Source organism: Vibrio sp. B172a (assembly GCF_030248355.1).
Lineage (GTDB): Bacteria > Pseudomonadota > Gammaproteobacteria > Enterobacterales > Vibrionaceae > Vibrio > Vibrio owensii.
In genome coordinates this window covers 56,437-517,809 of the sequence record NZ_JAHGAC010000008.1, presented here as the reverse complement: position 1 = coordinate 517,809, position 461,373 = coordinate 56,437, and the positions used below count along the sequence as shown (strand labels likewise).

Annotated in this window: 400 protein-coding genes, 1 pseudogene and 1 riboswitch (1 of these 402 only partly in view); of the genes and pseudogenes, 214 read left to right on the top strand and 187 right to left on the bottom strand. The window is 46.3% G+C overall.

Annotated elements, in window-relative coordinates; all coding sequences use genetic code 11:
* Nucleotides 1–72 precede the first annotated feature (72 nt).
* Nucleotides 73–837, bottom strand: coding sequence for a ferredoxin--NADP reductase (locus tag KIT90_RS12140; protein WP_285376846.1), 765 nt, complete (start codon nucleotides 835–837; stop codon nucleotides 73–75).
* Nucleotides 838–1,046: 209 nt separating this feature from the next.
* Between KIT90_RS12140 and KIT90_RS12135 the strand changes: the two genes are divergently transcribed.
* Nucleotides 1,047–1,499 (top strand): thioesterase family protein, encoded by a 453-nt coding sequence (locus KIT90_RS12135; RefSeq protein ID WP_005453229.1) that lies wholly within the window; start codon nucleotides 1,047–1,049, stop codon nucleotides 1,497–1,499.
* Between the two features lie 175 nt (nucleotides 1,500–1,674).
* Here the strand turns inward: KIT90_RS12135 and KIT90_RS12130 are convergent, their stop codons facing one another.
* Nucleotides 1,675–1,893, bottom strand: a complete 219-nt coding sequence (locus tag KIT90_RS12130) for a VF530 family DNA-binding protein (protein WP_005436214.1) — start codon at nucleotides 1,891–1,893, stop codon at nucleotides 1,675–1,677.
* Between the two features lie 132 nt (nucleotides 1,894–2,025).
* On the opposite strand from KIT90_RS12130, the gene KIT90_RS12125 reads away from it, so the two are divergent.
* Nucleotides 2,026–2,955, top strand: coding sequence for a LysR family transcriptional regulator (locus tag KIT90_RS12125; protein WP_029788322.1), 930 nt, complete (start codon nucleotides 2,026–2,028; stop codon nucleotides 2,953–2,955).
* Here KIT90_RS12125 and KIT90_RS12120 read toward each other — a convergent pair.
* Nucleotides 2,952–3,242 (bottom strand): putative quinol monooxygenase, encoded by a 291-nt coding sequence (locus KIT90_RS12120; protein ID WP_005436210.1) that lies wholly within the window; start codon nucleotides 3,240–3,242, stop codon nucleotides 2,952–2,954. The genes KIT90_RS12125 and KIT90_RS12120 overlap by 4 nt on opposite strands.
* Nucleotides 3,243–3,247: 5 nt before the next feature.
* Entirely contained in the window at nucleotides 3,248–3,901 is a 654-nt protein-coding gene (nfsB, locus tag KIT90_RS12115) for an oxygen-insensitive NAD(P)H nitroreductase (protein WP_285376843.1), read from the bottom strand.
* Nucleotides 3,902–4,096: 195 nt separating this feature from the next.
* On the opposite strand from nfsB, the gene KIT90_RS12110 reads away from it, so the two are divergent.
* Together KIT90_RS12110 and KIT90_RS12105 are read left to right on the top strand one after the other, a co-directional pair.
* Nucleotides 4,097–5,533: a helix-turn-helix transcriptional regulator gene (locus KIT90_RS12110; protein WP_285376945.1), complete on the top strand. Its 1,437-nt coding sequence runs from the start codon at nucleotides 4,097–4,099 to the stop codon at nucleotides 5,531–5,533.
* A 129-nt stretch (nucleotides 5,534–5,662) separates the two neighbouring features.
* Nucleotides 5,663–8,320, top strand: coding sequence for an alpha-amylase family glycosyl hydrolase (locus tag KIT90_RS12105; protein WP_285376842.1), 2,658 nt, complete (start codon nucleotides 5,663–5,665; stop codon nucleotides 8,318–8,320).
* A 103-nt stretch (nucleotides 8,321–8,423) separates the two neighbouring features.
* Here KIT90_RS12105 and KIT90_RS12100 read toward each other — a convergent pair whose 3' ends face one another.
* Nucleotides 8,424–9,590: a D-alanyl-D-alanine carboxypeptidase family protein gene (locus tag KIT90_RS12100; protein WP_285376841.1), complete on the bottom strand. Its 1,167-nt coding sequence runs from the start codon at nucleotides 9,588–9,590 to the stop codon at nucleotides 8,424–8,426.
* A 253-nt stretch (nucleotides 9,591–9,843) separates the two neighbouring features.
* On the opposite strand from KIT90_RS12100, the gene KIT90_RS12095 reads away from it, so the two are divergent.
* Nucleotides 9,844–11,139 (top strand): alpha/beta fold hydrolase, encoded by a 1,296-nt coding sequence (locus KIT90_RS12095; protein WP_285376840.1) that lies wholly within the window; start codon nucleotides 9,844–9,846, stop codon nucleotides 11,137–11,139.
* 100 nt (nucleotides 11,140–11,239) lie between these two features.
* On the opposite strand, the gene KIT90_RS12090 is transcribed toward KIT90_RS12095, so the two are convergent.
* The 4 genes from KIT90_RS12090 to KIT90_RS12075 form a co-directional block, all read right to left on the bottom strand.
* Nucleotides 11,240–11,728 (bottom strand): GNAT family N-acetyltransferase, encoded by a 489-nt coding sequence (locus KIT90_RS12090; protein ID WP_005441955.1) that lies wholly within the window; start codon nucleotides 11,726–11,728, stop codon nucleotides 11,240–11,242.
* A gap of 231 nt (nucleotides 11,729–11,959) precedes the next feature.
* Nucleotides 11,960–12,202, bottom strand: a complete 243-nt coding sequence (locus KIT90_RS12085; RefSeq protein ID WP_029788328.1) for a glutaredoxin domain-containing protein — start codon at nucleotides 12,200–12,202, stop codon at nucleotides 11,960–11,962.
* Between the two features lie 25 nt (nucleotides 12,203–12,227).
* Nucleotides 12,228–13,160 carry a ribonucleotide-diphosphate reductase subunit beta gene (locus tag KIT90_RS12080; protein WP_285376837.1) on the bottom strand — a complete coding sequence of 311 codons (933 nt, stop codon included), beginning with the start codon at nucleotides 13,158–13,160 and terminating at the stop codon, nucleotides 12,228–12,230.
* A gap of 52 nt (nucleotides 13,161–13,212) precedes the next feature.
* Nucleotides 13,213–15,471 (bottom strand): ribonucleoside-diphosphate reductase subunit alpha, encoded by a 2,259-nt coding sequence (locus KIT90_RS12075; RefSeq protein ID WP_285376836.1) that lies wholly within the window; start codon nucleotides 15,469–15,471, stop codon nucleotides 13,213–13,215.
* Between the two features lie 465 nt (nucleotides 15,472–15,936).
* On the opposite strand from KIT90_RS12075, the gene KIT90_RS12070 reads away from it, so the two are divergent.
* The gene (locus KIT90_RS12070; protein WP_285376834.1) at nucleotides 15,937–16,917 is read left to right on the top strand and encodes a rhodanese-related sulfurtransferase; all 981 of its coding nucleotides are present in this window, start codon (nucleotides 15,937–15,939) and stop codon (nucleotides 16,915–16,917) included.
* Nucleotides 16,918–16,995: 78 nt separating this feature from the next.
* On the opposite strand, the gene KIT90_RS12065 is transcribed toward KIT90_RS12070, so the two are convergent.
* The 3 genes from KIT90_RS12065 to KIT90_RS12055 form a co-directional block, all read right to left on the bottom strand.
* Nucleotides 16,996–18,165 carry a DUF1501 domain-containing protein gene (locus tag KIT90_RS12065; protein ID WP_285376833.1) on the bottom strand — a complete coding sequence of 390 codons (1,170 nt, stop codon included), beginning with the start codon at nucleotides 18,163–18,165 and terminating at the stop codon, nucleotides 16,996–16,998.
* An 8-nt stretch (nucleotides 18,166–18,173) separates the two neighbouring features.
* Entirely contained in the window at nucleotides 18,174–19,562 is a 1,389-nt protein-coding gene (locus KIT90_RS12060) for a DUF1800 family protein (protein WP_285376831.1), read from the bottom strand.
* Between the two features lie 78 nt (nucleotides 19,563–19,640).
* Nucleotides 19,641–19,946 (bottom strand): DUF6482 family protein, encoded by a 306-nt coding sequence (locus tag KIT90_RS12055; RefSeq protein WP_285376830.1) that lies wholly within the window; start codon nucleotides 19,944–19,946, stop codon nucleotides 19,641–19,643.
* Nucleotides 19,947–20,056: 110 nt separating this feature from the next.
* Here KIT90_RS12055 and KIT90_RS12050 point away from each other — a divergent pair, with 110 nt between their 5' ends.
* The 3 genes from KIT90_RS12050 (at nucleotide 20,057) to KIT90_RS12040 (ending at nucleotide 22,850) form a co-directional block, all read left to right on the top strand.
* A complete protein-coding gene (locus KIT90_RS12050; RefSeq protein ID WP_285376828.1) occupies nucleotides 20,057–21,538 on the top strand; it encodes a cryptochrome/deoxyribodipyrimidine photo-lyase family protein in 1,482 nt (493 codons plus the stop codon).
* A gap of 80 nt (nucleotides 21,539–21,618) precedes the next feature.
* Entirely contained in the window at nucleotides 21,619–22,119 is a 501-nt protein-coding gene (locus KIT90_RS12045) for a fasciclin domain-containing protein (protein ID WP_285376827.1), read from the top strand.
* A 41-nt stretch (nucleotides 22,120–22,160) separates the two neighbouring features.
* Complete coding sequence (locus KIT90_RS12040) at nucleotides 22,161–22,850, top strand: flavin reductase family protein (protein WP_285376825.1); 690 nt, start codon at nucleotides 22,161–22,163, stop codon at nucleotides 22,848–22,850.
* Nucleotides 22,851–22,867: 17 nt separating this feature from the next.
* On the opposite strand, the gene KIT90_RS12035 is transcribed toward KIT90_RS12040, so the two are convergent.
* Both KIT90_RS12035 and KIT90_RS12030 read right to left on the bottom strand, forming a co-directional pair.
* Nucleotides 22,868–23,740 carry a patatin family protein gene (locus tag KIT90_RS12035; protein WP_005437919.1) on the bottom strand — a complete coding sequence of 291 codons (873 nt, stop codon included), beginning with the start codon at nucleotides 23,738–23,740 and terminating at the stop codon, nucleotides 22,868–22,870.
* A gap of 182 nt (nucleotides 23,741–23,922) precedes the next feature.
* On the bottom strand, nucleotides 23,923–24,564 hold the full coding sequence (locus tag KIT90_RS12030) for a MarC family protein (RefSeq protein ID WP_005437917.1): 642 nt from the start codon (nucleotides 24,562–24,564) through the stop codon (nucleotides 23,923–23,925).
* 212 nt (nucleotides 24,565–24,776) lie between these two features.
* Here KIT90_RS12030 and nfsA point away from each other — a divergent pair, with 212 nt between their 5' ends.
* Nucleotides 24,777–25,499, top strand: a complete 723-nt coding sequence (gene nfsA / locus KIT90_RS12025; RefSeq protein ID WP_285376822.1) for an oxygen-insensitive NADPH nitroreductase — start codon at nucleotides 24,777–24,779, stop codon at nucleotides 25,497–25,499.
* Nucleotides 25,500–25,576: 77 nt separating this feature from the next.
* Here the strand turns inward: nfsA and KIT90_RS12020 are convergent, their stop codons facing one another.
* Nucleotides 25,577–26,476, bottom strand: coding sequence for a hypothetical protein (locus KIT90_RS12020; RefSeq protein WP_285376820.1), 900 nt, complete (start codon nucleotides 26,474–26,476; stop codon nucleotides 25,577–25,579).
* A 460-nt stretch (nucleotides 26,477–26,936) separates the two neighbouring features.
* On the opposite strand from KIT90_RS12020, the gene KIT90_RS12015 reads away from it, so the two are divergent.
* From KIT90_RS12015 to KIT90_RS12005, 3 genes are all read left to right on the top strand, one after another.
* Complete coding sequence (locus tag KIT90_RS12015; protein WP_038894537.1) at nucleotides 26,937–28,055, top strand: polysaccharide export protein; 1,119 nt, start codon at nucleotides 26,937–26,939, stop codon at nucleotides 28,053–28,055.
* A gap of 102 nt (nucleotides 28,056–28,157) precedes the next feature.
* Entirely contained in the window at nucleotides 28,158–28,595 is a 438-nt protein-coding gene (locus KIT90_RS12010) for a low molecular weight protein-tyrosine-phosphatase (protein WP_171369875.1), read from the top strand.
* Between the two features lie 54 nt (nucleotides 28,596–28,649).
* Nucleotides 28,650–30,818 (top strand): polysaccharide biosynthesis tyrosine autokinase, encoded by a 2,169-nt coding sequence (locus KIT90_RS12005; protein WP_171369874.1) that lies wholly within the window; start codon nucleotides 28,650–28,652, stop codon nucleotides 30,816–30,818.
* A 75-nt stretch (nucleotides 30,819–30,893) separates the two neighbouring features.
* Here the strand turns inward: KIT90_RS12005 and KIT90_RS12000 are convergent, their stop codons facing one another.
* Both KIT90_RS12000 and KIT90_RS11995 read right to left on the bottom strand, forming a co-directional pair.
* Nucleotides 30,894–31,265, bottom strand: coding sequence for a hypothetical protein (locus KIT90_RS12000; RefSeq protein WP_039988050.1), 372 nt, complete (start codon nucleotides 31,263–31,265; stop codon nucleotides 30,894–30,896).
* 4 nt (nucleotides 31,266–31,269) lie between these two features.
* Nucleotides 31,270–31,578 carry a monooxygenase gene (locus tag KIT90_RS11995; protein ID WP_285376819.1) on the bottom strand — a complete coding sequence of 103 codons (309 nt, stop codon included), beginning with the start codon at nucleotides 31,576–31,578 and terminating at the stop codon, nucleotides 31,270–31,272.
* A 110-nt stretch (nucleotides 31,579–31,688) separates the two neighbouring features.
* On the opposite strand from KIT90_RS11995, the gene KIT90_RS11990 reads away from it, so the two are divergent.
* From KIT90_RS11990 to KIT90_RS11980, 3 genes are all read left to right on the top strand, one after another.
* Nucleotides 31,689–32,579, top strand: coding sequence for a LysR family transcriptional regulator (locus tag KIT90_RS11990; RefSeq protein ID WP_285376818.1), 891 nt, complete (start codon nucleotides 31,689–31,691; stop codon nucleotides 32,577–32,579).
* Nucleotides 32,580–32,717: 138 nt separating this feature from the next.
* Nucleotides 32,718–33,917, top strand: a complete 1,200-nt coding sequence (locus tag KIT90_RS11985) for an MFS transporter (RefSeq protein ID WP_285376816.1) — start codon at nucleotides 32,718–32,720, stop codon at nucleotides 33,915–33,917.
* A 266-nt stretch (nucleotides 33,918–34,183) separates the two neighbouring features.
* Nucleotides 34,184–35,455 carry a DUF1835 domain-containing protein gene (locus KIT90_RS11980; RefSeq protein ID WP_285376814.1) on the top strand — a complete coding sequence of 424 codons (1,272 nt, stop codon included), beginning with the start codon at nucleotides 34,184–34,186 and terminating at the stop codon, nucleotides 35,453–35,455.
* Between the two features lie 36 nt (nucleotides 35,456–35,491).
* Here the strand turns inward: KIT90_RS11980 and KIT90_RS11975 are convergent, their stop codons facing one another.
* Nucleotides 35,492–36,088 carry a TetR/AcrR family transcriptional regulator gene (locus KIT90_RS11975; RefSeq protein ID WP_009706494.1) on the bottom strand — a complete coding sequence of 199 codons (597 nt, stop codon included), beginning with the start codon at nucleotides 36,086–36,088 and terminating at the stop codon, nucleotides 35,492–35,494.
* Nucleotides 36,089–36,369: 281 nt separating this feature from the next.
* On the opposite strand from KIT90_RS11975, the gene KIT90_RS11970 reads away from it, so the two are divergent.
* The 4 genes from KIT90_RS11970 to KIT90_RS11955 all read left to right on the top strand — a co-directional run bounded on the left by KIT90_RS11970 (nucleotide 36,370) and on the right by KIT90_RS11955 (nucleotide 41,012).
* Nucleotides 36,370–37,176 carry a hypothetical protein gene (locus tag KIT90_RS11970; protein ID WP_005437892.1) on the top strand — a complete coding sequence of 269 codons (807 nt, stop codon included), beginning with the start codon at nucleotides 36,370–36,372 and terminating at the stop codon, nucleotides 37,174–37,176.
* 12 nt (nucleotides 37,177–37,188) lie between these two features.
* Nucleotides 37,189–38,313, top strand: coding sequence for a BamA/TamA family outer membrane protein (locus KIT90_RS11965; protein ID WP_285376812.1), 1,125 nt, complete (start codon nucleotides 37,189–37,191; stop codon nucleotides 38,311–38,313).
* 9 nt (nucleotides 38,314–38,322) lie between these two features.
* Nucleotides 38,323–39,387, top strand: a complete 1,065-nt coding sequence (locus KIT90_RS11960) for a DUF4056 domain-containing protein (protein ID WP_285376811.1) — start codon at nucleotides 38,323–38,325, stop codon at nucleotides 39,385–39,387.
* A 320-nt stretch (nucleotides 39,388–39,707) separates the two neighbouring features.
* Nucleotides 39,708–41,012: a dicarboxylate/amino acid:cation symporter gene (locus KIT90_RS11955; protein WP_005437888.1), complete on the top strand. Its 1,305-nt coding sequence runs from the start codon at nucleotides 39,708–39,710 to the stop codon at nucleotides 41,010–41,012.
* Nucleotides 41,013–41,107: 95 nt separating this feature from the next.
* On the opposite strand, the gene KIT90_RS11950 is transcribed toward KIT90_RS11955, so the two are convergent.
* The 4 genes from KIT90_RS11950 to KIT90_RS11935 all read right to left on the bottom strand — a co-directional run bounded on the left by KIT90_RS11950 (nucleotide 41,108) and on the right by KIT90_RS11935 (nucleotide 44,046).
* The gene (locus KIT90_RS11950; RefSeq protein WP_009698021.1) at nucleotides 41,108–41,482 is read right to left on the bottom strand and encodes a YkvA family protein; all 375 of its coding nucleotides are present in this window, start codon (nucleotides 41,480–41,482) and stop codon (nucleotides 41,108–41,110) included.
* 222 nt (nucleotides 41,483–41,704) lie between these two features.
* Entirely contained in the window at nucleotides 41,705–42,829 is a 1,125-nt protein-coding gene (locus KIT90_RS11945) for a M20 family metallopeptidase (protein WP_285376808.1), read from the bottom strand.
* A gap of 9 nt (nucleotides 42,830–42,838) precedes the next feature.
* On the bottom strand, nucleotides 42,839–43,306 hold the full coding sequence (locus tag KIT90_RS11940; RefSeq protein WP_005374849.1) for a YjiG family protein: 468 nt from the start codon (nucleotides 43,304–43,306) through the stop codon (nucleotides 42,839–42,841).
* Nucleotides 43,306–44,046, bottom strand: coding sequence for a nucleoside recognition domain-containing protein (locus tag KIT90_RS11935; protein ID WP_285376806.1), 741 nt, complete (start codon nucleotides 44,044–44,046; stop codon nucleotides 43,306–43,308). The genes KIT90_RS11940 and KIT90_RS11935 overlap by 1 nt, the downstream gene beginning before the upstream one ends.
* Nucleotides 44,047–44,468: 422 nt before the next feature.
* Here KIT90_RS11935 and KIT90_RS11930 point away from each other — a divergent pair, with 422 nt between their 5' ends.
* A complete protein-coding gene (locus KIT90_RS11930; RefSeq protein ID WP_045414386.1) occupies nucleotides 44,469–44,792 on the top strand; it encodes a hypothetical protein in 324 nt (107 codons plus the stop codon).
* A 91-nt stretch (nucleotides 44,793–44,883) separates the two neighbouring features.
* Nucleotides 44,884–45,600, top strand: a complete 717-nt coding sequence (locus KIT90_RS11925) for a DsbA family protein (protein WP_020195400.1) — start codon at nucleotides 44,884–44,886, stop codon at nucleotides 45,598–45,600.
* Nucleotides 45,601–45,712: 112 nt separating this feature from the next.
* Here KIT90_RS11925 and KIT90_RS11920 read toward each other — a convergent pair whose 3' ends face one another.
* The 5 genes from KIT90_RS11920 to KIT90_RS11900 form a co-directional block, all read right to left on the bottom strand.
* Nucleotides 45,713–47,773 (bottom strand): alpha-amylase, encoded by a 2,061-nt coding sequence (locus tag KIT90_RS11920; protein WP_285376805.1) that lies wholly within the window; start codon nucleotides 47,771–47,773, stop codon nucleotides 45,713–45,715.
* A 191-nt stretch (nucleotides 47,774–47,964) separates the two neighbouring features.
* Nucleotides 47,965–48,639 carry a monofunctional biosynthetic peptidoglycan transglycosylase gene (mtgA, locus tag KIT90_RS11915; protein WP_285376804.1) on the bottom strand — a complete coding sequence of 225 codons (675 nt, stop codon included), beginning with the start codon at nucleotides 48,637–48,639 and terminating at the stop codon, nucleotides 47,965–47,967.
* A 166-nt stretch (nucleotides 48,640–48,805) separates the two neighbouring features.
* On the bottom strand, nucleotides 48,806–51,034 hold the full coding sequence (gene glgB, locus KIT90_RS11910) for a 1,4-alpha-glucan branching protein GlgB (protein ID WP_285376803.1): 2,229 nt from the start codon (nucleotides 51,032–51,034) through the stop codon (nucleotides 48,806–48,808).
* A gap of 226 nt (nucleotides 51,035–51,260) precedes the next feature.
* Nucleotides 51,261–53,441, bottom strand: a complete 2,181-nt coding sequence (gene malQ / locus KIT90_RS11905) for a 4-alpha-glucanotransferase (RefSeq protein WP_009706504.1) — start codon at nucleotides 53,439–53,441, stop codon at nucleotides 51,261–51,263.
* A gap of 117 nt (nucleotides 53,442–53,558) precedes the next feature.
* A complete protein-coding gene (locus KIT90_RS11900; protein ID WP_009706505.1) occupies nucleotides 53,559–56,012 on the bottom strand; it encodes a glycogen/starch/alpha-glucan phosphorylase in 2,454 nt (817 codons plus the stop codon).
* A gap of 568 nt (nucleotides 56,013–56,580) precedes the next feature.
* Between KIT90_RS11900 and malT the strand changes: the two genes are divergently transcribed.
* From malT to sstT, 8 genes are all read left to right on the top strand, one after another.
* Nucleotides 56,581–59,289 (top strand): HTH-type transcriptional regulator MalT, encoded by a 2,709-nt coding sequence (gene malT, locus KIT90_RS11895; protein WP_009706506.1) that lies wholly within the window; start codon nucleotides 56,581–56,583, stop codon nucleotides 59,287–59,289.
* A 915-nt stretch (nucleotides 59,290–60,204) separates the two neighbouring features.
* Nucleotides 60,205–61,122: a DUF368 domain-containing protein gene (locus tag KIT90_RS11890; RefSeq protein ID WP_005437870.1), complete on the top strand. Its 918-nt coding sequence runs from the start codon at nucleotides 60,205–60,207 to the stop codon at nucleotides 61,120–61,122.
* Between the two features lie 174 nt (nucleotides 61,123–61,296).
* Nucleotides 61,297–61,722 carry a hypothetical protein gene (locus KIT90_RS11885; RefSeq protein ID WP_005437869.1) on the top strand — a complete coding sequence of 142 codons (426 nt, stop codon included), beginning with the start codon at nucleotides 61,297–61,299 and terminating at the stop codon, nucleotides 61,720–61,722.
* Between the two features lie 9 nt (nucleotides 61,723–61,731).
* Entirely contained in the window at nucleotides 61,732–62,343 is a 612-nt protein-coding gene (locus tag KIT90_RS11880) for an SCO family protein (protein ID WP_009706507.1), read from the top strand.
* Nucleotides 62,333–62,800 (top strand): copper chaperone PCu(A)C, encoded by a 468-nt coding sequence (locus KIT90_RS11875; RefSeq protein WP_285376802.1) that lies wholly within the window; start codon nucleotides 62,333–62,335, stop codon nucleotides 62,798–62,800. Before KIT90_RS11880 ends, KIT90_RS11875 begins: the two co-directional genes overlap by 11 nt.
* A 178-nt stretch (nucleotides 62,801–62,978) precedes the next feature.
* Nucleotides 62,979–63,281, top strand: a complete 303-nt coding sequence (locus tag KIT90_RS11870) for a PTS glucose/sucrose transporter subunit IIB (protein WP_285376801.1) — start codon at nucleotides 62,979–62,981, stop codon at nucleotides 63,279–63,281.
* Nucleotides 63,282–63,536: 255 nt separating this feature from the next.
* Nucleotides 63,537–64,613: a ribosome small subunit-dependent GTPase A gene (gene rsgA / locus KIT90_RS11865; protein ID WP_285376799.1), complete on the top strand. Its 1,077-nt coding sequence runs from the start codon at nucleotides 63,537–63,539 to the stop codon at nucleotides 64,611–64,613.
* Nucleotides 64,614–64,976: 363 nt separating this feature from the next.
* Nucleotides 64,977–66,194 (top strand): serine/threonine transporter SstT, encoded by a 1,218-nt coding sequence (gene sstT, locus KIT90_RS11860; protein ID WP_285376944.1) that lies wholly within the window; start codon nucleotides 64,977–64,979, stop codon nucleotides 66,192–66,194.
* 78 nt (nucleotides 66,195–66,272) lie between these two features.
* Here sstT and iolG read toward each other — a convergent pair whose 3' ends face one another.
* From iolG to iolE, 9 genes are all read right to left on the bottom strand, one after another.
* Complete coding sequence (gene iolG, locus KIT90_RS11855; RefSeq protein WP_285376798.1) at nucleotides 66,273–67,259, bottom strand: inositol 2-dehydrogenase; 987 nt, start codon at nucleotides 67,257–67,259, stop codon at nucleotides 66,273–66,275.
* Nucleotides 67,260–67,280: 21 nt separating this feature from the next.
* Nucleotides 67,281–68,108, bottom strand: coding sequence for a sugar phosphate isomerase/epimerase (locus KIT90_RS11850; RefSeq protein WP_285376796.1), 828 nt, complete (start codon nucleotides 68,106–68,108; stop codon nucleotides 67,281–67,283).
* Nucleotides 68,109–68,293: 185 nt separating this feature from the next.
* A complete protein-coding gene (locus tag KIT90_RS11845) occupies nucleotides 68,294–69,127 on the bottom strand; it encodes a MurR/RpiR family transcriptional regulator (protein ID WP_005447408.1) in 834 nt (277 codons plus the stop codon).
* Between the two features lie 72 nt (nucleotides 69,128–69,199).
* Nucleotides 69,200–70,027, bottom strand: a complete 828-nt coding sequence (locus tag KIT90_RS11840) for a class II fructose-bisphosphate aldolase (RefSeq protein ID WP_285376794.1) — start codon at nucleotides 70,025–70,027, stop codon at nucleotides 69,200–69,202.
* Between the two features lie 10 nt (nucleotides 70,028–70,037).
* A complete protein-coding gene (locus KIT90_RS11835; RefSeq protein WP_285376793.1) occupies nucleotides 70,038–70,907 on the bottom strand; it encodes a 5-deoxy-glucuronate isomerase in 870 nt (289 codons plus the stop codon).
* A gap of 180 nt (nucleotides 70,908–71,087) precedes the next feature.
* Nucleotides 71,088–72,074 carry a 5-dehydro-2-deoxygluconokinase gene (gene iolC / locus KIT90_RS11830; protein WP_005437838.1) on the bottom strand — a complete coding sequence of 329 codons (987 nt, stop codon included), beginning with the start codon at nucleotides 72,072–72,074 and terminating at the stop codon, nucleotides 71,088–71,090.
* A 12-nt stretch (nucleotides 72,075–72,086) separates the two neighbouring features.
* Nucleotides 72,087–73,262: a Gfo/Idh/MocA family protein gene (locus tag KIT90_RS11825; RefSeq protein ID WP_045486136.1), complete on the bottom strand. Its 1,176-nt coding sequence runs from the start codon at nucleotides 73,260–73,262 to the stop codon at nucleotides 72,087–72,089.
* A gap of 98 nt (nucleotides 73,263–73,360) precedes the next feature.
* Entirely contained in the window at nucleotides 73,361–75,232 is a 1,872-nt protein-coding gene (iolD, locus tag KIT90_RS11820) for a 3D-(3,5/4)-trihydroxycyclohexane-1,2-dione acylhydrolase (decyclizing) (RefSeq protein ID WP_005437835.1), read from the bottom strand.
* A gap of 93 nt (nucleotides 75,233–75,325) precedes the next feature.
* Nucleotides 75,326–76,219: a myo-inosose-2 dehydratase gene (gene iolE / locus KIT90_RS11815; RefSeq protein WP_005437833.1), complete on the bottom strand. Its 894-nt coding sequence runs from the start codon at nucleotides 76,217–76,219 to the stop codon at nucleotides 75,326–75,328.
* A 538-nt stretch (nucleotides 76,220–76,757) separates the two neighbouring features.
* Between iolE and KIT90_RS11810 the strand changes: the two genes are divergently transcribed.
* Together KIT90_RS11810 and KIT90_RS11805 are read left to right on the top strand one after the other, a co-directional pair.
* Nucleotides 76,758–78,200, top strand: coding sequence for a sugar porter family MFS transporter (locus KIT90_RS11810; RefSeq protein WP_005437831.1), 1,443 nt, complete (start codon nucleotides 76,758–76,760; stop codon nucleotides 78,198–78,200).
* Nucleotides 78,201–78,270: 70 nt separating this feature from the next.
* Nucleotides 78,271–79,161, top strand: coding sequence for a LysR family transcriptional regulator (locus KIT90_RS11805; RefSeq protein ID WP_285376791.1), 891 nt, complete (start codon nucleotides 78,271–78,273; stop codon nucleotides 79,159–79,161).
* Between the two features lie 12 nt (nucleotides 79,162–79,173).
* On the opposite strand, the gene KIT90_RS11800 is transcribed toward KIT90_RS11805, so the two are convergent.
* Entirely contained in the window at nucleotides 79,174–79,923 is a 750-nt protein-coding gene (locus KIT90_RS11800) for a sulfite exporter TauE/SafE family protein (protein ID WP_285376942.1), read from the bottom strand.
* Nucleotides 79,924–79,954: 31 nt separating this feature from the next.
* Entirely contained in the window at nucleotides 79,955–80,842 is an 888-nt protein-coding gene (locus KIT90_RS11795) for a TIM barrel protein (protein ID WP_285376789.1), read from the bottom strand.
* 180 nt (nucleotides 80,843–81,022) lie between these two features.
* Here KIT90_RS11795 and KIT90_RS11790 point away from each other — a divergent pair, with 180 nt between their 5' ends.
* The 4 genes from KIT90_RS11790 to KIT90_RS11775 all read left to right on the top strand — a co-directional run bounded on the left by KIT90_RS11790 (nucleotide 81,023) and on the right by KIT90_RS11775 (nucleotide 84,250).
* Nucleotides 81,023–82,228: an acetyl-CoA C-acetyltransferase gene (locus KIT90_RS11790; protein ID WP_285376788.1), complete on the top strand. Its 1,206-nt coding sequence runs from the start codon at nucleotides 81,023–81,025 to the stop codon at nucleotides 82,226–82,228.
* A gap of 27 nt (nucleotides 82,229–82,255) precedes the next feature.
* Entirely contained in the window at nucleotides 82,256–82,909 is a 654-nt protein-coding gene (locus tag KIT90_RS11785) for a CoA transferase subunit A (protein WP_285376941.1), read from the top strand.
* A complete protein-coding gene (locus tag KIT90_RS11780) occupies nucleotides 82,909–83,586 on the top strand; it encodes a 3-oxoacid CoA-transferase subunit B (protein ID WP_258489940.1) in 678 nt (225 codons plus the stop codon). The genes KIT90_RS11785 and KIT90_RS11780 overlap by 1 nt, the downstream gene beginning before the upstream one ends.
* A gap of 169 nt (nucleotides 83,587–83,755) precedes the next feature.
* The gene (locus tag KIT90_RS11775) at nucleotides 83,756–84,250 is read left to right on the top strand and encodes a hypothetical protein (protein ID WP_033005659.1); all 495 of its coding nucleotides are present in this window, start codon (nucleotides 83,756–83,758) and stop codon (nucleotides 84,248–84,250) included.
* Nucleotides 84,251–84,333: 83 nt separating this feature from the next.
* On the opposite strand, the gene pdxY is transcribed toward KIT90_RS11775, so the two are convergent.
* From pdxY to KIT90_RS11745, 6 genes are all read right to left on the bottom strand, one after another.
* Nucleotides 84,334–85,203: a pyridoxal kinase PdxY gene (pdxY, locus tag KIT90_RS11770; protein ID WP_045374119.1), complete on the bottom strand. Its 870-nt coding sequence runs from the start codon at nucleotides 85,201–85,203 to the stop codon at nucleotides 84,334–84,336.
* Nucleotides 85,204–85,310: 107 nt separating this feature from the next.
* Nucleotides 85,311–85,493, bottom strand: a complete 183-nt coding sequence (locus tag KIT90_RS11765) for an AbrB/MazE/SpoVT family DNA-binding domain-containing protein (protein ID WP_009706526.1) — start codon at nucleotides 85,491–85,493, stop codon at nucleotides 85,311–85,313.
* Nucleotides 85,494–85,619: 126 nt separating this feature from the next.
* A complete protein-coding gene (potE, locus tag KIT90_RS11760; protein ID WP_005437812.1) occupies nucleotides 85,620–86,930 on the bottom strand; it encodes a putrescine-ornithine antiporter in 1,311 nt (436 codons plus the stop codon).
* A 65-nt stretch (nucleotides 86,931–86,995) separates the two neighbouring features.
* Nucleotides 86,996–89,176: an ornithine decarboxylase SpeF gene (gene speF, locus KIT90_RS11755; protein ID WP_005429232.1), complete on the bottom strand. Its 2,181-nt coding sequence runs from the start codon at nucleotides 89,174–89,176 to the stop codon at nucleotides 86,996–86,998.
* A gap of 445 nt (nucleotides 89,177–89,621) precedes the next feature.
* Complete coding sequence (locus tag KIT90_RS11750) at nucleotides 89,622–90,068, bottom strand: helix-turn-helix transcriptional regulator (protein WP_009706527.1); 447 nt, start codon at nucleotides 90,066–90,068, stop codon at nucleotides 89,622–89,624.
* 473 nt (nucleotides 90,069–90,541) lie between these two features.
* Nucleotides 90,542–91,747, bottom strand: a complete 1,206-nt coding sequence (locus KIT90_RS11745; RefSeq protein ID WP_050910095.1) for a tetratricopeptide repeat protein — start codon at nucleotides 91,745–91,747, stop codon at nucleotides 90,542–90,544.
* Nucleotides 91,748–92,263: 516 nt separating this feature from the next.
* Between KIT90_RS11745 and pulA the strand changes: the two genes are divergently transcribed.
* Entirely contained in the window at nucleotides 92,264–96,253 is a 3,990-nt protein-coding gene (gene pulA / locus KIT90_RS11740; RefSeq protein WP_285376783.1) for a pullulanase-type alpha-1,6-glucosidase, read from the top strand.
* 141 nt (nucleotides 96,254–96,394) lie between these two features.
* Here pulA and KIT90_RS11735 read toward each other — a convergent pair whose 3' ends face one another.
* From KIT90_RS11735 to lamB, 5 genes are all read right to left on the bottom strand, one after another.
* Nucleotides 96,395–98,014, bottom strand: coding sequence for an endonuclease (locus tag KIT90_RS11735; protein ID WP_285376781.1), 1,620 nt, complete (start codon nucleotides 98,012–98,014; stop codon nucleotides 96,395–96,397).
* Nucleotides 98,015–98,358: 344 nt separating this feature from the next.
* Nucleotides 98,359–99,981 carry an alpha-amylase family glycosyl hydrolase gene (locus tag KIT90_RS11730; protein WP_285376779.1) on the bottom strand — a complete coding sequence of 541 codons (1,623 nt, stop codon included), beginning with the start codon at nucleotides 99,979–99,981 and terminating at the stop codon, nucleotides 98,359–98,361.
* A gap of 89 nt (nucleotides 99,982–100,070) precedes the next feature.
* Complete coding sequence (locus tag KIT90_RS11725) at nucleotides 100,071–100,589, bottom strand: glycosidase (RefSeq protein WP_258491162.1); 519 nt, start codon at nucleotides 100,587–100,589, stop codon at nucleotides 100,071–100,073.
* Between the two features lie 164 nt (nucleotides 100,590–100,753).
* Nucleotides 100,754–101,584 carry a MalM family protein gene (locus KIT90_RS11720; RefSeq protein ID WP_258491163.1) on the bottom strand — a complete coding sequence of 277 codons (831 nt, stop codon included), beginning with the start codon at nucleotides 101,582–101,584 and terminating at the stop codon, nucleotides 100,754–100,756.
* Between the two features lie 156 nt (nucleotides 101,585–101,740).
* On the bottom strand, nucleotides 101,741–102,925 hold the full coding sequence (lamB, locus tag KIT90_RS11715; RefSeq protein WP_038894585.1) for a maltoporin LamB: 1,185 nt from the start codon (nucleotides 102,923–102,925) through the stop codon (nucleotides 101,741–101,743).
* A gap of 445 nt (nucleotides 102,926–103,370) precedes the next feature.
* On the opposite strand from lamB, the gene glgX reads away from it, so the two are divergent.
* The 8 genes from glgX to cfa all read left to right on the top strand — a co-directional run bounded on the left by glgX (nucleotide 103,371) and on the right by cfa (nucleotide 112,537).
* Nucleotides 103,371–105,329 (top strand): glycogen debranching protein GlgX, encoded by a 1,959-nt coding sequence (gene glgX / locus KIT90_RS11710; RefSeq protein WP_009706536.1) that lies wholly within the window; start codon nucleotides 103,371–103,373, stop codon nucleotides 105,327–105,329.
* A gap of 264 nt (nucleotides 105,330–105,593) precedes the next feature.
* The gene (locus KIT90_RS11705) at nucleotides 105,594–107,315 is read left to right on the top strand and encodes a diguanylate cyclase domain-containing protein (RefSeq protein WP_285376939.1); all 1,722 of its coding nucleotides are present in this window, start codon (nucleotides 105,594–105,596) and stop codon (nucleotides 107,313–107,315) included.
* Between the two features lie 254 nt (nucleotides 107,316–107,569).
* The gene (locus KIT90_RS11700; RefSeq protein WP_167391664.1) at nucleotides 107,570–107,728 is read left to right on the top strand and encodes a hypothetical protein; all 159 of its coding nucleotides are present in this window, start codon (nucleotides 107,570–107,572) and stop codon (nucleotides 107,726–107,728) included.
* Nucleotides 107,725–108,516 carry a uroporphyrinogen-III C-methyltransferase gene (gene cobA / locus KIT90_RS11695; RefSeq protein WP_285376775.1) on the top strand — a complete coding sequence of 264 codons (792 nt, stop codon included), beginning with the start codon at nucleotides 107,725–107,727 and terminating at the stop codon, nucleotides 108,514–108,516. Before KIT90_RS11700 ends, cobA begins: the two co-directional genes overlap by 4 nt.
* Nucleotides 108,517–108,541: 25 nt before the next feature.
* The gene (gene asrA, locus KIT90_RS11690) at nucleotides 108,542–109,570 is read left to right on the top strand and encodes an anaerobic sulfite reductase subunit AsrA (protein WP_285376774.1); all 1,029 of its coding nucleotides are present in this window, start codon (nucleotides 108,542–108,544) and stop codon (nucleotides 109,568–109,570) included.
* Nucleotides 109,570–110,370, top strand: coding sequence for an anaerobic sulfite reductase subunit AsrB (gene asrB / locus KIT90_RS11685; RefSeq protein WP_285376772.1), 801 nt, complete (start codon nucleotides 109,570–109,572; stop codon nucleotides 110,368–110,370). The genes asrA and asrB overlap by 1 nt, the downstream gene beginning before the upstream one ends.
* A gap of 12 nt (nucleotides 110,371–110,382) precedes the next feature.
* Entirely contained in the window at nucleotides 110,383–111,384 is a 1,002-nt protein-coding gene (gene asrC, locus KIT90_RS11680) for a sulfite reductase subunit C (protein ID WP_005429205.1), read from the top strand.
* Between the two features lie 7 nt (nucleotides 111,385–111,391).
* Entirely contained in the window at nucleotides 111,392–112,537 is a 1,146-nt protein-coding gene (gene cfa, locus KIT90_RS11675; protein ID WP_005429204.1) for a cyclopropane fatty acyl phospholipid synthase, read from the top strand.
* Nucleotides 112,538–112,882: 345 nt separating this feature from the next.
* On the opposite strand, the gene KIT90_RS11670 is transcribed toward cfa, so the two are convergent.
* Complete coding sequence (locus KIT90_RS11670; protein WP_009706544.1) at nucleotides 112,883–113,056, bottom strand: hypothetical protein; 174 nt, start codon at nucleotides 113,054–113,056, stop codon at nucleotides 112,883–112,885.
* A 538-nt stretch (nucleotides 113,057–113,594) separates the two neighbouring features.
* On the opposite strand from KIT90_RS11670, the gene KIT90_RS11665 reads away from it, so the two are divergent.
* Nucleotides 113,595–113,831 carry a hypothetical protein gene (locus tag KIT90_RS11665; protein ID WP_005449600.1) on the top strand — a complete coding sequence of 79 codons (237 nt, stop codon included), beginning with the start codon at nucleotides 113,595–113,597 and terminating at the stop codon, nucleotides 113,829–113,831.
* A gap of 124 nt (nucleotides 113,832–113,955) precedes the next feature.
* Here the strand turns inward: KIT90_RS11665 and KIT90_RS11660 are convergent, their stop codons facing one another.
* A complete protein-coding gene (locus tag KIT90_RS11660; RefSeq protein WP_285376771.1) occupies nucleotides 113,956–114,942 on the bottom strand; it encodes a LacI family DNA-binding transcriptional regulator in 987 nt (328 codons plus the stop codon).
* Between the two features lie 262 nt (nucleotides 114,943–115,204).
* Here KIT90_RS11660 and KIT90_RS11655 point away from each other — a divergent pair, with 262 nt between their 5' ends.
* Nucleotides 115,205–116,644, top strand: a complete 1,440-nt coding sequence (locus KIT90_RS11655; RefSeq protein ID WP_285376769.1) for a sucrose-specific PTS transporter subunit IIBC — start codon at nucleotides 115,205–115,207, stop codon at nucleotides 116,642–116,644.
* Nucleotides 116,645–116,808: 164 nt separating this feature from the next.
* Here the strand turns inward: KIT90_RS11655 and KIT90_RS11650 are convergent, their stop codons facing one another.
* Complete coding sequence (locus KIT90_RS11650) at nucleotides 116,809–118,179, bottom strand: L-serine ammonia-lyase (RefSeq protein WP_285376768.1); 1,371 nt, start codon at nucleotides 118,177–118,179, stop codon at nucleotides 116,809–116,811.
* Nucleotides 118,180–118,190: 11 nt separating this feature from the next.
* Nucleotides 118,191–119,732 carry a sodium:solute symporter gene (locus KIT90_RS11645; RefSeq protein ID WP_039840591.1) on the bottom strand — a complete coding sequence of 514 codons (1,542 nt, stop codon included), beginning with the start codon at nucleotides 119,730–119,732 and terminating at the stop codon, nucleotides 118,191–118,193.
* 338 nt (nucleotides 119,733–120,070) lie between these two features.
* Between KIT90_RS11645 and KIT90_RS11640 the strand changes: the two genes are divergently transcribed.
* From KIT90_RS11640 to KIT90_RS11610, 7 genes and pseudogenes are all read left to right on the top strand, one after another.
* The gene (locus KIT90_RS11640; protein WP_020195592.1) at nucleotides 120,071–121,366 is read left to right on the top strand and encodes an MFS transporter; all 1,296 of its coding nucleotides are present in this window, start codon (nucleotides 120,071–120,073) and stop codon (nucleotides 121,364–121,366) included.
* Nucleotides 121,367–121,467: 101 nt separating this feature from the next.
* Nucleotides 121,468–122,484, top strand: a complete 1,017-nt coding sequence (locus KIT90_RS11635; protein ID WP_005374772.1) for a nuclear transport factor 2 family protein — start codon at nucleotides 121,468–121,470, stop codon at nucleotides 122,482–122,484.
* A gap of 177 nt (nucleotides 122,485–122,661) precedes the next feature.
* Nucleotides 122,662–123,747 carry a porin gene (locus tag KIT90_RS11630; protein WP_017634480.1) on the top strand — a complete coding sequence of 362 codons (1,086 nt, stop codon included), beginning with the start codon at nucleotides 122,662–122,664 and terminating at the stop codon, nucleotides 123,745–123,747.
* A 257-nt stretch (nucleotides 123,748–124,004) separates the two neighbouring features.
* Nucleotides 124,005–125,012, top strand: coding sequence for a LacI family DNA-binding transcriptional regulator (locus KIT90_RS11625; RefSeq protein ID WP_285376766.1), 1,008 nt, complete (start codon nucleotides 124,005–124,007; stop codon nucleotides 125,010–125,012).
* A 192-nt stretch (nucleotides 125,013–125,204) separates the two neighbouring features.
* Nucleotides 125,205–125,834 carry a recombinase family protein gene (locus KIT90_RS11620; RefSeq protein ID WP_054822377.1) on the top strand — a complete coding sequence of 210 codons (630 nt, stop codon included), beginning with the start codon at nucleotides 125,205–125,207 and terminating at the stop codon, nucleotides 125,832–125,834.
* Nucleotides 125,831–127,015, top strand: coding sequence for a multidrug effflux MFS transporter (locus KIT90_RS11615; protein WP_285376764.1), 1,185 nt, complete (start codon nucleotides 125,831–125,833; stop codon nucleotides 127,013–127,015). Before KIT90_RS11620 ends, KIT90_RS11615 begins: the two co-directional genes overlap by 4 nt.
* 43 nt (nucleotides 127,016–127,058) lie before the next feature.
* Nucleotides 127,059–128,213, top strand: a pseudogene (locus KIT90_RS11610) (winged helix-turn-helix domain-containing protein).
* Between the two features lie 147 nt (nucleotides 128,214–128,360).
* On the opposite strand, the gene KIT90_RS11605 reads toward KIT90_RS11610, so the two are convergent.
* The 3 genes from KIT90_RS11605 to KIT90_RS11595 form a co-directional block, all read right to left on the bottom strand.
* Entirely contained in the window at nucleotides 128,361–128,795 is a 435-nt protein-coding gene (locus tag KIT90_RS11605; RefSeq protein WP_033004842.1) for an EamA family transporter, read from the bottom strand.
* A 117-nt stretch (nucleotides 128,796–128,912) separates the two neighbouring features.
* Entirely contained in the window at nucleotides 128,913–130,931 is a 2,019-nt protein-coding gene (locus tag KIT90_RS11600) for a TonB-dependent receptor domain-containing protein (RefSeq protein ID WP_020195587.1), read from the bottom strand.
* 135 nt (nucleotides 130,932–131,066) lie between these two features.
* A complete protein-coding gene (locus KIT90_RS11595) occupies nucleotides 131,067–132,008 on the bottom strand; it encodes a LysR family transcriptional regulator (protein WP_005434330.1) in 942 nt (313 codons plus the stop codon).
* Nucleotides 132,009–132,210: 202 nt separating this feature from the next.
* Between KIT90_RS11595 and KIT90_RS11590 the strand changes: the two genes are divergently transcribed.
* The 5 genes from KIT90_RS11590 (at nucleotide 132,211) to KIT90_RS11570 (ending at nucleotide 136,642) form a co-directional block, all read left to right on the top strand.
* On the top strand, nucleotides 132,211–133,131 hold the full coding sequence (locus tag KIT90_RS11590) for a siderophore ABC transporter substrate-binding protein (RefSeq protein WP_285376762.1): 921 nt from the start codon (nucleotides 132,211–132,213) through the stop codon (nucleotides 133,129–133,131).
* 91 nt (nucleotides 133,132–133,222) lie between these two features.
* Entirely contained in the window at nucleotides 133,223–134,179 is a 957-nt protein-coding gene (locus tag KIT90_RS11585; protein ID WP_032802805.1) for an ABC transporter permease, read from the top strand.
* Nucleotides 134,172–135,122 (top strand): iron chelate uptake ABC transporter family permease subunit, encoded by a 951-nt coding sequence (locus KIT90_RS11580; RefSeq protein ID WP_009695905.1) that lies wholly within the window; start codon nucleotides 134,172–134,174, stop codon nucleotides 135,120–135,122. The genes KIT90_RS11585 and KIT90_RS11580 overlap by 8 nt, the downstream gene beginning before the upstream one ends.
* An 11-nt stretch (nucleotides 135,123–135,133) precedes the next feature.
* Nucleotides 135,134–135,895 carry an ABC transporter ATP-binding protein gene (locus tag KIT90_RS11575; RefSeq protein WP_005434322.1) on the top strand — a complete coding sequence of 254 codons (762 nt, stop codon included), beginning with the start codon at nucleotides 135,134–135,136 and terminating at the stop codon, nucleotides 135,893–135,895.
* 144 nt (nucleotides 135,896–136,039) lie between these two features.
* Nucleotides 136,040–136,642 carry a TetR/AcrR family transcriptional regulator gene (locus KIT90_RS11570; RefSeq protein ID WP_285376761.1) on the top strand — a complete coding sequence of 201 codons (603 nt, stop codon included), beginning with the start codon at nucleotides 136,040–136,042 and terminating at the stop codon, nucleotides 136,640–136,642.
* Nucleotides 136,643–136,745: 103 nt separating this feature from the next.
* Here the strand turns inward: KIT90_RS11570 and KIT90_RS11565 are convergent, their stop codons facing one another.
* The 3 genes from KIT90_RS11565 to KIT90_RS11555 form a co-directional block, all read right to left on the bottom strand.
* Entirely contained in the window at nucleotides 136,746–138,278 is a 1,533-nt protein-coding gene (locus KIT90_RS11565; protein WP_285376759.1) for an MFS transporter, read from the bottom strand.
* Between the two features lie 5 nt (nucleotides 138,279–138,283).
* Nucleotides 138,284–139,297 (bottom strand): HlyD family secretion protein, encoded by a 1,014-nt coding sequence (locus KIT90_RS11560; RefSeq protein WP_038894615.1) that lies wholly within the window; start codon nucleotides 139,295–139,297, stop codon nucleotides 138,284–138,286.
* 247 nt (nucleotides 139,298–139,544) lie between these two features.
* Nucleotides 139,545–141,278, bottom strand: coding sequence for a hypothetical protein (locus KIT90_RS11555; protein ID WP_285376758.1), 1,734 nt, complete (start codon nucleotides 141,276–141,278; stop codon nucleotides 139,545–139,547).
* Between the two features lie 445 nt (nucleotides 141,279–141,723).
* On the opposite strand from KIT90_RS11555, the gene KIT90_RS11550 reads away from it, so the two are divergent.
* Together KIT90_RS11550 and KIT90_RS11545 are read left to right on the top strand one after the other, a co-directional pair.
* Nucleotides 141,724–142,677 (top strand): M23 family metallopeptidase, encoded by a 954-nt coding sequence (locus tag KIT90_RS11550; RefSeq protein ID WP_039840605.1) that lies wholly within the window; start codon nucleotides 141,724–141,726, stop codon nucleotides 142,675–142,677.
* Nucleotides 142,581–143,012, top strand: a complete 432-nt coding sequence (locus KIT90_RS11545; protein ID WP_285376757.1) for a polymer-forming cytoskeletal protein — start codon at nucleotides 142,581–142,583, stop codon at nucleotides 143,010–143,012. Before KIT90_RS11550 ends, KIT90_RS11545 begins: the two co-directional genes overlap by 97 nt.
* Nucleotides 143,013–143,079: 67 nt before the next feature.
* Here the strand turns inward: KIT90_RS11545 and KIT90_RS11540 are convergent, their stop codons facing one another.
* The 4 genes from KIT90_RS11540 to KIT90_RS11525 form a co-directional block, all read right to left on the bottom strand.
* On the bottom strand, nucleotides 143,080–144,204 hold the full coding sequence (locus KIT90_RS11540; protein ID WP_285376756.1) for a carbohydrate porin: 1,125 nt from the start codon (nucleotides 144,202–144,204) through the stop codon (nucleotides 143,080–143,082).
* A 171-nt stretch (nucleotides 144,205–144,375) separates the two neighbouring features.
* Nucleotides 144,376–145,014: a bifunctional 4-hydroxy-2-oxoglutarate aldolase/2-dehydro-3-deoxy-phosphogluconate aldolase gene (locus tag KIT90_RS11535; RefSeq protein WP_039840606.1), complete on the bottom strand. Its 639-nt coding sequence runs from the start codon at nucleotides 145,012–145,014 to the stop codon at nucleotides 144,376–144,378.
* Between the two features lie 16 nt (nucleotides 145,015–145,030).
* Nucleotides 145,031–145,996: a sugar kinase gene (locus KIT90_RS11530; protein WP_285376755.1), complete on the bottom strand. Its 966-nt coding sequence runs from the start codon at nucleotides 145,994–145,996 to the stop codon at nucleotides 145,031–145,033.
* Nucleotides 145,997–146,070: 74 nt separating this feature from the next.
* Entirely contained in the window at nucleotides 146,071–147,477 is a 1,407-nt protein-coding gene (locus KIT90_RS11525; protein ID WP_227742621.1) for a PTS transporter subunit EIIC, read from the bottom strand.
* Nucleotides 147,478–147,763: 286 nt separating this feature from the next.
* Between KIT90_RS11525 and KIT90_RS11520 the strand changes: the two genes are divergently transcribed.
* Complete coding sequence (locus tag KIT90_RS11520) at nucleotides 147,764–148,963, top strand: enolase C-terminal domain-like protein (RefSeq protein WP_285376754.1); 1,200 nt, start codon at nucleotides 147,764–147,766, stop codon at nucleotides 148,961–148,963.
* 52 nt (nucleotides 148,964–149,015) lie between these two features.
* On the opposite strand, the gene KIT90_RS11515 is transcribed toward KIT90_RS11520, so the two are convergent.
* From KIT90_RS11515 to KIT90_RS11465, 11 genes are all read right to left on the bottom strand, one after another.
* A complete protein-coding gene (locus KIT90_RS11515; protein ID WP_009706571.1) occupies nucleotides 149,016–149,732 on the bottom strand; it encodes a GntR family transcriptional regulator in 717 nt (238 codons plus the stop codon).
* 225 nt (nucleotides 149,733–149,957) lie between these two features.
* On the bottom strand, nucleotides 149,958–151,880 hold the full coding sequence (locus KIT90_RS11510; protein ID WP_285376753.1) for an alpha-amylase family protein: 1,923 nt from the start codon (nucleotides 151,878–151,880) through the stop codon (nucleotides 149,958–149,960).
* The gene (locus tag KIT90_RS11505) at nucleotides 151,874–153,355 is read right to left on the bottom strand and encodes a glycoside hydrolase family 32 protein (RefSeq protein ID WP_285376752.1); all 1,482 of its coding nucleotides are present in this window, start codon (nucleotides 153,353–153,355) and stop codon (nucleotides 151,874–151,876) included. Before KIT90_RS11505 ends, KIT90_RS11510 begins: the two co-directional genes overlap by 7 nt.
* 261 nt (nucleotides 153,356–153,616) lie before the next feature.
* The gene (locus KIT90_RS11500; RefSeq protein WP_285376751.1) at nucleotides 153,617–154,621 is read right to left on the bottom strand and encodes an OmpG porin family protein; all 1,005 of its coding nucleotides are present in this window, start codon (nucleotides 154,619–154,621) and stop codon (nucleotides 153,617–153,619) included.
* A 194-nt stretch (nucleotides 154,622–154,815) separates the two neighbouring features.
* Complete coding sequence (locus KIT90_RS11495; RefSeq protein ID WP_039987398.1) at nucleotides 154,816–155,949, bottom strand: ABC transporter ATP-binding protein; 1,134 nt, start codon at nucleotides 155,947–155,949, stop codon at nucleotides 154,816–154,818.
* Between the two features lie 96 nt (nucleotides 155,950–156,045).
* Nucleotides 156,046–156,681 carry a beta-phosphoglucomutase gene (gene pgmB, locus KIT90_RS11490; protein ID WP_005434287.1) on the bottom strand — a complete coding sequence of 212 codons (636 nt, stop codon included), beginning with the start codon at nucleotides 156,679–156,681 and terminating at the stop codon, nucleotides 156,046–156,048.
* A complete protein-coding gene (locus KIT90_RS11485; protein WP_009706575.1) occupies nucleotides 156,674–159,016 on the bottom strand; it encodes a glycoside hydrolase family 65 protein in 2,343 nt (780 codons plus the stop codon). The genes pgmB and KIT90_RS11485 overlap by 8 nt, the downstream gene beginning before the upstream one ends.
* Before the next feature lie 18 nt (nucleotides 159,017–159,034).
* Nucleotides 159,035–160,453 (bottom strand): carbohydrate ABC transporter permease, encoded by a 1,419-nt coding sequence (locus tag KIT90_RS11480; RefSeq protein ID WP_005434284.1) that lies wholly within the window; start codon nucleotides 160,451–160,453, stop codon nucleotides 159,035–159,037.
* Nucleotides 160,446–161,540, bottom strand: coding sequence for a carbohydrate ABC transporter permease (locus KIT90_RS11475; RefSeq protein ID WP_285376750.1), 1,095 nt, complete (start codon nucleotides 161,538–161,540; stop codon nucleotides 160,446–160,448). The genes KIT90_RS11480 and KIT90_RS11475 overlap by 8 nt, the downstream gene beginning before the upstream one ends.
* Before the next feature lie 11 nt (nucleotides 161,541–161,551).
* A complete protein-coding gene (locus KIT90_RS11470; protein WP_045410777.1) occupies nucleotides 161,552–162,790 on the bottom strand; it encodes an extracellular solute-binding protein in 1,239 nt (412 codons plus the stop codon).
* Between the two features lie 392 nt (nucleotides 162,791–163,182).
* Nucleotides 163,183–164,160: a LacI family DNA-binding transcriptional regulator gene (locus tag KIT90_RS11465; RefSeq protein ID WP_005434280.1), complete on the bottom strand. Its 978-nt coding sequence runs from the start codon at nucleotides 164,158–164,160 to the stop codon at nucleotides 163,183–163,185.
* Between the two features lie 505 nt (nucleotides 164,161–164,665).
* On the opposite strand from KIT90_RS11465, the gene KIT90_RS11460 reads away from it, so the two are divergent.
* A complete protein-coding gene (locus KIT90_RS11460; RefSeq protein WP_005434277.1) occupies nucleotides 164,666–165,052 on the top strand; it encodes a DUF2541 family protein in 387 nt (128 codons plus the stop codon).
* Nucleotides 165,053–165,168: 116 nt separating this feature from the next.
* Here KIT90_RS11460 and KIT90_RS11455 read toward each other — a convergent pair whose 3' ends face one another.
* The 12 genes from KIT90_RS11455 to KIT90_RS11400 all read right to left on the bottom strand — a co-directional run bounded on the left by KIT90_RS11455 (nucleotide 165,169) and on the right by KIT90_RS11400 (nucleotide 181,624).
* The gene (locus KIT90_RS11455; RefSeq protein WP_285376749.1) at nucleotides 165,169–166,164 is read right to left on the bottom strand and encodes an OmpA family protein; all 996 of its coding nucleotides are present in this window, start codon (nucleotides 166,162–166,164) and stop codon (nucleotides 165,169–165,171) included.
* Nucleotides 166,165–166,174: 10 nt separating this feature from the next.
* The gene (locus tag KIT90_RS11450) at nucleotides 166,175–167,215 is read right to left on the bottom strand and encodes an adhesin (protein ID WP_285376748.1); all 1,041 of its coding nucleotides are present in this window, start codon (nucleotides 167,213–167,215) and stop codon (nucleotides 166,175–166,177) included.
* Entirely contained in the window at nucleotides 167,215–167,973 is a 759-nt protein-coding gene (locus KIT90_RS11445; RefSeq protein ID WP_285376747.1) for a molecular chaperone, read from the bottom strand. The genes KIT90_RS11450 and KIT90_RS11445 overlap by 1 nt, the downstream gene beginning before the upstream one ends.
* 17 nt (nucleotides 167,974–167,990) lie before the next feature.
* Nucleotides 167,991–170,456 carry a fimbria/pilus outer membrane usher protein gene (locus KIT90_RS11440; protein ID WP_285376746.1) on the bottom strand — a complete coding sequence of 822 codons (2,466 nt, stop codon included), beginning with the start codon at nucleotides 170,454–170,456 and terminating at the stop codon, nucleotides 167,991–167,993.
* Nucleotides 170,457–170,525: 69 nt separating this feature from the next.
* A complete protein-coding gene (locus KIT90_RS11435; RefSeq protein ID WP_009706582.1) occupies nucleotides 170,526–171,059 on the bottom strand; it encodes a fimbrial protein in 534 nt (177 codons plus the stop codon).
* A 336-nt stretch (nucleotides 171,060–171,395) separates the two neighbouring features.
* Nucleotides 171,396–172,130, bottom strand: coding sequence for a helix-turn-helix domain-containing protein (locus KIT90_RS11430; RefSeq protein ID WP_009706583.1), 735 nt, complete (start codon nucleotides 172,128–172,130; stop codon nucleotides 171,396–171,398).
* 391 nt (nucleotides 172,131–172,521) lie between these two features.
* On the bottom strand, nucleotides 172,522–173,322 hold the full coding sequence (locus KIT90_RS11425; RefSeq protein WP_009706584.1) for a tyrosine-type recombinase/integrase: 801 nt from the start codon (nucleotides 173,320–173,322) through the stop codon (nucleotides 172,522–172,524).
* Nucleotides 173,323–173,857: 535 nt separating this feature from the next.
* Nucleotides 173,858–175,051, bottom strand: a complete 1,194-nt coding sequence (gene manA, locus KIT90_RS11420) for a mannose-6-phosphate isomerase, class I (protein WP_285376745.1) — start codon at nucleotides 175,049–175,051, stop codon at nucleotides 173,858–173,860.
* 153 nt (nucleotides 175,052–175,204) lie between these two features.
* Nucleotides 175,205–175,804, bottom strand: coding sequence for a fructose PTS transporter subunit IIA (locus tag KIT90_RS11415; RefSeq protein WP_285376744.1), 600 nt, complete (start codon nucleotides 175,802–175,804; stop codon nucleotides 175,205–175,207).
* Between the two features lie 10 nt (nucleotides 175,805–175,814).
* Complete coding sequence (locus KIT90_RS11410) at nucleotides 175,815–177,512, bottom strand: sugar phosphorylase (protein WP_285376743.1); 1,698 nt, start codon at nucleotides 177,510–177,512, stop codon at nucleotides 175,815–175,817.
* Between the two features lie 9 nt (nucleotides 177,513–177,521).
* On the bottom strand, nucleotides 177,522–180,149 hold the full coding sequence (locus KIT90_RS11405) for a glycoside hydrolase family 38 C-terminal domain-containing protein (RefSeq protein WP_285376742.1): 2,628 nt from the start codon (nucleotides 180,147–180,149) through the stop codon (nucleotides 177,522–177,524).
* A 68-nt stretch (nucleotides 180,150–180,217) separates the two neighbouring features.
* Complete coding sequence (locus tag KIT90_RS11400) at nucleotides 180,218–181,624, bottom strand: PTS fructose transporter subunit IIC (protein WP_285376741.1); 1,407 nt, start codon at nucleotides 181,622–181,624, stop codon at nucleotides 180,218–180,220.
* Nucleotides 181,625–181,796: 172 nt separating this feature from the next.
* Between KIT90_RS11400 and KIT90_RS11395 the strand changes: the two genes are divergently transcribed.
* Nucleotides 181,797–182,444: a MurR/RpiR family transcriptional regulator gene (locus tag KIT90_RS11395; RefSeq protein WP_285376740.1), complete on the top strand. Its 648-nt coding sequence runs from the start codon at nucleotides 181,797–181,799 to the stop codon at nucleotides 182,442–182,444.
* Between the two features lie 68 nt (nucleotides 182,445–182,512).
* On the opposite strand, the gene KIT90_RS11390 is transcribed toward KIT90_RS11395, so the two are convergent.
* The gene (locus KIT90_RS11390; protein ID WP_258492396.1) at nucleotides 182,513–183,256 is read right to left on the bottom strand and encodes an oligogalacturonate-specific porin KdgM family protein; all 744 of its coding nucleotides are present in this window, start codon (nucleotides 183,254–183,256) and stop codon (nucleotides 182,513–182,515) included.
* Nucleotides 183,257–183,480: 224 nt separating this feature from the next.
* Nucleotides 183,481–183,912, bottom strand: coding sequence for a Spy/CpxP family protein refolding chaperone (locus KIT90_RS11385; protein WP_009706585.1), 432 nt, complete (start codon nucleotides 183,910–183,912; stop codon nucleotides 183,481–183,483).
* Nucleotides 183,913–184,118: 206 nt separating this feature from the next.
* Here KIT90_RS11385 and KIT90_RS11380 point away from each other — a divergent pair, with 206 nt between their 5' ends.
* Entirely contained in the window at nucleotides 184,119–184,445 is a 327-nt protein-coding gene (locus tag KIT90_RS11380; RefSeq protein WP_005434274.1) for a 2Fe-2S iron-sulfur cluster-binding protein, read from the top strand.
* Between the two features lie 68 nt (nucleotides 184,446–184,513).
* On the opposite strand, the gene KIT90_RS11375 is transcribed toward KIT90_RS11380, so the two are convergent.
* Entirely contained in the window at nucleotides 184,514–187,264 is a 2,751-nt protein-coding gene (locus KIT90_RS11375; protein WP_285376739.1) for a pitrilysin family protein, read from the bottom strand.
* A gap of 317 nt (nucleotides 187,265–187,581) precedes the next feature.
* On the opposite strand from KIT90_RS11375, the gene KIT90_RS11370 reads away from it, so the two are divergent.
* Together KIT90_RS11370 and KIT90_RS11365 are read left to right on the top strand one after the other, a co-directional pair.
* Nucleotides 187,582–189,468, top strand: coding sequence for a methyl-accepting chemotaxis protein (locus tag KIT90_RS11370; RefSeq protein ID WP_285376738.1), 1,887 nt, complete (start codon nucleotides 187,582–187,584; stop codon nucleotides 189,466–189,468).
* Between the two features lie 233 nt (nucleotides 189,469–189,701).
* Nucleotides 189,702–190,634: a hypothetical protein gene (locus KIT90_RS11365; RefSeq protein ID WP_285376737.1), complete on the top strand. Its 933-nt coding sequence runs from the start codon at nucleotides 189,702–189,704 to the stop codon at nucleotides 190,632–190,634.
* 5 nt (nucleotides 190,635–190,639) lie between these two features.
* Here the strand turns inward: KIT90_RS11365 and KIT90_RS11360 are convergent, their stop codons facing one another.
* Nucleotides 190,640–191,089, bottom strand: coding sequence for a DUF302 domain-containing protein (locus KIT90_RS11360; protein ID WP_285376736.1), 450 nt, complete (start codon nucleotides 191,087–191,089; stop codon nucleotides 190,640–190,642).
* A 218-nt stretch (nucleotides 191,090–191,307) separates the two neighbouring features.
* Between KIT90_RS11360 and KIT90_RS11355 the strand changes: the two genes are divergently transcribed.
* The 3 genes from KIT90_RS11355 to KIT90_RS11345 all read left to right on the top strand — a co-directional run bounded on the left by KIT90_RS11355 (nucleotide 191,308) and on the right by KIT90_RS11345 (nucleotide 197,367).
* Nucleotides 191,308–193,299: a peptidase U32 family protein gene (locus KIT90_RS11355; protein ID WP_285376735.1), complete on the top strand. Its 1,992-nt coding sequence runs from the start codon at nucleotides 191,308–191,310 to the stop codon at nucleotides 193,297–193,299.
* Nucleotides 193,300–193,341: 42 nt separating this feature from the next.
* A complete protein-coding gene (locus KIT90_RS11350) occupies nucleotides 193,342–193,728 on the top strand; it encodes a hypothetical protein (protein ID WP_285376734.1) in 387 nt (128 codons plus the stop codon).
* Between the two features lie 519 nt (nucleotides 193,729–194,247).
* Complete coding sequence (locus KIT90_RS11345) at nucleotides 194,248–197,367, top strand: hydrogenase expression protein (RefSeq protein WP_285376733.1); 3,120 nt, start codon at nucleotides 194,248–194,250, stop codon at nucleotides 197,365–197,367.
* A gap of 159 nt (nucleotides 197,368–197,526) precedes the next feature.
* Here the strand turns inward: KIT90_RS11345 and KIT90_RS11340 are convergent, their stop codons facing one another.
* The 4 genes from KIT90_RS11340 to KIT90_RS11325 all read right to left on the bottom strand — a co-directional run bounded on the left by KIT90_RS11340 (nucleotide 197,527) and on the right by KIT90_RS11325 (nucleotide 200,637).
* Nucleotides 197,527–198,492, bottom strand: coding sequence for an aldo/keto reductase (locus KIT90_RS11340; protein ID WP_285376732.1), 966 nt, complete (start codon nucleotides 198,490–198,492; stop codon nucleotides 197,527–197,529).
* Nucleotides 198,493–198,668: 176 nt separating this feature from the next.
* Nucleotides 198,669–198,971 (bottom strand): hypothetical protein, encoded by a 303-nt coding sequence (locus KIT90_RS11335; protein WP_285376731.1) that lies wholly within the window; start codon nucleotides 198,969–198,971, stop codon nucleotides 198,669–198,671.
* Between the two features lie 50 nt (nucleotides 198,972–199,021).
* Nucleotides 199,022–199,690: an NAD(P)H-dependent oxidoreductase gene (locus KIT90_RS11330; RefSeq protein WP_285376730.1), complete on the bottom strand. Its 669-nt coding sequence runs from the start codon at nucleotides 199,688–199,690 to the stop codon at nucleotides 199,022–199,024.
* Complete coding sequence (locus tag KIT90_RS11325; RefSeq protein WP_285376729.1) at nucleotides 199,690–200,637, bottom strand: ankyrin repeat domain-containing protein; 948 nt, start codon at nucleotides 200,635–200,637, stop codon at nucleotides 199,690–199,692. The genes KIT90_RS11330 and KIT90_RS11325 overlap by 1 nt, the downstream gene beginning before the upstream one ends.
* A gap of 105 nt (nucleotides 200,638–200,742) precedes the next feature.
* Here KIT90_RS11325 and KIT90_RS11320 point away from each other — a divergent pair, with 105 nt between their 5' ends.
* The 8 genes from KIT90_RS11320 to KIT90_RS11285 all read left to right on the top strand — a co-directional run bounded on the left by KIT90_RS11320 (nucleotide 200,743) and on the right by KIT90_RS11285 (nucleotide 209,244).
* Nucleotides 200,743–201,645 carry a LysR family transcriptional regulator gene (locus tag KIT90_RS11320; protein WP_285376728.1) on the top strand — a complete coding sequence of 301 codons (903 nt, stop codon included), beginning with the start codon at nucleotides 200,743–200,745 and terminating at the stop codon, nucleotides 201,643–201,645.
* A 95-nt stretch (nucleotides 201,646–201,740) separates the two neighbouring features.
* Nucleotides 201,741–201,986, top strand: coding sequence for a DUF3297 family protein (locus KIT90_RS11315; RefSeq protein ID WP_005374689.1), 246 nt, complete (start codon nucleotides 201,741–201,743; stop codon nucleotides 201,984–201,986).
* Between the two features lie 226 nt (nucleotides 201,987–202,212).
* Nucleotides 202,213–202,923 carry an ABC transporter ATP-binding protein gene (locus KIT90_RS11310; protein ID WP_285376727.1) on the top strand — a complete coding sequence of 237 codons (711 nt, stop codon included), beginning with the start codon at nucleotides 202,213–202,215 and terminating at the stop codon, nucleotides 202,921–202,923.
* Nucleotides 202,910–205,420, top strand: a complete 2,511-nt coding sequence (locus tag KIT90_RS11305; RefSeq protein ID WP_285376937.1) for an ABC transporter permease — start codon at nucleotides 202,910–202,912, stop codon at nucleotides 205,418–205,420. The genes KIT90_RS11310 and KIT90_RS11305 overlap by 14 nt, the downstream gene beginning before the upstream one ends.
* Complete coding sequence (locus KIT90_RS11300) at nucleotides 205,420–206,538, top strand: lipocalin-like domain-containing protein (protein ID WP_285376726.1); 1,119 nt, start codon at nucleotides 205,420–205,422, stop codon at nucleotides 206,536–206,538. The genes KIT90_RS11305 and KIT90_RS11300 overlap by 1 nt, the downstream gene beginning before the upstream one ends.
* A gap of 82 nt (nucleotides 206,539–206,620) precedes the next feature.
* Nucleotides 206,621–207,472, top strand: a complete 852-nt coding sequence (locus KIT90_RS11295) for a helix-turn-helix domain-containing protein (RefSeq protein ID WP_010453807.1) — start codon at nucleotides 206,621–206,623, stop codon at nucleotides 207,470–207,472.
* Nucleotides 207,473–207,558: 86 nt separating this feature from the next.
* The gene (locus KIT90_RS11290) at nucleotides 207,559–208,911 is read left to right on the top strand and encodes an MATE family efflux transporter (protein WP_285376725.1); all 1,353 of its coding nucleotides are present in this window, start codon (nucleotides 207,559–207,561) and stop codon (nucleotides 208,909–208,911) included.
* A 66-nt stretch (nucleotides 208,912–208,977) separates the two neighbouring features.
* A complete protein-coding gene (locus tag KIT90_RS11285) occupies nucleotides 208,978–209,244 on the top strand; it encodes a DUF2999 family protein (RefSeq protein WP_285376724.1) in 267 nt (88 codons plus the stop codon).
* A 111-nt stretch (nucleotides 209,245–209,355) separates the two neighbouring features.
* On the opposite strand, the gene KIT90_RS11280 is transcribed toward KIT90_RS11285, so the two are convergent.
* Nucleotides 209,356–209,943: a GNAT family N-acetyltransferase gene (locus tag KIT90_RS11280; protein WP_285376723.1), complete on the bottom strand. Its 588-nt coding sequence runs from the start codon at nucleotides 209,941–209,943 to the stop codon at nucleotides 209,356–209,358.
* Between the two features lie 91 nt (nucleotides 209,944–210,034).
* The gene (locus tag KIT90_RS11275) at nucleotides 210,035–210,898 is read right to left on the bottom strand and encodes an AraC family transcriptional regulator (RefSeq protein WP_285376721.1); all 864 of its coding nucleotides are present in this window, start codon (nucleotides 210,896–210,898) and stop codon (nucleotides 210,035–210,037) included.
* Between the two features lie 184 nt (nucleotides 210,899–211,082).
* Between KIT90_RS11275 and KIT90_RS11270 the strand changes: the two genes are divergently transcribed.
* Together KIT90_RS11270 and KIT90_RS11265 are read left to right on the top strand one after the other, a co-directional pair.
* Nucleotides 211,083–211,982 (top strand): GyrI-like domain-containing protein, encoded by a 900-nt coding sequence (locus KIT90_RS11270; protein ID WP_285376719.1) that lies wholly within the window; start codon nucleotides 211,083–211,085, stop codon nucleotides 211,980–211,982.
* Between the two features lie 291 nt (nucleotides 211,983–212,273).
* Nucleotides 212,274–213,371, top strand: coding sequence for a YdcF family protein (locus KIT90_RS11265; protein WP_285376718.1), 1,098 nt, complete (start codon nucleotides 212,274–212,276; stop codon nucleotides 213,369–213,371).
* A 77-nt stretch (nucleotides 213,372–213,448) separates the two neighbouring features.
* Here KIT90_RS11265 and KIT90_RS11260 read toward each other — a convergent pair whose 3' ends face one another.
* Entirely contained in the window at nucleotides 213,449–213,871 is a 423-nt protein-coding gene (locus KIT90_RS11260; RefSeq protein ID WP_042600226.1) for an organic hydroperoxide resistance protein, read from the bottom strand.
* A 137-nt stretch (nucleotides 213,872–214,008) separates the two neighbouring features.
* Between KIT90_RS11260 and KIT90_RS11255 the strand changes: the two genes are divergently transcribed.
* The 3 genes from KIT90_RS11255 to ahpF all read left to right on the top strand — a co-directional run bounded on the left by KIT90_RS11255 (nucleotide 214,009) and on the right by ahpF (nucleotide 217,070).
* A complete protein-coding gene (locus KIT90_RS11255; RefSeq protein WP_285376715.1) occupies nucleotides 214,009–214,467 on the top strand; it encodes a MarR family winged helix-turn-helix transcriptional regulator in 459 nt (152 codons plus the stop codon).
* A gap of 305 nt (nucleotides 214,468–214,772) precedes the next feature.
* Nucleotides 214,773–215,330: an alkyl hydroperoxide reductase subunit C gene (gene ahpC / locus KIT90_RS11250; protein ID WP_005374632.1), complete on the top strand. Its 558-nt coding sequence runs from the start codon at nucleotides 214,773–214,775 to the stop codon at nucleotides 215,328–215,330.
* 171 nt (nucleotides 215,331–215,501) lie between these two features.
* Entirely contained in the window at nucleotides 215,502–217,070 is a 1,569-nt protein-coding gene (ahpF, locus tag KIT90_RS11245) for an alkyl hydroperoxide reductase subunit F (protein ID WP_005374617.1), read from the top strand.
* Nucleotides 217,071–217,537: 467 nt separating this feature from the next.
* On the opposite strand, the gene KIT90_RS11240 is transcribed toward ahpF, so the two are convergent.
* From KIT90_RS11240 to KIT90_RS11230, 3 genes are all read right to left on the bottom strand, one after another.
* Nucleotides 217,538–218,221, bottom strand: coding sequence for a hypothetical protein (locus tag KIT90_RS11240; protein WP_285376713.1), 684 nt, complete (start codon nucleotides 218,219–218,221; stop codon nucleotides 217,538–217,540).
* A 2,453-nt stretch (nucleotides 218,222–220,674) separates the two neighbouring features.
* The gene (locus KIT90_RS11235; protein ID WP_285376711.1) at nucleotides 220,675–221,214 is read right to left on the bottom strand and encodes a CAP domain-containing protein; all 540 of its coding nucleotides are present in this window, start codon (nucleotides 221,212–221,214) and stop codon (nucleotides 220,675–220,677) included.
* Nucleotides 221,215–221,358: 144 nt separating this feature from the next.
* Nucleotides 221,359–221,811, bottom strand: coding sequence for a GNAT family N-acetyltransferase (locus KIT90_RS11230; protein ID WP_285376709.1), 453 nt, complete (start codon nucleotides 221,809–221,811; stop codon nucleotides 221,359–221,361).
* Between the two features lie 225 nt (nucleotides 221,812–222,036).
* Between KIT90_RS11230 and KIT90_RS11225 the strand changes: the two genes are divergently transcribed.
* A complete protein-coding gene (locus KIT90_RS11225; protein WP_285376708.1) occupies nucleotides 222,037–222,798 on the top strand; it encodes a hypothetical protein in 762 nt (253 codons plus the stop codon).
* A 372-nt stretch (nucleotides 222,799–223,170) separates the two neighbouring features.
* On the top strand, nucleotides 223,171–223,866 hold the full coding sequence (locus KIT90_RS11220) for a VC0807 family protein (RefSeq protein ID WP_005434212.1): 696 nt from the start codon (nucleotides 223,171–223,173) through the stop codon (nucleotides 223,864–223,866).
* Between the two features lie 102 nt (nucleotides 223,867–223,968).
* Here KIT90_RS11220 and KIT90_RS11215 read toward each other — a convergent pair whose 3' ends face one another.
* Complete coding sequence (locus KIT90_RS11215; RefSeq protein ID WP_285376707.1) at nucleotides 223,969–226,002, bottom strand: TonB-dependent siderophore receptor; 2,034 nt, start codon at nucleotides 226,000–226,002, stop codon at nucleotides 223,969–223,971.
* Between the two features lie 275 nt (nucleotides 226,003–226,277).
* Here KIT90_RS11215 and KIT90_RS11210 point away from each other — a divergent pair, with 275 nt between their 5' ends.
* From KIT90_RS11210 to KIT90_RS11200, 3 genes are all read left to right on the top strand, one after another.
* Complete coding sequence (locus tag KIT90_RS11210) at nucleotides 226,278–226,682, top strand: AraC family transcriptional regulator (RefSeq protein WP_045484323.1); 405 nt, start codon at nucleotides 226,278–226,280, stop codon at nucleotides 226,680–226,682.
* 60 nt (nucleotides 226,683–226,742) lie between these two features.
* Nucleotides 226,743–227,132: a VOC family protein gene (locus KIT90_RS11205; RefSeq protein ID WP_038895121.1), complete on the top strand. Its 390-nt coding sequence runs from the start codon at nucleotides 226,743–226,745 to the stop codon at nucleotides 227,130–227,132.
* A gap of 188 nt (nucleotides 227,133–227,320) precedes the next feature.
* On the top strand, nucleotides 227,321–228,406 hold the full coding sequence (locus KIT90_RS11200) for a methyl-accepting chemotaxis protein (RefSeq protein WP_208444793.1): 1,086 nt from the start codon (nucleotides 227,321–227,323) through the stop codon (nucleotides 228,404–228,406).
* A 75-nt stretch (nucleotides 228,407–228,481) separates the two neighbouring features.
* Here KIT90_RS11200 and KIT90_RS11195 read toward each other — a convergent pair whose 3' ends face one another.
* Nucleotides 228,482–229,408 (bottom strand): LysR substrate-binding domain-containing protein, encoded by a 927-nt coding sequence (locus tag KIT90_RS11195; RefSeq protein ID WP_285376706.1) that lies wholly within the window; start codon nucleotides 229,406–229,408, stop codon nucleotides 228,482–228,484.
* A gap of 114 nt (nucleotides 229,409–229,522) precedes the next feature.
* Here KIT90_RS11195 and KIT90_RS11190 point away from each other — a divergent pair, with 114 nt between their 5' ends.
* Nucleotides 229,523–230,836, top strand: a complete 1,314-nt coding sequence (locus KIT90_RS11190) for a 6-phospho-beta-glucosidase (RefSeq protein ID WP_045415224.1) — start codon at nucleotides 229,523–229,525, stop codon at nucleotides 230,834–230,836.
* A gap of 90 nt (nucleotides 230,837–230,926) precedes the next feature.
* Here the strand turns inward: KIT90_RS11190 and KIT90_RS11185 are convergent, their stop codons facing one another.
* Nucleotides 230,927–231,937, bottom strand: coding sequence for a zinc-dependent alcohol dehydrogenase family protein (locus KIT90_RS11185; RefSeq protein ID WP_285376705.1), 1,011 nt, complete (start codon nucleotides 231,935–231,937; stop codon nucleotides 230,927–230,929).
* Nucleotides 231,938–232,032: 95 nt separating this feature from the next.
* Nucleotides 232,033–232,632: a LysE family translocator gene (locus KIT90_RS11180; RefSeq protein ID WP_285376704.1), complete on the bottom strand. Its 600-nt coding sequence runs from the start codon at nucleotides 232,630–232,632 to the stop codon at nucleotides 232,033–232,035.
* A 121-nt stretch (nucleotides 232,633–232,753) separates the two neighbouring features.
* Here KIT90_RS11180 and KIT90_RS11175 point away from each other — a divergent pair, with 121 nt between their 5' ends.
* On the top strand, nucleotides 232,754–233,236 hold the full coding sequence (locus KIT90_RS11175) for an Lrp/AsnC family transcriptional regulator (RefSeq protein WP_061009015.1): 483 nt from the start codon (nucleotides 232,754–232,756) through the stop codon (nucleotides 233,234–233,236).
* Nucleotides 233,237–233,300: 64 nt separating this feature from the next.
* Here KIT90_RS11175 and KIT90_RS11170 read toward each other — a convergent pair whose 3' ends face one another.
* Together KIT90_RS11170 and KIT90_RS11165 are read right to left on the bottom strand one after the other, a co-directional pair.
* A complete protein-coding gene (locus tag KIT90_RS11170; protein WP_285376703.1) occupies nucleotides 233,301–235,460 on the bottom strand; it encodes an immunoglobulin-like domain-containing protein in 2,160 nt (719 codons plus the stop codon).
* Between the two features lie 57 nt (nucleotides 235,461–235,517).
* A riboswitch (cyclic di-GMP riboswitch) is annotated at nucleotides 235,518–235,597 on the bottom strand.
* A gap of 123 nt (nucleotides 235,598–235,720) precedes the next feature.
* Nucleotides 235,721–236,566: a helix-turn-helix transcriptional regulator gene (locus tag KIT90_RS11165; protein WP_285376702.1), complete on the bottom strand. Its 846-nt coding sequence runs from the start codon at nucleotides 236,564–236,566 to the stop codon at nucleotides 235,721–235,723.
* 84 nt (nucleotides 236,567–236,650) lie between these two features.
* Between KIT90_RS11165 and KIT90_RS11160 the strand changes: the two genes are divergently transcribed.
* From KIT90_RS11160 to KIT90_RS11140, 5 genes are all read left to right on the top strand, one after another.
* Complete coding sequence (locus tag KIT90_RS11160; protein ID WP_005429049.1) at nucleotides 236,651–236,893, top strand: hypothetical protein; 243 nt, start codon at nucleotides 236,651–236,653, stop codon at nucleotides 236,891–236,893.
* 55 nt (nucleotides 236,894–236,948) lie between these two features.
* Nucleotides 236,949–237,641 carry an MOSC domain-containing protein gene (locus KIT90_RS11155; protein WP_285376700.1) on the top strand — a complete coding sequence of 231 codons (693 nt, stop codon included), beginning with the start codon at nucleotides 236,949–236,951 and terminating at the stop codon, nucleotides 237,639–237,641.
* A gap of 233 nt (nucleotides 237,642–237,874) precedes the next feature.
* Nucleotides 237,875–238,885, top strand: a complete 1,011-nt coding sequence (locus KIT90_RS11150) for a LacI family DNA-binding transcriptional regulator (protein WP_285376699.1) — start codon at nucleotides 237,875–237,877, stop codon at nucleotides 238,883–238,885.
* 137 nt (nucleotides 238,886–239,022) lie between these two features.
* Entirely contained in the window at nucleotides 239,023–240,498 is a 1,476-nt protein-coding gene (gene nhaC, locus KIT90_RS11145) for a Na+/H+ antiporter NhaC (protein WP_020195535.1), read from the top strand.
* A gap of 12 nt (nucleotides 240,499–240,510) precedes the next feature.
* Complete coding sequence (locus tag KIT90_RS11140) at nucleotides 240,511–241,677, top strand: MalY/PatB family protein (protein ID WP_285376698.1); 1,167 nt, start codon at nucleotides 240,511–240,513, stop codon at nucleotides 241,675–241,677.
* Between the two features lie 59 nt (nucleotides 241,678–241,736).
* Here the strand turns inward: KIT90_RS11140 and KIT90_RS11135 are convergent, their stop codons facing one another.
* The 7 genes from KIT90_RS11135 to KIT90_RS11105 form a co-directional block, all read right to left on the bottom strand.
* Nucleotides 241,737–242,975, bottom strand: a complete 1,239-nt coding sequence (locus KIT90_RS11135) for a DEAD/DEAH box helicase (protein WP_285376697.1) — start codon at nucleotides 242,973–242,975, stop codon at nucleotides 241,737–241,739.
* Nucleotides 242,976–243,463: 488 nt separating this feature from the next.
* A complete protein-coding gene (gene sigZ, locus KIT90_RS11130) occupies nucleotides 243,464–244,024 on the bottom strand; it encodes an RNA polymerase sigma factor SigZ (protein ID WP_122069030.1) in 561 nt (186 codons plus the stop codon).
* 75 nt (nucleotides 244,025–244,099) lie between these two features.
* Complete coding sequence (locus KIT90_RS11125) at nucleotides 244,100–244,498, bottom strand: rhodanese-like domain-containing protein (protein ID WP_285376695.1); 399 nt, start codon at nucleotides 244,496–244,498, stop codon at nucleotides 244,100–244,102.
* A gap of 24 nt (nucleotides 244,499–244,522) precedes the next feature.
* On the bottom strand, nucleotides 244,523–245,698 hold the full coding sequence (locus KIT90_RS11120) for a MalY/PatB family protein (protein ID WP_285376694.1): 1,176 nt from the start codon (nucleotides 245,696–245,698) through the stop codon (nucleotides 244,523–244,525).
* A gap of 190 nt (nucleotides 245,699–245,888) precedes the next feature.
* Nucleotides 245,889–247,076 carry a mannonate dehydratase gene (gene uxuA, locus KIT90_RS11115; protein WP_285376693.1) on the bottom strand — a complete coding sequence of 396 codons (1,188 nt, stop codon included), beginning with the start codon at nucleotides 247,074–247,076 and terminating at the stop codon, nucleotides 245,889–245,891.
* A 129-nt stretch (nucleotides 247,077–247,205) separates the two neighbouring features.
* Complete coding sequence (locus KIT90_RS11110; protein WP_009706637.1) at nucleotides 247,206–247,997, bottom strand: FCD domain-containing protein; 792 nt, start codon at nucleotides 247,995–247,997, stop codon at nucleotides 247,206–247,208.
* A 107-nt stretch (nucleotides 247,998–248,104) separates the two neighbouring features.
* Nucleotides 248,105–249,088: a TRAP transporter substrate-binding protein gene (locus tag KIT90_RS11105; protein ID WP_285376692.1), complete on the bottom strand. Its 984-nt coding sequence runs from the start codon at nucleotides 249,086–249,088 to the stop codon at nucleotides 248,105–248,107.
* A 322-nt stretch (nucleotides 249,089–249,410) separates the two neighbouring features.
* Between KIT90_RS11105 and KIT90_RS11100 the strand changes: the two genes are divergently transcribed.
* The 7 genes from KIT90_RS11100 (at nucleotide 249,411) to KIT90_RS11070 (ending at nucleotide 256,667) form a co-directional block, all read left to right on the top strand.
* Nucleotides 249,411–249,923, top strand: coding sequence for a TRAP transporter small permease (locus tag KIT90_RS11100; protein ID WP_009706639.1), 513 nt, complete (start codon nucleotides 249,411–249,413; stop codon nucleotides 249,921–249,923).
* A 14-nt stretch (nucleotides 249,924–249,937) separates the two neighbouring features.
* Nucleotides 249,938–251,239 (top strand): TRAP transporter large permease, encoded by a 1,302-nt coding sequence (locus KIT90_RS11095; protein WP_009706640.1) that lies wholly within the window; start codon nucleotides 249,938–249,940, stop codon nucleotides 251,237–251,239.
* An 81-nt stretch (nucleotides 251,240–251,320) separates the two neighbouring features.
* Complete coding sequence (locus KIT90_RS11090; protein WP_285376691.1) at nucleotides 251,321–252,784, top strand: fructuronate reductase; 1,464 nt, start codon at nucleotides 251,321–251,323, stop codon at nucleotides 252,782–252,784.
* 12 nt (nucleotides 252,785–252,796) lie between these two features.
* Nucleotides 252,797–254,209, top strand: coding sequence for a glucuronate isomerase (gene uxaC / locus KIT90_RS11085; RefSeq protein WP_285376690.1), 1,413 nt, complete (start codon nucleotides 252,797–252,799; stop codon nucleotides 254,207–254,209).
* Nucleotides 254,210–254,212: 3 nt separating this feature from the next.
* Nucleotides 254,213–255,190 (top strand): sugar kinase, encoded by a 978-nt coding sequence (locus KIT90_RS11080; RefSeq protein WP_285376689.1) that lies wholly within the window; start codon nucleotides 254,213–254,215, stop codon nucleotides 255,188–255,190.
* 9 nt (nucleotides 255,191–255,199) lie between these two features.
* Nucleotides 255,200–255,829: a bifunctional 4-hydroxy-2-oxoglutarate aldolase/2-dehydro-3-deoxy-phosphogluconate aldolase gene (locus KIT90_RS11075; protein ID WP_005429019.1), complete on the top strand. Its 630-nt coding sequence runs from the start codon at nucleotides 255,200–255,202 to the stop codon at nucleotides 255,827–255,829.
* A 328-nt stretch (nucleotides 255,830–256,157) separates the two neighbouring features.
* Nucleotides 256,158–256,667 carry a YgjV family protein gene (locus tag KIT90_RS11070; RefSeq protein WP_054822444.1) on the top strand — a complete coding sequence of 170 codons (510 nt, stop codon included), beginning with the start codon at nucleotides 256,158–256,160 and terminating at the stop codon, nucleotides 256,665–256,667.
* Nucleotides 256,668–256,695: 28 nt separating this feature from the next.
* Here KIT90_RS11070 and KIT90_RS11065 read toward each other — a convergent pair whose 3' ends face one another.
* Both KIT90_RS11065 and arcC read right to left on the bottom strand, forming a co-directional pair.
* Nucleotides 256,696–257,313, bottom strand: coding sequence for a TetR/AcrR family transcriptional regulator (locus KIT90_RS11065; protein WP_020194162.1), 618 nt, complete (start codon nucleotides 257,311–257,313; stop codon nucleotides 256,696–256,698).
* A gap of 126 nt (nucleotides 257,314–257,439) precedes the next feature.
* The gene (gene arcC, locus KIT90_RS11060; protein WP_039987680.1) at nucleotides 257,440–258,348 is read right to left on the bottom strand and encodes a carbamate kinase; all 909 of its coding nucleotides are present in this window, start codon (nucleotides 258,346–258,348) and stop codon (nucleotides 257,440–257,442) included.
* A gap of 399 nt (nucleotides 258,349–258,747) precedes the next feature.
* Here arcC and KIT90_RS11055 point away from each other — a divergent pair, with 399 nt between their 5' ends.
* The 4 genes from KIT90_RS11055 (at nucleotide 258,748) to KIT90_RS11040 (ending at nucleotide 263,801) form a co-directional block, all read left to right on the top strand.
* Nucleotides 258,748–260,151, top strand: coding sequence for an APC family permease (locus KIT90_RS11055; RefSeq protein WP_009706648.1), 1,404 nt, complete (start codon nucleotides 258,748–258,750; stop codon nucleotides 260,149–260,151).
* Between the two features lie 15 nt (nucleotides 260,152–260,166).
* A complete protein-coding gene (gene aguA / locus KIT90_RS11050) occupies nucleotides 260,167–261,258 on the top strand; it encodes an agmatine deiminase (protein ID WP_039987677.1) in 1,092 nt (363 codons plus the stop codon).
* Nucleotides 261,259–261,333: 75 nt separating this feature from the next.
* Nucleotides 261,334–262,380 (top strand): ornithine carbamoyltransferase, encoded by a 1,047-nt coding sequence (gene argF, locus KIT90_RS11045; RefSeq protein WP_009706650.1) that lies wholly within the window; start codon nucleotides 261,334–261,336, stop codon nucleotides 262,378–262,380.
* Nucleotides 262,381–262,523: 143 nt separating this feature from the next.
* Nucleotides 262,524–263,801 (top strand): RidA family protein, encoded by a 1,278-nt coding sequence (locus tag KIT90_RS11040; protein WP_285376687.1) that lies wholly within the window; start codon nucleotides 262,524–262,526, stop codon nucleotides 263,799–263,801.
* Between the two features lie 697 nt (nucleotides 263,802–264,498).
* Here KIT90_RS11040 and KIT90_RS11035 read toward each other — a convergent pair.
* Nucleotides 264,499–268,941 carry an Ig-like domain-containing protein gene (locus KIT90_RS11035; RefSeq protein ID WP_285376685.1) on the bottom strand — a complete coding sequence of 1,481 codons (4,443 nt, stop codon included), beginning with the start codon at nucleotides 268,939–268,941 and terminating at the stop codon, nucleotides 264,499–264,501.
* A gap of 260 nt (nucleotides 268,942–269,201) precedes the next feature.
* Complete coding sequence (locus KIT90_RS11030; RefSeq protein ID WP_285376684.1) at nucleotides 269,202–270,203, bottom strand: arginine deiminase-related protein; 1,002 nt, start codon at nucleotides 270,201–270,203, stop codon at nucleotides 269,202–269,204.
* Between the two features lie 405 nt (nucleotides 270,204–270,608).
* Between KIT90_RS11030 and KIT90_RS11025 the strand changes: the two genes are divergently transcribed.
* Together KIT90_RS11025 and KIT90_RS11020 are read left to right on the top strand one after the other, a co-directional pair.
* A complete protein-coding gene (locus KIT90_RS11025) occupies nucleotides 270,609–272,447 on the top strand; it encodes an ABC transporter ATP-binding protein (protein ID WP_285376682.1) in 1,839 nt (612 codons plus the stop codon).
* Between the two features lie 638 nt (nucleotides 272,448–273,085).
* On the top strand, nucleotides 273,086–273,793 hold the full coding sequence (locus KIT90_RS11020) for a DUF445 domain-containing protein (protein ID WP_005435770.1): 708 nt from the start codon (nucleotides 273,086–273,088) through the stop codon (nucleotides 273,791–273,793).
* A gap of 83 nt (nucleotides 273,794–273,876) precedes the next feature.
* Here the strand turns inward: KIT90_RS11020 and KIT90_RS11015 are convergent, their stop codons facing one another.
* Complete coding sequence (locus KIT90_RS11015) at nucleotides 273,877–274,353, bottom strand: Lrp/AsnC family transcriptional regulator (protein ID WP_033005158.1); 477 nt, start codon at nucleotides 274,351–274,353, stop codon at nucleotides 273,877–273,879.
* A 322-nt stretch (nucleotides 274,354–274,675) separates the two neighbouring features.
* On the opposite strand from KIT90_RS11015, the gene KIT90_RS11010 reads away from it, so the two are divergent.
* On the top strand, nucleotides 274,676–274,843 hold the full coding sequence (locus KIT90_RS11010) for a hypothetical protein (RefSeq protein WP_009706656.1): 168 nt from the start codon (nucleotides 274,676–274,678) through the stop codon (nucleotides 274,841–274,843).
* 7 nt (nucleotides 274,844–274,850) lie between these two features.
* Here KIT90_RS11010 and KIT90_RS11005 read toward each other — a convergent pair whose 3' ends face one another.
* Nucleotides 274,851–275,099 carry a hypothetical protein gene (locus KIT90_RS11005; protein ID WP_020194154.1) on the bottom strand — a complete coding sequence of 83 codons (249 nt, stop codon included), beginning with the start codon at nucleotides 275,097–275,099 and terminating at the stop codon, nucleotides 274,851–274,853.
* A gap of 402 nt (nucleotides 275,100–275,501) precedes the next feature.
* Here KIT90_RS11005 and KIT90_RS11000 point away from each other — a divergent pair, with 402 nt between their 5' ends.
* The 5 genes from KIT90_RS11000 to KIT90_RS10980 all read left to right on the top strand — a co-directional run bounded on the left by KIT90_RS11000 (nucleotide 275,502) and on the right by KIT90_RS10980 (nucleotide 278,071).
* Nucleotides 275,502–276,107, top strand: coding sequence for a histidine phosphatase family protein (locus KIT90_RS11000; protein ID WP_199436382.1), 606 nt, complete (start codon nucleotides 275,502–275,504; stop codon nucleotides 276,105–276,107).
* Between the two features lie 7 nt (nucleotides 276,108–276,114).
* A complete protein-coding gene (locus tag KIT90_RS10995) occupies nucleotides 276,115–276,648 on the top strand; it encodes a GNAT family N-acetyltransferase (RefSeq protein ID WP_285376678.1) in 534 nt (177 codons plus the stop codon).
* A 167-nt stretch (nucleotides 276,649–276,815) separates the two neighbouring features.
* Nucleotides 276,816–277,178, top strand: coding sequence for a hypothetical protein (locus tag KIT90_RS10990; RefSeq protein ID WP_041059265.1), 363 nt, complete (start codon nucleotides 276,816–276,818; stop codon nucleotides 277,176–277,178).
* The gene (locus KIT90_RS10985) at nucleotides 277,165–277,590 is read left to right on the top strand and encodes a hypothetical protein (protein WP_285376676.1); all 426 of its coding nucleotides are present in this window, start codon (nucleotides 277,165–277,167) and stop codon (nucleotides 277,588–277,590) included. Before KIT90_RS10990 ends, KIT90_RS10985 begins: the two co-directional genes overlap by 14 nt.
* Complete coding sequence (locus tag KIT90_RS10980) at nucleotides 277,583–278,071, top strand: GNAT family N-acetyltransferase (RefSeq protein WP_285376675.1); 489 nt, start codon at nucleotides 277,583–277,585, stop codon at nucleotides 278,069–278,071. The genes KIT90_RS10985 and KIT90_RS10980 overlap by 8 nt, the downstream gene beginning before the upstream one ends.
* 18 nt (nucleotides 278,072–278,089) lie before the next feature.
* Here KIT90_RS10980 and KIT90_RS10975 read toward each other — a convergent pair whose 3' ends face one another.
* Nucleotides 278,090–278,329 (bottom strand): RNA recognition motif family protein, encoded by a 240-nt coding sequence (locus KIT90_RS10975; protein ID WP_009706659.1) that lies wholly within the window; start codon nucleotides 278,327–278,329, stop codon nucleotides 278,090–278,092.
* 148 nt (nucleotides 278,330–278,477) lie between these two features.
* Here KIT90_RS10975 and KIT90_RS10970 point away from each other — a divergent pair, with 148 nt between their 5' ends.
* On the top strand, nucleotides 278,478–279,008 hold the full coding sequence (locus tag KIT90_RS10970) for a GNAT family N-acetyltransferase (RefSeq protein WP_285376674.1): 531 nt from the start codon (nucleotides 278,478–278,480) through the stop codon (nucleotides 279,006–279,008).
* Between the two features lie 108 nt (nucleotides 279,009–279,116).
* Here the strand turns inward: KIT90_RS10970 and KIT90_RS10965 are convergent, their stop codons facing one another.
* The 5 genes from KIT90_RS10965 to KIT90_RS10945 all read right to left on the bottom strand — a co-directional run bounded on the left by KIT90_RS10965 (nucleotide 279,117) and on the right by KIT90_RS10945 (nucleotide 286,514).
* The gene (locus KIT90_RS10965; protein WP_285376672.1) at nucleotides 279,117–279,626 is read right to left on the bottom strand and encodes a MerR family transcriptional regulator; all 510 of its coding nucleotides are present in this window, start codon (nucleotides 279,624–279,626) and stop codon (nucleotides 279,117–279,119) included.
* 193 nt (nucleotides 279,627–279,819) lie between these two features.
* Entirely contained in the window at nucleotides 279,820–281,313 is a 1,494-nt protein-coding gene (putP, locus tag KIT90_RS10960) for a sodium/proline symporter PutP (protein WP_208444769.1), read from the bottom strand.
* Nucleotides 281,314–281,450: 137 nt separating this feature from the next.
* On the bottom strand, nucleotides 281,451–282,158 hold the full coding sequence (locus tag KIT90_RS10955) for a 1-pyrroline-5-carboxylate dehydrogenase (RefSeq protein ID WP_285376670.1): 708 nt from the start codon (nucleotides 282,156–282,158) through the stop codon (nucleotides 281,451–281,453).
* Between the two features lie 11 nt (nucleotides 282,159–282,169).
* Complete coding sequence (gene putA, locus KIT90_RS10950) at nucleotides 282,170–285,301, bottom strand: bifunctional proline dehydrogenase/L-glutamate gamma-semialdehyde dehydrogenase PutA (RefSeq protein WP_285376669.1); 3,132 nt, start codon at nucleotides 285,299–285,301, stop codon at nucleotides 282,170–282,172.
* A gap of 400 nt (nucleotides 285,302–285,701) precedes the next feature.
* Nucleotides 285,702–286,514: an AraC family transcriptional regulator gene (locus tag KIT90_RS10945; RefSeq protein ID WP_005435788.1), complete on the bottom strand. Its 813-nt coding sequence runs from the start codon at nucleotides 286,512–286,514 to the stop codon at nucleotides 285,702–285,704.
* A 777-nt stretch (nucleotides 286,515–287,291) separates the two neighbouring features.
* Between KIT90_RS10945 and KIT90_RS10940 the strand changes: the two genes are divergently transcribed.
* Entirely contained in the window at nucleotides 287,292–288,011 is a 720-nt protein-coding gene (locus KIT90_RS10940) for a PAS domain-containing protein (protein WP_373417676.1), read from the top strand.
* 69 nt (nucleotides 288,012–288,080) lie between these two features.
* On the opposite strand, the gene pdxH is transcribed toward KIT90_RS10940, so the two are convergent.
* Entirely contained in the window at nucleotides 288,081–288,716 is a 636-nt protein-coding gene (pdxH, locus tag KIT90_RS10935; protein ID WP_009706666.1) for a pyridoxamine 5'-phosphate oxidase, read from the bottom strand.
* 476 nt (nucleotides 288,717–289,192) lie between these two features.
* Here pdxH and KIT90_RS10930 point away from each other — a divergent pair, with 476 nt between their 5' ends.
* A complete protein-coding gene (locus KIT90_RS10930; RefSeq protein WP_005435794.1) occupies nucleotides 289,193–289,870 on the top strand; it encodes a response regulator transcription factor in 678 nt (225 codons plus the stop codon).
* A 57-nt stretch (nucleotides 289,871–289,927) separates the two neighbouring features.
* Here the strand turns inward: KIT90_RS10930 and KIT90_RS10925 are convergent, their stop codons facing one another.
* From KIT90_RS10925 to KIT90_RS10915, 3 genes are read right to left on the bottom strand one after another with little or no spacing between them, the layout of a single operon-like run.
* Nucleotides 289,928–292,234: an RND family transporter gene (locus KIT90_RS10925; RefSeq protein WP_285376664.1), complete on the bottom strand. Its 2,307-nt coding sequence runs from the start codon at nucleotides 292,232–292,234 to the stop codon at nucleotides 289,928–289,930.
* A 20-nt stretch (nucleotides 292,235–292,254) separates the two neighbouring features.
* Nucleotides 292,255–292,977 (bottom strand): ATP-binding protein, encoded by a 723-nt coding sequence (locus KIT90_RS10920; protein WP_078610127.1) that lies wholly within the window; start codon nucleotides 292,975–292,977, stop codon nucleotides 292,255–292,257.
* Nucleotides 292,974–293,963: an AvrD family protein gene (locus KIT90_RS10915; RefSeq protein WP_285376662.1), complete on the bottom strand. Its 990-nt coding sequence runs from the start codon at nucleotides 293,961–293,963 to the stop codon at nucleotides 292,974–292,976. Before KIT90_RS10915 ends, KIT90_RS10920 begins: the two co-directional genes overlap by 4 nt.
* A gap of 184 nt (nucleotides 293,964–294,147) precedes the next feature.
* On the opposite strand from KIT90_RS10915, the gene KIT90_RS10910 reads away from it, so the two are divergent.
* The 8 genes from KIT90_RS10910 (at nucleotide 294,148) to KIT90_RS10875 (ending at nucleotide 305,608) form a co-directional block, all read left to right on the top strand.
* Nucleotides 294,148–294,918: an outer membrane lipoprotein-sorting protein gene (locus KIT90_RS10910; protein WP_041059296.1), complete on the top strand. Its 771-nt coding sequence runs from the start codon at nucleotides 294,148–294,150 to the stop codon at nucleotides 294,916–294,918.
* Nucleotides 294,918–296,090 carry a malate transporter gene (locus KIT90_RS10905; RefSeq protein ID WP_285376660.1) on the top strand — a complete coding sequence of 391 codons (1,173 nt, stop codon included), beginning with the start codon at nucleotides 294,918–294,920 and terminating at the stop codon, nucleotides 296,088–296,090. Before KIT90_RS10910 ends, KIT90_RS10905 begins: the two co-directional genes overlap by 1 nt.
* Nucleotides 296,091–296,137: 47 nt before the next feature.
* Entirely contained in the window at nucleotides 296,138–298,036 is a 1,899-nt protein-coding gene (locus tag KIT90_RS10900) for an ATP-binding protein (protein ID WP_285376658.1), read from the top strand.
* Nucleotides 298,029–299,255: a sigma-54 dependent transcriptional regulator gene (locus KIT90_RS10895; protein ID WP_285376656.1), complete on the top strand. Its 1,227-nt coding sequence runs from the start codon at nucleotides 298,029–298,031 to the stop codon at nucleotides 299,253–299,255. Before KIT90_RS10900 ends, KIT90_RS10895 begins: the two co-directional genes overlap by 8 nt.
* A 111-nt stretch (nucleotides 299,256–299,366) precedes the next feature.
* Nucleotides 299,367–300,758 (top strand): HlyD family type I secretion periplasmic adaptor subunit, encoded by a 1,392-nt coding sequence (locus tag KIT90_RS10890; protein ID WP_009706675.1) that lies wholly within the window; start codon nucleotides 299,367–299,369, stop codon nucleotides 300,756–300,758.
* 115 nt (nucleotides 300,759–300,873) lie between these two features.
* Complete coding sequence (locus KIT90_RS10885; RefSeq protein WP_020197833.1) at nucleotides 300,874–301,557, top strand: transglutaminase-like cysteine peptidase; 684 nt, start codon at nucleotides 300,874–300,876, stop codon at nucleotides 301,555–301,557.
* A gap of 5 nt (nucleotides 301,558–301,562) precedes the next feature.
* Nucleotides 301,563–303,476, top strand: a complete 1,914-nt coding sequence (locus KIT90_RS10880) for a LapD/MoxY N-terminal periplasmic domain-containing protein (protein ID WP_032802817.1) — start codon at nucleotides 301,563–301,565, stop codon at nucleotides 303,474–303,476.
* Nucleotides 303,477–303,493: 17 nt separating this feature from the next.
* Nucleotides 303,494–305,608 (top strand): type I secretion system permease/ATPase, encoded by a 2,115-nt coding sequence (locus tag KIT90_RS10875; protein WP_005435817.1) that lies wholly within the window; start codon nucleotides 303,494–303,496, stop codon nucleotides 305,606–305,608.
* Between the two features lie 52 nt (nucleotides 305,609–305,660).
* On the opposite strand, the gene KIT90_RS10870 is transcribed toward KIT90_RS10875, so the two are convergent.
* On the bottom strand, nucleotides 305,661–305,795 hold the full coding sequence (locus tag KIT90_RS10870) for a hypothetical protein (protein WP_009706678.1): 135 nt from the start codon (nucleotides 305,793–305,795) through the stop codon (nucleotides 305,661–305,663).
* A 209-nt stretch (nucleotides 305,796–306,004) separates the two neighbouring features.
* Between KIT90_RS10870 and KIT90_RS10865 the strand changes: the two genes are divergently transcribed.
* Both KIT90_RS10865 and KIT90_RS10860 read left to right on the top strand, forming a co-directional pair.
* Complete coding sequence (locus KIT90_RS10865) at nucleotides 306,005–306,592, top strand: mechanosensitive ion channel family protein (RefSeq protein WP_285376936.1); 588 nt, start codon at nucleotides 306,005–306,007, stop codon at nucleotides 306,590–306,592.
* A gap of 658 nt (nucleotides 306,593–307,250) precedes the next feature.
* A complete protein-coding gene (locus KIT90_RS10860; RefSeq protein ID WP_285376653.1) occupies nucleotides 307,251–307,835 on the top strand; it encodes a flavodoxin family protein in 585 nt (194 codons plus the stop codon).
* A 62-nt stretch (nucleotides 307,836–307,897) separates the two neighbouring features.
* Here KIT90_RS10860 and KIT90_RS10855 read toward each other — a convergent pair whose 3' ends face one another.
* Nucleotides 307,898–309,523, bottom strand: a complete 1,626-nt coding sequence (locus tag KIT90_RS10855) for an ABC transporter substrate-binding protein (protein WP_285376652.1) — start codon at nucleotides 309,521–309,523, stop codon at nucleotides 307,898–307,900.
* A 187-nt stretch (nucleotides 309,524–309,710) separates the two neighbouring features.
* On the opposite strand from KIT90_RS10855, the gene mpaA reads away from it, so the two are divergent.
* Nucleotides 309,711–310,421, top strand: a complete 711-nt coding sequence (gene mpaA, locus KIT90_RS10850) for a murein tripeptide amidase MpaA (RefSeq protein WP_285376651.1) — start codon at nucleotides 309,711–309,713, stop codon at nucleotides 310,419–310,421.
* A gap of 20 nt (nucleotides 310,422–310,441) precedes the next feature.
* Here mpaA and KIT90_RS10845 read toward each other — a convergent pair whose 3' ends face one another.
* Nucleotides 310,442–311,293: an SIS domain-containing protein gene (locus tag KIT90_RS10845; protein WP_005428937.1), complete on the bottom strand. Its 852-nt coding sequence runs from the start codon at nucleotides 311,291–311,293 to the stop codon at nucleotides 310,442–310,444.
* Between the two features lie 242 nt (nucleotides 311,294–311,535).
* Here KIT90_RS10845 and murQ point away from each other — a divergent pair, with 242 nt between their 5' ends.
* The 4 genes from murQ (at nucleotide 311,536) to KIT90_RS10825 (ending at nucleotide 315,605) form a co-directional block, all read left to right on the top strand.
* Nucleotides 311,536–312,438 (top strand): N-acetylmuramic acid 6-phosphate etherase, encoded by a 903-nt coding sequence (gene murQ / locus KIT90_RS10840; RefSeq protein WP_285376650.1) that lies wholly within the window; start codon nucleotides 311,536–311,538, stop codon nucleotides 312,436–312,438.
* Nucleotides 312,439–312,466: 28 nt separating this feature from the next.
* A complete protein-coding gene (gene murP, locus KIT90_RS10835; protein ID WP_020197824.1) occupies nucleotides 312,467–313,921 on the top strand; it encodes a PTS N-acetylmuramic acid transporter subunit IIBC in 1,455 nt (484 codons plus the stop codon).
* A 152-nt stretch (nucleotides 313,922–314,073) separates the two neighbouring features.
* Nucleotides 314,074–315,132, top strand: coding sequence for a porin (locus KIT90_RS10830; protein WP_285376648.1), 1,059 nt, complete (start codon nucleotides 314,074–314,076; stop codon nucleotides 315,130–315,132).
* Nucleotides 315,133–315,356: 224 nt separating this feature from the next.
* Nucleotides 315,357–315,605 (top strand): hypothetical protein, encoded by a 249-nt coding sequence (locus KIT90_RS10825; RefSeq protein ID WP_132698235.1) that lies wholly within the window; start codon nucleotides 315,357–315,359, stop codon nucleotides 315,603–315,605.
* Here KIT90_RS10825 and KIT90_RS10820 read toward each other — a convergent pair.
* Nucleotides 315,602–316,504 (bottom strand): LysR family transcriptional regulator, encoded by a 903-nt coding sequence (locus tag KIT90_RS10820; protein ID WP_285376645.1) that lies wholly within the window; start codon nucleotides 316,502–316,504, stop codon nucleotides 315,602–315,604. The two genes, KIT90_RS10825 and KIT90_RS10820, sit on opposite strands and share 4 nt — an antisense overlap.
* Nucleotides 316,505–316,596: 92 nt before the next feature.
* On the opposite strand from KIT90_RS10820, the gene KIT90_RS10815 reads away from it, so the two are divergent.
* Complete coding sequence (locus tag KIT90_RS10815; protein WP_285376644.1) at nucleotides 316,597–317,250, top strand: CatB-related O-acetyltransferase; 654 nt, start codon at nucleotides 316,597–316,599, stop codon at nucleotides 317,248–317,250.
* A 65-nt stretch (nucleotides 317,251–317,315) separates the two neighbouring features.
* Here KIT90_RS10815 and KIT90_RS10810 read toward each other — a convergent pair whose 3' ends face one another.
* From KIT90_RS10810 to KIT90_RS10795, 4 genes are all read right to left on the bottom strand, one after another.
* Nucleotides 317,316–318,995, bottom strand: coding sequence for a DUF342 domain-containing protein (locus KIT90_RS10810; RefSeq protein WP_285376642.1), 1,680 nt, complete (start codon nucleotides 318,993–318,995; stop codon nucleotides 317,316–317,318).
* Between the two features lie 446 nt (nucleotides 318,996–319,441).
* Nucleotides 319,442–321,460 carry a tRNA(Met) cytidine acetyltransferase TmcA gene (locus tag KIT90_RS10805; RefSeq protein WP_285376934.1) on the bottom strand — a complete coding sequence of 673 codons (2,019 nt, stop codon included), beginning with the start codon at nucleotides 321,458–321,460 and terminating at the stop codon, nucleotides 319,442–319,444.
* A gap of 115 nt (nucleotides 321,461–321,575) precedes the next feature.
* Nucleotides 321,576–322,550, bottom strand: a complete 975-nt coding sequence (locus tag KIT90_RS10800; protein ID WP_012130357.1) for a ParB/RepB/Spo0J family partition protein — start codon at nucleotides 322,548–322,550, stop codon at nucleotides 321,576–321,578.
* A gap of 7 nt (nucleotides 322,551–322,557) precedes the next feature.
* Nucleotides 322,558–323,775 (bottom strand): AAA family ATPase, encoded by a 1,218-nt coding sequence (locus KIT90_RS10795; protein WP_005428912.1) that lies wholly within the window; start codon nucleotides 323,773–323,775, stop codon nucleotides 322,558–322,560.
* Between the two features lie 1,242 nt (nucleotides 323,776–325,017).
* Between KIT90_RS10795 and KIT90_RS10790 the strand changes: the two genes are divergently transcribed.
* Entirely contained in the window at nucleotides 325,018–326,988 is a 1,971-nt protein-coding gene (locus tag KIT90_RS10790; protein ID WP_005435856.1) for a replication initiator protein RctB domain-containing protein, read from the top strand.
* Nucleotides 326,989–327,311: 323 nt separating this feature from the next.
* Here KIT90_RS10790 and KIT90_RS10785 read toward each other — a convergent pair whose 3' ends face one another.
* From KIT90_RS10785 to KIT90_RS10775, 3 genes are read right to left on the bottom strand one after another with little or no spacing between them, the layout of a single operon-like run.
* Entirely contained in the window at nucleotides 327,312–327,779 is a 468-nt protein-coding gene (locus tag KIT90_RS10785) for a transcriptional regulator (protein ID WP_285376640.1), read from the bottom strand.
* Nucleotides 327,779–328,711, bottom strand: a complete 933-nt coding sequence (locus KIT90_RS10780) for an ATP-binding cassette domain-containing protein (RefSeq protein ID WP_045484484.1) — start codon at nucleotides 328,709–328,711, stop codon at nucleotides 327,779–327,781. Before KIT90_RS10780 ends, KIT90_RS10785 begins: the two co-directional genes overlap by 1 nt.
* Complete coding sequence (locus KIT90_RS10775; protein ID WP_009706696.1) at nucleotides 328,708–329,562, bottom strand: ABC transporter ATP-binding protein; 855 nt, start codon at nucleotides 329,560–329,562, stop codon at nucleotides 328,708–328,710. Before KIT90_RS10775 ends, KIT90_RS10780 begins: the two co-directional genes overlap by 4 nt.
* A 361-nt stretch (nucleotides 329,563–329,923) precedes the next feature.
* Here KIT90_RS10775 and KIT90_RS10770 point away from each other — a divergent pair, with 361 nt between their 5' ends.
* Nucleotides 329,924–330,121 carry a PA3496 family putative envelope integrity protein gene (locus KIT90_RS10770; protein ID WP_009706697.1) on the top strand — a complete coding sequence of 66 codons (198 nt, stop codon included), beginning with the start codon at nucleotides 329,924–329,926 and terminating at the stop codon, nucleotides 330,119–330,121.
* A 165-nt stretch (nucleotides 330,122–330,286) separates the two neighbouring features.
* Nucleotides 330,287–331,345, top strand: coding sequence for a GTP cyclohydrolase II (gene ribA / locus KIT90_RS10765; RefSeq protein ID WP_285376637.1), 1,059 nt, complete (start codon nucleotides 330,287–330,289; stop codon nucleotides 331,343–331,345).
* Between the two features lie 95 nt (nucleotides 331,346–331,440).
* On the opposite strand, the gene KIT90_RS10760 is transcribed toward ribA, so the two are convergent.
* Nucleotides 331,441–332,196, bottom strand: a complete 756-nt coding sequence (locus KIT90_RS10760; RefSeq protein ID WP_032802822.1) for an ABC transporter substrate-binding protein — start codon at nucleotides 332,194–332,196, stop codon at nucleotides 331,441–331,443.
* A 68-nt stretch (nucleotides 332,197–332,264) separates the two neighbouring features.
* On the opposite strand from KIT90_RS10760, the gene KIT90_RS10755 reads away from it, so the two are divergent.
* The 3 genes from KIT90_RS10755 to KIT90_RS10745 all read left to right on the top strand — a co-directional run bounded on the left by KIT90_RS10755 (nucleotide 332,265) and on the right by KIT90_RS10745 (nucleotide 335,338).
* Nucleotides 332,265–334,184: an ATP-binding protein gene (locus KIT90_RS10755; protein ID WP_285376635.1), complete on the top strand. Its 1,920-nt coding sequence runs from the start codon at nucleotides 332,265–332,267 to the stop codon at nucleotides 334,182–334,184.
* A 94-nt stretch (nucleotides 334,185–334,278) separates the two neighbouring features.
* Nucleotides 334,279–334,488: a DUF3283 family protein gene (locus KIT90_RS10750; protein WP_005435877.1), complete on the top strand. Its 210-nt coding sequence runs from the start codon at nucleotides 334,279–334,281 to the stop codon at nucleotides 334,486–334,488.
* Nucleotides 334,489–334,621: 133 nt separating this feature from the next.
* Nucleotides 334,622–335,338 (top strand): YebC/PmpR family DNA-binding transcriptional regulator, encoded by a 717-nt coding sequence (locus tag KIT90_RS10745; protein ID WP_005435878.1) that lies wholly within the window; start codon nucleotides 334,622–334,624, stop codon nucleotides 335,336–335,338.
* A gap of 83 nt (nucleotides 335,339–335,421) precedes the next feature.
* Here the strand turns inward: KIT90_RS10745 and rodA are convergent, their stop codons facing one another.
* The 3 genes from rodA to KIT90_RS10730 form a co-directional block, all read right to left on the bottom strand.
* Nucleotides 335,422–336,504 (bottom strand): rod shape-determining protein RodA, encoded by a 1,083-nt coding sequence (rodA, locus tag KIT90_RS10740; RefSeq protein ID WP_005428884.1) that lies wholly within the window; start codon nucleotides 336,502–336,504, stop codon nucleotides 335,422–335,424.
* Nucleotides 336,505–336,808: 304 nt separating this feature from the next.
* Nucleotides 336,809–337,819: a DUF2955 domain-containing protein gene (locus tag KIT90_RS10735; protein WP_285376632.1), complete on the bottom strand. Its 1,011-nt coding sequence runs from the start codon at nucleotides 337,817–337,819 to the stop codon at nucleotides 336,809–336,811.
* A gap of 10 nt (nucleotides 337,820–337,829) precedes the next feature.
* Entirely contained in the window at nucleotides 337,830–338,879 is a 1,050-nt protein-coding gene (locus KIT90_RS10730; RefSeq protein WP_047514603.1) for an HlyD family secretion protein, read from the bottom strand.
* 119 nt (nucleotides 338,880–338,998) lie between these two features.
* On the opposite strand from KIT90_RS10730, the gene KIT90_RS10725 reads away from it, so the two are divergent.
* The 8 genes from KIT90_RS10725 to KIT90_RS10690 all read left to right on the top strand — a co-directional run bounded on the left by KIT90_RS10725 (nucleotide 338,999) and on the right by KIT90_RS10690 (nucleotide 346,636).
* Complete coding sequence (locus tag KIT90_RS10725) at nucleotides 338,999–339,919, top strand: LysR family transcriptional regulator (RefSeq protein ID WP_017818314.1); 921 nt, start codon at nucleotides 338,999–339,001, stop codon at nucleotides 339,917–339,919.
* An 84-nt stretch (nucleotides 339,920–340,003) separates the two neighbouring features.
* Entirely contained in the window at nucleotides 340,004–340,672 is a 669-nt protein-coding gene (locus tag KIT90_RS10720) for a hypothetical protein (protein WP_285376629.1), read from the top strand.
* Between the two features lie 9 nt (nucleotides 340,673–340,681).
* Nucleotides 340,682–341,380, top strand: a complete 699-nt coding sequence (locus tag KIT90_RS10715; RefSeq protein WP_285376628.1) for an ABC transporter ATP-binding protein — start codon at nucleotides 340,682–340,684, stop codon at nucleotides 341,378–341,380.
* The gene (locus KIT90_RS10710) at nucleotides 341,368–342,636 is read left to right on the top strand and encodes an ABC transporter permease (protein WP_029790514.1); all 1,269 of its coding nucleotides are present in this window, start codon (nucleotides 341,368–341,370) and stop codon (nucleotides 342,634–342,636) included. Before KIT90_RS10715 ends, KIT90_RS10710 begins: the two co-directional genes overlap by 13 nt.
* Nucleotides 342,629–343,414 (top strand): outer membrane lipoprotein-sorting protein, encoded by a 786-nt coding sequence (locus KIT90_RS10705; RefSeq protein ID WP_025768721.1) that lies wholly within the window; start codon nucleotides 342,629–342,631, stop codon nucleotides 343,412–343,414. The genes KIT90_RS10710 and KIT90_RS10705 overlap by 8 nt, the downstream gene beginning before the upstream one ends.
* 45 nt (nucleotides 343,415–343,459) lie before the next feature.
* Nucleotides 343,460–344,806: a hypothetical protein gene (locus tag KIT90_RS10700; RefSeq protein WP_285376626.1), complete on the top strand. Its 1,347-nt coding sequence runs from the start codon at nucleotides 343,460–343,462 to the stop codon at nucleotides 344,804–344,806.
* The gene (locus KIT90_RS10695) at nucleotides 344,807–345,829 is read left to right on the top strand and encodes a sensor histidine kinase (RefSeq protein ID WP_285376624.1); all 1,023 of its coding nucleotides are present in this window, start codon (nucleotides 344,807–344,809) and stop codon (nucleotides 345,827–345,829) included.
* Nucleotides 345,830–345,844: 15 nt separating this feature from the next.
* Nucleotides 345,845–346,636: a LytTR family DNA-binding domain-containing protein gene (locus tag KIT90_RS10690; RefSeq protein ID WP_285376622.1), complete on the top strand. Its 792-nt coding sequence runs from the start codon at nucleotides 345,845–345,847 to the stop codon at nucleotides 346,634–346,636.
* A gap of 139 nt (nucleotides 346,637–346,775) precedes the next feature.
* On the opposite strand, the gene KIT90_RS10685 is transcribed toward KIT90_RS10690, so the two are convergent.
* Nucleotides 346,776–347,270, bottom strand: a complete 495-nt coding sequence (locus KIT90_RS10685) for a peptidylprolyl isomerase (protein ID WP_285376620.1) — start codon at nucleotides 347,268–347,270, stop codon at nucleotides 346,776–346,778.
* 354 nt (nucleotides 347,271–347,624) lie between these two features.
* On the opposite strand from KIT90_RS10685, the gene KIT90_RS10680 reads away from it, so the two are divergent.
* A complete protein-coding gene (locus KIT90_RS10680) occupies nucleotides 347,625–348,071 on the top strand; it encodes an ImmA/IrrE family metallo-endopeptidase (RefSeq protein ID WP_049535133.1) in 447 nt (148 codons plus the stop codon).
* Nucleotides 348,072–348,118: 47 nt separating this feature from the next.
* Nucleotides 348,119–348,841 (top strand): hypothetical protein, encoded by a 723-nt coding sequence (locus KIT90_RS10675; RefSeq protein ID WP_162092119.1) that lies wholly within the window; start codon nucleotides 348,119–348,121, stop codon nucleotides 348,839–348,841.
* A gap of 65 nt (nucleotides 348,842–348,906) precedes the next feature.
* On the opposite strand, the gene KIT90_RS10670 is transcribed toward KIT90_RS10675, so the two are convergent.
* The 3 genes from KIT90_RS10670 to KIT90_RS10660 all read right to left on the bottom strand — a co-directional run bounded on the left by KIT90_RS10670 (nucleotide 348,907) and on the right by KIT90_RS10660 (nucleotide 351,945).
* Nucleotides 348,907–350,568 (bottom strand): methyl-accepting chemotaxis protein, encoded by a 1,662-nt coding sequence (locus tag KIT90_RS10670; protein WP_045485989.1) that lies wholly within the window; start codon nucleotides 350,566–350,568, stop codon nucleotides 348,907–348,909.
* A 175-nt stretch (nucleotides 350,569–350,743) separates the two neighbouring features.
* A complete protein-coding gene (locus KIT90_RS10665) occupies nucleotides 350,744–351,130 on the bottom strand; it encodes a thiol-disulfide oxidoreductase DCC family protein (protein WP_285376616.1) in 387 nt (128 codons plus the stop codon).
* Between the two features lie 41 nt (nucleotides 351,131–351,171).
* Nucleotides 351,172–351,945, bottom strand: a complete 774-nt coding sequence (locus tag KIT90_RS10660; protein ID WP_026000288.1) for a DUF4344 domain-containing metallopeptidase — start codon at nucleotides 351,943–351,945, stop codon at nucleotides 351,172–351,174.
* Between the two features lie 198 nt (nucleotides 351,946–352,143).
* Between KIT90_RS10660 and KIT90_RS10655 the strand changes: the two genes are divergently transcribed.
* Together KIT90_RS10655 and gltS (KIT90_RS10650) are read left to right on the top strand one after the other, a co-directional pair.
* The gene (locus KIT90_RS10655; RefSeq protein WP_047514589.1) at nucleotides 352,144–352,776 is read left to right on the top strand and encodes a CatB-related O-acetyltransferase; all 633 of its coding nucleotides are present in this window, start codon (nucleotides 352,144–352,146) and stop codon (nucleotides 352,774–352,776) included.
* 560 nt (nucleotides 352,777–353,336) lie between these two features.
* A complete protein-coding gene (gene gltS / locus KIT90_RS10650) occupies nucleotides 353,337–354,572 on the top strand; it encodes a sodium/glutamate symporter (protein ID WP_005428854.1) in 1,236 nt (411 codons plus the stop codon).
* A 90-nt stretch (nucleotides 354,573–354,662) separates the two neighbouring features.
* On the opposite strand, the gene KIT90_RS10645 is transcribed toward gltS (KIT90_RS10650), so the two are convergent.
* From KIT90_RS10645 to KIT90_RS10630, 4 genes are all read right to left on the bottom strand, one after another.
* Nucleotides 354,663–355,181: an RNA methyltransferase gene (locus tag KIT90_RS10645; protein WP_285376613.1), complete on the bottom strand. Its 519-nt coding sequence runs from the start codon at nucleotides 355,179–355,181 to the stop codon at nucleotides 354,663–354,665.
* 202 nt (nucleotides 355,182–355,383) lie between these two features.
* On the bottom strand, nucleotides 355,384–356,214 hold the full coding sequence (locus tag KIT90_RS10640) for a hypothetical protein (RefSeq protein ID WP_285376612.1): 831 nt from the start codon (nucleotides 356,212–356,214) through the stop codon (nucleotides 355,384–355,386).
* Nucleotides 356,214–357,071 (bottom strand): ABC transporter ATP-binding protein, encoded by an 858-nt coding sequence (locus KIT90_RS10635; RefSeq protein WP_285376610.1) that lies wholly within the window; start codon nucleotides 357,069–357,071, stop codon nucleotides 356,214–356,216. The genes KIT90_RS10640 and KIT90_RS10635 overlap by 1 nt, the downstream gene beginning before the upstream one ends.
* Nucleotides 357,068–357,439, bottom strand: coding sequence for a GntR family transcriptional regulator (locus KIT90_RS10630; RefSeq protein ID WP_050902345.1), 372 nt, complete (start codon nucleotides 357,437–357,439; stop codon nucleotides 357,068–357,070). The genes KIT90_RS10635 and KIT90_RS10630 overlap by 4 nt, the downstream gene beginning before the upstream one ends.
* A 447-nt stretch (nucleotides 357,440–357,886) precedes the next feature.
* On the opposite strand from KIT90_RS10630, the gene gltS (KIT90_RS10625) reads away from it, so the two are divergent.
* Both gltS (KIT90_RS10625) and KIT90_RS10620 read left to right on the top strand, forming a co-directional pair.
* Nucleotides 357,887–359,113: a sodium/glutamate symporter gene (gltS, locus tag KIT90_RS10625; protein ID WP_005428834.1), complete on the top strand. Its 1,227-nt coding sequence runs from the start codon at nucleotides 357,887–357,889 to the stop codon at nucleotides 359,111–359,113.
* A 244-nt stretch (nucleotides 359,114–359,357) separates the two neighbouring features.
* Nucleotides 359,358–360,113, top strand: a complete 756-nt coding sequence (locus KIT90_RS10620) for a hypothetical protein (protein ID WP_285376608.1) — start codon at nucleotides 359,358–359,360, stop codon at nucleotides 360,111–360,113.
* A gap of 51 nt (nucleotides 360,114–360,164) precedes the next feature.
* On the opposite strand, the gene KIT90_RS10615 is transcribed toward KIT90_RS10620, so the two are convergent.
* Nucleotides 360,165–360,941: a hypothetical protein gene (locus tag KIT90_RS10615; protein ID WP_285376598.1), complete on the bottom strand. Its 777-nt coding sequence runs from the start codon at nucleotides 360,939–360,941 to the stop codon at nucleotides 360,165–360,167.
* Between the two features lie 659 nt (nucleotides 360,942–361,600).
* On the opposite strand from KIT90_RS10615, the gene KIT90_RS10610 reads away from it, so the two are divergent.
* The 12 genes from KIT90_RS10610 (at nucleotide 361,601) to KIT90_RS10555 (ending at nucleotide 373,428) form a co-directional block, all read left to right on the top strand.
* Complete coding sequence (locus KIT90_RS10610) at nucleotides 361,601–362,293, top strand: AraC family transcriptional regulator (protein WP_226982138.1); 693 nt, start codon at nucleotides 361,601–361,603, stop codon at nucleotides 362,291–362,293.
* Between the two features lie 604 nt (nucleotides 362,294–362,897).
* Nucleotides 362,898–364,343: a TrkH family potassium uptake protein gene (locus KIT90_RS10605; RefSeq protein WP_285376597.1), complete on the top strand. Its 1,446-nt coding sequence runs from the start codon at nucleotides 362,898–362,900 to the stop codon at nucleotides 364,341–364,343.
* 63 nt (nucleotides 364,344–364,406) lie between these two features.
* A complete protein-coding gene (locus KIT90_RS10600) occupies nucleotides 364,407–365,507 on the top strand; it encodes a hypothetical protein (RefSeq protein WP_285376595.1) in 1,101 nt (366 codons plus the stop codon).
* Nucleotides 365,508–365,677: 170 nt separating this feature from the next.
* On the top strand, nucleotides 365,678–366,511 hold the full coding sequence (locus KIT90_RS10595) for a helix-turn-helix transcriptional regulator (RefSeq protein ID WP_053052529.1): 834 nt from the start codon (nucleotides 365,678–365,680) through the stop codon (nucleotides 366,509–366,511).
* 460 nt (nucleotides 366,512–366,971) lie between these two features.
* The gene (locus tag KIT90_RS10590; RefSeq protein WP_285376594.1) at nucleotides 366,972–367,880 is read left to right on the top strand and encodes an urease accessory protein UreD; all 909 of its coding nucleotides are present in this window, start codon (nucleotides 366,972–366,974) and stop codon (nucleotides 367,878–367,880) included.
* Nucleotides 367,881–367,957: 77 nt separating this feature from the next.
* Complete coding sequence (ureA, locus tag KIT90_RS10585) at nucleotides 367,958–368,260, top strand: urease subunit gamma (protein WP_009696559.1); 303 nt, start codon at nucleotides 367,958–367,960, stop codon at nucleotides 368,258–368,260.
* Nucleotides 368,261–368,270: 10 nt separating this feature from the next.
* On the top strand, nucleotides 368,271–368,591 hold the full coding sequence (locus KIT90_RS10580) for an urease subunit beta (RefSeq protein WP_009696560.1): 321 nt from the start codon (nucleotides 368,271–368,273) through the stop codon (nucleotides 368,589–368,591).
* A gap of 11 nt (nucleotides 368,592–368,602) precedes the next feature.
* Nucleotides 368,603–370,306 carry an urease subunit alpha gene (ureC, locus tag KIT90_RS10575; RefSeq protein WP_285376591.1) on the top strand — a complete coding sequence of 568 codons (1,704 nt, stop codon included), beginning with the start codon at nucleotides 368,603–368,605 and terminating at the stop codon, nucleotides 370,304–370,306.
* Between the two features lie 19 nt (nucleotides 370,307–370,325).
* Nucleotides 370,326–370,835: an urease accessory protein UreE gene (ureE, locus tag KIT90_RS10570; protein WP_009696562.1), complete on the top strand. Its 510-nt coding sequence runs from the start codon at nucleotides 370,326–370,328 to the stop codon at nucleotides 370,833–370,835.
* Nucleotides 370,786–371,532 (top strand): urease accessory protein UreF, encoded by a 747-nt coding sequence (locus KIT90_RS10565; protein ID WP_226982136.1) that lies wholly within the window; start codon nucleotides 370,786–370,788, stop codon nucleotides 371,530–371,532. The genes ureE and KIT90_RS10565 overlap by 50 nt, the downstream gene beginning before the upstream one ends.
* Nucleotides 371,533–371,562: 30 nt before the next feature.
* Nucleotides 371,563–372,177 (top strand): urease accessory protein UreG, encoded by a 615-nt coding sequence (gene ureG / locus KIT90_RS10560; RefSeq protein WP_009696564.1) that lies wholly within the window; start codon nucleotides 371,563–371,565, stop codon nucleotides 372,175–372,177.
* Between the two features lie 198 nt (nucleotides 372,178–372,375).
* Nucleotides 372,376–373,428 carry a DMT family transporter gene (locus KIT90_RS10555; protein WP_010453618.1) on the top strand — a complete coding sequence of 351 codons (1,053 nt, stop codon included), beginning with the start codon at nucleotides 372,376–372,378 and terminating at the stop codon, nucleotides 373,426–373,428.
* 114 nt (nucleotides 373,429–373,542) lie between these two features.
* Here the strand turns inward: KIT90_RS10555 and KIT90_RS10550 are convergent, their stop codons facing one another.
* Nucleotides 373,543–374,319 (bottom strand): helix-turn-helix transcriptional regulator, encoded by a 777-nt coding sequence (locus KIT90_RS10550; protein ID WP_228286518.1) that lies wholly within the window; start codon nucleotides 374,317–374,319, stop codon nucleotides 373,543–373,545.
* A gap of 273 nt (nucleotides 374,320–374,592) precedes the next feature.
* On the opposite strand from KIT90_RS10550, the gene KIT90_RS10545 reads away from it, so the two are divergent.
* The 3 genes from KIT90_RS10545 to KIT90_RS10535 are packed head-to-tail and all read left to right on the top strand — an operon-like array spanning nucleotide 374,593 to nucleotide 377,350.
* Nucleotides 374,593–375,354 carry an ABC transporter ATP-binding protein gene (locus KIT90_RS10545; protein ID WP_017189773.1) on the top strand — a complete coding sequence of 254 codons (762 nt, stop codon included), beginning with the start codon at nucleotides 374,593–374,595 and terminating at the stop codon, nucleotides 375,352–375,354.
* A 9-nt stretch (nucleotides 375,355–375,363) separates the two neighbouring features.
* Nucleotides 375,364–376,353 carry an ABC transporter substrate-binding protein gene (locus KIT90_RS10540; protein WP_285376586.1) on the top strand — a complete coding sequence of 330 codons (990 nt, stop codon included), beginning with the start codon at nucleotides 375,364–375,366 and terminating at the stop codon, nucleotides 376,351–376,353.
* Nucleotides 376,346–377,350 carry an iron ABC transporter permease gene (locus KIT90_RS10535; RefSeq protein ID WP_026000287.1) on the top strand — a complete coding sequence of 335 codons (1,005 nt, stop codon included), beginning with the start codon at nucleotides 376,346–376,348 and terminating at the stop codon, nucleotides 377,348–377,350. Before KIT90_RS10540 ends, KIT90_RS10535 begins: the two co-directional genes overlap by 8 nt.
* 127 nt (nucleotides 377,351–377,477) lie before the next feature.
* Here KIT90_RS10535 and KIT90_RS10530 read toward each other — a convergent pair whose 3' ends face one another.
* The gene (locus KIT90_RS10530; protein ID WP_054822593.1) at nucleotides 377,478–377,705 is read right to left on the bottom strand and encodes a PAS factor family protein; all 228 of its coding nucleotides are present in this window, start codon (nucleotides 377,703–377,705) and stop codon (nucleotides 377,478–377,480) included.
* Between the two features lie 1,462 nt (nucleotides 377,706–379,167).
* On the opposite strand from KIT90_RS10530, the gene KIT90_RS10525 reads away from it, so the two are divergent.
* Nucleotides 379,168–380,433 carry a RidA family protein gene (locus KIT90_RS10525; RefSeq protein ID WP_285376582.1) on the top strand — a complete coding sequence of 422 codons (1,266 nt, stop codon included), beginning with the start codon at nucleotides 379,168–379,170 and terminating at the stop codon, nucleotides 380,431–380,433.
* Nucleotides 380,434–380,501: 68 nt separating this feature from the next.
* Here KIT90_RS10525 and rnk read toward each other — a convergent pair whose 3' ends face one another.
* Both rnk and KIT90_RS10515 read right to left on the bottom strand, forming a co-directional pair.
* Complete coding sequence (gene rnk / locus KIT90_RS10520; protein WP_009696573.1) at nucleotides 380,502–380,894, bottom strand: nucleoside diphosphate kinase regulator; 393 nt, start codon at nucleotides 380,892–380,894, stop codon at nucleotides 380,502–380,504.
* Nucleotides 380,895–381,118: 224 nt separating this feature from the next.
* On the bottom strand, nucleotides 381,119–381,943 hold the full coding sequence (locus KIT90_RS10515) for an AraC family transcriptional regulator (protein WP_009696575.1): 825 nt from the start codon (nucleotides 381,941–381,943) through the stop codon (nucleotides 381,119–381,121).
* 799 nt (nucleotides 381,944–382,742) lie between these two features.
* Here KIT90_RS10515 and ureG (KIT90_RS10510) point away from each other — a divergent pair.
* Entirely contained in the window at nucleotides 382,743–383,366 is a 624-nt protein-coding gene (gene ureG / locus KIT90_RS10510) for an urease accessory protein UreG (RefSeq protein WP_033008130.1), read from the top strand.
* Between the two features lie 302 nt (nucleotides 383,367–383,668).
* Here the strand turns inward: ureG (KIT90_RS10510) and KIT90_RS10505 are convergent, their stop codons facing one another.
* A complete protein-coding gene (locus KIT90_RS10505; protein WP_009696577.1) occupies nucleotides 383,669–383,875 on the bottom strand; it encodes a hypothetical protein in 207 nt (68 codons plus the stop codon).
* 357 nt (nucleotides 383,876–384,232) lie between these two features.
* On the opposite strand from KIT90_RS10505, the gene KIT90_RS10500 reads away from it, so the two are divergent.
* A complete protein-coding gene (locus KIT90_RS10500; RefSeq protein ID WP_285376580.1) occupies nucleotides 384,233–384,937 on the top strand; it encodes a carbonic anhydrase in 705 nt (234 codons plus the stop codon).
* Between the two features lie 566 nt (nucleotides 384,938–385,503).
* On the opposite strand, the gene ulaG is transcribed toward KIT90_RS10500, so the two are convergent.
* The gene (gene ulaG / locus KIT90_RS10495) at nucleotides 385,504–386,571 is read right to left on the bottom strand and encodes an L-ascorbate 6-phosphate lactonase (protein ID WP_005448892.1); all 1,068 of its coding nucleotides are present in this window, start codon (nucleotides 386,569–386,571) and stop codon (nucleotides 385,504–385,506) included.
* 124 nt (nucleotides 386,572–386,695) lie between these two features.
* Nucleotides 386,696–387,451, bottom strand: a complete 756-nt coding sequence (gene ulaR, locus KIT90_RS10490; RefSeq protein WP_005531235.1) for an HTH-type transcriptional regulator UlaR — start codon at nucleotides 387,449–387,451, stop codon at nucleotides 386,696–386,698.
* Nucleotides 387,452–387,837: 386 nt separating this feature from the next.
* Here ulaR and KIT90_RS10485 point away from each other — a divergent pair, with 386 nt between their 5' ends.
* From KIT90_RS10485 to KIT90_RS10450, 8 genes are all read left to right on the top strand, one after another.
* Nucleotides 387,838–389,598, top strand: coding sequence for a PTS ascorbate-specific subunit IIBC (locus KIT90_RS10485; RefSeq protein ID WP_053050131.1), 1,761 nt, complete (start codon nucleotides 387,838–387,840; stop codon nucleotides 389,596–389,598).
* A 121-nt stretch (nucleotides 389,599–389,719) separates the two neighbouring features.
* The gene (locus tag KIT90_RS10480) at nucleotides 389,720–390,196 is read left to right on the top strand and encodes a PTS sugar transporter subunit IIA (RefSeq protein ID WP_009702554.1); all 477 of its coding nucleotides are present in this window, start codon (nucleotides 389,720–389,722) and stop codon (nucleotides 390,194–390,196) included.
* Between the two features lie 9 nt (nucleotides 390,197–390,205).
* Nucleotides 390,206–390,898, top strand: coding sequence for an L-ribulose-5-phosphate 4-epimerase (locus KIT90_RS10475; protein WP_009696581.1), 693 nt, complete (start codon nucleotides 390,206–390,208; stop codon nucleotides 390,896–390,898).
* Nucleotides 390,899–390,902: 4 nt separating this feature from the next.
* Nucleotides 390,903–391,724: a Cof-type HAD-IIB family hydrolase gene (locus KIT90_RS10470; protein ID WP_005434688.1), complete on the top strand. Its 822-nt coding sequence runs from the start codon at nucleotides 390,903–390,905 to the stop codon at nucleotides 391,722–391,724.
* A gap of 5 nt (nucleotides 391,725–391,729) precedes the next feature.
* Nucleotides 391,730–392,377: a 3-keto-L-gulonate-6-phosphate decarboxylase UlaD gene (locus KIT90_RS10465; RefSeq protein ID WP_005434690.1), complete on the top strand. Its 648-nt coding sequence runs from the start codon at nucleotides 391,730–391,732 to the stop codon at nucleotides 392,375–392,377.
* Nucleotides 392,378–392,385: 8 nt separating this feature from the next.
* On the top strand, nucleotides 392,386–393,267 hold the full coding sequence (locus KIT90_RS10460) for an L-ribulose-5-phosphate 3-epimerase (protein WP_285376576.1): 882 nt from the start codon (nucleotides 392,386–392,388) through the stop codon (nucleotides 393,265–393,267).
* A gap of 183 nt (nucleotides 393,268–393,450) precedes the next feature.
* Entirely contained in the window at nucleotides 393,451–393,879 is a 429-nt protein-coding gene (locus KIT90_RS10455) for a hypothetical protein (RefSeq protein WP_005434695.1), read from the top strand.
* A gap of 151 nt (nucleotides 393,880–394,030) precedes the next feature.
* Nucleotides 394,031–394,897 (top strand): glycerol kinase, encoded by an 867-nt coding sequence (locus KIT90_RS10450; protein WP_285376574.1) that lies wholly within the window; start codon nucleotides 394,031–394,033, stop codon nucleotides 394,895–394,897.
* Nucleotides 394,898–395,023: 126 nt separating this feature from the next.
* Here the strand turns inward: KIT90_RS10450 and nagB are convergent, their stop codons facing one another.
* A complete protein-coding gene (gene nagB / locus KIT90_RS10445; RefSeq protein ID WP_005448902.1) occupies nucleotides 395,024–395,824 on the bottom strand; it encodes a glucosamine-6-phosphate deaminase in 801 nt (266 codons plus the stop codon).
* A gap of 375 nt (nucleotides 395,825–396,199) precedes the next feature.
* On the opposite strand from nagB, the gene KIT90_RS10440 reads away from it, so the two are divergent.
* Nucleotides 396,200–396,451 carry a DUF3081 domain-containing protein gene (locus KIT90_RS10440; protein WP_009706732.1) on the top strand — a complete coding sequence of 84 codons (252 nt, stop codon included), beginning with the start codon at nucleotides 396,200–396,202 and terminating at the stop codon, nucleotides 396,449–396,451.
* A 146-nt stretch (nucleotides 396,452–396,597) separates the two neighbouring features.
* On the opposite strand, the gene KIT90_RS10435 is transcribed toward KIT90_RS10440, so the two are convergent.
* Nucleotides 396,598–396,951: a DUF413 domain-containing protein gene (locus KIT90_RS10435; RefSeq protein WP_009696586.1), complete on the bottom strand. Its 354-nt coding sequence runs from the start codon at nucleotides 396,949–396,951 to the stop codon at nucleotides 396,598–396,600.
* Between the two features lie 148 nt (nucleotides 396,952–397,099).
* Here KIT90_RS10435 and KIT90_RS10430 point away from each other — a divergent pair, with 148 nt between their 5' ends.
* Nucleotides 397,100–397,993, top strand: coding sequence for a LysR family transcriptional regulator (locus KIT90_RS10430; RefSeq protein ID WP_285376572.1), 894 nt, complete (start codon nucleotides 397,100–397,102; stop codon nucleotides 397,991–397,993).
* Between the two features lie 126 nt (nucleotides 397,994–398,119).
* On the opposite strand, the gene KIT90_RS10425 is transcribed toward KIT90_RS10430, so the two are convergent.
* The 3 genes from KIT90_RS10425 to KIT90_RS10415 form a co-directional block, all read right to left on the bottom strand.
* Nucleotides 398,120–398,815 (bottom strand): pirin family protein, encoded by a 696-nt coding sequence (locus KIT90_RS10425; RefSeq protein WP_285376570.1) that lies wholly within the window; start codon nucleotides 398,813–398,815, stop codon nucleotides 398,120–398,122.
* A gap of 24 nt (nucleotides 398,816–398,839) precedes the next feature.
* A complete protein-coding gene (locus tag KIT90_RS10420; protein ID WP_038895002.1) occupies nucleotides 398,840–399,283 on the bottom strand; it encodes a DoxX family protein in 444 nt (147 codons plus the stop codon).
* 350 nt (nucleotides 399,284–399,633) lie between these two features.
* The gene (locus KIT90_RS10415; RefSeq protein ID WP_020195070.1) at nucleotides 399,634–399,837 is read right to left on the bottom strand and encodes a hypothetical protein; all 204 of its coding nucleotides are present in this window, start codon (nucleotides 399,835–399,837) and stop codon (nucleotides 399,634–399,636) included.
* Nucleotides 399,838–400,040: 203 nt separating this feature from the next.
* On the opposite strand from KIT90_RS10415, the gene KIT90_RS10410 reads away from it, so the two are divergent.
* The 3 genes from KIT90_RS10410 (at nucleotide 400,041) to KIT90_RS10400 (ending at nucleotide 402,817) form a co-directional block, all read left to right on the top strand.
* Nucleotides 400,041–401,408: a DNA-3-methyladenine glycosylase 2 family protein gene (locus KIT90_RS10410; RefSeq protein WP_285376568.1), complete on the top strand. Its 1,368-nt coding sequence runs from the start codon at nucleotides 400,041–400,043 to the stop codon at nucleotides 401,406–401,408.
* Entirely contained in the window at nucleotides 401,405–401,887 is a 483-nt protein-coding gene (locus KIT90_RS10405; protein WP_078610179.1) for a methylated-DNA--[protein]-cysteine S-methyltransferase, read from the top strand. Before KIT90_RS10410 ends, KIT90_RS10405 begins: the two co-directional genes overlap by 4 nt.
* Nucleotides 401,888–401,995: 108 nt before the next feature.
* Nucleotides 401,996–402,817 carry a hypothetical protein gene (locus KIT90_RS10400; RefSeq protein ID WP_285376567.1) on the top strand — a complete coding sequence of 274 codons (822 nt, stop codon included), beginning with the start codon at nucleotides 401,996–401,998 and terminating at the stop codon, nucleotides 402,815–402,817.
* A gap of 82 nt (nucleotides 402,818–402,899) precedes the next feature.
* On the opposite strand, the gene KIT90_RS10395 is transcribed toward KIT90_RS10400, so the two are convergent.
* On the bottom strand, nucleotides 402,900–403,508 hold the full coding sequence (locus KIT90_RS10395) for a YitT family protein (protein ID WP_005434710.1): 609 nt from the start codon (nucleotides 403,506–403,508) through the stop codon (nucleotides 402,900–402,902).
* Nucleotides 403,509–403,726: 218 nt separating this feature from the next.
* Between KIT90_RS10395 and KIT90_RS10390 the strand changes: the two genes are divergently transcribed.
* Complete coding sequence (locus KIT90_RS10390; RefSeq protein WP_020195074.1) at nucleotides 403,727–404,122, top strand: GFA family protein; 396 nt, start codon at nucleotides 403,727–403,729, stop codon at nucleotides 404,120–404,122.
* A gap of 26 nt (nucleotides 404,123–404,148) precedes the next feature.
* On the opposite strand, the gene nhaD is transcribed toward KIT90_RS10390, so the two are convergent.
* Nucleotides 404,149–405,579 (bottom strand): sodium:proton antiporter NhaD, encoded by a 1,431-nt coding sequence (gene nhaD, locus KIT90_RS10385; protein WP_005434712.1) that lies wholly within the window; start codon nucleotides 405,577–405,579, stop codon nucleotides 404,149–404,151.
* Between the two features lie 420 nt (nucleotides 405,580–405,999).
* Nucleotides 406,000–407,025 (bottom strand): acyltransferase, encoded by a 1,026-nt coding sequence (locus tag KIT90_RS10380; protein ID WP_041059426.1) that lies wholly within the window; start codon nucleotides 407,023–407,025, stop codon nucleotides 406,000–406,002.
* A 254-nt stretch (nucleotides 407,026–407,279) separates the two neighbouring features.
* Between KIT90_RS10380 and KIT90_RS10375 the strand changes: the two genes are divergently transcribed.
* Both KIT90_RS10375 and KIT90_RS10370 read left to right on the top strand, forming a co-directional pair.
* Entirely contained in the window at nucleotides 407,280–407,870 is a 591-nt protein-coding gene (locus tag KIT90_RS10375) for a TetR/AcrR family transcriptional regulator (protein ID WP_041059429.1), read from the top strand.
* 122 nt (nucleotides 407,871–407,992) lie between these two features.
* Entirely contained in the window at nucleotides 407,993–408,847 is an 855-nt protein-coding gene (locus tag KIT90_RS10370; RefSeq protein ID WP_041059431.1) for an alpha/beta fold hydrolase, read from the top strand.
* A 117-nt stretch (nucleotides 408,848–408,964) separates the two neighbouring features.
* Here KIT90_RS10370 and KIT90_RS10365 read toward each other — a convergent pair whose 3' ends face one another.
* Together KIT90_RS10365 and KIT90_RS10360 are read right to left on the bottom strand one after the other, a co-directional pair.
* Entirely contained in the window at nucleotides 408,965–411,505 is a 2,541-nt protein-coding gene (locus KIT90_RS10365) for a glycosyl hydrolase family 18 protein (RefSeq protein ID WP_285376562.1), read from the bottom strand.
* Nucleotides 411,506–411,910: 405 nt separating this feature from the next.
* Entirely contained in the window at nucleotides 411,911–412,414 is a 504-nt protein-coding gene (locus KIT90_RS10360; RefSeq protein WP_285376561.1) for a DUF2850 domain-containing protein, read from the bottom strand.
* Nucleotides 412,415–412,634: 220 nt separating this feature from the next.
* Here KIT90_RS10360 and KIT90_RS10355 point away from each other — a divergent pair, with 220 nt between their 5' ends.
* Both KIT90_RS10355 and KIT90_RS10350 read left to right on the top strand, forming a co-directional pair.
* Complete coding sequence (locus KIT90_RS10355) at nucleotides 412,635–412,919, top strand: pyrimidine/purine nucleoside phosphorylase (protein ID WP_005434752.1); 285 nt, start codon at nucleotides 412,635–412,637, stop codon at nucleotides 412,917–412,919.
* Between the two features lie 139 nt (nucleotides 412,920–413,058).
* A complete protein-coding gene (locus KIT90_RS10350) occupies nucleotides 413,059–413,340 on the top strand; it encodes a hypothetical protein (RefSeq protein WP_038894988.1) in 282 nt (93 codons plus the stop codon).
* Nucleotides 413,341–413,412: 72 nt separating this feature from the next.
* Here KIT90_RS10350 and KIT90_RS10345 read toward each other — a convergent pair whose 3' ends face one another.
* Nucleotides 413,413–414,603: a GGDEF domain-containing protein gene (locus KIT90_RS10345; protein ID WP_054822519.1), complete on the bottom strand. Its 1,191-nt coding sequence runs from the start codon at nucleotides 414,601–414,603 to the stop codon at nucleotides 413,413–413,415.
* A 447-nt stretch (nucleotides 414,604–415,050) separates the two neighbouring features.
* On the opposite strand from KIT90_RS10345, the gene KIT90_RS10340 reads away from it, so the two are divergent.
* The 9 genes from KIT90_RS10340 to KIT90_RS10300 all read left to right on the top strand — a co-directional run bounded on the left by KIT90_RS10340 (nucleotide 415,051) and on the right by KIT90_RS10300 (nucleotide 426,180).
* Nucleotides 415,051–416,376, top strand: a complete 1,326-nt coding sequence (locus KIT90_RS10340) for a carbohydrate porin (protein WP_038894986.1) — start codon at nucleotides 415,051–415,053, stop codon at nucleotides 416,374–416,376.
* A gap of 418 nt (nucleotides 416,377–416,794) precedes the next feature.
* Nucleotides 416,795–417,799: a LacI family DNA-binding transcriptional regulator gene (locus KIT90_RS10335; protein ID WP_020195082.1), complete on the top strand. Its 1,005-nt coding sequence runs from the start codon at nucleotides 416,795–416,797 to the stop codon at nucleotides 417,797–417,799.
* A 22-nt stretch (nucleotides 417,800–417,821) separates the two neighbouring features.
* Nucleotides 417,822–419,069, top strand: a complete 1,248-nt coding sequence (locus tag KIT90_RS10330) for an ABC transporter substrate-binding protein (protein WP_005434765.1) — start codon at nucleotides 417,822–417,824, stop codon at nucleotides 419,067–419,069.
* Nucleotides 419,070–419,129: 60 nt separating this feature from the next.
* Entirely contained in the window at nucleotides 419,130–420,119 is a 990-nt protein-coding gene (locus tag KIT90_RS10325) for a carbohydrate ABC transporter permease (RefSeq protein ID WP_020195084.1), read from the top strand.
* 1 nt (nucleotide 420,120) lies between these two features.
* Nucleotides 420,121–421,005, top strand: a complete 885-nt coding sequence (locus KIT90_RS10320) for a carbohydrate ABC transporter permease (RefSeq protein ID WP_005434781.1) — start codon at nucleotides 420,121–420,123, stop codon at nucleotides 421,003–421,005.
* A gap of 23 nt (nucleotides 421,006–421,028) precedes the next feature.
* Nucleotides 421,029–422,378: a GH1 family beta-glucosidase gene (locus tag KIT90_RS10315; RefSeq protein WP_041059448.1), complete on the top strand. Its 1,350-nt coding sequence runs from the start codon at nucleotides 421,029–421,031 to the stop codon at nucleotides 422,376–422,378.
* Nucleotides 422,378–423,472 (top strand): ABC transporter ATP-binding protein, encoded by a 1,095-nt coding sequence (locus tag KIT90_RS10310; RefSeq protein ID WP_005434785.1) that lies wholly within the window; start codon nucleotides 422,378–422,380, stop codon nucleotides 423,470–423,472. Before KIT90_RS10315 ends, KIT90_RS10310 begins: the two co-directional genes overlap by 1 nt.
* 134 nt (nucleotides 423,473–423,606) lie before the next feature.
* On the top strand, nucleotides 423,607–424,629 hold the full coding sequence (locus KIT90_RS10305; protein ID WP_285376560.1) for a LacI family DNA-binding transcriptional regulator: 1,023 nt from the start codon (nucleotides 423,607–423,609) through the stop codon (nucleotides 424,627–424,629).
* Between the two features lie 210 nt (nucleotides 424,630–424,839).
* Nucleotides 424,840–426,180 (top strand): MATE family efflux transporter, encoded by a 1,341-nt coding sequence (locus KIT90_RS10300; protein WP_005434790.1) that lies wholly within the window; start codon nucleotides 424,840–424,842, stop codon nucleotides 426,178–426,180.
* A 213-nt stretch (nucleotides 426,181–426,393) separates the two neighbouring features.
* Here KIT90_RS10300 and KIT90_RS10295 read toward each other — a convergent pair whose 3' ends face one another.
* A complete protein-coding gene (locus tag KIT90_RS10295; RefSeq protein WP_285376559.1) occupies nucleotides 426,394–428,073 on the bottom strand; it encodes an RluA family pseudouridine synthase in 1,680 nt (559 codons plus the stop codon).
* Between the two features lie 246 nt (nucleotides 428,074–428,319).
* On the opposite strand from KIT90_RS10295, the gene yidD reads away from it, so the two are divergent.
* The 3 genes from yidD to KIT90_RS10280 all read left to right on the top strand — a co-directional run bounded on the left by yidD (nucleotide 428,320) and on the right by KIT90_RS10280 (nucleotide 430,624).
* On the top strand, nucleotides 428,320–428,670 hold the full coding sequence (gene yidD / locus KIT90_RS10290) for a membrane protein insertion efficiency factor YidD (protein WP_080637381.1): 351 nt from the start codon (nucleotides 428,320–428,322) through the stop codon (nucleotides 428,668–428,670).
* A 31-nt stretch (nucleotides 428,671–428,701) separates the two neighbouring features.
* The gene (locus KIT90_RS10285; protein ID WP_306310035.1) at nucleotides 428,702–429,676 is read left to right on the top strand and encodes a DUF3137 domain-containing protein; all 975 of its coding nucleotides are present in this window, start codon (nucleotides 428,702–428,704) and stop codon (nucleotides 429,674–429,676) included.
* 150 nt (nucleotides 429,677–429,826) lie between these two features.
* Nucleotides 429,827–430,624 carry a Cof-type HAD-IIB family hydrolase gene (locus KIT90_RS10280; protein ID WP_005434797.1) on the top strand — a complete coding sequence of 266 codons (798 nt, stop codon included), beginning with the start codon at nucleotides 429,827–429,829 and terminating at the stop codon, nucleotides 430,622–430,624.
* A 119-nt stretch (nucleotides 430,625–430,743) separates the two neighbouring features.
* On the opposite strand, the gene KIT90_RS10275 is transcribed toward KIT90_RS10280, so the two are convergent.
* The 3 genes from KIT90_RS10275 to KIT90_RS10265 are packed head-to-tail and all read right to left on the bottom strand — an operon-like array spanning nucleotide 430,744 to nucleotide 432,714.
* Nucleotides 430,744–431,148, bottom strand: coding sequence for a hypothetical protein (locus KIT90_RS10275; RefSeq protein WP_009706775.1), 405 nt, complete (start codon nucleotides 431,146–431,148; stop codon nucleotides 430,744–430,746).
* Nucleotides 431,149–431,158: 10 nt separating this feature from the next.
* Nucleotides 431,159–432,250 carry a GGDEF domain-containing protein gene (locus KIT90_RS10270; protein WP_285376557.1) on the bottom strand — a complete coding sequence of 364 codons (1,092 nt, stop codon included), beginning with the start codon at nucleotides 432,248–432,250 and terminating at the stop codon, nucleotides 431,159–431,161.
* Nucleotides 432,250–432,714 carry an oxidoreductase gene (locus KIT90_RS10265; RefSeq protein WP_285376556.1) on the bottom strand — a complete coding sequence of 155 codons (465 nt, stop codon included), beginning with the start codon at nucleotides 432,712–432,714 and terminating at the stop codon, nucleotides 432,250–432,252. The genes KIT90_RS10270 and KIT90_RS10265 overlap by 1 nt, the downstream gene beginning before the upstream one ends.
* Before the next feature lie 281 nt (nucleotides 432,715–432,995).
* Here KIT90_RS10265 and KIT90_RS10260 point away from each other — a divergent pair, with 281 nt between their 5' ends.
* Nucleotides 432,996–433,367, top strand: a complete 372-nt coding sequence (locus KIT90_RS10260; RefSeq protein WP_005434803.1) for a DUF805 domain-containing protein — start codon at nucleotides 432,996–432,998, stop codon at nucleotides 433,365–433,367.
* A gap of 49 nt (nucleotides 433,368–433,416) precedes the next feature.
* Here the strand turns inward: KIT90_RS10260 and KIT90_RS10255 are convergent, their stop codons facing one another.
* From KIT90_RS10255 to KIT90_RS10245, 3 genes are all read right to left on the bottom strand, one after another.
* Nucleotides 433,417–434,607: a BamA/TamA family outer membrane protein gene (locus tag KIT90_RS10255; protein WP_005434805.1), complete on the bottom strand. Its 1,191-nt coding sequence runs from the start codon at nucleotides 434,605–434,607 to the stop codon at nucleotides 433,417–433,419.
* 204 nt (nucleotides 434,608–434,811) lie between these two features.
* The gene (gene fghA, locus KIT90_RS10250; protein ID WP_009706779.1) at nucleotides 434,812–435,651 is read right to left on the bottom strand and encodes an S-formylglutathione hydrolase; all 840 of its coding nucleotides are present in this window, start codon (nucleotides 435,649–435,651) and stop codon (nucleotides 434,812–434,814) included.
* Between the two features lie 155 nt (nucleotides 435,652–435,806).
* Nucleotides 435,807–436,955, bottom strand: a complete 1,149-nt coding sequence (locus KIT90_RS10245) for an S-(hydroxymethyl)glutathione dehydrogenase/class III alcohol dehydrogenase (protein WP_061009114.1) — start codon at nucleotides 436,953–436,955, stop codon at nucleotides 435,807–435,809.
* Nucleotides 436,956–437,269: 314 nt separating this feature from the next.
* Here KIT90_RS10245 and KIT90_RS10240 point away from each other — a divergent pair, with 314 nt between their 5' ends.
* The 4 genes from KIT90_RS10240 (at nucleotide 437,270) to KIT90_RS10225 (ending at nucleotide 442,050) form a co-directional block, all read left to right on the top strand.
* Nucleotides 437,270–438,076, top strand: coding sequence for an arylamine N-acetyltransferase (locus KIT90_RS10240; protein WP_285376554.1), 807 nt, complete (start codon nucleotides 437,270–437,272; stop codon nucleotides 438,074–438,076).
* 243 nt (nucleotides 438,077–438,319) lie between these two features.
* Entirely contained in the window at nucleotides 438,320–440,479 is a 2,160-nt protein-coding gene (locus tag KIT90_RS10235) for a metallophosphoesterase (RefSeq protein WP_285376552.1), read from the top strand.
* Nucleotides 440,480–440,598: 119 nt separating this feature from the next.
* Nucleotides 440,599–441,111, top strand: a complete 513-nt coding sequence (locus KIT90_RS10230) for a GNAT family N-acetyltransferase (protein WP_041059488.1) — start codon at nucleotides 440,599–440,601, stop codon at nucleotides 441,109–441,111.
* Between the two features lie 69 nt (nucleotides 441,112–441,180).
* Nucleotides 441,181–442,050, top strand: a complete 870-nt coding sequence (locus tag KIT90_RS10225) for a LysR family transcriptional regulator (RefSeq protein ID WP_005434817.1) — start codon at nucleotides 441,181–441,183, stop codon at nucleotides 442,048–442,050.
* 73 nt (nucleotides 442,051–442,123) lie between these two features.
* Here KIT90_RS10225 and KIT90_RS10220 read toward each other — a convergent pair whose 3' ends face one another.
* The 5 genes from KIT90_RS10220 to KIT90_RS10200 form a co-directional block, all read right to left on the bottom strand.
* Complete coding sequence (locus KIT90_RS10220; RefSeq protein ID WP_285376551.1) at nucleotides 442,124–442,924, bottom strand: hypothetical protein; 801 nt, start codon at nucleotides 442,922–442,924, stop codon at nucleotides 442,124–442,126.
* Nucleotides 442,925–443,163: 239 nt separating this feature from the next.
* Nucleotides 443,164–444,030 (bottom strand): LysR family transcriptional regulator, encoded by an 867-nt coding sequence (locus tag KIT90_RS10215; protein ID WP_285376550.1) that lies wholly within the window; start codon nucleotides 444,028–444,030, stop codon nucleotides 443,164–443,166.
* Nucleotides 444,031–444,250: 220 nt separating this feature from the next.
* A complete protein-coding gene (locus KIT90_RS10210; RefSeq protein ID WP_285376548.1) occupies nucleotides 444,251–445,024 on the bottom strand; it encodes a siderophore-interacting protein in 774 nt (257 codons plus the stop codon).
* 233 nt (nucleotides 445,025–445,257) lie between these two features.
* Nucleotides 445,258–447,180 carry a S9 family peptidase gene (locus tag KIT90_RS10205; protein WP_285376547.1) on the bottom strand — a complete coding sequence of 641 codons (1,923 nt, stop codon included), beginning with the start codon at nucleotides 447,178–447,180 and terminating at the stop codon, nucleotides 445,258–445,260.
* Nucleotides 447,181–447,461: 281 nt separating this feature from the next.
* Nucleotides 447,462–448,046 (bottom strand): LysE family translocator, encoded by a 585-nt coding sequence (locus KIT90_RS10200; protein WP_020195105.1) that lies wholly within the window; start codon nucleotides 448,044–448,046, stop codon nucleotides 447,462–447,464.
* Between the two features lie 149 nt (nucleotides 448,047–448,195).
* Between KIT90_RS10200 and KIT90_RS10195 the strand changes: the two genes are divergently transcribed.
* Both KIT90_RS10195 and KIT90_RS10190 read left to right on the top strand, forming a co-directional pair.
* A complete protein-coding gene (locus KIT90_RS10195; protein WP_027726611.1) occupies nucleotides 448,196–448,636 on the top strand; it encodes an Lrp/AsnC family transcriptional regulator in 441 nt (146 codons plus the stop codon).
* Nucleotides 448,637–448,847: 211 nt separating this feature from the next.
* Nucleotides 448,848–450,026 (top strand): lytic polysaccharide monooxygenase, encoded by a 1,179-nt coding sequence (locus KIT90_RS10190; protein ID WP_285376932.1) that lies wholly within the window; start codon nucleotides 448,848–448,850, stop codon nucleotides 450,024–450,026.
* 55 nt (nucleotides 450,027–450,081) lie between these two features.
* Here the strand turns inward: KIT90_RS10190 and KIT90_RS10185 are convergent, their stop codons facing one another.
* Both KIT90_RS10185 and KIT90_RS10180 read right to left on the bottom strand, forming a co-directional pair.
* Nucleotides 450,082–450,711 carry an HAD family hydrolase gene (locus KIT90_RS10185; RefSeq protein ID WP_285376546.1) on the bottom strand — a complete coding sequence of 210 codons (630 nt, stop codon included), beginning with the start codon at nucleotides 450,709–450,711 and terminating at the stop codon, nucleotides 450,082–450,084.
* Nucleotides 450,712–450,727: 16 nt separating this feature from the next.
* Nucleotides 450,728–451,057, bottom strand: a complete 330-nt coding sequence (locus KIT90_RS10180; protein WP_005434828.1) for a multidrug efflux SMR transporter — start codon at nucleotides 451,055–451,057, stop codon at nucleotides 450,728–450,730.
* Between the two features lie 187 nt (nucleotides 451,058–451,244).
* On the opposite strand from KIT90_RS10180, the gene KIT90_RS10175 reads away from it, so the two are divergent.
* Nucleotides 451,245–451,991, top strand: a complete 747-nt coding sequence (locus KIT90_RS10175; protein ID WP_078610196.1) for a hypothetical protein — start codon at nucleotides 451,245–451,247, stop codon at nucleotides 451,989–451,991.
* Nucleotides 451,992–452,187: 196 nt separating this feature from the next.
* Here KIT90_RS10175 and KIT90_RS10170 read toward each other — a convergent pair whose 3' ends face one another.
* Complete coding sequence (locus KIT90_RS10170; protein WP_285376545.1) at nucleotides 452,188–452,499, bottom strand: cupin domain-containing protein; 312 nt, start codon at nucleotides 452,497–452,499, stop codon at nucleotides 452,188–452,190.
* Nucleotides 452,500–452,507: 8 nt separating this feature from the next.
* Nucleotides 452,508–453,158 (bottom strand): Qnr family pentapeptide repeat protein, encoded by a 651-nt coding sequence (locus KIT90_RS10165; RefSeq protein ID WP_009706791.1) that lies wholly within the window; start codon nucleotides 453,156–453,158, stop codon nucleotides 452,508–452,510.
* A 507-nt stretch (nucleotides 453,159–453,665) separates the two neighbouring features.
* Here KIT90_RS10165 and ompW point away from each other — a divergent pair.
* The 5 genes from ompW to KIT90_RS10140 form a co-directional block, all read left to right on the top strand.
* Entirely contained in the window at nucleotides 453,666–454,307 is a 642-nt protein-coding gene (gene ompW, locus KIT90_RS10160) for an outer membrane protein OmpW (protein ID WP_285376542.1), read from the top strand.
* A 430-nt stretch (nucleotides 454,308–454,737) separates the two neighbouring features.
* Nucleotides 454,738–455,709, top strand: coding sequence for a TAXI family TRAP transporter solute-binding subunit (locus KIT90_RS10155; RefSeq protein ID WP_285376541.1), 972 nt, complete (start codon nucleotides 454,738–454,740; stop codon nucleotides 455,707–455,709).
* 81 nt (nucleotides 455,710–455,790) lie between these two features.
* Complete coding sequence (locus KIT90_RS10150; RefSeq protein ID WP_132698183.1) at nucleotides 455,791–458,391, top strand: TRAP transporter permease; 2,601 nt, start codon at nucleotides 455,791–455,793, stop codon at nucleotides 458,389–458,391.
* 550 nt (nucleotides 458,392–458,941) lie between these two features.
* Nucleotides 458,942–459,967, top strand: coding sequence for an HlyD family secretion protein (locus tag KIT90_RS10145; RefSeq protein WP_009706795.1), 1,026 nt, complete (start codon nucleotides 458,942–458,944; stop codon nucleotides 459,965–459,967).
* Nucleotides 459,964–461,373: the 5' portion of an MDR family MFS transporter gene (locus KIT90_RS10140; protein WP_005434843.1), read on the top strand. 78 nt of this gene lie beyond the right edge of the window; the window shows 1,410 of its 1,488 coding nt (coding positions 1–1,410); the start codon lies at nucleotides 459,964–459,966; its stop codon lies off the right edge, out of view. Before KIT90_RS10145 ends, KIT90_RS10140 begins: the two co-directional genes overlap by 4 nt.

The following is a 461,373-nucleotide window of genomic DNA, read 5'->3' as shown; positions in this document are numbered from 1 at the left end:
TGTGCTCAATTAAGAGAAGTCATATTTGTGACTCTCTCTCAGAAGTGAGATGGTCTAAAAATTGATCAGCGCTTACCAATATCTCTCGTAAATGATATTGCCACCCGTTCGGGCACGATACTTTTCCAAGCCTACCTCTTGCAGTACTGGAGAGGTGTCTTTGATCATCTCAGGATTGCCACACATCATCACAAAGCTGCTTTCTTTAGAAAACGGTAAGTCCGCACGATTAACGAGCTCTCCCGACGCAATCAGATCTGGAATGCGGCCTTGAAGCTTACCCGGAATACTCTCACGGCTGACAATCGGCACATAACGAAGACGACCTTCATATCGCTGTTGGAGCTGCTCAATCAGGTATTTGTAAACTAAATCTCTTTCGTAACGCACACCATGCACCAGCACAATATGATCGCTGTGTGGCAGTAGATTAATGTCGTCTAACAAGGAGAGAAATGGACCAATGCCTGTGCCGGTGGAAAGCAGCCATAGATCGTTTGCGTGTTTGGGAATGGTATCGTGGATCAGGTCGCCATGGGCCGTTTCACCAACATAAATGCTATCGCCGGTTTGAAGCTGCTGCAGCCTTGGTGTCAGTTGCCCTTCTGGGTTCGCGACGACTAAGAATTCGAGCCACTCGAACTGCTCACTGGGCGCATTCACCACCGAGTATGCACGGCTAATGGGATTACCCTGTTCGTCGAGCAAGGCGAGTTTGGTAAATTGTCCGGCTTTGAAGGAGAGAGGCGCACCGGAAACTCGTAAACTGAACAGCTCACCTGTCCAGTCGATTCGTTTTTCTACTTTGGCAAGATTGAAACCTTTCAGTTCTGTCATTGGACATCTCCTTTTGGTTACGCTTACTTAAACCTACGCCTCACAACTGACTATGTAAAGTTTTTAGTTTACAAAAATAAGCATCTAATTCATTTCACATTTTACATACAATTTTATTACATTTTAATCAGTTCCATCTAGAATAAATACTCAAAGTGATAAGTCGCTTGGCAAATTGCGGCAACGTCGATGAAAAAGGAACATGAGTAATGGATACGTTATTAAAAGAATTCCCAGTGATTACGGAAATCAAAGTCGCTTGGGGAGAGATGGATGCCCTACAACACGTCAATAATGCGGTGTATTTTCGTTACTTCGAAACTGCGCGTTTGGACTACTTCAACAAGATTAATCTGTTGGTAGATTTGCAGACGTCTCACATCGGTCCGGTTTTAAGCGAAACCCAATGCCGCTATAAGCTACCCGTTACTTTTCCAGATACGCTTTTGATTGGCTCACGCGTAATCGACATGCAAGAAGATCGCATCACGATGGAATACCAAGTGCTGAGTAAGAAGTGGGGCAAGATTGCGACCATCGCAACCGCCACTGGTGTGATGTTTGATTTTAAGAACAATGTGAAAGCCGCAATTCCAGATCACGTTCGCCAGTCGATTTTAGACTTGGAAGGCACCGTGGGCAGTACGCATCATTTGGAGTAAGGAAAGAGGCGAGAAGCGAGATGCGAGATGCGAGATGCGAGATGCGAGATGCGAGATGCGAGATGCGAGAGATTAAGGTCTAAATAACCGACAACGCAACAAGAAATCAGCGTCATTCCGGACGAGCCTAAGCGAGCCATCCGGAATCTCTCTTTTAGACCTGCACCAAATCCGATTAGCAGAACGTTTCGATGTACAGCGCTTCTACTTTATCTCTTGCCCACTGCGTTTTGCGTAGGAACTTCAGCGACGATTTGATTGAAGGATCTTTCTTAAAGCAGTTCACACGAACGCGTTCATGCATTCCGTTCCACCCAAAGTGCTCAACTAAACGGGTAAGGATTTTCTCTAAACTCAACCCGTGAAGTGGGTTATTCGGCTGCTGTTGGCTCATGCTATTGATCCGGTAAAGTGAAGTTGCGCGCTAATCTAACTCAAACTCGCCGTGCAACCTAATGTTTTAACCTTGAATTGCCCTGCGACTCTCCCCTATAGTAGCCCAAACTTCTTAAAAGCCCTTTTCATTATGAAAGCCCTCAACGATCTGAATATCTTTGTCGAAACCGCACGCCAAGGCAGTTTTTCGAAAGCCGCCAATAGCATGGACATGACACCAGCAGCCATCAGTGCATCGATCAAACGTCTTGAGGGACAAATAGGCTTTCCGCTGTTTGTACGCTCCACTCGCAGCCTTCGCCTAACCTCGGAAGGTGAGTTGTTCTTAGACAAAACCACCCAAGCGCTCGCAACACTGCAAGAGGGGTTAGATCAGATATCAAGCGCGCGCGGCGAGTTATCCGGTCAGCTGCATATCACTGCGCCATCTGATTTTGGTCGCAACATGCTGCTTGATTGGGTTGATGAGTTTATTGATGTTTACCCAAACGTCTCTATCAAGTTAGAGCTGTCTGATAGCTTAACCGATATGTACACCAAGCCCGTCGATATCGCGATTCGTTACGGCGAACCTGCTGACTCTAATCTCGTCGTATTGGCGTTATGTGGTGCGAATGAGCGAATCCTGTGTGCCTCTCCAGAATACGTCGCAAACAATCCTGTGCTGACCAAACCGGAAGACCTAAACCAACACAACTGTTTGTGTTATATGGTGGCGGATTCGGTTTACAACAAATGGACGCTGACTCGCGGAGACGAAACAGAACAGGTTGTCGTGAGTGGCAAGCTACTTAGCAACGACAGTGACTTATCCCATCGCTTAGCGATCAAAGGCAAAGGCATCGCCAACAAATCATTGATGGACATCAGCCAAGATTTGATTGAAGGAAGATTAGTGAGAGTATTACCTGAGTGGGATTGTGGTCCGGTACCGCTATACATGGTGTGCGCCGATCGTCGTTTGCTGACGCCAACCATTCGTACTTTCCGTGAATTCATTCATGAAAAATGCTGCCAGCAACGTAAGAAAGTGCTGGCAACATTCTGCTCAGAAGCTTAACCGACAAACGTCATTGGGCGAATCTGAGAATATTCAACCCAGTCGTTATCTTCTAGCGTCGAGATAAACTGTGCGATATGTGGGCTTTGTAAGTGCTTATCTAACGCTTCTTGCGATGCCCAAATTTCTTGGAACATAAACAAACCTTCGATCTTTTGATCCAAATACAGTTCATATTGGCAACAACCCTCTTCTTCACGAGAAGGTTCTAGTAGACCAGAAAGTAAGTTGGTTACGTTGTCGATACTGTCTGGGTAGGCTTTAATTTCTGCAACTAAATGAATCATCTTTATCAAATCTCAGTAAACACAGAGCTTTCTTCCCAACGCGACTTTGGCGTCTTGGCATTGAAGTCATCTTCCGCATGGTAGCCAAGCGGCACAATCACAACGCCAGTGTAGCCTTTTTCGCGAAGACCAAATTCTTCATCCAGCACTTTCGGATCAAAACCTTCGATTGGCACCGCATCAATTTCTAGCGTCGAAGCACCCAGCAACAATGTACCGACGTTGAGGTAAACCTGCTTCTCCATCCGATGGTTAGCGTCTTTCAGGTCAAAACGGTGCATGTTCACAAAGTAACTACGACCGCCACGTACCGCTGCTTTTGCCTCTTCGGTTGGGAATCGACCGTCTTTTTCTTCCTGCGCCAATAGCGCTTCAATGTAGTCGTTATCGATGCCCGTTTTGGCACAGAACACCAACACGTGTGACGCATTCAAGATCTTCGCAGCATTGAACGCGTAGTTCTCTTGCGCTGCTTTTGCGATACGTTGCTTGCCCTCTTCTGTACTCGCCAGAATGAAGTGCCACGGCTGAGAGTTCACACTCGATGGACTAAAACGGATCAGCTCTTTGACTGCGTCGATCTTTTCTTGAGGCAGCTTACGAGTTGGGTCAAAGACTTTGGTTGAGTAGCGAGATTTAGCAGCTTGAACGATGTCCATCGGGTTCTCCAGTCGAGTAGTTTATGCTGGTTATCACTTTAACCTTATGAATTACAGGGAAAAACCGATTTCAGTTAAAAACATCTTCAAAATAAATTTGAAAATCACCGATGTAACAAGCTTTGAGCACTCTCACTGAAGCAACACTTGGTTTAAGCAATAATGTCGCCTTTGCTCTGTTACCGAACCACTTTCATGCTGCCTCAAGACAACATCATCACGCCCTTTCTCTGCAAAAAACTTGGACACAATCACCTAAGAATTGCTGGCGAATATTGGCATATTGAAAAGCTGGTTGCCTTGCAATCTATGATGTTGCAAGAAGCACCGACTCTGCGTGAAGGTCTGTTGTGGTGGAGCAAAAGCGTTTCGCTGTTCGACCGTCGCTTGTACATTGTTTTCGAACACAGTGATAACCAGGTTCAGATGCGGCTAGAGTGCCGAGCTACCGAGATGCCAAGCTGGGCAGAATCGGTTTATGACTTGCTGCTGATGCAATTGGAACAGCTGGGTTTGAGTGAATCTGTGCGCATTCAGCTTCACAACCATGACCTTTATTCTGCTCATTTCGAACTAGAAGAAGACAGCAGCGCGAAGCAGAACTCGGTTGTGTTCGACTTGGTGAAACATGTTTATTTGCTGCTGTCTCACCAACCAATTGAACAGCCAGAATTGCTAAGCGTGCTGAATGCTCTGTTCGTCAAAAACAGCAATTACGCACTGAAACTAGAACAAGCCGCACTGCAACTGGGCGTATCCAAGCGCACCTTGCAACGTCGCCTACAAGAAAAACAAATGAGCTATTCGCAATGCGTCGACTTCGCCAAGAAAAAGCACGCGCTTGCCCTACTTGCAGACACTCAACTCACAACGCAGCAAATCGCCTATCAGTTGGGTTATGAAGAACCTTCCAACTTCCACCGAACTTTTCGCCGTTGGTATCCGTTTTCGCCAATGCAATATCGCCAGCAGTGCTTGGATAACCGCACTCATCTCAACAACCAACCCATCCGCTTGTACTACGCCAAAGCGAACACTCTAGCCGATAACGACATTGACCAACCCGTCGGTAAAATCTGGATGGAAGTGGATAACATTGCGTTTGAAAAAGTGGTCTCCGTTGAGTGTCGAGACCGTGATGGCACGTGGCGTCGCTACCCAGCCTTCTTCGAGCGTTTTTTGAACAATGGCACCGAACTATGGGCGACAACAGAGCTTCCTGTCGCTCATCCACTGACGTTTAGACTGTGTTATGAAGTCGATGGTGAACGCTACATTGATAACAACCACCAGCGCGATTACGTGGTTTCTAAAGGGCTTTTAATTGGCGCAACGGAATACATTGTCCCGACAAGGCAACTTATCCAACTCGGCACTCAGTACACCTTGTTTGTGGAACTCGCGTGTAGATTAAAAGACGTGGCGAAGATCGATTGCTACGTGGGTGACGCGCCAGCTCTGCACGTAATGAGCCAAACTCAGAATGCAGGAGATTACACATGCTGGGCGCTACAACTTCCCCTCACCCAAACGGCTAAACAGTGTCGATTCCGACTCTATGATCATTCTGGTAATGAGTTAGCCAAAGACCATTACCCGATTCAATACCCAATTGTGCAACCACTCAGTTAAATATGTAGCACAGTTCAAATTCAGCACTTCGTGACATCATTTCACGTCTCTTTTGGCGCGAAATGACACTCTCAATTTCAAACCTTTGATTTATCGTTTCCGCATTGCTGCATAACGGAGACAAAAACCGTGTTTGAAACCTTACCTAACCCTATGAATAAAATAAAAATACTCCCTCTAGCGATCGCCCTAGCTCTTTCTGGCTGTGGTAGCGATGAAACTACGCCAACCGATACAGGAAGCCACGTGGCATCTCCTGATTGGCAAGACCAGATCATTTACTTCTTGATGATCGACCGTTTTAACGACGGCGACAACACGCTTAACGATCAAGGTCAGAATGAGTACGATCCTACCTCAGACAAGAAATTCAGTGGTGGTGACCTTGTTGGTGTCAGTGACAAGCTAGGCTACATCGAAGACCTAGGCGCAACCTCTATCTGGATTACGCCGCCAGTGGCAAACCAGTGGTGGGACGCAGAACAAAACTACGGCGGCTACCATGGCTACTGGGCGCGTGACTTCCAAAAAGTGGATGAGCACTTTGGTGACATGGAAAGCTACCAAGCGTTAGCGCGAGAAGTGCACGCTCGTAATATGTTCTTGATTCAAGACATCGTGACCAACCACGTTGGTAACTTCTTCACTTACGATGACCCATACAATTACGACCCTAGCCTACCTTGCCAAGGTTTCCGTTTGATTGAAAATGCGCTGCCAGCAGGGCAAGAACTGCCTTACCCACTCAACATGAATGAGTGTAAAGAAGATGGCACAGGCATTTACCACTGGACGCCAAGCATCACCGACCACAACGATCCCGTCCAAGAAAAAACCTGGCAACTGTCGGACCTGGATGACCTGAATACATCCGATCCTGAAGTACGCGCTTATCTAAAAGAGAGCTACCGTAAATGGATCCGTGAAGTGGGCGTTGACGGTTTCCGTATCGATACCGTGAAGTTTGTTGAGCACGATTTCTGGAACGACTTCCTGCACGCCGATGATGGTGTGATGACTCAAGCCGTTGATACTGGTCGCGATAACTTCCTAACCTTTGGTGAAGTCTTCGAAACATCTACGCCTTACAACACAGAAGGCGAAGAGAAGATGCTGACTTACATCGGCGAAAGCGGCTCACCGGAGCAGTTAACCTCGGTGTTGAACTTCCCATTACAAGCAACTATGACGCGCGTGTTTGCAGCAGGACAACCGACCGATTACTTACGTTTCCGTCTTGAGAAAATGATGGAGATGTTCCCGAATCCATACATCATGCCGAACTTCATTGATAACCACGATATGCCGCGTTTTCTATCACAAGGCAGTGTCAACGATATGAAGCAAGCGCTGATTACCATGATGGCGGTACCGGGCATCCCTGTGATTTACCAAGGTACAGAACAGGCGATGTCAGCGGCGCGCGATGCGATGTTTGCTGGCGGCTACCGTGAAGACGGCGACTACGTAGACTCATTCGACCAAAACAGCGAGATGTACTTGTTCATCCAAGAGCTTGCTAAGTTGCGTACCGAGAACAAAGTCATGACACGCGGCGAAATGAAAGTGATTGGTAGCGATAAAGCCGGCGCCGGTGTGTTCGCCTTTACCCGCACTTTGGATAGCGACGAAGTCTTGGTGGTAATGAACACATCGAATTCCCCAATGTTGATGAACCAACTCGATGTAGAGCAAGCGGGCGGCACCGTCTTCCAACAACAAATCATGTCGAATTGGGCGGACGCTCCAGAGCAGTTAATCGCCGATGAAAACGGTCACGTAACCCTTGAGCTACCAGCCAAGTCTGCCGTGATTTACTCAAAAACTGACGACACCCAATCGGTAGATACCCCAGACCTCAACATCCAACTGGTACAGGATTGGGAAGGACAAACCATTACTGATGACATCATGATTGCTGGTACTGCTAACGCAAACGAGAAATTGAACCTTGTCGTCGACGGTAATCTGGAAACAGCACAAGCCATTACCGTGGGTGCTGACGGTCAATTTAGCGTGACTTTATCTACCCGTCACTTTGCGATTGGCGAACAGCAACACCGCTTCGCGATTTACTCCACTGAGAAAAAAGCAGGCATTGAAGATGTGAACTTTGTGTCGGACTTAAGCTGGTCGAACACGCCAGACGACACGATTGATGACGCTGGTGATGCGCAAGATGGTATGGGCGGTCCTAACGGTAACTACTCGCTACCAACGGATCCAACGTTCGACAAAGACAATAGCCAACTCGCAATCAACAAAGCCGAGGTATTTACCGTCGGCAGTAACGTGCGCTTGACCTTCACCATGGACAAGATCACCGATACTTGGTTACCGCCAAACGGCTTTGATCACGTTGGTTTCACCATCTTCATTGATTTACCGGAAGAAGCAGCAAGCAACCTAACGGAACTGCCAAAGATCAACGCTTCTATGCCAAGTGGAACATGGAGTCGCAATGCTGTGGTCTTCGGCTGGCAAAGCTCGATTTACAACACTCAAGGCGCAAACGCGACAACATGGGGCGAAGCCGTAACACCAGCACCAATGGTCACGGTAGACAAAGCCAACAACACCATTTCGATGGACTTCGCGAGTGACGCACTAGGTCGACCGGATTCACTAGATGGTATTCGATTCTATGTGACAACTTGGGACTTGGATGGATTGTCTGCCACTTACCGTCCACTGGAACAAGACAAAGGTCCTTGGAACTTCTCTGGCGGTGCATCGGATGAGAGTAAGATTTGGGATGACTTACCGATAATCACCTTGTCTGAATAATCACTGAACCCGCAATAAACGCGAAAACAAAAAGCAGCTCACATTAGAGCTGCTTTTCTTTGTTTGAAATTCTGAAATCACTATTGCGAAACTCGCCCTTGCGCTAGTTAAACAGCGACTTAACCCACAGCACTAAACTGTCCCATAACTTCCCAATCCACGAGCCCTCTTCCACTGCTTGGTTACTCACCAACGGATAGCTCGCCACGGTTTTATCGTCACTCTTCCACACGACTTTGCCAACCACATCCCCTTTTGCAATGGGTGCAATCAGCGGCTCATTCACGACCACGCTCTTGTCTAAACCAGCGGTTAAAGAGCGAGGCAGCGTCAGGTACGCATCTTGAGCAAAGCCCAAATCAATCTCACTAACATCGCCTTTCCACACTTTTGCACTCGCCTGCACTTCTCCCTGTTTTGCCACTTGTTTGGTGTCATAAAAACGGAAGCCGTAGCTGAGTAAGTTCTTAGACTGGGTGATTCGCGATTGTTTACTTGGCGTCCCCATGACGACAGAGATCAATCGCATCTTTCCTTGTTTAGCAGAGCTCACCAAACTGTACCCCGCATTGCTGGTGTAGCCCGTTTTACCTCCATCGACACCCATCGATTTATCCCATAGCAACTTATTGCGGTTGTATTGGGTGATCTTGTTCCACTTGAACACCTTCTCACTATAGAGGGCGTAGACATCAGGCACGTCATTGATAATGGCTTGCATTAGTGTTGCCATATCATTGGGGGAAGTCTGAATGCCCTCACTGTCCAGTCCATGTGAGTTAACAAAGTAGGTATCATTCAAACTGAGCTTGTCCGCCCAACCGTTCATGAGCGCGACAAACGCCCCTTCACTACCTGCAACATGTTCGGCGAGCGCCACACAAGCATCATTACCAGATTGAACGATCACACCACGCATTAGGTTGGCAACGGTGATTTCATCTTTGGGTTGGATAAACATTTTTGAGGAGTCTGGGAATTTGGCTGACCACGCGTTCTCACTCACCGTCACTTTATCATCCCATTGGAGCCGCCCGGATTTGATTTCTTGCCCTACGACGTAAGCAGTCATCAGCTTAGTTAAACTGGCAGGGGCTAATCCGGCACGTGCGTTTTGCTCCGCAATAATGGCACCGGACTGAAAGTCCATTAACACATAGCCTTTTGCCTGCAACTGAGGCGGATTCGGCGTTACGACTGCCAATGCAGGGGCACTGATGGTCTGTAGTAATAAACAAGCGAGCGTGATTCGGGTTAGTGACGTGTTCATCAAGCATCCTCCATGGTCAATGACCGCCAAATGTCTCGTTTCATAAAAACGGTAAGACAGTGATGTCTAAACTGCACCTATCAGATCATAGTTCACTCAGTGCATACCAACACGGAAAGATCGAAGAGTTTCTGTTTTGAGTGCCATTCCATGCCTTTCAGGCTTCAAAAATCGAGTTCTTACAACAAATCTATTGTTTCTAATAAGGAATTCGATATCGTAAAGCGACTATAAACAAGGACAGACCATAACAATGAACGCTCAATCATTTATCGACGCAGGACTGCATTACACGCCCCACTCGTTCACCGTGCCACTGGATTACCAAGATCTAAGCAAAGGCACGATCAACGTCTTCGCTCGCTCCGTTTGTTTAGTCGGCGATGAAGACTCCAACAAACCGTGGCTCGTGTATTTTCAAGGCGGTCCGGGCTTCCCTTCTCCTCGTCCAAACGGAAACAACGGTTGGATCAAACGCGCACTGAGTGAGTACCGTGTACTGCTGCTCGACCAACGCGGCACTGGCAACAGCAGCATGATTAATCACCAGACGCTTGCGCACCTCACGCCGAAGCAACAGGCAGACTACTTAAGCCACTTCCGCGCAGACAACATTGTTCGCGATGCGGAATTTATCCGTGAACAATTTGGTGTTGAGAAGTGGGCGATTTTGGGTCAGAGCTTCGGTGGTTTCTGCTCACTAACTTACCTATCGCTGTTCCCGAACAGCCTGCTGCAAAGCTACATTACGGGTGGTGTGCCTTCGGTTTATCGCCATGCGGATGATGTGTATCACGCAACCTTTAAGCGCACCATGGAGAAGAACCAAGCCTTCTTCCAGCAATTCCCGCAAGCGCAGCAGCTATGCCAGAACATTGCTGATCACTTATTGGAGCACGAAGAGTTTCTGCCAAATGGTCAGCGTTTTACTGTCGAACAGTTCCAACAAATTGGGATTAACTTTGGTGTCAGTGATACCTTCTTGCCAACTTATTACTGGCTAGAAAGTGCCTTGATTGAAGTGAACGGTAAACCTCAGCTTCGTTATGAATTCCTTAACGACATGCTGTCGCAACAAAACTTCCAGACCAATCCGATTTACGCGATTCTGCACGAGTCGATTTACTGCCAAGGATTTGCTTCTCGCTGGAGCGCGCACCGAGTGCGCCAAGAGCATGATGCGTTCAATTACGAACAAGGTAAGCCGTTTTACTTCACTGGCGAAATGGTCTTCCCTTGGATGTTCGATCAATACGTAAACTTAAAGCCACTGAAAGAAGCGGCGGAATTACTGGCAGAGAAAGCCGATTGGACGCTACTATACGATGCGCAGCAACTGGCAAACAATAAGGTGCCGGTAAGCTGCGCCGTCTATGCTGACGATATGTTTGTGGAAATGGACATCAGCCGTGAAACGCTCGATGCAATGCCAAACTCAAAAGCGTGGATCACCAACGAATACGAACACAACGGTCTCCGCGCAGATGGTGAGCGTATTCTCGACAAGTTAATTGCGATGGGTAAACAAACCGCAGCAACGTTGAAATGAGCAGCTAACGCTTAGGGTTCGCTAAAAACCTAGATAGAAAAACGCCTCTTTATCACAAGATAGAGAGGCGTTTTTGATTCGATTCACGTTTAAATTAGCGCTAGTCTTTGACTCGTTTAGTCATCATTTTGGTGATCACGCGGTAACCCATCTTATGGTAGAAATCTTCGCCTTCGTGATTAAATGACGCCACGGTTAAACCGAGCTCTTCAATGTCTTGGCTGCATAAATCGCTCTCGATTTTATCCATCAAAGACAAACCAATACCTAAGTTTCGATGGCTTTCTGACACCACCAATTCATTGATATAACCGACGCGTCTTTCTGGAGAGAGAATCGAGTTGACCTCTCGCACAGTGCCAGAGATAAAACCAACCACCTGTCGGTTAGAACAAGCAATAAAAGCCGTGATGCTGCCATCAAAATATTTATCGAAGATGTTGCGATCTTCCCTTAACTGCGCCATTTCTTCCGGAGAACGGTAGAAATCTGGTTCAGCATTATAATGAGAAGTGTCGAGTTCGACCAAGAGCGTTTTCAACAGTGGGACGTCTTCTTCTCTTAGTCTTCTGATATGAAACTGTTGCATGTTGAATTCCTTTGCCAACCGACCTGTATCAAACACAGATCTTTGCTTCAACTGATTATCGGATAAGAAGTTTTAGGAATGTGAAGCGAATCAACAGTACAAATTTCGACCATTTATGTCGAGTACGTTTTCAACAGTTTTACGAGTTTTTACTGATAATTTGAACATCCACAAAATTTAAGTGGAAATAAAAATCCCCTTTTCTCAATAAAAGGGGATTAGAGACCTAATTTAGAAAGTAGCGCTTTGCTCAAAAGCGAGTGCGGATTTTAAGCGACTAAAATCACCAATCGGTTCGCCATCGAGCATAAACTGCGGATAGCTTCTTGCGGTTGGGAATAACTCGAACAAGGTTTCTCGGTCAAACTCCACATCCAACTTGAGCGTTGCCACGTTAAAGCCCTGATTTTGCAACCACATCGCAGCGGTTTCACATTGGGAGCACTGCTCCTTGCTGTACATTTCTATTTTCATCACTCTTCTCTGCTATTCCTTGCCGTTAGAAATCCGCATCAAAACTCAATTGGCGATCTTGAGGTCGTTTGTACTCAGTAACGCGTTTTTCGAAGAAATTGGTCTTTCCTTCCATGTCTAATAAGCGCATGTAATCAAATGGGTTTTCCGTCCCAAAGATCGGGTTGAAACCAAACAAACCAGCGATAACATCGGCAGTGTGCTCAATGTATTGGCACATCAGCTCAGCATTCATACCAATCAAGTCCACTGGTAGGGCTTCCGTTACAAACTCTTTCTCAATTGAAACGGCTTCTCGGCAAATCTCTTCAAACTCTTGTTGTGTTACCTTGCCCTGCCCCAAGGTTTTGAATAGCAGCGCAGAGAAACTAAAGTGCAGCCCTTCGTCACGAGCAATCAAGTCATTGCTTGCTGCCAAACCAGCCAGCAAACCACGTTTACGGAAGTAGTAAATGGCACAGAAGCTGCCAGCGAAGAACAAGCCTTCCACCAAACCAAAAGCGATCAAACGCATTGCCAATGGTTTATCGGAAGAGATCCACTTCATTACCCACTCTGCCTTACGCTTCACGGTCGGGACGTTTTCAATCGCATTGAACAAGCGCTCACGCTCTTCAACATCGGGGATGTAGGTTTCGAGTTGCAGCGCGTAAGTCTCTGCGTGAATGACTTCATTAAATGCCTGCAAAGCAAGGAAGCAGCGCGCTTCTGCGATTTCAATTTCACCATAAAATCGAGTCAATAAGTTCTCGTTGATCATCCCTTCGCTCTGAGCAAAGAACGCCAACACATGTCGAATGAAGTGCTTTTCGCCTTCGGTCAGCTTGGCAAGATCAGCAAGATCTTGAGCGAAATCGAGTTCTTCTGTCGTCCAGAAAGCCGCTTCGTGCGTTTTGTACGCTTGCCAAATCTCTTCGTATTGAATGGGGAACAAGCTAAATTTGTTTTTAACAATCATACCGTTTCCTTACTTTCGGTTGATGTGAATCTTTTTAATTGGCGAGATAGGTTTATGCGCCGCAGTTTAGGCAATCTTCATCTTCGCTTTGCTGACCAACGGTGACTTTCACCGCATTCGTCGATGGCTTGGAGCGCAAGTAGTACATGCCGGTTTTCAAACCACGTTTCCACGCGTAGAAGTGCATCGCATTGATTTGGGCGAACGTTGGTGATGCGAGCCATAAGTTGAGGCTCTGCGATTGGCAAACAAACGGGGCACGAGCTGCCGACATATCAATGATCACTCTCTGAGAGATTTCCCACACGGTGCGATACACGGATTGAAGATCGTCTGGAATGGCATCAATGCCTTGTACTGAACCGTTATTAAGAATAATGGCGTCACGGATTTTGCTCGTCCAAAGACCACGTTGTTCCAGATCGCTCACCAGATGTTTGTTAATGATGATGAACTCACCCGACAATGTTTGGCGTTTATAGATATTGCTGGTTTGCGCTTCAAACGCTTCGTTGTTACCTAAAATTTGCGCTGTCGACGCCGTTGGCATTTGAGCAATCAGTAGCGAGTTGCGCACACCATGCTCTGCGATTTGGCGCTTGAGCTGTGACCAATCCCATCGGCTGCTTGGTTGTTCACCCCACAGATCAAATTGGAACTGACCATGACTGATTGGTGAGCCGTCATAACTGGAGTACGCGCCTTTTTGCGCCGCGATTTCACAAGACGCTTCAAGGGAGGCGTGATACATGGTTTCCGCGATGTCACGGTTAAGCTGCAATGCTTCTTCGCTATCGAATGGAAGGTGCATTTTGAAGAACACATCCGCCAACCCTTGGATACCCAAACCAACAGGACGATGCGCGTGGTTCGATTTTTCAATCTTATCGGTTGGGTGATAGTTCACATCGATAACGCGGTCGAGGTTCTTAATCGCGACTTTGGTAACTTGGTGAAGTTTGTCGAAATCAAACTCCGTGTCTGTAACGAACTTAGGCAGTGCCATGGACGCCAAATTACAAGCCGCCGTTTCATCTGGCGTTGAGACTTCCATGATCTCTGCGCACAAGTTACTCGATTTGATGGTGCCGAGGTTTTTCTGATTCGACTTTTCATTACACGCATCTTTGTAGAGCATGTACGGTGTACCCGTCTCGGCTTGCGACTCAATGATTTGTGTCATCAATTGGCGGGCTTTGATGGTCTTCACGCCCAAGCCCATACGCTCGTATTCTTGGTACTTCTGAGTAAATTCAGCGCCGTATAAATCAGACAAACCTTTGGTATTGTGTGGGCTAAACAGAGTCCATTCCGCGTCGTTTTCGACACGTTCCATGAACAAGTCTGGCACCCATAGAGCGAGGAACAAATCACGAGCGCGGAACTCTTCTTTACCGTGGTTCTTACGTAAATCGAGGAAGGATTCGATATCCGCATGCCAAGGTTCCAGATAAACCGCAAACGAGCCCTTGCGTTTACCGCCACCTTGGTCGACATAGCGAGCCGTTTCATTGAAGACTTTCAGCATTGGCACGATGCCATTCGACACACCATTAGTGCCAATAATTGGCGCACCCGTCGCTCGAATATTGTGGATGTGTAGCCCAATGCCACCCGCCGATTTAGAAATCAGCGCACAATCTTTGAGGGTGTCGTAAATGCCGTTGATGGAGTCTTCTTGCATCGCTAATAGGAAACACGAAGACAGTTGCTGCATCTTACAGCCAGCATTAAACAACGTTGGCGTGGCGTGGGTGTAGTAACCAAGGCTGAGCAAATCGTATAGCTCTCTAATTTCTTCAAGATCGTCACCTGCGACAGCGACCGCTACACGCATGAACATATCTTGTGGTCGTTCAACCACCACACCTTTTACTTTCAATAGGTAGGAACGTTCGAGAGTTTTGTAGCCGAAGTAATCAAACTGATAGTCACGTTTGTAGTCAATCATCTCTTCGAGCGCAAACTGATTCTTGGCAACAAAATCGACGTAAGCATCGGAAAGAATACCGATTTCAGAGAGCTCACGTGTAGCAGTTGCGTATCCGCTGGTTTCTTTTTGCAGAGAACTCACCATCACGCGAGCCGCAAGCTTGGCATAATCAGGGTGTTCCGTCGCGAGGCTTGCTGCCGTTTCAGCGAGGAACACATCGATTTCAGTCACCTTAATGCCGTCGTACAAACCGCTTACCACGCGTTGTGCAATCGCAATAGGTTCGACTTTTAGTCCATCAGCCAGCGCTTCGGCTCTTCGAGTCACCTTATCTAGACTGGCTTTTTCTTTCCGTCCATCTCGTTTTATAACGTCCATAATCTATATCTTGTGTGTAGTTTAAATATTGAGCACCATATGTACGCAATAGATCTAAATGATAATAGTTATCATTACAAGAAAGTTTTTTAAAAGTTGGAACTGACCATGAAGAGGGTAAGGAAACATATTGACACTGACACCAAGCTCGATAGGAACAGCAATCAGAGGCAAGCACCACAAACGTGATAAAGTGATGAAGTTTTCCACAAAGCTTTAATTTTCATTAACTTAGTTCATTTCTAGAAAAGAATAACAAATGTGATCTGGTTCAAATTTTCATACCCTTTAACTTCCAATGCTACGCGCTGAAATTTGTTGAAAAAAACGCCGGGGAAACATGACTAAAAATATCCGCATAGTTTGTCCGTATTTCCGACTAAATTACTCAGGTATACTCCGAGCCGCTAAAATTGTTAGGTATCGAGCCGTCGAACCATCGACCCTTTAAAGTAAGGAATAATCATGAGTCAGTATGTTGTCTGCGCCCTGTATAAATTTGTGGAACTGGAAAACTACCAAGAGTTACGCGAGCCACTGCTTGCCCTAATGGAAGCCCACGGTGTACATGGAACGTTGCTACTGGCAAGTGAAGGTATTAACGGTACGGTTGCAGCGAAACGCGAAGGTATTGATACTTTGCTTGCATGGCTAAATGCCGAGCCTCGCCTTACTGGTATTGTTTACAAAGAGTCGTACTCAGATAATCAGCCGTTTAACCGCACCAAAGTAAAGCTAAAGAAAGAGATCGTGACACTGGGCGTTGAAGGTATCGATCCTCGTCATGTGGTTGGCACTTACGTGAAGCCGCAAGATTGGAACGATCTGATTGCTGATCCAGAAGTATTTGTGGTTGATACTCGTAATGACTATGAAATCGAGATCGGAACATTTAAAGGTGCAGTCAACCCAAATACGGACACGTTCCGCGAATTTCCTGACTATGTAAAACAAAACATGGATCCAGAGAAACACAAAAAAGTCGCAATGTTCTGTACTGGTGGTATTCGCTGTGAAAAGTCGACTGCTTACATGAAAGAGCAGGGTTTTGATGAGGTGTACCACCTAGAAGGCGGTATTCTGAAATACCTTGAAGAAGTACCAGAAGAAGAAAGCTTGTGGGAAGGCGACTGCTACGTATTCGACGGTCGCGTTGCGGTGAACCACCAGCTAGAAAAAGCGGACTACGACTTGTGTAACGCTTGCCGACTGCCAATCACAGAAGAAGACAAACAATCAGAGCAGTTTGAGCAAGGCGTAAGCTGCCCGAAATGTTTTGGTAAGCACAGTGAAGAACAGGTAGCGCGCTTCCGCGAACGTGAAAAGCAAGTGTCGTTAGCAGCGGTTCGTGGCGAACAACACGTCGGTGGTGAAAGTGCCAAACAACGCCAGCAACGACGCGCAGAAAAACTGGCAAAGAAAGAAGCTCAGCGTAAACAAGCGTAAGATTCAAACACATTAAATATAAACGCCCCGCTTCTGGCTTGGAGACGGGGCGTTTTTGTTATCGTTGGAAGGTAAAAACTAAGATGTTCTGATAAAGCCTGCGTAAGCTTTATCTGAGCCGCTGTCAGGAAATACGCTTTCTAGCGCACTCGATTCTATGCTCATGTGTTGCTGTAGAACGGCTTTGATCACCGCCCTCATATCATTCGCAGGGGCTAAGTCTCGCCCTTCATAGAGTTCAGCTTGGGCAAGCCCCGGAAATTCTCCCAACACTTTGCCTCCTTCGATGGCTCCACCAGCAATAAACATGGCGTTTGCTGTTCCATGATCGGTGCCTTTGGTTCCGTTTTCCGCTGCGGTGCGTCCAAATTCACTTGCCGCCATCACGACGGTTTTCGACCAGTTATCTCCTAACGCTTTCTTTAGGTTGGCAAGACCGTTATCCAGTTTACGTAATTGATTGGCAAGCCTTCCTGTTTCTGCGCCTTGGCCTGCATGAGTATCCCATCCACCCAGTTCCAATACCAAGATGTTAGGACCGCCTTCTGCAGAGAGAAAAGTTCCCGCTTGATACGCCAACACAGGAAACTGCTTACCGGGACGATTTCGATTCGACATCATTTCAATCTTCAGCGCTTCTTCAAAATTACTCGCAAGCTTCTCATCACTTTGAAACAACGCCTCTAGCAGCTCCACTTGGCTGTCTCTCGCTTGCAAATTATTTGGATACCAACTGCTGACCGCCTTCTCTCCTTGAACAATCAAAGGTAGCCCTGAATCGATCGCCAAACCTTTCGACTTCGCATCCACTTGTAGCAATCGGTTTAACCACCCATCACGATGTAACGGATTGTCTGTACCGTTTTCTAACACCTTTTGCCCATCAAAATGAGAACGCTCACGATACGCGGTGGCACAAGCGTGAACCATTGCCATCTGCTTATTTTGATACCACTCGAAGCTGGTTTTCATCGCCGGATGCAAACCATAAAAATCGTCGAGTTTATTCAGTTTTTCTGTTGCTAAACCAATCGTCGGACGGAGAGCTAAATACTGCTTATCAGCATAAGGAACCACAACGTTTAATCCATCCATCGCACCACGCAGCGTAATCCAAACAAAGATATTTGGAGAGCTAGATTGAGCAAAGACTGCATTAGGCAACAAGCTTGTTGCGCCCACGGCTAAAGCGGATTTCAAGAATTGTCGACGAGTCGATGTTAAGTTCGTATGTTTATCTATTGTCATCACTCACCTCATCGATACTGAAATTGCGGGCTAAGCCAAAGTAGAGAAAGCTTCATCTCTGCAGATGGGGCTTTGTTCATCACCAACCTTGTGTGTTCGTCCAACGCGTCGCCGTAGAGCTGTTGGCTAATTTGCTCAACAAAAGCTTGTGGTTTCACACCTTGGGACTTGGCACTTTTCACCGCCAGCCGAGCGATTCGATTCGCCAACTGCCACCGCTGAGTTAATGCCGAAGGGCTGTTGTAATCCGCGTCTTTGTCTGGCCAACCAGCAGGAGAACCCGCCATAAAAGGAGGCTGACCTAAGCTTCTTTGCGCACCGAGTAATTTATTCCCCGACTTGCTCATTTGCATGTCATTCGATTCAGGAAAACGGACATCAGCACTGCGCAAAACCGCGAATAACCACTCTTGAGAAGTGCGAAAACGCACCGCCTCTGCCGATTGGCTCAAAGCGCTTTGAATCAACACTCGATAAACCGGAAGCAAATCCCCTTTACCTTTTAGATAAGCTTGGCTGAGCGGTTCAACCAGGGCTTCACCGGAAGGGCCTAAGAAATGCTGCACTAACTTACGTGCAATATGTTTTGCGGTATCAGGATGAAGCGCAAGATCTCTCAAACACGCTCGGCCTTGTTCAATACCTTGTTGAGAATAGCGCTTGCCAAGCAAAGTCATCGAGCCTGGTTCATGGGTTCTTGAATTAAATTGGAAACCAACTTTTGGAGCTTTGAATCCAACGCTCCAGCCAGTAATGGCTTTTGCCAGCTCAATTACGTCTTGTTGCGTATATTGGCTATCAACACCAAGCGTGTGCAGCTCCATGATTTCTCGCGCGAGATTTTCATTGAGCCCTTTACCCTGTTTCAGCCCTTGTTTGGAGTTCGGTCCTACCGACAAGTTGTTATCCAGAAACATCAGCATGGTTGGGTGCTGACTCACCGCTAAGAGCATCTCAACAAAGTTGCCATTCCAGTGTGCTCGAATCACTTCATTTTCGACGCTTGCCACAATCGGACGTACCTTTCGGGTGTCTGCCGATATAGCAAAATGGTTGCTCCAAAATTGAATTAAGCGTTCCTGAAATCCATATGGAGTGTGCAACGTCTGTTGGTTGCGAGCCTCGACTTGTCGCAAATATTGCTCACGAAAGAACGCACCGATTTGCTTTTGCACTTCACGTTTTTTGGTAGGGGATTGTTTGAGCTCTCGTTTGGTGTCATTGAGCTTTCTCAGTTCCAACAACACTTCGTTTGTACTCGGCAACTTGGTTATTGCCTCGTGCCAATAGGTCTTACTGCTTAGTTGCTTTTCTAAACTTGGCGAACTGTGTTGATAAAGGGGCCCAAAGCCGAACCGCTGCTCAGAGATAATGTCTTGAGTTGGGTAATACTGCATAGCCGTTTCCGTGTGATGCTTTATGTCAGTCTAGCAAGCATCACATGGCGTCGAGTTCAATTTTTGGTTATTTCTCAGTCAGTAAAGCTGGTTATCACGCAGAGGAACCTCTAATTCATTAGTACTATCTTTGGATGACTGCCCAACCATTTCGTCATAGGCACTTTGTTGGCGAAGCACCTGCTGTTTCGCTTTCAAGTGACGACATTGCTTTTGCAACTCCAGTATCGAATGCGCTCTTAAAAACTTGCCTTTATCGTCGGTAACAAAGTGTTCCTCTCCATCGACTAAGACGGATACTTGATACAAAGCGAGATCGAGAGAGTGGATAACGAGCTTGTCGATATAGAAGAATTTTTCCAATTTACTGAGTGGCATAGACATAAAGCACCTCCTTGCTCCGTGCCTCTACGTCAACATCAATAAAATCGATCACTGAGTGAGAAATACGCCCCGCAAATACGTAGAAATCGAAAAAACAAGCGAGGGGCACAATGCAAACAATCAATTTAGTGTGGCTAAAACGCGATTTACGCCTGACCGACCATACGCCTTTACAACACGCTTTATCTTCAGAACATCCAACTGTGCTGCTTTATATTGTCGAACCCATGTTACTGGATGACCCGCATTACTCTGCTCGTCACTGGCGTTTTATTTGGCAATCACTCCAAGATATGAACGAAACACTCTCGGCTCGTGGCCATCAAGTGTCCGTAATGTCGGGTAGCGCAATAGATTGCCTCAGCGCGATTCAAAACCAGCTCAACATCAATGCTATTTTCTCCCATCAAGAAATCGGACTGGGTTGTACGTTTGAACGAGATAAACAAGTATCAGAATGGCTTCAATCACAAAGGATTCCGTGGCGCGAATTTGAACATGGCGCAGTCATTCGAGGAGCAAAAAACCGACTCGGTTGGGATAAGCATTGGGATACGGTTATGCGAGCCGAAATTGAAGCTATCGACCTTGAAAGTGCTTCTCTTATTACCCTTGATGTTGAAGCACTTGGTTGTTCGTTTACTCCACCACCTTCTTGGTTGAAAAAAATAAAAGGGATGCAAACAGGCGGAAGTTCGCTCGCTTGGCAAACCATGGAAGACTTTTTTCAACGCCGAGGGCGCGATTATTACCGAAGTATTTCTAGCCCGACAGCATCTCGAACTGCATGCACTCGCCTCTCTCCCTATCTCGCATGGGGCAATATATCGCTTCGAGAAGTGTACCAATGCCTGCTGCAACATTGGCAAGTGGCAGGGTTTCGTCGCAGCTTAATTGCAATGTCTTCGAGACTGCATTGGCATTGTCACTTTATGCAGAAGTTTGAATCCGAATGCGAAATGGAGTTTCGTTGTGTCAATAGGGCTTATGAACCTTTATTACAGCAAGCAAGCGTCAGAGATGAGACACTCTTGGACGCTTGGAAGTCAGGCACAACCGGGATACCGCTCATCGATGCGTGTATGCGTTGTCTTCATCACACCGGATACATCAACTTTCGCATGCGTGCGATGTTAGTGAGCTTTTTAACGCATCATATGAACATGGATTGGCGCGATGGCGTGACCCACTTAGCTCAGTTGTTCCTCGACTTTGAACCGGGAATCCATTACCCACAATTTCAGATGCAAGCAGGTGTGACTGGCACCAACACGATTCGCATCTACAATCCGACGAAACAAGCACAAGAGCACGATGCTGACGGTGAGTTCATTCATAAATGGATCCCAGAACTTGCAATGGTTCCTACTCCCTTGTTGTTTGAGCCATGGAAAATGACCGCAATGGAAACCGTCATGTACCAACTGGATCCCGATTCCCGATATCTCGCGCCCGTCGTAAACGTAGAGGCAAGCGCAAAAGCAGCAAGAGAGCGATTGTGGGCATGGCGCAAACGCACAGAAGTGAAAGTGGAAGGAGCGAGAATTTTGGCACAACAAGTTCGGCCTTCGATCAAAAAGAAAGCCAGTTGATCGCCTAGAGAGAAGCGTGCGTACAAACAGGGACTTTTATCAGGGAGAGAGCGGTCCCCAAACAACTAAAGGAATGCACTATGTTGAAACGTATTTTGGTTACGACCACGGTTTTGTTTGCCACCTTTTCATTTTTACTGCCAGCAAAAGCCCACGAACACGGAATGATGAAAGAAGATATTGTTGATGTCGCCGTTGCAAATGGCTCCTTCAACACCTTGGTGGCAGCAGTCAAAGCCGCAGGCTTAGTAGACACGCTTAAAGGAGAAGGCCCATTTACGGTGTTTGCACCGACTGACGAAGCATTTGCTAAGCTTCCAGATGGCACGGTTGATATGTTGCTGATGCCAGATAACAAAGACAAGTTGGTCGCGATTCTTACTTACCATGTGGTTCCGGGCAAAGTAATGGCCGCAGACGTAGTGAAAATGGATAAAGCGGCGACAGTCCAAGGGCAAGACGTGATGATCAAAACCATGGGCGATAAAGTGATGATCAATAACGCTACCGTAATCGCCACCGACGTCAAAGCAAAGAATGGCGTGATTCATGTCATTGATGAAGTCATCATGCCGAAATAAAACTAACAAGGAGGGTGGGCTCACCCGCCCCTTTCAAGGATATGGAAAACATCAAACTTTCGAAGCACGACATTCAAGCGATGGAGCAACGCCAACGCACCCGATTGATAAACTCTCTAGCGGGATACAAAAGCGCTAACCTCATCGGCACAAGGGACAGGCAGGGACAAGAGAACCTAGCGGTGGTGAGCTCGGTGGTTCATTTGGGTTCGCATCCACCTCTATTCGGCTTTATCGTTCGTCCACGCAAAAGCCGACGTCACACGCTAGAAAACATCCTCGATACCAAGCATTTCACCATCAACGCTATCGGCGTCGACTTTGTGCAAAAGGCCCATCAAACCTCCGCGCGCTACCCAAAGCATATCTCAGAGTTTCAAGCCGTAGGCCTCACACCTTATTACGATGATGCGTTTCCTGCGCCTTTTGTCCTTGAAAGTAACCTCAAAATGGGCCTAGCTTTGAGAGAGCACATCAAGATTGAGAGCAACCAAACAGAGATGCTGATTGGTGAAGTGTTAATGGTGCACGCACCGGAAAGAGCGATCATGCCAGATGGTTATCTTGATTTGGAACTACTCGACTTGGTGACCATTTCGGGGCTTGATAGCTACCACGTGACTCAGCGACTGCATCGGTTAAGTTATGCCAAACCTGACTCTCGTCTGTTCCCCTTGACAAGAGAAGGAGAACCTTCATCTTGGGGAGCGCTTGAAGTCGATTTGGACTAACTCCTCATACTCAAGAATTAAATACAAAAATGGCAGTTTTCTCTGTCCAAGCCGTGTTCACCAGCCCGATTGGTAAGGTGAGCGCGCCCAGCTTCCAACCCCATTTCATAGCCTTCGAGCAAGACAGATTGACGCATAGACAATCGCTGAACGTTGAATTCATCTGGCGGAGCAACCACGCGAACACGCGTTCCTTTGGGAGGGTTGCGAATAAACTCAAGCGACTCATTATAGTTCTCTGAGCGATGAAGCATTGCCTCTGCCATTTGTGGATGTTCAGCGAACAACTTCTTCATTAACCAAGGCGTCTTCACTGGCTTTTTCTCATAAGCCAAAGGATGTGAAAGAACAACCGTGATATCACGGGCACCACGACGGTAAGCTTCTCGTACAGGAATGGAATCCGCCACACCACCATCGGTATAGCAACCACCGGAGAAACACGGAGTATGTTTGTAAGCGATAGGCAGAGCGGTTGTTGCTTCCATCGCATTGTGGAAGTTATGACGATTCACTCGGTAGTAATCCGCTTTACCTGTATTGATGTTCGTCGTTGCCGCTAAGAAAGGAATGCCTTCAAACAGTTTCGCTTCATCGACTGGGTACAAACGATTTGACTCTTCAAATAACCATTTCACGTCGATCAAATCTCCACCTTTCAAAAAGCGGGTAGGATCGAAAAAGCGTTTGCTGGTTGCTAATTTAGTGATGACGTTGATGCTACGGTGCGGGTAATCAGTTAGATAACCGATCAAGTTTGAAGCCCCGGCTGAAACGCCAATCGCAAAATCAAATGGTTTGTAGTCTTGCTCTAAGAATGCATCTAATACGCCGCTAGCAAAGACGCCACGCATTGCGCCACCTTCGACTACGATTGCTTTTGTTGCCATGTTTCCCCCCAATAAAGACGTTAAAAAGATTACTGAAATTCGTGCTACAGCAACAATCGGTTATTCTTATTATTGAGATAGGCGAAGTCTATGTGTTTCTTGCACTTTAAGTGGAAACTTAGGATCAAAAAATCCACATCAACCAAAACGTTGATGTGGATTTTTAGTCGTTCAATCAGAGATTACGCAAAGACGGTTTTATACGCCTCGGCAGCACCTTCAATAAACATCTGTGTGCCAATCACCGCAAGGATCAATCCCATCATTTTAGTGATCACATTCAGTGCGCTTGGACCAACCGCTTTAACTAACTTGTCACCAAACAAAAACAGGACATAAGTCATCACGCAAAGGACTGCGAATGAAGCAATGGTAATGATGGTTTCGGTGATTCCACCCGTTGTTGCAAAGTTCATCGCCGTCGCAAGTGTTCCTGGCCCCGCCAATATCGGCATGGCTAATGGTGAAACGGCAATGCTCAACGCGGCTTGTTCTTGCTCCGGTGAATAAGCCTTTTCCTTGGTCTTCTTGTGTGTCGATTCCCCTTGCAACATGTGGAAGCCAATGAGGAATACTAAGATACCGCCAGTAATGCGCAGTGCGTAAAGGGTAATACCAAATAGGTCGAAGATGACTTTGCCAGCAATAGCGAACACTGCAACGATAACAAAGGCGATAAATACAGAACGAAACGCAATTGAACGCACGGTTTGCTTGTCTTCATCCGCTGTCAAGCTTAAGAAGATAGGTATATTGGCGATTGGGTTCATGATGGCAAAAAAGCCCATGAATACAGTGACGGTATGAAGTATCAGTTCTTTCATGTTTTCTACATTTGGTAAGTTATTGATTATTAAAAATCATTATATACCCAACTTTATAAATAACGTCACTTTATGTTCACTGTACTTTCCAAGCACCTCACCTTTTGCGCATCGCCACAGTTTGAAGCGCATGCTGGTTTACGCTCAATATAAATAGCGTTATGGTGAAGATTCAGCCAATACTAAGAACAAACTAAGGAAGTTGATTGATCATGAACAGTACGATTGAAACCATTCTCGGTCATCGCTCTATTCGTAAGTTCACCTCTGAGCCTATTGCAAGTGAACAACTACAAACTATTCTCCAATCTGGATTAGCCGCCTCTTCTTCTAGCATGCTGCAAGTGGTCTCTATCATTCTTGTGACAGACGCAGAAAAGCGCAAACTGCTAGCACAATACGCTGGCAATCAGGCTTACGTTGAAAGTGCCGCAGAATTTTTGGTGTTTTGCATTGATTACCAGCGTCACACAACCATCAACCCAGACGTTCAAGCCGACTTTACTGAGCTGACTCTGATTGGCGCTGTGGATTCCGGCATAATGGCGCAAAACTGTTTGTTAGCTGCAGAGTCTATGGGGTTAGGTGGCGTATACATTGGTGGCTTAAGAAACAATGCTGCGCAAGTCGATGAGCTACTCGGTTTGCCTAAAAACGCCGCTATCCTGTTTGGTATGTGTTTGGGCCACCCTGATCAAGATCCAGAAGTAAAACCACGCTTACCCGTTAACGTTATTGTCCACGAAAACCAATACCAAGCGCTGAATGTAGACGATATACAAACTTACGATCAAACCATGCAAGAGTACTACGCGAGCCGCACAAGCAATCAAAAACAGAGCGCATGGTCACAAGAAACCGCCGGAAAGCTATCAGGAGAGTCTCGCCCTCATATCCTGCCTTATCTAAATAGTAAGGGATTGGCTAAGCGATAATGAGAAAGATCGTTTAATCAACCAAAGATCAAAAAAGGCCTCGAATGAGGCCTTTAGTATCAATTTGTTCCTAACGATTAGTTACCGCCAGTACCGCCTGTGCCACCACCCGGTGGATCTTCAGGTTCGATAGGTTCACCTACTTCAGGATCAGGGATAGTTGGTACGTCAGGTTTGATATCTTCGACAGGAGTACCTGCTTCAATCGCATCTTTAACTTCTTCAACAACCTTTTGTGTATCTTCAGCTGGAATAGTTACGAAAATAACCTCTCCAGTTTCGCTTTGTGGGTAATCAGGGTTAGCTGTAATTACTTCTTCTGTAATAGCTTTCGCAGCTACAGAAATTGCCTCAGGTGAAGTTTCTGGGTTAGCCTTAATAACATCTGAAACAACGTTTGCTGTTGCGATTAACTGCGTAGCGATGGCCGACGCATCGTCATCGCCCTGCTCTTGTAGATCTTGAACCACTTGCTCAGTGTTCAGTAGAAGCTCATCCACAGAAACACCGATTGCGTTGATATCAATACCTAGATCAGAAAAAACCTTCTCAGCTACGTCAGCTGAGTAAATTTCACCTTCACCTAGAGAACCTGCAATAAGTGTTGTAAACGGAGAGCCCGTAACTAAACCATCAGCCTGCGCAAGACCTTGTGGAATCGCATAGTCAGTGGTGATTGGCTTACCGTTTGATGCGTCACGACTTGAATCCGTATGAGTCAATACAAACTCACATTGATCTGGTGAGTCTACAACAGCTAGGTTTTCAAAGCGCGCTTGACCAACCATGTCTTTGTAGTTCGTAGTAAGCTCAATCGCTTCATAAGTCTCACCACCACATACTGCTTCAACCTTCATACCAATTACTGCTGGATCGTAAGCCTGAACTGCATAGGTTTTCACTACAGGGTCGCTGTCACTACCACAGCCAGCCAGTAGCACCGCCGCCACACTTGCCGTTAAAAGTTTGATTTTCAAAATTAGCTCCAATATTTTTTGTTATATCCGACCGCATCGGAAAGCATAACGGCAGTTGCATATAGTGTAAATAGGATGCATAAAACTTTGGTATGAGTTTTTTCACATTAATAGCTGTTTTCATGTGCAAAACGGCGCATTTTCACCATTAACTTGAGATAGCCCCATTTTTGTCAGGTATTTGTCAGTATTTTTTAAGGTTCTGGTTGCCTTCATTGCAACAAGATGGATAATAGTTGTCTATTTTTTGATGGTCAGATTTTCAACCTTCATAAATAAAAATGAGAACTCTGAATCGTCAAGTGCGTTTTTGGAGCATTTATTACATAAATAATACTGAATGGAATCGTTTTATAAAGGCTAAAGACGATGAGAGAAACGCTATTTATAGGCGTACTCACGTCATACAAAAAGTGAACCAATTTCAGTCGGCAAATTTTCTTTCGGTAGCTAGAAACCAATGAATACATTTAACAAAGTTTTGGGGATTACGTTTCTTCCAATCGTTCTAGCTGGGTGTACCGTACCTGGCAGCCACCTTTCCACCAGTGACAAAACGGTAATGACTACCGAAGCAACAGACATTGAGTCTCAAGTCACGGTTTATCCCCTAACTTTAGATCGCGTCAGTTCTTTAAATGCAGCAGAACCATTTTCTAAACCTAACCCAGAACTCGACATCGAGATCGCTAAGTACGAGTACGTCGTTGGTCCTGGTGACATTCTGAACATTACTATTTGGGATCATCCAGAGCTTACTATCCCAGCTGGTTCTTACCGTAGCTCTGCCGAAGCTGGTAACTGGGTTCATGCAGATGGCACCATCTTTTATCCGTACATCGGTATTGTAGAAGTTGAAGGTAAAAACGTTCGTCAAATTCGAACGGACATTGCAAAACGCCTAGCTAAGTATATTGAAAGCCCACAAGTTGATGTGAGCGTCGCGGCTTTTCGTTCAAAGAAAACCTATGTAACTGGTGAAGTGAACAAACCAGGACAACAAGCCATCACAAACATTCCACTGACCCTTCTTGATGCGGTTAACCGTGCAGGCGGTCTAGCGCAAGATGCAGATTGGCGCAACGCAACATTAACGCGTGGCGGTGAAGTTCAGGACGTTTCTCTTTATGCATTAATGCAACAAGGCGATCTCACTCAAAACCGCCTACTTCAATCGGGTGATATTGTTCACGTACCGCGCAATGACGCACAAAAAGTATTTGTGATGGGTGAAGTTAACGATCCAAAGCTACTCAAGATCGACCGTGCGGGTATGAGCCTAACAGAAGCGTTAAGTAACGTCGGAGGCATTAGCCAAATCTCAGCTGACGCAACGGGCGTTTTTGTCATCCGTCGTTCAAAAGAAGAATCTAAGATGGCTGATATCTACCAGCTCGATGTGTCAGATGCCTCTGCACTTGTGATTGGTACCGAGTTTGACTTAAACCCTTACGATATCGTTTATGTCACGGCAGCACCAATTAGCCGTTGGAACCGTGTTATCGCACAGTTAGTACCAACAATTTCTGGCTTCAACGAATTGACGGAAGGCGCACTGCGTATCCGCAACTGGCCTTAAACCGAATATGTCTAGAGGGAGTAACTTAACTCCCTCTAAAACATCAATTTTTAAGCAGCAAACGTTATTCGTAACATTTGTTCACTTAGAAAGGAAAAGAATTTGTTTTCTAACATTTTAGTGGTTTGCGTAGGTAATATCTGTCGTTCACCAACAGGAGAGCGACTTTTACAGTCTCTTTTGCCAAATAAAAAGGTGGCATCTGCTGGTATTGCCGTAGAAAAAAGCCACTTAACGGGCAAATCTGCTGATGAAATGGCAACTAAAGTTGCACTTGAACACGGAATAAGTTTAGAAGGGCACTGCGCTCAGCAATTAACACCTGAGTTATGTGCACAATATGATCTGATTTTAGTCATGGAGAAAGGCCACCAAGAAGCCTTAACCAAGATTGCTCCAGAAGCTCGCGGCAAAACAATGTTGTTTGGCCAGTGGATTGGAAAGAACATACCCGATCCATATCGCCAGAGCAAAGAAGCATTCGACCACGCTTATGCTCTCATAAATGAAGCGGCACAAGCTTGGACTAAAAAACTATAAGCCGAAAGGCTCATTTTCAAACGCCTATGGCAAGGTATTTAAGAAGTTAATGTAATGACAACACAAACTATTAAACAATCACGTCAAGTCGACGATGAAATCGATTTGGGGAAGCTATTTGGGATCATCCTTGATGCCAAGTGGTTTATATTATGTACCGTCTTCCTATTTTCTGTTGTAGGTGTCGGTGTTGCCATTCTATCGACACCCATATACAAAGCTGACGCACTTATTCAAATTGAGAAGAAGAGCTCAGGTGGCATTTCAGCAATGGTTGGTGATATGGGCGAATTGTTTTCTGCCGAATCATCTGCAACGACCGAAATTGAGATCATCAAGTCACGTATGATCCTTGGGGATACCGTTGATAAATTCAACTTAACCACCGTGGTAACCCCAAACTACCTACCTTTCATTGGTAAAGGACTTGCTCGCCTTCAAGGTGAACAAAACCGCCTTTCTGTTTCGCGCTTTAACATCCCATCATATGCGGTCGGCATCCCACACACGCTAGAAGTGCTCGATGCAGAACAAAAAACGTTCAAACTGCTTCAAGATGATGGCCGCGTGGTTCTGGAAGGTACAGTTGGTGAATTGATCGACAAAGACGGTTACCAATTTATGGCAAATGAGATGTTTGCCCAAGATGGCGCTACCTTCACCGTTAGCAAAATCAGTAAGCTTGATGCAATCAACCAGCTTCAACAAAACTTGTCTATCAGTGAACGAGGCAAGCAAACTGGAATTATATCTTTAAGCTTCTCCGGCGAAGATCGTGCTCGTATCCAAGCTATTTTGAATGATGTTAGTCAAAATTACTTCTTACAAAACGTTCAGCGTAACTCTGCAGAAGCAGAACAAAGCCTTGAGTTTTTAAAGGGCCACCTACCAGACATCAAAGTCAAGCTGACTGCTTCGGAAGATATCTTGAACCGATTCCGTCAAGAGAACGAATCTATTGACCTTGGCCTTGAAGCGCAATCAACACTGAAAGTAATGGTTGAGTTAGAAGCACAATTGAATGAGCTTACTTTTAAAGAAAGTGAAATCAGCCAACGCTTTACTCAAGACCACCCTGCGTATAAGTCGCTTCTCGATAAACGCCAAACACTTCTAAAAGAGAAAGAACGCTTAAACAAACAAGTACAAAAACTGCCTAAAACACAACGTGAAGTACTTCGTATGACACGTGACGTTGAAGTAAACCAACAAATTTACATCCAGCTTCTAAACAAGGTTCAAGAACTGAACATTATTAAAGCAGGCACCGTTGGTAACGTACGTATTCTAGACAGTGCGCAGTCATTCTCTAAACCAATTAAACCGAAGAAGGCCCTGATTGTTGTATTAGCCACACTGCTTGGTGGTATGGTAGGTGTAGCGTTCGTTCTTATTCGCGCGGCTTTCCATCGCGGCGTAGAAACACCTGACCAAATCGAACAAATGGGTATGCCTGTATACGCGAGTGTACCGAAGTCTATTCAACAACTTGAATTCGCAAGTAAACTGAAACGCAATAAAGGTAAAGCAAATAAAGAACTTGTTCTGCTGGCTGAAGCAAACCCTGCAGACCTTTCTATTGAAGCACTTCGTAGCCTTCGCACAAGTTTACACTTCGCTATGATGGAAGCGAAAAATAACATCTTGATGATTTCAGGTCCTGCTCCGTCTATCGGTAAAACATTTGTTTCTACCAACTTTGCGGCTGTTGCTGCGAAAACAGGTCAAAAAGTGCTACTTATCGATGCGGATATGCGTAAAGGCTACTTACAGCAATGTTTTGGTCTGCGTTGGGACAACGGTCTATCAGATCACCTTAGTGGTAAAGTAACCGCCGATGACATCATCAAAGAAACATCAATTGAAAACCTTGATGTTGTCACTCGCGGCCAAGTACCACCAAACCCGTCAGAACTACTAATGCACCCACGCTTCAAAGACTTCATCGAAGCGATGTCAGAAAAATATGACTTGGTTATTATCGATACACCACCAGTGCTTGCTGTAACGGATCCGAGTATTGTTGGTGCGCTAGCAGGTACAACCTTGATGGTTGCTCGATTTGACCAGACGACATTGAAAGAGATTGAAGTTGCCCAAGGCCGATTTGAACAATCAGGCGTAGAGGTAAAAGGCGTGATTCTGAACGCAGTTGAGAAGAAGGCATCAAACTCTTATGGATATGGCTACGGTTACTACAACTACAGTTATAAAAGTGAGTAACATCTAGCTAGAAACACAAAGCCCCGCCATTATCGCGGGGCTTTTTTATTTGTGCAGCAGTAACCGTTTATATTCTTATTGCTTCTTCCATTGAAGAAAAGTGAGCACACTCAATAGCAAGAAGAAAGCAGGGTCACTCCACCCAAAGCCAACAAACACACCTGTAATGCCAGCGTAAGTGGTGATCACCACGCCTAAGAGATTCGTGACCAACAACGCTTTGAACAGTTGTTTCGCCGTGTTGCCAGATTCAACATCACGTAGCATCAAACTGACCGCAGCAATCCCTCCTAAAAAGATCGACGTATGCTGCGACAAAAACAGCGCATATTGGTCGTTAATTTGTACACCATACATCGGCCACATCATGGTCGGGACAAAAAACAGTGCAAAAGCAAATAACGTGTAAATGACGCCATGAACGGTTAGAAAAGTGCGGTTAGTCATAATGTTACTCTCCGATTGGACCTTGGTTGATAGTGCTCAGTGGTGCGTTGATATCAAATATCTGTCCTCTTACTTCTTCTACACCCATCTGTTTCAAACGAGCAGTGTGCATTTCGAGATAAGCTTGCGCCGTTGCTTCATCTTCAAAAAGATAGATGCCGCCACCAAGTTTGTCTTTCTCGCTTTCCGTCCAGATTTTCCAAATCATGCCTGGCTCTTGGTTAATTGACTGAGCTAGCTCTACCAGTGCGTTCGACATCTCTTCACCAAATGGGCCATGAAATTCAAAATCAACTTGCAGTAATTTCGCCATCTTGAGTCTCCTCTTCTTTTTTGACTCGCTTTCGATGAGAGGATTATTACCTTTATAAAACTGACAAAAAAGTTCATAATTCTGCCATTACCTGTCGAAAAAACTGACCAATGAGACTCAAAACAACCCTAGAGCAGTGGCAAACATTACAAGCGATTGAACAAGCTGGAAGTATTCAGTCAGCCGCAGTGACGCTCAATAAAAGCCATACAACACTTATCTATTCAGTGAAAAAGCTCGAGGACCAACTGGGCATCAAACTGATAGAAGTGAAAGGTCGAAAGGCTGGGTTAACCGAGCACGGTAAGACCATGTTGCGCCGAGCACAGTCTATGCTCGAACAAGCCCATGAACTGGAAATGATCAGTGAACAGCTAAGTAATGGTGTGGAATCGCAAATTACCGTAGCGATAGATCATCTGTGCGATCCAAGCTGGCTCTATGCACCACTTAGTGAATTTTTTGCACAAAACAGCACTACCTCCGTTCAGGTCGTGGAAACTTCGCTAAGTAAAACCACTGACATGGTGGTCAATGAGTTAGCAGATATCGCCATTATCAATCTTCCGATCACCAACTATCCAGCAGAAGCCTTTGGCACAACAACCATGGTGCCCGTTATTGCAGTTGAGCACCCATTGGCAAAGAAAGAACACGTTTCATTAGCGGACTTTGCGACCACCAGCCAAATTGTGGTTCGAGATCTCGGTGAGTCAGACAAGGCAAAACGAGACGTGGGCTGGTTGCGCGCGCGTCAAAGAATCACGGTGGATAATTTCGACCACGCTTTTAGAGCGGTAGAGCAAGGCGTTGGCTTCTGCCGACTCCCTAAACATCTCGTAGAGTACCGCCACAGTGCAGGCATTAAGGTATTAGACCTTGAACATTCAAACCAATATCAAGTCGCACTACACCTCACGCTACCAAAAGGCGCGAAGAGCGGACCAGCCACACTCGCTCTTTATCAAGCACTGCTTGATAGTGCAAAAGACCGCATTTAACTGGCCATACAACTGTTGTTAAAACCACAAAAGTCATTTGTGTTAAGTGCTATTTTTTGCAAAGGCCAATTTCCTCATACTCTCCCTCACTGATAGCGCATCTGAGACGTGCGCTTGAACAAAATGAGAGAGTAAATTATGCCAATCGCATTATTAGCATTAACCCTAAGCGCCTTTGCGATAGGGACAACTGAGTTTGTTATCGTTGGATTAATTCCAACCATGGCAGCAGACCTTAACGTTTCTTTACCTTCTGCAGGTTTGCTGGTGAGTTTGTACGCATTAGGCGTGGCTATTGGCGCACCAGTTTTAACTGCACTTACAAGCAAGATGAATCGCAAGCACGTGCTTCTCGCTGTGATGGGCTTGTTCGTTGTCGGTAACCTGTTAGCTTGGCAAGCTCCGGGGTACAACACTCTGATCGCCGCACGTATTTTAACGGGCTTGGCTCACGGCGTGTTCTTCTCTATCGGTTCGACGATCGCCACTGGCTTGGTCTCCAAAGAAAAAGCCGCAAGTGCCATTGCAATTATGTTCACTGGTCTAACGGTTGCGCTAGTAACTGGCGTGCCTCTAGGCACTTACATCGGACAACATTTTGGTTGGGAAACCACATTCTTAATTGTGGCCATTCTTGGTTTGATTGCCTTAGTCGGTAGCGCTTTACTCGTTCCGAACAACTTAAAGCAAGACGCGACGGCTTCTTTAAAAGATCAGCTAAAAGTACTCACCCAACCTCGCTTGCTATTAGTTTATGCCATTACTGCGCTAGGTTACGGCGGCACCTTTACCGCGTTCACGTATCTTGCGCCAATTTTGGAGCAGGTATCGGGCTTTGATGCGAGTGCGGTTGGTTTGATCATGCTGGTGTATGGTGTCTCTGTCGCGGTGGGTAACATCCAAGGCGGCAAAATGGCAGACAAATTTGGCCCCGTAAAAGCACTGACGATCATCTTTGCTGGCTTAGCCGCAATCTTGTTTGTGCTCAACTTTACCGCATACAACCCAATTGCTGCTGTGATTACTATTTTGGTTTGGGGTGCTTTTGCTTTCGGTAATGTACCTGGGCTGCAAGTTTACGTAGTAAAACTGGCAGAAAAATACGCACCTAATGCCGTTGATGTTGCTTCTGGTTTGAACATCGCTGCCTTTAACGTAGGTATTGCACTCGGTTCATGGAGTGGAGGTTTGATCGTAGAAAGAGCAGGCTTAATGAATACGCCATGGGTCGGTGGTGTGGTCGTCATCTCTGCACTTCTATTGACTCGCTTAAGCGGCGCGTTAGATAAGCGCGAAAACAAGCAAATTCAACAAACAGCCTGCGCTGAGCTTTCATAAACAGTCTTTAAAGCCCTAACAAAAACGTTGGGGCTTTTTTATGTGAGATCAAAAGCAGTTTTGCTTGTTTATATGATTCTAAGTTGCGAACCCCATTTCGATTACATACCATTAAAGCAGCTCAAGCCTAAAGCACCCAACACTCGCGGAAAGAACTCGGTTCATGGCAACTCAACTTCCCTGCTTTTGTTAGCAGAAACAATCTGTTTTTACCTTCTTTTTAACTTCTAATAAGGCGAGTGTGGAAGAGATAAGAAAGGTGAAAAATGCAATCCCACAATAGCTTCTCTATTAACCTTAACCAACAAAAGTCTGTTGCGAAAAAGCGCTTAAAAGCAATTCGCCACAATGACACCAACGCACTTGAACAGGTTAAGCAGTTTCATTCCCAACCAGAGGGCCTCACGCCAGAGTCTATCCAGCTTGCAGATGTTCAACACGCTCTAGCTAGAGAATTTGGCTTACCCAGTTGGAGCAAGTTAAAAGCTCATGTGGAAGAACTAGAGAGCCACAAGCTCGCCATCAATAACCAAGCAAATCCACTTGATGCCGAACTAAAAACACTCCATGTCCGTTGTGGGCACGACATTCAGCAGCAACTGAAGACATGCGGGTTCGAAGGGGACTTCTTACCCATGATTGACCCATTGTGCATCGGTCCCATTCCCAATGATGAAAAAGGATTTGTCGCGATTCGAGCACAATACGTTGTAGACACATTACTGCCTGTTATGGGAAGAAAAGACTCGGTACAAGAAGTAGCGCAGCTTGAGCAAAGCAATATCCATACCCTGCTCGACCAGCAATACGAACGCATCGTTTTTTGGGTCGAACATGATGCCTACGATCAATTCATGCTACTTCGAGGGCTCTCTCTGCTAGAGGAAACCGAAGGCAAGATCATTGAGATCATCGAATTCAATCAGTTTCCGGGAACTGAGCGGTTTATTGGCTTTGGGCAACTCCCTGCTGAAGCGATTCGCTCATGCTGGCAACATAGAAAGCCAGTGACAGCGAAGCTTTTTAGCCAAGCCAAACGCTGCTGGCAAGCCTTGCAAGCTCCAACACCACAGCCAATCGTTAATCTGTTAGAACAACATGAGTTAGATTGCTTGCCGAACATCAAAGCAGTGATGAAACGACATCTTCAAGAACTGCCACAGTCAGAATCAGGATTGAGCTTCACACAACATTTGGCTTTGCAGATATTGAACGAGCAAAATGAACCAATCAAAGTGAAAGATTGGTTTCATAAGTACCAACAACAAGAACCAATCCCCACTCTTGGTGATGTCATGTTCTATGCATTACTGCTACCACTCGCGCAACCAGAAAACCCACTGTTTACTGTTGATTCATTGGATAAGAATTGGTGGGAACAACAAGTGAATATCAGCGAGAACGGCCGTGAATGCCTTAATGGACACTCAATTTTCTTACAAGATTACTGGGTAGGCGGAATCCATAATCAAGTGAATAACGGCTGGACATGGAACCACACCCAGCTCTCATCTTTACATCACTTAATCACGGCTTAGGTGCTTCATCACTAGTTCGGTAATAAAGCGGAGAAGCTAGCAACGGTAGCCATCGAAAAACAGCGTGAGAATATCTTCGACGATTTTCTTGCGCTGCTCGGCACTTGGTACTGCTTGATTGGCAACCAGTTGCGGCCATAAGCAGTTCCCCTTTAATAAACACATCAACATACAGCTCATCATCGCAGGGTCGAGCGCTTTGACCTTGTTATCCGCAATAGCCTCTGTAAACCAGTTCTCCAACAACTCGTCTTGACGTTGAAGTTGATGCAAGTAGTTCTCTGCCAGCTCTGGTGTGCGCATAAATTCACTGATCACCATTTTGGCCAATGGCAAGCCGAAGTCCTCATACATGGAATCCAATTTTGCATGCAAATAAGTTCTAAGCTGGGTTTCGACATCAATGTCTGATGTGTATTTAAGCTGCAAACGCGCACGCTGAGTTTCGAGCACAGTTTGAATAGACTCGATAAACAGCACATCCTTGCTTTCAAAATGGCGATACAAGGTGCGCTTTGACGTCCCTGCTCGCTCACATACTCTATCCATATTGGCACAACTGAAACCGTGCTCAATAAACTCCTGTTGAGCCGCTTCAATCAACGCTAAGCGTTTTTTTTCTGACAGTTTCATCGCTCTAGATTCACCAACCTCATGTAAGTGGACGCAGAGTATAGCGCACAATAATCAAAAGTATACTTTGAAGTTTACTTTTTTAATTTTAGGAGTAAGATGCGCTCGCCGAAGTTAAGATCCTAAGAAAAATATCAAAATAGAATCACTCTTAACTCACGCTGTGGCGCTTTGTCTGTCAGATAAAGCTGTGATTTTTCCGTGACACAAACTCCAGAGTCGATGTCCTTCTTTCAAGGCCCCTGGTGTTGTTGTGATCGTCACGTTTAATGAAGTAACTTATGAAATTACGCTCCTTGCTCGTTGCCGTTTCCTGCCTACTCACTGGTGCAGCAAACGCTGATTCGATTTCTCTGCCAATCTGGAAAGATAAAGCAGAAGCACTCGGTTATGACTTACCAAAACCCTTTGGCGTCAACCTGAGCTATATGAGTATGGAACAAGGCATTAACGTCGACTCCATTTCTCTGAGTGGACTACATGGCTTAGAAAAACTATTAAAGATGGAAGCCAGCGGGGGTAAACAAGCCAGCGATGTCATGACACTTCGTGGTGACGTTTGGTTGTTCCCATTCTTAAATGTTTATGGCTTGGTGGGTACGCTAGATGGCTATTCAGAAACCAATGTCAAAGTCAGCCTGCTTGGCAAGCAGTTGGGCGAATTCCCTTTCCGTCTCGATCTCGATGGTTACACCTATGGTGGTGGCTTCGTATTAGCAGGAGGCTACGACCAACTATTTGCTCTTGTCGATGCCAGCTACACCCAAACGAATTTGAACGTGATCGATGGTGCCATTGATGCCATCGTGGTCTCTCCACGAGTCGGTTACGACTTCCATAAAAATGGCGTCCCTTTGCGTTTCTGGGTCGGTGCCATGTACCAAAACGTTGAGCAAGAATTGTCCGGAACATTAAAACAAGCGGGTATCAATCTCTCTGGCCGCTTTGACGTTAAGCAGCGCTTGGAATCTGAGTGGAACACCCTTGCCGGCATGCAATACCAGATTAATGATGACTGGTATTTGTTGGGCGAAGCTGGCTTTGGCGATCGTCAAAGTATCTTCTTCTCTCTCGATCGCCGCTTCTAAGGTAAAGAGAAGATGAAAGCTTCTTATTCCCTAGTAATTGCAGCACTGTTTTGCTCACCACACGTTTTTGCTATGCAGCAAGACGAAAGCAGTTTGGTGGATAACATCCTAACCAAACTAGGCTCTAGCGAAACCGTGGATGAATCGAAGTTGATCGACTGGGGCATCTTACCGGGACCATTCGTCAATCCAGAGCAAGGATTTGGCATCGGCGTTGCCGCGGTGGGCTTGTATACTCCTTATGACTGGCAGAAAGGCGATCCGTACTCAACCGTCACCGTCACATCTTACGGTTCAACTTCTGGCTCTTACGGCTTGGGGTTAAACAACCGCACCTATTTGAAGGGTGACAAAGTACGTCTACTTGGTGAAGCGTGGATCAGCCATACTCCCGGATATTATTGGGGTATCGGCAGTCAAGCAGCCGAGAACGATAGTAATAAAGTGCAATACGAAGGCCAACGATTACAGCTGAGCCCCAAAATCGCCGTAGAGATTGCGCCAAATACTTACGCTAAGCTCGGCTGGCAGTGGCAATCATTCAACAAAGTAGACGGTGTAGATGGCGATATTCTTCCTTCAGAAGTCACCAATGCCACCAGCAGCGGCGTGTTACTTGGGATGGAATACGATACGCGCGATTTCGAGCCAAACCCAATGCGAGGACAGTTTCTCGATATTGAATGGATTGCCAACCGCGATTCACTCGGCAGCGATGAAGACTACGACAACCTCGTGGCCAACTATCGTCTCTATCAACAATGGTCAAACAGTACCATCATCGCGATGGAAGTTTACTCGCAATCGATTTTTGGTGATGCCCCTTGGTTTGATTACGCCCAGTTAGGTGACGATCAACGCATGCGTGGCTACTACCAAGGACAATATCGCGACAAACATCAACTCTCCACACAAATAGAAATCCGCCACACCATTGCTGGTCGTCATGGCGTTGTGGGTTGGTTGGGTGCAGGCAATATCGCACCTACTTATCACGACTTATTCGCAAGCAGTTGGCTACCAACTGTCGGGGTTGGTTATCGATTTGCCTTTAAGGCACGTATTAACGTGCGCGTCGATTTAGGGGTAGGTAAAGACAGCACCGGTTTTTATTTCCAAATTAATGAAGCATTCTAGGAGTAGGGTTTGAAGAAAGCAGCACTATTACTACTAAGCCTTTGTAGTGGGTTTATCCAAGCACAAGAATTGAAAGCACCGGTTGGCGTCAGGCCATGCTGTGCTTTCGGTGTAGACCTCAAAGCGCAACTAGGAAGCGTACCTGTTCCTTTCTTCTCCCTCGAGAATGTCTTATCCAGCAACGAAGTGGGTACTCACCACTATAACGATGGCAGTGAATCGGTGCCAGGCAGCCTACTTGGATTAAATGAAGAAGCGAATGGAATAATCTTTACCGAGCTTGGTGGGTTTATTGATACGGCACACGTTCGCGACACGGCCGATTACACCTACTATTTGTTTACTCTCAACCAACATTATCTCGGCCGTGCGGCACATCTGGATTTACCAGAAGAACTTCGTGTTCGCCGCATTCGTTGGTATGAACAAAAAGAAAAGCTTAGTGAAGAAGAGAAGCTCGACCGCAGTGCTCAAGCAGCAGCGCTAACGGCATTTCGTCTTGCTCAATGGCACGAGATTGCGCAGTGGTTTGGTATGGTGTCAGTGAGTGGCTTTAAAGAACTGGCGTCCGCCTTTTCATCCGAAGACCTCTACTCCAACATGCTTGGTGCCAACTTAGCCAAACAAGTCCTGTTGGATAATCCCGAACTCGATCAAAAAGGCTTTTCTCAAGCCATGGACACCGCTTTTAAACAAGCCTTAAAAGAACTAAAAGCGCAACCGAAAGCCGTCGCTAAACAGAAAATTCAGCAGCTTGATGGAGATTGGTGGGACAGTTCAAGACGCCTACCGGATAAGTGGGTAGTGCGATTCCGCGATTATCATATGGCATTGAGTTTGACGCCAAACTACCCAGGCGCAAATCACGAACTTTCATTGTCTAACACCTTTGATGATCAACAAGCAATCGACCAATGGATGAGTGTAGAGTTTAGAGCAAGCGACAATGAAAAAGCTTTTTCTGCGCTACCTAAGTCATTGACCTCAAAATCAATTTGGACACCCGCAGATTATCAGCAGATTTCAGATTTTGCTCGTGCCATCGACGAACAGACTCGCCCACCGCTGAAGTAACTTCGCAATCAGCAAGTGAATAAAAGATGCCTAGTTATGCACTTGGCGTCTTTTATCTCATCGTTATGCATCCAGTTTTCTACCATTTGAGAATGTAACAAATCATTTCTATCGGTTGTAAATTCGATAAATTTGTTAATCAGCAAACTTTTCAACCAGTCAAATCATTACAATTTGGTTAATATTCTATTTTTTAAAGTGACTAGCTTCACATCTATCGACCATTCAGAGGATTATTCTTTCGTATTTTCGCACTCCGCTGCTAATCTGCACGCCGCCTTGAAGTGAACTCAAGGTGCATAACTATAAGGAGTGTTCTCATGAATACCAAGAAACCGATGTCGCTCACCAGCCGCGTAATTTTGGGTATGGTAGCGGGTATCTTGACAGGATTTGCAATTCGCACACTTTTTGCCGACAACGGATTTGTCGACGCATACATTGTTAATGGATTATTCGAAGTTGGTGGACAGATCTTCGTTGCCAGCTTAAAAATGCTTGTTGTACCGCTAGTATTTGTTTCGCTAGTTTGTGGTACCAGCTCTCTAAAAGACCTATCTACATTGGGTCGCATGGGTGGTAAAACCCTTGCTTTCTACGTAGCAACAACCGCTATCGCAATCACACTTGCTCTAACCATGGGTACGCTATTCCAGCCGGGTGCTGGTGCAGACCTAACCGCAGCAAGTTCATTCAAATCAGCAGAAGCGCCATCTTTGGGTCAGGTGATCATTGATATGTTCCCGACTAACCCAATCAGCGCAATGGCAGAAGGTAAAACCCTGCAAGTTATCGTGTTCGCCGTCCTATTCGGTATCGCGATCAGTGCAGCAGGTAAGCCAGGCGAGCGTATCGCAGCATTCTTCTCTGATCTGAATGAAGTAATCATGAAATTGGTTGCGATTCTGATGAACCTTGCGCCTTACGGTGTGTTCTTCCTAATGGCGAAGCTGTTTACAGGCCTTGGTCTAAGCGCAATCTTCAACCTTGCTGAATACTTCGTTGTACTAGCAGGTACGCTATTGCTGCACGGCCTTGTGACTTACAGCCTGATGCTAAAAGGCTTCACTGGTCTAAACCCAATTACGTTCCTACGTAAGATGGAAGACGCAATCATGTTTGCTTTCTCTACAGCATCATCGAACGCGACCATTCCAGTGACAATGGAAACAGCTAAGCACCGCATGGGTGTTGAGAACCGCGTATCATCGTTCACAGTACCGCTAGGTGCAACCGTGAACATGGACGGCACGGCGATCATGCAAGGTGTGGCGACAGCGTTCATCGCACAAGCATTCAACATCGACCTAACTATGGGTGACTACCTAATGGTTATCATGACGGCAACATTGGCGTCTATCGGTACCGCAGGTGTTCCTGGTGTAGGTCTAGTAATGCTAGCAATGGTACTGAACCAAGTAGGTCTGCCGCTAGAAGGCATTGCACTTATCATGGGTGTTGACCGTCTACTTGATATGATTCGTACCGCAGTTAACATCACCGGTGACAGCGCAGTGACTATCATTGTTGCGAAATCGGAAGGCGCACTGGATGAAACTCGCTTCAACGATCCAAAAGCTGGGGTCGCAGAAGAAGAGGTGCATCTGAAACGCGCGGAAGCTTAAACCCTTCCAAACTCAATTATCCTGTCTAAATGAAAGCCCCGATGGAAACATCGGGGCTTTTGTTTTATTTGAAATCTGAAGAATAGGTAATAACCCTATTCCGTCATCGAACTCAGCTTTTCTCTCGCTTGCTCTTCATGCTCGTCAGTGATGGCATTGCCGACCGAGTTCGCCGCTAGCGTCAGTGCTGCCATATCATCAGTAAAGCCGACGCCAGCTAATACGTCTGGCACCATATCTGTCGGTAGGACGAAGTAAGCCAACGCGCCACCTAAGATAGCCTTGTGGCGAACAGAGGTGTTGGAATCTGCCATCGCGAGCCATGATTTAATGCCCATAACCGCAATCTCTTCACCTGCTTTCTTGACGGAGTTTTTCATTTTACGCCAAAAGGTTTTCTCATCTGGCGCTTGCATCGTTTGGTCTAAGACGTCATCGGACGCCGAATTTACAGACATGCTTGTGGTCATCGTGCCTCCTAAATTTATGACTGTGGCAAAGATATTAAGACGATAAACCTGAACGTAGGATTAATAGCGAGTAATGATAATGAAGAAAGGAAACAAAATGGCTAGATAAAAAAATCCCCAAACCGAAGTCCGGGGATTATTGCTTTGGATACCAAAAGGTTTTGAAACCAGAAGTCTTGGAAACCAACAGCTTTGGGAACCAAGCTTTAGAAGCAGAATGCCTTATTGAGCAATCTTCTCCAATACACGCATCAGCATTTTGATACGTGGTTCAATAGACTCAAGCAACAAGTACTCTTGATCGCTGTGGAAGCCCGCACCGATAGGTCCTAGACCATCCAAAGTTGGAACGCCAAGAATCGCCGTGTTGTTTGCATCAGAGCCGCCACCCACTTCCTTCCAATTGATGTCGATCGCCAGTTCACTTGCCGCTTCTTCAACTAGCATCATCAGGCTTTCTGTTTGTGGGCTTGGCACCATAGAAGGCTTATACGCTTCACGAACCAACTCGATGCTCACGCCATCAACGAATGGTGTTTCCAGCATGCCATTTAGCTTGCTATCGACATCATCGTACTCTTCGTTGCTCCAGAAACGCACATCCACGATCGCTTCAGCGTGCTCAGGGACGATGTTCGCTCCGTTGCCACCAGAAACAATACCGACATTCAGCGTGGTACCAGATTCAAAGTTGGTCATTGCATTGACTGCTAGAATCCAATTCGCCATCTCAGTGATTGCGCTGCGGCCATTTTCTGGCTCGTTACCAGCGTGAGCAGCAACGCCATTAAAGGTCATTTTGTAGCGAGCCATGCCTTTGCGCGCTTTCACTAAACCACCGTCTGCACGTGCTGCTTCTGCAACCAGTACATTCTTAGCATTTTTCGCTATTGATTGAATCCAATCCACAGAGTCCAGAGAACCCGTTTCTTCATCTGGGTTCATGCAGATAGCGATAGACAGCTTATCCAACACCGCTTGGTCTAGATAGCGCATCGCGTATACGATGTTCAGCAAGCCAGATTTCATGTCCGAGACGCCCGGACCGTAGGCTTTCTCTGCATCTTGAGACATCGGACGAAGCTCAGCAGTACCCACAGGGAACACCGTATCCATGTGACCAATTAGCATCACGTCGATTTGCTCAGCTTCCGGCTTATTTCGAACTTCAAGACCGATGCCCGCTCTGCCACAGTCGATGCGTTTTACGTTCCAACCTGACATCGCTTGGTACTTCTCTTCAAATTGAGAAGCGATGAACTCGATACCATCAGTGGTGTAAGTGCCACAATCCACATTGATTAACGGACGTAGCTCTTCTAGATATTCATTTAGAGAGAATTGCATGACTCACTCCTAGACAAACAGATTCATCACCAGCATTGCGCCAAACGCGTTCAATACTGAGATTGCAATCATAACTGGGATGTAACGACCTTCAGTACCAATTGGACCCATGATACGACCCATGTACTGAACTTGAGAGCCCATTAGGTAGATAGCCGGCGCTAGAATCGCAATGTGCGTACCGTTCAGGATACCTTGGTCAAACAGCGTAATCACTACGCCCACCGCGCCGCCCATCGACATCCAAGCGCCGATAAGAACAGCAGCCGCTTCACCAGGAAGGCCAAAAACCGCCATGATTGGAGAAAACACAGTGCCCATCAGATCCAGCGCGCCAGTGATTTGTAGCGCTTTGATGATAACGAACGCCATCAATACGTTAGGAACCGTAGAGGTAGTCGCAATTACCCAACCTTTCTTAGCACCTTCGACGAAGATATCCGTCACCATTGGCTTTTTCGCTTTAACGTCACCCATTATGCCGTCTCCTCTTTTAGGTTCTCTGTTTTGTTTTGGTCTTGTTTGTCTTCTTTACCTTCCGTCATGTTTAGGTAGATACGGAACAGGTTCGCGCCGATGATCTTAAATGCGAACATCACCACAACCGCTAAACCAATAGAAGACGTTACCGCTAGAGAGCCGTCAGCCATTGTCAGCGTGAACAGCACAGCACCTGATGAGAAGAAGTTCACGATGGTTGCACCTGCAGTGAACTGGAACATGGTAAATACGTCCGTTTCACGCTTAGTTAGGTGACCTTCATCTTTTAGCTGACGCGTCATTGCCGCACCAGCATCGGTACTTTGTAGAGAAGCAATCAAAGCCAGACCAGAGTTACCAGGGATGCCCATTAGAGGACGTAGAAGAGGAGTAAGAAGCTTACGAGCAGCTTCAAGTGCACCGTAGTGCTCAAGTACGTTGATCATACCTAATGCGAACATAACGGTTGGAATCAAAGTAAGTGCGAAAATGAAACCGTCACGAGCACCGCTACCGCCAGTACCGCGAAAAGATGTGGTCGCAGCTTGTACCGCGCCATCCGCACCTTCCGTTACGCCGTAAGCCACTTTACCGAAAGAGCCATTAAGCGTTGTAAAGTCGAATACACCGTACCATTCGTTGGATTGCATCAGACCAGAAAAGAACACAACCGCAAACGCGAGTGCAATGTAACACCCGATCGTCACCTTGCGTTCAGTATGAACAGGGCTTGTCATAAATTCACCTATGTATGTGGAACAGAACGCATAGATGATCCCTTGAACGACGTGCTAGAGAGATGATCAAAATCAATCCATTTACCGAACAATCATGTCACTCATTTATGAAGTTTTATTTTATGATTTGAATCACATTTAAAAGATAATAAATATTTATGACCAAGATAAGGTAGATTTATCTAACTATCCACAAATTCCATCCATTAACAAAACAAACCAAAATTATGAACAAGTTTGTTATTAGCCACATCTTCGACGTGCTTCATGATTTGTTGCTTATTTGAGATTTCTTGACCAAAAATTAACAAAAGTTCCGTGTAATTTATTTTAGGGTGGTTCGGTCATTACTTAGAGACTTATTCAGGGTTTGCCTTTTGCTTCGATCACAATCCAACATCGCTCGATGGACACTCGCCCTTGTGGCTTGGGTTATCGTGATCTGTTTAAGTAAAAATGCAGGCTTCTACCAATCTTGCCCTCTGATTGGCGTGCAAGTGACAGCTGAACACGCTGCTGCGCAGCAACAAAAGAGCGAGAAAGGGCTGACTAAGCAGTGTGAACTGTCTGAAAAGCTGATTCAGGTTTCACAAAACCATCTCGACAGCTTCATTGTTCCCTTATTCCTATTTGCGTTTGTCTTGCTGTCTATCACCAGCACCGAGCGTAATGCTTTCCGCCATCATACCGAGCCGATACCCGACAAATATCGGGTGCACCTCAAGCTATGTGTGTTTAGAGAATAAAACCCGATTGCTATTCATCCCCACATCAATTGTTTTATTTTTAATCACTTCGCGACAAAAACCGCGAAGAAAGAGAGTTTTAGGAAATATCATGAAATTCACACGCACACTATTAACTGTGGCTATCGCGCTGGTACCTCTATTTTCACACGCAGCAGAAAAAACATCAGAAGAGAAGCTGCAAGAAATTACTCAACTGCTGAAAGAAAACCCGCAGATCCTCGATTCACTGCATCAAAACCTGCAAGACTACGTCGCTTACCAAAAGACGTTTAACGCGACTTTGGATGAAGCGCGCGCCTATCTTAATGACGGTAAGCACTCTTACTTCGGTGCAGAGAACCCAGAGCTGACGATCATCAACGTGACCGATTACAGCTGCCCTTTCTGTAAGCGTCTTGAAGGTGAATTAGTGAAGGTAGAGAAAGAATACCCGCAGGTAAAAGTGCTGAACATGACGGTATCGTTCAAAGAACAGTACGAGAAGAACGGTTACAACTCGGCAAGTTACGCATTGAACGTATGGCAGAACCAACATGACAAGTACAAAGAAGTGCACGACTTGTTGGTGAAGAAGCCGGGTCCACATGATGCAAGTTCACTACAAAAAATCGCTAAGAAGACTGGCACAGAAGCACAGCTTGTCGACGACAAAGAAACCAAAGCGTTGTTGGATAAAAACTACGAGTACTTCACTCGCTTAGGTCTACGAGGCACACCAGCGATCATCATTAATGACCAAGTCATTCCGGGTTATGTACCTTTCGAGGAGCTTGAGAAAGTCATCGACCAAGAGCTAAAGAAATAACTATTGGAATAGATAGTTATTGAAATAGTAAGTAAACATCAAAAACAACAAAGCCCTTCCCTAAGAACTCAAGGAAGGGCTTTTTCTATCTAGGCTTAAAACGAAGTTCTAATTAATTGTCGCGCCCCACAAACGCCACAACGACTTTGTCATTGCCAAGCGAACGAGAGAACACATACGCACCTTCTTGTTCAATCACGTGATGCTGACCTGCACCAATCGCTGGATGCGCTTTACGGAACTGACCAAGGGTTTGCCAGTGTTTGAGTAGCGCTTGCTTCTCATCCGATAGCTTCCATACCATGTCAGAGCGTGTGCCTTGGTGGAAATCGTCCGCGTAAGGGCCAATGTTACGACCAACTTCATCACCATAGTAAACTTGAACAGCACCAGGGCTTAGAAGCAGTGCATTCGCGGCGTTACGCTGCATGCCGTAATCTTTGAAGCGAGAGAAGAATAACTCCGTATCGTGAGAAGACATGTAACTCACAGGGTTAAAGTCTTTCTCATTGGCGATAGTATCTGCATAGCTTTGGTAGGTGTCTGCCATTTGGCTGAAACACGCCGCGCCTTTGTCTAACTTCTTCTGCATGTCGAAGTTAATCAACGCATCAAAGCCGTCGTCGAAGTAAGGACTGCGATAAGCGGTATGTCCCCATACTTCACCCATCATCCAGAATGGCTGACCTGACTTACCATTCTCTTTGCGCCACTGCTCTAGACTGCTTGATGCTTCTTCTTTCAAGCGCTTCCACACATCACCTTCAACGTGCTTCACCGTATCAACACGGTAACCATCAATACCAAAGCGTTTCACCCAATCAGTTTGCCACTCAATCAAGTAATCGGAAACGGTGTAATTGTCACGCGCTTCTACACGTGTGCCGGGGTTATCCAATAGCCATTGCGCTGGCTTCACGGCTTTGTCTGATTCAGTGATAAAGTCAGGTAAACCCGCCAATGACATAGTGATATCGCTGCTGCCCGGAGCAGGGTAGCCCGGCAAACCGGTTCTTACCCAATCACCGCCCCACCATTTCGCCCAGTTTGGACTCTGGTAATCAATATTCTGGTGGTAGCTATGCCAATTTTCGCCCGCTTTTGGTTGCCAATCCCCCCACTTCTTCGGTAGGTCAGCGTTTGGCTTTAACACCTCAATACCGTCAAATTGCAAATCGGCTAACGTTGAGTAGCCAGTGTGGTTGATTACCGCGTCCATCAAGACTTTGAGACCACGCTTATGCGCCTCTTCCACCAGCACTTTAAGGTCATCTTCGTTACCAAAGTTCTCATCAATCTTGGTGAAATCACGCGTCCAGTAACCGTGGTAAGCATAGAACGGGAATGAGCCGCTATCGCCGCCGCCCACAAAGCCGTGTACTTGCTCAACGATTGGCGATAACCAAATAGCATCTGTACCTAGGCTCTTGATGTAATCCAGTTTCTCGATCACGCCTTTTAGATCACCGCCGTGGAAGGTACCGATCTCTTCTTTACCGTCTTTCTTGCGCCCATAGCTATTGTCATTGCTCGTATCGGCGTTGTTGAAACGGTCGACCATCACGAAGTAAATATTGGCATTACGATAATCAAACGGCACTGCTTCTTTGGTTTTCTTCGCTGGCTCTAGTAGCACCAAACCACCGGAGTCTTTGCTTGGCGTCAGCGATACTTGCTGATCTTTTACTTCAACCATTTGCCCAGTGTAAGCATCACGCAACTTGGTGCCATCTGGGAAACTGTCACCTAACGCGATGGTGACTTCGCCGCCTTGGTAAACCTCACATTGCACTTGTGGGATTGGGCGTTTGAATTCTGTCTTGGCAGCTTTCTTAGGTTCACGCTTGAAGCGCAGTGTTTTCGCTTCCGCATCAAAAGCGAAAGAGTAATCGCCAGTAAAACGGATTTTTAACGGCAATTCCGTTGGCTTTCCACAATTCAGCGCGATCGGTTTGTTGAATTTAACTTTCTGACCATCGGGCGCAACGCAATCGCCTTCAACACCAGTGATTTTAAGCGTATAGCCGTCTTTGGTTAATGGCACAACCAAAGGCTGCTCTGCACTTAAAGGAAAGTCACGGCTGTTGGTCGTGGTAGATATGGTGATGTTTGGCTCGGCGATGGCACTTGCCGATGCAAGCAATAAGGTAGTCGTAATCAGATTCAGTTTCATCGTTCAGTCCATTGGTTGCGCATAGACGCAGTATTCGTGTTGTAGTTTTATTCACACTAATAGTAAATGGATGAAAAACTGAGCACATCATTCTAAAAGGCTACGCCCTAAAGCTTGTGACGCTTCACATTTTGCCTTTATCGGGGCGTAGTTCTATTTACGGACACAAGATAGTTAAGGAAAAGAGAAACTTATAACTCGACGTTGCCAAGATTGCGCATTTGTCTCATCGCCCAATTGACGCGGCTGGTGGTGTAAGAAGTCTGAGGGTAGACTTTGATGCGATATGGATTTGGCAACACCACCGCAAGCCTTGCTGCTTGGCGTGTTGAAAGTTGTTTAGCTGGAATACCAAAGTAGTTTTGCGCAGCGGCTTCCGCGCCATAAATACCTGGGCCAAACTCCACCACATTCAAATACACTTCGAGAATGCGTTCTTTACTCCACATCGCTTCCATCAGCAGAGCAAAATAAAGTTCATACGCTTTGCGCACATAAGAGTGTGAAGGAAACAGAAACACGTTCTTTGCAGTTTGCTGAGTAATCGTGCTCGCACCGCGAGGAGGGCCGTTCTCGCCAGACTCTGAGATCACTTTAAATAATGAATCAAAATCCACTCCGTAATGAGTCGGGAACTTTTGATCTTCTGTCGCAATCACGGCCAATTGAATGTGCTTAGAAATATCACTCAAAGGCACCCATTCATTTTGACTCTCTTCAGGGAATCCCTCTGGAGGAGAAATCATGCGGCTGATCTTCCATCCCCAAATTGGTGGATCGACGTATTTCACTATGCCAACGAGCATCACTGGTAAAAGCAAAAGCACCAATAAGATATTGAACAGAAGGGATTTAATCTTTCTCAAAGTCCGACCTAGCTTGATTTCATAAAACAATATGATGCAAGTATAGAGTATGCAGTCTGTTTATCGTTAGTGAAAACTTGGTCAAAAAAAGCCCGATTTACATTGTAAAGCGGGCTTTGTATTGATTGTGTGTTTTGGCTAGTTAAGTTTGTTTTACGAACTCAACTTACTTTGCCAGTTTGTAGAATACGGTTGATAGTGGCGGTAGACGCAGCTCAAGAGACTGAGGCAGCGATTCGCTCTCTACTTCTTCTGTTTCTACGCTGGTTAGCACTTCAAAATCGCTGCCATCGTATTTCACATCATCAGTATTCAACAGAAGCTCGTATTTACCTTCCATCGGAACACCCAAACGGAAACGCTCATGCGGCACTGGTGTGAAGTTGCTGATCACCAATACACGCTCGCCGTTTTGGCTAATACGTTCATGTGCAAGAATGCTCGAATCGGCTTCATCTTGCAGACGCCATTCAAAGCCAGCAGGCACACAATCTTGGTCGTGCATCGCCGCTTCATTACGGTACAAGTGGTTTAAGTCACGAATCAGCGCTTGTACGCCTTGGTGGCGTCCAAACTCTAGTAAGAACCATTGCAACTGGTCATCGTGGTTCCACTCTGCTGTCTGACCAAGCTCTGCACCCATGAAGTTTAGCTTCTTACCCGGTTGACCGTACATGTAACCGAAGTAAGCACGTAAGTTCGCCGTTTGTTGCCATTCATCACCCGGCATCTTGTTGTGGATAGAGCCTTTGCCGTAGACCACTTCATCATGAGAAAGCGACAATACATAGTTTTCGCTGTGTGCGTAAACAAGCGGGAACGTGATGGTATTGTGGTGGTATTTGCGGTGAATAGGATCTTCTTGGATGTAAGAAAGACTGTCGTGCATCCAACCCATGTTCCACTTAAAGCCGAAGCCTAAACCGCCCATAAAGGTCGGTGCAGATACACCTGGGAATGCGGTTGATTCTTCTGCAATGGTCATTGCGTTCGGGAAGTGTTTGTACACTTCTTCGTTCATCCACTTCAGTGTTGCGATCGCATCGTAGTTCTCGTTGCCACCATCAGCGTTCGGGATCCACTGATCGTGGCTACGTGAGTAATCTAGGTAAAGCATCGACGCAACAGCATCAACGCGGATACCGTCAATATGGAATTGCTCGAACCAGTACAGTGCGTTAGACACTAGGAAACGGCGCACATGCTCACGACCTAGATCGTAGATGTAAGAGTTCCAATCTTGGTGCCAACCACGGCGAGGATCTGGATCGTGGAACAGTGGCGTACCATCAAAATTCGCTAAGCCATGATCATCCGATGGGAAATGTGCAGGTACCCAATCCAGTACCACACCCAAGCCAGCTTGGTGACATGCATCAACGAAGAACTTGAAATCATCCGGAGAGCCGTAACGACTGGTAGGCGCAAACAAGCCAACAGGTTGGTAACCCCAAGAGCCAAAGAACGGATGTTCAGAAACAGGCATAAGCTCAACGTGGGTGTAGCCCATATCCACAAGATAAGGTACTAACTCAGCGGCCAATTCACGGTAGTTAAGGAAGTCGCCCTCTTCGTTGCGTTTCCAAGAACCCGCGTGCAGTTCGTAGAAAGACAACGCTTCATCACGTTTCTGCGTCACTGGACGGTTTTGCCATTTCGCATCTTGCCATTGGTAACGGTTGTGATCGTAAGTGATCGATGCGAAAGATGGGTATTGTTCAGAGTAGAAGCCCCAAGGGTCTTGTTTATGAGGAAGCCCTTCCCCATTCGGACCTTTGAGTTCAAATTTGTATTGTACGCCCTCTTCCAAACCAGGAATAAACAAGCCCCAGATACCATAGTCTAGGCGTTGCATTGGATGACGACGGCCATCCCACAGGTTAAAGCTACCCACTAGGCTGATAGCAGATGCATGAGGTGCGTAAACAAGGAAGCGCACACCAGAGATATTTTCGCCACCGCGCTCGATGGTCACAAATTGTGAACCCATGTAGCGGTACATGTCTTTTGGTGTGTGTAGGTGTTCGTATTCTTGGTAGATGTTGTGGTATTGGTAAGGGTCGTCAATAAGCTGTTCTACACCATTCCAGTCTATTGCAAGTTGGTAATGCGTTAGATGCAAGTCGCGCTTGTCTTTTAAGATGAAGCCGCTTTCATCTTCACGCTCTAGCTCAATTCGAGGTTCGCCGCTGATAACCAATTCAACTTTGTCTGCACCCGGCATCCAAACACGTAACGATCCTTCGCCGTCAGCAATGAATGGACCAAGTGACGCAAACGGGTCTGAGTAAGCCGCCTCAGCTAGTAATTCGTAGGCGCGTTCGTATTTTTTCTTTACCTTGGTTTTCAAATCTTTCTCCCTAGCACCGATATTCTCCTTATGGTTTTTGAACATCGGATTTCCTCAGCCAAACGTTGTGAATTCACACAATTATAAAAGACCCAATCCTATTCAAACATTGAATAAAACGGCGTCAAAAAACAAAAATGCCCGCTATTGTTGCGGGCATAATAACGGTACTTCATCCTAACGGATTGTGCCGATTTAATGAGTGACCTAGGCTGTACTTTCGTACCTTGGCGCAATTAAATTCGCGAATTCCTACATCACTCATTCCACCTTATTTGCTCGCTTTCGCGCGCACTTCAGTGAGGCGCTTAGAAATACGGTTTACGTCTTCGCGGCTGAAGATTTCATCTAGGTTCATCGACAGTTTACGACGCCAGTTTGGATACTCATCTACCGTGCCAGGAATGTTGACCGGTTGGTCCATTTCTAGCCAGTCTTCAAGCTGAACACTCAGTAGTGCAGAGTCACCCGCAGCAACGTGCAATTGAAGCGCTTCGCTTAGGTGGCAATCCATTGGAACGTACTGTGCGTCATGGCCGATGCCTTCTGGCAGGTAACCGTGCCAACGAACGCTGTCTAGGATACCTTGCTTACACTTCAGACGGTCATCAAACAGACCTTCTAATTGTTGCTCGTCTGGGTATAGACCGATCTCACGACCCATCTTCAAGTCATCACAGTGCCAGAAGCCACGTAGTGTTGGCATATCGTGCGTACACAGTGCCGCCATAGACTGCTCAGCGTAGTGCTTCGGAGAAATAAAGCCGCCGTCGTCTTTTGATGTTTCGAAGAAGAACACTTTGTATGAGTGAACACCTGCGTCACGTAGGATATCCACGATTTCATCAGGCACAGTACCCAAGTCTTCACCGATTACAGAACACTGATGACGATGAGATTCTAGCGCTAGGATTGCTAGCATGTCTTCAACTGGGTAGTACAGGTAAGCACCTTCTGTCGCTTTCTCGCCTTTTGGAATCCACCACAGACGAAGTAGACCAAGAACGTGGTCAATACGCAGCGCACCACAGTGTTTCATGTTTGCACGCAGTAGCTTGATGTATGCATCGTAGCCAGTTGCTTCCAACACTTGTGGGTTTAGCGGTGGTAGACCCCAGTTTTGACCTAGTGGACCAAGTACATCTGGTGGCGCACCGATGCTTGCATCCAATACTAGCGCGCCGTCATCAGCCCAAGTCTCGCTGCCTGAATCTGCAACACCTACAGCAAGGTCGCGATACAGACCAACTGTCATGCCTTTTTCTTCAGCTAGTGCTTGCGCTTCTTTGATTTGATCGTCTGCGATCCACTGTAGGTACATGTACAGGTGAACACGGTCTGCGTTGTCTTTGATGTACTTCTGAGTTGCTGCTGCATCGAACGTGCGGAACTTCTCAGGGAATACCGGCCAGCCCCAAACACTTGAATCTTCAGCGTGTAGCTCACCGTGCAGCGCATCAAATGCCGCTTGATGAAGTAGGCTTTCGCCGCCAATTTCTACGAACTCTAGGAACGCACGAGCACGGTCTGTGTTCTTGTCTAGATGACGCGCTTTAAACTCGCTAAATAGCAGTGGAAGAATGCTCATCTTAAGCTCAGACACTTCGGTGTAGTTCACCCAGTGTGATTCACGTGCTTTTTGTAGACGTTGCTGGAATTCAGCGCTGCCAACACGTTGCTGTGCTTCTGCACTTAGTGCGAACTCAGGCACAGAGCTTACGTCGATGTACATGATGTTCAACCAACGACGAGAAGACGGGCTGTATGGGCTCGCACCTTCTGGGTTCGCTGGGAACAATGAGTGAATCGGGTTCAAACCAATGAAGTCACCGCCACGAGATGCGATGTCACTCACCAACTGCTTCAGGTCACCGAAGTCACCGATACCCCAGTTGTGCTGAGTACGCAGTGTGTAAAGCTGGATGCTTGGGCCCCATAGCTTTTTGTGTTGGTTTAGGTCTTCTTGTTTGAAACACGCTTTAGGTGTGATGATCAGCGACATTTCGTAAGGAGTCTTGCGACGCTTACGGCTGATGATCAGTTTGTGGTAACCCCATGCCAAGTTCTTTGGCAATGCAAACACTAGAGGGCCACCCTCAGCTCGTTCATCACGAACAATTTGCGACTGAAGATAGCCTTCAAGTACCTCTCCTTGTTCTGTTTCTAAACGCCAGCTAAATTCGCTCTCGCGAGCACTCGTACCTAGGTTTAGTTCCACTTCGACTGGTTCGCCGTCGCGTAAAACAAGAACAGGGGCTAGTACGTCTTTCTTATGTTTTTTCTCAGCAGAAGCCAATAGCTTCTCATCGCTGCTAGTATCGTAGCCAAGTGAAGTGAGCAAGCGGCGCAGTGTTTCTTCAGAAACTTTTGCCTCGTCTCCCCACGCGCTGACGTAGCTATCAGCTAATCGCGCCATGTCTGCGACTTTCTTTAGTGCTGTTTGTTCTTTCATCGCTTTCTCCGAAGGTAATACCAACACCTTCCATGTAGGGTTTTATTGTTATCAATAACTAATCTTTGAAAATGACCAAAGGTAGCGCTCGGCTACCTTGGTCTTAACTGGGTTCTATTAGCGTTTCACCGCTTCAAGTTTCCAGATGTTGTTCACGTAGTCGCGGATAGAGCGGTCTGATGTGAACTTACCAACTAGGGCAGTGTTAAGAATCGCTTTCTTAGCCCAACCTGCTTGGTCTTTGTATTGTTTGCCCATTTCTTCATGCGCTTTCACATAAGATGCGAAGTCAGCAAGACATAGGTATGGGTCACCGCCATCTAGTAGGCTATCGAATGTAGCGCGGAGTAGGCCTGGTTGACCTGGCGTAAACTCTTCGCCTGTTAGTAGGTCTAAAGACGCTTTTAGTAGGTGATCTGCGTTGTAGTAGTCGTAAGGGTTGTAGCCAGCTGCTTTAACCGCTTTCACGCCTTCAACATCAAGACCGAAGATGTAGATGTTCTCGTCGCCCACTTCTTCACGGATCTCAACGTTAGCACCATCCATCGTACCGATAGTTAGGGCACCGTTAAGAGCCATCTTCATGTTACCTGTACCAGATGCTTCTTTACCCGCTAGCGAGATTTGTTGTGAAACGTCTGCCGCAGGGATGATGATCTCAGCCATGCTCACGCGGTAGTCAGGGATGAATACCACTTTCAGTTTGTTACCGATGCGAGGATCGTTGTTGATCTTCTCTGCAACCTTGTTCACTGCGAACATAATTTCTTTCGCTAGGTGGTAGCCCGGTGCTGCTTTCGCTGCGAAGAAACATACGCGTGGCTCACACTCGAAACCAGGTTCGTTCAGGATGCGGTGGTATAGAGATAGAATGTGTAGCAGATCTAGGTGCTGACGCTTGTACTCGTGTAGACGCTTGATTTGAACGTCGAAGATAGCGTTAGTATCTAGCTCAATACCCATGTTATCTAGAACCCAATCAGCAAGACGCTGTTTGTTTTCTTTCTTAACAGCCATGAATTCTTTTTGGAATTTCGCGTCTGTTGCGTATTTAGCGATGCCTTCTAGCTGCTCTAGTTTCGCAGGCCATTCTGGACCCACTTTCTCAGTGATTAGCTTAGATAGACCTGGGTTACAGAACTTCAGCCAACGACGAGGAGTGATACCGTTCGTTACGTTATGTAGACGAGTTGGGTACATCTCGTGGAACTCTGGGAATAGGTCTTTCTTAACCAATTCAGAGTGAAGTGCTGCTACGCCGTTCACTGCGTAAGAACCGATTACACATAGGTTAGCCATGCGAACCATGCGGTTGAAACCTTCTTGGATGATAGAAAGCTTCGCTTGCTTCTCACCGTCACCAGGCCACATCTTACGAACTTCTTGTAGGAAGCGGTGGTTGATTTCAAAAATGATTTCCATGTGACGTGGAAGTAGACGCTGGATTAGCGACTCTGGCCATGTCTCTAGTGCTTCTGGAAGTAGCGTGTGGTTAGTGTACGCGAATGTCTGAGAACTGATTTCCCATGCTGCTTCCCAAGTAAGACCTTTTTCGTCCACTAGGATGCGCATTAGCTCAGGGATAGCAATTGTTGGGTGCGTATCGTTAAGCTGAATAGTCTCTTGCTTCGGTAGATCCGCTAGCGAGTAACCTGCTGCTTCGTGGCGACGTAGGATGTCGCGTACAGATGCTGCTGAGTGGAAGTACTGTTGCATTAGACGCAGTGTTTTACCTTTCTCGTGGTTATCGTTCGGGTAAAGCACTTTAGTGATGTTGCCTGCGTCGATCAGCGCGTGCTGAGCTTCGAAGTAATCACCGTTGTTAAAGCTTTCTAGTGAGAATGGTGCGATTGCCTGACATTCCCAAAGACGTAGAGGGTAAACCGTGTCTGATTCGTAACCTACGATAGGTAGATCCCAAGGCATTGCTTTTACAGACATGCCAGGAACCCATTTACGAACTTCTTTACCGTTTTCGTTTACCACTTCAACGTGACCGTAGAAGCCGATTTCTTGCGCTAGCTCAGGGCGAGCCACTTCCCAAGGGTAACCTTCTACACCACGCCATGCGTCTGGTGCTTCTTGTTGACGGCCGTCTTTGAACGACTGCTTAAATAGACCGTATTCGTAATGCAGGCCGTAACCTACAGTTGGGAATTCTTGAGCCGCACATGAATCCATGAAACATGCTGCTAGACGACCTAGACCACCGTTACCCAGTGATGGGTCGCGCTCTTCTTCTAGAAGGTCTGTTAGGTTGTGACCTAGCTCAGCCATAGCTTCAGTGATCTCTTCGTAAAGACCCATGCTGATTAGGTTGTTACCAGTCAAACGACCGATAAGGAATTCTAGTGAAAGGTAGTTAACGCTTTTCGCTTCTTGGATGCGAGCGTCTGCTTCAGTAGCAAGCAAATCACAAGTCGTAAACTCAGCCAATGCACGACCCATTGCTAGGTACCATGCGCGGCTATCTGCATTTTCAACCGTGTGAGCGTAAGTCACAGATAGATGTTTCTTTACGCTTTCTTGGAACGACTTCTTGTCAAATTGTTTCTGTTGAGTAGGTTTCATTAAGAAATTCTCACGTCTTTTAGTAATTCATCTGCCATACATCGTGCATTTCCCTCTGTGAATAAACATCCTCCCATTTGTCCTCCCTACAAGGAGGAGGGGGTAGGGCGTAGAGGGCGTAAGCTTGCAAACTTAGTGATCCAAATCGCAACACGGCAGCCTATAACCCTATTCTTAGTGATTCGGATCACAGCCATCTGTGAGAAAGATTAAAATTTGTTCATGACGTTTTTTATTCGACAACTCTCATCTGATGTAAAAACTGTCTTAGTGATCACATTAAGCCTTTTAACATCGATAAATTTTCCGTAATAGATGTGCAACTCTTTCTACATGGGTTCAATACCACCGGCTTTTAAGTGACCATAATCACAAATACAGGGCGTAGTTGGTGGCATTTACAGCAACCCTTGAGAATTAGGAAGTGGATCAAAGTAACAACCGATTCTGTTGTCGTAACATCGCAAACGACTCACCAGCCTGTACACTTTTTACACAAACTAGAATTTAGTGGTGTGAGTCAGTTTCTAGTTTCGCTAGCTCAAAAAATTTAAGGACAGAATTAATAATGTGGATTCCATCTAAACTTACTCGCCCTGGCCGCTTGCATAATGCGATCGTCCGACCGCGAGTGTTGGACTTACTACAACAAGCGCCTTACTACAAATTGGTATTGTTCCGCTCGCCTGCTGGTTACGGAAAAACCACCATGGCAGCACAATGGTTGTCAGATAAACCCAACGTAGGTTGGTACAGCATTGATGACAGTGATAACGACGGTTTTCGCTTCGTTAACTATTTGCTGCAAGCTTTAAACAAAGCCACCAACTACAACTGCTCTAACGCTCAGAAATTGGCTGAGAAACGTCAGTTCTCTTCTTTACGCTCTTTATTCAGCGAAGTTTTCGCTGAGATGGCGGATTTTCAGCACGAGTGTTACGTCGTATTAGATGATTATCACCTGATCACCAACGACGAAATCCATGAATCGATGCGCTTCTTCTTAAAGCACATGCCAGACAACCTAACCGTTGTTGTCACAAGCCGTGCAGCTCCGCCGCTGGGGACGGCGAACCTGCGTGTGCGTGATTTGATGATCGAAATTGGCAATGAAATGTTGGCATTCGATACTGAAGAAACCACGCGCTTCTTCAATCAACGCATTGCCGACGGCATCGATGAAGACATGGCAAACAACCTACGCACCTATGTGGAAGGTTGGCCATCAGCGCTGCAGCTTATTGCGCTGCAAGCTCAGCATCAAAACCGCACATTGGCGCAAACCGTAGAATCTGTTTCTCAATTCAATCACGCTCACCTTTGGGATTACTTGGTCGAAGAAGTCTTTGATCTCTTAGATAAAGAGACACGTCACTTCTTGATGCAAGTGTCGGTACTGGACCATTTCAACGATGAGTTAGTGTTTGCACTGACTCAGCGTGAAGACGCACTGGGCATGATTGAATCACTCAACCGCTACGGCTTATTCATCTACCCACTGGAAGGTGAGCAAAACTGGTTCCGTTTCCACAACTTGTTTGGCGAGTTCTTGTCGCATGAGCGTCAGGCGCGTATTCCTCAACAAGAAAAAGACCTTCACCGCAATGCTGCGGTTGCTTGGTTAAAGCAGAAAGCCCCACATCAGGCGATTCACCACGCTCAAAAATCTAACGACACCGATTTGATCGTTGAGATTTTGAATGAATTCGGTTGGAAGATGTTCAACCAAGGCGAGTTGACGACACTAGAGTCTGCCATCAACCAACTTGATAAAGATCTGCTGTTCAGCCATCCGAAATTGTCGATGCTAAGAGCTTGGCTGGCACAGAGCCAACACCGCTACAACCAAGTTGGTAAGCTATTAGCAGAAGCTGAAGAAGAGCACAAAAAGCGTAATATCGAACTCGACACTGGCTACCAAGGCCAAGCTAACGCCCTACTCGCTCAGGTCGCGATCAACAGCAACCAACCAGAGCATGCATTGGAACTTGCCGAGCTCGCGCTTAGCCAACTTGACCCAACCGTATACCGCAGCCGCATAGTGGCGACATCGGTCGTTGGTGAAGTCAACCACGTATTAGGTAAGCTCGACCGTGCGTTGCCAATGATGCAACAAACTGAAAAGCTGGCTCGCCAGTATCAGGTTTACCACCAAGCGTTGTGGGCAATCTTGCAGCAAAGCGAAATCATGATTGCGCAAGGTTACGTTCAAGCAGCATTTGAACTGCAAGATTCAGGCTTTCGTCTGATCGAAGACCAGCAGCTTCAGCATGTACCTCTTCATGAATTCTTGCTACGTATTCGCGCTCAAGTATTGTGGTGCTGGAACCGTTTGGATGAAGCAGAAGAGTGTGCGTACAAAGGTTTGCAGATTCTGGAAAACCACTCGCCAAGTAAGCACTTACATAGCTACTCAATGTTGGCTCGTATTGCGATTGGTCGTGGTGAACTGGATAAAGCTGGCAAATTCATCGAGCACATCCAGCATTTGATGAAGCAATCGACTTACCACGTTGATTGGACAGCCAATGCCTCACTTTCTCTGATCTTGTTCTGGCAAGCACGTGGGAACACAGAAGCGATTCAAGAATGGTTGAATACCGCCGTTCGTCCTGAATCAGCATGTAACCACTTCCAGCAACTGCAGTGGCGTAACATTGCTCGTGCTCATATCAACCTTGGTCAGTACGACGAAGCACGCCAAGCTTTGGACTTCCTACAAAGCGAAGCGCGACGTACGAACCTAGTGACAGACACAAACCGCAACTTAGTCGTAGAAGCAGTATTTGCTGCGCGTCAGAAAGACGAAGAGCAAGCCAAAGCATTGCTAAAAGAAGCACTAGTGATGACTAACCAAACCGGTATGGTTGGCAACTTCTTAATCGACGGTGCAACCATTGGCGGATTGTTAGAGAAGCTAAGCCTTCGTCATGAGTTAGGCGATTTAGAACGTCACCGTGCTCAGCAGTTAATGAAAGACATTTCATCTAACCAGCGTAGCCGTTCTATTCACTTCGATGAGGACTTTATCGAGAAGCTAGTCAATCACCCGAATGTTCCTGAGTTAGTTCGTACTAGCCCACTGACTCAGCGTGAATGGCAAGTACTTGGTCTTATCTACTCTGGCTTTAGTAACGAGCAAATCGCACAAGAGCTGGATGTGGCAGGCACAACGATTAAGACTCACATTCGTAACTTGTACCAAAAGCTCAACATTGCCAACCGTAAGGAAGCAATCGTGACAGCAGAGAACTTGTTGCAGCTGATGGGTTACTGATCAGGCTAAATAAATTAGTGCTAAATACCAGGGTTGACGTTATGCGTCAGCCCTTTTTTATGACTAATTCATCGTTGAAAAGTGCAAATTGCAAAGCACGTAGGAAACGTTGTACATATATACCCAAGTAACCTCGAGATGCTAGGTTCAGCGAGAATGACTTGGTTTGTAGACGCGGCGGCGATTTAAAGGTCTAGTGGGTCTAAATCAAGAATCGACAACAAAGTATACGAGCCAAGGCAACTCGCCCTTCGGGAGCGTGTCATTGACTCGATCTCTGCTTCAAACAACTTGGAAAGAGCTCGCTATTCCACTGCGTTGTTTTCCTTGACCTCGAATCAATGACAACGCTCTGAATCCTGCATCTTGAAGTCACTTGGGTATATTACAGACAAAAAAATAGCCAACCGCAATTAAGGCGATTGGCTTATGTATGATGTGAACAATGTGTATTCACTAACAACGTCAGTTGGCTAGGTGACCCTCGGCTTAAGAAGGGTCGAAAAGAATTATGCATTAATCATGCCAATTTGAAAAGCATTATTTTTGGGCACAAGATCTCATATCAAATCTTGTTACAGCCATAATTTTTGCATTATGCAAAGCCAGAATGCAAAACGCAGTTGCAAGACGCAATCTAGTCACATAAGTGATAAATAAATCATCAATTAGCCAGATTCACGAGATTTATTGTTTAATTAGGTTAATTTAGACAGTGTTGAGCGATTTATATTTCCCCATATTCACCCTGCCAAATCTCGTTTATCGCCCTGTTTTTATTTGTAGGAAATCACTAAAGCTCTTCTGTTTCTCTGATAAGCAATCATTTCGATATCTTCCGAAACACTATTTCATACTTTTTTGACATCAATGTTTGTATACTCACTGCCATCAACATGACTTAGTACTTGAGAAATGAACTATCTAATCACCTACTTTAAAGGAATGGCCATGGGTGCAGCCGATGTTGTCCCTGGCGTATCGGGCGGCACCATTGCATTCATTACCGGCATTTACGACACGCTGCTAGAAAGCATTCGACGTATTAACCCATCACTTTTCTCGATTTGGAAAAAAGATGGCTTCAAAGCCGCATTTAACCATATTAACGGCTTCTTCCTGATTTCACTGTTTGCGGGCATTTTCACTAGTATCGCAACATTAGCAAAACTGATCAGTTGGCTATTAGAAACCCACCCAATTCCAATCTGGTCTTTCTTCTTCGGTCTGATTTTGGTGTCGGTCTACCACATCATTCGCCAAGTAGAGAAACGCGATGCGATTCGCTTTGTTGCTCTCTTGATTGGTATTGGCTTTGCCTACAGCATCACGGTACTCAAACCACTTCACATGGAGCCAACTGCAATCAACACCATTCTTGCAGGTGCGATTGCGATTTGTGCAATGATTCTACCGGGCATCTCAGGCAGCTTTATTTTGCTGTTGATCGGTATGTACGCTCCAGTGCTAGGCGCAGTGAAAGGGTTCCAAATTGATATCCTTGCCTTGTTCCTTGTTGGCTGTGTGGCTGGTCTATTGTCTTTCTCTCACCTGTTATCTTGGTTACTGCGCAAATTCCGCGATTTAACGTTGATGTTCCTAACAGGCTTGATGATCGGCACGCTACCAAAGATCTGGCCTTGGAAAGAGACGCTAACATGGCGTACGAACTCGAAAGGCGAGCAAGTGCCATTGCTAGAGCAAAACCTGTCACCGTTTGAGTTTGAGCACATCACGTCTCAACCATCGCAACTGGTGTTAGCTGTGATCATGATGCTAGCAGCTATTGCTCTGGTACTTGGTTTAGAAAAGTTTGCGGATTCAAACAAGTAAATCAAAACCACAATTCCATCATTTAAGAAGCGGAGCCATTGGCTCCGCTTTTTTATTTACGCTCTACAAACGATAAGTTTCAAGATAGTGCACAATTTGTTGAAATTGCGAGTTTTCGTACATTCCATCTGTGCTAGGATGCAGACAATGTTAAGTGATAAATACTGAATCTTAATGAAAGTGTTACAAATCGCAGGGATAGCCGTTGCACTGGTTGCTGGCTTTTACGCGCCTACCCTGATCAAAAACTTCTCTTCAGCGCCCGAGCCTAAGTCGCTCGATGAATACTGTTTCCTCTCTACTGAACCTTGCATCCAACATGATGTTGCGATGACGCTTAGCGTCGATACTGCTCAACCTCTGATCCCAGCTCAGCTCGAAGTCGAATGGCAAGACAGCGAAGCGGATCAACTTGTATTAAGTTTGGTTGGTCGAGAAATGGAAATGGGCGAGCCAAAATTCATGCTGAAGAAAGTGGCGCCGGGTAAATTCGTGGGCGATGTGACATTGCCCGTTTGTACACAAGATTCGATGACGTGGGTTGGTGAGCTTTCCGACGGTAAAGACACCATCTACCCAGCCCTCAAAATGCAAAGATAAGGAATTGATATGAGCCGTAATTGGTCTCTCTTTCTCGTGGTTGCTTTCGTTCTCGGCTTTGGTACTAAAACGTATCTAGATGGACAAAAAGACGTAGAGAAAAAACAGCAAGTCGCGACCGAACAAAGCGTGTTGTTCGGCGAAGGCGACAAACCTGTCGATATCTTCGATACCAGCGATGATCGCATTCGCATTGTTTACTTTGGCTTTACGCGTTGCCCAGACGTGTGCCCGACCTCATTAGCCATGCTAGCAGGCGCACTCAATCAAATCGACGATGCGCAAAAAGCACAGTTGCGCCCGATGTTCATCTCGCTTGATCCAGAACGCGACGAAGCAGATGCATCCGCCAAGTACGCTCACTACTTCCATCCGATGATTGAAGGTCTATCTGCACCACTTGATGTGACCACCCCACTTGCTCACAAGTACGGTGTCATTTTCCGTAAAACAGAGCTAGAAGGCTCAGAGCTGAAATACACACTCGACCACAGCTCTTACTTTTACTTCTTGAAGCCTGACGGCACACTCATCACTAAAGTGCCACATACCTTAACGCCTGCGCCAATTGTCGAGGCGATAACCAAACTGACTGCAGAAGGAAAAACCAATGAAAGCTAAGCAGGCAATCAAAACGTTAGCCCTCTCCGCCCTACTTCTAAGCCCTTTGGCACAAGCAAACCTCAATGTCATGCCACATGAGCCATATGCACGAGCCATGGCGCCAGGTGCTGTAACAAGCGCTGTGTTTGTGACGTTTGCTAACCGAAGCCAAGAAGACATCAATATCGTTGCAGCAGAAACCCCTGCTGCAGGTAAAGTCGAGTTGCACGATGTGATTAAAGAAGGCGATGTGATGAAGATGCGTCAAGTAGACCACATCACGCTCGCTGCAAAAGAGACTACCGAGCTAAAACCGGGTAGCCTACATATCATGCTATTCGACCTTAAAAAGCCGCTTAATGAAGGCGACGAAATCGAGGTGACAGTGACTTACGACAACGGCCAAAAGCAAAGCTTTACCGCACCAGTCAAAAAAGTCATGGCAGGAATGAAAAAGCACGAACATCATCATTAGTGCTTCTTTACTTCATCGATTCAAAGCTCCTCCAACGTGAGGAGCTTTTTTATTCCTCTCTCTTTTCTCTAAGCAGTATTCGCCAAACTATCAATGCATGATTTTGTGTCCTAAATCAGAGCGAAGCAGCCGCCGCTGAGATATAAACAAGGCTTTGCTGCCAAACGAGTTTCTCGCGATGTTAAAAGCCCTTTCTCGCGTCTTCAAAATGCTGACGCACGTGAATCCAAATCTGGAACAAGATGTCGACACCATCGTTGACGCTATCGGTGGCATGGATAATTTGGTGGAAACCGGAGCTTGTGCGACAAGGCTACGACTCACACTAAAAGACACTGCAATCGTGAATCAAAAAGCATTGAAAGCACACGGAGCACATGGCGTGGTGATCATCGATGAGCGACATATCCAAATCATCTACGGCGTAAAAGCCAATACCTATTCACAAGAGATGGAAGAACGTCGAATAAAACACATATAAAACGCAAAGGAGTTGTAAGAATCGAATCACAGCCGCTATACTCCGGCCGTTAACTCACCAACTAAGAGGAAATATGATGATTGTAATGAATAACACTAACTGGGCAGTGAAAGGGTAAACGTCCAACTTTTTTCTCGTGGCTAAGCCACAACTCCTCCCTTCCTTGCCCGGTTTTCACCGGGGTCAGCTCTATGCGAATTAGACCCTAATGCGATTTGTATTAAGGCGCTTTGTTGCGTCTGGGATAATTCAACAATGAATAAAGCACATTCTTTTTGTGAAACACTACTAACTCAACCTAACCCATTAAAGCTATTAGGTTGGAAACCGTTTTTTCAACAACAACTGACGTTAGACGATTACGAGAACACGCTTTTCGCGCGAGTGATTGCTCACCATCGTAGTGGTTACGTTGTGGTTAGCGAACAAGGTGAAACTCACTTACCTATCCATACCTCGTTACCCTGCATGACCGTTGGTGACTGGGTGATACTCAACCACCAGCAGCAGTTTTCTCGTTTACTTGAGCGCCGCAGCTTATTCAGCCGTAAAGCCGCTGGCAGCAAGGTCGCTGAGCAACTTATTGCCGCCAACGTGGATACGGTCTTTATCGTTTGTTCACTCAATCACGACTTTAATCTCAGCCGCATTGAGCGCTACTTGGCACTCATCAATGAAGCCGATGTAGAACCTGTGATTGTGCTGACAAAAGCCGACTTATGTGACGACGCTGACGAGCTCAAAGCTCAGGTACAAAAGCTCGATCCACTGCTTATGGTAGAGAGCGTTAACGGCTTGGACGAGTCAGACGTTGCCAAGTTGATGGGTTGGTGTGGTGAAGGTCAAACCGTCGCCTTTATCGGTTCTTCTGGGGTAGGAAAATCGACCTTAGTCAATACCCTACTTGGCGAGCAAGAACAAGCGACTGGCGGAATTCGTGAAGATGACAGTAAGGGTCGACATACGACGACCTCGCGCTCAATCCATCTATTGCCTTCCGGTGGGATCTTAATGGACACGCCGGGAATGCGAGAGATCCAATTGGCACATTGCGAAGCAGGTGTGAGTGAAACGTTCGCAGATGTTGAAGCGTTAGCAGAAAACTGTCGATTCAGCGATTGCCAGCATCAAACGGAGCCGGGTTGCGCGGTTCAAGCCGCAATTGAAGATGGTACATTGGAGATGCGCCGCTTTACTAACTACCAAAAGTTACTGCGAGAACAAGCCCACAACGGCGCGACTCTCGCAGAGCAACGAGCTCAGAGTAAACAGTTCGGAAAAATGGTACGCAGTATCGTTGGCGAAAAGCGCAAACACCAACGAGGTTATTAACTTGTTGCATTTGCGTAATCAATAGAACAAAGGAGGCTAACGCCTCCTTTTTTAATAACTTAGTGAAAAACCATCATTCATACTTGGCGACACAAATCAACATAAAAGACCAATAACAGCAACATTGTGCAAACATTTAAACTAAGAACAAACTAAAACTAGACACAAAATATTACCAAGCTAAGATATGTGATATTCAGCAAGAAAATAGCTGGATTTATAAAAACAGGATAATTGATAATCAGGACGTCTTAGCAACACAACAACAAGGTTCAGCCCCTTCATTCGAAGGAACATTACGCCGTGTAATGACTGAAGTTTGAGCTGCTGCTGAGGCAAAAATTGCAGGAATGATGTATGCAAATGCAACACAACAGTCTCGTTGCCCGATACGCTCGCGGTAACCTCGTTCTCCAGATCCTCGTCGGTATTGTTTTGGGTATTCTGCTTGCGACTATCTCACCAAGCCACGCTGAAAGCGTTGGTATGCTGGGTAGTCTGTTTGTCGGTGCTCTTAAAGCGATTGCTCCTATCTTGGTATTCATTTTGGTTGCGGCTTCTATCGCCAACCAAAAGAAAAACCAACACACTTACATGCGTCCAATCGTCATTCTTTACCTAGCGGGTACCTTCTTTGCGGCGCTAACCGCAGTAGTACTAAGTTTCCTTTTCCCGACCAATTTAACGCTAGTAACGGGCGCTGAAGGTGCAACGCCACCACAAGGCATTGCAGAAGTTATCCAAACCTTGCTGTTCAAGCTGGTTGATAACCCAGTAAACGCACTAGTAGAAGCAAACTACATCGGTATTCTTGCTTGGGGTGTCGGTCTTGGTTTCGCACTACACCACGCATCAGCAACGACGAAAGCGGTATTCGAAGATCTAAGCCACAGTGTTTCTCACATTGTTCGCTTTATCATTCGTCTTGCTCCTTTCGGTATCTTCGGTTTGGTTGCATCTACATTTGCAACAACTGGTTTTGGCGCACTAGCGAGCTACGCTCACCTTCTAGCGGTACTATTGGGTTCAATGTTTATCATTGCGCTAGTGGTTAACCCAGCGATCGTATACTTCAAAACGAAAGAAAACCCATACCCATTGGTGTTCCAATGTCTACGTGAAAGTGGCGTAACGGCCTTCTTTACGCGTTCAAGTGCTGCGAACATTCCAGTGAACATGAACCTATGTAAGAAGCTAGACCTAGACGAAGATACGTACTCAGTATCTATCCCACTAGGTGCGACCATTAACATGGCGGGTGCAGCAATCACTATCACAACCCTAACGCTAGCAGCGGTACACACTATGGGTATCGACGTTGACCTAATGACAGCGGTACTACTAAGTATTGTTGCTGCAGTATCAGCGTGTGGCGCATCAGGTGTTGCAGGTGGTTCTCTACTACTAATCCCACTAGCGTGTGGGCTGTTTGGTATCTCAAACGACGTAGCAATGCAGGTTGTAGCGGTTGGCTTCATCATTGGTGTGATTCAAGACTCGGCTGAAACAGCGCTAAACAGCTCAACAGACGTTATCTTCACTGCGGCTGTTTGCAAATCAGAACAGAAGAAAGCTCAGTAAGACTTAAGCATCTGTAAGATATAAAAATAGAAAGGGGAGCCAACGAGGCTCCCCTTTTTGTTTCCATTGCAGGATGGCTTACAAACGAACCGTCTTCCCAGTTCGCATGGATTCTAACGCGGCATCCGCTAACGTCAGAGCAATCTCTCCATCTATACCCGAGCAGCATGGCGCTTCGCCTTTCAGCACTTCAACAAAGTGTTGCCACTCTGCCACGTAAGCACGCTCATAACGCTCTAAGAAGAAATACTTCGGTGTTGCGCCTGTTTGTCCTGTATCTGTACTGCGGCTGACTAGATTTTCGGTCAGATTCGCCACTTGCAGCATACCTTTCTCGCCATGCACTTCGAGACGCTGATCGTATCCGTAGCCAGAGCGACGACTGTTATGAATCGTCGCCATCGCACCAGAAGGGAATGTAAGCGTCACCACACTGGTATCGATATCTCCCGCTTCACCGATGGCCGGATCTACCTTGCAGCTGCCATGTGCCGTAACCGCAATAGGATCTTCCCCTAAGATAAACCGCGCCATATCGAGGTCGTGAATCGTCATATCACGGAACATGCCACCCGAGGATTTGCTGTATTGCGCTGGCGGTGGCGCAGGATCGCGAGAGGTGATAATTACGCTTGCTGGTTCGCCAATTTGGCCGTCATCCAACGCTTTCTTAAGACTTAGGAAATGCGGGTCAAAGCGGCGATTGAAGCCTAATAAGAAAGGCACTTGATGCTGATTTACTACGCCCAAGCAATCACGTACTCGCCCCAAATCAAGGTCGATTGGCTTCTCACAAAAGATAGCTTTACCTGCTTTTGCTGCTCGCTCAATCAAATCCGCATGAGTATCGGTTGAAGAGCAAATGCACACCGCATGAACGTTGTCATCCGCCATCGCCTCTTCTACAGTTTGGCGTTTTGTCTGCGGATACTGCGCACAAAACTGATCCGCATAGACCTCATAAGGTTCGATTAGCGAATAAATCGTAGTTTCTGGTGAACGTTCGATATTAACCGCATGCACTTGACCAATTCGACCCGCTCCAAATAAAGCAATATTAAACATAGGAAATCCCTTCTGTGTCGATTAGTCGAATTGACGCTTCATGCCCGCCAACATATCTTCGGCGATGTCGTAGTAATCCCCTTCCCACAGTTGGTCATTGAGGAACTCACCAGAATAGAAGCCGTCGTAACCTGTTTGGCGAATCGCATCGACCCATTCTTTTAATGGCACTTCACCTTGGCCTATCAAATATCCACGTAGAGCGCGCTCATCTGGCCAAGCCTCGCCCGGAGCAGGACGCTTGCCGTCAGACAAGTGCACGTTGTAAATCAGCTCAGCATCGATATTTGCCACTTGCTCCAGCGTTGCCCCGCGACATGCCCATAAGTGCCATGTATCCAGAACAAAACCAAAGTTGTCGCGACCGACGGCGTCGTACAGGCGGAAGTAATCTTCCAGTTTGGCGATTGGAGTCCAAGCCGCGCCTTCATATTGGAAACGGATGCCATAGCTCTTACCAATGTCGGCAATCTGGCGAATGTTCTGTGCCGTGAGTTCGATGTTTTGCTCTTTGGTTAAGCCATTTAATGCCTCAAAAGCATTGAGCTGGATGGTAGGTGCACCCACGGCCTGCGCAAAACGGCACAGCGTTTCTGAATCTTGGAACAGTTGACGTTGGCTGGCTTTATCTGTCACTTCAACCGCGCCAATGATGTCGATCGCCGTTGGAACAATGCCAAACTCATCCATGCGCTGTTTAAGCTGCTCAGCCGTGAAGCCAGCCTGAATATAACGCCAGAGTTTTTCGGTGTGGATTTCGAGCCCTTGATAGCCAGTTTCTTTGGCGAGTCGGACATCAGATAGGATATTGCTGTGCAGGGAGCACATGCCATGTAGAGCAAAACGCATCAGATTTACCTCTTCTCACTGCCCTGTACATTGCAGGACATAAGCCGAATTCAGCTCGAGCAAACCCGCAGCACAACCGCTAAGTTGCACCTAATCAGTGGACAAAGGTATGGAAAAATCTGCGCGCTATACTGCTTATTCGCTCGCAGGATCGCGTCCCTATTCGAGATTACTGAGCGATGAAATTACTTAACTTCTCGACAAATCAGACTCACCGCAATCGCCTGCGCCAAATACATGGAGCTGCTGAGCGAACGGAAGCCCATCAATTCGCCTTCTTGCACTTCAAAACAAACATCCATTTTGCTGCCATGAGGCGTCATTTGGTTGTCAGTAATGCAGACAATCGGCACGTTCTTTTTGCAAGCATCATCGATCAGTTGGCTGGTTTCTTCCGCGTATGGATTGAAGGTGATAGCAAACAGAACGTCTTTTTCGTTCATTCGTCGAGTTAACGGAGACAACATGCCACCGTGATCATCCAAGAGCACGACACTCTTGTCAGATTTCATGAGGGCGTACCAAAGATAGAAAGCCACTGGGTAAGCACGGCGAGTACCTTGAATGTAGATGGTTTCAGCACCATCCATCAGAGCCACTGCACGTTCCAGTTTTTGAGGAGAGACCGACATTTGAAGCTGTTCTAACGCCTCAATGTTTGCGTGTCCGAAATCTTGGAAGATGGCTTGAGGCGAGTCATGCGGGACGTCCTCCATCTCACGAGCTTTACGAACGCGCTCTTTGTAATCTCTCGGGCGATTCAAATATTGATCGCGAAACAGTACTTGCATAGAAGTGAAGCCATCAAAGCCCATCGCATTAGAGAATCGGCTCAAGGTCGACAGGGGTACGTTGGCTTGCTTAGCAATGGTCGCCATGGTTTCTACCGCCACCAGCATCGGCTGGTCGGTTACGAAATCCGCGACTTGCTGCAAACGCCCGCTCAAACTGTCGTAACGCTTTGCGATTAACTCTTTTAGTGTGTCTAAATCTGCAGGTGCTTTCACTTCAACATCCATAGTTATACTGCTCTCCTATCAATGAACGCTTGGAGATAGAGGCCCCTTATAGTAACAAAAGGGGCCGCTATTTTAAGATAATAATTCAAAGTTTCGTACCGCTTCTTCTTTCACATAAGGCATCGCCTTTTGCATGAAGTAAATACGGTCAAACTTTTTCGGTTCCTGATTCATGTAATCGCGAAGATTATGACCCAGAGCCTGACGCAAACAGGTGCCAATATTGAACTTGGACACGCGGCTTTGCTTGAGCTTGAGCATGTCTTCATCGCGGATACCACTCGAACCATGAATCACCAACGGCACAGCCACAGCATTTGCGATACGGTCTAAACGACCAAAATCGATAGTACAAGTTGGCTCGGTTAAGCGGTGAACGTTGCCGACAGAAATTGCGACACAATCAACACCACTTTCTTCTGCAAAGCGCGCCGCGTCTTCCGGTTCTGTGTAGATAGATTTTATGTGGTCGCGACCTTCTTCGTAAGGCACCGAACCAATTTCACCCTCTACCGATGCTCCTAATGCATGCGCCACTTCCACGACTTTCTTGGTGCGAGCAATGTTCTCGTCCAACGTCAGTTGCGAGCCATCAAACATCACGGAACTAAACCCAGCTTTAAGCGCGCGAAAGACGATGTCTTCTTCGTAAGTGTGGTCAAGGTGAAGCACGACAGGCACCGTGCTCTTGTGCGCCAGATTTAGGAACATCGCCGCAGCGGTTTCGACGCCATAAAAATCCACTACATCTTTGTTACAAGCCAGAATTACAGGTTTGTTCACTTGCTCTGCCGCTTCAACAACAGCACGTGCATCTTCAAAGCCGAACACATTAAAGCAAGGGACAGCGTAGTTAGATGCCGCAGCCTCCGGCAATAGGTCATTCAAATTTACCAACATGATGATTCCCCTACTTAAATTTCGCGATCATGTCTTTGATGCCAGGGATCGTTTCCACTTGATATTCGTGGTGCGGATCGAAGTGCTGAATCAAAGATTTCTCTGTTTTGCCAACGATGATGGTGAAGTAATACATTTCGTAGCCCGGCGCCGCCACACTTGGGTGATAGCCTTTGTCGATGGCAATCACTGAGCCCGTGCGCACGTGGTAAACCGGACCAAAGTCGTCTTCGTGCTCGTATAGGAACTGCGCACCAAAGCCGAAATCTGGGTTGAAGCGGAATTGGTACACTTCTTCGTAAAGGGTTTCTTTGCTGCCGTCAGGCTTAACACGATCTTCATCGTGCTTGTGTGGAGGGAAGCCAGACCAACCGCCTGCGCCGACAGTGAATAACTCGCTCACTAATAAACGACCACGTTTGTCTGCGTTGGATTGACCCAGTACGTGTTTGATCTTACGGTGAGTTTTGGTGTCATCTGAACCGTACTGAACCATATCCACGTTCTCTTCGCGGACGCAGAAAGGCTCTAGTGACACTTCAAACTTACCACCCGCAATCATGACGTCAGCCTTATCGCTCACACATTGGATGGTCGCGCGGTAGCCAAGTGGTACGTAAACCGCTTCTGGGTTGCCGTCCCAAACTGATTTACGCTTACCAATGTTGTCGAACGTTTCGCTCTCACCGTCTTTCGTCACAGTGATGCTGCAAGTACCGCCAGCCAATACGATGACAGACTCATACCCTTCGATAACATGGTCAAAAGTTTCGTTCTGATTCAAGAACACTTGGTTGAAGTAACATAGCGGTGTTACTTCGTCGTTCGCACCAATAATTGGTTCATTCTTGTTATCAAATGGTGGAATGTGTTTTCCCATTTTTCTTTTCTCCTCACAGTTCGTTTGATAACGAGACTGTCCTATCCTTCTGAAAGTGGCTTAACAAAAAAGCCGGGCCACGATGGTGTGTACGCGCACTGTTTGGTTACCCTCAAGTGACATACCGGCCCGGGAGACCAAACGCGCAGCAATGTGGTGCCCGAAAGCACCAAACCGTGCTTAACTTCGCGTCTCAATAAAATCGAATAGTTGTTCCTTGGTTGGCATGGCTTCTGTGCAGCTGTGACCGCTGACATTAATCGCCGCTGCAGCCGTGCCGTTGCGTACACCCTCTTCTAACGACCCGCCAGTAACTAGCGTCCAAATCAGACCTCCGGCGAATGAGTCACCAGAGCCAAATGGTTTATTGGCTTCTACTCGGAAAATGCCTTGCTCGAATTTGTGACCGTTACGGTCGTACACTTTCGAGCCATGCTCACCGGCTTTCACCACCACCACTTGAGTGTTCTCCGTTAGGAATCGAGCCGCCGTTTGATCATCATCGGTGTTACCCGGAGCAATGACGGTTTCCATCATGTCGAACTCTTCACGGTTACCGATCACGATGTCTGAAAGACCCGCGGCAATGCCGTAGTAAATCGAAGCATCGGTATCCGTGCGCCAAGAGTAAGGGCGGTAATCAACATCCAGCACCACTAAGGTATTGCTGCGGCGCGCGTGCTGCATCGCAATCAAAGTGGCTTCACGGCTTGGGCTTTCCGACAATGCCGTTCCCGTGACAACCAAGACTTTTGAACTAGCGATGTAAGCGGGATCAATCTCTTCTGGCTTGATGGTCAAATCCGATGCGTTGTTACGATAGATAAGCACGGTGCAATCTTTTGGCTTCATCTCTGTGAATGCCACCGAGGTGCGCGAACCAGAGTCATCGGTTCTCATACCATCAAGGTTGATACCTTGCTCCGTCATGTAACCTTTGACGTAACCACCGAATGCATCGTCAGCCACGCAGCCAATAAAGCCGACCTTACCGCCTAACTTGGCAATGCCCACCGCAATGTTCGCGGCTGAGCCACCAACGAATTTGTTGAAGCCAGAGATATCCGCCATGTCGGTTTTAGCTTCGCGAGCGTAGAGATCTACGCCCGCACGTCCTAAAACGATGGCATCCAATGGTCGATTTGTTTCAAGTGCAATGTTTGTCATCGTCTGTTCCTATTATTTGTAATCAACCCAAGCGGCGTTTTGGTTTGCAGATTCCACACACTTCTCGCATAGGCGCACGCCTTCGATACCTGCGTCGATACCTGGGAACCAAATTTCAGACAGCGCTTGCTGGTCATCACGGTCAGCCGCATCGAATGCCAACGCGAAACGGTGGTACAAGTTCGCCCATGACTCGAAGTAACCTTCTGCATGACCACCACCAACACGGTTAGAAGCCACACCCGGTGCATCTTGGTATAGGTAGCCCATGCCACGCTCTAGAATGCGTGGTGCTTCACCCTGCACTTCAAAACGAAGTTGGTTTGGTTGCTCATCCCACCATTCGATGGACGCTTTCGAACCGACGATGCGGATTTTTTGTTGGTGCATCGAACCTGCATTCACTGCCGATGCCCAAAGCGTACCGACCGCACCATCTTTGAATTGCATCATGATGTGAGCGTTGTCTTCGAGCGGAGCACGTGACTTGATGAAGCTTTGACGCATGCAAGACAGGCGGTCGATTTCAAGACCTGTCATCACTTCACATAGGTAGAAAGCGTGCGTACCCACATCGCCTAGAACATAAGTTGGGCCTGAGACTTCTGGGCTGACGCGCCATTTCAAACCTGGATCGTTTTTCTCGTATTCTTCGTTGTGGAAGCCGTGAGCAAACTGCATGTTCACAACACGAATCTCACCCAGATCACCACGCTTCACCATTTCACGCGCTTGCTGAACCATTGGGAAACCGCTGTAACCGTACATCACGCCAATCACGCGATTGCGCTCTGCTGCGATCTGTTTGAGCTCTTCTGCTTCCTCCGTCGTGAAGGTGATTGGTTTTTCACACACCACGTGTAAGTTAGCTTCTAGTGCTGCTTTACAAATTTCGTAGTGCGTTGAGTTTGGCGTTGCGACCGATACAGCTTGAATGCCATCTTCGCGTTGCGCTTCCTTCTCAAACATCTCTTTGTAATTTGCGTAGCAACGGTCGCCATCTAGACCTAAGTTCTCACCGAAATCACGACAACGATCTGCATCCAAATCGAATGCACCAGCGACCAATTTGAACAAACCATCGCGCTGCGCTGCATTACGGTGCGAGTAACCGATCTGACTGCCACGACCACCGCCGACCATTGCCCAACGGATTGGTTGCTCAAAATGACGTTCTTCATTAAACATGTTTGACTCCTTGATAGGCTCTTGTTTAAGAGCCTATAAATCGAATTGTTGAAATCTGTTTTAAAGCTGGATGTTTTGATACATAAATCGGTTTGGGCTTAAACGCCGGCACGTTGTGCTGCTCTGCCTTCTTCCCATGCCGCCACTTTCTCTGCGGTGTCGTCATTGCGTGTCACTTGAGGAAGTCCCACTTCCCACCAGCAATCACACTTAGACCAAGCCATTGGCGATACTGGGTCGATGTCGACCACAATCACGTAAGTACGGTCGGCTTCTTTTGCGCGTTGGAATGCGTCATCAAACTGGTCGATTGAGGTCAACTTCTCGCTGATTGCGCCTTGCGCTTCGGCATGCTTAGCAAAGTCCACGCGAGCGACCTCGCCATCAGGACGGCGACAGTCTTCCAATAGGTTATTGAACGACTCGTTACCCGTATTGTTTTGCAGCTTGTTGATCACCGCGAAACCACCGTTATCGCATACCACGACTATCATCTTGTGACCCGTCAGAACTGACGAGTAGATGTCAGAGTTTTGAATCAGGTAAGAGCCATCGCCGACGAGCACAACCACATCGTTATCTGGGTTCGCGACTTTAGCGCCCCAGCCACCTGCGATTTCATAACCCATGCAAGAGAAGCCGAATTCAATGTCGAACTTACCAATTTGGTAGTTCTGCCAGTTCATCGCGAGCTCTGCTGGTAAGCCACCCGCTGCCGTAAGTACGGTGTCGCCCGGCTGCATAGATTTGTTGAGCTTACCAATCACTTCTGCATAAGAAGACGTACCGTCGAGTAGATCGCCTGGTTGAGGATGAGTACGACGATGCACCACGGCTTTCCATTCATCCGCTTGCGCTTTCGCCGTTGCCGCCCATTCGTCACTGCTACGGAAGTCGCCCAGTAAGTTGGACAGCTCAACTAAGCCACGTTTTGCGTCTGCTTTAACTGGAATAGCGCGATGTTTAATGGCATCAAAACGTGCGGTATTGATGGTAACCAGCTTCATATCTGGGTTCTTGAACACCGACCAAGAGCCTGTCGTGAAATCTTGTAAGCGAGTACCCACAGCCAACACCACATCCGCATGCGCTGCCATGTAGTTTGCAGAGTCTGAACCCGTCACGCCGATTGGGCCTGCGTTCAGAGGATTGTCTTGCAGCATCGTGGCGCGACCAGCAATGGTCTCAACCACAGGGATGTTGTGTTTTTTCGCAAAGGCAGCCAACTCGTCCGTTGCTAGTGAGTAATGCACGCCACCGCCAGAGATAACCAAAGGTTGTTTCGCGCTAAGCAGCGCCGCTTTTGCATCTTCTAGATCTGCCACTTCTGGCTCTGGACGACGAATGCGGTGTACTTTTTCTTGGAAGAAGACTTCAGGGAAATCATAGGCCACGCCCTGAATATCTTGTGGTAAGCCGATAAATGCTGGACCACAGGTTTCTGGGTCAAGCATGGTGTCAATTGCCTGAGGCAATGAGTGCATCAATTGCGTTGGCGAGATAATGCGATCCCAGTAACGTGTTAGCGGTTTGAACGCATCGTTACAAGTGATCGAAGGATCGTAGAAATTCTCTGGCTGTTGAAGCACAGGATCTGGCAGACGACTGACGTAAGCATCACCAGAAATCAAAAGCACTGGTAAACGGTTTGTGTGCGCGATACCTGCTGCGGTAACCATATTGGTTGCACCCGGACCAATTGAACTGGTCGCGATGCCGATGCGACGACGTAAGTTCGCTTTGGCATACGCGATTGCCGCTGTCGCCATCGACTGCTCATTTTGACCACGCCAAGTCGGAATTTTGTCTTCGATATTTTTTAGCTGTTGGCCAAAACACGTCACGTTACCGTGACCAAAGATGGCAAACGCCGCACCAAACAGCTGTTCTTTTTTACCATCAATTTCAATCATTTGTGCGGCTAGGTACTGAGCTAGCGCTTCTGCAACAGTTAGGCGTACAGTTTTCATTGTCTTCCCCGGTAGTATCAATCATTTTTGTAGCCACGTTGTCTCCGCGGCTTGATACAGGGGAGACGAATCTCCCCTTCCTTGCTTGTGCTCTTATAGGCCGTATTTCTTCGCGTAGCCTGTTATGTTCTCGTAAGCGGTTTTCGCGTACGTCAATGGGTGTGCTTTCGCTGGGTCTTGCTCTGCTTCAACCAGCAACCAGCCTTGGTAGTTGCGCTCTTTCAGTGCTGCGAATACGTCGTCGTAATCCACGTCACCTGTACCAGGAACAGTGAATACGCCATCAAGCACTGCGTTTAGGAATGATTTGTCTGCATCACGCGCAGCTTTCATTACTTCTAGGCGAAGGTCTTTAAAGTGCATGTGACCAATACGGTGACCCCAACGTTTGATCATGGTCACTGGGTTACCACCACCGTAAGTGATGTGACCCGTATCTAGGGTTAGGTAAACCGCTTCGCCAGTGAATTCCATCATGATGTTGATGTCATCTTCGGTTTCACAGATGGTGCCGACGTGATGGTGGAAAGACAGTTTGATGTCGTGCTCGTTTAGAAGGTATTCCGCAACTTGAGTTAACTTCGCGCAGTAGGTTTTCCACTCGTCCATCGTGAGGATCACGCGTTGAGAAAGTGGCGTGTTGATGTCGCCGTGAACCGTGTTGCTCACTTCACCGAACACCATTGCTTTACAGCCAGCAGCCTTAAGCAATTTGATGTGCTCTTGCATCGCTGCGATTTCTTCTTCCGCAGTCAGCTTCATTAGATTGCCGCTGTACCAGCCAGAAGCGAGCACTAGGCCATGTTTTTCTAGTAGAGGGATTAGAACTTCTGGCTCACGTGGGTACTTAGTACCTAGCTCTGTACCAGTGAAACCAGCTTCTGCCATTTCACTTAGACACGTTTCCAATGGGATATCGCCGCCTAATTCAGGCATGTCATCGTTGGTCCAAGTCAGTGGGCTAATTCCATATTGCACGTTGCTCATTTTTATTCTCCGACAATGTTTGCGTTATTTAATAAATGTCGTGAAGTAAAAGCGTGGTTTTTATAGATGCTTTTCTTTCACCGATTTCGTTTCACTGGAAATTACATTAGCGAAAAAAATTTTAAATGAAAAATATTTTTCACCAGATGAAATCGATGTCATCAAATTGTTAAATCATGAAAAATCTCAGCAACCACGTGCCTTACAAGCAAGTTTGAGCTAGATCTCATTTTATTTTTATCTTTATATTTCAACAATTTAAACGCAAAAACTAAAATGAAAAATGTTTTTCATTTTTTGATTTGGGTAACACTTTAGGATAAAAAACGAACAGACAGCTAGTCGAATGACAAAAGACTAAATATGATAAATGCAACCGACAAATGAAAAATAATTTTCATACATCTAATAAACATTAAAAGTCGGCAATATAGATACCCAATACTCGTACCCTACAAAACAGAGTATTGGCCGCTACCCAACTTGATCTTATTCGATGGTTAAAGGAAAGCTTGGGGATCTAATAAAGGAAAAAACAATGGAAGCTACATCCAAGGCCGAAGCTCGAAAGCACAATCTTGCCTACATCGTTAGGATTTGTTGTATCGCTGCGCTCGGAGGCATCTTATTAGGTTACGACACTGCTGTTATCTCTGGCGCAATTGGTCCAATCCGCGAATACTTTGGATTGTCACCAGCTCAAACTGGCTGGGCTGTATCCAGCGTAGTATTAGGCAGTATCATCGGTGCGGTCAGCGCAGGCTGGGCAGCCCTTAAATACGGCCGACGCAACACCCTCTTTATCGCCGCCATCCTCTTCATTATTTCCGCTATAGGCTCCGCCCTCGCAACCGACTTCACCTTCTACACTGTTCTACGCATCGTCGGCGGGGTCGCTGTTGGCCTTGCTTGTGTGGTATCACCAATGTACATGTCAGAAGTAGCGCCAAAAGATTATCGAGGTCGCGCGGTGAGCATGTTCCAGCAATCGGCAGTTATTGGCCAGACTGGTGTGTTCTACGTTAACTACCTCATCGCAAAAGGCATGTCAGAAGCTTGGCTAGTAGACATGGGCTGGCGTTGGATGCTCGGCTCAGAAGTGATTCCTGCCGCGCTTTTCGCAATGTTGTTGTTCCTCATCCCAGAATCCCCACGTTGGCTGGTATTAAAAGGCAAAGTCGCCGAAGCAAAAGCGACGCTCTCTCGAATTTCTAACCCGAAACACGCGGATCGTTTGATCAAAGAGATCCAGGAGTCGTTAGTGGAAAGCCATGGTGCGAAGAAGAACAAGGTCAGCCTGCGTTCGCCATTACTGTTCGCAATCTTGGTTATCGGTACGTTTGTCGCGGCAGCTCAGCAGCTAACCGGTATCAACGTGATCATGTACTACACTCCGGAGATCTTAAAACCAATCACAGGCTCTACTGAAAACGCGCTATTCCAAACGACGTTCGTAGGTATCGTATTTATCGGTGGTAACGCCTTGGGTATGTACCTGATCGATAAAGTCGGCCGCTTGCCACTGATGAAATACGGCACCATTGGCTGTGCATTCGGTATGTTCATCGTTGGTTACGTGCTTTACCAGCAAACAGAAGGTTACGCGGCGCTATTCGCACTGTGTCTGTACGTGGTGTCTTACGCGACCTCTTGGGGCTGTGCATGTTGGACGATGATTTCAGAAATCTTCCCGAATAGTATTCGCTCTCGTGCCATGGCCATCGCGGTCGGTGCACAATGGTTTACTGGCTTTATCGTGACGCAGTCTTTCCCAATGCTCAATGAAAACGCCTACCTACAAGAGAACTTCAACGGTGCCTTTGCCTTCTGGTTATTCGGTGTGTTGTCGCTCATTTGTATGTTCGTGGTCGTCAAGTATGTGCCTGAAACCAAAGGCGTCAGCTTGGAGAAAATGGAAGAAGCAATGGCGAAAAAACTGGGTAAAAAAGTATCTGGAACTGCGACTGAAGCACGTGCATAAGATAACTTAATGTTTTACAAAGGGAACAGGTGTTAGCACTTGTTCCCTTTTGCTTTTGGAGGCAAACCTCATGCTCGATAAAATGGCGTTCTTTGTCTACGTGATCCGTTCTGGGTCTATCTCCTCCGCTGCGCGAAAATTCAATATTTCGGTCTCTGCCGGAAGCCGCTGGCTGCAAGAACTGGAACAACATTTCGGTACTACCCTATGCCGCCGCTCGAACCGATTATTGGAGGCCACTCAAGCAGGACAAACCTTATATGAAGAGTTCTCTCCTTTAGTCGACAGTGCCGAGCGTATCAGCCGCAAATTAGAAGACTTCCAAGACAGCGAAAAAGGTCATATCAATATTGCGTGCACGCCCGTGTATGCCAATCACTACCTGATGGACAAAATCGCCGAGTATTCCAAGCTCAACCCAAAGGTGACCTTCAACATCAACGTCACTCCTTGGGCATTGGATCATGCCAGTACTTGTGACCTGATGATCAGCGCTAACGCTAGCTTCCAAGGCTACCGTGAAAAAGATTTATTACTGGTGAAACGCGAGTTGATGCAATGCCCGTTTATCGTCGTGGCTTCCCCGCAATACTTAGAAAAGCATGGCTTGCCTACACATCCAGAAGCACTACGAGACCACGCTTGCTTGATTGCAACCACACTAACGGGCAGCAATGATTGGATCTTCCGCCAAGGAATGGAAAACATGGTGCTGAAAGTGCCAAAAACTATTGAAGTGAATGACAGTGACCTGTTGCTCAGTGGCACTTTAAAGGGGGCAGGTGTCGCGTACTTACCGCAATTTGTCACCACAGAAGCGGTAGAAAGAGGCGAGTTAGTACCGCTATTGGAAGAGTATGAGACCAGTATTTGGAGTTTGAATCTGTACTATCATTCCCCAAAAACCGCCTCTCCAGTGGCGATAAAATTCAAAGAGTTCTTATTAGAAAAGCCTCGTTAGGACGGATTGGAGTTAAAACAATAAAGTGCTGACGCCATCGAAAGTCAGCTTGGCGCCTGAAAGAAACAAGAACAAGTAACAGAGCTGATAGATTCTTTCCTGACTGACGCGATGCAAAAGATACACCCCCATCTTAACGCCAACAGGCGCGAGTGGAATCAGCACCAACGCAGTCATTAAGTTAGTCGAATCAAATTCACCAAGCCAAATGTAAGGCACGAGTTTCGCTACATTCACTATGCCGAATAATACCGCCATAGTCGCTATCAGGGTGATTTTAGGCAGCTTCAACGGCAGTAAATAAATACTCGCGGGACCGCCACCAGCATGAATTGCAGTACTGGAAAAGCCGCTCAGAGTGCTCCAAATCCAAGCACCTAACTTCCCTGATTGAGAAGGCGTGTCACCACTTAGCCAATACTGAAAACAGAACAGTAAAGACAACACGCCAACGGTGATCTTTAACCCCGATTCTGGGGTGATACTCAGAAATAAGCCCGCTAATACCACCCCAAGCAAAGCCCCAGGCAGCATGGTTTTAAGCACTCGAATATCGGCATTTCGGTAATGATGACGCACCGCAAAGGCATCCATCACCAACAGAATGGGCAATAAAATCGCGGCGGCTTGTGTTGGCGACACCACCAGCGCCATCATAGGAACGGCCAAAATGCCCAGCGCCCCACCGAGCCCACCTTTACCAATGCCATAGATTAACACCGCAGGAATCGCCAAAAGATAGAACCAAGGATCGCTGAGCATCATCGTCACCTTTTTAGAATCGAATATCGAACTACGCCACAATCTGAGCGAGATAATCGCGACTGCGTTTTAAATCACGCGAAACCTGACTCACGTCTGCCGTACCGTGTTCATGCTCGACTACGATCCAACCTTGATAGTCGGCCGCTTTAAGTGCACTCATCACTTGTTGTAGCTTGATATCGCCATCCCCTAGTGGCGTAATCAGCCCTTTGCTGTAAGCATCAACCCACTCCAACTTATCGCGAATAGCTAACCTCAATTTATCCGTCGAGACATCTTTGACATGAATATGCTCGATGCGCGTTCCGTACTGACGGACAAGCGCCAGCGGATCCATCCCGTCTAAAAACGCATGACCGATATCGATGCAAAGTCCAAGCTTGTTCGCTGGAATCTGGCTCATGACAAAATCGATCTCGTCTTTATAACTGATGTAACCGCCGATGCCCGGATGAAGCAAACAGCGCAAACCATATTGGTTAGCCACGCTAATGATACGTTCAAGGTTGGCAATCATGGTTCGTTTACTTTCCATTTTCAAACGCGGCGCAGTGACGCTTTGTCCGATATAGCCATAGCGCTCTGCATGAATGCCTTCCATCACCAGCAAGTTCTTTACACTCAATGCATCCAAACGCTGACAAACGGTGTCGACTTCTTCCAAAATGGCAGGCATGTTTGCAGAATCGCAAAATGGCACTTGTACCTTGCCTGCGCACACCTGCAATCCACGTACGCGAAACGCACTTTTCAGCAGTTCAGGATCTTCAGGGAAGAAGCCATCCGGCCCCAATTCGATACCACGAAAGCCACTGTCACTCGCATCCATTAACACCTTTCCCCAGCTTGGGTTGGTCGCATGAGATGCCTCTTCCACTCCCCAGCAGCATGGGGCGCAAGCAATACGATCAAGCATGTGTTTTTCTCCTAAGTTGATTTCCTTTCACCTTAAGATTGGTAGGGGTAAAAGTTCGTGATTTGCGCCTCGTTTGTACTTTGCATTTTCGCAAAGCGGCTTTGAATTCCTGGCTATATCGCGACTACATCGCACTCCCTACACTGGTTGTGACAGAACGATTACGGAGTAAACAGCGGTATGGAACGAATCTTTATTGTGGCGGCAAAGCGCACCCCAATTGGCAGCTTTAATGGCTCGTTAGCGTCATTGTCCGGTGTGGAATTAGGCGCTCATGCCATCAAGGCAGCCTTGGAGCAAGTGGACATCGCCCCAGAACAGATCGACGAGGTGATTGTGGGCAACGTACTGACTGGAGGCGCAGGCATGGGACCGGGTCGCCAAGCCGCAATGAAGGCAGGCATTCCAGAATCCGTTCCGGCTTACACCCTCAATATGATTTGTGGCAGTGGCATGAAAGTCATCATGGACGGTGCAAGCCATATCAGAGCGGGCGATGCTGAGTTAGTGCTTACTTGCGGCATGGAGAGTATGTCTAACGCACCTTATGTCTCTTCTGGCCAGATTCGTCGCGGCTACCGCATGGGTCATCAACTCCAAGAAGACAGCATAATCAAAGATGGTCTGACGGATGCCTTCCACAACTACCACATGGGTGTTACGGCAGAAAACATCGCCAAGCAATTCCAAATCAGCCGAGAAGATCAGGATGCCTTTGCCTTACAAAGCCAACGTAAAGCAGTCAGCGCGATAGAAAATGGTCATTTTGAAGCGGAAATTGCGCCAATTACGATAGTGGATCGCAAACGCCAATTCGAAGTGAAAAACGACGAATATCCGAAAGCCGACAGCACCTTTGAAGGTCTACAAGGGCTGCGCCCTGCATTCGATAAAGAAGGCAGCGTTACCGCAGGCAATGCATCCGGTATTAATGATGGTGCATCCGCAATTTTGCTCGCTTCAGAAAGTGCAGTGAAACGCCACAACCTCAAGCCAATAGCTGAACTCATCGAATACGGACAAGGTGCTATCGCCCCAGAGGTGATGGGCTTAGGTCCGGTGTCTGCGATTGCCAATACCTTAGCCAAAGCCGAAATGGCGATTGAAGATATCGACGTTTTTGAGCTTAACGAAGCCTTTGCTGCACAAGCACTTGGCGTGATTCGCTCCCTTACCGAGCAACACAATATCGATGAAGCGTGGCTGCTAGAACGCAGTAACTTAAGTGGCGGTGCCATTGCACTGGGTCACCCAATCGGCGCATCCGGTAACCGCATTGTGACCACCTTGGTTTACCAACTGCAACGCACTCGCCGCGATTACGGTTTGGCATCACTTTGCATCGGCGGCGGCATGGGCACGGCGTTGATTTTAAAACGTTGCTAGAAGGAATCTCTCATGAACACGAAAAACATGAAAAAAGCAGCCACTACAGAGCAAATTGAAGACCTACTACACGATGGCATGACCATCATGATTGGTGGCTTTATGGCGACGGGAGCCCCAGAGCGTTTGATTGACTTGCTGATCAAAAAAGACATCAAAGACATTACCTTAATCAGTACCGACACAGGTTCACCCGGTCGTGGTTCTAGCCGACTTATCGCGGAAAAACGGGTGAAGAAACTTTATGCCTCGCACATCGGCACCAACCCCGAAACGGGTAAACAAATGAACGAAGGCACACTTGAAGTGGAGCTGGTTCCTCAAGGTACATTGGCAGAGCGCATTCGCAGTGCGGGCGCGGGTTTGGGTGGCGTACTAACACCAACCGGGCTTGGCACCATAGTCGCAGAGAACAAACGCGTGATTGAAGTCGATGGCAAACAATATCTCTTGGAAATGCCACTGAAAGCCGACTTAGCGCTGATTCGTGGATCTAAAGTTGACCGTCGTGGCAACGTTTTCTACAGCAAAACCACCCAAAACTTTAACCCTTTAATGGCAACTGCGGCAGAAACCGTAGTGGTGGAGCCAGAGCAGATTGTGGAATTGGGCGACATTGAACCCGAAGCCGTGCATACCCCAAGTTTGTACGTCGATTACATCTTAGTGGAGGACTACTAATGACTGCACAATTAGATAAAGAAGTCGTTCGCCGCCGCATTGCATGGCGCGTTGCTCAAGAGATGCAAGATGGCGACATCGTTAACCTAGGGATCGGTCTACCAACGCTAGTTGCCAATGAAGTAGACAAAGACGTCGAGCTATTACTGCAAGCGGAAAATGGCTTAATTGGCATTGATAAACTCGCATCTGAGGCAGAAATCGACCCTGATCTGGTCAATGCAGGCGGACAGAGCATCACAGCAATCGCGGGGGCATGTTATTTCAACAGCGCCGACTCTTTTGCCATCATTCGTGGTGGTCACGTGGATTCAACCGTACTTGGTGCGCTGCAAGTCGATGAACGTGGCAATCTTGCCAACTGGATCATTCCGGGGAAAATGGTTCCAGGAATGGGTGGTGCGATGGATCTTGTGGTCGGCGCAAAAAAAGTGATTGTCGCCATGGAACACACAGTGAAAGGCAATCCAAAACTGCTTAAGCATTGCACTTTACCGCTGACCGCTGTGGGCCAGGTGGATTTGATTGTTACCGAGATGGGCGTGTTCGAAATCACCGATAAAGGCATGATGTTAACCGAGCTCGCACCGGAGTTTTCCGTTGAAGAGGTACAAGCGGCGACGGAAGCTCAACTGATTGTATCGCCTAACCTTATTCCAATGCCGACACCAAATTAACTCTAAATGCAAGAGGAGCAATATGCTCCTCTCTTCATAATTTGATCGTTCTTCAAGTTTGTGTCAGGTTTTTCTGAAACACGCAGTTTGCCCTTAAAATTCCCTCAAACCATGCGTAGAATCCCGCCCTGTTATGCGCATGGTTGAGTTGTATTTAGGGTAAAAACCAATGAGATTGTTGTCTGGATTCTCGTCGAAAGAGTGGCTGCTAACGGCTGTCGTGCTCGGAGGCTTAACCGCGTATGCCGTTTATCACTCCAACCAACGAACTTCTGATGCCCGCACAGCCGCCATTCAAGTGATCTTCGCCGACATGCAGTATCACGTTTCCATTCTCAATCAGAATGCGAAAGCCTTTAAGCAAGACCAAGGGGCCGACCAGTGCGTCTTAACCGCCGCTGGGTATCAAGAGTTTTACAATGGCTACCCAGAAACCCAAAGTGAGTGCGGTGAGCAGGTCAGCTTCTTCGATAACCTAACCATCACCGACGAGATGAAACAGACAGATTTAGTCTTCATCGAGAACAACCAATACTCCATGGTTGGGTATGGAAATGACGAATCACCAGAAGCCCTCATGGCAGGCAAATGCTACGCCTACTACCGAATGGATGGCAAAGGCGCGGATGGACACAGCTTTAAGGTTGATACCTCTCGCTGTTAGGGCAAACTTAACGCTGTATAGAACAGGGTATAGAAATCAAAAAGGGAGCTAAGTGCTCCCTTTTTACTGCTTACAGACTGAATTTACGCTTGGCTGAGTGTCACTTCTTCTAATGGGAAGTGCGCGCTAGGCTCAACGAACTCTTGCTGTGCTGCGATGGTTTGCAGTTCCCATTCGCCCGCTTGGTAAGTCGCGTTAAGTACACCGTAGCAAGCATCGTGGCAGTGTTGGAACGCTTGTTTTGGCGTCCAACCTTTCAATAGACCAGCGGTGAAAATTGCCGAAATCAAATCGCCAGCGCCTACGGGTGCTTTAGCAAATTCAAAATGAGGACGCTTCGCTAGGTAAGTGCCTTCTGACGTCGCAAGTAGCATATTAAAGCTGTTATCTGACAAGCAGTAAAGGTGCTTCACCAACACCACTTTAGGGCCTTTTGCTAGCGCACGCTGACAAGCGTTGATTGCGTCATCCAACGTGTGAATTTCCATCTCTGCAAATTGGCTTAGCTCGAACTGGTTAGGCACGATCACATCCGCCATTGGCATTAGACGATTCAACAAGTTTTCTGCGATACCCGGTGCAACAATACAGCCTTTGTCTGGCGCGCCCATCACTGGGTCGCACACGTAAAGCGCTTCTGGATTCGCTTGTTTAACTTTAGTGACGGTATCTTCTACTGCAAGACATTGCTCAGCACTGCCTTGGTAACCAGTCAGAACCGCTTGGCACTTCTCTAGCGCGCCAATGTTACCAAGACCACGAACTAATTCGCTGATGTCATCAGCCGAAAACGCACGACCCGTCCAGCCTTCTTGATACTGGGTGTGGTTAGAAAATTGAACCGTGTGAATAGGCCACACTTCGAAACCCATGCGTTGCATTGGGAAAACGGCACTGCTGTTACCAGCGTGACCAAAAGAAACATGAGATTGTATAGAGAGGATACCTTGCATAGTACCAGACCTCTTCTTGTTGTTATCAATAGTTCAAAGACAGCGGCGAGCGCCAGATTTGCGAAACCAGTAGTGTATCCGACAAACCAAAATTCTCTAACTCAATTCTAGCCTTCTTCGCTGGAATCGCTTGGAGAGCTGGTTTTCAGAACCATTTTCTTAATTTCCATTTTGTCTTTATTGAGCGCAATTTCGAGGGTGTCCCCTTCCCTTATCCCGAGCTCGCTCAGGATCACGCTTGGAATGACTACGACGGTATCGTCACCGATCTTAACAGGTTGGCTAATCATCTTTCGTCCCCCAATTGTCGAAAATGAGTTTTCACGTTGTGAGTGGTGCTGTTTCCTTAACTTACTGAATGGATAAAAAGCAAAAGAGCCTTCCACACCGCGTATGGGAAGGCTCGATTGAAAAAACTAGTTCACGAGAGGTTCATGCTTAGAAGCAATCAGACCGTATGCACTCCAGCCTAGGAAGGTAACGATTGAACCCCACATCATGGCTTCGTAGCCAGAGCCGTACAACGCATAGAAGCTGTATAGAGAACCGACTAGCGCAATGATATTCGTGGTCTTCATTTCGCGCTCAGGCACGTGCGCCACTTGCTGCATGATGAAGATTGCGCCCATACATAGGATGTAAGGAATAACGTTCGTCACTACCGCTAGATTAACCAGCGCTTCAAATTGCTCGTTCAATGTTGGTGATATAGTCATCAAAGAAAGCACCGACTGGATAACCGTAATTGCCACCATACCTTTGATTGGTGTGCCGCGTTTATCAACTTGTGAGAACAGTTTCGGGAAGAAGCCTGCATCTGAAGATGATTTGAATACGGACGCGATAGTGAACTGCCAACCCAGTAGTGAACCTGCACAAGCGAGAACGGCCATGCCCGCAACCACTTTACCCGCCGTAGAACCTAGCATCACTGTCCATACTGTCGAGAATGGCGCGGTAGAGGCAGCAAGCTCAGAGTTCGCCACGATACCAGAACAGATGTTGGTTGAAACAATGTAAACCACAGCCGCAATCAGCGTACCGCCCAATACTGCGATTGGTACGTTCTTCTCTGGGTTTTCTACCGCTTCTGAGTTCGCACAAGCCGATTCAAGACCTAGGAATGCCCAAAGTGTCATTGCGATTGACGCGCTTACTGCTTCACCAAATGGTAAGTGGTGTGGGTTCCACGCTTCTACGTACATGGTTGGGCTGAAGTAGAACCAACCAACAATACCCAAAGAACACACTGGCAGGATAACGCCCCAAACCGTAAACGAGCCGATTTGACCGGTGATCTTCGCACCACCAAAGTTAGCGAAGGTACAAATCCAAAGGATAGCGATGGTGTACAGACAGGTTTCGACTGGCGACAAAGTCACTTCGAAGAAAGCCGAGCCATAGCCTACACAGGTAATCGCAATTGCGATGTTGGCAATCAACAATGACAAGCCGTAGGTCCAACCCGCCATAAACGCCCCCGATTTACCAAACGCGTACGACGCATAACCGTTCATACCACCGTCACGTTTGCTAAAGCGACCACATTTTGCGAACACATAAGCCAATGCCAATGAACCCGCCGCAGTAATCAGCCAAGATAGAATCGAAATCGTGCCCACTTGCGCCAACTTACTTGGCAGCATAATGATGCCCGAGCCAGCCATGTTAATGAATGTCAGAATGGTTAGCTGCACCACCGACATTTTTTTGGTTTCAGTACTCATAAATTATTCTCCACGAATAAACGGTTCGCACCGCGACAACCAAGTCACGATGCGAACGGGGTAGATTAATCTTTAAGGGCGTAGCAATGGGCGGTGGTGCGGCCATTGACGTCTTCTAGGTACACACCTTGAATCTCTGGTGCGAAGCCTGGGAATCGGTTGATGCCTTCTTCTAGAGATAAGAAGTAATCGACCACTTGTTGAGTCCAGATTTCGCCCGTGATCACACAGATAATGCCTGGAGGATAAGGAAGTGCACCTTCTGCAGCGACACGACCTACCGCTTCTTTCAGAGGCAAGTAATCACACTCGCCGCGGAAGTATTTGCGTGTTGCCACATCTGGTTTGTGCACCATGGTTGGGAAGTATTCGCTACGGAACATCGCTTTTTGTAGCTGTTTCACGTTCAGCTCTTTATACATGTCATGCATTTCCTGACATAGCTGACGGATGGTGTAGCCGCGGTAACGCTCTTTGTTCGCTTCATAGACGCGAGGAAGCACGATGTTTAGCGGCGCGTCATCACGAATGAATTTTTCGAAGCGGTTAATTTGCGCCACAAGATGACGGATCTTACCCATGTCCTCTGCTGGAGTGAGAAGGAACAAGATAGAGTTCAAGTCACACTTCTCAGGGATGATGCCGTTTTCACGTAGGAAGTTCGCCAATAACGTTGCAGGAATACCAAAGTCTGCGTAGCTACCATCTTCAGCAATACCTGCTGTAGTGAGTAGCAATTTACATGGGTCAACGAAGTACTGACCTTCGCCGTAGCCTTCAAATTTGTGCCAGCTTGCGTCTGGCTCGAACATGAAGAACTTCTTATTGGTTGCGATAAGATCGGTGTCATAACTGCCCCATGGTTGACCATCAACTTGGTCAGGAATGAACGGACGAATCAGCTCACAACTTTTCAGGATTTCTTTACGTGCTTCGATACCTGTCTTAACCGCATCACGCCATAGGCGCAGACCCGCTTCACCATCGTGGATCTTCGCGTTCACATCCAATGCCGAGAACAGCGCGTAGAATGGTGAAGTTGACGCGTGCATCATAAACGCGTTGTTGAAGCGTTTGTGGTTACAGTAGCGAGCCTGACCTTTGATGTGGTGGTCTTTTTTATGGATCTGCGAGGTTTGAGAGAAGCCAGCTTGTTGCTTGTGAACAGACTGAGTCACAATCACACCCGCATCTTCTGGTTTCAGATCCAGTAGCAGTGGAGAACAGTCTTTCATCATAGGAATGAACTGCTCGTAGCCCACCCATGCCGAGTCAAATAGGATGTAGTCACAGAGATGACCAATCTTATCCATCACGTAACGTGCGTTGTAGATGGTACCGTCGTAAGTACCTAATTGGATGATCGCAAGACGGAAAGGACGTTCATCACGAGCACGCTCTGGTGACACTTTCGCGATTTGAGCACGGATGTATTCTTCATCAAAACAGTGCTCATCCATACCACCAATAAAGCCCCAAGGGTTACGTGCCGTTTCTAGGTAAACTGGCATACCGCCCGCTTGGATCAATGCGCCGTGGTGGTTTGATTTGTGGTTGTTACGGTCAAACATCACCAAGTCACCCTCGGTCACTAACGCGTTACAAACCACTTTGTTTGATGCTGAAGTGCCGTTGAGTACGAAGTAAGTTTTGTCTGAGTTGAACACTTTTGCTGCGTGCGCTTGAGCTTGGTGAGCAGAACCTTCGTGGATCAGCAAGTCACCTAAATCAACGTCCGCGTTACACAAGTCACTACGGAATAGGTTTTCACCGAAGAAATCGTAGAACTGTTTACCTGCTGGGTGTTTTTTGAAGAACTGACCGCCTTGGTGTCCTGGACAGTCGAATGCAGAGTTGCCCATTTCCACGTAGTGAGTCAATTGTTTGAAGAAAGGTGGAAGTAGGCGACATTCGTATTTGGTGACAGCCTCATTGATTTGGCGACCGTAGTATTCAATTGACTGTCTTTCCAAATCGATAACGCCGGTTAACCATACGTAATCTTCTGCTGAAACTGGGTTTTCATCTGTAACTAAGAAAACCGGAATGCCATAACCCGTTTCAGAAATAATTTTGTGTAGACCAGCCTTAATATCTGCAGAAGTAATAATTGCAGCGCCAACGTCGGTTAATTCGACGTGCTCAAGTGGTTTTAAAGTTCGGTTAAATTGCTCATCCAAAGATTCAGATAATAAACTGAAGTCTTCTGGCATGTAATTACTAACACCGATAATTAAACGTTTCATTTGAAATATCTCTTATTTGTTCTGTAAAGACGACAAGCACAGATATTACAAGTGAAATTAATATTTAAAATTCAAAAAACAAATTTCGTGATTATTCGTTCATAATTAAAACTCTTATTTTCTCGAAATAAAATTTCGCGATCTTTATCACTTTCCTTTCGATAAGCCAATGATATTGAATTTTGGTTTAAATTGAATTCAGGTGAAGAATTATGTGACCTCACCAGTTATTATTAAAAAAGGAATCAAAAGAAAATAAAATTTTGCGATTTTCATCACTCTATATTTGACAGGATTGATTTATTAGCAATAACAAACACAATAAATACGCTTATATTTAACAATTTATAAACCATAAACAAAAAGCCATCAACATTTCTGCTGATGGCTTTTCACGTTATTGTTTTTTCTTTGGTGCTTTCTTCGACAAACGTAGAGATCAAGTCTAATCAAACAAATGGCTATCGAGTTTAACGCCGTTATTTGACCACAATTGATACCGTTTCACCGCGTTACCTGACGAATACATGGTGTGTTTGCAGTCCATACATTCGACAAAGTACAGGCCACTCATGCCAGCCATCACATGTAGCCTTCGGCTGTCACAGCGCTTACACGACAAGCGTTGCACCTTACTGTTTACATCGACACGGCGAGCAAAGTTAAGCGTTTCATGGGAGCACAAGGCATCCATCGCACTGTCTTTAAACGGGTGCTCACTAAGCAAGTGATTGATGGCGTAATCGTACACCGGGGGAATCGATGTTTTGCCGTTCTCTATATTGGTTATCTTAGCAACGGAAACACCCAACAAAGATGCAAATTCCACTTTGCTGTATTCCAAGATAAACCTTGAAGAGATGAACTTATCTGCACTAATGATTCTCAACATACACAAATCTCTAATGGACATAAAAAGAGCATGACGTTGCCCCTTTATGTTGAAAAGGATAATAACAGGTTGCTTCTTACTGTATTTATACGCAGAGTGTGCGCTATTTTTATTTTTGGGTATATTGCGCTTAATTTAGTTAAAGATCAACAGACACTAATTGAAACCAAAAATAGAAATTAAGATTTAGTAATATAAAACTTAATACCAAATATTAGTTAAAGTAATGAGTGTCATTAGAAAAACAAAATTTAAGCTAACAAATTATTTTCATAGCTATAGTACGAGCTAATCAATAATAACGGATTGGAGCTTAATTCATGTATTTGCAGCAAGGGGGGATTTCCCTCTATTTATCGATTTATATAGGAATAGATTGGTGGCAAGTAAAATTCTGTTGAAGCTTTGCATAAAGATCACTCAACAACTATGCAAGCGATAGAATAAAGAAGGATTTGAGTGATAAAAAAGCCTCACGAATGAGGCTTGTTGAGATTCTGTGGCTGTAAAAAGTTTTGCGTAAAATCGAGCACTTCTTTGGAAGGTTGCTTTGGTGGAGGAGCAAACTCTTGTTGAACAGGCATCTCCGTTTCAAAGTTCAACTCTGGTGTGTCACCGAGGAGGCTTGCTTCATCATGATGTTCCTCACTGAGCAGCTCGTTTAGCTCCTCTTCACCAGGGAAGTAAACTTCACGTTTGTAGACCTTGTTCAATGCACGAATGATGGAATGCTTCTTCACAACACCAGACGCTAACTTTCTTTGTAGCGGCTTAGCAATTGATTGTAAGCCAACCACCACATCTACACCGATGTTGCTGGCGACCTCATCACGTACAACTCGCGCAGGCTCATAACCCATGTTCGCAGACAAGAACAACCAAACGTAAGCAATCGCGTTACCTGTTTTGCCTGTGTCTTTCCAAGCTTCACCGGCATGATACATGGCCTCTGCACTGCCACATTCTGCTGCTCGTTCTAACCAGTAGCAGCCTTTTACCATGCTCTTTTCAGTACCAATGCCATTGAGGTAACAAAGGCCAACTTGGATTTTGCCATCCGCACTGTCTTGTTCTGCGGCTTTCATAAACCAAAATAAGGCGTCAGCTCGCTGACCTGATGGATTTTCTGGTGACAGTTGCCACTCACCCATATAGAGCATGGCTGGAATGCAGCCTTCATCAGCAGCTTCTTCGATTAATTGGTGACCTTTAGGAATGTTTTTCTCTGTGCCACGCCCAAATACGAGCGCTTTACCAGTGGCAAACTTCGCCTCAACATCTCCTTCTAAGCCCGCAATCGCCGTGCGCCAAAAGTTGGCTTGCTCTCTTAAGATCACGTCTTCACGCATGCGCTCTGCCAAACGAACGACACCGTACATGCCGGTAACGTTATCCAGTTTGGCGGCTTTGTCGTACCAATACAGAGCTTGCTTGATGTTTTCTCGTTCCGCTTCTTTTGCTAAATAAAGAATGGTCGGCACATGACCCGTTTCCGCCTTAAACGCACGTTCTTTACGTTCTTGCTCTCGCGCTTTTTGCATCGCCTTGCGATACGCCGCCTCGCGCGCTTTCCTCTCTGCCTCGAGACGTTGCTTTCGCATCGACAACGAGATCATCCAAACAAATATCAGGATGAGTGAAAGGCCAGTTGCTGCAATAGCAATGCCCATACTACTCATAAACCGCCTCTTTTAAATCGGGCCCATAAGGATTTCCCCTTCGATAGGAAAATCTTGTAAATTCGAATTTGGGTGTCAATACGCTCACGCAATGAAGCGCACACCGTCTCCATTATATAACGACCGTGTAAGTAAAATCTGAAGTTTACATGTCATGAATGACGTCTTTTTATTCAATATCAACCAAACTTATTTTTAGTCGATAAATATCCCCCTTATTTTTATAGAAATAAGTCACAGTTTTGGGGCTTAGACATTCTCATCCCCTATCATCCCCCCTTTCTCCTCCTATAAAAATTTACATCATTAGGCTGTGCTCGACATCTCACTATGCGACCGATTTATTATTTAATTTGTGAACAAAATCTACTGTGATAGAAAATTTTCACTTGTAAAAAACTTAACGGCCTGCTCTCACATTTTGCTGATAGTTCAGTGTATTAGCATCTAGTTGAACATTTCCTTTTCGGCATTTTGCCAATCTATTATCAATTCAATAACAATGGATTTGTAAACGTGGACAATAAAACATTTAAATTATCAGCGATCGCCAAAACCGTTCTGCCTTTGATTTCCGTAGCGGTTATCAGCGGTTGTGGCAGTGATAGCTCTAGCGATGACACAACGAACCCGGGCTCTGGCCTACACCCTGCGGGAGAGAACGAAGTTGTCATCTATTACAAACGTGACGTAGCATCAGCTTCAACAGCAAGCGACTACGAAGGTTGGGGTCTGCACCTTTGGAATGGTGAAGGCTGTACCAGTACTGACCTAGAAGCAATGGGTATTGCTGACGGTGGTACAGACTGGGCATCACCACTCCCATTCGATGGCATCAGCGACACTTACGGTGCGTACTACGTGCTTAAAGTCGATCCAGATGCGTCTGACCCACACAACTGTATGAACTTCATCCTGCACAAAGGCGACGAAAAAGCCTTCGGCAGCGCAAACTCTAAAGTGGAACTGACCAAGCTAGGTGAATCACAAGGTCTATTCGGCTTCCACGGCAGCAGCGAGCTTTACTACGAGCCAATCGAAGAACGCCCTGTAGACATCGATGGCCAAAAAGCCCATTGGTTAGACGCTGAAACCATAGCTTGGGAAGCGGCAGGTAGCGCTGACTCAATGAAGCTTTACTACAGCTTGACCAATGACATCAAGATGGATGAAGACAAGCAAATCACTGGCGGTACAGCGGTTGAGCTGACAAAAGCTGGCGACTTGTCTGATGAACTAAAAGAGCGTTTCCGTCACCTTGCTAGCCTGCAAGCGGCGGGCATCGACGTGAATGCCGAGACACTACGTACGATTTTGAAATCACAAATCGTAATGGTCGCTTACAATGCCGATGGCGATGTGACTTCAGCTACTGAAGTACAAAAACCAGGCGTGCTTGATGCCGTATTTGCAGATGAAGATGCAGGTAATGCAATCAGTGAAGAGTTGGGCGCAATTGTTGAAGGTAGCGCGGCAACATTCAAACTTTGGGCACCAACAGCGCAAGACGTTGACCTAATCATCTACGATGCGAACTTTGCGGAAGAAGCGACAGTTGCAATGACTGAGAACCCAGAAACAGGTATCTGGGAATCAGAAGCGCAAGGCAACGTACTGAACAAGTTCTACCGTTACCAAGTGAAGGTTTACCACCCAACCACTGGTGTTGTTGAAACTCGTCTAGTGACTGACCCTTACTCGCTAAGCTTGTCGCAAAATTCAATGTACTCACAAGTTGTCGATCTAGACAGCGCTGCGTTGAAACCAGCAGAGTGGGATAACTACGACCGCCCAACGGTTGCAAAAGATGAAGACCACGTTCTTTACGAATCACACCTTCGTGACTTCAGCTTTAGCGATACGAAAGGTACGCAATCTCTAAACGGTAAGTACCTAGCACTAACAGAAGCAGAGCGTGAGTCGGTTACTCACCTGCAAGCACTGAAAGACGCAGGTCTAACCACGCTTCACATTCTTCCAGCGTTCGATATTGCAACGGTTGACGAAAACGCAGAAAACCGCGTTGATATCACCGATACCGTAGGCAAGCTATGTGGCATCAAACCAGCGGCTTCAATCTGTGAAACAGAAGACGACGCTAAAATCATTGAAGACGTGCTAAACAGCTACGATCCAGCAACGGGTGCTGCACAAGCACTGATGAACGATCTACGCATGCTAGACAGCTTCAACTGGGGTTACGACCCATTCCACTACACTGTGCCAGAAGGCAGCTACGCGACCGATCCAAACGGTTCTAAACGTATCCTTGAATTCCGTGAAATGGTTCAAGCGACACACAAAATGGATCTGAAGCTGGTGATGGACGTGGTGTACAACCACACTAATGCATCGGGCGTAAACGAAAAATCTGTCCTAGATAAGATCGTCCCAGGATACTACCACCGTCTGAATGTGAACACGGGTGGCGTTGAGAACTCAACTTGTTGTGACAACACAGCAACTGAGAACTTGATGATGGGTAAACTGATGGTTGACTCATTGCTTGTGTGGGCGGACGACTACAAAGTTGACGGCTTCCGTTTTGACTTGATGGCACACCAACCAAAAGACTTGATGGAATACGCTCTGAAGCGCGTTAAAGAAGTCGATGAAAATACGCTATTCTACGGTGAAGGTTGGGACTTCGGTGAAGTAGCAAACAACGCTCGCTTCGACCAAGCTACACAAATCAACATGGCTGGCACTGGCATCGGTACCTTCTCTGACCGTCTACGTGACGCGGTTCGTGGTGGTAGCCCATTCGATGGCGGTGTGGACTCTGAAGGTAAGCACCCACTTCGCTTTAACCAAGGTTTTGGTAACGCAGGTTACCCGAACGAAGAAACGAAGACAGATGCAGAAGCGGTAAACGGTCGTCTACACAACCAAGACTTAGTACGTCTGGGTATGGCAGGTAACCTAGCAGAATTCGTTCTTCTAGACTTCGAAGGTGAAACTAAACTTGGTAAGAACGTAGACTACAACGGTGCACCAGCGGGTTACACTAAGATCCCTTCTGAGAACATCTCTTACGTATCTAAGCACGATAACCAAACGCTATGGGACAACAACGCGTACAAGATCGCGACTGGCACTTCATCTGCTGACCGCGCACGTATGCAAACTGTATCTCTATCTACGGTAATGCTTGGTCAAGGTATCCCGTTCATCCACATGGGTTCTGAGCTACTGCGTTCGAAATCAATGCAGCGTGACTCTTACGACTCAGGTGACTGGTTCAACCGCGTTTACTTCGACGGTAGCGACAACAACTGGAACGTCGGTCTACCTCGTGAAGACAAAGACGGCGCAAACTGGGAGTTGATCAAAACTATCGTTGCTGACAGCACTGCGATGCCAAACACTGACGATATCGAGCTAACTAAGCAACAATTCCTAGAACTACTGACTATCCGTAGCTCAAGCGAACTGTTCCGTTTAGATACCGCTCAAGAAGTCATGAACCGCGTTGACTTCCGCAACGTAGGCAAAGACCAAGTGGAAGGCTTGATCGTCATGTCTATTGATGACGGTGTATCAGCAGGTAAAGATCTCGACGCGAACTACGATGCAATCGTGGCTGTAGTGAACTCAACATCAGAAACGAAATCGTTCAAAGTTGAAGGTGCAACTGGCTTCGAACTGCATGAAGTTCAAAAAGACTCTGCAGATAGCCGTGTGAAAGGCGCAAGCTTCTCTGGCGAAACCTTTACGGTTCCAGCACTAACAACAGCTGTATTTGTTCAACCACAAAACGGCGCTCAAGGTGCAGGTCTACCTGTAAATACTGACAATAAAGACGTATCGAGCATTCCTCCTTACGGTGAAACCAAAGTTTATGTTCGTGGTGACATGAACGGTTGGAATCCATCAGAAGAATGGGAAATGTCATTCCTTGGCAACGGTATGTACTCGGTAACTGGTGTACTTGAAGCTGGTGATTACGGCTTTAAGTTTGCTGATAATAGCTGGGGTACACCAAACTTTGGCTGTGATTACGCAGAACAAGCTTCTGGATCTCTAGACTTGGGTACTGAGGGTAACTGTGCATTGTCCGTTACTGAAACAGGCAAATACACTTTCGTTCTAAATGCAATTCATGAGCAAAGCGATTCAGCTGACAAACCAGTTGTTTCTGTAACGAAAGCAGCAGACGCGCCAACGTTCGGTGAAACTTCACTGTTCCTACGCGGCACAATCACGACTTGGGATACTCCAGCTGAGACCTCAAGTGCGAAATTCACTTACGTTGCAGCAGATGTTTACTCGCTAGATATCGACCTAGCAGCAGGCAGCTACGAAATGAAGATCGCTAGTGCAGATTGGGCTGATGCAACCAACTTTGGTGGCGAAGGAAGTGTTGAGCTAGACACAGCCGTTACTATGGATGCAGGCGGTTCAAGTGCGAACCTTAAAATCACGATTGCAGAAGCAGGAAACTACAACTTCCACTTCAACGCAGCAGATAAAGCAGCGCCAATCGTGACAGTGACTAAGAACTAAAAACAGTAGGCGCAATCATGTGCTAGCTTGGGGAGGGTAAAACCTCCCCTTTTTTGTGCCTGTAAAACGCTATTAAAAAAGCCGCCCGAGCAGTGACGATGGCGGCTTTGTTGTTTCTAACGATTTGCTTTAGCTATGGGGTTAGTTTCCCCAAATGATCTCTACAAACTCAGGGTGATCCACAAACGGGTTGCGGTTACCTTGGAATTCAAACACCGCTTGGTTACGGCTGATCTCTTTCGCGCTGACAGGATCGTTTTTGTGCCAACGTTTCAACATGTTCAGCATCCATGGTTCAAAGACGGTCGTTTTCGTGCCGTTCAATACCGCGTCAGAGTTACTAGAGTTGCTTTCCCAGTTGCCAATGATGTTTTCATAGCGCGTCGCCATGTAGAAATACGCACGAGCAAAATCACCTTTGAACTCATCAATAGGCTCAAATACCGTTCCTGAATAGCCCAAAGTAGAGCTTGCTGACCCGACTTTTGAGCCATTGCTAGATACGTAAGTGCTGTTACCCACTTCACCAAATGGCCAGTTGCTGCGCTTCGCATTCACATAACCATCGGTTGCAAACAAGTGGTGACCATCCGAGTTCATCGGTTCAACCTTGCCACCAAACCAGCTCTTAGGGAATGAATGTTCACGGTTGTAGCAATCGCCTTCCGTTTTGTATTGGCCACATTGGTCAGTGACCTTGGTAAAGCTCACCGCATCGCTGCCAGATGGTTTTTCAGAATACATATCGAGAATGGAGCCATCTTTCTCGTAGTAGGTGTCTATGTCCGCGTCTTTCACTAAGGTCCAAATCGCTGAGTAGCCGCGTCCTGTGTGATCCTTGATGATGTTAAACAGCGCTGTTTTCAACTCAAAACCTGTTTTGCCTTCTGCGGCTTTATAGTACTCACCCACAACAGGCGGAGGCGTCGTTGAACCGCCAAGAGTAAAGCTTGTGGTTTGAGATTTCGTGAATTCACCACCAGACGCTAATGTGGTTTGGCCAAACATTAAGGCGTATGAGCCACTGCCGTTACCGCAACAAATCCCATCCCCGTAGCTATCACTGATCGTAAACTGGTAATCACCGTTCACTAGGCACATGGTTTTTTCGTAGGTTTTCGAAGAGTCAAAACCTTGGCCAGAAAACAACACTTTTGAATGGCTATCCTTCAGTTCCCAGCTGGTTTCTGAGCCATAGCTATCGGTGTTCAATGTCAGTAACACTTCGTTGTCATTACAGCTTTCTACCGGTGGCTGAGTGCCACCATTTTGGTTTGGCTGAAAGTTATCGACATAAACGACTTCAGAACCGTCAAAACCCGACTCATCATAAAAGCGTAACCCGACATTGATCGTTTTGTTTGATGATGCAGTGTAACTGTGCGTGAGTTGTTGCCACTGATTGGTTTGCTGAGGATTAGAGTAGCTGTGGTATCCATCAACCACCAAACGCGCTTTAACATTACCTTCTGTATGATAAACCGCGACAGAAAATGGGTAGGTTTTCCCTTGCTCCACATTAATGGTTTGCAAAAAGTCGGTGTTGCTTTGGGTGCCTGTATTTACGATAACTTGAGCCGCTAGACCACCAGATTGGTGCGGGTCACTGGTCGGTGAAACAGCAATGCCGGAATCAATCACAGACCACTGCGTTGGTGCATTACCATTCCACTGTTCAAAGTCTCCATTCAAGACCTCAGCATAGGCGATCGGAGAGCAAATGAGAGGCAAGAGACAGAGGGGGTTCGTTATGGATTTCATTATAATTTTCCATTAGTTATATAAATCCCCAAAAAGATAAACATAACAATTACACATGAGTAAGTCATAAATCACAGTTTGACGTTGCATGAATGTGAATATTTTCATTATCGTGCAGCACATCTCACAAACTGCGTACTGTTTCTTTCACCTGTTCAACGTCGGTTGTGCGATAAAAAACAAAGAGATGTATAGAAAGAACGCGGGAGCTCAAAGTGGAATATCGCTACCTATGACTAAAAAGAGCGGCATCTTAGACAAAGCGATAAAAAAAGCCAAGTGCGTTTCTATTGGGGTAGAAAACAACACTTGGCTTGGTCTGGGTTATCTTGATTGAGAATGACTTATTGAGTGTTTGCCGTCACTTTGAAGAAGCGCCCTTGTAATGATGACATCGGGATCTGGTATTGCCCGTTACTTGGTGTGATTTGTTGGTTAGTGATTAAATCCACCAGCGCTTGATTGCTGCCGACTTGCGCTTCTGTCAGCACAATATTGCGGGCACTCTCAAGGGTATTCAAAGCAAATAAGACTTGGTCATCGCCAGATACTTTCAAGTCCACATAACTGCCATTGCTTGCTACCAAGTTAGTGCGACTGCCTTGATACAAAGCAGGATGAGCAGCACGCATCGTCATCAATGACTTAACATAGTTTTTCAGATCAACTTGGTTGGCATCTAGGGTTGCCGTTACGCCTTCGATCTTGGCGCTGCTGCGAGCGACATGGTCATCACACACGCCACGAACCGCACACGTATTGTTGTCTTCTTTTGCGTCAAAACCATCAACTTGGTCACCGATTTCATCCCCATAATAGAGTGTGATTGGTCCGGTGTAAGCCGCTTGGAATGCAAACGCGGCTTTGTGGCGTTGCCAGTATTCAGCATCGTTCACATCCGCTAATCCGCCTCGTTGCAACAAGTCACCAAAGCGAACTAAATCGTGATTGCCAATCATCAAGTTTGGTTGAGCATGAGACGGATATTGATTGTGTGTTTGGTAGCCATTGTCTAACCAATCCACACCACGACCGCCGACACCGCTCTCATTGACAGCCAGTGTTTCCACCACGCGATAGCGCATTGGGAAATCGAATGCCGAGCACAACGCAGGATCGTCAGCCGCGCCGTATGCGTCACTCGCGATTTCTGATTCGCCTTTCCAAATCTCAGCCACCATGTAACCCAGAGGATTCACTTGATCACCTTCCGCGTTGGTGTAAGTCACACTCTGTGAGGCTTCATCCACCGCTTTGCGGATTTGTGTCCATGCGTCGGTAGGAACTTGGTACGCTTGGTCTAAACGCCAACCATCAATTTTTAGCTCTTTGACCCAGTAAGTCGCGACTTCTTTATAGAAATCCAAGCTTGCTGGGTAGTCCACCGGATTGCTCGAACCAGAAGGTAATAAACCCGATGGAGACGGCTTAATCAACCCTTCTTTGTGATGACCAAACACGCCATCAAAGAAAACATACAAGCCGCGTTTGTGTGCTTCATCAACCAAGGTTCTCGCCGTTTCTAAATCGCCAAAGCGAGGATCAATCTTAAAATAGTCCGTAGCAAAGTAGCCCGTTGCATCCAAACGGTCGGCCCAATGATCTTGTCCATCAATGGCTTCCGATTCAAAAACTGGCGTCAACCAAATCGCATTCATGCCCAAGTCTTGGATGTAATCGAGCGAATCGATAATCCCTTGAAGATCACCGTTATGATGACTAGTGCCGTAACCTGTGCCATGGCCGATACTCGAATCACCATCAACAAAGCTCTCAACCATGATTTGATAGGTGCGAAGTTGGTTGCTTTGCGCCATTACATTCGCTTGGCAAGCATAACTTGCATCAGGAAGTGGCGTGCTGCCATTATCGCTTCCTCCAGAGGAATTACACGCGGATAAAACACCAACCACACTCAAGGCTAAAAGCGATTGGCCAAATAGTTTTTTATATCGTACGTTGCGCATTAAACTCTCCCAAATAAAATTAACCCCAACATGTTTCCCATGCAGGGGTTAATAAATAAAAAATAAATTTTAAATAACTGAATGGAATATTATTGGCACTTATTTACCATAATTGAATAAGGTGAGCCATCATCTTTAAATTCTAAACTCCAAAGATATTTACCAGGCTCTTTAATTTCTAGTTTTGTATCTGTACCGTAACCACCGTAAGTCAGTTCATTTAATTGTCCGACCGATAGTTTTTTACCTTTGGCAGTAAACTGGGGTTTCCATTGTTCAGCGGCATACTGCATTTTGTAATTACCTGAAACCTCATCGGTAATCACTTGATAGACATTATTCCCCTTATAGGTCAGCTTGCGCTCGGTAGTGTGCTTCCAATCTGCATTTGGGAAACTACCTACAACAAAAATGTCTTTAGACAATGGGCCTGATTCTGCTGAATCCGGCAAACTACAATTTGTCATCATATCAATCTGAGTGCTCGTAAATGCAACCGCATTATTTACTTCATCTTGGGTTGTATTTTCTGATGATGTGGACGAGCAAGCAGACAAGATAGACACAGCAGCTAAAGTACATGCTGTATTTATAATTAATTTTTTCACGTTATATCCTTATTTTTATTAGACCAAGTACTAATTAAATTAGAACATATATATTATGACTCTAAATAAAATAAACTTTAAATAGAAATAATATAATATGTGAAAAAGATAACTAAATGCGCAATAAAAAAAGCCGACTATCTTAGCCGGCTTTTTGAAATTACCTATTTGCTATTCACTGCTTTTACAAATACTTCTTGCGCACCTTCAATTCCTAACGCTTTTGCTTCATCAAGTAAGCTCAGAGCTTTAGGGATATCATCTGCTTTTACCGCCGCTTTAATTGCGTTGTGGTAGTAAGTTTGTGTTTCAGGCTGTACTGATTCAACCGCTTTAACCGCAACTGGAGCCGCTGTTGGTTCACTACTTGATGTTCCGATTGAGAAGAAACTCACACGGTCAATCGAGACTTCAACCTTACCCGTATCACCATTTGGTACTGGAATATCTTTCACTTCCGGTAAGTAGTTACCTCGAGCTTCAGCATCCAATCGCGCAGGGTGAATCACATCCGTAAATCCACCCAGATCCGATTGATCAGTGTAAACAATTAGGTAAACAGAATCTAAACCCACTGGTGGGAAGAAGTCTTTTTCAGCGACTAGACGGTTTCCAAGATGAAGACGAGGTTTTGTGTACTCAAACTCCGCTTTGCCGTAGTTTTCAATTTCTTTACCGTTTTTATCTACGATAATCGCTCTTGGTACGAAAGCAGTGTCTTCGATCAAACTAGTGATTTTAATGGCGAACTCGCCACGGTCAGCAGGCAACTCAAACACCGCAACACGGCTGTCGATATCTTTGTATTTCAGCACTTGGCTCTGAGTAGTGATATCTACAATTGCAGAACTAGGAAGCTTCATTTTTACAGCTTGAAGCTCAGAGATAACATCAACTTGCTGTGCTTGAGCAACTTGAACTTGTTCGATTACTTCAGTGGATTGACAGCCAGCAAGCGCGACACATCCACTTAACATGAGGGCACGGAAGTACATACTTTTTCCTTCTAGTTATTTTTCTAAAGGTTTTTGCACTAAAGCATCTTAGAGTGACTTTGGTGAAACGTCTAACTTTTCGAAAACCCTTAGAAAAATAGCCGACAGATGTCGGCTATTTGACTAGGACAGCTAGATAACTAAGAGACTACTCGATTACCACCAAGCTTCTGCTTGGATACCGAATACGAAGTCTGAGTCACCTTTATCACCGAAAGTAGTACCTTCTTCATCAGTGATGTATGAACCGTATACACGTAGCTCTGGACGTGCCCAGAAGCTGTCACCCATTGCCCAAGCTTGAGCAACTGTAAATTTGTGACCGCCAAAGTCTTCGCCTTTCTCGTTTTCACCAGCATTGTAACCCGCCTCGAAAACAGTACGCATTGTGTCGTTCCACTTGTACATTGGACGAACTACAACAGAGAACTGATCTGAATCACCTTGACCACCAGCGTAACCGATGTCAGAACCTGCTAGGTAAGCTAGTTGGTGACCCATTTCCCAGCTTTCGCCCAGGTTCATTACACCCCAGTTGATCAAGCGGTAACCTGTTGCGTCGTTTTGAAGGCCAGAACGGTCGTAGTATGCACCAGCACCCCAGAAGTTAGCAGCTTGAACACCGTAACCTGCTGTACCGTATTGAAGAACAGTTTGGTTGAAACCGTTGCTTAGACCTTGGTGAACGATTGCTGTAGCAAGAATACCGTCATCACCATCAATTGTTTTGTCATCTTTCTCAGTAGAGAAGTTGTACGCAGCTGCTAGTTCAAGTGTTGCGTTTTCCCATAGACCGATGTTTGCTAGACGAGCATCAAAGATGTAGCCGCTACCGTTGTCATCTTCACCATCTTGGATAAGAGCAAGAGATAGCTTTTGGTTACCTACTGAAAGGTTTTCGATACCACCACCAGTACCAGAAGTGTTTAGGAAGTAGAAGTCAGTGATGTGGATATCTTTACGTTGGTAGTAAGTTTTACCAGCCCACATGGTTGCGTCTTTATCAGAAGCAATCAGACCTTTCGCTTTAACTGCGAATTGTGCAACGTTGAAGTCGCCATCTTCCCAGCCAGCTGCGCCGTCGTTACCTTGAGCAATCATAGACTCGATACGCCAAGTTTGGTCGCCAGTTTTAAGGTCTTCAGCAAGGCCGATCTCGTAGTAGTTGTCGTTTTCGTTACCTAGACGACCAATACCATTCTTCATGAAAGACACATCAGCTTCACCGTTGCCACTAATACCAGTACCAGCACGGAAGTAACCGTTAAAGTCCACTGCGAAAGCAGAACCAGCAGCTAAAGTTGCAGCAACAGCAGCAGCAATTACACTTACTTTTTTCATTCTTAACTCCATTAAGGGTATTTATAATTCTGTCTTCCCTGCTCACTCTTTTAGATACATATAGGCAGTAAAAATGCACCTAAAGAAAGAGAGGTAAGATGGGAACAAGTCCCCGTTTGTTTCAACAGTCTGCAGATTACCCAAGGAGTACAAGGATGACTTCCTCCGCCCCAAACTAATTTAGGGGGGATGAGAAGGGATGAGAAAATATACCGAATGGTGTTTTTTCGAGTTAGATCACCAATCTAGGGAGGAATTAGTAAGTTTCTTCAGTTTATGGCCGCTACAAAGTGATAGCCATTTCATATTTTTGTCAAAAATAGGTCGTAGAAAGTAATTTAATTACAGTGATAATTTTCGATATAAGGTGGTTGACCTTAGTAAGACAAAGTTTTTTACTTATAGTTTCTTAAAGGTAGCAATAAAATTAAAAAAAGATTCGCTGATGACACAACTTCACTCTCGCCCATACCCACTCGGCGCAACCGTAAATAAAGAAGGTTGTAACTTCTCTATTCATGCTCCGAGTAGTAAAGACATTCAACTTGCGCTATTTGCGGAAGACGGTAGCTACAAGCTGCACGACTTACCAGGCGAATATGCAGGCATTCGCCATACTTTTATCCCTGACATAAAACCGGGGCAAAAGTATGGCTATGTAGTGACGCATAAAGACGAACCTTTGCTGATCTCCGATCCCTATGCAAAGTCGATTGATAAAGCCCTTCACTACCAGCCTCCATTTTCTCCTGCAAAAAGCTTCGATATGCCAAAGTGTGTCGTCATAGAAGACAACTTTGATTGGCAAGACACCGATCATCCTCGCATACCACGGGAAGAGATGGTGTTGTTTGAAACTCATGTTAAAGGGCTCACTCAGCAGAACCCTGAAGTTCCAAGCGATACAAAAGGCCGTTATTTAGGTTTGTCTTCACCTGAAATGTTGGCGTTCTACAAACAGCAAAACATCAACACGTTGCAATTGCTACCTGTCGCAGCGTGTATGCATGAACCGCATTTGCTTAAGATGGATAAAGTGAACTACTGGGGTTACAACCCATACTTGTTCATGGTGCCGGACCCTCGCTATGCGGAAAAAGACGCGGTAACCGAGCTCAAAACCACCATCCGCGAGCTGCATAAACACGGCATCGAAGTGATCCTCGATGTGGTGTATAACCACACGGCAGAAGGTGGTGAAGGCTCAACGATCTTCAACCTAAAAGCACTCGATTCACGTTTCTACATCAAACATGGTCAGAACTTCGCGAACTTTACTGGTTGTGGCAACACAGTCGACTTAACTTACCAGCCAGCCCTGAATCTCGTTATGGATACGCTGCGATACTGGGTGAGCGAATTTAAAGTCGATGGCTTCCGTTTTGACTTGGCAGCAACACTCGGTCGTCAAGGCGACGATTACAATCCAGAAGCAGCGTTCTTTAAAGCCGTCGCGCAAGACCCTATTCTTCGCGAAACCAAATTGATCGCCGAACCTTGGGATATCGGTCCTAACGGTTACCAAGTGGGCAACTTCCCATTTGGTTGGAACGAATGTAACGATAAACTGCGCGATATCTCCCGCAGCTTCTGGCGTGGTGACCAAGGCTATCTAAAAGAATTTGCGACTCGTTTGATGGGCTCTCGTGATATCTACAGCGCAGCAAACTGGCCTTACAAACTCACGGTTAACTACATCACGTATCACGATGGTTTCACCCTGCAAGATTTGGTGTCTTACAAGCAGAAGCACAACGAGGCAAACGGTGAAGAAAACCGCGACGGCCATGGCGATAACCGCTCTGAAAACTATGGCGTGGAAGGTGAAACCGAAAACTTGATGATCATCGCCACGCGTGAAAAACAAAAGCGCAACTTAATGGCGAGCTTGCTGTTTGCCTTTGGTATTCCTCATATCCTAACTGCGGATGTGTTGTCGCACACGCAAGGCGGTAACAACAATGCTTACTGTCAGGATAATGAAACCAGCTGGCTAGATTGGTCGAGCACAGAACGCAAACAGCACTTCAAAGTGTGGATGTCACAAATGGTCGCCAATCGCAATCAGTATATGGTGCCATTCATTCGAGCGTTCAGTGGTGAGAATCGCAATAACAACCGTATCTTCTGGCGTCGTATTGATGGCAGCTTGATGGAGCACGACGATTGGAACCGTTTAAGCTCTGTAGCACTGCATTTAGGCATCGGCAAGGAAGGACAAGAGTTGGTTTACCTGATCAACCAAACCAACGCACCTGCGCGATTTAAGCTACCAAATGAGCGTGGTCAAGAGTGGGTGACAGTGTGTGATACCAATGTGCGTAATCTAAATCCTGGTCATGCGGAAGGCGAAGTGTTGCTGTCTCCTACGTCGATGGCGATTCTGCATTATCAACCAGAGTAAGAACCTTACCTGACACAAGCGAAGCTTATTCCTACAAGAACTGACAAGCCCAGCCATGCGCTGGGTTTGTTTTATCAACGTTTCGGATACATAAACAGCAATCAGCTCAAATAGCACACCATACGCATTGATGCACAAGTGAAACTAATCTAATATTGCTAGCCAAATCACATTTATAATATATACAACGTTATTTGGCATATGGCTTTACCTAAATTCTTAATCCGCATTCTGCGGCCTTACCTGCTATTACTCGCAGGTTTCATGGTCTATCTGGCTTATGCTCAGTTAGTCGATTCCGAGTCGATGGTCTATCGGCAATCACAGACCAATATCATCACCGCCGAGCGGTTGATCCACTCCCAAATCGAAGCGGCTTTCAGCAAATTCTATCTTCTAGAGACCGCATTAAAAGCAAGCAAACAAGACCTCAATGATCCTGACTTCCGTGAACTAAGCCAAGGCATCATCGACTATTCCCCGCAATACTCCAATATCCTCTATACCACATCCAACAACAGCGTCGCTTATGGCCTATCTGGTCAAATTAAACAAGCAGACACCAGCGCGATTCAATGGCATAAGCTCGATACTGTGAGCGATAAATTCTCTATCTCTTCGCTGTACCAAAACCCTCAGCAACGCTGGGTATTCGCCATCAAACACGTCAATCCAAACCTAAAATACCAACTTTGGCTTGAGTTCGATCTTCTTCATACCACTCAGCAATTGCGTGGTCTGAAAACATTGAATAAAGGTTATGTGTTTGTCGTAGACAGAGATACAGAACGCTTGGTATTCCATCCAGATCCAAGCCGCATCGGTGACTATTCAGTGAGTTATCATGGCGGTATCAGCGATAAAGTTGCATCGGGCTTACTGTTCGGTAAACACGAATACTATTACCAAGATAACTTTAAGATTTCAGTCTTCGATGCAGACAACGGCTTAAACTGGGTGTTTGTCGCAGGTACAGACCGTGCCGATATCCTTAACAGCAGTTATCCGTTCACGCTAACGGCCGGTGTCATAGCCTCTCTATTAGCGCTGGCCATCGGAATCAACTACCTCACTTACCAACTGCATTTGTCTTTAGCCCGCCTAAATGGCACGGAGAGCGTTGGTGAGTTCAAAACCCAACTCAAGCATGTCTTGGATCGTTTTTGCTACCACAGAGGCATACAGTTCTGTTTATATGACAGCTTGAATTACAGCTTTTACACCCTCGATTATCACGGCAATAAAAAGCTGGTGTTAACTGACGCGGAACTCGCGGCGCGTTTTTCTCATAGCGCTTTAACGTACAGAACGAAGAAGTACGGCGACGAGCTGACGAAAAAGCTCAAGATCAACAGTAACCACTACTGCATTCCATTGTTTGATGGACGAGAGCTACTTGGCGTGACTTACGTCAGTTGCCGATTCCCAACCTACAAATGCGTGCTGAGCTTGATTCAGAACTACGCCCAAGTGGCGTTGGCAAACCTCAAATTGCATGACCGCTTGCGCCATCAAGATCCAATGACGCAACTCGAAAACAAAGCGTGCTTAGCAGCAAAAGTGTCGAGAGAGCTTCATTCAGAGAACCGTTTTATTGCGATGGTCGATATTGATAACTTCAAATACATCAACGATAAATTCGGCCACCCAGTCGGTGATTTAGTCATCCAAAAAACAGCTGAAGTGATGCGCGATTGCTTCCCTAAACCAAAAGGGATTTGTTTAGCGCGTTATGGTGGTGAAGAGTTTGCCATCGTGTTCCAAGCCAATGACGAGTTTGATGCCAAACATCAGCTTGATAACTTCCTAACCGCGCTGCAAAGAAGCCATCTCACATTGGGTTGTGGCGATGTGCGATTTACGGCAAGTGTTGGGTTTACGCCATTAGAAACCAGCTATCACCATGTAGTGGAGCAAGCTGACAAAGCACTTTATCAAGCAAAAAGATTGGGCAAGAATCGCGTCTGCCATCTCAAAGCAGCATAGCGCAATTCTTACGAAAAACGACAAAGCCAGAGCAGATATCGCTCTGGCTTTTTTTATATTTATTACAGTCAGTTAAATCAAAAAAGCTGACACTCCCCTTCCCTCTTTCCCGTCTTTTAACCGACTCAAGTTCTTCCCCCAAAGACCCTCTCGTTAATCAGTTCTGAACAGGTGTTTATTTTTCTTTGATTTAACTTAACGGCTCTCATCAATAACCTTAAATGCATCAGGGGATTGCACGAAGCCAATTGAAAATGAAAGAGCTGGACGATTACGTAGAGCAGATAAATTTAGACCTGACTAGCGAGATGTTAGAAGAGCTAGGTTGGGTCAGCGATAACGTCCATCAAGTTCTTTATTGGGTTATTGCCGCCATCCTATTCGTTGTAATGATTTGGGGTATTTTCTCATGAAGGCATCCAATCCATCTTATGGTCAGGTTTATTTGGTTGGAGCAGGCACAGGCGATGCGTCGCTGCTTACCATTAAAGCATTTCGTCTGCTTAATCGCGTTGATGTCGTGCTTTATGACCATCTGGTTTCGGAAGAAGTCTTGGACGTCATCCCACGAAAAACCCTAAAGATCTGCGTGGGTAAACACTACGGTAAGTGTTCGCAAACTCAGGCAGAAATCAACGAAATGATGAAGGGCTACGCAATCACAGGTCTTACGGTATGTCGCTTAAAAGCGGGCGACCCGTTTGTATTTGGTCGAGGCGGTGAGGAAGCGACCTATTTAACACAGCAAGGTATCAACTATGAGGTTGTACCGGGTGTAACTGCGGCTCTAGGATGCTGCGCTTACGCGGGGATACCGGTCACTCATAGACAAGTTTCGAGGGGTGTAACCTTGGTAACGGGACGAAACTGTAATGATGCTAGCGAACCGAATTGGAGCGCACTTGCCGCCATCGACCACACCCTAATTTTCTACATGGGGCTACACAAAGCAGAAGCGATCGCAGACAACCTCATTGCTCACGGTCTCGCGCCAGATACACCTTGCGCCATCGTCAGCAATGGGACACGAGAAAATCAAAACAAGATCGTCACTACCTTAGCCGGACTGTATGAAACCTGCAAAACACAAAAACCACCACTGCCAGCAATCATAGTGGTCGGAGACGTGATTTCCCTTTCGCAGTCACTGGAATGGTTTGAGTCCACCGCCGAGCCCTGTTTAGAACGCACGATTCATTAGTTTTTGAAAATAACGAGATAGAACAATGCCTAAGTTTTTAACTACTCAGCAAATGGGTTCGACGATCGAGGCGTTACGTCAGAGCTATAAGGTGATGGCGCCCGTCTATGAAGAATACGCAGGTCGTTTTGCCCATACCCCAAATTTGGATTACCAAGAAATCGAACGTTACGACCAACTGGAGTGGAAAGAGAAAAGTCATTTCTCACCCAAAGAGATCGTCTTCCCAATTACCGAAACCCTATTTTGGTTTAACGCCGACGAGTTACGAGAATCCAGTGTCGATGCGCGCCCCGTGTTTCTGTTTCTCAGAGCTTGTGACATCAATGCGCTCAAAAGCCTTGATTACATGTTTTTAGAAAACGGCGGCCACAAAGACTTCTACTACAAACGTCTGCGCCAGAAACTCAAACTCGTACTGATTGAGTGCAGCGAAAGTTTCGAAAACTGCTTTTGTGTTTCTATGGGCACCAACAAAACCGACAACTTCGCCGCTTCAGTGCAATTTAGTGACCACGGCGCAATTGTCACTATTAAAGATCCAGAGCTAACGCCCTACTTTTCACAAGGCAAAGACGTTGAGCACAGTGTCAGCTTCGTCAAGTCCAATCCGGTCAAAGTCCGCACGCCAGATTCGGTTTGCGATGACCCAACGAAAGTACGTGAAGTGTTACTCAGCCACCCGGTGTGGTCAGAATACGATTCACGCTGCATTGGCTGCGGTCGCTGCACTTCTTCATGCCCGACTTGTGCCTGCTTCAACGTGTTTGATGTGGTTTACAACCAAGAAGCCAAAGTGGGTGAGCGTCACCGCCAACACGCCAGTTGCATGATTGATGACTTCTCGGATATGGCAGGCGGTCACAGCTTCCGCCATAAAACCGGAGAGCGCTTACGTTATCGCGCCTTGCATAAGGTCAACGACTTTAAGTCTCGCCAAGGTGAACACCATATGTGTGTTGGATGCGGACGCTGCGACGACCGATGCCCTCACTACATCTCATTTAGCAACATCATCAACAAGATGACATCGATTGTAGAGGAGGCGCTCTAATGTGCGATTGTGAAAACAAAATGCTGCCGCAAAGCTACCCGATTATTCATATCGAAAAGCACACCGAACTGGAATGGAACTTTCGCGTTGCATGCGACTTTCCGGTGCACTACGGACAATTTGTCGAAGTAGGTTTATCCCTTGTGGGTGAAGCACCTATTTCTGTCTCTGATTACGGCTTAGGTTACGTCGACTTGCTGATACGTAATGTCGGCAAGGTAACTAGCGAGCTGTTCCAATTAAACGCCAGTGATCGCGTGATGATGCGCGGCGCAATGGGCAACGGCTACCCGATGGAAGCATACCAAGATAAACACCTCATTGTGGTCGCGGGCGGCACTGGCGTTGCTCCGGTTAAAGGGCTGATTAACTACTTTCACAACAACCCAAGTGATGTGAAGAAGATGTCTTTGATCCTCGGATTCAAAAACCAGGATGCCGTGTTGTACAAAAACGACTTGCAGAATTGGTCTTACTCCAATCACGTCATCACCACCTTGGATGACGGTGGCGACGAACACTTCTATGAGAGCGGCCTGGTCACCGAGCACATCAGCAAGCTTGACCTCTCAGACAAGGAAAACATCCGCGTCATCGTAGTGGGTCCACCGATCATGATTAAGTTCGTCGTGCAGGATTTCTTATCCAGAGGCATTCAAGAAGATCAGATTTGGGTCGACTACGAACGCAGAATGGCTTGCTCAGTTGGTAAATGCGGTCACTGCCGAATTGGTGACAAATACGTGTGCTTGGATGGTCCGGTTTTCCGTTATGACCACGCCAGAACCATGATCGATTAGGAGGGAATCACTATGACGATGGACGTAGATATCATCAAAATGCGCGCCAATGGCGATTACCGCCTATCGAAAGTTCGCGGCGAGTGCATGATCAGCGTGCGCATTCCGGGTGGCATTATGCCTGCTTACCTGCTTGGCGCTGCACAAGAGATCGCCGAGAAATGGGGCAATGGTGTCATTCACCTCACCACGCGGCAAAAACTGGCGATGCCCGGCATTCGCTATGAAGATATTCCAGAGGTCAACAAAGCGCTGGAGCCTTTCATCAAAGACATCACCGTCGATACGTGCGGCATTGATGTCGAAGACACTCAAGCAGGTTATCAGTCGATTGGTGGGCGTAATATCGTCGCGTGTCAGGGCAGTCGAATCTGCCAGAAGGCTAATACCGATACCACTGGCTTGGCACAGCGAATGGAGCGTCACGTTTACCCAAGTAAATACCATTTAAAAATGGTCATGGCAGGCTGTCCGAACGATTGTGCCAAAGCCAATATGGCAGATTTCGGCATCTTAGGTATCGCCAAGATTAATTTCGAAAGTCATCGCTGTATTGGTTGTGGTGCTTGCGTCAAAGCTTGTGCGCACCACGCAGTAGATTGCTTGTCACTCAAAGACGGTAAAGCGGTGAAGGAAGAAAGCAAATGCATTGGCTGCGGCGAATGTGTGCTTGCTTGTCCGACACTGGCTTGGCGTCGAGATCCAAAACAATTCTATATGGTCAAACTGGGCGGTCGAACTTCGAAGAAGACCCCTCGCGTTGGCAAGATGTTCCTCAATTGGGTAACGGAAGACGTCCTACACCCTGTCATCGACAATCTGTTCGAATTTGAAAAAGAGATGTTGGGCGGTAAGCCGATTTACCTTCACATGGGACATCTGATCGATAAAGGCGGCTACTTGCGTTTTAGAGAGCGCGTCTTAGATGGCGTTAGCCTAAATCCGGAAGCCAAAGTCGCCGAACGTATGTATTGGGCAGAAGATGAATACGTAGCGAACATGCACGTGAAATAGGCATAGTATGAACAAACTAGAAGAGATGTTTAAAGAGGCGTTAGCCCCAGCAGGTATCACCATCAATGGTTCTAAACCGTGGGATATCCAAGTGTTTAACCCAAAAGTGTATGAGCTTGTGATGCAGTCAGGCTCCTTGGGTTTAGGGGAAGCGTACATGTCCAAGATGTGGGATTGCAGCCGCTTGGATCAGTTCTTTGAGCGCGTACTTTTAAACGATATTGAAGGCAAACTAGGACTGGCTGAAAAGCTCAAGTTCGCCTCTTCCGCTGCGAAGTTAAAATTGAAAAGCTGGGTTAACCCACAAAGCATTGAGCGTTGTAAATTCGATGTACCGCACCATTACGACATCGGCAATAAGCTTTACCAAAAGATGCTCGATTCACGCATGACTTACACCTGCGGATACTGGAATCGAGCTTCGACACTGGATGAGGCGCAAGAGCACAAGATGGATTTGATTTGTCGCAAGCTCGATCTACAACCGGGGATGCGTATCCTCGATATTGGCTGTGGTTGGGGCAGCTTTATGATTTACGCAGCGAAGAAGTATGGCGTAATTTGTGATGGTCTGACTCTATCCAAAGAGCAGAAGAAGCTCGGCAGCAAACTGGCAATAGAAAACGGCGTAGTCGCGAACTTCATTTTGAAGGACTACCGCGAGTTCAAGCCCACCGTGCAATACGATCGCCTAGTGTCGATTGGTATGATCGAACACGTGGGACCGAAGAACTACGCAGAATACTTCGAGTGCGCAGAGCGCTTCATGAAAGACGATGGCGTGTTCTTGCTACACACCATTGGTTCACACCACAGCACTACCGCATCGGACCCGTGGATCTCGAAATACATCTTCCCAAATGGCGTTATTCCATCGATGAAGAACCTCGCAGAGGCGATGGAAGACCGATTCAACATCGAAGATGTGCACAACTTCGGTGAAGACTACGACAAAACCTTGATGTGCTGGTTCTCTAACTTCCAACACTCTTGGAATCAGATCAAAGGCGATTACAGTGAAGATTTCTACCGTATGTGGAAATACTACTTACTCAGCTGTGCTGGCGCCTTTCGCTCACGAGATTTGAGTTTATGGCAGCTCGCCCTAACTAAGATTGGTCGCCGCCGACCACTAACCGTACGTTCCATGTAAGCAATCTGCCTCCAGATTGTGTTTTGAGCACCTTCGTTTGGCTCCAAGCCAGAATGGGCGGTTTCATTCTGGCTTTTTTTATACCCAAGTGACTTCAATGTGAAAGATTCAAAACCTTGTCATTAGCGAGAGGTTACTTGGGTATATATTACAAGAATTTACGTTTTCATTCGTAAATACAATTCAATATTTACTTAATTACACTTAATTGAACGAAAATATATTTTCTAGAAAGAAGCAAAGAAAATATTTTTAGTTAACTTTTCATTTCTATTTTATTTCGGTTATTCCATAGATAATAAAAAAGCCGCTTACGCGACTTTTCGTAAAACAGAGTTTTGCTGATTAACCGCCTCGGCGACCACCCATGGCATAACACATATTGGGTTGCATCATGACAACCTTGCCATCAATCAGGCACGCCTCATACCTTGAAGAATCAGGCATATTGCGTTCACTACTCGCAATAGACAAAGGCGCGATGAGCATAATCAGTACAGCCAATACAAACTTCTTCATATTACTCTCCTTCTATAATTACTCTAAAACGTACTACTTGATATGTAAAATTCGCACGCAGTTATGATTTATTAGATATTGAATCTGAGACTATTAAAAAGTAATTTAATCCAACTCTCAATAGTTATTTTTATTTTAGATGCAATAAATCAAACTTGGTAATTTATTTTTCCTTTATAATAAACCTCAATAATATGAGTATCTAAGCTAACTCGATTTATTTGTATAACATTCGATTTCTGATAACAATTCAGAGCGGCTCTGAATCACCACTTCGCTCTCCTACCCCATCGAGAGCTTCTAACTTATCGTTTTACTTGTTTAAGTCTCAAAAGGAATGACTAAAGCATCAGGTTTAATGACTTTTATCGCAATTACTCATACTTAGTAACGCCTATCGTTACTTTTAGTCTTCTTAACTGTGACTTGTTCAGCATTGATGGCCGTACTGTGCACGCTCAGGCAATCTTCGTCTCAAGCAAGGCTCATACAGAAAACCAAAACCAGAGCCAAAATAAAAATATTGAGAGTAACCATTATGAAAGCCATCAAATCAATCATCATCGCACTGCTATTCACGTCAACACTTTCTGGTTGCGTGTCTACACCAGGTCATTATCGCCTCGCCCCCAATGTTCGCCCAACGCTGATGAACGCGAACATCAACGTTCAACCACTCGTCAACACGGCGGTTTCTGTTGGCAAGGTGGTATTGCCTTACGCGATTTCCGCAGGGCATGCTTACGTAAATACGCCTTATTTCTTGCTGCGATAAGCCTAAACGCTCGCCTGTCGCGCTTCGAAAGAAACCCAAAAATAAAGCCGATGCGTCTTCTCCACATCGGCTTTACGTTCAATTTCAGCAGCTTTTCGGGAACGTTCTCTAAAGTATCCTCAACTTAGCAACTTTCACGCTCAATGTTTTGGAAAGTAAGCACAACTTTACTCATCTCTTTTCCTCGACCTTCGATTCGTTCAATCAACATTTTGGCTGCGTTTTCGCCTGCTTTATCAAACGCATAGTTAAAGGTAGATAAGCTTGGAATGCTAATGCTTGCCAGTTCATCGTTACCCACACCGAGTACGCGAACTTGCTCTCCCACTTTTACATCCATTTCACGAAGTGCTTTAACCGCGCCTACGGCAATACGGTCGGTGGCACAGAAAAGTCCGTCCAAATGAGGATACGCTTCCATCTGTTCTTTCGCTTGCTGATAGCCAGATTCAATCGAGAAATCACCGCGCGCATGGAACAACAAATCTTGCTGATGAAAGTCCAAAGATTGCTTTAACCCTTGCGAGCGCTGCACATCAACAGCGATGTCTTCACCTTGCACACCAATAAAACCAATCTGCTTGCAACCCGCGGCGACTAAGCGATTACCAGCTTCAAAGCCAACTCGAACATCATCGTGCACTACGCTTGGTACGTTATGCAGTGAACCATCTTGCCCTACCAATACGACAGGAACATTGGACTGTTGAATGGCCTTGTTCAGCGCGGCATCAAAGTGCGTAGCATAAAGGATAATGCCCTCTACACGCTTCTGGTTGAAGATCTGAATGTACTCGATTTCTTTTTCGTACACTTGGTGAGTATTCGCTAACAGGACGTGTTTGCCTGCTTGCTCAATGATCGCGGTTAAACCGTCCACACCCTGAGAAATCGCATGGGATGAAACACGAGGCACAATCACACCAATCAAATTGGTCTTTTGCGATTTTAGGTCTTTGGCGACTTGGTTGACGACATAGCCACACTCTTCCACCGCTTTGCGCACCTTGATTTTCGTCGCTTCTTTTACCCCGTATTCATTATTGATCACTCGGGATACTGTAGATTTGGATACGCCAGCCAAACGCGCCACATCGTGCAAACTCGCCATATTGTCCCTATTCCATCTTTGTCATTGTTGATTATTGGGATTGTTTGCAGAAATCTGCCACTTCCCATGAAGGATTAACGTGATTTTACCCTCGTTAAGCGGATCATTGTCACCCAATATAACGATCATTCTCACATAATTTGGCCTTATCTTTTGACCCATTGCCATTAATCATCAAAAATCCGCTTTGCAAACGTTCCCAAAAATAACCAAAACAATATTTATTTCAATTAAAGACAAGTAATACCAATCGGGGTGTGCAATGAACTATCCAGTCATAGCAAAACAACTACTTGAGCATTTAGGCGGTAAAGAAAACATTCAAGCCCTTGCTCACTGCGCAACACGTTTACGTTTAGCGCTAAAAGACGAAGAAAAGGTCAACGAAGAAGCGATCGGCAACCTTGATGGCGTAAAAGGCCAATTCAAAGTTGCGGGTCAATACCAAATCATTTTCGGCTCTGGCATCGTAAACCAAGTTTACGCAGAGATGGCGAAACAAACTGGCTTGGCTGAGATGTCGACCAACGATGTTGCTTCTGCCGGAGCGGATAAACAAAACCTAATTCAACGCGCAGTTAAAGGACTGTCGGATATTTTCGTCCCGATCATTCCAGCGATCGTTGCAGGTGGTTTGTTGATGGGTCTGTTCAATGTCTTAACGGCGCAGGGCCTATTCATTGAGGGGAAATCGATCATTGATGCCTACCCAGGGCTGACCGATTTAGCCAACATGATCAACACCTTCGCGAACGCACCATTTGTCTACCTTCCTGTTTTATTGGCGTTCTCAGCTTCGAAGAAGTTTGGCGGTAACCCATTTTTGGGCGCAGCACTGGGTATGTTAATGGTTCACCCCGATCTGCTTAACGGCTGGGGTTTTGGTAGCGCCTCGGTATCCGGCACGGTACCGACTTGGAACATCATGGGTTTGGAAATCCAAAAGGTTGGCTACCAAGGCTCGGTGCTGCCAGTTCTGGTTTCTGCATTCATTTTGGCTAAGGTTGAACTTGGTTTACGTAAAGTCATTCCATCTGTATTGGATAACTTGCTCACACCAATGCTGGCGATCTTCATTACGGGTTTCGTAACGTTTACTTTGGTTGGCCCGTTTACGCGTGACCTTGGCTTTATGCTGGGTGATGGCCTGAACTGGCTTTACGATTCAGCCGGTTTTGTGGGTGGTGCGCTGTTTGGCTTCATCTACGCACCGTTCGTTATCACTGGCATGCATCACAGCTTTATCGCAATTGAAACCCAACTATTGGCTGATATCGCAACCACTGGCGGTACATTCATTTTCCCTATCGCAGCAATGTCGAACGTTGCACAAGGTGCCGCAGCACTGGCGGTTGGTTTTACAACGAAAGATACCAAGATGAAAGGCATCGCGGTGCCATCGGGCGTGACTGGTCTACTAGGGATCACTGAACCAGCAATGTTTGGTGTGAACTTGAAGCTACGCTACCCATTTATCGCTGCGATCATCGGTTCAGCGGTCGCGAGTGCATTCATCACGCTATTTAACGTTAAAGCGCAAGCACTAGGAGCTGCAGGTCTGCCCGGCATTATTTCTATTGCACCAGATAAGATTGGTTACTACATTGTCGGCATGGTTATCGCGTTCGCAACCGCGTTTGTTCTGACCGTCATATTGGGGATGCGCGACAAAGCAAAACAAGCAAAGGCCGCGACAGCATAAGAAGTTTTAACTCCTTGCCCATTCAACACAGTCTCATCTTGCTTGTTCGATATCGGGGGCTCAGTAGTATCGAGCAGTAAGGTGGGGTTGTGGGGCATAATCCCCCTGCCACTCGCTTTGAGTAGCAAGCCAGCCAGAAGGTTTCTGACTGGCTTTTTTTGTGCTTATTCGCAAGGCGGTGCTAGGTGGATCAAAGCCAATCCACCCAGTGACGTCTCGCGGTATTTCTTGTTCATGTCTTTGCCCGTTTGATACATGGTTTCAATCACCTTATCCAACGAGATCAAACATTTACTGTTACGCTTTAATGCCATGCGAGAAGCATTGATCGCTTTCATTGCACCCATCGCATTACGCTCAATACACGGTACTTGCACTAAGCCACCGATTGGGTCACAAGTCATGCCTAGTGAGTGCTCCATGGCGATCTCGGCCGCAATACAAATTTGCTCATTGCTACCGCCACGCAGCGCGGTCAAGCCAGCTGCCGCCATGGAAGAAGACACGCCAACTTCGCCCTGACAACCCACTTCGGCACCCGAGATAGACGCATTGGTTTTGTACAAGATGCCAATCGCACCGGATACAGCAAGGAAGTCTTTAAGCTGTTTAGTATCAAGCTCTTTGATGAAGCGATGGTAGTACATCAATACCGCCGGAATCACACCCGCCGCACCATTAGTTGGCGACGTTACGACTTGTCCACCAGCCGCGTTTTCTTCACTCACCGCAAAAGCAAACAGGTTAATCCAATCCATGATTTCCATTGGATCGTTTTCGATTGCTGCATTTGCTTCAAGCTTCTTCAGCAAGTTTGGCGCACGGCGGGTCACGTTCAAGCCGCCATCCAAGATACCTTCTGTCTCGAAACCGCGTTCCATGCAACGCGTCATCACACGCCAGATCTGTTCTGCACGTTGATTAATGGCTTCCATATCCTGAAACGCTTGTTCGTTTTTCAGAATCATGCCGCCAAGGCTCATGCCGTTCTTCTCAGCCTGTGCCAACATTTCGTCCGCGCTGGAGAATGGGAACTCAACTTCTAAGGGTGCAGTCGCACTGCCATTTTGCAATTCATCCGCCGTTGCGATGAAACCACCACCGATAGAGTAGTAAGTTTCAAACCCAACCTGATTGCCGTGCGCATCTAACGCAGTAATCGTCATGCCATTTTCATGCAGAGGAAGGTTCTCTTCATGGAACAACATGTCCGTTTTGTAGTTGAATTCGATTTCATGACGGCCATCGACAGACATCATGCCCTCTTCAATCGCCTTGCGCATCGCTTTATTCGCAGAAGCGATTTTGATGGTATCTGGTTTGTTACCCAACAGACCCAAAATCGTTGCACGGTCTGTATGGTGACCAATCCCCGTTAACGAGAGTGAGCCGTATAAATCGACTTGAATACGAACCACTTTAGCCAAGTTCGATTCAATCAAACGAGTGAAATGGTAACCCGCGATCATTGGACCGTTGGTGTGAGAGCTAGAAGGGCCAACACCAATCTTGTAAATATCAAAGATGGACAGCATAAACTTACCTATTACGACAATGCAGCATAAAGCCAATCAGGGAGAACCATACAAGCGGCGATGGTCGCCACAGCGAACACCAATAGCCCGTAATGGCTTGCGGTTGGCTTTGCAAAAAGATGTTTTTGATTATTGATAAAGATTTGTTGCTCGGCAGTCACAGCGCCCCAACGACGACTCACTAACACACCAAACAAAAGGAAGACAAACGTACCAATTGGCGCGAACCACGGCCAAGCCACGTCGAGATACATGGCAGTAAACACCGCAATCACACTCATGATACTGCCAACGATCACGCCTTTCTCATTGGCTTTCGCCCAGAATAAACCAAGCACGAATGAACCCAAACGGATACCAACGAAGATAGAAGTCAGACTGGCGATGGTTTTGAGTACCGATTCATTCGATACCGCCAGAAGAGCTGGCACTACCACCATGGCCGCCGCAAGCAAACTCATCTTTCTTGCGACTTTTTCGTAGTGCTCATCATCAGCACTCTTGCGAACGAAACGCTTGTAGATATCAAACGTCGCGACGGTCGCCATCGAGTTGTAGGTCGAGTCCAGCGTCGACATTGCGGCCGCCGCCAATGCGGAAATGATCAAACCAACCACAATTGGGTTAGTGTGGTTGAAGACGAAATCCAAAATCACTTCATTACTGTTTTCAAATGATTGATCTTGATAGAAAACACTCAAAAGAACACCGAGTACTGCGAAGAACAAATAGACGAAAAACGCACCGTAACCACACAACAACATCGACTTCTGCGCCGTCTTTTCACATCTCGTCGCTAACGTGCGTTGGATGATCAATTGGTTGGTGCCGTACACACTCAAATGCAAAAAGCTCACGGCAACCACGCCAGCCCAAAGTGTGGTATCCACGCCCAAATCAAAGTCTAAATTGATGATATTCAGGTGATCACGAGAAAGGTAATCTGCCGCATTAATCTCTGTCATTAGAATGGCAAAGATAGCGATGCTGCCCGCAACCAATACTGCAGATTGCAACATATCGGTCCAGATAACCGTGGAAATCCCACCCGCATAGGTATAGCAAGCAGTGAAAATACTGATGTAGATAATGGCTTCAGAAATACTGATAGGCAGAACTTGCACTAAGATCAGCGCCACGGCATACAAAATCACACCCGCAGAGATACATTGAACCACAATGAACACAATCGAGTTGATGGTTCTTGCATACACCCCAAAGCGGTGCTCAAGGTATTCATAAATCGAAGTCAGACCCAGCTTATAGAAGACAGGTACAAAGAAAATGACAGTGAAAAAGATAACGATGGGATAGTTAAGGTGAATACTCATCGCTTCCATGCCAGAGCTATAAACCCAACCAGGCATCCCTACAAACGTCATCGCACTAATGTAAGTCGCAAGTATCGAAACACCTGCCGTAAACCAGCCAAATTGCTTTCCACCCGTGGAAAAGTCGCCACCATTGCTGTAGCGCTTATTCACTAAATAGCTGATTAGTATGGTAATTGCTACATATAACGCAATCACCACAAAACTTGAGTACGTAACCATTTTAAGGTTTTCCTAATTCTGGGTAGCTAATTATTATGCCCAGATATTACTGTAAAAAGGCATTTTTAAACGACAATCCCACTGTAAGTGTGATTATTATCACCAATATAGGCGAAAATGTATTCAAAATCGCCAAAAACGCCGATTAGTGAGATCCTTGTCACTAAAATCCACAAAATGGGTACGCATTCATTTTAAAATTGATTTTGATCACGGATCTAATAACCTTAAAAAAACTATGATTCACCCCGACACGAAATCGAAGATGATCCAAATAAGATCGTGTTCATTAAGTTTGAATAGCAACAAATCCTAAGTGAAATAGAGGTTTATCGGTCATGAATGCCAAAAGACACATGAGCGAAGTTCCTATGATTCAAAGGGTAGCTGCCTATCTAGCGATACTGGTTGGTTACTTTTTCTATTGTTATAACTTTGTAATTATTGACTACGTACGCCCATACATCGTTGAAGCGTATGATGGTATTAGCCTGTCAGACACTGCCCAGTTCTATACATGGCAGTCGGTTGGTGCACTTATCGGTGCATTGAGCTGTGCTTGGTTCGCAACAAAATTTGGTAAGAAATCCACTCTTATTACCATCACAGCCCTAAACGGTGGCGCAACGATCATCAATATGATGTTCACCGACTACACAACATGGGCAGCAATGCGTTTCATCATTGGTTTGTCACTGGGTGGTTACTTCACCGTGGCAGTAAGCCTAATGATCGGCCTATTTACGCCAACGGTACGTGGTAAGTTGACGGCATTCGCGTCTTCTATGTTCTCTGTAGCACTGATGGTAATGGGTGCGTATGCAGCATTTATTGCAAGCATTGATGCACCATGGGAAAGCCTAATGCTTGTAGGTGGTATCCCACCATTGGCAGCAGCTGTTGTCATGATCTTTGTACTACCTAGCGACAGCAAAGTGATCGCTTACGGTGAAGAAGAGCAAGCAAAAGCAGAAGAATCAAATGCACCAGAGAAAAAAGGCTCTTGGGGCGAAATGCTAAGCAAGCCTTACCGTAAGATCACACTAACGTGTCTATTACTGGCTGGCCTTAACTTCTACGGTTTCCAATTCTTTGGTGGCTTCGTAACCACTTACCTACGTGATGTACGTATGTTCGACGGTGCAACCATCGGTCTCATCTTCTCTATCTCAGCATTTGGTTCACTGTTTGGTGCGTGGTTCTGGGGTTGGGTAGCTGACAAATTCGGTCGTAAGGTGAACGCGTTTGGCTTCATCCTTGCAGGCATCATGGTTTCAATCTTCTTTGTTGCACCTGGCGACATGGTGATTGGCGGCCTAAACATGCTGGCTCTACTTGGTCTGATTTACAACTTCGGTCTGTCTTCTTCAGCGGTATGGGGTGGTTACTTCTCAGAACTGTTCCCAGCACACTTACGTAGCTACGGCGCGGCGCTATTCCACGGCGGTCGTATCCTGGGTATGTGGGCACCAATGGTACTTATCTTCATCCAAGAACGTACCGACCTACAAACCGCAATGTGGGGTTCACCAATCGTATGGATCCTTGCTGGTCTTCTATGGCTATCACTGCCAGAGACACTAAAAGGCGGCGTGTTCGATAAGAGCAAAAAAGCCGAAGCAGCAAAAGCGTAACTGAATTTCAAAAACTCCGGCTGGCTCCCCGGCCGGATGAAAAAACTTAATTTCGAGTCCTGTTCCCAAAGCCGACTCGACAGCAAATAAGAGAGTTTATTATGTCTAAATATCAAGAAGCGAAACGCGTTGTACGTGAATACTTCAGCGCAATGGAAAACGCAACTCACGAGAACGTGGCAGAAGTACTAAAAGCACACACTTCAGAAGATTACCTATGGCGTGGTGTTTACCCATTCCGTGAGCAACAAGGTGCTCAAGCAGCGGCTGACGTTTTCTGGGCTCCTTTGATGAAATCAATGACTCGCATGCAGCGTCGTCAAGACATCTTCATCGGTGGTGAGAACGAAGTAACATCCGGTGAAATCTGGGTAATGAGCATGGGTCACTTCATGGGTCTATTCGACGCTGAATACCTAGGCATGCGCCCAACTGGCAAAATCATGAACATCCGTTACGCAGAATTTAACTGTGTTGAAAACGGCAAGATCACTAAGACTGGCCTATTCCTAGACCTTCTAGGCGCGATGGACCAAGCGGGTTGTTACCCACTACCACCATCAACAGGTAAGCACTTCGTATACCCTGGTCCTCGTAACCACGACGGTCTACTGTTCGAAGACGCAGCACCAGAAGAAGGCGTAGCAACACTAGCACTAGTGAACAAGATGGTTGATGACCTATCTGCACTAAACGACAGTGGCGCTATGGGTTGCCCACCAGAAGTTCTTGAGAAGAGCTGGTCTAAAGACATGATCTGGTACGGTCCATGTGGTATCGGTGCGTCTTACACAATTCCTCGTTACCAACAGCAGCACCAATTGCCGTTCCGTAACAACCTAAAAGACAAGAAGTTTAACGGCCACGTATGTCGTTTCGCAGAAGGTAACTTCTCTTGTTTCTTCGGCTGGCCAAACCTATCTAACACGCCAATCGGTGGTTTCCTAGGTATGACAGGTGGTGAAGTACGTGCAGACATGCAAGTGGTTGACGTTTACTACCGTGACGGCGACAAGCTATCTGAGAACTGGGTACTGATCGACCTTCCTTACTGGCTAAAACAGCAAGGTCTAGACGTGTTCGAGCGTACTCAACAGATCCTAAACCCTTCTCTATAAGAAGTCCTAGGGGCGGATTGTCAACCCGCCTTTATGTTGCCTGAATCCCCTCTCGGTTCAGGCGACATGCTCCCAACTCGTGCCTCAAGGATGGGGCACAACCTCAAGATAGAACCCTTATTCAAAACGGGCATGAACGCACGGTGGCTTTCTGCGCCCTGAATAATGAGATTGATGATGAAAAAGTCGACCCTTTCTGCAGTGATTTTAGCAGCGCTTACTTCTAGCTCAGCCTTTGCTGCACACACTTTTGTTAATGACGCTGGCGACAGCCTAACCATCGATGGCCGTTTCGATCTTCGCTACCAAGACCGTGGCGGTGATGACAACGGCGAATGGAACAGCGGCAGCTCACGTTTCGGTTTGAAAGGCCAAATGGGTCTGGATAACGGCTGGACTGGTTTCGGTCACGCGGAATGGGGCTACAACTCTGGCGCGAACGGCGACAACATTTACGACCGCTTGCTATACGCAGGTGTTGATCACGAAAAATACGGCAAGATTGCTGCGGGTACTAAGCAGTGGTCTACCTTCTACGACGTAGCATGGTACACCGATTTAGGTCGTGTATTCGGTACTCGTGGCTCAGGTGTTTACAACCTAGCTGACTGGGGTATCGCATCCGGTGCAGGTCGTGCAGAAAACTCAATTACGTACCGTAATTCAATTAATGAAAAAGTGAGCTACGGCTTTACTTACCAAACCACGCGTGAAGATGTTGCTCTAGCAAGCAATGCGACAGCCTCACTGAAAAACGGCATGGGTGCGTCTATCACTTACAAACCCGTTGATGGCGTAACACTGGGTGCGGCTTACCATCAAAATGAAGTTGCGGATCTAGACGCAAGCGTGGTTGGCGTAGAAAACGGCGACAACATGCGCATCATGCTATTGGGCGCGAACTACAGCAACGGTGGCTTCTACGCGGGTGCGACTTTCCACGTTGGCGAAAACTGGGAAGCAGTGAGCCAAGGCGGTACGGACGTAATGTTCGATACCCTAGGTGGCGAAATCTACACTTACTACCACTTCGACAACGGCCTACGCCCAACGTTGAACTACAACTACATGGAAGATCGTGGTGACGAGACACAAGGTTACGAGCGTAACTTGCTGATTCCAGGTCTTGAATACCACTTCCAGAAGAACAAATTCCTAGTTTGGACTGAATACCAGTTCGACCTAGGTAAAGATCAGTACGATGGCAGCAAATTCGAAAACCGTGATGATCAATTCGCGGCAGGTATTCGCTACTACTTCTGATAACCACGAGATAAGTTATTCCGGTTACGTAACTTATTCGATTTAGTGGAAATGGGAAATAAGAGCAAGCCTTACCTTTTTTGGGTAAGGCTTTTTTCGTATGCAAAACATGAAATGTGACTTGGGTACTACCCAAATTGCGCCACCAAAGACAATCTAACCCTTTATTTACTTAAATCTTGCTTATTTCTCTTTATGACTACGTACCTATTTGTGTTAACCTAGTCACAGTTAAACTGACTTATGAATCAACTCACATGAATCCTGCAAAACAAACCGTAACATCGAAGGACGTTGCCAAACTGGCTGGCGTTTCTCAATCTACTGTATCGCGTGTGTTTGTTCCGGGCAGCTCAGTATCTGAAAAGACCAAGCAAAAGGTCTTCGAAGCCGCGAAAGCCCTAAACTACCGTCCAAATGCTTTTGCACGTAGCTTGACCACCAACGAATCTAAGTTGATCGGTTTGGTATTCCCAGATGCGGACTACCCTATCCACATGAAAACACTTCAATTGATTTCAAGTGAATTGCAGAAGCAAGGCTACTCAGCGGTGTTGATTCCATGGCAAGTGGATGATGAAGACAACCACTCGATCCCGAACATCTTCCAATACCGTGTAGATGGTGTCATTGCCGCTTCCGCTACCTTCAACAAATCACTGTATGAAGAGTGTGAAGAGTTCAATATCCCTATCGTTCAGTACGCACGCGTCGTAGAAGGCACTAAGAGCAGTTACGTTATCAGTGACAACTACGAAGCTGGTCAACAAGCGGCACAATTGCTGCACGAAAGTGGGGTGAAAAACGCGGTTTACCTGACGGGTGAAGTGCCAACCTTTACTAACGACGAGCGTCAAAGTGGCTTCAGCTCTGAGTTTGAAGACTTAACGGGCAAGGCGCCGCGCATCATTGAAGCGAGCTACGACTACGCAAGTTCGCTGGATAAAGTACGTGCTATGCTGGCCGATAAGAATCGTCCAGAAGCCGTGTTCTGTGCAACCGACAACCTTGCAATGGCGGTAATGGATATTGCGCGTATTGAGTGTGGTATTCGTATCCCGCAAGATCTGAAAGTCATCGGCTTCGACAACATTCCACAAACGGAATGGTTGAGCTACCAACTGACCACTTTCCGCCAAGACTTCCGTCGCCTGGCGCGTGAGTGTGTGAAAATTATCGTTGATCAAATCAACAATAAAAACAGCAGCTTGGTGAAGATGATGGTGCCAGTCAAATTGATAGAGCGCAGCACAACCAAAACCTAATCCCAGAGAAGCCAACCCAAGCGGTTGGCTTTTTTATTTCCTCATTTCTTCTTTCTCTTGCCTCTCACCTTTTACTTCTACTTCTAAGATTTCGAGCCAATGGTTCATTTGGTGTTGTGGTTACTAATGAACCTCTGTATATTTATGGACCATTACAGTATATGAACCAACCTCAAGAGACGCATTGCACCCATGGCTACCTTTCTCTATACGCGGCACTCGCCAAAAAACCGAGCTTACCCTGAGCAGCTCAACGCTTTGAAAGCCTTTGCTCCTGAAGCAATTCACCTTGAAGACAAGGTACGCGGCTGCACACCACCTGCCGAGCGACAAGCCTTTCAACAACTCTTAACTACCGTGCAAACCGGTGACACCGTTGTACTTTGGTGGCTAACCGCCTTTGGCCGAGACTTCAGCCAAGCCCTAACCACGATTCAAACTCTGCTTAACAAAGGCGTCACCCTAAAAACCGTTTGTGAACCACTGACCTTTGAACCCGGTTCCGTACAAACGCAAACCCTGCTTTCGCTGCTTTCTGGCTACGGGCAAGTGCAAACTCAACATCGCTTGTTCGCCGCAGAACAAGGCCGAAAAGCGCTAAAAGACGACCCACAGATGTGGAAGCAGAAATTCCGAGGTCGCCCAGCAGACAAAGCGAAACATCAACACATTGCAACTTTGCTTCTGGAAGGCAATACGCTACAAAGCGTCGCAGAACAATGCGAAGTCAGCCTCTCGACGGTCAAACGTGTGAAAGCCAAATTGAATGAGTTTGATGAGGAAGGAAGCCTGCGCCGCCGTGGCGATGGTGAAAAATCATGAGTCGACCGATTGAATTTAAAACCATCTTGCTGGCGTGTCTCATCATCAGTGTTGGTCAGCTCAGTATGGGCTTGGTGTTCCCATCCTTGCCTTGGATCGCCAAAGATTTCGATATTTCCCTCGACCAAGCTCAGCTGTTGGTCAGTGTTTACTTACTTGGTTTTGGCCCGTCTCAGTTTATCTATGGCCCGGTATCCGATGCGTTAGGCCGTAAGAAGGTGCTGTTAGCTGGCTTATTGATTGCCATGCTCGGTCTATTGATGATCATCTTCCTAAGCCACACTTTCACTGGCATGGTAGCAGGTCGTTTTCTGCAAGGTTTAGGTACTGGCTGTTGCGCGGTGTTAGCCCGAGCATCTACTCGTGATCGTTTCAATGGTCCTGAGCTGCCTGTCGCTTTGTCCTACATTGCGATGGCTGCTTCTATCACACCGTTAGTTGCTCCGGTTATTGGTGGTTTCATTAACGCCCACTTCGGCTGGACTATGGTGTTTATCTCGCTGTTGGGTTACGTATTGTTGGCTTGGACTGTGATCGTATTTCGCTTCCAAGAAACCATCACACAAACCTCTGCGTTGCCATCACCGACAAAGATGCTGCTGCAATATCGTGACCTACTGACTTCTCGTTACTTTATGAGCTTTGCCAGTATTGGTTGGCTTAACTTCAGCTTGATGATCACAACCGTTTCGGTAATGCCTTTTATCATGCAAAACCAAATTGGCATGACATCCGATCAATACGCAATGTGGGCACTGATTCCGGCGTTCGGCATGATTTGCGGCACCAGTATCTGTAACCGTGTGCGCCCAATCATCGGCACGAAGAAGATGCTATTGGTCACGCCAATTCTGCATGTAAGTTCCGCAGTGTGGCTGTTCTTCTGTCCTGTTGAGCCGCTGTATTTGATGCTTGGCCAACTGCTGATGATTTTGGGCAATGCTATCGCTCTACCTTGTGCTCAAGCCATGGTAATGCAACCCTACAAGAAACAAGCAGGGGCAGCTGCGGCGATGTCGGGCGGTGGCCAAATGGTGGTGTCATCGATTGTGAGTATGGCATTGGTGCAGCTCGGATTAAGCCAAGCGTGGCACCTGTCATTGGTGATTGTGGTCTTTGCAACCATTACACTGACCAACGTTCTGCGAGGCTTTGCCACTGAGCAACCTTCCGAGCAATAGAGCCCGGGCGATAGAGAAAGTAACAAGGAAGACAAATAACAACATGAAATCACTCAATCTTGCACAAGCACAGAAATTGGCTCTGCTCTCTCAAGGGTTGCCGTTAACAAGCAACAAAGGCAGCGCCAAAGCGAAGACCTTAGCCGTCTTTGAACAACTGGGCTATGTGCAGATTGATACGATTTCTGTCGTTCAGCGCGCCCACCATCATACTTTGTGGAGCCGAAACCCAAGCTACCAACTTGAGCACCTAGACCAACTGGTAGCAGAAAAGAAAGTCTTCGAATATTGGTCTCATGCAGCGGCGTATTTACCTATGTCGCAATACCGTCATAGCTTGCCTCGCAAAGCGGCGATCAAATCCGATCAGCAAAAGCATTGGTACAAAAAAGACCACAACTTGATGGCGTCTATCTTGAAGAGAATTGAGCAAGAAGGCCCGTTGATGGCAAAGGATTTCGAATCTGCCAACCATAAGACCGATGGTTGGAACACCAAGCCAACCAAACGCGCCCTAGAGAACTTATACATGCAGGGCGATCTGATGATAAGCGAACGTCGCGGCTTCCAGAAAGTGTACGACCTAACCTCACATGTTCTGCCTCAAAACATTGATACATCGATGCCAACCGAGTAAGAACACGCGCGATTCTTAGTCCTCAATTATCTGAAATCTCATGGGTTCGGTACTTTGCCTGAAATGGTTTACCTACTGAAAGGAGTTAAGAAGCAGGTACAACAAGCTCTGTCCGAATTGGTCGATTTGGGTGAGATAGAAGCCATTAGCATCAACAATTCGGCTTACTATGCCTGTAGCGATGCGCTGAACTTGCTCGACAAACGGCTCAACCGCAAACGGGCTAAAATCCTTTCCCCATTTGATAACCTGCTTATCCAACGAAAACGCACCAACGCAATTTTCAACTTTGATTACTTGTTAGAGTGTTATGTTCCAGAGCCAAAACGCCAGTTCGGTTACTTTTGTCTGCCAATATTGTGGGATGGGAAACTGGTCGCTCGCGCCGACTGCAAAGTGGATAAAACCAGTTCAACGCTGAACGTTCTTAACCTAGTCACCGAGCCTTCGCTCAAAGACAGAGAAGCGTTTTTCGTCGCCTTAGAAGAGGAGTTACACGCTTTCGCGCAGTTTAATCAGTGCCAAGCGTTTGTGATTCAGAAAGTCTCGCAAAGGGCGTAATGAAAAGAACAGTGCTCGAAGAATCAAAGAGCAAAGTGCTGAGAAACCAAACTGTTCTCATGAAGCCCATGCTCTCTGCATATCGATTCTGAATGACATCCGTCTCTCGATATTCAGAGAGACGAGATACTTAGGTGATAGTGACCTTTAAGAACTTTGTAGGCTCACCAAAATCACGCCAACGGTGATCAAGCCAATCCCCATCCAGTTGACCATGCTGAGCTTTTCTCCCAGTAAAACCACACTGAATATTGCCACCAGCACCACGCTTAGTTTGTCGATCGGCGCAACTTGAGAGGCTTGCCCCAATGACATCGCGCGGAAGTAACACAACCACGATGCACCTGTCGCCAAACCCGATAGCACCAAGAACACCATGCCTTTGGTCGAGATCTCTCCAATAGCACTGAACTGCTTGGTCGCATAAGCAATCAAACCAACCAAAACAAGAATCACGCAAGTACGAATAAAGGTTGCCAAATCAGAGTTGATGTTCGCCACACCAAGTTTGGTCAACACTGCGGTCATCGCCGCAAATACCGCCGACATGAGCGCCCAAAATAACCAAGAAGTTTGAAGCATTGTCTTTTCCTATTTATCCCTAAAAGCAAAAAAGGCGTTACAGAGTGTACTGCAACGCCATATCTTGCTTCGATTAAATTCGACTTAAATCCAATCGAATCAGTCTGTAATTAGAGCTTAAAAGTCTGCTGTCATACCAACGTAGTAAGTACGCGGTGCTTCAACATAACCGATGTTTTCTAGCTCTCTTGATACGCTTTCATCGGTTAGGTTGGTGATACCCGCACGAATACGTAGTGCGTCATTCACATGGTAAACCGTACCTAAATCCATCGTGGTGTAAGCGTCTTGCGTTAGCTGAGAGTCAATCTTACGGTCACCACGGTAGCGTGCGCTCGCAAACAGGTTCAAATCTTGAGTTGGGTACCAGTTTAGGCGAGCAAATGCAGAGTGCTTGTAACGCTCGTTCAGCTCTTCACCTGTCGACTTATCTTCTGTGTCTAAGTAAGTGTAGTTACCAGACATCGCCCATTGCTCATTGAACTGAATGCTACCGGTTAGCTCCACACCTTGAATAACTGCTTTCGATACGTTTTGGTAAGACTTGTACGGGTTAGACAGTTCACGATCGATTGGGTCGCCATTGTCATCAATACAGCTCATCACTGCACTGGACCAAGTACCGACTTCACAGAAGATGTCTGTCTGTTCGATTAGGTTTTCGATTTCGTTACGGAATACCGCGCCTTCTAAGTTCCAGTTACGACCGCTGTATAGCGCCGAGAACTCGTAGTTCACGCTGGTTTCTGCTTCCAGATCTTCGTTACCTACGATGTTACAGTTACCTTTACAGCTGCTCATCGAGAAGTCTGGGTGGTTTTGCGTCATGGTTGGTGCCTTAAACGCTTTACCCACACCACCTTTCAGTACCAAGTCGTCCGTTGTTTGGTGTACTAGGTACACACGCGGGCTGAACTCCTCACCGTAGTGTTCGTGCTTATCTAAACGACCACCAATGGTTGCCATCAGCGTATCGGTCATTTCCCATTGGTCTTGGATAAATACCGCACCTTGGTAAGCTTCTGCTTTGTTACCTACGATGTGCTCTGGGTTGGTTAGCTCGCTAGTTTGGTAGTCCACACCAAACGTCACAGTGTGGCTTTCACCTAGGTAAGTCGTAGCTGATGCTTCAAAAATTTGTGTCAGTTCTTCAATTGAATCAGCACCATCGTTTGCCGCTTCAATGTTCTCTACGTTTTCACGTGAGTAACGAACTTGCGTATCACCCCAAGACCAAAAACCGGTGTGCGATAGCGCTTGGCTGTTACGTTTAACACGAGACTCAGAGAACAGAACCGTTGTGCCACTTTCTGCTGCGGTATCACGCTCGTCGTCGCTGTAACCAAGGTCAAGATCGATAAATTGATTGTCCGCTAAATGCCATGAAAGCGTACCGAACATCGCTAAACTATCGCGATCTTCAAGTGCAGTAACTTCTTCACGATCGATGCCGCCTTTCTCGCCAGAGTATGGCTGCCATGCGTTGCGGCTCGTTTGAGAAACAGAGAAGCGAGCAAATAGCGTGTCTTCAATCAGAGCGCCAGACGTGGTTAGACCCACTGTGTACTCTTGACCACCATTGCCATCGTTTGGCGTAGTGTTGTCTAAGCTAAGTTGGGAGCTCCAATCGTTACTTGGTGACTTAGTGATGATGTTGATCGTACCGCCCATACCGTCAGAGCCGTAAAGCGCCGACATAGGACCGCGGATGATCTCTACTCGCTCAATTGAGTCCATTGGGATCGCAGAAAGATCGAAGTCGTTACCACGTACGATCGCGCTTGCCGAACTCATGCGACGGCCATTTACCATGATCAGTGTGTATTTCGAATCCATGCCACGAATCGAAATTTGCTGACGGCCTGCACGTGTGCTGTCGAAGTCTGACTCCACGCTGGTTGCGTTAGACACGATGTCCGCCAACGTGATGCCTGGATCGTTTTCGATGTCTTCAGCGGTGATCACCGACATAGAAGCTGGAGCGTCTTTCAGCTCCATCTGGGTACGAGTTGCTGTTACAACAAGCTGCTCATCGGTTTCGATTGGCGTTGTATCAGCAAAGACGGAAAAAGAGGTACATAGCGCACCGATCACCACTGCTAATGGTTTTGGCGCAAACGGAGTCGTCTTCGACATGGTAAAAACCTATAAATTTTAATGGAACTTATAATGATAATGGTTCGCATTAAATAGCCTTTATTTGACGAAGACAAGCAACCGAGCATTTGTAGGATTAATTACCACTATGTCAAAAATGAATAATAATATTCTTTACCATTCAGCCTCGGTTGAGCCATATATTTCCTTGAACAATGACTTAACCCAATTACACATCGGGTCGTTATGATAGCGCTTATGCCAGTACAAATAGACCGATTCACTGTCCATTCGAATCGCTTTTGGTACGGTTTTAGTGATCAATTTTCTGCCCTGACAAGCGTCTTGTGCAAACGGCGTTGGCAAGTGGAAAATCACGTCCGTTTGCTCGGCAATCGCTGGCGCAGCGTTGAAGTTTGAAAGCTGAACAGGAATCGATAATTGGCGCTTTTTATCCACCACACCAAGCTCAACAAAACGGTGATAAATCGACAGGGTTTTGCCACCTTGAAGTGAGATCTGACCGAAGTTGCAATCGAGCAGCATCTCCACCGTCAGCTCCTCAACATGGGCAAGTGGATGGGTTTCGCTCATCAGGAATCGGTAGTCGCGATTGGCAATTTTCATGCGGTACAAATTCTGCTCAGAGCTAGGCGGCTCGGCGGTTGAGAGCACAAAATGTACATCCCCTGCGATCAGCGCATCGAAATGGCGTTTCGGGATGGAATCAATATCGACAATCATGTTCGGCGCTTCTTCACGGATGCGCGAAACAATCGGTGGCAGTAAGAAAATAACCTGCGGAACCAAGCCGTAAAAACGGATCGTACCGTTGCTCTTTTCTGGCACAAATGACTGGCCGTACATCAGCTTTTCTAGCCCGGTTAGAACGGTGTTCAAATCTTGCTTGATCACTTCCGCTTTTGGGGTCAGTTCATAGCCGTGTGCAGTACGTACTAACAGCTCATCGTTGAACAAGTTTCTGAGTTTCTGTAAAGAGCGGCTCACCGATGGTTGGCTCATATTGAGCGATACCGCGGTGTTGGAAACATGCTTCTCTTCAAGTAGGTGTTTGAGAATAAACAATAAGTTCAAGTCGACTTGAGCTAAATTCATTTTTTGAATACTCACTATTCCGCTAATTCTGTTGCTGCATATAGACTATCTGCTAATGTGTCTGCAATCAATAATCATTCTTATTTGATTTTAATCAAATAAGTTATACCGCTTTACGACTAATCTCGCGCTCTATTTTTTAAAGCATTATTTGTTTTTAAGGCACTCTTGCGAGATTGCATCGCACCTTTTGGAAATCATTATGTTTGGTAAAACTTCTCTTCGCGTAGCAACGGGAGCTTTGCTGCTTGCATTGGCTCCTATGGGGGCAATGGCTAAAACCTACCAACACAGCTTGGGCACTCTAGACATTGATGGCGTACCACAACGCGTCGTTGTATTGGGCTACGGCAGTTTAGACTACATTGATGCTTTGGGCGTAACACCAGTCGGCATGCCAAAGACGCTGCTGCCAAAGTCTCTAGAAAAATTCCAAATCGACTCGTTCGCAAATACGGGCAGTGTGAAAGAAGTGAACTTCGAGACGCTGTTCATGCTTAAGCCAGACTTAATCATCGCAGAAGGTCGCATGGCGGATATTTACAAAGATCTGAGCGACATCGCGCCAACTTACATGTTCCGTATCGACACCACCGACTACTGGAAAACAACCCAAGAACACTGGCGCACGCTGGGTGACATCTTCGACAAAGAAGAGCAAGCAGAGCAGTTGATTGAAGGCGTTCAAGAACAAATTAATCACCTTCATGCAAAAGTAGAGGCTAAGCCACCACGCACACTGACCGTCTCAAACAGCGGTAACAGCTTGGCGATGTTTGGCACCAACAGCCGCTTCTCATTTGTGTATGAAGAAGCAGGTTTTGCAACGTCGACTTCTGAGAACGTGAAATCTGTACCACGTACCCACGGTAACCTGATTTCATTCGAATACATTGCTGATGCGCAACCTGAGGTACTGCTTATCCTTGACCGCGAGCAAGCAATTGGTCAGAGCAGCGGTAAAGCAAAACAGCTATTCGACAACGATCTTGTCAAGTCCACGCCAGCGGCGAAAAACAACCGCGTGCTGTTTATGGACCCAGCAGCTTGGTACTTAACCGCAGGTGGCTACCAATCGACGCAAACCATGATTAAAGAGCTGAACCAAGTCATTGCAAACTAACAGATTCGGTTCAATCTCACTCTAAAAGATGACCTTTCCCGCTTCACGGTGCGAAAGGTCATTGTTGTTTTTATCACCCTATAAATACACCATGAAATTACATCATATCTTGGCTTTTTTATTGCTCGTCGTACTCGCCTGCGCCTCTTTGCTGGTTGGGGTGGCGAACGTTTCTCTCTCGCAGATTTTGGCCGGTGACAGCCACAGTTTGAACATCTTGTTGGTTAGTCGATTACCCCGCTTATTGGCCATCGTCTTAGCTGGCGCAGGCTTAAGTATTGCTGGTTTGATCATGCAGCAGATCGTGCAAAACCGCTTTGCTGCCCCATCCACTACGGGTACCGTTGATTGGGCAATGTTCGGCTACATCGTCGCGCTGATTCTGTTTGCAGACATGAGCAGTTGGGTGCACCTGATCACCATCTTCGCGTTCTCTGTGATTGGTACGGTGATCTTCGTACGCTTCTTACAACGTTTGAAGTTTAAGAACACCGTACTCGTCCCGCTGATTGGCATCATGTACGGCAACGTGGTTTCGTCCATGACCACTTTTATTGCCTACAAATACGATCTAGTACAGACCCTTGGTTCTTGGACGGTGGCTAACTTCGCCTCGGTATTGCGCGGTAACTACGAGTTCTTGTATCTCGCTCTGCCAGTCTCGATTCTGGCTTACGCTTACGCCAACCGCTTTAGCGCGGCAAGCGTAGGTGAGAGCTTCGCGAAAAACATTGGTTTGAACTACCAACGCATTGTTTTGGTCGGTGTTATTCTTGTGGCTGTACTGTCGTCATCGGTGGTGATGATCGTTGGTATGATTCCGTTTCTTGGGCTTATAGTGCCAAACCTCGTGTCGCTGTTCATTGGTGACAACATGCGTCGCAACTTACCTTGGACCGCATACGCAGGCGTGATTTTGGTGCTTACTTGCGACATCCTCGGTCGTCTCATCATCTTCCCTTACGAGATTCCAATTTCGATGATCATCAGCATCTTGGGTGGCTCAATCTTCATTTACCTAGTTCTGAGAGACAAATCGAATGCGTGATTCTATGAAAGTAACGCTGCTGGCAATCGCGGCGGTTTTGATTTGTGCGGTGTTCATCGGCAAGGGCTTAACGCCAGATAACTACCAGTTCTTCTTGTCACGTCGCATCCCGAAAGTACTGGCGATTGTCTTGGCAGCAATGGCGATTGCGTCATCATCACTGATTTTCCAGACCATCACCAACAACCGAATCCTCACCCCTTCGATTCTGGGTTTTGATTCCATGTACGTGATGATTCAAGTGCTGCTCGTAGTAATGTTTGGTGGCTTGAGTGCTTTGGTTATCAACAGCAAGCTCAACTTCGTGTTGTCGACTGGCATCATGATTGTTTGTGCAATGACCTTGTTCAGCTTCTACTTCCGTGGTCGTCAGCGCAATATCTTCACCTTGTTGTTGATTGGTATCGTACTGAGCAGCTTGTTCAATAGCGTCACCGGCTTCTTCACCATGATCACCGACCCAGATGAGTTCACCTTCATCCAAAGTTCTATGTTCGCGAGCTTTAACAACATCAACAGTGAGTTAGTGTACTGGTGTGTGGTTCCGATGCTGCTGTGTGGCGCGTACCTAATGCGTATTGCCCACAAATTAGACGTAATGTGGCTTGGCGTCGACAACGCGAAAAGCCTTGGTGTGGATACCCACAAACTGACCATGCAAGTCATGTTCATCATCACTTTGATGGTGTCTATCTCGACCGCTTTGATTGGTCCAATTCTGTTCTTTGGTTTGATTGTTGTGGCTCTGACTCGCCAAATCTTCACTGGCTACCAGCATCGCTTATTGATTGTGGCGAGCTCAGTACTGTCGGTTGTGCTGCTGTCAGGCGGTCAATGGGTGGTTGAAAACCTGTTCGATTTTGACACCACCATCAGCGTTATCATCAACTTTATCGGCGGCGGCTACTTCTTGCTTCTGCTTATGAAAAACAAATTCGATTAAGGGTTTATCACATGATCCGTATTCAAGGTCTTAGCAAAAAATACAACGAAAAATACGTGGTAAAAAACGCCGATGCCCTTTTTCCACTTGGCAAAGTAACCAGCATTATTGGTCCGAACGGCGCGGGTAAAAGCACCTTGCTATCTATGGCGAGCCGACTAACAGAAAGCGATGCTGGTAGCGTCGTGATTGGTGATAAGCCGCTTGACCAATGGAATACCGAAGACTTGGCAAAGCGCCTATCAGTACTGCGCCAATCAAACAACATCAACATGCGCTTTACGGTGCGTGATTTGGTGGCGTTTGGTCGCTTCCCCTACTCGCAAGGTCGTCTGACAGAAGAAGATCACCGCATCATTGATGAATCGATGCAGCACCTGGAAATCGACCATTTGAAAGATCGCTTTATCGACCAATTGTCGGGCGGTCAGCGTCAAATGGCGTTTATTGCTATGGTGGTAGCGCAAGATACCGATTACATCTTCTTGGATGAGCCGCTGAATAACCTCGACATCAAACACTCCGTCGACATCATGAGTACGCTACGTAAGCTTGCGGAAATGAAGAACAAAGCTGTAGTAATCGTAATTCACGACATCAACTTTGCGTCTTGCTACTCTGACCACATCGTGGCGATGAAACTTGGTGAAGTCATCAAAGCGGGCTTGGTTGAAGAAGTGATTGATGCCGACGTGCTGAGCGATATTTACGAGATTCCATTTATCGTGCAAGAGATCAACGGCAACCGTATTTCGTTGTACTACCGACGTTAACGTAACCCAATCTGATTCCAAAGGCGGCCTCGTGCCGCCTTTTTTAATTTTGGTCAATGAAGAAGTGTAAAACACGGAAAAGCGGTGTGTCTCGGCGGCAATAATGATACTGTACTGAACAGTTTTATTTAAGTTGATTTAGTTATGCGCGCATCTACTGAAAAGAAAAGAACTCGAATCATCGAAGTGGCAACCGAGCTGTTTATTGAACAGGGTTACAAGGACACGTCACTCGATCAAATCGTTGCAGTTTGTGGTGGTTCAAAACAGACCCTTTATCGTTACTTTTCCAACAAAGAAGGGTTGTTTGTTGAAGTGCTCGCGCACAACACCAAAGTCAGCCTAGAGTCCGTTTTCCAACTTGCCGATAAACAGAACGAACCTCTAAGAGAAACCTTAGAAGACTTCGCGAAGAAGTATCTACGAGGCATTTGCTCTAACCCAATCCTATCGCTTTATCGCATCATCTCTGCCGATTTTAATAAACATGACTCGGTTCCAAATCAGTTTTGGCAAACCGGGCCGCAGCGTATTCACCAATACTTAATTGAGTTTCTAAAAACCGACACCATCAGCCAGCAACTTAACATCGATGATGCCGATTTAGCCTGTGGTCAACTACTCGCGCTGATCAAAATGGATTACCAGAATATGGCACTGATGGGCTTTGATTTCTTAAGCGATGAAGAATTGGATTCGCATACACAAAAAGCGGTGACGGCGTTCCTTAAACTTTATCAGCGCTAAGAACCTCAAAACTAAAAAACAAAGGGAGCACATTGGCTCCGTTTGTTCTTTACGGCTTAGTTGCCGAGTTGCTTGGCTGGCTATTTGTTCTGTTTACATAACCTCAGTGCGCTTCTTGTTTTGCGGCTAGCTTCTTACCAATCAACAAGATTGGCGCAAGAGCAAAAATAGAGACAATAAACATCACCAACGAATTACTCAGTGCTAATGTCGTAGCTTGCTCTTTCACAACCGCACTAATTTGGCTCATCCCAAGTGCCGGATTAGGTAAGCGACCATGAGTCAGAATCGCACTGCTCAATGCCTGTTCATACGCCGCAAACACATGGTTTGAACCGTCCAGAGTACGACCGATTTCGCCCGAGGCTTGCGCACTGTGGCTTTGAATCACACGAGAGAAAAACGCCCCGCCAATCACTCCGCCCATGGTTCGGAACAGATAGAAGTTAGCAATGCCTTCTAAGCGCTGCCCAACTTGGAAGTACATCAACACCGCAATCGTCACCGACACATTCAACAAGCCAACACCAAAACCGCGCAGCAACATTGGGATGGGTAGTGACTCTGTACCAACAAAGCTTGGCAGTTGGCTGAACTCATGCACCGACAGCAGAATCATCAGCACACCAAAAGGCACCACTGCATCCGCTAAAGGGCGGCGGAAGTAATACACCAATACACTTACCAGCATGCCGACCAACATGGCGTAAAACGACGGTAATTGTGCATAACCCGCATTGAGGCTGTTGTAGTGCATCGCCATTTTTAGGAAGTTGGCAAACAGCACTGTACTTGCCATCACGGCAAAGCCCGCAAGAAAGGCGTTATACATAAACACGTTAGTCTTTAACTTGCCGTGCAATTGCATCGACGCAGTATCCAATTGGCGCGTTTTCACCAACTGATATACCGCCAACAAAACCAGTGCTGCAGCCACAGAAGAAGCCTGCACAAACCAGTCTGAATCCAACCAGTTGTAGTAGCTGCCACGCATTAGTAGGAACACCACCAAACTCATCGTTAACGCGAGTACGAGGTACACCGAACCTGAAGATTTTGGCTTGGTTTCAATCTCAATCGCCTGAGGTTTGTATACGCCGATCATCACTAGAGCAGAAAAGTACAACCAAGCCGAGACAACGTTCAAAAACGACCAATCAAACACTTCGACAATCTCAGCCACCAACCACGGATAAGCGCCCATTGGTAGTAGTGTTGAGAAGATCAGTGTCAGCGCAATAATCGCAGGCAACCAACGCTGCTCAAAGGTATTGAGTAGATAAAGGTTCACCACCACCAATAACATGCTCATGAAAAAGCCGCTTACTAGCCAAGTTAGCGTAAACAGCAAAGCATGCTGACCAGTCCAATAGAGCGCAAGGTTTGTTCCCAAGCCCACCAGCAATGCATAGTGTAATGGCAGTGACGTTCCAAGCTTACGCACCAAGATAGGGGTGAACATAAACCCCAACACTTGAGTGATCATAAAGCCGATTTTCACTAGCTCGACTTCATCTGCGGATAAACCGGATGTTGCGGCCATCTCGTGGGACAACTCAGTAAACATCACCGAATTGATCCCAAAAGCCGCAATAGCGAACAGCGCAAAAATCAGCAATGGTGAACGTGTTTTCATGACTATTAACCTTGCGTTGCGGTCTCAATCGACACTTCAGCCGACAAGCCAGGGTAGATGCGCTGTTTAAGCTCTTGTGGGATATCCAACTCAATACGCACTGGCACACGCTGTACTACTTTCACAAAATTACCGGTCGCATTTTGCGGTGGCAACAAACTAAACTGCGCACCTGTTGCAGGCGTAATAGAAGATACACGACCATGCAACGGATGATCAGGGAACATGTCTAACACCACTTCTACGTCTTGGCCTTGTGCGACATTCTCTAGTTGAGTCTCTTTGAAGTTTGCCTCAATCCAAACGTAATCCGGCACCATCACAATCAAACCCATGCCCGGTTGAACAAACTTACCTACTTGCACTTGTCTGTCTGCCACATAACCATCAAATGGCGCTCGAACGATGGTTCGCTCAAGGGCGATATTCACCAATCTCAGGTTTGCTTCTGCTTGCTTGCGTTGCGCGGTTAGCTGCATTTTTTCTGTTACTAGCGCATCAAGCTGCTTCTGTTCAGCGGCTAGTGCTAGCTTGGCAGTTTCAAGATTGCTGCTCGCTTCAATAGAACGTGTTCTTTGCGCTTCAAATTGGTTCTTACTCACCGACTGCTTTTGTACCAAGCGTGAAAGACGTTTGAACTCCGCCGCTTGATGTTCCGCGTTGGCACTTGCACTGTGAATGCCCTGCTTCGCCTGCTCAATCTTTACCAGCTGCATTTCGGTTTTGGTTTGGTTTGCGGTCAACGCAGCCTTTGCGACATCTAACGCTGACTTCGCGATTTCTTGATTGGCAATGAAATCTTCATCATCAATCGAAAACAGTGGCGCACCTTTGCTGACCCACTGGTTATCTTCGACAAAAAGTTGGCTTACCTGCCCACCGACTTCCGGAGAAATCGCCGTCACATCCGAGTGAACATAAGCGTTATCAGTGGTCACTGTATTTGGTTGGTATAACGCACAACCTGCAGCGACTAACGAACCAATAACAAGCGACAACGCAATGACTTTCTTCTTCATTTTTGAAACCCAACTTAATGATTTTTACAAACTGTACTGTACCGTACAGTTTTAGTAAAGATACATTTGATCATTGATGAGAAGAAAAGATCCATCCCACTGATTTTTAATGATCTTATTTGGTGGCCACTTTTGATTGAAAGAGAAGGAATTGAAGGGCTGCCGCGAGAAAAACAAAAAAAGGCGACACCGAGGTCGCCTTTTGATTATGAAAAAATGCTTCGAGATTGAAGCAAATGAATCACGCTTATTGCTGCGCTACCTTCACTTGTGGTTTGGTTGAGCTTGTGTAATCGAAGTCAAACACAATGCCATCTTTGGTTACGTCCAAAGCCATACCACCGATAAGCTCACCTTGTAGGCTCATCTTCACGTCTTCCGGCACTGGCTCGCCAGACACTTCCGATGCTGTTTCAATCACTTCTAATACGCGGTCTGAGTCCATAGTGAAGCTCAATAGACCATTGGCCGTTAGCGGCTGAGCCATGACTTTCTCACTTGCTGCCGCTGCTGCCTCACCACTGTAAAGTGTTAGGTGGCTGCCGTTTAGACGAGCAAATACATCCATTGGTTTACCTGCGTATGGTTCAAGCAGACCACCTATGTTCACTGGTTGGTTATCAGGTTGGATTTGAATCTGTGCCAACTCTGGCATGAACATTTGTGCCGTTTGCAGCAGCATGTTTGGATCGTCCGCTGAGATAGAGAAGATCGCATCCAGCTGACCTAGCTCAGGGCCGTATTGGCCATTCATGTTCACATCAAGACCGAACATTTCCATGCTCAAACCTTTCAGGCCATTTGCCATACCCGCGCCCATACTGATCGCCGGAGCTGGGTTTTGGCCACGCATGTCATTTTGCGCTTGCGCTAGGATTGAACACTGGTACTCAGGGGTCGTTAAATCTGTCCAGATCTTACCAATTGCCGGAGCCAACGTTGCAACGTCTAGGCCTAATGCCACGCTAAACATGCTCTGCTCACCATTTGATTCCGCCAAGACACCGCGAACTGATTGCAATGCTTCAAGAATCACTTGGTTTTTCGATTCAACAACAAAGCCACCGTTGATGCGAGCTTTATCGTCACCCGCGCTGTACTCTGCAAACGCGACCATTTGCGGCCAGTTTTCAGCGATTTGAGTGAACTCAGTGTGACACGCAGGAGAACGCAGTTGCTCTAGCGTTGGGTCAGAGTCGGCCATCTTCAGTTGGCGCGCCATTCTGTTGCCATCAAGTGTCGTTAGACCTTTAATGATTTCGCGGATGTCGAAAATACCGAATGAGTTGTTGCTCGCACCGTATTTAGTTTGCACCGCTTCAAGACGGCCAGAATCGACAATGCTGTTCTTCGGAGATTCAAGACCAAAAGCCAGTTTAAGTGGATTCTCAACACCAAGTTCAGGAATGTCGAAAGTTACGGTCAGCACGTTGTTAACCACTGCCACTGCCAGACCAATACCCAATTGTGGGTCTTGCGAATCTGTTAGCTCGTAGCGGCGGAACTCCACCGTATCTAGCTTAACAAGTTCGTGTTGAATGCCAGCAAGTTGCTCTTGCTCATCCAAGGTTTTCCATAGTGCCGCAGGGTTCTCTAGCTGTACCTTGTAAACAGGAACAAGGCCTAGGGTGTACATAATTGGGCTCACCATATCGCCCGTACCTAAGAAGGCTTTCAAGCTCTCAGGAGAAGACGCCGCTGCCATGTACGCATCCAAGAAGTTAACCGCAAACTCCAAACCAGGAGTCAGATCTTCTTCTGCGAACAGTTCTCCCATTGGTGGCTGCTGCGACGTGCCGAATGCATTCATGTATTCGTAGTGATTAAAAGGTTCCGTTTGGTAGGTAATCAACAAGGTATCCGCTGGAACTTGGGAAAGTAGCGAGGTTGAAGATTCACCTTGGGCAAGGTTATTTTGGTACACATACGCGGCACCGCCTGCTGCTGCGACCACTGCAGTAGCTAATAATAGTTTTTTCACGACCAACTCCGTTGTCTTAGTTTTATTTCCTCAAACCAACAGATTGGTTTGAGTGAGCATTAAGCCCCGAATAAATGCTTGGGAAGGATGACAATTTTCGGCATTTATTCATCTGCAATGCCATGATAAACGGCCTAACAGAGTTATCAATTTGCTGAATGCCAATTTCTTAAGATATCCAACATTTATAAGATGAACCGTGAAGTGGGTTAAATTGCGCGACCGCACTATTAGCAAGTCACTCAATAAAATTTCATAAATGCTATACCCTATCGGCCAAAATCCACGCAATATTAAATCCAATTACCGATTTTTCTCTATTGTCTGAAAACAGCTCACGACCTGACATTTTCGTCGATTCCTCCTCTAGAAGACGGTCGTACTTTTACTTAAAGTCAGAGCTATCAATAACGAATGTTGAACGTCTATCGCGCCATTAATCACCATGAAAGATCAGCTGACTATCTCTATTTCCAACATCAATGGCTCTAAGCATTGGTACTTCAGCAAAGCCATGCAGCGCAACTTTAAAACGGGCTTGGTGGCATTTATTTTGGGATTAACCGCAACCGCTATCTTGATCAATCATCTTTATTCTCAGGTCGATGACGCCGTACTTGAGCAAGCAAAGTTAACCGAGCAATCGCGCAGTATGGGTCAGGAGTTAAGTGAGCTAAAGGCTCTGAAATCAGAGCTTGAGAATGACCTCTCGGAGCGAGAAGAACGCGTTCAATTGGTCTCGGAGCGTTTGGGGGAATTGGAGAAAGTGCTTGGTGTCGCCAACGAATCCAACACTGAGAGTTTGGATGCGCGCTTTGATACTGCCGCTATCACGTCTAATGTTCGAATGGTGATGCTCAACCAGATCCCTAACGGCTCTCCAGTCGGTAAAGCACGTCTTTCATCAGGGTTTGGCAAGCGCGTTCATCCGGTTACCAAAAAAACAAAAATGCACCGAGGATTGGATTTTGCGGTAAACACTGGCACCAAAGTTTATGCCTCAGCTGATGGCGTAATAGAAACCACACGCCGAAGTAGCAAAGGGTATGGAAACTTACTGCGTATACAGCATTCCTTTGGCTTTTCGAGCGCTTATGCCCACTTGAAAGAGTTCAAAGTCAAAACCGGTGAGTTCGTCAAAAAAGGCCAGCTCATCGCTATTTCTGGTAACACCGGGCTCTCTTCTGGTCCTCACCTTCATTATGAAGTGAGATTTATTGGAAGAGCCGTAAACCCAAGGCCATTCGTGGATTGGAACCTCAATAATTTTGAAGACATCTTTACCAAGGAGCGAAGAATACGATGGGAATCTTTAATCAAAACCGTGGAACAGCGAGTGGCTCATCAGCTTCAACTCTCATCGCCAAAGGCTGTTCTGTTAGCGGAGAACTCAAAGTAGAAAGTGATATTCAGGTTGATGGCATTATCGAAGGCCAATTGCACGTCGAAGGCACATTGGTCGTCGCAGAGAGTGGCCGTGTTAAAGGCGATATCTACGCAAAACAACTTATCATCAATGGCCTGCTTGATGGTAACTGTCATGCAGAGCACATCCAAGTGCTAGCAAAAGGCCGTGTCAGTGGCAAAATCTGGAGTAACAACCTGAGTATCGAAGCGGGTGGTAAGTTCTTCGGAGAGGCCGCGGAACTGCCAGAAAAAGAAGTGGTGACGCTAAAAGATAAGTCCACTGAAACCAATAAAACGGATAAGTCACAAGCTCGCAAAAGCGCGTAATTAAGAATATCAAAAAGGGCACTGACTGTGCCCTTTTGAGTTGTTGCGATTCGTACGTTAAACCAAATTAGAATTCGTAGAATAAGCGAACACGTGCGCCGAAATCGTCTTCCTCTTTAAACGCTTCGCTTGATGAGTTTGCGCTAAGATCGTTGGTCACAGTTGTGAAGTAAGAACCCAACAGCACTGAGAAGTTCTCTACCTCTAGTACGTCCGTGAACTCGTAAGAAGCATAAAGCGTCGATACCTTCACATCGCCTTCTGCCCAGTCCTTGATCTCTTTGTTTTCGTATTCGTTCAACGCGTAAACGTAACCAATACCTAGCCCTTTCCACAGTGCGTTAACCCCTGTCGAGAAGTTGTTTTCGTCAACCGCATCTAGGTAAGCCACGTTTGCATTCACCGACCAATCACCGCTGGTCCAGTTACCTGTTAAGCCGTAACCAGTACGGTCGGAAATATCAACACCTTGGTCGGTCACCACCGCATCAGAAACGAGGTTGGTTTCCATCGAGGCTGCTAGGCTGAAATCACCCATTTGGTAAGCAACAACAGGGCGTACTAAGAAGGAGTCTTTGCTGCTTGTAATGGCTTGACCGTGGTATTTGCCGCCATCGGTACCTTCATGGAAAAGATCCGAACGGTCACCAATCATAGTGCTCAGTTCCAGATAAAGATTGCCGAAGCTTTGGCTGTACATCAGTTGACCATCAGATCCACGGCCGCGCGCTTCTTTCATTTGATAGGTGTAAGCCGAGCCATCAGTGTAAAGCTCGTTAGAGGTATCACCTGAGTACTCTAGGAACACATCCAAACCAACGGGGAACATATCATAAGCTTCAAAACGACCCGCTTTGATTGCCCAACTGTCTTTCTTACCGAACTCGAAGTATGCGTCATCAAGATTTACGTCGCCCGTGCTTTCAAACAAAGGCTGCGCTTTCACGCCAACGTAGTGACCGTTGCTTGTGAATTTCTCACCGGCAAACTCGATCAGTACACGGCCATCTTGGTTGAATTCTTGATCGCCAGAATCATTCGACTCGCGATCTTGATAGTTGAAGTTCAATTCAACGTCGCCGCCAATAGAAAAGTTACCTTCTTCGTTGTCGATAATGCTGATGCCCGCATTTGCAGATAGTGCCGTGCATACGCCGATAGCGCTCAGAGATAATTTCAGTGCTTTGTTCATGTTAAACCCTATATGTATTAGATTTTATTGTGTAAAAGTGCTGATTTCAGAGACAGTAAGTCCCGCCCCTTCTTTTGAAAAAAGAAAGGCTTACTAAGATTTATTGTTGTTATTTGAGTATCCCCTAACCGCCGTAAATCTCGCGGTTAGGGAAATTTGGAATATCGAGAATTAAGCAGATTGCTTCGCGACTAGCTCCACCGCTTCACGCGTTAGCTGAGCCAATTCTTCCCACTTGCCCGCTTCGATAAGTGTTTTGTCGACCATCCAAGTACCACCACATGCCAGCACTCGCGGTACGGCTAGGTAGTCTTTAATGTTCGAAGGATTGATACCGCCAGTTGGCATGATTTCCACATCACCATAAGGAGCCAACAGTGCTTTCACCATGTTGACGCCACCAGATGCTTCTGCCGGGAAGAACTTCAATGTGGTCAGTCCCATTTCTAACGCCGCTTCAACTGCACTTGGGTTGTTCACACCAGGTACGATATCAATACCAATCTCTTGGCAGGCTTTAACGGTGTTAGGATTAAATCCCGGAGAAACCACAAAGGTTGCCCCAGCTTCTTTGGCTGCAATAGCTTGTTCACGATTGAGCACTGTGCCTGCACCAATCAGCATGTCTGGCTGCGCTTCACGCAGTAGACGAATGGCCTCGACAGCGGCATCGGAGCGAAACGTGATTTCTGCTGCTGGCAGACCGTTTTCTGCCAACACTTTGCCCAGTGGGATGATGTCTTCTGCGCGATCAATGGCGATCACTGGGATCACTTTTAACGCTTTCAATTGAGCTTTTAAATTCGACATGTTGTTTCCTGTAAATCTATTTCTTGAACTGGGCAATAGCCGCATCGGTTGCCGCTTGTGGGATGATGGCGCCTTTGTGTTGAATAACGGTACCGGCGAGTGTATTACCATTCATACACGCTTGTTTGATGTTGCCGCCCGATAAGTAAGTCGCGAGGAAGCCACCGTTAAATGAATCGCCTGCTGAAGTGGTATCAATGACATTGTCTATGGGCGTTGTTGCCACCGAGTAAGGCTCAAATGTATTCGAATCCGCGACTAAACAGCCTTCTGCACCGAGCTTGACCACCACATTTTTCACTCCTTGCTTCTGCAAGCGCGTGATTGTGTCGTGCGCCGTTGCATCGCCCCAAATAAGCTGCTCATCATCGAAAGTGACCAACGCCAAATCTGTGGTTTGGTAAACCGCTTGATAGCATGTTTGAACCGTCTGCAATTTATCTTGCGGCCAAAGTGCTGGGCGGAAGTTACTATCAAAAGCAATCTCAACACCCTTAGCTCGCAAGCGACTCAAAAGCTCAAGCAGTTGGATACGATCTTGCTCAGGCAAAATCGCCAAGCTAATACCACTGACAAACACCATATCAACTTGCTTGAGCGATTCCGCCACACGTTCGAACTCAGCGTGTTGGATCAAGTAGCGCGCTGCCGATTGATTGCGCCAGTAAAGGAAAGTGCGCTCGCCTTGGTCATCTAACTGAATAAGGTATAGGCCCGGCGTGCGAGCTTCGTCTCTCAAAACCAACTCCGTAACCACACCTTCTTGTTGCCAACGCACCACCATGCCGTCACTCAGTGGGTCGGTCCCCATGGCAGTGACGTATTGCACCTGCACTTGCGTTGATGCGGCTAAGGCTTGGCTGCAACGACTGAGATAAACCGCCGCGTTAAGGGTGTCGCCACCAAACGTCTGCTGCATGTCGCCAAACGGCTTGCCGTTCAACTCGATCATGCATTCGCCAAGTATTGCGATTGTCTTCATAACAGTTCTTTTAAGCATGCTGAAGAGACCTGTCGCAGATGGACACGACAGGTCTACATAGAGAGAAGAGAGGATTATTTATTATCGATGCGTACAAACATCATGGTCATTGCGAATGACAGCGTAAACACGCCAATCACACCCAATACCGCTTGAACAAAGTTCTGAGTACCACTTGCCAAGTAAGCTGGCAGGCTGAATACCGAAGATAGGATGTAACTTGTTAGATGTGTATCGATAGTCACTGAAATCGCGCCTACGATGCCCGTCGCCAAGCTCGCCATGAATAGTGCTTTGGTGTACTTAGTCAGTACGCCGAACAGCGCTGGCTCTGTGATGCCAAGGATTGCGGTCACACCCGAGCTTACGGTTACCGAAGATTGCTCTTTGCTTGCGTATTTACGTTGCTTGTACCAAATCGCCATCGTCGCGCCTGCAATACCTAGGTTACCCAGACACATAATTGGCATCAGCAAATCTTTTCCGTACAGCGCGAAGTTGTTCAAGCTGATTGGCGTCATGCTGTGGTGAATACCGAACACAATGGTAATTGGACGAGTTAGACCAAACACAAAGCCCGTCAGCGTTGGTGAGATCTCTAAAAGTGAGCTCACTACCCAACCTGCGCCGTTACTTAGCCACATCCCCGCAGGGGCAACAACAGAAAGCACAAGAGTCGACGTCACAGTGAAAGCAAGTAGCGGCGTGAATACTGGTTTGGCAGAAGCAGGAACTAACTTATCTACCATAGGGGTGATTTTAGACAGTACCCAAACCGCTAGAATCGCAGGTACGATCGCGCCGCCGTAGTTAAGCAGCTCAATTGGAATCACACCAAATACGTTCAATTCTGGAGCATTGCCAGCTTCAGAAAGAATGGTCGCTTTTTCCAGTAGTTTTGGCGACATCATCGCTGCAGCCACCGCTAACGCAATGTATTCGTTAACTTTAAACACTTTCGCCGCAGAGAAAGAAACCAGCATAGGTAAGAAGAAGAACACCGCGAGAGAAATCGAACGGAAGAAGAAAACGGTATCTGAGCTTTCTGAAATTACGTTGGTCGCAATTAAGCCCGATAGCAGCCCCATCAACATACCCGAACCAGCAATCGCAGGCACGACAGGGCCAAAAATGCCCGCTACCACGCGCATTGCGTTTTGGAATAGCTTGCCTTTCTCTTGCTCGATTTCTGCATCTTCTGGTGCAGCACTTGCCCCAGACAAGGCTAAGTACCATTTTTCAACGTCAACACCGATGATCACCTGCGTCTGACCTTGTCCAAGCACCACGCCTTTTACGCCTTGAATTGCTTCAAGTTTTGCTTTGTCGGCTTTCGATTCGTCTACCAGTTTGAAGCGCAAGCGGGTCATGCAGTGGGTAATGTTAGCAATGTTCTCGTTGCCGCCAAGTGCCGCGACCAATTCTTGTAGTTTCATGCTAAAGCTGTCTGCCTTACCTGACGACGCATCGCCAGTTGCCATGTTTGTTTGTGTCAATTGCATCATACTTTCCTATGTGCTTTGTCTGCTCATTCACTGCGCTCATCATAGCTACTGGAGGTATTTATCCAATCGACAAATTAGTGATTAAACTCACATTAAAACGGCTAAAAATTAAATTTTCGGCTTTTTTCGCCAATTGGTTCGTTTTTCTTGCCGAATTCAAAACAGGAACGAACCAGTTAAATTTAAGCATAATTTACCGCTTGTAATTTGTATTTTTTCACGCTTATATAAAATAAATCCTGTTAACTAGAGATAGTTTGAAGTGAAAAAAAATACCATATCAAATATTGAGTGCGTGATTACCAAGCCAGACAGACATAACCTGATTACTGTTATTGTAGAAACAGAATCTGGTGTAACAGGCTACGGTTGTGCGACATTCCAACAACGACCATTGGCAGTAAAAACCATGGTTGATGAATATCTTAAGCCATTATTAATTGGTAAAGATGCAAATAATATTGAAGATCTGTGGCAAATGATGATGGTCAATGCATATTGGCGCAATGGCCCTGTGATCAACAATGCTATTTCTGGTGTTGATATGGCACTTTGGGATATTAAGGCAAAAATAGCCGACATGCCGCTTCATCAATTATTTGGTGGTAAGTCTCGTGACGCTATTCAAGTATATACGCATGCCACCAGCGATACGATGGAAGGCTTGTATGAGCAAGTAGATAAATACTTAGAACAGGGTTATCAACATATTCGTTGTCAGTTAGGCTTTTATGGTGGTGTGCCAGAAAATATTCAAACGGCGCAAAACCCAACCCAAGGCTCTTACTACGACCAAGACCAATATATTGAAAACACGGTAGAAATGTTCAAAAACCTACGTGAGAAATATGGCAAACAATTCCATATTCTTCATGATGTACACGAGCGTTTGTTCCCGAACCAAGCGATTCAATTCGCGAAGCAAGTCGAGCAGTATAACCCGTTCTTTATTGAAGATATTTTGCCGCCAAGTCAGACAGAATGGTTGGATAATATTCGCAACCAATCGAGCGTATCTCTGGCTTTGGGTGAGCTGTTTAACAACCCTGAAGAGTGGAAAGCGTTGATCATCAATCGCCGTGTCGACTTCATCCGTTGCCACGTGTCACAAATCGGTGGTATCACACCAGCACTGAAACTCGGTCACTTCTGTGAGAGCTTTGGCGTTCGTATTGCTTGGCACTGCCCACCTGATATGACGCCAATTGGCGCCGCAGTGAATACTCACTTAAATGTGCATCTACATAACGCTGCGATTCAAGAGCATGTTGAATACAAAGCCAATACACAGCGCGTCTTCCCGAACGCAGCAGAGCCAATCAACGGTTACCTATACGCATCTGAAATTGCAGGTATCGGTGTGGAGATGGATCGCGAAGCGGCACAAGACTTCCCTGTTGAATACCGCCCACACGAATGGACGCAAAGCCGTTTACCAGACGGCAGTATTCACACACCTTAATGCCTCGTTTGTCCTAGCGACGGCGTTAAATGCAGACCTAAAAAAACGACCGCTACTCGCGGTCGTTTTGATCTCGGTAATTAAGGCTCTCGGGATTAAACTTAGTGTGATAAGTACACTGGTAATTAATATCAATAATATCGCTCACCACAAAGACTTCACCTGTTTTTAAGAACCCTCGATTAGTAATATTCATCGCGGAACTATTACGTTTACAACCCAATAAATCCGCATCTTCTTTAGAAACATTAATTGCTTGATAAGTGGTTAAATAACTGTCGATTTCTAAACCTAAAGACAACACGTGTTTCTGTAATGAACTCTCAATAATCTCTTCGGTAATTTTAGGAAACATACTTACGGGTAATTTTGTTTCCTCAATCTGTGTCACTTTACCCTGAATTAATCGCAGACGTTTAATATTCCACAGATATTCATCTTCCTCGATAGAAAACATCTGCATTTCATGCGTAGTCGGTAGACGTTTATTCAGTTTTATTTTCTTGTATGAAATCTCACCAAATTTATTTTCAGTGACCGAATTATAGATGAGTGGCGAACCAATAATTGAGGTATTTACGAAATAACCTGAACCTACTTTGGATTTCACAATACCAATCGCTTCAAGTTTGGACAGCGCCTTTCGTACCGAAAAACGAGAAATATCATACTTTTCCGCCAATTCACGCTCAGACGGCAACTTCACATCGATGACGTTTTGGCAAATTTTACTGATGATATCTTGAACTAATTCTTCGTATTTCTTCATAAGCATTCAATTATTATCGACAATGGGTGATTTATACCATCTTTTACTTATCAATATAATCTAAATACCGAAACTTAGAAGCAAAATAGAGAATGCGCGCACCTTATTTTATTTCCGAGTGATTATTTACTTAGCATTCACTATAAGAGTGAAGATTACTTTGGCTCAAAAAGTAAAAAGGGCACATTCCGTGCCCTTGCTTTTTGGTGTGATGAACCGTAGAAGTTACTTGGCTTTCAGCCAGACGACGTCGTATGCGCCCATGACCAGTTCGTCGCCCGTTTTCTCGTCTCCCGTCAGGATGTCAGCGACTTGGCGTGAGCCTAGAACGCCACAAATCGACATTGGGATACGTTGTTCATGCTCGCTGAAGTTGCACACTGCCAGCAGCTTATCGCCATTGTCATGCTGTCGGCAGTAGGCAAACAGATGTGGACGATAAGTTTCTAAGATCTCGGTTTTCGCCGCGCCAAATACTGGGCTTTGACGGCGCAAACTGACCATTTGCAGCAAGTCACTGTGAATACGATGCTGATAACTGCCTTTGGTTTCTGCCAATGCGACCGCTTCTGCGCTAATTTGAGGACGGTTCACCCAGCGCGCATCTTCGCGTTTAAACTCATCATTCAAGTAGCTGTGATCGTTCAAGATACCTAGCTCATCGCCCTGATAAATCAGCGGAATACCACCGATGCTCAAGTTGATGCTATTAAGCAGACGAATACGCTTCAATGCGTGCTCAATCGCTTGTGAATCATCCGCTTCTATCGCTTTTTCTAGCCCAGCAAGAGAGGCCAATGAACCACACACGCGGCAATCGCCCGTGGTTGGGTTTTCTTGGAATGGCACACCCTGAGAGAATGAACCGTTGAATTTGCCAGTGTAGAACTGGTTTAGGAAGCGGCGATGCTCATAGCCATTAATGCCAAGCTGCCCAGCGACTGCATCATCAAACGTCCAGCCAATATCGTCGTGACAACGAATGTAGTTCACCCATGAACACTGGTCTGAAATCTCAAAGCTTTTCTTTAATGATGCTGTCAGTAGCTTGGTTTCACGTGTTGCCAAACTTTCCCACATCAGCGCCATCATCAGTGGGTTGTAGGACAACTGACACTCATCTTTGTCGATGTACTGTGCCACCTCATCTGGGTGCACAATCGCTTCAGATTTAAATAACACAGCAGGCGCTGCAATCTGCAAACAGGTGTTGAAACACTGAATCAGAGTATGCGCCTTCGGCAAGCTTTCACATTGGGTCCATTTCTCTTTCCAAATAAACGCCAAGGCGTCCAAACGCAGACCTTCACAACCGATGTTAGCTAGAAACAGCATCTCATCAGTAATCGCGTTAAATACTGCAGGATTTGAGTAATTGAGATCCCATTGGAAGCTGTTGAATGTCGTCCAAACGTACTTCTCTACATCTTCTAAGAAAGTGAAGCTGCCACGACGGACGGTTGGGAAGATCTCGCGGCAAGTTTGATTGTACTCATCCACTTCTTGCTTATCCGTGAAGAAGTAATAAAAGTCTTCAAACTCAGGGTTGCCTTTACGCGCTTGCTCCGCCCAGTGGTGTTCATCTGAGGTGTGGTTGAACACGAAATCCAGCACTAGGCTGATGCCTTCATCACTCAATGCCTCTGCTAACTGCGCTAGATCTTTCTCTGTGCCTAGCTTTGGATCGACCTTGCGGTAATCCGATACCGCATAACCGCCATCGCTGTCCCCTTCTGGTGCTTTGTAAAGCGGCATCAGGTGAAGATAGTTAATCCCCAGAGACTTGAGGTACGGGATCTTCATTTGTAGCTTTTTCAAATCACCCGCAAACAAGTCGACATACACCGCCATGCCGAGCATTTTTTCGCTGCGGTACCAACTTGGATTACCGAGGCGCTTCTCATCCAAGTTCTTCCATTTGCGTTTGCGACCTGCAAAGGCTTTGGCAAGCACAACCACCAGCTTTTGTAGGTGCAAGAAGAAGTCATAGCGTTCACCATAAAGCGAGTGCAGTTGCCCAACTAAAGATGGAAAATGCTGCGCCAGACGTTCAAGAAACACCTTCTCGTCTTTCTTGGTTAGCTTTGGCAATTCAACCGAATCAAGAACTTGCTGCAGTGCTTGGTGGGTTTGTCGTTCGTTTAACATGTTTTCTCTCCTGCCAAACTAGATACTTGAACGTTGCGCAGTGCCAGCGAGCCGCTATCCACATTCAAGGCGACACTTGCTTGCGTTTCTTTGGCGTAAACAAGGTTGGTAAAGCTGAATTGACCAGCATTGATCAACAACTCGACTGAGCCTTTGTCGATCAACACTTCGACTTGGAATTCATTCTCAATCGGTAAGGTCACGCGATAGTCGTGTGGAAAGTGTTCATCAATGCGTTCCGAGCCAAACTGACCACGACGTACAGAGCGCACTTCTATGCCTTGCTCGACACCAACAAACTCAAAGTAAGCTGGATTATCTTGGTACACATTTAGGTGCAACGTTTGGCTATCTTGCAGCGTCACATCAGCGCTGAACTTCATGACTTCTTGTAGGCTGTAAAGACTAATCGCTTGTTCGTCACTTGGCTCTGGCGTTTGCACATCAAGACTCAACGCCTGATTAAGCTCTCTTACAAAGCGTTGTCCAACACGTAACCCTGCTTTCCCTTCAAACAGGAACAGCTCACGAGGCATGGCCATCGAACTGCGAAACTCTTGGGTAGGTAATTCAAGCGAGTACTGATGATTACTCATCCATGTACTGACGATACGGCGACCGTCTTCAACTGGGATGTCAGAAAATGACTGAGTCGCGTAGTAATCACGACCGAAATCGAGCCACAATACGGTCTCTGGATGATTGTGATTGATGAAGGTTTCGCCATCAAAGTCGCCAATGAAATACTGCGTACCAGCACCGCCACAGTGCGCCCCCTCACCAATGCCAACCACCAAGACCCAACGTGTTTCTTGCGAGCCTTCGATAGGCAGTTCAAACAAGTCTGGGCATTCCCACGGGCCTTTGCTGTGCGCACCATGACGGTAGCCAAACTCGCTCACTAAACGCCAGTCCAATAGGTTGGTCGAACGGTAGAACTCGATATGTTGACCACAAGACACCACCATCACCCACGCTTGGCTTTGCTCATGCCAAATCACCTTGGGATCACGGAAATCCGGATTACCCCGTGAAGTAATGATCGGTGCACCGTTGGCGAACTTCTTCCACGTCATGCCATCTTGGCTATAAGCGAGAGACTGCTGTTGGATTGGATCTTCAACTTCAGTGCCATCAGCTAATGTCACTTTAGGTTGAATGAAAGACGTGTAGAACGCCAATAAGCCCGGTTTGCCAGCCTCAAATAAACCTGAGGTGTTATGCCAATCGACAATCGCACTGCCCGAGAAGCACATGCCAGATTCATCTGGATACAATGCAGGCTCAAGCTCTTGCCAATCTATCAAGTTGGTACTGATTTTGTGTCCCCAGTGCATTGGTCCCCAAACCGTATCGCTTGGGTAATACTGGTAGAACTGGTGATAATGACCATTGAAGAACACCAATCCGTTTGGATCGTTCATCCAACCCGAATCTGGCGTCATGTGAAGGTATGGGCGGTATTTTTCTGTCATAGCAAATCTGATCGTTGTAAGTAAAACTTGGTTTGAGCGAACCAGCAGGAAGAAAAAAGGAGTCCCATAGAACTCCCGGACAAAGTCGTTGCTGCCAAAGCGCGTCCAAAACAAGGCTTACTCTAAGTACCCTTCAAATAACTTAGCCTCGCGGAACAAATTAGCCCCAAAGGAAAAGTTAACGTCCAAAAGACAATCTGAATGGGCACTTCATAAGCAAATAGCTTTCTCCTCTCCCCCAGAGGAGAAAGCTATTGGGGTTTAGAAGCTGTAGTTCACACCTAGGATGAACAGTGGGATGTAGCCATCGAACGCATCACGCTCTGGGCCGCTTTCTAGGTCAAGTTTCTTGTAGCTTGCCTCACCGAACATGCGCCAGCTCTTAGACAGTGGGTAGTTCGCTGAGATACCGATTTTTGAGTAATCTTCAGTCCATAGGTGTGCGCTGTCTGAGTTGCGCTCTTTCTCGAATGAACCAAATTCACCCCATAGAGACGCCGACAGTTTGCCCCAGCTGTACCAGATACCCGGTTTGATGATCCACTCGGTTTCCGTTTCTGCGTAACCGTCTTTTGCGTTCCACTCACCGACTTGGTAACGGAAGTTTAGCCATGCGCCAGAGTTGTCAGAGATTTTGTAGCCAAAGCCCGGCTCCACTTCCCAGTACGGGAACTCACCTGTACCGCGTTTGTATTCCACGTGGTAAAGCGCGTAGCCGTGCATTTCTAAATTGTTGGTCAGTTGGTAAGAGCCGAATACTTTCGCTTCTGGCGTGGTACGTTTATCAATACTTTCACCCGCCAGTTTTACACCCCAACCGATGTGACCTTTGTCGTGACCGTAGCTGCGGTTCACAAAGATCTCTTGAATTGCGTTCACGCCTTTGTCGTATTTCGCGTGTTTTAGGTTGCCGTTGAACAGTTCTTCACGGCCAGAGTAGAAACCGAAGTCCCAACCCGGTAAATCATCATGGCGGAAGTTACCTTGCAGCAAAGTGTATTTCACTTTACCTTCGTTCACGCCGTCATCGCGGATCACGCGTTCCACTTCCACGTTGGTACCCAGTGTGCCGTGGAACTTCGCTTCTTCATGCTTTGGCACGTCCAATGCAGTGAGCAGTTCTGCGGTTGAGTAATCCGCTTTCAGTTGTTCCACTTTTACAGCAAGCTCAGCGTCCTGCGTTTCTTTCTTCTCTTCTTCGGCAAAAGCGTATCCTGAAAGGGTCAAGCTAAAGAGGATGGAAGAAGCCACTACTGTTTTTTTCATGATGTTTACCTTATTATTTCGTCGTTACTGTCTGTCCCGCGCCAACGGGATAGTTTTTTTGATGCCTGCGCCAACAGGCATTAAGGTCACATTCAAAATTCATCCAGAACCCGAATTTTGAATGCAGTAATCCTAAGCCCGCCGCTGTAGCGGGCTTTTTTATTATTTTTAGAATGGTGTCGGCGTACGCCGAATTAGATAGCTTGTTTGACTTGCGGCGGAGGCGTAATCAAATCGTCCAACGTCATGCCACGTTGGAACGCATGCCCCTTGCTATCGAATAAGTGACATTTCTCAGCCGGAATGCGGATGTTCAAACGCTGGCCGATTTCGACATGCACAGTACCTGGCACACGAACCAATACTTCCTGACCACCGCGCACTAGAGTGGTGTAAAGCAGCGATTCTGTCCCTAGGCGTTCGAAGCCCTCAACAATCACACCCACACCTTCTTCATCAAGGTGGATGTCTTCAGGGCGGATACCAAGCGTCATCAATGCGCCTTGTGTTGCGCCTTTTGCGTTTACGTCCGCTTGGAAGGTGTAGTCACCCACTTCTACCGTTGCTTTTTCATCGCAAGCAGAAACCAGAGTCGCTGGCAGCAGGTTCATTTTTGGAGAGCCGATAAAGCCTGCTACGAACAGTGTTTGAGGGAAGTAGTAAAGCTCCAGAGGCGAGCCAACTTGCTCTACAACGCCTGCGCGAAGTACCACGATTTTGTCGGCTAGCGTCATGGCTTCAACCTGATCGTGGGTTACGTAAATCACGGTAGATTTGAGTTTTTTGTGGTATTCCGCTAGCTGCAAACGCATACGAACACGTAGGGATGCGTCTAGGTTAGATAGCGGCTCATCAAGTAGGAACAACTTCGGATTGCGAACAATCGCACGACCAATCGCCACGCGCTGACGCTGACCACCCGATAGTTGACTGGGTTTTTGTTTCAGAAGGTTTGTCAGCTCTAGCATTTCCGCTACCTGACGTACTGCTGAATCAATATCGTCTTTGCTTTTCTTCGCCAGTTTTAGGCCAAAAGCGATGTTTTCGTAGACCGTCATGTGCGGGTAAAGCGCATAAGATTGGAACACCATGCCAATCCCACGATCGGTTGGTGAAAGGTTATTAACCACCTCACCGTCTAAGCACATGTCCCCTGATGAAATCTCTTCCAAACCTGCGACCATACGCAGCATGGTTGACTTACCACAGCCTGATGGCCCAACGAATACCGTGAATTCACCGTCTTCAATGGTCAGGTTGGCATCCTTGATGATGTGTGCACCATCAGGATAAATTTTGTTGATGTTCTTCAGTTCTAAACGTGCCATTGTTCTACCTATATTTCTTTAAGAGTCTGGGCTTTAGGTGATTCGGGGACAGCACGCCGATATCAACGACTGCCCCACCACACTTCTTATTTTGGATTAACCTAGGATCTCGCCCAAGTTGATGCCTTTGGTGTCATCGAAGCGCCATGTCGCGTGACCAACACGGTCGTTAGGACCAATGCCTACTACGCGCATGCCTGCTTCTTTTGCTGCGTCTACCCCCGCTTCTGCATCTTCAACTACGATGCACTCGTCAGCGTTTACGCCCACTTGGCCTGCTGCGTGGATGAACACGTCTGGCGCTGGCTTAGAGCGGTTAACTGACCAACCATCACCGATAGCATCAAACAGTGGTGTTAAGCCAAGACGGTGCAGGATAGGACGAGCATTCTTACTTGCTGACGCCAGTGCCACTTTGATGCCACGTGCGTTTAGCTCAAGTAGGAATTGCTCAATACCCGGTAGAACGTCTTTCGCAGAAATCGTGTTTAGTAGATCCACGTAGTAATCGTTCTTACGCTTCATTAGTTCAGCAAACTTCTCTTCGCTGATCTCTTTGCCGTTCAAGATGATGTTCAGCGACGCTTGTCGAGACACGCCACGAAGCTGCTCATTGATTTCACGGTCGAAGTAGTAACCTTCTTCGTTCGCCATACGTTGCCACGCTTGGTAGTGCAGCTCAGCCGTATCCGTGATTACGCCATCTAGGTCGAAAATGAATGCCTTACACATTGAACGTCACCTCTGTTGAATCGATAACACGTGGCTCACCTGCAACTTCGATGTTTAGCACTTGGCCGTTGAACTCAGGGCGCTCGATACGAACTTGCTCTTGGTCAACGGTCACTTCTAGACGCTCACCTTTCCAGTAGATTGGGAAGTTCAGGCTTTCCCATTGCTTAGGAAGGTTAGGGTTGATACGCAGGTTGCCACCTAGCATACGAACACCGCCGAAGCCGTAAACCACACACTGCCACATGCCGCCGATAGACGCCGCGTGAATGCCGTGATCCGAGCTCTTCATGTTCTGACCGATATCGATAGACGCGGCTTGTTGGAACAGGTCGTAAGACAGCTCTGGGTTGCCAACATCTGACGCCAATACCGAGTGCGTAGACAGACTTAGCGACGAATCGTGCAGTGTCTTCGGCTCGTAGTAGTTCCAGTTTGCCAGCTTGGTTTCTAAGTCGAACTTATCTTCTTGCTGTAGGAACAGCACCATGATGTCCGCCTGCTTAGAAACCTGCATGTCATTAACCTGTTCTAGGTTGTAGTCTTGGAACAGACCACCAACGAATGGCTGCTCTTTATACTTAGTCAGGTCGATGATTTCTTTCTGTAGGTAAGTGTCATCCTGTGGGATTACCTTATCTTCAGCACGTGGCTTCGGTAGATAGATGTTGTCTACGCGGTCTAGCCACATTTGACGAGCTTCCACTAGGTTTAGCTTGTCAGACAGCTTAGCCAGTAGCTCTGGGTTAGACGCTTCTAGATCCTCGTAGTAACGAATCGCTAGTTTGATGTTCTCTACTGCCATGTAGTTAGTGAACGCGTTGTTGTCGATGTGCTCTTTGTACTCATCAGGACCGATTACGTCACAGATACCCCACATGTTGCGGTCTTCTAGCCAATCTAGGCGGCTTGTCCAGAACGTTGCTGTGTCGAACATGATCTCGTAGCCCATGTCGTCCATGAACTTCTGGTCGCCAGTGATTTGGTAGTACTGCCACAATGCGTAAGTGATGTCACACGTGATGTGCTGCTCGATAAAGCCAGACCAAATCTTCGTCGACTTACCCGTGATGATGTCTACTGCGCCCCATACTGGCGTTACTTCTTCACCCGTTAGTGCCGATTCCCATGGGAACTGTGCACCAATGTAGCCGTTGTCTTTCGCTTTCTTACGAGCGCCATCTAGCGTCTTAAAGCGGTACTCAAGTAGGCTGCGCGCTACTTCTGGCATGGTGTAGATGAAGAACGGAAGCATGAATACTTCTGTATCCCAGAACGAGTGACCTTTGTAGCCTTCGCCAGATAGACCTTTCGCACCGATACCGAAGCGAGAGTCGTGCATTGGCGTAAAGATGTTCAACTGGTATTGAGCAAAACGGATCGCAAGTTGGTCGAAATCGCTACCACCGATAGTGATGTTCATGCCTGCCCAACGCTTATCCCACTCTGCTGCGCTCTCTTCTAGAAGTTCATCAAAGCTGCGGTCAGCGTTGTTTTTTAGGTTCGTCAGAGCGTGGTCACGAAGTGCTTGAAGCTTGTAACCTTCCACATCGAACTGCTTGTCGCGAGACGTATGAACCACACCGACTTTTTCTGTGCCGAACGTTTCGCCCGCTTTCAGATCGTAGTTGATGTTTACCCATACTTTACGACGGTCCATCGCAAGTGATGGGTCGATTTCTGTCTCTTGGCCGTCAACTAGGTAGCGGTGAGACGTTAGGAAAACAAAGTCTACTTTGCTCTCTGTTGTGTGTTGTAGAAGCTCGATAAAACGCTTGTCGTAGATACGCTTTTCGCCTTCGTGGAAGTGCTGAGCACCTGAGTTAGAAAGCTGCGCATCCACACCAGAGCGGATTTCGATTTTCGCATCGCTGTTCAGTGCTTTTACTTGAACATCGAATGCCATTAGGTGAAGGTTTGCTTGCGAGAAGAAGCGACGGAAACGCATCTCAAAACTCTTACCTTCGTTGTTTGTCCATGTGAATTCACGGATTAGCTCACCGTTTTTCACGTTTAGGCGACGAGAGTAGTTGCTCACTTCACCTGTTTCTAGGTGGAAACGGCGACCATCAATGAAGATTTCAATCGAGCTCATGTCTGCAGAGTTTGGCAGCTCGGTTACTTCGTCTGCATCAAACTTGTTGTAAGTACCAGCAACGAAAAGGTTGCGAACTTGGCCCACGTATTTTTCTTCCGTTGCACTACGCGCACCCATGTAGCCATTACCTTGGCTCATTACCACTTCACATTTGCCTTGGAAAGCTGAGTCAAACGCCGTCTCTTCAACGATCCAGTTTTTTAGTTCGCCTTGACCAGCGTTGTAGTTCATAAACATCTTAAATATCCCCGAAATTTAACCTTTAACAGCGGAAGAAATGTCGTTACCCACGAAGTAACGTTGGAAAACCATAAATACAATCAGTACTGGGATTGTTGACAGGAAAGCCCCCGCCAAGATCAGGTTCCAGTCACCTGCTACGCCATAGGCGTTACGTAAACTCAATAGACCAACAGGAAGCGTGAACGCGTCAGCTGGGCTGTTAATCACCACAAGCGGCCAGAAGAAGTCGTTCCAAGCACCTTGGAAACCAAGGATGGTGACTGACAAGATGGCTGGCTTCGCCAGTGGCATGAATACCTTCCAAAGAATCACAGCAGGGCTTGCGCCATCTACGATTGCGGCTTCCTCCAGTTCTTTCGGAATGTTCTCGAAGAACTGTTTCATGATCAGAACCTGACCCGAAGCAACGACCGCGGTGATGACCGCCCATGGTGTATTCAATAAGCCGATATCCTTATAAATCAAGTAGTTAGAGATGAACGTTACTTGGCCCGGAATCATCATGCTGAACAACATGAAAGCGAACACAGCACGCGCACCAGTGAACTTCAATCGAGCTAAGGCATAACCCGCAGTACATGCAAAGAACAGGGTCAGAATCACCTTACCAATCGCAATGAAGAACGAGTTGATGGTCCAGCTCATAAATAAGCTCTTACCTGTATCTAGGCTCACCGACTCGGTGTAAACGCGGACGTAAGACTTAAATACATAACCAATCAAACCCGGTGCTGCGTTATCCCATGCCGCAACACGGCCACGACGTTCCATCTTGCTTGGCGCTAGCGTGCTATCAATCAGCACTTGGCCGCGCGGCGCTTCTACCGTTAGGGGTAGCGTTGCGATCTCAGGACCTTGCCCTTGATACTTGATGGAAAATGCCCACGTTTGGCTATGACCTTGCTTAGTAAGTTCACGACGACCACGCTTCTCTACAAACGTCACGTTATCGTTAGTGTCTACCAGCACTGGCTCGCTGACTTGCGCGTAATCGGCAGCAAAGTCGGTCACGATAGCCGCAGCCATACCTGTACCTGGACGACGGCGTGGCACTTCAATCTCTGGAGTTGCCAGCTCTTTGCCGTCTTCCACCGCGTAAGTCACGGTGAAGTTCACTTCTGCGCCCGGAGCAAAACCACCGAACATTGGCGCATCGTTACCTTCTTTACCGAGTTGGTAAGCAGCACCCCAGTTGCTTGGTTGAACCTGTGCAAAGTTGAACTTAAATGGCTGCTCTAGTGGGTCGTCTTTCAAACTCGCTAAGAACGCCACCACGAACGTACCTAGCATGACAGTCGCAACCAGTAGCAAAGCACTGTAAACCCACGCTACCTTTGCCCAGCGACGACGCGCTTGGAACTTGGAAATCTCTTCCATTGATGCCATAGGTTTCGCATCATCGTGATTCATGGTTGAAACGGGATTAGTCATCTGCTTTCTCCTTCACACCAAAGATTTTCTGCAGATAAACCACTGCCAACGTGATGAATGCCAATACCAATGCTGCTGCGCTTGCCATGCCGATTTGCGGCGTGCCACCCGGTGGGAAGGCGTTGTGGTAAACGTAGTAAGCCAGCGTAATACGTGATTCCAACGGTGCTGCCGCGCCAAGTAGTGCTACTTGGTCAAACATTTGTAGCGTACCGATAATCGAGAAAGTCACGACCACGAACGTCACCGGTGCCAACTGAGGAATCGTAATGTTCCAGTGTTGTTGCCACTTGTTCGCACCATCAATGTGCGCCGCTTCGTAAAGCTCACCCGGAATGCCTTGCAAGCCTGCTAGGAACAACAACATGAAGGTCGGGATAGTGGTGTAAATGTTCTGAATCACGATTGCCCAAAGTGTTAAAGGCATCGGCCCCACATTGTCACGCGTGTTCAACCAGTTCACTTCCACGATTTGGTCTGTCACTTCTACCCAGCCCATTGCGCTGGCTACGAAAGTCGCCACACCCGCAACGATGAAAGAGAGAATGCCCCATGCTGGATCCAACCAACCTACTGGTAAGCCTTTCAAACGGTCTTTGGTTACCAACACAAACTGAGTAGCGATAGCGACAAGCAAAAAGCAACTTAAGTGCGGGTAATGGTTCACGACATCGGTGACAAAGCCGTTGAGATAGCCGTTCTTTTGGTAGAACCAAATGAAGATCAATGTCACCGCTGCACTCGACAAAATACTTGGTAAGTAAAATGCGGTTCTAAAGAAGCTTTTGGCGCGAATTTTAGAGTTCACTAAAATCGCTAAGCCAAGTGCTAACACGGTTTGTACACAGGTCACGATTAGTGAGAACCAAATGGTGTTTGCCAGTGAAAGCAGGAATAAATCGTCAGTAAGCAGAGCTTTAAAGTTCGCTAAACCAACCCAGATTGCATCGCTGAACAAGTCGTACTCGGTAAAGCTGAAGTAAACCGTTCTGATCAATGCGTATAGAAAAAACACCACCAAAGTCAGTACAAATGGCCCAGCTAGGAGCCATCCGTAAACTTGTTGGCGTAAACGTAAAGAGTTCATCCCTCGCCCCGTTATTTCGCCATCAGTGCATCGTATTTAGCTTGCGCCATCTTGATCGCTTCTTTCTGCGTCATCTGACCAAGCAACACTGAATTCAATGCTTCATTAATCGGAGTCATCCATGCTGTGCCGTAGTTACCAAATGCGAATGGCTCTACATTTCCTTCAAGAGCACCTTCAAACACTTGTTTTGCCAATTCGTTTTCTGCTTTTTGCTGTGCAAAGAACTCTGACTTACCAAGCGCTTCACGGCTTGGCAGAGCAAGACCTGAATCCAACACCCATTCTTGTGCTTTTTGGCTAGTTAAGATCTCTACCGCTTTTTGCGTCGCTTCGATGTTCTTACCATCTGCATTTACGCCCCAAGCAACAGTAAACAGTAGGTTGCCACGTTCACCGCTTACTGGATCTTTTGGCATCAACGTTGTGCCATAAGGCAGGTTTGGCGCTTTATCGCGTAAGTAACCACTGATCCAGTTACCTTCTAAAGCGATTGCCGTTTCTTCCGTACCGAAACAGCCGCCGCCCCAGCCTTGACCAAGGTCAGTCGCCAAGATGCCCACTTTGTCTTCGGTAACTAAGCCAGTGTAGAAGTTAAATGCACGCTCGAAGTTCTCATCCAGAACGGTTTTGCCTTCAGCGTTGAATGGCGTCCAACCTGTTGCGAGTGCAAAGGGTGCAAAACGCGCGTAATCAGGCATAACGCAGATACCAGACACTTCATCTGCTAGCGCATCTTTCACATCCAGTAGTTTTTTACGTAAATCTTCCCAAGAGTCTTGATTCGTTGGGTAAGCGACTTCAGCATCATCAAAAATGTCTTTGTTGTACTGCAGTGCAATTGTGTTGAAATCCTTAGCCACGCCGTACTGTTTACCTTCTAACGTAAACGCCGAATTCAAGCTTGGGATCATGTTGGTCGCGACTTTTTCTAAGCTGCTGTTATTTGGAGAAACTTTGCCAGAGTTAACTAACGTGTTAGCGAATACAACGTCGATGTAGAAGGCGTCTGGTGCAGTGCCAGCTGAAAGAGAGTTAGTAATAAACTGAGAAAAATCGCCTTCAACTGCTTGATATTTAACAGTAAGACCTGCTTTATCAAAATCGTCAGCAAGTACCTCGTTCACCAATTTGTTCAGAACCACAACATCATTGCCGCCCCAGCCGGCAATCGTGACTTCTGTATTTGCAACTGCGTTTGCAGATAGGCCAGCAGCTAGTAGGGATACTGCCAATATTGTTTTTTTCATCTCGCCCTCAAATCCCATTTCTTTCAAAATCTGAGGGTATTATGCGAAATTAACGTAAGCGCTTACGTTAAGATGATCACAAAAAACTCAGTTACGTATCAGAACGCACAAGAATGGTGATCTCGCTTACAAAAATGGTGCATTTTTCGCTCGTAAATTCAGAAAAACGCCATAAAAGGCCGTTATGTAACGAAATGTGATTCGTAAGACCATCTCATTCTTACGAAAAATTTACGTAAAGCAGATACAGAGATAATGATTAATAAAACTCGATTGGAGATACGAAACGGAGAAACAAAGAAATGGGTAAGAAGAGGATGAAAGCCGTAAACAAAAAGAGCATGGACTCAGCCATGCTCTTTGCTTTTGATTACCAATATGAGGAATGAGAGTTAACTGGTTTTACCTAGCTTCAGAGACACAGGTACAACGGAGCCAACAGGCTGTTCACGCAGCATGGCTTGCTCTAGCATACTCGCAACACGCGCCGCGATCTTGTCCGTGTCTTGCTCAATAGTCGTGAGTTCACGTGAAATACCAGGTAAACCATCGTAACCCACTACAGAGAAGTCATCAGGCAGCGTGTAACCTCGATCTTTTAGTGCCGCGATAACACCAAGTGCCGTTTCGTCACACTCACAAACAAAGCCTTGATAGCCCTCAAGCTGCTTTTTATCAATGTTCATGAAGTAACGATAAGCCGCGATTTCACCCAGTGGATCAGCGCCTGTTCTGAGCTCTCGAACAGGAAGTGCGTTGCTTGCCATCACCGACATGTAACCTTGATGACGGAACTGATAACCGTCGCCATAAGTCGTTGGCGTCACAAAGCAAATGTCTGTTAGCCCTTTATCTACAAGGTGTTGCGTAGCTTCACGGCCGCCATTGAAATCATCTGGAGCTACCCAAAAAGAGCCTTCACTCATGCCGATACAAACGTAAGGCAAGTCCATCTCTTTACAGGTTTCAATGCGTGGGTCGTTGTGGGTAATACCAAGTAAAATAGCGCCGCCAACCTGCTCTAAATCCACTTCTCCAAAGCTTACTGGCAACAAGTTGCGTCCAGAGTTACGGATGGAAGCAGACAAAGAAGGCCATAGCATACCGAGGTAACGAGAAGCGTAAAAATCGTGCGGACCAAGCGAAATTGCGATGGTATTTTTGTGACTACCAGTCAATTCACGTGCAGACGTGCTTGGTACATAACCCAACTCTTTGCATATATCGAGAATCTTTTTACGCGTTTTTTCGCTGATCCCCGGTTTATTATTTAGAGCTCGACTAACAGAAGCGATTGATACACCTGCAATTTTTGCAGCTTCATGTATGGTCGCTTTCTTCAGTTCCGCATCAGTTTTTGGTGCACTCACGGCGCTCTCCTACGGCAAAACGTAAAATTTACGTTCATTATGTGAGTAAACAGAGAAAAAGCAAGCGAGAAATACGTAAAACGATAGCAAAGCGTAAACTTATGACTCATATGTCACATTTTGTATAAAACCAATAAGCACAAGCACAGACAAGGCCCATTCTTTTATAAAAACATCGAATAATCTGACGGTTAGAATAGAAACAAGATGAATATCAGCACAACAGACTGATAACGAACGTCGACAAAGCACTCAGAAACTGGATGTTTTTCTCGCACTGTCAGCTCAGAAATTACGTAAATCGATTTACGTAAACCTTCTTGGACTATCTGCGAGCGATGAAAACCGCCAGATACCAGTATCAACCCCTTCCCTAATACAACTGATGCTTTCTTCGCCTAAAGTCAGCGAATTGTGAAACTTCATCCACATCAGAAAATATTGCTAGCTGTTTTTCATTCCTCTCGACTATGATTCGCGCTCCTGTGTTTTGGTGATTTTTTAAATGAGAATTTATACCGCTATTATCACGGCAGCATTGGCTGCAACAACACTTATCGCTCCTGCACACGCAGACGATAAATTCACTTTAGGTCGTACTATCTTGCTTGAGCACGGTAACCTAGCTGCAAAAATCCCAATGGTGATTTGCCGCAACACCAACGCGATCAAAGTGAAAGCAGAGAAAGACCTAGAACTAAGAAAGGTCGTTGTGCGATTCCAAAACGGTGACGAGAAAACCATTCGCTTCCACCGTGATCTAAAGAAAGACAAGATGACCGATTGGCGTTACTTCGGTTACCGTCGCTGTGTGAAAAACATCGAGGTGTACGGTAACTCTGAAGGCTCTAAAGCGGGCGTACGCGTTTACGGTAAAGAGAAGAACGATTAATCGTTACTGATCTCGACATTCAAAAGGGATGAGAATTAACCTCTTCTCTACGAATACAAAAATCCCTCGTCGATTGGCGAGGGATTTTTATTTTAATTCAGAAACAAAGAAGGCTCTTATTCTGGCGCAACCAGTTCGGTTCCGTTGACCGTAATTTCGACTTTACGCGCGGCTTGCTCGCGATGCTCTTGTTCAATGACTGACGTTTCAAGACGAATGTTGTCCGCTTTCACGCCATGCAAAATCAAGAAATCCGCAACAACTTTTGCTCGCTCTCTCGCTAAGTGAGTATTGTACTCCAGATAAGCAGGCTTACTATCTGCCCCTCCTGTCACCACCACTTCATAGCTTTCCAACTCAGTTATTCGACTGGCCAACTGCATCAATTGAGCTTCCATCTGTGGGTTGAGCGCTGCATCGTCGTAGCTATAAACCGGACTGCTCTCCGCTAGAATCACGGTTTGCTCTTCTGGCGCATCCTCTATGTGCTCAATAGGTTGCGGCTCGTAACTGCTGCTCGACCACGGATGAAGCACCAGAGACAAGTTCACCTGACGCAGCTGTTTGGTGTCTTTTTTGTCGTAGTACTGATCGAGCACACTGACGTTAAACAGATTGTCGAATTGCAACGAGACGTCGATGTACTCACTCAAGGCATAGTAGCCGCCCAACGACAGGTAAGGTGCCACGCCGCTGGTTTCCGTCGGCGAATCCAACTGCGGCTTGTCCATGTCGGCGTTGTAGATGTAGCCACCCACACCAGCGAACAAACCACCATCGCGCCACAGTGACCATTTGTGTTTGGCGAGAATGTCCAAACCTTTCATGTCAAAACCATTGCCGTCCGATAAGCTGCGATAGCCTAACTCATAATCAAAAGGCTGTGTCAAGATACCTAGGCTGTACTTCAAACTGGTGATGTCGTTGTCGTGCTTGTAAGGATCGTCTTTAAACTGAGCGAGTCCCCCTCCCACTTGAAAATACAACCCATTGGATACCAAAGTATCGATAACGCCTTTCTCGGGTTCGTCGACTTGCTGGGCCTCTTGTGCCAAAACTGGGGAGAGTGCAAAAACAGAAATCGCGAACAAAATCATTTGTTTGTAATTCACAAGCCTTCCCCTATAAGTAAGAAACGGTGTACACCACCATTCCTTCAAATTTCCCTTTCTTAATGTTGGCAGGGTCGAAAGGCACCAGTTTGGCGAAGTAACGGTCATAGCCGACTTGCTCTACTTCGTAGCCATCACCGACAGGCTCGTTAAGTTGCACTTCTTCACCACTCGGAGTGTAAAGCTTGATGCCATAGGATTTGATTTCCGTGCCACTGTCGTCAAAAACAGGGACGTAAGATCGGTTGTTCAGGTCTCGAACATTATCAAAATAACCACGCAGCTTAACGGATGGACAATCGGCTCCGTACTTTAAGTTGCGAACGATAATAGTGAGAGGTCGAGGCTCGGTTTGCACAATATCGTCTACACCAATGCGCCCGTAGTCGATGTTGTTGTTCTTGATCTCCAGCTCAACCAAACATTTAGAAGGCTTAAGAATGTCCATGTTCTGAATTACGCTGCGGTAGTTCGCATACGCCCCGTTGTAACCTAACTCCCCATCTAACTGGAAAATGTTGACCGGCGCGCTATATCCAGAGAAGTCCCCTGGCCCCGTAACAATGATGGGCTGGTATGTAATGGTTTTGGATGTTTTAGTGCGTGACTCACAAGCGTTGTTATCTTCACTAGCACTACATTGAGGGACCCTGAAGCCATCAACTGCGGTTTTTATGCCATAAATATCTCGGCCTTCATATCGAAACCCCACCTTAATACCGGGAATATTCGGGACGACGGTATCACCCGTTTTACCGGGCCAAAAGAACACTTGTTCGGGGAAATCCTTCAGGTGAGGGAAATTCGTCGCATCTTTATAGCAAGTAACATTCACCGTTTGAGACGGGCCACGCCATACCACTTGCCCATCAGGCGCATCAATGGGTACCGATGCTGAAGGATCAATGTAGAAACTGCTTACACCGCCAGGACCACTGCCACCAAAACTACCACCGGCCTCTGTGCTGTAGCAAGCTAATGCCCACGCATTGGGAGCAATTGAAAGCCCCGTAACGAGCAAACAAAGAGTTAGAAATAACGCTCTCATCATTACCCCTCACTTTCGTCTTTGGCAGTGCAAATGTTTTTTGAATTGCAGAAATAGGTGTTGCTCACCGTGGCACCATAATCATTGATGTGGCTTAACGTGTATCGGTCGCTTTTTCCAACTTTCAAGGTTCTGCTGGTAAACGGCGCAAGCATCACAGGGGTGAAACCCGTCGCGTCTTTCTTCGCTTTCCCCACCATCAACTCAGAGTAAGTCACGTAAAATGGCGAACCGTTTTCTACCAAGATCTTATTGCTGCCTGTGCGCTTAATTTTGGTCGCGCTCGCCACTGCTTTATCGACGCGCTTAATCTTGTCTAGACTGGAAGGTCGATAGAAAAATTTGATCACCGATTCAATTGCGATTTGGATAGAACCACTGGCGGTTTCTGCGACAGCATCATCGTGCTTGTCATGCTCCGAAGGCGGGACTTCGCGAACATGTAAGAAGTAAGCCGTTTCCCTGTCTTGCGGCAGTTGGGAAGCCGTTGGCAAAGATTTGATGCGCAGCATAGCGTAATCTTTACTCTCGATTCTCAACACGGGTGGAACAACGATGAATTTGTCTTCTACATCCTTTCCGTCCATGTCCGTCAACCAAGATTGCGCCAAGAATGGAATGTCAGCGGGGTTCTTTATTTTGACGGTCTCTACCTTCGAGTTACCTTCATAAACCACACGAGTTCGGTCTAAAGCCAATGCCGCATTCGCCGATGCCGAGACCATCAAACAACACATGACGGCTAGAATTGATTTTTTCATAACTTCTCAACTACTGATTAATTATCACAATGAACGGAACGGATGACTTCTTTACTATTTAGAATTGAGTCATCAATGATTAAGTGGCAGCTTTGGTTATCCCCCCAGCTCACACTGATTTTTGAATCGAGATTGACGCCGACCAGATAAGCCGTTGAGTCTTGCCCAACAATGCCAATCTCTTGATTGAGTTCGTCGTCAAACACCAATGCGCCAAACGGAATGTCTTGTTCGCCTTGCAAGCGCGCCATAAAGTTGCTGCCTTGGCGGGCCTTGATTTTTTGATAGCCGATCGCACCTTCAGTCAGCACCATGCTCTTAACGCTGCCGAGCACCTCAACATCATCAGGTAGTGATTTGTAATCGATGGTGTTGTAGCTCTTTTGATAAGGCGTCACGCCATTGATCAGCGCCAAGCCAAATGCGTTGGTCTCTTCGTTGTTGCTGCCGTTAATGGTGACGTCTGGTACATTCGAGTCGATAAGAATGCGCGACGTACCCGAGTTAAGTGCGCTGTAAGCTAAGCCATGTTTTGACAGCAGTACCGTGCCCATCGCATTGGCGTTTACTTGGCTGTACGAGTTGGTTTTATAGCTGCCACCCACAGACGTCGACATGAATGAGAAATCGCGATTGTAGTTGCCACTTACGCCGTTGGATTCACCCTCGTAAACATCGTAAGCAACGCGATAGTTAGAACCGTCATCATTGTTGTATCCCGAGTAGGCGAGGTTTTGAGAGTAGTCGCCACTGCGTGAATTGGTTTGAACTGAGACAGTGTTGCTGCCACCGATAGGAATAGAGATCCCCAATGACCAGCCTTTTTCGTCAATGCTTGGCGAGTATTCATTAATGCCCGACTCGTAGTCGTAACTGATGTATGAATCATTCGATTTGTACAGGTTCATCGTTAAGTAGAGATCGATCCCGTTGATCTTCAATGGATGCGAAATATTGACGTCGTAACGAGAACTGTCGCGGCGATTGTCCCAATAGTTGTTTGAGGTGTAAGACAAATACGCACTGGTCGAGCCAAAGCTCTGGGTTAGTGCAATGTACTTTTCATCTTTACGGTTGTTGTTCGCGGCATAGACGATGGAAGAAGTACGGTCATCATAAGACTTCAAATACTCATCAAATTCGTAGTATTGCTCTTCCGAAAAACGGTAGCCTGCCACACGTAAACCCAAGCCAAAGTCGGTCAGCGTGTTGTTGTAAGTAAAGCCATAAGACAAACCAGAGGCATCCGTGTCGTCGCCTAATTTCGCCTGCGCTGAAGAAATATCGAATGAAGCCGCCCCGAAGTAATTCAGGTTGATACCACTACCGAAAGTGTAAGATTGGTAATCTTCAGAGAGCAGCGTTGCAGAGAACAACGACAGGTAGTTGTTGACACCATAGGACGCTTCGGCGGAGAAAAACTCAGGCGTGTGCTCATAAGCATCACTGTCCGGCACACCCGCAGAAACGCTATAACGCACGTGATTAGGTCGCGTTAGGTACAGCACATCTGCACCGTTCACTTGGTAACGTTGAATCGTCCCGTCGGCTTGTTTGACCTCAACATCCAACGTACCTTGAGACGCTTGTGATAGGTCATCAATCAGATACGGCCCCGCATTCACATTCACTACTTTAAGTACGTTGCCTTGCTGGCGAATGGTGATCACCGCATTGGTATTGACCGTGCCAGAGACCACTGGCGAGTAACCACGCAAGTTAGATGGCAGCATTTGGTCATCGCTTTGCAGGCGAACACCCGTCATTTGGAACGAGTCGTACACGTCCGAGCCAAACTGGGTATTACCGAACGTCAATTTCGATTTAATGCTGCGGATCGGCGCGTAGCCATACAATGACGTAAAGTCACCGGAATAGTTGTTGGATGCTTGGTAATTTGCTCGAAAGCGAAACGCTCCGGCATTTAGCCCAACAATGCCATAGGTGGATAGATCGTCATTCCAACCATTTTCATCGTCTTGTTGGCTAGAAAAGTAGTTAACGTTGTAATCCAGATAGAGCGCGGCGATGCCATCGTCCCATAAACGATCAGGTACAAAACCATATTTGTACTCATTGGCGATGTATTCTTGAGGCGTCGTGATGTCTAAACGTGCTTTACCGAGATCGGACGTGACTTTGGTGTAGCCGACATCTTCAAACTGATAACACACACTACCATCAACTGAGATCGCGTTTTCTTTGTAGACTTTATAACCACGCTCGCTAAGAGGAAGGCTGTCCATTAATGCATCAGAAATGCAGGGTTTATTGTTATTAAATACAATATTTTCTTTGGTTAAGAACTCCCCATTAATATAAACCTCTAGCTCATATTTACCGTCTTCCACAAAGTTCGCATTCGAGAATTTGCTTAAATCGACACTATTTTTACTTCTTATAAAATAATCATTGAAGCTGGTCGCGTAAGAAAAAGAAGGAAAGGAAAGTACAATTATTAAACCGAGTAAATGACGACGCATTTTATCAACCAGTGTTTTTTATTAGAACGAGAGCTTTGGCTAACCAGCCAAAGCTCTCTCGGCAACTGCTTATGGGTACGTTACGCGTAGTAGCGCCCAAGATTCTGCAACACCCGCTGTAACAGGCGTTGCTGTTACGTCTACGTTTGCTTCATACGCTGCAGAGAAAGACGCGATGTTTGTGCCGTCTACGATTACGTTGCTCGCTGCTACGTCACCGTTGTCGATTGGGTTACCATCGTGAAGGATACGTACACCAACGCCCGTTGCACCGCCTTCAACGCTGAATAGGTCGCCAGTGGTATCTGGGTTAGAATCGAATGTGAATTCCGCTTTTGTTGCTACAGTCGTATCACAATCCGTCAGCTTCACTTGGAAAGGCACTGGTGTAGAGCGGTCACCTTTTGCTTTAAAGATGTGCGTTGGCTGTTGACCAAGTTGGATTGTCTGATCGATGCTGTCTGGTGATAGACCACATGCTGATTCTACGATTTCACCTTTGAAGTAAACGTTGGTCGTGTTTTCTGCCAAAGCAGGGGTTGCAGACATCAGTCCAAAAAGAAAAGTAGCTGCGATTGATGAGCGAATGAATTTAGCTTTCATTTTTAAATCCCGTGTATTTTTAGCGAATAAATGCAGACAAAAAGTGATGACTTCTTATCGTTGCTATTTAGTTTTTAATAAATGTGTGGATGGAATAGTTTTATTTCCAACTCGATGTGTTTGTATCGTTTAACAAACGTTATGATTTTTGGTTAGCGTGAATGTTATTAAGTTCTAAACCATTAATTCTCCCTAAATTATTCGCTCCTTTTCATCAAGAAATAATGCATTCTTGTTATGAGCCTATATATTTAATTACCTGTTCCTAATGAGATTTATCCAATTAAACGTTGACCCGGACTGTAAAGTTATTATTGGGTGTACGATCCGTGAACATTACGCGCGATTTGAGTGGCTCCACGAACGAATCGTAAGTAGCTCACCCAATACATAATCGGCCCCCGCGGAATAAACACCGGTACTCGCTCCGACTTCTTCAAGTTGGAACACACGTACTTGCTTAACGGTTTTCTTTTCTGGCGCAACCATTAAGAAAAGCCTTGCCCGACTGGCGTACAACAACTCAATCAATCGCTCAATGCTAGACAGCAAAGCCGAATAACTGAGACTCTCGGTATGCATGAGAATGAACGCATCACCTTCGACTCGGTAAGTCAAAGAAGCCAAGGCACTCCCACCAACGGACCATTGCTCCGTCGACTCTTTGCCATTGAGAAAACGTTCATACTCTGTCAGTGAACAAAGCTGTCTTAAAAACTGACGACCACTGCCTTTTTCGTTCAAGCGTCGCCACTTCCCCTTCCCTTCAGGAAGCGGGACAAGACCAAAGTTGCCATGACGATAACGCTCGAACCTTTTGATCAATTGAGGCTTGGTCGGAAAGCAGCATGTCTTGAGTTCATCTACACTGTTTTCAAGCACTCTGAGAATCTGAACCATCCGCTCTGCTGTGGGTTGGACTTTCTCACTTTCCCACCGAGAGAGCGCATTAACATCGAGCCCAACAAACAAAGAGAAAGGGAAATGGCGTAAGCGATCCACCAGCTCTCTTTGCGACCAACCTCTTCTCTTTCGTGCCTTTCGAAGGTGTTGAGAAAAGTTCGACTCCACCTTTACCTCCACATGCCTTAATTGACTTATGAATCAAACAGTTAAATAGGCATAACAAAGTTAAGCAATATGGGCATGCTCTGTCGGTTTGAATTTGAACAAGGGTAGAATATGCCCCGAATTGAGCGAGGTTATATTCCTGAAAAATAAAGGGAAACGCTTAAAATCGGCATTTTGATTCAATGGTAAAGAACAATTGCCCAATTTCAGAAAAAGGTGTGTAGCACGTAGTACCATTCCTACAGAAGTGAGGGCAAAAGCGTGCAATCGACCTACTAACAGACGTCAAAAGTTGCCTCTCATTGCGAGAGTTTGGGGCTTGAGATACTGGGATGCCTGAGGTCGCGCTGGCTTCCTCAACCTATAAACGAAAAGGTCGTTGTGTTATTCGCTACGCGAAGAAATAGTCAAACAGCCGCAATTGCGCCCGCTTAGTATCTTCATCTGAAATACCGATATACCTTAGCGTTGTCGAAACAGACTGATGGCCGATAATCGTCGCTACTAGGCCAATGTCCATATCGCTTGAGTGATAAAGGTGACGTGCAAATATTTTCCTCAGGCTGTGACAGCCGATTTTGTACTGACGCAACTCATCAATACATCGAGATAAGCACGAGAAGACACTCCAGCAAGCCTGACGCGAGATAACGCCTCGCTGTCTTTTAGCTCGATTACTGGCTAGGGTAGAGCGCGAAAAAATCAGACCGTTATCTTTGTCTTGCCACATTCTTCGGCGCTTCTTCAATGCAGTTAAAGTTCGCGGACTAAGATAAGCGATACGCTTTTTCACCGGAGCGTTTTTCGTTGCTTCTTCCAAGCGTGCTTGGACGCTTTTCTTCCAACTACGAGGCACTAACCCCGCTACGTTTCGGTAATCACACACGTACACTGAGAGCAACTTGGTATGATCTCGTTTGTAGTAGTTGAGCAGTTCATTTTTGATGCTTTTTAATACTTTATGTCGCGCTCTTGCTTGTCGAGCCAGTGTTCCTTTACTCTCAATCACCACCACTTCACCCGATTCAAAATTAATGTTGTCGTAGCCCAGTTTGGTGATGTCGGTAATTCGTAATCCCGTTTCAATGCCTATTCGCCAAATTAACCAATAGACTTCATCGTGGTGTCGCTTCAGGTATTTTTCTGCTTTCTTTAAAATACGCTTGTCGCTAATTGCCTGCACGGTACTCATGAACATACCTTCCATTACGTTATAATTATTAATATTAAATATAGCTCAAGCGGTAATAAGCATTTGAGCTAATATTACTTACTGTTATTAAGCTCAATTGCCACGGTTATATTTGTTTCTATACCATTAATTTAATTGATGTATTAATTGAATAACTCCAATCAAGTGATTTATCAGTCGCTTTCACTATATCAATTTGATTCAAGCCCCTCACAGTGATGATTTGATAAGTAAATTCATGTATTGATTCGATAATTTATCTAGATTCATAACTATATTGATTTTTTACTCAGAAAGATGGCGGTTTATTTGGTGATATGAACGGTGTGAAATTGTTTTGTAGCGTATTTTTTGTGATCTACTTCTCATGACAGTTTTATTGAATCGACATCACACACGCTCTCGAAGTGTCTCTGAGTAAGTAATCACCAGCGGAAAGCCAAACCTTTACACGCAAACCAATGCAAACCAAACAAAAAAGGCTCCCGATTGGGAGCCTTGAACATTCTACAGGGAGTAAAAAGTGGTTTCGATTCTAGTTAAAAGCCTTTGCAATCCGGCCATTTCCTGAAATTTGATATTGCTTGGCTCCGGAACAAACAAACACTGACTCGCCTTTTTGTAAAGTAACCATTTCATAAGGACAACTGATTTGTAACGTTCCTTCTAAGCAGAATAGAATCTCCGGCCCACGGACAAACTCCGCCAAAGTTTCTCCATTAATAGTTATCAGTTCAAAGTTGAAGTCTTCAACGGGAATTGGAAACCCTACCTTATGCTCTTTCACGATAGGAGAAAGACGAATCTGTTCTAAATCGGTGGCTTCAAAACGAGTATTGTCCATCAACTCAGGTAAATCCATGTGCTTTGGTGTGAGGCCCGCGCGAAGCACATTATCCGAGTTAGCCATCAGCTCTAAACCAACACCTTGAACGTAAGCATGCGGCGTTTCGGCTTGAAGAAACATCGCTTCCCCTGGCTCTAACTCAACAATATTCAACATGAGAGGGGAGAACAGACCAACATCATCACTAAACTCTGTAGCAAACTCGCGAATTAGCTCAAACGCTTCACGTGCTTTCAGTGTTCGGCAAGGTTCGCTTAAGGCTTGGTTTAATTGCTTTAACGCTAATGATTTATCCTCCCCCTCTAAACTCATAACCCGGGCAAAGAAGCACTTTAATCCCTGTTCATTTGCAGATGCTTTAAGCTGCTCCAACGCTTGCTTAAGAACCGTAATTCTCGCCTGCTCAAACAAAGAGATGATGTCTTCAACCGAACGAAATCCGTTCATCGCCTTGTAGAAGGTAAGTGCGTAAACCAACTCTGGTTTGTGGTTGCCATCTTTGTAGTTGCGAGCCGAGTCATTAAGTGCCAAGCCAGCGCGATTTTCTTTCTCAAAGCCCATTTTTGCTTTGGACAACTTTGGATGTACTTGGACCGAGAGCGGCTTAGCGGCAGCCAATACTTTAAATAAGAATGGCAACTGACCGAAGCGCAGGTCCGTGTAGTTCCCAAGCGCATGAGTCGGAGATTGTTCAATAAGTTGTGCCAACGTTAATTCAGAGCCGACCAATCGCGAGCAGCCATTGGGATGAGCCCCCATCCAAAGCTCAGCTTGCGGTTGAGATGTTGGATTCTCAATACCGAATAGCTCAGTGAGCGCGGATTGGCTTCCCCAAGCGTAATTTTGGATAACATTCTCTAGTTTAAATAGATTTTTCTTCATATCAGCGAAATTTGGGATGTACGAAACCCCACTCGAAATGAGCGTGATTTAAAAAACGAGGAGTACATGACGAGGAAAAGGTGCAAATCTACATTGCGACTTTTCCCTCTATGATTTGGCTGGCTTCATAAGCTCCACCAGCCAACGATTCGATTAGAGCAGTAAGAACAAAAAGGCCGAGATGATCACACCAATACCTAGCACTACTGGGTAAGCAATACTGCTGATGTCTTTTGCGACATTATCTTGTTGCGCCGATTCAACTTCTGATTGTTCAACTTGAGGCTCGCTATCAGCATCATCTTCTCCAAATAGCGCCATGATCTCTTGAGTAGTGCGCGCAGCGAGTAACTGGTCACGGAAATCATCATCAACCAGCGATGAAGTCAACGTAGTGAGCACCTCCATGTGTGTCGAACCCGCCTCTGCTGGCGGAATCGCTAACAAGAAAATCATGTTGACTGGTTCATCGCCATCTAGGCCTTTCCACATCAGCTCATCTTTGACAAATGCACATGCGAAGACAGGCTCTTTCACTGCCTCTGACTTGCCATGAGGCACGGCTAAGTATTCACCGAGGGCCGTCGGTCCCTCCTCTTCGCGCTTTAATACCGCTTCAAGAAATTGTGCTTTATTAGTAAGTTTGCCGGTTTGTTCAAGCTTGTCCGTCAGTGCATTGATGGCGCTGAAGCGATCTTCAAACACAGCATCAAGCATGATCAGCTCAGGAGTTGTAAGTTGGGCAAGTTTCATGATGTGTTCCTTATTTTTGCTGTGTCAGCCAAACAAACTGGTACGGCGCCAACTCAAATTCTGTTGACATCAACTGTTCACTAATCAGGTCAAAGCCAGAATCCGCTAACACAACAGCTTGAGCTTGTGATGTCAGATTAACCGCAAAACGGATGGCTTCTTCACCATCGCCACGTTGCAATGCAAAGATACCATCACCCAAATTCAAGACTTGTTGAGAAGCCTGTGGTGAGAATGCGGCGTATTGCTGACGAAGGTTCAATAAGTGCGTCATTGATTTGAATACTTTTGAGCGCAGTGAGTCTTCATCTGCCAACTCACTTTCTAGCTCAGATAAATCCAATTTTTCACGGTTGATGCGTCGGTTAATCCCTGAATCGAGCATACCTTGCACATCATTTTCGCTACCCAACAAGCTGTGGTAATAAATCGCGGGTACACCGATGAATGAGAGCAAGATAGATTGAGCTGCGATGAATTTCTTCGCTTTGTCGTCAATGCTGTCAGTCGGCTCGGTAATTGCACTGAGGTAGTTAATATTCAGCTCATAAGGTGATTGAGTTCCATCACCGTTATTTTTGTAGTTCACTCGACCGCCTTTGCGCTCGACTTGCGCGCACATCATTTGGCGGTCTTCATCGGTCAGTATGCCTTCCGTTGGACGAACCCCAATCCCATCATGGCTAGCAAGGAAGTTAAAGTACGTAGTTTTATCACCTTGAGCGAGTCGCGCCATCGCTTCATTTGTCAGCGAAGTCGCCCATTGCGTCAATGTCTCGCTATTTTCACTCATCAAAGCGTGCAGCGTTAATGGCGGCAGTGGGAATTGATAAACCATGTGCGCTTCATCGCCGCCCCCAAAGTAGGATACATTCTCTTTGTGCGGCACATTGGTCTCAGTGATCAACAATGTTCCTGGCATCACTTCATCCAAAATGATTCGCCATAGCTTGATGATTTCATGCGCTTCTTCTAGGTGAATACATGTGGTTCCGAGCTTTTTCCAGATAAAACCAATCGCATCAAGACGAATCGAGCGTCCACCGTTCGCCGCATACATCAACAAGATATCGATGCTTTCTAAAAGCACTTTCGGGCTGTGGAAGTTAATGTCGATTTGATCATCCGAGAAAGTCGTCCATACATGTACAGTCTTACCCGATGCCTTGCTAAACGGAGTGTGGAGCGGTAACGCACGGGGGCGCGTTACACTTGAATAATCAAGGCTCGGATCAGACTCTACAAAGTAGTCTTGGTATTTCGCATCACCCGCTAGGTAACCTTGGAACCAGTCACTACTCTTAGAGATATGGTTGATGACACAGTCGTACATCAGGTCAAAGTTCTCAGATAGTGCATTCAATTGATCCCAATCACCGAGATTAGGATCCACCTGACGGTAGTCAACCACACTAAAACCATCATCCGAGGTGTAAGGGAACATTGGCAAAATATGAATGTTGCTCAATGCCCCTTTCAAGTGGCGATCAGCGAATGTCTTCATCGTCGCCAGCGTGGGTTCTGCTTGAGTAGAAAAACTGTCGCCGTAGGTGATCAAGTAAGAGGTACGTTGATCCACCCAATTTTGATATTGCGGTGCTTTGTCTTGCCACTTTTTCATTAAAGCAAGAATATCATCGGTAATTTTTGTCGCGCTGGCCTCGCCATACAGCTTGGCAACTTTGTTGTAAATCGAATTAGCAATCATGATTCTCTCCTACTTCTCTTTGCTACCAAGCGTTAAACGCACATCTAAGCTATTATTCGGGCGCACAATGTAAGCGCCATCGAGTGGCTGCTCGCGATAGTTCACCAATTCAACATCTGCAAAATGTTTCAGCGAATCAAGGTCAAGCTCGATTGGGCTCTCAGTTGGGTTGAACACGCGCAGAATGATCGCATTATCACGGTAGAAGGCGTGTCCTAAACTGGACAGTTCCAGCGCTTGCGGCAATGAGAACAGACTGAATGAAGGTGAATGCTGTCTCGGTTCAAAGCGAACTTGGAAGCGTTCGAGACGATTTTCAAAACTGTTCAGCGATTGTTTTTGGTACCCAAAAGGTTGGTCCAAATAACGGCGTTCTAACTGACGAATGGTCTTGTGCTGGGCGTTATCACACAGAGCCAGAGCAAAGCTAAAGCTCATCGCTTTTTGCAGTTGAGCATCAGGCGTATATACCACTGTGTTGTTGATGCCAGATGCACGCCCCGGACGCCATAACAAGTCATCCTTACCAAGTCGTCCGGTCGACTTAAACAAAGTCAGAGCGATCTTATCGCTTTCTGAGCCTTTCAATACCTGAAACTCTTTAAGGCCACGTCCCGTTATAATCAAAGCTCGCTCCGACTCAGCAATCGCGACAGAACCATCTGTGGTTTCAATATCGATAGGACACTCGCGGTACTTTTCACGCCATTGCGCTAGGTCGGGAGCAACAGGACGCTCCATCAGTGCGAAAGGTTGAGTGCTAATCGAAGTATCAGTCTGAAGATCTGAGTTAATCAGAACGCGTACACGGTGATCGCAAGTGTTGTTCAATGTGTTGATATCACACAGAAGCTGGGACTCACCATTAACCAGACTCATCGTTATGTCGAATACCGCTTGTCTATTCTGCTCACCACTTTGTCGTGCCGTCAGATCGTGCGGCACTACTAACGTTGCTCGAACAGATAAGCTTTGTTGCGTTTCACCAACCGTACATGACAACCACTCAAGCGAAGTGCTGTAGTTTGGTGTATCACCTTCCAGTGGTGAGAAATCGTAGGAGTCGCCATCGTCGGCTTGCTCTTCAAACGTCAATAATTGCTCGATAACGCGGCCATTAATTTTGTCTTCTAAGCGCAATTGGCCTTGCTCTAAAGAAACTCGCAATGCTTGGTTTTCGATCACCGTTTGCTCGCTGTTCACTTGCTCTGCATTGGCTTGCTCACAAGCTTGAACTTCAAAAACGCGATACCCCATTGCAGGTAATTCAGAAACAAACACATTCAGCTCGAATCGGTAGTATGGTGGTACGTCGACTTCCTTCTCGCCGTCTTTCGTTACCTCAATGATCTTACCGCCACTCAATGTTTCTTTCTTGAGCACTTCAATCGGTAGAGGCTGACCAGAATCCAGAACCGAAATGTTCTCGCTCGCACTAAATACAACCGCTTTGACCATCCCGTTGTAAGGTGTCATTTTACCGTTGAATAACATCAACTCATCATCATGACATGCACTGGCAATCTCTTTGATAACGAGGTTGTAAAGGCCGTGACAAATCTCTTCCGCTTGCTTGAGACGATGCATGATATCGGCGTTGGTGGCATCGCTATTACATCCACCCATGCTGTCATGGGCATGGCACTCAAGGATTTTTTTCCAAGCGATATCGACTAACTCAGTGTGTACGGTAATACCTTGAGCCTTCGCGATGGCAATCACCACCTCAAGTTTCTTCAACAAGAACTGTTCAATTTCAAAGTTGAGTTTCTTGATGTCATAACGGACTGAACCAATGGTTTTATGGATGCGCGTGTAGCGTGGCAACTTGAACTCACCTTGGTACGTTTCAAACGCTTGGTCATTATCACGTAGCACATCAACAAACGCTTCCATCGATGAAATCACGTAAACATCTTTACCCGAGCGCTCAGTCGCGGCTTGTAAGGTTTTTGGTAACTCAGGGTCGATATTCACTTGGTCACCACCCGATGGAATCAACACTTCATCCAAACCTGAAAGTGATTTGATCTTTTCTACCATCGGGAAGATTTTCTTATCCAGATGATCAGGCGTCGCATTGATGTTCTTCGCTGCGCCATAACCATGAACTAGGTTGTAAGCATAGATCTCGTCGCCCCCAGTCGAACGCCAGAAGAAGTGCGATTTTTCGACCTGCTGGTCATAGTCAATACCGCGCCAGAAGATAATGTTATCGATACCCATGCCTTTAAAAATGGTAGGCATTTGCGCGTTATGACCGAAGGTATCTGGTAAGTAACCCACCTTCATACTGTGGCCGAGTTCCTCAGCGATATGCATACCGTATTTCAAGTTACGGATGATCGATTCTGCGGCGACGTTGTAGGTATCGGTTTGTGTGTACCATGGTCCAATAAACAGTTTCTTCCCTGAAACCAATTTAGCCATGCGTTCCTGCATGTAAGGTAGGACTTTAAGATAATCTTCCACAATAGAGGACTGGCCGTCTAAGTGGTAACAGGTATAAGCCTCGGTGTTTTCAAGCGTTTCAATTACTTTGGTAAAATTGTAAGTCGCGAGTACATCACTATCCTGTTGGGTGAAATACCACTCACGATCCCAGTGAGTGTGAGGAATTACGTGTACTTTAGCCATTGGCGTTGTCTCTAAATCTTGGTCTGAATTTTATTGGAGGAAGATGCGTCTTCCTCCGTTGAAAATGGTTAAGCTTGAGTAGGCTGAGGTTTAGTGCAAAGCAGCAGAGCCACAGCAATAAACAGAGAGCCAGCAATAACAGAAATGGTGTAGCTCACAGGGTCAGACGATAGGAACCATCCCCATACTGCCGGTAATGGCAAGCTTTGGAATACGTTCAGCACTACGGCTAACTGCGTACCGATGATGGAACCTAAGATCATGATTGGAATCATCTTCGGGTTCTTTAGGATGAATGGAATCGCTCCTTCTGAAATACCAATTAAGCCCAGCATCAAAGACGTTTTACCGACGGTTTGCTCTTCTGGAGAGAACACTCGCGGACGGAATTTGCCATCAAGTAAGGCTGCAAGGCCAACACCGATAGGCGGGATAACGATGCCCAATTCACGGGCAATCAAATCAAAGCCTTCGCCCATGCCATTAAGACCTAACGCAACGGAGCCTGCGGCTTTGTTGATTGGTCCACCCAAGTCAAATGCCGTACCTGCCGCAATGACCATTGAGTAAATACCACGGCCAGCATCACCTGCTTCAGTAAACAGGTTGATCATGGCGATGTTCAAAGCCCCAAAGAGTGGATTGATGATGTATTCCATCGTCAACACCATTACCACCCCCGTAATCGCCGGCACCACAAGCATGGTTTTCAACGTGGTAAGCTCTGATTTCACTTTGATCGTGTCGTTCAAGAAACGTACGAGATAACCAACTAGGAAACCAATCGCGATGGCGCCAAAGAAACCAGAAGGCGCCCACCCCTCTAGGTCGAAAAAGCGTTTGTACACTTCGTCACTCATCACGCCGCCAATAAAGGCAGGAATCAGAGCGGGTTTACCAGCGATAGAATAGGCAAGGTATGCAGCAAAGATTGGGTACATGAACTTAATGGTCATGAAGCCCAATTTATCCAAGGTTTGAATCGGAGTGCCGGAGATATCTATGAACTCACCGGTGATCTTGGCAACCGCCATGAGAAGGCCGCCTAAAACCACGACAGGTAGCATGTAGCTGATACCGGTCATGATGTGGCCGATCGCGACTTGATACGCCGAGCGCTTTTCTTCAATTGGAAGCTCACTCAATGCCGCCGACTTTTCTTTGCCACGTTGGAAAACCGTTGGCAACAAAGCATCCACATGTTTGATCAACTCTTGAGTTCGCACTTTTAATGGGTTGGCATTATCAAAGCGCTCCATGTCCATGATGGGTACATCAACGGCTAGCACGACACCATCAGCGGTTGCGATATCGTGAGCAGTCAATCGGTTTTTCACACCATCGCTGCCTTGGGTTTCCACTTTGACTTCATAGCCATGCTTGTCAGCCCAGCTTTTGATTTTTTTAGCTGCCATAAAGGTATGTGCAATGCCTGTAGGGCAGGCGGTGACTGCAACCAGCTTCTTTTTACTCATGGGTCTATACCTTGTTATTTTTTACTGCGGACAGTATATGAACCCCAACTCGGCTCAGATATTGTTTCCTCATACAACTCACGTATCACGATACATCTGTGATCCGACGCAAAGACAACGCGGCCATTTTCAAGCGTAATACCGACAGTTTTCTCAATGATAGTCAAAAGCGATGAACACTTTTCGAGGCATAGAGCGCGTTATCTACGAGTATCTGATTGGGCACGCCAGTCAGCTGCATGAGATCTCGGCAAAGACCATAGCCAACAAGGCACTTACCACTACAACTTCGGTCAATCGGGTTTGTAAAAAAATGGGGTATGCCAGCTACACAGAGTTGCGCTATAAATTGGCAAATGAGTTGAAAGAACAGGCACAAAACCTACAGGGTGAAGAGTGCGAGCAAAGTGTCATTTCACAAGTGGCAAAGACACTGAGCGGCTCCCCTGTTGTGTATCTGTACTCTCGCGGCGCATCGATTGTGAGTGTGAACTATTTGTCGCGCTTTCTTTCTCTGGCGAATATTCCTCACTTGGTGATCACAGATATCCACCAGCTAACGCGGGCTGAGCTCGGAACGCTCTTGTTAATCAGTAAATCTGGGGAGACACAAGCCGTTGTTGAGATGGCGCACAACGCCAAAAGAAAAGGTCTTAAGGTGATGGGAATCAGTCGAAAAGGCTCTACATTGGCGCAATCGAGCCACCTGAATATTCCTTTGGAGGAGCAAGTGGATGGCATCTCTCTCTATAGTCGAGAGTCGCAAATCCATATCCTTAATATCGTTGATAAAATCGGCAAAGAGCTGCTCACTTTTTAATTCGCCTCTGCTCTTATTTCCGATCAAAAAAAGCGGTCAATGACCGCTTTTTTTGATTTCTTTCGTTACTACAGGTTCATCACAAAACCTAAGCGCACTGCGTAATCGTTCTCACGGTTACCTTGTTCATCCACATAGGTTTCATCGACAGAAACCAGCTCCATGTATGGCGTCCAAGTTTCATTCAACTTGTAGTTAACCATGATCGTGTGCTCCCAGTAGTCATCTCGACCCGTACCTTGATCTACGCCATCTTGGTAACGGTATCGAGGGTTGTACATCAGGCCCACATCGCCGAAGTTTTTCGAGATCCAAAGGTCAAACTGGTTAGAAGCACCACGAGTGGTACCAGAACCATCAAGGTAGTTTTTACCATTCGCATCGTTTGACCAGTTGTAGCGGTAACGACCCGTTAGAGACACGCCATTGTCAAATGTCGTACCAAGTTTTAAGTAAGGTCGGTATTCCGTCCAGTTCGGAGCTGTTACCATCACCAAACCCGGCGCCCAATACCAATCTTCACCAAGATCAAACTTGTAAGTTGCTTCAAACTCCTGTGCCGCTGCCTTCAAGCCATTCTTATCTGGGTCATTAGAGTCATTGCCAGCAAAGTAACCATCATTGTGGATTTGCGCGGCTTCGGCACTAAAGTAAAAACCCGTGTCGAAAGTATGCATAAATTTCACGCGGCTATCGCGAATATCAGACGCGGTGTTGTGACCAAAACGTACATCCAGCTTGGTCTCACCGGCAAAAGTAGGTAGGGCTGTCACTGCAACAAGAGTAGAACACAGTAGGGCTTTTATTTTCATTTTAGACCTTTATATTGTCGTTAATAACTGATTCGCCGCCACTATATGCCTGTGAGTTTTACACTGTAAAAAGTATCATCGTACAATCGATGTATGCCGATTCGACTTGAACTTGAATCACACTAAAATTCTACTTTTTCCTTCTATTTCGCCGTAACTTTGCACAAAAAAGGCTCCCAATTGGGAGCCTTGAACATTCTATAGGGAGTAAAAAGTGGTTTCGATTACTGCGCTTGTTGCTGCTTCATCGCTTCTAACTTTTTAAGCTGCTCTTGTTGACGCTTCTCTAGCGTCGACTTTTGCTCTGCGGTTAGAACATTGTAGATATCGTGCTGCGCTTTAAGTTGAGCCAGCTGCGTGTCTAGCTGTTTTGCATGCGCTTGTTGGATAAGTTGCTTGGCTTTTGCTTCATCAAAAGAAGACGCTTTCACTAGCTTCTCGAACTGCTTCGCGCTTTCTTGTACTGCTTTAGGATCCTGCTGACCCGCTAGTTTGCTGCTTAAATTGATTTGAATCTCTTCAATCTTCGCTTGTTGATCAGCCGTAATGCTCTCTAAACCAAATGGTTTTGGCGCTGCAGGTTGAGTTGGTGCTGCTTCTGCAAATACATTTGCGCTGCTTAGTAGTAGAATCGTCGACAATAGGTAGCGTTTCATTGGGGGAACCTTCATTAACTTCAGTTTGGAGTTAGGTGAGACTCAATCGATACCACATGGTTTCCTGTACCTGACAAATATGAGACTTTCCGTCACAAAAATAAGCAAAGACTGATATGACAAAAACGACAAATAATTTCCAATTTCCTTCGTCTTTTTCTTTTGTCCGTCGTCTTAGTCATTGTTTAACCCAAATTTAAGAGCCTATGTTTACCTTTAAACCTGCAATCATCGAGATTGATCACCACCAAATCACCCTTTCACCTGACGACCAAAATCTGGTTGAGGTAGCACGCAAGGTCAAAGTGAATATCGCCGCACCTTGTTTGAAGAACAAACGTAAACACGGTTGCTGTCATGTATGCAAAGTGGAAGTGGACGGTGAGCCTCGTTACGCTTGCAAGGTAAAACCTAAATCGGGGATGAAAGTCGTGGTGCGTCGCCCTGATCTTGATGCGGCAAGAAAAGAAGCCGTTAAAGCGTATAAGCAACAAATAAAGACAGGCGAAACCACACCTTGCCAGTGCGGTTAAAACAGATAACCGAGTTTACCTAACCGCGCAAAAACAAAAGGGCGACACGAATGTCGCCCTTTTGATGATTATTGTTGCGGATTTAAAATGATGGTGGTGCGTTTGGCTTTGCTACCAAAGGCCTGTTTCGCTTTCGCCCTCACCTCTTCTAACGTGACGCTTTGCGCTGCTTTATCAACGTCCAGCAAGACATCAAGCCCGTAATCATGCACTAAGTAGCGAGTGTATGACCAACTGCGTTGTCCCGGATTGTCATCCACATCTTTCATAGAAACAGCAAGTTGTTTAGCGGCAGTATCGACTTCTTTTTGCGTGATGTTTTTCGCTAGACCATCAAAGATTTTATCCAGCTGAGCGTCCATCTTGTCGACGTCTTTTGGATCGATTTGTGATTCAAAGAACCAATCCGAAACTTGCTCCCTATCCTGTGTAATTGGGTAGATACCAGGGCTGTAATCCAAGCTTGCTTCTTCACGTAATTGTGCGGTGACACGTGCAGCAGCGATACGTTGCAGCATGTCTTCAACCACCGTATCACGTGCCATTCTCGGAGACTCTCGTTCATTGGTTAAACGCAGCAAATACAGCGAAGATGGCTCGTTACCTGCGGCCATGACCAAACGACTTTTCGCATTGGGATCAAACTCAATATGGTAATCGACAGGCGCGGCCGGTTTTAGATCAATCGATGCAACATACTTACGCAGCAATGGTGTGATCTGCTCAGGTTCGACATCGGCTACGATGATCATTTTGTAACCGTAGTTATGCTTGAACAAGGCTTCGTGCATCGCAAACACTTGCTCCGGTGTGACGTTCTCTGCGCCATTGATGGACAAAAGGCGATGGCGACTGTTCGGCAAGTATGCGTTCTCATTTGCGGCCTTAATCCACTGGCCCATTGGTGATTCAAAGAAAGCGCGTCGCTGTTGGACGTATTCACGTTTTACCGCTTCGAGTTGACGCTCATCGACTTTGATTTCCGTCGCCACGTTATACAGACCATTCATGGCACTGGCTAAATGTGCTTTGGGTGTGATGACCTCAATACCGTGATTCGTTGGTCCAAGGATCGGGAAGAGGGAAATGTCGTTTTTGCGCAAGTAGCTGTCGAGTTCAGAACCTGAGAAATCCCCCAGCCCACTGCGTGCCGCCGCCATGGTCGCCACTTCAAACGCAGGATAGAGTGATTTATCAAGTGCAGCCTTACCACCTTGGCTGGCTAAGTAAATGTAGGCTCGGTTCGCCGCTTTCTCATCTTTCTGGAACCAAACTTCGATGCCATTTGAGAGTGAGTAAACTTGGAAACCGCCTTTCTCTTCTCGAACGGCGGTGATGTCACCTTCTTTAGTTGGCTGAATAAAACCATCGGTTTTCGCGTACATCTCAAGCGGCTTTTCACCGGCTTGTGCGTAAGCTGCGCTTAACAACGCAAACTCACCTGCAAACTGTTCTTTGCTTTCTGTTCTACCTAATCCCACCACAAAATTCGCCGGTTCCGATAACAGGGCTTCCAGCTCATCGTTCGCGTGGTTAAGGTCATTAGCAGCGACAAAGGTGGCTAAGCTTTGCTCATACCCTTGTTTGGATTGCGATACTGAATCTCGCTCCAATTGATACACTCGCGCTTCTGCATAACCAGCAGGCTTTCGCTTCGCCCAATCAGCATCTAGGTTAGACAGTTCGCCATACCAACCCGACATCACACCATCCAGTTCCTCTTGAGTCACACCATAATCACGCAGCGAGGTCAGAGTATTCAAGAAGATTTGTTGGATGTTGTCACGGCGCTCAGGAGCAAAAGAAACCCCAGCAGACATCATGCGATGATAGTTGGAAGAATAAGGTTGCGCATAAGCGTATTGGAACGATTCCGCCGCATCATTCAACACCGTCAGTAAGCGTTGTTGGATCAACTGGGCGCTCAACTCATCTTGCCAAGCTTTGTGTTGTTGCTGCATGGTTTGTCGAGTAACAGAATCCCGATCGATGACCAAATGCAGGCTCGGTGATTCCATCTTACTGCTTGGTAGAATGCGATTAGCGTTATTCACTCGAATATCACGACGCTTCTCTACTGCCGCATTCGAAACGCTTTCCCAGTTAGAGAATTTGTTCTCAATGATCTTTGAGATAGATTCGACATCAACATTACCTGTGACAATTAGCTCAGCGTACTGCGGCTGATACCACTTGTCATAGAATGCTTTTAGCGCTGGCGATGTCGTGTTTTCTATTGAGCTGCGCGTGCCAATCGGATCGTGCTCCGCATAAGGCGTGCCTTCAATAGAAGCTTGGTACGCGTTAAAAGATAGCGATTTATCATCAGGTCGCGCACGGCGCCACTCCCCTAATATCACCCCTTTCTCTTTTTCTACCTGCGTTGGGTCGAACTCGATGCCATCACTGATATCACGCATCCACGTTAACGCGTCATCCAGTTTACTCGGATTAGCAAGATCAAGCTTGTAGGTCGTCTGTTGATAAGTCGTCGTGGCATTAATATCTGCACCAAAGCTGCCGCCTGATGCTTCAAACAGCTTTACAACGTCATTGCCAGAAAAGTGAGTGCTGCCGTTGAACGCCATGTGCTCAATAAAGTGCGCGTAGCCTTTTTGAGTCGCGTCTTCTTGGAAGGAGCCAACGTTCATCATCAAACGTACCGAGACTTCTTCATCTTGGGTTGGATAAATGTGGTATTTCATCCCATTAGGCAGTTGATCAACGTACCAATTCGGATCGGTTTGAAGCGGTGTCGACAGGGGAATCAGAGCACACCCTGACAGCAACAATGCGGTGAGTAACAACGTGCTACGCATAACTATCGTCCCTAATAATAATCAATTGAGGCAATATATCGAGCACGCCATATGCTTGATATTTAATATGAAAACTACGCCTGAATAGTAAGATCTAGCTCACATTTTATAAAATGAGAAGGTTTTACAACGTCTTAGATAACACTTCGCTATTAATCAAGTTAGCGCAAAAAGGCAATACGCATTGTTTAATATTTGCTCATTGAGGTTGATACGACTCAAATACGCGACATAGATCGGAATTTATTTTGACCACTAAAATATAATGTTCGCGCGAAATACCCATTTTTATAAATATAAGAGCCAACGATACCTTTATGCTTAAGAATTTATCTTTGAAGAACAAGCTGGCGATTTCTGCCAGTGCTGCCATCATCCTCGGGGGAGTGTTGGTGGAGGGGCTGTCTTTCCGTGATGCTTTGGAGCGACTTGATGTTGAAGTCGCACAACGCCTAGAAAGTACCAGCGCATCTTACAACCAATATGTGAGCGATTGGCTGCTGTCGAAAGAGCGCGCACTCACATCACTGTCACAAAATGCCGAGAAATCCGCCATTGTGACCCACCTAAAACAAGTTCGTGATTCTGCTGCGTTTGATAACGTCTTCCTTGCGTATTCAGACGGTTCTCAAGACAACGCGAACGGTGTTGTCCTTCCACCGGGTAACGACGACCCTCGTCAATGGGGTTGGTACACCAACGCAATCGCAAACCCTTCGAAAGTCTTTATGGACAACCCTACAGTCGCTGCAGCAACTGGCGCGAACGTGGTGTCTTTGGGCAAGGCGTTGCAGCTTCACGGTCAAACTAGCGTGCTAGGTGCAGACGTGGAAATTGGTGACATCCTAAATAGCCTGAACCAAGTGATTCTGCCTGGTGAAGGTTACATGTTTATCGCCAACGACCAAGGCAATATCTTCACCCACAATGACAGCAAACTGCTTAACCAGCCTGTCAGCAAATTGGGGCTGAACAACAGCGATATCACAGCGGCAGCAAGTTCTGGTCAAGATCGTACCGTGTCCATCAACGGCAAAGACTTCGTGGTTTACGCGAAAGCCATCGACGGCACTAAACTAACAACGGTCACGGTTCTGGATAATGACTCTTTGGTTGCCCCACTTTACGACGCAGTTTGGGGCCAAATCATCGCGACGACTATCGTGGTGATCATCTGTGTGGCTTTGTTTAACCTGCTGTGTAACATCCTATTCCGTCCGCTTTACAACGTTTCAAATGCTCTATCGCAAATCGCCAATGGTAGCGGTGATTTAACTCAGCGCATCAAAGTCGAGAACCGCGATGAAGTGGGTGAATTGGCAGAGAACTTCAACCAGTTCGTTGCCAGCCTTCAGCAGCTTATCGGCCACATTCGTCACCAAGCGGAAGACTTGAATCATCAGTCAGAGCTGAGCACCAAACGTGCAAACCAATCTGTTGACGAGCTCAACCACCAGCAACAAGAAATCACACTTGTGGCAACGGCAGTAACGGAAATGGCTTCTGCGACGCAAGAGATCGCTTCTCACGCTGAGCAAACGGCTAAAGTAGCACAAGACTCTTCCGTGAGCACACAAAATGGTCATGCGTTGGTAGTGAACACCAAAGACTCGATCAACAACCTGTCTTCGGAAGTGAACCAAGCCAGCGGCGTGATCAGTGAACTAAACCAACATGCTCAAGACATCAATACCGTGCTGTCGACCATTCGTGACATTGCAGAGCAGACTAACCTACTTGCATTGAACGCCGCGATTGAAGCCGCGCGTGCAGGCGAACAAGGCCGTGGTTTTGCTGTGGTTGCAGATGAAGTACGTGTTCTATCTCAACGTACTCATACATCGACAGAAGAGATCAAATCCACCATCGAAACGCTACAACGCACGACTCAGCGTGCTGTTACTTTGATGGAACGCAGCTCTGAACTGGCAGTAGGCTCGGTAGAAGATGCTGACCGTGCTTCTCAAGCGCTGGATGAAATCAACTCGGCAGTGGCGATGATCAGCGATATGGCGACCCAAATCGCCACCGCCGCGGAAGAGCAAACCCACGTGACCAATGAAATCACCCAAAACGTTACTTCAATCAAAGACGTGACGGACCACTTGGTTATCGGTGCAGAAGAGTCGATGAATCAGTCATCTGAGTTGAAGTCTCAAGCAGAAGATCTCAACTCGAAAGTGGCAACCTTCAAACTGGCGTAATACCCACTTCAACCATTTAGTTTCAAACCCCGTCATGTTGCGGGGTTTGTTGTTTTTCCCGCCTGTAAATTCTGCTTAATTTGACCCGAAAGCCCCGAATAACCGTACATAAAAGCAACACAATCAACATTATCGCCTATCAACATCAGTAAGTTCCTCAGAGAACAAGATAGGCAAAACTTTTAGGGAAACGGCTTTTCAACCTTATTCAGAAACTTTGAAGGGGTGCGCTTATGAATCTTATGGACCTACCCAAAAAACGGGGCAAATGGAACCTAGAGCTGTGCAAACAGAGTGCAGCAAAATTCAAGACTCGCACGGAGTGGTGTGAAGGATGCAAAGCGGCTTATAGCGCGGCGTATCGCAACGGCTGGCTCGACCAATGTTGCGCTCATATGCAGCGCGTCGGCTTGAAATGGACGTACGAAAAATGCAAACAAAGCGCCTCTGAATACAAGACTCGTTCTGCATGGAATCATGGTTGTAAGAGCGCTTACCATGCCGCCAGAAAAAACGGATGGGTTGAAGATTGCTGCGCCCACATGCTCCCTTCTCGGACAGGGAAAAAGTGGACATTTGAAACCTGTGCAGAAAACGCCAAACGGTACAAAACTCGTTCCGACTGGCAGCGCGGATGCAGCGGCGCTTACAACGCAGCTAACCGTAACGGTTGGCTAGAAGACTGCTGCACCCACATGAAACCAATCGAACTTAAGTGGAACTTATCAGCCTGTATCCAAAGTGCCCGACCATTCAAAACTCGTACGGAATGGATTAGCCATTGTAAAAGCGCCTATCAAGCGGCAAGAAATCGAGGGTGGCTAGAGCAATGCTGCGCTCATATGGGCGAACCAAGAACACAAAAGAAATGGACGCTCGATGCGTGTATGAGAAGCGCTGCAGATTACAAAACACGAACAGCGTGGCAAGAAGGATGCAGCGGAGCCTACTTCGCCGCCCACCGAAATAATTGGATGAAAAGGTGCTGCGCCCACATGCGTTCTGCACGTTCAAAATGGACGCTTAAGATCTGTAAAGGCAGCGCGTCCTATTTCTCAAGTAAACGAGATTGGCTGCGCTGTTGTCGAGGTGCTTACAATGCCGCTCACCGTAACGGTTGGCTTGCAGAATGCTGCTCACACATGGAAAGACCGCGAGCAGCATGACGAAACTACTTCGCAACCGCGCCTGTGAGCTTACTCAGCACACCACTGACTTTGGTCAACACCTCGTCACACCCTTCAATCTTGTGGCGCTCTTTTAGATACATAGGGTTGTTGTAAGCGAGCCAAGTTTTGCCTTCTGCATCTTCATAAACCAACACTTTTTGCGGCAAATCGATCGCTACCTCTTGGGCACATTGCATCAATGGCGTGCCCACTTTGGGATTACCAAACACAATCACTTCGGTTGGTCTTAGATCCATATCGACCTTAGCCGCATTCTCTTGGTGATTCACACGCGCAAACACGTTTAAGCCCTTACTTTGCGCGATTTCGACAAACTTATTCGCCGTATCTTGCACCGAATGTTGACTCGCAACTCGTACCACACTTTCTTCTGCCAAAGAGGAAAACGACGCCAACACTGCGACCAATCCTACCGTCATTGCTTTTACCATCTGCTTATTCCTTATGCTTCGATTTCACTACCCAAAAACTATAGAAGCCAAGACCCATACTCGCGACTTGTACGTGTTTGATTTTCGGCTTTCCTTATCAACAATAGACCGACTCAGAGTGAAAATTGATTCAGATTAATAAAGCGTTAATCAGTCCAACATTAAAACCGTGAAGCACATAAAATACGTGACCTATTTTACTGAGTAAGAGATAACTAGTGACACGCGATCAATTTGAGTTATTAGCCCCGGGCGGCGATCTGGATTCCATCAAAGCTGCCATTGCTGCGGGTGCCGATGCTATCTACTGCGGACTAGACCGTTTTAATGCCCGCAACCGAGCGACCAACCTCACTTTAGATAACTTGAATGGCGTGCTGACGCTAGCTCATCAGCACAACTGTAAGATCTTCCTGACTCTGAACGTATTGATACTGGAAAGCGAAATCCCAGCCATCGTGCGTTTGCTCAGCCAGTTAAACACCACCGCAATTGATGGCGTGATCGTGCAAGATCTTGGTTTGGCTTACATTCTCAAGAATCATTTCCCAGATCTAGACGTACACGCTTCAACTCAGCTCAACACGCACAACGAAGGACAGATCTTGTTCCTGAATCAGTTGACGGCGAGCCGCGTGAACCTCTCTCGTGAACTGAACATCAATGAGATCAAGCATCTGGCTCAGTTTGGTCGTGAGCATGACGTGATGATGGAAGTGTTTGTGCACGGCTCTTACTGCATTGGTTTCTCTGGCATCTGTTACATCAGCTCTGCACGTAACGGCGCTTCGGGCAACCGTGGTCGTTGCAGCCAGCCTTGTCGTGAGCAATACGAAACTACCAAAACTGGTAACAGTTACCCACTCAACATGAAGGACAACTCGGCATTTGGCGATTTAGAAGCGCTTGCCGATGCGGGCGTGTATTCGTTGAAAGTGGAAGGCCGCATTAAGAAATCCCACTACGTTTACACCGTAGTCGATAACTGGCGTAAACAGATTGATCGCTTGTGCGAAGGCGTAGAATTGTCAAACGACACCACAGAGTTGTACACCGTATTTAACCGCGATTTCTCTAACGCGTTTTTGCAAGGTGATTTCGGTAAAGCGATGTACATCGATAACCCTCGCGATCACTCAGTGAAACACTTCTCAAAGATCTACAAATGTGAATCCACCGATGATGTGCAAGGCGTGAAGAAGAAGCTCTACGACGACAAAACCGCTATCATTGAGAAGGTTGCAGAGAAGACTCAAGATTTTGATGTGACTTCAACGCAAGCCTCTGGCAGCAGCCTAAAAGGCGCGATTGATGTACCGACTTTGCCGACGCTGCCTCAACCAGATATGCGCGAAGGCGCTCCGAAGCTATCTGTCTTGATTTCATCAGTAGAAGATACCGCACTATGCGAAGACAGCAATGTCGATGTGTACTTCCAGCTACCCATGGGGTTAGCGGGTGAACTGAATGCGATGATTGAGCTGTTCCAAGCAAACCCAAGATTGAAACCTTGGTTCCCTGCGATTTTGATTGGTGACGATTACCAAGCCGCACGAGCATTCTTAGAAGCAGTGAAGCCAGAATTGTCGATCACCAACAACTCTGGCGTGGGCATTTTGGCTCAAGAGCTGGGATTAGGTTGGGTTGCAGGCCCGCAAATGAACACAGTGAACTCCTACTCGTTCAAATGTTTGCAAGAAGAGTTCGCCGCAAGCGGTGCGTTTATCTCTAACGAGCTGAACATGAAGCAGATGCGCCACATTAAGCGCCCGCACAACATGCGCAGCTACTACAGTATTTACCACCCGAACACTCTGCTCACCAGTCGCCAATGTTTGTTCCAACAAACCGAGGGCTGCCGCAAGATTAAGGTCAACAAAGGCTGCTTGAAGCGTTGTGACAAGCGCACATCGATCATCAACCTAAAAGACAACCCGTATGTGGTGCAAAAACAAAAAGGCAGTCACAACTCGATCTACAGCGAGCACAACGTGCTGAACCTACAAGTGCTGCAAGATTTGCCGCAGCTGTTAACTGACGTGTTGATCGATCTGCGCGAGATCCAGACAGAAACCAAAGTCACGATGACCAAACCTGAATTGATCGATGCCTTTACCGCTCTGCTGAATGAATACAATGAGCAGCATGTTGAAGCACTTAATACCGCGATTCACCCAACGGCAAACGCTCAATACTTGAAAGGCTTGTAACGGAATCTCATCAGATTCAACTGCACAATTTATGGAAGACTTATGCACCCAATGAAGCAAGAAACACTGAGCTACTTTGATGATTTGAACTACAGCGTGATGGCGCAAACCGAAGCGGTTTATGAGCTCAAACAAAACCGTACGGGTTTAACCGTTGAGCTTAACTTCTCTGTACTTGGTAAAGGCAAATTACCCACAGAAAGCGAACAAAGAACCGATAAAAAGCTGTATTTCATTGATATTGAAGACATCGAACGCATTGGGTTTGAAGCGCTCGAACCGTTCGTGACTGGGCTTGGTGAACATTGCTCTATGGTGGTGTTTGAAGAAGAGTTCTTTGAACAAAGCATGAAAGAGATGTGGATGTTCCTATCGAACGATCCGCGTGATCGTGACGTTTTCAACGACAGTAAGTTTTATCGCGCTTAACCCTTTCAACGCGATTTTGCTCTTGATTTTTACCTCTTGGATGGCCGCTTTGAACACCAAAATCGCCATCCAATTTATCACTTTATCCCGCTTATTCTGACTCTGTACCAGCTTATTTTTGGGCTCAAGATCCACTTTTCTCATCGTATTAGCAATTCATTTTATTCGCCCCAACAATGCTCTCCCACCCAACCAAAAGCATTAATCAAGTAAATACTCTAGCCATCAATAATTGACATCAATATTCATCCCAATCAATAAATTAGCTCAATTTATAAACATGAATGCATATGGTGATTTTTTTCTGAATCGGCCTTCAAATTTTGAGTTGTTTCTTTTCATTTGTAACTGGATGTAAGCAAAAAATATGAGTGATTTCGGCAGTGGTTAGATCAAGGGGCTTCCCTCTCTTTGTGACGTTTGCTTAGTGTTTGAAGTCCTCGCCGGAAATCCCCCACGAATAGAAAATCAACAAGGACAGTCACTTAGCTTTTTAAAGCAAGTGATGAGGATTCAACAATGAAGAAAACAACAATCAGTTTGATGGTAACCGCGGTGCTCATGGGTTCCCCAATCATGGCCACCTCTGCACTCGGCGCAACACAAGAAAACATCATAACGGCCGCTCAAAGCGAGTCAGTCTCTGCCACAATAACCGTGCCACAGGTTGACCAGTGGTACTCACAAGCGCAGGTCGATTTGAAGAATATCTCGGGTCAGCAATTAGACTTGGCGGACGCAGAGATTTGGGTAACGTCAGACAAAGACGCGACGGTGAATAGTTCATGGGGCGCACCTTTTACTGTCAGCAGTCCTGCTCCCAACACGTTTGTCTTTACTCATGACAGCACGTCACAAATTCTAAACGATGGCCAAACAGCTCAAATCTTCTTTGGTCTTAATGCCAGCAATGGTGATTACATCGATGGAAACGACGTGCACATCGAGAAGGTGATCATCAAGAATGATCCTGCGCTTCAAGGCAAAATCACCCTACAGGCACCAAGTGCACCACATGCCAGCCTAGCCGCAGCCTCGATTTTGGTCGAGGGTGAAAACTACAGTGAGACCGTGTCTGTGCCGTGGGGAAGCAGCTTCGTTCTAGAGCACCTCCAAGATGGCGAATATCAAGTCACCGCTCAAGATGTAACGAGCGAAATGGGGATTGCCCACGCCTCCTCGCCAACCTCAACCGTGACTGTCGATAGCGATGCAACGCAGCCGAGTGTTTCCGTGCAGTACGACGCGTTTATCTACTACGCAAGCATCTCGCTCACAATGCCTGCACTGGATGGCATTACGGCAAGCCTAACCACAGATGCCACCGTGAAAGCGGCAGGCACACAAGACGTTGAACGCAGCCTAGTGGTGCCATTTGGCGGCGAGATCGACATAAGCAAACTGCTTGATAACCACAAATACGATCTCTCCTACTCACCTATTACGGTAAACAACGTGCTTTACCAACCGAGCGACAACCTCGATGTCTTGGTCAACAAAGACACGGCGACGGAAATCAGCACCAACATCGTTGAAACGCCTATCGCGAGTGACGACTTCACTACCGTTCAAGCAAGTATTGTCGACTTACCTCAAGAAGCGATGCCAATTGTGCTCAACCTTGTCGCGAAAGATGGTTCTAGTCGCTACAGCTACGAAATTACTAGCTCGCCATTCACCTTGCCTGACGACATTAAGCCGGGTGAGTACGATATCCAAATCGATTCTGTGTTTGCTGGAGAGACGCGTTACTCCTATGACGGGGATGACTCTGTCACTGTTACACAAAGCGATGCTCCGTTGTTGCTGACGCTGCCATTCCGCGAAGCGATGAGTCTTGCAGTCAAAGGCTTCCCAGACTACGTAGCAAACGGCACGGTGACGAACGACAGCGAACAGACCACCAATGAAATCGGTGCAACCAAGGTTAATGCCATCTTCAAATACGCGGGTTTAAGCGGCTCTGGTGATCCAGGTGTTATCTTGGCGAAAGACGAGCTTCCACTGCATAGAACGTACGCGAACGCACAAAGTGCTTCTGAGCTTTCAGGCCATCACGTACTGCCAGTGATGGTGGTTTACACCGCAAATGCAAGTGGTGGTGCAAGCTGGACAGACTTAGTCGATGATGAATTGCTCTACAAACATTACGCGACCTTCATTACTCAAGCCATTGCGGCGCAAGAGTACGCGGCTGGTGATGGCAGCTCGCCAATGTCGTTTGTGCTTAACCCTGACTTCTTAGGTGAACTACAGAAAAATCCAAGCCATGTAGACGACCTAAACCAAGCGGGCGCGGTCAATGTGAATGACCAACTGGCACGTGCGTTGGATTACATGAAGACGACTTACGGTTATCAACCACCAGTGGCCGTGCCTCAATTCGAGAACACACTAAAAGGCTACATTGCGTCACTCAACTTCATCATGAATGGGTTGGCAGAAGACGTAACTTACGGCTGGCAAATCAACTTGTGGGCGGTAGGCTCAGCCAACTGGATTCACCAAACCGACGACCAATCAGCCGACAAAGGCCAAGAAGTGGCGAACTTCGTAAACTCACTGGATGTTTACACTGGCACTTACCAACCAGATTACATTGTGTTCGATAAATATGAGCGTGACGGTTTTGGCTCAGAAGCGATCGCGAACTACGCGTACAACGCCACCAGCTGGACGCGTTACCTATCGTATGTGAAAACCATCAGTGATGGCGTTGAGTCTCCGGCCATGATTTGGCAAATCCCAGGTGGCCACATGCCGACTCAAGATGAAGGCAATACACTGATCAACGTAGAGCATGAAGCGTCTGGCGGCTCTTACTTTATGGGTGATGCGCGCATCGGCACGGACATCAACAACGTACGTACTGGCCTACTCGACAAGCAGCTCAATCCAACCACTTACAACGGTGCGAGCAACGTTCGCGAATTGCTAGAAAAAGATGCGGGCTACGACTGGTCTCACGTGGCTATGCAAGATCTACCGAAGAGCAACGTGTTTGCCTTGTTATGGGGTGGTGGCTCAACTACGGCGGTCGTTACCATTGGCTCAAACGGCACGGACAACGGCTGGCTAGACAACAAAGTCGACGCTTACGCGCAAAATCCAACGTGTTTGGTTGGCAACGATTGTGACGGCTCAATTTGGGGCGGTGACGGCGGCGATAAGCCACCAGTCAACAATAATCCACCAAGCGTTTCACTGTCTCCGAACTATCAGGTGAACAGCGGCGAAAGCGTGACCATTACCGCTAACGCTTCTGATCCGGATGGTGACTCGATTAGCTATCAATGGAGTGTCCCTTCTGACCTGACAGTTGTCGGCGACGCCAATAGCGACACGCTAGTGGTAACGACTCCGGTCACAGACCCAGACCTCACCTTCACGATTTCATTGCAAGTTTCTGATGGCGAGCTAAATGCCTCGGATTCAACTTCATTGAAAGTCGTTGGTGATAACAGCGGTGGCGGTGATGGCATTTGTGCCGACATCCCAGAGTTCGAACAAAGACAGTACCAACCGGGCGAACAAGTGACCTACCAAGGCAGCTTGTATGAAGCCGACCGTTGGACAGACTCGACTCTCACTCCGGCTGACCCATACTCAGGCTGGACGTTGATTGATAGTTGTTCGTAACCGTCTGATTAATCGGCGTTAACCATCCAAATTCATAACATCCGATACCGTCTTGATAGGCGGTATCTTTTTTGTTTTAACGACACCATTCTTTAGGAAACAAAAAGCCCATCACTCGTTCAACAAATGATGGGATAAATGCGGGACACAGTAAAAGACTTAAACCAGTGTCGCGCCTTTGAAAGCACCAATCGGAGCAATTTCATCAAGCTTCGCAATGGTTTCTTGGCTCAAAGTGACGTTTAGAGCACCCAAGTTTTCATCAATGCGAGAGGTTTTACGACTACCCGGAATTGGGATGATGTTATCGCCTTGCGCGACCAACCATGCCAAAGCAAGTTGTGCTGGAGTTATGTCATACTCAGCGGCAATACTCTTGATCTCTTCTAGGCGCGCTAAATTGCTTGTGAAGTTATCGCCCTGCATTTTTGGGTTGTTGTTGCGAAAATCATTTTCGTCCAACTCTTTGACCTGACCAGTCAGAAAACCAGCACCAAGTGGCGACCAACAAACCAGCGCAGCACCGATTTGGTTTACTGCAGGTAGGATGTCCGTTTCCGCTTCACGACGGAACAGTGAATATTCGTATTGCACCGCCGAGATTGGGTGGATTTCATTAGCGCGCAACACTTGCTCTGCAGTGACGTTAGACAGACCAATCGCTTTTACTTTCCCCGCTTTCACAGCGTCTGCCATTGCAGCGACCGTTTCTTCGAGCGGAATTTGTGGATCTAGGTAGTGTGCGTAAAGTAGGTCGATTTGTTCCACCCCCAAACGCTCTAGGCTGTTATCAATCGCACGAGCAACATACTCTTTTGTACCATTGATGGTTAAAGGAAACCCCCAACCAGTATCTAGCGTGCTACCTGTTTGGCCTTCTTCAAACACGATGCCAAATTTAGTCGCAATAAACGCTTTTTGATTGGTTTGCGCGATGGCTTTTTTGATCAAATCTTCGTTGTGCCCTGCACCGTAAGCGTCAGCCGTGTCGATCATCATGCCTTGTTCAATAGCATGAACCAGAGTTTGCACCGCCACTGCGTCATCACTTTCACCGTAATAGCCCTCAAGACCCATTGCGCCGTAACCGATTTGTTTGATTGCTGCAAAGTTGCTATTTGACATGATTCTTCTCCAATTCTTTTGCTGCTGACCTCAGCAACAAAACGCGATTTGTGTGTTTCGAGTCGCCCCGATTGCTTGGTAATAAGATTAGCAACGCATGGAGAAGGAGGATTGAAGATTGTTGCCTGAAGATTTGTACTTTATTGCACAGCGATAATACAAACCTTCAGGCCAGATTAGATACACAACATACTACGAATGATTCGGTGTGCTTCTGCTAAATCGTCAAGACTGCCAGATGCGATCACTTCTAGTGGCTTTCTACCTTCAAAGAACACGCTTTTGCTTGCGCTGTTCATAAAGGTTTTGCGTGCTTCTGATTGGCGGAAAAGCAGCTGCAAACACTCTTCAATTGCCAAGATATGCCGCTCACGTTGCAGCGCTTCTTGTTCATCCATATCGCTTGGTAAAATCTTGGCGATTTGGTTCTTATTCGCACCCCACATGATCAGGGTTTGATGTGTTTTTTCTGAGTTCATAGTGGACTCCCAACTAAGTTGAAAAAGCCGACTTCCGTGTGCTGAAGGATTTAGTACTGACCAATTTTGATCGAAGGTTCTTCAAAGATAGACGTGAGTCGCTGCGCATAATTGTCTAGCTCAGCTTTGCGTTCGTCTTCAGTTTTTCTTGCTGGGCCAAATACCTTATGCGGCTCAAGCACAGAGAAGCCATTGAACTCAAACACACCGCGATGAACTGGACGAAGAATCGCATCTAAATCACCATTCCACCCGTCTTTAACATACAGCTCTTCTGGGCCACCCATGGTGACACTGACCATGGCTTTTTTGCCTTTGTAAACGCCATTTTCATAGAAGCGACCTCCACCATATGTACGCCCCATTGCAAACACACGATCCACCCAACCTTTGAGCATGGCTGGCATCCCAAACCACCAAAGTGGGAATTGGAAGATCACCAGATCACACCATTCGAGCTTTTGAATTTCAGCCTCAATCTCGGGGGCGAAGCCATCATTATCGGTCGCGTACATCTCTTCTAACTGCTGTTTGAAGAACTCCGGATCGTTGGTCGTCGTGAAGTTATGGCGACCCGAAACAGGATCAAAGTTCATCGCGTGTAAGTCCGATGTTTTGACCTTATGCCCTGCGCCTTCTAACGCTTCAATTGCTGTTTGGAACATTGCGCCGTTAAAGCTCTTCGGTTCTGGGTGCCAGTAAACAACAAGTACATTCATTATTTGTTCTCCAATAATTCAACAATCTCGGCGTAGTGGTATTCTTTCGCAAGCTCGAGTGGTGTTTTGCCGTCAAAGCCTTTTAATGCCAACTCTGCTCCAGCTTCAATAAGGGCTTTCGCTGCATCGGTGTGTCCGTGCCAAACCGCGTCATGCAAAGGGGTGTAGCCGTTATTTGGCCCCTGTGCGTTTAACGTTTCATGGAATCCAGCGTAGTTAGCCAACACTTGAATCACATCAGCACGACCGTTATAGGCGGCTTTATGCAGTGGGATCGCTTTCATGTAATGATCGGGAATGGTTTGATCACCCCCTTTCTCCATCAATATATGTAAGCTCTGGGTATGGCCATCACGTGCGGCAACCATTACTGCCGTGTGTTCATCATTTCCCGATGCATTGACTGGTGATGCTACATTGAGTGTCGACCAATCCTGTAAAGCGTCAAGCGCCGCTACCATTTGCTCATCGCTAGATTGCACGTCTGTCACGACTTGATAAGCAGCCAATTGTGCTTGTTTAGCTGCGAATTTTTGTTGGTAGTCGGCGAATATGTCCTCCATGTCTTTGGCTTGGTGCTGACCAAAAACATCACCTCGGCTCGCGCCAAAGTCGACGAGTTGCGCGGCTTTTGCTCCGAAGGTAGAGACAATCTCGGTGTTCACATCTGGTTGCGCGAGCAGCACTTTCACTATGTCTGGTTTACGATGCCAAACCGCCACCATCAAAGGTGTCACGCCATGCTTTGGTGTTTGAAGATTGATAAACGCGCCCGATTCCACCAACTTGCTTACCCACTGCGTTGAGCTTTGTTGAGCAGCAATGTGCAGTGGTGCGTTTCCCATCACAGGATCGAGTTGGTTTACGTCTGCCCCCTGCTCAATCAATCCAACAAACTGCTCATAGTGATTATCGACAATGCTTTGGTGTAATGCTGGTAAGTTCATGATGACCTCGTTGCTGCTGCTCTTTGCTTCAATGGGGATAGTATTGAACAAAATTTCATTAACCTGTAGATTGCAAATGGTTACTTTTAAGATGAGTAAAAGTTAATGAAATCACTTCCATCCCAACTTCCTATCTTCATTCAAGTTGCGAAAAATGGCAGCTTTGCCAAAGCAGCTCGAGCGCTGGGGATCTCCGCACCGGCGGTCAGTAAAGCGATCACCAAGCTCGAAGAAGAGTGGCAAGTGAAACTGTTTTTTCGCTCATCTCACTCATTGAGTTTGACGCAAACAGGCCAACAACTTTTCGATGAGTTAACCCCTTCTTTGGAAGCGATTCAAAACACCATTACACAGCTTTCCGATACTGAGCAAAGTTCCGGCGGAACGGTAAAAGTGAATCTACCCGCAAGCTCAATAGGGCGAGAACATATCTTGCCGCTGGTAATCGAATTCATGGAAATCTACCCAGACGTGACCTGTGAGCTGCATTTTGATGATAGGAATGTTGATTTGGTTGAGCATGGTTTTGACCTCGGTATCGGCACAGCCATAAACCAAGATTCACGCTTGATTGCTCGTCCTTTGTTAACTCAAGATGTCGGTATCTATGCCTCTCCAGATTATTTGCAAAAGTACGGAGAGCCAAAGAGCATAGAGGCGTTAAGCCACCACAAGTGTTTACCTATTCGATCACTCACAACTGGACGTTTCCATTACTGGCGAATCAACGAAGGGGGCAACGCAAAGCTCTATGAGCCCAGTGGCAAGCTGATCATGAATAACTTCGCTGCAGCGAAACAAGCCGCGCTGGCAGGAGCAGGGATCACTATGCTAGGCAGTTGGTTATTTAAAGAGGAATTACGCCAGCAGACCATCGTCCCTATCTTGCAGCCTTATTGGGGAGAACCTGCCACCATTTGGGTCTATTATTCTTCAAGGCAGTACTTACCCAATCGAGTTCGTTTGCTTATTGACTACTTGATCGAAAACATACACCGTGTTGCCTAAGTAAGGATGTCATTAAACGCGATGAGAATCCTTGAACACTCGCCTTGCACTGACTACAATGGCGCACTTTTTTTAATGACTTCAAGGTCACAAACATGACAGATACAGCTAAACCAGCTCTACCAGATCGCCTAGCGGGTAACCCACGTAGCCCATTCTTCATCAAAGAATGCTTCGAGCACCAAATCGGTATTCGTATCAACGGCCAAGAGCGTACTGACGTAGAAGAATACTGCATCAGCGAAGGTTGGGTAAAAATTGCTTCTCCTAAAGCAAAAGACCGTTTCGGTAACCCAATGCTAATCAAACTTAAAGGCGAAGTTGAAGCGTACTACGTGTAAGCTGACCACGCTGAATGTATTTGAAAGCTCGAGTCTGACTCGGGCTTTTTTAATGCCTGTCATATCCCTTCCTCATTTAATCTCTTCCCTCTTCTTTTCAGTACAAGTTATTAAGAAATCGATGTAAATCGCTGTTTTTATCTGATTGTTGTCTAAAGTTTCTAAAGAACGAACAGCAATAAGCATTGCCAAAAGAAACGACACCTTTTGAATACAGGGAGAGGAAATGGAAAGCCCACTTGTCACACTCAAACACGCCAGCAAAAGCTTTGTTGATGGCAAAGAGACACATCGCGTGTTGGAAGGGGTCGACTTTACGTTGAACACAGGAGCGAGTGTTGCGCTGACGGGCGCAAGTGGCAGCGGCAAAAGTACCTTACTCAATGTCATCGCTGGCTTTGAGCCGCTTTCCGAAGGTGAGTTGTGGTTAGATGGCGATAACACAGCGGCTTGGAAAAACCCACAATGGAGCCGATTTCGACACCAAAAACTCGGTGTTATCTTCCAGCAATTCAACTTGTTAACGCCGCTCAACGTGCAGCAGAACATCGCCTTCCCTCTGCATTTGAATCAACAGAAATGGAACGACTGGTGCGATTATTTGGTCGAGACTCTAGGCATCAGCCAACTGCTCGATAGACATGTTTCTGCCCTTTCCGGAGGTCAACAACAGCGAGTCGCTATTGCGCGCGCATTAGCACACAAACCTAAACTGCTACTTGCTGATGAACCCACAGGTAACCTCGACCAAAAAGCGGGGTTAGAAGTGATGAAGCTACTCAGTGAAATCGCCACCCAAGGCAATACGGCAGTGCTGCTAGTCACCCACAGTCCTGACTGCGCGGAGTTTATGAAAACACGGCTGCGATTGGATAATAGTCAGCTACAGAACAGTCATCAAGTAAACAAACATGAGCTTCGTCATGAAGCAAGCTAAGCTATCAAACACCAGATTTACTCATACTCGACTCGCCCTGAATCTGTTTGTAGCGCACTATCGGCAGGCGCCACTGCAAGCCGCCGCAATTCTGATCGGTATCGTGCTGGCTGTGACCTTGTTTGTTGCGGTACAAGCCATCAACCTCAATGCCAAGCGCAGTTATGCGGAGTCTACCGAGCAGCTTAGCGCACAAGCTCAGAACTTAATTATTCCACCCGCAGGGCAAAACTATCTGCCCGAATCGCTCTACTTCACCCTCAGACAAAACGGACTCAGTGCAACACTACCGGTAATCGAAGGGCGAGTGAGAGACGAACAAGGTCGACGTTGGTCAGTGCAAGGTAGTGAGTTGATTGCCGCCATCTCTTCACGTTCGCGCTATTCATCGGATAGTGAGCAGAACGCGTCTTTGTTCGACAGTGTTTTACCTTTAGCTGAGCTTTTAGCTGGCAAGCCAATCGTGATGATGAGCCAATCTCAACATCAAAACTTAGGGGAGGTAGAAACCCTAACTCTGGACGACATTCCAACCCAAGTAGTGGTGCTACCTGACGACTGGCAGTTAGGTAGCCGAATGTTGATGGACATTGGCTTTGCCCAGCAACTACTCAATAAACAAGGACAGCTCAGTTACATTGCGGTTTTCCATTCGGGTGATAAAGGGAATAAAGACACGCAAGCAAATTGGCAAAGCATCATTGGCGAGCAAGGACAATGGATTTCCAATAACCAAAGTACAGACCTTGGCTCACTGACCGACAGCTTTCACCTCAACCTCACCGCAATGAGCTTACTCGCGTTTTTAGTCGGGCTGTTCATCGCTTACAACGGCGTAAAGTACAGCTTGCTGAAACGCAATCGGCTGTTAGTGCAAATTCAACAGGCGGGTGTTGCGCCGAGCATTGTGTTCTCTGCGCTGTTAGTTGAACTCGCGACTCTCGTTACCATCGGCGCTTCCCTCGGTTTTGTATTGGGCATGCAGCTTAGCCACTGGTTGCATCCGACCGTGGCACTGACTCTGGAACAACTTTATGGTGCGACACTGCTGCCCGGAACTTGGCAGTGGCAATGGTGGGCGCAAGCGCTGCTGCTCACGTTAGCCGCCACCCTATTAGCATGTTGGCAGCACTTTAAACAGCGAGTGCGCCAGCCGCTTTCCTCTCATGGTGGATTTTATCAAGCGCCGGAAGCCTCTAACGAAAGCCAATTGTTCTTGATAGGTGCTGCGTTGACGGCTCTCGCACTCGCAGGGTTATGGTTGAGTGAGCATCACCGCTTCACCATGGCGTGGCTCGGCGTGCTTGTGGTGTCGATTCCTTTGTACCTACCCAAAACACTCAGCGTGTTAGCCAATTGGTGTGAAAAGCGCACCACTTCCGGTTTGATGCAGTATCTGTTTGCCGAGCTACGCGAGCTGATTTCTCCGCTTTCTCTCGCCATGATGGCACTGCTACTCGCCGTTACTGCCAATATGGGGATGAACACGCTAGTTGGCAGCTTTGAATCCACCCTAAAACAGTGGTTAGAACAAAGGCTACACGCCGACATTTACGTCAGCCCTGCCCAAGGAGAAATCGCTGATGTAGAGCGAGCATTAGGGCAGTTCGACAAGGTTGAGACCGTCTACAAGCAATACTACGTCGACGATAACCTGCAAGGCTTACCAATTTTGCTTGGCACCAAAGACAAAGACACCTTAGAGCAAACCATGGTGTTCAAATCGCATTTGGAGAACTTCTGGCAGCGCTTTTACCAAGGTGAGTTAGTCGCTATCAGTGAACCAACCGCGGTCAAACTGGGTTTATCACTGGGTAGCGCGCTCACGCTTGATGCCGTTCCAAATAAGAACCTGCTTGTGGGTGCGGTATTCCATGATTACGGCTCACCCAACGGTGAAGTGTTATTAGCCCCCAAATTATGGCAAGAGAGTGGCTTTACCGACCTGCCAACAAGCCTTGGTATTAAAGTCTCGGGGGACCCACAAATCGTCTACGAGCAACTGCGCGAGCAACTGAATCTGCATCCAAGTCAGCTCTACGATCAGGCGCAAATCAAATCCATCGCGTTGGATATATTCTCGCAGACCTTCGCCATTACGCGTGCGCTCAACGGCGTGACGTTGATGGTCGCGGTGATTGGCTTGTTCAGTGCTTGTTTCATGTTGCTCGACGCGCGTAAAGCCGCTATTGCAAGGCTGTATGCACTTGGCGTTAGTCGTCGTAAATTAATGACCATGGTGGTCGGACAGATCGTCGCTTTGGTCAGTTTTACTCTGGTTATTGCCCTGCCCCTCGGAGCCATGGTGGGTTATGTGCTGACAGACATCGTCACCTTGCGCGCTTTTGGTTGGAGCCTAAATTATCTGTGGAATTGGAGTGATGCCCTCAGTATTGCGGCGATCACCATATTGGTGGCGGTGATTGCTACCTTGATTCCACTGTGGCGATTGGTCAGCAAGCCTGTCGTATCCAGTTTGCAAAGCGAGGTGTTGTGATGGTTCGATTAGCAAGCACACTTACTCTATTCATGAGCAGTCTGTTCCTGTTCGGTTGTGAAGATCCCCAACAACAAAATATGGGCACGTTGCTGGGCAGTGGAGATATGCAAAGCGAGAGCAACCTATTCACACCCGTAGAAAAAGGGGTTGAACTCACCTTTCCTACCGATCATCAAGCACACCCGGATTTTCGTCATGAATGGTGGTACTTAACCGCTAACTTAATTGATGAAGATGGCACTCCACTTGGCGTTCAGTGGACACAATTTCGCTTTGCTGCTGCGCCGCCACCACCGCCAAGGGGCGAAGATGACGCGAAGAAAACCGATTGGCAAACTCAGCAAATCTACATGGCGCACAGCGCAGTCACGACCGCGGACAAACACTACGCTGATGAAAAATGGTCACGCGCTCAAGCTTCTCTCGCAGGCGTCGACACTTCACCATTTCGGGTTTACCTCGATGATTGGCAGTGGACTTCTTCAACCACCGATCTCTTCCCTGCCACATTGAAGGCGAACTCCGAACAGTTTGGCTATTCGCTGACGCTTACCAGCACTGCGCCTTATCAAAAGCAAGGCGAGCAAGGTTACAGTACCAAAAGTGGCGACGGTCAGGTGGCTTCGTATTACTACAGCCAACCGTTTATTGATGTCTCCGGTGAAGTCACGATCGACGGCAAAACCCATCAAGTGTCGGGCAAAGGTTGGATAGATCGAGAGTGGAGCTCGCAATTCTTACTCGACTCACAACAAGGCTGGGACTGGTTTGCCCTAAGATTGAGTGACGACACCAACTTGGTGGTGTTCCAATTGCGTGATTCTAAAACCGGCTCAGCCAGTTACTCCAGTGCAAGGCTGATGCAGCAAGATGGTTCTGGCATCGCTATCCCACAGAAAGACATTCAGTTAGAGGCGACCAAGCAAACAGAAATCCAAGGTCGCAATTATCCAACCCAGTGGCAAGTGTCGATTCCAAATCAGAAAATTGAGCTTACGGTTTCTGCACTCAACCCGAACGCGAAAATGCCCCTTTCGGTGCCTTATTGGGAAGGCCCGGTGCGTATTGAGGGCTCTCATTCTGGGACTGGTTATATGGAACTCACTGGCTACTGAGGACAAAAATTTCCGTGCACAACCTTGGTTATTCGATTCATAATGACGAAGTCCTCATCCCCAAGAGCTGTTGAATGCCCTCATGAGCAATATGATTTCGCCAATCCGACAAGTGCGACTCATTTTAGGTGAGCCGTGTCGAGCGCTTGAATTTTCAGACATCCAAGAAGACCCATACATCGAACCGCATCGTCACGAGTACTGGGAAATTGTTTGGTGCTTGGATAATAGCGGAACGCAGAGCGTCGACTTCGTCGAATACCAAAACCGCGTTGGTCGCTTGTTTACCATTTCACCAGGACAGGTTCACCATTCCGAGTTCATGGGTAATAACATTCGCATGTTGATATTCCGCCCCGGCTTTGCTGAAACCAATCCACGCAGCACACAGTTGGTGAATAGCGTCTTTTCTACGATTGAGCGACCGCCGTACCTCGACTGCAGCGACGAGGGTTTTCCCTACCTAGAATCGATTTACACTCTAATCAAAGAAGAGTGTGAAAGAGAGGATTGTGATTGGGACCTTGTCGAATCGCTCATCAACAGCTTTCTACGCTATGCGTTACGCTTTGCTAAAACACCATCCCAGAAAGGGGAGCAGAAAGACGCTCGCATCGTTCAGTTGACCGAATTAATCGAACTGCACTATCGCGAACAAAAGAAATGCCAGTTTTACTCCGATGCATTAGCCCTTACCAGCAAACGTCTAAACGAGTTAGTGAAAGCAGACAGAGGCAAGACGGTCACTCAACTGATTCATGATCGAATCATATTAGAAGCCAATCGAGAGCTGGTGTTTTCGACGAAAACCGTCAAGACCATAGCGTTTGAATTGGGCTTTGATGACCCTGCGTATTTCAGCCGCTTCTATCGAAAACAAAAAGGAGAAACGCCAGCGGAATTTCGTCACCGATGTTTAGATAGTGCAATATAATGGGCGGATAATCCCTTTTCGCTACGCTTGAATGTACTGATAATACCCGAACATAAATCCACCACATTCAGGTATTTTTCTAATCCATGGCTATCAATCTAAAAACTGATCCCATTTCAAAATCCTTTTATCAGTATCTATGGCCAGCGCTCACTGGAATGGTGATTAAGTCACTGTTCATCATGGGTGATGCGTTATTTATCGGTTTAGGCGTCGGGCCCGATGGGCTTGGTGCTATTGCCTTGGTGATTCCACCTTTTTCTATTTTTACTGCCATCGCCATGATGGTTGGCATTGGTGGCGCCGCCAAAATGTCGATAGAAATAGGCAAAGGCAACACGGAATCCAGCCAGATGTGGTTCAGCCAATCCATGTTGATCACCACTTTGTTATCCACCATCACGGTAACGCTCGCTCTCATTTGGTTGGATGAATTGATTGCCTTGATGGGCGCTTCAGGCAACTTGGCTCAGCTTGCTCATGATTACCTGATCGTGCTGCTACCCTTCTTTGTTCTTTACTCACTGGCTTGGGTGTTGTCTTGCTTTGTGCGTAACGACACCAACCCTAAATTGGCCACCTATGCGATGTCGATTGGTGCCATTACCAACCTTGCTTTTGATTACCTGTTTATCATCGAGATGAACATGGGAATGAAAGGCGCAGCGTATGGTACGGCCATTGCTCAAGCGGTCATCGCACTGATTTTGTTGACTCATTTCGTGCGTAAGAAAGGAGCATTAGAATTCAGTCTGAAAGGCATCGGCTTAAGCAAGACTAAAGAGATCTTAAGCATCGGTACTCCGACTTTCTTTATCGAAGTCACATCCGCGATGACCATCGTCTTGTTCAACTATGTTTTGCTGAGCCAATTCGGTGAAAGCCACATCATCGCTTATGGGTTAACCACCAATGTCGGTGTATTCGCTTTGTTTGTGATGGTCGGTATCGCGCAAGCTTGTCAGCCAATCATCAGCTTTAACCACGGCGCAGGGCGACCAGAACGCATTGACGAGATTCTAAAACTGGGGATGAAAGCAGCCATGGGCAGCGGCACAGTCTTTCTTTTAGGAATCTGGCTGTCAGCACCACTGATTGCCTCGATTTACTTGGGTGACTCAAATGACTTAATCCCAATCGCCGCAAGCGCACTGACGTTCTACTTTTTCGGCGTCCCTTTGATGGGGTTAAACATGGTGATTGCCAACCTGTTCCAAGCCATTGCCAAGCCAAAACAAGCGACACTTATTTCCTTATGCCGAGGGTTTGTGTTTGTCGCGCTAGGTGTATTGCTACTGCCTAAGTTCTTCCCGCAAGACGGCATTTGGGCGAGCATTGTCTTTGCTGAAACGCTCACCGCGGTGATCAGTTTGAGCATGTTATTCAACTACCGAAAACGCGCAGTGGAGCTAACAACTTCCTTGGCGAGAAGTTCCTAGTTCAACCAAGCTCAGCCAAATGATAAACTCGGGTTCTATTTCATTCTGTGATTAAAAGGAAATGCGATGAACCCGATTATTGCGCTGCTAAAAGAGAACAACATCAGCGATGAGCAAATCAACGAGATTTTTCAGACTCTGACGCAAAACCCTCTAGCGGCAATGGCAACAATCAGCCAACTAGGTTTGCCACAAGACAAGCTACAAATGCTGATGGCGCAAGTGATGCAAAACCCTGCGCTAATTAAAGAAGCCATAGACGAGTTGGGATTGGATTTCTCAAAGGTTGAAGAAGCAAAAGAGAAGCTTCAAAGCCAAAACCAAGGCAACTAAGTCTTAGCCATCTAGCGCTGAATATAGAAAAGGCCGTTAACCCAAACATCTGGGTTAACGGCCTTTTTTGTTCACTACTTTGTTGTTAGCTACTTTTTTGTCAGCTAATTATTAGCGATTTAAAGACGCGAATTGCTCTGCTGTCATGCCGTAGTAAAGTTTATCGTCAAAGCCTTGCTCTAGTTTGTAATAGTCTTTCTGACGACCTTCTTGAATAAAACCATTTTTCTCTAACGTCTTGTAAGAGCCAGCATTAGAAGCGTAGCAATCGGCACTGACTTTATGCGCGTTTAGCTCAGTAAATCCAATCTCGGTCATCATTTGGCAAGCGCGAGTCGCAACGCCTTTACCCCATGCACAAGTTGGTAATTGATAACCCACTTCGTAGTTGCCAGTTAAGAACATCACCGCGGTCACTGCACACATTCCCATGTACTGGCCTTGTTGGTCACGAATCACGAACGTTGGGCTATCTGGCCAAACACCGTCTTTGATCGCTTGTGCCGTATTTTCAATAATAGGGCCAAAGAAACCCTCATACAGGCTTTTATCAGCAGGTACGAAGAACAGATACTGATTGACCTTATCGTCGTTCAGCATCTCGATAATATCTTGTAGATCAGAGCCTTGAATCAGCTGGATAGTCAACGATTCGTTAAATGGGATGGCTTCGCCTTGTTTTAGTTTTTGATATGACATGTGTTACCTCGTTATCTGCTGAAAATAGTAGCCCAGCGGATAAGAGAAAAATTGGATTTTTGCGACAACTTTCGGGCTGATTGGCAATGTATTACGACTCAAAGTCGCCATAGATATCGATGGTTAAGTCGCGCTTTTTCAAGTATTTGCTTGGCGTTTTTCTTAGCTGCTGTTTGAGGGTACGAATCAAATGCGATTGGTCACTAAAACCAAATTGCTGTGAGAAGCTCGCCCAATCAATCGTTTCTTGTTGCTTGTAGAGGGTCAAAATCATCTGCTCCAGACGTGCCATTTGTTGGTATTGCTTGACGCTCAACCCCACCACTTGCTTGAAACTGCGCTCAAGCGTTCTTCGAGAACAGGCGCACTGTTTGGCTATCTCATCAATAGCCATCGCTAACTCAGGTGAACGTAGCGCTTGAGCGTCCATCACGGACACCGCTTTTTTCGATGCCAAAAACGGTTTGGTACGGCAAGGTTCGATATCTAACGCATCTAAATGTCGCTTGATATATTCCAGCAAACATTGCGGTGAATCCTGCAACTCTAACTGCCATAGACCTTGTTGAAAGCGCTCATCAAACGCCGCGTTAAGCCAATCAAACCATTCGCATTGGTTAATTGCAGCTACTTGGGATACATCACTAAACCGTGACTCAATGGCATACAAACCCTCTGGGCGAAAAGTGATGCCGATACGCTTGATGGGAGCCGTATCTTCCAACAACAGCAAGTGTTCGTTAGCCGTTAATAAGTGACAGCCTTTGCCAGCAAGCTTTGTGTCTCCCGTGTCGTAGCTGTAGCCTTGCTCTGGTGGCGTAAAGAGTAAATGAGCACGCGGGTTTGGAATAAGGTGCGGCTTGGGATCAATGACTTCACCCTCTGGCACTTCCAAGTACCAAATTTGATGAATGAGCCATTCGTACTCTGGCAGAGACTGTTTCCAAGCTATCATGATTGTCCTAGCGGTTAGTAAAGATAATGAGCGCAACGTTTTTGCTTAAACATCTGTTAGTTGAGTGTGACTGATTGACGCTCATCTCGCCACGCATTTCTCACCCTGATCCCTTGCAAGCTTGTTGGATTGCGGTAGGCTTTGAGCAGAGAATACAAGCTGAAAAGAACAAGGAAATACCCCGATGCGCGTCGACTACCACCAACGACTGGTTCCTGTGATTCGTTATTTAGAACAACACTTTAATGAGCCACTCAACCTGCCAGAAGTGGCCGCGCTGGCGAACCTTTCTCCTTATCACTTTCATCGTACCTTCAAAGCCGTGCAAGGCGAGACATTGGCCGATTTCATTCGACGTTTGCGTCTAGAAGCCGCCGCCGATGACTTATTCAAATCTAAGCAACCGGTATTGAACATTGCCCTAGAGTACGGATTTTCTAGCTCACAGAGCTTAGCCAAAGCCTTCAAACAACATTATGGCGTTACACCTACGGCCTTTCGTGACTGTGAGAACTACCAGCAGTTTTCTGAATTAGCACGAAACAGCAAGATTGGACACACGTTGCGCAAGAATGGAAACGAAGTAACACCAAGCGATTCATATACTGGCTCTGAACTCACCAAATGGAGCATGACAATGGAAACGCAAAACTTTGAAAAAGCAAAACTGGCTTACATTCGCGTAAACGGCCCTTACGGTCAAGGCTATGAAGAGCCATCAGATCGCCTGTATCAATGGGCAGGAATGAAAGGTTTGGCAGGCAATACCTGCATCTTCATCTACCATGACAATCCTGAAATCACGCCAGACGAGAAGTGTCGCACTGATATCTGCTTGATGGTGCCAGAAGACACGGAAGTTCCGAAAGGTATTGAGCTGCAAGACTTCCCCGGCGGTCAATATGCTGTGATGCGCCAGCACATTACTGACCCGAGCCAATACTCAAAAGCGTGGGATGATGTCATGAGCAAGGTAATTGAATCCGGTATTGAGAACGACGATCGTCCTTGCTTTGAGCTTTACCACAGCTTCGACCCACAAACGCATCATGCAGACGTTAGCTTCTGCACTGCCATCAAATAAACCAAAAGCCTGCATCATTGCAGGCTTTTTCATTTCTTACTCTGGTTGCTTAAATTCGTTCTTCCAAACGCTGTTTATCTTTTAATCCAATTACTTAGAACACGAACGAATACCTCATTATTTTCGTGATCCTACTTCGCGTTTTGACCACGCGCATTCATTCGCTCGGCTGAGTTGGGATTCATTTCACAGATTATTCATGAACCGGACCTAGACTGGCCCCATCCATCGACTTTGTTCGAACTATAAAAACGCGAAACACTAGGTACTACAGCACCTCTAGGACATTCCATGAAGAAGAACTTACTTGCCATTGCTCTTGGTAGCGTGATTGCGCTGACTGCTGCCCCATACTCTATCGCGGCTAACGATGCCGCCGTCCAATCTTCCGCCGACTACTCACAGATCGTCACTAAACGTCAGGTTGTCGACCAGCTTCTCAACGACGCAGTACAAGCATTCAAATCCCCTGCGCGTATCTCCCATGCGGGTTTTACCGCCAAAATGCCGAGCAACATGGAGATTGTTACCGACCGCTTACTAGAAGCCTACAAACTTGAGCCGTACCGTACTGACCTACTGATTTCTGCAGCAAACGCGCAGATCTACAACAAGAATGCAGATCGCGCGATTGAACTGTTTGAACAAGCCCTTTCTGTTGCACCAGACGATGTGGATTTGCATGCTTACTTAGCGGTATGGCAACGCTTTGAGGGCAACCAAGCGGAATCAGCGAAACACATGGCGACACTCACTAAACTCAATGCCGGTAAAGCGGCAGACATCCAACGCATCTTCGACACCGTAGACCGCGTACTCGCTACGCCACTAAAAGAGAAAGCCGATAAAGGCAAACTGGATGCCAAAGGCGCTATAGTCACGTTGGGATACGCGCTGAACCCAGATGGTTCAATGCATCAAATCTTGGTTGAGCGTTTGGAAACCACGCTAGCAATGGCAAAAGCAAACCCAGACGCGTTGATCGTATTGACGGGTGGCGTACCGAAGAACCACAAAACGGAAGGCAAGTTAATGGCAGATTGGCTGATCGAAAAAGGCATCAGCAAAGATCGCATCATTGAAGAAAACTACGCCACCAGCACGGTAGGTAACGCCCTATTCAGCAGCTACGCGTTGGCGCGTCATAACATCAAACACGCGACCATCATAAGCTCAGCGAGCCACGTGCGCCGTGGTCAAACCTTGTTTGAAATAGCAAGCTGGCAAACTGGCCCACAAGGCATCACTTTCGACACTGTAAGCTACCCAGACAAGCCACTGAAAGACTTAGCCAAAGCCAGCGATAGCGAACTGCTTGGTATCTACCGCGATGCACTGCGTACTTACGGCATGTGGAGCTACCGCTCTTACCCGCTAGAGTCGCGTTAAGTATTCTCGACTCATACCAATCAAAAAAGCCTGCGTACTTGCAGGCTTTCTTGTCTTTGTGCAGTGGTAAGAACCGCTTAAATCGCTTCGCCGTTCACCGTTACTGCGACATCAATGTTGCCGCGAACTGCGTTTGAGTATGGGCAAACTTGGTGTGCAATGCGCGTTAGCTCTAGCGCTTGCTCTTGTGGCATGTCTAGCTCTACCGCTAGGCTCACTGTTAGTGCAAAGCCGCCGTTATCGTTAGGACCGATGCCCACTTGCGCTGTTACGGGTGCACTTTTCAGGTTTACTTTACCTTCACGTGCTACGTGCAAAATCGCGTTAGAAAAACATGCTGAATAGCCCGCTGCAAAAAGCTGTTCTGGGTTAGTTGCTGCGCCTGTGCCGCCCATTTCCTTCGGGTATGACAGCTCTAGATCGAGAAGACCGTCATCTGTTTTTACTTGACCATTACGACCAGCCAAAGCGGTAGCTTGAGTTTTGTATAGAGTAGTCATGCGAGTATCCTTCTTAATTTAAGTTGCGCACAATTTAATTGCTTACAATCTTATATCGAAGTAAAGATCGTTTGCAACTATATTGTGCGCAATTTATTTTATAACTCTCTTTCTCTGTGAGCAGGTAGGCAACGCCAATGAGCCAGTGTTACACCGACAACACCATGACCGACGACGATAAACTCTTACTCGAAAACCAAGTTTGCTTCCCGCTCTACAGTGCTGCAAACGCAGTGATCCGAGCTTACCGCCCGTTGTTGGACGAGCTTGATCTGACTTATTCGCAGTACCTAGTGATGATGGTGTTGTGGGAGAAAGACGGTGCCAGCGTGAAAGAATTGGGGTCTCAACTGCATTTGGACTCAGGCACACTCACGCCGCTACTTAAACGCTTAGAAGCAAAAGGCTATGTAGAGCGTGGGCGCAGTGAAACCGATGAACGCGTTCGCGTACTCAACCTAACAGAACAAGGTCATGACCTTAAAGAACAAGCCAAGTCAGTGCCAAACGCCATGATGTGTAAAATCACCTTAGAGCTGGATGAAATGATCATGCTGAAGAAGTTGTGCGGCAAAGTGCTCGATAATCTGAGCTGACAAAATAGACGCATCAGCGTACCCACTCCCTATTAGAAAGAGCCTGCCGAGATGCAGGCTCTTTCGATCTTATTCAGATCATCCACTTAAGGTCATCATCAGTATTCTCTATTGTTACTCTGCCTTCATCTTCAATAAAACCTATCAATGCAAACCCACTTACATCGGATTTCCCTATCAAGTGAAATAGGAAATGGCTATCAATAGGATAGTTACAAGCGATTTTCCTTAAACACACTCCGATGAGAATATACTTTCCGAAAGCAACAACAGCTCAGCTTAAAACATTCAAAGGAAAGTAAATTATGATTAATACTCAAATCAAACCATTTGCAGCTACAGCGTACAAAAACGGCGAATTCGTTGAAGTAACAGAACAAGACGTTCTAGGTAAATGGGCAGTATTCTTCTTCTACCCAGCAGACTTTACGTTTGTATGTCCAACAGAACTGGGCGACCTAGCAGACCACTACGAAGAGCTACAAAAACGTGGCGTAGAAGTTTACTCAGTATCAACTGACACACACTTCACTCACAAAGCATGGCACGACAGCTCAGACACAATCGGTAAGATTCAGTACTACATGCTTGGCGACCAAACAGGCAACATCACAAACAACTTCGGTGTGATGCGTGAAGGTCAAGGTCTTGCAGACCGCGCTACGTTCCTAATCGACCCAGAAGGTACTATCCAAGCAATGGAAATCACTGCTGAAGGTATCGGTCGTGACGCAGAAGACCTACTACGCAAAGTGAAAGCAGCTCAATACGTAGCAGCACACCCAGGCGAAGTTTGCCCAGCTAAATGGAAAGAAGGTGAAGAGACACTAGCTCCATCACTAGACCTAGTTGGCAAAATCTAAGTCACTGAAATTTAAGTTCTAATCAGTTCCGATTTCCTTTTTCTGATTAGAACTGAATTAGAGAGCACTTCAGGTTAGATACCTTGACGACCTTCTGCCTGATTTGCTCTCTCCCCCTCAGGTTTTATCTACAGTAACCACTTTTTAGTTTTAATTAAGGTAGTAACAACTATGTTAGACCAAGCGATCCAACAACAACTCAAACAATATCTGGCTAATGTAAAAGAAGAAGTTCGTTTAGTGGTTAGTCTAGATGAAAGCAAAGCATCGAATGACATTTTGTCTCTAGCGAACCAAATCGCAGAGATGAGCGACCTAATCACCGTTGAGCGTGACGATAACGCAAGCGCACGTAAACCAGTGATGGCGGTAACTAACCCAGCAAAAGGCACAGCACTACGCTTTGCAGGCTTGCCAATGGGTCACGAATTTACCTCTCTAGTATTGGCACTGCTTCACTCTGGCGGTCACCCAATCAAACTAGAACCAGAAGTGATTGAGCAAATCGCAGCACTAGACAAAGATCTAGACGTAGAAATCTTCATTTCACTGTCGTGTCAAAACTGTCCGGACGTGGTTCAAGCGTTCAACATGATGGCGGCAATCAACCCGAAAGTAAAAGCAACCATGATCGACGGTGGCTTGTTCCAAGATGAAGTGAAACAACGCGACATCATGGCCGTACCAAGCGTATTCGTGAACGGTGAGCTATTCGGTCAAGGTCGTATGTCTCTGACTGAAATCCTAAACAAAGTGGATGACGGCGCGAGCGAAAAAGCGGCGAAAGCACTTAGCGAAAAAGACCCATACGACGTACTTGTTGTCGGCGGTGGCCCTGGTGGTAGCGCAGCTGCTCTATACGCCGCTCGTAAAGGTATTCGCACTGGCGTTGTTGCTAAGCGTTTTGGTGGTCAGGTTATGGACACCATGGCAATTGAGAACTTCATTTCGGTAAAACGTACTGAAGGTCCAAAACTGGCGACTGACCTAGCAGAACACCTAAAAGAATACGACGTAGACGTCGTGACTGAGCAACAAGCTGAGAAGCTAATGGGCGCAGCACACACAGAAGATGGTTTGATTCACATCCAACTTGAAAGCGGCGCAACACTGAAGAGTAAGAGTGTCATCCTTAGCCCTGGTGCGCGCTGGCGTGAAATGAACGTTCCGGGTGAGCAAGAGTACCGCAACAAAGGTGTCGCGTACTGCCCACACTGTGACGGCCCACTGTTCAAAGGCAAGAAAACCGCAGTTATCGGTGGTGGTAACTCAGGCATCGAAGCTGCTATCGACCTTGCTGGTATTGTAGAACACGTAACGGTTCTTGAATTCGCAGACGTACTTCGCGCAGACCAAGTACTTATCGACAAAGCGAACTCACTACCAAACGTAGACATCATCACGATGGCGCAAACAACAGAAGTAGTGGGTGACGGTACTCGCGTAACAAGCTTGAAGTACAAAGACCGCAACACAGATGAAATCAAAGAGATTGAACTGTCAGGTATCTTTGTTCAAATCGGCCTAGTACCAAACACAGAATGGCTAAAAGATTCAGAAGTAGCGCTATCTGAGCGCGGCGAAATCGAAGTCGGTAGCCGTGGCGATACTAGCCTAGAAGGTGTGTTCGCAGCGGGTGACGCAACAACCGTTCCTTACAAACAGATCATCATTGCGATGGGTGAAGGTGCAAAAGCAAGCTTAGGCGCATTTGACTACCTAATCCGTAAGCAAGGTTAATCTCCAATTTCTTGAGCACAAAGCGCACGGTGCTGTGTTTTCTTCCCCGGAAAACCAATCGGGGCACCGTGACAGCGATGAGTAACAAGAAATAAAATCAAAAAACCTAGAAGCCCAAAGACTTTGCCAGCAGGTATTAACTGCTGGCTTTTTTGGTTTTTGGGGGGGCTTTCTTGACTCGATGATACTGGATTACTGCCGTTTAGAGACTGAGATATCTTCATAAACCTAGTATTTTTTAGCTAGGGATATTGCCAAGGTAACGGTAGATCCAAGTACATACATAACCCAGCTATAACAACCACGCTTAGTGTCTTCCAAGAAAATTTTATACACACTGTTTTTGTTCGAATTTCTAGAAGCACAATAAACTCCTCCATTACATTGTTTGTAAGGACATTATGTGCAACAAGAACTAATTGTTCTGGACAGAGAAGTCATAATTTTACCTTTTTTGTCCAAGCAACTTAGATGTTTTCCTTTAAGCGTTTTACCTCTAGGTACCTTCGATAATCCTTACTCAGGGCTTCAGCACTTTCAAAACTATCTTCAGAACTTTTACCGGAGTTGAAAACCATCTCAGAGAACTTAATAAATCCACTGCTTTGACCGCTTTGCGGGGACTGGTATGTTATCTGCTGCCATACTCGTTCAATTAGCTTCCAATAAAAGCCTCTTTTTTTGGCTGCCCGTCCTTTTTTCTGTACGTCACTCTTAGTGATACTTACAGCCCGAGTTAGATGGTTTAACTCTATCTGAGGGTCATAGTACGTAAACGTATTGGTTTTAAATTCACCACTCCGTACATATGGTGAATGCATCAAATAAGCAATCTCATCAAAGGTGTTTGGAGCCGTATTTTTTAATGACTCAAACTTCGTTATCAGACTTCTTAATTCAGTTTCTATATCTTCCAAATGGGGAATCAGACCGTAGTTGGACGAGGGGGCTTTCCAGTAATGATATTCAATCGCCAAGTCCAAAACGCACTTTTTCAACTCTTCTGGTGTATGTTCTGATCGCAGCTCTTCTAACATTGCTAGTGCATTGCTTGATCTATTTTTTTCTAGATATCGAATGTGTTCTTTTCCAACCCCATGCGCAAAAGTGTATGCTCGCATAACTGCTTTTTTCTGCTCTTCGTCAAACAATTACGTTCACCCTTTACTTCAATTTTCCTATTACTCATCAAAGTACACGCGAATTCCAAATTAGGTCAAATTAAGTTCCGTCAAATGTTTCAATTAATCAAAACATCAAAACACCAGTATCACAGTACGCTTCAAGCAGACTCTAAGTAATCGCTGAGGCTCCTTCAGAATGACGGAGAGAAAGCACTGAGCTCACAGCAGCAAAGAATAACCCTCCCCCTTGATAACCACATCCAAATGCTTGGCAAACCATGTCGAGAAAAGGGGGAGTTGGAGGGGGTTGCAAGCACCTTACCTAGCATTCAGCATCAAACCAGCAACCCCACCTAACCTCCTCTTGTTTCAAACTCCGAAGCTCTCAACACGCAGAGCTCAAAGGGGAGGAACTGGTTTCGTGTTCGCAGATAGTTCAGTTCACAATGCAACGTCACAACGCGCTGAAAACAGATTCTGAATAATCGCTTAGGCTCCTTCAGAATGACGGTGGGAAACACTGAGCTCACAGCAGAAAAGGACACTCTCCCCCTTGATAACCACATCCAAATGCTTGGCAAACTATGTCGAGAAAAGGGGGAGTTGGAGGGGGTTGTAAGCACATAACCCAAAATTCAACCTCAAACCAGCAACCCCACCTAACCTCCCCTTGTATCAAACCCCGAAGCTCTCAAAGCAACGAGATCAAAGGGGAGGAACTGGTTCTGCATTTGCGGATAATTCAATTCACAACGCAACGTCACAACACGCTGAAAACAGATTCTGAATAATCGCTTAGGCTCCTTCAAAATGATGGTGGGAAACACTGAGCTCACAGCAGAAAAGGATACTCTCCCCCTTGATAACCGCATTCAAATGCTTGGCAAACCATGCCGAGAAAAGGGGGAGTTGGAGGGGGTTGCAAACACATAACCCAACATTCAATTTCAAACCAGCAACCCCACCTAACCTCCCCTTGTATCAAACTCCGAAGCTCTCAAAGCAACGAGATCAAAGGAGAGGGACTGGTTCTGTATTCGCGGGTAATTCAATTCACACTGTCAGCATAACAACGCGCTGAAAGTAGATTCTGAATACTCGCTTAGGCTCCTTCAGAATGACGGTGGGAAAGCACTGAGCTCACAGCAGAGAAGAACACTCTCCCCCTTGATAACCGCATTCAAATGCTTGGCAAACCATGTCGAAAAAAGGGGGGAGTTGGAGGGGGTTGCAAGCACATAACCCAATATTCAGCTTCAAACCACTAACCCCACCTAACCTCCCCTTGTATCAAACTCCGAAGCTCTCAAAGCAACGAGCTCAAAGGGGAGGGACTGGTTCTGCACTCGCGGATAATTCCGTTCACAATGCAACATCACAACACGCTGAAAGTAGATTCTGAATACTCGCTTAGGCTCCTTCAGAATGACGATGGGAAACACTGAACTCACGGCAGCAAAGAATAACCCTCCCCCTTGATAACCACATTCAAATGCTTGGCAAACCATGTCGAGAAAAGGGGGAGTTAGAGGGGGTTGCAAGCACCTAACCCAACATTCAGCCTCAAACCATCAACCCCACCTAACCTCCCCTAGTATCAAACTCCAAAGCTCTCAACACTCCGAAAACAAAGGGGAGGGACTGGTTCTGCATCCGCGGAAAGTTCAATTCACAGTGCAACATCACAACGCGCTGAAAGTAGATTCTGAATTCTCGCTTAGGCTCCTTCAGAATGACGACGGGAAGACGCTGAACTAAAAGCAGAAAAGAAAACCCTCCCCCTTGATAGCCGCATTCAAATGCTCGGCAAATCATGTCGAGAAAAGGGGGAGTTGGAGGGGGTTGTAAGCACATAACCCAACATTCAACCTCAAACCAGCAACCCCACCTAACCTCCCCTTGTATCAAACTCCGAAGCTCTCAAAGCAACGAGATCAAAGGGGAGGAACTGGTTCTGCATTTGCGGATAATTCAATTCACAACGCAACGTCACAACGCGCTGAAAACAGATTCTGAATACTCGCTTAGGCTCCTTCAGAATGACGATGTGAAAGCACTGAGCTAGCAGCAAAAAAATACCCTCCCCCTTGAGAACCACATCCAAATGCTTGGCAAACCATATCGAGAAAAGGGGGAGTTGGAGGGGGTTGCAAGCACATAACCCTACATTCAGCATCAAACCATCAACCCCGCCTAACCTCCCCTTGTATCAAACTCCGAAGCTCTCAACACTCCGAGCTCAAAGGGGAGGAACTGGTCCTGCAATCGCGGATAACTCAATTCACAATGCAAAATCACAACGCACTGAAAGTAGATTCTGAATACTCGCTTAGGCTCCTTCAGAATGACGATGGGAAAGCACTGAGCTAGCAGCAAAAAAATACCCTCCCCCTTGATAACCACATTCAAATGCTTGGCAAACCAAGTCGAGAAAAGGGAGAGTTGGAGGGGATTGCAAGCACCTTACCCAACGTTAAGCCTTAACGCTGCTTAGCGAACACTTGAGTCCAATAGTAGCGGTAGCTTGCTGACTGGTTTTCAACCATGGAGGCGCCCATATGATCGAAGTTGGCATTCATAATATTGAGGCAGTGGCCTTCACTTGATAGCCAAGAGTTCATCACGGCATTAATTGAGCTTTGCCCTGCTGCTACGTTCTCACCTAGTCGGCTCCAAGCATAGCCCGTCGCGTTGACTCGGCTTGAAAGCGTACTGCCATCCGAGCCTGTGTGACTCATAAAATCACTGTTTGCCATATCACTAGAGTGCCCGTAAGCGGCGCTTTCGAGATCGTAGCTCCAAGTCAGTGCGCCAACCGGTGGCATTGTTTTAGAGCCACATTGCTGAGTTTTAGATCGAGCATTGTTTACGGCGGCCAGCATCTGCTCGGCAAAAGTGGTTTCTGTCGGTGGTGTATCTGGGGATTGTGAGCCGCTGTCTGCAGGTGATGACGAGTCTCCATCGCCGCCACATGCGCTGAGAAGTAGCGCCAATGCTGGCACTAAGAACTTTGTTGGCATTGTCTGTCCTTATATTCATAACGAAAGGCAAAATACGCTTTCGATAACCAAGAGCAATAACCTAACAAAAATTCATTTGAGCGCCATATGGTGCAGAGTGTTTTGACCAAATACTCACGTGGCGTTTTCAATAGCCGAATCTGGCTACTTTGGGAGGTTCAATTCCATATCAATACGGTGCATATCCTTGCCCCACCCATCGGGAATGTAGTTCAGTTCTACGGCACTGTATTTGGCAAAAAACGGCGCAGACAAATGACTTGCAGCAATTTTGATTTGCGGGACGTTTAAGCGCTTAGCACGATCAATAGCTCGGCTCATAAACTCATGCCCTATCTTCATGCCTTGCGCTTTTGGTGAGATTAAAATCCAGTTCAAGCTATGAAATGCCTGTGTTTTACCACTCAAACCATAAGCACCAACGAGTTCGCCATTTAGAAAGCACACTTCATAACCTTGGGGATCACTATCAAGAAACTCCGCGTAATCTTCTCTTTCATTGATTGCAAAATATTTAGGGCAGTTTTCATCGAAGATGCGCAGGCAATCCTCTTTATCACTTGGTAAGAAGGATCTAAAACTTATGTTATTTGCCATGCGACTGCCTCTTTCGATTATGTATTTGGAGATGCTAACCGATCTGTGGGGCATTGGCCTTAACAAAAGTTAAAACCATCGTTCTGATGGGAGAGAGAAAGCGCCTCAATACGCCGACTAAACGCGCTTTTTGATAGTCAGAACGAGCCTTTTCATTGGCACGCATAACCGAAGCTCTAACGGCGTCTACACTCTTAGTCTTTGATTGTTTCAGTCGAGGCAACTATGGATGGAAGAAACCCAACAAGGCGAGACGGTAGACCACACACTTCTTCGGGCGGCGCGTATCAATCTCAGCATCCCGCAGTGCATCAGAGTACCAGTCAGCCTCGAAGAGAAGATACGATGTCCGCTCGCTTGACCAGACAAAGGCGAGCGCGAGCAGAAGAGCTTCGATTTACCGATGCAGACCAACAAAGGTGGGCAGCGAATCGAACAAGAGTAGACGCTGAAAGACGACGAACAGGTGCAGCCCAAGTGCCTGTGAGAAAAGTCGCTTCTCTTCATCTTGGCACTCGACGGGATCATCGAGATATTGTGGATATTGTCCCTACTTTTCAAAAAGATGGACGTCTTAGCCCAGATAGCGAAGCAGCTCTAAAAGGCATGATAGACAGCAGTAGAGATTACGTCTTGTCGTTAACGGGGCACTCATCCTCTAGCCCTATCCCCAACCAGAAAACCTACACTAAACACGATGTAGCAACCAACACCGTTAGTGGTGGTTTTAATACCTCCGGCGCGATAGAACACGCTTGCCAAATCATCACCTCAAAAGGCTCAAAGGTGGTCGGTTTGGTGTCTGGTCATTGCCATGGAAAATCCAGAAGCCTTGCCATGATGAAACAAGGCGCCCTAAAAGCAGGCGTTTTATTGGATGACGAATACACGTTTGCCACTCCCAAGAGCATTACAGCAGGGGAAACTCGCGAACAGGCTCTCAAGTTAGTGGTTAAGCTTAATAAGTTACGAAGGGAGCGGCGGTGATGTAATGTGGTCTTTCAACCTGCCGATGTCATGACGAACAAATAAATACGCATCACCTGAATAAGGCGCGACATCAAAGATGAGGTTGTAACCCAATTCAATATAGTGCGATGAGAATGTGCTTTTTAGTACTTGGTGAACACTGCCAAATTTAGCGTCTTAAGCGAACACGACTTTTGAGATCGCAATGCAGCACATTTTTGCCCACCACTCGTAAATAAGAACAGAGATCCCCATATATGTGGATAATTGGGCGTTCATTTCATAAGTCGTTACACAACTCGGGGCTTTAGGGCTTTACATCTGGCGCAATGAGATGAACACTTCCCACCAAAGTAAAATCGCAGCCGACATAGTAGAGTCAGTAAAATTATGAGTAACACGACGGCGAAAAAGTCGAATCCATTATTCGAGATCCTGTTTAACGTCATCATTCCTTCATTCATTTTGATGAAGTTCAGTGGTGAAGAGCACCTAGGTACAGCATTGGCACTGGTTGTCGCTTTGATGTTCCCTTTGGTGTACGGCGGTATGGATCTTATCCGTAACAAGAAGTTTAACTTCATCTCTGCACTGGGCTTTATCAGCGTGCTCTTAACCGGTGGTATTGGCTTGTTAGAGCTAGACACGCGCTGGTTGGCATTGAAAGAAGCCTTAATCCCAGGTTTGATTGGTCTTGCTGTGTTGGGCTCAACCTTCACTCGCTACCCGCTTATGCAGAAGATGCTGTTGAATGACACCATTTTGAACCTGCCGCTGATTAACGAGCGTCTGGCTCAGAATGGCAAAACACAAGCGTTTGACCGCTGCCTAATGTCTTCAAACTACATGTTCGCAAGTACATTCGCATTCTCTTCAGCGATGAACTACTTCCTTGCAACGTGGATTGTAACCAGCCCAGCAGGTACAGCAGCGTTCAATGAAGAGTTGGGTAAACTGACGCTGTACAGCTACCCAATGATTGCAATCCCGAGCATGTTGATGATGTTTGGTATTTTCTACTACATCTGGCGCCAAGTTCGCGCAATGACGTCGCTAGAGACTGAGCAGATTTTCCATACCAAATAATGCTCGTTTCGCTTTGATAGGCAAAGTGAGATAAAAAGAACCCCGATAGTTGATGACCAATTATCGGGTTTTTGTTTTTTGGACTGATTGAGTTAAGCGTGATTAGAAGCTGTAAGCCACAGACGCTTTAAAGTTACGACCTACTTCGTAGCTGGTGTACTTCACTGAACCCCAAGAGATACCAAAGCCTGTATGCTCTGCGTATAGCTTGTTGAACACGTTATCAACCGCTAGGTTAACTGATAGGTCTTTCGCGAAATTTGGTACGTACACAGCCCATAGGTTATGTGTTGCGAAACCAGGACGTTCCACTTTCTCGCCATCTTCGTCTGTGTAGTCGTTACCCGGAACGAAGCGTGAATCCCAACCGAACACCACTTCACTGGTTACGTCGTATTTGAAGCCCGCCTTGATGTTGTGAATACCCGTCTTGTTCATGTGGCTCGTCTTGCCGCTTTCTAGACTGGTTTGCTCACCATCAGAGTATGAGTGGTTTGCGTACAGGTCGAAATCTTCAATGCTGTAAGTAAATACGGTTTCTACACCCCAAACTTCTACATCATTTTGGTTAGCCAAGGTTCTGTTGTTCTTGGTTGGATGCATTTGGTTATCCAGATCGTACTGGTATGCAGTGAAGCCAAGAATCGCATTCTCCGCCATCAACAAACCAGACATGTCGTAATCGAAGCCCGCTTCGTAGTTGTTACCTGTCATGGCTTTGGTGTCTGCCTGAGTTACGTCAGCCGCCGCTTTCATAGTCAGTGTTTCAGGTAGTGAAGCGCCTTTGAATAGACGACCGTAACCAACACGCAGTCTTAGGTTATCTGTGGTTTGGTATTCACCTTGGAACTTAGGCGACAGCTGGTCGTATTTACCTTTAAATACACCGCCTAGCTCATGCACGTCATAACGAAGACCGGTAACAAAACGGAAGTCATTTATCTCGAATGCGTCTTGAGCGTAGATGCCGTAAGCCGTTACTGTACCGCCGTCGATGTCGTAGTTCTTCGTCTCACCGAGTTTCGAGCCCGACGTGTAATGACCAAGGCCAGAATCAACCCACTGCTCTGATTTGTAACCCTCGAAGCCGTAAGTCAACTCATGCTCGCCAACCCAAGAGATGTTGCGGATATCACCACCAATTGTCGTCACGTTGTACTCACGAGAAGGAATTGATAGGTCACCGTCTTTAGTGAATTCCCAAGCGCCATTCACTTGGTTCCAATCACCGTACTCTTCAGTTAGCGCATCACGATCCATGTACTGACGGTTGTAGTATAGGTTCGTCTTTAGGTTCACTAAGTCACTGCCATTGTCGTAGCGATGCATGAACGTCACAGTATCTCGGTTAATCGAGTGGTAGTTGTGTTCATCATGTGCGTACAGTGCACCCGCCTTCTCACCCGATAGCTGACGTTTACCACCGTCTTGGTACGTGTCGTAAGACAGTTTGAATTCGTTCGCGTCGTTTGGTACGAACACCACTTTCACCAAGCCAGACTTCAGCTTACCTTGCTTAGAAGTCACATCATCTTTACCCGGAATGTACAACTCACCGTCATCTGAGTAGTTCGCAATACCCATCAGTTGGAGTTCATCGTTCAGTTTCGCGTAAACCGCAACGTTCGTCGTGAAGCGTTCGTAAGCCGTTTGATACCCCGTTTTAACGCGAGCACCGATGCTTTCGTCTTCTGCAAGGAGGTCACTGGGATCTTTCGTTTCGTAGCTGAATGAGCCGTTAATCGCACCCGCACCTGACAGTACCGAGTTACCGCCTAGGGTAATTTCAGCAGATTTAAGCATGGCTGGGTCAAAGGTCTGGTCGCCAGAGTGGTGGAATAACTGACCTTCTTGGCGTGCACCATCAATGGTGACAACCGAGTATTTGTCTTCCATACCGCGAATGTAAACCTTGCGCGAGTAACGTGCGTTACCGTCAACCGTGACACTCGGCATGGTGTTCAGGATGTCTTTAATATCAGACGCTTGTTTTTGTTCTAATGTCTCTGAGTTGATTTCAGTTTGAACAAGTTGATCAAGAGCAGAACCGACAACGACGATGTTTTCGTCAGAAGCGTGAGCAGCAAAAGAGGCAATCGCAAAGGTGATGGCTGCGGAAAGTGACTTCAGTTTCATAATACTACTTATATTTTATAAACAATAACGAGGGAGCGCAGCATAATACATGAACTTAATGATAATTAATCTCATTTACATTCTTTACGTTAATGAGTGATTCCTTTTTAATCAGATCGAGCAAGTCATCATCAAGTAATCCTCATTTAGGAAGGAGATTGGGGTGAGGTATGAAAGGTATTTCGTCCAAGGTCGAGCACTTAACTCACTCGTTTGTCCAATCTTGCCGAAGCAGTGTTAGACTCAATACGATGCTTTCAGAATGTGGAAATACGATGTCATCTCACCCAAAAACCTTCTATGAACAAGAAATTGATCGCATATACAGCGAGATGCCGTTGAGTCCAAAGCAGTTTCTCCTGATCAGGCAATCGAAAGCGTTTATGGAAAAGCATCACTCAGAAAACATCGAATTAAGCGACTTAGCCAAAGCCGCCTTTATGTCGCGCTTCCACTATGTGCGGATTTTCAAACAGATGTATGGCGTGACGCCACGAAGCTATTTGAGAGATATGCGGATTAAGAAAGCCAAAGCGTTACTCAAGGAAGGTCACTCAATCACAGATACTTGTTTTTGGGTTGGTTATGAGAGCTTAACCACGTTTTCGAGTGTCTTTAGAAAGAGCACGGGTTACTCACCTAAAGCGTTTCAAAAAATGCATAAAAGCAATCTAGAATAAGTTTTTGAGCCTCACTTTCAGTATCTTTTCCTCATCCAAATCCAGCAAAGGTAAATACCCGTGATCAGAATTTCCCTAACCAGCGTACCTGTGGACGATCAGGACAAAGCCCTAGATTTCTACACCAATGTTCTTGGCTTCATCAAAAAAACCGAAGTACCAATCGGTGAACATAAATGGCTCACCGTCGTCTCTCCGCAAGAGCAATCGGGTGTGGAGCTATTGCTAGAACCGATGGCATTTGGTCCAGCAAAAGTGTATCAAGCCTCCCTAAAAGAAGCGGGTATTCCGTGGACTTCTTTCGCTGTCGATGATCTCAATGGTGAGTATGAAAGACTGACTGCGCTTGGCGTACAGTTCTCTATTGAGCCAAGAGAAGCGGGCACTGTGATGATTGCCGTGCTTGATGATACTTGCGGAAACTACATCCAACTGATGCAAGAGCTCTAAAGCTATAACAACTAAGTGTAAGTAGGCAGAGGCTGTCAGATCTTTCTTAAGATTTGAAGCCTCTGCTTGGTTATAACCTTACATAAAAAGTGTGATTCGACCGAGCAAAGATATGAAAGTCATCGTGTATTCGATACTCAACTCGATTAACATGGATTTTTTAACATTCTGTAATATTTATAAAACCTATGTTTGGATTAAAACGAATCAAAGCAGAAAACGAGGCGCTAAAGCAAGAGTTAGCAGACCTTAAGCAGAAGTATCAAACCGACGTTGCCGTTCTAGAAAATCAGCTCCAAGAAACTCAACAACTTGTTGGCTCAGCACAACAAGATCACCACAACTGTGATGAGTTAATGTCGAGTAGCTTAAAAGGGGGCGATATGCTCCAGACCATTCGAACTGAAATGGTCGAAAGTGCTCAGTCTATGGCGAATGAAAACCAAGAATTGCAACAGCTTGATGAAATGTTTAAGCAGACGCATCAGGCCTTAGCACGACTTGATAACAGAGCTGTAAAAATCAGCACTCAAGCCTCACAAAGCATTGAATCTGTTCAAATATTAGATAACACCGCCACTTCTATTTCCCACCTTGTATCTACTATTCAAGAGATATCAGACCAAACCAACTTGCTCGCTCTCAATGCCGCCATTGAGGCCGCACGAGCTGGTGAAGCTGGACGTGGATTTGCCGTGGTCGCAGACGAAGTCAGAACACTTGCGGGTAAGGCGAGCGAAGCCAGTGAGAAAATTGATTCGTTGGTTAACCAAGTGCTCACGCAAGTCAGCGCAATTAAAAACTCCATCGATGAAAACCAAACTTGCGCGGAAGAAGTATCTGCCTCTTCGGCTCAAATTGGCACCATCGTGAATGAAGTGGTGGTGAAGTCAGAACACATGAAGCAAGTGATTCACATTGCTTCAACGCGTGCCTTCTTAGATACGGTCAAACTCGACCACGCGATCTGGAAAAACAACGTCTACCGCCTACTACAAAGCGGTGCATTCGGTGAAACAGTGAATAGCCACTCAGAGTGTCGTTTAGGCCAGTGGTACTACCGTGGCGATGGCAAGGCTTACAGCCACCTAAGAAGCTATGCGTTACTTGAAGAACCACACAAAGGCGTGCATGACAGCGGACGTGAAGCAATGAGCCAAGCCAAATCTGGCAACATGGCCGGCATGGTGACCGCAATTAACGCGATGGAAGACGCCAGCGAACAAGTAGTCGTTCAGATAGACCGTTTGATGGAAGAGATTATCGCGAGTTAATTTCAAGACTTGTTCCTCCTCCCTTCTCATCGAATGAATGAAGGGAGGAAGTTGGCCTTACCTCCCTATCATCCCTTATCCATTCTTTGACAATTGCGTCTCAAGCCATTCAATAAATGCAGCATTCTTTGGTCTGTGTTGCTGCCCGTTTAAACAGATCAAATCGTAGCCTCGCTCTGCACTTACGCGCTCAAAAGGTGCCACTAGCTCACCGTTTTCTAAGCTGCTTTTCACTAAAGATTCACGGGCGATCCCCAACCCCATTCCGTTCTTAGCCGCTGTCATTGCCATATCGGCGTGATTGAACAAGTAAGTTCTGTCCATCACATTAAATGTGTTGAGTAGCGGGTTAGATTGTTTGTCCAACCACATCGCCCATTCTTGATTGGGTTCACTCGCTTCTAGTGATTCAGAACAATGAATAAAAGTCACGCCGGCCAACTGCTCAAGCAATGGTGCTGGCCCTGTAAAATGGTCGTTAAAGTATTTGGGGCTACAAACCGGCAACAGCACTTCATCAAATAAACGCTGATGGTAAAAACCTGGATGTTCGCTATCGCTGTAGTAAATTGCGATATCGACGGGCTCATGCTGAAAGTCCAAACGGCTCGCTTTCACCCTCAGTTTTATATTGAGATGCGGATACAAACGTTGGAAATCTGGCAACCTTGGCAAAAGCCAACTCTGGGCGAACGTCGGCGCTGCTCCAATATATAACTCACCGCGCAGTTCATTGAACTTGATGTCTTCGAGCTCAGAGAAAATAACGTCGAACGATTGGTTTAATGCATGCAGTAATCGCTCGCCTTCTTTAGTCAGTTCTAATCGTCTCGTCATACGCACAAACAAACTGAAGCCCAGTTGCTCTTCTAACGATTTGATTCGCTGGCTCACCGCCCCTTGGGTAATGAATAGCTCTTCCGCTGCTTTGGTAAAGCTAAGAAACTTACCTGCAATCGCAAAAGTGTACATATTGGAGAGCATCTGCTGCTTTCTGTCCATCACTCAACCTTTTATAAATTAGCTGTACTAATCCATAGCAAGATTTTTTTGGTTTGTGAAGCTCATAAGGATGTTTTTTAATCAAAATGTCTTATCCATAACGAGAACATGACGATGAAAAAGAATCTTAAAATTACCATCATTGGCGCAGGCTCTAGCTACACACCAGAGCTGATCGAAGGTCTGATCAAACGCAATCATGAACTGCCAATCGGCGAGCTGTGGTTGGTTGATATTGAAGATGGCGCAGAAAAAGTCAGCATCATTGGCGATTTAACACGTCGCATGTTGGCTAAAAACGACATGTCGCATATTGATGTGCACGTCACTTTGGATCGCAAACCTGCTTTGAAAGACGCAGACTTTGTATGTTCTCAATTTCGCGCTGGCTGCTTGGAAGGTCGAATCCGTGATGAACGTATCTCACTGAAGTACGGCATGATCGGTCAGGAGACCAATGGGTTAGGCGGTTTTGCCAATGCCTGTCGCACCATTCCTATCGCGCTAGAAATCTGTAAAGAGATGGAAGTGTTGTGTCCAGATGCTTGGTTGCTAAACTTTACCAACCCATCAGGCATGGTGACAGAAGCGATTCTCAAACACACCAAAGTGAAAGCGGTCGGTTTATGTAACGTGCCAGTGATCATGCAAAAAGGCATCGCCCAAATGCTAGGTGCTAACGAGCAAGAGTTTGTACTGCAAGTTGCGGGTTTGAACCACTTTATCTGGGCACGCCAGATCCTGCACGAAGGTCGTGACAAACTGCAAGAAGTGGTCGAAGAGATCCTATCCGGCAACGATCCTTTGGTGCCACAAAATATTCCTCCATTCGACTGGCCACAAGAGTTACTGCGTAATATGGGGATGATCCCGTGTGCTTACCTGCGCTATTACTACACCAGCGAAGACATCATGAGCCAAGAGATTGAAGAAGCGAATGGCGAAGGCACACGCGGTGAAGTGGTCAAAGCTATGGAGAAACGACTGTTCGATATCTACCGCAATCCAGAACTCAACGAGAAACCAAAAGAGCTCGAAAAGCGTGGTGGTCAATACTACTCAGAAGCTGCCTGCGAACTGATGAGCTCTATCTACAACGATAAGCGCACCATCATGCACGTAAACACCCGTAACAACGGTGCCATTGCAGGTTTACCTGATGATTGCGCGGTAGAGGTCAGCTGCATGATCACAAAATCGGGACCTGTGGCTTTAAACGTCGCGCCATTCCCAAGCGATACGCTGCGCTTGATTCAATTGATGAAAGACTTTGAATCACTCACGGTAGAAGCGGCTGTCACTGGCGACCGCAATGCAGCGCATCGAGCATTGATTTTGAACCCGTTAGTAACCACCGGGACGATCCTAGAAAAGGCTCTAGAAGAGACAATTGAAGCCAACCTCGACTACATGCCACAGTTCCGTTAATCCTAACGAGAACGCAAAAGGGATGGTGAATACCATCCCTTTTTTGTTCTTCAATATACCCAAGTCACCTCAGGAGCTTGAATATCCTCACTACATGGTCAGTATAATTTTGCCGTGCAACGTGACCGCCTCATCTTCTATCAGCTCGAAGGCGCGCTGGAACTGTTCCAATGGAAGGTAGCGATCCACATCGAGTTGTATCTGGTGTTCCATAAAGTGTTCTAGCATCTCAGCAAAGATTTGCTTACGAACGGTCTTACCAACTGACTCTTCCCAATAGCGCAAAAAGAACGTACTGAAATTGATGTTGTTCTGCTTCATATAAGCAAAAAAAGCAAGTTCATAAGAGGTAAGTGAAAGCGTTCCGTAATTGATGTATGTTCCCGAATTACGCAAAACTTGGATGAGTTCTGTTCCCACTTTGCCGCCAATGGCATCGAATGCGACATTGGGTTGAGGCAGCTCTCGGGCATCGATTTGAGATTGCAGATCTTGCTTGCTATCTAACACTGCAATGGCGTCGTATGGATAACGCTCTGGCGCGGAGCTTATTGCAATTAAAGTAAATCCAAGTGAATGCGACAACTGAGCGAAGATCTTACCAATCGCAGAATTGCCCGCGTTGATGATCACCACATCCTCTTCGCACAACTTGGCAACGTGAGTGGTGATCACCCAAGCCGTTAGCGCATTGATATACAACTGGCAAGCGTAGCCATTCTCAAGCTCTTTCGGCACTGCAAAGACATTCTCCGCAGGTGCATCGACATAGCTTTGCCAAGTCCCGCTTTGTGCCACCAGCACCTTTTGCCCAATGTGAAATTCGGTTTGATGCTGATCGTTTATCTCAACCACACGCCCCACCGCTTCAAAGCCGGGGACTCGCGGCGGTACATGGGTACGACGATACTGCCCTACTCCCTGAATCGACAATCGGTCACTTGGATTAATGTTTGTGGCTTCGATTTGCACACGAACTTTACCCAAAGCCAGTGGCTCTAGCTCAACATGCTCCAACACCAACGATTCACTTGGCAAACCAAAGCTCCGTTGATTAACGCAAGTGTTGGTCTTGGTCGAACTGGTCTTGGTTAAGCTCATCTGGATACCACTGAATTGCTAGAGAGAGTATGGCGCACCATAGGGAAACGGGTATATAACGTTTTCTCGGCGCGCGCGTCAAATTGGATAAGAGCCTAAACGGGCTGACTCAACATAAACACCACTACTAAAGCGAGGCTGCTGCCCATGCATCGGTTTACCCACACTACCTTTTGTGGTGACTGAATAAAGCGATTCAATACTGTGCCAAAGTACGCCCACGCAAACATCCCCAACACACCAGTTCCCACCATCACACTTATGATGATCACCACTTGAGTCATGTAATCATTGTTTGGCGAGATAAATTGAGAGAACACCGTCAGCGACGCAACCCAACTTTTCGGATTTAGAATTTGCACCCAAACCCCAGATAAAAAGCCGGACTTTTTCGCATTCGAATCATTGTCGAGTTCCATCGTGGCAATCGACCATGCGAGATACAACAGGTACGCCGCACCAATCCACTTTAATGCCGTGTACAAATCAGGGTAAAGGGTAAACAAACTGACAAGCCCCACACTTGCACCAACCAACATGATGATCACCCCAACTGCGTTGCCCAATACAAACGGCACGGTCGCAGAAAACCCATATCGGCTTGAAATACCTAACAGCGCGACGTTACCAGCTCCCGGCGTTAAAGAAATAGAAACGGCAAACAACAAAAATGCCGCCAACAATTGAGCACTCATGCACTCTCTCCCAAAAAGTAATCAACGAATATGGGAAACAGTCTAACGATTTGGGTAGAAAGAAAATTGCTATCTGCGCTACGATAAAGGTTAATTTGGGCAGACTATTTCTAAAACAATTATGAAAAAGAAAGAATCCACCAATTTTGAATTGGATAGTACCGATTTCGCCATTCTTGACCATATTCAGAAAGATGGTCGCATGAGTAATTCCAAGCTCGCAGAGACCGTTAACCTGAGTGAAACGCCCTGCTGGCGACGCTGGAAAAAGATGGAAGAGGAAGGTTACATTGAGGGTTACGCGGCGAAGTTGAACCGCAAAAAGCTCGGCTTCCAAGTCTCTGGTTTTACGCTAGTGACATTAGGCAGTCATGAAGTGGAAAACACCACGCCTTTTGAAGACTTCGTAGCTGAAACCGATTGGATCTTAATGTGTCACTGCATTGCAGGCAGCGCAGATTACATGGTGCAAGTGGTGGCGAGAGACTTAGACGAATACTTTGACCACATCAGTACAATTCGCCGCGTAAAAGGCATCAGCGCCATTCAATCCAACGTCTCCGTTAAGGAAATCAAGAGTACCTTCCAATTGCCGCTAGAGTAATTCTTTCAATCTAAAGCACAAGCCAGCGATCTCACGCTGGCTATAAATAAAACTTAAATTGAGTTTAGTCATCTCCCCAGTAAACAGAGTCTACTCTGGAGCTGCCCTCTATGCCATCATCACCACCAACAAGATAAATGCGGCCTTTATAAATGAATGTATCTCGATATGCATAGTTAAGGACATCAAAGTAGCGTATTTGCCATGTATCTAGCTCTGTGTCGTAACGCATTATTACTTGATAGCCATAGTCAAACGACTCAGTTTTCGATACATATATGTATTTTCCTGATGTAACCGCAGTATGTTTATCACGGTTTAAAGGATGATATGTACCTAAAGAGATCCATGAGTCACTCTGTGTATTGTAGCTTGAGTATTCAAAATTACTGTAGTTACCACCAAAAACATAAAGGGTATCTCCAATAACAGCGGTAGCAGAATCATAGCGCTCAACATTAGCAGAAGCTAAAGTTTTCCACTCTCGTTCTTCAAGATCATAACTGTATGCCGAGCGGGTAACATTTCCATGTTCATTGAATCCCCCAACCATATAGATTTTGTTTTCGATTACCTGAAGTTGCGAGCTCCAGTCAAGAGCCTCAGGGGCAGACGAAACAAATTCGAATGTGAGCAACTCTTTATTTAAACGCCGCAATATGCCACCAGCAAAATAGTACATCTCACCATTGTGAGCAATACTGTCTCCTAGGAAAGAATACGGAGCAAATACATTTTCAACGTATGCGATATTCTGCTCTTTTGTTAGGTCATACTTCACTACTTTTTGACCGTTCGTTACGTAAAGTATGTCATCGAATACCGCAGAGCTTGTGTCGAGAAAATCAGTGTTTAAAGGCACGTGTTGAATTGGTTGAGAGCTCCCGTCTTCCAGCTTAATATCGACTAACGTCACTAACTCCTGCTCTTCATTTAGAACTTCAATACTGATGATTTCTTGGCCTTCAAAAACGGCATCATCAAAAATTGTAAGCTCGATGTAACCGCTCGATTCCATCGTGGGGTTAAACGTGCGATCTAAAGTAAAGTCAAAACGATCAGCGGTTGATTGCGCTGATACCTTAAACGTCAAACTACGAGAGGTATTTTGCTCTTCAACGAAATCGAACCAGAAGCGATGGGTGTACTCATTTTCGTACAATGTTAAGTCACTATCCCTAAAAGTAATGTCATATGACTTCTCTACAACGATTACCTCGCGTGTGGCCTCACCAAAGTTCCCTGCTGTATCATAAACAGAATAATCCACATAATAAGTTCCTGCTAAAGTGTGGTCGACTATTCCTGATGAAACAACTTCATTTGTAAGGTCACCGTCCAAGTTATCCAAGGCTGTTGCGCCTTGCTCCTCATAAATGTCACCGACAAAGAGCATGATATTACTTTCACCATTTAGGTTAATAACGGGCGCTTCAAGATCCTTAACAACGACTTCTCGCGTAGTGCTAGATTCATTCCCTGAAGCATCTATTGCAGAGTATGACACTTCATAACTACCCACAGTGTTAACATCTACACTCCCATTAACGGCAATTTCAACCATATCGTCAGCATTATCCGTAACGGTTGCTCCCGGATCATTAAAGTTGCTACCCAAGGCAACCTCGAGGGGGTTGTCTCCTTGCAAAATTAAAACTGGCGCCTCACGATCCACGACATTGATAGTTCGAACGACCGTAGCACTATTAGCTCTGCTGTCTTGTGCAAAGTAAGCCACTTCGTAACGACCGAGTTGATTGGTATCCACAAAGCCAGAAATAGTAACCTCGACAGGTCCATCAACATTGTCCATCGCTGTTGCACCAAGGTCAGAAAAGTCTGTACCGAAAGCAACATCAATTGGATTTTCACCTTGCAGCGTGACAATCGGAGCAGTGCTATCGACAACTTCAACTGTTCTAACCACGGTCGAGCTGTTGTTACTACTATCTTGGGCAAAGTAAACAATTTCATAACTACCAAGTTGATTGGTGTCTACAACACCAGTAATTGAGACATCAACTTCACCATCCACATCATCGATGGCAAGGGCTCCAGGCTCGCTATAGGTATTTTGATACTCGACATACGTAGTGGCATTGCCTAATAACGTTATCGAAGGAGGATTAGTATCGGGTGGGGGTGGGTTGTCATCAGATCCTCCTCCTCCGCAAGCAGACAACAAGAATGGCAAGGTAAATGCCGCGATTAGCCGATTTGACATTGTTCACACTCCAAGTGATAAAGCTCACGCCCTTATTGATGGGCGTATCCATTGATATAATGCAACCCGGCTATCTCGCACCTTTAAGACCCGTGGTTTTCCGTCCTCACTTCACAGTAAGTTTGGCTTTGATTTCATACTGTAAATCCGATGTGAATCATAACCTTATGAAATGATACTTTCATTTATCATATGATGTATTTTTCGTTAATGGTCTCGCAAAATGCTGATTTTATGAGTTAATGCTGGTTCTATATCAACTAACAGTATTTCGAACTAAGGAGAGACAGAGTCCCCCGTCGACCATTAACGCGAAACTGCTGTGGGGTGACATCAAAATAGGCTTTAAACGCTTTGATGTAGGAAGAGTCGTTTTGATACCCCACTTGATCGGCAATGCTTTGGATAGAAAGCTCTTCGTCCAGCAAAGAGAGCGAATAAATCAGCCGAATTTGTTGTCGCCAAAGTTGGAACGAGGTGTTGAACTCTTTGGAGAACAAGCGCGACAAAGTTCGTTCGGATGCACCTACTGTCTCTCCCCACTGTTTGAGTGACCAATCCAATGCTGGCGTGTCGGTCAACGCTTCAAATATCAACTTTAAACGCCTGTCTTCAGGCAGCAATAACTGAAAGGTCTGCACGTTATCTTTCATGATTTGATCGTGCAGTACGCCTAGCAAGCGCGATACTTCCTCATCACTGACGAACCCTTCGCATTGACGACGTATTTCCTGTAGCAGCTCGTTCAAGAAAGGAGTGAGAGTGATGGTTCTAACTTGATGCTCGTACTCAGTACCAAACTCAGGGTTCAGATAGATACCGACAAATGTCGTATGGCTTAGCGCGATGGATTCATGTTGAATACCCGCAGGTACAAACAGCGCAGAGGTATGGGGCACAAGGTGTTGATAGTGATCGGTTTTGGTTTGTAACAACCCTTTGATAGGGAAGATGACTTGATGCCACGTGTGTTGGTGCAGCGCATCAATGTAACCTTTGGGCATGTCGATGGTCTTAACCAAAGCGGGAGAGTGAGGATTGGCAGCCATCATCTCATTCGAGGTCATGACACCGGAGTGAGAATCGATTTGGCGGGTTGGCATCATTAACTGTCCTTACATCCCTACTCTGACACAAGTTCACTAGGCTATCATGCTCGGCAAAGTGAATGAAGCCGTGAGGTGCGACGTATGCGATATCAAGTTGAAATATCCAAAGAAAACCAACTCTTATTCAAAGTCGATATTGATAACATCAACCAAGACAAGTGCGAAGCATCGCTTGAAACCGTGTTAACCAAGTTTCCTAAAGCGGAAGGTTATCAACGTCATGTGTTGGTTTCAGATAGCGAAACGCGTTACTTAAAAAGCACAGAAAAGCGTATTGAAGTGCTGGCAGCGATTCCGGTATTCAAGTCACTGGGCGAGCGATAACGTGGTCTTGTTTCACGCTGTATGGCGAATCAGTTTTAGGCGATAAGGAAAGAATATGAAGAAGTTAGGCGTAGTTAACAACGTATTAGCAGGTAAAACCGTTGCCTTTGCACATGGTGCGAGAAGTGCGATTAACAAACAGGTTCTGCCGCAGCGTCAGCACGCAACAGAACTGGGTTTTACCAATGATGAACAAGGCGATCCGCGCTTTCATGGTGGGATTCAAAAAGCCCTTCATATTTACCCAAGTGAGCACTATCCCGTTTGGCAGCAAGAGTTGGGCGACAAAGCGATTTTCCAATCAGCTGGCGCGTTCGGTGAGAACTTAAGCTCAAGCGGCGTAACAGAAGCGTCCATTTGCCTGAAAGATAAAATCCGCATCGGCTCAACCTTGTTAGAAGTATCCCAAGGGCGCATGCCTTGCTGGAAACTCAACGTGCGCTTCAAGCAAAACGACATGGCGAGAAGACTGCAAGACACGCTTCGAACAGGCTGGTACTTCCGAGTACTACAAGAGGGCGATATCGGTGCAGGTGACGAAATTATTCTGTGTGAAAGACCTTACCCAGACTGGTCATTGGCTCGCATCATGGGCGCAGTATTTACTGGTTGCCTAGATAAAACGGAGCTAAGCCAACTGGCGGAGCTTCCATTGGTTGAATCTTGGGGCAAGCTTGTTGAACGCCGCCTAGAAACCGGTGAAGTCGAAGATTGGGAAATGCGTTTGGTTGGCCCGACTGCGGGTTAATTCCCTTTCTGACTCCTCTAAAGTGACCAAATTTATAAGCCACACACCTGATATCGTCAGGTTCGTGGCTTTTTTGTTTCTCCTATCTTGTTGAATTAATAAACAAGATAGGAGCGCTTTTTTCTAAAGCTCTATCCTTTGAGCTTACTAACATAACCAACGATAAATAGCCGCTACACTCAGCCACGTTTCATCTTCCTTTGTTTATCCTGTTACCCTCTTGGAGAAATCTAGTGGCAACCATGAAAGACGTCGCGGACATGGCTGGCGTATCTACGGCAACAGTCTCGCGTGTTATCAATCGCACCAGTTATGTTGAACCAGTAACGCAAGAGCGAGTCGAACGCGCCATTAAAGAGCTCAACTATCGCCGAGATGCGCGAGCAACAGCGCTAGCAAACCGCAGCAATAACACGCTAGGTTTACTCACTGGGAACTTGGCTGACCCTTTTTTCGCCTTGATCGCCAAAAGCGTAGAAGAAGTGGCCCGTGCCAATGGTTGTCAGTTGGTCGTAGTCAGTGGTGGGCACAATGCGCAACGAGAAAAAGAAGGGCTCGACTTTCTCATCAGTCAGGGCTGTGAGGCGATGGTCGTACACTCAAAGATGCTCGATGACACCACGCTGATGCAATACGCTGCACAGCTTCCGGCGATGGTGTTACTCAACCGCACCATTGCACAAATCTCCAATCGTTCTGTCTGGGTAGACAACCGAGTCGGTGCGCGCAAATCGGTCGAATATTTGATTCAGCAAGGTCATCGCAAGATCGCCTGTGTCACCAGTGATTTGCCCATTGAAGATCGAACCGACCGCCTTGAAGGTTACCGAGACGCAATGAATGCAGCCAATTTAGCTATTCCAACGGGTTGGGTAATCAACCAAAACTTCAGCGAGTCTGGAGGAGAACAAGCAGGTCGCCAGCTTATTCAATCCTGTCCAGGAGTCACTGCGGTGGTGACGTTTAACGACGTAATGGCAGCTGGCTTAATGGCAAGTTTGCATGAGCAGGGTTTGTCGGTCCCAGATGATATCTCCGTGGTTGGATTTGATGATGTGTTGCTTGCTCGCTACCTTTATCCACGATTGACCACCATGCATAACCCGATTGATGAAATGTCGACTTATGCAGCGAAACTGGCGCTAAATTTGAGTAAAGATGGTTATTCTCCACCGAACTTACATCAATTCGAAGCAAGCTTAGTCTGCCGTCAAACCGTCAAAGCAATAAAAAAGATCGGATAAAAATGTGATGAATCTTACATTCGCACACCTCATGTAAGCGCTTACATGAAAACAACACACCGCTCTCATTTTGCCTATTATGTGACCGTTACTATCCATTCCGAACAAACCCTACATCGATCCTGAGGATAAATAACATGACAAATTCTAAGCCTCTGCCGTCGTTCGGATTAGCACTCGCCCCTATTGCGGTGATGTTTGCACTTCTAGCTGTCGGATACGGAATACTCGGACTTCGCATTGAAGTTCTGTTGCTGATTTCAGCTGCCTTTACTGGTCTTATCGCGTGGAAGATCGGTTACAACTGGGATGACATCATTAACGCCATCGTAGAAAAGCTGGCGAAGGCGATGCCAGTTATTCTGATTTTGGTCTCGGTTGGTGGTTTGATTGCCAGCTGGATGGTCAGCGGCACAATCCCTTACATGGTTTACTGGGGACTAAAAGTCATCAGCCCTGAATACATTCTTATCGCCGCTTTCTTTGTAACCAGTGTCGTTTCCGTATGCACGGGGACGTCTTGGGGCTCTGCAGGTACTGTTGGTGTCGCACTAATGGGCGTGGCAGCAGGTCTTGACGTCTCGCTCGCAGCTGCGGCTGGTGCAGTGGTATCTGGCGCGTACTTTGGTGACAAAATCTCACCGCTATCAGATTCAACCAACTTCGCGCCTGTCGTTTCAGGCACCACCTTGTACGAACACATTCAACACATGCTTTACACCACTCTGCCGGGCTTTGTGATTGCGTCTGTCGTCTTCTTCTTTGCGGGTCAAAGCGCTGATATCGCGAACATTCACGAGCCAGAGAAAGTTGTTCAAATCATCTCGGGCTTAGATAATCTCTACAACTTCAACATTCTACTTCTTATCCCGCCAGTGATGATCCTATGGGGCGCGTTAACTAAGAAGCCAGTTCTGCCATTAATGCTTGGCGCATCGGCTATCGCGATTGTTTTAGGCATGTTTTTCCAAGACTTCACACTAAAACAAGGCTTCCAAGCTTACGTAGACGGCTTCAACCTAGCCATGTTTGAGGCAAATGGTCACAGCGTAAATGGCTTAGTGCCAGATATCGCCAAGCTGCTTAACCGTGGCGGTCTGTTCTCAATGATGAGCACGATTTTGTTGGTATTCTGTGCCTTTGCCTTCGCTGGTATTTTGAGCCTAACTGGCGCTCTAAACGTGGTGCTAGGCAAATTCCTACATGCGATTCACACCACAGGTCAGCTGATTGCTTCGACCGTTGTGGCAACCATCACTGTGGTTTTCACCACTTCTGACGGCAAGCTAGCGCTGTTGATTCCGGGTGAGTTGTTCCAAAACGCTTACCGCAAAATGGGCTTAGATACTAAGAATCTGTCTCGAACCATCGAAGATGCCGGCACCATCATCGAGCCACTTGTTCCTTGGACAGCGGCGGGTATCTACATGGCAGGTACGCTAGGCGTGGCAACGTTGGATTACCTACCATGGGCGATTCAATGTTACACCGGCGTGATCTTCGCTCTGATTTATGGCTTCACTGGCTTTGGTATCGCAAAAGCCAAGCCAGAACAAAACGAACAACAGATTGCTGAAGAGCATTCAAATACACCAGCAGTAGAAACAAAATAAGGTAAGTCATTGATGAACGCTTTCGACCAAATTCTGAACCGCAAGGAAAGTGGCTCTGTTAAATGGGACTTTATGCAGCAAAAGCTGGGATTGGCTGGGACGGATTTACTCCCGATGTGGGTATCCGATTACGATTTTAAAGCGCCACAAGTGGTGCTAGACGCACTACAACAGCGTGTGGATCATGGGATTTTTGGTTACGCAGAACGCGATGATGCGTACTACCAAGCCACTATCGATTGGTATCAAAACCAACATGCTACCCACGTTGAGCGTGACTGGATCACTACGGTACATGGCGTACTTCCTGGGCTCGCGATCGCATTACAAATGCTCACCGAAAAAGGCGATGGCATCGTAATGCAAAGTCCGGGATATGGCTCCTTCCGTAAGATCATTGAATTCAACGATCGTGTTGTCGTCGAGAACCCACTGACGGAAACCAACGGCGACTATCAACTCGACTTTGATCATCTCGAAACCTGCTTTGCTAATGGCGCAAAAGCAATGATCTTCTGCAATCCACATAACCCAACGGGGCGAGTTTGGTCTGAAAGCGAAATCACAAAGGTTGCCGAACTGTGTGAGCAATACCAAATTTGGCTACTGAGTGATGAAATATGGGGCGATTTAGTGGTTGGCGATGCGCAGTACTACTCGGCTTTGCGTCTTCCACAAAATCTCACAAAACGTCTGATCGTGGCTACGGCTGCAAGCAAGACGTTTGGCTTGTCTTCACTGCGAATCTCTAACTTTATGATTCCAGATGAATCACTCCGAGCACAGTTTACTCGCAGGCTAGATGCGCATGGCATGGACGTGTTCAATAGCCTATCGATGAGTGCCGCGACTATTGCTTATCAAGAGTGCTCCGATTGGTTGGTGGACTTAAAAGACTATCTGCGAGCTAATATCGCCAAACTTGAGCTGTTTGTAGAAACGGAACTGCCTGCAGTGAAATTTGTCGCCCCACAAGCAGGCTATTTGGCTTGGCTAGATTGTCGTGCGCTTAAATTGACCGACGCCGAGCTGGAACAAAAATTTGTCTCGGCTGGACTTGTGCCAAGTATTGGCATTGCGTTCGGTAAAGAAGGCTCAGGCTTCGTTCGCCTTAACTTAGGTTGCCCAACTGGCACACTGGATGAAGCCTTGGTAAGAATCAAACATGCGCTAAGCTAACTTTACAAACGACAGATAAAACAAAGCCACGCATCTCTCATTGAAGCGTGGCTTTTTGTTTATTTAGCTTTAGGTGCTTGGCGTTTCGGCTTGCCTTGGAACTGCTTAATGCTCTTTTTGGCATTGGTTCGGCGATTGGCTTTTTTATCGCGTGGGGCGCGTTTGCTTTCGCCTGTTGAAGGCTTATCCGTTACTGGGAAACCCTCAAGATCTTGCGTTGGCAATTCACGTTGCGTCAGGTTACGGATCGCGGTAAGCGCTTCGGCTTCGCTATGGCAGACCAGCGACATTGCAACACCTTGCTCGCCTGCACGGGCTGTACGTCCTACTCGGTGAACATAAGTCTCTGCGTGCATTGGCAACTCAAAGTTAATCACCACCGGCAGTTGCTCGATGTGAATACCGCGCGCCAATAGATCAGTAGCGATCAACACCTGTGTTTGCCCAGATTTAAACTGCGCCAGCGCTTCTTCTCGCTCTGCTTGGCTCTTATTGCCGTGCAACGCATTGGTTGCGATACCCGCTTTGTTCAACTTCTTAGCCAAACCATCAGCGTTCTCTTTCGCGCCAATAAATACCAATGCCTGCGCCCATGCATTTTGCTTGATCAGTTCAATCAAGGCTTTGGTTTTGCTGCCTTTGTTGACGAGATACAGCGTCTCAGCAATATCTTGATTGGTGCTGTTTTCTTGATGCGCTGCTACCTGTTTTGGCGCATGCATCAGCTGCTTGGCTTTGCCCTTCAACTCATCTGAAAACGTTGCTGAGAACATTGCGGTTTGACGCTGGTTTGAAACCTGCCCTGCAATATTTTGCACGTCAGGCCAAAAGCCCATATCCAACAAGCGATCCGCTTCATCCAACACTAGGTAATGGATATTACTCAACTCCAACCCGTTGTTCGCCAGATCAACTAAACGACCTGTTGTCGCCACAAGAATTTGAGGGTTTGCCGCAAGTGCTTGTAGTTGCGCCTCTTTATCAACGCCACCACACAAACACACTGCGTTGAGACCAACAGATTGACCAACTTGGTTAATCGCCTCGCTCACTTGTGTCGCCAGTTCGCGTGTAGGTACTAGAATCAGCGCTTTTTGCTCTGGATTTACACTTAGTTTTTCCAACAAAGGCAAACCATACGCAAGGGTTTTACCACTGCCTGTATTTGCCAATGCCAACACATCTTTACCACTGAGTAGCTCAGGAATAGCCAAAGCCTGAATATCAGTTGGCTTCTTGAAATCTTTTGGCAGTGCGTGAATCAGCTCAGAACTCAAAGAGAGAGTAGAAAATGGCATTAGCTTAACCTTGTGCGTTTGGTTGAAGAGGCAGTACAACAATATAGATGCAGTAAATCGCAGGCGCGGACTTTACCACAATCCAGTAGACGAACAATCCCATTTTAGAAGAGGAAGTCTGCAAACGTCGTTGGTTATTAATGCCTCAAGCAAAAACAGCGATTAGATTGCCACTTGGTAGGTACCACGAATAGGGTAATCATTTTCCGGGTTACGGATAAACGCCAAGCGACATTCTCTTAAGGCGTACCCGGTTCGATAGTATCGCCACTTCACGTCGCTTGAGATAAAACGGGCGCGACACAGGTTGGAGTGGAGAGCATTGCTGCCCTCACATGCCGCGCCCTAATCAAGAGACCGGACTTATCATCGAATGTATTCGTTACCTTGTTCGAATTAATACGTTCAGTAACCACAACTTTTAAAAATGTGAACGCAGAGCCAAAACTCTGCGCTTTTACATTGTAAATCGAACGGATATCTTGGCTTTATGCCACTTCAGCACTGTGCATTTGAGCCATGTGAAGACACTGCGGTTCTGGCGAGAAATCAACGATACCTCCTCGACCTGCTTCAACATTGCAGTACTCAACTAACAAGGCTTTGAGCTTAACTCGACCGCGTTGAATTCGGCTTTTCGTTGCAGAAAGCGAGAGTCCCAACTGGTCTGCGACCGTTTGTTGAGGTAAGCCATCAAGTTCAGACAGAATCATGGCTTGGCGATATTTCTCCGGCAGACACTCAAACATTGGGCGCAAACAATGCCCCATGGTTTGAAGATTCTCCAGCTCAATCGGCATTTCCTCTTCAACCTGATTGTCTATCAGCTCTTCATAACTTTGGTGCGTACGATAGTGATCCATGATAGCGTTGTGCGTGATGCGATATAACCAACTTTTGATTTTGCTTCGCGCTTCTAACTGATCGATCTTTTGACTCGCCTTGATGTACACCTCTTGCAAAATGTCATCGGCTAAATCTGGATCACTGGTCTGTTTGACAATGTAGTTTTTGAGCTGCTCTTTGTGTGCCAACCACTCTGCTAACATGCGACGGTCTCTATACATAAAATAATAATTCGATATTAATCGAAATATAAGCCGTATGGCAAGTTGACCTATACATTATGACTCAGACTCAACCGCGCCATCTGCTTTCACCCATTCAGCAAAACCACCAGCAAGGTTGAGCACAGGCCCAAGCCCCATGTCAGCGGCTTGTTTTGCCGCATAGAGGGAACGAAGTCCATGCGCACAGTAAAAGACGTACGTTTTATCTTGAGCAAAAACTGGGTTGTGCACTGGGCATTGTGGATCAATCAAAAACTCCAACATGCCTCTTGGACAGGTAAATGCCCCCGGGATCACGCCAAGTTTGCGCCTTTCATCGGCTTCTCGTACATCCACGAATACGTAACCTTCGTCTGCAAACAGCGCTTTGGCATCCTCAATAGAGAGGTCTGCCACACTCAAGCGCGCTTCTTCTACTAGGGCTTTGATGCCTTTAGTGATGGTTTGTGTCATCGTTTTATTCTCCTACCACTTCACTTACTTACGTTTATCGACAGCGGCTTTAAGCAGCTCAAACGAGGTTTGAATTTGCTCTAAAGAACAAGCGAAGTTCATGCGGTAGTAGTTTTCATTTGGTTCACCAAACCAAGTACCTGGCGTCAGCGCCATTTTAGCTTCTTCTGTCAGCAAGGTTTTTAACTGAGAAGATTCCAATTCTAAACCAGAAAAATTCAACCAAATTTGATTGGTTCCTTGTGGCAGGAATGCTTTCACCTGTGGCAAGTTGTGCTCAATAAACTCAACAATCCAGTTACGATTGTTTTGCGTGTAAGCATGAAAACCTTCAAACCACTCTTTACCTTGTTGGTAAGCCGCAATGGTCGCGTAGGTGGTAAACGCATTGCCATGATCGATAGAGAGTGAAGCCGACGTCGCTTTGATTTTCTCGAAAAGTGCTTGGTTATCGCTGTAAATGTAACCGTTAGAGATGCTGTTCAAACCAAAATTTTTCGCCGGAGAGCCAATGATCGTCAGGCTGTTTTCATAACCTAATGAAGTCATACTGGTAAAGGTGGAACCTTCAAATACGATGTCGGCATGCACTTCATCGCTGATGATCATCACCTTGTATTTCTCAGCTAACGCTACCATGCGCTCTAGCTCTGCTTTGGTCCAAACGCGCCCCACTGGGTTATGAGGGTTGCACAGCAAAATCATTTGCACTTCACCACTTTTCAACTGATTTTCAAGCAACTCAAAGTCCATCACGTAGTGGTCATTTTCAATTTTCATTGTGTTGCCCACAACGGTTCGGCCAGCTGACTCAATCAAACGTCGGAACTGATGATAAACCGGAGTCTGGATCAGAACGCCCTCACCTTCTTTGGTGAATTCGCGGATAAGCAACGCAATGGCACTCAGTACGCCCGGCACTTGAACAAAGTTATCAGTGCTAAGTTCAAGACCATGCAAATCCTTATTCCAATCAGCAATGGACTGAAAAACCGTCTTGCTATCAAACTCATATGAGAAGGTTTCACGGCTGACAAGTTGCTGCATCGCTTGCGAAATAGGCGATGCAATAGGAAAGTCCATATCAGCAATCCAATACGGCACAACTTGGTCTGTTCCGTACACTTGGTTGAGCATTTGGCTATCATGCTTGATGAATTTGTCTTTAATATCTGAGCGCGTTGGCTGTGGCTTGAACATGGAATTCTCCGGTCGAAATCGTTTTTACACAGATAAGACGACTGTGGTTAGAAAAAGACGCAAAATATTTTCAGGTATTCATCTGACAGAGTATCGCAGATACTTTTTATGGATAATATTCAAGAAATTAAGAATGAAAAAACGCAGAGCCTAGACTCTGCGTTTTGTTAGATGGGTTTACGGTTTTTACTTACTTGGTATAGAAAGCGCGTTTTAGTGCCATCTCTAGACCACGCACTTCAGCAAGACCTTTCAAGCGACCGATGGCTGAGTAGCCTGGGTTGGTCTTCTTCTTCAAATCATCCAGCATTTGGTGACCATGGTCAGGACGCATTGGGATCAAACGGTGATCACCCACTTCTGCGCGGCGTTGTTCTTCATCCAGAATCGCCATCACCACGTTGTACATATCCACATCACCATCTAGGTGAGCTGCTTCGTGGAACGTCATCGGGTTGCTTTCTTCACGCTTGGTTGAACGCAAGTGAGTGAAGTAAACGCGGTCGCCATGCTTTTTGATCATCTTAACTAGGTCGTTGTCACCGCGCACACCGTAAGAACCGGTACACATGGTTAAACCGTTCATCTTGCTTGGTACTTTTTCGGTTAACCAGTCGATGTCTTCGATGGTCGAAACGATGCGCGGCAAACCAAGAATTGGACGCGGTGGATCATCTGGGTGCACCGCCAATTTTAAGCCATGCGCTTCACACACTGGCATTAACTCCGCTAAGAAGTACGCCATGTGCTCACGCAGTTTGTCTTTACTGATACCAGCGTAGCGGTCCAATTGAGCTTGGAACTCTTCTAACGTGTAACCTTCTTCAGCACCCGGCAAACCAGCGATGATGTTGCTTGTCAGTTGTTCGATTTGCTCTGCCGTCATGTTGTTGAAGTACTCAAGCGCTTGAGCTTGCTCAGCTTCGGTGTAATCCGCTTCTGCGCCCGGGCGTTTAAGAATGTGCAGCTCAAATGCCGCAAATGCGATTTGGTCAAAGCGTAGCGCTCGAGAACCATCTGGCATTTCAAATTCAAGGTCTGTACGTGTCCAGTCGAGTACTGGCATAAAGTTGTAGCAGACCGTATCTACGCCGCACTCAGCAAGGTTACGCAGCGTTTGTTTGTAGTTGTCGATCCATTGTTGGAAGTTGCCCGTCTGAGTTTTGATTTCTTCGTGAACAGGAACACTTTCAACCACCGACCACGTTAAGCCTTTCTCTTCGATGATGGCTTTACGTTTTAAAATCTCTTCTTTCGACCACACTTCACCGTTTGGAATGTGGTGTAAGGCATTCACGATGCCTGTTGCGCCAGCTTGACGAATATCGTCTAGCGACACTGGGTCATTCGGACCGTACCAACGCCAAGTTTGTTCCATGACACTCACCTTTTTTAAGACGCACTCAGCCCGCTCGAATTATTCAAGCTAAGTGCACAACGACTTCTTAATATGCAGCCGCGATAATGCAGCTGCGCTGACTAGAGCCGACCGAAGCCGGCAATGTGGTTAACCGTTTTCAGCGCCCTGCAGAACAACAGGGTTGGAACTGAATAAGTAACCATCAAAATTTGGGTCATCGATGTCAGACAGCTCCAACAGGCGCTGTTTAACGTTTTCAAGGTGTTGCCACATGGCATTTTTTGCAGCGATAGGATCTTTACGCTGCAATGCGGCGAGGATTTTGGCGTGATCGTCTAACCACTCTTCACGGTAGTCTTGACCAGCAATGTGAGAATGAAGTTTCTTCCACATTGGGCTGCTCTCGCGTCGCTCCCAAGATTGCTTCAGCATGTCCACCAGCACAGAGTTTTGAGTTGCCTCTGCAATGCACATGTGAAACTTCTCATCACCGTTACAATCTGCGGTGCCACTGGCGAGTTCTTCTCGTTCTAACTCAAGGGCTGCGCGCATTTTCACGATGTCGCCAGGCGTTACTTGCATCGCTGCAAATTCAGCAATGTTACTTTCAAGCAACTGACGAGCTTGGAGCATTTCAAACGGACCTGCGTCATCGCTGATCACGTTCTCACGGGAGTTCGGTTGAGATGGAATATTGATGACATACACCCCAGAACCTTTCTTCACTTCGACAAGGTTTTCCAGCTCAAGCATGATGATCGCTTCACGCACTACTGTGCGGCTAACGTCGAGACGTTCTGCGATATCGCGCTCAGGCGGCAACCTATCACCAACCTTGTAAAGGCCGTTGATTAACTCTTGTCTTAGGACTAGACCGGTTTCTTGATACGGTCTTTTCGGTTCAAAAGGCATCATGATGATATTATCACTATATTCCATCTAACTTCTCACGCCATCATAACGACCAATAACAATTGGTCAACCTCTATGTACCAGAATGTGGTAACACCTTGTTTTCGATTGTTTCGTACTAATTAAATTGTGAATTATTGAACGGCTTTAATTTTCTCAACCAATTCATTTAATTCAGGATTTGTCTTTTCTAGGTCCGCATACATTGGTTGAACCGCTTCAACAAATGCCGCTTTATTTGGCTCTACAAAAGTCACGCCCATCTTCTCTGCTTTCGCGCGCTCTTTCGCTTCTGACTCAGCCCATAGCTTCTTCATGTATTCCGAAGAGTCTGCTGCTGCTTTCATCAGTGCTTGTTGCTGCTCTGGCGTTAGCTTGTCGTAAGTCTTCGTTGAGATAACCAAAACGTCCGGAACCATAGTGTGCTCATCTAAGCTGAAGAACTTTGATACCTCACTGTGACGGCTCAAGCTGAACGATGGGATGTTGTTTTCCGCCGCATCGACCACGCCTTGTTGCAATGCTGTGTATAGCTCACCGTATGCCAATGGTGTTGGGTTACCACCCAACGCTTTTACCATCGCAATCGCTGATGGGCTTGGCTGTACGCGCACTTTCAGACCTTTTAGATCTTCCGGCGTATTGATTGGTTTATTGGTGTAGAAGCTACGCGCACCTGCATCGTAGTAAGTCACACCAATAAAGCCGCTGTCCGCTGAAGAATTCAGGATTTCACGACCTACTTCACCGTCTGTCACTTTGTAGTAGTGGTCTTTATCGCGGAACAAGTAAGGCATGTTGAATGCTGCGTAAGCTGGGGAGAAAGCTTCCAATTCTGCCGCGTTGCTCTTCACCATATCTAGAGCGCCGTTTTGCATCAGCTCCATCGATTCACGCTGTGTACCTAGCTGTGCATCAGGGTAAATACGGATACGAACTTCACCGTCTGTCATTTCACGAACTTCTTTTGCCATAAAGTCCATTGCTTTATGTACGGCATGGTCACGGGGGTGGTTGTGACTCAGCTTCAAAGTGGTCGCAGCATAAGCAGAAGCGGTGGCGCCGAAGGTCATTGCAGCACCTACTACAGCGCTTAAAAGAGTCTTACGCGTCATCATTGTTCTATTCTCCTTGGATTGGTTGTCCAATATGTAGGGTAGTTTTAATTTTTTAACGGTATTTCTTGTTTCGAGGCCATTATTGGCGATCAAAAAACCTATCGTCAAAACAAAAATGCAAATTGATTGACCAAAATCACAATCACAATCCTTAAATTGGTCAACCAATCCAATTGTGAACCTGCTCACGTGACAACCAAATTGGCTAACTTATAATCCGACCAGAAAGATTAGCGTATGTTACTGCCCTACACAGAAACAACTTCTTACATTGGTTAACCAGTTGTTATGAGGTGCGCGTATTTACTTAAAGGAAATAAAAATGAATAAATTGGTCAAATACATCAACAGGGGGCTGGCCGCCTTTACGGTCTCTCTCTCGACCTTCCTCGTCATTTGCGTAGTCTGGCAAGTGTTATCACGCTATGTGATTGGCAAACCAAGCACCGTTACTGACGAACTTGCTCGCTATCTCTTTATGTGGGTTGCGTTAATTGGCGCGGCATACACCACTGGTCTTAAACGTCACCTTGCTATCGACTTGCTAACAATGAAGCTGCAAGGCAAGCGCAAACTCATCAATGAAATCGTCATCCAAATTGCCATCGCACTGTTCTCTTACGTGGTGTTGGTTCACGGCGGTACACAACTCGCACTGAAAACACTGGCAACTGGCCAGTTAACACCAGCGCTCGGCTTGGAAATGGGCTACATCTACTTCTGCCTACCAATCAGTGGCGCACTGATGATCTTCTACTCTGCGGTATTTGCTTTCGACCGTGTAAAACAATTGACGTCTGGTGAAGCCCTACTCACCGACACACAACTTGATTAATCGAGGGTTCCACAATGGAATGGCAATTAATTCTCACCCTATTCGGTAGCTTCGCGGTCTTATTGACGATTGGCGTACCGGTTTCTTTCGCTATCGGTTTGTCATCGCTAGCCACTATTTTAATGAGCTTACCGCTAGAGCCTGCGATCGCCGTTGTGGCGCAGCGTATGGCGGCAGGCCTTGATAACTTCGCTCTACTGGCAATCCCGTTCTTTATCTTGGCGGGTAACATCATGAACCAAGGTGGTATCGCACTGCGTCTTATCAACTTTGCAAAAGTGCTTGGTGGCCGCCTTCCTGGTTCACTTGCACACGTGAACGTAATGGCGAACATGATGTTTGGTTCGATTTCTGGCTCTGCGGTAGCGTCTGCAGCAGCGGTTGGCGGTACCATGTCTCCTCTACAAAAGAAAGATGGCTACGATGAGAACTTCTCTGCAGCAGTGAACATCACTTCTTGCCCGTCTGGTTTATTGATTCCGCCAAGTAACACGCTGATCGTGTTCTCATTGGTGTCTGGTGGTACGTCTATCGCGGCATTGTTCCTAGCGGGTTACATCCCTGGCATCTTGATGGGTCTAAGCATCATGGTGGTAGCAGGTATCATTGCAAAACGTCGTGGTTACCCAGTGGCAGCACGCCCTTCTTTAGCAATGGTTTGGAATACCTTCTTGAAAGCAGCCCCATCTTTGGCACTGATTGTGATCATCATGGGTGGCATCATTGGCGGTATCTTTACCGCAACAGAAGCCTCAGCTATCGCGGTGGTTTATACCTTTGTGCTAGCGGTGTTGATTTACCGCGAAGTGAAATGGCGTGACATTCCAAAGATCATCCTAGAGTCTGCGGTGACCACCTCTATCGTATTGCTACTGGTTGGCGCATCAATGGGCATGTCTTGGGCGATGGCAAACGCCGATATTCCTTACATGATTGCAGATGCCCTACTGGCTATCTCTGACAACCCAATGATGATTCTGTTGATCATCAACGTCATTCTGCTGATTGTCGGTATCTTCATGGACATGACACCAGCGGTACTGATCTTTACGCCTATCTTCCTACCAATCGCACTGGATATGGGTATTGACCCTGTGCACTTCGGCATCATGATGACCTTCAACTTGGCTATCGGTATCTGTACCCCACCAGTAGGTAGCGCGTTGTTCATCGGTTGTTCTGTGGCGAACGTTGCCATCGACAAAGTAATTAAACCTCTACTTCCATTCTACGTTGCACTGATTGCAGCACTAATGGCCGTGACCTTTATTCCTCAGCTAAGTCTGTTCTTGCCTAACCTTGTTCTTGGTTACTAAGCGCTTGGTTATAAGTTTTAGATTACGAATTATTAAAATACACCATCCCGCAGGTTCGCTTGCGGGAAAAGGGATACCAAAATGAAGACTATTTCGAACTCCACTCTGAATGACCACGTTCTGCTTCCGGACTACGACCGCTCAACGCTTAAAAGCCGTATTGTTCACCTTGGTTTCGGTGCTTTCCACCGAGCGCACCAAGCTCTATTCACCAACGAAATGTTGAGCAAAACGGGCTCTGACTGGGGCATTTGCGAAATCAACCTATTTGGTGGTGAGGACTTAATTCAATCGCTACGCGCGCAAAACCACCTCTACACAGTGGCAGAGAAAGGCGCAGAATCGACTGAGGTAAAAGTGATTGGCTCAGTGACCGAATCACTCCACCCAAGCCTCGACAGCATTCAAGCAGTGTTAGAAAAAATGGCAGAGCCACAAGTGGCGATCGTTTCAATGACGATTACCGAGAAAGGCTACTGCGCTGACCCAGCGACGGGCACGCTTGATAAAAACAACCCGCTAGTCATTGCTGACCTTGCCAACCCAACGGAGCCAAAATCGGCACTGGGTTACATCGTGCAAGCACTGAAGATGCGTCGTGAACGCGGTCTGAAGCCATTTACCGTGATGTCTTGCGATAACGTACAAGAGAACGGTCACGTAGCAAAAGCAGCGGTACTTGAGTTCGCTCAACTGCTCGACCCTGAATTGCGCGACTGGGTTGAAACCAACGTTACCTTTCCTTGCACCATGGTTGACCGCATTGTGCCAGCAGCAACGGAAGAGACACTGACTGAAATCGCTGAGCTACTTGGCTGTGAAGATCCATGTGGCATCGCTTGTGAACCATTCCGTCAATGGGTTATCGAGGATAACTTCGTGGCAGGTCGCCCAGATTGGAACGTGGCTGGCGCAGAATTTGTTGCCGACGTTGTGCCTTACGAAGAAATGAAGCTACGCATGCTAAATGGTAGCCACTCGTTCTTAGCCTACCTAGGCTACCTTGGTGGTTACGCGCACATCTCTGACACCATGACAGATGAAGGCTACCGTAAAGCGGCATTCGACATGATGATGCAAGCACAAGCCCCTTCGCTGGCCATGCCAGCAGGCACCGATTTAGAAGGCTACGCTAAGCTGCTTATCGAGCGCTTCACTAACCCAAGCTTGAAACACAAAACATGGCAAATCGCGATGGATGGCAGCCAGAAGATCCCACAACGCATGGGCGGTAGCTTACGATTCCATCTTGCTCAAGGTTCTAACTTCTCATGGTTGGCAACCGCGATTGCAGGTTGGATGCGCTACGTATCCGGCGTGGACGAGCAAGGCAACGACATTGATGTTCGCGATCCAATGGCAGAGACACTACGTCAGATCTGCGACCAACACGGCTTGAACGTTTCTGTTGTGCCTGCGTTGCTCGCGGTTGAAGCCATCTTCCCTGCAGAGCTTGGTCAAAACCCACAAGTGATTGATGCGGTGAGCAGTGCTTACCAATCGCTAATCGATAACGGTGCTCGTGCCACTGTCGCTGCGTTGTAATAGGAGTTAACGATGAAGAATTTCCTGTGTGAAGACTTTTTACTCTCAAACGAAACTGCGCGCCGCTTGTACCATGAGCATGCGTTCCACCAGCCAATTTATGATTACCACTGCCACCTAAACCCAGCGGAAGTGGCACAAAATCGTCAGTTCGATAACTTGGGTCAAATCTGGCTTGAAGGCGATCACTACAAATGGCGTGGCATGCGCTCGGCAGGCATTGAAGAGCGTTTGATTACGGGTGATGCGAGCGATTACGACAAATACATGGCGTGGGCGAAGACGGTTCCTCAAACCTTGGGCAACCCGCTTTACCACTGGACGCACCTAGAACTGCGTCGCCCATTCGGCATTACCAATACGCTGTTTAGCCCAGACACAGCAGACCAAATTTGGCATCAATGTAATGAGCTACTGGCGACACCTGAATTTACGGCTCGTGGCATCATGCAGCAAATGAACGTCGTAATGGCAGGCACAACCGATGACCCTATCGATTCACTAGAACACCACAAAGCGATCGCAGAAGACGACACCTTTAACGTTAAAGTACTGCCGAGTTGGCGTCCGGATAAAGCGTTCAAGATTGAATTGGACGTGTTTGCGGATTACATGCACAAACTGGGCGAAGTAGCAGACATTGAAATTCGCCGCTTTGATGATTTATTGAGTGCGCTTGATAAACGCTTGGCACACTTCGATGCACATGGCTGTCGTGCGGCAGACCACGGCATTGAGATCATCCGTTACGCGCCAATTCCAAGCGAGGCTGATTTAGATGCGTTGCTGACCCGTCGTTTGAGTGGCGAAGTATTGTCAGAGCTTGAATGCGCGCAGTTCTCTACCGCAGTTCAAGTTTGGCTCGGCAAACGCTACGCACAATTGGGCTGGGTAATGCAGCTCCATATTGGCGCGCAGCGCAACAACAGCACTCGCATGTTCCAACTGCTAGGTGCCGACGCTGGCTTTGACTCGATTGGCGATCGCCCATTTGCCTTTGAACTGGCACATCTGTTGGATGAAATGGACCAAACCAACGAGCTGCCTCGCACCATTCTTTACTGTTTGAACCCTCGTGACAACGAAATGATGGCAACCATGATTGGTAACTTCCAGGGTGGCGGTATCGCGGGCAAGGTACAGTTTGGTTCAGGTTGGTGGTTCAACGACCAGAAAGACGGCATGCAACGCCAAATGGAACAGCTTTCTCAACTTGGTTTGCTCAGCCAATTCGTCGGCATGTTAACGGACTCGCGCAGCTTCTTGTCTTACACCCGCCACGAATACTTCCGCCGTATTCTGTGTGACATGGTCGGTCGTTGGGCAGAGAACGGCGAAGTTCCGAATGACCTATCGTTGCTTGGCCCTATGGTCGAAGACATCTGTTTTGGTAACGCAAAACGCTACTTTGAAGAGAGGGCGTAACCAATGAAACACATCGCCATTATTGGTGAATGTATGATTGAGCTGAATGGCAAACCGTTCGGCTCAATGCATCAAACATTTGGTGGGGATACGCTCAACGCTGCGGTTTATTTGAGCCGCGGCTGCGAAGCCAATAGCAAACCTGATAAAGTCAAAGTCTCTTACGTTACGGCGCTTGGCAATGACCCAATCAGTACAGGCATGCTGACTCGCTGGGAAGACGAAGGCGTCTCAACAGGTTTAGTGCTGCGCGATGAGACTCGCACGCCAGGTTTATATTTGATTCAACTTGATGACCAAGGCGAGCGTACGTTTCTATATTGGCGCAATCAATCAGCAGCACGTTACCTACTTCAACATCCAAACTTTGGCCTGGTTAAGCAAGCATTAACTCAAGTAGATGCAGTGTTTCTCAGCGGTATCTCTTTAGCCATCTTGCCAGAGGAAGATCGAATTTCACTGCTCAACTTATTGGTCGAACTGAAAGCCCAAGGCGTTGAAATCGCGTTTGATAGTAACTTCCGCCCAGCACTATGGCCTCAAGACGATAATCAAACCGTCAAGAACGTTTACCAAGCCATGTATCAACTGACGGACATTGCCTTAGTGACTTTTGACGACGAACAATTGATCTGGGGTGACGAAACACCAGAGCAAACCATTGAACGCCTTACCTCTCTTGGCGTGGGCAAATGCATCGTCAAGCTCGGCGCAGATGGCTGCTTGGTTCAAGACTCAACAAATCAGGGGTCGAGCGCGGCTCTGGCTCCACAAGCCGTGCCGACCCAATCTGTCGCTCAAGTGGTGGACACCACATCGGCGGGCGACTCATTCAATGGGGGCTTTTTATCAGCATACCTTGCTGGCGCCGATCTAGCGACCTCATGTCAAAGAGGCAACGCACTGGCAGGTGCTGTGATTCAACATCGCGGTGCCATCATTCCCAAAGCATTCACACAACCGGCGCTTGGCGTCGTTTAAGGAACACTCATGTCTAGTATTAAAGAACAATTGAAAGCTCTGAAAGTCATCCCTGTTATCGCCATAGATAAAGCAGAAGACATTATCCCACTGGGTAAAGTACTGGCAGAAAACGGACTACCAGCTGCTGAAATCACCTTCCGTTCAGCAGCAGCTGCAGAAGCGATTCGCCTATTGCGTGAAACCCAGCCAGACATGCTGATTGGTGCGGGTACGGTGTTGAACCGCGAGCAAGCAATTGCAGCAAAAGAAGCAGGCGCAACCTTTATCGTATCGCCTGGCTTTAACCCAAATACCGTTAAAGCGTGCCAAGAAATCGGGATTGATATCGTACCGGGAGTGAACAACCCAAGCACAGTTGAAGCCGCACTGGAAATGGGATTAACCACCTTGAAGTTCTTCCCTGCCGAAGCTTCTGGCGGCATCAACATGGTGAAATCACTGCTCGCGCCATACACCGACATCGAACTGATGCCTACTGGTGGTATTAACCCTGCGAACATCAAAGATTACTTAGCTATCCCGCGCGTATTAGCATGTGGCGGTACGTGGATGGTAGATAAGAAACTGATCGAAGCGGGCAACTGGGAAGAGCTTGCTCGCCTAACTCGCGAAGCAGTAGCACTTGTAAATGAGTAATGATTGGTAAGTAATCTCAAGGCTCTTGGGTACCCCCTTAGCGATTTAGATAAAGTGCCCAGCCCTCCCTTTGTGGAGGGCTGATTCATTCAAAGCATGGCTCAATTGATTGGGTTATCGCGATAAGTAGATTCCTGATCTCGCCTAGACTCGTCGGAATGACGATATGACAAATATCTCCCTATTCATCATCCTGAAAAGCGAGGCACGAGCGTGATTCAGGATCTTCTCACAGATTGAATCAAACTCTATAAGGGCGGCAACTTTGAAGGATGCTCATTAGCTTACTCACTTAACGAGATGACTTTGCAACACTCTAGGGAAATAAATGGAAAACTGGTTAGCACAAGGCATTGGTGGCATCGCGTTTATGGTTGGCGTGATGGCATTCTGGCAAAAAGATGACATGCGCTTTCGCTATCAGATGATGGCGTTTTGTTTCATCATGGGTATTCACTTTACCCTAATGGGCGCAACCGTCGCAGCCATTGGCGTGATCATTAATGGTATTCGCAGTTTTGCCTCAATCAAAACCCAGTCACGCAAAGTGATGTGGTTCTTCATTGCTCTTATGTGGCTGATGACCCTGCCAAACATCACTCACTTTTTTGAGCTACTCACGGTAATCGGATCGTCCGTCGCCACTTGGGCACTCTTTTCCAAACAAGGCATCACTCTACGTAGCTTAATTTTGTTTAATTCCTTCTGCTGGGTCAGCCACAATATTTGGCTTGGCTCGATCGGTGGTTCATTGGTCGAGAGTACATTTATCATCACCAATTTACTGACCATATATCGCTTGTATCAAGCTAAGACGAATCAGACTGAATCTTGTTAAATATGCTAACTCACAAGAGCCAACCAACTTACGCCGAATGAAAATCAACCTTCTGACAAATTGGGGGAATGTAGAGCTGAAGGTATGACTCAGACAGGCGAAGGGCTTCTTTTGCCAGTTCTGGGGTGATGTAGCCATATTTACGGTAAGAGAGAGAATAGATTTTGTCGGCAACTTGCAGGGATATAGCAAAAATATTAATCGGTTGAGGTAGCTGAGGAATGTCGAAGAACTGGCGATAAATCATCTCAACTTGATGCCCTAGCTCGAGATCGTGTTCTGTATCTGCATGACCTAACTCTGCAAACGTGTGGCGCCCTAATATCAACTTTTTGGCAATTGGATTGTTATTGTAGTAATTCACATAAGCGGTTTCTATCATTCGATTAATATCGGTCCAATGTAGAACTTGTTCTTCATCAACACATTGCTTTAATAATAAATCGAAATCGACAAAAACATTCTCCAATAAACTATGAAATAAGTTTTCTATATTCGGATAATGATGATAAACCGTTGACGTTGCCATTCCGCACTCTTTAGCAACGTCGTACATCGAAATATCTGTCGCTTCTCGCCTTTCCATCAAGCGGACAACTGCTTCGTTAATTTTCAACAATTTTGTTTCCGTACTAACTTTTCGCATCGTGATGTTGTCCTTCCAAATTTTAATTAACACCTAATATATAAGGTCACACTATCAATGTCCGCCAAAAGCGACCGTAACTTTGACATGCGACCTTATTGATTTGTGAATTAACTTATTTGCATATTATGCTTGTATATGTGTACCAGACTTCCCTTCAATGATTTCTAACGCAAAAGATAAATCACCGATATGACCACTTTGTCCTGTTTTTTCAACAAACTGGCAGCATGCATCGACTTTTGGTCCCATCGATCCTGCAGGGAAAGAATATTGCTTCATTTGCTCAATGGTCACATTCTCTAGCTTTTGCTCTTGTGGTGTTCCCCAGTTAAGACAAACGTGGGTGCCATCGGTCAGAATCAACAAATGCTCCGCCCCAATTTGTTCTGCGATTAATGCCGCTGTCATGTCCTTATCAATAACCGCTTCAAAACCGACATATGCCCCATCTTTTTCGATCACTGGCGCACCACCACCGCCACCACAAATGATTAGGTGTTCTTTTTCAAGTAAGTCTTTGATTGCTTTGATTTCTAAGATCTCTTGTGGCTTAGGAGAAGGGACGACACGACGCCAGTGCGCACCATCAGGTTTCACAACCCAATGATTTGCCTCAGCAAGTTGCTTCGCCTGCTCCTCGGTATACACTGGCCCAATGAACTTGGAAGGGTCAGCAACGGCAGGGTCGTTTTCATCGACGACAATTCGCGTCAGTATCGTCGTGGTATAGCGATCTTCAATCGCGGCATTAAGACCTTGTTGAATCAAATACCCAATCATGCCTTGCGTCTCTGCTCCAAGAACATCAAAAGGATAAGGAGGACAGTCTTTGTAAGCATTATTCTGCAAAGAAAGCAGACCGACTTGAGGGCCATTACCATGCACAATGACTAAACGGTAGTTTTTACTCAATTCAGCCAGTGAACTCGCGGTTTGCGCGATACTTTTCTGTTGGTTTTCACAACTCATCACCTCTCCACGTTGCAATAGAGCGTTACCCCCAACAGCCACAACAATAATAGGTTTTGACATATCTAAATCTCCAAATAAGTGACGTCAGAATAGACTCAATTCACTGTATTGAATTCACAGCAAAGGATTGGAGATAAAAATCACAATTCGATTCCTGTCCATATTTTGGCTTAGAAAACCTTATTGATATCACGAACTCATTATTATTAGCACACTGAAACTCGATATGTGATCTCGTATATATTTTTGTGCTTAGCTGAGTAAGAAAAATCTGAATTTCATAAATTGATCAAGAACAAGTATTTCGATAACTACGTTTTTTTCCTCTAAAAATGCCTAACTTCTTTTAATTTCCAGCGCAATTAACCTCTCCAAAGCCGATATTAAATTCGCATCAAGGTTCGTTACATAAATTTCACTTTTAATAATTGCCATATTCGGTAGTTAAGGAGCGAAACAATGAGCAACGAAACTCAAGGAAAAATGGGGGTCATGAGTATTGCACTATTTACGTTATGTGCAGTACTGGTGGTCGACACACTCACGGCATCCGCCAGTATCGGGGTCAGCTCAATCGGGTGGTGGGTCGTAATGCTGATCTTTTTTGTCATTCCGTATGGATTCATCACCTCGGAATTAAGCACGACCTACCCTGGTGACGGCGGTATTTATGATTGGGTAAAAGAGGCGTTCAATTTTAAATGGGCAGTTCGTACCACTTGGTTCTATTGGATCAACGTCGGTCTCTGGATGCCTGCGGTATACATCATGTTTGCAGGTATGTTCGCCGAGCTGTTTATGCCCGACCTTTCATTGTGGGGACAAATTGCGATTTGTATTGCGCTCACATGGCTTACCGTTTGGATCTGTAACGTCTCAGCAGACATTGGGGTTTGGGTCACCAACATCGGTGCAATTCTAAAAATCTTGGTGATCGGCACATTGGGTGTTGGCGGCTTTATCTATGCGATGAAGCACGGTGTGGCGAATGAATTCACGCTTGCAGCAATGGTTCCTACGCTTGATTCAGCAGTGGCATTTCTTCCTGCCATTGTATTCAACCTAATGGGATTCGAATTGGTTGCAACCATGACCAAAGAGATGAAAGACGTACGCGATATGCCAAAAGCCGTATTCCTTTCTATTGGTATCACTGCATTCCTCTACATCTTCGGCACCATTGGCATTCTGATGGCATTACCTGTTGAGAGCATCGGCTTGGTTGCAGGCTTAATCGATACCTTCAAAACTCTGTTTGGTGATGGTCCGCTTGGCAATGCCATGGTGTATTTCTTTGGTGTCTGCGCTCTATTAACGCTCATCGGCAACATGGTGAGTTGGACAATGGGCGCGAGCCGTGCCGCCGCAGAAGCAGCACAAGAGGGCGAACTACCAGCCGCTGTTGCAAAGGTATCGGACAAAGGCTCTCCAGTGGGTGCGAACAATATCACTGGCACAGTTTCTACCGTGGTGATCTTGTCATACGCCCTATTCGCTCAAGGTAATGACGACTTGTTTTGGTCCATCTTCGCCTTTTCAAGCTGCATTTTCTTATTGCCTTATCTGTTCATGTTCCCTGCTTATCTCAAGCTGCGCTTGGTAGATGGTGAGCGCGAACGCCCATTCAAAGTCCCTGGCGGCATGGGGTTGCAGTTTGTGATGTCCATTGTGTGCTTCTTCGTGATTTTACAAGCGGTAGTGCTCTTCATCTTCCCAGAAGCACTTGACCTAACCGTTGCCGATTGGAACTACACCGCTCCGGTATTAATCGGCGTCATCACCACGATCTTAATTGGCGAATGGATCTTACTCGGTGCCTTGAAACGCAAAAATCAACAAATGGAACAAAAAGCTGAGGCTTAGTTCAGGAGATAGACAATGAAAAAGCTATTAGAAACCACACCAAAGCAAGACGGGTTCAGAATGCCTGGTGAGCACGAACCTCAGAGTGAAATTTGGATGGCTTGGCCAGAGCGCACGGATAACTGGCGTAACGGTGCAAAGCCTGCGCAAAAAGTGTTTGCCGACGTAGCCAAGCAAATCAACAAAACCACACCTGTCACCATGTTGGTAAGCGCTGAGCAGTATGACAATGCGGTATCTCGCTTACCTGATGATATTCGCGTTTTGGAAGTGTCGACCGATGACTCTTGGATGCGCGATATCGGAGCAAGCTATGTCGTAAATGACAACGGTGAGCGTCGCGGTGTCGACTGGGAGTTTAATGCTTGGGGTGGGTTTGTGGATGGTCTGTATTGGCCATGGAAACGCGATGATCAAGTGGCTCAGAAAATGTGTGAAATTACCTCTGATGCACGTTACAGAGCACCAATAATCCTTGAAGGCGGCTCAATCCACATCGATGGCGAAGGCACCTTGTACACCACAGAAGAGTGCCTACTGGACGAGAGCCGTAACCCAGATCTTAGTAAGGAAGAACTGAGCAAAATTCTCCGTGAGCACCTTAATGTGGAGAAAATAGTTTGGTTGCCTCGTGGCTTATACAACGACGAAACCAATGGTCACGTCGATAACATTCTCCACATCGTCAAACCCGGAGAAGTGGTTTTGACTTGGTGTGATGACCCGAATGACCCGCAGTACGAAATCAGTCGCGAAGCCTACGACTGCCTAACAAATCAAAGAGACGCGAAAGACCGAAAAATCAAAGTCCATAAGCTGCCAATGCCAGGTCCTTTGTACATGGCAAAAGAAGAAGCAGCAGGGATTGATATTGCAGAAGGGATGGAGCGTGAAGCCGGTGAGCGTCTAGCCGCCTCATACGCGAACTATCTCATCACGAACAACCAGATTGTTCTACCTCTACTCGATAAGCGATACGACGCAGAGGTGATTGCGCTCTTAGAGGATCTCTACCCAGGCTATGAAGTAAACGGTGTGCCTGCTCGTGAGATTTTGCTCGGTGGCGGCAATATCCACTGCATTACTCAACAAGTACCTCAAGTTTAAATCCATACGAATCCAACGACTCAAAATAAAAGGGGCGAGCTTAGGTAAGCCCCAAATGAAAATAGGAATATGATTATGAAATTACCTTCTTCAAGTGCAACTGACCTACACAAAGCCAACATTGAGCATATGGTGTCTATGAAAGATTTCTCAGTCCGAGAAATGGACAACATGATGGAATTAATGAGCTACCTAAAACAGGCGCGTAAAGATAATGCTGTACCACAGCTGTTCAAAGGAAAGTCAGTAGGGATGATTTTCGAAGCCGGCTCGACTCGCACACGCGTTTCATTTGAAGTTGCCGCAACGCTACTTGGTGGTCACGCTTTGTTCCTATCGCCAAAAGACATCCACCTTGGCGGCAAAGAATCGATTGATGACACCTCACGAGTGTTGTCACGCATGTGTGATGTGATCATGGCTCGCACTAACAGCCCTGAAACGCTAGATGGTTTGTTGAACATGTCTACCGTACCGGTAATCAACGGCCTAGATACCCGTTTCCATCCAACACAAATGCTGGCTGACTTATTTACTATTCGTGAGCACATCACTGATGGTCGTCAGCTTAATGAACTGACGTTGGCATTCATGGGTGACGCTACCGATGTATGTCGTTCATTGATGCTAACTTGTGCGAAATACGGCATGGGCTTTAAGCAAATTGGTCCGGTTAAATACCACATGGAACCAGAATGGGTCGAGCTTGCAGAATCGTTCTGCAAAGAGTCTGGCGGTCATATTGAGATCACCGATGACGTAGAGCGAATCAGTGATTGTGATGTGGTCTACGGCGATAGCTTCTACTGGGTTACTCAAATGGATGAGAAAGAAGAGCGCTTAGCTGCCTTCATGCCTGATTACGTGATTACGGAAGAGCTAATGGCAAAGGCGAAGCCAGGTGCAATGCTTCTGCACTGCTTACCTGCAAACGACAAAGAGGAAGTCACTCGCGGTGCGCTAGAAAGTGAATACTCTGTGGCATTCGACGAAGCAGAGAACCGCCTAACGGCGCAAATGGCCATCTTGGTTTACTTCACCCATAAAGATGCCATCACGCCAAGCGAAGAAACCATCAAGCGTCACGAAGACAAAATCCTGACCTTCCTCAGCACCCTATAACGATCTCATTCACTAACTAACGTTTTTATTCGGCACACATAGCCAGACTTGCCTCTGTTTTGAGCGGTTGGTCTGGCTATCTATTGCCTGTATCAGCGTACCCACAGCGTTCCTACAGCAGCCAGAATTGGAGAACATTCGAAATGCACGGCGAAATCATCAAAGTATCTAGCAATACAGAAAATGCACCAATCAACGACGGCTCAACTCAATCGGTGGCTTTTTCCCATTACAACAATATCTCAGCGCAACTGCCGATTGACCCAAAAAGCCAAAAGTTAGTGGAAGGGGGCATCAAAGAGCAAACTAAGCAATGTTTAAGCAATATTAGGTCAATCGTGGATAGCATCGAGCACAGCTTAAATGACGTCGTTAAAATCACGATTTATCTTAAATCTATGACCGATCTAGATGCTGTCGATGAAGTTTATAAACAATACTTCATCAGCCACCTTCCAACTCGAACCGTAATTGCCGTTGCTGCACTGCCTTTGGAAGGCGCTTTAGTTCAAATCGACGCGCTGATTTCGAACGGTGAAGGAACACACCCTCAAGAACCTTGCAAGCTGATCAAGCTGGTAAGAAACACAGCAAAAGCCCCAGCCAGTTTGCTGTCGAGCCAAAGTGTTGCGTTCTCACATTACAATCACATTTCAGCACAACTGCCGATCGAACCAGAAACAGGCAATATTGCTGAAGGCGGGATCAAAGCGCAAACTCGACAATGTTTAAAAAACATCAAGAGCATACTTAATAGTATTGATGTCCCTTTTGATGACATTGTTAAACTCAATATCCATCTGAGAAATCTCGACGATGCCTTTGCTGTCAATCAAGTCTACAGCACATTTTTTCCAGACTCGGCGATAGCAAGAAGCGTTGCCTACGTGCCCGCTCGTACTGTCATCAAAGCTGAGGGCTTACCAATGGACGCCTTGGTGCAAATAGACGCGACGATTTCTCATGGGGACGGAACGCCACCACAAGCCGTTGAAGATAGACATGGGATTGTGATTCGCGCCCACAACACAGAGGCGGCACCAGTCAGCAAATTCTCAACTCAAACTGTCGCCTTCTCGCATTACAATAACGTTTCTGCACAACTGCCAATCCATCCGTCGAGTGGCGAAGTCATTGCTAATGACATAGGCGAGCAAACCATGCAATGCCTCGACAACATCAAAGCCATCATAAAAAGCGTACATCATGTAATGGACGACATCGTGAAGCTGAATATTCAGCTAAAAGATATCAGCGACTTGCACGTCGTGGAGGATATTTTAGCGAGCTACTTTGATAAAGAGCTTCCAGCGTGCACTGTTATCGGTGTATCAGAAATCTTTATGGACGCTTCAATTCAAATAGACGCGATCGTTTCTAATGGTGAAGGCACATTTCCAAAAGAAGAGCTTAGCTACTGAGCCTCATAAAATTATCGAGAAAAAGGTCAGCCCTACAGCTGACCTTGTTTTTATCTGTGCTCTTCTTGCCTGACATATTGCTAAAACCCAAGACTTCAAAGCTCATCTATAAACAGCCAAAATACTCCGACAATTTTGCGCGAAATGAAGACAAATATCTTTGTGATGTGCCTTCTAAAAGAAGCTGCAAAATTATGGCGTGATACAGCAAAGCATCAAGTATAAAACGACGCTTTAAGTCTCTCCTTTTCTTTTAAAATCAGACTTCTAATGAAAATGCGGGAAGGCTCCTCACTCCGCCTTATGTCAGAGCTTTGTCAAGACAGAGAACGCACACTTATCCTCGCATAAAACCTTCACATCACGGTCATAATCTAGGGTCTAAAATTACCCTTGAACTCGTGTCTACGGACGAAATTTTCAATCGTTAGTTGTGGGAGGTTGCTATGGAAAAGTACTGTCCAATATGTCAAACAGAGTTAATCGATAGAAGTCACTATCTTATCTGTCCTAGAAACAATATTGGCGAATGCGCGTATGATGGCTACGAGGATCACCACAACCATTGCTGTCATGAAGTGGGCGAAAACACCCATGAGAAAGAATTGGTCGCTTTAGATTAAACAAACCTAACAGTGACGAAGCATAAAAATGCCACTCAATGTTGAGTGGCATTTTTCTTTGTATTGTCTGAGATTTACGGGCAGGTTACATCTACACTACCAACCAAAGTACTATCGGCTTGGACTTCAATGTTAAAACTATTGCCATTGGTTGATTTGAGACATGTCACTGAAACCGAGTAGGTTCCATCATTGTTATCCACAATATCACTAAATGAGCCAAATCCCCCAGCTGTGAATATGAATGCGTCTGAAGAAGAGTCAACAGTCACTACGTGCCCTCCATGCCCTAAATCGGTACCACTCGAATCTTTAAGCGTGATCGTGATATTACCTGAATCATTTAACTCCGTAGGCGTTACAACACTTTCTGCAGCATCGACTTGGGTAACCGTTAAAGGCAACGAATTACTCAATGAGAGCTCCCCAACAGCAGCACTCACGACATAACTGCCTGCAGTATCTGCAGTAACTGACACCGTGTACGTACCATCACCATTATCTACGGGGGTACCATAGCTTAAACCCGTACCTTGTGGACTCAGCACCAACTCTCCGTAGCTTTGTGTGTAAGCACTACCATCGGCTTTCTTTAAAGCAACCGTGATAACTGCGCTATGAGCGCCTCCCACACCAAAGGTGGAAATATCACTCGTGATGGTAGACTGAGAAGCGCTTGGCGCTACCGCCTCAAATGTGAGGTTTGATGTACCAATGGTTCCAGAGTCATAGGTCGCGGTAACAGTGACCTCTCCAGCAACGCTAGCGCTAACACTGCTTGTATACACCCCATCGCCAGCATTCACTAATTCCGTCTTATCAGCAGAGCCCGCTGTAATCGAGAGTTCAGGACTGTTCGATGATGGTACAAACGCATTGCCAGCGTAGTCTTTCAGTGTAACTGTCAACTGAGCAGTACTGTTGCCATCTGCTGCAATGGTGGTGATATCGGCTTGCAATGTCGACTGCGATAAATCAATGACAGCATTAAAAGTAAGCTCAACATCGTTAGCCAACTGAGTGCCACCTATGCTCGCACCAAAGGTATAACTACCTGCATTCACCGTTGTAAAGACAGCAGTATACGAACCATCACCGTTGTCTGTATTTGATACTTCCGTTACCCCACTAGGCACAGAGAATGAAATCTCCCCCGCGGACGATGTATAGTCAGCACCATTGGTGTCTTTTAGTTGAACCGTTACGGTAATCTGGTCACTACCATTTGCGTTCGCGGATTCTTTATCACGACTGAATACAGCAGCAGAAAGATTTAAGACCTGAGTATAAGACAAAGAAATAGAGCTGGATAACTGGGTGCCACCAATCGACACTCCTATTGATTTGTTACCTGCACTCGAGCTAGAGAAACTCACAGTGTAAGTACCATCACCATTATCTTGAGAAGTAACGGAACTAACGCCTGTTGGCATAGAGAGCTGAAGAGTGCCACCTGAGCTTGTGTAGTTGTTGCCTTCAGAATCTTTCAATTGAATGGTTACTGTGATCACATCGGATCCGTCGGCATTGGCAGAACTTTTATCACGAGTAAATTCAGTGTTACTGAGGTCAAGAACTGGTGTAAATTCAAAGGAAATGGATTCAGCAAATTTACTGCCGTCTAGCGAAGATCCCACTGTGTAGGAGCCTGACGTAGAGCTCTTGTACTTCACAGTATAAGAGCCATCGCCATTATCTTGGCTATCGAACTTAGTTAACCCATTTGGTGTATCAAAAACGACTGCACCGCCAGAACTGGTGTAATCATCCCCCTCTTTGTCTTTTAGCTGCAAGGTCACGGTAATGACGTCAACACCATCTGCGCTTGCCGAACTCTTATCAAGTGAGAAGTCAGCGCTGTTGGTATCTAACACTGGCGTAAACTCGATATCTATGCTGCTAGATAGTGCGCTACCTGCAATCGATGCTGTGATATTGAAAGTTTTTGACGTTTCACTGATGAAAACGCCGGTGTAAGTTCCATCGTCATTATCTTGATAAGACTTCAAAGTTAACCCAGAAAGCTCGCCAAACTTGATGTCACCACCAGACGATGTGTAGTCATTTCCATCCGCATCTTTGAGTTGTACAGTCACCTTAATTTGCTCACTACCATCCGCACTGGCGGACGCTTTATCTCGACTAAAGACGGCATTTGAGAAATCAACAACAGGAATAAACTCTACTGTCGCAGAGCCTCCTAAGGCATTGTCATCAATCTTACCGGAGATAACGACTTCTTGCGCTTTTGTAGACGTTACCTTGGCGCTATATGTACCATCACCATTAGAACTAACCCCAGAAATCATGACCTCTTCAGCAGGTTCAGCACTCAAGGTAAGCTCACCTGAATTCGATTCACGAGCCGTACCAAACTCATCACGCTCCTGAACGGTAATAATGATTTCTGCGACACCGTCTGCCAGCGCTTCTGTGTTCTCAGCAAAAACGAACGTTTGAAGGTAATCAATCGGTAATTCGGCAAGACAATATTCATTGGAGCTTGGTAACTGAATATCAAAAGTGATCGCATTATCGGCACTCGTCGTGGCGGTTGTACGTTCACCCCAGTAATAACGGTTCTCAAAGTAAGAATAGGCTGAGCCCATGTATTCAATCGATTCGACCGCATCACTTTGCGTGGCGTTACCATCAGAGTCTGTTCTCCCCCATAAATAGTGAGAATAGTCTTGGTTGTACATCCAAAAATACGCTTCAGGTGCGGCTTTAAAGCGCGTGACGGCCATATCGTCGTCGGTACATACCAAGCGGGTTTTAATGGCTTGGTCAATTTTGTCACACAATTGAAGCGACATCAGTGAAATAGTGGTCGTGTCTGCTTTGGCGGTAAATTCTACTTGTGCCCAAGTCTGCCCACCGTAGTAATAGAGTCGATATAACCCGTCTTCAACCAAGTTGGAAAACGTAATGCTATCCCCATTTACTTCACCCGAACTTTCATAAGAATAACCGGAATATAAGTAGTAATAGCCGGAGTCGACTGTCTGAGTTTTCGTTTCGTCGATTGGGCAAACTAACGACAGCCCTGTTTCGATATCAATACGAGGAGGGTTTACAATATTCAAGGTAGCCTTGAACGATTTAGTGGAGTCACTCGATACACCAAAACAGAAGTCATCGAGATCGAGTCCCTCAGAACCATCGGCTACTTCAATAACCTCACCGTCCACTTCAATCGACGCCAGTAAGCTATTACCTTGGCTGTCGAGCAGATCAAAATGGCCAGCAAAGGCAGGCACTCGATTGATGTTTAACTTTTCAGGGTCATCGCCCCACCCAGAAGGCTTGTAAGCCCAACCACCGCCAGCTTTGGCGAAGGAGAGGCGTAACTTTTGATTATTGGGGTCGCCATTCGCATCCACAACGTCGACATCAAGTTGACAACGATCTTGTCCATACCAATCCAGATTGTAGTATGAGAGGTGAGTGATTGGTTTCGAGACGGTAAAGGTGTTTTCGTTTTCTTGCTCTATGACGGCATCACCTTCATAGCGCCATTTACCCGTAGAGTCGGTATAGCTCCAAATGGGGATCGTGCCATCATCCAAAGATAGTGGTTCACCTGTTTGCGGATTTATCGTGGATTTTGGAACTTCAAATGCCAAGGTAACCCCTTCGCCATCAAACGATGACACTTTGTTGCCGCTCTCATCGCCAATCTCAATCGCAACAAAACCAGCAGAAATAAAAGTCACGCTGTCAGGAGAGGTAATATCGCTTGGGAGCTCACCATCAAATCCATCTGGTGATAAACCACCGGGGAAAAGGTATAGCGGGTTATTCTCATCATCAGCTAGGCCTTTTGGATCCGCTGAAAACAGCATCATCGAAACAGAAACCTCTCCTAAAGGCGTAAAAGACTGCCCATCTTCACCAATGAACCCCGTGCCGGCAGGAATCGATAACTTGGCAGTTGCGCCATCAAGGATTTTGCCTCCATCCGTGCTGTCATCTTTGCTAACCGTCGCGACATCCACCTGAGAACTGGTGACGTGACCATCTAAGTCAACACGTTCTTCCGCAAAAGTAGTTGCCTCTTCAGCCTTTTCTGACTTAGGAACAATTTCAATCCAATAGTTATCGGACATCGTAGTTTGGGTCAGATCAAACACTTGAGAGTTAGAGAAAAAACCATTCCCTCTCACAATCACCGTCATCTTAGCCACTCCACCATTCACATCGCTGGCGTTATCGACATCGAATGTGAATGGCACAATGCCAGATTCAGGCACTACCACAACGTTACTTTGAAATGCTTCCCCCTGATGGAAACCAGCCACTTCTCTTCCAAGAACATCTTGTACTCGAACGGTAAACGTCTCATTCTGATTGGCAACATCGAAAACAAACAGCAGTTCTAGATTAGACATTTCGGTCTCATCAACTCGATTAGAGACATTAAGTGACAAGCTTTGTTGGTGAGAGATTTGAGACGTTAATGAGGTGGTCGTTTCAGTGGTAGAGTCATTACAGCCCGAGATGGCAAGCAAAGACATCACTCCCACCAGGCAATACAACCCCGCCCTTCTGCACGTGTTGATCATAACCATAACCTAGCCTTTATTTTTATATGAAACACAATACATATAAATAGCAGCTAAATAATACACCTGCATGATGTATGGGCAAAATCATACTCAGAGCACATTAGGATGAAACAAGTGTTTTGCTATTCATTTGGGCATTTTCTGCGATACAAATAAAAAAGCACCACATCTTTCAACATGGTGCTTTTTGGGGGAAATTCAGGGGCGGTCTATAGCACGGCTTTTCGGTTTGGTAGGAACACTTCGCCTAACATACAGCGCACAGAGCCACCGCCAATCGATTCGATGGTAGAAACGTCGAATGGCAGCAATTTACCGTGAGTCGCTAGTTGATTTCTTTGTGCTGGTGAGAACGCATCGTAAGCCGATTGAGACATAGCAATCACCTTATCGCCGCGTACCGTTTCCAGTTGTAGAATGTTGCCGCAGAACTGGTTCATCTGCTCAAGCGAAATCGAGATAACCTGCTTGTCTTTCGCCAACGATTTAAGCACAAAGCGACGCTCAAACTCAGGGATCACTTCATCACAAATCACACAGAACTGCTCTCCCACCGCCATCATTACGTTAGTGTGGTAAATCGGCGCGCCAGAAGGCAAACGGGTTTGGAAAGAAATCACGCGGTCGTAACCAATGCGCTTGGCGTAATCTTCTAACACCAGACGATCACAACGTTGTGAAAGCGCGGCATAAACGGTTTTGTTGAAGTGGTCGAACACCATCACGCCCGTGCTTTCTAGGTAGGCTTCTTCATCAAGGTATTCGGTTAATGAATCTTGTTGATGCACTTCTCGACCCGCTTGTGCTAATGCAGCAACCAGCGCATCTGGGCGAACTTCATGCTGACGGTTTTTACACGCCATCGGGAAGGTATACAAAGTGCCTTCCGGAGTGGTGCTAAACCAGTTATTCGGGAACACCGCATCTGGCGTGGCAATGTCTGATTGAGGGTAATCAAACTCGACGACTTGCACGCCTTCTTTACGCAATGTTTCAACCATCGCGGAAAATTCAGCCATGGTGTTACGTGAGACTTCTTCTTGAGTCAGAGAAACTTGGTGTTGAAACTCGTTGTCTTGCGCGGTTTCTTCGTTAAAACGAAACTCTTTCGGCGGCACCATCACAACGCAATTTGCGGTATGACGCAGAGCACTTTGCGTGCTTTCTTCTTTTCCATGTGCATTCTGAGGCACTGATTCGTGTAATAGCATCCAAACATTCCTTTTCACTAGAATGATGAGATTGTAAATTTATTGTTAACTTCGGTTTTGCTGTTTTTAATAATAAATTCATCAGCCAAAGGTAAATATTTCTGACAAAAACTCTTTTTACCCGACTTTTTATTGTCACCGTGCCGATTTACGGTTTTGTGGCGTGTGAATGACAATCTCAAGAACAATGCACTAGTGAATTCTTTATAACCAACTAGTTACATTTAAAATGCAATCGGTTAGACTATTTTTTCGCCTCTCTCACGTACGTAATTTGTCTGCTTTTCTGGCTAGCAGACCTCAATATGTCTTATCACCACGTTCAGTGTTTCGACCTCGTCCAAGGTAGAAAGAATTGATGAATTCACTCTCTGGCGTGGCAATGTTTTAACTTTAGGATGAGTTATGTTTAAACGATTTGAAGGCTTTACTGAGCCGTTCCCCAAATCACAGCCTGACCAACCCCCAACCGGGATTTACGCCTTCTTGCGCCATTACACGCGTGGCTTTGAGAAACCGCTGGTCATCATGTCGATCATGTCGACGATTGTGGCGATCGTAGAAGTGTCTCTGTTTGGTGCCATGGGTCAGTTGGTTGATTGGCTATCCACCAGCAATCCAGAAACCTTTTTGCAAGACAACAAAGCGGACCTTATTTTCTACGGCTCTTTATTGTTGGTTGTCATGCCAATTTTGGTGGTGGTTTACTCGCTGTTGATTCACCAAACTTTGCTGGGTAACTACCCGATGTCGGTACGTTGGCTTGCACACCGTTACTTGCTTAATCAAAGTCTGAACTTCTATCAGGATGATTTTGCAGGACGTGTCGCCACCAAGGTGATGCAGACCTCTTTGGCGGTGCGAGAAACTGTCATGAAGACGATGGATGTGTTTGTTTATGTCTTGGTTTACTTCACCAGTATTATCGTGATGCTGGCGGCGGCTGACTGGCGCTTGATGATCCCAATGTTGGTGTGGCTAATGGCGTACATCGCGATTCAGATCCACTTTGTTCCGAAACTAAAGGCCGTGGCTACTGAGCAAGCCGATGCACGCTCCACCATGACTGGGCGCATTGTCGACAGCTACACCAACATTCAAACCGTGAAGCTGTTCTCGCACAGTAAACGAGAAACCGAGTACGCCGAAGAAGGCATGAAAGGCTTCTTGAATACCGTATATCGCCAAATGCGCTTGGTGACCGGCTTCGACGTAGCGGTAGAGATTTCCAACTATCTATTGGTGTTCTCAGTGGCTGCGCTGTCGATTTATTTGTGGCTGGATAGCGCGATTAGCGTGGGTGCCATTGCGATTGCTGTCAGCTTAGCCCTGCGTATCAATGGTATGTCGATGTGGATCATGTGGGAAGTCGGTGCCCTATTCGAAAACTTGGGTACTGTCGTAGATGGCATGAAGACGCTGTCTAAACCTATCGACATCAAAGACAAAGCCGATGCGAAAGATCTGCAAGTTTCTCAAGGCGGCATCCACTTCGATAACGTTAGCTTCCATTATGGTGAGAAAAAGGGCGTGATTAACAACCTCGACCTTAATATCAAACCGGGTGAGAAAGTGGGCTTAGTTGGACGATCTGGCGCAGGTAAATCCACCTTAGTAAACTTGTTATTGCGCTTCCACGATGTAGAGGAAGGTTGCATCAAGATTGATGGGCAGGAAATCTCGAGCGTCACGCAAGACTCACTGCGCTCGAATATTGGTATGGTGACGCAAGATACGTCTTTGCTACACCGCTCAATCCGCGACAATATCTTGTATGGCAACCCAGATGCGACTGAAGAAGACCTGATTAAAGCGACTAAGCAAGCCCACGCACACGAGTTTATCGAAACCCTAACCGACCCGTTCGGCAACGTGGGTTACGACGCACAAGTGGGTGAGCGCGGTGTGAAACTGTCTGGTGGTCAACGCCAGCGTATTGCGATTTCACGCGTGCTGCTAAAAGACGCACCTTTGCTGGTACTGGATGAAGCGACTTCAGCACTGGATTCAGAAGTTGAAGCCGCCATTCAAGAAAGCTTGAACGAGCTTATGCAAGGCAAAACCGTTATCGCCATCGCGCACCGTTTGTCGACCATTGCGCAAATGGATCGCTTGATTGTGCTTGATAAAGGCAACATCGTCGAACAAGGCACACACAAAGAGCTTATTACCAACAACGGCATTTACGCTCAGCTTTGGGCGCACCAGACGGGTGGCTTCCTAGGGGAAGAGTTGGAGAGTTAATGCTCTTTAGATAGCTGTAAATCACCAAACAAAAACGGCGCACCAAGCGCCGTTTTTAATTCAATTTTGCTATATCCATCCGTTTTCTTCAGAAACCAACCCGACACATTACGTGATCATGATCACTTAAAGTCTCAACTATGAAACAACTTTATGGATGCAAATCACACTTTTTCTGCTAGTATAGCGCCCCGTTGCGTATTCGTTAGCAGTGGACACAACGCAGAGTATCTCGCTGGATTCATTTGTAATTTCACTTTTTGAGAAACAGCTATACTCAATTGATGGCTTAGTTATTAATCTAATAATAAGGTAATTAGCTTATGTGTAAATGTGGTTCAATGCAGATCGTACAAGTAAAACAAAGTTGGGCGGATAAATTATTCGGCTACTCAGAGCGCTGGAAATGCCAACTTTGCCGTAAGGTCTTCCGCTTCTAAAAGCACAATAAAAAATAATCTTAGAGTTTCTAAGAAAAAGCAGTGGCCCGACAATGATTGTCGGGTTTTGTTTTTTTCGCGCCCCTACTCTATCTCGCCCACATGAATCCTATTGTTCTCAACCTAGCATCTAGCTATCGGTTGGGTATAAAATCATGCCCACTTATTACTTCATCAACTCATACATAATTGGTCACTATGAACAAAAGTTTGCTGACTAATATCCTCGCAATCGCCATGATGGGCGCGGGATATCACATTCAAAATGATTACCTTTGGTACGCGGGTCTGTTCGCTTTTTCTGGCGCGATCACCAACTGGCTAGCGATTCACATGCTGTTTGAAAAAGTACCCGGCTTATATGGCTCAGGCGTCATTCCTGCGCGCTTCGAAGAGTTCAAGCTGGCAATCAAAAACCTGATGATGGAGCAGTTCTTTACTGAAGCAAACATCGACCGTTTCTTAAACAAAGAAATGGCGGGTGGTGTAAACATCAATCTTGAACCCGTGATTGAGAAAGTCGACCTAAACCCAGCGTTCGACTCACTGGTTGAAGTCATTGAAGGATCTCAGTTTGGTGGCATGCTAGCGATGTTTGGCGGAGCAGAAGCGCTGCAACCCATGCGCCAACCATTCGTAGAGAAGATGCAAGAATCCATTATCGATCTGAGTAAGAGCGACAGCATCAAAGAAGCCCTAAAAGAGCAGATGGAATCGCCAGCAATGATGGATGAAATCAAGCAGAACATCGAAAGCATCATCGATCAACGCCTTAGCGAACTGACACCAGCTTTGGTGAAAGAAATCGTACAGAAGATGATTAAAGAACATCTTGGCTGGCTCGTAGTTTGGGGTGGCGTATTTGGTGGCCTGATCGGCGTATTGACCACTTTCGTCAGCGCTTAATTAATACAAGCTACGTACGAGAATTGAAAAGGAGCCTCCATGGCTCCTTTTTTGTGTCTGTCATGTGAACCTAAACGTGGGTATTAACCAAGCAGCTCTGGATTGACACCAAATCCAGTCTTGTGTTCTTCGATGACCACTTCACTACGAGTTTGTATTACGCCAGGTAGCGTCCCCAGCTTACTCGACATAAACTCTTGGTAAGCCTTCATGTTCTTCACTCGTACTTTGATCATGGTATCGAAGTCACCCGACAGCGAGTAGCACTCTTCAATTTCAGGCATCAACTCGACCGCTTTAGCAAATTTCTCGAAAATCGAGAAGCTAGTTTGATCAAGGCGAATATGAATAAAGACCTGCACATCCAGCCCAAGCTTTTCGGCATTGAGCTCTGCGTGATAGCCATTGATGAAGCCTTCTTTTTCCAACCGTTTTACGCGTTCAGAGCATGGTGATGTGGTTAAGTTAACCTGCTTCGCCAATTCCACCACTGGAATTCGACCTCGAGAATGCAACACTCTCAAAATCTGTAAATCAATTCTGTCTAGTTGATAACTCATTCACCACATCCTTGTAACAACTCAGGAATCACCAGATTAATAGTTACTATTCAGTTTGCAAATAGTGAAATGAGCAACGTGTGAAACTCGCAGGCATTTAACGTTTGCCCTGAACAAAAAGTCGTCAAATATTCTAAAAATGAAAACATTCATGCGTCTAATTTATAAATACACCAAACAATATAGGTAACTTTATTAATAAGATAATTTTGTTAACGAAAAAATGGAATGATGAACTTTGAATAGAAAAACATGAGCTTTTAAGAAAAGAAATGAGCCAAATGGTAAGGCAATAATAGGCAAAAATAATGAGGAGAAAGCAATGTTAACCCTACAACTCGCGTACAAGCCATTTGGTGTTGGTGAATGGACGTACACGACCGTTTCACACGAAGTGGCAAAATCTCTGGCGTCTGAATATGCCTCTTACGGCTGGCCAGTTATGATCGATGGAATGCCATTTGCAGCAGAGAAAGAACTAGCTGCTTAAACGTCGATTACATGATTGCTGATGTCTGTCGCGCTGGATGTTGAACCACTTCACCGATAGCGCGATGGTTACAGCAACGGCAGTAGTACTGCGGTTCCATTTCGTAGTAATGCTCACCTGATACAAACTTTGCCATCAACTGAGTAAAACTCACGACTTTGCCAGTTAGCGTAGCGATATGCTCTGGTTCACAACGCTTCATGATCACTTTATGCTGCGTTGTTCTTTTGCAAACTGAGCAATAAATATTAGGCATTTCTTTTCTCCCTGATTTCCTGTGCTACTGACAATTGACATATTTTGTTCAAAATAATTCCACAATAAAAAAGCCCCTTTGCTTTTTTGTGTTCCACATCCAAAAAATGACACCCAAGAACTCAAAAACTGAGACCTTGGTCAGACCTCAATTTTCGACCAAATTATGAAAAATAGCACCTATGTATGTAATACTACGAGACATCATACATAACTGATTGTACGTACTTATTTTTTACATTCGGTATTGCCCATATTGCTCTGCTTGCCTACGAGAGAAGACGGATTTATCTCTCCAAAACGGCTTCAATTTACAGTGTGAATTGTGTGCAAAATAAGCAGTGGAGCTGACTCCCTCTTCGTACAGAACATGCCGTTCCAAAGAGATAAACAAGGAAGTAAGATGATTCATATTACCTTCGTCCGCCATGGACGCTCACTTGCAGATGATTTACGCGTTCATGAAGGACGATTCGACAGTCCACTCACCGAAATTGGAATTCAACAAGCCGAAAATCGCGCGAAACAATTTGCCGAAGAAGGGCGAAAGTACGATGCGATTTTAAGTAGCTCAATGCAGCGAGCACGCCATGTTGGAGAGATATTTTCTACACACCTAAATGTCCCTATGACCACGCATGATGAATTAATGGAGCGTGATAACGGCCCGTTGCAAGGGCTACCTTTTAGCGAATCTCAACACAAATACCCTATGGTTGATTTCGTCAACCCGTACCAACCTTGCGTCGTCTCTGCCAATGAAGGGGAAAGCGGTGTTGAGCTTTATGCCCGAGCAAGCCTTGCCCTTCAATCTATCATCAGACGTGGCAGTGGCCGCTACTTGGTAGTTTCCCACGGACGCTTCCTCAGCACGATGTTTAATGTGATTTGTGGCAACCAACCAAGAGCCAACGAAACTGGCGTCCGATTTGCGTTTGATGATTTAGGCTACTTCGACACAACTTACCGACCTGATCTTGATGTGTGGGTCATTCAATCTGTAAGGTGATTCCGTTATGCCAACACAACGAAAACTCTTTACTGAACGACTCATTCTGCGACCTTTCCAGCATGAAGATAGCGAACGCGTCGCTTTACTCGCGGGTGAAAAAATCATCGCAGATATGACCGCGAACATTCCGCATCCTTATGAGCTGCCTATGGCGAAAACTTGGATTGACGGACATGCGCCAATGTACAAAGAGCGCAGAGGTGTCGTCTACGCTATTACCTTGCGTGAGTCAGGGGAGTTATTAGGTGCTGTGAGCATACCGAGAGTTGAGGATGGCTATGGCACTTTAGGTTATTGGCTCGGTGTCCCTTATTGGGGGAAGGGTTACGCGTTTGAAGCTACGAACGCCCTAATCGAGTTCGCACGTGTCGACTTTGAGTTAGCCGGAATTAAGGTTCTGCACTTAGTGGAAAACCAACGTTCCAAATCGGTGATAAACAAACTCAATGTACCTTATGTCGAAAACACTTGGGTTGGTCCTAAAGGGGCAGAGCGTGAAGTTTGTGTCTATCAGCGCCACTTCTCTTCCACCGATTAAACCTGAGAGCGTTCCGCAAACGTAAGAAACTGTAGCTTAAACACTGAGACGTGCCTCTTAGAACTGATGCTAAGCAAAGCTAAGGGGTACTCATTCCCGAACTTACAACATTATGATGCTGAAGAATCTTGTATAGATCGTCCAAAATAACAAATGGAGTTGTTGGCATGGAAAGCTTAGCAAGAAAACTCAATCAACAAGGATACCCCTGCCAAGCATTAGACAGAAAAGTCAAAGTGGAACTTGGTGGATTTGGTCAATTTGCTTACGTCAAAAAAGACCATCAAAGCGGTCATTATGTAGTTCAAGACAGTTTAACCATTCAAATAGTGGCTCTTGTGTTAATGCTTGGCTCTGGCTTGTATGGCCTGGTGACTCATGGAAGTGGTATAAGTGGGGCGATGGCGGCCATTTCCATTGGTGGTTTAGTCCACTTAATCGTGATTGAAGTGAAGACTCAACCACTTAAGAAAGCCTTAAAAGACCTCTCAAACTCTAGGTTAAAAGAGGCAGAGAATGGTCATTCATGAAACCTCTCAAAACCTGCCTAAAAGCAGTGGACACTGGCTCATCGTCTCGCTCTTATCCCTTTCCTATTTTGCTTATCTCTCAGATAAACTCGTTGAGCTTGGGTTGGTTATACTCACTGCTTTAGCGATAAAGCAGATCTCGAAACGCTTCGAAAATTGCGCCTTCACGCCCAAAAGCATCCATATCGATTCGGCTTCGAATACTTTTAAATATTACCAGGATTCAACCGTTTATTTTCGTGTTCCATTGGATGAGATAACCCAAGTTCGTATTCAACAAGAATCTCTCTATGGCAACAATTTGATGATCTACACCTCAAATGATTCCTACCAAGTGCCAAACTCAGACAATTTTGACGCTCACCAGTTAGCGCAATTAATGCAGAAGATCCAAGAGAAAATTGATGATTGAAATGGTCAAAGCAGATGTGAAGAGCATCATAGAGGTGGCTGAACTCGTTTCCAGAATCACGCAACGCCATATCCTCGAGCACTTCTCTGAAGAAGGAAAACGTAGGTTTCTCGCCAGAATTGAACAGGATGTGACGCAAGCAATGACACATCCTAGCTTCTTGGCCTTAACTGCCTTCCAAGACAATAACCTTGTCGGTTTCGCCGCTCTCAAAGACGGCAATTATCTCACCCACTTATTCGTGGCAACTGAAGTTCAAGGTCATGGTTTGGGTAAACAACTTCTCGATACGATATTAGACTCGACCCAAGATAAACCAAGAAGTTATGTGCGTCTTCGATCAGCACCTAATGCGGTCTCGTTTTACCAAAACTACGGTTTTGTGCCGACGGATGACGCCCGTGAGAAAGAGGGAATACGTTATGTGCCAATGCATTTAGTTATCCCGTCTTCTCTTGAAATACAAAAAAGCCAGCGATGATGCTGGCTTTTCTCTCTCTTAGTCTTGAGCGACTTTCACGCGAATCTTGCTTTTCGCTACGCTGGTCAAGTTCAGCGCTTCCAGTGCAGCAATCGCCTCTGCTTCATCTGGCATGATCACAAAGCCGAAGCCTTTCGACAAACCGGTTTCTTGATCAAGAACCAGAGTACAAAGTTCTACTTTGCCGTGCGCTGAGAATAGTTTGCGCATCTCTTGCTCGGTTGTTTCACGAGCCAAGTTTCTTACTAAAAGTTTCATAATGAACCTAGTTGGTTTAATAACCGTACGATTCTCTCAGGTTCTTCCAAGCAAACCAAGCGAATAATATTGTACGAACGACTAGATCATTCTAAGTACATCTGATTAAATGATTTTTCGTTCATTTTTCACCCAAAGGAGAGCCGATATGGAAACGAAACGTCTTAAGCTAATTCCCGCTTGTTTAGAACGTGCAGAGGAAGCACATCAAGTCGTGGTACGTTGCCAGAAGACGCTCGAAACGTACCTTCCTTGGGTGCCACATGTGCTCACACTAGAAGCCATGATTGAGGGAACAGAAAAAGCCATCGCCAACTTTGAAAACTTCGAAGAGGAATTGCGTTACTTCATCATCGAGAAGGAAAGCGATCGCTTAATTGGTGCCGTTGGCCTGATGATTAGAGACCAAGAAGTACCAGCATTTGAGATTGGCTACTGGTTAGATGATATCGCTGTTGGTAACGGCTACATTTCCGAAGCAGTATTAGAACTAGAGCGCTACGCGTTTGAAGATCTTGGTGCGAGACGCATTGCGATTACCGCCGATTCAACCAACCTAAAAAGCCGCGCCGTCGCAGAGCGTTGTGGTTATGATTTCGAAGGTGAGTTGAGACACGACCGCCTCTCTACCTCAGGGGAATTGAGTAACACTGTGCTTTACTCAAAAATCCGTCACTAGGCAGTTTATGATTAAACTTTTTTATTAAATATAGCGCCACAAAAAATAAGCCTCACGAAGAGGCTTATTTTTATTTAACCGGTTTTTAATACGCTGTTTAGGCGCTAATTATAGAGCACGAATGCGCACAATTTCGTCTTGCTCAATACCCAAAGATTCAAGGAATTTTTGGTGCTCAGCAGGCTCCATCTCTTCAAATTTCTGATGCCATGTCACCATGTCGTTTTCAGAGAAACCCGCAGCTTGCATGATTTGTACCCAACGTTCTTTAGTCACAATATTATCCTCTATCAGTTGTGGTTCTTGTAATAGCACCACGATCGCTTTTTGCTGCGCTCGTAGGTTTTGAATCTCACGTTCGAGTTCATTGAAATGGTCTTTCAAGATCTCCGCTTGAGATTTGCCTTTCTGTGCCAACAAAGTGCGTATGCTGGAAATCGGTAACCCATAAGAACGATAAGACGAGATCGTTTTTAAACGCTGCATCTCTTTTTCTCCATACCAGCGATAACCGTTTTCTGAACGATATGCAGGCGCTAGCAAGCCTTCACGCTCATAGTAAAGAATCGTAGTACGAGAGAGTCCACACTCTCTGGCCAGTTGGGTTACGGTTAGCATAGTGGCTCCTTTTGTCGGTACAGACATAGCATCAGCCCTACACTCATAGACGGGTCAACACGTTTTTTACTATACCTCAGAAATTCTCTAATTGAGGTATTACAGGTCATTCAAATCACCATCAACCATCAACCATAGAGTAAGCACAAAAAAGCCCGCGATGAACGCGGGCTTTGTTTTTATTTGAGAGGAATTAGTCTAGTTCAACCAACTTCTTCTCGTATTCTTTGTGTTGCTCAAGCACTTCGGCTGCTGCACCACCAGTCATTTTGCTCACTACCACGATTGCGATAGTAGAGAAGATGATGCCCGGTACGATTTCGTACACATCGAACCAACCGCCTGTTAGCTGTTTCCAAACCACGATAGTCACACCACCGATTAGGATACCTGCTAGTGCGCCGTTACGGTTCATGCCGCTCCAGTAAAGGCTAAGTACAACTGCTGGACCAAACGCAGCACCAAAGCCTGCCCAAGCGTAAGATACTAGACCTAGAACAGAGCTGTCTGGCGTCATTGCTAGGAATAGCGCGATAAGAGAAATCACGATAACGCCCACACGACCAATCATTACCACTTCTTCAGACGTTGCATCTGGCTTAATCACTTGCTTGTAGAAGTCTTCTGCAAGAGCTGATGAAGATACTAGAAGCTGTGAATCCGCAGTACTCATTACCGCCGCTAGGATTGCCGCCAATAGGATACCTGCAATCACTGGGTGGAATACTGTGTTCACCAATAGCATGAAGATTTTCTCGCCGTCATCTAGCTGTGTACCAGGGTGGCCTGTTACCCACACTAGACCAACAAGACCAACTAACATTGCACCCGCCATAGAAAGCGCAGTCCAACCCACAGCGATACGACGCGCTGTTGTTAGGTCTTTGTTTGAACGAGAAGCTTTAAAACGCGCTAGGATGTGTGGCTGACCGAAGTAACCTAGACCCCATGCGACCAAAGAGATGATCGCGATAGCCGATAGAGGCTCACCTTTCACGTCGCTCCATAGCGTTAGTAGCTCTGGGTTAATGTTGTGCATGTCCGTCGCTAGTTGACCTAGGCCACCGTCCATCACTGCAACAGGCACAATCATTAGTGCTGCCGCCATCAATAGACCTTGCACCAAGTCCGTCCAAGATACCGCTAAGAAACCACCGAATAGCGTGTATGAAACCACACACACCGTGCCAATGATAACGGCAATGCTGTAATCCAAGCCGAATACGGTCTCAAACAGTTTACCCCCTGCTACCAAGCCTGAGCTGGTGTAGAAAAGGAAGAATAGAAGAATGAAGAACGCAGAGATTGTCTGAATCAGTTTCGACTTATCGTTAAAGCGACGCGACAGGAACTCAGGCAGCGTTAGCGCATCAGTTTGGATGCTGTACGTACGTAGGCGTTTTGCACTGATTAACCAGTTTAGCCATGTACCCACAAGCAGACCACCTGCTAGCCAGAACGCTTCAATACCTGCTGCATACGCATACCCCGGAAGACCAAGTAGCAACCAGCCACTCATGTCTGATGCACCCGCAGATAGTGCCGCTGGCCATGGACCAAGGCTACGACCACCTAGGAAGTAGTCTGATGAATTGGAAGTCCTCTTATACGCGTAAACGCCAATGGCAACCATGATTAGTAAGTACGCCACAAAAGTGGTCGTGATAGCAAAGCTATTTTCTATCATTTGATAGTCCTCGTTATAATTATTTCCTTCCTTGCCCGCTTTGATATTTTGCCATCGCAGCAATACATCAAAGTAAGAGATACCAACCCGAGTAAGCTCTCAGGCTCTTTTGATTCAGATTGGTATCACAAGTCAGGTTAGTGGGAGTCGCTTCCCAACTCGAGTAGAGTCGCGTTACCGCCCACTGCTGTAATATTTATCGTTCGAGTACGCTCGGTAATAAAGCGTAACGACAGATGAGGATCATGAGTCAATGTCGGTGACTCTAAATCCGTTTCAGAAACTAAGCTGACGATGGCACCGTCACGCTTAGCCAGTTGCAGGTTAAGCGCATGCTCAACCTGTGAATGCCCAACATAACCCACACTACGTACGTCGCTGTCTAACAACGGGGAAGACGCATCGTACGCAACCACTTGGACTAAGTTAGATGGGAAGTTTGCTGACGCTACAGCCTGCTTAACCAATTGAGTAAGCTCTGTATTGTCACTGCAAATCACCACGCTGTTGCCTGCAATCAGAGCACAGGTGATCATTGCAAAGGTGCTGTACAGAGCGTTCTCGGTATTTGCTAGGTTGTTTTCACAAACGACCAAAGCCACACCGCGACCCGCTGCGTACAGCTCGTTAGTTTCACCCGTAGGGCCAACTAACTGATGAGTTTCTGCCAACAGAGCAGACGCTTGCTGCAAGTGGTACGACACCACTTTGCCAACCACGCTATGCTGCTCTTCAATCGCAGATTTAAATGCCAGCAAATGCTCACATTTGTAATCAAAATCGGTCAGATTCCACTGCTCCCACGCAGAGAATGCATCTTTAAAATACGTGATCTGATGAACCATAATGCGACTCCTTACGCCTTCTCTGCTTGAACAAGATGTTGTTTAGTAAAGCGGTATAGGTAGTGAGGACCACCTGCCTTCGGACCCGTGCCTGACAAACCTTGACCACCGAATGGCTGAACGCCAACCACCGCACCAACCTGATCGCGGTTGATGTAGCAGTTACCCACGCGAGCGTGTTTTTCAATCCAACGATAAGTGGTTTCGTTACGGCTGTGGATGCCCATGGTGAGACCAAAACCGGTTTGGTTGATTTGCTCAACCACGTTTGGCAACTCAGACGCTTTAAAGCGAACAATGTGCAAGATAGGACCGAATTGCTCTTCTTTCAGAACATCAATGCCCGAGATTTCGAACGCACTTGGCGACACAAAATCACCGTGCTGACAAACTTCATCCAATTGCAATTGAGCAACTTTGGTTTGCGTGCTTGTCATGTGCTCTAGGTGAGCAAGGAGTTTGTTTTTTGCATTGCTGTCGATAACCGGACCCACATCGGTTTTGTGTAGGTAAGGAATACCAACATGCAGTTCATTCATCGCACCTTGGATAAGGTTGATGATGCGATCCGCAACATCTTCTTGAACGAACAGAACGCGCAGAGCAGAACAGCGTTGACCAGCAGAAGCAAAAGCGGAACGAATCACGTCACGCACAACTTGTTCTGGTAGTGCCGTACTATCCACAATCATGGCGTTCTGACCGCCAGTTTCAGCGATAAACGGTACTGGTTTCGCGCTACGCTCGGCAAGCGTCACATTGATGCGCTGCGCTGTTGCTGTCGAACCAGTAAATGCCACGCCTGCAATCGCATCGTGAGAGGTTAGTGCATGACCAATTTCACCACCACGACCCGGCAATAGCTGAATCACACCAGCAGGGAAGCCGGCTTCTAACATCAATTCGATCGCTCGCGCCGCAATTAAGCTGGTTTGCTCAGCAGGCTTAGCGACGACGGTGTTACCTGCAACTAATGCGGCTGTGACTTGACCAAGGAAAATCGCGAGTGGGAAGTTCCATGGACTGATACAAACGAATACACCTAACCCTTCACGGCTAGACATGCGTTTCACGCCATCAAAGCCTTCTAGCTCAAACGGCTGAAGATTTTGCGCTTGTTTCGCGTAGTAACGACAGAAGTCGACCGCTTCACGCACTTCATCAATGCTGTCATGAATCGTCTTACCCGCTTCTTGGTGACAAATCGCCACCAGCTCAGCCAAGTTTTCTTCCATCAGATCCGCAAGCTTATCTAGGCACGCCGCTTTTTGTTCAATTGCAGTGCCTTTCCACTCTGGGAATGCAGCATCAGCCGCTTCGATTGCAGCGGAAACATGATCAAGGCTTGCGAAAGCCACCTGACCCACTTCAATACGACGATCGTAAGGGGCGGTAATGATCTCTGCTGAGTTTTCCTTGATCATGCTTTCGGCATGTTTTTCGCCGTTGATGATTGGACCCGCAGCCCACTTCTGGGTTAGGAAGCTTTCAACCTGCGCTTCAAACGGCTTCGCTTCGCTATCGATATCAACGTTCACACCGTACGAGTTTTTACGCTCCGGGAAGATGCCGGTTGGCATTGGGATTTGACCGTTGTGTAGCGTCTCAAAAGAGGTCAGCACATCAACAGGGTGATGCGTCAGCTCTGAAATTGGGCAACGCGCGTCCACCAAACGGTGTACAAACGAGCTGTTCGCGCCGTTTTCTAGTAAGCGACGAACCAAGTAAGGCAGTAGATCCGCATGGCTACCGACTGGCGCGTAAATACGTACTGGCTGACCATAAGTGTCCATTACATGGTTATAAAGCGAATCACCCATACCATGCAGACGTTGGAATTCGTAATCTTTGTGCTCTGCCATTACAGCAATCGCCGTAACAGTGTGCGCGTTGTGACTAGCAAACTGCGGGAAGATATTACCGCGCACGCCTTCACTCAGTAGGAAGCGCGCACACGCTAGGTAAGCAACATCCGTCGCTTCTTTGCGCGTGTAAACAGGGTAGTTCTCGTAACCTGCTTGTTGCGACCACTTGATTTCGCTGTCCCAGTACGCGCCTTTTACTAGGCGAAGCGGGATCAGATCGCCCTGCTCTTTTGCTAGACCGTTTAGCCATACGAGTACAGGCAGTGCACGTTTCGAGTAGGCTTGAACCACCAGACCAAACTTGCCCCAACCTTTCACTAGGTCGCTGCGGTACAGTTTTTCAAACAGTTTGAGTGACAGCTCAAGACGGTCTGCTTCTTCTGCATCAATCGTGATGGCAACATCCACTTCGATAGCGCGCTTGAGTAGCTGCGTTAAAGTGTCGTAAAGCTCTGTCATCACGCGTTCTTCATTCGCCACTTCGTAACGTGGGTGAAGTGCAGAAAGCTTGATAGAGACAGAAGGTGCAGGGCTCGTATCACTGCCGTACGTTTCGCGGCCAACGGCTTCAATCGCCATTAGGTAATCTTTGAAGTACTTGCTTGCGTCTGCCGTGGTCAGCGCCGCTTCACCCAACATATCGAATGAGTAAGTGAAACCTTTGTCGCGCATTGGACGACCGTTCTTCTGCGCTTCTTCAATCGTACGACCACGTACAAACTGATGACCCATGATCTTCATTGCCTGATACATGGCTTTGCGAATCACAGGTTCTGAGAATTTGTTTACCAGACGGTTTACAGCCTGACCTGGGCTCTGGGTTTCTTGCTCACCAAGACCAATCACTTTACCCGTTAGCATTAAGCCCCAAGTTGAAGCGTTAACGAATACGGAATCAGAACTCTTAAGATGAGATTTCCAATCCGCAACGCTTAACTTATCTTTAATCAGCGCATCCGCCGTTGCTGAATCAGGAATACGCATCAATGCTTCTGCAAGACACATCAGCAAGATACCTTCTTGGGTATCAAGGCTGTATTCCAGCAATAGCGCATCAATCATCTGGATTGACTTCTTATCCGCACGGATAGCTTCGATAAGCTGGGTTGTTTGGGTCGTGATTGCCGATTTTTCTTCCGCTGTCGGCGTTGCTAGTGGCAATAGTTGCTCTAGCCATTGAGACTCGTCCACCATGTACAATGGCGAGATCAGTGACCATAACTTATCAAGCGGCTGCTCGATAAATTCTGGTGTTAACACGTTCGTTGCAGTAAACATGCGTTTTCCTCAATCTCTCTCCTCGAAAACCGCTTCGAGGATCATCAATGGCTGGCAGTGTATTTTGAGGGCGAGAAGAATACTTGTCAAAAACTCCGAGCTTTTTGCTAAAAACTCGCTTTTATAACAAAACATCTACATAGTCACATGCAAATAGATAATATATTGTGTTGTAAAAATTCATCTTTGCATGTCATTTACAACAAAAGTAGACAGGTTTTCGACAGATTTTGTTTGAATAAGAAGGATTTAGATTGCGCTTTTGTGAGAAACGGACAAAAACGCTGAAAACTTTCGGAGAATTACGCAAAAAAATTTGATTTTCCTGTGCAAAATGCAAGCACAAAAAAACCGCGACTCATGCGCGGCTCTTTCCAAATAAGCAACTAAATGAACAAGATTAACCAACCTGTTTCTTATACTGAGAAGGTGATAATCCTTGTAAACGAGTAAAAGTATGCGTGAAGGTACTTTGGCTCGAAAAGCCGGTGAATTCGGCAATTTGCCCCAAGGTTAAGTGGCCTTGTTCAATCAAATCGCGCGCCATGTCGATGCGTTTGCCAAGTACGTACTGATGCGGCGTAATGCCCATCTGATCTTTGAACAAGCTATGGAATTGGCTTTCACCCAAAAACACACTGCCTGCCAATTGTGCCACACTGATTTTATGACTCAAATGCTGTTCGATGTAGCGGTCAATGGCGTCCAAATCAAAGCGCGATTCTTTCTTCGACGTTTCAAATGCAGAGATATGACGCTGCATAAGAGCGATCACGGTATCGTTACATGCGCGGCTAAGCAGTAAATCGTCTGGGTGATTACGCATCTCTTGCACTAACATTTGAATCAGCTTTTGGATTTGACCATCCAATTGGAAGTAAAGATGAGATCGCTCTAGATTGTTGATTTTCTGAAGCATCTCGGGATCATCGTTGGCAGGCTTTGGCATATTAAGTACCAAAATGTCTGATTGATGAATCACGCCGCCGAAAGCATGATCAGAAGACGCCGTTACGATGCAACCTTGACCTGGCCCGACCAAATTACCCTGACCACGAACCTCAAACTCTGCCTGTCCTTTCAAGCCGATCACGATCTGCGTATAAGCATGATCATGGCAATCCATATAAGACGGAAGCGTGATCAATTCTGCTGGTTTAGGCAGCATGATCTCTTTATATGGCGGGGCTTTCGGGTTATCTGAATCACTCATTTCGAACAGTCGTCTTTATACAGTCGGCTTACACCTTGGCATCATATACCTTCTCGGTTGGGTTGCAAATCTTCCCCCTTCCAATCGCACAAGATCAAACCAACACGATCAAGGCGCTCTACATGATCATAGTTCCGGAACGATGATCATGTAAGAGTAACTTACGGTCAATGTGCAACCAATTTTTTTAACAAAAACGGACAGATAGCCAAAATTACCAAAGATGAGACAAGCCGTTCACAAAGATCCTTGCCGTTGAAATGCAAACCAATGTAAGCCACGAGGTCAAAATTACGATCGAAAGCGTGTGAAATGCCCGAAAAACAGGGGGATAGAGGGATTTCCCCCCTTACTAATATGCTCACAATTCAATACATTAGACCTCGAGCTCTAGGATGCATACGACCCTGAGCTCAACGGTATCTACTTGATACCTCTAACTTACTTAGCAGACCCTCGCTATGTAATTTAGAACCTCTTCTACACGTCGACAAGATTATATCTTGTGTTGCCAGCCCGTCTTCAGGCTGGCTTTTTTTTGCCTATCGCCAATGAAAACAATGGCATAAGCTGATAATATATCGGCCATCTCACCGTATCCTGACGTTAATCATCACGCTGAGTTATCTTGCTCGACCTTCTCTCTTCCAGTTCTATCTGGCGCGATTCTCGAAAGCATGATCAAGGTGATGGTTGCCATTTAAAAACGCAGAATAAACGAAGTGAGAATACCGACCTGCAATCATGCAGGCGATGAGTAGCAGTAGTGAGTCCATTGTGAATATTCCAGTCAATACCATAGAACAGTCGCTCCTTCGACAGCTACCGGGTTGTTGGGGATGCAAAGATAAAGATTCGGTATTCCGCTATGTGAATCAGGAATACGCCGAGTTAATTGGGTACGATTCACCTGAAGCCTGTATCGGTAAAACAGACTTTGAAATGGCTAGCCCTACAACGGAGTGCGCGCAAGAGTTTCGAGAACAAGATAAACACGTGATTGAAACTGGCGAGTCGCTAAAGATCCTCGATATACACCCTTATCCAGATGGTCATTGGCGCGCGCATATCTTTACCAAGACGCCTTGGCGAGATGACGATGGCAACATCATTGGCACCATATTTTATGGTCGTGAACTGACTGATACTGCCGTCATCGAAGTAGGCTATTGGGTTTGCCGAGCCATTAGCGGCTCACCGAATCAGCAGTCGATCTTCCGATTCGCTAACCTTAAACCCGAGCCGGAGAAGCTAACTTGCCGTGAGCAAGAGACTTTGTTCTTGTTGCTGTATGGCAAAAAGCCGCAATTCATCTCTCATGTGATGGGGATTTCAACCAAAACCGTAGAGGGGCATGTGGCTCGTCTTCGAACTAAGTTTGAAGCCAACAGTAAAAACGAGCTCATCGATAAAGCGATGGAAGCTGGTTACGGCTCAATTGTGCCAAAGACGCTGCTGAAACATCAGCTTTCTGTTGTGCTTAACGGCGAACGCTGATTCTTAATTCTGTTCAAACAAAAACACCGCCAATTTCGGCGGTGTTTTTTTATATCTTCATCGAAGTGACTACGGTGCAAGACGGTCGATGTCCCACTCACCTTCTTGATTTGAGAACAAGAAACGATCATGCAGACGATGTTCACCACCTTGCCAAAATTCAATGCTTTGTGGCTTAACGCGGAAACCACCCCAGAAAGTCGGCATCGGGATTTCACCTTTGGCAAACTTCTGCTTCAGTTCGAGGAACTTACCTTCTAGTACACCACGTGCTGAAATACGGCTACTTTGTTTGCTCGCAATCGCAGCCAGTTGGCTGTCTTTCGGGCGAGAAGTGAAGTATTTCATGTTTTCCATGGCGGTGAGCTTTTCTGCCACACCCGTAATGTGAACCTGACGCTCAAGCGGGTGCCATGGGAAATGCAGGCTGATGTTACTGTTGTGCTCAAGCTGCTGCGCTTTACGGCTGCCCAAGTTGGTGTAGAACACAAAACCATCTTTATCGACGCTTTTTAGCAGCACAATACGTTGAAACGGCATGCCATTTTCGTCCACTGTCGCGACTGTCATCGCCGTCGGGTCAGTCAGACCAGCTTGTACCGCTTGTTCTAACCACAGGTTAAATTGATCAATCGGATCTGCTTTTAAATCTTTACGACGCAGGCCACCTTTTGTGTACTCACGACGAATATCAGCAAGTTCCATCTTCACTCCTTCACTCGTTTTTGTCGATTGTGCGCCCGATAAATTGGAAATACAAGGACAGCACACATGGATGTTTAAAGACCTAGTACGACTCTTACGGTTGGAGTACTACAAAGATCCATCGCATGGGATGCCGAAGCGTAACAAACAAGCCCAGACTTCACTGTGATTTATGTCGTTAGGTTGATGAAAGTAGGGTGAAAACCAACAATGTGAAGTCATTCCAAAATAATATTGCTCGTTTTTGCTCCACTAAAGACAATAATTACTGCCCAGTGGCCTCAAAAAACTCAGAATTTCAGGTACTAATACAGGTGAGTCGCAAGTTTATTCGCTTATTCACCTACCTCAATTGGCTCTGAAAACCGGACTCTCAATCCCTTTTTTGAGGCCGCTTGGGTATACTAAAAGACATGCATAATAAAAGTGGATAACCACAACACATTAAACAACGTTGCTAGGAAAGGCATTTGCTTATGGACAAGCTAAGACTGTTCGAACTCTCCAACCAGCTCAGGTGCGCCGAAAGCTCTGACGCTATTCATGCTTGGTTTGGAGAACTACAGAACGAAATTGATTTTGAATTCAGTATCCTCGGTTTATTCGGTGATGATTACGCTCCAGACCCTGTCTGTTATGGTTTCTCTCCCGATCAATTTGCCAACTGCTTTAGTAAAAAAACCGCCGAAAGTGACCCATTAATCGCGGCATTACAGCAATCCAATCACGGTATCATGGCTCTGATGGACTCACATACCCATCCAGATTACGGTAAGCGCTTACTGCTGGCCGGATATCATGGCGACAAGAAGGCCATTTATCTCACCTCGTTTGGTGACCGCCAACCTTCCAGCGAAGAGATCGACGCGCTGTATCTTTTAACGCCCCACCTTTATATGGCTTCGAGCTACGTCTGTGATCGTAACATCCGAGTGGAAACACTCCCTGCTCCAGAGAGCCAACTAACGACTCGAGAATGTGAATTGCTTCCTTGGCTAAAACTTGGCAAGAGTAATTGGGAAATCAGCCGCTTACTCAACATCAGTGAACGTACTGTCAAATACCACCTACAAAATATTTACCGTAAGTTGGACGTACATAACCGAACGCATGCCGTGTCAAAAGCGATCGAGTTAGGTTGGTATGAGGATTAAAAAAGGCTTAGGACGAATATCCTAAGCCAAGTGGTACAAGCCAAGAGTGTCAGTAAATTAGGCTGTTTGTGGTTTGTGTTGTGCTGCCTTGGCAGATTTCCCAGTCACTTTAAGTAAGGCAGGAATCAACAACAAATCAAGCACAAGCGCGATAATGATGGTGATTGCGGTCATCAGGCCCATGTCCGCATTCATCTTGAAGGAACTGCTCGCCAACACAAAGAAGCCTGCACTGAGCACTATGGTGGTACCTATGATTGCCACGCCAGTCTCTCGAACGGCGGTAACAATCGATTCTTCTTCCGACTTCCCTTCCTTACGAGACGTGTGATAACGATAGAGCAAGTGAATGGTGTCATCCACGACGATACCTAGCGTCATACTCGCAATGACGGAAAGACTCAAGCCAACTTCACCAATGCTCAATCCCCACAAACCAAAGGCAATGGAAGCCGGCAAGATGTTTGGCAAGATACTAATCACACCAAGGCGAACGGAACGCAGAATCAAACCAATGAGGAAGGAAATCACCAATAGTGCTGCGGCAGAAGCCGTCAACATACTCACGTTGTTGCGATAACCAATGTGCGCAAACATGATGTCAGCGCTCACTCCAGGACTAATGCTGCTTTCAGGAAATAAGCCTAACAACTGGCTGCGTAACGTCGACTCCAGAGCAATCAAATCATTGGACGACATCTTCTTCGCCGTCACGATAACGCGCAGTTCTTTTTTATCCAACGCGACTTGGTTGCTGAGGTTCAATCCGTAAGGAAGCGACATGTCATAAAGCAAAAGTGTTTGAGCAGACAACTCAGGATCACTGGTGAGACGATATTCACCCGCTTCATCGTTATGCAAGCTGCTGTTCAAGCGCTTCATGATGTCAGTCAGCGATTGAATGTGATACACGCCTTCGGTTTGGCGAGCCTGTTGAACAAACTGATCCAACTTATGCAGGAAATCAGGAGAGGTAATCAGTTCACCTTGTTCTGGTCGAATCGCATATTGAATACTCGCCACACCCGTTAAGTTAGCGTAAGTGAAATCGTTAGCTTGACGCACCGCATAAGATTCATCGAAATATTCAAACAAGGTGTCATCTATATCGTTTCGAACCAAGTTTGCAGCAATTACACCACCACCAAGTACAACTACAGCGATCTTTAATCCAGGCTTCACCATTGCCCATCGAGCGATGGCTTCAAGTGGCTTGGCAAGCCCTGAGCGCTTCACTACTTTACTCTTTCTTGCTGGTAACACGGCCAAAAGCGCAGGTACGAAGAACAACGTCAGGAACATGGCAGCAATCACGCCCATCGCGGTGATGTTGCCCAAATCGTTAAACGGAGGAGAGTCACTGAAGTTCATCGACAAGAAACCAACCGCAGTAGTCAAACTGGTCAGAATAATGGGTAGACGATGTTTCTCCATCGATTGCTGCAAAGCCACCAGCTTGGTTTCGCCTTTGTTCAGCGCGTGTTTATAGCCTTGCAAATAGTGAATGCAGTCGGCAACCGCCATGGTCAAAATGATAAGCGGTGCAGATGCAGACGGAGAGGTAATTGCCATGCCGAGCCAACCTGCAGCACCAAGCGCAATGAAGATTGAAGAGATGATGGTTAATGTCACTACCACCGAACTCCACAAGCTACGCAGATAAATGCCCGTGCCAATGACAATCAGCAACAATGCGCCCGGCACTAAACTGCCCATATCTCGCTGTGTCGCCTCACCAAACGCGTCGTTTTGCATCACCTGACCAGTGAGATAAAACTGCACATCAGGGTAACGTGTCTGAGTTTCAGCGATCTTGTCCTGCCAGAACTGCGCGATCTCACGCACTTCTTCGGACTGACCCTCCGTCGTCAAACGCACCAACACATTGATCGCCGTCGAGTTCGCATCTTGAGCTAAGTAACGATTGACCAACTCAGGTTGTTTAAGTGCATAGGTTTTCTTCTCCGCAAGTAACTGGGTATTGCTGAGTTGGTTAGCGTTGACAAAATCTTCGACGATAAGATCATCATTTTGAGCATGGGTATATTGATAGTTGGTCAAAGAATCTACACGGTATGAGTGAGGTGTTTGCCACGCATATTCCGTCAGTTCCATGACCGCTTTCAGCACATTTTCCTGAAAGACATCGCCCGATTTCGGGTGCAAGACAATCAATACGCTGTCATTGCTGTTGTATTTTTCTTCGATGCTCTCAAACGCGATCAAATCTGGATTGTCGTCGCTAAAGAACACTTTATAGTCATTGTTTAAGCCGAGTTTCCCTATGCCAACAAACGCTAGGGCCATGATGCAGAGCCACCCCACAAGGGCGAGCAAGGCTCTGGGTTTTGTCCATTTTTTCATTATTCGAGACTTCCTTTGAATTAAGCCTGCTGAGTCGCCAGCACAGACAGGCGGTGGTTTTCTATTTCTATCGCCTCTGCTTTCACCTTGTTCACCGCTTTTTCGATCGCCTCATCAGGGTCGACATATAAAGGCAACTCGAAGTGTTCCGCGATGGTAATCAATCGGTGACGCAAATCACCGCCAACCGTGATGTAAGGGATGTTGAGTTCTTTCACAGTAGAGAGCAGAAGATCATTGGAGAGCGTTCTAAAACTTTCAGACACAGGACGGTGGCCATCTTCCACCAAATCAAATTCAATCGGCAGGTGCACAAACTTGCTGTAGGTCTTTTTCGCATGACGCTTTGCAACGTTGCCAAAAGCATCAATGTAACCACGGTGAATTGACGCATACGGTTTGCCTATCAGTCTTTTCATAGTCAAAACCAAGTCGCTGTCATTTGGGTTAATCCCAGTTTCCAAGCGAGCTGCCCCATACACCCATTCATGCAAACAAGAACCATCAGAGAAAAAGCGATCACCACATCGCTCTTCATTCACAACACGCTCACTCAAACGACTAAGCCCCAAGTTCAGCAGCTCCGCAGGATTACACTGCTCTAGGGTTTTACCCGGCACCGCATCTGGCAGAATCTCACGCATGGTGCGCGCCTGAGTTCGTGGAACTTGAGTCGCGATCGCCAGCGCTTCCGTTAATGTCGTTTTTCCGGTTGAGTACGTTCCTGAAATGGCAATTTTCACGCTGGTTCTCCTTGTGGTAATTGATGGCATAGTTTTGCAGTTAGATTGAATTCTGGATGGCCGGAAACCGAGCCGTTTACGGTGGCAAGTCGCCATGAAGAATCTTTCTTTTTCACTAAAGAATTCTTCATGCTACGAAGCGTGAGTGTGTGTTTACGACGAGGGATGATGGGATACGGCGTTGTGACCGTGACAGAGCGCATCCACAAGTTGTGAGTCTCATTACGATCCAGCTTATCGAGGCGATACATCACCAACTGCGACAACTGAGCAAAACACGTCAGCCAATCCACCATCATCAGTGCATTGGGGTAGTGCCCCATCGCGCCCGTTGATGGTTTGCCTGGGCATTGAAACAGCAAGTCACTGGAGACTGCACAAATGGCGTCACAAAAGGTGTTGTTCGCAAGGTGGCAATGACGCAAACGGAAATCGCTGTTGAAGTACTCATCGTCATCCGAAAATGACGCGACAGATTGCGAGTGATCCGCTTCCGCCTCATGGTCGATGATCACTTCAATTTCCATACTGTCGAGCTTGGTTTTGACGCGAGTTAAGGTGCCAAACAAACTGTCCTGTGAACTGCTGGTATCAAGTAACTTGGCAGAAAGGCGCACCGCATCAAGATCCTCTAACGCTTCTGCGCCAGCTTTAATCGACACGTGGCGGATCCACGCTTGAGACGACTGGTGGGCTGACAACTGATAATGGCGTTTGATGATCGCGTAGGAGACACGACCAGCAATAAGAAACGCATCAATCGTACTGAGATGAGGCCGACGAGATTGCGTCTTCTTTTGTGACCAATCTGTTCGATACGCAACACTTACTAATCCTTGTGCGGAATCCGTGTCGTAATTGATGTTGCATTCATATTGAGTGCGCTTGTAGCCTTCACCGAAGTAGCGCTGTTCCGAGGGGCCCAAAATGTCATCAATACTGGTGACCACCTCGTTAATTTCCTTACCTGAAAGATTAAGCTCCATAAAAACAAATACTCCTTGTGCGAATCACATTGGTTGCGGAGTTTTTTATGCTACCTCCTGTGTTTCTATTTTTATCCTGTCCGAATACCCGCTGAAACTGTCCACTCGTACAGGTTCAACCCTGTCTGATTTCTTGTAACTTGCACAACAAAACTCGTCCTTCAACAAGGAGTTAACTATGAGGATGTTTTTCGGATTGCTCATGACACTCTCAGCAACGGCCGCCGCTGAGGGTGTCTCCGGGTTCGATGTAGCAAAGGAAATGATCAGTCGAGATACCGGATATGTTTCCTATACATCGGATGTGGAGATGTCGATCGTCGCAGCCAATGGCGACACGGTACGCAGACAATTGACGATCAAAGGTATCGAGCAAGAGAACGATGGCGATAAGATCATCACTTACTTCCAAGCGCCACGAGACATTGCTGGTACCGCCCTACTTACGTTTAGCCACGCCATTGAAGCGGATGATCAATGGCTGTTTTTACCTTCCATCAAAAGGGTTAAACGCATTTCTTCTAACAATCGCTCGGGGCCATTTATGGGCAGTGAGTTTGCTTATGAAGACATGAGTTCGTGGGAGTTGGACAAATATCGCTATGAGCTCGTCGAAGAAAAAACACAAGATGGGCAAAGTTACTGGCTGTTGGCTTGCTTCCCTCGCTACGAAAATTCGGGCTACTCGAAACTTGTCGCTTGGATTGATCAAGACATTTATCAACCACGAAAAATCGAATACTACGACCGAAAAGGCACGCTATTTAAACAATTAACCCTTTCCGATTACGAGCAGCATAACCAGCGCTACTGGCGTCCAAAGTTCGCTCAAATGGACAACTTAAAAAGCAAGCGCTCCTCTTCATTGTCATGGAAAAACATGACATTAGGTGTGGACGTTCCACAAGGCCAGTTTGAACCCAAACAGCTTCGTAACGCATACAGGCACAACTGATGAGTAAAGTGCGCACCTTACTACTCACCAGTTTGCCTCTTTCCTTCTCATCGACAGGATTTGCCGATTGGCAGACGGAAGGTTTTGTTGGGTTAACCGCAGACCTCTACAAAGACGAGGCGCAAATGGGGCAATGCTGTGACACACTCGCCAATCGAGCTCTTATTGCTCCTCGTCTACTGTGGTGGAACGATTCTGGCTGGGCAGCAACCTTCAGTCCTTATGCAGAATATGAATTTCAGTCCGAACAAGGGTTCATCAATCTGCGCGAAGCCAATATCACTTATGCGGGAGAAACGATCGAATGGTTGCTTGGCTATGGTGTGGTTTACTGGGGTGTTACGGAAGTCTACCAACCCGTCAACGTAGTGAATCAATATGATGGGCGCATCGCTTTGGGGTATGAAGAGAAAATGGGTCAACCCATGCTTCAAGCGCGTTGGTTGCCTGACTGGGGAGATGTGCAAATGCTATTACTGCCATTCCACCAGCCTCGTAAGTTTAGAGAACCAGATCAACGTCGAACCCTGATTAAGCCTGTCGACGATGATGCGAACTATTCTGACGGAGAGAACGCCCTCGATAGCGCGATACGGATTGGCTTTTGGCAGGATGCATTAGACGTTGGCCTCAGCGCTTTTTACGGCAATAGCCGAGAGCCTTTGCTCATCGAACGTCCTAATGACTGGCAAGCCTCATACGCACGAATATTCCAGCTCGGTACCGAGTTACAATGGACGCAAGATGACCTCTTACTCAAATGGGAAGGGACGTTTAAATCAGGGGAAGGCAGTAACTACTTTACCCTAGTCACAGGGTTTGAATATTCGGTGTACGGTTTTTCCTTTAGCCAAGGCACTCTCGGTTTAATTGCCGAATACGCATGGGATAATAGAGGCACTTACGCGCCACCTACTATCTACAACAACGATGCTTTTCTTGGTTTGCGTTGGCAAGCGAATGATGTCCAAGATACCGAGTTTTTGCTGTCTGGATTGTTCGACTTAGAGCAAACTTCACCCATCTACAAACTGACCGCCTCTGGGCGTATCAATGAACACTGGAAATGGATAGCAGAAGGTTACTATCTCTCCTCAATGTCCAGTAGCGAACCCATTGCTTACCTAGAAAACGACAGTTACTTCTCTATCGGCGCAGAATACTACTTCTAAAAAGCAGATCGATTTCTCGTTGTCGCGGCGGCTCACAACATCGTTAAATGCCTTTTGATAACATGGCGTTAAAAACTGGTGAGCCAATCGTGAACTTACTGAACCCTAAAGCCCTGCGCCATTTTCTCTTGATACTGTTTGCCATCGGTATGGTCGGGCTAGTTTTAACTCATCATTACGCGACAAAGTACCAACATCAGCAATGGCAATCGGATCTCAAACAGCAAGCCTCTCAGGTAGCACAAGAGATCGACTATGAGTTGGCTAAGTTTGAGCAAATTCCTAATCTACTCAGCCATGACCCAAGATTGCTTGAAGCCGTCAAAGTAGGTAAGCCATCAGAATCGCTCAACTTATTGCTCGCCGATTGGTTAGCACAAAGCCTCGCTGACACTATCTATGTGCACGACAAAACCGGCTTAGTTATCGCATCGAGCAACTACCAGCAAGACGACAGCTTTGTGGGTTCTAACTTTGCCTTTCGTCCTTACTTTCAGCACGCCCTAAATGGAGAGAAAGCTCAGTATGTTGCACTGGGCGTACGCTCAAATAAGCGCGGCTATTTCTTCTCGTCCCCTCTTTGGGTTGAGGGCAAAGTCGCAGGCGTGATTACCGTTAAAGTGAACCTAGAGCAGTTAGAACAAAGATTGGCACAAGACGATGGCGGCTTGCTGGTTACAGGTGTGCACGATGTCGTCTTCATGAGTAACTTACCCGATTGGCGTTATCGTGCGCTTTTCCCGTTGTCTGAAGCGGCGAAAGAAGAACTCAATCAAACTCAACAATATGGCGATACCCTGCCGCAATACCGAGGCGAGTTAACCGGACAAAGTGGCGCAACGCAGTTTGAGAACAATCAGCTACTGGTTTCCCCTAACTACCTTGCTTACGCGACCAACTTATTCGACAAAGGCTTTCGTGTCGTCGCTCTGATTAGCCAACAAGAAGTACTCACCGCGGTATTGCAGGCGGACGTGGTTTACCTGTTGCTCTACGCGCTCGTTGGTTTAATTGCCTTGGCATGGTTTCAAATGCTGGTCAACAAGGCACGCCTCGCGAATGTGAATGCCAATTTGGAAGAAAAGGTGACAGAGAGAACCCTAGTCCTCAGCCAAGCCAACCACAAATTACAGCAAACCGTGCATCAATATGAGCAGAGCCAACAAGAGCTTAAACAGACTCAACAAGAACTGACTCAAGCGGCCAAACTCGCGCTGCTTGGTGAGCTATCCGCGAGCATCAATCACGAAATCAACCAGCCGCTTGCAGCGCTACGCACTTACACCGAAAACTCTCAACGCTTGATGGTGATGGAGCGCTACCCGATGGTGGCAGACAACCTCGATAAAATGCTCTCCCTCAACGACACCATCGCCGAAGTGATTGCACGCTTAAAGGTGTTTACACGCAAAACGGACGACAACCCACACAACGAAGTGGCGGTCTTACACGATGCCGTGCACAACGCGACGAGAATTCTAAGCAGCAAACTCATCAAGCAAGGTGTGACACTGAAAGTGCCAACCATCGAGTACAACGTGAGATTAGCGATTCACAGCGTGGAGCTTGAACAAGTGCTGATCAACCTCTTCCACAACGCTGCTCAAGCAATGGAAGGGCATTGTATCGATCCACAAATTTCAATTGCCGTGCAATGCGACGAAACCAACTGCGATATTTTAGTTTCCGACAATGGACCAGGTATGTCAGAACAAGCGTTAGCAAGAATATTTGACCCATTTTTCACTACAAAACCGGAAGGACTCGGATTAGGTTTGACCATTTCAAAACGGATTTTGGAAAGCTACCAAGGCTCACTCAGTGCTTACAATCATAGCGCTAGCCATTCCATGGATACGCACTCTCAACCATCTGGCGGCATAACTTTTGTCGTCAGCGTGCCTTTAGTGTCACCTCATAGCGCAGAGGAAAACTCACATGCATAGTCCTGTTTTCTTTGTCGATGACGAACCACACATCCGTGATGCCGTGACTCAAGCCTTGTTGATTGAGGGCATCGACGTGACTTGCTTTCCCAATGCAGTCGAAGCCTTGCGTGTGATTGACCCAAACTCCCCAGCACTGATCATCACTGATATTCACATGCCAGTGATGAACGGTTTGGAGTTCATGAGGACCCTGCTTGGCAAAAATAGTCACTTTCAATTTATCGTCTTAACCGGCCATGGCGATGTGAAGACGGCAGTTGAGGCGATGAAGAGTGGTGCGTATGACTTTCTTGAAAAGCCGTTTTCGACAGAGCAACTACTGAAATCCCTCAATAACGCAGGTGACAAGCTGACCTTGTTGCAAGAAAACGTCTGGCTGAAGAAAGAACTCGACATGCAAACCCATGTTGGACCGAAAATGATTGGTCACAGCCAAGCCATGGTCGATATTCGCCGAGCTTTAATCAGCGCCCCACTCCACCAGCCGCTGATTTTTGTTGGTGAAGATGGCACAGGGCGAAGGCTAGCTGCTCAGTTCGCTCACGACATTCATGCCACACCAGAAAGTGAGCTGATTGTCGCGTCCGGTGAAGACTTATATGAACTCTCTCTCGATGCCTTGGACAAAGCCATACATCATCTTACAGACGGCAAAAGCCAATGTAGTTTGTACTTACACAGCGCAGAGCACATCTCGACGAAGCAATGGCAATGCTTATTTCAACATGCCAAGTTACAACGTGTGTTTGGCGCGGCCAATAGCGTCGATAAAGGGATAGAAGAGCGGGTGATGCTGATTCGCATGCCAAGTTTGAATGAACGCAGAGAAGATATCGGTCCTTTATACAAACACTTTGTGCGCCACTCCGCCAGCCGTTACCAACTGCAACCACCACAGATAAGCCTTGCTGAAGTGAGAATGGTCACAGAACTCGATTGGCCAGAGAATATAAAACAGCTACGACAGTTTGCGGAATTGAGAGCATTAAAACCCGATGCGTTTCGTATGGAAGATTGGAACAATGAGAAAAGTATTGAAATCCAAAGTATGACTCAACGCACAGAACACTTTGAATATTGCCTGTTGTTTGACGCCTTGCAACGACATAGAGGCAGACTCAAAGAGGTTCAACTAGAATTACAAGTGTCGCGCAAAACCTTGTACGACAAACTAAAAAAACATCAGTTGGACAAAACAAAGTTCAAGGCACAGTAAATAAGGGGCACTTACCCCTTTCACACATTTTTATTCGCCGAGCATGCTGACATGGTTGGCTAATAATAATAAGATCAAAAAGATAAACCGTCTTTATAAACAAGGAATGTGATGAGCCGAGACAACTACAACAAACTTAGCAACGATGAGTTGGACTTTGTCGATGACAAGACCGCCGCATTGCTCCTAAACACGCCAAGTAGCGCCCGCTTAATGCTGTGGGTCATGGTGCTGTTTTTTGTTGCAGCCATTGGTTGGGCGTCTTGGGCGCAAATCGACAAAGTCACCGTCGGCCAAGGCAAAGTCATTCCATCTTCTCAAATCCAAGTGGTACAAAACCTTGAAGGTGGCTTGGTCAAAGAGATCTTAGTTAAAGAAGGTCAACAAGTTGAAAAAGGTCAGCAACTATTGCTGATTGATGACACACGCTTTCGCTCTGACTTCCGTGAACGTGAACAACAAGTAGCGAACTTAACCGCTTCTGTATTACAACTTTCCGCCTCGATCAGCAGTGTGGAAGTTAACCGCGAGTTTGATAACAGCAACTGGGAACAAAACGTGGTGCTGGATTACGGCAAGCTGACTTTCCCACCAACCCTAGAAGAAAACCAACCTCGCCTAACCCAACGTCAAAAAGCGGAATACCGTGAAGACTTGGACAATTTGCGTAGCCAAATTTCGGTTATCGACCAACAGGTAAAACAGAAACAACAAGATTTGGTAGAAATCCAAGCGCGTGTGAGCAACCTGCGCCAGAGCTACCGTTATGCGAAAAAAGAGCTGGATATCACCAAACCACTCGCAGATGAAGGTGTGGTACCTCGTATCGAACTGTTGAAACTTCAACGCCAAGTTAACGATACCCGCCGAGAAATGACTTCTAGCGAACTAAAGATTCCTGTGCTCAAATCCGCCATTCGCGAATCTATGCTTAACCGTATTGATGTTGCGTTGAAATTCCGCTCTGAGCAGCAAGAGAAACTGAATAGTACTCAAGACCAACTGTCTTCTTTAGTTGAATCGGCGGTTGGCCTAGAAGACCGTGTAAATCGTACTGTTGTCGTATCTCCGGTAACAGGCACCATCAAAACATTGAACGTCAACACGGTAGGTGGCGTTATCCAACCCGGTATGGACATTGTCGAAATCGTTCCGACCGAAGACACCTTATTAGTTGAAGCGAAGATCGCACCGAAGGACATTGCCTTCTTGCGCCCAGATCTTCACGCCATCGTGAAATTTACCGCGTACGACTTTACGAAGTACGGCGGACTTGAAGGGGAATTGGAACACATCAGTGCCGATACTACGCAGGATGAAGAAGGCAACAGCTTCTACATTGTTCGCGTGCGCACCGATAAAACCAATTTTGGACAAGATGCAGACTTGCCAATCATCCCGGGTATGACGGCATCAGTCGATATCATCACAGGGAAGCGAACCGTTTTGGAATACTTACTCAAGCCAATTTTGAGTGCCAAAACCAACGCACTGAAGGAGTAAGTGTCAGCAAGGTATGCCCGATGTGTCGTTTAGCGTCGATAAGTGGTTAAATAGAAAGCACTTATTTCTCACTGACGAGCCCGTTGGAAGAGTACACTTGTGATGTGAGTCGAATATGCCACCCAGATTGAAGCGTAAAGTTACATTATTAATCAGCATCGGTTGTCTTTCGTTCCAAATCGGCGCGTTAAACAGCAAAGAACAACGATGGGTCGATACGGTCACTTCAGTCTATGGTGAGCGCGCTGGGATGCGCGTGAAAACTTGGCGAGACAACATCGATTTTTTCAAAACATTGGAGACTCATGAGAAGCTTGCAGGCGTTAACGACTTTTTTAACCAACTTTACTTCGTTGACGATATAGACCTGTGGGGTAAAAAAGACTACTGGGCGACACCACTCGAGTTCTTGGGCAGTAATGCCGGCGACTGTGAAGACTTTACCATCGCCAAATACTTTTCCCTACTTGAGCTTGGTATACCGGATTCGAAGATGCGTTTGATCTACGTTAAAGCCATCGAACTGAATCAGTTTCACATGGTATTGGCCTACTACCCAACCCCGAGTTCGGAGCCTCTCATCCTCGACAACCTCAACCCAGAGATTGTTCGAGCCTCCAGACGTAGCGACTTGCTACCGATATACAGTTTTAACGGTTCAAACCTATGGCTTATGAAGTCTTCTGCTGGCGTTGGAGAGCTAGCAGGAAAAGCCTCACGTTTGAGCCTTTGGAATGACTTACGCTCGCGCGAACGTAAGTTGCAGTTAAAAAAACCTAAAATTAACTATGACGAGTGAAAAACATGACCCTATATAAGAAGCTTGTAGTGGGAATGGTTACGGTCTTTATACTCTTGATGGCATCAGTATTCGTAATCCAGTTCAACACTACTCGAGACAGCTTAGAGCAGCAGCAACGTTCAGAGGTCAACAACACCATTAATACCGTTGGTTTGGCGCTAGCACCTTATCTGAAAGACAAAGATAAGGTCGCGGTTGAATCTGTGATTAATGCGTTGTTCGATGGCAGTACTTATTCTGTCGTACGTCTCACCGCGTTAGATTCGGATTACCAAATCGTACGCTCGTACCCAGTCAAGCCAAGTAGCGTTCCGCAGTGGTTTATCGACTTGAACTTGTTCAAGGCAATTCACGACAAACGTGTGGTAACCAGTGGTTGGATGCAGCTTGCAGAGGTGGAAATCATCAGCCATCCAGGCGCAGCCTACGAGCAACTATGGCAAGGCTTTATTCGCCTGCTATCGGCATTTGGCGTTATCTTCCTAGCAGGTCTAGTTGCGATTTCTTACATCCTACGTCGCTCACTCAAACCTCTAGCGGCCATCGTGAAGAAAATGCACGAGATTGCCAACAACCAGTTTGGTGATCCGCTAGCTCGTCCTAAAACGAAAGACTTGATTGCAGTTGTTGACGGCATTAACTCGATGTCGGCACAAATCGAACTGTCGTTTAAAGAACAGGCAAAAGAGGCGCAGCGTCTGCGTGCTCAAGCTTACCTAGACCCAATCTCCAAGCTAGGTAACCGCTCATTCTACATCAACCAAGTTGACCAATGGCTAGCAGAACAAACGCAAGGGGGTATCGCGCTACTCCATGCTGAATACATTGGTGACATCTACGAGACAAAAGACTACCAACGCGCTGATGCCCACGTGAAAGAGTTGTCTCAACGTTTGAAAAACACCATCGATGTTCCGGGAGCAACCATTGCTCGTCTATCAAGCGACGAATTTGGTCTTCTATTCCCGCACATGGATGAAAGCGAACTGCGCATTCTGGCTGACAGCATCGTCAACTGTGTGAATGGCCTTAACACCGACCCAACCGGCCTTGCTAAGCCAAAAGCTTCACTGGGTGTGGCACACAGTAAAGATCAGAAAACGCGTACCGAAGTTCTATCGATGGTGGATAACGCACTATCGAAAGCGAAAGCGCAACCAGACAAAGCGTACGGCTTCGTGGGTGGTGAAAACACTTCTAACCTTATGGGTAAACAGCAATGGAAAGCGCTGGTTGAAGAAGCGATTCACAGCGATTGGATTAAATTCCGCTTCCAATCTGCGAAGAATACTTGGGGTAAAGTGTTCCACAACGAGGTGTTCTCAAGCATCGAAAAAGATGGCGAGACCTACCGTGCGAACCAATACCTGTTTGCTCTTGAGCAGCTAGACGCAACCAACATCTTCGACCAATACGTTATTGAGTCGATGATCAAGATGCTAGAAAGCGGCGAGCTAAAAGAGCCAGTGGCAATCAACATTGCGCAAAGCAGCTTGTCTCAACCATCGTTCATTCGCTGGACCACCAGCATGCTAGAGAAGCATTCGAAAGTTGCCCCAATGCTGCACTTCGAGCTTCCTGAAGCGTGTTTCATTGACCATCCGCACCACACAGCGCTGTTGTGTAACGCGATTCGTCAAGCAGGTGCGGAATTCGGTGTTGATAACTACGGTCGTAACTTCCAGTCACTTGAGTACATTCAGGAATTCCGCCCTAATTACGTGAAGTTGGATTACCTATTTACGCACAACTTGCACGATGAGAAACAGAAATTCACTCTGACCTCAATCTCTCGTACCGCTCACAACTTGGGTATTACGACGATTGCATCGCGTGTTGAAACACAGATTCAGTTGGATTTCCTCACCGAGCACTTTGTTGAAGTCTTCCAAGGCTTCATCGTCGACAAGGAATAAGAAAAGGTATACCAAGGATGAAAGACCCTTTACTGAACTCGCTCATTTACGTTAGCCGATACTACGGGCTAGCCAACTCACCGGAAGCGCTGATCAACGGCCTTCCGCTCTCTGATGGCAAGCTTACCCCGTTTCTGCTACCAAGAGCGGCGGAAAGGGCCGGATTGGTTGCCAAGGAAAACCGTGCAGAGTTAGACCAGATCTCGAGTCTGATTCTGCCGGCTATCTTACTTCTAAAAGGTGGCGATTCTTGCGTTCTCAACAGCATTAACGTTGAGAAGAAAGAAGCTGAAATCACCACCCTAGAAAGCGGAATGGTGCCTATCTCCATTCCGCTAGAAGACCTACTTGAGCAGTACACTGGTCGCTATTTTTTAGTTAAAAAGCAATTCCGTTATGACGAGCGCTCTCCCGAAGTGCTCAAAACCAAAGAAGGTCACTGGTTTTGGTCAACCTTGTGGCAATCGAAACGCATCTACCGCGATGTGCTTATCGCTTCTATCCTCATCAATATCTTCGCTATTGCTGCACCAATGTTCACTCGCTTGGTGTACGACAAAGTAGTCCCTAACCTCGCGTTTGAAACCCTGTGGGTGCTGGCAAGCGGTATCTTCGTGGTGTTCTTGTTTGATTTCTTGCTCAAATCACTGCGTAACTACTTTATCGATGTCGCGGGTAAGAAATCCGACATCCTGATTTCTTCAAAGCTGTTCAGCAAAGTCATGGGCATCCGAATGGAGTCCAAACCACCTTCTGTGGGTGCGTTTGCTCGCCACTTGCAAGAGTTCGAATCGATTCGTGAGTTCTTCACCTCTGCAACCGTGAGTGCGCTGATCGACTTACCTTTCGCAATTTTGTTCCTAGTCATCATCTGGCTGATGGCGGGCGATCTGGTTTACGTGCCAATGATTGGTGTGGTGATTCTGATGATTCACTCGGCGCTGATTCAAGGTCCACTACGCCGCTCGATTGAAGAAGGTTCTCGCCTTGCTTCACAAAAGTACGCCAACTTGATTGAGAGTTTATCTGGCTTAGAAACGGTGAAAATGCTGAGTGCGCAAAGCCAATTCCAATACCGTTGGGAAGAGGCGGTGGCGCACATGGCAAACTGGAACATCAAGAGCCGTCGTATCACTGACAGCATTCAAAACGCAGCGGGCTTTGTTCAGCAAAGTAGTAACGTCGGCATGATCATTCTGGGTGTGTATCTCATCTCAAATGGTGATTTGACGATGGGTGGCTTGATTGCAGCAACCATGCTGAGTGGCCGTGCGATTGGCCCTATGGTTCAGCTTTCATTGTTGTCTACACGCTATAACCAAGCTAAGTCCTCAATGACCATCATTAACCAAGTGATGGAAATGCCAGACGAGCAAGAAGAAGGGAAACGCTACATTCACCGTCCTATCGTGCAAGGTAAGATTGAGATTGACCGTGTGACCTTCCATTACCCAGATGCGCCAGTGGCATCGATTCGTGATTTAAGCCTAACGATTAACCCAGGTGAAAAAGTCGCAATCATCGGTCGTATTGGTTCGGGTAAAACCACGCTAGAACGCCTGATAATGGGCCTGTACAAGCCGACAGAGGGTCACGTGCGTATTGATGACACAGACATCGAACAGCTTCACCATGTGGATGTACGACGCAATATCGGCTGTGTACCACAAGATTCGAATCTGTTCTTCGGCTCGATTCGCGACAATATCACCCTAGGTCGTCCGCTCACCGATGATCGCGATGTATTAGACGCCGCCAACCGCGCAGGTGTCACTGCCTTTACTCAGTCGGATCCTGCGGGTCTAGAGCGCCAAGTGGGCGAAGGTGGCGGAATGTTGTCTGGTGGTCAGCGTCAAGCTGTGACGATTGCACGAGCGTTCTTGGGTCGCCCTCCAGTGCTCTTAATGGATGAACCAACCAGCGCAATGGACAACCGTTCAGAGATGCACATCAAGCATCAATTAGCGCAGTTAAAACCGAGTGAAACACTGATTTTGATTACGCATAAGACCTCAATGCTCGACATTGTTGATCGTGTGATTGTGATGGAAAAAGGCAGCGTGATTGCTGATGGTCCGAAATCGCAAGTGCTGAATGACTTGAAGCAAGGTAAAGTTCGCGCCGTGAGCTAAAACCGCACAAACAGAAGATCAAAGCCCCGTTGAACACTACGTTTCGCGGGGCTTATTTATTGATGGTCAGTAATCCAAAGTAGCCAAACTCTTCGAGGAATATCCAAAGCAACACAAAGCCGACAATAACCACTAATCCCATGATTGCCCTTTCATCTTCTTCCATCGCATCCCTACCATTTTCCATAACGCTCGTAAGTTACGTTTCTAGATTAGCAGCAGCCAACGCACCAGATATCAGAGTTCATATCTTCTCAATTCGGAACTGAGATGTCGGTCAAAATTTGTTCAACACGAATATTCCTCTGCATCTAAAATAGTTAATTACTTGCGAGCAAAAATCGGCTATAACACGCGCCTTCTTAATATTCTCGAGTTGAAGAAATGAATCATTGGATGCATTTAGAGCAAATCAGTCAGTATTTCACGGCTGGCTCTATCAGTTATAAAGTGTTGATGGGTGTCATCATTCTGATCGCTTATCGCTTGCTAAAGAAAATCGCCAACCGTGCGATCCTAAATTTGGCAGAAGCTAAAGGCGTAAACAAAGCGCGCTTGAGCTTTATTCAGCGCTGCTTCAACGTTGCGTTCTTGTTTTTGTTTGCTTCGCTTTTCGCCATCGTAACCGGCATTGGTTATGGCGATGTGTCACTCTTCCTATCGTCTATCTTTGCGGTATTGGGTGTGGCTTTCATCGCACAGTGGTCGATTCTAAGTAACATCACAGCAAGCTTTCTGATCTTTTTTGTCTTCCCGTACCGCGTCGGTGACCGAATTAAAGTCGTGGACAAAGACGAAGACATCAGCGGTGAGATTCAGGAAATCCGTATGTTCCATGTGTTGATCAAGCACGACAACGGCAACCTAATCACTTACCCGAACAACTTGATGCTACAAAAAGCGGTCTTAAAACTGGCAAAAGAAAAAGCCAAGCCTGAGGAGCCAAAAACCACCTCACGCATTTATACCCGCAGAAAGAAATAATCCACTAAAATGCCGATGTAGATACATCGGCTTTTTGTTTGTGATGAAAAGTTATCTGTCTTTAGGAGACTGTTTAATTTTGATTCGTCTTAAAACAGTCCAACCAACATACCGAGTTAACGCTTAGCACAGATAGACACAAAATCCTCTAAGTTATTACTGCAGGAGTAATCGAGCAACCATGGCAAAGCTTCCAACAACAAATACCCAACGATAAGTGAAGCTAAGCTAACAACAAGATATAGCTTCTTTTTTTCCATAAGGCTCGGCCTAGTCTCATGGTACAGATTCCAAAACTTAACACCGCTCCAGATTAAGCTAAAGAAAGTAAGTACTAAAGCACAGACCAATGTATAAAATAAGTAAATCAACCAATCCTCCCCTAAACACACAAACTGCCCACAATCACTTGAATATTCTCTCATAGGAACAAAGCGCTTTCTGGAATTAAATACCTAATATACTGTCGTTTTTTTGGACGTATCTACCACCGACTTATTCCTCAGTCGATAGCCCTCTCCAAAAACAACTACATTGCTCTTAAATCAATCAGCAAACATTTAGTTCACTCATTTCAAACCATCTCTTGACCTCAACCAAACTTGAGGTTTTAGCCTTATCCGCACGATTCAAAATCAACAATGAAAAAGGAACCATTGTGTCCAAAATTGCGATTATTTATTTCTCTAAAACCGACGTTACAGGCCAGCTAGCTCGCGCGATTGCCGCAGGCGTTGAACAACAAGGCATTGAGCAGCAAGGTGAATGTGAAATCCTCTCTCACCGTATTGAAGGCAGTGAGATTATTGAGGGGCGTTTTGTGAACCCTAGCCTAATAGATGAACTTGCTGAGTGCGATGCGATTATCTTTGGCTCACCGACCTATATGGGCGGCGTAGCAGCGCAGTTTAAAGCATTTGCAGATGCAAGCAGTGAATCTTGGTATTACCAAAAATGGGCAGGAAAAATCGCGGCTGCCTTTACCAGTGGTGGGGCAATGAATGGCGATCAGTCAATGACGTTGCAATACCTACAAACGCTAGCTAGTCAGCACGGTATGATGTGGGTCGGATTGGATAAGATCAGCAATTCTGGCGATCAGAATCTGAATCGCTATGGTGTACAAGGTGGCATTGTTGCTCAAGGCGGTGAAGATGGTCAGTTGCATGCCTCAGATGTTGCAACAGCAGAGTATCTTGGCAAACGAGTCGCAATACTCGTAGACAAGCTCTCCACTCGCTAGCAATAAAAGAAGCCCCGTAAGATACATCTTCGGGGCTTCTTATTTATCGCTTGTTTTGAGCGCTACTTCTTGATGTAGAGGTCTTTCGAGTAGATACGGCCCTCTACGTTATTCTTGGCAAAACCGCCAACCGTAGGACGAACCAAACGCGCTTGCATGTAGTAGTAAATCGGTGCGATTGGCATATCTGTCGCCAACAATTGCTCGGCTTGGTCATAGAATCCTTGACGCGCTTTCTCATCGGTTGCGGCCAATGCACTGTTCATCGCCTTGTCGTAGGCTTCACTGCTGTAACGCGCAAAGTTACCTGACGAACCAGAGCGCAGTAGACTCAAGAAGGTCGAAGCTTCGTTGTAATCTCCGCACCACGAGGCACGCATCACATCGAAATCCCCTTGCTTACGAGCTACGAGGTAAGACTTCCACTCTTGGTTTTCTAATTCGACTTTCGCGCCCAAGTTGTTCTTCAACATAGAAGCAATCGCCACTGCAATCGCTTTGTTCGATTCACTGGTGTTGTACAGCAATTTGAAATCCAGAGACTTACCGTCACCGTATCCCGCTTCTTTCAGCAGTTCGCGCGCTTTTTCATCACGCTGTTTCTGCGTCCATGTACTGTATTCAGGCTGAGTCGCATCAAAGCCAGCCGTATATTGGTGCGCAAACGTGTAGGCAGGCAGGTTACCCACTTGCGTAACACCATTCGTGATCACATCACGCATCATTGAATAAGACACGGCTTTTCGAACTCGTACATCATCGAAAGGAGGACGCGTGGTGTTAAACGCGTAGTAGTAAGTACAGAGTAGCGGAACCGCGGTATACGCTTGCTCGTAATCCTTCTTCAGCTTTTGCGCCATGTGAGTTGGTACATCTGAGGTGATGTCCACTTCGCCCACCGCATAGCGATTGATCGATGCGTTTTGGTTCTCAAACGGGATGTACGTCACTTCAGTGAGATGAGTATCCGCGCTATCCCAGTAGTTTGGGTTCTTTTTCAGTTCAATGCGCTCATTCACCACCCATTTATCCAGAACAAATGCACCGTTGCCAACAAACTGCTGCGGATCACTCCACGGCTTTTCGCTGTTCTCAACCGTTGCTTTGTGTACGGGCATCATCGAAGTGTGGCCTGTCATTGCGACAAAGTACGGCACTTTGCTATCAAGTTCGAAACGCAGAGTGTGTTTATCGACGGCGGTGATACCAAGATCATCCAGTGGCTTTTTACCTTCTGCTACGTCGGCGATGTTTTTGATCTTAGTAAGTTTGAGATACCAAACATTGGGAGAAGCGGTTTTCGGATCCACTGCACGACGCAGTGAATAGACAAAATCATCCGCAGTCACAGGATCGCCGTTCGACCATTTGGCGTCTTTACGCAGCTGGAACACAAAAGTTTGGTTGTCTTCGGTTTGCCAAGATTCCGCAACACCAGGAACGATATTACCATCGCGGTCTTGAATGACTAATCCCTCAAACAAATCACGAATCACGTGCATCTCTGGCAAGCCTTCAGCTTTTGCTGGGTCTAGCGTCGCCGCTTCTGCATCGTTTGCTCGTACTAAATGTTGTTCTGGTGCGAGTTGCACACCATCAGGTAAAGAATCAGCTAAAGCTGAAGCGGATAAAAATGGGGTCAATAAAGAGGAAACCAGCAACGCTGTTGAATGCTTTTTAAAATCCATATCGTTTTTCGTTCTCCTAACACGTCTTTTGAAGCAAGTACCACTATTCATCATACAAGCATTGACGAACTTTAAGTGTTCAGTTTATATCCGAGTAATCTCAAGATGCTAAGTTCAACGGCGGTGACTTGAGTTATATATAGCTTGGGTGATGAATAGATACTACTCGAACAATCAGGAGATTACGGTGAGTCTAATTCCAAGAACGGAAAGAGCGGCATTTTTAATTACGCCAACATCATATGGAAAATCGGTACTGGGCGCGCCATTGTTGTACTTCCCAGCACAAGTGGAAAGTAACTCGCGAGGCCTCATTCTCGCTGGAACACACGGCGACGAGACAGCCTCAATCGCCGGATTGTCGTGCGCGTTAAGAAGCTTGCCAGCGGAGTGTCTGAAGCACGATGTGATTTTATCGATGAACCCAGACGCAAACCAACTGGGTACACGAGCCAATGCCAATCAAGTCGATCTAAACCGTGCGTTTCCTACACAGAATTGGACAGAACACGGCACAGTCTATCGCTGGAGCTCACATACACCTGTTCGAGATGTGAAAGTAAAAACAGGCAGCAAAGAACAGCTAGAGCCAGAAGTTGACGCACTAATTAGTTTGATTGAACTGCGCAGGCCAAAATTTGTGGTCTCGTTTCATGAACCATTAGCGTTTGTCGACGACCCTGCTCATTCTGATTTAGCCAAATGGCTCGGCAAGCAATTCAATTTACCTATCGTTGACGATGTTGATTACGAAACACCAGGGTCTTTCGGAACTTGGTGCAATGAACGCCAGTTGCCTTGTATTACGGTGGAATTGCCCCCGATCTCGGCGGATCTCACAATAGAAAAGCATCTCGATGCATTTATTGCTTTGTTGCAGCACGATCCAGATCTTTAATTTCTAGCTATACGAAGCGATCAAGTAAGGATCTGCTTGATATCGGTACTGATATCACTGATCAACTGACGCGCGCTTTCGTCTCTTTGCTGCACCAAAATAATAAACAGCAGATCCGTAATCACGTTTTGTGCCGTACGCGAAGCAATGGAAGAGCTGCGATGCTCTGTTTCATTGGCGATGGTATCAAACGTGATGTCCGCAATATCTCTCAAGCGGCTTCTCCCCGGAGCAGACAAAGCAATCACCTTTGCTCCCTGCTCTTTCGCCGCTTCCGCAGCCACCAGAATCTCTTTTCGTTCTCCTGAAAAAGAAATAGCGATCTGCACATCTTGTGAAGAGAGCGTACGCGCAACCGCAATTTGTACGTGACTGTCTTGCTCTGATAGCGCGGTAATCCCAAGCTTAAGCAGTTTAAAGCTCAAATCTTTTGCCGTAAGTGCAGAGCCGCCAATGCCCACCACTTGCACACGGCGCGCTTCACTCAACCACTTCACCGCTTGATGACACGCCTCATAAGAGAGCGCATTGGTCGTTTGGAACATAGCGTCGGTTTTTGCTTTAACCAGTTTTTGCGAAATCACCGCAATCGGATCATCCGCCAGAATGTCACTGTGCAGCGGCGTGGATTGCATCGCTTGCTTACGACCAATCTCTTCGTTCAATGCCAATTTGAACTCGCTATAGCCTTTATAGCCAATTCTCTGGGTGAATTTGACGATGCTCGACTGGCTCACTTGCACTTGTGCAGCAAGCTCTTGACTGGTCAATTGAGCGGCTTTTTCTGCATTTTCGACAATCCAATCGCCAACCAAACGACCACTTTGAGAGAGTTGAGTACGTCTTGCGACGATTTTATTGATAACGGACACGACAAAATTCCAAAAACTTTAAATAAATTATTCCAAAACAGAAATAATCACACTTTTCTTTAACTGCCTGATTAACTTAACAACCCTTGTTTCTGCGTAGGTTATCTTGTCAGTATTCTCGGTCATTATTCCAAATTTTCACTGAACAAAGAATAACCTCAAGTGTGATTTTTATCACCAAACCTGAATATTTTATTCCATAGAATCGCCCTCAGATTGAACATTTACGAAGAGTACAAAACATGAAAATTGATTTAAGCCGATTGGTGACAGAAAGCCGCAATCCAGCGAGCGCAGAGATCGATACGCTTTCTACCATCGAGATGCTGCAAGTCATTAACCAAGAGGATCAGAAAGTCGCTTTAGCGGTGCAAGGCGTATTGCCACAAATCGCGCAAACCGTCGATGCCATTACTGCAGCGTTCGCCAATGGTGGCCGTTTGATTTACATGGGCGCAGGTACATCTGGCCGCCTTGGTATTCTTGATGCGAGTGAATGTCCTCCAACCTATGGCACACATCCAGATATGGTTATCGGTTTAATTGCTGGTGGTCACCAAGCGATTTTGAAAGCGGTAGAAAACGCAGAAGACAACGCTCAAATGGGCCAAGACGATTTAAAAGCGCTGAATCTGACTCAACATGATGTTGTTGTTGGCATCGCCGCCAGTGGCCGTACTCCTTATGTTTTAGGTGGTTTGGAGTACGCAAAATCTGTAGGAGCAACAACGGCATCAATCGCATGTAACCCTGAATGTGCAATGGCAGAAGCGGCGGACATCGCCATTCTTCCGGTAGTGGGTGCAGAAGTCGTCACCGGCTCTTCACGCATGAAAGCGGGCACAGCACAAAAACTGGTGCTGAACATGCTGACTTCTGGCGCAATGATTCGCAGCGGCAAAGTGTTTGGCAATTTAATGGTGGATGTAGAAGCCACCAACGCCAAACTGATTCAGCGTCAAACCAACATTGTGATTGAAGCAACAGGCGCAACAAAAGAACAAGCAGAAAAAGCGTTGGAAGCCTGTGAACGTCACTGTAAGACCGCAATTTTAATGATTCTGGCTGATTTGGATGCTGAGCAAGCCATGTCTCGCCTCGCCGAGCACAACGGTTTTATTCGTGCAGCACTAAATAATAACTAAATAGCCCTAGTCCTGAAGGATAGTCCCTATGGCCAAAATTACCTCTAACACAGTATCGCAATTGCTCGCCGCAGTGGGTGGCAGTAACAACGTAAGTAAGTGCGGTAACTGTATGACGCGTTTGCGTTTATCTCTCGCGAATAACAGCTTGGCGGATCAATCCGTCATTAAACAAATTCCCGGCGTCATGGGTGTGGTAGAAAGCGACGAGCAGTTCCAGATCATTCTTGGTCCCGGTAAAGCTCAGCAAGCTGCCGATATGATGAATAAGTTGATCGACAGCTTAATCTCTGGTGACAGTGAAGAGCCTGACGCACCACAACAGGATCTTTCTGCTGTCGCTGCAGAGCAGAAAAAACAGATGAAGAGCAAGCAAACCAGTGCGGTTCAGCGTTTTCTAAGTAAGTTTGCCACCATTTTTACACCGCTGATTCCCGGTTTTATCGCTGCGGGTTTGCTGCTCGGTTTTGCCACGTTATTGGAACAAATCTTCGTGCTCGACCAAACGCCAAGCCAGTTTATGTTGGATTTGATTGCCTACATGAAGGTCTTTGGCAAAGGTCTGTTCGCTTTCTTGAGCATTCTAATTGGCTACAACGCTCAACAAGCTTTCGGTGGCTCAGGTGTCAATGGCGCCATACTCGCTTCGCTATTTGTGTTGGGTTACAACCCCGATGCAACGTCGGGCATTTATTCCGGAATGAATGAGTTCTTCGGTTTTGCGATTGATCCTCGTGGCAACATTATTGGCGTGTTGATGGCAGCGATCATTGGTGCTCAGGTCGAGAAAAAAGTGCGTCAGTATATGCCTGACGATCTGGACATGATCTTAACCTCAGTTGTCACGCTTTTGATCATGGGTGCCGTAACGTTTTTGATCATCATGCCAATCGGCGGTGAGCTATTCAAAGGCATGTCTTGGTTGTTCCTAAACTTGAATGACAACCCATTAGGCGCAGCGATTTTGGCAGGTTTGTTCTTAATTTCCGTGGTATTTGGTATCCACCAAGGGTTTGTACCGGTGTACTTTGCCCTGATGGAAGCACAAGGTTTTAACTCGCTGTTTCCTATCCTAGCGATGGCTGGTGGCGGTCAAGTGGGTGCTTCGATGGCGCTGTACTTCAAAGCCAAGAAAGACGCCCTACTACGTACACAAGTAAAAGGCGCCATCATTCCAGGTCTACTTGGCATCGGTGAACCACTGATTTACGGCGTGACGCTACCGCGCGTTAAACCGTTCGTAACCGCTTGTATTGGTGGCGCAGCAGGTGGCTTCTTTATCGGTTTGGTCTCTTACCTTGGCCTGCCTGTCGGTCTAAATACCGTCTTCGGCCCATCTGGTATCGTTGCAATCCCTCTAATGACCTCAGCTAGCGGCATCTTTGCCGGCATGATGGTGTTCATCGGTGGCCTACTTATCTCTTACATTGTTGGCTTCCTAGCTACCTACTTCTTTGGCTGCAAAGACGTTGATTTAAGCTAAATCATTCTAACCCCTATAGGAATGGACTAGCTCGCGTCCTTGAGCTTTCAAGGGCGCACCCTCTCTCTACTTCTCACGACATTGATTTTATTCCGTTATTCGGAAGGGGCTTTGTCGTGCTTAAAAACAATAGAAACGAAAAGGTCGTTCACATGAAAAAGCACATTTTAACTCTACTTATCCCAACTCTGATGGCGTCAAACGCAGCGATGGCAGCTCAACTTTACCAAGCAGAAGACGGATCGGTTTTGAACATTTACTCTCGTCTAGGCTTTAACGTCACCAATAAAAATGATGAACACGGTGATGCCAATGGCGAATTTGATGGCCGTATTGGTTTGAATGGCTCACAAACTATCAACGAACACGCCTCTGTCATTGGCCAAGCGCAATACCAAGTGGGTGCAGCAGAATACGCCAACCAAGTGAACGACAAGCCTTCTCTCACAGCACGTTACGTTTGGGCCGGTATTGATGCGCAAGATTACGGTCGAATCACAGGTGGTCGTGTTGCGTCAGGATTAATCATGTTCACCGACATTGGTGATGTATTTGCGTCTTCAGACGTATCTATGGCACGCCAAGCAAATAAAGTGGATAAAACCGCGACACAAGTTTTCCGTCAAGACGGTACGCTGCAATACCAAAACCGCATTGGTAACTTCGATGCATCTGTGGCTTACATTATTGGTAACAGCACCTCTGAACTCGATTACGGCTACAACGCAGCATTACGCTACACCCTAGAAATGGGCGACTTAGGCACACTCGCCCCTGTGGTTGCAATGCAAAAGAGCAAAGGCGATGCGCGTGAAAATAACGATACCGATTACACCTTCTGGGGTGCAGGTACGCGTTACTACTTGGGTGATTTGATGTTAGGTGCGCTTTACTCAGAAGATGAGCTAGAAGGTTACTTCTCTGAAACCAGTACCGATAAAGTCATGGAGCTGACCGCAGTTTACAGTGTAAATGACAAATGGGCGCTACGTGCTGGTTACCGCTCTCTAGAAAACAGCGACGGCGACGAGCTTGAGCTGAAAGATACAACAGTTGAAGTGCAGTACAAACTGACCCCTCGCTCATCTATCTACACCAGTTATGTTGACCGTAATGGCTCACGCGGTTACGACAAGGCACAAGAAGTCTCGTTTGGTGGTGCACATGCAGATGAAAGCTACTACCACTTCGGGCTACGTTACGAGCTGTAAATGTCCATACACTCGTTTTAGTTAGCTAAGATTTCCTCCTCGATATTTTTCCTGCCTTTAAAATATCGAGGAGTGAAATCTTCCTTCTTTTCAGTTACTAGCCACTCTATGAGTCTCCTAATAGGCATTGCTGTCAATTATCATTACATGCATGTTTACTTTTTCATCATTAAGCAAAGTACTCTCTCATCAATTAATAATCACTGAATCAATATGAGAGCCTTATGCCTGTTAAATTCTGCTCACACTGCAACAAACCGACTGAACACAAACGCGTGATGAAACGCATCAACACTCAACCTGAAAACATCAACGGCAAAACAGCCCGTTTGATGGTGTTGGTATCACGCTGTTTTACCGGTAACCACTATCACGAGTTAACGCCTCAATTCTACTGCCGCACTTGTAATCAACACTTTCAAGGCACTGCAGAGATTAAAGACCTGCACGCTCAAGATAACCTATCTATTTAAAATGATTGCTGTTTGAAATGCTCAATAAACGCCTGCGTTCGCTTTGGTAAATGCTCACGTTTAGGATAAAGAATATAGAGCGGTAGGATCGCATCGGTTTGCCATTCAGGGAGTAACGACACGAGTTGCGATCGCTCTTCACCGTTGAGTTTCTCTAATGCGAATTCATCCAACATTGCAACGCCGCATCCCGCAAGAGTGGCTTCAAGCATGGATTGAACCAAATTAAAGCTGAGTACACTTTGCAAAGCCACTGAAACTTTTTGCTTGGTTTCAATATGATGAAAGTGCCACGTATCGAGGTTTAACAGTTCATTGCGATACACAATGTGGTCAAGCTGATAAAGATCTTCCGGCGTAGCTATGCGTGGTTTGTTAGACAAGTACGCTTTATGTGCGAACGGTTTACAGTGTAAAGAGCGCAGATGGTGCCCAATATAGCCCTCGGGTGGATTGTTCGTGAAGAAAAACGCCACATCAAAGCCAGACTCAATAAGATCCAAAGGCGTTTCTGAGAAGATCACTTCGAACGTCACTTCCGGATATAACTGGCGAAACTCGATCAATGCTCGGTTCAATAACGCTGCCCCAAATGACGCCGATGCCGCGATGCGCAAATGCCCGGCGACTCGGTCACATTCCATCACTTGTTCATTAATCTGTTCTGCCCCATCCATCAAGCCCTTCACTTGCTGATAAAAGCGCAGCCCATCGTAAGTAAGATTAAATTGCCTTGTTGTACGTTGAATCAACTGTACTGACAGAATCTCTTCTAACTGCCTCAATTGACGGCTCGCGTGCGCGTTTGAGCAACGCAGTTTTTTCGCCGCACCAGCAATACTCTTCTCTTCACATAGAGCGATGTACATCGGCACGTAGCTTAGCCACTTTATTTCCATATGGTAATTATGAATCTCTAAAAACAACCTACTGGAAATAATAGAAAGGCTCTACACTGCTTACAACTTAAAATTGGAACGGAGAATCACGAATGAACGCATTCGATACTTGGTTAAAAGGGCAAGTGATCAAAGACCATGTCACTAACCCGAATATCGAGGTGGGAGATTACAGTTATTACTCAGGGTTTTATCACGGTAAAACATTTGAAGATCAATCGGTTCGTTATTTGATGGGCGACAGCGTTACCCAACAAGAGTGGCAAGAGGGTGCTTATGGCGAAGTGGACAAACTGATCATTGGCAAGTTCTGTTCAATCGCTTCTGGCGCGACCTTTATGATGGCTGGCAATCAAGGCCATCGGGTAGATTGGATTTCTACCTTTCCATTTTCTCCTGAAGAGTTTGGAGAAGATGTACAAAGCGGATTTGAACGCGCAGGTGATACTGTTGTGGGTAATGATGTGTGGATTGGCAGCGAAGCGATGATCATGCCGGGCGTGAAGATTGGAGATGGTGCAGTGATTGGTGCGCGTTCAGTCATCACAAAAGATGTTCCGCCCTACTCGATTGTTGTTGGTCACAATCAGATTGTTCGCCAGCGCTTTGACGACGAATGTGTCGCTATGTTGTTGGAAATCAAATGGTGGGATTGGCCCATTAACCATATTAAACAAGCAATGAAGATCATGTGCAGCAGTGATGTACGTGCACTTGGTGCTTACTACCAAGAACACATTGCATAACGTTTAAAAACAAAAGCCCGTGTACCTCTCAATACACGGGCTTTTTCATTCTTCCAATTAAAGAATTAAATCGCGACGACGTCTTCTTCCTCTAAATTTGCCGCCACTTTGATTTCGTATTGGTTAAAGCTAAACACACAACCGCCATGGGTGCGTTTGGTTGTCACCTGTTCGTCTCCAAATTGCACTGTAACGCGCGTAAACACGCGATCTTTGGCTTCGACGATATTCTCTTCTAGCGAGACTTCAAACTCTTGCTCAGTGTGTTCCAGCTTCTGTTTAACTTCTTCAAGGCGAGTATTGTTTTGCGCTTTCATTACTTCGATTTGAGCTTGTTCTTCATCAGTACGCTCTGCTTTAGGACGCTTCTTAAATTCAAGTTCCTTACGAATCACATCCATCGTGCCTTCTTGGGCAGATTTGTATTCTTCTTTTAAGCTGGCAATGCGCTCTTTGTACAAGGCGTAATTAGCAAAAGCTTCGACCTTAGTTGCAGTATCGCCTTCTACACCAAGTTGCGAACAAAGCACCTTACCTCCTACTTTGGCATCACCACCGCTTAAAGTGCCGTTTTTACCGCTGGCATCAAGTACGGTCAGGTTGCGTCCACACTCAATGTCGTTATTCATGCTGTGCACAGCGAGCTCAATATCCTCGCCAGACTGCAATTCACAATATTGGGCGTAACTAGCACGAATCGATGTTTTGGTTCGAACATGGCAGCTTTTCGGCTGACCATCACTGACAGTGTGGCCAATAATGCCTTTCGCCACTTGGATATCCCCCTCAGCTTGCACGTCCGCAGATTCAATAAAGCCACCAACGGTAATAGAGCCTGTCGCTTTGACGATCATGCCAGATTCAATGTTTCCACCGATGATGACATTGCCTTTAAACTTAACGTGCCCGGTATTTACGCCCACACTGTTGAGACACAACGCATTATCGACCTCGATGGTTTTGTCTTTGATGAGAGGCGTACCAGATACAGAAGCAATTAGAAGATTAGGATCAGCTTTGCTAATTTCCGTTCCTTTGCCCGGTTTAATCGGGCTGTCTTTGCCTGCTTGAGGAGGAATTACGCGTCCTTGCACAGTAAAACCCGGAATACCCTTGGTAGCAGGCGTTCGACGCATAACCTCGTCGCCAATATCTACGGCAATGGTTTCGCCCAGGTTGCGTAAATCAATCTTGTCGCTGGTCGATTGGCCTTCTTTCGGTTTGAGGATACGCTTGGTGATGTCTTTGACGAGGGGCGTAAAGATGGCGTCTTTACCTTTGACGGGTTGTTTGCCAATAGCGACAGGTTGAGTGAAGGTTTCTCCGGGTTTGAGTTGATTGCTGACGACCATAACTTTTTTAAGGGCCAACTTATTAATGCCTTTCGACACTCTCGCATGAGCCAGTGCTTGAACGATTTCAGGGCCACGCAAACCTCGGCCCCCATAAGCACCTACTATGTTCATGCTAGCGAGCATGTCGTTGTTCGACAGTTCAACTTCTACCTGAGCATTCTTAATCTGTGCGACGACGATGCCTTCGCAGGCTTCAGCTTTACGCTCACGAGCACAGTTAATGAATCGAACCACTTCAGCGTCATCAACAAACGCCTGACTGGCATTCATTGCTTGAAGCTGTTCAGGCAACTCCTTTTGATTTAGCTCACCTCCGAGTTCAATATCTCCCGGTAGGCGGGCAAAAATCCTCGTTTTGTCTTCCGACCATTCAAGGCATATCTTCCACATAACCAATCCATCTGCTACCCATCACCCAATTCAGTCTAACCAAAATCGTTTTCTGAACAAACCTCTCAATTCTCAGAATCAGGCTCACATCACTAAAGGAAGCCCCGCGAGTTATGAGCTAGAGATAAGCTTACTCAGAATTTCTAAATCCGATTTAGATTCATTTTTTGCGTTGCGCTCTCCCTACTTCACCAAAGCATCACAACCTGTATTTGAATAGATGGTGGAGCATCCCTAATGGGTAATCAGACTTTAAGGGAAGTTTATTATTTAGCTCATTTTACATATAACTAATAAGGCAAGACTTCCGTTTACAGTGTAAATTGCGATTGGTCATACACCTCGACCGCCAGCCTTGGCAAAGAACCAAATAAAAAGGGGAGGATTTACAGTGTAAACCCTCCCCTCCCGTTAACCACTTTTACAGTGTAAATTGCCTGCTCTGTTTACACTGTAAATTTAGCTATCAAAACTTGTAGCTCGTTTCTTATCTGCGCTTCAACTTGCTTACGTCCCGGCAGGCCATATTGCTTAGCGCACTCACTCCAGTCTTTGTTTAAGAATAATTTACTGATCATCAAGTCAGACACGTCAGCCAAACCAGATTGCAGTAACCATTGCTGAATCCAAACAGAGACAGATTCAAAGTTGTTCCCACCTTGAGCATAACACTCGATTAACGTGCGCTTCGTTAAATGGGACTGGCAAGTAGATACCGAGGCTGGCAAGAGCGCACGAAGCAAACTTGGCTCTAACTTAGGATACGTAGACGCCGCACTCAATGGCAACAGTTCTTCGAACAGCGATTTGGCTTCGTTTATCCAACCTTGTTGTGAGCCACACTGACGAACCATCAACAACGAGTAACACCCACTTGCCGCATCTCGCATACTTCCAAGGCGAATGGATTCAAAACCAGATTGCTTCCAAAACGTAATCAGTTCTTCTGTTGCACCAAAGCTGGTGGATAAATAAGAGATATGAGGCGGCGTAGATTGTTCCAACTGCTTTAACATTTGTTGGCCAATACCCTGCCCTTGTAAATCTGGATGCACCGCAATTCGCATGACTCGCAAAGTAGAGAGCGCACCCACTTCTGCGTAACCAAGTTGATTGATGATAGTCACTGGTGTCAGGTGCCCTTTCGGACGACGTTTCCCAAGCTGAATATCTTTAACGAGATTCGAATCGAGGTTACCCTCCTCCACCGTTAACATCACCCCGACGACTTCATTGTTATCCTGAGCTACGTAGATCTGGCAATGTTCATCTTGCAGAAGATGCAGCAAATCATTTGGCGAGGTTTGATAATGCGCATTCACGAGCAACGCAAAGCACGTTTTCAATACGGAAGGATTAGAAATCAACGCTGACTTACGGAGGTTGATTAATGAAATATCGCCAAGCTCAGCAGGCTGACTCGGGGTAAGTTCAGCATCCAGTAAAAATGCTCGGTAGAGCCATGCTTCTAAATTATCGTTTGTCGCCCATCGAATAGGTTGTTGAAGATGACAAAGCTTCATTCCAGGTCTTTGCTTTTGTAGCCAATCAACAAACTTAAGCGTGAAGCCACGGCCACAACCTTCATAACCATGAATGGTGGTTGAGAACACGAGACGATGATATTGCTCAGTAATCTGCTTAAGCATAGGAACTGGAATCGCGGCGGCTTCATCAACCAACAACAAATCGCACTCAGGTAAAGTAGAGAGTAATTCATCCGGTGCGATGAACTGAATGTAGCCCAGCCCCGCTTCTAATCGGTCTTTCTTAACGCGCTCTGTTGTTGATAGCATTCTCTGCGCGTGCTGATAAACAGGTTCGACCGCTTTGATGCTTGGCGCTGTGACGAGAATTCGTAATGGCTTTTGCTCCAGAAGATGTGCACATGCAATACCTAACGCACTAGTTTTTCCCCGACCACGATCGGCGGTTAATACTAAAGGACGCTTGCGATGCCCTGTCACCACCCTCTCGATAAAAGACACAGCTTCAGCTTGCTCACTATACTGTTGCGCTTTTTCCGCTTGGATAAAATCTGGTAATTGAGGTAATGGTAAATTCTCCTCAATAACGGAGAGTTGTTGCCATTGCATTTGCAGCCACAGTCTCGCTTCATCCGCGTCTTGGTCTTTATTGGCAACCACAATTAATAATCCACCGCCGACGAGCGCACCAAGAGCCGAAGTAAAACTGTTGGCATCAAGCTCTTTTCTTGCGTCAAACAGAAGCACATCACACTCACGGCCGAGCAACATATTGCCTTGTTTTGCATTTACGCAGTGGGTGTTTTCTAGTTGCCACTCACCTACGCAGAACCAAGTTTGATTTTGTTGCTTCTGATGAAATTCGGCAATCAAGGCATTTTGCCAATCGGCATCACCATAAATCACCACGCCATTGCGTTGAAAGGCTTTGTAAGTTTGGAACTGGAGCTGAGAAAGGAATTCAGATTGTGCGAGCATTACGTGTATCCAAGCATTGAACTGACGCCATGTTATCACATCTGGATTCATGGAGACTTCGTCAAATTGCAGACATAAAAAAACCGCCCGAAGGCGGTTTCGAACAAGAAGAGTTTTACTTCATTTTGCTCTCAACGAAAGCCAGAATTTCTTCCATCAAGCTGTCGTCTACTTTCTTCAAGTTAAGAGCAAGGTTGTTACCTTTGCGGCTGTAGCTTGCACGACCTTTAACTAAATCGACTTTTTCTGCTTTCTTAGCCGGCTTCGCAGGCGCTAATTCTGCAATCCAGCTTTCGATGCTTTCTGTCACTTCTTTAGTCAAACGAGCCACACCTTGAGCTGTACTGCGCTGCCACAAATAACCTTCCGACGTGCGACACTTATCCAACAAGTTTTGTTGTTGTTCGCCGTTCAATGTCGAGAACTGCTTATGCAGCTTAACAATCGTTGGACGACCTAAATCACCAACATTCGGATAAGCTTGCAGAAGTTCAAGCGGAAGTGCCGCAGCTTTTAATGCACCACTCACCAATGCTTCACTGCACTGGAACATTTTTGCTAGTGCTTTTTGATCTTCAGCCTCGCCACTTTCAAGCTTCGCCTGCATCTCTTTACCTTTTTCGTATAGAGACAGCGGCTTGTGCGCGTTTGCAACATCAGAAAGGAACTTCGCGTGGTCTGTGTTGATGCCGTCACCAACGTAAACCAAGAAATCCTGTCCTGCTAAGATACAAGACATACGACGGCGGCTACCGTCTAATACTTCAATCTTGCCATCTTCAGTGCGACGACCAACCGCTGGATACTGTTGACCACGTTCTTTCAACGTTACCAACACATCCGATAAAGCGTGTTCGTTTAGGAAAGATTGCTCACGAGCGTTCTCTGCAAATACGCTAGTGTCTGTCGCCACTTTATCCGCAGGAATGCGCACCAATTCAAACTGAACGGTGTTCTCGCCTGCTACAGCAAGTTCGATAGTTTGTGCTTTGTCTTTTGCCGCCGTTTGCGCTTCTTGAGGTGTCGCAACACGACGTTTATTGGTTTTACCAAATAATTTCGCGTTTAATTCAGACGTTTTCAATGCCATTTATTCATTACCCCTGATTCAATGACGGCCAGTTAGAGTGCAGTACGCGCTCTAGTTCTAGTGCACTCTTATGTACCGCATCTTGTGCAGTAGCGAGCGTTTTCTTACCACCTTCGAAGTCGCCTACGGTCAAATCAAACACTGTGCTGTAGGTGTCAGCGCAGGTTTCGAATGCACGACTACGAGGAATAGTGGCCATCATAACTTGGTCACCTAGAAGATAGTTCATTTCAGTTAGAACAGAAACTTGCTTCTTGTTGTCGTCTTCAAACATGGTTGGCATCAGACGAACAAACTCAAGACCGTTCCAATCTTCTGGGAACATCTCGTACACCGTTGGAAGGTGTTGGAAGAAGTTTACTGTTGAAGCCCAGTCAAGACGTTTCGCTGCACAAGGAATCAATAGCGCGTTTGATGCGTACATTGCGTTCCATACTAGCGGATCAACGTGCGGACCGGTATCAATCATAATCACGTCGAAGTCATTCGCAATCTTGTCAATCAACTGCTCTTTCAATAGACGAACGATGTCTAGTGACGGGTCTTCAGAGAGTGTTTGCCACGCTTCTGCGTTGAACATTGCGTCTTCTGGGAAAGCAGAAATCGACTTTAAGTTCGGGTATTGCGTTGGCAACAGCACGTTCTTGTGTAGAAACTCACGATCGATTTCAACGCCATCTGGCACGTTACCAAGCATGATATCAACCGCTGAATAGATGTTGTCATGCTCTGCCACACTGATTTGTGGGTTCAAGAACAGACGCAGAGAGCCTTGAGGGTCAAGGTCAATCAAACAAATGCGGTAGCGCTTATCTAGATTTAGAGCCAGACATGCGGCTAAGTGAACCGCTGTCATCGATTTACCCGTACCACCCTTTTGGTTTTGTACGTTGATAATCCACGGTTTGTTTTCAGAATTCTTTTTGCGTTCATGGAATTTAGGCACTTCTGCCGCATCCATTAACATGTGCGCTTCTTCAAGCGTGATTGAATAATGGTTGGCATTATTCTTTGTAAATTGATGACCTTCCGCTTCCATCTTACCGATAGCATCGTCCAGCTTACGGCGAGTCAAACCTGAGCGGGTTTCCATCATTGCCTTAGACATTGGTGGGAAGTAGTTGTCACTACGCTCTTCCAAAACAATCTCAATACGATCAGCTTGAACTTGTTGCGTCAGTTCTGCTAATTCCTGGAGATTTTCAATCGTTGTTTCTCTTTTCATGCCAAATTCCGTTGGAAGGATATCTGCATTTAATTGTACAGCATTGCAATCCAAAAACAACAAAAAGGTGAACATGCATTTTGAATAACCATCACATAAAAAACACTCACAAACGCCTGTTTTATGATTTCACCTTAAAAACATCACAAAATTTAATCAAATCTATGCCAATATAGTGCTTCAAACTTTGAAAGAATGAAAATGTCACACTGTCACGTATTTACAATGTAAATCTATAGTTTTTCCGGAACGATTATAGAAAGACGCTAAATTACGGATAGTGTGAGATGAATCTAGTGTTTGACGATGAATGAGCGTTTTTAATTAAAAACACGAGAAGCGACTACCTTGATCATGCATCCAGTATGTTTATTCATGTAAAACAGCGATGTTGAACGGAAGAATGATCAAGGAAGCATCATGATCATTCTTCCGTCGAGAACAGCAAATACGAAAGCATGATCAAGGAAATTATGTGTCCTAGTACATTGCACATCGATTTTTCAATGCGATCAATTTATCGGAAAAATGATCAAGTGAATTTCAGCCTCGGAAGCATGCTTTTTCACGGCCAATTTACGGATGAATGCAGATAGACTGGGGGATAGAGGCTAAATCAAAGATAAAAACGTGGAACGATGAAAATAAACCGAAAACAAAATGTAGAACGCGATATCATGATCATGCTTCCGTTTGTTTCGGGATAATACAGAGAAACAAGGCGTGCGATGTAAAATTGGACAAGGTTTCAGCATTTGCGCAAATAGTATTCACAAGCAGCGACAGAACGATGAAAAACGACGCTCTTGATCATTGTTCCAAAGGTAAAACCTCACTGCTTTACCGCAAGCGAAGACAAAGTTTTCCAAGGCGTACCTTTATTTCTGTGGATAAGTTGTACAAACATCATGATCATCGTTTCACGACCTTTTTGATCATCTTTTCAGAAACTTAATGATCATGCTTACGGCGCTTTGTGATCATGCTTTCTGGCTTTTGTTGATCATCGTTTCGGAATAATCATGATCATAGTTCCGAATTGTCGTTTTAAAATATCTATTTAAAACATAAGCTTACGTCGCCAAAAACCTCCGGATCATTAGATCATATAATCAATTAAGATCAGATTAATCAAAAAGATCAGTTATTTAAAAAACAAAGATTTTTTCTTTATTTATGATCTGTTTTTCTTTATTCTTCGGAACCATAGCAAAACTACGGCTAGTGTGATCTGGATCTAAAATGACGGCTGATGAAAAAATTCTGATTAAAGCGCCAAGAAGCCATAAGGATGGGCACCTTTTTGAGGTACACGAATCTTCTGCAGATTGGGTAGAACAATACCAACACTTCAAAGGGGTCACCAAGAGCATCTTAGAGTTGCTTAATCTGATCTCCTTACGAGGATTCAGCAGCAAAGACGGTTTGGTCTCCACAACAGAAATTGTGGCAGCAACCGACGGTCAACTAACCAGAGCCGCATTACAACAACGCTTACGTGCAGCCGTTAACATTGGTTTGTTTACTCAAACACCAGTACGCTTTGAAGAAGGCCTTGCTGGTAAAACCATGTTGCACAAGTTCGTTAACCCTAACCAGCTAATCTCAGCCTTAGGGGCCACCAGCTTAGTCACAGAAAAAGTTCGTCAGAGCGAAAAGCAAAAACGTTCTAAGGCTTTGGCACAAACCCAAGTGAACAAGCGCCTGTTGAATGAACATGGTCTGAATACCCCACCGATGATGAAGGATGAAGCGGATCAATTTGTCGTTTCACCAACTAACTGGGCAGGGATCATCGACCAAGCTTTAGCGCCACCACGCACTCGTAAGAGCTACCAGAAATCCATGGTGTCGATCTCTGGCACCAAAGCTGTGATTGAAACACGATCGTCGAAAAACATCATGACAGTGGACGATCTGATGACGCTGTTTGCTCTGTTTACACTGACCGTGCAATACCATGATCATCACAAAGATCAGTACCACATGGATGCGGCGCATGTGCCGAATAAAACCCCGTTGTACATCACGGATATCCTGTCATTGCGTGGCAAGAAGGACAGCGGCCCTGCACGCGATTCAATCCGTGACAGTATTGATCGAATCGAATTTACCGATTTCCAATTGCATGAGCTAACTGGCCGTTGGCTAAGTGAAAACATGCCAGAAGGCTTCAAGAGTGATCGTTTCCGTTTCATTGCGAGAACTATTACCGCATCGGAAGAAGCGCCAACAGAAGGTGCTGACGGCGAGATTCGCATTAAGCCGAACTTGTACATCCTAGTCTGGGAACCTTCGTTCTACGAAGAACTGCTGACGCGTGATTATTTCTTCTTGTTCCCACCAGAAATTCTGAAACAACACACCTTGGTGTTCCAGCTGTATTCGTTCTTCCGTAGCCGCATGGTGCGCAAACACACCGATTGCATGTTGCTGAGTGAGTTGAACCAAAAACTGGCACGCAACATCGAATGGCGTCGTTTCTCAATGGATCTGATCCGTGAGTTGAAGCGCCTGTCTGACGGCAAAGGGACGGAAGATCTTTTTGTGGTGAACTTATGGGGTTATCACTTAACGATCGAGACCATGATCGAAAATGGCAAAGTGATGGACTACCAAGTCGACATCAAATGCGATGTGGAAGAGGTATTGCGCTACTCTCGCGCTCGTACGACCAACGCAGGAAAGCGCAACATGGCGCCTACGCTGCCAAACCCACTTCGTAATGAGATGGTTACGAGGCAGCAGCTAGACGAGCTCTCAGGCATCATAGACGGCGAATTTGAGCCTATTCAGCGCAAAGCACCGTCTCCACGTGGCAATTTGGGCCGTCGAGTAAAACAGAAAAAGCACCTAGTCGAGATCAACGCGGACGAGATAACCATTACTCTATCCAAATATACCTCTCCAGAGGCCCTAGAACGCAGTATAACGGCTTTATCGGCGATGACAGGGCATTCCTATGCCTCAATCAAAGAAGAGTGTTCTGAGTTCATTGACAAGCTTGACTACCTGCGAGTAGGGGACGCCCCTCTGCCATACGAGACATTGAGCAAGACCGTAGAGCTGTTTAACGGCCAAAATGACGTGAAACATCTCACCATCGAGCGCTTGATAGCGGGTTTGGCTGTTCGTCGAAAAGTGTGTCGTCAGATTTTTGAGGGCCACATGGATGAGATGGTATTCAGAGCACTTGATGAAATGGCGATTTAATATGAATCACGTGGATACTTTTCGAGTAATAAGCGTGACGAATTAATTCAGAATGTAACAATGAATTGCACTGATGGAAATCAGACCTAACTCTTACAAATCACTGACATTGCGGTTCCGAGGGCAGACTAAGATTTATCCCGAATAGACAACCTTTTGTCCTTTCTGATGATTAATAGATTGGCTCATATTGTTACATTCATTCTGAATAGACTTCGCGAGTTTCTCCTCAAGAAACTCGCTTTTTTTTATCTAAAATTCCTGTCCTGTGCATCTGCTTAAACTGACAAGTCCTAGTCTGTTACCTTGATCATCTTTCCGAATCAATGACGTAACCCTTGATCATGCTTCCTAGTTTCATTCCAATTCAAAGATCGCATCAATGCAACGTGTGACTCGATCAAGCTGCTCGCTTGTTGTTGCCATTCCGTTTGATCGTGTTGCTGATTACAAAACTCCAACGCCAGAACAGTCAAATGTTGTAAGCGTTTGAGACACCAATCCTTGATAAGAATATCGGTCATCGGTTGGCAAGCCGATTGTTCGAGCTTCGCACTGGTGTATTGCAGGATTTCGAAGGCTTTTTGATGGTCTTGATGCCTAGCGTGTTGAAAGACTCTTAGACAGCCATCTAGCCAACAAGCGATCGCTTTACTCTGTTCGTCCGTCAGTTCTGGACCAAACACAGCGACAGGCGCTTGGTATAAGATCGCTTCTAAGCTTTCTACTTGATCATGCTTCCGATTGTCATACCAATCTGATAGTTGATCTTGCCAGGTCATCAAATCCATTAGGCTGCCTCAGTCCATTGTTTTACAAAGTGGTTTGGTCCGATTTGATCATAGTCTTCGACCACAACGCTGCTGCGACTGCGGATCTCATCGGCATCTATTGAATAGTTTGGTTCACTTTCCACTAGGTTGCCAAATGGTAGATCAGGATCCGGTACCGCAGAGATCAATAACTTAGTGTATGGGTGCTGTGGATTCTTTAAGATCGCTTGGGTATCTCCCCATTCAACGATCTGTCCTTTGTACATTACAGCCGTTTCTTCAGCGATGTAATGCGCGGTTGCCAGGTCGTGAGTGATGTATAGGAACCCGATCCCCAGTTCTTGCTTCATGCGTTGCATCAGATTGAGCACACCCAAGCGAATCGATACATCTAGCATCGACGTTGGTTCATCGGCAAGGATAAGTTGTGAGCCTACCGCTAGAGCGCGCGCTAGATTAACGCGTTGACGCTGGCCACCACTGAGTTCGTGAGGGAACTTATTTAGCGTTTCCTCTGGCAGCTCAACCAAATCCAGCAGCTCTAGCAGTTTGGCTGGGATTTCTTTGTCACTTTTCACCTGCTTATGAATCTTCAGTGGGCGAGTTAAGTGATGGCGAATAGTATGGGTTGGGTTTAAAGAGCCAAACGGGTCTTGGAACACCATTTGGACTTTACTGCGGTAATCCTGAATTTCGCCGCGAGCAGTAATGTCGTTGATGTTTTTGCCATTGAAAAGGATCTCACCATCGCTGGCTGGATACACCTTGGTAATTAATCGCGCGCAGGTGCTCTTACCGCAACCTGATTCGCCCACCAACGCAAGGGTTTTGCCTGCATAAAGATCAAAGCTCACGCCCTGAAGCGCACGGAAGGTTTCTTCTTTAGCGAAGCCACCACCGACTTTGAATTCCTTGATCACGTTTTTCATTTGGATGATCGGTTCACTCATGCTGGCGCTCCTTCCGTTTGTGGTTGTTTATGTACATCGTGAATATTCGGGAACGAAGCCCATAGCTTTTGGGTGTATTCGTGTTGAGGATGATTGCGGATTTCGTATGAGCTATTCACTTCCACAATCTTGCCGTGGCGCATGATGGCAATGCGGTCGCACAATTGGCTCATAAGCGCTAAATCGTGGGTAATAAAGAGCACTGAGAAACCAAACTCGTCACGTAACTGATAGATTTGCTGCAAGATTTCACGTTGAACCACCACATCGAGCGCCGTGGTTGGCTCGTCCATGATGATCAATTTGGGATTGAGGGATAGGGCAATCGCGATCACTAAACGCTGACGCATGCCTCCGGAGAACTGGTGTGGGTATTCTCCCAGACGATTTCTCGGAATGTTGACTAAGTCGAGAAGCTTCTCTGCGCGGTCTTTGGCTTGCTCGTTGGTTAATCCTTTGTGGTGGCGTAATACGTCGGCAAATTGCTCCTGAACGGTGAGAACCGGATTCAGCGAGTTCATGGCGCTTTGGAACACCATTGCGATCTCGCTCCAGCGTAGCGTATTTAACTCATTATCAGGCAGACGAAGGATGTCTTTGCCTTCAAACAGAATTTGCCCACCAGAGATAAAAGCAGGCGGCTTGTGCAGACGGTTGATAGAGAAAGCAATGGTACTTTTACCACAGCCTGATTCACCCGCAAGACCAAATATTTCGCCTTTACCAATATCAAAGCTCACCGATTTCACAGCATTGAAGTCGCCGTTGTCGGTGATGTAATCCACACATAACTCTCTGATCTGAATGACAGGATCAGAGTGATATGCCTGATTCAGGTTTAGTTCACTCATCATTACACCTTACCAATACAAAAGATAATTATTATCATTATCAGGTGTGTGAGATTTGCGAAAGGCAAAACCGTCTAATCAGTGAAGTGACTCGAAAGTTGAGTGTAATAAAAAGAATTTTTTCCGTTATGGAAGTGTGAATTTACGAGGGAAAAATGAGAGCTGGATCAGCTCACTTTTCGTAGGGGGAATTCTTCAAATTTAATCGCTAAAAACGCGCTTTGCAAAAACTAAATGATGAATCTATTAACGAGTTAGTGAAAGGTCGAAAGGGGTCACATTTCCCCACAGTTTTTCTTACCTCTGCATTGGGGGTTTGCTATAGATTACCCATCGAAAACATGGTGTGTTCGGAGGAAATATGTCCATTAATTCTATCGACCATGAAGAGATGAGCAACATCGCTCACAAATGGGAACTCCCTGAAGAAGAAACCGTTGTGAGACCTGAGAAAACCGTGAAATCTGCCGAAGCAAGACGTCGTATTGAAGCTCTTCGTGAAATCCGTGAAAGCGGCTTGAGCATCGAAGAAGCAAGGGAACTTGGCTTAATTCACTAATTCTCGCACTGCGGAATTAAACCATGGGGTGGTCATAAGACTGCCCTTTTCATTTTTATGATTTACAACCAGTTATTTGACTTTCTCTCCCTGCGTTACTAAAGCTTATATCAATAGCAATATGCTTTTTGTTGACTATTGAACAGCAACGTCAGGAGTACGATTATGGTTGATCAGATCCTTTTCTATGAACCCGATGAATCCCACGGTTTCCTCTCCAACTTTTGCCAAGCTCCAATCAAAGTTTCTACCCAATCTTGGCCCACCAGCGAGCACTATTACCAAGCGCAAAAATTCAATGACCGCGCACTACAAAATAAAATCCTCACCGCAAAAAGCCCCGACGAAGCCTTTGCTTTAAGCCGCAAGTATCAACATCTCGTCCGTGAAGATTGGGACGACGACAAACTCTCCGTAATGGCGTTTATCGTCCGTGAGAAGTTTCTGCAAAACCCTCTGCTTGCCCAACAGCTGATGGAAACGGGGAATGCTTGTTTGACTGAACATTCGCATAAAGACGCCTTTTGGGGCGATGGTGGTGACGGCTCGGGTGAAAACCATTTAGGGGAGATTTTGATGAACGTACGTGCTGAGCTGAAACACGTCGAGGCATATAACTTGGTGCGCTTTGTCGATAAAGCCAAGCTGCCAACCCAATGGGGCACGTTTATCATGCATGGCTTTATCGAGAACGCGACGGGAAAAGAGCATCTGGCTTTGGTGTATGGTGACCCTGCAAACAGTAAAGCGCCGCTGATTCGTCTGCATTCAGAATGTTTAACCGGTGATGCGCTGTTCAGTACTCGTTGTGATTGTGGTTTCCAGCTTAACCGTGCATTGCAAAATATTGTCGAAGAAGGTTGTGGCGTGCTGCTCTATTTGCGCCAAGAGGGCAGGGGAATTGGCTTAATCAATAAGATTCGTGCCTATCACTTACAAGATGAAGGTGCAGACACTGTCGAAGCCAATGAGCGCCTGGGTTTTGCTGCTGATATGCGTGATTACGCGTTTTGTAAGGGAATGCTCGACCACCTGAATATTGAGCAAGTGCGTTTGATGACCAACAACCCACGCAAGCTTGCAGCGCTGAAGAAGGTGAACATCAACGTGGTTGAGCGGGTGCCACTACAAGAAGGCAATAACCCAAATAACCAACACTACCTACAAACCAAAGCCAATAAGCTTGGCCACATGTTCGACTCCAAATTTGTCGAACAAGATTAAGCGCTCGAACAAGATTAATCGCAGATACGAGATAAAATGAAACCGCCAGCTTATCTAATCTGGCGGTTTTTTCATGATTGGTTAGGTATGAACGGTTAGATGTATTTTTTGATGATGTTGTCGATTTGCCCCGAACTTTTGAGCTCTGCTAGGCGCTTATTGATGAAGCTCTGCACTTTCGGATTCATCTCCGGAGAGAAAGCCAGATAGATGGAGTAATCTGGAATGACAGAGCTGAAAGATTGGATCTGGAAGTCTCCCATTGGCAGCTCTAAACGTTTGATGTTGTACACCACACGCGATTCCATCTCGACAAAAGCGGTATCGCCAGGAGTGCGTTGCAGAACGCGATAAGCGGCGTCGTAGTCTTTTACGCGCATTTCATTGACCGTGCCGTTTTCAAAGAACGGACTTAAGTTCGGATAATCAAAGCCAAGCAACAGTACGATAGAGCGACCTTGCATGTGCTGCATATCGCTAAATTTGAATGGTGCTTTACTGCTCGAAACCAGCACGTGTTTTACAGTGTAAATAGGTTGTTCAGAGAGGTTTTCTGATTGCACCTTGCCCCAATTCGGGCTGCCATAAGTGACCCAATTCTCCTCGCCGCCCGCTTCAAGTACGGAAATCATGCGCTTAAATGGGTAAGTGTGGTATTTCACCTCATAATCGGATTCGGCAAAGATAGCACTGACGATGTCAGTCACAATTCCGGAATGTTGTTCACCTTGTTGTTCTATTTGGAATGGTCGAGCTTGCTCAGAGATAACGTAGTAGTTCACTTCGCTCGCCATGGTGTGTGCGCTTAAGGCCATAAAACTAAAGCCTAATGTACGTAAGAGTCCTTTCATCCTAACCTCGATTATTGTCGTGACGTGACTATATTTATAGTAGCGCATGTTTAAGGGAGCGATTTCATATGGAGACAAAAGAGCGAACTCAACGTCGGTTTAGTATCGGCAACCAGCTGATGCTGGCGATTTTTGCGTTGAGTTTAATCTTTACCGTGATCATTTCTTCCATCAGTTTGTATCGTGACTTCAACGATGATTTGGCTCGCTTGGATAAAGAACTGGAACAGGTGAAAACCAGCTACCTTTCTAGTTTTTCTGCCAGTCTGTGGGTAGAAGATAGAGAATTGCTGCACACCCAAGCAGAAGGGGCGATGCGCCTGCCCTCAGTGGACTACCTAAGAATCGCGACACCGGATGAAGTGATCTTCGAATTAGGCTCGGCCTTGACGGAAGATCGGATCGAGCGTCAATGGCCTTTGCAGTACGACATGGGCACAAAAACCTTTGATCTTGCCGAAGTAACGGTGCAATCGGATCTCAGCCCGATCTATCAAGGATTATGGCAAACCTTCTTTTTTCTTGTGATCGCGGAAGCGATCAAGATCTTCTTGCTCATCATCGGTGTTCTCTGGGTGACGTTTCGCTTGATGGTCAAGCCACTTCAATTGCTCTCTGGTGCGGTGAGTGATTTTAGCGGTGGCCATGTACCGAGCAAAGTGCAGCTCCCTAAGCGTTGGTTTTTCGATGAAGTGAGTTTATTAGAACGCAAATATAACCGAAGCGTTGAGCGTGTCAGTGAGCACCAACTGGAAATCGAAGAAGCACGTGACAAAGCCGAAGTGGCAAACCGTAAGAAGAGTGAATTTCTTGCCACCATGAGCCATGAAATTCGTACGCCGATGAATGGGATTATCGGCATTGCTTCCTTACTCGGTGATACCAAGCTAGATGAACAGCAAAAAGACTTTGTTTCCATCATCAACAGCTCTTCCAACTCACTGATGGTCATCATCGACGACATTCTCGATTTCTCTAAAATTGAAGCGGGTAAAATTGAGCTTGAGACAGCCACTTATAATCTGCTCGATCTGCTGCATGAAGTCGGCAGATTGCACACCGTTAAAGCTCAGCAAAAAGGCTTACAGTTGGTTTGCGACATCGACGCTCAACTCCCTTCAGAAGTGGAAGGTGATGTGGGTAGGCTCAAACAAGTGCTGAGTAACTTACTCAGTAATGCAGTCAAGTTTACCGAGCGTGGCCATGTTAAGTTGATGGTGTCACAAGTGAACCGAGAAGATGACGTCGCCAGCGTGCACTTCCGTGTGGTCGATTCGGGCATTGGTATCGCGAAAGAAAACCAGCAAGCGGTGTTTGAGAAGTTTCAGCAAGCCGACGGCAGCACCACGAGAAAATACGGCGGTACTGGTTTGGGTTTAGCGATTTGCAGCAGCTTGGTCGAAGTGATGGGCGGCGAGATCCGTCTGACCAGTGAGCCGGGGCTTGGCAGTTGTTTTGAATTTACTATTCCACTCAATATCGTCAGTGATACACCAATTGCGCCAAGTACACCGAACGTGCTTGATTTTCGTAACGGTGAAGACAGCGCGCCAAAAAGCCTTAAACCAACCAAAGACGAGGGCAAACCTTGGATCTTGGTGGTAGAAGACACCGCGGTAAACCAAAAAGTCGTGCGCATTATGCTGGAAAAACTCGGCATGCAGGTGAATGTGGCAGAACACGGTGAAGAGGCGCTCCAACAGTGCCAAGAACATCAATTCGATTTGATATTGATGGACTGTCAAATGCCTGTGATGGATGGGTTTATTGCTACTGAAAACATTCGCAAGATGGGCGAGTGGGGTCAGCAAGTGCCGATCATAGCGTTGAGCGCCAATGTGATTAAAGAAGATCAACAGCGTTGTTTCGATGTTGGCATGAATGAGTTTGTTGCCAAACCGGTTACCAAGGAGCGTTTGCAGCAAATTTTTGAGCAATATCTTCCTGATTCATTGCAAACCCGATCGAATCCCAAGGAAGCAACTTGAAATTGATCAAGGAAAGCGCGTTTCACTTCTTAAAAGTCAAATCTGTGTGCTATAGTGCGCGGCTAGTATTTATTAAAGTACCTTGAGGCTGTGAATGTCGTTCAATCTATCCCTGTTGCCGCCTGACGAGAAAAACAAAATCGAACTTGATAAGCAAGCATCGTTTTTGGTTTGGAAGCTTAAAGAAGCGAAATCTGGTCCTGAAGCGATAGAAGAAGAGTTGTCTAAGATTAACGACGCTGATGAGAAAGTGTTTTTTCAACAGGCAATCGATAAGTACAAACGAGTAATGGGTGTCGCATAAAGCGAGCGTGGCTCTGGTGTAAACCGTAGCGGCGAATGAGGTTTCCTCCCCATTCCTTTGCAAGGTGAAAGGTAAAATTTTCACTCTTTGCTAAAATCCTTCGCATTAAATTTGAATTTAGAGAGACATCCCGATGGGAAGAAGTTTTGAAGTGCGCAAAGCCTCAATGGCGAAAACTGCAGGCGCAAAAATTAAAGTTTATTCCAAATACGGTAAAGAAATTTACATGTGCGCGAAAAACGGTGGTGGTGATCCAGACATGAACTTGTCTCTGAAGCACCTGATCGCAAAAGCGAAAAAAGACCAAGTTCCTGCACACGTTATCGATAAAGCGATCGACAAAGCGAACGGCGGCGGTGGTGAAGACTACACTCCAGCACGTTACGAAGGCTTTGGCCCTGGTGGCACAAGCGTGATCGTAGACTGTCTAACAGACAACGGTAACCGTACATTCCAAGACGTTCGCCAATGCTTTGTTAAAGTAGGTGCGAAAATTGGTGTTGAAGGTTCTGTTTCTCACATGTTCGATCACCAAGCGGTATTCCAGTTCAAAGGCGAAGATGATGAAATCATCCTAGAAACGCTAATGATGGAAGACGTAGACGTTACTGACGTTGAGCTAGAAGACGGTGTTATCACTGTATTCGCACCTCACACAGAGTTCTTCAAAACAAAAACTGCGCTTAACGCTGCATTCCCAGATCTAACGATCGACGTTGAAGAAATCACATTCGTACCGCAAACGAACACGCCAGTAACAGGCGAAGACGCAGAGAAATTCCAGAAGTTCCTAGACCTTCTAGATGACTGTGACGACGTTCAACAGGTATACCACAACGGCGAACTATAATTCGGTTCTCCAGTTGTAAAAAAGGCTTCCCGAGGGAAGCCTTTTTTGATCGTGTTGTTTGTCTTTTTTATTGTGACTAGCGTTTAGGTGTTTCGGTACTTGGAATAACACAGCGACATGATCACACCAAAACAGATGCCTTGAGTCAGCATCGCCGTACCACCATAGCTAAAAAACGGCAGTGGGCTACCCATTACTGGCAACAAGCCACTTACCATGCCGGTGTTGATAAAGGCGTAAAGGAAGAAGCTCATCGCTAACGCACCACTTACCAGACGACTGAAGAAGTGCTCAGATTGGCACGCTAGCAGCATCACACGCGCCGTAATGAATAAATACAACGCTAACAACACCACACAACCAATAAATCCCCATTCTTCTGCGTAGGTCGAAAAGATGAAGTCGGTATGGCTCTCTGGAATAAACCCTAACGTACCTTGAGTAGCATTCATCCAGCCTTTACCTTTCATGCCGCCAGAACCAATCGCAATCAATGATTGGATGATTTGGTAGCCTGAACCCAGTGGATCCGATTCAGGGTGCAAGAACTGCGTTACACGGCTCTTTTGATACGCTTCCATCACAAAGAACCAAAGTATTGGTGCCAGCGTTAGAATGCTCACCAAAAAGCCGCCAATGATCTTCCAGCTCATGCCTGCAAAGAACAGTACAAACAACGCGTAAATCACGGTGAAGATAGCGCCGTCCAAGTCTGGTTGTAAGGCAATCAAGCCCGCAGGCACAAAGGTGATCAGCAAACAGAAAGCAATTTTGCGAATGTCTGGTCGCCCACCTTCTAGATGCAGCATCCACGCGATCATAATGGGAATGGAGAGCTTGATCAGCTCAGAGGGTTGAAAGCGGAAGAAGCCAATATCAAGCCAGCGCTGTGAGCCATTGGTGCTATCACCAAACAGGGCAACGGCAGCCAAGAGCGAAACCGCAACCAGATACAAATAAGGCGCTGAACGTTGATAACTGGACGCAGGAATCGACGACATGACCAAAATACACACCAGCGTCAAACCGCATCGAGCGAGGTGCTTAAATAGCATAGCTTCATTAAATCCACTGGCACTCCAGAGAGTGAGTGAACTCAATAGCATGATCGGAATGATCGCCATCAAAAGTGGCAAATCAATCCTAGGGAAGAAACGCTTGTTCATCTTCTACAACCTAAAAACGCCCCAACGCGGGGCGAAAACAACCAGAACTCTGCGAGCTCAAACTATTCCGATGCTAAGAATCCAATTTGGAAATAACAGACACCACGCAAAGGTGTGCAAGAGAGGAGTGTGCGACGCCGCCTGTTATGGGTAAGCTGACCTGGAAAGTCGTGGGAAGGATAAATACACCAGGCTGAGGCTTTGCGCCACACTTTTTATAAGGTTGAAATGGAAATTGGTACAGACAGCGCAATGAAATGAGCAGATTCGCCTTAAGTATTGAGCACTTAAGGCGATGGCATGATTAGGCTTGGGCTTTTTCTGGCTTGTGCGTGAAATGGTACAACGCCCACAGTACAAACAAAGTCACGGTGAGCTCCCAAGCTCGAAGGAAGGTGCTTTCCAAGCCTAACTCGTTACTGGTCATGTAGAGTTGAATCGGCAGCATGGTCGCCAATAATGCATCAGCATGAACGTCTTTTGCTGGACCTTTTGCTTTTGCCATTGATGCGGTAATCATAAAGGCAAGCAGACCCAATACGATGGTGTAGTAACCGAACGTGGACTGATGCCCAGCCATTAGTAAGGTGAACACTACAGCTAATGCACAGCCGCCCACCTGAGTTTGAAAACGGCGGTCAACCACGTCGATAAAGCTTTTGTGTGTGGTTTGTGCTGCGGCGGCAATCACAGGCACCAAACAAAACGTTGCTGAGATGATGTCGACAATCATCAAGAACGCCACACCAAGACCAATCAACGCGAGTGAAATCGCTCGGTTCTCAAACGTAACAGGCTCTTCTTCAAATGCTGGTGGTTTGCCGCCACGTTCAACAGGGAATAGAGCTACCATGGTTTTCGCGACGACCATGGTAATCAGCATCGACAGCAAGATTTCATGAATGCGCATTGGCATGTCCATGGTGGTATGCTGAGCAAACACCACAATCAGAATCCAGTTGAAGGTTGGCATTAGCATCTGACCTTTCTTCGGCGGCGTGGTCGCTCTGCGGCGCATGAAATCGAAGAAGAACAAGCTAATGGTCCACACCACAAACGGATGCTGTGAAAACCCTTCGGTCACCACTAACGCTGCACTTGCTGCCAATAACGTAGGTAGCAAGGTGCGAAGCAGACCAAGCCAAGAATAGTCTTTGTTCTTGGTCATGATGATGGTTGGGTACAGCGCCAGATAAACTGGAGAATCAAGGTTCAGCAGTTTGCCCAGCACCATACAAATTGTCACAGTAAGGGCGACACGCAGTGCTTCATTGCGCTCAGAACGACTTTGAAACAGGCTTTCGAAGGTCCACATGGTTCACCCCTTAGTAGATGTAGCGGAACATCGCTACCAAGTGAATCCAAGCTGAGCCAATGACATCCATGATTGGATTGCCGCTTTCAACGATCACACTTGCTCGTGAACCAGAAATCATAGAAGGATCTAACTCGTTAACTGTAATGCGAGTACGCACTTTCTGTTGCTCACGGATCCAACGAGTATCATTGGTCACGCTAGAAAGCTGTCCATTAGCATTGTTGGTATCGTAAATCGCACGCTCTTGGCTGCTGACTTCACCAGTAAATACTTTGCCTGGTAGCGCATCGAAGGACACCAACACTTCGCGACCATTAGTTAGCTTATCAATGCCTTTTTCGTTGAAGTCTGCACTGATCCACGCATGGGCTTCGTCCACCAGCATCAATGACGCTGTGCCTTGTGTGATGTAGCTGCCTGATTGCAGTTGCAAGTTCGTTACCACGCCTTCGGTTTGCGCCACGATTTGGGTATGGCTTAAATCCAGCTCCGCACTGGCAAGTTTTGCTTCTGCCAACTCGATAGCTGCCGTACGGTCTTGAGTAGAAAGCTCTGCCTCAATGCGCTTCACTTCTGCGTTCGCTGCTTCCACCGCACTGCTGGCGACTTGTGTATTAGTGATCGCGTCATCCAGCTCTTGCTCAGTTGCTAGCCCTTTATTGCGAAGTTTCTGGTTACGCGTCAGTTTTTGCTTCGCGTTGTGGTATTCGAACTCGCGTTGGCTTTGGGTTTGTTTCGCTGCTGCCAATTGTTGCCATTTCGCGGAATCTGATTCACGTGCTTGGCGCAGTTCGGCTTTGGCTTGTGCCACTTTCAATTGGTAGCTGCTGGCATCGATAGCAAACAGTGGCTGACCTTTTTCAACCAATTCACCGTTATTCACCATCACATCCGTAATCACACCAGATACCTCCGGCGCAATGGTTGCGACATTACGATGCAGTGTCGCTTGGGTGGTGAAAGGGGAAACATTGTCTGAGGTGACTAAAAAAGCGGAGAACAAAGCAGCCGCTGAAAAAACAGTGTATATCGCGTATTTATAAAAATTTTCTTTCACGTCTGTACCTAGTATTCATTCGTTATTACGCGCCGCGTTCACGGCATATTCGGGTCTCTTTTCTACGTGGGCTAGGTTATACTCATCTAAAATTGGAAAAAATAACCAATGGAAGAAGTATGAATTCCATATTTGGAAACGTTGATGATCTGTACCTGTTTTGCTCAGTGGTTGAGCAAGGCTCTCTGCTCGCGGCGGCGAAAAAGCTCGAACTGCCGGTCTCTACTATGTCTCGTCGTTTATCGGCGCTGGAAGCGCGTCTAGGGCTGAGGTTGCTGGAGAAGAAAGGACGTGAGTTGGTGGCAACCGAGACAGGCTTACAGGCGTTTGACCAGCTCAGCAGTGCGATGGCGCAGATTGAATCCGGCATCTTGCAGCTCAATCAGCAAAGCCAAGAAGTGGAGGGGCGAATCCGACTGGTGATGCCAAGCCGCTTTTACAATGACTTGGTTGACAAGGTGGTTGAGGACTACATCAAAACCTATCCAAAAGTGACTATTGATCTATTGCTTAGCCAAGTGAATTCGATTCCAGAAACCGATCGCGATCTGGTGGTGACGTTCGATTTGGATGGTTTGGACGATATGATCGCGCGCCCATTGTTTAAAGTAGAGCACGCTTTTTTTGTTAGCCCTGAATATCTAGCGCAAGCGGGCGGCAATATTGAAACCTTACAAGATTTAGCCAAGCAAGACTGGGTAGCCAGCACACACACCACACAAGTGCCTATCTACCAGCAAGACAAGCTGGTGGACATGCTCAACTGCAAGCCGCGTTTAGTGGTCAATGACATCACCGCGGTGATCAAAGCGGTGGAAAACGGTTTGGGAATTGCGTCGATCCCATTACGTCACGTTAAGCCTGAATTGAATCTCGTGCGCGTCGCAACATCCTACAGCCGCGGGGATCGCGAAGCCTATTTGGTTTATCGTCAGCGTAACTATCAGCCTAAAGCGCTGACCTTAATGGTCGAAGCGATTTTGCAGGCTTCAGAGGAGCGAAACCATTCATCCTCTCTCAATACCATTCACTCCATATAACTGCCATTGGTCGCATGCAAAAGCAGCGTGCGATCTTCTCTCTTAATCTGAAACCATCAAATCACGTTCAACTAAGGACAGTACATGATGGTTTCTCAATCTCGCTCAATCAAAGCTCTTAAACTGGCAAGTACGTTTATCGCCGCATTTGCACTCAGCTGCAATTTGGCTCTGGCTAACCCAAGCGAGCGCACACTCAGTCAATTCAACCAAGCAGCGCAGGGTGACTCTGGCTTAGTTGATACCGTTTACGGCGAATTATCCAAACAACTCGAAGAGCAGGGCGCAACGCCGGTGACCTTGGTGTATTTAGGCAGTGCAGAGACGTTGCAAGGTCGTGAGGCGTTTATGCCTTGGAACAAGATGAAGTTCACCGAGCGCGGTCTTGCCACAATCCAAAAAGGTTTGGATTTAATGGCGAATCAGCCATTGCCACTGCAAGAACAACAACGCTTACAAGGCTTGCCGGAATACCAATTAGCCACCGCTATGGCAGCCACTACGTTTACCTCTTTACCTGACATGTTCAATCACTTTGAGCGTGGCTACGAGCTGTACCTTTCATTGCTCGATGAGCCGAGTTTTAGCCAACAACCTTTCGCGGCAACGTCGTGGATTTATCGCTACGCCATTGAAGCGGCACTGCGTGCTGAAGATGTTCAACAAGCCAAAACATGGTTAGCGCAAATGGAGCAGTTGGGTGACAGCAATTTAGAAACGCAAACCGCGAAAGCGCTGCTAGCGAAGTATTAGGGAGGCGTCATGATCGTTTTTAATCAACTTAGTCGCGATTACGCCCTTGGCAGCCAAACCGTGCGTGCATTGCGAGACGTGTCTGGTGAAGTGTTTGCTGGCGAAATGGTGGCTCTGTGTGGACCGTCTGGCTCAGGCAAAAGCACCTTACTTAACGTGCTTGGTATGCTGGATACTCAATACCAAGGTCAGGTGACGTTTGCAGGCAGCCCATACCCAACCGGGCAAATGCAGGCGGCGAAAATGCGTCGTGAAAAGCTTGGTTTTGTGTTCCAAAAATTCAATCTTGTCCCCGTGATGACGGCGCTAGAGAACGTGGCGTATCCGCTGCATCTCAATGGCTTTTCAAAAGCAGAACAAACCGAGCTTGCCACACAAATGCTAGAACACGTTGGCTTGGGCGAGTTTATTCATCACATGCCCGATAACCTGTCTGGCGGTCAGCAGCAACGCGTGGCAATTGCTCGCGCCTTAGTACACAAACCGGCGTTGGTTATTGCCGATGAGCCAACCGCCAGCCTTGATAGCCAAACTGCCAACAAGGTCATCGACATTATGAAAGGGCTCGGACGCGAGCTTGGTACCACTTTTATCGTCGCCACACACGACCCTCGTATGGCATCTCGTTGCGATCGCACTATTGAGTTGGTAGACGGCAAAATTACCCAAACGCACGCAAGTGTGGAGGAGGTTTCATGGGCAAGCTAATTCCTGTTTCCGTTCGCCTTGCTTGGTTGAACCTGCAACGCAATCGCCGCCGCAGTTTATTGTCGATGCTGATCATCGCCATTGCCGTGTTTGCCTTAACCAGTGCGGGTGGTTTTGGTCTGTACACCTACGACAGTTTGAAAGAATCGACAGCGCGTGACACCGGGCATCTGACGTTAACCACGCCGGGTTACTTCGCCAAAGAAGAAGAGATGCCGCTGAGTAACGGGTTAACTCATGCCGATGACATCACCAAGCAATTGATTGGCTTGAATGAAGTGCGAGGGGTTCAACCACGAGTTGAGTTCAGCGGTTTGATTTCCAACGGCAACAAGTCATCGATCTTTATCGGCATTGGTGTTAACGAACGCGAATTCGATATGAAAGGACCGTTTTTGGATGTGCGCGAAGGGCAAACGCTGTCCAACATTCATGCATCGCGTTATGACCCTGCAGAGCCAGAAGTGATGCTCGGTGTTGATTTGGCGAACAACCTAAGCGTGCACGTTGGCGATTGGATTACTTTGCTGGCGACCACAACTGACGGCGCATTGAACGCGTATGACTTCAAAGTTCGTGGCATCTATTCAACAGGCGTACCAGAGCTTGATAAACGCCAGTTGTACGTGCACATCAACAGCGCGCAATCGCTGCTCGGTTCAGACAAAGTCAGTGCGTTATCTGTCTTCTTGTTCGACACCAGTTTAACGAGCCAAGTCGAGCAACAAGTGGCTTCGGTTCTGAGTAAGCAAAAGCAGAACTTTGGCGATCAAGATATTGAGATTACGCCTTGGCAAGAACGTGCGTTCTTCTATCTCAAAGTGAAAGATTTGTACGACCGCATCTTCGGCATCATGGGCGCAGTAATGGCGTTGGTAGTCTTTGTCGCCCTGTTCAACACCATGACCATGTCGGTCACCGAGCGTACCCGTGAAATTGGCACCTTGTCAGCGCTTGGTAGCTACCCTCGCGAAATCATTGCTGGGTTCTTACGCGAAGCAGGGTTACTTGCGGTGATTGGCAGCTTAATCGGCGCTTTGTTTACTGCGTTAGTCACCGTCTTACTGATGGTCGTGGATGTGCAAATGCCGCCACCGCCAGGACGCACAGAAGGTTACCCATTGACGATTTACTTCTCTTGGGAGCTGGTGGCTGTCGCAGGATTCGCGGTATTGATGATTTGTTTGGTTGCGGCGTTTTTCTCGGCACGCAAAGGGGTGAACAAGCCAATTACGGAGGCACTGATTTATGTTTAATTTCAAATCACTATTACCAATTGCATTGCTGACGGTAACTGGCGTTGCAAGCATGAATGTCAGTGCGAATGAAACAGCACTAGATGCACAGCAAGTTGCGCAATTGATTGAAAAAGCGGACAGCTACCGCTTGCAAGATGATTCCTCCAAAGTGGTGTCACTGGTGCGCTTATATCAAGACCAAGAGTTAGATAAAACCCGCCTTTACCACGTGTACACGCGTCCAAATCGTGAATCGCTGGTGGTGTTCAAATCAGCAGTCGAAGCTGGGCAAAAGATGCTGATGATGGGCGACAACTACTGGCTGCAAATGCCAAAGAGCCGCCGTCCGATTCGCATTACGCCGATGCAGAAGCTTCTTGGTGAAGCGTCTATCGGCGACATCTCAACCCTGACTTGGAGCCAAGATTATCAAGGTGAATGGAGAGCGACAGAAACTGTTTCGGTGAACGGAGAAAGTGTCGCGGCTTATCACCTTGCGTTAACCGCGAAAACCAAAGGGGCGAGCTATCAGAAGATCGACTTGTGGTTGTCTGAGCAAGATGCGTTTCCAATCAAAGCCGATCTTTACTTGCGCTCGGGCAAACTCGCCAAGCAAGCGCAATACGGACGTGCAAGCGACAACGGTGAAGACTACGTCAGTGAGATGACCTTGCTTGATAGCATTCAGCCGAGCAAAAAGACCGTTATCGAGTACCAAGAAATCGTGCCTTGGCAACTGGATAACAAGTTCTACAACCCAAGCTATCTGCCTAAAGCCAATACGACTCAGCTTTAGCGTGAATTCCGTAAATAGAACCAAGAAAACGAGCAAGGAAGTCACATGAAACCGCACCAGCCTAACCTAAACAAAAGCACCAGTCTGTTGATTGCTGCCTCATTGTGTGTGGGCGCAGCAGCCCCAGTTTTTGCCAATGATGAGCTGAGTTTTGAGTGGGATTGGGCTGTCAGTTACGAAACTGCCAAGCAGCGTGACAGCGCATTTATGCAGGCGCAGAGCAGTTCTCGTGATTCACTTAATGCACTGTTGGATGTGCAGGTGAATTATCAAAACTTCAGTGGCTTGTTTGCTCTGTACAGCCAAGGTTTGTACCTCAATCAACAAGGAGAGAGTGATTGGTGGAGTGAAGCTGATAACCAGTTGTTGATTAGAGAGCTGGCTTGGCTAGGGGAGTGGCAAGTCGGTGACACTACGCTTGATGTGAGCTTAGGTAAGTTGCGCGTGGATTGGGGCGTGGGTTATGGCTACCGACCTTTGGATCTGTTTAAGCCGTATCGACAAAACCCGGTTGGCTTAGTTGCAGAAGAAGGTGCGGGCGTGTTTTCACTTTCACACTACGATATGGCCGGCGAATGGACCGTCATTGCGACCGATTCAAGCTGGGGGCAACAAGACCAAAGTGCACTTGATCAAGCCGCAGAGCAACGAGGTGTTGGTATTCGTCGATACGCGCTGGTGGGTGACACCGAGTATCAACTTATTGGTTATTACGATGATGTGCGCCGAGGTTTACTCGGAGCCAGTGCCATTGCCGTGTGGGATGAATCCATCGCCATGCACGGTTCCATGCTGTGGCAAAAGCAAAGTGTCGGCTATCAGTTTCAGCAGGATGATCTTTGCCAACCCGTTTCAGCTGAGGAGCAGGGAAGCGCATTCCAAGCTTTAGTTGGGGTGAACTGGGCAAACCAAGCCGGACACAACGTGATTGCTGAATATTGGTACGACAGCCGAGCATGGTCGAAAAGCGAATGGCAGCAAGCAATAGAGCGTGGCGAATTACTCTCTCAGATCCCTGAACCTAACAACTCTCTGTTGGCTAGCAGCGCTCTACTTGCGACAAGCTACGCCCAAGGGTTTCAGCATGCCAATATCGTTCAGCATAACGTAATGCTGCACTGGAGTTGGGATGTGGAAGCGTGGGCTGCATGGAACGGTAAAGCGGATATGGGCTGGCTAAGTGATGTAACCCCTACGTTGGATGTGATGTTGTCGCCGCAAGATGGCGGTGTGATTGTCACGCAGTGGCTTAACTACCAATGGATTGATACTGGCGATCAAAGTGTAGAAGTGGAAGTTGCCGCACGCTTTTTAACCGGAGACGACCAATCTGCTTACGCACAAATCAATGATAAGCATATGATTGTTTTTAACATCAAAGGGAAATTCTAAATGTGTTCAGCAAAATCAGTGGTGAAAAGTGGATGGTCGCGTAGCTTATTAGTGACCACGGCATTTTGTCTCTTTATCGCAGCAATGACGCTCTCGGTTTGGGGCGGTCCATTCTACATTCATGTGGCGGTTAGCTTTGGATTTGGCTATTCGGCTATCTTCTTCTCATGGCTTGTCGACCGCTTGTTTCCTACCATTCCTCGTTTGGCGGAAGTGGCTATCTCGCTGACGGCTTGCCTATTGTTTGGTGTGGTGAACGCCCAGCTTTGGCTTGGGGAATACTTCGGTATCTCAAGTATGCTGTCGGTTGGTCTAATGGGGTTGTTATTCAGTGCCATGTGCTTTTTCTATTTCTACTCACGCGAGCAACATGCGATCGCTCAACGAGAGTTGGAAGCCATCAAACGCGAGAAAGCAGAGCAAGACCGTGCGCTGTTGCTGAGCCAGCTTAAGCAGATGCAAAGCCAGATTGAACCGCATTTCTTATTCAATACCTTGGCGAATATCAGTGCGCTCATGTCGCAAGATGTTGATAAAGCTAAGCTGATGCTAGAACAGTTAACCGCGCTGTTGCGTGCAACGCTCAAAAGCTCACGTGAAGAGCAAACTACCATAGACAATGAAACGGCGTTAATTGAGGCCTACTTAGGTATTCAACAAACCCGTTTAGGTGACCGACTCAGTTACAAGGTTGAGGTAGAAGAGGGGCTAGGTAGAACCGAGTTACCGCCGATGATGCTTCAACCCTTAATCGAAAACGCCATCATCCATGGTATTGAGCCGAAGCGAGAAGGCGGTGAAGTCCGTTTGCTGATTAAGCGCAAACAACAGAACTTGCAGATTGAAGTCAGAGACACAGGTGTTGGCTTAAATCACGTGAGTGGGCACATGGGCTCTGGCGTGGGTCTAAGTAATCTCAAGCAGCGAGTGGAAGCTTTGTTCGCTGGGCAAGGAGAGGTTTCTATCAGTGAGTCTGCTCAGGGTGGCGTATGTGTTAGCCTGAGCTGGCCAATGGAATCGTAATCAAGGAAGAAAGGAATGAATACAGGGTTTACTGCCATTATTGCTGATGATGAACCGCTATTGAGGCGTCATCTTGATAAAAGCCTAGCTGAAGTGTGGCCAGAGCTAGAGGTGATAGCCAAAGTCGCGGATGGTGAACAAGCGTTGCAGACCATTGAGCAAAACCAACCTGACATTGCGTTTCTTGATATTCGTATGCCAGTTTTGGATGGCATGACACTAGCGCAAAAACTCAATCAACTCGCCAATCCACCTTTGATTGTGTTTGTCACTGCGTACGATGATTACGCCATCAAAGCCTTTGAACAAAATGCCGCCGATTATTTGCTCAAACCTATCTCGGATGAGCGCCTGCTGACGACGTGTGAAAGAGTGAAAGCACGCCTTGCTAAGCGAGAGCAAGAAAGCAGTAATGTGCAGATGAGCAGCCTGTTAGAACAGTTACAACAATTATCCGCGCCACAAACGCCGCAATATCTTCAGTGGATCAAAGCGACGCAAGGGGAAGATATTCATCTGATTGCTACGTCTGATGTGTTGTATTTCAAAGCGGAAGAAAAATACGTTTCTGTATATGCCCAACAAGGACAAGGCAAAGTGCAGGAGTATTTGATTCGCACCTCGTTGAAAGAGTTGATAGGGCAGCTTAACCCAGAACAGTTCTGGCAAGTGCACCGTTCAAGCGTGGTGCAAGTGTGCAAAATTAGCAAAGTAAACAAAGACTTTGCAGGCAGAATGTTTGTTCACGTCGGAGAAAACAAGCTCGCTGTGAGCCGTGCATCTCAAAGTTTGTTCAAAGGGATGTAATCGCTAGAACTGCTCACTCTTTACACTGTAAACTCGCTGCTCATTTTTTCAGCAGCAAAAACAAAAAGCGCCTAAGTCATAAGACATTAGGCGCTTTTTTCGTTTTATAGCGACGATTTCTCCGAAGAGGCGAATGGGCTTATTCGCTGATCGTCACTTTCTCGATAATGATTGGATCGCATGGCACATCATCGTGACCAAGCTTAGAGGTCGTTTTCACTTTCGCGATGCGGTTTACGACATCCATACCCGCAGTCACTTTACCAAACACGGCGTAGCCCCAGCCTAGGTTGGTGGTTGCGGTGTGGTCTAGGAAATCATTGTCTTCCAAGTTAATGAAGAACTGTGCCGTTGCAGAGTGCGGTGCATCGGTACGCGCCATTGCGATAGTACCAACAAGGTTTTTTAGACCACGGTTTGCTTCGTTCGCGATAGGGGCGCGTGTTGGCTTTTCTGTCATGTCTTCGGTGTGACCGCCACCTTGAATCATAAAGCCATCGATAACGCGGTGGAAAATGGTGCTGTTGTAGAAGCCATCTTCACAATATTTTTTGAAGTTCTTTGAGCTAACTGGTGCTCGTTCTAGGTTCAGTTCAATCTCGATGTCACCGAAATTGGTAGTCATGATAATCATCTGGTTTTGCCCTTGTAGGTGCTACGTTGGCGGCATTATATGGACATTAGGTTCCAAAACTAAAGCTTTTGTCATAATTGATAAGGTGAAATCAGGAAAGCGTGTGTAGCTTTATTGGTTCACAAGAGTTCACATAACTTTTTGGAGAAGTTCGATAAGCTACTTTTGTTGACACGATACCATTCTTTATTTATGTATTTGTCTGTGTATGCTAAAATACTGACATAGTAGCTCTTAAAGTTGCCCTTAGAGGTTGAATACCTTTTGTCTAAATTACAGACAGAGTACGCCGAAGATGGATTTGGGCGTGTCAGACTAAATAAAAATAATAATAATTTACGATAGGAATTAATCATGAACGCATCTCAAGTACTAGCGGCGTACTGGGATTACAAGTTACCAGTGAACGTCGAAGATATTGCATACAAAATGGGCATTAAAATCAACAAAACAAGGGATGATAACCACGGTAGTGCTTATATCGATGAAAATGGTAACAAAGCAATAAATATCGATGACTCTATGCCATATTCCCGCCAGCGCTATGCTATCGCTCATGAAATCGGTCATCATGTCTTGGGGCATGTAATCGATAACGGGGAAAAGTTCTACTACTACGGTCATATAGAGTCTTGTGAAAACGATGCTCATTTATTTGCTCGTCAACTTACAATGGCTAAGCCTGTAATCGATCATATCCTTGGTGCTGCTGATATTAGTTCAGTTGAGCAGATGTCTAGCATTTTTGGAATTGAAGCTAGCAAAATGAGAGTTCGCCTAAAAGAGTTAAAGCTTGTCTGATTGCCTTTCCAGATTATAATAAGCCCCTCATTTTGAGGGGTTTTTTTATGTCTGAAGCAGACGATTTCACTAGAAGTGTTTCTAGTCATGGTATTACGTATGACCTTGGTCAGGAGCCTGATAGTCCGAGTTATTCACCGCCACCACCACCAATTCCGAGTTCACCTATAGAGAACTCCGAAATTGTTGATGTTTCGATACTAAAAACGTTTCAGCAACGACGAAGTGATTTATTTTTATTCGTTTCAGCAGTAGTTTTTATTATTACAATCGCATTTATATGTGCGTTTATGTATTGGACAATTAAGAATTCAAATGCATCTATCGTTGCTTATGGTAAATATCAAACTCAAGTTGCAGAAGTAATTCAAAAGCGTGTTGAGTCTAAGTCTACGGTCCCCAGTGAATTGGCTATGAGTGATGTGCATCAAAGCTCTAAGTTTGCCTCGACTAAGCCTTTACATGGAGTGAACTTGAATTTCTATCAACAAGAGAAGAAAGAAAAGAAGAAAGAAGAGCTTGACAACGCTATGTTGGGGGTAGTTACTAAACTAGGCTTCTACAGTTTAGCGCTTACAGCTTTACAAGCAACAATTGGACTAACGTTGCTGGTTCTGCTTTTAAAATACATATCCTCATACAGGGCTAATATGGAAGATGTTCATGACGCCAATATAGAAAGCCGAGAACATATTGTTAGTTTACTAAATGAAATCCAAACTCCTGTTAAATCAATAGTGGAATCCATAGTTAGTGTAGTAAAAAGGTAACAAAGCGACTCAATGAGTCGCTTTTTTCTTTTCTATTTCCATGGTTAGTTGGGGCATTTACTGATCTAAACCGTAAAGCGACCGACCAAGTCGTACAGCTCGTTAGCTTTGTGGTTAAGGTTGCCACTGCCTGCGCGGTTTTGGTTGGCAAGGTGTGCCGATTGGCTGCTTTGTTGAGAGATCACTTCAATACGTTGTGAAATCTCTTGCCCAACTTGGCTTTGCTCTTCGGTTGCCGTTGCGATCAAGGTGTTCATGTCCATGATGTTAGCAATTGCGGCTTGGATTTCTTGCAGTGCGGCAGAGGCTGCTCGTGCTTCCTCAACCGTTGCTTCACCACGCGCTTGGCTTGAACCCATGGCTTTCACTGCTGCATCCGAGCCAGACTTCAACTGCTCAATCATTTGGTGAATTTCGCCTGTGCTGTCTTGAGTGCGACTCGCCAGTTTACGAACCTCATCGGCAACGACCGCAAAGCCGCGACCTTGTTCGCCTGCACGAGCTGCTTCAATGGCTGCGTTCAGTGCCAATAGGTTGGTTTGCTCGGCGATGTCTTGAATCACTTCTAGCGAAGAAGAAATGTTTTGTACATCGCTCTCTAAACGAGAAATTACCGTGCTGGCTTCCGACACCTCTAGCGCGAGCGCTTCGACAGAGCTCGCTGCGGAATCAACAATGTGTTTTGCTTGCTGTGAGTTATCATCGGCGTCTTTGGCAGATTGCGCCGCTTGGTTAGCGTTGCTGGAAATCTCGTGCGCCGTTGCTGTCATCTCGGTCATTGCCGCAGCGACTTGTTCGGTTTCTTCACGTTGACCTGAAGCCAATTCGTCCACTTGCGACGCTCGCTGTGACATGTCGTTGGTCTCTGAAACCACTTCTTGCCCAACATGGCTAACACTCTTGATGATGCCTTGCAGGCTTTCAACAAAGATATTGAAGTTACGGCTAAGCTGAGTGAACTCCGGTACGCTTGATTCTTCCATGCGTGCGGTTAAGTCGGCATCGCCTTGCGCGAAAGAGTGGATTGAGGCATCAAACTGCTCAATAGGCTTCATGATGCTGCGGTTAACAAACACCGCGAAGACCGCGACGATGGCTGCAATCGAGACACAGAATAGAGCAATTGCCGTCAGTGTGGTGTTGAGAGCCTGGTGCGCTTCTTCTTCCATGTTTGCCACAATGGCGTCGATATCGTCAGTATAGAAACCCGTTCCCAACATCAAATCCCATTCAGGAATAAAGACTGAGTAGCTGAGTTTCGGTAGTGCTTCGCTCTGACCGAGTTTCGGGAAGTAATAAGTCGTGAACTCACCAGTTTTGGAATTTTTGAGCAAATCCTGAATCAGATAATTGCCTTTCTTATCCTGCAAGTTATAGAAGTTTTCCCCGATGCCTTTGGTGTTTTTACCCACTACGACGCGAACGCCTTTTGAATCGTAGCCAAAGATGTAACCGGATTGACCGAACTCCAGCTGTTTTAAGATAGGCAGAGCCTCTTCAAGTGGGGCGTTTTGAGCGAGTAGTGGCTCGACAGCGGAACGCGCCATTTGGACGTAGTTTTTGAGCTCAGCTTTTTTCATCTCCATCATTTGACTTCGAGTCTGCTCAATCTCGTGTTCGTTGTAGGCAGTGGTTTGTAGGTAGGTGAACCACATCATGCCTATTGCCATGGTTAGAATTGGAATTATTGAAAGGATATATAGTCGTTTTCTGATCGTCAGATTCATAGAGACGTCCTTCTCTCGGCGCAGCGTTACAAGTGACAAGCTGAATAAGCCTGCCTGATAAAATTATTAATACTTATTGTTGTAATGCTTAGAGATTAACCGAGTTAATCAATCAGAAGTACAGGAAGTTTATAAATTTAGACTAAGGTCGTAGCATTTTTAAGCGGGATCACAATTAACGTGAACACGAACCGTTATTGCAGCGAGAAGTGCCCGTTAGCCAGTAGGAAACGCGGTAGCGGTTTTTGGCAAATTTGAGGTAAAGCCAGTCCGCAACAGGTTTGATAATGCGCCAACGCAATGGTGCATACAACCAACCGCGACCCACCAATTGCCATGCACGATGAGTCACGTCCAACCCAAGTAGAAGTTCTCCCTTTTCGTTGAGGGCGTGCAAAATGGTGTTGGCTTGCTCCGGATCGATCTGCGGATAATCGGCGAACGCCTCGCTGTAGATATCGACGGTTTTAATCTGCTGTTTGGAATCGCGTTGTTTTAGCGCCTTCATCTCTTTGGCGCACAAGGGACAAGTGCCATCGTAAAATACGGTCAGTTTGGTCATGATTGAGCTCATTATTGGCGGTTCTTATCCCTTTTACGCGATTATTTTTCTTTTAGTTCATTGTCTTGCAAGTAATGCAGCCAATTATCACGGATGTTGCCGTAATTGAATTGGCAGAACTCTTTGCGATCGCGTAAGTAATCTTTTTCTACTTCATCCAACAAGGCTTTGTATTGCTCTGGATCGCTGCCGTAGACCAGACACAGGGTAGAGAAGTAACGTTGCAGATCGAAACTGTGCTCATCAATGTACTCGCCAAAATCGTAGTAGTCCGGTCTGTCGTCGGATTCGAATGCGAACATGTCCGCAGCACTGATCGCCACATCGGCACCGTCATCAACGTAATCAATCAACAAAATGGTGGCGAAGTTATCGACCGCATCTTCCTCTTTACCCAGTACTGGAATGTTTTGATCGGCAATGTAAGCGTGTCCGGCTTCGTGCAATAGTGTGTGCAGCAAAGTATCGAGCGCGCCCGTTTTCGGTGCTTTACCGTAACGTTCTTGGTACTTGTTGTTGGTGAAGTAGTTAAATGATTCCAGATAGAAGGTGTATGGGATATGGATGGTATGGGTTTCTGGATCGTAAAGCGGACCGTCTTCGCCACCGTAGGTCAATGTTAGTGGGTTATCAAACGGGAAGTAATCATCAGAAAGCTGGACAAAGATGTCGTTCACTTCACTGCTTTCAATCACTTGCGCAGCAAAGCGATCATCGGCAGTTTCCGCTGGGAGGTATTCGATTTTAATGTTTTCGCTCGCAGACGCTGTGGCAGCAAACAGCAGCAGAGAGGCAAAGGCAGAGTGACTTTTCATTTTCGGAATCTTGTTATTTGTTTGGTTTGCTTGAAAATTATACATGCTTTTTATAGTGTGCGCGCTGGAGGACACGTTCATGAATAATCCATTACTACTGCAACCCCGCATCCAATAGGCGTTGTTGACTGAGAACGCAGCAACAACGCCACGAGAAACCGTTCCGTGGCATACATTTACTCTATTGAGGCAACTGCCATGAAAAAACATTGGTCCAAATTTCAGTACCTGCACCAAGTGGTGCAAAACCAAAACATCCACATCAAAGGCACCCACAGTTATTACAGCGATTGTTGGGATAATGGCTTCGAAGATTCTGTCGTGCGTTATCTGCATGGCGATGAAGTCAGTAAAGCGTGGCAACCGAGGTGGGAAGTCGATCAGCTCTATATCGGTGATTACGTTTGTATCGCGGCTGAAGCGGTGATTTTGATGGGCGGCAACCATAATCACAGGACGGACTGGTTCTGTCTGTATCCGTTCCTTGATGACATCGAGCAATCTTACCAAGGCAAAGGCGATACCGTGATTGGTGACGCAGCTTGGATTGGCATGCGCGCGATGATCATGCCCGGTGTCACCATTGGGGAAGGCGCAGTGATTGCCGCAAACAGCGTCGTGACCAAAGATGTCCCACCTTACACCGTGGTGGCAGGAACACCAGCAAAGCCTGTTAAGCTTCGCTTTGAGCAAGACATCATTGATAAGTTGCTCGCCCTGCAAATCTACACGTGGGATGAAGCCAAGTTCGAGGCACTTCGCGCTTTCATCTGCAGTAATGATATTGAACAGTTGATCATTGCAGAAGCAAACTATGAAAGTGGCGAATAGCACTGAAATGAGGAAAATTTTCAGCGATATGTTATAATCTCGCTCCGTTGTAACGAGAACACTTGTTGCAAGCTTGAGAATTTCCCGGGATTCGGCTCGTTCCAAACACCATGAGTCAGAGTTTTTAACTACGATGGGATACAAGCAAACCCAGATGTTAGAGCGCCACCTCGGCGCTCTATTCGTTATGACGGGAAGGAACTTTGCTCGATAGTGATGATCACATTCTGTTTAAGTAAGGGAGCCCGATAGCGGTTCAGAAAGTGTCACTCGGACAATACTCACAACACGATATCCATCTCCTGCAAGCAGTCATTTCTGTTTGTCTATGAAGAGGATAAGAAGGAGCTTAACAGGCTCCTTTTACATTTTAGGGCTTGCGAATAGCGCGTAAATCAGAACATCGCTTAACGACCGTCCCTTAAACTAGCCTAAGGCGCATTTAACACAACCTTTTGAGTATTTTCGGAAAAATATAGCGAGAAAATTTGCTATTGAGCGAAGGTTAAACTAACACTCAATCATTACGGAGGATGAAGAGAACAATAATAAGAGGCGATATGAATCATTTAATATCTGTAGGTGCACTGGAGTCCTTTTTGGTTGCGATCAGTGTGCTTTTCCTGGGGCATTTCATTAATGCTAAGCTACCGATCTTAAAGAAATTCAACATACCTGAGCCGATTGTAGGGGGCTTAATCGTTGCCTGCATCATTACTGCTCTTCATTTTAACGGCGTCGATTTGGAGTTCGACTTACCGTTGCAAAACACATTCATGCTGATGTTCTTCGCTACCGTTGGTTTGGCAGCAAATTACACTCAGTTAATGAAAGGGGGCGCGAAGGTTTTCATCTTCTTAGCAGTCGCGTCGTTCTACATCATCATTCAAAACGGTGTCGGTGTTTCACTGGCAGCGGCATTGGGTTTAGATCCGCTGATGGGGCTTATCGCTGGTTCGATTACTCTATCAGGTGGTCACGGCACGGGGGCGGCGTGGTCACAAACTTTCCAAGACGTTTACGGTTTGAATAACGTATTGGAAATCGCGATGGCGTCAGCAACATTCGGTTTGATCATCGGTGGTATCATCGGTAGTCCGGTTGCGCAGCGTCTGGTCGAAAAGAACAACATCGAATCTGAGTATGGTCGTGGTGGTCGAGATGCTAAAACCCACGAGAAATTCCCGGAGTTGGTGACGTACAACGAGTACGAAGAAGACAAAGTAACCGCGAAAAAAGTGGTTGAGAAACTGTTCTTCCTATTGATCTGTGTAACAGGTGCTAAGTACGTAGAGCAATGGGTGAGCACTTACGACATTCAATGGCTGATGATTCCAGACTTCGTTTATGCGTTGTTCATTGGTGTGATCATCACTAACTTCTTGGAAGTGACCAAGATTCGTAAGTTGGATGCCGAAACGGTCGACATGTTAGGTACGGTGTCGCTGTCTCTGTTCCTAGCGATGGCTCTGATGAGCTTGAAACTATGGAACATCTTTGACCTAGCGATCCCATTCTTGGTGATTCTAGGCGTACAGTCAGTGATTCTGGCTATCTTCACCTACTACGTAACGTTCAAGGTGATGGGTAGCAACTACGATGCTGCGGTTATCGCAGGTGGTCACTGTGGTTTCGGTTTGGGTGCAACCCCAACGGCGGTAATGAACATGGGTTCAATCGTTAACCGCTTTGGTCCGTCACCACAAGCGTTCATGGTTGTGCCGATTGTTGGTGCCTTCTTCATCGACATCGTTAACTTGATCATTCTACAAGGCTACATCTCGTTCCTTGGCTAGATAGATTAAGACGCCAAATAAAACAAAAGGTCACAGTATTGCTGTGACCTTTTTTGTTTCTGGCGCTTGCCAACGACGAACTTCGTCAGTCTATACGCACGCTTTCATTTTCAAGCGGTTCTTGTTGTCGCGATTAGCAAGGACTTGCTGGTGGTCATCAATCGTCCCCAGTGTTTTCGCCATGCGATCGTAAAGCACAACATTGACTGTCGCGGCTAGGTTCATACAACCATGAGTTGGTACGTACACCACGTGATGCGCCTTATCGACCATCTCTTGCGGCAGTGAGCCGTCTTCTGGTCCAAACACATAAATCGCGTTCTCTGGGTGAGTGAAGTGCGGCAGTGCTGTTGCGCCGACCACTAACTCAACACAAACGATTTCCACATCGTTGGCAACATTAGCGGTGAGGTCTTCCATCTCCACTAATTGAATGCGTTCTTGTGAGTTCTGGGTGTCGGTCTGGAACTTTACTGCGCGGCTGTAGCGTGTACCGTTGTAACGAACTTGCGCAGCATCGTAGCAGCCTGCGGCTCGTAATACAGCGCCAACGTTGGTTGGACTCTTTGGGTTGTACAGTCCAATAATGGCTGTTGGCTTGGTGGTCATGGTTGGTGTTCTGCTTTTCAAAAATTCTAGATAACAGCGCTGGGCGCATTAAGCGGGGGATTATGAACTTAACCACGCAGAAGCGCTATCGCTATAGGCTGATTATTTTTGCGTTGAAGCAAACAGAGTGAAGATAGATGGTGCTGAAAATGAAAAAAGCGAGGACAGTACCTCGCTTTTTGTGTGGTTTCGCTTGTGCTTGTTAGTTCACGGTGCGGCTGAACTTGATGCTAGCCGTCCAAGCAAGCACACCGATGAAAGCGTAAATCCCAACGTTCATCCAACCTGCATCTGGAATCGCGCTGAACGGGTTTGGCGCAAGAATCGCGTGCAGTGGTAGATAGAAAATTGCTGAGAAGAAATCATCCAGACCATAGAAGTTGAACATCGCAATTGGCATCCAACGTAGCGCGTAAATACCAATCAAGATCACCAATAGTGGTGAGTTCACTTTCTGCGAGATTGCCATTGCGGTTAGTGCGAGCGGCAATAACAACACCCCAGCCACCACCATTCGAAGCAAGAATTCAATCCAGTTCAGCAGCACGAAGCCCAATGATGCCTGGCGATACAATAACGCCAGCTGGTGGTCGGTTGAAACATTCAACATCCACAGCATAAAGTCGGCAGCGAAAACCAATACCGAACACACCAATGGAATCACCAATAAACCAAACGTCAGCTTCACCAGATGGGTTTTCACGTCACTGACAGGCATACTGCGCCAAAACATGATACTGCCCTCTGAGCGCTCTTTACGCAGCGTTCTCGGGAAGTATTGAGTGCAAAGCAGGATAGACAACAAACCAATGCCGCCGGTGATCAGCATGTTGACGTCATCGCCGAGTTCTTTGTGGATGTCACTGACATCACCACCAAGGCTCATTTGGAAGAACATATTGTGTTGCAGTGTCGAGCTACTCATTAAGCTGACAAACAGCAGCACGCCACAGGCAAACATAAATAATGGCACGCGCGTAACCAATGGGTTCTCTAGCCATTCTTTACGCAACATCGCGACAATTGATTTCATTATGCTGCCTCCTTCTGCAATGCCAAGAACAGATCCGCAAGCTTGACGCCATACACATCACCCAGCCCAGCTATTTGCTCTGCGTATTGAGACGACAGCAACCATTTAGTTGTGCCCAAGCCTTTTTGTGATGACAGTGGTTTCAGCGCTTCGATTTGTGCGCGATGCTCATCACTGGCATCAAGAATGAAGTAATCTTCGCTGATGCTGTCCATTGAGGTTTGCAGGACCGGTCGACCGTGTTTAAGGATCAGCACGTCCGTCAGTAGGTGTTCGATTTCCGATACTTCATGGCTCGCTATGATCAGCACACGCTCGCCATCGTGGAACCATTCCAGTAAATGACGGTAGAAGGTATCGCGATAAACCAAATCCAAACCAAGCGTCGGCTCGTCCAGAATCAGAATCTGCGTATTGGTCGCGATGACGACAGCCAAGTGCAATTGCACCTTCATGCCTTTCGATAGGGATTTGATACGTGCGCGCGGCTTGATGTCGGTTTGACGAAGCATGGCATCGGCTTTGCTGCGATTGAAACCTGGGTGTACGCCCTCGGTGTAATCGAGCAGCTGAGCAACGGTCATCCAGTTTGGCAGAACGTTCACATCCGAGATGTAAGACAAGCTCTGCATGATTTTGTCGCGTTGCATGATTGGCTCAAAGCCGTTGATGCGAATGGTGCCCTGATATTCGTGTGCACCGAGTAGGGCGTTAATGAGAGTCGATTTACCCGCACCGTTATGACCTAACAAGCCAAGCACTTGGCCTGCTTGTAGATCAAAGCTCACGTCATGCAGCGCTTCACCCTGCTGACGATATTGCTTGGAGGCGTGTTTTACACTGACTAATGCGCTCATTGGTCACCTTCAATATGTGTTTGGATTTGTTGGATAAATTCATCAAGTGACATATCCAGACGTTGTAGTGTGTCGGCGATCTGCGGAATTTGTTGTTCAAGGAAACGGGCTTTTTCATCAGCAAGCAGCTGTTTTTTTGCACCTTGGGCGACAAACATGCCTTGCCCACGTTTCTTCTCAACCAATCCTTCATCAACCAATAACTGATAGCCTTTCATGACCGTCAGGTGGTTGATCTTCATGTCCGTAGAGACACTGCGTACCGAAGGCAAAGCTTCGCCCTCTTGCCAGATGCCTTGCAATATTTGCTGGGTGATCTGGTCAGCCAACTGACGGAAAATCGGTTGGCGATCATGCCAATGCGTCATGATTGGTTTCCTTGGCTGAGTTGGTGTTATATATATGTATAACACCTTAGCGATGGGATAGAAAGCGCCAATCTTCTTGCGTTGTTTTCTCAATCACTTTTGTCGATGAAAATTAGACAAAGTTTGCACCAGAGTTTCACGCAAAATTTGCACGCAATCGCATACGTTTTTGCCTTCAAAAACTGGTAAAAAATTGTTCACTTCTCATAAGTTGAGAAGAGCCAAAAAAACGAGAAAATTGCGCCACAAAACTTGGTGAAAAAGTGTGTTTTTTCACTGAGTGAGAATTGGGTGAATATCCGAGTTGTTGCTTTCTTATTTAATGAGAATTTAGTGGGTTTGGACCCTAGAAAACCACACGTTCAGTAGGCACTCTGACCTGCCTAAATACCGCTCAACCTGCGAGTTGTTACTCAAAGGATGAGAAAAAGGAGGCAAAGAGGTTTTATGAATCAGGTCATTTCTGTCGGTCCACAAGAGTCGTTTCTCGTCGCTATTTGTGTGTTGTTCTTGGGACAATTCGTTAACGCTAAATTACCGATCTTAAAGAAATTCAATATTCCCGAGCCAATTGTGGGTGGTTTGATTGTCGCATGTGCGATCACCGCGATGCACTTCAATGGCGTGGATTTAGTTTTCGATTTACCGCTGCAAAACACTTTCATGTTGATGTTCTTCGCTACCGTTGGCTTAGCAGCGAACTACACCCAGTTGATTAAAGGTGGCGCTAAGGTGTTTATCTTCTTAGCTGTGGCATCGGTGTACATTCTTATCCAAAACGCGGTCGGTGTATCTTTGGCAACCGCACTCGGCTTAGACCCGCTAATGGGCTTGATTGCAGGCTCGATTACGCTGTCTGGCGGTCACGGTACAGGCGCAGCATGGTCGCAAACCTTCCAAGACATGTACGGCTTACACAACGTACTAGAAGTGGCAATGGCATCCGCTACCTTTGGATTGGTGATTGGTGGCATCATCGGCAGCCCAGTAGCGCAGCGATTGATTGATAAACGTAACCTTGAATCTGAATACGGACGCACCAACCAAACTCACGAACGTTTTCCTGAATTGGTGACCTACAACGAGCACGAAGAAGACCGCGTAACCGCGAAGAAAGTGGTCGAGAGTTTATCGATCATTCTATTGTGTGTTACTGGTGCCGATTACTTAGAAGGCTGGGTGAGCAGCTTTGGTATCAAATGGCTGATGATTCCAGACTTCGTTTACGCGCTGTTTATCGGTGTGGTGATCACCAACATCATGGAAGTGACCAAAGTACGCAAAGTGGATGTTGAAACGGTCGATATTCTCGGTACGGTTTCGTTGTCTCTGTTCCTAGCGATGGCGCTAATGAGCCTAAAACTGTGGAACATCTTCGACTTAGCAATCCCGTTCCTCATCATTTTGGCGGTGCAATCGGTGATTCTAGCGGTTTTTGCTTACTACGTGACATTCCGCGTGATGGGCAGCAACTACGATGCAGCTGTCATCGCAAGTGGTCACTGTGGCTTTGGTCTGGGCGCAACCCCAACCGCAGTAATGAACATGGGCTCTATCGTTAACCGCTTCGGTCCATCACCACAAGCCTTTATGGTGGTGCCTATTGTTGGCGCGTTCTTTATCGACATCGTCAACCTAGTGATTCTGCAGGGCTGTATTTCTTTTATTAAGTAACCTGCCTCGTTCCACAAAACAAAAGCCAGTCCTGCGAGACTGGCTTTTTTGATCTGACGTACTTCTTCTCTTGAATGAGTTACGGCGCAGGGCTCCTCTCCTTTAGATTCTCAAGCAAGTTACAGTGAAAAACCGTCAACTTCCGGTATGAGACCCAAATAAAAAATGAGCGTGCTAGGGTGCAGAGTCACCATTAAGTTTGTTTGTTAAGGGTATCAACCTCTTGTAGGTCTTTAGGAGATTTATGGGCCTCTTAAAACGCATTTTGGGACACTCGTGCGAGAACACGCACTATCAAGTCAACCGTGTCCAATCACACTATGTTTCTATACCTTGTGAAGCTTATTGTAAAACGACGGATGCCTGTCTGATTCATCTCTACAGGGATAAACATCAACGTTTGGCAGATCGCTTCATCAACCGCTCTACCTTTTATTACTCGGATAACGAAGATCCGAATGAACTTGTGACTTTATTGGACCTTGCTTGGCGTGGTTTATGCCCGAAGGCTAAAGTGCCAGCGGTGAGAAAGGTCATCTATGAAAAACAGCAGGAAGTACTTGAGAGCCTTCAAGGTATGGACAGTTACATCTTGCTGGTCGGTTCATGGTTGGGTGTGGAAGTCAGTAATTTCAGACGCAATGTGCAAACCAAGCATCAAGAAATGATAGAAGATCGCTTGTTGATATTTGGCGAGGAAGCGGAGGCGTTCCCTATTACGGAGGAATATGGCAGTGAGCTGTATTTTTATAAGTACCAACTGCTGCTGGATATCACGATTAGGGCAAATGAACTTAACGTAAAAAACGTCGTCGCTCGGTGTACTTTCCGCTGGTTTGACGCGATATTAGCGGGCATTTTTCTGGGTAGCATGGAGCGAGAGGTGATTGAGGAAATCCTTGATATGCACAATTACCATCAGAACGTGCTTAATCAGATTTTTGAACTGGCGGGAATCGGTTCTCTAGAGCAATTTCTTTTAAACGTTAAGCCAGCGTAGAAGTATGATAAGCGTATCAACCGTGGGTAGGATGATACGCTTTCACAAGTTCTAGCTTTTTCGATGCAATTTCTCATAGGTTGCAAAGCTAAAAGCGCAAGCTGAGGAGATCAGATCTTGCTTGATGATGGTGACGGCATTGGCATCACTATTGGCGTAGTGTTTAGTAAAATGAACTTCTAGCGTACCCTTGTCTCGATACCCACTCATTACCGGCTTTATCGATATCTCTTGGTTGAGTCCTTCTGCTTCGTTGGGCTCGCCTAGGCTGAGTACTTTCCCCACATATAACCTTCTATCCGACAGGGTCAGCATGACCATTTTGTCCCCTTTTTCTAACGCTGATTTAAAGAGAAAGTCATCCAGCGAGCTGTCGGAAAAGACTCTCGCATTCAGTCGCTCTTTTGGGCTAAACGTCATGTAGCGAATGCAATATTTGATGTAGGCGAGCAGAGACCAAAATACAGGTACGAGCAACATCGAAAACGTAATCATGGTCACCCAGGTGAGATTGATAACCTCTTGATTGGTAAAGGCATCAAGTTCATAGAGTAGGTTCGATGTAAACTCATAAGGCGTCTGTGCCAACAATGCATCAGGTAACCATTTTATCGGAGCTACATGTGTGATGGCTGCGAAAAAATACGCGTAGCGATTAATGATCAAGACTAAGCCTAAGGCGATAAACAAACACATCATGCCTAAGTTTGCGCTTTTTAAGTACAGGTACTGTCCTTCATAACGGTGCACCTTGTATCGATAGAACGGATGGATATGACAAACCAAAAAACCACTTACCAAGATTGGTAAGATTAGCAACAAAAACAACTATTTCTCCTCAACGAGTAACCGAGCTCTTTCATAAATATTGTTCGTCATTAGGTCTTGATGAACCTCTTTGGCAGATATAAACACGGTCCCCCTGCCAACGACTTTTAATGATGTGTAAGAATGATTGATCTTTCTTGAAAGGTGTCGCTCTTCTTTCGTTCCCCAAAGACCGAAAGTAAAAAATCGAATAATTCGCTCCATAATTCCTTCGAAAATAGTGGTATATCTCAGATGATATTAAAAATATAAATAGAAACCCAGATAGTGTACCAACCTAGTTGTGTTATATCGAATGAGCGAATAATTAAATGGTTGTTATTATGAGGTGTTAAATAATAATGGCAGGATTTTCTGTCTGTTTTCTATAATAAACAGCCTCTTATCATGTTAACTGCGTTTCTTTACCAGAAAATACACCAATAAATACGAAATGTAGAAATTCCATCATATTGTTTTGAAAATATCTCATTGATTATGGCTCATGATGCTTTCAGTGGGAGGAGTGATACTCTCAGAAAAAAGCAGCAGGTTATTCGCATATGTTTTTCCATCAAGTTCAATCAAAGAAAGTCACACTGAAGCCCTACCGTTCGAAAAGGAGCTTACTCGTTCGGATATCTAACTACCAAGGGTTCATCGCCATCAATGGAAACGAAGTGTCATTGTTTAACAATAGCTTATTGGTTATCCCGGAAGGGGCGATGGTTGAGTGCGATCTGCTTAGGCAGGGGGATGAAAGCTCATTTGAGGTAGTGACTCTCAACAAGACTGACATCAAAAAGATGAAGGTGAAGCTCGAAAAGCTTAATGACCTCATCTTAAACAAAAACAAGAATGAGTCATTTATTCTGTATAAGAGTAAAGAACTGTGTGAAATCTTTTACTCAAATAGACAACTTAATAATTGCCAAAAGCTGAAAAGCATTAAAAATATCGCATTGAAGCAGAGTATCTTTCACTTGGTATTACTGCTGTATAAAAAAGGTGTGGATGTCAGCATATTGTTTAACAGTGATTATCACATATCGTTGTCTTCTCGTTTAGCCAAGCTGTTTATGTCTGAACCAACGAAGAAGTGGACGTTAGACTTGGCGGCGAGTTGTATGTTTACCAGCCCTTCTACGTTACGGAGAAACCTCTCTAAGGAAGGGGGAGCCTTCTCGCACATTCTCAATGATGTAAGGTTAGGTATCTCCATCAACTACTTAACGTTCACGTCATACAATGTTTTAAAAATCAGTGAACTCAGTGGTTTCAATAGCTCGGCGTACTTTTGTACGATCTTTAAGAAAAAGTATGGTGTGACGCCTCAGGAATTCAGAAAAAACTCCAAAGAAAACAATGTCTAATGGCGATGGTTATATGGTGGATCAGCGTTAATTTGAGAACTGAGACCTAAAAAAGTAGATGGCATGGGTTAGTAAATCTTTATCCATGGAAGATAGAGTATCGTCATTTTTCTTGAGCAGAATGTCGAGTGAATTGATGAGTCCATTGCTCATGATGGAGCTTAATGGCAAACAAAACTTCGAGAGATATAAATCAGTGGTGGTTTTGGATAACTTGACATAAACCGTTGTTAAACATGATGTAATTTGAATCTTTTCACTGCAATTGCTTAAGGGGGATGAAAAGTCTGTGTTTATATAGCAGTTACTCGACATCGAATAACTCGGTAATAGAGGGAGATTTTTAGGCAGAAACATAAAGTTATAAGTATTAAGTCAGATTGTTTTTAATCAGTTGTTTATCTCAATGTAACGAAAGTACAAGAATAAGTCATTGCGCGATCTGCCTATTGTGTTTTGATGTTTCTTCTTAATAAATATCATTATTTATATTTTTGCTCATATTGTATCTGTCATTGATTAAACCTTATATATCCATTGAATTTGATTGGGAAAATTGAATAAATAATAAAGTTTTTGGTAAGAATAAATGAACTGATTTTTAATGATTAGCTATAAACCAGTGTTTCTCGTTTTGGGATTCCTGTTATCTAAACTCGCATTGTTTATGTATATCCCATTTTTGATGGCTGTAGTGACAGGGACTCAAGGAGCGTTAGATTTTGGTTTATCAGCAATCATTACCCATATCGGGGGATTAGTGTGCGTGGCGATTGGTGGGAAAACGTCACTCGTTCTCAAAGTAAAAGATGCGTTTTTGATCACCACGCTAGTCTGGGTTCTAGGCAGCGCGTTTGCGTCACTTCCCTTTGTATTCATCAATGAAATCAGCTTCACTAACGCTTATTTTGAAACCATGTCTGGTATCACCACGACTGGGTCTACGGTTCTTGCTGGTCTTGATGACATGGCACCCAGCATATTGCTTTGGCGTTCGCTGCTTCAGTGGTTTGGTGGCGTAGGGTTCATCGTGATGGCTATCGCTATTCTACCCATGATCAATGTTGGTGGGATGCGACTCTTCCAAACCGAATCCTCTGATTGGTCAACAAAAAGTGCACCGCGAATGAAGAGCGTTGCTAAGAGTATTCTGTCTGTTTATCTGCTGCTGACTTTTCTTTGTGTGATGAGCTACTTGCTATCTGGCATGACTGTATTTGATGCGATAAACCACTCACTGACCACCGTATCTACCGGAGGATATTCAACGACCGATGCCTCCATGAACGGCTTCTCGCCAATGGCTCATTGGGTGGCAATCATCTTTATGTTTGCGGGTGGTATGCCATTCATTCAATTTGTGGCAGCAATCAACCAAAAGAATCTCTCTTGCTTAGTGAAAGACGCGCAAATCAGAGCCTATTTTAAGTTGGTGGTTGCGCTGAGTTTGGTTGTTGCTTGCTGGTTGGCATTGAAGCTCGATTATCCGTTTATCGACGCGATTCGTATTGCGACCTTTAATATCGTTACGGTGATGACTACCACGGGTTTTGCATTGGACGATTTCTCCAGTTGGGGGAGTTTACCAACCATTTTGTTTTGCTTCGTTCTGTTGATGGGTGCGTGCTCTGGCTCAACGTCAGGGGGCTTCAAAATCTTCCGAATTCAGATAGCGACCTCACTCCTTAAAAAGCAGGTTTTCCAGTTGGTACACCCTTCTGGCGTCTTTACCTTGCGTTACAACAAAGCGCGTTTGTCAGACAGTATTGTGCAAGGTGTAACGGCATTCGCTTTTGTTTATGCATTAACCATTATTTTTATCGCAATGTTATTGGCAATCATAGGCTTAGACCCTATCACTAGCTTGTCCGGTGCCATTACTTCGGTGGCGAATGTCGGTCCTGGTCTCGGTTCTATTATTGGTCCAACTGGCAATTTCTCGACACTGCCAGACGCTGCGAAGTGGATTTTGAGCCTCGGAATGCTGATGGGACGCTTAGAAATCCTCACCATTGTGGTCGTTTTATCTCCTTGTTTCTGGCGTATTTAACCTCGCCGACTTTTCCAACGCTAATTAGCGAGCTCTTCAGGTTTTTATTTTTAAATGACGATTATGAAATTGGTATTTTTTGCAAAAGAGATTCATCACTTTATCTTGCGTGTTCATGCTGTGGATGGGAGAAAAAAGAAAGAAATTAGAACGTTAAGGCAAGGCTTATGTCGCACCCTACAGTTTGAAGGCGCGGGGTTTGAGCTCTATTCCTTGCTAGAACCAACACATGATATCTCCAAGGCTCAGGTGATACGTCTAGCTAAAGATAAACTGAAAATCTTAGTCCGAAAATTCAAAAAAGAATTCGAGGAAAAAGAAAACGACGCCCTTGATGCTTTAGAGAACCAAATCATTGGTTATTTATTTAACTCTGAGCAGAAGGTGAGCCTAAAAGAGCTCTCTCAAAACCTCTATATCAAGGGTGTTTATAACCAAGAGACGCTCGTCACCACCATGAGTCGGTTGGTAAAAAGTAACAAGGTGAATGTGACCCACACGGCTCTGGGCAGTATGTATTACATCGATTATCGCAATAACTGGGTCTATGATGGTGACAACCAATCCTACATCCAATGTAAATGTCATTATCACTGTGCAACCTGCGAGCTGAACTTGGACTGTGCCTATCAGCCAAAACACAAAATCGTGCGTGAATTCTATAAGTTGATTGATGTTGGTTTGGCTGTCGCTACGGGCAAGTTGGAGAAAGAGAGTGATAGCTTGCTTGGTGACACCATTCGCTTTTACTCGAGTATTAAAACACCGAGCGAGACAAGAATATCGGAGGGTGTGGATTATACCGTGATCAACTCAACGGATGATCAGTTCGTTGTCATTGATAACTTGGGCGACCCATATAACGTGTTATTGGAAGACTTAAATTGGTTTCGTATGGATTTAGGTAATCAATGTAAGAGCAAGCAAGAGAAGGTCGCCGTCAAGAGGCGGTTTATCAGCAACTACGAGTCAAAGCGTAAGACCAGAAATTGCATTGTTCAGTGCTTGTCATCCATCGGCGACACTTCAGTATCGGTCGATACGTTAATGATAAAGCTAGGGTTGTTAAGACTGCCTATTGAAAAAGCGCTCACTCTGCTTGAAGAAGAAGGGGTAGTCAAAAGCCTAACTGAGGCTAACACCAAGAAGTACTTGTTATGCTAGTCGAGTTTCTTGCTTTTACTGCGACCAGTTTTCTATAAGGGTAGGGGATCGATTTAGATTTGAAGTCATATAACTTCATTTATGGATTGATTATCTATACATGTCGCACAAAGAATCGACTATCTTGCTAGTATGCTTGACAGTATATAGATGTTAATTATTTGATAGCAATGTTTTTTCATAATATTAATGCCAGCAATTTTAGGCTACACAATTACAGAACTAAAAAGACGATATTTGCCAGAGTCTCAGGTTATCAAGGAGACATTAGTATTAATGGCTCTCCCGTTCAAGAGTTTAACAATAGCTTAATTATCATTCCAAAAAACTCGTTTGTTCACGTTAATATATCAAAATTAACTGAACAGTCTGAATTAGACTTTATTAGCTTAAATGATTTTGATATTGGCTTTATTAAGCAAGACCTTTATGAGTTAAACAAGTTTATCTTTGATAAGAGAAATCGAAAGTTGTGTCGTTCGAGTGATGGCGGAAATTTCTTAAAAGCTCATAACAAAGATTTTTGTGATGTCTTTTTAATGAATCGGGTCGTTGATGGGCATCGTTGTATGGGGCGGTTGAATAAAGCGCTGCTTAGACAGAGTGTGGTTGAACTTCTGATTCACCTACATCTGGAAAACAAAGACATCAATATCGTCTTAAACATGAAAAGTGACCTGTCGGTTTCTGAGAGATTGTCCAATCTGCTTATGCGTGAACCGAGGAAGCATTGGACGCTTGAGGCGGCGGCTTTGTCTATGGCTACCAGCATTTCTACCTTGAGGAGAGGATTATCAGCAGAGCAGAAGTCTTTCTCTTGCATCCTCAACGAGGTGAGGCTCAATGTCGCGATTCGGTATCTGAAGTTTAGTAACTTCAGCATATTGAAGATAAGCAACCTGAGTGGATTTAAGAGCTCCGCCTATTTCTGCACTGTGTTTAAAAAAAATAAACTTACCACACCTCAGCAGTTCAGAAGCCGCTTCAGAAAATCCATTGTTTAAGTTTGGCGGTTTCCGGTAATTCACTCTTATCTCATCGTTTAGCAATGATAGAAATTGTGAGTAAATTCACTGTTTATATTTTTTATTTAGTAATGCGGAAATAGTTTTAAACATTCCATTAATAATGAAGTGATGCTGACATTTATATTGTAATCTTTTGGGCAAAATGTCTAATTTAGACTTCGCTTGATTCCTGTATATTGTGTCCATTCGTTACAGCATCGATATAGAAATTCATGTAATTGTGTAAGTTTATTAATAGTGACGCTATGGGTGAAATTAAAGAAGAGAATTATTAAGTCTATCTTTTTTCACTAGGCGTTATTTATTACTCGTAATTTCTATTCCTATTCAGCGTTATTCGTTGAAGTTTGACCTATTTCATTCGTTACCAATGAAACGGTAATACGCATTTTAATCCTAATTTTTTATTTAAAGGTAGGTAGAAAGGTATGTTCATATGACAGATTTCCAAACGACAACGACTGACAAAACCAATATACCTCGTGTTGATCAAGGTTTTGGTCTCAATCGTCAGTGGTTAGCGTCTTTGACATTAAAATTTGGTGCTCATGCTGAAGGCAATTCCAGTGTCACACGATTAAATACCCTACGACACTTTGGACCTCTGATTGTCCAAAGACCTTTCTATCCTGAGGGCAAAGATGGCTGTTGCCATGTCTACATTCTGCACCCGCCTGGTGGTTTGGTGAGTGGTGACGAGCTGAACTTCAACATTGGTGTACAAAGTGACGCTCACGCTCTAGTGACAACCCCCGCCGCAAACAAGCTGTACAAAGCCGACCGCAACTTGGTGCCGTGGAAACAACACACCAACTTGGATGTTGAGGATAACGCCATTTTAGAGTGGCTTCCTCAAGAGTCGATTGCTTTTGATGGTTCTATTGGTGACCAAACTTGCACGATCAACTTGGGTACAAATGCCAAGTGTCTTGGCTGGGAAATTACCGTTCTAGGGCGACCTGCCAGTGAGCTGCCATTCGAAAGTGGGTGCATCACTCAACAATTTAACCTCTACCAAAATGGCAAACCGCTGTGGCTTGAAAGACAAACGGTCGACCCGACTCATCCGCGTTTTACCGGTAAGTGGGGACAAGGTGGTTCAACGGTTCACGCCAATATGTGGGCGGTGGGTCTAGACGATCCAAAACAAGCCATTTTAGCACTTCGAGAGCACATGCCAGCATCCGACCGTTGGGCGGTGAGTGAGCGACGTGGCGTGTTGGTCATCCGCTATCTCGGTACCGAAAGGAACGAAGTTTGGGACTTATTCCAACAAGCGAGAGAAGTATTGCGTCCGCTGCTCATTGGCATGGAACCAGTGATACCAAGAATCTGGCTGACTTAATCAAACTCGAATTATAACGCCTTATTAAACACCTAATAACGCGATTTTATATTGAAAATCATGAAACGGAGTAAACGATGGAATTAACACCTAGAGATAAAGACAAATTACTTTTGTTCACTGCAGGTCTGCTTGCTGAAAGACGCAAAGAAAAAGGCATCAAACTGAATTACCCAGAATCTGTTGCGCTGATCAGCTGCGCAATCATGGAAGGTGCACGTGAAGGGCGCACCGTTGCAGAAATGATGAGTGCTGGTCGCGAAATCTTAACTCGTGCTGATGTTCAGCCTGGCATTGCTGAAATGATTGAAACAGTACAAGTAGAAGCAACTTTCCCTGACGGCACAAAGCTAGTGACTGTGCATAACCCGATTATTTAAGGAGACCGCCATGTTTGCAGGTGAATACCAACTAAAAGCGGATGATATTGAGCTGTGTACTGACCGCACAACCATCCCAGTGAAAGTTTCTAATACGGGTGACCGCCCTGTTCAGGTTGGCTCGCACTACCACTTTGCTGAAGCGAATCGCGCTTTATCTTTTGACCGAGAGCTTGCTTACGGTCACCGCCTAGCGATCGCCGCTGGCATGTCAATTCGATTCGAACCAGGTCAAACCCGCGAAGTGGAGCTGATTCCGTTCGCTGGCTTACGTCAAGTCTACGGCTTCCGTGGCGACGTGATGGGCTCACTAGATAACAATTCTAAGTAAAGGTAACAGTAATGAAGATTTCTAGACAAGCGTATGTAGACATGTACGGTCCTACAACGGGCGACAAAGTCCGTCTGGGTGATACAGAGCTATGGATTGAGATTGAAAAAGACCACACGCACTACGGTGAAGAAGTCGTATTTGGTGGCGGTAAAGTTATTCGTGACGGTATGGGTCAGAGCCAGCGTTGTGATGACGCAGTGATGGATACGGTTATTACTAACGTTATCATCATGGATTACTGGGGCATCGTTAAAGCTGACGTTGGTCTTAAGCAAGGTCGTATCGCAGCCATTGGTAAAGCAGGTAACCCAGACGTACAGCCTAACGTTGATATCATCATTGGTCCTGGTACTGAAATCATCGCAGGTGAGAACCAAATTCTAACCGCAGGTGGTATCGATACACACATCCACTTTATCTGTCCGCAACAGATCGATGAAGCGTTGATGAGCGGTATAACGACCATGATTGGTGGCGGTACGGGTCCTGCAACGGGCAGTCTAGCGACAACCAGCACATCGGGTCCTTGGCACATCGGTAAGATGATGCAAGCGGTCGATGATCTACCAATGAACATCGGTCTACTAGGTAAAGGCAGTGCAAGTACGCCTGAAGCGCTTGAGCTGCAAGTAAAAGCAGGCGCGATGAGCCTGAAGATCCACGAAGACTTTGGTGCGACTGCTGCATGTATTCACAACGCCTTGAATGTTGCAGATCGCTACGACGTTCAGGTTGCGCTTCACTCAGATAGCTTGAACGAATCTGGCTTCCTACAAGATACGCTGGCTGCATTCAAAGATCGTTGTATCCATACCTACCACACGGAAGGTGCGGGTGGTGGTCACGCTCCAGACATCATTGCAGCGTGTGCACTGCCAAATGTACTGCCTTCTTCCACAAACCCAACGCGTCCGTACACCATCAATACCGTTGATGAGCACTTGGATATGTTGATGGAGTGTCACCACCTAGATCCAAATATCCCGGAAGACGTTGCGTTTGCAGACTCTCGTATTCGTCGCGAAAGTATTGCCGCAGAAGACATTCTTCACGATATGGGCGTGATCTCGATGATGTCATCAGACTCACAAGCAATGGGACGTGTGGGTGAAGTGGTATGTCGTACTTGGCAGACAGCAAACAAGATGCGAGTACAGCGCGGTCTACTTCCTGAAGACCAAGATCTTGGCGCAGATAACTTCCGTGCGAAGCGCTACATCGCGAAATACACCATTAACCCAGCAATCACTCACGGTATCGCACACGAAGTGGGCTCGATTGAAGTGGGTAAATTCGCCGACTTGGTGCTTTGGAAACCAGCATTCTTCGGCGTTAAACCATCCATCATCTTGAAAGGTGGCATGATCGCAGGCGCTGCGATGGGCGATCCAAACGCGGCGATCTCAACGCCTCAGCCAGTTCACTACCGCAACATGTTTGGCTCATTAGGTCGTGCAGTGTCAGCAACGCGCATGACGTTTGTTAGCCAAGCTGCGATGAACACAGGTCTAGAAGAAAAGCTGGGTCTGAACAGCCCGCTTGTTGCGTGTAAAGACGTTCGTAACAAGACCAAACAAGACATGAAGCACAACGACGTGTGTCCTGAACTGACCGTTGATCCACAAACTTATGAAGTAAGTGCAGACGGCGTTCTATTGACGTGTGAACCAGCAACAGAAGTTCCGTTGGCTCAACGCTACCATTTGTTCTAATTAACAGTAAGGGCTTGCAATGCTTGAACTAACAAAACGATTAGATGCCAATACGGAATGTGAGGTATTCGATAGTCTTATTCTTCCTTATGAGCTGCGTATCCGAGGACGCCTGAAAGGAGTGACGGAAAAGGGACATGATGTCGGTTTGTTTCTCGATCGTGGACCAGTATTACGTGATGGCGACCTGCTAGAAGCGAAAACGGGTGAAGTGATTCGTGTCCATGCAGCGAACGAACCCGTCACGACGGCTTACATCAACGGCACGCTTCCTCTCGCTCGCCTTTGTTATCACCTAGGCAACCGCCACACGTTGCTTGCGGTTGGTCAGGATGAAGACGGACGTTGTTGGGTACGAATGACGCCGGACCATGTGCTTGAAGAATTGGCACTGCTGCTTGGTGCAACATTGACGCATCATCAAGCGCCTTTTGACCCAGAATCCGGTGCGTACGCGCATGTTGGTCGTGAGCAATCTCATGATCACTCTCATGGTCACCATCACCACGGGCATCAGCATGAACACTAATACTTCTGATCGTGAAGTCGGTGATCTAGCACTACTTGGTTTGATGCAATTTATTAGCCCAGCACTTCCTATTGGTGCGTTTGCTTGGTCGCAAGGGCTAGAAAGCGCTTTTGAGCTTGGTTGGGTGAAAAACGAAGAAGAGCTTGGTGCATGGCTAGAAGGCGTGCTTGATGACGGTTTATCGCGTTGTGAATTACCTGTGCTAGCGCGCTTGTATCACTCGTGGGCGAATCGTGATTGCCAAGAAGTGACGTTTTGGAACGATTGGCTGTTAGCGAATCGCGAAACCTCTGAGTTATGTGAAGAAGACATTCGTCTTGGTCAAGCATTAATAGACTTACTGACCAATCTTGAAATGCACCCTCAGCTGCATGTTGAAGGGGCAAAACAGCTTCAAGAACCTGGATACGTGACCATGTTTGCTTGGGTTACACAGCTTAACCATATTCCTGTTCGACAGAGCCTGCTTGGCTTTGCATGGGGATGGTTAGAAAACCAATTGGCGGTGGCATGTAAAGCACTACCGCTGGGGCATACCGCAGCACAGCGTCTGTGCATTCGACTGCAACCTAAGCTTGTTGAAGCGGTCGAATCTGCCCTCAGTTTAGAGGATTGGGAGCTAGGTCCAACGCTTCCTGGCTTAGCGCTAGGAAGTGCAAAACATGAAACGCAATATTCAAGACTATTTCGAAGCTAATTTGCTTTAAAGAACAAAAGGAAAATTAATATGACACAGTGTTTACGTGTTGGTGTAGGCGGTCCTGTTGGTTCTGGTAAAACAGCGCTGCTACGTAAATTGTGTAAAGCACTTAAAGATCATTACAACATCGCGGTTGTAACGAACGATATTTACACCCGTGAAGATGCGGACTTCTTGCTCAAGCATGACGCGCTGCCATCAGATCGTATTCTTGGCGTAGAAACAGGCGGCTGTCCACATACTGCTATCCGTGAAGACGCTTCGATGAACCTAGCGGCGGTGAACGACTTACAATCGCGTCATCCAGACCTTGAGCTAGTGATGATCGAATCTGGTGGTGATAACTTGGCTGCGACATTCAGTCCAGAGCTGTCTGACCTAACGATTTACGTTATTGATGTGTCTGCAGGTGACAAGATCCCACGTAAAGGTGGTCCGGGCATCACCAAGTCAGATCTATTGATCATTAATAAAATCGACATTGCTGAATATGTACACGCGTCTCTCGATATTATGGACCGTGATGCGAAGAAGATGCGTGGCGATCGTCCATTTATTTTCGCGAACTTACATGACGGTGTTGGTTTAGAAGAAATTATTAGCTTTATTTTGAAAGAAGGCATGCTGCCTGACCGTAGATAGTATCCATCTTCTTTTAATATAAAAACGATATTTACCCTAGCGTTTCCCTACGCAAATTATTTAACTCTGTATTAATTAAGCCATACCAGTCATTGAGTACTGGTATGGCTTATTAATGCATATTTTTATTTTGCTAAATAACAATGTGCGTTAATTAAAAAATCCAATATTACTTTTATTTACATTCTGGGGCTATTTATGTCTGAAGTTAGAACCGCGTCCACATCTGGACCAGAGAAAAAAATGAGCAAACCACTTGCTTATATGTTTATTATGATTGGTATTTTCGCCTTAGCGTTCTCGGCAATCATGGTAAAAGAAGCAAACTTTGAACCAGCAACCAACGCCTTCTTACGTTGTCTTGTTGGCTTCTTAGTGTTGATTCCATTTGCCGTTGCCGAAATTAAAAAGAAAGGCTTAATTAATAAATCTGGTTTTGCTCTCGCTATTGTTGCCGGTATTTTCCTTGGTCTTGATATGACCTCTTGGAACTTTGCGATCTTCTTTATTGGTGCGGGCATCTCATCTATCTTACTTAACCTACAGATCATCATCATGCCATTGCTTGCCATGACGTTTGATAAGTTTAAGCCGGAGAAAAGCTTCTGGTTCCTTGTACCGATTATGTTGTTCGGTATTGTTCTAGCGGGTGGCGTTCTAGAAGGTGGTCCATCTGAAGGTCCAAGCACCATGTGGGGCTACCCAATTGCGCTAGTGGGTACGATTCTGGGTATTAAATCGGGTATTTGTTACGCGCTATACCTCTACACTAGCCGTAAGTCGGGCACACTGAACGCCGGTCGCTACTTCCAGCCACTGATGTGGGTATTCCTTGCTCAGCTTATCCCTGCTGCGATTGTTATGGCGACGACGCACGGTTTCAACATTACCACGGGTGTTCTTGTCGACGGCAAACTGCCACTATCAGCAGCTGATGGTTCGATTGCTGGTGATGCGATTAATATGAGCAACTGGATCTGGATTGTGATCTTAGGTGTTGTTGGTCATGCGGTTGCTTGGGTATTTGTACAAATTGGTTCGGTAAACTTGGACCCAACCGTTGTTGCAGGTCTATTGCTATTGAGCCCAATTACTACTGTTCTTGTTGCACCATTTACAAGTGGTGAGTCGGTGACGCTATTGCAGTCAATCGGTGTGGTGATTGTACTCGTTGCGGTGGCATATCAGAATGGTCTGCATACTGCTGTGCTAAACAAGTTCAAAGGCGAGCCAGCGAAAGTGGAAGGCTAAGCTTCCGTTCTTATAAACATAATAGAAAGCCCAATATTAACGCCAATATTGGGCTTTTTTTAGGTTTTGTGGATTCTGCGTTTTGATTGTGTTTGTTTGACTATGAGAAGGTGATTAGTACTTGAGTGTCAGCAGTGATGAGCCGTTGTTTTCTCTAGAATATTGCCTGAACTTTGAGGGCGTTAGATTGTACTTTCGTTTGAATGCATCACAGAAGTAAGCCGAACTACCAAAGCCACAACGATGGCTGATCTCACTGACATTGTAGGAAGTGAACGTCAGCATATTGAGTGCAATGCCCATTCTTACGTCTAACAGCAACTGGCTGAAAGAGACGTCTTCTTTATTCAAGTGTCTTCTTAATGTGGAAGAGGAGATGAACAGCTTGCTGGCGACCTCCTCAATTTGCCACTTATGAGTCGGATCTTGGCTTATCATCCGAGTGATGACTTCTCGCTTTGATTGGTAATGATCGGACTTGAACATTCGAACAATATCCATTTCGTAGTAACTCATTGTTAAAAATATAAAAAATAGGGACTCTTCAACCAGTAATGTCTTTAATGCGTGGTTACTTAAGGTGTCATGCCCCTCTTTTAGTATTTTGAATCTGTCTTTTATCTCGAAGTTGTCACTGATAGCGTAAGAGATATTATTGGCACCAAATGCCCGCTGTGGAACTTTAGCAATCAGAGAGTCGATCGTATGGTTGGATACAGTCAGTATTTGAACCTCAATGCACTGTGTCGGGCTCTCGCTACGTAAGTCACACCAAACTCGACTGTATTGAGGAATCATCAAGATAGTTGGGGAAGTAATGGCGATCTTACTGTCATTGATGGACACCAGTCCTTTGGCTTCAGAGAGATATATTATGTAATGATGTTCCACATAAAACTCTCTGAGTGTTATCGTTTTACAGTCAATTACTTTTCTATACTTCATATCTATTATCACGATTGGAAATTTCGCTATTTGATATAGTAGTTTTTCAATTAACTTTGCTATTCGTTTCACATGAATAAAGGATAGGGCTCTATTTCTAAGTAAAATGAATATATTTCTAAATCATAATTAAAAACATATTTTTTATTTTCTGTTTTTATTGACTACGGATTTTTTTATTTGATAATGGCTAAATATTAACTAGCAAGGCTTATTAATGTGAAAGAAGTGTTAACCATTAAGGGATTGTCACTGGGCATTAAAACGGAGTTAGTTAGGGATATTAGCTTTAGTCTAAAAGAGAAAGAGTTCTTAGCGATTGTTGGTCCTAATGGGTGCGGAAAATCGACCTTTATTCGCACCATTATGGGAACGGTGAATATATTCTCTGGTGAATTGAGTTTTCTTGGTAAACCACTTTCGAGTTATAACCATAAAATGCGTTCAAGATATATTGCATTTATGGGGCAGAATAATACCGTCGACCCACAAATGAGAGTGCTTGATTATATTTCACTGGGGCGATTTCCTCATTTTCACTATTCCACACGCCAATACGACAACGAATGCATTACCCGCGTGATCGCCGAGCTTGGACTGGAGACGTTAAGAGAGCAAAAAGTTGGGCAGCTTTCTGGCGGAGAGTTTCAGCGCGTCAACTTAGCACGAGTGTTGGTGCAAGAACCCAAGTTGCTGCTTTTAGATGAGCCGACGAATCACTTAGACCCTAAAGCGAGAATAGAGCTCCTCAAAATCGTTAAGGATAAGCAGATTACAACGATTGCCGTGTTACATGATTTAAACCTTGCCGAATACTTTGCCGACCAAGTGATGATCATTAATCGAGGCAAAATGCAGGTGTGCGATACGGTCGAAAACACGCTCAACGCTCACTGGATAAAAGATACTTTTGATTTGAATACCCTTCATTTCTTACATCCTACAACAGGAAAAGCGATCCGTTTTTTTGAAATAGATTAAGGAGTTACCGTGAAAAAAATATGCTTGATGCCGTTGTTTTTATCTGTCTCTGTTTACGCAAACACCAATGCACTGACGGAACCACATTACCCAGTCAGTGTTGAAAGCTGTGGGGATGTGTTGACGTTTGAACAAGCACCAAAACGAGCGGTATTCCAAGATCTCAATATGACGGAAATGGCGTTCGCATTGGGGCTACAACCTAACATGGTGGCAGTAAATGGTATTACAGGTTGGTATCAAGTATCCGATCAGTTCAAGGCAGACTTAGGTGATATTCCCGAAATCTCTGGGCGTTACTTAACGCTAGAACCTTTACTAGAAAAGAATCCGGACTTCCTGTTTGCTGGTTGGAACTATGGTCTTAAATTTGGCTCCGATCTAACGCCACAAAACTTGGCTCACTTTGGAGTAAAGACGCTGGTACTCAGCGAAAGCTGCGCTCACATCACTAAGAAGAAGCAAGAAGCTTCTATGGAGCTGCTTTACGGCGATGTCCTTAAGCTGGGCAAAGTCTTCGATAAGAGTGATAAAGCACAAAGCTTAGTCGAGAATTGGAAAAAAGACCTCAACGAAATAGAGGCAAAGGTGGCAGGTTATCCAATCAAGAAGGTGTTCCTTTACGATTCAGGCATTGATCAGCCCTTTACCAGTGGGCGCTTTGCCATGCCTCACGCGCTGATCAAAGCGGCTGGTGGCGTCAACGTGATGGGCAATGATAACTTTAGTTGGGGCACCGCACCATGGGAAAAAGTCGCCATTCATAATCCCGATATGATCATTTTGGTGGATTATGGCAGCTCAGATGATGCAGCGATCAACAGTTCGATAAAAGCCCTGAGTGACAACCCTCTAATGCGCCAAACGAATGCGGTGAAAAATGGTCAATTTTTGCGGTTGAAGTACAGTGAGCTGACGCCAGGTCCCAACAATGTGGTTGCCATCAAGAAGATTGCAGCCAAGCTCCATCCCGAGGCTGGTATCGTGATTAATGAGTAATTCGAATGTAAAGTTTTGGCTTGCTATCGTGGCAAGTCTGATGCTGCTATCGGTCATACTGTTCCTTTCGCTCTCTTACGGAACAATAAACATACCCTTTTCCTCGGTTTATCAGTTTTTTACCTTTGATCACGCCTCGCTACCTGCAATGACCAACGTTATTTTGAGTGAGATTCGAATTCCTAGATTTCTGCTCGCGATTTTAGTTGGTGCTGGGCTTGCTATGGTGGGGGCGCTATTGCAGACCGTGACTAAGAACGACTTGGCTGATCCATTTTTGTTTGGGCTTTCCGCGGGAGCATCGGCTGGCGTTGTTGCGGTTATCAGCCATTTCGATTTGGCGTTAGGTCAATGGTCTTTACCTGTGGCAGCATTTGCTGGGGCAACTTTATCCGCAGCTTCGGTCATCCTGGTGTTCTTTCTACAAAAGTCTCAAGGAGTTGAGCGCCTGATTTTATCTGGATTGGCGGTTTCGTTCCTGTTCAGTGCCATTACTGGATATTTGATTTATACCGGCGATCAACGTTCGGCGAGTAATATTCTCTTTTGGTCGATGGGTGGCTTAGGGCTGGCAAAATGGGAAAATCTGCCGTTTGCCTCTGTTGGGGTTATTGTGCTTGCACTGTTTACCATGCTGCGCTGGCGTTCGCTCGATGCCATGTTGGTGGATGAGGACACCAGTAATTCACTGGGTGTAAGCGTCAAATTCCTCCGTGTGACCGTGTTTATTTTATCGGCACTCTCTACAGCCATCTTTGTCTCTTTAAGTGGCGTGATTGGCTTTGTTGGGCTCATCGTGCCGCATCTTGCGAAACCATTTTCCGGACCGAGTCATCGTTATCTATTGCCTTTATGTGCTTTTATTGGCGCGATGCTCCTCTCAGCCAGTGACTTAATGAGCCGAGTGCTGATCCCAGGTCAGGAGTTACCCATAGGTCTGATGACTTCAGCAATTGGCTCTATGTTTATTCTGTTTTTCGTACTTAGAAAGAAATGAGGCGAGATAGACCCCAATTGTCTTAGCGTTAACTCGGTATATAACAGTCGGTCTCGCTATGTATCCAAACGGCGAGACCGACTGTTTTTGGTTAAGCGGGAGTGAGAAAGCGACTTCTCGCCGTCGATTACTTGTTGTTTAGGATGATTCTTTCCGCATCGCCAACCGCTCTGGTTAAGCTCTGGTTGCTGGACAGCTGACCGGAACTTACTGGACCAAGAACATGAGTATATAGCGCTAACTGCTTCTCGAATGGCAGTTTTAAAGTGTTGTAGAGCTCCTGCCTAATTTGAACATGAGACTCTTGTGGGGCTGAAGATAAGCGTAATAGGGTTTCATGAATAACAGCCTTCATCTGTTGTTTGTCCTTTTGTTTTCTACGTTGTTTGGGCTTAAATAAAGTACCACCACCGAGCATGTGCATACTCGGTGGTGGTTGTGTGCATCTATATTGGTTTGGGCGAGATTGCTCGCTTTATCCAAGTTTTGGTGAGTGCTTCAAAGTGAAAGCACTTCTTTTGTTATGTTCTAACTCAAGAGCTTATTAATTCGGTTGATGACCGTTAGGTTCTGGTGCTGTCTGTCTTTTCTAATTTCGTTAACTAAGGTTTTTCTTAGCCTCGCTTTGGTGACTTTTAACGGAGGCATGCTCAATGAGCCCTTCACTCTGCATGAGATCGTATCGGGGCAATATATCTCACCTTTGGCTGTATTTCTTAGCAGCCAACGAAAGCAATTTGGACATAACTTATCTGTTTTCTCGTACATGTTTTTTCGGCTTACTATCCGTTAAATAGATAAAAAATTAACACCATTCGAATATAAGCGGATGTTATACCCATCACTGGCGATAGACTTAAACTGATAAATAAAAACGTTATCGAAATTAAACTTGTATTTATTTGAATTTTCACAGTTGTAGAAGAGTAAGCTTGAGTCTAATTCGACAAAGACGTTGTCTTCTGAATCGCAAGAAAAGGAGGTGACATCATCAATAGAATTGAGAAAACTTAATATCTTGTTCCAGTATGTGGCATTGAAGGGCTTTAACCTAATCTCAAAGTCCTCAATCGATGAATAGTCAATCCTTTCTAAGTTCATTTTCTACCTCAAAAAAAGCCCTAACCAAAATTGGATAGGGCTAAGTTGTGCAAGAGCGGAATAAAGTTATCTGTGAGTAGGTTACTCAATTCATATGAGCGAGTGGACTCTATCAAATAGGAGTTTATATCGACAAGTGGGTGTGAAATGTTTCTTATTATTTCAAAACATTATGACTTAATTTTTTAATTTATAAAATCAAATGCAAGCCTTTTTCTGTTCTTCTTGGTTTCATTTTATTAATGATATTAGAGATGAATTTTTGAGTAGGAAAAGGTGCATCAAGGCAATGGGAAAATTGAAATGTAAAGCGCGTAAAAATTAAACATAATGCGCGCATGTTGTAATGAAGTACGTCTAAATAATCAGCATAATCTTATAGTTTTACTTACGATGTGATTGTTTGTGAAAGGAGAGGTATGAAAATATTTAGAGGCATATTAATTGATTTAGTCATCCTTGTTGGGGTTCTATCCGGGATGATTACTTTCTCTTTAAATAAAATCGATATATTAGGAACTATTCTGATTATCACCGCTTCTTTGTTGATCTTGGTTCTATTTATCTATGGTTTAAAAGATGGATATAACAGAAGCAGTTGATTTTATTATTCTATATTGAATTGGAATGAAATATAGCTAATGGCTCTCCTTTCTAGCCTCAATGATGTTCACGTAAGTTAAATACTTTTATCATTAATTAAAGGTAACATTAAAATGACTGGCACCATTATTAAATGCTCTAGAAATACAGAAACTGCACCACTCAACAGCCATTCAACGCAAAGTGTTGCGTTTTCTCACTACAACAATATCTCCGCTCAACTTCCGATTGATCCTCAAACCAACCAGCTTGTTGACGGTGGTATTCAGGAGCAAGCCAAACAATGTCTTTTGAACATTAAAAGAATTGTAGAGAGCATTGATCATGTAATGGATGATGTCGTTAAGATAAATGTCTACTTGACCAACATTCATGACGTTGAAGAAGTAAACAAGGTATATGCGACTTTCTTTACGAACCTTCTACCAACACGCACAGTGCTGGCGATTGAGGCGGTGCCTTTTGAAGGAGCGTTACTACAAATGGATGCGCTTATTTCTAATGGAGAGGGGACAACACCTCAAAAGCCATGTGACTTGATCAAGGTATCGCGTGATACTGATCTAGCACCGACCAATCCGATTTCTACACAAACGGTCGCATTCTCGCACTACAACAACATCTCCGCACAGTTACCGGTAGATGCAGCGACAGGAAACTTGGTCGAAGGTGGCGTAAAAGAACAAACTCATCAATGTCTGCAAAACATCAAGAACATTCTAGAGAGCATTGATGTCCCGCTGGATGACATCGTAAAAACGACCGTTTACCTGCAAGATTTAGCAGATATTGAATCAGTGAACGAAGTGTACCGTACTTTCTTCCCAGATTCGGCGATCGCTAGAGCCGTGGCTTACATGCCTGCTCGTTCGGTTATTCAAGCTTCAGCGCTGCCAATGGGCGCAGCAGTACAAATTGATGCCGTGATTTCTCATGGTGATGGCACGCCGCCTCAAGAAGTTGAAGATCGCCATGGCATTGTGATTAAGGCAAACAACACGCTGAATGCTCCTCTTGATGCGCTTGCGACGCAAACTGTGGCGTTTTCTCACTATAACCACATTTCCGCGCAACTACCGATGGATGCACTGAACCATGAACTGGTTCAAGGTGGGGCTAAAGAGCAAGCTGAGCAATGTTTGAAAAATATTAAAGCGATCGTTGAGAGTATTGGTCACGTGATGAATGACGCGGTTAAGGTCAATATTCAAGTGACTGACATTGCTGATATTGATGCAATCAATGAGGTGTACGCCACTTTCTTTGATGGCGATTTGCCGGCAAGAACCGTGATTGTTGTATCTAACATTGCGCTAGGTGCAAAAGTTCAAATGGATTGTGTTCTGTCAAACGCAGAAGGCACACCGCCACAAGTGTAATCAAATACAAAGCCATCACTCTGGTTAAGAGTGATGGCTGATGATTGAGTTTATTCGTTGGATTATCTCTACTCTATATTTCTTTCTGGTTGAAAAACGACATCCAAGATCTCAATGGTTTTCTTGTTGCCATTTGGCAGTATCCAATCGATGCGTTGACCGACAGACAACCCGATAAGTGCCATGCCAATCGGCGCGAGTATGGAGATGTGAGAGTTATCTTTCACTTGGTTTGGGTAAACGAGCACTTTCTGAATCTGCTCTTCCTCACCAAGGAATTTAAACGTCACTTTAGAGTTCATCGTGACAATATTGTTGTCGATCTCGTGTGCATCGACAATCAATGCGCGGTCAATTTCATCTTCTAATTTAAGCAGCTCGTCACTGCAATTCGGAATGTTATCCAGTAATCGACAGATGTTGTTGTAGTCATCAGATGTAACGGTGATCGAATTAGACATAATATTTCCCTAAATCTAATTTTTATGACCCAGCCTTTGAGATGGCTTGGGTATATCGTGAAGTTTTCTAGTGCATAAAGCGAAACACCATACTCCTCAAGGACGAGAGAAAACGTTACCTGGACGCAATGATTGGTGATTTAGATGAAAAGCAAAATAGAGTGAGCAGAAAGCGCAAGGCTTCACGCTCGATCCGTTATCCATTGCCTTTTTCTGGAGCGTTGTTAGCTCACATCGTCACTTCTTGTGGAGACAAGTGACGCATCACTGGTCTTCTTAGACTGAGCTCGGAACTGTGATGGCGTTAAGTGATATTTTCTCTTGAAGGCATCACAAAAATAAGCGGCGCTACCAAATCCACAGCGGTTGCTGATCTGTGAAACGTTGTAGGAAGTGAACGTTAGCATGTTCAATGCAAGCCCCATTCTTACATCTACCAATAGCTGGCTAAATGACAGGTTCTCTTTCTGCAAATGCCTTCTTAATGTTGAGGTAGAGGTAAACAGCTGCTTGGCGACATCTTGAATTTGCCACTTTCTTTGTGGTTCTTTCGTGATCATTCGTGCGATGACTTCGCGTTTGCTTTCTTCGTAATTGAATTGAAAGACATTGAAAACATCGATACCCGACTCGCAAAGAGAGAGCAGTATGAAGTACAGAGTTTGCTCTAAGAACATGATCTTCAAAGCATCTCTACTTAAGGAGTCATACACTTCTTTGAGTAGCTGAAAGTTATTGTCCACATCCACTGGTGTTGGCAGTTGATGGGCGACAGTGTTTTTAATGAAGCTACGTTTTTGAGGCAGTTGAAGCAGTGAGGATTCGAGCATCTCATCGGTCACGATTAACAACTGAATCTGCAATGGTGAGAATGACGACTTTTGAGTCAAATTACACGACAAGCAGGTAAATTGAGGAATGATTAAGGTTGTTGGACCATCGATGGTGATTTGTTGTTCATTGATGTAAACCGTCCCCTTGGCAAAGGCGATGTTGACGATGTAGTGATACTCTACGTAAAACTCCTCAAGTTTTACGGGTTTGAACATTTCAATATATCTATATTCCACTATTGCTTATCTCATAATTGGGCTTACTACAGGCAGTAAGTTGGGCTAAAAGAAAAGCATCCATGCGACAGTACAATGCACAGTATAACGTTACTCCTTTGTTCTTTTCATAAATTCATCAAAGAAAGTGTCTTATCTCAGTAATTTGAGCTCAAATCTAAATAGGCGCTATTGATTTTTTATTTAACTTATTGAAAGTAATGAATAATGTTTTTGTTTTTATCAATCATGAAAATTAAGATTACGAGTCACATAGCTGAATTGAGCATCAATAGCACACCTGATAATAGTGTTCTTTATGCAGAGATGGTGCTTGAAGTATTTTGAGCATCTTAGGATTTAGATATGAAGTCACAATGTTCAGATAATTTAGCCTGAATTATAATTCTAAATTTTATGGGCTGATATCGTAATTGAATGGTGAGGCTTTTATTGTATATTTTGCTTCGAGAGTGGTTAGGAGACATAACCTACCAGTCGAATCATGTAGACATTGTTGATGATAAAAATTGCAAACCTTCGTTATCAATATTTACGGGTTAGTTAGTCAAAAACTTCGCCAATGAGTTTGCCTAATCACTCTCAAACCATTCACAACTCAGTGCCTTATTCAATACTCCAATACTCACTAAAACAATCATCACCTATTGCTTGATGATCACCATTCAAAATCATCCTCTTGATTGGTGACTTTCAATAACGTTCGGCTTTTTCATTATTAGCCATTAAATAATTACACATCGAATTTTTAACTCCATCCATAATTTGGACAACTCTTATGCAAGAAGACTACAAACAACCTTTGCGAATTGGCGTTGGTGGACCTGTTGGGTCTGGTAAAACGGCATTGCTAGAGGTTCTGTGCAAAACTCTCCGAGATCTTTATCAGATCGCTGTCGTCACTAATGATATCTACACGCAAGAAGATGCAAAGATACTCACTCAGGCAGAAGCCTTAGATGCAGACCGTATTATTGGGGTCGAGACTGGTGGTTGCCCGCATACCGCGATCAGGGAAGACGCCTCGATGAACCTTGCTGCGGTGGAGGAACTCTCTACGCGGCACAAAAACCTAGACGTGGTATTTATCGAAAGTGGTGGTGACAATCTCAGTGCCACGTTTAGCCCTGAGCTGGCTGACTTGATGATCTATGTGATTGATGTATCGGAAGGGGAGAAAATTCCACGCAAAGGCGGACCGGGCATTACACGCTCTGATTTGCTTGTTATCAACAAAATAGACCTTGCGCCTTATGTTGGAGCATCACTAGAGGTCATGGAAGCGGATACCGCTCGAATGCGTCCAGAAAAACCTTATGTGTTTACCAACCTGAAAGAAGGTAAGGGGCTGCAGGAAATCATAGACTTCATTGTCGATAAAGGCATGCTTGAAAAAAGATAGCATCGAAGTACGCCATAGAAACTGCTGCGTATCATGAAGAATTATATTTATTCGCAGTCGTTTCTATGCCTAATATCCACAGTGAGTCGATACTGAAAAAAAAGCAGCTTTAAATGATTAAAGCTGCAAAGAATCAATAGCAGGAAAAGTAGATGATTACATCTACGGAACCAAAGTGAAACCAAACAATTGTGTAGTAACGTTTGATGAAAACTATAGTATACGACTCACGTTCTGTTTCAATGCGTTCAGCTGTGGTTGAAGCTGAATCTAAATATCTAGAGCAGATTATTAAATAGTCCCTACTTCAATAATCTAATGATGTTCTTGGGTCTTCTTATATAATCATAAAACTCTTTTGCTTTAAGCCTGCCGACTGAAAGTTCAATTTTAAGCTCATTGGCAAATAATCTTAATGTCGATCGATTAACCATATCTTTACGAGCATTCACTTTATCTAGGTATTCATCCAAGATTTTGTCATCATAAACGTAAATATATTCACTCATAGTCGCATGTCTTTTTAAATGATAGTTTTAGTTGGCAGTAAACCCTGAATTAGAGTTTGGTTTTATGACGAGGTAAATTGATGGCGTTTTAGACGATGTTTGTTTTGTGTTTGGATTATTAAGGTATAAGAATAAGGCTTCAAGCAGTTTTGCTGTGATTCCTTTATGTTGAAATAATCTAGTCTGATGGTGAAATACAAACCCTACTATTAGTTTTATTCCAAAGTTGTTTAAATATTTGCTTAATTCATTTTGATAAATGTTGATTATGGATGTGTTTATATTTATCTGACACTGTGATGACTTTGAGGTTTTACTAATTATCTGATTTTTCTTAATTTATTAAATGAGGATAAGATGAAGAAATCACTGTTAGCGATTAGCCTTTTATTGAGCTCTGCAGCACATGCTGCGCATTGGGGATACGAAGGCGAGAATGGACCTGAGTTTTGGGGCAAGTTCTCTGAAGATTGCCAGCAAGGTAAGAACCAAAGTCCTGTTAATATTCAATCAACCGTGCTGGGTATTATGGATGAAATCAACATCAACTATTTAGGTGATGCCGTTTCTGCTATTGATAATGGTCATACTCTGCAAGCCAATGTTGAAGGCAATAACACGCTACTGGTTGACGATAAAAAGTTCACGCTTTCTCAGTTTCACTTCCATACGCCATCTGAAAACCACATCAACGGAAAAGAGTACCCGCTAGAGGCACACTTTGTTCATACCGATAAAGACGGCAATCTCGCTGTTGTCGCCGTTTTCTATAAGCTCGGGGATGAAAATCCAACGCTGAGCAAGTTGCTGAAGCAAGAGTTTGAAGAGGGCAAAACAACCAGCGTTGAGCCTGTGAGTATCAAATCGCTCATTCCTTCCAAGCACAGCTACTACCGATTCAATGGCTCGTTAACCACACCACCATGTTCTGAAGGTGTTCGTTGGCTGGTTTTGAAAGATGTTGAAACGGTATCTGAAGCGCAAGTGAAAGCGTTTATGGATATCATGGGCAAAAATAATCGTCCTATCCAGCCGATTAACGCTCGACTCATTCTCAACTAACCCATTAATGGCGAGTCGAAGTCTGACGCGGTTTCCGTGCTATCTGAGATGAACGGTTGTCTAAACGAAAAAAAGGACTCTTAGTGAGTCCTTTTTGATATTAAAAATAAGAGCATACATCAAGTGGAACTCAAGTGTTTGATGGGTACTCCATCCTTGGAGATTTGACACTTAAGCGACATCGAACGCAGTCACACATTGCACTCGGATGTACTAACCGAAACCAATTTAACATTGGACTTGTAAGCAGTACATCAAATGATTTTTGTCGATTAATGATGCCTAAGTAGCTCAATTTTAAGTGATTTACCTTCGAGGCTTTAGGCGGATATTGTCGATATTGAGCGTAAGTTAGAGCGAAGTTGGCATTTATTAGAATGCTTGTAGATATGCACTAGCGTCTAGGTTTTTTGAGAGCGTGAGTCTCTCTGAAAGCTCTCCTACTTATTAGATAGCGAATGTTAATCGTCGTAGAAAATGCGCTCTGTATCATCTGCAGTTCCTGCAATAAAAAAGGACTCAATTGAGAGCCCTTTTGGTTTTCGCTGTCTGACGTTGCGACGGAATTACAAGAACGCTTTGTATGGCAATTCTGGTTCGTTTTTGAAGATGTCGCTAAAGCCACGGAAGTGCTGGTAGTGCATGCGACCTTTATCGGTTGGGAAGGTGTATTTGCCTCCCACTTGCCAGAAGAACGGTGCGAACTTGTATTGCAGACGGTCTTTCTTCATGTTCCACAATACTTCGATTTCGCGTGGGTCGTTTTGGAAGTTCGCCCAAATATCGTGGTGGAATGGCATCACGACATCACAGTTCAACGATTCTGCTGCGCGTAGGATGTCAGAAGACGTCATCTTGTCAGTCACGCCGCGAGGGTTCTCACCGAATGACAACAGTGCCACGTCGATTTGGTACTCGTTGCCGTGCGCTGCGTAGTAGTTCGAGTAGTGTGAGTCACCAGAGTGGTAAACCGAGCCGCCTGAAGTTTCAATCAGGTAGTTCACTGCGCGTTTGTCCATGCCGTCGAGGATTTCTTTATCATAAGATGAAGTGCCTTCTGGCAACGTGACAAGTGCAGTACGGTCGAATGAATCCAGCACGCGGATCTTCATGTCGCCGACCTCAAGTACATCGCCCACTTTCGCGACAACACAACGCTCTTCTGGCACACCCCAGCCCATCCATAAATCGACACACGCCTGTGGACCGATGAACTTCACGTGGTCACCACAGTTTTGTAGTACCGCTGCCGCGACGTTCACGTCGATATGGTCAGCATGGTCATGGGATGCCATCACAGCGTCGATCTCTTTGATAGCAAATGGGTCAAGCGGGAAGATAGCAGTACGTAGGTTTGGTTGCAGCGCTTCGACACCACCCATACGCATCATTTGGTGCTGGTTCTTCATGAAGGCATTCTTTTGTGTCTTTTTGCCCGTACCACACCAGAAGTCGATAGAGATGTTGGTGTTGCCCTCACTCTTCAACCAGATACCTGTACAACCTAGCCACCACATCGAGAATGTATTCGGTTCTACCACCGTGTTTTCGATCTCTTCGTTTAACCAGGTACCCCACTCAGGGAATGTATTTAGGATCCAAGATTCACGAGTGATTTCATTTACTTTACTCATAGCAACACCTTTTTGTTTCACAATTTTTATTAAATTTGGGATGTAGGGAGCCGAGCGCCTTAATTTGTGGTTAAGGCACTGAGCTGAATTATTTTTATTTATTTGAGAAAGAGGCTAGGGCGCGTTAGACCAGAATGACCTGTGTCCCTTGTGCTTCTATCGCTTTGATGACCTCTGGGTTGGCGTTTTTGCCAGTGATCAGAATGTCGATTTTCTCGGTAGGACAGAACAACATGCCCGTTCTGTGACCCACTTTGGAGCTGTCTACCACGACGACGAGCTTGTCGATTTGCTCAAGCATTTGCTGCTCAGCCACCGCGGTTAACATGTCAGCTTTGTAGAGTCCGGCTTCGGTTAACCCTTTGCCTGAAGTGAACATCCAATTGCCTGCGTAACTGCCAAGCGAGTTGGGCGCCGGATTTAAGAACAGTTTTTGTGAACGGTTGTATTGACCGCCAATGATGATCACATCGTCATGGTCTTCATTGATCAGGTAGCTTGCCAATGGGAAGTAGTTGGTGACGATCTGCACGTCTTGCCCACATAGCTTCTGCCCAAGTAGAAAAGCGGTCGAACCGCAGTTGATGACCACGCTGTCGCCAGGCTGACAAAGCTCAGCGGCTTGCATTGCAATCAAGGATTTTTCTTCGTAATGCTCAGTGCTGTTGATGTTCAGCGGTGACCATTTTTTCTTTTCTGCTTCGACGCGTTCTGCGCCGTTGCGTACTTTGCGCAGTTTGCCTAGCTCATCCAGCTTAGAGATATCACGGCGAGCCGTAGCTGGAGAGACGTTAAAGCTCTCAATAATGTGTGAGACGTTAATCGTCTGATTTTCTTCTAGTAAAGACAGAATGCCATTGTGTCTTTGTACTTCATTCATACCCATCACCCTATTTGATTCAAATTCACCGAAATGTGTATCTAGTGATTATTTGGTGATTACTTGTGATTTGTTTTGATTCTATTAATCACGCTCTTGATTGTCAAATTCAAGACTGGTGAAAATCTGAATCTCATCACAAGAATTTATAAGTTGTTGTATTTATTGGTAATTTAATTTTTGTGTGTGATCCGCTTACCATTTGTAGGGTTTTTTGGAGGGCAAAATTGATAAATATCAAAATAATCACAAATGAGCATTGCGTGATTACTTTTGATTGTTAGAGTTTATTTCGTGAGCAAAAACTGAGTAGATTCTACGACATCAGATGGAATCACTCTGACCTACATACGATTACAAATAAAAAACACTCTAGGGGTAAAGATATGGAGTTCTTGTACGACATCTTCTATATTTTTTACAGCCAAGTTATGACCAAAGCCCCACTACTACTGGGTTTGGTAACATGCATTGGCTATTGGTTGCTGAGAAGAGACGCCACCACCATCATTAAAGGTTCCATCAAAACGATCGTGGGTTTCATGCTGGTTCAAGTGGGTGCGGGCACCCTAGTTGCTGGCTTCAAACCTGTGATTTCCAAACTTTCTGAATACCACGGGCTAACCGGCTCGGTCATTGACCCTTACACCTCCATGATGTCTACCATGGAAGCGATGGGCGATAACTACTCCTGGGTGGGGTACGCCGTTCTATTGGCATTAGGTATCAACATCCTCTTGGTACTGTTCCGTCGCTACACGGGTATCCGCACCATCATGCTGACTGGTCACATCATGTTCCAGCAAGCAGGTCTGATTGCGGTGTTCTACTTTGTGCTTGGCGCAAGCATGTGGGAAACCATCATTTACTCTGCGGTGTTAATGGCGCTGTACTGGGGCATCTCCTCCAACATCATGTTCAAGCCAACTGAAGAAGTCACCGGCGGGGCGGGTTTCTCTATTGGTCACCAACAACAGGTGGCGTCTTGGATTGCAACAAAAGTAGCGCCAAAACTGGGTGATAAGAACGACAGCGTTGACCACCTAGAGCTGCCTAAATGGCTACACATCTTCCACGACAGCATCGCAGCAACGGCGATCGTGATGACGGTGTTCTTCGGCATCATTCTGCTTTCATTCGGTCTTGATAACCTTCAAGAAATGGCGGGCACCACACACTGGACTATCTACATCCTAGAAACGGGTCTGAAATTCGCTGTAGCGATTCAGGTGATTGTTGCCGGTGTACGTATGTTCGTTGCTGAGCTATCTGAAGCGTTCAAAGGCATCTCTGAGCGCGTGATTCCAAATGCGGTATTGGCGATTGACTGTGCGGCTATCTACGCATTCTCTCCAAACGCAATGGTATTTGGTTTCATGTGGGGTGCGCTGGGTCAGTTCGCAGCAGTACTGGCGATGCTGGCATTCGATGCGCCAATCATGATCATCCCTGGCTTCATTCCAATGTTCTTCTCTAACGCGACCATCGGCGTATTTGCTAACCACTTCGGTGGCTGGAAAGCGGTGATGAAGATCTGTTTCGTGATGGGCATCATCGAGGTACTAGGTTCTGCTTGGGCTATCCACCTATTTAGCCAACACGGCACAGAGTTCAACGGCTGGATGGGCATGGCGGACTGGGCGCTTGTATTCCCACCAATCATGCAAGGTCTGTCTGCATCGAAAATGTTCTTCTTCGTTCTTGTTGGTCTGTCTTTGGTTTACATGTTCTTCGCTTCTCGCAAGCTACGTGCTGAAGAAGACGCGCAAGGCACAGTAGAAATCAGTGAAGAGCCAGAAGTGATTGAAGCGGTAGAGCAAGCAATCAAAGCGAGCGACGGTCTGCGCCCAGTAAGCATCCTAGCGGTATGTGGTAACGGTCAAGGTTCATCAATGATGATGAAAATGAAGATCGGCAAATACCTAGAGAAGAAAGGCATTCCTCACGTGATGGACTCATGCGCAGTGTCGGACTACAAGTCGAAGCTTGCGAGCACAGACATCATCGTATCGTCGAAGCACCTGTCTGCGGAGATGGATCCAGGCGAAGGCAAGTTTGTACTCGGGGTGCAAAACATGCTTAACCCTAACTCCTTCGGAGACGAGCTACTCGACATCATCAATAAAAACTTTGTACCAGCAAAATAAAACAGCATGACCAAATATCTCTCAATGAAGAGATAAGAAACCAATAACAAACAGCGGATAACAACAGTGGTGCCGGGCTTCGGAAAGCCAAAGTCACGGCACCCAAACTGGAGATAGAACAATGGGATTAAAACAATCACTGATCGACAACAACTCAATCAAACTGCAAGCAAAAGCGTCTAACTGGCGTGAAGCAATCAAGATTGGTACGGACATGTTGATTGCCTCTGGTGCGATTCAGCCTTCTTACCACGATGCCATCATCAGCAGCGTGGAAGAGTTGGGTCCTTACATTTGCATCGCGCCTAATTTGGCACTGCCACACGCACGACCAGAAAACGGCGTGATTCGAACTGCTTTCGCACTGGTTACGCTAGAAGAGCCAATCTACTTTGAAGGCGAAGACGAGCCAGTTGATGTGCTAATCACACTAGCGGGTAGCTCTTCAGACGAGCACATGGAAGGTCTGATGGAAGTGACCCAAGTGTTGGATGATGAAGACAGTGAAACGGGCGTGGATTTGGACAAGCTTCGCCGTTGCCGCAGCAAAACCGATGTATTCAACGTGATTGATGAAGCTCTGGCTGTTACTGCCTAAGGAGAAATCATGTACAGCGAACTGAAACAACGTGTGCTCGAAGCCAACCTCAAACTGCCGAAATACGGCTTGGTGACCTTCACCTGGGGCAACGTGTCTGAGATTGACCGCGAGCGCGGCGTGATTGCGATTAAACCGTCAGGGGTGGAATACGATGGCATGCGCGCTGAGCACATTGTGGTGGTCGATCTAGACGGCAATGTGGTGGAAGGCAATATGAATCCATCCAGCGATACCGCGACCCACATTGAGATCTACAAAGCGTTCCCACAAGTGGGTGGCGTGGTGCACACCCACTCACGCAGCGCAACGATTTGGGCGCAAGCGGGGATTGATATTCCAGCACTAGGCACGACTCATGCCGATTACTTCTACGGCGACATTCCATGTACTCGCAAGCTTTCACAACGCGAAATTGCCGAAGAGTACGAGAAGAACACTGGCTTAGTGATAGTGGAAGAGTTTCGTCAACGCCGTATCGACCCAATGGCAGTACCAAGCGTGATTGTGGCAGGGCATGCGCCTTTCTCTTGGGGAACCAACGCTGACGATGCCGTGCACAACGCAGTGGTATTGGAAGAGATTTCTGCCATGGCATTAGCAACACGTTCACTCAACAGCGGCATCAAGATCCAGCCTGAGCTTTCAGACAAACACTACCTGCGTAAGCACGGTGAAAACGCCTACTACGGGCAGAGGTAACGACATGTACAAAGTGCTTGCTTTAGATTTAGACGGAACCGTTCTCACCGATGACCACAGCATTCACCCAGAGGTGAAAAAAGCGATTCAAGAAGCGCAGCAGAAGTGTCACGTGGTGATTGTCACCGGACGCCATCACACTGCGGCACGCCCGTATTACGATGAGTTGGGTCTTACCACGCCTATCATCTGCTGCAACGGCACTTATGTTTATGACTACCACAATGACCGTGTACTCAAGCACAACTCCATCGATAAGGAAGATGCGCTGACGTTTATCGCCTTGGCGAAGGAGTTTCAGGTCAAGATGGTGATGTATGTAACCGATGCCATGACGTACTCAAACTACAACCCAATTCATTACATGGAAGCGTTGGAAAAGTGGGCGAAAACCGCGCCTGAGCATCTTCAACCGAAGATCTACAAAATCGACTCGTTCAGCGAAGAAGTGCGCAATACCGAGTTCGTGTGGAAATTCGTAGTGGAAGGTTTACCAAGCTCGGTAGAACGCTTGATTGAAAACCCATGGGTGAAAGAGAAATTCAACGGCGAACGCTCGTGGTCGAATCGCATCGACTTCGCAGCAAAAGGCAACAGCAAAGGTTTAAGACTGGCGGAATACGTTTCTGAGCTGGGTTATCACCCGAATCATGTCATTGCCGTGGGCGATAACCACAATGATATTTCCATGCTCCGTTACGCCGGACTAGGCGTTGCCATGAATAACGCAGACGAGACGGTACGTTCAAGCGCCCGTTTGGTGTGCGAAACCGATAACAATAACGACGGCTTAGCTCGTCTGATACGTGAAAAAATTCAAGGATAAGCATCATGACCAAACCAATGATTCAAATCGCTCTAGACCAAACTAACCTAACTGACGCAGTGGCGGTTGCAAGCAATGTACATAGCTATGTCGATGTGATTGAAGTAGGCACCATTCTAGCGTTCGCAGAAGGGATGAATGCGGTCTCAACACTGCGTAAGAACCACCCAGACCATATTCTAGTGTGCGACATGAAGACCACCGACGGCGGCGCGATTTTGTCTCGCATGGCGTTTGAAGCGGGCGCTGACTGGATTACGGTTTCAGCCGCAGCGCACATTGCGACCATAGAAGCGTGTAAGAAAGTCGCGGATGAGTTTAGTGGCGAAATCCAAATCGAAATCTACGGCAACTGGACGATGGAAGATGCGCAAGCGTGGGTGGATCTTGGCATCACTCAAGCGATTTACCACCGTTCTCGCGATGCAGAGTTGGCAGGGATTGGCTGGACAGACGCTGACATCAGCAAGATGCGCCAACTCTCTGAGCTAGGTATTGAGCTCTCTATCACGGGCGGTATCGTGCCAGAAGACATCTACCTGTTTGAAGGTATCAAAGCGAAAACCTTTATCGCAGGTCGCGCATTGGCTGGCGACAAAGGGCAAGAAACTGCAGAAGCATTGAAAGCGCAAATCGACCGTTACTGGAACTAGGGGGCGACATGTATCAGAACCTACAACGTCATCGTGTTGGCTTGTATGAGAAAGCGTTGCCGAAAGAGTTAAGCTGGGAAGAAAAGCTCAGCGTGACCAAAGAGTTGGGCTTCGACTTTCTTGAAATCTCGGTGGACGAATCAGACGAGCGCCGCAGCCGCTTAGATTGGGACGACGAGACGATTTACACTCTGCGTCATCAGTGTGAACGCTACGGCATGCCATTGCAGTCAATGTGTTTGAGCGCGCACCGTAAGTTTCCGTTTGGCTCGGCTGATCCGAAGATACGCGAGCAAGCCGTGCTGCACATGGAAAAGGCGATCGCATTGGCGTACAAACTTGGCGTCCGTACCATTCAATTAGCTGGCTACGATGTGTATTACGAGCCAGCAAACCGTGCTACGCATTTGCGTTTTATTGAAGGTATGAAGGAAGCGGCGAAACTGGCAGAGCGCGCAGGTGTGATGCTTGCTGTCGAAATCATGGACACCGATTACCTCAATTCATTGAGTAAGTTCGAGGTGCTCAATCGCGAAGTGAATTCGCCGTATTTCACTGCTTATCCAGACGTAGGCAACATTTCGGGTTGGAATTACGACGTGTGCACCGAGCTGAAATTGAGTAAGCCGCACATTACCCAAATCCACCTTAAAGACACCTATCGCGTGACGCCAGAGTACAAAGGTCAGTTTCGCGATCTCGTGATTGGCGATGGTGAAGTGAACTTCGATGCCATCTTCCGCACACTCAAAGAGACAGACTGCGTCGTGCCACTGGTGATTGAGATGTGGGCGCAAGATGAACATTGGCGTGCGCACATTCAAACCGCTCAACAGCGCTTAAATCAAGCGTGTGATCATGCGGAATTGCCAAGGTTGTTTGCCGCATAATTCTCTTTAAACCGTATAAACACTTACATGCTCCGGTGCTCGTTATTGGGCACCGTTTTCCCATCGTGGGAACGTGCAGTTTTTAACCCTCGTGAAAACTGCACTCTTTCGTTTCATTGGTTGACTTACCATCAGGGTTGGAGCAAAGTTGCGCTTTGTCGTTATGAAACCCCGTTAATCTGAATGAAATTACTCCATCTGCAACTTTTCTGGTACGAAAAACATCACACCCTATTGGAGATGGAAGACCTGCCAATTCTCACCCCAGCGCAAGAGCAAGAACTGCGTGAGTGGGCGAAGACACGCCGCAAAATCCTCAGCTACGAAGTGCATCAACAGCCTTGGGTAAAAGTGAACGTAGACGGTTTCTCATCGATTTTAGAGCTCAAACCAAATGGCACGCTGGTGGAAAAAGACTTGTTCAGTGAGCGTGGCTTACAGGGCTTATGGAAGGTCAGCGACGGCTTCTTGTTTATCAAAGTCATCAGCGGTGAATTCATCGTCGAATACCAAATTGTTGGTCACACCGAAAACAATGTGCACAGTGGTATCGAGTACATCAACGGCAAAATCAGCACCTACAGCAAATTTGCCAAACTCGCGAATAATTAAGCCGATTCAATTCGATGTAGAGAAAGGAGCCAAAGTGCTCCTTTTTTGTTGTGGATAGAAAATCCCAACTATTCTTACTTCAAGCAATGAAATCAATGCGTTAATATCCAAGTCATTACCTTATTTCAAACAGTAGCAGGAGGCATGAATCGTGTCTGAAAAAATATCGACGTCGGCGCTGGCAAAAATGCGTCAGATAGAAGCTAAGCTGCTGTTTGCGGATCTCAAACGCGCAGGCTACATCGTTCGCCAAGACGAGAAATGGATTTTGACCGAAGAGGGCGCCAAGTTCGGCGGTGAGTATGTTGATCACCCTAAATTCGGGCAGTTCATCGTATGGCCGACTAACTTGCACATCGAGCTTGCTGCAACGTCTGGCAAAACCTACAGCGCAACCCAGTTAGGTGAGAAGCTTAAGCTCAATGCCAAGCGCATGAACCAGCTGTTAAGTGAATTAGGTTGGATCAGTAAATCCGAAGAAGGTTGGAGTTTAACCGAAGCCGGAATCCGCGCTGGTGGCCAGCAGAGAACCGATAAAGAGTCACAGAATACCTTTGTGGTGTGGCACGACGTAGTGCTACGTAACAAGCGTCTCAAGCAGTCTGTGATTGAGTTTTTAGGTCAAGATGCCGAGTCCCATTCGACAGATAAGTCGTTTTCTAGTTTTCGGCAGAAGTTTGAAGCTAAGCACCGCACTTTAGACGGGCATTATGTTCGTTCTAAAGGAGAACTGCTGATCGATAACTGGCTGTATTTGGCAGGAGTAGTACACGCTTATGAGCGTCAGCTGCCGATCGACCAAGATGTGACAAGCGATTTCTACCTACCAGGTGGAAAGGTCTATTTGCAGTTTTGGGGCAGCGATTCTGGTGAGATGTTAGAAGCGGAGCGAGAAAAGATTCGTACGGTTTACGAGCAGCATAACTTCAACCTCATTGAGGTCGAGCTGAGTGAGTTAGATAAACTCGATGAGGTATTGCCAAAACGTCTGCGCCAGTTTGGTATTCAAGCTTATTAAACGCCTCGCTAGCGGTTGTTTAGATTCCTACACCTTCAAACCTGCCAGTCTCTAAAAACGAAAAAACCCGTGATGACTCACGGGTTTTGTGTATTCAGCGTTTATCTTTGGGTGTTACCCGAAGGATTAGAAACCTTTGATGTTTTCCGCTTCTAGCTCAGAGAAGTACTTAACAGTCTTCACTTTAAGCTCTTGTTGTGAAGGCTCATCACAAACGATCACTGCTTTAGGGTGTAGTTGAAGTGCAGAAACCGTCCATAGGTGGTTTACGCTGCCTTCTACTGCTGCTTGTAGAGCAAGTGCTTTGTTGTGACCAGTTACTAGGATCATCACTTCTTCAGCGTCTAGTAGCGTGCCAACACCGATAGTTAGTGCGTACTTAGGAACTTGGTTGATGTCGCCATCGAAGAAACGAGAGTTCGCGATACGAGTGTCTTCAGTTAGTGTCTTGATGCGAGTGCGAGAAGACAGAGAAGATGCAGGCTCGTTAAATGCGATGTGACCGTCGTTACCTACGCCGCCCATGAATAGGTTGATCTTGCCGTAAGACTTGATTTTGTCTTCGTAGCGTTGGCATTCCGCTTCGTGATCTTCCGCGTTACCGTTAAGAAGGTTGATGTTCGCTTCTTGAATGTTTACGTGGTTGAAGAAGTTGTTGTACATGAATGAACGGTATGATTCTGGGTGATCCGCAGGGATACCGATGTACTCGTCCATGTTGAAAGTCACAACGTGTTCGAAGCTCACTTCACCAGCTTGGTAAAGTTCGATCAATGCTTTGTAAGTTGCTAGAGGAGTGCCACCAGTAGGTAGACCCAGAACGAACGGACGCTCAGCAGTTGGTTTGAAGTCGTTGATGCGCTTAGCGATGTGTGCTGCTGCCCACTTGCCTACTTGTGCTGCTTGAGCTAACGGGATAAGTCTCATTTTGTGCCCCTAGTTATTGGAATTTAAGATGTCCTGAAACATTAATTCGCATTATAAAATAAGTAATGACGATCTGCTATTGTTTTAGGTCAAAATTTTGCTTTTTCTTTAACCAATGTTGCTTTTCTCAACAGTTTTCACGTTTGCTTGTTGCGATTACCCTCTTATATAGAGTGCGTTAGACTAGTTGATTAGCGTTTAAAATTTATGACTGAAAAAAAGTTTTTTGGCTGAATGAGCGAGCCAAATTGAACCGAGTTGCGTAGGAGAAGGGGAAGAAAAATGCCGAAGTTATGATCTCACGCAATCTATGGTGTGGCACGGCGTTTCTTCCTTAACCATACTTAAAGTGTGTTTATTGCTGAGGGAATCGCAATGAAAAACGACTTAGACGCAACCAAAGTGCTGCAAGCATACGAATGTGTGATGAACAACGGCACGCCTACCGAGTTTGGCAAGATGTATGAAGGGGTAGAAGCCTTTTCTGATTACGACGGCTATAACGTGTTTCTGAGAGGCAATGGCGTGGAGCTCAAAGTGGGTTTCCACAACACCTATCAGTTGGAGTATGACCAAGAGCATCTTAAAGACAGCTTCTTGAAGAAGGTCGCCATGCTGGCGAAGTGAGTGCTCGCCGGATAAATAGGCTTACTAAAAAATGAAAAAGCCCTTTGGTGAAACACCTCTGGGCTTTTGGAAAAGAAAAATTTTTGCAACTCCACAGAATGAAACACTCTGGGGATTAACCAAGCATTAAGGCTTGGCAGAGTCGGTTAATCGTCTTCTGCTAGGCTCTCTTCTGCGTAGTCATCTGTCGCCTCTGGTTTGTTACGACCATTTAGCGTGTGGAAGCGTTTGCGACCACGAGCTAATTGTGTGTATTTTAACCAAGTGCGCTCGATCTTAGTTTTCGCTTTGCCTGGGTTTTCCAGAACTTTCACGAAGTGTTTCTCTTCGCTGTTCTCAGGTGTCAACTCGCCTGACTCTAGGCCAAGCATAGTATCCCCATAAATTGTTAGGATTTCCTCTTCCGAAAGAGTAAAATCGCCAGACTTTGCAAAGCCGCGTGGGAATTTTACGTTGTCGTAAAAACGTTTTTTGCCATGACGAAATTCAGTGTCAGACATATCAACAGCCTCTGTAACCGTTATTGATGAATGTGATGAATTACGGCGAAAATTAGGCGCAAAGCTAACAAAAGAAAAACAAAACTTTTTTGTCGTCAAAATTTTAATTAGTTGTTAATCTGGTTTTATATTGACCAGGAGATGGTTTATGGATGTAAAGGTCTTTCGAACATTTTTAGAGCTGGCAAAGGTTCGTCACTTCGGACGAGCTGCTGAGAACTTGTACATTACTCAAGCCGCAGTGAGCGCACGCATCAAACAACTCGAAAGTTATTTCGATACGCAGTTGTTTATTCGTGATCGAAATAACATAAAGTTGACCTCCGCAGGTGAGCGTTTAATAGGCTATGCAGAGGTGATGGTCACCACTTTGCAGCAAGCCAAACTCGAATTATCCCTCGAAGATGGCAAAGCGTTACAGCTCACTATGGGTGGTACGCCGAACATTTGGGATGCTTACCTGCAAAACTGTTTGAGTGTGGTAACAGACTCGTTTGGTGGTTACGGTTTTATGGCGGAAGTCATGGGACGTGAGATGCTAAGCCGCAGCCTGCTTGAACGCACTCTCGATATGGCTTTCGCCTTCGATCAAATCAAAGCGGATGAGCTTAACTGCAAAAAAGTTGCTGACGTGGTGCTGGTGCTCGTGTCTACCGAACAAGATTCTCTTGATACGGTGTTTAACAAGAAATACGTTTACGTAGATTGGGGTACGCGCTTCGCTTCAGAACACGCAGAACGCCACCCGAAAAACCCGGCGCCTTACCTTCGCACTTCTACCGCTCGTATCGCGTTAGACTTCGTTTTAGAGAAAGGTGGCAGCGCATACCTACCAGCGTCTCTGGTAGAGCCGTTTATTGCAAGCGGGCAGCTCCACAAGGTGTCTGGCGTAGAAGATTGGTACCGTCCTATCTATTTGAGCTATCGCAAAGCCAGCACGTCTGTAGAAGCGATTAAGCAGGTTGAAGAAATCGTAAAAGAGATTGACCCGCTAACCGCGTACAGCTTGCAGCAAATTGCGGACATTCCAGCAGACGAGTAATTTCTGCTTTTGCGATCCAGAGCAAAATTAAACGAAAACCCCTTGGTGTGATGCCAAGGGGTTTTTTATATGAGATTGCATAAATCTTTAAGTATTTATAAACCTAAGCAATGGCTGAACCGAGAGTTATGGCAGATCGAACACCAGTGCGGTTGTTGGTTTGTCCGAATCATTGCGGAACATGATGGTGCTCTGCTGTTCTACTTTCGCTCCATCACCACCGGTCAATGTGGTGTTGTCGACCTTAAGCTCACCTTCCACTTGATGAACATACACGTTGCGACCTGATTCGATAGCAAAGCTTAACTCGGAGTTTGCGTCGAGAATCAACTGATGCAGTGTGGCATCTTGCTTGATATGCAGCGTACCGTTCTCACCAGTTGGTGTTGCAATGGTGGTTAAGCCTTTTTCCTGACCAAAGTCTTTTTGTTGGTAACCTGGTTTATTGCCAAACGTGTTTGGTTGAATCCAGATTTGCAGAAAGCGCAGTGTTTCACTGTCTGAAGCATTGTATTCACTGTGGTAAATCCCTTTGCCAGCCGACATCAGTTGGAATTCACCAGCAGGCAAGGTTTTTACGTTGCCTTCACTGTCTTTGTGAGCGATAACGCCTTGCAAAACATAGCTGATGATCTCCATGTCGCGGTGACCATGTGTATCAAACCCTGCATTGGGTTCTACAACGTCATCGTTAATCACGCGTAGCTCTGAAAAGCCCATGTGTTGCGGATCGTAGTAGCTGCCGAAAGAGAAACTGTGCTTACTGTCGAGCCAACCAAAATTCGCGCGACCACGGTCATTTGCATGTCTTACGGTAATCATAATCATCTCCTCCTAGTGATCGTCTTACGCTAGTTTCTGACGAAGTGCTTCATCCAATGCGGCTTTGCCTGCGCCAGAGAAAGCGAGAGAAACGCTTGCTGCCAGTAGTGCTAAACCAAACTCGTAACCGTTGTTCGACATAAACAAACCGTTTTCAAAGTGAACCGAGAAAATGGCGATCACCATGGTGAATGCTAACGCCACCGCTGCAGGGCGGGTAAGCAGACCAAGCAAGATAAACAAGCCGCCAAAAAACTCTGCACTGCCAGCTAAAAATGCCATCAACATGCCAGGGCCTAAACCAATCGATGCCATCCATTGACCTGTACCTTCAAGGCCATAACCGCCAAACCAGCCAAAAAGTTTTTGTGCGCCGTGCGCCATAAAGATGATGCCGACTGGAATGCGAAGTGCGAGTGCGCTGTAACCCGCGTTTGAAGTGGTGATTTTCTGTAGTAGTGCTTTCATGACTTTATCCTTTCTCGAATTTTTCTGATGCGGAGTGGTGACTCCCTTGCCGTTGAAATCAGTGTAGGTAGGAGGAGAGAAAGAAAAAATTGGGGCAATTTGATGTTCTCGTTCGATAAATTCGATGGAACGTTTTTAACTGAATAAATACAGACGCTTAGGTTGATGTTAGACGTTGTTTATGGGCTGTTGCTGTGATGGTTTTGATTATGGAAATCGCAAAATTTCGAATAACTTTTCGAGCGTGTTTTGTATTTTGAAACAAGAATTCCGTAAATGCAGAGCAAAAAAAAAGAGCACAGTAACCAGTGCTCTTTTGCTTTTACGATTAACAAGGGAGAAAGGAGTTTTTATAGATTCATTAAGCTTTCAAGCGAGTCTTCCACACTACGGTAGTGATAAGTGCGAATATTCACACCATCAGTCGCATTGATTTGAATTTCGGAAATCTCGTTATCAGAGTCGCGTTCGATAATCCCTATCGAGTGCTCGACTGATTTACTGGTAATAACCTTGTGATTTCTAAGTACAATCACGCACGTATGTAAGTCCATGCCAATTCCCTTTAGCCGACGTTGTTGTGTTGTTCTGATCTAACTTTAGTGCACAAATTTACTAATGCCAAAATTTCTCAATATTGAGTTCCGAAAATGGCTAATCTACAGTAACTCCTCGTTCTACAATGAAGTTATACCGATCGAGTGGCGAGCAAGTTACCCACTCGTTAAACACCCACTGTGTACGCAAGGACAGCACTATGCTCATCCATCCACACACATCGTTGACCTTCGAACAATGTCAAAAAGCACGCATGGCACGTGACAGCCGTTTTGATGGGCGCTTTTACATTGCGGTGAAAACGACAGGGATCTTTTGTCGCCCAATCTGCCCAGCTAATTTGCCCAAAGAGGAAAACGTCGAGTATTTCACTGACAAGACGCAAGCCTTGAAGGCGGGTTACCGTCCGTGCTTGCGTTGTCGCCCAGACAGTGCACCAGGATCATGGGCTTGGAAAGGGGTTGAAACCACATTTCAACGTGCGATCAACATGATCGATCAAGGTGCATTGCATCATCAGTCCCTGGCGGATCTCTCTGAGCGTCTCGGGATCTCTGATCGTTACTTGCGCATGCTGTTCGAACAATATTTGGGGATGTCACCTAAGCAGTATGCACAGTATCAGCAGTTGATGTTTGCCAAGCAGCTTCTGCATTCGAGTTCGATGTCAGTCACTGAAGTCGGCTTTGCAGCAGGTTTTAACAGCACTCGACGTTTCAATGATGCGTTTCAAAAGATCCTTCAGCTAACGCCTTCTCAAGTGCGCAGAAAGGAGTTTGATGGCGTGGGGACGAATCGAATCGTGCTCCCTTATCGCGGAGCTTTGAACTGGCAACACATGCTCGACTTTTATCGTCTGCGTGCGATTGAGGGAATGGAAGAAGTTACACAAGACGCATACCTGCGCAATGTTCTACTCGATGATTGCCATGCACGATTTAAGGTCACTCAAGGGGAGGGTTACCTTGAGATGGAGTTCGACATTGAAGACGTCACGAAATTGCAGAATTTGGTGTCTGGTGTGCGTCGTATGTTCGACCTTGATGCGGATATTTGCACGGTGGAGCAGCACCTTGAATACATCGCGCCGGGATTGGTGAAAACCCAAGGGATTCGTATTCCGGGCGTCTGGAGTGCGTGGGAAGCCGGTGTACGCGCTGTGTTGGGGCAGCAAGTGTCGGTCAAAGCGGCTATCGGACAACTTAATTTGTTGGTAGCAACGCTCAGTAGCGATCAGCAAGCGCGTCACTTTCCGACGCCAGAAGCCATTGCGAATGCTGATGTTAGCTTCTTGCGTATGCCGCAAAGCCGTAAAGACACGCTTGTGCGATTTGCTCAGTACATGCAGCAAAACCCAGAAGCCGATCCGCAGCAATGGCTGGAATTAAAAGGCATTGGTCCGTGGACGGTGAGCTATGCGCAATTGCGTGGCCAATCTCAGCCCGATTGTTTTTTAGATAAAGACTTGGTGGTGAAGAAAGCCATGCCAAACTATCCGTCATTGAATGCTCATACTGCGTCGCCTTGGGGCAGTTACGCGACTTTTCACTTATGGAATCAATCATGAAATCACTTTATACGGTAATGCCAAGTCCGTTAGGCGCTGTGACCATTCAAGCTAACGATCAAGGTTTGCTGGGAATTTGGTTTGAAACGTGTACCACCAAACCAGACGATTTGGGTGAGCGTGATGATCAACATGCCGTGCTCAGCCAAACCGTTACTCAATTGGAAGAATACTTTGCTGGGCTGCGTAACGAATTTGACTTGCCCCTTGCTGCGACAGGTACGGATTTCCAAACTCAAGTATGGCATGCACTAACGACCATTCCTTATGGTGAAACATGGAGTTACCAAGATCTGGCGAACGCCATCGGCAATCCGAAAGCGGTACGCGCGGTGGGGCTGGCGAATGGTAAAAACCCAATCTCGATTGTAGTGCCTTGCCATCGTGTCATCGGCAAAAGTGGCAAGCTCACTGGCTATGCGGGCGGAGTAGAGCGCAAACAGCGATTATTGGCTTTGGAAAACGGCACGCCACTTTAAGTGAGGCCATTCTCAGAATCCGGCAAGGTTTACCTTATTTGCTTCGATTTTGTGTAGGGTTGTTGAGCTAATAAGCAATCCAGAGCAATGAAAAAGGATAATAAGGATATGTCTTTCAAAACGGATTTTGATGCATTCATAAACCAAAGTTGGCAGCAGCATGAAGCGCAGCCACAACAAACATACACTCAATTAGAACAAGCGCTTAGCGAGGTGGAAGACACTAGCCATGCTGAGCGCATCTTCCCCTTGATGCTGCACACTTCCATTGGTCATCTGCACGACCCGAAGCAGTTTCTCACCAGTTTAGATAAGCTCGAAAATGTCGTTGTGAATCAGTGTTTGGCACCTCAGAGAGCCAAAGCTGTCGCACAGTACTTTGTTGACCAAAACACAAACCATATCGCTGATTTGGAGGATGTCGATCAGCGCCGCGTGTTTGCTCAAATTGCCAACGAGCTGTCAGCAATGAACGAGCTAGAGCAAGCTAGCACATGGTTAGCGAAAGCAGCCAACGGTATAGAATCAGACCAAGCTGCCGAGCCTTTAGCGCGCTCAATTGCCATTACGGGAAACAACCTTGCCTGCCAATATGAAGAGCTTGAAATACGCTCTGAAGTGCAAGTAAAACACATGCTAGAGGCCGCCACATTGGCGCTTGAATACTGGAAAGTTGCTGGTGGTTGGATGCAAGAAGAGCGCGCAGAATATCGCTTGGCGATGAGCCTGCTTAAAGCTGGTAACCCACTCAAAGCCAAAGTGCACGCTGAACGCTGTGAGGCAATTTGTCGACAAAATGGTGAAGACGCTTTCGAGCTTTTCTACGCGCATGATTTGCTGATGCTGGTGCACTATCACTTAAGCCAAGCGAGCAAGCAAAAACTGACGGCAGATGATCAGAAATACTGTGAGAATTCGCCATTGGTGTAATGTTTTCATTAGCGAATTAGAACAAACAAAAAGCCCCGAGTTAATGGCTCGGGGCTTTGTTTCTTCATCGTGACTTGTGCTATTACGCAGCTTGTGGCTTGGGCTGATAACGCCCAGGTTTGTGGTTCATGGCCAAGATTAAGTTGGTCGCCACAGCGCCCAGTACAGAAAGGGCAATCAAGTAAACATCGACGATAAATAGCGACATCACAACGATGGTGCAGTCGAGTGCCATCTGTACTTTGCCTGCACGAATGCCAAAGCGTTCCTGAAGGTAAAGCGCCAAGATGTTAAAGCCACCTAAACTCATCTTGTGACGGAAAATCACCAGCATCCCCATACCAATCAAACCACCACCGAGCAGTGCGGCATAAACGGGTTCAATGCGAGAAATTTCAATCACATGGTGCAGGTGGTCTACCGCAAAGGAAACGATCGAAACCGCAATAAAAGTGTTGATGGTAAAACGCCAACCCATGCGCATCACAGACAAAATGTAGAAAGGTAGGTTAAGTACGAAGAACACCTGACCAAAACTGAAGTCACTGATCTTAGTGAGGAAGATTGCTAAACCCGCTGTTCCGCCAGTGAGCAATCCCACTTTGTTGAAGAAGATAACCCCAAGTGACACCAACGCACTACCGAGCGTCAGAGCCAAGAGGTTCTCTCTAAGGCTATGATCTTTATCCATAAAAGTATTTTCCTTGGTTTGAAAACCGTTTTAACTGCGAGCGCGCAACCAAAACGGACGCGGTTGGCAAAACGCCAACCAAATAGTGATAAATCGCTGAATAAAATGTCGTGAAAAGTGATTGATGTCGAGTTTTTGACCTAGATTGCGCGGATGTTAACTGTTTAACAGACTTTACACATTAAGCTAGGCAAACACGGAAGGAGCGAGGAAATGTCATGATTAAACAAGTAGGTAGTACGATAATTCAGCCTTTGCATAAGCTTTCTTGTCATTGCGGAAAAGTGCAAATTGAACTGTCATTACCAAATGGAATCGAGAAGCCTAGACGTTGTGATTGTTCTATGTGCCGACGTCGTGGCGCGATTGTGGCATCGGTGCCTTTGAATGGGATTCGCATCATCCAAGGTGAGGATGTACTCAAGCTGTACCAGTTTAATACCAACACGGCTAAGCATTTCTTCTGTAGTGAATGTGGCATCTATACCCACCATCAACGTCGCTCTAACCCGAGTGAATATGGTTATAACGTTGGCTGCTTAGAAGGCGTAAATCCGTATGAATTGGGAGAGATAGAGGTGATGGATGGCGTCAACCACCCATCAGACCGATAAAGATACGTAGCATGGATTGAGGCAGTTTAAGTAAACAAGCTGCCATTCATCCAAAGATGCGCGGCAATACTCGCTGCGTAACCCAGAGCAATCACCGGTGCCCATTTAAGGTGTCCAAAGAAGGTGTATTGTCCCCTCGCAGCGCCCATGAGAGCCACACCTGCAGCAGAACCAATCGACAGCAAACTACCACCAACCCCCGCGGTGAGTGTCACCAATAACCAGTTCCCCATTGACATGCTTGGATCCATGGTGAGCACAGCAAACATCACCGGAATGTTATCGACGATAGCGGAGAGTATCCCGACCATGACGTTCGCCCAAATTGGGTTCCACTCGGTGTACATCACGTTAGAAACCAGTTCGAGATAGCCAAGTAAACTCAAGCCGCCAACACACATAACCACGCCGTAGAAGAACAGTAAGGTGTCCCATTCGGCGCGAGACACACGGTGGAAAACATCAAATGGCACGACAGAGCCTAAGCGTTTTAATGCGTAATCGTCGCCATTGGCAATCGCGCGCGCGGCTTTTTTGGCGAGGGAGTGTCTAAGGGTTCTGCGCAAGAAATAGCCGAAAAATTGCAGATAAGCGAGCCCCATCATCATGCCAATTACAGGTGGGAAGTGCAGCAATGCATGGAAAGATACCGCAGTGGCAATAGTCAGGATAAACAAACCCACGATGCGTCTTGCGCCACGCTTAAGTTCGATGTGCTCATGAACCGTATCTGGCTTGGTGTTTGGCACAAACAACGACATGATGAACGCTGGAATAATGTAGTTGATCAGTGAAGGCACAAACAGCGGCATAAACTCAGCAAAACTGACGTGTCCTGCCTGCCATACCATCAGAGTCGTAATATCGCCAAACGGACTGAATGCACCGCCCGCGTTGGCCGCTATGACGATGTTGATACAAGCTAGGTTTACAAACCTTGGGTTATCGCCCGAGACTTTCATCACCACTGCACACATCAATAGCGCCGTGGTTAAGTTGTCGGCGATTGGAGAAATTACGAAGGCTAAGCCACCTGTGAGCCAAAATAGCTTCTTGAAATCAAAGCCTTTACCGACCATCCACGCCTGCAAGGCATCGAATAATCTGCGCTCTTCCATCGCATTGATGTAAGTCATCGCCACCAGTAGGAACAATAAAAGTTCGGCGTATTCCAGAAGGTTGTGTTCCAGTGCGGCTTTAGCGACGTCAGCTTGGTTGTGCTGGGTAAAGGTGTAACCAATCAAAATCCAGATTAATCCCGCGGCGAGCAGCACAGGCTTGGATTTTCGCATGTGCAGGTATTCTTCCAACATCACCAGAATGTAGGCAATGGTGAAGAAGATCAGCGCGGCGTAACCGACGGTGGAATTGATGAGATTAAGTTCACTGGTCGCAGCTGCAAGTGCGGAGCTAGAAAATATCAAACAGCAAAACGCGACAATTGGATAGATTGGCATAGACATTTCTCCTTGTCTGACTGGAGAAATTTTAGCCACATATTAATAGGTTAAGTGTGAGTAAGCTCGAATTAACGGTAGGAGTTTTGAATTGATGTAGCTTGCGCCGCTACTTTCTGAGTGACGCAATGCTCGCTGCGCCAAATAGGATTACTGCAGCGTATAAACCATAAGTTAGCCAATGGCTAATTTCTAAAAAAGGAACGAGTCCTTGACCTGCCCACATACCGCCTCCGTTTAATGAGCATTTTGTTGATGTCGAATGAATCTAATGGAAATGAACAATGTTTTTTGTGAGAGAAAGCAAATTACGTGGTATTAGGAATGATAATTTTGATGAGTGAGAGTGAGCTCTCATTTTTGAGAGGCTTGCTATAACCCCAAAGTGTTAGAGCAAGCCATACATAGTGCTGAATGGATTTAGCGCAGCAATAGTTTTTTCAGTGGCGTGGCTTCAATACCCTTCACAAGCAGCAGGGTAACCACAATGGTTGCTGGATAAATGAAAGCGTCTTTCGCTAAGTTTTCTAACCCCAACATGCCTGCGACGTTCATCATCATGATGATTACCAAAAGGTGGCTGACGTAGATACCTAAAATACTCGGAGACCACTTAAACACCCACGGCATATTGCCGAAGTTTGGATGGGCAAGAAGCCACATGAAGACGCCTAAAGACCAGATCACAGTGCCGAATAAGAAGTCGTGCGAATTAAAGGCGATCTCGTAGTTCATCAAGTAATAGGCTTCGGCAAAGTGCAGCGCCATACCGATCAAAATCAAGCGAATGGTGTTATTGCGAGACCATTGCCACTGGTGTTGTCGCGCTAAGTAACCAAGCACCACTAACAAAGTACTGAAGAACGGACCATTGCGAGTGAAGAAGGGGGCTGGTAGCTCAGTAAGCGTGATGTAGCTGCCTGCGAACACTCCGTAGATGTATAGCAATACCGCTGTTGGCAGCAACAACTGCGCCATTCCAATACGAACCAGAAACGCAATGATGGCCACAGCAATGATCAGGGCTGGGATAAACCACAAGTGCACCAAACCACCTTCCAACAGCGAATTAATTGGGTTCGACATTAGGTAGCCCCAATAACCTTGTCGCTCGGCGAGATAGCCCGCTTCTGCAACCACTGGCCAACGGAAAGGCACCAAGAGACAAATCGCGCTCCAAACTAACCATATTTTAAGCAATGGCTTGGTGTAGTTTTTAAGTGTCTCCACTGGGTTCGTACTGAGCTTTGGTTGGATAAGATAGCCGGAGATGAGGAAAAACAGCGGCACGGCAAAACGAGCCAACTGGTTGAGCATGTACCCGACCCAAGGCACCTCATCCCATTGCCAATAGGTGAGAGCCATCTGACAGTGAAGCCCTACGATCGCAAACATCGCGATGATGCGGGCAAATTCTAAACTGGCAATTTTCTTTGTGGTTGCCATAAGTGCTTACCTAAAAAAATGAAAAATCGCTGCGAAATTAGCAGGTAACAGCTCAGTTCTCGCGGTAAAAAATCAACTCATGTGCAATTGAAGACAACCAGTTTTCGAAATTCAGACCCATCTCAAATTTCGAAAATTCATATTCATAAGATTACTCAATGTATTGCGATCGAGAGTGTGCAGATGGCTATAGGATGGTTAGACCAGTAAATTGGTGATTTGCAAAAAAGTACGACCGTGCTAAAAATGTATTTATGAAAAAAGGAAAAGTAACCAAAGAGCTGATACTGCAGCGTGCATTCCAACTCGCGAGTGAAAACGGGTTGGAGAGCCTCACTATTGGTGAGCTTGCAAAGCAGTGTGGTATGTCGAAAAGCGGCCTATTTGCTCACTTCAATTCCAAGCTGAACTTACAGCTGTCGGTATTGGAGTTTGCCAACCAAGTGTTTGCTGAGCGCGTAATTGCGCCAGCGCGTGAGTTGGGTGATAGCAACATCGAGCGTAAAGTTCGTGGGTTGTTGGATGCTTGGATGACGTGGAACCACTCTTTTCAAGGCAGTTGCATGTTCCTCGATGCTTGGAACGACACCGCAGAAGAAGGTTGTGCGTTGCAAGCAGCATTGCGTAAATCAATTGATACTTGGTTGAATTACCTAGAAATTCAGATCAAGAAAGGCAAAGAAAACCAAGAGTTTGTGGCGGACTTAGATACGCGACAAGCGACCTTTGATCTATATGGGCAGTACTTAAGTGCACACGTATTTTACTCGATCAAAGGGCAAGAAGAGAGCCAGAGATTGTTCTGGCAAGGCATCGATAACTTGTTTACTCGATGGAAGCGCTAGCCCCGCGGTAACGGGCATAGTAAGAGATTCATAACAAAGGGCGACGAAGAGCGCTCTTTCTTATCAGCTTAAAAAGCACGACCGTTCTATTTTGTGCAAAGCTGATAGCTAAGGAAACGATCATGAGTGAGAAAATTTACTTCAATACTTCGCAGAAATTCAGTGTAAAGCGCAGTTTAATCAACATCAGCACGCGTTTGCACCACACGCTCGCACCCTCACACGCAAAAAAGACTGCGCGTAAATTGCTGCTTACCCCTGCGCGTACGCAGCCAAAAAATGCCGAGCCACAGGGGCTTATCAAAAGTGAAATCCAAGGTCATGCTGGAGCAATTAAAACCTATCAGCTTGGTAGCGGCCCAGTATGGGTGTTGACTCACGGTTGGTCGGGTACAGCGAGCCAGTTCTACCCGTTGATGGAACACATTGCTGCATCGGGTTACACCGCACTTGCATACGATCATCCTGCGCATGGTGAGAGTGATGGTCAGTACGGGCACATCCCTGCGTTTGTTCGTGGCCTAGAGGATGTATTGGATTCGGTGGAAGACATGGCAGGTTTGGTTGGACACAGTATGGGAACGGCGTCGGCGTTAGAGTGTCGCCACAGCAAATTAGAAAACAAGCCTTTGTTATTGATTGCGCCAGTATTGAATTACGTTGAAAACCTGTTTGGCAGCATTGCACGTTCGGGTTACTCAATGAAGCTATTCAAAGCGGTGGTTTCGGAAGTGGAAGATCAGTTTAACTACCCATTGCAGTCGATTGACCCAGAGAGACGCTTAGCCGAACGTGAAGCGAAAACCATCATTGTTCACGATGAGCAAGACAAGTTCACTAAGCACAGCGTATCCGCGCAAGCGGCAAGTGAGATTGAGCGAGTGGAGTTGGTCACGACCCAAGGGCAAGGCCATGGACGCGTGATGAAGTGTGATGAGGTATTCCAGAGCTTTGATCGTTTAATTGAAGCAAGCTGATTATTGAAAAGCATTCCCTAGATTCTGATGAAACAACAAAGGACAGCCGAAGCTGTCCTTTTCTTTTCTACTCTATTGAAAGCGAGTGATGTTGAATCACAACGCTTTTAGCAGCGCTTAGTTACAGTTAGCTGGACCAACTTCTTTCCAAACACCCCATTCGCCAGATTGGCTAGGATCTTGGCCTTGAGTCCACCATTTCGCTTCCCAAGTCTTACCAGCGTGTGTCACTTGGTCACCGCCAGTGTAAACCGCTGCTGCATCCCAAGCGTTAGTACATGTACCGCCGCCAGTAGTGTGCTTCGCAACAACAACGGTTGCTGTCGCTGTAGATGCCGCTTGACCATCGCTTACGCTTACAGTGAAGCTTAGGCTAGTGTCTTGTGGGTACTCTGCTGCTGTGAACGTGACTTTTGCACCGTTAACCGTTGCGTTTAGACCTTGAGGTAGTGTCCAGTCGAACGTTAGCGTGTCGTTGTCTGCATCGCTAGAAGCCGAAGCGTCTATCACAACCACGTCACCTGCGTTTGCTGTTGCTGGTGCAGAAACCTGTGCAACTGGCGCAGTGTTTGGTGGATCAATCACGCCTGCTGGCTTAACCGTTACTACAACAAGATCAGAAGCGGTTGCACCTTCGTTATCAGTGACAGTTAGCTTAAACGTTAGCTGCTCTTCAACGGTCACTTCTGCTACATCGAAGCTTGCTGTCGCTGCGTTCGCGCCAGATAGAGCCACTGCAATACCAGATACTTGTTCCCAAGCGTAGCTTGCGATTGTGCCATCAGAGTCTGTTGAGTTGCTGCCATCAAGTACAACACTTGTAGGACCTGTTACTGCTTGGTCTGCACCTGCTGCTGCCGTTGGTTTACGGTTTGGCTGAGGTACTACGCTGCCTGCCATACCTTCGTGCATTGCATTCAGGATGTCACCGTTATCTGCGTCAATTTCCCAAGAGAATAGACCTGCTAGACCTAGAGATTTCGCGTAGCTGCCTTTTGCCAATACAGAGCGGTGGTCATCAAATGTAATCAGCTCACCAGTCGAACGGTTCCACACCCAAGGTGCTTCTGCTTGAGCATCGTAGCCATATTCAAAGCCGTTGATACCCGTATTGTTCGCACCTAGCATGAATGACTTAATGCCTTTGTAGTCAATCACGCCATCTTCCCAAACACCTTGAGCTGTGCTGCCTTTCAGTTTACCTGTAGCAGTACCTGTCATTGGGTCATTTGGATCGGTTAGCGTATCCGGAGTTACGCCTTCCCAACCACGGCCGTACATTGCTGTACCTAGAACAAGTTTGTTCGCAGGAACGCCTTGCGCTAGTAGTAGTTGGATGCCGTTGTCAGCCGTGTAAGCTGGGCCTTTGTACGGTTCGCCGTTTTCATCAACACCGCTGCCGTCACACTGACCAGGACGCATAAATGAGCCACAGTAAAGTGCTGTTTGGTGACCAGGGACGTTGTTCCAACCGCCGTAAAAGTCGTATGTCATCGCGAAGATGTAGTCCATGTACTGAACTGCATCTGCGTAATCAACGTCTTCAATCTTGTCGTAACCCACACCGATTGCTGAAGTTAGCTCGTAAGTACGGCCAGTTTCTGCTTCTAGTTCATCAAGCATTGCACGCAGTTCACGCATCAATGCGATGTATGCTGGGCCATCGTTTACTGGGTCGCCTTTATCAGCTGCAGCGCCGCCACCACCAGGGAATTCCCAATCGATGTCCACACCGTCGTAGAACTTCCACGTTTTCAGGAACTTCTTAACTGACGCGACAAACGTGTCACGGTTGGCTTTATCAACGAAATCGAAGAATGGGTCAGATAGTGTCCAACCACCGATAGATGGGATGATTTTTAGATCAGGGTTACGTTGTTTCAACGCCATTAGCATTGCATAGTTACCCTTGATCGGCGTGCTGTACTCATGGCCTGCTTGCGCGAAGCTCTTTTGGTACGCTGCCCATGGGTCATGGATAACCACTTCGTAGTCGTTCACGCCGCGACATGCTGTTTGCAGTGCGTTGAAGCTGTTACCGCCAACCGATTTCACCGATTCGTTTGGACCACAAATTGGAATGAAGCCGTAAAGGATGTGCGTCAGGTTGTCGACTGGCATGTTGTCGACAGTGTAATCACGGCCGTAGATGCCCCATTCAACAAAGTATGTTCCCATTACGACACTTGGGTCTGTGTTGTAGGTTTTGTTGTTCGGGTCAACATTCATGGTTAGAGGTGGTAAGTGAGAACCATCGGTATCTGCGATAGTAATCTCTACAGGTGCACTCTTGGCACAGCCTGTTGCATCACACGCTTCGATTTCCATTTGGTACAAACCACCTTGGCCGTACTCAAACGACGCTGTGGTTTGGCTACCAGTGATAGGGCCAGTTGCAACCTGAACACCATCAAAATAGATGTTGTAAGTGTCGCCAGATGTGCCGCTCCACTGGTTGAATTTCACGTTGATCTTGGCTAGTTCATGGTACTTAACCATGTCGTTGTAGCCAGATGTGGTTTCCATTGCCAACTCAATTTTAGAAAATTGCAGGTTGTTGGAACCGTACATATCGATACTTGGTGCGGTAGGAGCCGCGTTTGCAGCGCCAGATAATGCTAGGGCAACCCCAGCTGCACATAGGTTAAATCGAATCATAACTTCTCTCTCAATCCTTGAATTCATGTTCATTGACGAACATAAGCTGCTCCTGCGACAGAAAAGACAACCAATTCACACACTGTGCAAAAGCATCCCTTTGAGCATTTCAGAGGCTTATTTTTTTTCAAAAAAAAATAAATCAAGTTTCGACCGTGTTACCTAAATCTCACTACAAGAAACATACTTTTGCAGTGAAAATTCAATATCGAGCCAAGATTTTATAAATATTTTGCATGTATTTAATTAATCGCTTACTCAGTTCGCATGCGTTATTTTGCGAGTGAAATTAAATTTTTATCATGCAATAGAGCAGGTTACGAGCAAAAGTGTTTGTTTCGTATACAGAAGATGTTTTGTTGGGAAAAGCGATTTGTAGACGAAGGCTAATTGATAGACCAAAAGCTATTTGCGGCTGAAATGTTCACTCAGAGCGGCGCGACGTTTCGACGCTGCTCCTGTTTCTGAACCCTGAACAGTGTGTTCATAGCCTTTGAGAATAAAACGTTGGTCGGGCAAGCGTGGTTCAATGCGGCGAATTTGTGGAGAGAGGTGGGAGCCGGACAGCTGGTACTCTGTCATTCCCAATCCTGTGTTGAGGGTGACCACTTTGCCGTCAAACTCGAATTGCGTTGCGATGAGGCGATGATTACGAAAAACTCCGTCGGGTGTAAAAGAAAGCTGCTCGGTTTGATATGGTGGCGCACCAATCTCAATCCATTCCCCATAGACTTTATCCGGATCAATGTAATCCAAATAAGAAGCATAAAGCTGATAGCTAATCACACCAGCCAATGTGCAGCCGAACAGAGCAAAGCCCCCTTTAATGATTTTGAACTGATGACGAGCCCAAAATGAGGGTTGCGGTTCTGGCTTCTGATTGCGTTTACGGCGCGATGTGGTGGTCATGATCCCTGCTTACTTTCCTTTTTTATTATGGTGAGAAGCTTGAGCCGCAAAAACAAACAATCTTGCCTTTGAGACGGTGAAATTATGATCTGATGTCCACTTTTACATTCCGAAACACAGTTATTGAGAATTTAGCCTTTAACGAAAGGTCAATGTAGAGACTTGAGTCGTAAACCGAAACAGGGTAAAAAAGAGCTGATTTTTGATAAGGAAACCAATAATGAGTATTAAGGAAAACAGTTATTTTGCTGGTGGCGTAAAGTCACTGGGTTTTAACCAACAAGGACAGGACGTAAGTGTTGGTGTTATGTTGCCAGGTGAGTATACGTTTGGCACTCAAGCGCCAGAGCGCATGAGCGTTGTCAAAGGTGCATTGATCGTAAAGAAAGCCGGCGACGTTGATTGGGTAACATACAACAGCGGTGAGTTCTTTGAGGTAGAAGGCAACTCATCATTTGAGCTGCAAGTAAAAGACGCAACGGCGTACTTGTGTGAGTATCTATAAGCGACAGACAGAATTGAAATGAAAGCCACCTTTGGGTGGCTTTTTTCATGCATCTTGTTCAGGCGTAAAGGTTTTTAGCAACAAACTGATAACTTTGTATATACTTAAGATAGGTGCACCCATCAACAAGGAGGAAGTGATGGCAGTACAACCTAAACATTCTGATCTCCCTCCTCGCTATGAGGCGACAGAATTTACAACAGAACAGAGACATCGCTTTACGAAAGTGGCCAATGCAGCTCAAAAACGCCGTGCTTTCTATAAGCGTGCGATCGAAAACAGCTTGGTCGGTAAAATAAAAGAGCGAGCGCTCAAGCCTGTTATTCCACCAAAAGAAGACAAACCGAGTAAAACGCGCCAAGTGATATGGCTGCTCACCTTTTTACTTGGCGGTTTGTGGGCGATGTACATGTTCGCTTAATGTAAGTGGTTGCTGCCTTTCCTCTATTGGCAAGTACAAGCCAGTTCGCAAATACACGCCAATCGACATTTCTTACAAGCTTGCGTCACGTTGAAGAGACGTGACGTTTTCACTGCCCATTGCTCCTACCAACGAATGCCTTTGATGGCGCAACTCTTCTGCGTGTGAGCAGTGCTCATAATATGCGTACTGGTTTTTGCCTGTGTGTTTGGCTGCGTACATGGCTTTATCGGCACAGCGTGTTAGCTCAGACAGGTCATTGGCATCTTGGTGGTAAATCGCGACCCCAATACTCATGGTCAGCTCGTTGATGTTGTCTTCCGAGTGGTAGCCTTTTTGGAACAAGTTGACGATGCGATCCATGATTCGGTCTAAATCTTTCTTGCAGCGCACATCGTAAAGCATCAACACAAACTCATCCCCAGCAAAGCGCGCAATAGAGTAGTCGTGCTTATCCGTCTTTCTGTCTTTATTACGAATGTTGTTTTTCAGGCGTGTCGCAAAGTGCTTTAACACGCGGTCGCCGACATCGTGTCCGTAGTTGTCGTTAATGTGCTTGAAGTTATCGATATCGAGGAAAACCAAAGCAGTGACGGTATTGCTTTGAGTTTGATCTAATTCTTCCAGTTTCGCGCGCGCCCAAGTTTCAAAGCTCCAACGATTAGCAAGGCCCGTTAATTGGTCGAGATAGGCGAGTTCTTCAATCCCTTCGCGATAAAGGGTCTGAATGTAGTTCACTACTTTTGAGTAGTAGTAAGAGAAGGTATGACAAACAAAGCAAATCGCCACAAGGGTGAACATAAAGCGGCGTTCGGTCATCTCGCTAGCAGTTGGCACACTCTCTAAAAAGGTTAAACCGAAAAAGATGATGAGAGTGTAGGTGACACTGAACAGCAAGCCGACTTTGAATTCGTTAATCAGAATAATGGCGGCAACAATGGGGTAAAGCCACAACAAACGACCCGATGGCGCGTCGTTATAAAGCAGCAAAAGAAGACCATCGAACATCAACACGCCAGTGAGCAACAAGTCGGCGTATTGGTGATGACCTCGAACCTTAATCAGATAACTGATGGTGAGACACGCAAGAGAGCACAGCCCTATTAATAAGCTGAGTCCCCAATTCCCTTGCAGATAGTGCACGATAGACCCGTACGCTAAGAATGCGGTGGCAATGCTAGAACAGAGAAATACGATCTTCTTCTTTCTTGTCGATCGGATATCCGCCATTTCCTCTAGGCGTGCTCCGGCCAATTTCGACATTATGTTTCCCTACTTAAGAATTACTTAGTGCCTATTCTAGGTGGTAATTTAGTGCTACATGGAATAGCAAAGCGTTTAAATGTGATATGAGTCATGTTTACTATTGGTGTGAGTTATTGAATTTGTAAGAAATTTACGGTGTGTGAAAATTTTCAGGATTATGAAACGTTTCATACGATCAGGCGTAAATTGCGCTTATTTTGAACAGATTTACGTGATAGCACTTAAACAATTCGGTGAAATGAAAGCGATTTCAAAATGTGAACGACAAAGTGGTTTTTTATAAGTGTATGATTATAAAAAAGAAAAATCATGTTGAGTTTCATGCGTTGTTTCATGTCATTTTGAATGCGATTGCCATGTGAAGCGGTAGCGGCTTTTCAAACGTTTCATTCCTTAAGATCCCTATTGAAATAATTACACCTACAAAAAACTTAGGGAAATCACATGAAAAACTTAAAGGTTTTACCTCTCGCTCTTGCAGTGGCCACTTCGCTTGCTTCTCTCTCAACTTTTGCTGCCGATTCTGATGTAGAAGCTTTGGAAAAACGAATTCAGGAGTTGGAAAATCGTATTGACCCAACTTATGTGGACAACCAGCAACCTGCTGTTCTCACTCCAGAAATCGAGATTCCACTTGGCGTTGTTTTCTCCGGTTATGCGCGTTATGGCGCACATTACCAAGCTGGCGACGAGAAGTACGTAATGGTGGATGGTTCGTTCAACGGATCATCGGCAATTGGTCGTTTGGGTAACGAAGGCAACGGCGGCGAATTCCAGTTTGGTAAGGCATTCAAGAGCGACAGCGGCGCGATCTGGGATGTGGTAGTGATGTTCGACCATTGGGGCGACGAAGTGAACGTGAAAAAAGCGTACGCAGGCGTAACCAATGTGCTTGAGAGCCAACCTAATGCTTACATCTGGGCGGGTCGTGATTTCCACCAACGTCCACAACAAGGCATCAATGACTACTTCTGGATGATGCATGATGGCCAAGGCGGTGGTATCAACAACCTTGAACTTGGCTCGGTTAAGCTTGATTTCGGTGTGGTGGGATCGGTTGACAGTTGTAGTCCTGAAATCACTCCGGGAGCGAACCCTTCTATCTCATGTACGGGTGGTGCAGGTACGGGTGACAGCGGCGCGTATGCATTCACTTCTAAGTTGCACGGCATTGATATGGGCTTTGCTGATTTAGAACTTTACGCGAACTATGGTTTTGATTCTGAAGCAATTGAAAGCTCTGAACACATTGACGCATACCAATTGGGTGCGGTGATTTCTCGTGCACATGACAGTGGTTCAAACCGCTTAGTGTTGCGTTACTCTGACAATGCCGACAACGGCGTATTCTGGAAAACAGAAGACTTAACAACCATCTACGCGAGTTTCGAAGGTAACGCAGACATCGGTGAAAGTGCTGCGGTTGAATATCTATTGGCGTACCACGATTACTCAATTGACGGCTCAAATGCTTTGGAAGACGAGCGTACCAACTACAGTGCCATCGTACGTCCGATGTACTTCTGGAATGATGTGCACTCAACGTGGCTAGAAGCAGGTTACCAAATGGTTGATTACGCACGTGCTGATGACGACAACACAGGTTGGAAAGTGACGCTATCTCAAAACATCGCGTTTGACTGGGGCGCGGGTGCTCGTCCGATGCTGCGCTTCTACGCAACAGTGGGTGAAGTGGATAACAAAGCGACCAACAACGATCCTAAGCAAGATACGGTTAGCCTAGGCGCGATGTGGGAAGCTTGGTGGTAAGCCATCTCAAACTACACTCTTAACTCTCTCTATTTAGTCATGGCGCTCATTGCAGCCAGTTGAGCGCCAAACTGTCCATTCTTAACCCTATTTTGAGCCGCATTTGCGGCTCTTTTTTTGTTTCTCGTTCGCCGTTTTTGTTTCATGAATCGATATTAAAGAGTTGTGAAATCAATGCCTTTGCTTGGTTTCATTTGAGCGTGAAATAACCATCTCATGAAACAGTTTCATGGCATGAAACGAAACTGCCAACCGCTTCATTCTTTCTGATATTGCCCGTATTTAAAGGGATTTCGGTGTGATTTCTCTCACGATAACCCCTAGGTGGATCAGAAATACTAGCTGCCATGAAAGCGGTTTCGAGCAAGTTATCTCGAAGCAGAATTGAATCTTGAGGCTCAGGTAGAAGAGGTTTCTTGTGGCGACGATTAAAGATGTATCTGAATACGCAGGGGTTTCTCAGGCAACGGTTTCTCGCGTGATCAACGGCACCAGCCGAGTGAGTCACGATAAGAAGCTGAAAGTCGAGAAAGCGATTCAAGAACTTGGCTATCGTCCGAACTCGATCGCTCAGGCATTAGCGTCTAGTCGCACCGGCAGCATTGGCATCATCGTGCCAGAGCTTGGTGGTCCTTTTTACTCTGGCATTCTGCACAGTATGGAAGAACGTCTGCGTCGTTTTGGTTACCACGTTGTGGTGACGGCAGGTTCTAACTCGGAGCAAAGCCAGCGTGAATCTGTAGAGTTCCTGCTTGGACGTCGTGTCGATGCCATGATTTTGCACGCACAAAACCTGACTGATGATTATCTCATCGATCTAAAAGAGAAGGGCATTCCAGTGGTGTTAGTTAACCGCTTCATCCCTGAAATGGCGCAAAGCTGTATTGAGATCGATAACGAATTTGGTGGCCAGTTGGCGACCGAATACTTGTTGCGAATGGGGCATCGCAACATAGCGTGTATCACCGGTCCTCTGGACAAATCTGACGCACGGGGGCGTCTACAAGGTTACCGCAAGGCTCTTGAAGAAGCGGGAATCGAGTATGACGAAGCGTTGGTGTCCGAGGCCGGTTTTACCGAAGAGTCTGGGGAAAGCGCAATGCGCAAGCTGTTGAAGCGCGATTGTCATTTTACTGCCGTATTTGCCTGCAACGATCACATGGCTTTCGGTGCTTACGAAGTGCTGAAAGCTCATGGTGTTGACGTTCCAGAGCAAATCTCCCTTGTGGGGTTCGATGACATTTTGTTTGCGCGTTACCTCACGCCAGCCCTAACCACAGTTAACTTCCCTATTGAGCAAATGAGTGCTGAGGCTGTCCAGCTCGTGATTCAAATTCTCAATAAAAACAAACGAGATGTGAACTTCAAACTGTCGCCGAATTTGGTGCCGAGAAGTTCAGTCAAGGAACTGCATACCCTATAAAACGATAATTAAGGACAACAACATGAAACTGAAAACTTTGACGCTTGCGATGACCGCTGCCTTGGGTGTTGCTGCAACGGTAAACGCGGCTGACGAAACCAAAATTCGCTTCGATGGTTTCCCTGATTTCGATAGCAGCTTGAAAGTTCTGCTACCGGATTTCGAGAAAGAAACCGGCATTAAAGTGGATTACCTGATGAATAACCACGGTGACCACCACACGAAGCTGACCACTAACTTGGCGACGGGCTCTGGCGCAGGGGATGTGATTGTTGTTGATGTAGAAAAAATTGGTCCATTCGTTGCTTCGGGCGGCTTAGTCAATCTGTCTGAAAAATATGGCGCAGACAAATACGCAGAAAGCTTTGCGCCTTATGCATGGGCACAAGGTAAAGGTGCTGACGGTGATGTGTATGGTATGCCAGTAGACCTAGGTCCGGGTGTCATGTACTACCGCACAGACATTTTTGAAAAAGCGGGTATTGATATCAACGAAGCGATCAAAGATTGGGATTCTTACATCGCGGCGGGTGAAAAACTTAAGCAGCAAAACGTTCAATTGATCGCTTCTGCGGCGGATGTGGCACAAGCGATCATCTTCACCACAGTACCTGAAGGTGAAGGTCTTTACTTCGACAAAGACGGCAACCCAGTTGTGACTTCAGAGCGCTTTGTTCACGCGTTTGAAGTGGCGAAAGAGATCCGTGACAAAGGGTTGGATGGCCGCATCCTTGCGTGGTCAAACGAATGGTACGAAGGCTTCCGCAACGGCACATTCGCCACTCAGCTTTCTGGTGCTTGGCTACTTGGTCACCTAAATAACTGGATTGCGCCAGAAACTGCAGGCAGCTGGGGCGTATCTAACCTTCCTGATGGTATTTACGGTAGCTGGGGTGGTTCATTCCTATCGATTCCAACCCAATCTAAGCATCAAGACGAAGCTTGGAAGCTGATCGAATACATGACAACTAAGCGTGATATTCAGCTTAAACACTTCGAAACCATCGCTGCATTCCCTGCAAATACCACGACCTACGACGACCCAATGTTCGAAGAGAAAATTGAATTCCTAGGTGGTCAGCAAGCGCGCCTACTGTTTGCTGAAGTGGCACAAAACATCAAGCCAGTGGCACCAGCAAAAGGCGACCACGTTGCACGCTCTATCATCCTAGAAAACGCACTGATGGAAGTGCTGGATGAAGGCAAAGACATTGAAACGGCATTGAAAGAAGCGGAACGCATGATTAAGCGTCGCACCCGTAATTTGTAAGCAATTCGCCATTTGGTAAGCAAGGAGGGCGACGTGCCCTCCTGATTAGAGGTCGTTACTATGAATCATGCAGCGAGCAAGGTTATGGAAACATCAGAGCGTGAGAGTATTTTTTCTCGTCTAAGTTTGAAAGCGCTTACACCGTATGGATTCCTACTGCCGTTTTTGATTATTTTTTCTGTTTTCGGGATCTTCCCGTTACTGTTTTCTATTTTTCTTTCTTTCCATGAGTGGAACCCAGTCGAAGGCTTGGGCGCGATGGATTACGTCGGGCTAGAGAACTACCACATCGCTCTGACTGACCCGTGGCTGTGGCGTTCGCTGAAGAACACGCTTTGGCTAGCGATTACATCTGGCGTGGCGCAGCACTTGGTTGCCCTGCCTGTGGCTTACATTTTGGTGTCTTTGGGTGACCGTTTCCGTCACTGGTTAACGTCGGCTTACTTCCTACCGTTTATCACTTCTACTGTGGCAGCGTCGCTTATCTTCTTCAACATGTACTCACCAAACTCAGGGATCATCAACCAAAGCTTAATGGCTCTGGCGGACAGCACGCTCTTTGGTTGGGCATTCTCTTGGGTTAACGATTTCCAACCAATCCGTTGGTTAGATGATGCCACCATGGTGAAGCCTTCTATCGCCATCATGGTGTTCTGGAAATACACCGGTTTCAACATCGTGCTTTACACCACGGGCTTGATGACGATTCCTAAAGACATCCTAGAAGCGGCTCGTATGGATGGTGCAAACGCATGGCGTCGATTCTGGAGCATTTCGCTGCCAATGATTCGTCCATTCATCTTCTTTGCGGTCACCATGACCATCATCGGTAACTTGCAGTTGTTCGAAGAACCTTTCGTCCTAACGCGCGGTACGGGTGGTACAGGTCAGTCTGGTTTAACCATCTCTATGTACCTCTACAAAGTGGGTTGGGAATGGTTAGAAATGGGCACAGCGTCAGCGATTTCATGGCTGCTGTTTACCTTGATTGCAGGCTGTACAGCAATTCAATTCTTCTTCTTCGGTAAGAAAGGTCTAGGGGAGCAATAAAATGAACACTACTACCTTACCTGCGGCGCAGCGTTGGCGTCCAAGCGACCGCAGCATCGAGATCTTTACCAAGATACTGATGGTAATGCTCGGCACTGTGTTGGTGGTGTCTGCCATCATGACCGTATTCCCGTTCATTTGGTCAGCGTTGCTATCGACGCGTGACCGTACTGAAATCTTTGGCACAGGCATCAGCTTTGCGATTGGTGACAGCCTCGCGGTGAACTATGCAAAGCTACTGGAAATCATGCCGTTTTGGCAGGCGATGTTTAACTCCATCTACATTGCTTTCCTAGGCACCACGATTTCACTGCTGTTTTGTAGCATGGGCGGTTACGCGTTTGCGGTGTACAAGTTCAAGGGCAAAAACTTGCTGTTTGGCATGCTGGTTGGCTCGATGATGATTCCACCTGTACTGAGCTTGATCCCGTACTTCATGATCGTGAAATTCCTCGGCTTGCTCGATAACCACCTTGCGGTTTGGTTACCGTTCACGACAACGCCATTTGGCATCTTCTTGATGCGTCAGCACGTAGTGGCATCGATTCCGAAAGAGCTGTTAGAAGCGGCGAAGCTCGATGGCGCGGGTGAATTTAGAACTTACTGGAGCGTGGTATTGCCACTGATGAAACCGGCTCTCGCAACCCTAGCAATCGTGCAGTTTGTTTTCTTCTGGAACATGTTCATGCAGCCACTCGTGGTACTGACAACGCCAGAAAACTACGTGATTACGCAGGCACTGCGAAGTGTGCAGGGCATTCCGAATACGCCGTGGGGAGCGGTGATGCTCGGAACCACCATCTCCATTTTACCGTTAGTGATTACTTACTTATTTGCCTCAAAACAGATGATCAGCGGCTTGACCTCTGGTGCCGTCAAGGGCTAAGCGAAACAAAAGGTTTTATAACAATGAATAAATTCCAACTACCACAAGATTCAAAATTACGTAGCCCAGAGTTCTTATTTGGTGTCGCAACCTCTTCTTATCAGATTGAGGGCGGTGCTCAGCTAGGTGGTCGTACGCCTTCGATTTGGGACACGTTTTGCAATAAGCCAGGCGCAGTTGATAACGCAGATAATGGCGACGTGGCATGTGATCACTTCCATTTGTGGAAACAAGACATCGAGATGATTCAAGGCTTAGGTGTGGGCGCTTACCGTCTATCGATGGCGTGGCCGCGCATCATTCCTGAAGATGGCAAAGTGAATGAAGAAGGCTTGAAGTTTTACGAGCAAATCATCGATGAGTGTCACGCTCGTGGTTTGAAGGTTTTCGTTACGCTTTACCACTGGGATCTACCGCAATACCTAGAAGACAAAGGCGGTTGGCTAAACCGAGAAACGGCTTACAAGTTTGAGGAATACGCGAAGGTAGTTAGTGCTTACTTCGGTGATAAGATCGATTCATACGCGACATTGAACGAACCGTTCTGCTCTGCTTATCTAGGCTACCGTTGGGGGGAACATGCTCCTGGCCTTAAGGGCGAGCGTGAAGGATTCTTGTCTGCACACCACTTGATGTTGGCACATGGTCTGGCGATTCCACACATGCGCAAGAACGCACCAAACGCGATGCACGGTTGTGTGTTCAACGCGACACCCGCTTATCCGTATAGCGATGCAGACATCGGTGCGGCAGAATACAGCGATGCGGAAGGTTACCACTGGTTTATGGATCCGGTATTAAAAGGGGAATATCCGCAGCTTGTCTTGGAGCGCCAATCGCACAACATGCCAATGATTCTGGAAGGCGACCTCGACATCATCCAGACCGATTTGGACTTTATCGGCATTAACTTCTACACCCGTTGTGTCGTGCGCTACAACGAACATGGCGATATTGAAACGGTACCTCAACCAGAACAAGAGCACACATTCATTGGTTGGGAAATTCATCCTCAAGCACTGACAGATTTGCTTCTGCGTTTGAATGACCGTTACCCGAACCTGCCTCCACTTTACATCACTGAAAACGGCGCAGCAGGCGATGACCATTGCATTGATGGCGAAGTGAATGATGAGCAGCGCGTGCGTTACTTCCAGCAGCACCTAGTTGCTTTGGATGCTGCGATTAAAGCAGGTGTGAATGTGGATGGTTACTTCGCTTGGAGCCTAATGGATAACTTCGAGTGGGCCTACGGTTATAAGCAGCGCTTTGGTATTGTCCACGTGGATTACCAAACGCAAAAACGCACCCTAAAAGCGAGCGCAATTGCTTACCGTAACATGCTGCTGGACCGAGCAGAGGAGAACCAGTAATGGCAAAAGTCGAATTCAAAAACATCAAGAAATCTTACGATGATGTCGAGGTAGTGAAACACTTCGACTTCACGGTGCAAGATGGCGAGTTTGTAGTTTTCCTTGGTCCATCGGGCTGCGGTAAGTCGACTACACTACGAATGTTAGCGGGCTTGGAAAGCATCACTGGCGGTGAGATTTACGTTGGCGATAAGCTGATGAACAAAATCGATGCCAAAGACCGCGACCTTGCCATGGTGTTCCAAAGCTACGCGCTTTACCCACATATGACGGTTTACGAGAACATCGCTTTTGCTCTTAAGCTAAAAGGGATGCCAAAAGACCAAATCGATGTTGAAGTGCGTAAAGCGGCGAAAATGCTTGAGCTGGATGCACTGTTGGATCGCAAACCAAAAGAGCTGTCTGGTGGTCAACGCCAACGTGTTGCCATGGGACGTGCTATGGTTCGTACGCCTAAGGTGTTCTTGTTTGATGAACCACTATCGAACCTAGATGCCAAACTGCGTGGCGTGATGCGTGAAGAGATCAAGCAGCTGCATCGCGAGCTGAAAACCACCACGATTTACGTAACCCACGATCAGATTGAAGCGATGACATTGGCGGATCGCATCGTGATTCTTAAAGACGGTTACGTGGCTCAAGTCGGCACTCCAACGGAAGTGTTCCAACGTCCGGCAAACAAGTTCGTGGCGCAGTTTATTGGTAACCCATCGATGAATATGTTGGACGCCAAGCTGATTGGTGAAGAGGGCAACTGGGAAGTCGAACTGGGCGATGTTCGTATTCCTCTGCCAGAGCGTTTCAAAGCACACGCATCGAAGAATTTAGCGCTGCACTTTGGTGTACGCCCTACCGACATCCACTTGCGTGCCGAACAGGTCGACCATGACCGTGTGCTGCCGTTCCCCGTCAAAATCAAAGACAAGGAGCTCTTGGGCGCAAGTATCCTACTGAAAACAGAAATCGCAGGTCAGCCGCTTATGGTTGAAACACAAGCGGCAGAAGTGGATGTGGATACGCTGACTCTGTACTTGGATTTGGATGCAATTCACCTATTTGATGCACTGAGTGAAAACTCGCTCGCGACATTCTAAATCCCCGATATGAAAGCCAGTGCGCGCTTGCGTACTGGCGACTTATCTAGCTCTCATTTCCCATATCAAAATGTTGTCGCGTCCCCCGCTGCAACTTATATTTTTGTTATTAGCTTGCTGGGAAAATTCCTACAATGAAAAAGAAAAAAAGAGCGGCATCCATCTATGATGTTGCCAAGTTGGCGGGTGTATCACCAAGCACCGTATCACGTTTCCTCAATCGCACGACCTTTGTCTCTGATGATAAAAGCCAAAACATAGAAAAAGCGATCAAGTCACTGGGGTATAAGCCAAATTATCAAATGGGTCAGGGTACCAACACGCGTTCGATGACCATTGGCGTGCTTATTCAACATCCTGAGAGTCCACACACCAGTCGAATCCTGAACGATATGGAGAAGGTGCTTAATGCGCAGGGCTACTCATTGGTGATTGCTACCGGGCACTGGCAGCGCACACTCGAATCACACGCTTTGGAGTATTTAGCGAAAAGTAATGTGGATGGGGTGATCATCGTGACGGGCAGTTTGACAGAAGAGCAGATTCTGGAATATGCCCAGCGAATTCCTGTTGTCGCGGTTGGATACAATGTCATTGGGGATAAGGTTAAATCCATAAATATAGATAATGTATTGGGCGGATACATGGCGACGCTGCATTTGATGCAACAAGGTCACGTGAACATCGCTCATATCAAAGGGCTTTTGAATCAACCAGATGCGGTAGCTCGCTTTGTTGGTTACAAGAACGCTTTGCAAGAGGCAGGCATTAAAGTCATGCCAAAATTAGTCAAACAAGGCGATTTCAGCAGTGAGTCCGGCTATCAAAAAACGGTGGAGTTGCTCGAATCTAAAGTGCATTTCTCTGCGTTATTTGCTGCCAATGACCAAACGGCTTACGGGGCGATCAAGGCTCTGCATGACCACGGCATTCGTGTGCCAGAGGATGTGTCTGTGATCGGCTTTGATGACTTACCGACCTCACAATATTTCACGCCTGCGCTTACCACACTGAGACAGCCGATTGAAGAAGTTGGAGCCATTTGTGCCGAGTCCATTCTCAATTTATTGAGTGGTGAAAGGCATGAAGTGCGTCTACCGCCGATCGATCTGATTGTCCGCCAATCAACGGTGTCTAAGTTCCGTCAATCAAGTTGAGATAAGTCGCCAAACCCATTAGAAAATATTTTCCGAAACTCGACGAAATCTTGTTGTATTTGTGACCAAACTCCGTCTAGAATTCGCGCCTGCATTTTGGTGATTAAGTGCACAATTATCAAAATAGCCAAATTCTAAGAAATCTAATTTTTTGAACTGCCTCACAGTTATCTGTGGGGCAGTTTTAGTTGTAGGAAAGGTCCAAAACACATGCCTAAAAGCCAGAATATCAACCAACGTATGTCCATCGTGGCATTGGCTTGGCCGATACTTGTCGAAATCTTGCTACGGACGGCTTTAGGAACCAGTGACGTATTCATGTTGAGTGGTTACTCAGACAAAGCTGTGTCTGCGGTTGGGGTAATCACACAATTAACGTTTTTCCTGATCATCGTTTCTACCTTTGTCAGCAGCGGCACGGGTATCTTGATCGCGCAATACAATGGTGCTGGGCGTGAAAAAGACTCCGTTGATGTCGGTGTTGCCAGTATCGCTTTGTCTGTGATTGTAGGTGCTTTCTTGAGTGTGCTGGCCGTGATTGGCGCGGTGTTCTTTTTGCCGTATTACGGGCTAGAAGCTCAAGTTGAGCAGTACGCGCGTGAATACTTGCTGATCAGCGGTGCGATGACGTTCAACGTTACTATCGGTATTGTCTTTACCACGATTCTGCGTAGTCACGGTTATTCACGCTCGCCAATGGTGGTTAACTTAATCTCTGGCGTGTTCAACATCATTGGTAACTACATTGCGCTGTATCAGCCGTTTGGTTTACCTGTGTATGGCGTTGAAGGTGTTGCAGTGGCGACAGTCGTGAGCCAAGTCATTGGTACATTATTGTTGGGCGTGATTCTGAAACGCAGCAGCATCGAACTGCCAATGTCTAAGCTCAAACAAGTGCCGAAAGACGTGTTCAAGAAGATCCTAAAAATCGGTGGCATGAACGCGGGTGAAGTGCTGTCATACAACATGGCGCAGATCTGTATCGTCTACTTTGTGGTGCAAATGGGTACATCATCTCTAGCCGCGTTTACCTATGCGCAAAACATCGCGCGTTTCTCTTTCGCGTTTGCGCTAGCAATCGGTCAGGCGGCTCAAATCCAGACGGGTTACTACATCGGTAAAGGTTGGGTAAGCAGCATTCTGAAACGCGTGCAGATCTACTTCTTGGTCGGTTTTGCTGCATCAACGGCGGCAACGTGTTTGATTTACCTATTCCACGAAGAGATTTTGAGCGTGTTTACCGATCAGCCAGAAATTTTGGCATTGGCGGGCGCATTGGTGATGGGTTCTATCGTGTTAGAAGCTGGCCGCGTGTTTAACCTGATCTTCATCTCGGCACTTAAAGGCGCTGGTGACATCAAGTTCCCAGTACAGATGGGTATTCTGAGCATGTGGGGCTTGGGTGTGGTGTTCTCTTACATCTTGGGCATTCACTTGGGCTACGGCGTGATTGGTGCGTGGATGGCGATTGCTCTGGATGAATGGGTACGCGGTATCATCATGGCAAGACGCTGGCGCTCACAAGTATGGACCAAGTTTAAGGTGAGCTAGCTTCTGTTCACAAAAAACGAGATTCCAGACATCTCGTTCCTCGATTCTGGAATGACGATGTTTAGCTATGGTGATTGGAAATCTTGTTCTATAACGCGTCATTCCCGATAGCGACGGAGGAGCGCAGTCGGGAATCTCTTACTAGGTCTATACGTAAAAAAGGCACTGAAATTCAGTGCCTTTTTGCTATCTATTCTGCATTGATAAGTTGTTTTAAAACTCACACTCTGCTTGGAAACACATACGCTCTTTGCTGTACGGATGATCCAACTCCAACATCTCCGCATGCAAATGCAGACGGTTGGCTTTCTCGCCATATAAGCCGTCGCCAACCATCGCCATGTTCAAACCCATGTGGTGAGCACTGTGTACACGCAGTTGGTGAGTTCGTCCTGTTTTTGGGTACATGTACACCTTGCTGCGTCCGTCTTTCACTTCAATCAGCTGCCAGTAAGTTTCAGCAGGCTTACCGTGTTCAAAGCATACTAGCTGACGTGGACGGTCATCCGGATCGCCACGCATCGGTAGCGAGATTTCACCTTCAGGCTCGGTTAATACACCTTCTAGCAGTGCCATGTAGCGCTTCTGTACGCCGCGAGTGATGAACTGCTTTTGCAGGCTCTTGTTTGCTCGTTTGGTTAAGGCAAATACGAGAATTCCCGACGTCGCCATATCTAAGCGATGAATTACGAACGGCCCTTCGACATCTGGGAACATCGCTTGCAGGCGTGTGTACGCCGAATCCTTGATGGTTTTCCCCGGAACGGAAAGCAGGCCCGAAGGCTTGTTGACGATCACCATGGCTTCGTCTTGGAAGAGAATTTCCAGTTCTTTATCTTCCGCCCAGTTCTCTGCTAATGGGTTTGGCTCCACATCCAAGCCTTGCAGCATGTGCCCCAAAATCGGTTGGCATTTGCTGTTGCAAGATGGGTAGAACTTCTTGTGCTGACGCACTTCCGACTTCGGCGATACGCCCCACCAAAACTCCGCCAAGGCAAGTGGCTGGTAACCATGTTTGTATGCGAACTGAAGCAGTTTCGGCGCTGCACATTCACCTGCGCCTGCTGGTGGTACTGGATTGGTGGTAGGAGCAAAAATGTCCACCAAATCGCGCTCGGCGCTGTGGTTGTCCAAGAAGCGGTATTGCTTATGCAGTTTGTGCTGCAGAGCATTAGATAAGTTTTTGCGTTGCTCTTTAAGTTCCGCCAGTTTTTGCTCTAACTCGGTTAAGCGCGCTTCTTTGATTGCCAGCTTTTCGTCCCAAGCCTGTTTGAGGTACTTAAGCACATTTTTCTCAGCTACGCTTTGTTTCCCTAAATCATCCAGTAGTGTTTTTAAGTCTTCTGGATTCAGTGTTTGTTCGCCTTGTTTGCGCTGTTGTTTGCGTTCTGCACGACCAGCAATCATCACTTGGCGATGGGCATTTTCTTCTTGCTGATACGCTTCGCGGTCGGCTTTGATTTCTGCTTTCAGTTGTGCCAATTCTGGGTTGGCAGCAAAGGCTTTGTATTCCGCGTTCGCAGCATTGATGGCATCTGTCTCACCTCGGAAGAAGCCTTCTTCAGTCAGCATGTCGAATACGGGTGGAACAAAACCCGGAAGCAAGTTTTGATCGGCAATCTTGCCAGAGAAAGCACTGAAGTAGCCAAGCTCACCTTGCGGGTTACGTACTAGCAAAACACCGAACATTTTACCGCGTCCGTTTTGCTCATCCTCAAGACCGAAATCGTGTTCGAAGTCAGTTTGTGTCATTAGGTGCTGCTGCAATTGCTCGACAGCCAACACACACAATGGGTGAGGCGTGTAGTAGAACGGAAACGTAAACTGCGCTGGCAAGTCGTAGCCGGAAATATCCGCAGTAAATCGAGTAAAGCATTGTTCAGGCGAGTGCATGAGAGTGAGTCCGCGAGAAATAAAAATCGAGCACGGATTGTACCTGTTTTGGCTGTGATTGCTATTCGAAGGCGCTTCTAGGCTAGCTGTGTCGGCTTGCCATCGCTCCCTATCTCAATGATTTTTATCGCTTAGAGCGCAGAAATTAGGATTGCGTTTGAAATGATTAATTTGAGTGATGTACTGTTTTGATTGATAACTGAGAGCATGGTTCTCGAATGACTTATTAGATGCAAAAGGAAAAGCATGTCTAAACTGGTGTTGGCATTGATACGATTTTATCAGCGCTATTTATCTCCATATAAAGGATTCCGTTGCGCTCATGCGGTGTATTACGGCACGGATTCTTGTTCTGCTGCCATCAGTAAGATGATTCAACGCAAGGGAGTGTTTTCTAGCTATAGCAGCGTTCAAAACCAATTCGAACGCTGTCGAGATGCGCATCAACGTCTGCAAAATGGGGATTCTTCCCGTAACCGAAAAAGGCGTAAGAACAACGACTCATCTTGTGTAACGGACATGGGATGCAGCTCTTTGGATTGCGTTCCGAGTGACGCTTGTAGCGGTAGCGGCGATTCATCTTGCCATTGTTGGTAATGGACTCAACTCTAAAAATGAAAGGGAAGCGATGACGACCGATCAACTTAAAACGCTGTTTGAAAATGACTTAAGGCACAAACTCGAACCTCTTGAAGCTTTGCGTTTAGAAGCGCTGCGTCGACGCAAGTTTCTAGGTCTGGCTGTTCTGGGTTTCTTTGGCTCCGTCGTGTTTGACCTCGCCACCTCTGCCACGGTGTTTGTTCTTTTGGCATTGATGATCGGCGGTTGGGCGTACTTCAATCAAAAGCACAATCAGTTTCGCACTACCTACAAGCAGCACATCATGCAGAGCTTGTTAGCGCATATTGAACCCTCACTCACTTGGGACCCAAATCGTAAACTTTCCAAAGAGACCTTCGAGCGCAGCGGTTTGTATTTAGACCGTTGTGATGGCTTTGTGAGTGACGATTACATTTCAGGCACCATCGGTGATGCGAAGGTGGTGATGTCTGAGATAGAGTCGTCGAAGCTCATCAGTTCAGGAAGCGACAGCTCGAGTAAGCATCACGTATTTTTTGCGGGGCTGTTTTGCGAAATCGACGTTCCGATGAATGAAGACATTTGCACCTTTGTTTTGAGTGACCGTGATGACGGGCCAACGCTTCGTGAAAAGCTGTGGGACAGTTTCTTCAAGATTCAGATAGGTAAACGAGTACGAATGGGTCACCCAGAGTTTGACCAACAGTATGAGGTGTACAGCGACGATTTAGACACAGCAAAGCAACTGCTGACGGATGAATTGATCGAGCGTGTGCTGACTTTTCGTCGTGAGAGTGAGTTCTCTAGCTTGTCGCTTTCTCAAGTGAACGGAAAGCTCTATATCGCCATTTCGCATTGGAAAGCACTGTTTGAGCCAAAATTGGACGAGCCAGCGGGGGAGTTTGAAGCCGTTGCTGAGATTTATCGCGAACTCGATTTTCTGATTGGCACCATTCACAGTCTGGGGCTGACCAAACCAATGCCTCAGCCCATGACAAAGCAGAGCACCTCAGCTATCGCTTAATCCTATTAATATCTCAAGCTGAAACTCAATTGATGCACTATTATTTCAGCTTGAGATTCATCCAAGATCCTGTACCTTAGCGTGATTCTTTTTTGCAGCCTGTTTTCATTCACAGAGTGACCTGTGCTGCTTCACTTTTGAGTTAAAGTCATGTCACAAGCTAGCATCAAATTTATTGCCACCGATATGGATGGCACTTTGCTTGACCAATACGGTCGTCTAGACCCTGAGTTCTTTGACCTGTTTTTACAGCTTGAAGAGAAGGGCATTCTGTTCTCGGCGGCATCTGGTCGTCAGTACTACAGCCTACGTGATACGTTTGCACCGATCCAAGACCGCATGATTTATGTGGCGGAAAACGGCACCTTGGTGATGTACCAAGATAAAGAGCTATACAGCTGCACCATTCCAAAAACAGAAATTGATGCGATCATCCAAGCGGCGCGTGAAATTGAAGGCACGCATCTAGTGCTGTGTGGTAAGCGTTCGGCTTATATTGAAACTAAAGATCCTAAAGCGTTGGAAGAGTTCCAGAAGTACTACCATCGCTGTGAATACGTGCCAGATCTGCTGGCCGTTGACGATGAGTTTATCAAGGTTGCGATCTGTCACTTTGGTGGTTCTGAAGAGTTGGTTTTCCCAACCATGAGTGCGAAGTTTGGTCACAGCCATCAAGTTGTGGTGAGCGCGAAGATTTGGCTAGACGTGATGAACGCAGAAGCGTCTAAAGGTGCGGCGATCAAACACCTTCAAGAAACCATGGGCTTTGGTCCGGAAGAAACCATGACCTTTGGTGATTACCTGAATGACCTAGAGATGCTACAAGTGAGCGAGCACTCTTACGCGATGGAAAACGCGCACGAAGCGGTGAAGAAAATCGCACGCTTCTCAGCACCAAGCAATCGTGACTCTGGCGTAATGAAAGTGATTAAAGAGAAAGTGCTTTAATCTCTGCTTCGCCAGATTCGAACATAAAAAAGCCCCGCTACGTAATGAGCGGGGCTTTTGTTTATCTCAAGTTAAGTATCTGAAGCTAAGTGTCTGAAGTTAAGTATGCGTCTACTTAGTTAGCGAACGTATTTTGCTGTCGCGCTGACAAACCAATGTTGTAATTTGCCATCTGGGTTCTCTACCCACAGGTCGTTATGGTAGCGATAGATGCGACCATTCACAGTGAGGGCTAGCGTGTTATCACCGGTTTGCTCCATGCGAATAAACTGATCAGAAGTCACCAAAAACGGCTCCAAATCATCCGTGCTTGCGCCTTTATACACTACGAAGTAACCAAACATATTGCCGGCATCTGGGTCTGTCGAATGGATGCGATGGCCAACCAGCGTGTAGTTGTCGTTGAGCGCTTCTTCGAGAGTTTGTGCACCCACCGTCTCGTGAGATGGGATAAACACCCAAGCCAGTACACCTATCGCGATCACTAGCAGTAACAGCACTGCTCGCATGAAGTTTTTCATCATGGTTATCCGTTTAACGTTGGAATTTCATTTTGTACATGCGCTTATCCGCTAAATTGATCAGGAAGTCAATGTTGTCGGCGTCTTGCGGATAGCTTGCCACCCCTAAGCTGGTGGACAAAGAGCTCTCTTTATCAGAGGCAAGAATCGGCTTTTCAAACACTACGTTGATGTGGTGCGTCGCTTCGGCGATCTTGCTTTGCTCAGTGGCATTGATGAGTACGGCAAACTCATCACCGCCCATGCGATACACACTAAAGTCATCCATCGCCATGTTGCTCAGACGCTCTGCAACCTCGATTAAGGCGATATCACCCGCTTGGTGCCCCAAGGTGTCATTAATGTTCTTAAAGCCGTTCAGATCGAGCAGGAGGAGCGAGAATGGGGTATCGGTTTCTTCTCTGCGATGTAAATCGATGAACAGTGCGCTGCGGTTGGCAAGATTTGTCAGTGGGTCGCTCAAGGCCAGTTCTTTGTGGAACTTAGACTCGCGTTTGTAGAAGTAAGTCATCAACGCGACGGTGAGAACGAAAATGCCCAACAAGATGTACTGCGCTTGAAGTAAGTTGTAAGCACGTTCTTGTTGTTGTCTGTAGAGTGGGCTCGCGACTCGGAAGTTCTGAGTGACGTAATCAATCATCTCCATATACAAGTTCTGAGTGGCGCGATAAAACTGGGCGGCGGCAATACTGCTACCGGTTTTGGCTTCAACTAAGATTGGTTCGAGTTGTTGGAACTTGTCGAACAAGGATACGAAGTACACCCGCACTTCTTCACGAGATAGGAAAGAATCCGCTTCTTTGTTGTTGATCAGCAGATCAAAACGACTCCATGCCAGTTCATATTGCAACTCGGTGCCGTCGATGTTCATTACGCTTTCGTTCAAACGACGAGCTTCACCCACCAATTCGGACAGCTCTTTGGACAAATGGAACAAGAACCAAGTCGCTTGGTTTTGTTGGTCGGAGTAGGTTTTGGTCAGCGCGCGGGTTTCTTTTAATAAAACGATGTTTGCGAGCAGTAGTGTCGATGCAAACACGAGCAACATCAACTTACTCTTGGTTGAAAAGGGCCCCTGCTTCGGGGTTTTGGGTTTCGCCTTCATTATTGATCTTCTTTCGCACTTATCCTGTTGATTTGCCAAACCATTTGAGAGTGGTATTGCGCGTTATCAAGCTCTGGGTGTTCACTCATTGAGTAAATCAGCCAGTACGGACCTTTGTTTCTGATTTTGATGTAATTATGGTTTTGTTTGTATGCCACGATCGGCTGATAACGAAGAATGTCTTCGCGAGATAGGTCAGAGTGGTAGTCGTTGAGCGCACGAACTTCGACATGCTGAGGAATGTTGCCAAACGTATGTTGCAGCAGTGTACTCAGTTTAACGCCGTCAAACTCGGCAGGTGTTTCTAGCCAAGGTAGTTCTGTGATGTAGGTAGTTTGCGGCAGTGACTCTAGGTCTTTTAGTGCCACAACGACATTGGAACTTTCAGGACTGCTAAACTGTATCGTGTTTGCAAAAAGTGTCGGTGCAAACAAAAGCAAAGCGAGCGCCATTGTTTTTCTCATCTTGTGCCCTTTGAATTTATTGCCCTCATTCCGGTTGGATCGCGTTAACGAACCGATCCGCTGAAATTTCGGTTATATATTTATTAATAATAGAGCCAACTTGATGGATTTATATAATACGTTATGGGTGAAAAGTAACCGTTGGTTGAATATACGTCAAGGTTAATGACAGAGTTAAAAATACAACTATTGGATGAATATATCATTTAGCTTATTTTGTGTGCAGTTTGCTTCACGTTGTCTAACTTTCGCGACACTTTCATCTCATTAGGAGAGTCGATATGTTTGATTGGTACTATAAAGTTATCCTCAATTACACCAACTTTAGTGGTAGAGCGAGACGCCAAGAGTATTGGTACTTTACGTTAGTCAATGTGCTGATCAATTTGGTGATGGGCATCATCGACCGAGTCATTGGCAGCGTGATGCAAATGGAGAATTTTGGCTTCTTCGGTGTGATATATGCGCTGTTTATCATGATCCCGTCGATTGCCGTCACTGTGCGTCGTTTGCACGATTCAGGACGAACCGGTTGGTGGGCATTGATCGCCTTTGTCCCAATCATTGGTATTTTGGTGCTGCTGTACTTTTTGATTCAAGACAGTGAAGAAGGTTCGAACCAATACGGCGCGAACCCTAAATATCAATCATGATGAAGATAACCGTGATGCTGTCAGCTGTTATGGTGAGAGGCAAGTGGGTTTAGATGCCTGAACCCACTTGGAAATAGACCGCGTTATCCTCATCACTGAAAGCGAAGTCCATACCTGCTTGCAAGCCATAACGACGGGCGATGAGGTAACGAAAGCCCACGCCGTAAGCGTATTCGGCATCGTTTTCAAATAGCGACTCTTCTGTTGAGGCGTAACCAAAGCCACCGAAGAAGTTGGTCGACCAACGAGTATTCCATTGATAGGTCAATTGAGATTCTACCGAGAGTGTTTCATCCCCTTGGTATCGGTTCCTTGCCACACCACGCAGTTCGATATCTGGGTATGACGCAGGCGGTAAAAAGCGCTCGTCAGTATAAAGCGACTTGTATTGTCCGCGCAGAGCCAACGACCAATCATCGGCTAATTCCCAATAATTGATGCCCTCTACGTCCAGTTGTTCGTATTCGTAATCACTGCCAAACGCATCGTTGTACCAAAGGAATTCGGCTTTGTAGTTGTAGCCTTGTGTTGGACTAAAGAAGTTATTTCGGCTGTCCCATTCCAGTGTTAAGCCCAATCCAGAAGTGGTTGGAGAGGTATTAGTCAAGGTTTGCAGCAGCTTATCTGCAACAGGGGAGTTCGTGATTTTCTGGTCGGTAACGAAATAGAGCTGTTTCACACCGATAAACAACGGGGCATCAATAATGCGGTATTGAAGATGGTTGAGCATGCCGCCGCCAGTAATCTCAAAATCTAACCCTTGTCCATTGAATACGCCGTCTAGCCCCGGCAATGTGGACTGCGGGTAGAAGGTCATGTTGAAGTCTCCATAACCGATGCCACCAAGGTAACGCACCGTGTCTTGCGCCCAAGTTCGGCGATGGCCAGCAAACCCCATCCAAGTTCCATTCTCAGTCGCGAAGCCGCCCACTGCGGTGATCGCAGGCGTTAACAGTTGGGCACCACCATCGAGTGATGTTTCCGCCAGTTTGCGCCTTTTCTCCCGCTGCTCATCGGATTCATGTAAAAACACGCCAGTGAACCCCAAACCATAGCCGACAGCAGGTTCGGTAATTACGATCGGGACGGGAAGAAAACCGTAGGCGTTTTCAGCAAGGTATTCACCCATATCCAATTGCCCATCAATGGGATCGAAAAAGCTGATCGCCTCGGCAATAGGAGAGGTCGCTAACAACCCGAAATAAGTCGAGGTTAGCAGGACTGACGTTGGTTTTTTCATAAAGTGCTAGCGTTAATTGAATGATGTTCAATTACAAGTTAGACGTCATTTCGATAAATTGCAATGGGACTTGTGTAAAGGGAAAGTGAGTGTTTTTAAAACACAAAAAGCCACCCAATAAATAGGTGGCTTTGTATAGAGAGGATTATTAAACCGTTTGGTTTCCTGTGCTCACTCGTTGGCTTAACGAGCCTAAATCAGGTGTTAAGCAAACAGGTACTTCGCGTGGAAGTTCAAGTGATCAGCGATAAAGCTAGAGATAAAGAAGTAGCTGTGGTCGTATCCCGGCTGCATGCGCAGTTCAACTGCTGAATCGTGGGCTTTCGCTGCCGCCAGTAACGCATCAGGCTTCAATTGCTCAGCAAGGAAGTTATCAGCATCACCTTGGTCGACTAGGATAGGTAATGGTGATTTTGCTTGCTTAAGTAACTCGCTAGCGTCGTACTGTTTCCAACTCTCGATATCAGTGCCTAAGTAAGCGGTAAACGCTTTTTGGCCCCAAGGGCATTGCATTGGGTTACTGATTGGGCTGAATGCTGAAATTGAACGGTACTGATCTGAATTTTTCAGACCAATGGTGATCGCCCCGTGACCACCCATGCTGTGACCCGAAATCGACTTCACGTCAGAGACTGGGAAGTTACTTTCGATGATCGCTGGCAGTTCTTGGGTGATGTAATCGTACATGTGGTAGTGACGCGACCATGGCTCTTGAGTCGCGTTTAGGTAGAAACCAGCACCTTTACCCAAATCGTAGTTTTCGTCGTCTGCAACGTCGTCACCACGTGGGCTGGTATCCGGTGCCACAATGGCGATACCTAACTCAGCCGCCATGCGAAACGCGCCTGCTTTCTGCATGAAGTTCTCATCGGTACACGTCAAGCCAGACAACCAGTAAACCACAGGCACTGGGTTTGATTTGGTTGCGTTTGGTGGCAAGAAGATCGCGAAGCGCATGTTGCAGTTCAAAGCGCGAGATTCGTGTGTGTACTGTTTATGCCAACCACCGAATACTTTGGCTTGGCTTAGGCTTTCAATGGTCATGAATAATCTCTCGATAAAACAATGATTTTTAACGGCGGACAAGACCGTTAAAGACAGCGGATGGCTCTCTTCTCAAAGGAGAGTATATCCAGTGAGAAGAGCGCCTATTTCAAATTTTCAAATATCAGTCACATTACGTGAGCTGTTATCTTGGATTATTTATCCATGTGAAGAACAGTACGGATAGATTCACCTTTGTGCATCAATTCGAACGCTTCGTTCACGTCTTGCAGACCCATAGTGTGCGTGATGAATTCTTGTAGACCGAACTCACCAGCCATGTAACGGTTCACGATTTCTGGAAGCTCAGAGCGGCCTTTAACACCACCGAAAGCAGAACCACGCCATACGCGACCAGTTACTAGTTGGAATGGACGAGTTGAGATCTCTTGACCTGCACCAGCAACACCAATGATTACTGACTCACCCCAACCTTTGTGACAACACTCAAGTGCTTGACGCATCACGTTTACGTTACCGATACACTCGAATGAGTAGTCAACACCACCGTCAGTCATTTCAACAATCACTTCTTGAATTGGCTTGTCGAATTTCATTGGGTTGATTACGTCAGTAGCACCAAGTTGTTTCGCTAGGTCGAATTTGCTTTCGTTGATGTCTACACCGATGATGCGGCTTGCACCAGCCATACGAGCACCGATGATTGCAGAAAGACCGATACCGCCTAGACCGAATACAGCAACTGTGTCGCCTTTTTCAACTTTAGCTGTGTTTAGTACCGCACCCATACCAGTGGTTACGCCACAGCCTAGAAGACAAACTTCTTCAAGTGGTGCTTCTTTGTTTACTTTCGCTAGTGAGATTTCTGGAAGAACCGTGTACTCAGAGAAAGTAGAACAACCCATGTAGTGGAAAATAGTCTCACCGTTGATAGAGAAACGGCTTGTGCCATCTGGCATTAGACCTTTACCTTGAGTTTCACGAACTGCCTGACATAGGTTAGTTTTGCCAGATTTACAGAACTTACATTCACCACATTCAGCTGTGTAAAGTGGGATAACGTGGTCGCCAACTTCAACGCTTGTTACGCCTTCGCCAACCATTTCAACGATACCGCCACCTTCGTGACCAAGGATTGAAGGGAAGATACCTTCTGGATCGTCACCTGATAGTGTGAATGCGTCAGTGTGACAAACACCAGTTGCTACGATGCGTACTAGCACTTCGCCCGCTTTTGGAAGTTGTACATCAACTTCTTCCATTTTAAGTGGCTCGCCAGCAGCCCATGCAACCATTGCTTTTGATTTAATGTGAGTTTGACCAGGTTTGATTTCAAGCGACATTGGATGTTTCCTTTATATTCTCAGTATATGGAGTGACGTCATAAGCGTAGTTGAGGTTTGCTCACTGCGCTGCGTCGTTTTGTTGGTGCCCATTTTAGGTGTTTCACGAAAAATGATAATCCGGTTAAATTGAAAATGATTTTTACGCATACGTAATAATCAACCAAAAGGCGCAATGACTTATGCGAGCGAAACAGGGTAAGTTGAAGAAAAACAAAGTAAGGACGAGAAAATTCGTTTTGGGGTTTGACCTCAAGCTTGGTTGAGGTTTTATTGTGTCGGCCATTGCGAAGAAACATCGATTTAGGATCAGAATGAACAACACAGATTTACAGGCTTACTTAAACAAGATTGGCGTAACGCAGCAATTGGACGTCAGCGTGGATACCCTTTTTGTACTGCATAATGCGCAGCATCGCCGTTTGCCGTTTGAGAACTTTGATATCGCATTGGGTAAAGGCATTTCGACGTCTGAACAAGACATCATCGACAAGCTGGTTTACCACGAGCGCGGCGGTTACTGTTTTGAATTGAACGGTCTGCTGCTAAGAGTGCTCAAACAGGTCGGCTTTGAAGCAAGACCACTGTTAGGCCGCGTACACTTATCTGGCACTCCTTCAGGCAGAACCCATCAGTTCACTTTGGTGACGCTGGGGGATGAAAAGTGGATTGTCGATGCAGGCTTTGGCTCAAATACACCACGCGCACCGCTGCCTTTTGTGACTAATCAACCTATTCATACCGATCTGCAAACATTCCGCTTTGTTGAGGATGAGCGTGTTGGCTACATGCTACAAATTCAGTCTTATGATGATGCAAACCAGTGGATTGATATGTACAGCTTGGACTTTGAACATGTGTTTGATGGCGACATTGTGTGTGGAAACCATTATGCGTCAACATCACCTCATTCCCGCTTTACGTCCAGTCGTGTTGCCACGCTAGCGACCGAGTTGGGAATCATCACGTTGGCGAACCACACGTTAAAGCACCGCTTGAATAATGAAGTGATTGAGCAAGAACTGGCAGAAGGGCAAAGCTACCTATCAGCACTGAAAGAGCACTTTGGTATTGAGCTGAATGCCGAGTATCAAGACCTGAAACCACTGCCTCAGCTATAACCATTCTGAATGACTTAACCATTGATGCTTGGCGAAAAATATAGTGAGCATCAATGGGTTTAAATTGGTCTACTCCAAGCTGCTTATTGGTTTAAGTTATTGATTAAAAAGAGTGTGAACGAAGGTCACAGAACAGAACGGCTTACGATAAGTTGTAAGAAAGTCGCAACCTAATTGTCATTTTTTCTACCTAAGCTCCTCGCCCGATTTCAAAATTATTGCTCTTTTATCGGGATGAGAAAAATGAAACGCAGTACATTGACCGTACTCTCTGGTCTGATTGCCGCTACGCTAGTTGGCTGTAATTCAGACTCTTCTAGCAGTGACACCCCAGAACTTGAAGCGCCAGTCCAAGTGGCCTTTATGCCAGATATCCACTTCCACGATGTGTATGGTGATTTCCAAGACGGCTCTTTCCAAGGTTTGTATACCAACTCAAGCGGTAAGTACGCGACGATTCGTACCATGCAATCGCAGATGGAATCGACTCGTCTGTTCAATGAAAACTACTTCGCAATGATCGCGGCTTTGGATGACGTGGTAGAGCGCGGCATTAAGTATGTTGCGCTACCGGGCGATTTCAGTGATGACGGCCAGCCTGTGCACATGCGTGGTTTGGTCAAAATCTTCGACCACTATCGTGAAACATATGGACTTGAGTTTTTCGCAGCGCCGGGTAACCACGATCCGGGCAAGCCATTTACCGTCGCCGCTGGCAAATCGGATTACCTTGGTGAAGACGGCAAGAAACAACGCATTTTCAGCCGTGGTAAAGATGAGTGTGTTGATTATGAAGGGGAATGGGGCACGATTCCGGGTGAAGATGGCAACCTAGACACCATCTGTACGGAAGAAGTGAAAGAGTGGGGCTACAAGGAGATCATGGATATCCTTGGCACGCACGGTTTCTACCCACAAGAAGAGTACCTGTACTTCGAAACACCTTACAGCAGCGACGAAGCCCGCAACAACTACTCGTATGAACTTGCTTCAGAAGAAGCGACTTACGACAAGCGTATGTTCGAGATTTGCCACCAAGGGACGGGCGGTGAGTACAAACAAGACGGCTACACCAACTGTGCGGTGGTGCCAGATACCAGCTACTTGGTAGAGCCAGTGAAAGGCTTATGGTTGTTGGCCATCGATGCTAACGTATACAAACCAAAAGACACCTTGCCAGATGGTTCGGTCAATGGTGAGGATTTTGATGGCTCTAGCAGCGCAGGCTACAACATGATGTTGACCCACAAGCAGCACGTTATCGAGTGGATCAGCGATGTGGTGAAAGCGGCGAAAGAGCAGAATAAAACCTTGGTGTCATTCAGCCATTTTCCAATGACCGATTTCTACAACGGTGCCTCAGAAGACATCGAAGACCTGTTTGGTGAAGGCAGTCATCAACTTTCTCGCGAACCAAACGACGACACCAGCAAAGCATTGGCTGCGACGGGTTTGAGCATTCACGTTGGTGGCCACATGCACTTCAATGATACCGGCAAGAAGAGCTATGTGATTGACGGTGTGCAACACACGCTGTTCAACATTCAGGCGCCTTCTCTGGCGGGGTACATTCCGGCTTACAAGCTCCTGAACATTCGTCCTGATCACCAAGTTGAAGTAGAAACGGTCGTGATCGATAAAGTGGCTGGCTACAACGAATTGTTTGAACACTATGCACGCGAGCATGAACACCTGACTGAACAAGCAGGTGATGATGAAACTGCAAAGGCGAGCATCTGGAACAAAGAGATTCTTGAAGCCGATAGCTACTACGCCCTGACAGATTGGCACATTCGAGAGTTGACGCGCTTGCGCTTCCTACCGAGTGATTGGCCGTTAGAAATGCGTGAAATGATCATGCACATGGATGGCGACGACATGCTGATAATGTCTCAGCTTTCGACGGAATTTACCGTGTGCCAGCTAGCGAAAGAGCTCGGCTATGACATCGTCAACTGTAACGAGAACGCTGTTGTTGATTACGAACAGTTCCAGAAAGACTGGCAAGCCGCGTCGCAACAAGCAGAAGCCATTGCTCAAGAAGGCGGTTTTACATTGACGGACTTTGCCGCATGGAATGGTGAAGAGCTAGCAACGGATTTTTACCGTCTGCGCAATGCCGATGAACTGGCGTTCCGTGACATTGAAGAAGCGCAATTGCTGCAATATGAGCTGTTAAGTCGAGAGTTATCTGAGTTCGCCGGAACGGTCGATTCTGAGCTTGGTGACTTAGGTGAATACTCGGTTGGCGAAGTGTTCCGCTCACGCTTTGGTAGCCTGTTTGTGATTCTTGAGAAGTTCGCGACTGGACAAGCGAGCGATCACTTCTTGATTGATACTGAGCAGCAAACGCTGATTGATCTTAAAGGTGAAGTTAAGCGCGATATTCTCAAAAGCGAATAGCACCCTTATCTAAAATATGGAAAGCGCAGATCAGTCTGCGCTTTTTTATTTGCGCTGTCTCTCAGTAAGTGGCTTTTCAAAGGTTTACCTTTAACCATGAGAAATAAATGAGGTAAATCATGCGCTTTGAATACATACTTGATGATGAAGTCACACAAGAACTCGACGCAAAGCTAAGAAGTTTGCTCTCCACTTGCTTCACCAAGGAGCAAGACAAAATCTTCCAAACTCAACGATACTTCAATGAAATGCCTCGCCACCGTTACCTCATTTGGGACGGAGACACCCTTGCGGCCCATGTTGCGGTCCATGAAAAACAAGTGATGATTGATGACCAATCTTTCCCAATAAGTGGTATTGCCGAAGTATGTGTACAGCCCGATTCACGAGGACAAGGGTTGGTGAAGTTACTGCTCAAGGCGGTACATCAGGATGCTTTGGAGCGAGGCGATGCGTTCTCGGTATTGTTTGGCCGTACCCATGTCTACCAGTCCAGCGGCTATCAACCGATCAACAACTTACACATGAAAGTTCAGCCCAATAAATGGGTTAGCACGAGCGACACTATGGTGTGTTCGCTGAACATCATTTGGCCACAACAGACGGTCCATTTAGTCGGCTATCCTTTTTAAACAGGTTTTCTCCACATGAAACTTTGTGTGAGAATACGCAATACATAGAATTCCACAGGAACCACATTCATGGCGAATTGGGAAGGCGTGAGCGAGTTTGTCGCTGTCGCAGAAACCAACAGCTTCACGGGCGCAGCCAACAAGTTGAAAACATCGGTGGCGCAAATCAGCCGCCGCGTGTCAGCGTTGGAAGAGCGTTTAGCGGTTAAGTTGCTGCACCGTACCACACGAAAAGTCTCTCTAACCGAGGCAGGGCAACTCTATTACCAGCAGTGTAAACACCTTGTTGAAGGCTTGGAGTTGGCAGAATTGGCGGTAACGCAAATGCAAGCAGAACCGAAAGGCTTGCTCAAAGTGACCGCTCCTGTGACTTACGGTGAGATGAACTTAGCGCCGTTGTTGCACCAGTTTATTGAGAAATACCCGCAGGTAAATCTGGATTTGAATCTGACTAACCAAAAGTTAGATTTGATTGAGCAAGGCGTCGATGTGGCGATTCGTCTCGGACGTTTGCAAGACTCCAGTTTGATTGCCAAGCGCTTGTCATCTCGACAGCTTTACGTGTGTGCTAGCCCTGCGTACTTAGATCGCTCTGGCGAACCGCATACCTTGTCTGAGCTGAGCCATCACCAGTGTTTGGTCGGTACCGCTGATTATTGGCACTTTAAAGAGCAAAAGCGTGAGAAGTCTTTACGTGTTTCTGGCCGAATCAAATGCAACAGTGGCTTTGCGTTGGTCGATGCGGCAAAACGTGGTTTAGGTTTGGTACAGCTGCCGGACTACTACGTGCAAGAGGCGTTAGATAATGGCGAGCTGGTGGAAGTATTAACCGATTACCGAGACGATCGTGAAGGTATTTGGGCTCTATATCCACAAAACCGAAACCTGTCGCCAAAAGTACGTTTACTGATTGATTTCTTGGCTGAAAACATGAGCTAAGAAAGGTGTCCCCAGCACTTTGCTTATCAGGGGTTATTGATTCGCAAAGGCGGGGACTTGCAGGATTCGTAGATTAACTCTCCAAGGAAACTCGACCAAACGCTTTGTGTAGGAGAGAGAGCATTTGTTTATTGTGAATTCTTCTATAGTATCCAGAGTTTCCTGATTCCACATTGAATTCGGCTTCTAGAGCAAATGATTTTTCATTCGCATTTTGGAATATGGTACGAGAAATAGCCCTATCATTTTCTGTGTTAAAGATCTTTATGTATGCCATGTTTTCAATGAATTCAAAATCAAAATTAATACTTTGCTTATGATCGTCTCCTAGATCATCTCTCCAATAAGAAAGAGCATAAAAAGAAATGTATTTTAAGTTTGCACTATAAGGGTGATATAGATTGAACTTTGTCAAGAACTGGTCGTTTTTTATTGAATCTTTATTAATAGAAACAACCGATTCTAAATAAGACTCCTTATTTGGGCCAATCGTATTTTTTCTTTCTTGATAATAGATATCAAACTGACCAATTTTTCGGTCCCAGATACAACTCAGTTCGTACTGGTAGCTAGTTGGTAAGTGGGGGATGTAGTCTGTTTCGCAGAGGTCGTAAACGAAAGTTTCATCGGTTTTAAAGAACTCCGCAACCTCTTTATAATTAATCGGCTCTATTGGGTTTTCAGGCTCAACCGGCGTTTCGGGTTCAATCGGGTGAACAGGTTCACCCGGTTCTATAGGGTGAACTGGAGGAGCGGGTTCGATTGGTTGAATCGGCTTTATTCCAGTATCAATGTCATTATCACCGCTTGTGTCTGAGGAATTACAAGCAGCCAAAAGTGGCAATATACTCGCAAGCAAGAGAGTTTTCTTCATATTTTTACCTAGTCATTATAATTTCGTTTTGATGAAAATAAGAACACTCAATTACTATTCCATTATTCTCTTTATTATTTTTTATTTAAAGAGAAGAGTGATTCCTGACATTAAGGTTAATGCCTTTCCTAATATTATTTAAGCCAACTGACGTTTGGATATAAACAGAATAAAAAGTAAACTTCAGATTTACGATTGATCTATATTCGTATATTGCCTCCTATTTTCTAAAACTGCCTTTATGCATATTCATTAATTAATGTTTTTTTCAGCCAATCAGTTGCAATACCGTTGGCTCGAATTTCTGACGTGATCATGTCCACTCGCAATTGATGCCCTTTATCACCAAGGCTTGTTTCGACGATCACTATTTTGTCTTGATACTGTGTCGCGTATTTGCATGGGATGACAGACCATCCGACATCTCGCCTAACGAGTTCGATCGTTGTTTCCAGATCGTCAATACGAATTTTGTTCACATTATCGAGATCAACGAAGCGGTTCTCCCGATCGAATACGCTACTGCGCGTAATTTGAGTTGTACCGACCACATCGCTCGGTACAACTAGTTTATTTCGCATTGGGTTGCTAGGAGCGCAAATAAAACAAGTTTTTAGATAATCGATCGTTTGCAGATGTACCGTGCTATCAAAAAAATGTCGTCCGAGAATTAATGCTAGATCGACCTCATCAGCTTCTATCATGGCAACCACATCTTGAGTTGGCCGCTTATGGAGCACCAATTCCACTTGAGGAAACTGCTGTTGAAACCCAATGATGATTTGTCGCATCTTGTCATCCACTAACCAGTCATCAATGGCGACCACGACTTTATCCTCAACACCTTGAGCCAAGTGCTCTGCGTGGCGCAAAAACTTACTCTCTGCTGTGAGCATACTTTTGGCATAACCGAGCAAATTTTCGCCTTCTGCGGTGAGCTTTGGTTTATAACCATCGCGTGAGAATAACTCGACCGATAAATCGATCTCTAAATCACTGACGGCATTGCTAATCCAAGACTGCGCTTTACCTTGTTTTCGTGCTGCGGCAGAAAAGGAGCCAAGCTCAGCGGCATTTACAAAGGCTTTTACTTTATCGGTGTTCATGCTTGCCTCGTCGTTATGGTGGGTAGATTATCGACAGCTTAACGAGGTTAAAAGATAGACTCTATATGGATTTGTTATAGTGATTGAAGTGGAGTTTTTAGAGAGAAGAAATGAGTTTGGTTGTAATTTATTGATATTTATAAGATATAAACAAATAAACGCTGAGCTTTCGACCAAAAAACTCAGCGTTATCTATAGTAAAAGTAATATAAAGTTACATTTACTGCTCGTTTAACTCAGCATCTTCGCGCTTGATGACCTTGTGGCCATCTTCTGATACGCCTTGTTTCCAGTAACTGCTGAGGTAAAGGTTTTCACGTTCCACTTCTTTTTCGTTACGGAAGTATTGGCGTAGCGCGCGCATCGAGTCGAACTCACAAGCACACCACACTGCTGCTTCACCTGCTTTCCATTCTAGCGAGCGAACTTTATCTTCGAGTGATTGCTCGGTGATCCAATGGATTTCCATACCTGCTGGTGCTTCGAGAGCTTGGATATCCGCTTCAGAGATTACACTGATCACCGCATAGCCTGTTGCGTCCTCTGACAGAGTGCGAATCTTTGCAGACAGCGCTGGCAGTGCAGTCATGTCCGCCGCCATAAAGAACCAATCAGCTTCTGTATTTAGGTTCGAGATGCTGCCAGGGCCAGCGATGTTAATGGTGTCGCCTTCTTTGGCTGACATTGCCCAACGTGCGGCAAAGCCACATTGTAGGTCTTTGGTGATGTGACGTACGAAATCGACTTCAATCGTGCATGCTTGCGGGTCGAAGCGACGAATGGTGTAAGTACGCATGACAGGGCGGTTGTCTTCTGAGAAGCCTTGAATATCGGTGCCGCCGGTTTCGTTGAATAACAGCTTGATGTAGCTGCCTTCGCAATCTTGTGGGAAGTTGCCTAGCGCGTCACCTTGCAGGGTAATGCGCTGCATGTTTGGTGTGACGGCTTGTGTGTTGATGACAACGAGGCTTTTTGGTTGTGGTTTCTTTTTCATTTTAATTCACATTTCACTACATTTGATAACTATTCTCTTTCTCATCTAAGATTAGCAGCATCTCAATAAAGCAGATAGTGTCTTTATCTAAATTTACACTCTGATCTGAGAATCGGCGATTTAATTTCGGTATGCCTCGCTCAAATGAACACTTCGTCATCCCGCTTTATAAGATAGTGATGGGACAATAAAAAAGGGCACCGAAGTGCCCTTAATAGAAGAATGGAGTTTGTTTACTGCGTTTGTTCTAACAAATGCGTCTTCAGGAATCGATCCATCGCTTGGTAACCATCGAGACGGTTTTCTAGTGAACGGAAGCCGTGACCTTCGTTCTCCTTAACGATGTACTCCACTTCAACGCCGCGGTCGCGCAGCGCATTAACGATTTGGTCAGATTCACTCTTCACCACTCGTGGGTCTTTCGCGCCTTGCAGAACCAACAGTGGTGCTTTGATTTGGTCTACGTGGAACACTGGTGAATAGGCCTTCATCATCTTCGCATCTTCTGGATCTTCCGGATTGCCCACTTGCTCATGCAGCATGGCTAGGAAAGGTGCCCAGTATGGTGGGATAGAATCCATGAAGGTGAACAGGTTAGACACGCCAACGTAGTCGATGCCACATTTGTACAGGTCTGGCGTAAACGTCACACCAGCCAATGTCGCGTAACCACCATAAGATGCGCCGTAGATACACACTTCGCCATCTTGTGCGTAACCTTGGTCAATCGCCCATTTTACGCCGTCCGTGATGTCGTCTTGCATCGACTGACCCCATTGCTTGAACGACTTCTCCCAAAACTCACGGCCATAACCCGTTGAGCCACGGAAGTTCATTTGCAGTACCGCGATACCACGGTTGGCAAACAGCTGAACTTCTGGTTGGAAGCCCCAATGGTCACGCGCCCAAGGACCGCCGTGTGGCAAGACCAATAGTGGTAAGTCTTTGGCTTCACGACCTTTTGGCAGCGTCAGATAACCATGAATGGTTAAGCCATCACGAGCGGTATAAGTGATTGGCTTCATCTCCGCCATGTCTTCTGGTTTATGCCAAGGTGCGTTTGCAGCTAACTTTTCAAGTTGGTCTGAATCGCGATCGTAGTAGTAGTAATTTGGACGGTCGGTGTCGCTGTAGGTCACGACAATCATTTTTCTCTCGTCGCGAGTCGTGTTGTTCACCGAGATTTCAACGCCCGGAAGCTTTTCTTGCAGACGCTCAAAAGTCTCTTCATAACCTTTATCAAGGAAATGGTACTGACGCTTGTCCGTTACATAAGAGATCGTCGTGAGCTTGTTAAGTGCGTTTGAGTAGCTCGCATTCGTAACGTCCACTTCTGGATGAGAGAAGATCTCGCGCACTTCTTTGTTTGCTTCCACATCGTATTCAATGATCGCGGATTTATCGCGGGTAATACGAGAAGCAACGTACAAGTTCTTGTTGTCTGGTGTGAACGAGATTGGCGAGAAGTCTTCTTTGAAGGTGAGATTCTTCAATGGGCGGAACTCTTCATCCACAGTGTCACGATAGAGGACTGCGGTGTTTACGCCGTCTGACGTCGAAATCACGCGAATGTTACCATCGTGGTCCGTACCCCAGTAACGCACGTTGCCTGGGTTTTGCGCAACCAGCGTGTTTTCACCGGTTTTCAAGTTATGACGATAAACATCAAATACTTGGCGGTTACGTTCGTTAGTCGTGATAAGAATGTCGTCAGGCTGGCTTTCTAAGGTGTCGATAACATAAGCCACGACACCGGACGTTGGTGTGATGGTTTTCTCTTCGCCCGTTTTTACGTTTACCGTAACGAGGTAGAAGTTTTCATCACCACCTGTATCGCGAGAGTAGATGATGGTGTCATCGCCAACCCAGTAGTAATAAGCGATGTCGCGATCGGCAATGGATGTGATGCGCTTGACTTGATCGGCTTTGCCCACGGGATGAACAAAGACGTTTTTACGATCTTGCCACGGTTTCATCATCGAAATGTAATCGCCAGCTGGGGAGATTTGGTAGCTCGATACTTCTGAATTACGGAAGAAATATTCCACCGGATATTCTGGCGGAATGACCTCTGCGGTCGTGGTGGTCGAGGTTTGGCTACAACCCGAAACGAGTAAGCCAAAAGCGGTAGCAAGAATGAGCTTGCGAGTACGCATTGTGTAACGCTCCTTGTGTGACAGACCTGTCAGCATCGTGCTTGTCGGTCAGAGTGAATCGATTGTCGCGGCAAAATACAGCGCCGCGACAAAGCAGTGACGAAGTGCGCCTAATCGCTAAATTAGATCAGGCGGATGCTTATTAAGTTTTCATGTTTTAGTCACTGCTGTTGCTACTATGACCCAATCCATCCGTGGAAGTGGCGATTATTTGTACTTACCGAACAAAGGACTAGCTAAAACTTGGCATAAGTCACACTTATCTTTCATTGTTTTGTCATTTATATCATTGGGATAGTCGACAAAAGCAGAAGCGCCGCCATGCCATAGTTGAAGCCTTTTACGCGTTTAGACGTGGTCAACCAACGTTGAAGTTGCATGCCTGCCGCCGTCCAAAAAGTCACAGAAGGCAGGTTTGCTAAGCAGAAGATGCCGGCGATAAAAGCCAGTTCTAGCCAAGATCCGCCGCTGCTGTATACGGTGATGGCAGTGAGTGCCATGGACCAGCCTTTAGGATTCACCCATTGAAACGCCACTGCTCCCAAAAAGCTCATTGGTCGGTAATCATCTTTGACTTCTGTCTTGCTGCTGGTTGCTATTTTGTACGTGAGGTACAACAAGTAAGTCAGGCTCATTATCTTAAGGACGCTATGCGTGATCGGATACGCATGAAACAAGCCCATAAGACCAATGCCAACCAAAATCAGCATCGCAGCGAAACCCAGCGTGATGCCTAACATGTGTGGGATAGTGCGCTTAAAGCCGACGTTAGCACCAGACGTCATAAGCATGATGTTGTTCGGTCCCGGAGTGAAGGTCGAGACAAACGCAAACAGTGCCAACGCACCAAGTTGATGGTATTCCATAATGTGTTCCTGCATTTCTGTTTTGCCTGCGAATCACCAGGCAAGGGATTACGTTTTCTGACCGGTCGAGAACAATGATAGGTAGAAGCGCCATCAATTTTGTGCTTTTATTTGACAAATACTCACTCGCTAAACAACAAAAGAGCATCATGGATAGATTTGACGAAAGAATATTGCAAGCGCTGAAATCAGACGGAAGAATCTCCAATGTGGAGCTGTCTGAACGAGTTGGATTATCGCCATCCGCGACCTTGCGTCGAGTGCAAGATTTGGAGCGTAAAGGCGTGATCAAAGGTTATCGAGCGGTGCTGGATAATCAGCAAATGGGCGTCGGTTTTGTCGCTTATGTGTCGATAGGCTTGGCATCGCATTCCAAACACGCACAACTAGGCTTTGAAGAGCACGTTCGATTTGTCGACCAAGTTGTCGAGTGCCACAATATTACGGGTTCAAATGAATACTTATTAAGAGTCGAAACTCAAGATCTTGCGGCGTACAAAGCGTTTCATGCCGATGTTCTTGGGGAATGTGAACACGTTAAAGCCATTACAACCATGGTGGTGATGGACACGCCAAAGGACGAGCGTTAATCCTTCTCCCTCGATTTTGTAGCACATCAATTTGAAGTGACTCGAAAGAGTCAGTCGAGTATGAGCATAGTCCACATAAAATGCTGGAAAGCAGTCTGCAATCTGACAATTCCAGCATTTATTCTCACCTTCTAAATAATCGCATCCTGCTAGTTTTTCTACGTCGCTGCCCGGTTCGCGAGCAGCGGGTCAGAAAATTTAAGGATGAATGATGAAATCATACGTAACCCTTCCTCTTGCAAGCTTGGGCGCACTTGCGGCTTTAAGCTCTTTTAATGTCAGTGCTCACGGCTGGGTCGAGTTTCCTAGCGCTCGCCAAAACACCTGTTATTTAGACGGCGGTTTTTGGACTAATGAAATTCCAAACCAGGCGTGTCAGGCAGCCTATGACGAATCGGGTGCTTACCCTTTCGTGCAACGTAGTGAGATTGCTGCAAACGTACCGAACTACCGTGACATGGCACATGTGAAGGCCATTGTGCGTGATGGCGAACTTTGTTCAGCGGGCGATGCAGCTAAAAAAGGTTTGAATATCCCATCGCCAAATTGGCAGCGCACTAACGTCATACCAGATGCGAATAACCAAATCGAATTGGTGTTCTTTGGCAAAGCGCCACATAACCCGTCTTACTGGGAGTTTTATCTGTCTAAACCCACTTATGACGATACTCAGCCACTGACTTGGGACGATTTAGAGCTGATTGATACTGCTGGCGATGTGTATGTGGATGCAGAAAAGCGCTACCGTATGCAGGTAACCTTCCCAGCTGATCGTTCAGGTGATGCGATTCTTTATACTCGTTGGCAGCGTATTGATGTGGCAGGTGAGGGTTTCTACAACTGTAGTGACATTACCTTAAACGGCAATGGTACAACGCCTCCTACCGATCCGGTTGACCCAACAGATCCAGCAAACAACCTGACCGCTCTGGGCTACTTTGTCCCACAAGGCTTTGGTCCGGTAGAAGCTGGAGACACGGTACGCTTCCGCACGTTTAATGCAACGGGCACTGAGATCGTTGATCTGTCACTAGCAATCAGTGCAAACAACACGACAACGTGGGCAGCGGAGTTAGCCGACCAATTTAACTCGCAGCAAACGGGCGATTGGTACGTGGGGATTTGGCACGAAGCAATGAAGCACTACATGTTCGATACCAACAACATCTACGCAAACCAAGTGTTGGCTCCGAATGCTAACTTTAGCTACGCGTTGTCATTGATTAAAGGTGATACCACGCCACCAGTTGAGCCGACCAACCTTTGGAGCAAAGATGCAGTGTACAACCAAGGTGATGTCGTGACGCACAATGGTCGTGAATGGACTGCGCAGTGGTGGACAACTGGCGAAGAGCCGGGAACCACAGGTGAATGGGGTGTTTGGCGTTAAGTTTCACTCGTTTCAAATACGTAAAACCCTTCTCAATTGAGAAGGGTTTTCTGTTTTAATTCAGGCTGTTTTCGCTTTGCCATGGTTGCCAATTCATCATCGCATGGCTGGCTAGTTTGAGCATCGGAATGTCTTCGTGGGTGTCGCCGTAAGCGTAAATCGTTTCGTATTGGCTCAAGTCATAACCACGTTGAACACGTTCGACCTTTCTTTCCAAACTGCAATCGCCACTTTGGTAACGACCACTAATGTGTTCACTTTCGTCGAGTAACTCACTACAAAGTAATTGGTAGCCGTGCGTTTGGCTCCATGGTTTTAAGTAGGCGTTAAGTGACGCTGAGACAACGACAATGGTGTCGCCTCGCGCTTGGTGCCATTCCAGTTTCGTTTGGGCTTCTGGGCGAATGTGTTTTGTAATCACCTCTTTTGCAAACTGAGCTCCTAACGCTTCAACGTCTCGCGTTCTTCTTCCTGCAAAGGTGATGAAACTGGCGATAGGGCGCATTCGCTTAGCAGGAATGACGCCTGCCTTGTAGAGTGCATAGAACGGCAGAATCACAACGTTTCCGACCCACTTGCGCAGGCCAAAAACAGAATAGTGGAGGAAGGCGCTAAACATATCCTCATCGGTGATGGTGCCATCAAAATCAAACAGTGCGAGAGAGGGCTTTTGGCTATCTGACAATCCGCTGCCTTATGGTTTAGTGTGCGTGTCCGTGAGAGAAGTTTATCACCATCACGCCCGCTGCGATAAGTGCCATGCCAATCCAAAGGCTAGTATCCATATGCTGGCGGTAAACCAATTGCGAGATTAACGTCACCGATACAATTGCCAAACCTGCCCAAAGGGCGTGAACAATGCCAACTGGCATGCCGCCTTTCATCGCTTGCGCCAAACAGACAAAAGCAGCTAAGTGGCCAACTAGTACAAGGGTTGCAGGCAGCGGTTTGCTAAAGCCATCAGTGGCTTTGAGTGCAACGTGTGAAAGGGCTTCTGCGCCCACGCCTAAAAGTAAGAAAAACCAGCTCATTGTTATCGTTCGTCATCGGTTAATTTGGAATGGGGCTAGTATATTGATGTCGAATAAAATGATAATCCCATAAAAATTCAAATGACTTTTACTTAGTTGTAATAATAAGCCCGTCTTACATACGCTTACATCAACTCGTTGCCGCAATCGTTACACTGCCGCCGTCTTGGTAAAGGAGCGTGTATAGATGCATAAAGCAATAGCGAGTATTGCGGTGATGTTTGCACTGAGTGGCTGTGGTGGCGAAGGAATAACGACAGACTCTGTGCCTAAATTTAAAGATCACAGAGCGAACTATGAGGTGGACGGTATCGATCTGCTGCATCGTTCGATTACCGACACCATCAGCGATGACTTACTGGGCTTTGAGGCCGAGAACTTGTCTCGCAAAGTGACTTACACGCTCGATCGACTCTCATTAAACATTTTGCGTGATTTTAATGTGAGTACCCTCGCGGAATTGGAAGCTCTAGTCCCTAATGTTGGAGACAACAAAACCTCTCTGATTTTTGAGTTTCACTTGATGCGCCTAACACCTGAGATGGTGATGGTCAGCTCATCAAACGAGATTGAACACTTCTTTTATGAAGCGGACATCATCGAAACCCGTTTTGGTATCTCAACCTATAAATTCACCGAAGCACCAACGCGTGTTGACATGGTGGTGTATCCAGAAGGTATTGCGATTGAGGCATTCAACCAAGGTTATCAAGCTGAATATGATGCAAGCAAAGGCACGTATAAGGTGCGTTTGCAGTACGACGAGAATGGTGAAAAAAGCCAATATGATGAGCTGATAGTGGACTTGAACAGTGATCAAGTTCGACTGGAGATAGGCACAACGACGATGGAAGGGCTAGAAGTCAAAGACACCGTTGAGCAAAGCCATCGATTCGAATACAACCGCAAACAAAACACACTCTCACGCCAATAACACGTTTTTATCTATGAACATTGAAGTGATGACTAGGTTCATTTCTGAGTAACGGTTGGGAGACTGGCTCGGAGTCATGACTTCAATTTCTTTTGCGCCTCACCTAGACCCTTTATTGCGCACATGGGGAAAGTTAGGGTTTCTTTCCCCCGTTTTTCTTTACCTGCTCGTCGGAATAACAACAAAGATTGACAATCTAGCAGTAGAAAACCGCCAACCAAATCGTCTCTTGTTCTGGATCTGTCCAACTGACACGATGCTTCGTATGCGCCGGAATGTTGATATGATCGCCCGCCTCTAAACGTTTTACAGAGCCATCTTCATAAGTCAGTTCACCTGCGCCTTGCAGCACTAATACCCACTCATGTTCTTCTTGATCGTACCATTCGCCCTCTGGCGTGGTTTGTCCTTTTGAAACGATACGCTCGATGCGCAGCTGTTTATGCGTGAGTAAATCTTCGAACACTTCTTCACTCAGATCACTGGGTAGGTCTCTATACAGATTCATAATGCTTCCTAAATAACGATCAGTCCAAATGGTGCGAGCAGTTGTTCTTGCTGCCAGTCGCAGATCTTAACACCGTATAAAGAGACGCGGCGAATGTCTAAGCCTTCTAAGTCGACGTGGGTAAGATCGCTCTCTTCTATATTAAAGCTGCCCCATTGTTCTCGGCTGAATTCTCCTCTCGATAGGTCAGAACCTTTAAAGCTTGCGCCCATCAAATTAGCGCCGTTCCATCGGTTTTCAAACAGGTCGCATTTCTCTAGCAGTGCGCGCTCGAAATTGGTGTAAGCCAAGTTGCAGCCCGTAATGTAGGCGATACAAAAGAACACGGTATTGCTGACGCGATTAGCGAAGTTGGCACTTTGAAAGTTTGCGCCTTTCAGATCGCATTTGCGCAGTTCGATGCCGACGCAATCCGCACCATTGAACTGAGACATGGCCAACATGCAGTTGCTAAAGCTGGCATCTTTCAGTTTGGCATAACGGAAACTGCAGCCTTCTATGTCGCTCGGCTGGATAAAACGACAATCAATAAATTTTGCATCACTCAGATCGGCGTGGTCGAAATTGCACTGATAAAAGCGGCAGTTTTCAAAAGTGGTGTTTTGCAAATCGTGATGAGAAAAGTCTTCTTGTTCGAAAGTGAGATCGGTCTTAATCATGGCTTTTTATCTTTTCCTTGTTCGGTTGGAAGCAGACTAACACCCTAAGTGACTGATTTTCCAGAAATATAACTTGTTGTATTTCAGTGGCTTACAAAGGCCGAAAATCGCCAATTTAAGCCGTCAAATTGACGATTTGAAGTGGGTGTTTTTTGAAAATAACCCGAGCATATCGAGAAAAAAGTTTTGTTGAGCACAGGAGCTCTGAGGGGATGCGGAATGAGAACTGCGACGCACGCTTCTCACACGCACAGTTTGCATTACAGGATTGTGTCCTATTTGCATAATTTGTTGATCAATTTGGCGTTTTTGTATACGGAAAAGCTATATTTTTCACAAATTGATTTCCATCAAAATAGTAGGGTTTCTATATGCTAGATTGCGCGCAGCTCAAGAAAATAGTGATACTCGCGTGCTTCAAGGTTTTGGATTCATTGAGGAACTGCCCGAAAGGGAAGAGCGCAGCTGAGTACAAAAAGAAACAAAGCCCTACAAAAGGAAATAACAATGAAAAAAACAATCTGCAGTTTAGCAGTGGTTGCTACGTTAGTGTCTCCAAGTGTTTTCGCTCACAGTGAAGGTGACTTCATTCTACGTGTTGGTGCGGCATCCGTTGTACCAAATGACAGCAGTGACAAAATCCTAGGTTCTCAATATGAGCTAGAAGTTAATTCAGACACTCAACTGGGTTTGACGTTTGGTTACATGTTTACTGACAATATCAGCCTAGAGGTTCTAGCGGCTACGCCATTTAGTCACGATATTTCGACTGATCTAGTTGGCAAGGACATCGCGAGTACTAAACACCTTCCACCTACATTTATGGTTCAGTACTACTTTGGTGACTCACAAAGCAAATTCCGCCCATACGTGGGTGCGGGTCTAAACTACACCATCTTCTTTGATGAAAGCTTTAACGGTACAGGTAAAGGCGCTGGCCTTTCTGATCTGAAATTGGATGATTCATTCGGCCTAGCTGCCAACGTTGGTGTGGACTACATGATCAACGATAAATGGTTCCTAAACGCATCGGCGTGGTATGCGAATATTGAAACCGAAGCGACGTATTACGCAGGCACAGACAAACAAAAAACAGACGTGAAGATCAACCCTTGGGTATTCATGATCAGCGGCGGTTACAAGTTCTAAGAAAAAGCAGTAGCAAAAGAACAACAATATTATTGGCATGACTTTTAGGGGCAGTTGCGGGGATTGCCCCTCTTTTTTTATTTCATTTTCTCTTCTACTCATCTCTCCTTTCTCTTCCTATTTCTATGATTTTTCTATTTGTAAACGCATCGATTAAAAAATGAATTTTCTGTTAATTCTCGATTGCTGAGAAAAGCGAAAAATTACTATAGCTAGGTTTTGAAATTGTTCTGATAAATTCGATGACAAGCATTCGGTTAATTATTAATCGAACGTCAAAATAAATATTACAAAATGAAGCTAAGGACTGGCTGACTAAGGAAAATTACTCGTAAAGCGTGGAAATTTTACGCGAGTATTTTTCAGTTTTGCTGTCGTTAGCTGAGAAAAATGTCTTTATTTTTCAATTGATAGACAGGAAGAACTTAAAATGAAAGGAACCACACTCATTGCAGTATTTGCTTCGGCAGTATCATTGTTCTCATACAGTGAGAAAATAAGTGCGGCAGAGAAATTTATTACTATCGGCACGGGTGGTCAAACGGGTGTTTATTACGTGGCAGGCCAATCGATTTGTCGTTTTGTAAACCGTGGTGCGGTAGACCACAGCATTAAATGTAATGCACCAGCTAGTGGTGGTGGCGTGGCAAACGTCAATGGTTTGCGCAGTGGCGAATACAATTTCGGCATCATGCAGTCAGATCACCAATACAAAGCCCTAGAAGGTGTGGCTCCTTTCCAAAATAACCAACCAATGACGGACATTCGTGCCGTTTTCTCACTACAAAGTGAAGTGTTCACCATTCTTGCGCGTAAAGACGCGGGCATTACTAATTTCGACGATTTGAAAGGCAAGCGCGTCAACATTGGTAACCCTGGTTCTGGTCAACGCGACACGTTTGAGCAAGTGATGCAAGCAAAAGGCTGGTCACAAGATGTGTTCAGCTTGGTGTCGGATCTGAAGCCTGCAGAACAAGCTTCCGCAATGAGTGACAACAACATCGATGCAATGAGCTACTTTGTCGGTCACCCAAACGGCGCGATTCAAGAAGCCTCAACCACAACGGATGCGGTGTTGGTGCCAGTGACTGGTCCTGAAATCGACAAGTTACTTGCTGAGCGTGCGTACTTCACCAAAGCAACCATTCCGGGCGGAATGTACCGTGGCAACCCGAACGATACTCTATCTATCGGTGGCAAAGCGGTGCTCTCAACCACAGCAGAAACTGATCCTGAGTTAGTGTACCAACTGACGAAATCTGTGTTCGACAACCTAGACCGCTTCAAGCGTTTGCACCCAGCATTTAAAGAGCTGAAAGAATCAGAAATGATTGAAGTAGGTCTGTCTGCACCACTGCATGAAGGTGCGGTGCGCTACTACAAAGAGCGCGGCTGGTTGTAAGTAACTCTTAGAACCTTCGATTTTTAGCAAGCGCTGTGATGGGTTCGCAGCGCTTGCTTCTCTGTTGTTTGTGAGAAAATTATGGATAAGACGATCTCCACGTCCCATGCTGACACGCATCCGAGTGAGCTGTCGGCAGAAGAACTGATTGCCCAAGATGTGGGTGCTCGCCTGCCAACCGGAATCATGGAAAAGTTGATTGCGGGTTTGGCGTTACTTTGGTCTTTGTTTCAACTTTGGATAGCGTCTCCGCTGCCCTTTATTGTTGGCTTCGGTGTGATGAACGACACCGAAACGCGTGCCATTCACCTTGGCTTTGCCTTGTTGCTTGCCTTCCTAGTCTTCCCCGCTTTTAAGCGCTCCCCACGCGACCGTGTTCCTGCCTTCGACATCATGTTGGGTTTGATTGCTTGTGCCTCTTCGCTGTACTTGTTTGTTATGTACGAAGCACTAGCACAACGTCCGGGCAGCTTAACCACTGAAGACTTTATTACCGCATTGATTGGTTTGCCTCTGCTTTTAGAAGCGGCGCGTCGAGTGTTGGGCCCAGCATTGCCTGTGATTGCGTTGGTGTTTATCGGCTACAGCTTGGCAGGCCCATACATGCCGGGTTTGTTGTCCCACCGTGGCGTGCAGTTGGATGCGCTAGCTAACCACCAGTGGATCACTACAGAAGGTGTGTTTGGTATTGCGCTTGGCGTGTCGACCAGCTTTGTATTCTTGTTTGTTCTGTTTGGTGCGTTGTTGGAACGCGCTGGAGCAGGGCACTACTTCATTCAATTGGCATTTAGCATGTTGGGGCACTTGCGTGGTGGTCCTGCAAAAGCGGCCGTCGTTGCCTCTGGCTTAACGGGTTTGATTTCGGGTTCGTCTATCGCCAACGTAGTGACCACAGGTACGTTCACTATTCCTATGATGCGTAAAGTGGGTTTCTCTCCAGAGAAAGCCGGTGCAGTGGAAGTGGCGTCATCGGTGAATGGGCAAATCATGCCTCCTGTTATGGGCGCTGCGGCGTTTTTGATGGTGGAATACGTCGGCATCCCTTATGTAGAGATCATCAAGCACGCCTTCTTACCTGCTGCTATTTCTTACATTGCCCTGCTTTATATTGTTCATTTAGAAGCGCTCAAATTGGGCATGCAGCCGATTGATGCCGCACGTTCAAAACCTTGGCTGGCGAGACTCACGGGTTTTGCATTTGGCGCGGCATTGATTTCTGGATTGTCGATGGCGGTCTACTACGGCTTAGGATGGTTGAAGCCAGTATTGGGTGACTTTGTCCTACCGGGAATGGCATTGATTCTTGCGGTGGTGTACTTGGCGCTGCTAAAAGTGGCGGCAAGCAATGAACCGCTACCAGAGGAGGACCCAGATGCTCCGCTAGAACAGTTACCAAACACGCGCGCAGTCTTGTTGTCTGGCCTGCACTACCTACTGCCTGTGGTGGTGTTGGTGTGGTGTTTGATGATTGAGCGTTTGTCTCCGGGGTTGTCTGCTTTTTGGGGCAGCGTGATTCTGGTGGTGATCGTTCTGACTCAACGTCCTCTGCTGACTTGGATGCGTAAAGATGGCAAACACGATTACGGCAACTTCAAAGACGGTTGTATTGATTTGCGTGAAGGCTTGATTGCTGGTGCGCGTAATATGATCGGCATTGGTATCGCGACCGCCACCGCAGGCGTAATTGTTGGTGCGGTATCGCAAACGGGCGTTGGCTTAGTATTGGCTGATTTGGTTGAGATGTTGTCGATGGGCAACTTGTTACTAATGCTGATGCTTACCGCAGTATTGAGCTTGATTCTAGGCATGGGCTTACCAACTACGGCGAACTACATCGTGGTATCGAGCTTGCTAGCACCTGTTATCGTCACGCTGGGTCAACAACATGGTTTGATTGTGCCGTTAATTGCGGTGCACTTGTTTGTGTTTTACTTCGGCATTATGGCAGATGTAACGCCGCCAGTGGGTCTGGCTTCGTTTGCTGCTGCTGCGGTGTCGAAAGGCGATCCAATTAAGACGGGCTTAACCGCGTTTTACTACAGTCTAAGAACCGCAGCTTTGCCATTCCTGTTTATCTTCAATACCGATTTGTTGTTGATTGATGTCGATTGGGCGCACGGCATCGCCATCTTTGTTATCTCTACCATTGCGATGTTGATATTCGCAGCGGCGACGCAAGGTTGGTTCCTGACTCGTAACCGTTGGTACGAAGGCGTTCTGCTTTTGTTGGTGGCCTTTACTCTGTTCCGTCCAGGGTTCTGGATCGACATGGTGGTGGATCCGTACCAATCGAGCAATCCTGCCCAGTTGGCACAAACGCTTGAGCCGCTAGAAGAGGGCAGTGTGCTAAGAATGCGCATCAGCGGTGAAGATGCAGTAGGTAAGATGCGTGAATTCTCGGTGCTGTTGTCGGTTCCTGAAGGGGAAACCGGACAAGATAAGCTGGACGCATTGGGTATCGCGACTTATCAGCAAGGTGAACAAACCCTGATTGATATCGTTAGCTTTGCTAGCCCTGCAGAGGCAGCAGGATTGCAGTTCGACCAACAAATTGTCGATGTTCGTGTGCCTGTTGAGCGTTATCGTAAAGAGTGGATGTGGATTCCGGCAATGTTGCTGTTTGGTGTTGTTATCTGGCTCCAACGCCGAAGAGTAACCGCGCAGCTTGCTACAGCACATTGATAATTAAAGATAAATAACCATAAAGCCCTGTTGGAGTTAAGACTAACGGGGCTTTTTTCTGTCTGGAATATTCGCCAATGTGATTGTCTAAGTCGCGGAATGATTAGCGTCTTCTATACTTTATGCACACGATGCCCAAGTGACTTCAAGATGCATGATTCAGAGCGTTGTCACTGATTCCCTCTTTACCGAGAGTAAGCAAGGAAAGCAACGAAGCGGAATAGCTAGCTCTTTCCAAGTTGTTTGACGAAGAAATTGCTGCAGTGACACGCTCCCGAAGGGCGAGTTGCCTTGGTTCGCATGCTTTGTTAACAATTTTCGATTTAGAACCACTAGACCTTTAAATTGTTGCCTCGCCTTCAAACCAAGTCATTCTCGCTGAACCAGCATCTCGAGGTTACTTGGGCATCAAAGAGTGTGAATATCTTTGCGCATCATTTGAACAAATTATCAACGCTCAAAATCGGATCTTAACCTTTCAGATCATCTTGTTGTTCGAAAGCGGAAAAATCCTACACTGATCACATAATTGAACACTTGGACAATATAAATGAGCGACGATATCGCGAAGAAATCCTCTTCGAAATCCAAACTGACCAAAATCCTTTTCCTTCTCGTTTGTGCTATCGGCTTCGGTGCGATGTACTGGTCTTGGCAATACTCTGACAGCCACCCGAGTACGGAAGATGCCTATGTAAGAGCTAAAATCCTGTCTGTCGCTCCTCAGGTTCAAGGCCAAGTAATCTCAGTAGAAGCCAAAGACTTCCAAGTGGTGAACAAAGGCGATCTGCTATTAAAGATTGATTCTCGTCCTTATCTGCTTGCAGTCAAACAAGCGAAAGCGGCTTACCAATTGGCGGTGCAACAGCACGATGTGGCCGACAAACAAGTGACTGAAGCGGTAGCGGGATTGGATGCGGCGCGTTCTAACCTGACCGAAGCGCAGTTGGAATACAAACGTACTAACTCGTTAGTGAAACGCAAATTAGCGTCTGATCAAGATTTGGATACTGCGAAGAACAAACTCGCTAACGCTCAAGCAAGCTTAGAACAAGCGCGTGCAACGGTAGAGAAAGCAATCGCAAACCGCGGTGAAGAAGGTGCAGAAGCGGCGGTTGTTCAACAAGCGGCAGCGCAACTCGCACAAGCGGAATTGAACCTGAGCTACACCGACATCACTTCTCCTGTCGATGGTATCGCGGGTGAAATCAACACACATACTGGTTCTGTTGTCGGCATTGGCCAAACTCTGTTCCCTGTGATTGTGAAAGACAGCTACTGGGTACGCGCAAACTTTAAAGAAACTGACCTAACGCACATCAAAGCAGGCATGCATGCTGAAGTCGTGATCGACATGTACCCAGATGTGGTTTGGGATGCGAAAGTGGAAGAGTTGTCGCCAGCAAGTGGTACCTCTTTCTCTTTGATGCCACCAGAAAACGCAACCGGTAACTGGGTGAAAATCAAACAACGTTTCCCTGTGCGTTTGACGCTTGAAGTGCCTGAAGGTGCGCCACAATTACGCGTGGGTGCAAGTTCTGAAGTGACAGTTGATCTTAAAAGTAACGCACAATGAGTAACGAGATTACGGCCGACAAACGGGGAATAGCCACCGTCGCCGTGATGCTTTCGGCCATCATGGTGTTGATAGACATGACCGTTGCTAACGTGTCGCTTTCACACATGATGGGCGCGTTGGGCGCAACGGCAGACCAAATCACTTGGGTGCTAACTGGCTACAGCATGGCTGAGGCGATCTTTATTCCGATGACCAGTTTCTGGGTATCGAGATTTGGCGAGCGCAAAGTCATGTTGGTGGCGGTAATTGGCTTTGTGATTGCCAGTGCTTTCTGTGGACAAGCGGGTTCACTCGAAGAGATGGTAGTGTTCCGTATTATCCAAGGTGCGTTTGGTGCCTCGGTGATTCCACTGGCGCAATCGACATTGGTTCAGATTTACCCTTCTGAGCAAAAAGGCAAGGCGATGGCGATCTTCTCCATCGGTATATTGCTTGGTCCGATTTTAGGCCCGGTAGTGGGCGGTGTGATTACTGATAACATCAACTGGCGTTGGATCTTCTACGTCAACTTGCCATTTGGCTTGGTGTGTACTGCGCTGATTTATCGCTACATCCACATCAGCAACAAATCCAAGCCGAACTTCGACTGGTGGATCATTGGTTATATGGCCCTCGGGGTCGGTGCGTTGCAGTTTGTGCTCGACAAAGGTAACGACGAAGACTGGTTCAACTCCCGTATTATCCAAACCGCAGTGTTGCTGGCGATCATGGGCTTAATCATGTGGATCTACCGCAGTTGGAAGACCAAGAGCCCCATCGCGCCTCTGTGGCTCCTCAAGGACAAAAACCTCATGGTCTCGTCCTTAATGATGGCGGTAGTGTCGATGGCCATGTTCGGCTTGACCACCCAACAACCAATGTTGCTCGAAAGCTTATTGAACTACCCAGTGTCCACTACGGGTATGTTAATGGCACCACGGGGGCTGGCGTCCGCCTGTATGCTGATATTGGTGATTGTGATTAACCCACAATTCGATCCAAGGTTGAAGATTGTCTTTGGCCTAACCTGTATCGGTATTGGTAGTTACCTCATGACCTTGTACTCAATGGAAATCGATACCTTCTGGATAGTGATGCCAAGTATGATTCAAGGTATGGGCTTAGGTTTGACCTTCTCAACCTTATCGACACTGGCGTACATGACATTGCCAAAAGAGCAGTCAGTGGCAGGGGCGAGTATTTTTAACCTGTTCCGCACCATTGGTAGTTCGTTTGGTATCTCGATTGCGACTACATACCAATACCGTGACAGCCAACAGCAATGGCACGCTTTGGGAGAAGGCTTTAATCCTTATAACCCAGTGTTGCATGACTGGGCTGCGAAACAGGGGTTATCGATTACTGATCCTGCGGCATTGGAGCAATACCAGAACATGCTCCATCAGCAATCGCAAATGGTGGCC

Bases quoted from the DNA above. Each gene is read 5' to 3' on its own strand.
- KIT90_RS12140 (WP_285376846.1), bottom strand. From the start codon at position 837: ATGACAGAACTGAAAGGTTTCAATCTTGCCAAAGTAGAAAAACGAATC.
- KIT90_RS12135 (WP_005453229.1), top strand. From the start codon at position 1,047: ATGGATACGTTATTAAAAGAATTCCCAGTGATTACGGAAATCAAAGTC.
- KIT90_RS12130 (WP_005436214.1), bottom strand. From the start codon at position 1,893: ATGAGCCAACAGCAGCCGAATAACCCACTTCACGGGTTGAGTTTAGAG.
- KIT90_RS12125 (WP_029788322.1), top strand. From the start codon at position 2,026: ATGAAAGCCCTCAACGATCTGAATATCTTTGTCGAAACCGCACGCCAA.
- KIT90_RS12120 (WP_005436210.1), bottom strand. From the start codon at position 3,242: ATGATTCATTTAGTTGCAGAAATTAAAGCCTACCCAGACAGTATCGAC.
- nfsB (WP_285376843.1), bottom strand. From the start codon at position 3,901: ATGGACATCGTTCAAGCTGCTAAATCTCGCTACTCAACCAAAGTCTTT.
- KIT90_RS12110 (WP_285376945.1), top strand. From the start codon at position 4,097: ATGCTGCCTCAAGACAACATCATCACGCCCTTTCTCTGCAAAAAACTT.
- KIT90_RS12100 (WP_285376841.1), bottom strand. From the start codon at position 9,590: ATGAACACGTCACTAACCCGAATCACGCTCGCTTGTTTATTACTACAG.
- KIT90_RS12095 (WP_285376840.1), top strand. From the start codon at position 9,844: ATGAACGCTCAATCATTTATCGACGCAGGACTGCATTACACGCCCCAC.
- KIT90_RS12090 (WP_005441955.1), bottom strand. From the start codon at position 11,728: ATGCAACAGTTTCATATCAGAAGACTAAGAGAAGAAGACGTCCCACTG.
- KIT90_RS12085 (WP_029788328.1), bottom strand. From the start codon at position 12,202: ATGAAAATAGAAATGTACAGCAAGGAGCAGTGCTCCCAATGTGAAACC.
- KIT90_RS12080 (WP_285376837.1), bottom strand. From the start codon at position 13,160: ATGATTGTTAAAAACAAATTTAGCTTGTTCCCCATTCAATACGAAGAG.
- KIT90_RS12075 (WP_285376836.1), bottom strand. From the start codon at position 15,471: ATGGACGTTATAAAACGAGATGGACGGAAAGAAAAAGCCAGTCTAGAT.
- KIT90_RS12070 (WP_285376834.1), top strand. From the start codon at position 15,937: ATGAGTCAGTATGTTGTCTGCGCCCTGTATAAATTTGTGGAACTGGAA.
- KIT90_RS12065 (WP_285376833.1), bottom strand. From the start codon at position 18,165: ATGACAATAGATAAACATACGAACTTAACATCGACTCGTCGACAATTC.
- KIT90_RS12060 (WP_285376831.1), bottom strand. From the start codon at position 19,562: ATGCAGTATTACCCAACTCAAGACATTATCTCTGAGCAGCGGTTCGGC.
- KIT90_RS12055 (WP_285376830.1), bottom strand. From the start codon at position 19,946: ATGTCTATGCCACTCAGTAAATTGGAAAAATTCTTCTATATCGACAAG.
- KIT90_RS12050 (WP_285376828.1), top strand. From the start codon at position 20,057: ATGCAAACAATCAATTTAGTGTGGCTAAAACGCGATTTACGCCTGACC.
- KIT90_RS12045 (WP_285376827.1), top strand. From the start codon at position 21,619: ATGTTGAAACGTATTTTGGTTACGACCACGGTTTTGTTTGCCACCTTT.
- KIT90_RS12040 (WP_285376825.1), top strand. From the start codon at position 22,161: ATGGAAAACATCAAACTTTCGAAGCACGACATTCAAGCGATGGAGCAA.
- KIT90_RS12035 (WP_005437919.1), bottom strand. From the start codon at position 23,740: ATGGCAACAAAAGCAATCGTAGTCGAAGGTGGCGCAATGCGTGGCGTC.
- KIT90_RS12030 (WP_005437917.1), bottom strand. From the start codon at position 24,564: ATGAAAGAACTGATACTTCATACCGTCACTGTATTCATGGGCTTTTTT.
- nfsA (WP_285376822.1), top strand. From the start codon at position 24,777: ATGAACAGTACGATTGAAACCATTCTCGGTCATCGCTCTATTCGTAAG.
- KIT90_RS12015 (WP_038894537.1), top strand. From the start codon at position 26,937: ATGAATACATTTAACAAAGTTTTGGGGATTACGTTTCTTCCAATCGTT.
- KIT90_RS12005 (WP_171369874.1), top strand. From the start codon at position 28,650: ATGACAACACAAACTATTAAACAATCACGTCAAGTCGACGATGAAATC.
- KIT90_RS12000 (WP_039988050.1), bottom strand. From the start codon at position 31,265: ATGACTAACCGCACTTTTCTAACCGTTCATGGCGTCATTTACACGTTA.
- KIT90_RS11995 (WP_285376819.1), bottom strand. From the start codon at position 31,578: ATGGCGAAATTACTGCAAGTTGATTTTGAATTTCATGGCCCATTTGGT.
- KIT90_RS11990 (WP_285376818.1), top strand. From the start codon at position 31,689: ATGAGACTCAAAACAACCCTAGAGCAGTGGCAAACATTACAAGCGATT.
- KIT90_RS11985 (WP_285376816.1), top strand. From the start codon at position 32,718: ATGCCAATCGCATTATTAGCATTAACCCTAAGCGCCTTTGCGATAGGG.
- KIT90_RS11980 (WP_285376814.1), top strand. From the start codon at position 34,184: ATGCAATCCCACAATAGCTTCTCTATTAACCTTAACCAACAAAAGTCT.
- KIT90_RS11975 (WP_009706494.1), bottom strand. From the start codon at position 36,088: ATGAAACTGTCAGAAAAAAAACGCTTAGCGTTGATTGAAGCGGCTCAA.
- KIT90_RS11970 (WP_005437892.1), top strand. From the start codon at position 36,370: ATGAAATTACGCTCCTTGCTCGTTGCCGTTTCCTGCCTACTCACTGGT.
- KIT90_RS11965 (WP_285376812.1), top strand. From the start codon at position 37,189: ATGAAAGCTTCTTATTCCCTAGTAATTGCAGCACTGTTTTGCTCACCA.
- KIT90_RS11955 (WP_005437888.1), top strand. From the start codon at position 39,708: ATGAATACCAAGAAACCGATGTCGCTCACCAGCCGCGTAATTTTGGGT.
- KIT90_RS11950 (WP_009698021.1), bottom strand. From the start codon at position 41,482: ATGACCACAAGCATGTCTGTAAATTCGGCGTCCGATGACGTCTTAGAC.
- KIT90_RS11945 (WP_285376808.1), bottom strand. From the start codon at position 42,829: ATGCAATTCTCTCTAAATGAATATCTAGAAGAGCTACGTCCGTTAATC.
- KIT90_RS11940 (WP_005374849.1), bottom strand. From the start codon at position 43,306: ATGGGTGACGTTAAAGCGAAAAAGCCAATGGTGACGGATATCTTCGTC.
- KIT90_RS11935 (WP_285376806.1), bottom strand. From the start codon at position 44,046: ATGACAAGCCCTGTTCATACTGAACGCAAGGTGACGATCGGGTGTTAC.
- KIT90_RS11925 (WP_020195400.1), top strand. From the start codon at position 44,884: ATGAAATTCACACGCACACTATTAACTGTGGCTATCGCGCTGGTACCT.
- KIT90_RS11920 (WP_285376805.1), bottom strand. From the start codon at position 47,773: ATGAAACTGAATCTGATTACGACTACCTTATTGCTTGCATCGGCAAGT.
- glgB (WP_285376803.1), bottom strand. From the start codon at position 51,034: ATGTTCAAAAACCATAAGGAGAATATCGGTGCTAGGGAGAAAGATTTG.
- malQ (WP_009706504.1), bottom strand. From the start codon at position 53,441: ATGAAAGAACAAACAGCACTAAAGAAAGTCGCAGACATGGCGCGATTA.
- KIT90_RS11900 (WP_009706505.1), bottom strand. From the start codon at position 56,012: ATGAAACCTACTCAACAGAAACAATTTGACAAGAAGTCGTTCCAAGAA.
- malT (WP_009706506.1), top strand. From the start codon at position 56,581: ATGTGGATTCCATCTAAACTTACTCGCCCTGGCCGCTTGCATAATGCG.
- KIT90_RS11890 (WP_005437870.1), top strand. From the start codon at position 60,205: ATGAACTATCTAATCACCTACTTTAAAGGAATGGCCATGGGTGCAGCC.
- KIT90_RS11885 (WP_005437869.1), top strand. From the start codon at position 61,297: ATGAAAGTGTTACAAATCGCAGGGATAGCCGTTGCACTGGTTGCTGGC.
- KIT90_RS11880 (WP_009706507.1), top strand. From the start codon at position 61,732: ATGAGCCGTAATTGGTCTCTCTTTCTCGTGGTTGCTTTCGTTCTCGGC.
- KIT90_RS11875 (WP_285376802.1), top strand. From the start codon at position 62,333: ATGAAAGCTAAGCAGGCAATCAAAACGTTAGCCCTCTCCGCCCTACTT.
- KIT90_RS11870 (WP_285376801.1), top strand. From the start codon at position 62,979: ATGTTAAAAGCCCTTTCTCGCGTCTTCAAAATGCTGACGCACGTGAAT.
- rsgA (WP_285376799.1), top strand. From the start codon at position 63,537: ATGAATAAAGCACATTCTTTTTGTGAAACACTACTAACTCAACCTAAC.
- sstT (WP_285376944.1), top strand. From the start codon at position 64,977: ATGCAACACAACAGTCTCGTTGCCCGATACGCTCGCGGTAACCTCGTT.
- iolG (WP_285376798.1), bottom strand. From the start codon at position 67,259: ATGTTTAATATTGCTTTATTTGGAGCGGGTCGAATTGGTCAAGTGCAT.
- KIT90_RS11850 (WP_285376796.1), bottom strand. From the start codon at position 68,108: ATGCGTTTTGCTCTACATGGCATGTGCTCCCTGCACAGCAATATCCTA.
- KIT90_RS11845 (WP_005447408.1), bottom strand. From the start codon at position 69,127: ATGGATGTTGAAGTGAAAGCACCTGCAGATTTAGACACACTAAAAGAG.
- KIT90_RS11840 (WP_285376794.1), bottom strand. From the start codon at position 70,027: ATGTTGGTAAATTTGAATGACCTATTGCCGGAGGCTGCGGCATCTAAC.
- KIT90_RS11835 (WP_285376793.1), bottom strand. From the start codon at position 70,907: ATGGGAAAACACATTCCACCATTTGATAACAAGAATGAACCAATTATT.
- iolC (WP_005437838.1), bottom strand. From the start codon at position 72,074: ATGACAAACATTGCACTTGAAACAAATCGACCATTGGATGCCATCGTT.
- KIT90_RS11825 (WP_045486136.1), bottom strand. From the start codon at position 73,262: ATGTTTAATGAAGAACGTCATTTTGAGCAACCAATCCGTTGGGCAATG.
- iolD (WP_005437835.1), bottom strand. From the start codon at position 75,232: ATGAAAACTGTACGCCTAACTGTTGCAGAAGCGCTAGCTCAGTACCTA.
- iolE (WP_005437833.1), bottom strand. From the start codon at position 76,219: ATGAGCAACGTGCAATATGGAATTAGCCCACTGACTTGGACCAACGAT.
- KIT90_RS11810 (WP_005437831.1), top strand. From the start codon at position 76,758: ATGGAAGCTACATCCAAGGCCGAAGCTCGAAAGCACAATCTTGCCTAC.
- KIT90_RS11805 (WP_285376791.1), top strand. From the start codon at position 78,271: ATGCTCGATAAAATGGCGTTCTTTGTCTACGTGATCCGTTCTGGGTCT.
- KIT90_RS11800 (WP_285376942.1), bottom strand. From the start codon at position 79,923: ATGCTCAGCGATCCTTGGTTCTATCTTTTGGCGATTCCTGCGGTGTTA.
- KIT90_RS11795 (WP_285376789.1), bottom strand. From the start codon at position 80,842: ATGCTTGATCGTATTGCTTGCGCCCCATGCTGCTGGGGAGTGGAAGAG.
- KIT90_RS11790 (WP_285376788.1), top strand. From the start codon at position 81,023: ATGGAACGAATCTTTATTGTGGCGGCAAAGCGCACCCCAATTGGCAGC.
- KIT90_RS11785 (WP_285376941.1), top strand. From the start codon at position 82,256: ATGAAAAAAGCAGCCACTACAGAGCAAATTGAAGACCTACTACACGAT.
- KIT90_RS11780 (WP_258489940.1), top strand. From the start codon at position 82,909: ATGACTGCACAATTAGATAAAGAAGTCGTTCGCCGCCGCATTGCATGG.
- KIT90_RS11775 (WP_033005659.1), top strand. From the start codon at position 83,756: ATGAGATTGTTGTCTGGATTCTCGTCGAAAGAGTGGCTGCTAACGGCT.
- pdxY (WP_045374119.1), bottom strand. From the start codon at position 85,203: ATGCAAGGTATCCTCTCTATACAATCTCATGTTTCTTTTGGTCACGCT.
- KIT90_RS11765 (WP_009706526.1), bottom strand. From the start codon at position 85,493: ATGATTAGCCAACCTGTTAAGATCGGTGACGATACCGTCGTAGTCATT.
- potE (WP_005437812.1), bottom strand. From the start codon at position 86,930: ATGAGTACTGAAACCAAAAAAATGTCGGTGGTGCAGCTAACCATTCTG.
- speF (WP_005429232.1), bottom strand. From the start codon at position 89,176: ATGAAACGTTTAATTATCGGTGTTAGTAATTACATGCCAGAAGACTTC.
- KIT90_RS11750 (WP_009706527.1), bottom strand. From the start codon at position 90,068: ATGTTGAGAATCATTAGTGCAGATAAGTTCATCTCTTCAAGGTTTATC.
- KIT90_RS11745 (WP_050910095.1), bottom strand. From the start codon at position 91,747: ATGAGTAGTATGGGCATTGCTATTGCAGCAACTGGCCTTTCACTCATC.
- KIT90_RS11735 (WP_285376781.1), bottom strand. From the start codon at position 98,014: ATGAAATCCATAACGAACCCCCTCTGTCTCTTGCCTCTCATTTGCTCT.
- KIT90_RS11730 (WP_285376779.1), bottom strand. From the start codon at position 99,981: ATGCGCAACGTACGATATAAAAAACTATTTGGCCAATCGCTTTTAGCC.
- KIT90_RS11720 (WP_258491163.1), bottom strand. From the start codon at position 101,584: ATGTACTTCCGTGCCCTCATGTTAAGTGGATGTGTCGCGCTTGCTGGC.
- lamB (WP_038894585.1), bottom strand. From the start codon at position 102,925: ATGAAAAAAGTAAGTGTAATTGCTGCTGCTGTTGCTGCAACTTTAGCT.
- glgX (WP_009706536.1), top strand. From the start codon at position 103,371: ATGACACAACTTCACTCTCGCCCATACCCACTCGGCGCAACCGTAAAT.
- KIT90_RS11705 (WP_285376939.1), top strand. From the start codon at position 105,594: ATGGTCTATCTGGCTTATGCTCAGTTAGTCGATTCCGAGTCGATGGTC.
- KIT90_RS11700 (WP_167391664.1), top strand. From the start codon at position 107,570: ATGAAAGAGCTGGACGATTACGTAGAGCAGATAAATTTAGACCTGACT.
- cobA (WP_285376775.1), top strand. From the start codon at position 107,725: ATGAAGGCATCCAATCCATCTTATGGTCAGGTTTATTTGGTTGGAGCA.
- asrA (WP_285376774.1), top strand. From the start codon at position 108,542: ATGCCTAAGTTTTTAACTACTCAGCAAATGGGTTCGACGATCGAGGCG.
- asrB (WP_285376772.1), top strand. From the start codon at position 109,570: ATGTGCGATTGTGAAAACAAAATGCTGCCGCAAAGCTACCCGATTATT.
- asrC (WP_005429205.1), top strand. From the start codon at position 110,383: ATGACGATGGACGTAGATATCATCAAAATGCGCGCCAATGGCGATTAC.
- cfa (WP_005429204.1), top strand. From the start codon at position 111,392: ATGAACAAACTAGAAGAGATGTTTAAAGAGGCGTTAGCCCCAGCAGGT.
- KIT90_RS11670 (WP_009706544.1), bottom strand. From the start codon at position 113,056: ATGAAGAAGTTTGTATTGGCTGTACTGATTATGCTCATCGCGCCTTTG.
- KIT90_RS11665 (WP_005449600.1), top strand. From the start codon at position 113,595: ATGAAAGCCATCAAATCAATCATCATCGCACTGCTATTCACGTCAACA.
- KIT90_RS11660 (WP_285376771.1), bottom strand. From the start codon at position 114,942: ATGGCGAGTTTGCACGATGTGGCGCGTTTGGCTGGCGTATCCAAATCT.
- KIT90_RS11655 (WP_285376769.1), top strand. From the start codon at position 115,205: ATGAACTATCCAGTCATAGCAAAACAACTACTTGAGCATTTAGGCGGT.
- KIT90_RS11650 (WP_285376768.1), bottom strand. From the start codon at position 118,179: ATGCTGTCCATCTTTGATATTTACAAGATTGGTGTTGGCCCTTCTAGC.
- KIT90_RS11645 (WP_039840591.1), bottom strand. From the start codon at position 119,732: ATGGTTACGTACTCAAGTTTTGTGGTGATTGCGTTATATGTAGCAATT.
- KIT90_RS11640 (WP_020195592.1), top strand. From the start codon at position 120,071: ATGAATGCCAAAAGACACATGAGCGAAGTTCCTATGATTCAAAGGGTA.
- KIT90_RS11635 (WP_005374772.1), top strand. From the start codon at position 121,468: ATGTCTAAATATCAAGAAGCGAAACGCGTTGTACGTGAATACTTCAGC.
- KIT90_RS11630 (WP_017634480.1), top strand. From the start codon at position 122,662: ATGAAAAAGTCGACCCTTTCTGCAGTGATTTTAGCAGCGCTTACTTCT.
- KIT90_RS11625 (WP_285376766.1), top strand. From the start codon at position 124,005: ATGAATCCTGCAAAACAAACCGTAACATCGAAGGACGTTGCCAAACTG.
- KIT90_RS11620 (WP_054822377.1), top strand. From the start codon at position 125,205: ATGGCTACCTTTCTCTATACGCGGCACTCGCCAAAAAACCGAGCTTAC.
- KIT90_RS11615 (WP_285376764.1), top strand. From the start codon at position 125,831: ATGAGTCGACCGATTGAATTTAAAACCATCTTGCTGGCGTGTCTCATC.
- KIT90_RS11605 (WP_033004842.1), bottom strand. From the start codon at position 128,795: ATGCTTCAAACTTCTTGGTTATTTTGGGCGCTCATGTCGGCGGTATTT.
- KIT90_RS11600 (WP_020195587.1), bottom strand. From the start codon at position 130,931: ATGTCGAAGACGACTCCGTTTGCGCCAAAACCATTAGCAGTGGTGATC.
- KIT90_RS11595 (WP_005434330.1), bottom strand. From the start codon at position 132,008: ATGAATTTAGCTCAAGTCGACTTGAACTTATTGTTTATTCTCAAACAC.
- KIT90_RS11590 (WP_285376762.1), top strand. From the start codon at position 132,211: ATGTTTGGTAAAACTTCTCTTCGCGTAGCAACGGGAGCTTTGCTGCTT.
- KIT90_RS11585 (WP_032802805.1), top strand. From the start codon at position 133,223: ATGAAATTACATCATATCTTGGCTTTTTTATTGCTCGTCGTACTCGCC.
- KIT90_RS11580 (WP_009695905.1), top strand. From the start codon at position 134,172: ATGCGTGATTCTATGAAAGTAACGCTGCTGGCAATCGCGGCGGTTTTG.
- KIT90_RS11575 (WP_005434322.1), top strand. From the start codon at position 135,134: ATGATCCGTATTCAAGGTCTTAGCAAAAAATACAACGAAAAATACGTG.
- KIT90_RS11570 (WP_285376761.1), top strand. From the start codon at position 136,040: ATGCGCGCATCTACTGAAAAGAAAAGAACTCGAATCATCGAAGTGGCA.
- KIT90_RS11565 (WP_285376759.1), bottom strand. From the start codon at position 138,278: ATGAAAACACGTTCACCATTGCTGATTTTTGCGCTGTTCGCTATTGCG.
- KIT90_RS11560 (WP_038894615.1), bottom strand. From the start codon at position 139,297: ATGAAGAAGAAAGTCATTGCGTTGTCGCTTGTTATTGGTTCGTTAGTC.
- KIT90_RS11550 (WP_039840605.1), top strand. From the start codon at position 141,724: ATGAAAGATCAGCTGACTATCTCTATTTCCAACATCAATGGCTCTAAG.
- KIT90_RS11545 (WP_285376757.1), top strand. From the start codon at position 142,581: ATGGGAATCTTTAATCAAAACCGTGGAACAGCGAGTGGCTCATCAGCT.
- KIT90_RS11540 (WP_285376756.1), bottom strand. From the start codon at position 144,204: ATGAACAAAGCACTGAAATTATCTCTGAGCGCTATCGGCGTATGCACG.
- KIT90_RS11535 (WP_039840606.1), bottom strand. From the start codon at position 145,014: ATGTCGAATTTAAAAGCTCAATTGAAAGCGTTAAAAGTGATCCCAGTG.
- KIT90_RS11530 (WP_285376755.1), bottom strand. From the start codon at position 145,996: ATGAAGACAATCGCAATACTTGGCGAATGCATGATCGAGTTGAACGGC.
- KIT90_RS11525 (WP_227742621.1), bottom strand. From the start codon at position 147,477: ATGGCAACTGGCGATGCGTCGTCAGGTAAGGCAGACAGCTTTAGCATG.
- KIT90_RS11515 (WP_009706571.1), bottom strand. From the start codon at position 149,732: ATGAAGAAATACGAAGAATTAGTTCAAGATATCATCAGTAAAATTTGC.
- KIT90_RS11510 (WP_285376753.1), bottom strand. From the start codon at position 151,880: ATGTTAAACGAACGACAAACCCACCAAGCACTGCAGCAAGTTCTTGAT.
- KIT90_RS11505 (WP_285376752.1), bottom strand. From the start codon at position 153,355: ATGACAGAAAAATACCGCCCATACCTTCACATGACGCCAGATTCGGGT.
- KIT90_RS11500 (WP_285376751.1), bottom strand. From the start codon at position 154,621: ATGAAAAAAACAGTAGTGGCTTCTTCCATCCTCTTTAGCTTGACCCTT.
- KIT90_RS11495 (WP_039987398.1), bottom strand. From the start codon at position 155,949: ATGGCACGTTTAGAACTGAAGAACATCAACAAAATTTATCCTGATGGT.
- pgmB (WP_005434287.1), bottom strand. From the start codon at position 156,681: ATGTGTAAGGCATTCATTTTCGACCTAGATGGCGTAATCACGGATACG.
- KIT90_RS11485 (WP_009706575.1), bottom strand. From the start codon at position 159,016: ATGTTTATGAACTACAACGCTGGTCAAGGCGAACTAAAAAACTGGATC.
- KIT90_RS11480 (WP_005434284.1), bottom strand. From the start codon at position 160,453: ATGACTAATCCCGTTTCAACCATGAATCACGATGATGCGAAACCTATG.
- KIT90_RS11475 (WP_285376750.1), bottom strand. From the start codon at position 161,540: ATGAACTCTTTACGTTTACGCCAACAAGTTTACGGATGGCTCCTAGCT.
- KIT90_RS11470 (WP_045410777.1), bottom strand. From the start codon at position 162,790: ATGAAAAAAACAATATTGGCAGTATCCCTACTAGCTGCTGGCCTATCT.
- KIT90_RS11460 (WP_005434277.1), top strand. From the start codon at position 164,666: ATGAGAATTTATACCGCTATTATCACGGCAGCATTGGCTGCAACAACA.
- KIT90_RS11450 (WP_285376748.1), bottom strand. From the start codon at position 167,215: ATGATGAGAGCGTTATTTCTAACTCTTTGTTTGCTCGTTACGGGGCTT.
- KIT90_RS11445 (WP_285376747.1), bottom strand. From the start codon at position 167,973: ATGAAAAAATCAATTCTAGCCGTCATGTGTTGTTTGATGGTCTCGGCA.
- KIT90_RS11440 (WP_285376746.1), bottom strand. From the start codon at position 170,456: ATGCGTCGTCATTTACTCGGTTTAATAATTGTACTTTCCTTTCCTTCT.
- KIT90_RS11435 (WP_009706582.1), bottom strand. From the start codon at position 171,059: ATGAAAGCTAAATTCATTCGCTCATCAATCGCAGCTACTTTTCTTTTT.
- KIT90_RS11425 (WP_009706584.1), bottom strand. From the start codon at position 173,322: ATGAGTACCGTGCAGGCAATTAGCGACAAGCGTATTTTAAAGAAAGCA.
- manA (WP_285376745.1), bottom strand. From the start codon at position 175,051: ATGAAGAAAAATCTATTTAAACTAGAGAATGTTATCCAAAATTACGCT.
- KIT90_RS11415 (WP_285376744.1), bottom strand. From the start codon at position 175,804: ATGAAACTTGCCCAACTTACAACTCCTGAGCTGATCATGCTTGATGCT.
- KIT90_RS11410 (WP_285376743.1), bottom strand. From the start codon at position 177,512: ATGATTGCTAATTCGATTTACAACAAAGTTGCCAAGCTGTATGGCGAG.
- KIT90_RS11405 (WP_285376742.1), bottom strand. From the start codon at position 180,149: ATGGCTAAAGTACACGTAATTCCTCACACTCACTGGGATCGTGAGTGG.
- KIT90_RS11400 (WP_285376741.1), bottom strand. From the start codon at position 181,624: ATGAGTAAAAAGAAGCTGGTTGCAGTCACCGCCTGCCCTACAGGCATT.
- KIT90_RS11395 (WP_285376740.1), top strand. From the start codon at position 181,797: ATGAACACTTTTCGAGGCATAGAGCGCGTTATCTACGAGTATCTGATT.
- KIT90_RS11390 (WP_258492396.1), bottom strand. From the start codon at position 183,256: ATGAAAATAAAAGCCCTACTGTGTTCTACTCTTGTTGCAGTGACAGCC.
- KIT90_RS11385 (WP_009706585.1), bottom strand. From the start codon at position 183,912: ATGAAACGCTACCTATTGTCGACGATTCTACTACTAAGCAGCGCAAAT.
- KIT90_RS11380 (WP_005434274.1), top strand. From the start codon at position 184,119: ATGTTTACCTTTAAACCTGCAATCATCGAGATTGATCACCACCAAATC.
- KIT90_RS11375 (WP_285376739.1), bottom strand. From the start codon at position 187,264: ATGCGTAGCACGTTGTTACTCACCGCATTGTTGCTGTCAGGGTGTGCT.
- KIT90_RS11370 (WP_285376738.1), top strand. From the start codon at position 187,582: ATGCTTAAGAATTTATCTTTGAAGAACAAGCTGGCGATTTCTGCCAGT.
- KIT90_RS11365 (WP_285376737.1), top strand. From the start codon at position 189,702: ATGAATCTTATGGACCTACCCAAAAAACGGGGCAAATGGAACCTAGAG.
- KIT90_RS11360 (WP_285376736.1), bottom strand. From the start codon at position 191,089: ATGGTAAAAGCAATGACGGTAGGATTGGTCGCAGTGTTGGCGTCGTTT.
- KIT90_RS11350 (WP_285376734.1), top strand. From the start codon at position 193,342: ATGCACCCAATGAAGCAAGAAACACTGAGCTACTTTGATGATTTGAAC.
- KIT90_RS11345 (WP_285376733.1), top strand. From the start codon at position 194,248: ATGAAGAAAACAACAATCAGTTTGATGGTAACCGCGGTGCTCATGGGT.
- KIT90_RS11340 (WP_285376732.1), bottom strand. From the start codon at position 198,492: ATGTCAAATAGCAACTTTGCAGCAATCAAACAAATCGGTTACGGCGCA.
- KIT90_RS11335 (WP_285376731.1), bottom strand. From the start codon at position 198,971: ATGAACTCAGAAAAAACACATCAAACCCTGATCATGTGGGGTGCGAAT.
- KIT90_RS11330 (WP_285376730.1), bottom strand. From the start codon at position 199,690: ATGAATGTACTTGTTGTTTACTGGCACCCAGAACCGAAGAGCTTTAAC.
- KIT90_RS11325 (WP_285376729.1), bottom strand. From the start codon at position 200,637: ATGAACTTACCAGCATTACACCAAAGCATTGTCGATAATCACTATGAG.
- KIT90_RS11320 (WP_285376728.1), top strand. From the start codon at position 200,743: ATGAAATCACTTCCATCCCAACTTCCTATCTTCATTCAAGTTGCGAAA.
- KIT90_RS11315 (WP_005374689.1), top strand. From the start codon at position 201,741: ATGACAGATACAGCTAAACCAGCTCTACCAGATCGCCTAGCGGGTAAC.
- KIT90_RS11310 (WP_285376727.1), top strand. From the start codon at position 202,213: ATGGAAAGCCCACTTGTCACACTCAAACACGCCAGCAAAAGCTTTGTT.
- KIT90_RS11305 (WP_285376937.1), top strand. From the start codon at position 202,910: ATGAAGCAAGCTAAGCTATCAAACACCAGATTTACTCATACTCGACTC.
- KIT90_RS11300 (WP_285376726.1), top strand. From the start codon at position 205,420: ATGGTTCGATTAGCAAGCACACTTACTCTATTCATGAGCAGTCTGTTC.
- KIT90_RS11295 (WP_010453807.1), top strand. From the start codon at position 206,621: ATGAGCAATATGATTTCGCCAATCCGACAAGTGCGACTCATTTTAGGT.
- KIT90_RS11290 (WP_285376725.1), top strand. From the start codon at position 207,559: ATGGCTATCAATCTAAAAACTGATCCCATTTCAAAATCCTTTTATCAG.
- KIT90_RS11285 (WP_285376724.1), top strand. From the start codon at position 208,978: ATGAACCCGATTATTGCGCTGCTAAAAGAGAACAACATCAGCGATGAG.
- KIT90_RS11280 (WP_285376723.1), bottom strand. From the start codon at position 209,943: ATGTCATATCAAAAACTAAAACAAGGCGAAGCCATCCCATTTAACGAA.
- KIT90_RS11275 (WP_285376721.1), bottom strand. From the start codon at position 210,898: ATGATAGCTTGGAAACAGTCTCTGCCAGAGTACGAATGGCTCATTCAT.
- KIT90_RS11270 (WP_285376719.1), top strand. From the start codon at position 211,083: ATGCGCGTCGACTACCACCAACGACTGGTTCCTGTGATTCGTTATTTA.
- KIT90_RS11265 (WP_285376718.1), top strand. From the start codon at position 212,274: ATGAAGAAGAACTTACTTGCCATTGCTCTTGGTAGCGTGATTGCGCTG.
- KIT90_RS11260 (WP_042600226.1), bottom strand. From the start codon at position 213,871: ATGACTACTCTATACAAAACTCAAGCTACCGCTTTGGCTGGTCGTAAT.
- KIT90_RS11255 (WP_285376715.1), top strand. From the start codon at position 214,009: ATGAGCCAGTGTTACACCGACAACACCATGACCGACGACGATAAACTC.
- ahpC (WP_005374632.1), top strand. From the start codon at position 214,773: ATGATTAATACTCAAATCAAACCATTTGCAGCTACAGCGTACAAAAAC.
- ahpF (WP_005374617.1), top strand. From the start codon at position 215,502: ATGTTAGACCAAGCGATCCAACAACAACTCAAACAATATCTGGCTAAT.
- KIT90_RS11235 (WP_285376711.1), bottom strand. From the start codon at position 221,214: ATGCCAACAAAGTTCTTAGTGCCAGCATTGGCGCTACTTCTCAGCGCA.
- KIT90_RS11230 (WP_285376709.1), bottom strand. From the start codon at position 221,811: ATGGCAAATAACATAAGTTTTAGATCCTTCTTACCAAGTGATAAAGAG.
- KIT90_RS11225 (WP_285376708.1), top strand. From the start codon at position 222,037: ATGGATGGAAGAAACCCAACAAGGCGAGACGGTAGACCACACACTTCT.
- KIT90_RS11220 (WP_005434212.1), top strand. From the start codon at position 223,171: ATGAGTAACACGACGGCGAAAAAGTCGAATCCATTATTCGAGATCCTG.
- KIT90_RS11215 (WP_285376707.1), bottom strand. From the start codon at position 226,002: ATGAAACTGAAGTCACTTTCCGCAGCCATCACCTTTGCGATTGCCTCT.
- KIT90_RS11210 (WP_045484323.1), top strand. From the start codon at position 226,278: ATGTCATCTCACCCAAAAACCTTCTATGAACAAGAAATTGATCGCATA.
- KIT90_RS11200 (WP_208444793.1), top strand. From the start codon at position 227,321: ATGTTTGGATTAAAACGAATCAAAGCAGAAAACGAGGCGCTAAAGCAA.
- KIT90_RS11195 (WP_285376706.1), bottom strand. From the start codon at position 229,408: ATGGACAGAAAGCAGCAGATGCTCTCCAATATGTACACTTTTGCGATT.
- KIT90_RS11190 (WP_045415224.1), top strand. From the start codon at position 229,523: ATGAAAAAGAATCTTAAAATTACCATCATTGGCGCAGGCTCTAGCTAC.
- KIT90_RS11185 (WP_285376705.1), bottom strand. From the start codon at position 231,937: ATGAGCTTAACCAAGACCAGTTCGACCAAGACCAACACTTGCGTTAAT.
- KIT90_RS11180 (WP_285376704.1), bottom strand. From the start codon at position 232,632: ATGAGTGCTCAATTGTTGGCGGCATTTTTGTTGTTTGCCGTTTCTATT.
- KIT90_RS11175 (WP_061009015.1), top strand. From the start codon at position 232,754: ATGAAAAAGAAAGAATCCACCAATTTTGAATTGGATAGTACCGATTTC.
- KIT90_RS11170 (WP_285376703.1), bottom strand. From the start codon at position 235,460: ATGTCAAATCGGCTAATCGCGGCATTTACCTTGCCATTCTTGTTGTCT.
- KIT90_RS11165 (WP_285376702.1), bottom strand. From the start codon at position 236,566: ATGATGCCAACCCGCCAAATCGATTCTCACTCCGGTGTCATGACCTCG.
- KIT90_RS11160 (WP_005429049.1), top strand. From the start codon at position 236,651: ATGCGATATCAAGTTGAAATATCCAAAGAAAACCAACTCTTATTCAAA.
- KIT90_RS11155 (WP_285376700.1), top strand. From the start codon at position 236,949: ATGAAGAAGTTAGGCGTAGTTAACAACGTATTAGCAGGTAAAACCGTT.
- nhaC (WP_020195535.1), top strand. From the start codon at position 239,023: ATGACAAATTCTAAGCCTCTGCCGTCGTTCGGATTAGCACTCGCCCCT.
- KIT90_RS11140 (WP_285376698.1), top strand. From the start codon at position 240,511: ATGAACGCTTTCGACCAAATTCTGAACCGCAAGGAAAGTGGCTCTGTT.
- KIT90_RS11135 (WP_285376697.1), bottom strand. From the start codon at position 242,975: ATGCCATTTTCTACTCTCTCTTTGAGTTCTGAGCTGATTCACGCACTG.
- sigZ (WP_122069030.1), bottom strand. From the start codon at position 244,024: ATGTTAGCAGAGTGGTTGGCACACAAAGAGCAGCTCAAAAACTACATT.
- KIT90_RS11125 (WP_285376695.1), bottom strand. From the start codon at position 244,498: ATGACACAAACCATCACTAAAGGCATCAAAGCCCTAGTAGAAGAAGCG.
- KIT90_RS11120 (WP_285376694.1), bottom strand. From the start codon at position 245,698: ATGTTCAAGCCACAGCCAACGCGCTCAGATATTAAAGACAAATTCATC.
- uxuA (WP_285376693.1), bottom strand. From the start codon at position 247,076: ATGGAACAAACTTGGCGTTGGTACGGTCCGAATGACCCAGTGTCGCTA.
- KIT90_RS11110 (WP_009706637.1), bottom strand. From the start codon at position 247,997: ATGGAATATAGTGATAATATCATCATGATGCCTTTTGAACCGAAAAGA.
- KIT90_RS11105 (WP_285376692.1), bottom strand. From the start codon at position 249,088: ATGATGACGCGTAAGACTCTTTTAAGCGCTGTAGTAGGTGCTGCAATG.
- KIT90_RS11100 (WP_009706639.1), top strand. From the start codon at position 249,411: ATGAATAAATTGGTCAAATACATCAACAGGGGGCTGGCCGCCTTTACG.
- KIT90_RS11095 (WP_009706640.1), top strand. From the start codon at position 249,938: ATGGAATGGCAATTAATTCTCACCCTATTCGGTAGCTTCGCGGTCTTA.
- KIT90_RS11090 (WP_285376691.1), top strand. From the start codon at position 251,321: ATGAAGACTATTTCGAACTCCACTCTGAATGACCACGTTCTGCTTCCG.
- uxaC (WP_285376690.1), top strand. From the start codon at position 252,797: ATGAAGAATTTCCTGTGTGAAGACTTTTTACTCTCAAACGAAACTGCG.
- KIT90_RS11080 (WP_285376689.1), top strand. From the start codon at position 254,213: ATGAAACACATCGCCATTATTGGTGAATGTATGATTGAGCTGAATGGC.
- KIT90_RS11075 (WP_005429019.1), top strand. From the start codon at position 255,200: ATGTCTAGTATTAAAGAACAATTGAAAGCTCTGAAAGTCATCCCTGTT.
- KIT90_RS11070 (WP_054822444.1), top strand. From the start codon at position 256,158: ATGGAAAACTGGTTAGCACAAGGCATTGGTGGCATCGCGTTTATGGTT.
- KIT90_RS11065 (WP_020194162.1), bottom strand. From the start codon at position 257,313: ATGCGAAAAGTTAGTACGGAAACAAAATTGTTGAAAATTAACGAAGCA.
- arcC (WP_039987680.1), bottom strand. From the start codon at position 258,348: ATGTCAAAACCTATTATTGTTGTGGCTGTTGGGGGTAACGCTCTATTG.
- KIT90_RS11055 (WP_009706648.1), top strand. From the start codon at position 258,748: ATGAGCAACGAAACTCAAGGAAAAATGGGGGTCATGAGTATTGCACTA.
- aguA (WP_039987677.1), top strand. From the start codon at position 260,167: ATGAAAAAGCTATTAGAAACCACACCAAAGCAAGACGGGTTCAGAATG.
- argF (WP_009706650.1), top strand. From the start codon at position 261,334: ATGAAATTACCTTCTTCAAGTGCAACTGACCTACACAAAGCCAACATT.
- KIT90_RS11040 (WP_285376687.1), top strand. From the start codon at position 262,524: ATGCACGGCGAAATCATCAAAGTATCTAGCAATACAGAAAATGCACCA.
- KIT90_RS11035 (WP_285376685.1), bottom strand. From the start codon at position 268,941: ATGTCTTTGCTTGCCATCTCGGGCTGTAATGACTCTACCACTGAAACG.
- KIT90_RS11030 (WP_285376684.1), bottom strand. From the start codon at position 270,203: ATGCTATTACACGAATCAGTGCCTCAGAATGCACATGGAAAAGAAGAA.
- KIT90_RS11025 (WP_285376682.1), top strand. From the start codon at position 270,609: ATGTTTAAACGATTTGAAGGCTTTACTGAGCCGTTCCCCAAATCACAG.
- KIT90_RS11020 (WP_005435770.1), top strand. From the start codon at position 273,086: ATGAACAAAAGTTTGCTGACTAATATCCTCGCAATCGCCATGATGGGC.
- KIT90_RS11015 (WP_033005158.1), bottom strand. From the start codon at position 274,353: ATGAGTTATCAACTAGACAGAATTGATTTACAGATTTTGAGAGTGTTG.
- KIT90_RS11010 (WP_009706656.1), top strand. From the start codon at position 274,676: ATGTTAACCCTACAACTCGCGTACAAGCCATTTGGTGTTGGTGAATGG.
- KIT90_RS11005 (WP_020194154.1), bottom strand. From the start codon at position 275,099: ATGCCTAATATTTATTGCTCAGTTTGCAAAAGAACAACGCAGCATAAA.
- KIT90_RS11000 (WP_199436382.1), top strand. From the start codon at position 275,502: ATGATTCATATTACCTTCGTCCGCCATGGACGCTCACTTGCAGATGAT.
- KIT90_RS10995 (WP_285376678.1), top strand. From the start codon at position 276,115: ATGCCAACACAACGAAAACTCTTTACTGAACGACTCATTCTGCGACCT.
- KIT90_RS10990 (WP_041059265.1), top strand. From the start codon at position 276,816: ATGGAAAGCTTAGCAAGAAAACTCAATCAACAAGGATACCCCTGCCAA.
- KIT90_RS10985 (WP_285376676.1), top strand. From the start codon at position 277,165: ATGGTCATTCATGAAACCTCTCAAAACCTGCCTAAAAGCAGTGGACAC.
- KIT90_RS10980 (WP_285376675.1), top strand. From the start codon at position 277,583: ATGATTGAAATGGTCAAAGCAGATGTGAAGAGCATCATAGAGGTGGCT.
- KIT90_RS10975 (WP_009706659.1), bottom strand. From the start codon at position 278,329: ATGAAACTTTTAGTAAGAAACTTGGCTCGTGAAACAACCGAGCAAGAG.
- KIT90_RS10970 (WP_285376674.1), top strand. From the start codon at position 278,478: ATGGAAACGAAACGTCTTAAGCTAATTCCCGCTTGTTTAGAACGTGCA.
- KIT90_RS10965 (WP_285376672.1), bottom strand. From the start codon at position 279,626: ATGCTAACCGTAACCCAACTGGCCAGAGAGTGTGGACTCTCTCGTACT.
- putP (WP_208444769.1), bottom strand. From the start codon at position 281,313: ATGATAGAAAATAGCTTTGCTATCACGACCACTTTTGTGGCGTACTTA.
- KIT90_RS10955 (WP_285376670.1), bottom strand. From the start codon at position 282,158: ATGGTTCATCAGATCACGTATTTTAAAGATGCATTCTCTGCGTGGGAG.
- putA (WP_285376669.1), bottom strand. From the start codon at position 285,301: ATGTTTACTGCAACGAACGTGTTAACACCAGAATTTATCGAGCAGCCG.
- KIT90_RS10945 (WP_005435788.1), bottom strand. From the start codon at position 286,514: ATGAGTGATTCAGATAACCCGAAAGCCCCGCCATATAAAGAGATCATG.
- pdxH (WP_009706666.1), bottom strand. From the start codon at position 288,716: ATGGAACTTGCTGATATTCGTCGTGAGTACACAAAAGGTGGCCTGCGT.
- KIT90_RS10930 (WP_005435794.1), top strand. From the start codon at position 289,193: ATGGACAAGCTAAGACTGTTCGAACTCTCCAACCAGCTCAGGTGCGCC.
- KIT90_RS10925 (WP_285376664.1), bottom strand. From the start codon at position 292,234: ATGAAAAAATGGACAAAACCCAGAGCCTTGCTCGCCCTTGTGGGGTGG.
- KIT90_RS10915 (WP_285376662.1), bottom strand. From the start codon at position 293,963: ATGGAGCTTAATCTTTCAGGTAAGGAAATTAACGAGGTGGTCACCAGT.
- KIT90_RS10910 (WP_041059296.1), top strand. From the start codon at position 294,148: ATGTTTTTCGGATTGCTCATGACACTCTCAGCAACGGCCGCCGCTGAG.
- KIT90_RS10905 (WP_285376660.1), top strand. From the start codon at position 294,918: ATGAGTAAAGTGCGCACCTTACTACTCACCAGTTTGCCTCTTTCCTTC.
- KIT90_RS10900 (WP_285376658.1), top strand. From the start codon at position 296,138: ATGCCTTTTGATAACATGGCGTTAAAAACTGGTGAGCCAATCGTGAAC.
- KIT90_RS10895 (WP_285376656.1), top strand. From the start codon at position 298,029: ATGCATAGTCCTGTTTTCTTTGTCGATGACGAACCACACATCCGTGAT.
- KIT90_RS10890 (WP_009706675.1), top strand. From the start codon at position 299,367: ATGAGCCGAGACAACTACAACAAACTTAGCAACGATGAGTTGGACTTT.
- KIT90_RS10885 (WP_020197833.1), top strand. From the start codon at position 300,874: ATGCCACCCAGATTGAAGCGTAAAGTTACATTATTAATCAGCATCGGT.
- KIT90_RS10880 (WP_032802817.1), top strand. From the start codon at position 301,563: ATGACCCTATATAAGAAGCTTGTAGTGGGAATGGTTACGGTCTTTATA.
- KIT90_RS10875 (WP_005435817.1), top strand. From the start codon at position 303,494: ATGAAAGACCCTTTACTGAACTCGCTCATTTACGTTAGCCGATACTAC.
- KIT90_RS10870 (WP_009706678.1), bottom strand. From the start codon at position 305,795: ATGGAAAATGGTAGGGATGCGATGGAAGAAGATGAAAGGGCAATCATG.
- KIT90_RS10865 (WP_285376936.1), top strand. From the start codon at position 306,005: ATGCATTTAGAGCAAATCAGTCAGTATTTCACGGCTGGCTCTATCAGT.
- KIT90_RS10855 (WP_285376652.1), bottom strand. From the start codon at position 309,523: ATGGATTTTAAAAAGCATTCAACAGCGTTGCTGGTTTCCTCTTTATTG.
- murQ (WP_285376650.1), top strand. From the start codon at position 311,536: ATGAAAATTGATTTAAGCCGATTGGTGACAGAAAGCCGCAATCCAGCG.
- murP (WP_020197824.1), top strand. From the start codon at position 312,467: ATGGCCAAAATTACCTCTAACACAGTATCGCAATTGCTCGCCGCAGTG.
- KIT90_RS10830 (WP_285376648.1), top strand. From the start codon at position 314,074: ATGAAAAAGCACATTTTAACTCTACTTATCCCAACTCTGATGGCGTCA.
- KIT90_RS10825 (WP_132698235.1), top strand. From the start codon at position 315,357: ATGCCTGTTAAATTCTGCTCACACTGCAACAAACCGACTGAACACAAA.
- KIT90_RS10820 (WP_285376645.1), bottom strand. From the start codon at position 316,504: ATGGAAATAAAGTGGCTAAGCTACGTGCCGATGTACATCGCTCTATGT.
- KIT90_RS10815 (WP_285376644.1), top strand. From the start codon at position 316,597: ATGAACGCATTCGATACTTGGTTAAAAGGGCAAGTGATCAAAGACCAT.
- KIT90_RS10810 (WP_285376642.1), bottom strand. From the start codon at position 318,995: ATGTGGAAGATATGCCTTGAATGGTCGGAAGACAAAACGAGGATTTTT.
- KIT90_RS10805 (WP_285376934.1), bottom strand. From the start codon at position 321,460: ATGCTCGCACAATCTGAATTCCTTTCTCAGCTCCAGTTCCAAACTTAC.
- KIT90_RS10800 (WP_012130357.1), bottom strand. From the start codon at position 322,550: ATGGCATTGAAAACGTCTGAATTAAACGCGAAATTATTTGGTAAAACC.
- KIT90_RS10795 (WP_005428912.1), bottom strand. From the start codon at position 323,775: ATGAAAAGAGAAACAACGATTGAAAATCTCCAGGAATTAGCAGAACTG.
- KIT90_RS10790 (WP_005435856.1), top strand. From the start codon at position 325,018: ATGACGGCTGATGAAAAAATTCTGATTAAAGCGCCAAGAAGCCATAAG.
- KIT90_RS10785 (WP_285376640.1), bottom strand. From the start codon at position 327,779: ATGGATTTGATGACCTGGCAAGATCAACTATCAGATTGGTATGACAAT.
- KIT90_RS10780 (WP_045484484.1), bottom strand. From the start codon at position 328,711: ATGAGTGAACCGATCATCCAAATGAAAAACGTGATCAAGGAATTCAAA.
- KIT90_RS10775 (WP_009706696.1), bottom strand. From the start codon at position 329,562: ATGAGTGAACTAAACCTGAATCAGGCATATCACTCTGATCCTGTCATT.
- KIT90_RS10770 (WP_009706697.1), top strand. From the start codon at position 329,924: ATGTCCATTAATTCTATCGACCATGAAGAGATGAGCAACATCGCTCAC.
- ribA (WP_285376637.1), top strand. From the start codon at position 330,287: ATGGTTGATCAGATCCTTTTCTATGAACCCGATGAATCCCACGGTTTC.
- KIT90_RS10760 (WP_032802822.1), bottom strand. From the start codon at position 332,196: ATGAAAGGACTCTTACGTACATTAGGCTTTAGTTTTATGGCCTTAAGC.
- KIT90_RS10755 (WP_285376635.1), top strand. From the start codon at position 332,265: ATGGAGACAAAAGAGCGAACTCAACGTCGGTTTAGTATCGGCAACCAG.
- KIT90_RS10750 (WP_005435877.1), top strand. From the start codon at position 334,279: ATGTCGTTCAATCTATCCCTGTTGCCGCCTGACGAGAAAAACAAAATC.
- KIT90_RS10745 (WP_005435878.1), top strand. From the start codon at position 334,622: ATGGGAAGAAGTTTTGAAGTGCGCAAAGCCTCAATGGCGAAAACTGCA.
- rodA (WP_005428884.1), bottom strand. From the start codon at position 336,504: ATGAACAAGCGTTTCTTCCCTAGGATTGATTTGCCACTTTTGATGGCG.
- KIT90_RS10735 (WP_285376632.1), bottom strand. From the start codon at position 337,819: ATGTGGACCTTCGAAAGCCTGTTTCAAAGTCGTTCTGAGCGCAATGAA.
- KIT90_RS10725 (WP_017818314.1), top strand. From the start codon at position 338,999: ATGAATTCCATATTTGGAAACGTTGATGATCTGTACCTGTTTTGCTCA.
- KIT90_RS10720 (WP_285376629.1), top strand. From the start codon at position 340,004: ATGATGGTTTCTCAATCTCGCTCAATCAAAGCTCTTAAACTGGCAAGT.
- KIT90_RS10715 (WP_285376628.1), top strand. From the start codon at position 340,682: ATGATCGTTTTTAATCAACTTAGTCGCGATTACGCCCTTGGCAGCCAA.
- KIT90_RS10710 (WP_029790514.1), top strand. From the start codon at position 341,368: ATGGGCAAGCTAATTCCTGTTTCCGTTCGCCTTGCTTGGTTGAACCTG.
- KIT90_RS10705 (WP_025768721.1), top strand. From the start codon at position 342,629: ATGTTTAATTTCAAATCACTATTACCAATTGCATTGCTGACGGTAACT.
- KIT90_RS10700 (WP_285376626.1), top strand. From the start codon at position 343,460: ATGAAACCGCACCAGCCTAACCTAAACAAAAGCACCAGTCTGTTGATT.
- KIT90_RS10695 (WP_285376624.1), top strand. From the start codon at position 344,807: ATGTGTTCAGCAAAATCAGTGGTGAAAAGTGGATGGTCGCGTAGCTTA.
- KIT90_RS10690 (WP_285376622.1), top strand. From the start codon at position 345,845: ATGAATACAGGGTTTACTGCCATTATTGCTGATGATGAACCGCTATTG.
- KIT90_RS10685 (WP_285376620.1), bottom strand. From the start codon at position 347,270: ATGATTATCATGACTACCAATTTCGGTGACATCGAGATTGAACTGAAC.
- KIT90_RS10680 (WP_049535133.1), top strand. From the start codon at position 347,625: ATGAACGCATCTCAAGTACTAGCGGCGTACTGGGATTACAAGTTACCA.
- KIT90_RS10675 (WP_162092119.1), top strand. From the start codon at position 348,119: ATGTCTGAAGCAGACGATTTCACTAGAAGTGTTTCTAGTCATGGTATT.
- KIT90_RS10670 (WP_045485989.1), bottom strand. From the start codon at position 350,568: ATGAATCTGACGATCAGAAAACGACTATATATCCTTTCAATAATTCCA.
- KIT90_RS10665 (WP_285376616.1), bottom strand. From the start codon at position 351,130: ATGACCAAACTGACCGTATTTTACGATGGCACTTGTCCCTTGTGCGCC.
- KIT90_RS10660 (WP_026000288.1), bottom strand. From the start codon at position 351,945: ATGAAAAGTCACTCTGCCTTTGCCTCTCTGCTGCTGTTTGCTGCCACA.
- KIT90_RS10655 (WP_047514589.1), top strand. From the start codon at position 352,144: ATGAAAAAACATTGGTCCAAATTTCAGTACCTGCACCAAGTGGTGCAA.
- gltS (WP_005428854.1), top strand. From the start codon at position 353,337: ATGAATCATTTAATATCTGTAGGTGCACTGGAGTCCTTTTTGGTTGCG.
- KIT90_RS10645 (WP_285376613.1), bottom strand. From the start codon at position 355,181: ATGACCACCAAGCCAACAGCCATTATTGGACTGTACAACCCAAAGAGT.
- KIT90_RS10640 (WP_285376612.1), bottom strand. From the start codon at position 356,214: ATGAAATCAATTGTCGCGATGTTGCGTAAAGAATGGCTAGAGAACCCA.
- KIT90_RS10635 (WP_285376610.1), bottom strand. From the start codon at position 357,071: ATGAGCGCATTAGTCAGTGTAAAACACGCCTCCAAGCAATATCGTCAG.
- KIT90_RS10630 (WP_050902345.1), bottom strand. From the start codon at position 357,439: ATGACGCATTGGCATGATCGCCAACCGATTTTCCGTCAGTTGGCTGAC.
- gltS (WP_005428834.1), top strand. From the start codon at position 357,887: ATGAATCAGGTCATTTCTGTCGGTCCACAAGAGTCGTTTCTCGTCGCT.
- KIT90_RS10620 (WP_285376608.1), top strand. From the start codon at position 359,358: ATGGGCCTCTTAAAACGCATTTTGGGACACTCGTGCGAGAACACGCAC.
- KIT90_RS10605 (WP_285376597.1), top strand. From the start codon at position 362,898: ATGATTAGCTATAAACCAGTGTTTCTCGTTTTGGGATTCCTGTTATCT.
- KIT90_RS10600 (WP_285376595.1), top strand. From the start codon at position 364,407: ATGAAATTGGTATTTTTTGCAAAAGAGATTCATCACTTTATCTTGCGT.
- KIT90_RS10595 (WP_053052529.1), top strand. From the start codon at position 365,678: ATGTTTTTTCATAATATTAATGCCAGCAATTTTAGGCTACACAATTAC.
- KIT90_RS10590 (WP_285376594.1), top strand. From the start codon at position 366,972: ATGACAGATTTCCAAACGACAACGACTGACAAAACCAATATACCTCGT.
- ureA (WP_009696559.1), top strand. From the start codon at position 367,958: ATGGAATTAACACCTAGAGATAAAGACAAATTACTTTTGTTCACTGCA.
- KIT90_RS10580 (WP_009696560.1), top strand. From the start codon at position 368,271: ATGTTTGCAGGTGAATACCAACTAAAAGCGGATGATATTGAGCTGTGT.
- ureC (WP_285376591.1), top strand. From the start codon at position 368,603: ATGAAGATTTCTAGACAAGCGTATGTAGACATGTACGGTCCTACAACG.
- ureE (WP_009696562.1), top strand. From the start codon at position 370,326: ATGCTTGAACTAACAAAACGATTAGATGCCAATACGGAATGTGAGGTA.
- KIT90_RS10565 (WP_226982136.1), top strand. From the start codon at position 370,786: ATGATCACTCTCATGGTCACCATCACCACGGGCATCAGCATGAACACT.
- ureG (WP_009696564.1), top strand. From the start codon at position 371,563: ATGACACAGTGTTTACGTGTTGGTGTAGGCGGTCCTGTTGGTTCTGGT.
- KIT90_RS10555 (WP_010453618.1), top strand. From the start codon at position 372,376: ATGTCTGAAGTTAGAACCGCGTCCACATCTGGACCAGAGAAAAAAATG.
- KIT90_RS10535 (WP_026000287.1), top strand. From the start codon at position 376,346: ATGAGTAATTCGAATGTAAAGTTTTGGCTTGCTATCGTGGCAAGTCTG.
- KIT90_RS10530 (WP_054822593.1), bottom strand. From the start codon at position 377,705: ATGAAGGCTGTTATTCATGAAACCCTATTACGCTTATCTTCAGCCCCA.
- KIT90_RS10525 (WP_285376582.1), top strand. From the start codon at position 379,168: ATGACTGGCACCATTATTAAATGCTCTAGAAATACAGAAACTGCACCA.
- rnk (WP_009696573.1), bottom strand. From the start codon at position 380,894: ATGTCTAATTCGATCACCGTTACATCTGATGACTACAACAACATCTGT.
- KIT90_RS10515 (WP_009696575.1), bottom strand. From the start codon at position 381,943: ATGTTCAAACCCGTAAAACTTGAGGAGTTTTACGTAGAGTATCACTAC.
- ureG (WP_033008130.1), top strand. From the start codon at position 382,743: ATGCAAGAAGACTACAAACAACCTTTGCGAATTGGCGTTGGTGGACCT.
- KIT90_RS10505 (WP_009696577.1), bottom strand. From the start codon at position 383,875: ATGAGTGAATATATTTACGTTTATGATGACAAAATCTTGGATGAATAC.
- KIT90_RS10500 (WP_285376580.1), top strand. From the start codon at position 384,233: ATGAAGAAATCACTGTTAGCGATTAGCCTTTTATTGAGCTCTGCAGCA.
- ulaG (WP_005448892.1), bottom strand. From the start codon at position 386,571: ATGAGTAAAGTAAATGAAATCACTCGTGAATCTTGGATCCTAAATACA.
- ulaR (WP_005531235.1), bottom strand. From the start codon at position 387,451: ATGAATGAAGTACAAAGACACAATGGCATTCTGTCTTTACTAGAAGAA.
- KIT90_RS10485 (WP_053050131.1), top strand. From the start codon at position 387,838: ATGGAGTTCTTGTACGACATCTTCTATATTTTTTACAGCCAAGTTATG.
- KIT90_RS10480 (WP_009702554.1), top strand. From the start codon at position 389,720: ATGGGATTAAAACAATCACTGATCGACAACAACTCAATCAAACTGCAA.
- KIT90_RS10475 (WP_009696581.1), top strand. From the start codon at position 390,206: ATGTACAGCGAACTGAAACAACGTGTGCTCGAAGCCAACCTCAAACTG.
- KIT90_RS10470 (WP_005434688.1), top strand. From the start codon at position 390,903: ATGTACAAAGTGCTTGCTTTAGATTTAGACGGAACCGTTCTCACCGAT.
- KIT90_RS10465 (WP_005434690.1), top strand. From the start codon at position 391,730: ATGACCAAACCAATGATTCAAATCGCTCTAGACCAAACTAACCTAACT.
- KIT90_RS10460 (WP_285376576.1), top strand. From the start codon at position 392,386: ATGTATCAGAACCTACAACGTCATCGTGTTGGCTTGTATGAGAAAGCG.
- KIT90_RS10455 (WP_005434695.1), top strand. From the start codon at position 393,451: ATGAAATTACTCCATCTGCAACTTTTCTGGTACGAAAAACATCACACC.
- nagB (WP_005448902.1), bottom strand. From the start codon at position 395,824: ATGAGACTTATCCCGTTAGCTCAAGCAGCACAAGTAGGCAAGTGGGCA.
- KIT90_RS10440 (WP_009706732.1), top strand. From the start codon at position 396,200: ATGAAAAACGACTTAGACGCAACCAAAGTGCTGCAAGCATACGAATGT.
- KIT90_RS10435 (WP_009696586.1), bottom strand. From the start codon at position 396,951: ATGTCTGACACTGAATTTCGTCATGGCAAAAAACGTTTTTACGACAAC.
- KIT90_RS10430 (WP_285376572.1), top strand. From the start codon at position 397,100: ATGGATGTAAAGGTCTTTCGAACATTTTTAGAGCTGGCAAAGGTTCGT.
- KIT90_RS10425 (WP_285376570.1), bottom strand. From the start codon at position 398,815: ATGATTACCGTAAGACATGCAAATGACCGTGGTCGCGCGAATTTTGGT.
- KIT90_RS10420 (WP_038895002.1), bottom strand. From the start codon at position 399,283: ATGAAAGCACTACTACAGAAAATCACCACTTCAAACGCGGGTTACAGC.
- KIT90_RS10415 (WP_020195070.1), bottom strand. From the start codon at position 399,837: ATGGACTTACATACGTGCGTGATTGTACTTAGAAATCACAAGGTTATT.
- KIT90_RS10410 (WP_285376568.1), top strand. From the start codon at position 400,041: ATGCTCATCCATCCACACACATCGTTGACCTTCGAACAATGTCAAAAA.
- KIT90_RS10405 (WP_078610179.1), top strand. From the start codon at position 401,405: ATGAAATCACTTTATACGGTAATGCCAAGTCCGTTAGGCGCTGTGACC.
- KIT90_RS10400 (WP_285376567.1), top strand. From the start codon at position 401,996: ATGTCTTTCAAAACGGATTTTGATGCATTCATAAACCAAAGTTGGCAG.
- KIT90_RS10395 (WP_005434710.1), bottom strand. From the start codon at position 403,508: ATGGATAAAGATCATAGCCTTAGAGAGAACCTCTTGGCTCTGACGCTC.
- KIT90_RS10390 (WP_020195074.1), top strand. From the start codon at position 403,727: ATGATTAAACAAGTAGGTAGTACGATAATTCAGCCTTTGCATAAGCTT.
- nhaD (WP_005434712.1), bottom strand. From the start codon at position 405,579: ATGCCAATCTATCCAATTGTCGCGTTTTGCTGTTTGATATTTTCTAGC.
- KIT90_RS10380 (WP_041059426.1), bottom strand. From the start codon at position 407,025: ATGGCAACCACAAAGAAAATTGCCAGTTTAGAATTTGCCCGCATCATC.
- KIT90_RS10375 (WP_041059429.1), top strand. From the start codon at position 407,280: ATGAAAAAAGGAAAAGTAACCAAAGAGCTGATACTGCAGCGTGCATTC.
- KIT90_RS10370 (WP_041059431.1), top strand. From the start codon at position 407,993: ATGAGTGAGAAAATTTACTTCAATACTTCGCAGAAATTCAGTGTAAAG.
- KIT90_RS10365 (WP_285376562.1), bottom strand. From the start codon at position 411,505: ATGATTCGATTTAACCTATGTGCAGCTGGGGTTGCCCTAGCATTATCT.
- KIT90_RS10360 (WP_285376561.1), bottom strand. From the start codon at position 412,414: ATGACCACCACATCGCGCCGTAAACGCAATCAGAAGCCAGAACCGCAA.
- KIT90_RS10355 (WP_005434752.1), top strand. From the start codon at position 412,635: ATGAGTATTAAGGAAAACAGTTATTTTGCTGGTGGCGTAAAGTCACTG.
- KIT90_RS10350 (WP_038894988.1), top strand. From the start codon at position 413,059: ATGGCAGTACAACCTAAACATTCTGATCTCCCTCCTCGCTATGAGGCG.
- KIT90_RS10345 (WP_054822519.1), bottom strand. From the start codon at position 414,603: ATGTCGAAATTGGCCGGAGCACGCCTAGAGGAAATGGCGGATATCCGA.
- KIT90_RS10340 (WP_038894986.1), top strand. From the start codon at position 415,051: ATGAAAAACTTAAAGGTTTTACCTCTCGCTCTTGCAGTGGCCACTTCG.
- KIT90_RS10330 (WP_005434765.1), top strand. From the start codon at position 417,822: ATGAAACTGAAAACTTTGACGCTTGCGATGACCGCTGCCTTGGGTGTT.
- KIT90_RS10325 (WP_020195084.1), top strand. From the start codon at position 419,130: ATGAATCATGCAGCGAGCAAGGTTATGGAAACATCAGAGCGTGAGAGT.
- KIT90_RS10320 (WP_005434781.1), top strand. From the start codon at position 420,121: ATGAACACTACTACCTTACCTGCGGCGCAGCGTTGGCGTCCAAGCGAC.
- KIT90_RS10315 (WP_041059448.1), top strand. From the start codon at position 421,029: ATGAATAAATTCCAACTACCACAAGATTCAAAATTACGTAGCCCAGAG.
- KIT90_RS10310 (WP_005434785.1), top strand. From the start codon at position 422,378: ATGGCAAAAGTCGAATTCAAAAACATCAAGAAATCTTACGATGATGTC.
- KIT90_RS10305 (WP_285376560.1), top strand. From the start codon at position 423,607: ATGAAAAAGAAAAAAAGAGCGGCATCCATCTATGATGTTGCCAAGTTG.
- KIT90_RS10300 (WP_005434790.1), top strand. From the start codon at position 424,840: ATGCCTAAAAGCCAGAATATCAACCAACGTATGTCCATCGTGGCATTG.
- KIT90_RS10295 (WP_285376559.1), bottom strand. From the start codon at position 428,073: ATGCACTCGCCTGAACAATGCTTTACTCGATTTACTGCGGATATTTCC.
- yidD (WP_080637381.1), top strand. From the start codon at position 428,320: ATGTCTAAACTGGTGTTGGCATTGATACGATTTTATCAGCGCTATTTA.
- KIT90_RS10285 (WP_306310035.1), top strand. From the start codon at position 428,702: ATGACGACCGATCAACTTAAAACGCTGTTTGAAAATGACTTAAGGCAC.
- KIT90_RS10280 (WP_005434797.1), top strand. From the start codon at position 429,827: ATGTCACAAGCTAGCATCAAATTTATTGCCACCGATATGGATGGCACT.
- KIT90_RS10275 (WP_009706775.1), bottom strand. From the start codon at position 431,148: ATGATGAAAAACTTCATGCGAGCAGTGCTGTTACTGCTAGTGATCGCG.
- KIT90_RS10270 (WP_285376557.1), bottom strand. From the start codon at position 432,250: ATGAAGGCGAAACCCAAAACCCCGAAGCAGGGGCCCTTTTCAACCAAG.
- KIT90_RS10265 (WP_285376556.1), bottom strand. From the start codon at position 432,714: ATGAGAAAAACAATGGCGCTCGCTTTGCTTTTGTTTGCACCGACACTT.
- KIT90_RS10260 (WP_005434803.1), top strand. From the start codon at position 432,996: ATGTTTGATTGGTACTATAAAGTTATCCTCAATTACACCAACTTTAGT.
- KIT90_RS10255 (WP_005434805.1), bottom strand. From the start codon at position 434,607: ATGAAAAAACCAACGTCAGTCCTGCTAACCTCGACTTATTTCGGGTTG.
- fghA (WP_009706779.1), bottom strand. From the start codon at position 435,651: ATGACCATTGAAAGCCTAAGCCAAGCCAAAGTATTCGGTGGTTGGCAT.
- KIT90_RS10245 (WP_061009114.1), bottom strand. From the start codon at position 436,955: ATGTCGCTTGAAATCAAACCTGGTCAAACTCACATTAAATCAAAAGCA.
- KIT90_RS10240 (WP_285376554.1), top strand. From the start codon at position 437,270: ATGAACAACACAGATTTACAGGCTTACTTAAACAAGATTGGCGTAACG.
- KIT90_RS10235 (WP_285376552.1), top strand. From the start codon at position 438,320: ATGAAACGCAGTACATTGACCGTACTCTCTGGTCTGATTGCCGCTACG.
- KIT90_RS10230 (WP_041059488.1), top strand. From the start codon at position 440,599: ATGCGCTTTGAATACATACTTGATGATGAAGTCACACAAGAACTCGAC.
- KIT90_RS10225 (WP_005434817.1), top strand. From the start codon at position 441,181: ATGGCGAATTGGGAAGGCGTGAGCGAGTTTGTCGCTGTCGCAGAAACC.
- KIT90_RS10220 (WP_285376551.1), bottom strand. From the start codon at position 442,924: ATGAAGAAAACTCTCTTGCTTGCGAGTATATTGCCACTTTTGGCTGCT.
- KIT90_RS10215 (WP_285376550.1), bottom strand. From the start codon at position 444,030: ATGAACACCGATAAAGTAAAAGCCTTTGTAAATGCCGCTGAGCTTGGC.
- KIT90_RS10210 (WP_285376548.1), bottom strand. From the start codon at position 445,024: ATGAAAAAGAAACCACAACCAAAAAGCCTCGTTGTCATCAACACACAA.
- KIT90_RS10205 (WP_285376547.1), bottom strand. From the start codon at position 447,180: ATGCGTACTCGCAAGCTCATTCTTGCTACCGCTTTTGGCTTACTCGTT.
- KIT90_RS10200 (WP_020195105.1), bottom strand. From the start codon at position 448,046: ATGGAATACCATCAACTTGGTGCGTTGGCACTGTTTGCGTTTGTCTCG.
- KIT90_RS10195 (WP_027726611.1), top strand. From the start codon at position 448,196: ATGGATAGATTTGACGAAAGAATATTGCAAGCGCTGAAATCAGACGGA.
- KIT90_RS10190 (WP_285376932.1), top strand. From the start codon at position 448,848: ATGAAATCATACGTAACCCTTCCTCTTGCAAGCTTGGGCGCACTTGCG.
- KIT90_RS10180 (WP_005434828.1), bottom strand. From the start codon at position 451,057: ATGAGCTGGTTTTTCTTACTTTTAGGCGTGGGCGCAGAAGCCCTTTCA.
- KIT90_RS10175 (WP_078610196.1), top strand. From the start codon at position 451,245: ATGCATAAAGCAATAGCGAGTATTGCGGTGATGTTTGCACTGAGTGGC.
- KIT90_RS10170 (WP_285376545.1), bottom strand. From the start codon at position 452,499: ATGAATCTGTATAGAGACCTACCCAGTGATCTGAGTGAAGAAGTGTTC.
- KIT90_RS10165 (WP_009706791.1), bottom strand. From the start codon at position 453,158: ATGATTAAGACCGATCTCACTTTCGAACAAGAAGACTTTTCTCATCAC.
- ompW (WP_285376542.1), top strand. From the start codon at position 453,666: ATGAAAAAAACAATCTGCAGTTTAGCAGTGGTTGCTACGTTAGTGTCT.
- KIT90_RS10155 (WP_285376541.1), top strand. From the start codon at position 454,738: ATGAAAGGAACCACACTCATTGCAGTATTTGCTTCGGCAGTATCATTG.
- KIT90_RS10150 (WP_132698183.1), top strand. From the start codon at position 455,791: ATGGATAAGACGATCTCCACGTCCCATGCTGACACGCATCCGAGTGAG.
- KIT90_RS10145 (WP_009706795.1), top strand. From the start codon at position 458,942: ATGAGCGACGATATCGCGAAGAAATCCTCTTCGAAATCCAAACTGACC.